Consider the following 461,373-nt stretch of genomic DNA (forward strand, 5'->3'; position numbering starts at 1 on the left):
TTGCAAAAATCGTCTACAAAGCAAAATAATTCTGTTACATTTTTATTCATGGGTAACCTCTCTATTTTTTGATAATATGTTTCCGGAGTTTACCCTATTTTCCCGGCTTTTTCACTGACTTCTAATCCCCAACTGGGGTTATACAAAAGGATTTGTATAATAAATTTATCGATAGTTTCGGGGGACTAGGAAAAGGTGGCCCCGGAGGATTTATCAATCAAATAGCATCGCAATACCGTGAGAATCCTTATCAGCAGTTTGTCAGCAATCAAATGAATACCGCACTTGGTAACAACTTGCGTGCCAGCGGACTTGATCGCTCAAGCTATGGTCTTTCTAAAGTTGCAAGTTTAAACTCTGATCTTGCTTCTAAAGGTTTAAATGACTTTATCAGTTCGTCTCTAGGGGGAATGCAGAGTCTGCATGGTCTTGGTGCGCAGAGGTCAGAACTTAGGTGGTGGCTACACTTCCTATGGAAAATCGATAAATGATCGCTGGCTAGCTATTAATCAGATGTTAGGTGAGGGTATTGGTAGGAATTTAGTTTAACTATTATATCAGTATTAATACTGATATGCTAGAATTGTATTAATTTTTTTAAGGAGAATGTTATGTCATACCTTCCAATAGTACCTAAATTTCTAGAAGATAAAAATGATCTAGTAACATCAGGTAATTTAGTACGCATTCTGAAGCGAATCGAGAAAAATTTAGAAACATTCGATAGTAGGATCAAAGACCTGGAAAGTTTTAATAATGTGGAACAAGAATTCTCTTCTTCAACAGAATATTTCGGATTGTTTTAGGCAGATATAGTTAAGAACTTGGTTTAGCAACTCGAAAGTTGCTAAACCTAATATACTGCTCATGCGGTAGCAACTATATGTAAAAACGTTGGAAAGTTCAAGACAAAAAGACCTAGATTTATGCCGCAAAGACTTTGGTTTCTTTGCGTTTCAAGGCATGCTACGAGTATTTAACATTCGGCTTAATTTAAAGAGGGAGAATGGTAGCAAGAACTATCTGTGGCTGCTGTTTAGCAGTGTTAATCGCTTGGTGTTTGAAAAAGCGCACAGTCAGTGGTGGAACATACCGCCTAGATGCGCTAAGACGACGCTTGGGTTCATCTTTCATGTAGCTTTTGCCCTTGGTAATAATTCCAGAGCAAAATTTATGTACATCACTCATCAAAGGGATTTAATGCGTGAGAAGATGAACGAACTGCACATTGTCCTTGAGTCTCCATTCTACAGACAAGTTTTTCCCAACGTGAAAATAGTTGGGCGCAGAAGTACAAGAGTGATCAGAACCAAGGAAGGCGGTTTTGTTAATGGCTTTTCAATTTTTTGATAATATGTTTCCGGAGTTTACCCTATTTTCCTGGCTTTTTCACTGACTTCTAATCCGCAACTGGGGTTAAAAGAAGGCAATCAAAAACCAATCGATGGTGATACATCTGATAAGGTTATTGAAATGAAAAAAGAAAAGCACATCGAGCAAAAAAGCTACAACTCTAAAGTTCCAACAAATCTTTCCCTGGATCAAGATGTAATAAAAGGAAAAAGTAATACCACACGATCTCTCTAATTTGCTATTGCTTAGGGTTATTTTCTGCTATTAACTTTACTGCTTTCACATAACACTTGTGTTCTTCAGCTAGAATGCGCTCTGAGAGGCTTTGAACATCATCATTTGGTAGAACTGGCACAGTAGATTGAGCGATTATGGCTCCAGCATCAACTTCAGGAATAACATAATGCACAGTACAGCCTGTGATTTTTACACCTGCTTTCAGAGCTTGCTCTTGGGCATTTAGACCTTTAAAGGATGGAAGTAAAGAGGGATGAATATTTATAACTTTATTATGCCATTTATTCAGGAAATCGGCCTTTATAATTCTCATAAATCCTGCAAGGCAAATTAAATCAACCTTATGTTGAACAAGTATTTCATGAATTTTATCAGTATCAAGTGGCTTATCTTCAACAACAAACGCTGAAACTCCTGCTTGCTTTGCTATTTTAAGGCCTCCAGCTTCACTATTATTTGTGATAACACACACAGTTTCAGCAGGGAAATTCTGATCTTGACATGCTTCTATTAAAGCCTGCATGTTTGATCCTCTACCTGAAATTAGTATTCCGAGTCTTATCTTTTTCATTTTAGTGCAGCCGTAAGAATGGACATTAATAAAATAGCTCAAAAGGAAAGTTTATTTTAGAATAAATACTATTGTGTAGCAATATTTTACACTGCTGAATAACATGGAATTAAAGAAATCATTCATTTTAGAGTAATTTTAATGTTTTACTTTGGGAATATTGTGCAATTTATGGTAAATAAATGCATATTTTTATGGCTGCGTTATTATTTATTTAACAAAGTATTAGTATAATTTACTACACTGAATTAAATGGAGAAAATTCAATGAATAAATTACCAAGCAATGCAAAAACAAGCAAGTCTCAGGTTACTCAGTGGGAGGTAATAAAAAATTGTGAATATTCTGATAATTGTTTATCAAAAGTAGTAACTTTATACGTCATTAAAATGGCGGAATTATCAGATATTTATACGAGTAATGAACCTGAAATTAATACTATACTTACAAGAATAAGCATAACCAGTGAAAATGCATTTTTAAATAAGGTTGTTGATATTGAAATTATGGAGGGCATTTTTCCGTACAAATTCAACAGCAAGAAGAAAAATAACATATCAAGGCTAGAAGATTTGTACAATTATTTATGTTCTACTGTTATTGATAGCCTTCCAAAAGAAATGCTTGAAAGCCTAATAAGAGAATACAGAGACGCTGTTAACTTATTTAAAGCAATTACTTAACTAGGTGTAGCATTTTTAAGACTTTACCTTCTATTTCAGAAATGCCACTTTCAAGATCTTTATCTATCAAACATATGGTAGATAAATATGTTTTCTGCTTCTTTTCAACATTGATAGTTAAAGTTCCAGGAGTAATCGTAACCGAGTTAGCAAATAATGCAATGGTCTTATCATTATGTCCTATGCATTCCCTTACAATAACAATTGGCTCAACTGTAGATTTGAATCGTAGCACCTTTTTTGTTACATAAATACTTGAAAAAATAATTTGGTAAATTAGCCAAGGTATATAACTTATAAGCTGATAAAGTGACAGCCTACCACTATCATTTAGAATTTGACTAAGGGCATTTTCAGCATCAATTAACCTTTTAAAGATAATCAATGTGAACACAGAAGAAAATACTCCACAGAGAATAAAAAAAGGCTCGAAATAACCAGACAATGTAATCCATAGAGAAGACAAAATCACAAATGATAGAGAAAAAAACTTAATATTTTGCCTGACTTTCATGATTTGGAGTATAACTTAAATGATTTTTTAGGAAAATAAAAAGTTCTTGATTTTTGTGTCAAAGAACATAATAACCAAGTTATTTTAATAAGTAATGGAGATTATGACGCTTGATGATTTTCTAAAAATGCTTGAAGAAATAAATGATACTTCAGGTTTAAGCAAGAACAACATAGTTGAACGAATAAAAATAAAATTAGAAAGAATTGATTTACGGAGGTGGGAAGATAGTGGATTTAATATCAATCATATATTCACTACACATAGTGATCTAGATCCTGTAGAAACTACATTGTTGCATTTTGCTGCTAAGAGTGGCTATGAAAACATAGTAATAGCTCTAATTGAATATGGAGCATATGTTGATGCATGGGACAGCGATGGATGCACTCCTTTACATTTTGCTGCTGAATGGAACCACAAAGGCATATTAGATATTTTAATTGAAAGTGGAGCAAATGTTAATGCGTGGGACAATGATGTATGTACGCCTTTACATCTTGCTGCCGAAGGTGGGAATGAAAGTGTAGTAAGAGCTCTAATTGCATGTGGAGCAGATGTTAACGCGCAGAACAGTGATGGACACACTCCTCTACATTTTGCTACTAAGAGTGGTTATGAGAACATAGTAATAGCTCTAATTGAACACGGAGCATATGTCGATGCGTGGGATAATTATAGAAGCACTCCCTTGCATTTTGCTGCTGAAAGTGATAATGAAAAGATAGTAAGAACTCTGATTGAACATGGAGCATGTGTTAATGTGTGGGATAGTTGTGGACGCACTCCTTTGCATTTTGCTAGCGATCATGAAAGTATAAGAGATATTTTAATTGAAAGTGGGGCATATGTTAGTAAACAGAACAATAATAGATATGCTCCTTTACACTCTGCTATTGAATGGGGCTGCAAAGATGTAATAAGTTCTTTGTCAGGTAATGCTAGTCCTAGGACTGAAATGGCAGTAGAAAGAGTGGAACAAATTACACTTGCAGGAAGATTGGAGCTTTTTTAACCAAACTTGCATTTACTGAGATAATTGTTTTGTTATGAATTAAACCAAAAGTTCTGTAATATATTGAAGCTTAAAGATATCTTTAGATATGGAAGTTATTGCAGAAAATAGAAAAGCAAGGTTTGAATATTTTATCTTAGAAGAATTTGAAGCAGGTATGATCCTCTTAAGTAGTGAAGTAAAATCACTAAGGGAAAGAAAAGCAAACATTTCTGATGCTTACGTTACTGAAAAAAAAGGTGAAATATGGCTAAACAATATGCATATTGCAGAGTATAAAGCTGCGAACCAAAAGAATCACAAGCCAAAAAGAGAACGTAAATTGCTTTTGCATAAAAAAGAGATAAATAAGCTAATTGGTCAAATCAAAACCTCTGGAATAACTGTTGTGCCACTTTCTATCTATTTTAATGATAAAGGATTGGCAAAAACTAAAATTGCTATTGTTAAAGGAAAAAAACTCTACGATAAGAGAGCAACCATAAAGCAGAGAGAGTGGGACCGTGAGAAAAGTAGATTGTCTAAGAATAATTTGTAGTAAAATATGTCTTTAAGTCCAATTATTTTTAGCATAGGTCCTGTTTCTATATATTGGTATTCTTTAGCATATGTTTTTGGTATAGTTTTTGCATATTGGTATTTACATAAGCTAGACAATCAAAAAATATTTACTAAGAATTTTTACGATTCGTTATTAACAGCCGTTATTATAGGCATTATCCTTGGAGGTAGGCTTGGCTACGTATTGATATATGATCCGGTTCTCTATATAAGCAATCCTATCGAGATACTAAAGACCTGGGAAGGAGGGATGTCATTTCATGGTGGTGCTATAGGAGTTTTGCTTGCAGTAATAATCTCCTGTAGAAGACATAACATTCCTATATTTTACACACTGGATCTAATTTCTTGTGGAGTTCCGATAGGTTTATTTCTAGGTCGCATAGGCAATTTTATAAATGGGGAGTTATTTGGCAGACTAACAAACGTGCCGTGGGGTATGATATTTCCAGAAAGTGGTGATAATTTGTTGCGCCACCCAAGTCAACTTTATGAAGCATTTTTAGAAGGAGCGCTACTTTTCGTAGTTGTAAATTCACTATTTTTCTTGAACAAAATGAGATTGTATTACGGTGCAACAACTGGTATTGCAGTTATGTGGTATGGAATAGCACGTTTTGTGGTTGAATTTTTCCGCGAGCCAGACTATCAAATTGGCTATTTATGGTTCAATTTAACTATGGGACAATTTCTTTCTATACCTATGATTTTGCTGGGAATGCTTATATATTTAGGTGCGTTGAACTTAAGATTTAATACGAAATCTGTTCAATAGAGAAAAGGTAAGTTTAATCGAAAAATATAGTGGAAGTTTATTTATTCCATACTATGTACAATTATGTGAATTTTTTGTCTTGCAGAGAATAAATGTAAGACCAGCAAACCTTCGTTGTATAGCTATAAGAAAAACTTAGTAGCTACTGACCAAATTCATTACTAAGTAGATATTCATTTTCCACCAGAATATTCCTGATTGAGAAGCTACTTTATTAAAACATATTTTTAAATTTTTGCAAAAACCCTGGTTGATTATCATTAACCTTTGTGAAGGCTATGTTTAAACTGTATCTCGGATCATTTGGCATATCATATCTAATATTCAGTATTGAAAATTTGTTTTTATTATGAACAGAAACATCGTCATATGATAACTTTGTCGTGTAGCACTTTATATGTTTTTGCTTATCATATACTATATCACCTGATTCCCCTTCTAGTTCTACAAATTTAGTTTTTTTCTGACATTCTTTTATTTTTATTAGATCCTCGTTTAGTGATATTGAAACCGGTAGTGTATTACCAGCATACTCTTTAGCTAAAAGCTCACTTTGAGGATACATTTTTATTTCCCTTCCAAAATGTGAGTCTATAAAATTATTGCTCCAAAATTTGTCTCCAGAATGTACATATTCGTCAGTAGCATACGGTACACCACCATAATTGCATTGAACTTTGTAATCTCCAACACCATTATTTTGAAAAAAATCATGAATGGCAGCGTAACTATCAGCAGCATCATTTATGTAATCCATTACCTACCCCTTAAAACCTTTTAATTTATTATATCACAAGAAATTAAATCTATCAATAAAAAGACTTTTTTTGATATCAAGTATCTAGGGAGCATATTGATAGGATTGTGACATTCGTATTTCCCAGTTCTTCACATACTGCTGGACTAATTCAGGATAATTTTCAATAATTAATAAATTTTCAGCGTTTCCCTTTTCAGCTGTCTTACTGAGGTTAAACGATCCTGTGATGACTTTTTGATTATCAACAATTATTACCTTATTATGAGCAATTTTTGGCTTATTATCGATCCAAATCGGTATTCCATTTGAAAACAATTCGCTTATGACACTATATTTTGAATGGAGTTGTGATTTATCTAAGACGACTTTAACATCAACACCACGCTCTTTGGCGTTAATCAAAGATTTTGCAACTGTTCCAAGAGTAAATGTATATTCTTGAACTAAGATAGATTCTTTAGATTGGTCTATCTCGCTGATTATCGGTACAGCACAGTCTTCTTCAGGTGAGAAGCAAACTGTTGCTTTTGGGCAAGGCGAGAATGTAGGACCCACATAGTAATACAGAGAAAAACATGCCGACAAAAATAAAAGATATAAAAGCCTCACAAACCACACCTAAATACACGGCGGTAGTCTACATCATAGTTTAATCATCTGTCAACCCATATTCCTTCCACTTCTCTGTAACTTTCTTTATTATTTCCTCGCTCATTTCAATTTTTCTTCCCCATTCTCGTTTGGTTTCAGGTGGAAGTTTGTTTGTTGCATCAAACCCTATTTTACCTCCGAGACCACTTTCAGGAGAAGCGAAGTCTAAATAATCAATTGGAGCATTCTCTATCATGATTGTATCACGTACAGGGTCCATTCTTGTTGAAACTGCCCACATTACTTCCTTCCAATCACGTATATTTATATCATAATCAACAACTATAATAAATTTCGTGTATAAGAACTGTTTGAGAAAAGATAGTGTGCCCATAATAATTCTTTTTGCATGCCCTGGATAAGCCTTTTTTATCGACACTACCGCTATTCTATATGAACAACCTTCTGGAGGCAGATAAAAATCTACTATCTCCGGAAACTGATTGATGAGAATCGGCACAAAAATTTCGTTGAGTGCTTCACCAAGAATTGATGGTTCATCTGGTGGCTTGCCAGTGAAAGTGCTGAGATAAATTGGATCTTTGCGCATTGTAATTGCAGTAATGTTAAACTCAGGAAACTGTTCAACAGCATTATAGTAACCAGTATGGTCTCCGTATGGCCCTTCATCTCTATACTTATCTAAACTTACATATCCTTCCAGAACGATCTCAGCATGAGCTGGAACCTGAAGAGGAATAGTTTTACAATTTACAAGCTCAAGTGGTTTTTTTCGCAGCAGCCCGGCAAATTGGTATTCTGATAAAGTCTCCGGCACCGGAGTTACTGCAGCAATAATCGTTGCAGGATCGCTACCAATCACAGCAGCCGCAGGAAACTTCATATTTTTCCCCCTCTCCTTCCACCGTTTATGGTGACCTGCACCACCACGATGTGCAAGCCAGCGCATGAGAGTCGTTTTTTTATTCACAACCTGCATACGATATATTCCAAGATTGAAATTATCTTGCTTGTCTGCTGTTGGTCCTTTTGTTACCACAAGTGGCCAAGTGATAAGCGGTGAAGGCTCGTTTGGCCAGCATGTCTGAATAGGTAGCAAACTAAGATCCACCTTATCCCCAGTTAGCACCACCTCTTGACATGGGGCTTTGCTCACAACTTTGCTCCGCATCGACAATACAACTTTTAGTAGAGGAAACATTTTCACAGCATCTTTTAAGGTTTTTGGCGGCTCAGGTGATCGCAAAAATGCTAGAAGTTTACCCAGATCCCTTAATTCATCAGAATTTATACCAAGTCCGAATGCAATTCTCTCAATAGTACCAAATAAATTCACTAAAACGGGAATTGAATTTTTGCCATTTTCTGTGACAACATTTTCAAAGATGATAGCTGGTCCCTTGTTTGACAAAACCCTACGATGAATTTCTGTCATTTCAAGAATAGTTGAAACTTCTTTTTTAATTCTAATTAGATCTTTTTTTTCTTCTAATGCTCTGATGAAGTCGCGTAAGTTATTGTACATATTTTAAAAATTTTAAGCCTTTTAAGAAGTGCTTTTCCCAGCACAACTCATTCACTAATTACTATAGAGGCCCTAGAAAAATTATTCTCCAATTCGCTTTTTAAGTTTTTATATTCAGCAGTCTTTAACTCTTCATTGGTAATAAAACTTTTCTTTATGGTTATTAAATTGCTAAATTCGGTTCCATCATTTTGATATTTACACGACCTATTTACATATAACCAAGGAGAATTTATTTCAAAATTCAAATTTTCACAATTTTTAATTTTGATATCTTTTATTATCATATGGCTTTCCTTAGTTTTAGGAACACCAATAAAAAGGTCTGACACTTGGTCAGAAGCTGTATTGACAACATCATTAAGCCAATTATCTCCTAAATTCAAAGCCGGCCCTAGATTTGTCTTGAAAATCTTATTTTTTTGCTGGAACTCATATTTAATTGTCAGATCCTCTACATTACGCAAGGTAAGGTCAGGCAATTCTAAGAACTTCTTTTCTTCTTCATCAAGATATACTCCACTAATCATACGAAAAACAGAATCTCTTAATTGCTCATCTGAATAATATAATCCAACACCTGTTAAGCCTAAGGCTGCTTCCCCTTGCACGGTAAGCTGGCCATATTCATTTACAACATTATCTTCTATAGTTAATTCACTATGGGATATCACTTTTGAATTTTCACCTTGTACAGCAGGAATCTTTATGTAATCTGCTTCCTCAGAATCCAGTACTAGAGCACTCCTATCAGCAATGTCTGGAAAAATACCCTGTGCCATACTGACGGTATTAGTTGGATCGATCCAGTATACTTTTCCATCTTCATTTATTACTCTGAGCATCACATGATTGAAATTACCCATATTAGGTAATGCTTCAGGATTAGAAGTGCTAGTAGTTCCTCTCATAACTAAAATAGGTTGAACTTTATAACCAAGTTTTTGCAGAATAGCAGCCGTGCTAGCAGAAAAGTCTTTGCAATCCCCGACTTGAGAATCAGCAATTTTCTCTAAATCTCGTGGAAAATATTTTCCTGAGACTGTGCGCCAATCTCCCATATATTGAACTTTTTCATTCAATAAAGAAGTGACTGCATTAATTTTCTCCTCATCAGTATTTTTATTGGCAGCAGATTCTGCTATAGCTATAAAAGTTGCAGGAAGTGGCTGATTAATGACGCTATGATATCCAGGAGCTAATTTTTTAGCTAAATCATCCCATTTAGATATGCTCGACAATGATACCCAAGTGTTGTGTTTTGTATTCAATATTCCATTATGTGGCTCATTTATTGTGTTTTCATAAACTGCTTTCTTTAAGGTAATGTTTATATAATGTACACCATCCTTTTTTTCCTCAGCAATCTCTAATACGCTTCTTGGATCATTAACTTTAATCTCTAGAGGCAATTCAGAATTGATTTTAGTATTTTCTGCTTGTAAATAATCCCCATAATACGAAAAGCTCAAGCCATAAAAATTATCAACGGGAACCTTTTTGTTAACTTGCTTATATCTTAAATATACTTCCGTACCAATTTCTATTTTAGGGAATGAGATGGTTACTTGCCTTAACTGATCGAAACCTTTGCTAGGGCTAGCCAGCGGTTTATCCTCCATCATGTCTTCAGTTACTATATATTCTTCTCCGTTGTAAGTTGTTTTAGCCTCTAAAACAGTAAAATTTGCACTATCATCATTGTAAACAAGACTGTATAGAGAGAACCTATCACGTCCGGATTCCTTGAGTATTTTTGCTTGTAGTTCTACTTCCGTTTCATAGGTACCATCTCTATTAACATTAATGTTAACATTAGAAAATTCAACCTCAACGGAAGCATCTTCGTACTTGCTCCACCTTGCTTCAGCTATAGTAGACATGAAAAATACTAGTAATGCTAAGTTAAAGATAGTTTTTAGAAATTTCATTACGTCACCACATTTACTGAAAAATTATTTTACTAGACTTGTACAATGCCACCTACAATACAAACAGCCAACTGATTAGGGAAGAAGCTTATTTTCTAGAATGGCTATTTCTTTCTCTCTACCAATTATTGGTTCGCTCATATAATTCACCGCCGTGTTTGTCAGCATTATATGCGGCGGTTATAAAACAATCAACTTTTTTACCGCCGCGGTTACAATTGTTATACGCGGCGGTAAGGATTGCTTAAATTTCTCAAATGCCTTATTCTACATAAGTTTTCGTTACTTAATATCACCAGATTCTCTGATATAACATATATAAAGTTTGCATTTCTTGATAAAAATGTTTTAACATTAAGCATTTCTTTAATATTTGTATTCTTTAAGTAAGTATATGTCTAAGATACCATTTTTATTGATTTTTATACTTGCAGTAGCAAGTTTACCAGTAATAAACAATTGGCTTTCACACCGCAGTCAGAACTTAAATGATGATTATATAGGTGAGAGATTGGATAATTACATCAGTAAAAATTTTGATAGAGTTCTAAAAACTCTCCAGGAAGAGTCAGCTAAAAATAGTTATGCTCATGCAACTAAAAATAAAATTTCTCAGCATAAAAATGAAATATTTGACTCCACTTATCCTTACTCAGGAAATGAAAATAGCAATATCATAGCTGTAGGTTTTTTTGACTATTCTTGTGGATATTGCAAAGCTATAAAGAACGATGTAAAACAATTGATCAATGATGGCAAAGTTAAGTATATCTTTAGGGATGCTCCAATACTTGGTAACAATTCTTTAAAGGCAGCAAAAGGTGCTTTAGCAACTTATTTTATCGATAAAGAAAAGTACTTAGATTTTCACTATGCTGCACTAGATCACAGAGGAGAATTTTCAGATAAAACTATATTAGGTATAGTGAAAAATATAGGGGTTAACGAGAACGATTTTAACAACTCTATGAAAAATAATGCAGACAAAATTGAGCAAATGATAAACAACAGCAAACTTTTAGTAAGGGATTTGGGAGTAGGCGGTACACCTTTTTTGATAATAGGAGATAGTCTTTTTGTAGGAAAAACTGATTTGAATATATTACGTAAAAAAGTGAATGAGTTAAAAGATTAATAAATTTCCTGCTTGACAGCACAAGAGAGTTTAAGTATAGTTAAGATATAGAAAGTAGGTGATGTTTGCTTGCAACACAGCACGACCTTAAGTAATTAGCCTTCCTAGGCTGGTTAATCTATTAAAATACAATTATTATTTTGGAGTTATAACATGAGAGATTCTAACTATGTAAGAGAGCCAATTGCTCTTTTTCAAAAAATCAAAGAAAATAAAAAATCAAGTGATTTATTGTATAATCTAAAGAGCGCTTATCCTGAAAAGCTAAAAATCGGGGCTGCTATAAAGACAGGGGATTGCTTTTTTGACTCCGTTGCTCAAGGATTGAATGAGTTAAATATAAAACCAGATCATTATTTTACTGCAAAATCATTAAGAAAAGATTGTGCAGATTATGTTGAACAACATGGTGAACAAGATAGTTGGGCCTATAAAGCAGTAATAAAAGACGCTGCTATTGGTGGCTACTTTGTTGCGCTAGAAGGTCCGTATGGTCCTATACAAAACCCAAAAACTAAAATAAATATGATAGATGAGAAAAAGACTTTTCATGAGTACTTAAAAAATATTAAGAATATGGCCACAGGAGCTGGTTCTGCACCTATATGGGGTCGTCTAGAGATTGAAGGAAAAATGATATGTGAAAAGTACAAAGTGAAAATTGAAGTGATAGCACTAGAAGAAGAACCTATAGATGGTAGATATATTACTACAGGTGAAGAAGGTGAAGGCGATAAGGTTGTTCGTATAGTGAATTACATGAGGCATTTTGTGCCACTTCTAAGTGAAATTTCTGAAGATATAACAGAAAGTCAACCAGTTTCTAATGAAGAAATCTTTGGTGAGGTTACAGAAGCTTCTGCTTCTGATCAATCAGAGCAAGAAGAACAATATAATATCAGAACTAGCAAAGCAGCAATTGCGCAAGATCATAAAGAACAAAAAACACAAAAAGAGAGAATTGATACCAGCGCTAGTGAGCCAATTCATACGGATACAGTAATTACTATTTCTCATCCACACGAGCAAAAAACACAACAAGAGGAAATACAAAAGAAATTAATCAATAGTTACAGAAGAGAAGCTATTTATAGCATAGCTGCTGTAATAACAGCTATAGCATTCACAGCATCTGCTATAGCTGCTGTTTTTACTCAACCAATGCCTTTAGCATGTTTTGCTGGAGTGGCTTTAGTTGTTGCATGTATTTGTGCATATCAGTTAACGCAGAGTCATCAAGACATTAACGAACTGAAAGGTAAGGTAGGAGAAAACAACACCTTTACTTTTTTAGAAGAAACGGGATTTAAAATTTATAGCCTGATTGATAAAGCAGCTTCAAAAATTTAAGATCTTTCCTACTTCATCTATATCAACTCAATTTTATTTTTACAGGAGGGCATATGTCATTTACAGAAATTAGATTTCCAGAAAATATATCTTATGGCTCTACTGGAGGACCTGAATTTTCCACTGACGTTGTAACAACTCATAATGGTTGTGAGCAGCGCAATATCAATTGGTCTCGTGCACGTGCCAGGTATAACATAGCTTATGGAGTTAGGTCAAACGAGCAGCTAACAGAACTCATAACATTTTTTCAGGCACGAAAAGGTAAAGCTATAGGGTTTCGCTTTAAGGATTGGTCAGACTTTACAGTTATCAATCAAGAAATTGGCATAGGAGACGATAAAAAAACGATCTTTCAACTGATGAAAACTTACATAAGTGGAAAAGACAAGCATACACGAACTATTAAAAAGCCAGTGCATGATACAATAAAAATTTACCTAGATGGTGAAAAGACAGAAAAATATTCAGTGAATTATTCAACTGGAGAAATAGCATTTATGAAACCACCAGCAAAAGGCACAATAATCACCGCAAGCTTCGAATTTGATGTACCAGTACGATTTGATACAGATTACCTAAACGCTTCTATTGATAACTATGGCAGCAATAGCTGGAACAATATTCCCTTGGTGGAAGTGAAATAAAGTTAAAGTATGCTACATAAAAGTTAAGCGATACTGAGGCTCATATTTAAATGAGCCTTGCACATTTTAAAGTCTATCGCCCATTACAATGTTCCACACTCGAAATTTGAGGAAATTCTAATGTAGCGTTTTCTCTTTCTTGTAAAATAGAAAGTTTTAATAATTCTTTTAGAACTAACTTTACAAGTGTTGTACCATTTTCCTTAAAGAGGTAGTCCATCCTATTGGTTTTCTGTATGTGATTGACAAAATTTCTAGCTTCCTCATTAAAAGCCTCGATTGTGTTGATACAAGATAATACTAAATCCGAGCTATTTATTGCTAAAATTCCATTTACGAAAATATCTAGTTTTGTTTTATCTTCAGTCAAATCTTCAGCTAACCTATTTCTAATATCATCATTCTCAAACAAAATGTACTCTAGATACGAGGCAGACTCAATAAGTATAAAGTCTTCTAAAGGTAATGGTTCTAAATCGTTGTCAACATAAGTAAGTATTCCAAACTCAGTAATACACCCTTCTTTTCTCATAACATAGCACTTAGGAAGACCACGATACATTGATAGCAAAGAAAAAAGACGTATTATACTTGTACCTCTATCTTTCATTTCCTCGAGAAGCTTTCTATCATTTATTAGTTTGTGCAAAATGTAATCCGTAGCAGGACCTGGTTTACGAAAACGAAACATATTATTTTCTGCAAAAATAGCCTCAGCTAATTCGATAGACTTTTTATCCTCATCTATAAAAGCCTTTTTGTCTCTATTTAACCGTATGATTTTAGCCTTGCTATCGCTGCGTAGTCTAGTTTGCCCTATTAGCCTCTCAAATGTTTTTGTCCTCATATATATCTTATATTAATTAATATTAATATTTACTATATTAACTACTTTGAGAAAAATAAATGAAAATCTTAATAAATATTATACTTTTATAAAAAAATAAAAGTCTTTTTATATTTGTATGAGTATATAAAAGGTTTGATTGTTGTAAGTTATCTAAGTGCTAGAGTCTAATTAATAAGTCTGCTTGAAGCCGCTCAGTGTTTGTACAGTTGTACCTGCGCAACTTGCTTCAAAATTTCTGCTTGTTGCTGAGCATGGATATTAGCATAACCACATGCAGGAGATGCAGCAGCAGGTCTTGCAATGCACTTAGGTCTTTTTGCTTGAGCATTGAGGCCAGACAATACCTCTTCTATCAATGGGTTGACAAAGAACCATCCTCCCATATTTTTTGGTTCCTCTTGACACCATATAATTTCAGCGTTCTTATATTTTTCAAGTTCACTGCCTAGTTTATCGGCCGGGAATGGATAAAATTGTTCTAAACGCACTACTGCTATATCGTTTATTTTTTGTGCTTCAAGCATTTCAATTATGTCGTAATAGACTTTACCACTGCATATTACAACTTTACGTATTTTATCACTTGCAACTAAACCTGTTCTACACTCTGGAATTACCGTGAGAAATTCTCCTTCAAAGTCAGAAAGGTTAGAAACTGCCATTTTATGACGCAATAGTGATTTAGGTGTAAACACCACTAAAGGCTTACGAAAATCTCGATTAATTTGTCGGCGCAAAACATGAAAGTAATTTGCTGGAGTAGAGCAATTAACTACTTGCATATTATCCTCTGCGCAGAGTTGCAAAAATCTCTCTATACGAGCAGAACTATGCTCAGGCCCCTGCCCTTCATAACCATGAGGCAAAAGTAAAACTAGACCACTTGATCGCAACCACTTTGTTTCTGCAGATGAGATAAATTGGTCGATCATGATTTGTGCACCATTTGCAAAATCACCAAATTGCCCTTCCCAGAGCACCAGTGAATATGGAGAGTCAAGGCTATATCCATATTCAAAACCCATCACAGCATACTCAGATAGTGCGCTATCTATAACTTCAAAGCGAGCTTGCTTCTCACTTATATTGTTTAGTGGAATAAACTCTTCTTCCGTTACTTGATCAACAAGCCTTGAGTGACGATGCGAGAAAGTCCCACGACCAGAATCTTGTCCTGACAAGCGCACTCCTATTCCTTCTTTAAGCAATGACGCGAATGCAAGACTTTCAGCAGTTGCCCAGTCTATGTTGCTACCGGAATTTATACTGTCTATTCTTCCATCAAGTATTTTTCTGACTTTATTATTGAGATTAAAACTACTTGGAATATTGCTATTTATGTGTACGCCCAATTTTTTTAGCTCATCTGGTGAGATACCAGAATCTGTATAATATTCGCTCAAATCATTTAACTTTGCTCTCCTGAGTTTTAACCACACTCCATCAAACCAGTCAGCTTTCTTCGGAGTATAAGTCGTTGACTCAGTAAGGCTTTTATCCAATCTTGTTCTAAATTCGCTGCGTAATTTACTTACTTCATCGCTACCTAGCACTTTCTCTGCAGTCAGCTTCTCTTCGTAAAGCGTGCCTGGAGTTTTATGCTTTGATATTGCTTTATACATAAGTGGCTGAGTAAAATTTGGTTCATCGCCTTCATTATGGCCATATTTGCGGTAGCATATTATGTCAATCACCACATCCTTTTTAAATTTCTGCACATACTCCATTGCCAAACTCGCGGCAAAACTCACGGCTTCTGGATTATCTCCATTAACATGAAATATTGGAGCTTCTATTGATTTTGCTACATCAGTACAATAAAAAGAAGAGCGTGCACAACGAGGATTCGCAGTAAAACCAACTTGGTTATTGATGACAATATGCACGATACCACCAACTTTATAACCTTCAATGTTGCTCAAAGTCAGGGTTTCAGCAACCACTCCCTGCCCGATAAAAGCTGCATCACCATGAATTGATATTCCAAGCACAGATCTCATATTTTGTTTTGCCCTTACTCTTCCAGCTAGAACCGGATTTACCGCCTCAAGGTGAGATGGGTTAGGACATAAACTTAAGTGTATTTTTTTACCACCAGCAAGTGCTCGATCAGAAGAGTAACCAAGGTGATATTTGACATCACCAGACACCTCAAGACTACTTGGATATGCAAGGTTGCCTTGAAATTCAGACAGCATTGCCGTATATTCTTTCCCCATCACTTTGGTTAGAACATTAAGCCGTCCTCGGTGGGCCATACCAAGAACTATTTCTTCAATACCAAAAGCTGCAGAATCACTAATAACTCTTTCAATTGCAACAATGGCTGACTCCCCACCTTCGATAGAAAAACGCTTATATCCAGGAAATTTCATATGGAGAAATTGCTCGAACACCTCAGATTCGATTAAGTGCCTCAGTATTTCTTTTTTATCCTGAGGGCTTAGCGTATAGACCTGATTTTCAATTTTCTCCTGCAGCCAAACTCTTTCCTCATAAGAGGAAATATGCATAAATTCAAAACCGATATTATTGCAGTAAATATCTCTGTAGGTTTTAGTGTCACTTGTAGGAGAAAGATTTAAGTATTTTTGATAATCTATTTCCTTATTTATATTCGGTGATAATGGATTTAAGTCTGCAAAAAAGTGACCATAAGATCTGAAAAAATTTGCTAAATCATCAGCATCTACCTTGGCTTCATTCTGTGCTCTGCAGGGTTCGGCTTTATTAACTTCTAAATTGCTCGAAAAAATTCTGTACCAATCTTCTCCAATTGATTTATCGCCTTGCAAGTAACGGCTATAAATTTCTTCCACAAATTCTGCATTGTCACCATAAAGGCAGCTTAAACTTGGCATAATCACTATAAAAGATATCAAATACTTATAAGTATACCTTAAGTTTTTTAAAAAAGAACTTTTTTGATCTTTGTAGATTAAGCTAATGCATTACCGCTTTCTCACAGATGTACGAACATTCATTTTTGAAGGTAAACTGCACAGCAAATGTTCAGTGCATGACACCATTTATTTTTATGGTTTTGTTTATTTTATTTTGCCACTCTGCTAAACGAATACATTTAATTTCATTTTTATCGAACAGATAATTGTCATATATTAGCTTAGTTCTCCTGTTGTACTTAAATATAAATCAGCATATCCCTAATTTTTTTATACATTTTACTTCTTTCTCTATATTTAATAATAGGCTTGAAAATAAATGGTAAACCTATAATTGTTAAGCTTAGAGCTAGGATTGAAAATACACAAAAGGCTTTGTGTTTACTATGTAGCTCTTTCAAGTAAAGCATCAAAAATCTACAGAATTTTTTGTAATTTTCTTCAATATTTTTTTTGCTATGAGCCTTGTCAATAAACATACCTATTGCGGTATAATCTTTACTACACTTAATTGCCCCTTTTTCTATTAATAGCTGAGCTATGTCAAAATAATCCCTTTGAATAGTAAGATGCAGAGGTGTAAAACCTTGTTGATCACAAATATTCATATTGGCTTTTACTGCTAACAACATTCTTACAATTTCTACATGGCCTTTTTTAGCTGCAAGTAGCAGAGGAGTTCTGTTGCATCTAGTGACGGCATTAACGTTTACCTTAAGCTCCAATAAGAACTTAACTGCTTTAGTATCACCATTGTAGCTAGCTTTATGTAACCTGGTGTTACCGATACAATCTTGGTCATCTGCTTCTATTCCCTTTGAAACAAGAAATGTTACCATCTTTCCATTATTATGCTCAATAGCGCAATCCAGCGCATCAAAGCCATGTTTGTTTTTTGTGCAAATAAACTCTTTTAACCTAGCTTTTGCTTGCTTTACAATAAGCTTTACCAGTTGCATTTTGTTGTTATATGCTGCTAGAAAAAGCGTAGTATTATTTTCTGCATCTTTTGCTTCTATGTTTGCACCTTTCTTTATCAGATATTCTATAATCTCTGCTCTACTTTCATAATGTGTAGTACATTGATAAATGGTCAAAAATAAAGGAGTACGAAAGTTGTTATCTTCACATTCAAGATTTGCTCCGCTATCAATTAAAATCTGGACGCTCTTTTTAGAACCGTATAATGAAGCTATGTGAAGAGGAGTATAGCCTTCCTCAGCATCTTTTTCATTAATTTTTGCGCCTTTTGCTATTAAAAAATCCATTAATTCTGTGTCATCTTGTAGTGTAGCAAGGTGAAGTGGAGTAAATCCATTTTTATCTCTAGAATTAATTGTCAGTTGATTAACAAGAAGTTTAGCAATTTTTTTGTGTCCATGCATAATAGCATAATGCAGTGGATTTCTATTTTCGTTGTCCACAACATTAAAGTCAGCTTCGTGTTCTAATAATGATTTTACTCCAACTAAATCGCCTTCTTTTGTAAACTTATGTAAGAGAGTGACTCCGCTTACATCTTTTGAGTTAATATCAAATCCACTTTCTACCAATTGATGTATGTCTTCCTCACACGCCATACCATTTTAATTAAACCCTTTTCGCATTAACAATACTCCCACTTAATTAAGTTTGAATGAATCTGTAAGAGAGATATAAACGTTAGGGAGATTTGTGATAAATAGTAAGAAAAAGAACAGAAAGTCAAAATCTATCTAACACAATTAAAATCACTATTTTACCTGCTTTCTCTGTACTCTATCTCTACTTTTGCATTTACATTCGCTGAATCACTTTCCTGCTTTACAATAAAGCAGCTCCATATGTTTTCTATGCACTTTTATTAAGCATTTTGCTCAAATTTGCAAAATTCACAATATTGTTCAACAACTCCATCTTACTATCCACTTGCTCATTCTCAACCTTTTTAGATTTAAGATCTTTAAGTACATTATTGAAATCATCCATGTTCACTGTCACTTTTAGCTCTTCATCTTCTGACTCTTCTTCGCAAATCTGATCTACAGCATGAAGTTTTGCTTCATTTACCAAATTTTCTAGATCAGCTCCTGAAAAACCATTAGTTTCTTCTGCAAGTTTTGCTAGATTTACATCTGGTTCCATTGGCACTTTCTCCGTATAAAGACCCAATATTTTTTCACGTAGGCTTTTATCTGGTAAAATAATTTCAATATGTTTAGAGAGGCGACCTGATCTAATTACTGCTTCATCTAAACTTTCTAGACGATTAGTTGCAGCAATGACTGTCACGCCTTCTATAGGATTAAAACCATCAAGTTCATGTAAAAACTGATTTACAATTCGGTTGCGTTCTTCGTCATTGTATGCATTATTATTACTACGTTTTGTACAAACAGCATCTATTTCATCTATAAAGACTATGCAAGGAGCATTTTCTCTCGCTTTTGCAAAAAGATCTTTTATGTAATGTGCGCTTTGTCCAGCATATTTTTGCATACATTCAGATCCAGAAACGCTAATAAATTTAGCATTAGCTTCACATGCAATTGCACGAGCAATAAGAGTTTTACCATTTCCAGGTGGACCATATAAAATATAGCCTGTTGGCATTTTGCAACTTAGCATTTCAAGAGCTTTCTTCTTCTTCTCTGATATATGACCACAAATCATTTTTAACTCTTTTCTTACTTCATCTGAAACAATAACATCATCAAGTGTTACTTTTTTCTGCTTGTCTGGATCAACTATCTCTATTCTAGAAGAGCCTTTTATTGCACAAACAAGATCATTTAATTCTTTTGAGTGCGTTGCTTTATTAACCGATTTTTTTTCATCACTCACTTCTTCAATATTTATTATGTTTGAATCTTGCCCGTTTTTAATCTCATTTTCAGCATCCAATTCAGCCGCTTTGTACGTAATATATTTAGCTATAGATGCAAATGCATACAAAATACTTACACACAATAACACCTTTAATACAGGCACATCAGGTACAATTAAATTAACCGCAACAATTGATGTTGCCATAGCAGCACCTAACAACAACATTGAGCCAAAAACAATATAACCTTGAATTTTCGCTTTTTTCAGCTGCATTAAGTATCCAGAACCATTAGGATGCTCGAATGCATAAATATTCACTGCAGTTTTACCATGAAAATTCTTTAACCAAGGATCTGCATTTTTTCTTATTAGAATTGATATTGTTTTTCTACTTCCATTATTTGCAGCACAATGCAAAGGAGTATTGCCCTCTTTATCCATTACATTAACACTTATTCCTCTATTTAAGAAAAATTCTACCACTTCAGCATGACCATTTTCAGCGGCTAAATGTAAAGGAATCTTCTCGCACTTACTATCTTTCTTATTAACATCAGCTCCTACTGCTACCAGGACTTTTGCTACGTTTTCAAAGCCACGTCTAGCAGCTACGTGCAACAATGTAAGTTCTTGACTAAATAAATGATTTACATCAAATTCAACTTTCTTCCACTCTTCATGTAGATCTTGATTCTGTTTCTTTAGTTCTTCTTGTATTTTCTCAATTATATTATTGAGATTTAAATCTTTCTCAGCCTCAATCGTCCTCAGTACTTTTTCCAGTGATTCATATTCTCCTGTCATAATTTTACCTTCAATATTAAAAGAGTTATTTAATTATTACATAATTATGATAAAAAGTCAATTAAAACAAGCTAATAACTGGGATTGTGAATAGTAAATTAGATTCAAGTGGCCTCTGTGGTGTCATTCCAGTGCGTGACACTGGAATCCAGATCAAGTACGGCTATCATCCAAATGTTGTTATTCAAGCAGCCCCTTCGTTTTCATCCCAGTACCCGGACACTGGGATCCAGGAACCAGCGTCAAGCACTGGAATGACACCCATGCTCTTTTCGCTATAAATATTAAAAAATTTACCAGGCAAAAGAAGCCCCGTGTAAATAGTTGTTCCACTCTTTATTTTTTAAATTTGACGTTGGGTAATGTCTTAAACAGACTGTTTCAGTTTGTATAGGGAAAAGCCCGAAGTTTTTATAAAGACATAGTATGTACATAGTACAAAAACAGTACGCTAAATACAAGTCTTCTTGTCGTTTTAATCTATACAGATTGGGAAGTTAAATAGTATAGCTTCACCTTCTCTGTAAGACATTTTAGCCATAATGGCTAATTTCTGGAGGATGAAGCACTTAAACTAGTTGCTATTGATAGTAATGATGCTTTCATGGCTGAAATAGAAAATAGCAAAGACATATCTGTTGTGCCTACTTCTAATCAGTGGCTTACAGCAAAAATCTTACTTCTTTCGATCATCAGATTAAGTCTACTCCAGCGGATATAGTAAGGATTTCTGATAGGTGGTTGATTTTTGACGAGCATGGAATAAAGAATATTGTTAAGGCTAATGCAGAACCAAAAGAGGGAATGTTCAAAAAAGTATGTCAAACCGAATTTTTAGTTCAACTCAATTTTCAATCTGTGGGGGTATAATTTTGACAGGATACAAAGCTTAATGGAGAAAGTTACGAATATCAGTGAAAAACATGGCAATTTTATTCTCATTTGCAGCTGCTATCACGTCTTGATCTTTCAATGAGCCACCTGGCTGAATTATAGCTGTAATTCCATGCTTTGCACTTTCTACTATACTATCTGGAAATGGAAAAAATGCATCCGAAGCAAGCGCTGCGCCTTTACATTTTTCACCTGCTTTTTTTACTGCAATATTCACACTATCTATTCTGCTTGTTTGTCCTGCACCGATGCCAATAGCACAACCGTCTTTTGCTATCACTATTGCATTGGATTTTACATGTTTACATATTTTCCAAGCAAAAATAAGATCCTCTTTTTCTGTTATAGTACATTCTGTTACTTGACTAATTTCTCCCATTACGTGGTTATTATTTTCCTGTACTAAGAACCCACCAACAACGTTTTTAACTTGGTACTTCTCATTTTGTTGAAAAGGTTTATGAATAATCACTCTCAGATTTTTCTTTTTTTGCAAAACTTTTAGCGCTTCGCTATTAACTGATGGCGCTATCACTACCTCCAAAAATATCTCATTTAGCTTTTCTGCTAGCTTTAAATCTATCTCCCGATTGAAAGCAACTATTCCACCAAAACTGCTTATTTCATCACATGATAGAGCTTTTTCATATGCTTTTAAAGCACTATCACTAACAGCAGCGCCACATGGATTATTGTGCTTTATTATCACTGCTGCAGGTTCTTGAAACTCAGAAATTATGTTAAGTGCAGACTCTATGTCGACTATATTATTATAGCTCAACTCTTTTCCATGTATTTTCTCCAGTGGATATTTGCTAAATTGATTACTATAAAATGCAGCTTTTTGATGAGGATTTTCACCATACCTGAGTCCTTGTGCTTTACATCCATATAAAGTAAAAAACTCTGGTAACTCATTGCTTTTACCCTGTGATAAAAACCAATTGTAAATATTAGAATCATACTGTGCAGTCAGAGCAAATGCTTTAGTTGCTAGATGTTTTCTATATTCTAATGTTGTCTGATTGTTATTTTTGATCATCTCAGCTTTCAGTGTTTCGTAATCTTGAATGCTAGAAATCACTGAAGTGAAATGAAAGTTTTTTGCTGTAGCTCTAATTAATGCTACTCCACCTATATCTATTTGTTCTATGATTTGCTCCTCACTTGAGTTGCTATTAACCGTTTTCCAAAATGGATATAAGTTAGTTATAAGCAGATCTATCGGCTTAATTTCTAGATTCTGCATTTCCTTTTTGTGCCTTTTTCGATCACAGAGTATTCCTCCGTGAATTTTAGGATGTAAAGTTTTCACTCTGCCATCTAGTATTTCTGGAAATTGCGTGTAATCTGAAACTTCTTGCGTTTTTATTCCCGCACCTGATAGCACTTTATAAGTATTCCCTGTTGAGAGAATTTCTATTTGTTGCTGCATCAAAAACAATGCAAGTTCAATTATATTTGTCTTATCGTATACTGATATTAAAGCTCTTTTAATTTTCATATGGAAGGTTTCTTAAGATTATATCTAAGAAAAGAAAATTTGTCTATATATAGCTACTACGTCATACCGCCGCGGTATCTCGTTGTAGACTCCGCTATAGCTGTACGAACATTCATTTTTGAAGGTAAATTGCACAGCAAATGGTCAGTGTTTGGCACCGGAGTTTAGTCTTTATTATACAGCCACTTATTTAAAGTTAAGTTTCCTGGATCCCAGTGTCAAGCACTGGGATGACAAGAAGAGAGCACTGGGATAATAAAGAAGGCACTGGCATGACATCATCCTTTTTTCTGGATCCAAGTAGTCATGGCACTGCCTTTGTGTTTGAGGCAAAACCTGCTATAACATTTAACACACTGCTTTCACAAACAAATGTTCGTACAGTTGTGTAACAAGCAGCGGAATACCAAATTGTAGAAGTTGCTTTAGCCCTACTAACCTTCCCTTCAAAGTAACCTATTCTATAAATCTTTTTGCCACACTTGACTTTAAGCCACGAACAAAATCTTCAATGTTGCAAGGATTTCTTCCTTCCATTTGCACAACTTTAGGAATTAAAGTGCCACCTTTTAAACTGATGTGCATATTATCATTAATGACCTCACCTTGTTCTGAAGAAAAAGCTTCAAAGTCAGCATCAAGTATTCTGATACGTTTATTCTCTATCTTAATAAATGATTTTGGATAAAAAGCTTTAACTTTTCTATAAGCAACTTCACAGGTATCACTTGCATAAATTTTATAATCTTCCACTTTGTCAGCGTAACACGCGTCATTATCATTCTGTTTTAAGGGAACTTGCTTTTTAATTTCGTTTAGCACTTCCAGCAGTAAATCACTGCCTAGCTTAGACAATTTATCATGCAAAGTTTTATAATTATCGCTTTTTTCAATAAGAAGTTTTCTCTGTTTTAAAATAGGACCAGAATCTAATCCTTCATCTAATTGCATGATACTGATTCCGGTTTCTTGATCTCCTGCTAAAATTGCATGCTGTATCGGAGCTGCACCACGCCACCTAGGTAGCAATGAAGGGTGAATATTAATACAACCATATTTTGGAGTATTCAAAATTTCTTTTGGAAGTATCAACCCATACGCAGCAACAACTGCAACGTCTGGCTTAAAATTTCTAAACTTTTCTTGCTCTACTGGAGATTTCAAAGAGACAGGAATACATACCTCTATGTCACTTTCTTCAGCAACGACGTGTACTGGGGATTTTGTTAACTTCTGCCCACGCCCTGAAGGTTTTGGAGCCTTGGTGTATACCGCTACTGTTTCGTTATGTGATTTCAATAGTAGACTTAACGTATTAACCGCAAACTCCGGCGACCCCATGAAAATAATTCTCATTAGGTGTTTTTGCTTTAAGAATTTTCTACTAGTTTACTATTTACAGTTTCTATTAATTTAGCAAAATCATCCTTATAATTAACAGCCATCTCAGCAAGAATTTTTCTATTCAAATCAACTCCAGCAAGTTTAAGACCATGCATAAACCTACCATAAGTAAGTCCATGTTCTCTTGCCGCTGCATTAATACGTATTATCCACAAACCACGAAAATCACGTTTGCGATTTCTTCTGTCTCTGTAAGAATATTGGAGTGCTTTTTCAACCCTTTGTAATGCAATTCTATAACAATTCTTTGCCCGTCCTCTATAACCCTTTGCTAGTTTCAATATTTTTTTATGACGAGCATGAGTAGTGACTCCACGTTTTACTCGAGCCATTTTTATTTTACCTCCATTTTGTTAAATACCATAAGGCATATAAAGCTTAACTATGCGTGAGTCAGATTTATTGAGAATCGTTGTACCGCGTTGATTACGAATATTAGATTTACTTCTCTTTACCATGCCATGTCTCTTACCTGACTGAGTAGAGATGACTTTACCCTTAGCTGTAAGGTGAAAGCGCTTTTTGACAGAAGATTTGGTTTTTAATTTTATTTTCGTCATATTCTAAACAAATTTACAAACACCACTATTTAGTTCTTTATTAGTAATTAAGTATGAGTATAGATAATTTTATTAAAGAATCAAATTAAAATTGTGTTTTAGAGGAGCTTAAATGTAATTACACCCAATATATGTGTTATACCTTCTTTATCTCCAATTGGCAACAATACTTGCCTCATTTTAACACTTTCACTTTCTTCCTCCTCATTGATTGGGCATTTACTCTCTATTACAGTCTCAAGTTTATCAATAACTGCATCTATTTTATATAGCCGCAAAAATGGTGCATCAATTGCATACTTATCATCGATGTACATCTTTTTTTCAAAACCATAGAATTCAATAGCTTTTTCTCCTGCATTTTCACAAATATAACCTCGATCTTTAACTTCAATGATAAAACAATGCTGCCATGACTCCATGATTTCTGCAGTGTCTATTTCATGTCTTTCTGGCCATTCTCTATCTGATCCTTTTATATCACTCCAATGTTGAGTAACTATATTCACTATTCTTCTTTCTTTGCCTGCATAATTTTCCATTCGAAATTCCACATATAAAACACAGATATGAGGTAAACTTATCGTGAATGTATTGATTTTTTCTTACTAAAGGATGTAGATTATTGAAAATTCTCATCCTGTTTACACAACAGGTAATGATAAATTAAGTATAATAATTAGAGCATAAAAATTATCAAATGAGGAAACTGTGAAATAAAAAAATTCTATTTTTGCAATATTTTGGCTAACTAATAGAATTAGTTCCACTTTCTAAAGTTATTGCACTTAATAAATAACTAGATGAAGTTTCTTCCTTAGCACTACTATGGCTTTTATTTTTTCTATTATAAAACCAACATTTAAATGGTACAGCTGCTGCGATAGCTGCTACCAAAGCTACTGTTACTGCTAACATACCTACTGTGAACACTATATTATTTTTCTCGTTTGAAGGTGTTTCCAATAATTTAAACTCTCTCAAGTTTGTATCATGAATCATAGGATTACCCAAAATATTCGTCGTATTTTGAACACTTTCTATATTTCGCATTGTAATTCCATTGCTAGCGTTTGATTTTTTCATTTCTTCCATTACTTGTTTTAAGTTTGGTAGTTCTGCTGTTGTATTTTCAATATCACCAGCTTCCAGCTTTTGCAAGTTCTCATTACTCAAAAACTCTTTGAGATACTTTTCATAAAACTCTTTGGCATTATATCTTTTATAACTTCGTATTTTTCCACTCTTGAGATCAGAAACAATATCATCAATCATCACTTTTGGATTTTCTGCATGCACTATTTCTCCTTCAGCAACAAGAATACGATAAGATGTATCGTCAAGCATACATACATACTTAAGTTTTAAATCACCTCCTCCCAATAGAAAATATATTGTTCTGTTTTGTTCTACATCTCGCAATTCTGATTCAATACTAATCCATCTATTCCTTTTTTCCTTATTGATTGATCTTTTTTTTCCTACAGTATTTTTAAATCTTCTTGACATATATGACCCCCAAGCTGACCAATATTTCCTTATGTATAAAAGATAAATTATTTAAGTCCACATCTTTTCACTAAGATTTTTATATTTTTATTACCCCAGTTGGGGATTAGAAGTCAGTGAAAAAGCCAGGAAAATAGGGTAAACTCCGGAAACATATTATCAAAAAATAGAGAGGTTACCCATGAATAAAAATGTAACAGAATTATTTTGCTTTGTAGACGATTTTTGCAAGGCTATAAACAAAAATTTCGCAGAAAAACTCCTGCCAAACAGTAAAAAACCTACCAGAACGCCAGGGATTACGCATTCTGAAATTCTTACTATAATTTTACTTTATCAACAATCTAGATGTGAGGACTTTAAATCTTTCTATACATATTATTTGAAAGCACTACATGGATCTGAGTTTCAAAATTTGCCAACATATAGTAGATTTATTAGGCTAAAAGGTATTTAGTGCTCTTGTTAAAGTGGCTTTGTGAGCAGTCAAAAATGACCGGAATTTCGTACATAGATGCAACTTCTATCGCTGTTTGCCATCCAAAAAGAATCTCAAGAAACAAAGTTTTCAAAGGATTGGCAAAGCTTGGAAAGACTACATATGGCTGGTTTTTGGGTTTTAAATTGCATATGGTAATTAATGAAAAAGGTGAAATTCAAGGAGTTACAATGACTAAAGGTAACGTTGACGACAGAAAACCAGTACCAAAATTAACTGAAAAACTGACTGGTCTTTTGTTTGGTGATAAGGGCTATATAAAGAAAGAGCTCTTTGCAAAACTCTTCGATAGAGGAATAAAACTCGTTACCAAAGTAAAAAAAGGTATGAAAAATACATTAATGCTTCTTGAAGAAAAGATTTTTTTAAGAAAAAGGTCGATTATTGAAACAGTTTTTGGTTACCTCAAAAACAGACTTGATCTTGAGCATTCAAGACACAGGTCTCCAATAAATTTCTTGGTGCACATCTTTTCCACATTAGTTTCATATTCTATGAAGCCTAAAAAGCCCTCTATTTCTACATTTTACTGTATTGATTAATCCGCAACTGGGGTTTTTATTATACTAAATAATACATATATTAATATCTGAATTTCTCATTGCAATTTATTATACCTTAGTAAAAACGATATAAAATTAGAGAAAGATTTATAAAAATTTTTGTAAGACAGGAAAATTTCTTCTCCTTTGGTTCCAGAGCATATAAGTGCTGTAAGAGCTAAGTTGATGGCACTGTTGTGCCATCAAACTCTGGAATCTTACTCGACACTAATCTGAGAAGATAGATGTGCTACCGATGTAGCATTGCTGAGCAAAGATTCTATTTCTGATGTAGATCCGGAATGCTCAAATTGAGCTTGTTCAGGAAGGTTTTTCATCGCTTTTTCAACATCGTAGCTACCTTCCCTATTTTTTCTATGCCATACAAAGTATCCTAATCCTGCAAAAGCTACTGCTAGCACTCCACCCAATATACCACCAGCAATCCCTGCTATTCCTATATACTGTCCTCCATTTATTTCGGGTAATTTAGGCCCTTCCACATCTGTGCTATTAAATATAGAATGATCTAACACTTCTTGTGAATTACTATCAAAACGGGAAACACTACTTATATCTTCAGGAGTAATTCCATAACTAGCATTTGATTCTTCTATTTCATTTATTACGTCATTAATCTCTTTAGTAGTTACTTTGCTTGATGCAAAATCGAATTCTTGTTTTGTTAAAGAAGCTGATTCGATAGTTACATCTTCCTGCATCTGATAATCAATTTCTTCAGTAGTAGATTCTCTCAATTGGCTATTTTCATCAGTTCTTTCTTTTAGCTTTTTTGAACTATCCTTACCCAATTCATCTACAAGGTTTTTTAGATATATTTTCTTAAATTCTCTATAATTATATTCTTTACCTTTTTCTATTTCTCCACTCTTAAGACCTAAAATAATTCCATCTATTGTCGATTCACGAATTGCTTGAGGAATGTCTATTGAATTTACTATTCCTGTAACCAAGCCTATCTCAGCTGCTCTAGAAGATATAGAGAGGTCTTTTACTGTTAAATTCTCTCCTTTAATTAAAAATTCTACTCTTCTGTTTTGTTTTATACTTTCCAAGTCAGATACAATTCTAATTGTTGGACCATCCATCTCCTGCTTATTTGTTGTTTCTCTCTTTCGCATGCTATTCTTAGTGTTTTGGAATTTTTTTGGCATTTCACACTCCTTAAATTAATTAACAAAAATATTATTTGAATTAACAAATACTTCTCTATGTTAGTGGATAAAATATTTATATCCATATCTTTTTGTTAAAAATTTTATGTCAAAAGATCATTTTATTATATTTAATAATCTATATATTAATATTTGGATTGATAAATTGATTTTACTTCTGTTACAACTTATTATGCATAGATAACCTCAGTAAAAACGATGAAGCTAAACGAAATTAGAGAAAGATTTATAAAATTTTTTGTAAATAATAATCATGAGCAAGTTCCTTCTTCTCCTTTGATTCCAGAGCATGATCCAACACTCATGTTCACAAATGCTGGTATGGTACAGTTCAAAAACATCTTTACCGGCACGCAAAAAACTGAAATGAAACGTGCCGTCTCAAGTCAAAAGTGTCTCAGAGCAGGTGGTAAACACAATGATCTTGAAAATGTTGGCTATACATCTCGGCATCACACATTTTTTGAAATGCTCGGAAATTTTAGCTTTGGTGATTACTTTAAAGAAACTGCGATAGAATTTGCGTGGAAATTTATTACTGAAGAATTGTCTCTTGATAAAAACAGACTATCCATAACTGTTTACCACACTGATGATGAAGCATATGAAATTTGGCGTAAGATAAGTGGCTTTTCAGATGATAAAATCATAAGAATTACAACAGATGATAACTTTTGGAGCATGGGCAATACTGGTCCATGTGGCCCATGTTCTGAAATCTTTTACGATCATGGAAATTCCGCTTTACATGAAGACGACAGAATTGTTGAAATTTGGAACCTGGTGTTCATGGAATTTAATAAAGATGAAGAAGGTAATTTACAAAAATTACCAAAAAAATGCATCGATACCGGAATGGGTCTTGAAAGAATAGCAGCTGTTATGCAGAACGTTCATGATAACTATGATATCGATCTATTTTCTGCCCTGATAAATAAATCACAAGAATGCTGTGGAAATACGGAAAATAAAGTAGCTCATAAGATTATCGCAGATCACCTTCGTGCAGCTGCATTTCTCATCGCAGAAGGAGTGCTTCCTGGAAATGAAGGAAGAAATTATGTACTACGCAGATTGATCAGGAGAGCAGTACGTTATATCCACCTACTTGGATATAATGATTCTCTATTGAACCTTGTTTTTCCTGCACTCATAGATGGCACAAGTTTGGCTTATATGGGAGATGTTTATCCAGAGCTAATTAGAGCTAAAAGTTTAATAGAAACAACGTTAAAGTCAGAGGAAGAAAACTTTAAAGACACTTTAATGAAAGGCATTAATCTCTTGGACAAATTTACTGCAGATTTAAAATCAGGTGACACTTTGCCTGGAGAATCAGCATTCAAACTATATGACACTTATGGATTTCCTTTTGATATCACACTTGATATTTTGAAAGAAAGGAAAATAAATTTTGACCAGAAGGGTTTTGATAATGCAATGAAAGAGCAAAAAGAAAGAGCACGTGCTAATTGGACTGGATCTGGTGAAAAATCTGTTGAACAAGTATGGTTTAATTTAATCGATCAGTTTGGCAAAACGGAATTTGTTGGTTATGAGCGTGATGAAGTAAAGGATGCAACAGTACTCGCAATAATTTCCTCTAAAAATGAAGTAATTGATTCTGCAAAAGAAGGAGAAAAGATAACTATTATACTTGATAAAACACCTTTTTATGGAGAGTCAGGTGGACAAGTGGGAGATACTGGAAATTTTATAAAGTCTGATGGAAGTACGTTAACAGTGGAAAATACCAACAAGATTAACGACCTATATTTACACAGATGTATAGTTGAATCTGGTTCAGTTCGTAAAGGTGATACAGTTACAGCTAGTATTGACAAAAAAAGAAGACAAGACTTAAGAAGAAATCATTCAGCTACACATCTTATACACTTTGCACTCAGAAAAATCTTAGGTGATCACGTTACTCAAAAAGGTTCTCTAGTCGCACCAAATAGGCTAAGATTTGACTTTAGTCACAATAAGCCAGTCACTCAGGATCAGCTGTTTTCAGTAGAAGATATAGTAAACTCTCTAATCAGAGAAAATCTTTCTACGTCCACAAAAGTTCAAGGTATGGATGAGGCAATAGACGAAGGAGCCATGGCCTTATTTGGTGAAAAATATGGTGACAAGGTTAGGGTTGTAAAAATTGGAGATTCAAAAGAATTATGCGGCGGTACACACGTGGAGCGTACTGGAGAAATTGGTTTGTTTAAGATAGCAGCAGAATGTTCCGTTGCATCTGGAGTAAGAAGAATTGAAGCTTTAACCGGTCAAGAAGCAATTAATTATGTACGCAATAACGAAATTAGCTTAAAAAAAGTTGCAGAATTCGTAAAAGCACCAGTAAATGAAATAACAAGTCGACTCAGTATTTTAAGCCAGGAGCGCAAAGAATTTGAAGTCAAAATAAAAAATCTTTATAAGAAGCTTATCAGTGTAGAAAATGTAAAAAGTACCGAAATAAATGGAATAAATTTCGTAAGCCACACTTTCAATAACGTTCCAGAAAGTATAATAAGGGAATTTGCTCTACAGCAACAAAAACCGAAAACTGTAATAGCCTTCATGGTAACAGAAAAGGATAAAACAGTTTTGATTGTCAAAGTAAGTAAAGATTTAACTAATAAGATCAATGCAAAAGAGCTAGTATCTACTGTAACCAGAAGGGATTGCGGTGGAAATGCCGAACTTGCCCAAACAAGCTGTAATAATGATAATGTTATCACTACTATTGGCAGTAGCTTACAAGAGCTAATGTAGGCTACGCTGTACAGCCGACATAAGAAACAGCGTCCTCATGGATAACACTCTATAAACATTGTTAAGTGTTCCTACGATAACGCATTAAGTATGAACGTTGTGCTCACCAAGAGATGTCAATAATAATAGGAAAGTTCTCTCTTATAGCATCTTTGCTACTAACAATTGCAATTGTTATATATAGCTTGTTCACAATAAATATTGACTATTTAGTACAATACATAATAGTTAAACATCTTTGATGGTAGAGGTAAAATCATGACGATAAAATTTGCAAAATGGAAAAGAGTATTGAGCACAGTCAATGGTAACAAAGATTTAAGTAAAGATAGCGTAATTGAAAAAATACAAGAGAAATTAAGAAGATTTCCAAAGGATTATAACAGGTGGGAGAAAGATAATTTTAATATAGATTATCTGTTTCGCATTAATAGTGATTATAATAATAGCAATGAGGAAGTTGCTTTGTTACATTTGCCGAGGAGTTTTTACCTGTTAGATATGGGCTATTACATCTCGCTACTTACATAGATTGTGAGCATCTGGCAAAAGCCCTCATAGAAAAACATGCAAAGGTTGATGTAATAGGTAGTGATGGATCGACTCCTTTACTTTTGGCTGCTAAACTTGGTAATATAAAACTAGCAAAGGTTTTCATAGAAAATGGTGCAAATGTCAATGTAAGAAATGAATGTGAAAGTGAAGACACTCCTTTACATTGTGCTGTTTGCTTTGGCCATATAGAAGTGGCAAAAACTCTTATAAAAAATGGTGCAAATGTTGATGCAGTCAATAAAAACGGAAACACTCCTTTAGGTTTAGCTACTCAAGAGAATCAGGTAAAGCTGATAAAAATTCTCAAAGAAAGTGGTACAAATGTTGATGAAGTCAATAAAAACGTGTACATTCCTTTAGGTTGCGCTATTCAAAATTACAATAAAGAAGTAGAAGCTTCATTAGATGATATAATAAAGGAATCTTTGAAAGAAAAAGAGAAAATACAGCAAGTAACTAAAAATGTGATTATTGCCGGTGGAACAACTGCATTATTAGGTACTGTTATAGCAGCGGCACTTCTTGCAACTGAAGCAATTGCAATACCTATAATTATAGCAGTGGTTGCAGTCACAGCAGCAGCACTGGTAGTTGGTGGTGCTACATATATGTTGTTGAAGCCTAGTATTAAAGTTGATGAAGCAGTCTTGACAAATGTACATGAAATAAGTGTTCTCACTGCTTCATAGTAGGGAATTTCAGCTCAGCTATTTGACCTGTCACTTCAGAGCACGACAGTGAAATCTAGCTTTTTATCAATATTTTATATAGTGGAAATTAATTTTTCTGAGTACCAGTATCACAAGTACTGGGATAACAGGAGAAGGATTACTTGAAACTGATCTCTTAAATTACTTTAGCTATAAATATTAAAAAAATTGCCAACTAAAAAAAGACAAATAAATCTCCAAGTAGCGAGCTGTATGTGATAACAAGCTCGATTTGGCTGAACAAAGAAAAAATTAAAAGAGACGCCGCCAAACTGAGTTTTTTACTCTAAAAATAAGTATAACAGTGCTACAACTAAGGGAAAGCTAGCAGAACATGATCAGTTGGGTTTAAAGTCTAGATAAAAATCGTTTACAATCGACGCTCAATGTGATAAGTTGAACAAGGTTTATTCCTCGGTAGCTCAGTGGTAGAGCAGTTGGCTGTTAACCAATTGGTCGCTGGTTCGAATCCGGCCCGGGGAGCACTATTTTATACAATCTGTACATTTCACTTTTAGCCCAAAATTCACTACCTTTTTTGTCTCTTAAACAGACAAAACGTGTGAAGTTATATAGGTTTAAAGCCTTTACTATCAAAATGCAAAGATGCCTGCACCTCACTTAGCTTGCTATCTGGCTCCTCTACTATTTTTCTTTTATTACATTTCCTTCTTAATTCAGGTAGAAAATTTTTAGGCAACGTGCTATCAATACTGCAATAATTAAAAATAAGCGAAGTAAGACGTACCAAATTTCCACTCGCCAAAGTCTGTGAACCTCTGTAATTAATGCTGTTATCATATACTTTAAGTGTAATAAGATTTTTAAGATTTCCACTTGCTAAAACCTCTGCACCTTCATTACTGATTTCATTCCATCCTAAACTCAGCAAAGTAAGATTTGTAAGATTTCCACTTGCTAAAGCTTTTGCCCCCCTATCGCCAATTTTATTATCGTATAATTTAAGCTCAGTAAGACTTGTAAGATTTCCACTTGCTAAAGCCTCTACACCTTCATCACCAATTTCGTTTCCTCCTAAATCAAGTGAAGTAAGATTTACAAGATTCCCGCTTGCTAAAATCTTTGCACCTTCTGTACCAACATAACTGCAACTTAGATCAAGTGAAGTAAGATGAGAAAGCTGAGCTAATTCTTTTATAACCTCATAATTAATTTTTGAACATCGTAAAATAAGCTTTGTAATGTGTGTATTATTTTTTAAAAAGTTTACGAATTTGTTTATATCAATTGTAATGCCTGATGTTGCTAAAGTGTTATCTTTTATATATTGGCTAAAACTCATGTGACCTCCCTACTAAAATTATGCAAGTGTTTTAGTAAACACTTCGGCAACTGTCAATCACTTTAATAAAATATTTTATGAAAAACTTCATATACCATTGCCTCCAAGCAGCTTTTTCTATCTCTTATTTTAACACAAAAGTTGTGAGAAGAGTTTGTTTTTGGTACCATTGAGGGTTTCGATGTTAACTTTTATATGAACTTTAAATCAGTCGTTTTATGTATACTAGATGGCTGGGGTAATGGAATAGAAAATAGTAAATACAATGCTATTAGCAATTCAAATCCACCTTGTTGGCAACATATTAGCTCTAATTATCCAAAGTGCAGTTTATCTGCCTGTGGAACTGATGTTGGATTACCAGAAGGCCAAATAGGCAATTCAGAAGTTGGTCACATGAATATTGGTAGCGGTAGAGTGGTAATGCAAAGCCTTCAACGTATTAATCAAGCAATCGAAACGATAGAAAATAATGCAAATCTACAGAATTTTATTAATGATCTAAAAAGTAAGAATGGCATATGCCATATAATGGGATTGATATCAGATGGCGGTGTTCATTCTCATCAAAAGCACATTTCATCTTTAGCAAACAAAATATCACAGCGCGGAATTAAAGTTGTAATACACGCATTTTTAGATGGCAGAGACACACTGCCAAATTCAGGGAAAAGATGCATTCAAGAATTTACAGAAAGCATAAAGGAAAATGATATAAGAATCTCCACTATCTCTGGGCGTTATTATGCTATGGACCGTGATAATAGGTGGGAAAGAACAATTGAAGCTTATGAAGCCATCGCATTTGCAAAGGCGCCTCGTTATGATGATGCAGTATCGCTCATTGATGAAAATTATCAAAATAATATAACCGATGAATTTATCAGGCCCGCAGTAATAGGTGATTATCAAGGTATAAAACCAGAAGATGGACTACTACTGGCTAACTTTCGTGCTGATCGAATGATACAATTGGCAAGTATTTTGCTAGGCAAAACAGATTACGCTAAGGTAGCAAAATTTTCTTCAATTCTAAGTATGATGCAATACAAAGCGGATTTAAAAATCCCTTATCTCTTTCCTCCTGAATCTTTTGCCAACACTTTGGGACAGATAATAGAAGACAATAAATTACGGCAACTGCGCATTGCTGAAACTGAGAAATATGCGCATGTGACTTTCTTTTTTAATTGCGGAAGAGAAGAACCTTTTCCTGGCGAAGAAAGAATACTCATTCCTTCACCAAAAGTTAAAACTTATGATTTGCAGCCTAAAATGTCAGCCTTTGAGCTCACAGAAGAACTTGTAAAAAAAATTCATTCTCAAGAATTTGTGCTGATAGTTGTAAACTACGCTAACCCTGATATGGTAGGACATACAGGTAACATAAAAGCAGCTGAGCAAGCTGTGCTCGCTGTAGATGATTGCCTTGCAAAAGTACTCAACGTTATCAAAGAAGTGGGTAACACTGCACTAATTATTACAGCAGACCATGGCAATGTAGAATGTATGTTCGATGAAGAAAATAATACACCTCACACAGCTCACACTTTAAATAAAGTGCCATTTATCGTATGTTCTGATTCTTATAATAATCTAAAATTAAGAGATGGAAGATTATCTGATATTGCCCCTACTATTTTACAGCTACTTGGACTCAAAAAGCCAAATGAGATGACAGGTGATTCATTAATTTTGTAGTGCGCTTTATATTACTATAAATCTACTACCAAGGGCTGATTTGCATTAGGAAACAAAACACTGTGTATAGCAGATAGCATATCTACTTGCTGCTCTAAATGGTCGTGTTCAGCTTCCACATTAGAGTACCGAATATTATTCTTCCCTACATATACAGATAAAGAACCATCATCTTCAACTGCTTTGTTATTTTGCAATACTATATTAAAAATTTCTTTCTGTTTTAAAGAATCGAACCAATCTTCAACTGTCATGTAGAAAAACTCACCCGTTCCACTTTCTGGACATACTTCTGGATAAATCTTCAGTACATCACGGGAAAGTGGTGGAGAAAAATAGCTCTTGAATGAGTAGCTGGGAGAATTGTAGTTATTGTGCAGAGCGATAACGTGATCTTGACCAGGAAGTAAAAAATCTAAAATTCTTTCTGCAAAGTTTCTAACAGCTCTCAAAGCATCTTCTGAAACACTGCCAAACTCTCTTAAGCTAGCTTCTGCACCTACATCATCAAACATGCGATTGGGATCGAATTCATACCGCTCACCATTTAAGTAAAATTCTACATTGCGCATAGTACCATCACCATGGGTAATGTACAGCATTCTTCCACCAAACTGCTGGATTATACGCTCGCCAGCTTCTTTTGAAGTTACTTCATTTTGATGCACATTAATAAAATTGATCCCACTTGTATCGCTACTTTTAATAAAAAGCTTAACCGTGGTATCACCCAACGCTAGATCATATTCTTTAGTGTCGATGTTTGACATTCAGCTGCTATCAATAATCAAAGCAAAAAATAGTACAAATTTTACTTTATGTTAGTTATAAGCTTTTATTTTTAAATTTTTTGCTGTCAACATTAATGATTCATTAAAGAAGTTATCAGCATCACTAATGCTACCTATGCTTTTTGTATTGATAGATTGGTCAATTCTTTTAACTAGATTAGATAAAACTTTGTTAGGGCCAACTTCAACAAACTTATTAGTGCCATGGCTTATCATATATAAAACCATCTCTCTCCATCTTACTCTACTTACAACTTGCTTAGCGAGCAAAGCTCTTATGATCTCTGGATCACTTTCTTCCTTAACTGTAACGTTTGATACAAAAGGAATCGAAGGGCGAGTTATGTTGATGCTTTTTAAAAATTCCAGAAGTTTTTCATCAGCAGGCTTCATAAAAGATGAGTGAAAAGGCCCACTAACTTGTAATTTTATCATTTTCTTGACACTTGAGTTTTTGAATAAATCAGGTAAGACCTCAAGAGCCTCTGCAGTACCACTCACCACTACCTGCCCACCACCATTATCGTTTGCAATTTCACAATCAATTTGAGCTGATTTTAATATACCTTCTACTTCACTTATTTCTGCTCCAAGTAGAGCAAACATTCCACCTTTGCATTTTAGTGAAGCTTCATGCATTGCTTCGCTACGAACTTTTAGCAATTTGACTGCAGACTCAAGCGTCAATGCCCCTGCAGCACACAGCGCTGTATACTCGCCAACTGAATGCCCACAAACATACTGAACGCTGTAAAGAGATTCACCAAATACGTACTTCATAACACGTAGCGTTGCAATTGACACTGCCATTATAGCTGGCTGAGCGTTTTCCGTGATGGTTAATTTCTCAATAGGACCATTGAAAATCAAATGAGACAGCTTTCTACCCAATATGTCATCTACTTCATCAAATACATTCCTTGCAACTGAAAATTCATCATATAAGCTCTTTCCCATTCCTACAAATTGGGAGCCCTGACCAGGAAAAGCAAAAATCATAAAAAATTTTTCATTCTTCATTGAGAATACTACTTTATTTATTTTTTGTCAATATTTCACAATAATGATTGACCAAATGAACCAGATTCACTAAAATCTTAGCTGGTAAGAAATTTGTAAGAACAATGGCAGAAATCGATTATCACAAAGTTACTATAGTTATGACAGATGGTCAAGAGTTTGAAACTTATTCCACTTATGGAAAAGAAGGTCAAAGAATAAAGCTTGATAGAGATCCTCTTACTCATCCTGCATGGACTGGAAGTTTGACAAGCGGTTCAGGGGAGAAGGATAGTAAAATAGCTAAGTTTAATGATAAATACGGGAGTCTTTTTTAGTTCCTCCCCTCTTTATTTAACATGTATAAATATAAAAATGTAGGCTATATTGCTTCTTCGCTACCCAAGTCTCAGGAAGTATCTAAACTACTGCAGGAGCTTAATTTTATCAATATAGCAGAAGCAAGTAAGCCTGAAGTTGATTTGCTGATAGTTGTTGGCGGTGATGGTTTTATGCTACGCACTCTGCACAACTACGTCATAGGAAATAAAGATATACATGTGTATGGAATAAATACCGGTAACGTCGGATTTTTGATGAATAAATGCTTTGAAGATCTAATTGATCATATAGAACATGCAGTTCCTACTCAGCTAACTTTACTAAAAATGGAAGCCAAAGACATAAATGGCAAAAAACACCATTACATCGCAGTAAATGAAGTGTATGTCTTTAGAAATGCAAATCAAATAGTGGAGATGAATATTACCATTAATGATAAGCTAAAAGTAGAAAAATTCAGAGGAGATGGAATTATATTGTCTACCCCAACAGGTAGCACTGCATATAACTTCTCTGCCGGTGGGCCAATCTTACCACTTAATTCAAATTTACTTGCACTGACTTCCATTAATAGCTACTACCCAAGGCGTTGGAATGGAGCGCTAATCTCAAATGATACAATAGTGCAAATTGATATCAATGATGTGAAAAATCGTCCAGCACTTGTAGTATCAGATTACAAGGAATTTCACGATATATCGCAGGTAAAAATACAGAAAGATCACGAAAATACAGTCACTCTACTTTTTGACAAAGATTGCCCTTTGAATGAAAGGATCTTTGATCAGCAGTTCTTATACTAATATTTATTCTTAAATTAGTATTCACTATATCTTAATAACTATAGCGTAATCAACATAACATTGTAATTAATTTTGGAGCGAATATGCCTGGATCAGGAAATAAAGATAACGTCACAATGGTTTCTCATACAACGGTGAGTGAAAATAGTGCAGCAACTCCACCAGCACCAACTCCCAGAACAAGTACTCCAAAACAAGATGGCAAAAACACAGATCCATTTGAAGAAGCTGCCTCAAATAAGCCATCATCTATTCTACCAGCTAATCAAGCTTCACAACTTGATGAAATAGTACCTACTCTTCCACCAAGAAATTCAGATTCACAACTTAATATACCACAAAGCCCAAATAGATTAGAAGAATCTTCTTATGCAGAGTTGAATTTACCTACTTCAAACGGATCAGCTGACAGTAGACCAGAAGAACCTGCTTATGCAGTTATAAATAAAAGTAAAAAAACTCCAGAAGATAGTTCTAAAACTGATAATGAAACAAATAGTCAACATCCAACTCTAAGCAGATCACCTTCTCAAGAAACAGTATTTGATCAACCATGGAATAGGGATGAAAGTGAAAAAAATCTTCTTGAAAAGTTCAGTCAGCATAGCGATACACCTTCAACTTCTCCGCCATCATACACGAGCAGAAGTAGTTCTCAAGAATCTTCGCCTACAAACAGCAAATCTAAACTGCAAAAAAACAGATTCTGGCCCAAAGCGCAGTACGCCATGCAGCAGAAAGGCGTTGTAATTTTTGGTGCAGCCGCTATCGTGCTTAGCACATCTACAGCTTTAGTATATTTACAAGATAAAGCAAAATTTATTACGTTCTTTACAAACAGTCCGCTCTATACCGTCGTACCGATTATTGCAGTTGCTTCACTGTTTGCAATTAGCCCAATGCTGCTTGGAATAAAACAGTTTGTAAATACCAAAGAATATCAAACTCAAGAAAAAAATGCAGATGAAGTTTTAGATAATGTTTTGATGAACCAGCCAGAAGGTAAAGTTATAAAGTCTGTAAGGCTGGAATATAGCAATGGCACTCATTCAAATTTTGTCCTTAATGCTTGGAAATCTAAAAAAGGCTTCGTCAATATTGACGAAAAAGTAATTAGTAAAACTAACAAAATGGAGTCTTTAATTAATAATAGGCCACTATTTACTACATTATTAACTGCCGTAGTTGCTGCAAATATATCGCTCCCTTTATTGCTGTATATGGAAGGTGGTGTTAATAATATACAAAAATTTTACCAGAATCCTTTGATCAATAACATAAGATTATTACCACTTACAGGCTTAGTTATAGTTGCATTATTAGCTGTGTGTGTTGGCGTGCATTACTATAGAAAAACAAATTGCACTAATCTTGTATATTCTGAAGAAACGATTGATCCTAAAAATGTTAATGGGAAATTCATTGAGGAAATAAAACGAGAAAGAACAAATGTTCTTGGAGAAAATCATAGTAAAGACGCTAAACGCAGCAGTTTAACGCTTGAGCAGGTTGTAGTTCAATCTCACAATTATAAGGATGCTATCTATAGTATAGGTGGATGAAATAAATCTCCTACAATGTCCATTGATTGGAATTTTTATACTTGCTAAGGCCTCGCTATTTGAGTACTTTAAGCTAAAGGGGTTTGTTTATGAAAAAAGTTTTAGTATTTATACCTTTAGTAGCAGCTATATTGATAGTCGTTAATTTTTTATATAAAAATAGCGGAACTGATGATTCACAAGTGGTAAACGTTTATTCATCACGTAAAGAAGAATTAGTACATAGTTTGTTTGATGATTTTACAAAAACCACTGGCATCAAGGTACGTTATATCATTGACGATTATTCCCAATTGCTTTCACGCATGGAAAATGGTGGTGAAGCTGATTTGTTTTTAACTGCAGATGCAGTGAATTTGATTTTAGCCAAAAAAAGAGGGCTCTTATCTCAAGTGGATTCAGAGACTCTAAAAAATGCCATACCTGCAAAATTTAGAGATAATGAAGATTATTGGTTTGGTCTCACAAAAAGAGCTAGAATATTGGTTTACAATAAAGAATCAGTAGATCCTAAGGAATTAAGTACCTATGAAGATTTAGCGAATGAAAAATGGAAAGGGAAAATATTAGTACGCTCTTCCACAAGTCCATATAACCGATCATTGATCGCTTTTATGATTGCAAAAAATGGTTTTGAAAAAACAAAAGAATGGGTGAGTGGAATTGTAAGCAACATGGCAAGAAAACCAAGCGGTGGTGATACAGATCAAATTTATGCTGTAGCCGCTGGTGAAGGCAATGTTGCAATAGTAAACAGCTACTACTTTGCAAGAATCCTTTCATCAGAAAATAAAAAGAATATCACAGAAAAGTTAGGAGCTTTCTTTCCGAGTGATGGTGTAATGGTGAATATTAGTGGTGCAGCAGTAACAAAAAACGCAAAACACAGAGAAAATGCCATAGCTTTATTGGAGTTTTTTGTAAGCAAACAGGCTCAAGAGCTATATGCTAAAAAAAATCAAGAATATCCTATTGTTGAAGGTATTGAAACTTCTGATGTGTTAAAATCTTGGGGAAATTACCTACAAAGTACTCTGCCTATAAGTGAGCTTGAGAAGCATCTCTTTGAGGCTGTTATGATAGCAGATGAATGTAAGTGGAAATAAAATTTTATAGCTTCCTTCTACTTTACTTTAGAGTTGTGTAATTGAAATTAAGAAAGTAGAATAAGCTCAAAAAAGGAGCTATGGACAAGAGAAGGAATTTATTAAATATCTCAGACCTCACAATCGGTGATGTAGAAAATATAACTAAATTAGCCAATCAATACCTTGAAGAAAAAGTTGAAAATAGTCATGTTCTGAAAAATAAAATAGTCATAAACCTATTCTTTGAAGATTCAACACGTACGCTCGCATCTTTTGAAATAGCAGCAAAAAGCCTTGGAGCAAATGTTATAACTTTACCAATAAAATCTTCTTCTATTAACAAAGGGGAAGATCTAAAAGATATGATAAAAACACTAAATGCAATGAATCCTGACTATATGATAATCAGGCATAAAAGTAGTGGTATTATTAATACATTGGCAAAGCATGTCAACTGCTCGCTAATCAACGCAGGCGATGGAAGCAGTGAACATCCAACTCAAGCTCTTGCAGATTATCTTGTAATTATCAATCATAAAAAGCAAATAAAAAACCTCAAAATTGTTATATGTGGAGATATCTTGCACAGTAGAGTTGCAAGATCAAATATAAGATTGCTGAAAATGTTTGGAGCAAAAATAAGCTTAGTTGCACCACCAGCTTTGATGTGTAAACATTTTTCTGAAGTAGATTCACTTCACTACTCACTAACTGAAGGTATAAAGGATGCTGACGTAATTATGCTTTTAAGATTGCAAAAAGAGCGCATGAATAATAATTATTCAGAAAAAGAATATTTTCACTTGTATGGACTTGATGCACAAAAACTATCGCACGCAAAACCCGATGCAATTGTTATGCACCCAGGACCAATAAATAGAGGTATCGAAACTAGCAATGATATAGCAGATTGTGTTATTTTACAGCAAGTAAAGTTTGGATTAGCAACGCGTAAGGCAGTACTGCACTATTTAATAAATGTTTAAATTAATGTTTAAGGAATTTTAGACATAATGATCCTCCTATAAAGAAAAGATTTAGAAAAATATAACACACCTTATGACAGAAATTAAGCACACGTATATGCACTGAAGTAGACTGTGCTATATTTTTTTATTGAGAAATTAATTGAAAAGTCTGCAGACTTGAATAAGGTGAATTTCGAGCTCTAAAATACCCTCACTTTTACTGATAAAAATCAAATTACAAAATGTGTCAAGTAATTTTTTGCATTTTTCACTTTATGCCACAACTATGAACATTTTGTTTTCTATAAAATTAACTAGCAAGTATAAATCAAACCCTAAGGCATTTTTTATTATAGATTAATCATTTGATTATAGTATCATTTTAATTAAGCCTATATTTGCAATGTTTATGAAATATAAAGCATTCTTCATATTATTAATTGTTATATCTAACCTGCTTGCTGCAGAACAGCCTGAAGAAAATAAAAATGAAAGCAGTATAAATCAAGAAGACGTATCGAAAAGCAACACTGATGCTGAAAAAACTTCTCCGCTTCTGAGCGAACTCAAAGAAAGCACAGACCCAACAAATGTAATCAATGAAGAAGTACCTTCAAGTAATCAAACAAACCTACAGTCTGAAGAGGAGACTAATATAAAAGATACCAAAGCTCTAACAAGTCCTTTATCAGAAGAAAAAAAAGAAGAACCTGAAGAGAAGAAAATCAGTCACAATAATCAAACAAACCTACAGCCTGAAGAGGAGATTAGCAAAAAAGACACCGAACTTTCAACAAGCCAATTAACAGAGAAAAAGAAAGAAGAACAGCCTGACAATATAACACCTGTGAACAAAGAAAATGAAGAAAGCGAAAAATGGACAAAGCTAAACAAAGAAATAAAAAAACATAAAAGCAAGTCTATATATAAAAGACAATATGATAGCCTAAACGAGCACCTTCCTAAAACTATATCTACTGATGATTACAGTAAGCAATTTTTTTACTGCATCAAGAAGGGCAACTTAATTTGTCTAAGAGGAGTAATAAATAAGCTAGAAAAAATTGGATTAACAATTCAAGAAATACTAAGATTTAGAAATAAATTGGGTGATACTCCTCTAATTTATGCAGTGAAACAAGGTGAAATAGACACAGTTCGCTTTCTCTTATTACAAGGTGCTGATCCTAGAGTAGTTGATAATAATTTTAAGTCCCCTATTGAAATAGCAATCGAAAGGAATCAGATCAACATAATAAACGCAATTGCCGAAATGATGCCATACCTTTTAGAGGATAAAGAAATAAACAATCAAGAAAACTCAGAGATGTATAACTTTGCTATAAAAACAAAAGAAAACACGTGTGATGCAAAAGATAATTAGACTTTTGATATTAATTTTAGTTGGTCATTTATGCTATGGAGATGATGCAATCAATGATTTTTTAAGCGCTCTGCACGATATAAAATACGTATCTTACAATACAAAAGATTTTGCTAAGTTTTTAGTACAGTGCAGCAAAGCAGGGGTTCCACAAGATTTTAAGAAAGGTTTTGGCCCTAATTTAAATGGGGCTAATTTTAGTCAATTATATTTAAATAAATCTATTTTTGACGGAGTGAGTTTGATTGGTGCCGATTTTTCTAACACCGATTTATCAGATGTGTCTTTTATCGATGTTGATTTACGTGGTGCTAATTTTTCCAATGCTAATTTACATGGCGTTAAAATAAAAGGCACAAATTTAAGTTTTTCAAAATTTGCTTCTACAAATTTAACAGATATCATATTTGATCAGTCTAATATCAGTTATGCTGATTTTATCAATTCTAATCTCAACAAAGTAAGTATGCGTAATATAATTGGTTTGCATACCAAGTTTTTGAATGTAAAAATGAATTTCTCCAATTTATCAAACTCAAGTGCCAGCTACATCAATTTTAGTGATAGTGAAATAAACGACACTGTTATGCAGAAAAATAATTTCGACAACGCAAGTTTCTTTGGAGTGGATGCACATAAGCTCAAGGTACAATTTTCTTCATTAAAAAATGCTAACATATATGGTGCAGAAATAAAAAAATCGGATTTTACAGGTAGCAATCTTTCGAACGCCTATTTTAATGCTTCTATTATAGTTGATAGTAACTTTGAAAAAGCCAATTTAAGCAATTCACAAATTTCCTATGTGAAAGGGGATAATTCAAACTTCATTAAATCTATACTAAATGGTTCCAAGATAAAACATGCATATGTTTTCGAATCAGACCTTCAGGATGCTGACTTATCTAATATTGATTTTAGTTTTAGTGAATTGTATAAAGTTAACACCTATGATGCTAACATTTGTCACGGAAAGTTTCATAATACTAAAGTTGTGAATTCTGACATGAATGGTTCGTTCTTTGACCATTCATTGTTTACCTCTGCAAAAATAGAAGATTCAGATCTTTCCACAACTTCAATTTATAAGACAAAAATTCAAGACTCTCAAATTTATAATAGTACTCTTTCCCACTATAATATGGATTCGAGTGAGATAGAAAATTCAATATTCTTCAAATTATTAGCTGATAATTCGAGCTGGTCTAAGTCAAAAGTCACTAATTCAAACTTTATTGAAAGTGATTTCAAATCCTCCGTGTTTTATGATAATGCCTTTAGAAAGACTAGTTTTTTTCTTAGCAATTTGAGTAATTCAACAGTGAGTGATGTCTCTTTCCTCTCTTCAAGCATATATAAAAGTTCAATTGCTGATATTCATTTAACAGATTGCAAATTTGATAATTCAATTTTGATTGACAATCAGGGACAGAGCAAAATTACAGATCTAGAGAGTGCTATAACTTCAATTAAAGATCTGCAAGAGAAAATATCGCAGGGCAAAAAATTTGATGTAAATTATTCTTACTTTGAGTTTAAGGATATGAATTTAGAAAATGCTAATTTTTCTAATTCAATATTAAGTAGAGCAAAGTTTGTAAACGTTAATTTGAATAAGGCAAATCTTGAAAAAGCCGATTTACGTTATACTGTCTTTGATAATTCCTCTCTTATTGATGCCAATTTATCAAATTCTAATTTAGAGGGCTCTAGTCTTTTAAACTTTGATTCAAAAAATACAAAGTCTTAAAAAAGCTCTATAATGTACTTGTTAAATAAAGAAAAATGACCGTAAAAAATGAGGGCATACTACTGATTCTATCCTCTCCTTCTGGAGCTGGAAAAACTACTATATCAGAAAAATTACTTGAGCAATCAACTGATTTAGTTATGTCTGTTTCTATGACTACACGCAAACCTCGTCCCGGTGAAGTAAACGGAAAAGACTATTTTTTCGTTACTGAAGAAAAGTTTCACGAACTATGTAAGGCTGGTCAAATGCTTGAATATGCCAAAGTTTTTGAGAATTTTTACGGTATACCAAAAGATTTTATAGAACAAAACCTGAGCAGTGGAATAAGTGTTTTACTGAATATAGATTGGCAAGGAGCATTTCATTTGTTTGAAATCTTAAGAGAAAAAGTTGTAAGTGTTTTTATACTACCTCCCTCAATGGAAGAGCTTAGACTGCGTCTACAAAGGCGTAATAGTGATGATGAAATTGAAATAGAGCGTAGATTAGCCGAAGCGCAAAAAGAGATAAGTAAAAGTAATAAATATGATTACGTAATAATTAATGATAATCTTGATAAAAGCGTAGAAGAGATAAAATCAATACTAAATAAAGAAAGGATTAAAAAATTAGAAGAAAAACAAAGCCCGAAAGATCTATAAAAATATTTGTTTATCTCTTTTAGCAGCATTCACGCTTCACAGTTTAGCCACATTTATTATTTTTTAAGATAAAATAGTTAAAATAGTAGACAAGTGCTAAAGTGGGGATTTAATTATGACAACAGATTTTCTAATAGAAACTAGCTTTCCACCTATATTTCGATAACATCTAGCTCAATTTAAAAGTCCAATTCAATAGGTTGTTAGTTGAAGCGCTAACGCCAAATAGCTTTAATATTGAGGTTTTTATATGGTTATAGATTCAAGTGTATTAGTTAGTAATGCAAATAAACTAGACAAATGTATAAACAAAAATGAAAAACCAGAGCAAGATAAAAAAGACAAGCAATTGTATAATATTATAGAGAGAAAGGTAAAAAAAGAAAAACATAAGCATGAAAAACCAAGAAGTCGAGATGGAACACTCAAGGAATGCAAAAGGTTACTTAAGGAAGGTGCTAGCCCTGAAGTATTGATTAAATTAGAAGCATCACTTAGAGAACAGGAAAAATATTACAGGTATTATATCCAGTGCTTCCTTCCAGTGCTAGGTGAAGTAATAGAACGATCGAAAAGAATATCAAATGAAACAAAAAACCAAGTAATTTCTGAAATCACTAAAAGTTGTTTGAGTAGGTACAATGAACAAGACAGTGGCTACGGTAGCGATTTTGAAGATGAAATAAACGGAATATCAGATTCTGATAGCGATTTTAAAGATGAAATAAACGGAATATCGGATTCTGATAATGACGTTCAATTACTAAATGCAATCCAAAATGGAAACAACAGGAAATTTAGAAAATATCTAAAAGATTGCACAAATGTCAGTGGCATAACAGATGAAAAAGGAAATAATATTTTACACCTTATTGCATCGCTCAAAAAGAAACAAAAATGCAAATTTCTAGGTACCCTAATAAAAACGATCACGAAAGAAGATCTAGCACAACTTGTTGATAGTGAAAATCAAGAAGGAAAGACTCCTTTTCAGGTAGCACTAATTAACAAGATAATAAAAGGGAAACATAATTCTCAGACAATCCAAGATAACGATAACACACTTAAGTTTCTTACAAAATTGCTAGAATATGGAGCCAGCTCTGACAATTTAGGATTATCTACAAAAGAATTACAATACTTAAAAGAAGAGCAAAAGACATACTATTGTGATTTCTTAGAAAAATTAGCAAAGTCAGTAAAGACACCTGAATTAAAATCAGAGATAAGAACAAAAACTAAAGAAATTATACCACATACCATAAATACTCCAGATAGTAATGACAATTATCAACTACATTTAGCAATTAAAGATAAAAATGAAAAATCTTTTAAGGAATTATTGCAAAAAGGAGCAGATATTAATCTTAAGGATGCAAATGGCAACAATGCTTTACACCATATTGCCTTGCTGAGAGGAAAGCAAAAAGTTACATACTTGAAATTAATATTAGCCTTAGTAAAAGAAAGAAAAATATCTGAAGATAAATTAGATGAAGCTATAAAAGCAGCTAACAGGCAAGGCAATACACCTCTAGAATTAGCACTAAAGAAAAAAGCAGAAAAAAAAAGTATCGAATACCTATCGCAAGAAACAATTTTTGATTTAGCAACTAATTATGATAATACAACAAAGTTTTGTTCAGCATTATTACAAAACGGTGCTAACCCTGATTCTTTATGGTTAGAAGATCCAGAATTCCATACTAAAAAGTACTATTTAACTTTACGAGATCTAAAAGATTGTTCAAGTACTCCACAGAAAGCACAGGAAAAAGCTAAAGAACTAAAAGAGAAGCTTGAGGAAAAATACCACTGTGGAACTGCTTCGAAAAAATGTCAATCAGGCATTAAAAAGCTAGGTTCTGGTGTAAAAAAAGGAGCATCTGCTGTATGGAAATGCATTGATCCGGGCAGGAGAGCTAGTGTATTGTTAGCAATCACAGTAGCAACTACTATTATTACAATGGTAACACTTTCTTGCTTCCAAGGACAAATTGCAATTGGAGCAGCCTTACCCATCATAGCTATAACAGGGGTAGTCTGTCTGATATTCACTTTGGGACTTAGCGGCATTAGAAAGTCTGTTAAGGAATTAACTACCGATAAGCAAAGCCGTAAAGATGATCACCTAGCTGCAAAACAACCTGAAAATATTACTGAACAACAAAATTTAGCTAACAACTCAGCAGAGCAAGAAGTACAAAGATCGTCAAATCAATCGGAGCATACAGAAAGCCCAGCTACTAAAATGAACGATATATCAATATCACGTCAATTTACAAATAAACTATATGAGTTGATTAATAAACCCTCTTCTCTGGCGCTATGAAGTTAATCTCATCGCTCAAAGTTTTTTCAGCAACTTTTTTATAGTCAATTTCTACACTGACTTGGCTTTTCTCTTCTTTAAGCCATGCCATAGTATGCTTCATCCAATTTTTATCATCACGCGTGGGAAAATCTTCACGAGCGTGGGCACCTCTGCTTTCCTCACGATTGGCTGCGCATTCCATAGTAATAACTGCTTGTGGAATCATGTTGGCAAGCTCAAGCGCTTCAACCAAATCACTATTCCATATCATACTACGATCTTCAACTGCAATATTAGGCATCATTTTTGCTACTTCTTTTATAGCTTTTTTACCTTCTTCTAAAACTTCAGCAACACGGAATACTGATGCATATTTCTGCATAGTGTGCTGCATTTCACTGCGTATTTTTGCTACTTTGAATTCTCCAGAAGCAAATCGCATTTTATTAAATCGATCTACTATCCAGTCTGTGCAGTCTAAATGCAATTTTTTATGTGGTGTATCAGGCTTCAACTTTTCTCTTGCTCTGAGGGCTGCAGCTCTACCAAAAACCACAAGATCAAGAAGCGAATTAGAACCAAGTCGATTTGCACCATGCACAGAAACACATGCTGCCTCTCCAATTGCAAATAATCCTTCTACCACTTCTTCTTTACCTTTTTGCAACGTGATCACTTCCCCATGATAGTTTGTTGGAATACCGCCCATGTTGTAATGAACAGTTGGAATAACAGGTATCGGATCTTTAGTAACATCAACTCCTGCAAAGGTTTTTGCTGTTTCACTAATACCTGGCAATCTGAGTTTGATCACTTCTGGATCAAGATGCGATATATTCAAGTGCATGTAATCCCTCTTCGGTCCAACTCCCCTTCCCTCTCTAATTTCAATTGTTATTGCGCGACTAACCACATCACGAGAAGCCAAATCTTTTGCCTTTGGTGCATAACGTTCCATAAACCTTTCACCCTGAGAATTAACGAGGTATCCACCTTCACCACGGCATCCTTCCGTCATCAAGCAACCTGATCCATATATTCCTGTTGGATGAAATTGCACAAATTCCATATCTTCAAGTGGTAACCCAGCTCTCACCACCATACCATTACCATCACCTGTGCAGGTGTGTGCACTTGTTGCAGAAAAATAAACACGTCCGTAACCACCTGTTGCTATTACTACCGAATGTGCACGAAATCTATGTAATGTGCCGTCACACAGCGACCAGGCAAGAACTCCGCAGCATGTGCCTGTTTCACTATCCATAATTAAATCAATTACAAAGTATTCAACAAAAAACTCAGCGTTGAATTTCAGGCACTGCTGATATAGAGTATGAAGAATTGCATGCCCAGTTTTATCTGCTGCTGCACAAGTACGCTGAGCTGATTTTCCTTTACCAAAGTGAGTTGTCATTCCACCAAAAGCACGCTGGTATATTTTACCATCTTCCGTACGAGAAAAAGGTACGCCAAAATTTTCAAGTTCGATAACAGCTTTGGCAGCATTTTTACACATATACTCTATTGCATCTTGATCGCCAAGCCAATCTGAACCTTTTATTGTGTCATACGCATGCCAGCGCCAATCATCTTCAGCAATATTGCTCAAAGCTGCACTAATTCCGCCTTGCGCTGCAACTGTATGACTTCGTGTAGGGAAAATTTTAGAAATGCAGGCAACTGCAAAATTAGTTGCAGCCATTCCAAGTGTTGCTCTAAGCCCCGCTCCTCCTGCACCTACTATTACCACATCATATTCATGTTCTATGATTTCATACGCTGACTTACCCATACTCACTTATTTTATCATCACAGGCTTATAATATCACAGAAGTAGAAAAAATCTATACTAGTTTTCCAAATGTAAGCTTCTGAAATAAATCTATAGTAAACGATGTCATAACAATCATAGGGCGTCATGAAAGTAGCTGACATTGGAATGACACTATCATAAAGGAATAAGTGTAGTTACTTGCATGACATTGATTACTTATGCCTATTCAACTAGATCTAAAATCAGACAGAAAAAGGTAATCTTGATAAAACTCATTTACAACAAGTTCTCTCGCATTTGAATTTTCCGTTTGCACTTTTTTGTATCCTAATTTATGGCTTATTGAATCTTTATATGAACTAACTGCTTTATATATCTTACTTACCTCTCCTGGAAAGATACCACCAACAATTATAACGCATAACCCTGCAACTGTTGCAAAAGCTAGAGTTAAACTTTGCCTCCAGCTAGCTTTTTTTTCTTGTGCGTTAACAGAGCACAATTCACTTGACATTTTTTGGGGATACTCATGCCACATGTGATTGCAGTTTGTACATTTCACTTTTCTTCCAGAGACACCTATTTGCTCATGAGATACTAAGTAGGCTTTAGTACAATTATGACATTGTATTTTCATAGTGCTTACGTATAGAATAGTATAAATTTGATATCAATATGTATATAATAAATGAAAAATTTGCAACTAAAAATCTACAAGGTGAGATAGAAAATATTTGGAAAGATAAAGAAAAACTTAATGACTATAATCTAAAACACGAAGCAAGATTAATAATCAAAGAGGTAATTGAGTTACTTGACAGTGGTAAAATTAGAGTAGCAGAAAAGCTATCAAGTGGAGAATGGATAGTACATAAGTGGATAAAGCAGTCAATATTATTACATTTTCTCACTGAGGAAAGCAAAATAATAGACAACACCAATTGCTGGTTTGACAAAATCGGTAGTAAGTTTAGTGAATGGAATGAGGAAAAATTTTACCAGTCAAAAATTAGAGCAGTCCCTGGGTGTTTTGTCCGCCAATCTGCTTACATAGGTGAAAATGTTGTTCTAATGCCAAGCTTTATCAACGTTGGTGCGTACATTGATTCTGGCACAATGATAGACACTTGGTCAACAGTTGGTAGTTGTGCACAGATAGGAAAAAATTGCCATATTTCAGGTGGAGTGGGAATAGGTGGAGTTCTTGAGCCCATACAAGCTTCTCCAGTTATTATAGAGGATAATTGCTTCATTGGAGCGCGCAGTGAGGTAGCCGAAGGTGTGATAATAAGAGAGGGATCAGTCCTTGGCATGGGGGTATTTATTGGAGGATCAACAAAGATCATTGATAGAGAAACAAGCAAGATATTTTATGGTGAGGTGCCACCTTATTCTGTAGTTATACCAGGATCTACTTCATCTAAAAATAATATCTCAACCTATTGTGCAGTGATAGTAAAAAAGGTGGATGAGAATACGAGATTAAAAACCTCTATAAATGAAATATTAAGAGATTAAACTTATCTCACTACTTGTTATCACTTTTTTTTATCATTATTACTAATTACAGTAATAGCATATGCACATAATTCTGAAAAAGAGACTCCATTTTCTTTAGATAACTTATATAATTTTTGCAGACTTTCTTTGACTTTATTAGGTATGTTTCCTCCACGCTCCTTTGCAAGCCAGGAATCTTGATGGTGAATTGGATGAGTATCACCCTTTGGATCTCCTATGTATATTGCAAAAGGTGAATTTTGCCCTTTGAAATCACACTGTACAGTAAATTTTTTTATAGACTCAACCATTTAAAGACCTCTGCTTTTCTTTTTAACCGATTTTATAGAAGGTACAAGAGGTGGTTTTTTGATAAAATCTTGCCTATTGAAAACACTTTCTTTCCCTTCCAAAGCTCTGCGAACATCAGCCCTGCTCAATTGTGACTCTTTTGCTAACCTCATTCCATGCTTTACCATAATATTAGCATATGCCAGCACTTTTTTTACTAACTCTAGGTCACCATTCAACATTCGAACTAGCACTTGAAATATTTCTGCTAAAGTCAATCCGTCGTCACCTACAACCTTATTTTCTACAAAATTGATAGCTTCTTCAAATTCATATTCAACACCATCACCTTGAGGTATCAGGGTAACATAATCCGTATCTTGATTATTCATAACCAAAGCACTATTACTCATATGCCTTTAAACTTATATTATATATATAAATACTCCACTATTTTATAGTATGGCACACTATAGTTAAACATTTATTAATAATATGCTCACTTATATACACGAATTAATTGATAAAAACCAAGAATCAATATCCATCAGCGATTTTATGAATGCTGCTCTATATCATAAAGAGTATGGTTATTACATGAGTAAATTACCACTTGGCAAAGACGGTGACTTTATTACTGCACCTGAAATTAGTCAATTATTTGGCGAAACAATCGCTGTGTGGATAATGCATACATGGGAAAAATTAGGAAAGCCATCAAAATTCTCTCTAGTTGAACTTGGGCCAGGTAAAGGAACGCTCATTCACGATGTAATAAGAGTCACTAAAAAATATAGCTGTTTTTTTAGCTCAATGGACATTCATCTAGTTGAGATAAGTCCTATTTTACAGAAAATACAAAAGGAAAAATTAAAGGGATTAAATATTAACTGGCACACAGATGTCGACAACTTACCCAATCGGCCAACTATTTTTTTTGCAAATGAGTTATTTGACGCCCTTCCAATTGACCAGTTCGTTTATCGTGATGGACAGTGGTATGAAAACAGAGTGACAAAGCAGGACAATGGCAGTCTTTCATTGTCACTCCAGTGCTTAACCAGACCAAAAACTGGATTCCTGACTGGAATGACAGGGGATTTCAATGGTGCAGTAGTGGAAGTATGCTTAGCCGGAATCGAAATATTAAAGAAACTTGAGAATAAGATAGTAAATAACAGAGGAGCTGCTCTGATTATAGATTATGGTTATGTATATCCTGAATACAAAAGCACTCTACAATCGGTCAAGCAACATAAATATGCCAATTTTCTTAACAATATTGGTAACAGTGATATTACTGCACTTGTAAACTTTCAATCATTAAAAGATTCATTAAGACACGTAAATTGTGAGATTTTAACTCAAAGAGAATTTTTATATCTTTTTGGTATAAAGGAAAGAGTGCAAGCTTTAATGGAAAATGCAAGTAATGAACAGAAAAATCAAACCTTCAGTGAATTTTTAAGGTTAACTGAAAATATGGGTACTCTCTTTAAGGCAATGCTGATTTACCATTCGTAGTTTTGTATGATTCTTATGTTAAACGTTTTGAGTATAAATACTAAAAAATTTACAGAATAAAAAAGGTAAAAGAAACGTATCTGTTCAGCAGAGTGGCAAAATAAAGTAGAAGAGATAAAGACAACTATAGAAAGAAATGGGTTTTATTTGAATAGCCGACATAGTTCCTTTAATAAAGGTGTCATACCAGTGCCCAGACACTGGGGTCCAGATGGAACATTAAGTTGGTAAACACTTTACAACGTTTTTGATGACGAAAAGACTGGATGCAAGTGTCAGCTACTTGCATCACATCCTCTTGTTTCTATAATTGCCTTTTCTCTTCTACTTTATTTTGCCACACAGATACAATGTTTTCACATGCACTTGGTAGGCTATCTATTTTGAAAAAGAAGGACTACCAACACCTTCACTTTTTGCATCACTAAATTTACTTGCCACTTTATCAATAGCCCAAATCAGAGGTGTAACAATGAGCGCAGCAGCCCAGATAACAGCACTAACAGCATAATTCAAAACTGCATTAACAAATTTAGATAATGCACTACTATGGTCCCATGCCTTACATGACAACATGGATGAATAATCTATCAACGATCTTGTATTGCACTTAAGATCATAATTATCTGTTACTTTCGCTAACCCTTTTGCTGGCCAGTATGACAAATACGCCAATGCTAGATATAAAGGTTGCAGAATTACACTAGCTAACGCAAAAGTAATAATCCCAATCATAGAAGGATTTTTTTTGTAACTACCAAGAGCTACATTTTTCACTGGTCCAACAACACTATCGATATAATGAACAGATTTATAGAAACTATTTTGTGGAACTAGATGATAACCAAATCTTCTAGTAGGAACAATTCCCCTTGCAGCGTATTTACTAAAATTCTCAAATAAATTCGACATATTACCCCTCTAAAAATAAAAACATAATTATCTTACCAGTATAGCTTGTTTTAGAATAAATGCAATCACTACCTAACTAAATTATCTGTTGCGCAAAAGCACATATTACCATACCATCGAAAATAAAGAGGTCAGCATGAGTTTTACTTTACCTGAGTTGCCATATGATAAAGCAGCTTTAGAGCCTTATATATCTGTAAAGACACTAGATTTTCATTATGACAAGCACCATAAGGGATACTTAAATAAACTCAACGAACTGGTTGAAAATACAGATTATCAACATATGGAAATTGAGGAATTAGTAACGAAAGTTCATGGAAATAATAATACAGTTCCTATTTTTAACAATGTAGCACAAGTTTGGAATCACACTTTTTATTGGAATTCAATGAAAAAAAATGGTGGTAGTAAACCTAAAGATGATGGTCTTCTAGCAAAAAAAATTCAAGATGATATTGGTGGCTTTGACAAATTTTGTGAAGAATTTTCAAATTATGGAGTAAGCCAATTTGGTAGTGGATGGGTGTGGTTAGTGCTCGAAAAAGGAAAGCTCAAAATCACCAAAACTCCAAATGCAGATTTGCCATTAATTTATGGCCAAGTGCCACTACTCACTATGGATGTCTGGGAGCACGCCTATTATTTAGATTGTCAAAACCGTAGAATTGACTACATAAAAGTTTTTCTTGATCATTTGATCAATTGGGATTTTGCAGAAGAGAATTTAAAAAAGAGTATATAAAATGAATGTACCACAGGTAACAAAATTAGATAATGGTCTGCGCATAATAACTGAGCGAGTGCATGACGTTGATTCCGTAGCTTTAAATATACGAGTTGGTGTTGGCAGTAGAGCTGAAAGTGCAAGTCAAAATGGAATATCTCATTTCCTAGAGCACATGGCTTTCAAAGGAACAAAGACAAGAACTGCTTTTGAAATTGCAAAAGCTTTTGACGACATAGGTGGAGCTTTCAATGCCTGCACCGGTAGAGAAAGCACCAGTTATTACGCAAAGGTTCTTAAAAAAGATATAAAAACTGGCATTGATATATTAATAGATATATTGATGAACTCTACATTTCCAGAAGATGAATTGGAACGCGAAAAGGGTGTTGTAATACAAGAGATTTTTCAAACTAATGATTCACCGAGCGATATCATTTTTGATAAGTATTTTGAAGCAGCTTATAAAGATCAACCATTTGGTAGATCAATCTTGGGCACGCAAGATACTGTCAAATCTTTTACTCGAGCTAATCTAGATAACTACATAAATGAGCATTACTTTGGCGGAAATATGATATTTGCTGCTGCAGGAAATGTTGAACATGAGGAAGTTGTTCAATTAATCAAAGACTTTCTCTCAAATATTCATTCAAAAGAGCTAAAAAAAAGCCAAAATGCAGATTATACTGGTGGTGAGTATCTAGAACATCGTAAATTAGATCAGGTGCACTTGTTAATTGGGCTACCTAGTGTTTCTCGTGATGATAATAAATATCACACATTTAAAGTGCTTGATTCTATACTGGGAAGTGGCATGTCGTCACGCCTGTTTCAGGAAGTAAGAGAAAAGCAGGGGCTTGCTTATTCCATTTACTCATTCAACTCTAGCTATGCTGATACAGGAATGCTTTCGATTTTTGCTGGTACAGATAGCAGTAATCTAGATAAGCTTTTGAAAGCTATAACGACAGAGCTGAAGAAATTATCCACGGATGATCTAAAGGAAGAAGAAGTAAATAGAGTAAAAGAGCGAGTAAAATCCCAAATTTTAATGTCACGAGAAAGTGTTAGCTCACGTGCTGAAACATTAGGACACTACTATGGTAACTATAATAAATACATCAGTAAAAATGAACTCATAGAAAAAATTAGCGCTGTTACTATTTATGATATAAAAAAAGCAGCAGAAGAATTGCTATCTCAGCATGAGAGAATTACTTTAGCTGCGATTGGAGAAATTAATTCATTACCAAGTTACGATAAAGTGGTTTCTATGCTTAGTGTACTTTAATTATGTTGCTTATGCTCACTAAAAAGTTCAACGAATGGTTGCAAAATCCTTTCTATAAAAAGTTTGCTTTCTGGTTCATCGCATATACCACTAATCATTCTATTTAGAGGTTTCTCGCTGTTTTGTAAAAATAAATAGCTTTCTACTGATTGCACAACAGACAAGGCAGTCAAAATTCCTCCTATCACTAAACAAGAAGCTATAGCAGGTATGGTACCCACTGCAATTCCAGTTGCGATTAATGATAAACCAGCTAAGAGTGTAAAGGCTGAAACGCAAAACGCTATTTGATGTTTTTCTTTATTTTTAACCATAAATGCCTCACAAAATTACATTTCTAGCATACCCGTGTATATACGGTACTGTCAAGTTTTTAAAGAAGATTAAAAAATGCAACGCACATGTGCAAAATATGAACTAGGTATATAATTCACAATGCAGCGGTATTTCACTAATCCAATTATTTTTTTCTTGATCTAGCCTATCATTCAATATTGCTTGTCTTATTGATTCCATCAACTTATTCATGAAGAAAACGTTGTGAATGGTAACGAGTGTATAAGCCAGCAACTCTTTAGCTTTCAGTAGATGGTGTATATAGGCTCTTGAATGTTTTCTGCAAGTAAAGCACAAACAGTCATTTTCAATTGGGTTATCATCTAGTTCGAATCGTTGATTTCGCAAATTAATATGCTCTTTACGCTTTGAAGAAATAGAATCTCTGTTTTTTACTTTAACAAGTGCGCCACCATGTCTTGCGAGGCGAGTTGGATGCACACAATCAAATGTGTCAACACCAAGCTCTACTCCACGAAAAATGTCCACAATTCCACCAATACCAAGCAAATGAGTAGGCCTCTCTTTTTTTAAACGTTCCATAGTAAAGGAAACTACGTTATACATCTGCTCTTTACTCTGACCAAGCGATCCACCTATTGCTTGACCAAAAAATGGCAAATTATTGATAAAGTCACAACTTTCTCCACGTAAATCTTGATACACTCCGCCTTGGCTAATTCCATACAGCGCCTGTTTGCCATCATTATTTTTTTCAAACTCATTTAAAGAACGTTCAGCCCATCTATGGCTCATGAGCATTGATTTTCTTGTGTATTCTTTACTGACATGGAATGGAGTACATTCATCTAAAACTAGGATTAAATCTGCACCTAATTTTTGTTGAATTTGTATAGACTTTTCAGGAGTGAGACAATAAGTTTTACCATTTATGTAAGAACGAAAAATTGCCCCATCTTCGTTAATTTTGATCAGAGTTTTTTGCTTCTGTCTTATTCCCTTTATTTCTTCCGAAACTGACCCGTGCCCTAAACTAAATATCTGGTATCCACCAGAATCAGTGAGCATTGGTCCACTCCATCCCATCATCTTGTGCAATCCACCAAGTTTTGCTACGGTATCTTCCCCTGGTTGGAGCATTAGATGATAGGTGTTAGAAAGTATTATCTGAGTACCTGCTTCTCTGATTCTTTCGATATCTGCAGCTTTAATGGCAGCTTTGGTTGCACAAAATATAAATGCTGGTGTTTCTATACTTCCATTTGGAGTTTTAATTGTACCAACTCTTGCAGAACCTGATTGTTTAGCTATCTGAAATGCAAATTTCTCTTTCATCTATTTTCTTGAAAGTTCTGCTATAATGTTTTCTACTTTTTCAGGAGTGAGATTTTCATAAAAGTCATTATTGATCTGCACCACAGGGGCATTAACGCATGCACCAAGACATTCAACTTCCTTTAAAGTAAATAGATTATCTTTAGTAGTTTCACCGATATTGATTCCTAGTTTCTTTTTAAAGTTATTTAACACTTCTTCACTATTGCATAACCAGCAAGGAGTTGTCCTACAAATTTGTATCAAATATTTACCCACTGGCTTTAAATTATACATGGTATAAAAATTTGCCACTTCATATACGCGAATATGTGGAATATGAAGCATGTCAGCAACGCAGCGCATGGCAGATTCAGGAACCCATCCACATTGTTCTTGTACGAGATATAGTAAAGGCATGACAGCGCTACCTTCTCTACCTTTAGGATACATCTCTATAGACTTTTTCGCTTTTCTGAGGTTGTCTGATGTAAAACTAAACTGCTCTTCTTTCTCTTTCATCTAATAAGTCTCTTGTAAATCTCAACAAATTATACTTGAAAAGCTAACAATTGCAATTAGACTTCTTGCATAATCTAAGACCTGCTGTAAATCAAGCTTAGGGTGATCTAATTTGATATACCTCATTATTTTTTCTACGTTGTAATTGATCTACATGAGAAACTTTTTCACCACTTTGTAATCTTTCTCCCTGGAAAATTCCTAAAGGCCTTTCAAAATACCCACGTTCAATAGCATTGTAGACTGAGTAACCACCAAGTAAGCAAATTTTTCCTATCTCTTCTCCACAATCTTTTAATTTTTTCAACCTCTCTTGATCTTTTACTTCCACCCTTACCAAGTTTTTATTTTGCTCATCAGTATACAACCTAACGGGTAATTCTCCCTTAGTGGTCGGAAAAATCAATACTATATCACTACCGTCTGCAAGATTGGTATAATTCCTTATACCATCCTTTGTTATAATCGATACCTCACTTTTACCAATCTTTATTATATCTTTTTCATAGTCTATGCTTCCCTGAGCTCGCCTTAACTCACTAGCTTTTTCTGTGAGCCTTGCAACATTTATTGTGCTTCTAAGAAACTTCCCATTAGTTATTCCTGTTGAACTAAGATATAACCGAACTCCTGTGCCTTTTTGATTAAATTTTTTACAACTTTCTCTTTGTAACGTGTTTCATAATAATCTATTCCTCTTTCTACATATTCTTGTCCATACTTCAACATACTATAAAAGATACATGCTAATTTCCTTGCCGTAGCAGTAATCGCTTTTGGTGCACCTAGTCGTTTTTTTAACCTTCTACAATATGCACCTATTCCGCTATTGCTTCTTGATACACAATGAGCAGCCATTCGAAATGCATTCGCGGCACGATTAATGACTTTACGTGTTCTTGTGCTAAACACTTTTTCCCCTGTAATTTTATTAGCAGGGCTTAGCCCCAACCACGAAGTAAAATGCTTTTCTGATCGCCATTTATTATAGTTAACACCAACTTCCGAAATGATAGTTTGTACAGTTAGTATATCCAATCCAGGAATTTTGGTAAAATCTATACCAGTTACTCGATATAATTCTTCATGCAAAGCAAAGTTTGGTTTACTTTTTCTATACTTATTTTTCTCTTCACCTAACTTTTTACTTTCATCAGACTTTGTCTCAAATGTTTTATAATATTCTTCAATGCTCCTGTCACATTCTGCTACTTTTTCCTGATAAATATTATATAGCTCAAATTCTTGCTTTAATGTAAATAGGTGTTCTTTCCTATAGTTTCCTGCTAATGCTTTTGCAATAACAGATTTATCACTTTTTATTCGTCCATCTCTTAGTTCAGCCAATTTTTCAGGATTACTCTCACCATCTATTATTGCTTTAATAATTTGCATTCCAGTTACACCAGTTGTATCGCTTATAACTTTATGTAGTTGAATATTCATTTGTGTTAGCGCTTTTTGCATACGCAAAGTATGTGTAGAAGCATTTTCAATTAAATTTTTACGTTGCCGAACATAACTACGCAATACACACATTTGATCATCTGGCCTAAATGAACCTTGGAGTAACCCATAACTGTGTAGTTGTTGAATCCATTGACAATCTTGCACATCTGATTTTCTTCCAGGTACATTTTTAATATGTTTTGCGTTTACCAGTTTTACTTCAAATCCGTGTGATTCAAGTACTTGAAACAAAGGAATCCAGTACACTCCTGTTGACTCCATGGCTACTGTATTAACTTTACATTTTTTCAACCATTTTGCTATGTTGTAGAGATCTTCCGTAAAGCAGCTAAATTTTTGTATACGTTGTTCATCGCTTCCTTCGGGTACACATACATAATGTACAGCCGAGCCAACATCGATTCCTGCTGCATTAGGATTCGTTATCTCTAATTTACTTTTGACCTTTGCCATTTTTAATCTCCATTATATAATAATCCATAGTTGAGAAGTGCTTAGCTTGGGACGGTTGAGTTATACATTCTTCTAATCGAGGTAGCCCAAAAGGCTCCATCAGTGGTTTGACCGTTCCTCCAAAGCCACGCTGTCCTACGGGCACTTAAGGCACCATTGCACAGTTCGGCTATAACTGCAAAAAGCTCTTCTCTACAAAATTATATATAAAATTTGCCGTACACTCAGCTAGGAAGTTTCTTTTTGGTTTGACAGGTTTTATCTGTCCGGCGCTATCCTCAGAATATTCTGAGTACAAAGTAGTGTTATCTATTTTGGCATTTCTTACCATACCATCAATAACTGCTCCTTTTATAACTTCCATAAAATCTAGAGTACTATCTAGATAATCTAGATAAGCTTTTATCACATTTTTTTTGTGATCTTCAAGTGCAGGTTCCAGAAGTTCAAATTCCAGTGTATCAATTACTTTCATATTATCCCTATTATATAACGTTGCTCCTATTGATACCAATTTGCATACTATTCTACTCACAACTTCAGGATTCTTTTCTAATTTACCAATTCTTTCCATAACACAATCTGTAAAGTTACGTTCTTCGCCTTGAGAAAATCTTCTGTTAAACCTTACTCCAGACAGTATAGCTTCATTTACAACTCTTTCTAGTTCACTCACATTTTGAGTTTTAGAGACTTTATCTAAAAATGCGTTTAGTTTTGTTTGTCGATTTGGCCCTAAATTACTCCATAAATCCCTAGACCAATACTCTTTCTCACTACAACCTAGCCATTTTAAATTGATTGCATCTGCTTCTAAAAGTAATCTTTTTACTTCAAATTTAAGTTGGTTTTTTGCTCTTTCATCAGTACCTGAACGAGCAAAAGAATCAAGATTTCTAGCATGTTGATGCACCTGCAACTCTCCTTCATTACTTCGAAAATTCAAAACCATTCTTAGATCTTGATCATTCGCAAAGTCATCTAAAAATTCTTTCAGATCTTCAACAACTAAATCACTTTCTAAGTTGTTTTCTATATCCAACAACTTTCTTCTCAAGCTCCCCTGTCTCTTAGTTAAAACGTAACCTGAACCATCTTCGAACCAGTCTTTTGTTTCCACTATAGAGCGTAACTTATCACCCAATTTCTCCCGCTTATAAGTCACAAAGTACTTTTCAATATGTTCATGATGATTATCACGTGCAACTTGCAGAGGAGTTTTTCCTTGTTTATCACCTTGATCAGAAATAGCTCCTTTCTCTAAGAGTAAAACTACGCCTTCAGAACAACCAACACCAGCAACATGATGCAAAGGCGTTTTTTTTTCATTATCTTCTTCATTAAGGTCAGCTCCCTTTTCTAAGAGAGCAGCTATACTATAAGGTCCAGTAGCATAGTGTAAGGGTGTCCTCCCTTTATCATTCTTGATATTAGGATCAGCTCCTGCTTCTAAAAGCAAACTTACAGCACAATCATATTGTTTTCTTGCCCAAGCCATACTTGATATTATGTGCAACATCGTCAAACTAGACTCTCCCCTTCTACAATTAAGAACGGTTTTTAGATCTTGATTATCTTTATTATTTAATAAAAACCTCTGAAGTTGTCGGTAACTATCTCCTGCACTCAAAGATCTCATGGCACTAAAAATAAATAGCAATCCCTCATCCAACTCTGCTTGACTGTCTGTTAACTCAGTTGTAACAAGCCACGCACACATTAAATTATCAAACGAGCCTTTTGTAGCTTCAGCAATATCTACCAAATGGCGCTTATCAGGAAACATGAATAAACTTTTAATCAATTCATATTCATAATCCTGTTGTAGCTCGTTTTCTATTCTACTTTCCTTATTAGAATCTTGCCCAGTAACTTCTGGCATATTTACTCCTCACTTCATAAAACCGCATGTAATATACATGACAAAGAAAGCTAATGCAAGCTAGCTTTCTACCACTTCTTGTATAGCTATATCACTAACACGTAGCGGGATTATAAATATTAAGAAATTAACTAAATGGAAAAAAGGCAAAAGAAACCCCGTATAACGAGTTTTGACCCTATAATAATGTAAATTGGCGTTGTAATAATGTGCTAACGCTTATTTTAAGCGCGTTTTGGCTGAATATAGAAAAAATAAAAAAGACATGCAGCCGCTATAATTTTATGTAATTTGCCAATAAATATCTGAGTTTTTTTACTGAATTTTGTTGTCAAATCTGCAGAGATTAAAAACAAGGATAAATACTCTTACTATTATGATAAGGAAGTTGGGACAATTTGTAAAGGAATTTCTGTTGTCAACAAGCTGCTAAATTTATTATATGGTTTCAAAGGAAACATATTGTCTATGGGAAATCTGGGTTTATTAGCATATTATCTCAGAGTACTTAAAAATTAATTTCTTAACTTTAGTTAAAATTTTCATTGACATTAACACGCAGAAATAATCATAATAGCATTTATTAAAATTTTAAATATAATTATGTCTATATTAAGTAGATTATTTGGAGTTAATACAACTATACTGAAAGTTAAAGAAGCGATAGGTTTTAATCCAAAAAACGTAGGGTTGATTGAAGGAAATGGAGTTACTTATGGACTCAGCTATCAAGATAACGGCAATGGAAGCAGTAGAGTAAAGTTACTTATTAGCCCACTATATCAATCAAAAACATACGAGTGTGATACAGGTGTCAACGTAGCAAATGAATTTAAGGGTCAATTATCTCCCACACTAATAGAAAATTCAGCTGAAGTAGATAAAGTTGGAGTTATCTTTCCTACAGAAGAAACTAACAAAGAAAGAAAGTGTATCAAAGGCTTAACATTCAACACTTACGAAATCAAGCATTCAACTAATGCTCCCTTAGTTGAATACGTAGGAAAAGTAAAATTATATAAGAACATTGATATAAATAATCTTGCAAATGAAGACAATAGTTACTTTCAACCAAAAGCAGTAAAAGTTGGTAATGGTAATGTCATTGTAATTGCTCATAACTTAAAGGATCAAGCTTTAGTTTCTTGGTATTTAGAATCGAAAGGAGATGGAAAGTTCAGACCTTTACCTGGAGCAAAGCACATTATAGAAAGAAAATTATTCAAGTTTGATAATCCAGGGCAATTAGTACTAGATGAAAATACGATGCTTTATTCGCAAGTGAGACCAAACGTTCCTGAAAATCAAGAAGTAAGAACAAATATTTTTAAGTTCGATATGGCTAAAGTGGTTGAGGATCTGAAAAATGGAAAGAAAGATGAATGTTTGCTTAGCAAGAAATGTCAGGTAGATAATAAAGCACTATCTCTTTCCAGAGAATATGAAATAAGCTTTTTACAGTATGTGAAACAAACTGAAGGCGATGATCAGGTTGCTTTTCTTGCGAAAAAACAATCTTCTAACACGCAAGAATTGCATTTAGCAAGCCTTGCTAAGAAAGGACTCAAATCAAATTTTACTGTTTGTGAATGCGAAGATCCTATAGAACAATTGTATGTTAAAGACAATGGCCAAGGAGGTTTTATCGTCACTGCGGTAAGTGGAGAAAGTATCATAACTTTTAATAGAGAGAGCTCTGGAAAATCTTCTGAAGCAACAATAATACCGGCAAGTAGTATTAAAGCTCTCAGTGATTTTGTTAATATCATTAACGGTCGATTGACGCCTAATATTATTTCCAGCAGTACTGTATCTCCTATAACTGTTACAGAGACGGTTGTGACTTCTAAGAAAACGACGACTGCTGCAATTACTAGCACAACAGAAACCGACACTGTAAAGACTACCAAATTAACAACAGAAGCATCAACTATCATCGTACCAACTTCCACAATGAGTAAATCTTCAACAGAGTCAACAACTCAGGCAAGTACAGTAACAGTGGAGTCAACAACAGTAGCATCAACTACCACTGCACCTACTTCTACAACGAGTAGGCCTTCAACAGAGTCAACAATTCAAACAAGTACAGTAACAGTGGGGCCAACAACAGTAGCAAAAACAACTACTACTTCACAAACGACCACAGTTGCTACAACGTCAACTAGTGCACCGATAGTAACTTCAGAAACTGAGACAAGTACTGTAAAATCTACAGCAGCGACTGTTGCATTAACTTTTACAGCAACCAGTACTACGATGAGTAAGCCTTTAACAGAATTAACAACTAAAATAAGTACGGCATCAGAATCAACAACAGTAACTGAAACTATTGCAACCTCACAAGCGACTATGATTACTACAATGCCAACTAATGTGCCAACAACAAACTCAGAGGCAACTATACAAACAGTGTCCACTATATCAAATACTGGAACAAAGGTAACAACTCCTCTGTTCACTACAACTTTACTTCCTCAAACTACTCCTTCACCACAGCCCACTCAGCTTGCTATAGGTTCTGATAGGGCAGGAATGATAGGTGGGTCTTTGGTTGGAGCGATAATAAGTATTGCTGGAATTATAGGATTCATAGCATACAAATATGTTAAGGGTCGTAATGCTGCCCCTGTGTTAGAACTAACTAACTTCAATGATAGAAGGCGATCATCTTCAAGTGGCAATAGCGATGAAGAAATTTTTATCGCTAGTAACAGAATGAGCCATATATCCATGCAAACTATGGATCAATCTGAAACAGTGCTAAACAGTATATCGGTGGAGAGTAGTAGTAGATCAAGAAGTAGCTCATCGTCTTCAAGCGGTGGACCAGGATCTTGACTGACTGAGCTAGAGTCTAAAAGTGAAAAAAGCTTATCTTGGGATAGCGATGATGTACCGGAATATCACCTTTAGCTATTTGTCTGAACGTTTTTAGTATGTAGACTGTTAGGAAATTGTCTTTTGCTTTTGTGATTTTAATGTTAAAGTATAATTCCTAGGTGGAATAAGTAGCTGCTGTTGTGTGATAAACACAGCAGAGGAAAGTCCGGGCTCCAAGGAAAAATAGTGACGGGTAATGCCCGCCGGAGGTAACTCCAGTTATAGGGCTACAGAAAATTACCGCCTAAAATATTTTTAGGTAAGGGTGAAAAGGTATGGTAAGAGCACACCATGGCAATGGTAACATTGGTAGTCGAGTAACCAACACTAGGAGCAAGATTAAATAGAAGTAGATTTTATGTTTTCCTCATATCTACTCGGGTAAATCGCATGAAGTAAATGGTAACATTTACTCTAGATAAATAGCTACATAAACAGAACTCGGCTTATATTTCACCTAGGCAATACATGAATGTCAGCCATACTATGTAAATGTATCAAACATTTCACATACCCTATACGCTCAATTTGACCACCTATATTCCTTTTACTTCTTGGCTTATCTCTTTTTTATTTCCTTTTGAACTTAACAAAGCTTGAATTTTAACCGAGCTTTTCCTTTAACTCATCATCCTCTATCTCTAAAGCCTTATTTTCTTACCTATAACTTTTTAGCTCTGCTTCCAACTTTTCTATCTTTTGTTGCAAATCTTTGTAAAGTTCTAAAAGACTGACCACGTTACCTCACTTTTAGGATTAGTTTTTATCTTACTAAATCCACCTTTTTGCTTCTTCAATCAACAAGTAAATAAAGCATTTCATGCGCTGTCCTTCACTTGTTCTGATTGATATTCACTACTGCTTTCGCTTATATTAACACTAGAGTATTCTTCATCGTCAACATACTCTTTTAGAACATATCCTCTACCCCAAACGGTTTCTATGTGGCTTATTCCATCATTTGCACTTTCAAGTTTTTTACGTAATTTACACATAAAAACATCAACTATTTTGTTGTCTGAAGGTTCGTCCAAGCCATTGTAAAGATGGTTTAAAAACATTTCTTTTGTCAACACTGCTCCTTTACGCAATGCCAGCAATTCTATCATGGAATACTCTTTGTTAGTAAGGTGAACTGTTTTGCCTTTTACCTCAACAATCCTGTGATCAAAATTGATATTCATATTACCAATCTTTATCACTGATTCGGGATGGCCTTTAGTACGTCGGACTATGGCCTTAATTCGAGCTAATAATTCGCTCTTGTGAAATGGCTTGGTTAAGTAATCGTCGGCACCATACCCAAGTCCTTTAGCTTTATGGTTGGCAGCGGAGATACACGAAAGTATTAAAACAGGAACTTTGATTTTTGCACTTCTTAATCTTAACAGTATATCATATCCATCAATATCACCAGGCAGGTGTATATCTAGAATAACTAGATCGTAACAGTCTCCACCCGAGGAAACCATATTATTGTTATAATCTTGTGCAGAAGTAACAACGTCGCAAAAATGTCCATCAGAATTTAAGGCATTAACTACAGTCTTTGCACTTACTTGATCATCTTCAATTAATAATATACGCATATTTTACACCCCATAAATAATTTATAATTTTAGTAATATATATAACCAAGGAAAGTAACAAATCAAATTTTTATTAATGAATAATAGAAATTACACTTATTAATTAATAGTTAATGTGTCGTTCCAAAATTATACAAATAGATCTAAAATATAATAGATATACTATAATAATACTATTTTTAGTAAATATTGAATAGAAGCTATTTTATTAAAAGAATACTTAGGTTAATAGATATTTAAACTATTTTATACTTTTATGTTATATTTTTAATTTACTTATTCTACAGTTTTAAATTATAAGTAATACTTTCAGGAATATTGAGTGGTAATATCAGTTTTAGGTGCTGGCGCATGGGGTACAGCAATTGCGATTTCATTAAGTGGTAAGAAAAATGTAATTTTGTGGACTCGCAATAAGGCCATATTTGAATCAATTAAAGAGAAAAGAGAAAGTGACAAGCTACCTGATTGTCCAATTTCTGATAATGTATCAGTAAAATTAGCTATTGAAGATGCAGTGAATGCTTCAGTAATAATTCTAGCTGTTCCCACTCAGTCTCTAAGGGAGATATGTCATCAATTGAATGATTGTAACCTAAAAAAAAATGTAGCAATAATTTTGGCTTGTAAGGGAATAGAAAAATCTACATTAAAATTACCTAGTGAAGTAGTCAATGAAGTTTTACCTAATAATCCTCTTGCTGTTTTTTCTGGTCCTAGCTTTGCTATAGAAGTTGCAAGAAAATTACCATATTCGATGGTTCTTGCATGTCAAAATGAAGTATTAGGTTTAAAATTAGTATCAGAGCTACAGCAAGAAAATATTAAATTGTACCTTAGTAGCGATGTTATAGGAATACAGGTTTGTGCAGCGTTAAAGAATGTTTTTGCTATAGCATGTGGGGTTGTTCTAGGTAGGTTTGGGTTTAATGCTCATGCAGCATTAATTACGAAAAGTATGAGTGAAATTAAGGCTTTATACTCAGCAAAAGTTGGTGACGGCAATGTAGATATAAATACACTACTTGGACCAGCATGCTTAGGCGATTTGGTTGTGACATGCACATCATTAAATTCAAGAAATCTATCTTTTGGATCTAAAGTAGCTAATAGTAATGGTTCTAGTGCTCAGCAGATTTTATCAGAAGGTAAGTCGGTAATTGAAGGTTTTAACACTGCTAAGTCTGCATTTGATTTAGCAGAAAAGCTAAAGATAAAAATGCCCATATGTGAAGCGATCTATAGATTGCTATATGAAAATACTTCTATAGAAGATACTATTTCTGTTCTTGTAAATTAGTTTTATATTTCGGTATATTGTGAAATTTTTATATAAATTAATATCAACATGGTGGCTATCTGGCACGGTAAAACACATGCAAGGTACTATAGGCAGCTTGGCTGCTTACCCAATTGTTCCTATATTACTCAATGACAGAATTTTAGGTACAGCAATTATTTTTTTTTTATTCTTAGTTGGATTATGGTCTACAGGCAATTATATACAACATTACAAAGCTCCGCATGATCCAAAAGAGGTAGTAATTGATGAAGTAGTTGGTCAATTGCTGACAGTACTTCTAGTTTCAATATTATTAGAACAAGAAATGAATAGCTCTGTATTGTTGGTGTGCTTTTTCTCCTTTAGGTTTTTTGATATAATAAAAGTGTGGCCTATAAATTTGATTGATAAAAATACAAAAGGTCCTTTAGGTATTATGCTAGATGATGTTGTAGCTGCAATTTTAGCCTTTGTTTTTATAGGAGCCTTTTATTGTTTATTGTTGGTTTATGCAGAATAAAAAAATTTGTTATTCAAGCTTAATTATTCAGAACCTAAAGGATTATATACTTTATGCAACGAATTTGTCCAAGTGGGAAATACATGACGAATTTGATAATGTTATATTTACAGTAAATGGTACCAGAGAATCGTTATTTAATTTTGTGTTTTGTGAAGATCAATGTACTGAGCTTTCCATATGCAGAACTCTAGATTATCTCAAAGCACGAAATATAGAAGCAACATGGATAATAAGTCCACGTATAAAAATAGGGGGTATTTTAGAAAAATGCGAAATAAAACACGTTAGCACACCAAAAAAAGTTTTACTCAATATAAAAGATTATTTTTTGCCTGATGATGCTGTTCCAAATTTGAAGTTCAATGTTGTAAATAGTAGTGAGCTTTTAGAGCAATTAGATTTACACACTTCTAAAATTTTTTATCATAGAATTAGTATTGTTAGCACATTTTTTCGCCAGTTATCGAATTATGATGATAAGAGCTCAAGGTTAAGATTTTTTCTTGTAATGCTAAATAACGAAATTGTTGGAACATGCGGTCTTTATATTCAAGACAACATAGCTGGTTTTTATAGCGATGGAGTTTTGCCAATTTACAGGGGTCGTGGAATAGGAACTCAAATGGTTCTAGAAAGAATAAAGATAGCTAGGCAATTTGAATGCAAATATATAGTAGCACATTGCATGAAACCTTCTGTAAACCTTTATAAGAGATTAGGCTTTAGGGTATTGGGCAATCTTCACTTATATACCTCTTCAGTACAATCTCTTTGCTGAGTGGTTACAAATTTTTATATTTGTTTTGGAATGCTATGTTTTTTTTGTATGAAATAGTTTTACTACTAATTCTAGTATTCTTCTTTTTCTCATATTCTAAATTAAAAATTAGTAATAAGATTAAGGACTTACAACATCAAAATGTTATCATAAATAATTTAATAGATACTGTGAATGATGGATTTTATATTTGGGACGCAAAAAAACGTATAGAAAAATTTTCTCCCAATTTACTAATTTTGCTTAATACTGTTTTTTATTCATTTAATGAGTTTGTAAATTTTTTTGAGCAATCAGAAAGCTTAATTAAAAGTTTTGCTGAGGCAAAGGAAATAAATAAATCTTTTACTCTAGATTTAAAGTCAAAAGACAGTGAGGTTTATTGCACATGTTATGGTAGAAGCATAATAGATTATTCTAATAACGTGATTGGTGTGTTGTTATGGATAAGGAATATCTCAGATTATAAGATAAAAGCTAACGAACTTGAGTTAGAAAATAGTAAGCTTATGCGAGAAATGGAGAACTATAAAAAAATTTTTGACTCTTTACCATTTCCAATACTGAAGCACAATAAGAATAAAAAAGTAAGGTTTTATAACTTATTTTATGATAAATATATAGGCAGCTCTAAAAAATTTACTGTTGCGAGTGGCCCCTATAACGTAAAACCAGGAGAGTGTGTAATAACTTACAAGAACGAACCTAAGGTTTTTAATTTTGTTGAAGTTCCAATGCAAAATTCTAATAGCATAGTAATGTATGGAAAAGATATTAGTGATGAAAAAAAATTACATACTGAGCTAAGCAATTGTTTAGCTGCACAAGAAAGTTTGCTTGAGAAGCTATCGATTGCTGTAGCGATATATAGTAAGGATCAAAAGCTAAAATTTTATAATAACGCTTTTATAAAAACTTTTCAGTTTGATCCAAAATTTTTGGAGTCTTATCCAACTTATCACGAAATTATGCTTCACCTATTTGAATCTAAAAAGCTTTTAGGAAAAAATGATTTTCAAACTATTAATAATCAAAGACATGAGTTGTTCAAAAGATTACTGGAATCATATGGTGAAACAATACATTTCATGAACGGAAGAACGTTTAGAGTATTAACAATACCCTATGCTTCAGAGGGTCTACTATTTTCTTACGAAGAGTGCCAGAAATAACACTCAAATTCCTCCTCTCTCTACCATAAGCTGTTTTACTTTCGCTATCGCTTTTGCTGGGTTAAGACCTTTCGGGCAGGTTTTTGTACAATTCATTATTGTATGACAACGATACAACTTAAATGGGTCGTTTAAAGAAGCAAGTCTTTCTTCTTTCTTATTATCACGACTGTCAGCAATCCATCTATAAGCTTGCAGTAATATCGCTGGCCCTAAAAATTTATCACCATTCCACCAATAGCTTGGGCAACCAGTCGAACAGCAAGCACATAGTATACAATCAGACAGACCATCCAATTTTTTTCTATCTTCAGGAGATTGAAAGTATTCTTTATTTTGTAAGGCAGATTTATCTGTTTGTAACCAAGGTTTAATCGATTTGTATTGCTCATAAAATTGGCTTAGATCTGGAACTAGATCCTTTACTATATACATATGAGGTAGTGGATATATTTTTACTTCACCTTTTATATCATGTATAGATTTAGTGCATGCGAGAGTGTTGGTACCATCAATATTCATTGCACAAGATCCGCATATTCCTTCTCTGCAAGAGCGTCTAAAAGTTAAGGTTGAATCTATTTCATCCTTTATTTTTATTAATGCATCAAGTACCATAGGGCCACAATTATCCATATCGATAAAAAATGTGTCTATTCTTGGATTTTTATCATCATCAGCAGACCAACGATAAATTTGAAATCTTCTAATATTTTTTGCTCCAGTCGGAGTAGGATAAACCTTGCCCTTTTTATTAACTTTAGAATTTTTTGGTAAAGAAAACTGAACCATATTGCTTACCTTTTACAGCTAAAACCCCTTTTTTGTAAATAACATATTTTGGTATTATCTACCATACTTTTCCTTTTCAAATTCAAGCAAAGCTAAAATCTTGCTCTCTAAACTTTTCATTATAATTTCTTCATCTTCTTTTTGATGATCATAGCCAAGTAAATGCAGCAATCCATGAACTAACATGTGTGCAGTGTGAGTGAGGATAGATATACAGTACTCATGAGACTCTCTTTCTATTGTATCTACTGCAATTGCTATGTCTCCTAGATCACATTCACTAGATAACTGTTCGCATGGAAATGATAGTACATTAGTTGGCTTATCTATTTCTCTAAACTTAAGATTAAGTTGATGTAGCAAGTTATCATCAGCGAGAGCTATTGATATATTTGGTTTATAATGATCTATTTTTAATTCTTTTAGAGAAGCATTAATAATATTTAATACAAAACTCTGTGGGTCTTTCGTAATACTATGCCACCTCTTATCAAGAATGCTCACTTCTAACATTCGCTCATCCTTATTATTTCATTCCACTCAGTCTCTAAAACCGGAGAAACTGATAAACGTGACTGTTTTAATATAACCATATTTTTCAAAAGTGGGTTTTGTTTTATACTGTTTAACGTCACCTGGTTACTTAAAGGTTTCAAAAGTTTTACATTCACTAATCCAAATTTGGAATTATAAACATGATAATACTCCTTTAATACTTCAACTATTCCAAGTATAACTCTCTCTTTACCTGTATGATAAAAAAATGCAAGATCGCCTAATTTCATAGCTCTCATGTAATTTTGAGCTTGATAATTGCATACACCATTCCACTGTGTCACCTGCTCCTTTCCCATTTTTTGCCACGAGTATTCACTTGGCTCTGACTTTAGTAGCCAAAATTGCATTATTTTTTTCTTCTTAGATAAGCTGGTATATCATAAACATTGCTGCCCCACTTAACTCTTTCATTTGTTTGCTCAGTTGAAGCATATTCTTTTGTTTCTGATATTGGAATTTGATTATAAGGCCATTTAAAATTTTTTTCCTCTGCTGGGATCTTGTTTTGATTAACAGATGAATTGTCGTTACAGCTATCAATGCCAGTTGCAAGAACAGAAACTCTAACTCTTCCCTCCATCGCCTGATCAAAAGTAGCACCAAATATTATATTTGCATTTTCATCCACTTCTTCACGCACTCTATTAGCTGCAGCATCAACTTCAAATAGAGTCATATCTCCACCACCAGTAATATTAATCAATATTCCTTGTGCACCTTTCATTGATACATTATCAAGTAATGGATTAGATATCGCAGCCTCTGCAGCGCTAATTGCCCTATCTTCTCCTTCTGCCTCTCCAGTACCAATCATTGCTTTACCCATCTCACTCATTACTGTTTCTATATCAGCAAAATCAAGATTAATCAGTCCTGGCATGATCATCAAATCAGTTACTCCTCTTATACCAATATGCAGAACATTATCGGCGAGTTGAAATGCGTCAGCAAATGTAGTTTTCTCGTTAGCAATTCTAAATAAATTTTGATTGGGAATGACAATAAGTGTATCTACGTATTTTTGCAACTCTTCAAGTCCAAGCTCTGCAATGCGCATACGTCGCACACCTTCAAAACCGAACGGCTTAGTTACAACTCCAACAGTCAGTATCTTTTTTTCTTTTGCTCCTTTATCTTTAACTACCGCTCTTGCTTCTCTGGCTGCTTTTGCAATTACCGGTGCAGCACCTGTTCCAGTACCACCACCCATCCCTGCTGTGATAAAGAGCATATGGCTATCTTTTATATGCTCCATAATTTCATCAATTGATTCTTCTGCTGCACCTTTACCAACATCAGGCAAAGCACCAGCACCAAGACCCTTAGTTAAGTTGATACCAAGTTGAATTTTTTTATCACATAATGACTTCTCTAACGCTTGAGCATCGGTATTTGCTACAACAAAATTTACTCCTTGTAAATTGGATTGAATCATGTTGTTCACAGCATTTCCACCAGCACCACCCACTCCCACAACGGTAATCCTTGGGTGCAATATGGGTAATTCTGGTAAACTAAGGTCGATTGACATTTAAATTACTCAAATATTAGTGAATTCACTTGATAACAAGTTACTGCTTTTTTAACAATATGCAAACATTTTTCATTTCTATAGGCATAAACAGTGAACAAGATTTACTTATTTTTAACATTATTAATCAGTAGATGTAATGATTATAGACTTTCAAATAACACTACTTAAGATGCAAAAAAAATTATAAAAAAGGGATAGAAGCCTACCCCTTCTTGACTTTTGTTAAAAATTAATTAAACACTTTGTGCAGGTTGTAACCCAAGTATTTGCTTAATATTATCTAGCTTAGTATTTGGTTCTGCAGTGCTATTTTCATTCAGTATTTTTACTACTTCCTCAATTTGACCTGCCTTACCACTGTTTTTATATGCATACGTAGATGCAGTTATTAAAGCTGCTGCTACAGCAACAATTATCAAACTAGCAACTAGCGGATGAGCAATTGCAAGCGCAGACATTGCAGTAATAGCAGGACTAACAAGTGTTGCAGCTTTTGTTCCAACTGTACCAACAAAAGTTGCATAAGCTGGACTTAAGAAATAAGCAGCTGTAAGTGAAGTTACTAGTGCAATTGCTGCAAAAGTAGCAGCTGTTTTATACGGATTTTCTTTTACAAGATCCCAACCTTGCACAGGAACTTCTTTAACTGCTGACCAAAGTCCTTCATTTTTATATTTATTTTTTATTATTTCAATTTTAGCCATAACTCTACTCCAAAAATATTAAAATTTCACTAAAGATAATATATGATAAAAAAAGCTGCCCGTCAAGTAAATGAATTTATTTATACATTCTTATTCTGTAATTTAGCGCTTCAGCGATGTGTGCTCTCTTGACTCTTTCACTTTTTGCAAGATCTGCAATCGTTCTTGCAACTCTTAATATGCGCACATAACCCCGATTGGAAATATAGTTTTCTTTTAGCACATATTTTAGTAATTCTAACCCTTCCTCATCTGGCTCAGTTAATACTTCACCACTTACTTCTGCATTACAACGAATATTCAATCTACTATAACGCTCAGCTTGAATTTTTCTCGCTGCTATTACTCTTTTTCTAATATTTTTAGTGCTTTCTCCCTCTGAAGAAATTTCAGGAGAGAGTATACTGACGTTTGGCATTTCAATGCATATATCTATTCTATCAAGCAAAGGCCCTGATATTTTATTTCTATAATCTGTGCCACACTTTGGAGCTTTGCTACATGATCTACTTGCATCACCTAAATAACCGCACCTGCAAGGATTCATTGCAGCTATAAGTTGAAAGTTAGCTGGATAGGTAATGTGCGCATTTGCACGTGCAATAGTTACTTTTCTATCTTCAAGTGGTTGACGTAGAGAATCAAGCACAAGCCTTGGAAATTCAGGTAGCTCATCAAGAAATAACACACCATTGTGAGCCATGGTGATTTCCCCAGGCTTTGCATTTTTCCCTCCTCCTATCATCGCTGACATCGAGCATGAGTGATGAGGTTCACGAAAGGGACGAGTTACTTTAAATGTTTCGTTACCGGCTTTTGTTATGCTAGAGATAATATTAACATCAATCATCTCCTGCTCAGTCAAATCAGGTAATAGCCCTATAAATCGCTTAGCAAGCATTGATTTTCCAGTACCAGGAGGTCCAACAAGAAGCATATTGTGTCCACCTGCTGCTGCAATTTCAGCTGCTCTTTTTGCAACAACTTGACCTTTAATATCCTTTATATCTGGAACTGAATTTTTTTCTTTGGGTGCAGCGCTATAGTTAAAAGTTACCGGCTGAATTAACTGCTCACCCTTAAAATGTCTGATAATATCAGTTAATTTCTCTATAGCTAGAATAGAAACATTCTTTACCCATGAAGCTTCTACTCCATTTCCCCTTGGGCAAATTACTCCTTTATGTGCCTGTTTTGCATTGATTACTGTTGGAAGTACTCCTGAGATTGGTATGACTCTGCTGTCTAGTGCAAGCTCGCCCATAATTATATAAGACTGAACTTTTTCAACTGGTATCACATTCATTACAACAAGTAATCCAACAGCAATAGCTAAGTCATAATGACTACCTTCTTTAAGCAAATCTGCAGGGGAAAGATTAACCGTAATCCTTTTTGGAGGTAACAGAAGATTGATTGAATTTAACGCTGCTCTGATACGCTCTCTGGATTCTGCAACAGTTTTATCCGGCAGTCCAACAATATTAAAAGCTGGAATACCATTTGCCATGTGAATTTGTGCATTAACATTTACTGTGCTGGTTCCCTGAAGAGCAACGGTATTTATATTTGCAATCATACTATATTATATAAAGTTATTAATATAATATATTGACAAAGTAACGAAGTAAACAGTAGCTGTTAAAAGTGGTTTAATTTAGCAAAAAAGTGTAGTACTCTATCACTTTGCTGATTATATATGTTTATAAGAATAATCGCTTTTCTTTTGCTATATTCAAGTGCAGTTTTCTGTAGTGATTGTAACTTTAACTTACCGTATCGTGGGCTCAGTTGTGATTTGGATCTATCATATAGAAATTTAAGTAATATAAAGAAATTATTGAATAACAAAGATAAGTTTGTTGCACTTACGTTTGATGATGGTCCATCTTATAATAGATCAGGAGATATTATTAATATCCTGGAGAGCAATAAAACAAAAGCGACATTTTTTGTGCTTGGTGAGCGTATAAATAAAAAAACATCTGAAATAGTAAACAAAATCCATAAAGCAGGTCATGAATTAGGTAATCATTCTTGGTCGCATAGGAAGTTGACATCACTTTCAAGTGAGGAGCAATTGCAAGAACTGGAAAAGACAAATGTGGCAATTAAAAATGCAACAGAACAGAATGTAAAATGGTTTCGCCCACCATATGGATGTCATAACGATAATTTGATCGAAAATACTAATCGATTAAATATGTATTCCATATTATGGACAGTCGATTCTCTGGATTGGCAAGGTGATAAATCAGAGATTTTGGTTGAAAGAGTTTTAAGCAATGTACATAATGGAGCGATTATATTGTTCCATGATCACGATAACAAATCAAATACAGTTGAAGCTTTACCTCAGATTATTGAAATACTAAAAAAATCGGGTTACAAACTTGTTACCTTAAGTGAGTGGGAAGAAAGGGTTTGTGATGTAGTGAAAGCTAGAAATGTGCCAATAAAAGGAGGATGAGTGCGTTCTAAAGGAATTCTATGTGGACAAAAAACAAGGTCTTCAACCGTAGGTCATTCATATTAGGTGGTATTCAGCTTACTATTTCTGCTATTTTTAGTTGTAGGTTGTATACTTTACAAGTACGAGATAGACAAAAATATGAAGTGCTATCCAATAATAATAGGATAAAAGTTGTTACTATTGTGCCTAAACGAGGCAGGATTTTGGATAGGAATAGCGTTGAACTCGCAGTAAACAAAATTTCGTATATTGTTTTATTTGATGGGCAAAAAACCTTTACTAGGGAAGTTGATTTGCAGATGTTATCAGAAATTAAACCTGATACAACAAAATCATCAGATACAAAAATAACTGCTCTTTATAAACGTTATTACCCGTTTGGTTCGATATGTTCTCATATAATCGGATATACAAAAAAACAGCAAGACATAAATGAAGCAGGGGTTAGTGGAATTGAATATACATATGATCATGTATTAAAAGGCAAGACCGGAAAATCTGAGCAGGAAATAAATTCTAAGAAGCGTATCATGAGAGAGTTATCTAGCATACCGCAGCAAGATGGACAAGATATACAGCTGACAATTGATGTTGATTTACAGAAGAAAATTGCAGAGATATTTAAAGATCACCAAGGTTCCACAGTGGTAATTGATGTAAATAACGGAGAAATTTTAGCATTATATAATTCACCTTCTTACGATAATAATCTTTTCACTAGCAGATTATCAAATGAAACTTGGAAAAATTTAAACAATCCTTCATTACCGCTTGTAAACCGTGCATTATCATATCAAATTCCACCTGGTTCAATATTTAAAATAATAGATGCGCTTGCGGGTTTAAAAGATGGAATAATAACACCAGAAGAAAAGTTCTCGTGTAGGGGCTATATGAAAATAGGTGAACGAAAATTTCGTTGCCTAAAAAGCAAAGTCCATGGATATGTATCTTTAAACGAGGCAATGGCCTTCTCATGCAACACTTACTTTTATAATATAGGAAAAAAAATAAATGTAGATTCTCTACTAGAAATGGCTAGCAAATTTGGTATAGGAAGTGGACCATTAATTGGAATGTTTAAGGAAGAAGCTCCGGGATTGTTGCCTGATGTGGATTGGCGTGCACGCAAGCTATATTCAGAGTGGTATTTAGGTGATACCATTAACTTAGTTATAGGACAAGGGTATTTACTTACAACGCCATTACAGCTTGCAGTTCTTGCAGCGAGGGTTGCAACAGGAAAGGAGGTAATTCCCCACATTGAGATGAGTAAATCAGGGCAAGACTTTCTTGATATTGATGTGAATCATGAGCATCTTAGTGTGGTTCGAAAAGCTATGTTTGACGTGGTGAATTCTAACTATAGAAAAGGACTAGGCAGTATACAAATTGCTGGCAAAACCGGAACACCAGAGATAAACTCTAAAGGTGAAAGTCATAAATTGTTTATCGCTTATGGCCCCTACCATGATCCGCGCTATGCAATCTCAGTGTTTATAGAACATGGTAAAACTCCACGCCAAGATGTTGCAATTGCTAGTGAGATATTGCAATATATGCTTGAAAAATGAACTTATGAAATTGCCATATATGTTACTTGTAATTTATATATTCAAATCAGAGCTTTGAGGTTAAAAAAAAGAAACGAAAATTGCATAAACCTTTTCAATTTAGTGCTTTAATGTTTCTGATGAAGGGAAGGTATTATCCTTATTTTCTATGGAGGTAGACACACTAATTTCGTTATTATCATCAATTGAAGTAATAGGGTGCATCAAAGCAACTTTTATAACTTCATCAATATTCTCAGCAAAAATTACATTGATTTCTTCTTTTATATTTGCAGGAATCTCTTGCATATCTTTCTCATTTTCACTTGGTATAATCACAGTTTTGATTGATCCTCTTAGCGCAGCAAGCAATTTTTCTCTCAAACCCCCAATAGCCAACACTCTACCACGCAATGTTACTTCACCTGTCATAGCAACACTTTTGTTAACTGGTATATTTGTCATAAGAGAAACAATAGATGTACATACTGCACTGCCAGCAGAGGGACCATCTTTTGGCACAGCACCCTCAGGTACATGCAAATGTATATCATTATTTTGAAATTTTTCGGGTTTTATACCGAAAAATAAACAATTTGATCGCACATAACTATACGCAGCTTTTATAGACTCTTGCATAACCTCTCCAAGCTTTCCTGTGTATTTTATTTCCCCCTTGCCCGGAATTAGGACTGACTCTATCATTAAAATATCACCACCTGTTTCAGTATAGGCAAGACCAGTTACTATCCCTACCAAACTCTCATTTTCTGCAATGCCAAAGGTATACTTACGTACCCCTAGATAATCTTGTAAATTACCAGTCTCTACGGATATTTTCTTATTTTTATCAGTTAATATTGCTTTAACTGCCTTTCTCATGAGTTTTGCAAGTTCCCTTTCCATGCTTCGCACGCCGCTTTCACGTGTATATAAACGTATCAACTCGTATAATGCTTCATTGGTTATTTCCCACTCCTTCTGATGCAAACCATGCTCTTTTTTTAATTTTGGAATAAGGTGATGTGTAGCAATACTGATCTTCTCGTCTTCGGTATACCCAGATAATTGTATAATTTCCATCCTATCACGCAAAGGATGCGGTAAATTTAAGCTATTTGCTGTGGCTACAAACATTACACTTGAAAGATCAAACTCAACTTCCAAGTAATGATCTGTAAAATGTTTATTGTGCTCAGTATCCAAAACCTCAAGTAATGCAGATGCAGGATCACCACGCGAATCAGAACCCATCTTATCTATTTCATCAAGCAGGAAAAGCGGGTTGCATGAATTAGCTTTTTTCATGTGTTGAATGATTTTACCAGGCATTGAGCCAATATAAGTTTTCCTGTGTCCTCGTATTTCAGACTCATCACGTATACCACCAAGAGATATGCGAACAAAATCTCTTCCTACTGCTTTTGCCATAGACTTAGCTAAAGAAGTTTTACCAACACCAGGTGGTCCAACTAAGCAAAGTATAGGACCCTTTATCTCTTTTACTCTCTTTAATACTGCTAAAAATTCTATTATTCTATCTTTTACTTTCTCTATGCCATAATGATTTTCATCTAAGATTTTTTTAGCCGCATTTAAGTTAATTTTTGCATCTTTGTACTTTCCCCATGGCAAATCAAGCAACCAATGCAAGTAACTAGATATAACTGTTGCTTCAGGAGAAATGGGATTCATTTTCTTATATCTCTTTAAGTCAGTTATGGCTTTCTCTTTTGCTTCCTCAGAAAGCTTTGTTTCATTTATCTTTTTTTCAAATTCATTGAGTATATTCCCTTCATCTCCATTTTCAAACTCACCTAATTCTTTCTGTATAGCTTTTAATTGCTCATTAAGGTAGTAAACTTTTTGAGTACTTTCAACCTGTGATTTAATTGTCTTATACAAGCGGTTTTGTGCACTCAAAATACTTATTTCTCTCTCAATAAGAGCAAAAACTTTTTTTAAACGCTCTTTTGGGTTATAAACTTCAAGTATGTTTTGCTTATCTGATACCTTTATATTTAAGTGCGAAGCTATCATATCTACAATTTGATTAACCTCTTTAACTTGATCAATGGGGTCAATAATAATCTCGGGTCGACTTTTCTTGCTTAGTTTACACCAATTGTCGAATGCATCTATAACAGAACGCCTTAAAGCTTCTAAATCAATATTATCTTCATTTTCTCCATACTCATAATGACCATCTAACGCTACTCTGGCCTGTAACAAAGTGTGAGAGCTAATATATTCTATAACTCTTCCCCTTCTTACCCCATGAATCATGACTTTTACTGCATTGTCAGGCAGTTTTATTAATGGTTGTATAATGTTTGCTAACACGCCTACTTCATAAAGATTCTCTGGCTCTGGATTATCAATAGAACCATCTTTTTGTGCTATGAGAAAAATCTCGTTTTGGTGACTACTGCTACTTATTGCATACTCTAGTGCATGAACAGATTTTTCTCTACCTACGAATAAAGGCAACATTATATTTGGAAAAATTACTACATCTCTTAGAGGTAATACTGGTAATACAGTAGAATTAAAGTTTACAGCACGTCCAATACTCATAATATATGCCTCAAATTAATCATTAACCGTTATAACACTACCCTTATTATTATGATTAATCGTCGCTTTGCCTAATTCTACCATTTTCTTAGTAACCGTTATAGTGCTACCTTCAAAACCTCCGTTGCCGGATATATACATAACATCAAGTAAAAGTGACTCTAAGATAGCACGTAACATCCTTGCACCTGTTTTATAGCTTATAGCTTTTTTAGCAATAGCTGATATTGCTTCATCTGAAAACTCAAGGTTTACTTTACTAAATGCAAGCAATGCTTTATATTGTTTTACTAGCGCATTTCTTGGCTCTGTCAACACATGTATTAAATCCTCGTGATCCAGCTCATCTAGAACAGCAGTTATTGGAACCCGTCCTACAAATTCGGGTATCAAACCGAATTTGATTAAGTCCTCAGGTTGAGCATCGCGTAAAGCATTTTTTTTCTTTTGTGCTTTAGACTGACTTATATCTGCTCCAAAGCCAACTGATGTTCCCTTTTTTCTTGCCTCAATAATTTTATTTAGGCCTTCAAAAGCTCCTCCACAAATAAATAGTATGTTACTAGTGTCTACTTGTATAAACTCTTGTTGCGGGTGTTTTCGCCCTCCTTGTGGAGGAACATAAGCAACCGTACCTTCCATGATTTTTAGTAGAGCTTGTTGGACCCCTTCACCTGAAACATCACGGGTTATTGAAGCGCTTTCAGACTTTCTTGTGATCTTGTCTATTTCATCGATAAACACTATACCATGCTGTGCCTTTGCAACATCATAATTTGCAGCTTGTAATAGACGTGACAACACGCTTTCTACATCATCACCTACATAACCTGCCTCAGTCAAAGTTGTCGCATCGGCCATAGCAAATGGCACATCTGAAACTTTAGCAAGTGTTTTTGCTAGCAAAGTCTTACCAGAACCAGTAGGGCCAATAAGCATTATATTTGACTTCTCAATTTCAATATCACTTATAGAATGAAGTTGCACCATGGATTGACAATGGTTATACATAGCCACAGATAAAACGTGTTGCGCATGTTCCTGACCTACAACATGCTTACTAAGAAAATTTTTTATATCTTCAGGTTTCTTTAGTAATCGCTTCATATCAGATATATGATCTGAATTAAAAGCTCTCTCTTTCTTTTGACTTATTGCTTTATGGGATAACTCTATGCATTCATTACAAATGAACACCTTTAAACCATCTGAAGAGTTAGTAATCAATTTATCTACTTCGTTTTGTGCCTTGTTACAAAAAGAACAGTAGTGTAAATCATTATTGTTATCCATTAAACTACCTTTTGTTTAACTTTAATATTTTCAATCTTCATATCTTTACGCTCAGCTATTACTCTGTCAATTAAGCCAATTTTCATTGCTTCTTCAGGATCCATGAATTTATCTCTTTCCATCATTCCCTCAATTTTCTTTAGTGAATTTCCAGTATGTTTTTCATAAATTTGATTTAGTTTTTTCTTAACTCGCAAAATTTCATTAGCATGTATCTCTATGTCAGTTGCTTGACCTTGATAACCACCAGATGGCTGATGTATCATAATTCTTGAATGAGGTAGCGAGTAACGTTTACCCTCCGCACCAGCTGTAAGCAACAAAGAACCCATAGATGCAGCTTGACCTATACACAAAGTTGAAACGTCTGGATTTATATACTGCATTGTATCGTAGATCGACAAACCAGCAGTTACAACACCACCTGGTGAGTTAATATACATACAAATGTCTTTATCGTGATTTTCCGATTCTAAAAATAAAAGCTGTGCTACTATTACGCTGGCCATGTTGTCTTCAATAGGGCCAGTTACGAAAATTATTCTTTCTTTTACTAGCCTTGAATATATGTCATAAGCCCGCTCACCGCGACTAGTTTGTTCAACTACAATTGGTATAAGAGTCATACCTTTTCCTATCAAATATTATCAAATAATTCCTTTAATTCTTTCACAGAAACAATCTGTTCTTCTTTACTAACTTTTTCTATCATATAATCTGTCACTTTATACTCAAGCGCTTGCCCTCTAACTAATTCCTGAAATTGTCCATCTGATTTAAAATGTTTAAATACTCTGTCAAACGATACATCTTTACTGACATATTGATTTACAATAACGTTCATAATATCATTTTGAGTTAATGATATTTCATGTTCTTTACTGAACTCCATAAATAGCATTGCAAGCTTTACACGTCTTTCAGCTTCTTTACAAGAATCACCTTTAGCATTCAACTCTCTTTCAACTCTCTGCTGTTCCTGTTTTACTACTTGTATAGGCAAATCAAAACTATAACTAGCATCCAAACAATCAAATAGCTCTTTCTTAATTAAGAGATCTCCCATTTCTTTACACTGATTATCAATTACTTCTTTTATATGATTTATTAGCGAAGAATGATCTTCAAAACCAATTCTCCTGGCTATTTCATCATCACTTTGCAAGTCTTCAGCAATCTGAATATCATTAATTCGAACAGAAAAAGTAGCCTCCTGCCCCGCAAGGGAAATTACCTGGTAATCTTCAGGAAATCTCAACTTAAAGCTTTTTGTTTCCCCTTTTTTCATGCCAATTAATTGATCTTCAAAACCATTTATAAATGTTCCAGATCCTAAATTAACAGTAAAATTTTTGCCACTTCCACCTTGAAAGAGCTTATTTCTAATTCGCCCTTCAAAGTCAATTATCAGTTTATCTTCGTTTTTTGCTTGATAAGAAGCATCATCAACAGAGACAAAATTAGGAAATTTTGTTTTTATAGAATCAATAAATTCTTTTATGTCTCCCTCTTTGATTTTTGCCTTAACTTTCTTCAAATTTATTTTATCAAGATCTATTACTGGTACTTTTGGCATCGATTCAAAAGATAATTTGTACAGAAAGTCACCTTTTTCATCCTTTTTATCCAGGTTTGGTAATGACATAATATCAACCTTAGGATGGATATGAGACTTAACTTCGATTTTTTTCATTAAATCACTTGAGCAATAGTCAATCGTATCGTTTATCACATATTCCAAAGCTTCGTTTTTATAATTTGTAACAACAAGATCGTAAGGCATCTTTCCTGATCTAAATCCAGGCAATTTTGCATCCTTCGCTATTTCTTGTAATCTAGAGTTTATCTTTTGTTCTATATAATCACTACTAACTGTGATTTCATACTCATACTTTAGTTTATCTACACTAAGTTCCTTATAGGTATATATATTACTTAATGTATCTGCTTCGACTGCATTTTGAGTTATATTACTAGACATTACAACCTGTTATCAATATTTTATTTATGTTTTAATAAAGCCATTTTACCAGAATTTAAGTTAAATACAATCCTTAAGAACAGGTTCTTATACAAACAAAAGTGTACTTAGTGATTATAAATTTTCTCTTAAAACCTGAGTTACATGACTTTAAGTGCGGATAGAGGGACTTGAACCCCCACGAGCAAGCTCACCAGGACCTAAACCTGGCACGTCTACCAATTTCGCCATATCCGCAATAACCCTTCATTAACTTATAGATAACCACTTCTTTCATCTTATGCAATTTAAAGATTAGATTTTAGTACCACAGACTGAACTTATAATACTGGTTAACTCCACTATGAATCTAAGCCTGAATTACTTTAACTAACATTATTGAGATAAGTACTGTCTTAGAAATATTCAAGGCTTATTCAATTTATAGTATTTACACAATAAAAAAAGCTTATTAATATTCTTTGATTAAAGCTCTAAACTCTGGAAATTAATAATGAGATTAATAGCAAGCTTCTTACTCGCAATTTTTCTGATTACACAGAGTGGCTGTACGACTCTTGTGAGTGGTATAGTAGTAACAGCAACTGCAGCGGCTACAGCAATAACAATGCAAGATAAATCCTTGGGAAACATTATTGATGATACAACTATAGTAATAAGAATCAATAAGGGACTCTTAAAACACGGACTGTTCTCATCTATAAAAGTTAAAGTGAGTGAAGGAAGAGTATTACTCATTGGAAATGTTGATAATCATGAAAAGCAACTCACAGCAGAGAAAATAGCTTGGCAGCAAAAAGAGATTAAAGAAGTGATAAATGAAATAAGAGTCACACCAATTAAAATGGCTTCTATGCTAGATGTTACTGTAGATGGTATGATAACAGCAGAGATAAGCACGAGGCTTCTGGGAAAAAGAAATATTAAATCAATTAATTATAGCGTTAATACAGTTGATAGAGTCGTTTATTTGATGGGTATAGCTCAAAATAAGGCGGAATTAAAAGCTGTAATAGCAATTGCAAGAAAAGTAAAAGGAGTAAAGCAAGTTGTAAGCTATGTGAGATATAGACATAGCAAATTGCGTCATTGATGAAAATTTACTTGAGTGTTAGTACCATGTAGCTAAGCCATAAAACTCCTTTACAAATTTCGTCAGTTCACTCTTATGATATGTATAACAATGTTACAAAAAATAATATCATAGAATTCAATAGAATAATTCCTAGAAAATCTCTACATACTAAAAAAAGTAAAATGCTATTTAACACTCCCAAGCTTAAGAATAAATAGCAAACATCTATATCTCGTGCGATATGGCGTTTTATTCCTAAGATTTTTTTACCAGCGTCATAGCCTTTTTCTTCATCAGTGTCTGCGTTCTTTACACTCTGAGTGTCAATTATGCAAAAGCTGATTTTTTCTTTCCAAACATTGTTTTGTCGGACCACACTAACTATTTTTTTAACACGCACTCCAAAATACTTTTTTTTTATTTCCTTTTACTTTTTCACTCCATTTTTGAAATAATCATAACAATTGCGCCATTTTGGAAACTCTTTTGGTAGCATCCTCCACTGATAACCACTTTTTAGGGCGTACAACACTTCGCAAAATATATCATACAAATCAAGTTTTCTTGGTTTTGTTTTTTCCACAAGACTCCAGATCTGGTGAAATAACCTCAAACTTCTCTCGACTTATGTCACTTGGGTATACACTCCTCATATATCCTAATTTATACACTCTATTTCTTACTTTATGCCTTTCTTGAGATTATGAACAGGTTCTTAGAAAGCTAGCGTTCTACTAGTCATGTTCTTTATCTTGCTTTACAACAATGCATCTTTTCATTCCAGCCAAGTCGTATACGTATTCCTGAAAAGCCAGTCCATATAAGGGTATTATTTTGTCAATATTGCTTTGATCTTCGCCTATTTCCAATATCGCAAACCCATCTTTTTTAAGGCACTTTTTCAATATTGGAAAAATACTCAGGTAACAGCTCAATCCATCGATACCGCCATCAAGAGCAATTCTTGGCTCTTTTTGCACTTCAGCTTGCAGATCTTTTAACTTACTTCTTTTAATATATGGAGGATTGCTTATTATGAGATCAAATAAATCTCTGCATTCTATCCACGAATTTGGAAATATTTTAGCTCTGTTGAGAAGATTATGTTTCTTTGTGTTCTGGTAGGTAATTTTGTATGCTTCCAGGCTTTTTTCAAAACCAACTCCAATAGCATATTCATACTCACTAAGTACGGAGATCAACAAACAGCCTGTGCCTGTGCCAAAATCTGCAATTTTTATTTTTTGCTTCTTATTTTGGTAATATTTTAACACTGTTGAAATTACTGTCTCACTATCTGGTCTTGGATCTAGAACATGTTGGTTAACTATAAAATTTTTACTCCAGAATTCACGATTACCTATTATTTGCGATATTGGATATCTTTCTGCTCTTTTTTTTGTTAATTTCCAGAATAGAAGTTCTTTGTTTCTTGGTACCTGATTGATGTGATTCATGATTGTGAATGATCTTTCTACTCCAAGTACGTACTGCATGATGATTTCACAATCCAAATGTGGTGATTCAATTCTATGTGATGATAGTAGCTTTGACCCTTCTTTAATTAAAGCGCTGATTGTTTTCATTATTCTAAAAACGCGTTCCTTGTATGCAAGAACAGCAAAATTGAGTATAGAATTTTGAACTTAGGGTAGCTGCATTAAATCTAAGTGTCAAGAGTAGGATTGTAAAAATCATCCGGCTTTACTGGTAATTCGGTTAGTTCGGTTGGTATTTTTGCATTAATGTTAGAAACTCTTGGCTCTATTATAAGGATTATTTTCTGCATATTCTTTGATAGCCATCACAGTATATTACTTGTTCCATATCTATATTAATTCGACTACAGCAAGTGATAATTTCTTAATATTAAAACCAATATGCGCTTTAGCATATAATTATCAGTAGCTTTCAAAGCAATTAGGCTGAGATTATTAGAGTAGTAATGTTTATTTTTATATTGACTATTGAGGTTTATTATTTTATAACTGAGACTTAGTTATTTTTAGAGTTTTAAGTTTACAGTATATGCCTACGATAAATCAATTAATATGTAAAGGTAGATCAGGGTTAATTCGTAAGAAGAAGGTGCCAGCTTTGGGAAAATGCAATCCTCAAAGAAGGGGTGTTTGCACTAAGGTATATACTACAACTCCTAGAAAACCTAATTCAGCACTACGTAAGGTAGCTAGAGTAAAGATTAGTGGATACGGTGAAGTGACGGCTTATATACCTGGCGAAGGTCATAATTTACAAGAGCATTCCGTTGTTTTAATACGTGGTGGGCGAGTTAAGGATTTGCCGGGTGTACGTTATCACATAATAAGAGGTGCTCTTGATCTACGTGGTGTGCAAAATCGAAAGAAAGCTCGTTCAAAATATGGTGTAAAGAAATCTGGTTAAAATTTATGGCACGTCGTAATAAAGCAAAAAAAAGAACAAGCCCTGACTCTCGCTATGGTAGTGTCTTGCTTATGCGTTTTATTAATATAATTATGAAATGTGGTAAAAAATCTATTGCAGAAAAGATTGCTTATAGTGCTTTGTCCTTAGCTGAAAAGAAAATAGGCAAAGATGCCTTGTCAATTTTTGAAACAGCAGTAGAAAATGTTACCCCTTCTATAGAAGTACGCTCTCGGCGTATTGGTGGTGCAACTTATCAAGTCCCTGTTGAAATTCGTCAAGATAGAGCAATTTCTTTGGCATTAAGGTGGATTGCTAGAGCAACTTCTGCTGCTCGAAAAAAGAGCGGCAGAACTACCGTTCATTGTTTGCAGTCTGAAATATTAGATGCTTATAATAAATGTGGTGGTGCATTTAAGATGTGTGAAGAGAAGTATAAAATGGCTGAAGCTAATAAGGCATTTTCTCATCTTCGTTTTTAATATTAGCTGGTTGATTGTGGTATGGAAGTTTTAATATCTAGGTATAGAAATATAGGAATAATGGCTCATATAGATGCTGGCAAGACCACCACAACAGAGCGTATTTTATTTTATACTGGTAAACAAAATAGGATTGGTGAAGTGCACGATGGTGCAGCTTCTATGGATTGGATGGAGCAAGAGAAGGAGCGTGGCATTACAATTACCTCTGCTGCAACAACATGTTTTTGGAATGATCATAGAATTAATATAATAGATACTCCTGGTCATGTTGATTTCACTATTGAAGTTGAGAGATCTTTGAGGGTTTTGGATGGTGCAGTTGCTGTATTTGATGGAGTTGCTGGAGTTGAGCCTCAGTCTGAGACAGTTTGGCGTCAAGCTGATAAATATACCGTTCCTCGTATCTGCTTTGTTAATAAAATGGATAGAATCGGGGCAAATTTTTATCGATGTGTCGATATGATAAAAACGAAGCTTGGCGCATCACCTTTAGTTATTCAGTTGCCAATAGGAAGTGAGAAAGATTTTAAAGGCATAATCGATCTTATTTCTATGAAAGCTATTATATGGCAAGAAGAAACATTAGGCGCTAAATTTTCTTATGAAGATATTCCTTCTGATTTGCTTGATAAGGCTCAAGAGTATCGAAATCTTTTATTAGATGCTGCAGCTGAGATGGATGATGAAGCGATGAATACTTACTTTGAGTCTAATGATCTGCCAGTAGATTTGCTGAAAAAATGCGTGAGAAATGGAGCCATCAAAGGAAAATTTGTTCCTGTATTATGTGGATCAGCTTTTAAAAATAAAGGCGTACAACCACTTTTAGATGGTGTGGTTGACTTTTTACCTTCTCCTATTGATGTTGATGTAATTGTTGGAACTGATCCTAAAGATTCAGAAAAGAAAATTGAGATCAAACCTTCAGAAAAAGAGAAATTCGTTGCTCTTGCGTTTAAAGTGATGACGGATAAATTTGTAGGTAGCTTGACGTTTATTCGTATTTATTCCGGTAAGTTAAAATCTAAATCTGCTGTGTTAAATGCTGGAAAGAATGAGACTGAAGGAATTGGTAGAATGTTGCTTATGCATGCAAATAACAGAGAAGATATAAACGAAGCTAAAGTTGGTGATATAGTTGCCTTAGTTGGATTAAAGAAAACAATTACTGGTGATACTTTATGTTCATCTGATTTTCCTATACTATTAGAGCGTATGGAATTTCCTGATCCTGTTATTGAAACTGCTATAGAACCGAAAACCACCTCAGATCAGGAAAAATTAGGTGTTGCTTTGAATAGATTGGTTGCAGAAGATCCTTCTTTAAGGATGTCAGTAAATGCGGAGAGTGGTCAGACTATATTGAAAGGTATGGGTGAGCTGCATCTTGAGATTATTATTGATAGAATGAAGCGCGAGTTTAATGTTGAAGCTAACGTTGGTGCGCCTCAAGTTGCATATCGTGAAACTATCACTAAATCTGTTGAAATTGATTATACTCATAAAAAACAATCAGGTGGTGCTGGTCAGTTTGCTAAAGTTAAAATAAAATTCGAACCTCTTGAGCCTGGTTTTGGCTTTCAGTTTGAAAGTAAAATTGTAGGCGGTGCTATTCCAAAAGAGTATATACCTGGAGTGCAAAATGGCTTAGAGTTGATAAAAGAAGGTGGTATAATTTCTGGCTTTCCATTGATTGATTTTAAGGCTACTCTTCTTGATGGTGCTTTTCATGATGTTGATTCTAGTTCTTTGGCTTTTGAACTTGCTGCTAAAGGTGCTTTTAAGGAAATGGCAAATAAAGCTGGTCCAAAAATGCTAGAGCCTATAATGAAAGTGGAAATCATTACTCCTGAAGAATATATGGGTGATGTTATGGGTGATATAAATAGTAGAAGAGGCAGTGTTGTTGATATGCTGGATTTAGGTAATAATAGCAAAATAATTACTGCTTCGGTTCCTCTTGCAAATATGTTTGGTTATATAAATGTTTTGCGTTCTATGTCTCAGGGAAGAGCTCAGTATAGTATGCATTTTTCTTGTTATGAACAAGTGCCACAATATGTGGTTGATGAGTTAAAGTTAAAGTATAATTAAAGGTTAGTAATTATGACAGCGATAGTAGAAGCATTTGGAAAGCCGCATGTAAACGTGGGAACGATAGGACATGTGGATCATGGGAAGACAACGTTAACAGCGGCGATAACAAAGCATTATGGTAATTTTGTAGCATATGATCAAATAGATAAAGCGCCAGAAGAAAGAAAGAGAGGGATAACAATAGCAACAGCGCATGTTGAATATCAAACAGAAAAGAGACACTATGCACACGTTGATTGCCCTGGGCATGCTGATTATGTAAAGAATATGATAGTAGGTGCAGCACAGATGGATGCAGCGATATTGGTAGTGTCAGGGGTTGATGGGCCGATGCCACAAACGAGAGAGCATATATTGCTGGCAAAACAGGTGGGTGTTGGATATGTCGTGGTATATATAAATAAAGCTGATGTTGCTGATGCTGATATGATAGATTTGGTGGAAATGGAAGTGAGAGAGTTGCTGAGTAAGTATGGATTTCCAGGTGATGAAGTGCCTGTGATAGTTGGATCTGCATTAAAAGCATTAGAGGATGATGGTAGTGAGTATGGAAAGAAATCAATAGATAAATTGATGGAGAAGTTAGATGAGTATGTGGCAGTACCTCCAAGGCCTATAGATTTGCCGTTTTTATTGCCAATAGAAGATGTATTTTCAATATCGGGGCGAGGAACGGTAGTAACAGGAAGAATAGAGAAGGGGGAGATAAAGACAGGGGATGAGATAGAGATAATAGGTCTGAAAGCGACGCAAAAGACGATATGTACTGGTGTTGAGATGTTTAAGAAGTTGCTAGACAAGGGAAGTGCAGGACTCAATGTAGGAGTACTACTAAGAGGAACAAAGAGAGAAGAAGTGGAGAGAGGGCAAGTATTGGCAAAACCAGGAACAATAACCCCGCATAAGAAATTTAATGCGGAGGTGTATATATTGAAGAAAGAAGAAGGAGGAAGGCATACACCATTTTTTGGAAATTATCAGCCACAGTTTTATTTAAGGACAACGGATGTAACTGGGAGCATAAAATTGCGAGATGGAAAGGAGATGGTAATGCCAGGGGACAATGTAAGTATAGAAGTGGAGTTGCAAGTACCAATAGCAATGGATAAAGGATTGCGTTTTGCGATAAGAGAAGGTGGTAGAACTGTTGGTTCTGGAGTTGTTTCGGAGATTTTAGAGTAAACTTTGAATTATAGGAGTGTAGCTCAATTGGTAGAGCGCTGGTCTCCAAAACCAGAGGTTGTAGGTTCAATTCCTATCACTCCTGCATTAATATTATGGTAGAAATGTTAAAAAACCTGTATGTTTTTTTTTGCGATATAAAGCAAGAAATAAGGAGAATTGCTTGGATAAAAAAACAGCAGGTATTGTCATCTTTGTTTATTGTAATAACTGTTATATTATGCTTTTCGATTTTCTTTTGCTTCGTAGATTTTATGTCTCTTTACGTAATTAAGACTTTATTTGGAATTATTTATGGAATATAAGTATAAATGGTATATCATTAAAGTCGATTACGGGTATGAGAAGGATATATGCGAGTTGGCAACCAATACTGTTTACTTTAAGGAGGTGTTTATTCCTTATCAGACAGCATGTGATGTAAAATCTGATATAAAGGAGTTATGTGAAGTATATATATGTATGCATCTGTGTGATGAAAGCAAAAATATTTTGAATCAAATGACTGGGTTTTGTGGTGATGAGTCTGGTCATTTTGAGATGATTTCAGATGATGAGGTAATTTTAAAACGTAAGGAATTTAATAGATATAAGTGGTACATTTTAAGAGTTGCCTCTAATTATGAAGAGAAAGTGCACCAATATATATTAGAAAATTCTATGAGATTGAATATTAATAATTATTTTAATAGAGTTTTTATTCCTTGTGAAGAATTAAGTGAGATGGATTTAAAATCTAAAAAAAATGCTAAACGAAGGAAGTCCTTTCCTGGTTATGTCTTTTTATACATGAATTTATGCGATGAGGTATTAAATTTTATTAATAATATACCAAAATCTCTTAAGGTTTATGGATTTTTGAAAAATGGTAATGTTCCAAAGGTGATTGAGGATAATGAGATTCGCTCAATGTGTAGTGCGCTTTACAATGCTCAAGAAACGAAAAAGTTGAGCTATGGTTATGAGAAAGGTGAAAAAGTAAAAATTAATGATGGTCTTTTTCAAAATTTTACTGGTAAGGTAGATATGGTAAATGATGAGAAAAAAATTATTAATATTGAAGTATCAATCTTAGGTAAGCCAACAATAATAGAGCTTGATTTGGCTCAAGTAGAGAAAATAGAGGATTAATTATGAGTAATGTAGTTGCTAAGATTAACTTGCTTATGGAAGCTGGAAAAGCAGTTCCAGGGCCGAAAATTGCTTCAGTACTTGGCCCGCGTGGTATACCTGTTCCTAAATTTTGTGAAGCTTTTAATAAAGCTACTAGCGCTGCTAACGCTAGTTATAAAGTAGGTGATTTAGTAACAGTGAGAATTTCCATAAAGGATGATCGCTCTCATGATTTTACTGTCAGCGGTCCGCCTGTGGCTTATTTGCTTAAGCAGGAAGCTAAATTAAGTAAAGGTTCTGGTAATTCTGGTAAAGAATTAGTGGCTAAATTATCTATGTCTGCTATCATTAAAGTGGCAAAGTGTAAGATGGTTGATATGAAAGTGGATAATGAAGATTCAGCAGTGAAGATGGTTATAGGCACTGCAAAATCTATGGGTATAGAAGTTGTGGAAGGTTAGGTAAATGAGTACATATAATGATGATTCTAAGCGGTGTTTGGAGAAGATTGTTGAGTCTGCTTCAGCAAAATTTAATGAATCAGTTGATATTGCAGTCAATTTAGGTGTAGATCCACGTAAATCTGAAGAGCAGGTGCGTGGTACAGTAGTTTTGCCTAAAGGTATCGGGAAGAATATTAAAGTAGCTGTTTTCGCTCAAGATAAACATTTATTAGAAGCTGAAAAAGCTGGTGCTGATATTACAGGAGGGGAGGATTTAGTTGAAGAAATAAAAAAAGGTAGAAAATTAGATGTTGATTGGTGCATTACTACTACTGATTTTATGGCAAAAATTACTCCTATTGCAAAAGTATTGGGTGCTAAAGGGCTGATGCCTAACCCTAAATTTGGTACTGTGACTTCTAACATTGCAGAAGCTATTAAAACCATTAAGTCTGGTCAGATAAAATTTAGAACAGATAAAAATGGTGTTATTCATGGTAAATTAGGAAATATTAAGTTTGATATTGATGACTTGCTAGAAAATTTAAAAGCCTTTCTTAAAGTAATTAAAGATAATAAACCTATTTCTGTGAAAGGAATTTACTTTAAGGGTGTTTTTTTAAATTCAACTATGGGTAAAGCTTATAAGATAAGCAAAGTGGAAGATATAATTAGGGAGTGATACTGTGAAGCGTAAAAATAAGGATGAATTTATACAGAGCACAATAAACGTATTTGTAAATAATGATTTCTTGATATTAGTAAATTTTAAATCTATAAATGCTAATGATTCATTAACTCTGAGGAATAGCCTGAAGTCTATAGCAGGTGGGGTATTAGTAGTTAAAAACACTCTAGCGCGCTTGGCTTTGGAAAGGACTGGTAAATTTTCTTATTTATCAGGTAAATTTTCTGGTTCTGTTGCTATTATATACTCTAGTGCTATAGTAGAAGCTGCAAAGTTAATAGTTGATTTTATTAATGCTAACAAAGAAAAAATGTCTGTGATTTGCGCGGCTCATATAAATGAATTGTTAACAGTGGAAGATGTTAATAAACTGGCTAAGTTGCCTTCTCTGGATGAATTGCGTGTTAAAATTATGCGTTTAATATCTTATGATATTCCTGCTCGGTTAGCATTATTTATTAATTCATCTTCTATGAGGCTTATGAGAATTTTGGATTACTGTAGTTCTAAAAAATAAATTTGTTGTTAAATAAGGTGGTAATTATGAATAATGTAACAAGTGATTTGGTTGATAAAATATTATCTTTAAATCTATTAGAGGCTTCTGAACTTGTAAAAGTTCTAGAAGAAAAAATAGGGTTACCTGGTGGTTCTTTTCTTGGTGGAGCTGTTGGTGCTGGGGTGCCTATTAGTGATAATGCTGCTGCTCCTGTTGCTCAAGAAAAAGCTGAATATAAAGTTGTAATCAAAGAGATTGATGCGAGCAAAAAAATAGGAGTGATTAAAGCTATTAGAGAAGTTAATTCTACATTGAATTTAAAAGAAGCGAAAGAATTAGTTGAGTCTTTACCCAAAGATTTGACTGCTAATGTTTCTAAAGACGAAGCAGAAAAAATTAAGCAAAAACTTATTGAAGCAGGAGCAACTAAAGTTGAGCTTGAATAAAATGTTAGTATATTAATTTTATGTTGATATAGCTCTTTTAATTAGTGAAGGTATTTTAATGGTTGATTCTTCTTATATGTGTGCTTCTAGTGCTTTTGTTCCTAGGGTTTCTTATTCCAGGTCGATTGATTTAAAAGATTCTTTGTTGGATTTGGTTAAAGTCCAAAAGGGGTCATATAATTCCTTTACTCCTAATAATGAGAGTAATGAAAAACTTGAAGCTATCTTTCATACAATTTTTCCAATATCTGATCCTTTGCATAGGGCTACTATCGAATTTTTGAATTGTAGGGTAGATGATCTTAAGTATAGTGAATCTGAGTGTATAAAACGTGGTATAACTTTTTCTGCTCAGGTTATTGCTTCTATACGTCTTGTTATTATGCAGGATGGTGTTTCTCTTGAAAAATATCAAGAAGTTAAAGAAGATGATGATCATTCTAAACTTGCAACTATTATAAAATCTGCTGAAGAGCAGGAGGTTCGCTTTTGTGAACTGCCTATGATGACTGATAAAGGTACTTTCATCATCAATGGCGTAGAGAAAGTTATCGTTTCACAAATGCATAGATCTCCTGGAGTGTTTTTTGATAGTGATAAGGGAAAAACTTACAATTCTGGCAAATTGATCTATTCTGCTAGAGTTATTCCTTATAGAGGTTCTTGGCTTGATATTGAGTTTGATGTTAAAGATCATTTGTATTTTCGTATTGATAGAAAGAGAAAATTGCCAATATCAGTTTTATTAAAGGCTTTGGGCTTATCAAATAATGACATACTTAATAAATTTTATGAAAAAATAGACTATATAAAACATAAAAGTGGCTGGAAAGTACCTTTTTTCCCTGATAAATTCAAGGGAGTGAGGCTTCCTTTCGATTTAAAGAATGTTGAAGGCAATGTGTTACTTAAAGCTAATATTCGTATTACTTCGAAATTAGCTAAAAATCTATATGATAACGGGTTGAAAGAGTATCTAATTCCTTATGATTCTATATGTGGTTTATTTCTTGCAGAAGATTTAATAGATAGTGCTAGTTCTACAAAAATCTTATCTGCTGGTGAATCTATAAAATTAGAGGATATAAAAAAGCTTGAATTATTATCTATAGATAAAATATCAGTGTTGAACATAGATAATGTTTCTGTTGGACCTTACATATTAAATACACTTTTCTTAGATGAAAACATGTCTTATGAGAACGCTCTATATGAAATATATAAGGTTTTGCGTCCTGGTGAAGTTCCTGTTTTAAAGATAGTAGAGGAGTTTTTTCGTAATCTTTTCTTCAGTCCGGAATATTATGATTTGTCTAACATTGGTAGATTAAAACTTAACTCTTGCCTTGGGTTAAATTATGAAGAAAGTTTAACTACTTTAACACATGAAGACATTATTGAAATTATAAGAAAAATAGTATTGTTACGTGATGGTCAAGGATCTGTAGATGATATTGATCATTTAGCAAATAGAAGAGTCCGTTCAGTTGGAGAGTTTATAGAAAATCAATTTAGAACTGGATTATTAAAATTGGGACGGGCAGTAGTTGATTCTATGTCTACTTCTAGTTTAGATAAAGTCTCTCCATCTGATTTTATAAACCCAAAAGTGTTAACCAATGTCTTAAGAGATTTTTTCAATTCTTCCCAATTATCTCAATTTATGGATCAGACTAATCCATTATCTGAAATAACACATAAAAGAAGGTTGTCGGCGTTAGGTCCTGGTGGTTTAACAAGAGAGAGAGCGGGATTTGAAGTGCGTGATGTTCATCCAACTCATTACGGAAGAATTTGCCCTATTGAAACTCCTGAGGGACAGAATATAGGCTTAATTAACAGCTTAGCTATATACGCTCGTATTAATAAATATGGGTTCATTGAAAGCCCTTATAGGAAAGTAGTTAATAAGGTTGTTACTGATCAAATTGAGTATCTGTCTGCTATAGATGAAGGTTTATATTATATAGCCGATACCAGCGCAAAGCTTGATGAAAACAACTGCTTTGTTGATGATATGTTATACTGTAGGTATGCTGGTACCTTTGTAATGGTAAATAGTAATCAAGTAAGTTACATTGATTTATCTCCTAAGCAGGTAATATCGGTTGCTGCTTCTTTAATTCCATTTTTAGAAAATGATGATGCTAATAGAGCGTTAATGGGTTCAAATATGCAGCGTCAAGCTGTACCTTTATTGAAGTCTACTGCTCCTTTGGTTGCTACTGGTATGGAGTCTTTCGTAGCTTCTGGCTCTGGTGCTGTAGTTTTAGCAAAACGTGGTGGCATAGTTGACAGCTCAGATAGTAACTCTATAGTTATACGTGCTTTTGACAAAGAAGGAATTAACTACTTAGATGTAGATATTTATCATCTAAGAAAATTTCAGCGTTCTAACCATAATACTTGTATTAACCAGAAACCACTGGTGCATGTAGGTGATTGTGTTAAGGAAGGTGATGTGATAGCTGATGGTCCTGCTATTAATAACGGTGAATTGGCACTTGGCCAAAACTTGCTAGTCGCTTTTATGTCTTGGCAAGGTTATAATTTTGAAGACTCAATCATTATTTCTAGTGAAGTTGTTAAAAAAGATCTATTTACTTCTATTCATATAGAAGAATTTGAATGTGTTGTACATGACACTCCTTTAGGGTCGGAAAAAATAACTCGTGCCATACCAGGTGTTAATGAAGAAAATCTTTATCACTTGGATGATAGTGGTATAGTAAAGGTTGGTACAAGAGTTGGTTCAGGTTATATTTTGGTGGGGAAAGTTACACCTAAGCATTCTCTTTCATTGCCTCCTGAGACAAAATTGTTAATGACAATTTTTGGTGAAAAGTCATTCGATTGTGTGGATTCCTCTTTATATACATCTCCAGATATTGAAGGGATAGTGATTGATGTGCAGGTCTTTACACGCAGAGGGGAAGAAGAAAACGAAAGGGCGTTTCTTATTAAGCAAAAAGAGGTAAATGATTTTGAGAAAGAACGAGACCATATAATCAATGTTATTAATCAATATTTCTATGATGAATTAAGAAAAATTCTTATTAATTCTGGCTCTCAAGATCGAGAAAGTATTAATTTTATTGAACGTGAGGGATGGTGGGATATAGGATTGAAAAACCAATCTATTTCTAAGCAAGTTGAGAGCTTAAAAAAAGATTTTGATGAAAAAGTATCACATGCAATAGCAAACTTTAAGCGAAAAGTAGAAAAATTGCATGAAGGTTATGATCTGCCTCAAGGTGTGTCGATGTCAGTAAAAGTTTTTATTGCTGTAAAACATAGTTTGCAGCCAGGGGATAAAATGGCTGGTAGACATGGAAATAAAGGTGTGATTTCTCGAGTTGTTCCAGTAGAAGATATGCCTTATTTAGAAGATGGTACTCCTATTGATATTATTCTTAACCCTCTTGGCGTTCCTTCACGAATGAATGTAGGGCAAATATTGGAAACGCATGTAGGTTGGGCTTGTAAAAAATTAGGAGAAAAAGTAGGCAATATTCTTGATGAGATCAATAAAATCAAACGTGCTTTTTGTGAGGCAATTAGATCTCTCAGTGATGATGATTTTGAAAAATTTGCAGCATTATATCTTGATAATAAAAAATTTGAGGATGTTAATGATGATGAAATAACGTCTTCTATTTTAGATACGACTAATAAGGATGAATTAGATAATGAATTGACTACATTAGTAGAGAATTATTTCAACTCTTGTAAAGATGCACACAGTAGTTTACGTCACTTCCTGATTGAGGTTTATAGTTGTGGCAGTAATTTATCTATTTGTAATAACATTCGCGACATTAATGATAATCACCTCATTGAATTTGCGTATAAGTTGCGTAATGGCATTCCTGTTACTGCACCTGTATTTGAAGGTCCAAAAGATGAACAAATAGTAAAGCTATTTGAACTTGCTGGATTGGATAACTCTGGGCAAGTTGTATTATATGATGGTTGCTCGGGTGAGAAGTTTGATCGCAAAGTTACAGTTGGTTACATGTACATGCTTAAGTTGCATCACTTAGTAGATGGTAAAATTCATGCGCGTTCAGTAGGTCCTTATAGTTTGGTTACTCAACAACCTCTTGGAGGAAAGTCTCATTTTGGTGGTCAGCGTTTTGGTGAAATGGAATGTTGGGCATTGCAAGCCTATGGTGCTGCTTACACTTTGCAGGAAATGTTAACTGTGAAGTCTGATGATATTAATGGAAGGGTTAAGATTTATGAATCGGTAATAAAAGGTGACAGTAACTTTGAATGTGGAATTCCTGAATCCTTTAATGTCATGATAAAAGAGTTGCGTTCCTTGTGTTTTAATGTGGATTTGAAGCAAAATGACATAGTAATTGAAGATATATCTCATACTAACATAGCGCAATCTTTTAATGAGGTTAGAATTTCCATTGCTAGCCCTGAAAGTATTAAACGTATGTCTTATGGAGAGATAACGGATGTTTCAACTGCAAACTACCGTACATTCAAAGTTGAGAAAGGTGGATTATTTTGTCCTAAAGTTTTTGGTCCTGTCAATGATGATGAATGTTTATGTGGAAAGTACAAAAAAAGAAGACATAGGGGCCGTATATGCGAAAAATGTGGAGTAGAAGTTACATCTTCTAAAGTAAGAAGAGAAAAAATGGGTCATATAGAGCTTGCATCTCCTGTTGCTCATATATGGTTTTTGAAGTCACTTCCTTCAAGAATTGGAGCATTATTAGATATGTCTCTTAGAGATATCGAAAGTATTTTATATAGTGATAATTATGTTGTAATAGATCCTCTTGTTTCCTCTTTTGAAAAAGGTGAAATTATTAGTGAGAAAGCTTATAATGAAGCTAAAGATAGCTATGGAGTCGATAGCTTTATAGCTATGCAAGGTGTTGAAGCTATAAGAGAATTGCTAACACACCTTGATTTACATGAAATTAGGAAGAATTTAAGACAGGAGTTAGAGTCTGTTGCTTCTGAAATGAGAAGAAAGAAAATTATAAAGAGATTACGTATTGTTGAAAATTTTATCAAGTCTGGAAACAGACCTGAGTGGATGATACTTACAGCTATACCTATTTTACCACCTGACTTGCGTCCCTTGGTATCGCTTGAAAGTGGTCGACCTGCAGTTTCTGATTTAAATCATCATTATAGAACTATTATTAATAGAAATAATAGATTGAGAAAATTGTTAAGTTTAAATCCTCCTGAGATTATGATTCGTAATGAGAAAAGAATGTTACAAGAGGCAGTTGATTCTCTTTTTGATAATAGTCGTCGTAATGCTCTGGTAAATAAACCTGGCGCTACTGGATATAAAAAGTCTATTAGCGATATGCTGAAAGGAAAGCAAGGTCGTTTCCGTCAGAATCTTTTAGGAAAAAGGGTAGATTACTCTGGACGTTCTGTAATAGTTGTTGGTCCAACTTTGAAACTAAATCAGTGTGGATTACCGAAAAGAATGGCTCTTGAGTTATTCAAACCTTTTGTTTACTCAAGGCTTAAAATATATGGAATGGCTCCAACTATAAAATTTGCTAGTAAGTTAATAAGAGCAGAAAAGCCAGAAGTCTGGGATATGCTTGAAGAAGTAATAAAAGAGCATCCTGTTTTGCTAAATAGAGCGCCTACGCTACACAGGCTTGGTATTCAGGCTTTTGAGCCAGTCCTTATTGAAGGTAAAGCAATACAGCTTCATCCACTTGTTTGTACAGCATTTAATGCTGACTTTGATGGTGATCAAATGGCAGTACATGTGCCAATTTCATTGGAAGCTCAACTTGAAGCTAGAGTATTGATGATGTCAATTAATAACGTTTTAAGTCCTTCTAATGGAAGACCGATTATAGTTCCTAGTAAAGATATAGTGCTTGGTATATACTACCTAACTTTACAGCAACTTAAGGAGGATGATTTACCACTTTTTTGTGCTTTTTGTGAAGTTGAGCATTCCTTAAATAACGGTAGTCTACATATTCATTCTCATATAAAGTACAAAATGGAATACATCAATAGCGATGGAAACATTCAGTATAAAACTATTTTTACAACTCCTGGACGTTTAATATTATGGCAGATTTTTCCTAAACATGAGAATCTAAGTTTCGATTTAATAAATCAGGTATTAACAGTTAAGGAAATAACTAGTATAGTTGATTTAGTATATCGTAGCTGCGGTCAAAGTGCTACAGTGGTATTTTCTGATAAATTGATGACACTTGGCTTTGAGTATGCTACATTTTCTGGTACTTCTTTTAGTCGTTGCGATATGGTCATACCTGAAACTAAAGCTACACACGTTGATTATACAAGGGGTGAAATTAAGAAATTCTCTGCACAGTATCAAGACGGGCTAATCACTAAAAGTGAGAGGTATAATAAAGTTATAGATGAGTGGTCTAAGTGCACAGATATAATAGCGAATGATATGTTAAAAGCGATATCTGTGTATGATGAAAATAGTAAGTACAACTCAGTGTATATGATGGTTAGCTCCGGTGCAAGAGGTTCTACTTCCCAGATGAAGCAGTTAGCAGGAATGCGAGGGTTAATGACCAAACCTTCTGGTGAAATTATAGAAACACCTATAATTTCTAATTTTCGCGAAGGATTGAATGTATTTGAATACTTTAATTCTACTCACGGGGCGCGTAAAGGTTTAGCTGATACTGCACTTAAAACTGCAAACTCTGGATACTTAACTCGTCGCTTGGTTGATGTATCTCAAAATTGCATAGTTACAAAACATGACTGTAAAACGAAAAATGGCCTTATTGTAAGAGCTATAGTTGAAGGGAGTACTATAGTTGCATCTCTAGAGAGTGTTGTACTAGGTAGAACAGCTGCAAATGATATATATAACCCAGTAACCAAAGAGTTATTATTAAAAGCAGGGGAATTAATTGATGAAGATAAAGTAAAGCAAATCAACATTGCAGGTCTTGATGCTATAAAAATTAGATCGCCTTTAACTTGTGAAATAAGTCCTGGTGTGTGTTCTTTGTGTTATGGAAGAGACCTTGCAACTGGTAAAATTGTTTCAATAGGTGAAGCAGTTGGTGTTATCGCTGCTCAATCTGTTGGAGAGCCAGGTACTCAGTTAACGATGCGTACTTTCCATATAGGTGGAGTAATGACTAGAAGTGTTGAATCCTCAAATATTATAGCTTCTATTAATGCTAGAATAAAATTAAACAACAGTAATATAATTATAGATAAAAACGGAAATAAAATTGTGATAAGCCGTTCCTGTGAAGTCGTCTTAATTGATAGCCTTGGTAGTGAAAAATTGAAGCACAGTGTACCTTATGGTGCTAAACTTTATGTAAATGAGGGTGAGTTAGTAAAAATTGGTGATAAAGTTGCGGAATGGGATCCGTATACACTACCTATTATTACGGAAAAGAGTGGTACAATATCTTACCAGGATTTAAAAGATGGAATCTCGATCACTGAAGTGATGGATGAATCTACAGGAATATCAAATAGAGTAGTAAAAGATTGGAAATTGCACTCTGGTGTAGCTAATTTACGTCCTCGTATTGCACTGCTTGATGATAATGAAAAAGTAATAACACTTGCAAGTGGTGTGGAAGCATGTTACTTTATACCAGTTGGCGCAGTACTCAATGTACAGGATGGCCAAAAGGTTCATGCAGGTGATGTTATCACAAGAACGCCGAGAGAGTCAGTTAGAACTCGTGATATTACTGGTGGCTTGCCTAAGGTTATAGAATTATTTGAAGCACGTCGTCCTAAAGAGCATGCTATCGTTAGTGAAATAGACGGCTATGTAACGTTCTCTGAAAAAGACCGTAGAGGAAAACGCAGTATAGCAATTAAACCTGTAGATGAGCAAGCTTCTCCAGTTGAGTATTTAGTATCAAGAAGTAAGCATGTAATAGTCAATGAAGGTGATTTTGTGCGTAAAGGTGATTTATTGATGGATGGCGATCCTGATCTTCATGATATTCTACGTGTGCTTGGGTTAGAAGCGTTAGCACACTATATGATTTCTGAAATACAGCAAGTTTATAGATTGCAAGGTGTGCGCATAGATAACAAGCATTTAGAAGTGATCTTAAAGCAAATGCTACAAAAAGTAGAAATTACCGATCCTGGTGATACTACGTACTTAATTGGAGAAAATATCGACAAGCTGGAAGTTGATAGAGAAAATGATGCTATGAATAACTCTGGAAAACGACCTGCTTATTATCTTCCTATTCTGCAGGGAATTACTAGAGCAAGCCTTGAAACTAATTCCTTCATTTCTGCTGCCTCTTTCCAAGAAACAACAAAAGTACTTACAGAAGCAGCATTCTGCGGAAAGAGTGATCCTTTGAGTGGGTTAAAAGAAAATGTTATAGTAGGAAGATTAATTCCTGCTGGTACGGGTCTGATTATGAATAAGGTGAAAGCACTTTCGCTTTGTGAAAATATAGATAAATATGAAAAATATTTTGATATTGAGACTTATGACGAAAAATTGCTGAGTGATAATAGTTATCAATTACATTCTGATGAAGAAGAGAGTGTGGTGGCATCGCACTATGATCATTCAAATTGAATATAGCTAATGAGGCAGTATGTTTAATCTGTTTTTAACTAAAAAAATCAATTATATTTTCTTTCACCTCTGTGCTGTCTATTATGTTATTTACTCTTACACGAAATTCAGATGAGTTTTGAAGCCCGCTACTGTACCATCCTATATGTTTGCGGGCCATCTTTATTCCTGTATCGCTTCCATAGTACTCAAGAATACTGTCATAATGCTTGAGTATTATGCTTAATCTCTCTGAGGCTGTTGGCTCAGAAACTTTATTTCCACTCAAAAAGTTTATTGCTTGATTAATCAGCCAAGGTTTGCCGTAAGCACCACGACCTATCATTACTCCATCTGCCCCAGATTCTTTAAGTGCACTTTGAACATCATTCAAACTCTTAATATCTCCATTTACTATAACTGGAATTTTTACCTGCTCTTTAACATTTCTAACAAATTTCCAATCTGCTTGACCATTATAAAGCTGTGCCCTTGTCCTTCCATGTACAGTAATCATCTTTGCTCCCAAATCTTCTGCAATTTTTGCCAAGCGCGGAGCATTACGATTTTCGTCATTCCATCCAGTACGCATTTTTACTGTAACTGGCACACTCACTGCCTTGACTACAGCTTCTATTATCTCAGCAGCCTTTTTTTCATCACGCATAAGTGCTGACCCTGCGTAACCGTTTACAACTTTTTTAACTGGACAACCAAAATTTATATCTATGATTTTTGCACCCATGTCCTCATTTAACTTTGCAGCTTCCGCCATAACATCAGGCTCACAACCAGCAAGTTGTACAGCGGTTAGTTCATCGACTTTTGCTTTTTGCATGCTCTGGCGAGTTTGCATGATCATAGCTCTGCTTGCAATCATTTCTGAGACTAACAAACCTGCACCAAGTTTTTTTACAATACTCCTAAACGGATAATCAGTCACTCCAGACATTGGCGCTAAAATAACTGGAGAATCAATAGTTAGATTTCCTACTTGGAGAGACACAGGCTTTTTAGTTGCTAAAAAATGCATTTTTGACACTGTTATAAGCTGTTATTATAACATCTTGCACAAATGAACTTGTGGCAGGTTGTGTTTCCTCTTTCTTACTATCTTCAAGACTAAGCTGCTGTAGAGCAGCATGTAAAATTCCACCTTCAGCAATGGATTCTTTCCACTCTTCATCCTCCATAAGTGCTTTTGCGAACTCTCTTCTCTTCTCGTACAATTGTCCTGGCCTAGGCTTGTACTTTGATAACTCTCTGTCAATTTCATCAAATGATTTATCCTCGTTGAGCATTTCCGTAATCCTATGAGCATTTTCTAAAGCAAATACTCCACAATTACAGCCATCTTTTTGCTGATCAACCGCAGAACTCTTTATGCTATCATTTCCTATCTCTAAGGTTTCCTGCAATATGCCCACTATATAACTAGTATCAATTGGCTTACTAACTAACTTATTTCTATCTTCTCTTGCATGACCTAATGTTTTTTCAACATCATCTTTTTTCTCTTTAAGGCTAGCATTATCTGGATTATTTTCTCTTTCCCGTATTAAACTTCCCACCTCATTACTTAAGGGTACTAGACACTTCTCAGCAATCTCATTAGCAAGACTTATATCGTCTTTTACCTTTCCTTCAACCTCATTTGGTAATTTATTACCAAATGAGTCACAATAATAAGCTCTAAATTGTCTGTTACCATTACATGTGACTATCAGTGTTACCCAATGATTTCCTCCTAAATTAATAATCGAGGCAAAGATTTTTTTTGTGTTCCCTTGTTCTATTTTATACTCTTTCAGTTTTGAGTTTAAAGTACTCACATCACCAGGAATACAAAAAAGTATATTGCCACTTGAATTTTCTGAATAGTTATATACAGCTCTTGCAATATGAGAAATATCATGTTCTTGTAGCCAGTAATAGTAATTTTCTCTATTTGTCTGATGCATAAGAGTTTGTAAATCTTCATGAAACTCTTTGCCACCCAAACCACTATCTCCTGAAGCATTAGAATTTCTACGACTATTGTTACTTGAGGCAGGTTCACTTCCTGGTACAATACCACTATCTGTAGATGGAGAATAGGAATTTCTACGTACCCTCTTATCCGAATCATTTGTTTGTCTTGATATAGTATCTAGTCCACTATCCAGTGATTTACTTCTTGTGAATTTTTGCTCTTTTGGACTCTTTTCTTCCTTTACAGTTCCTTTTTCATCAACATAACCTTTTACCAAGTAAAATAAAGGTTCAATAACCATCTTGTATGTCGCTGCAAGCACTATTCCCATTAAGATCCAAGCTATAGGGTTGGAGATGAGCATAGCAAGTGGTAAGGTTAAGAGGAAAGATCCCATTATTAATCCCAAACAGCCAATGGTAAATGTAGTCGCCAAATATATACAAAAAGCGTAGACAGCAAATCTTCCACTAGCCTTAAGTTTAGTGAAGTGAGTACTCTCTTTAGATTTATTGTATCTTTCTATGATGGCTAACATATTATATTTCACGTTTATCAATTCTAGCAAATTATGAAGGTAAAATCAATATTAGCATTTATATGTAAAAATATTGAGCATTCAAAGCTTTTGAAGTAGAGTAATGATGTTAGTAATAGCACAACATATGCATGATATAGAACATATACGCAAAAACCCTAAAGGATTTGAAAAAGCAATAAAAAGCAGAGGGGTGAAAGAATTTACTACAGAAGAAATATTAGAGATTGACCATAAAAAAAGATCACTGACTACTAAATCGCAAGCTTTAAATAAGCAACGAAACGAGGTCACGGAAGAAATAAAGAGGCTTAAAATGAACAAAAGCCCATGTGAAGAACAAGTAAAGTTATCAAAAAGCATCACAAGTGAGATAGAGACAATCAGCCTCAAGGAGCAAACAGAAAAAAATAAGTTAGTGGATATTTTATCTAACTTACCAAATATTTCTGCACAAAATGTACCAATAGGTGAAGATGAGAGCTCCAACGTAGAAATCAGAAAATATGGAGAAAAAAGGCAATTTAGTTTTATGCCAAAATTTCATTATGAACTCGGAGAAAGGTTAGGCTTGATGGATTTTGAACAAGCAGCAAAAATTTCTGGATCAAGGTTTACAATACTAAAAGGACAGTTAGCTAAGCTTGGACGAGCATTAATAAATTTTATGCTGGAAACACATGTTAATGAATTTGGTTATACTGAAGTGCATCATCCAGTTTTAGTAAAGGATAGGGCGATGTATAATGTTGGTCAACTACCAAAATTTTTTGATGATTCATATTTAACTACCGATAAATTAAGATTAATTCCCACAAGTGAAGTAGTTTTAACAAATTTAGTTGCTGACAAAATAATAGAAGAAAAAGAACTGCCTATTCGGTTTACTGCATATTCAGAATGTTTTCGTAAAGAAGCTGGTAGCGCAGGACGAGATACAAGAGGTATGATAAGGCAACACCAATTTGGTAAAGTGGAGTTGGTAAGCATCACAACTGAAGACCAGTCAAATGATGAGCTTGAACGCATGACAAATGCTGCTGAGGAAATATTAAAAAAATTAGAACTACCGTATAGAATAATGCTGCTTTGTAGTGGTGATATGGGCTTTGCTGCACAAAAGACTTATGATATAGAGGTATGGTTACCTGAGCAAAATAAGTACAGAGAAATATCAAGCTGCTCAAATTGCGGTACGTTCCAGGCAAGAAGAATGAACACTAAATACTTCTTAGAAACTGACAGAAAAACAAAAAAATACGTTCACACTTTAAACGGCTCAGCTTTAGCCATAGGAAGAACAATTGTTGCCATAATGGAGAACTATCAAAATTCCGATGGGTCAGTTACAATACCAAACGTGTTGCAAAGATACATGAGTAATGATACTGTTATAAGCAAACAATAATTTTGACATATAGAAAAGCGAGGAAATAAAGATGAAGGTTCTGGTTATAGGTTCTGGTGGGCGTGAGCATGCTTTAATTTGGGCTTTAAAGAAGTCTCCTACCTTGACTAAGTTATATGTTACTCCTGGTCGCCCGGCCATGGAAAATTTTGGAGTTCTTGTGAATATAAATATTCAAGATTCAGTGGATGTTATACAATTTTGCAAGAAAGAAAATATAGAGCTAGTAATTATTGGTCCAGAGCAGCCGATAATTAATGGGCTTGCTGATGATTTAACTGCGGAGGGGATAAACGTTTTTGCTCCAAGTCAAGCAGCTGCAAAACTTGAGGCATCAAAGTCTTTTACGAAGGAACTATGTAAACAATATGGTATACCGACCGCCAAGTATGAACGTTTTATTGATGAAAGGTTAGCTAAAAATTTTGTCCGTAGTAATAAAATAAAATTGCCGCTTGTAATTAAAGCAAATGGAATTGCAGCAGGGAAAGGTGTCATAATATGCCATACAGAAAATGAGGCTTTTTCAGCAATAGATTCAATGTTAGTGGAGAAAAATCTTGGTGAGTCAGGTGAAGAAATAATCATAGAAGAGTTTTTAATTGGAGAGGAAGTAAGTTTTTTTGCTCTTGTTGATGGGTTGAAAGTAGTAATTCTTGGATGTGCAAAAGATTATAAGAGAGTTGGTGAAAATAACGAGGGCCAAAATACTGGAGGCATGGGGTCATATTCATCACCTTCGATTATAAGTAAGGACATGGAACAAAAAATTATCCAAAAAATAATATATCCTACAATTCAAGCACTGACTAACATGGGAACATCCTATAAAGGAGTACTCTTTGCTGGTTTAATGATTTGCAAAGATAGTCCAAAGCTTCTTGAGTATAATGTTAGGTTTGGGGATCCGGAAATACAATCTATATTACCTAGACTTGATCCAAATTGTGATTTGTTAAAGTTGATGTTGTCAGTTGCAGAAGGCAAGTTAAATACAAAAATGGTGGAGTTTAATCACAAAACTACAGTTTGTGTAGTCGTTGCAAGTAAAGGCTATCCTGGTGATTATCAAAAAGGAGAGGTAATTAAAGGATTGGATAAAATTGAAAACATTCCTGGAGTGCTAGTATTTCATGCTGGTACTAAGCTAGATGAAAATGGTAATTGGATTTCCGATGGCGGAAGGGTACTAAATATAGTAGGAGAAGGAAACACTGTGGAAGAAGCTAAAAGTAAAGTGTACTCAGCGTTAAATTTCCTAGAATGGCCAGGGGGGTTCTTCAGGTATGATATTGGTAGTTAATATTAGCTATTAATTAGCTCATATAAAAGCAAAAAAGGTTACTTTGCAAAGAGTAATACAGATAGAAAAATATCAACTAGGTTTATAATCTATTACTACCGTGTTTGCAATTTTGTCATGAAAAGCTTGTTTATGTTCATCATCTACTGCACATACTAAAACTAGGATTAGTATATCTAAAAGTAAAATAGGATTATAAAGCGATATACAGTAAATTATGAAAAAAGCGATGGTTCTTTTTGTTGCTTGTATCAGAGTGATCTGCTCAAGTGTATCTTTGTCTCTTACACGCATGCTAAATAACAAGTGCCCTAGAGTGCCGCCAAATTTCACTAGCATGAATATATGAAATATACATGGTATTATTAAAAATAAAGAAAATACAATCGTGGTGATTACAATTATTGCACCCATGATCCCTTGTATTACGTGTGTAAGTGAGAAACCTACCGCCATTAAAGCAAATGGTATTGCGATAAATAAAATACAATCAACTATAAATGCTAGAATACGCCTTGTCATTGTTGAGTAGTTTACGTTTTTATCCATACACTGCCTATAAAAAAAATATCAACTAGGTTTATAGTCTATCACTATTGTTTTTGCAAATCTATCATAGAATGCTTGTTTACGTTGATCAAATACTGCAAACAAAAATAAAATTAGCACAATTAAAAGATATAGAAAAGTATAACCATGATAATGCAGATGAAGCAAAAAGCGAAAAATAATCCAGATGCTTCCCTTAGAAAGGCATCTTATTGTTGCTTGCATTAGGGTAGCATTTGTAAGTGTATTAGCATCTTTAATATGCATACCACACAATAGTTTTCCTGGGGTACCACCAAGTTTTGTTACCATTAATATTTTGGATATTGTTAGTGTTAATGTTGCAACCACTGTAAAAATTACAAATGGTATTTTTGTTGCTAGTTGTTCAAGTTCCTGAAAAAAGTCTTTATCTTCTAATGATGCAATGAATACACCATAGATAAAAGCAAAGATAAAATCAGGGGAAAATATGATGAGGTCAAGTACTTCTGCTGCAGCACGCCTTGTAAATCCTACATAATTTACTTTAATATTCGTTTCAGTATCCATAACCCCACCTACATTTTGCAATATTACCAACTAATATAAAAGTATGTTATTAAATAATCATAAATATTCTAATTCAGGCAATACTAGCTGCTTGTGCCACTCTATTATTTGAATTAACATTAAGTTATTTATAGTTAGGAAAGTTATGTCAACACCAATCACAGTTGCGTATGGTGACGGTATTGGACCAGAAATTATGGAAGCGGTGCTGTCGATATTGCGTGAAGCGAAAGCAGAGATCTCAATAGATATTATTGAAATAGGGGAGCGTGTTTATAGTAAGGAATGGTCTCATGGAATTTCTCCGAGTGGTTGGGAATCTATCGAAAGGACAAAGATATTACTCAAATCTCCAACAACAACTCCGCAAGGTAAAGGCCACAAAAGCTTGAACGTTGCACTCAGAAAAAATCTAGGGTTGTATGCAAATATCAGACCATGCATTTCATATCATCCTGTCATAGAAAATAAATTTGATAAGTTTGATATTGTAGTAATACGTGAAAATGAAGAGGACGTTTACACCGGAATAGAGCATAGGCTCACTGGTGACTCGTACCAATGCACTAAAATTATTACTAGATCTGGTTCAGAAAAAATATGCAGGTACGTTTTTGAATATGCGAAAAAACACAACAGAAAGAAAGTAACTTGCCTGACCAAAGACAACATAATGAAAATGACTGACGGCGCTTTTCATGCAGCGTTTGATCGTGTTGCAAAAGAATACCCAGATATAAAGGCAGATCATTATATAGTTGATATTGGAATGGCAAAAGTTGCCACAGAACCCGAGAATTTTGATGTTATAGTAACTGAAAATCTATATGGCGACATATTATCAGATATAGTGGCACAAACCTCAGGTTCTGTAGGGCTTGCAGGAAGTAGCAATATAGGTAATGAATATGCAATGTTTGAAGCGGTTCACGGCTCTGCTCCTGATATTGCAGGAAAAAACATAGCTAATCCTTCTGGTCTTTTAAATGCTGCAGTGCATATGTTGGTCTATATTGGTCAAGTGAGTACTGCAAAACTAATCTATGATGCATGGCTGAAGACTTTGGAGGATGGAATACACACTGCCGATTTATATAAGAAGAAAAGGAGTAAGCAGAAAGTTGGTACCAAAGAATTTGCAAAAGCTGTTATAGATAATCTAGGGAAAAAACCCACAACGTTATCTGAGCTTATAATTAGCAGTGATTCGGATAGTAAAATAAATAAAGTACAAGACAATTACGAACAAGATTACAAAGTTAAAAAGCTAGTGGGTAGCGATATAACGCTTGCCTGGGACAAATCCAACAATTTTGATCAAATAGTTAGGTTATTTGAATCGAGTAATCTGAAAATGATAGCAATATACTCAAAAGGACTTGCAATTTGGCCAGGAGGCTCAAAGTCTTCAAGTGACCAAATAACCTGCAGGTTCATTGCAAATAATGAAATTACAAATAGTGATATAAATAACTTGCTAATCAAACTTGAAGAACACAATTTTGATGTAGTGAGAATGGATAAGTTGTATTTATATGATGGGAAAGAGGGTTTTTTCTCTTAATGAGAGTTAATATTTTTATGATTGCATAAAACATATAAATACAATATACTAAAGATATAATTTATTCATATGAAATATAGTCATGGGTCAACATTTTAAGTTAACTAGTCAGGAGTTTGATTGTAATGCTGACCTGTTCAAAGTATTAGAAATAAAAGCTAAGCAAGTTGTAGACAAGAATTATGAAGAGCTTAGCACGATTTTGAAGGAGCAGCATAAGAAGTTAATTCTTGTAAGTCATCCTGACAGGGGTGGAAACAGAGATAGATTTGATAAAATTCATAAAGCCTATCAAGAGCTAAAAAAATATATTGAACCTTTGGAATCAGGAAATCCTTGTGTTAAAGTCAGTATTGATGCTGAAAGTGATGGACGTTTAACAGTACATGAATTCAATTATAGGAAAAAATTATTTGAAAAATTTAATATCACTAAAGAGGAAGTGATAGGAAAGAATTTTGTTGAGCTTGCTTCCATATTGAAAAAGAAAAATAGCTCACTAGAAGAAGACTCGAAACACAAAGATGAATTAATTTATAATATAAATTCTTTTGCAAGATATGGCTCACTTTTCGATAGTAAAGTCAAAAAGCTAAGAAATGAGCTTGATGAGCACTTAATGAAGCCTAACATGCAACTATTAAATTATATCTCTCCTTTAGAAAAGTGTGGAAGTCTAATAAAGGAAGACAAACAAGCACTAATGCAAAAGTTTATAAAGCGTAGAGGTGATTTGCTATATAGTACTTTAAAGGCTAAAGTATATACCTTACTTCATTTAGCTTGCGTCCAAGCAGCTTACTGCTATATTTTCTCGCCTACTTGGTTAATTGCCAGTAATACCTTGATGTATTTATGCTTGTCACTAGTAGTATTAAATTTTATTATGGCAAAGCTTTTGCCTTCGTTAACAGAACATTACGAAAAAAAAATACAAAAACTCTGAGATTTCTACTGATCAATATGTAAATAGAAAAAATTGTATTTACTTATGCTATAAGCTTTTTGTTTTCTATCCTTTGCCTATCTTTTTTACTTCTTTAATGATAAAGGATTTTGTTTCTGGCAGTTTTTATATTGATGTAACAATATTTGGTACTTTGTCATTGTTAGCACTGCTAGCTACTGAGATATTTAGTCCTACATTTTCAAAAGGTTGTGAAATATACACTGAAAAACACATGAAAGATTTACTAGAAGAGGATCCAAGAGATAGAGTGCAAAAGGAGACTGATCTGTTAGGACGGTATGATCCACGAAGGCTATTAATGCCGATAATTATGCCTCTTGTTAGAAAGTGTTTTGCAGAAGTGGCAAGCGAATTTGCTGAGAGGAATTTTGATGAGGTAAAAACTGATATGTCTGATGTTAATGCCGAAGGACTATCTAAGCCTAAAGGAATTGAATTTGCACAGCAACCAGTGTAGTATAAGCTTTTAGCTCTATGCATGGACTCAAAAAAAGTAGAACTGATATTTGAAAAATTCAAGCAATCAAATCCTACGCCAAAAATAGAGCTAAATTATACCAATCATTTTACGTTATTAGTTGTAATAGTTCTGTCAGCGCGGACGACCGATATAAGTGTTAATAAAATTACAAAGGAGCTATTTAGTATCGCTGATACACCAGAAAAGATGTTGAATCTTGGGCAAAGTGAGCTGAGAAAATGCATAAGCAGTATTGGTTTATATAATTCCAAAGCAAAAAATATAATCGGGCTCAGTAAAATATTGATTGAGCGGTACAATAGCAAAGTGCCTACTAATTTCGATGATTTGGTATCTTTACCAGGGGTTGGGAGAAAGAGCGCTAATGTGTTCTTAAATTCAGGGCTTGGTATTCCAACATTGGCAATTGATACTCATGTTTTTAGAGTAAGCAATAGAGTTGGGCTTGTGAAAGAAAAAGATATATTTAAAACAGAGCAATCTCTTTTAAATGTGGTTCCAAAAAAATACCTGCTTTATGCTCATCATTGGCTAGTTTTACACGGTAGATACATTTGCAAGGCACAAAAACCTTTGTGTGAAGCGTGCACAATTCATGATTTATGTGAGTTTGAATGCAAGAGGTATAAAGTCTAGCACACTACTCCGATATTCCTTCCTTTTATCATTCAAGTTGGTTCCTTTATGATGACAGTTCCCAGATATTGGTTCTTTTTTTTCTAGATTCCAGTGTCAGCTACTTGAGTGACATGATGGAATATCATCAGGGTACTCTCCTTCTTGTCATCCCAGTGCTTGACACTGGGATCCAGTCTTTCTTACCAACAAAAACTTACCATAAGATGGCCTCTTTTGTGCTCAAAAATTTCTGAATTCCAGTGTCACGCATTGGGATGACGCCTAAGGGGCTACTCGCATGACACCCTCTTTTTAGCCCAAATCACAATGTTCGTACAGCTGTGAGCCACGCGCTGCTCTTTTAGTTACAAATATTAAGACATTAACTAATTTAAAAAAGACAAAAGAATCCCCGTATAGCGAGTTTTAATAATGTAAATTGATAATGTGCTAACAAGCGCGATTTGGCTGAATGTAGAAAAAATAAAAAGACATGCAGCCGCTATAATTTTACGTAATTTGCCAATAAATATCTGAGTTTTTTACTGAATTTCGTCATTGAATCTGCGCAGATCAAAAACAAGAATAAATACTCTTATTGTAAGAGTAAGGGAGTTGGCAAAATCTGTCAAGGAATTTTCTGTTGGCTAAGGTTGTGACAATAAAGTTAAGCGCTGCCAAAAACTATGGAAGAAGTCATTATAATTTGTATTATATCTTTATAAAATGGTTCGCATAATTTATCTAGAAGTGCAACTAAACAAATACAAAAATCAAAGTGTTGCGGTTTTCGGCCTTGGTAAAACTGGTTTGTCCGTCATTAATGCCCTAACAAAAAGCAGTGCAAAAATATACGCATGGGATGATAATAAAGAGCAAATAGCAAATGCAAAAAAGATATATAAAGAGTGTAACTTTACTCATCCCAATGAGTATAATTGGCATGAGATAAGCACACTAATTTTGAGCCCTGGAGTGCCAACAGAGCCACATTGGATAGTAAAACTTGCAAGAAACTTTAACTGCAAAATAAAATCAGACATTGAGCTATTTCTTGAAACTAAAACTACAAGCCAGAAGGTTGTAGGCATCACTGGAACAAATGGCAAATCAACCACCACGTCATTAATAGGGCACATATTAAAATCCACAGGCAAAAAAGTAGCTATTGGCGGGAATTTAGGTGTGCCTATTTTGGATCTAGAAAGAGACGCAGAAATTTATGTAATTGAATTCTCCTCTTTTCAATTGGAGCTAATAAATAAAATTAATGTAGACATTTCTGTATTGCTCAACATCACACCAGACCACATAGATAGACATAGAAGTATGAATAACTACATAGCAACTAAATTAAAATTGATAAATGGTAGCAAGATTGCCGTGATAGGATGTGATAACAAAATTACCGCTGATGTATTCAATAAATTCACTGGGAACAAAATTCCAATTTCAGTAACATATTCCCTGGTGTCATTCCAGCGCATGACCAGAAAAGAAAAACCATTGCCAAATACTCAGATGATAGAGGGTAGTGCAAGAGATCTAATATCATTGGCAGATAACAATTTGCTTGATTATAGTGAACAGATTACTGGTATAGATCGAAATTATCTGGATCCCAGTGTCAGCTACTTGGATGACAAAAGGAGTGCTGAGATTCAGGAGATCTCGCTAAAACTAGAGAATCACAACTTATCAATGAGTGATATGAAAGTAAACCTAGTATCCAATGTAGAAAATATAGTAGCTGCGCACACCGTGTGTAAGTTACTTGGAGTAGATAGCAACACTATTGTCAATGAAATCAAATCCTTTCCAGGGCTAAGACACAGAAATGAATTTCTTGGCAAAATACATAATGTACTTTTTATCAACGATAGCAAAGCAACCAATGCAGAATCGACCGAAAAGGCAATTTTATCTTATAAAAACATATATTGGATTGTTGGCGGAAAAAGCAAAAAAGGCGGAATAGAATCATTAAGCAAGCATTTCACCAAGATTAGAAAAGCTTTTCTTATTGGAGAATCAACTGAAGTTTTTGCAAACATTATGGAGAACAAAATAGATTATATGAAGTGCTATAATCTAGAAAACGCATTTAAACTGGCTTTTGAAGAGGCCATAAATAGCAAAGAAGAAGTAGCGATATTACTTTCTCCTGCATGTTCTTCTTTTGATCAGTGGAAAAATTTTGAAGAACGCGGTGAAGCATTTTGCAGAATGTTTGAAAATCTCAGGTACAATTACATGTAGTGTTTAGTATAATGTTGTATGGAGCAAAAGTTAATAGTAGATGAGCTGATTAAGGTTATTCCATTTGAAGGAATAAGTGATGCAACCTTATTGAAAGCGTGCACGAACCTTAACTTAGCCAATAGTTTTTGTAAATTTCAAAATGGAATATATAGTGCTTTGGAGTACATAGCAGAAAACTTAAATAGCTCAATGGAAGCTGAACTAAGAAATTCCAATTTAGAAGATATGAAAGTGCGAGAGCGGGTAAAGTTAGCTATTCAAATACGCCTTTCAAACTACGCTAAGTTACCAAATTACAGAGAGTGTTTAAAAAATGTTTTATCATTCTCCATATTACCCCAAAATACATACTTTTCTAGTAAACTCTTGTACAAAACTGTGAGCACAATTTGGTACGGTATTTACGATCAATCAACAGATTTTAATTATTATACAAAAAGGGCAATATTAGCTGGAGTGTACTTAAGTACGATACTTTTTTTTATCAATGATTACTCAGAAGATTTTGTGGATACTCTCTCATTTCTTGACAGGCGTATCAACAATGTCATGACGTTTCAAAAATTCAAAACTCGCTTAAAAGGAATCATAAGAAACTTCTTATAGGCTTTCCATCACACTGGTTATTTATATTCTAAGATTATCTTGTTTTTTTTAATCTTTATGTTAAAATATTTAATGTTTATTAAAAAGGAAATGAAAGTTATTTATTACACCAATGGTAATATCAAGCCAGAAGAAAATACAAAACACGTGGTAAACTTTTTTGGAGTACTTGGGTGTATTAAGGTTAATGCTCGTGGTAAAAATCCACTTAAGGGACAAGAAAGCAAGTTAGTTAAGCATTATTTTGACTATCCTTATTTCTCTAGAATCGTTAATCCAGAATTCTTTCAAAAAGAATTGAATGATGAAGAAAGAAAATTCAATAGGATAATATTATCATTATGGTTATGTTCTGCTATATTATCCACTGCTTCTATTATATCGTTATACTTGGCATACCAGAATCAAAAATCAAAAAAGGTACTTACAGGGTTAGCTTTTGCATCAGTAGTGCTATCAATTTTGGCTGCTATATGTTTTGTCGTACTTTGCTTATGGATGTTTTTTGACTTTGTTAAGAAAAGGTTTGTTGCACATAGAATGAAAAACTTTTTGGAAAATGAAGTCAACCCTGAGTGGATAAAGAATTACAAAAAAGAACTTGTAGGTGACGATAAGGAAGTGGATGCAGAAGCTCACGATCAAGAGTTAGGAGAAAATAAAGATGTAGAAGATATTGTAGAGTTCCTCTTGGAAAGAAAGAAAATTGTAGCATTATATAAGTTTCTAACAAACGGTGAAAAGTTAGTTCAAGCTGGAATGGCAATGGTAAACACGTTACTTGTAAAAGGTGTGCATCCAAACAATATAATTTTGGATACTAACTCTCTTGGAGGAGGAATTGCAGCAGAAGTTTTAAAAAGATTTGAAAAACAAGGTATCTATTTAACATTAATTCATAGTAATTCTTATAGCTCACTTAAGGATGCAACTAATAACTTTCCTCATGGGATAGGGAATTTTTTCATGAGACGGCTTCCTGCAAAATTCTTGAATTTTTGGTTTAATCGTTGCGGATTGGAATTTAATTCACGAGAGATTATAGAGAATACAAAATGCCCTGTATTAATTGCTGGCAGGAAAGGCGATACTGTAATTCCACAGGAAGCACAACTCGTTGGTAAACTTCCAGATTCATCCACATCTGACACATCTGAATGGTTTAGATGGAATATAGTACTTGAACACGATCCTCAAGACACGGAGTGTAAGAGCAAAAATATTCATGCTGATCATAAAGAACATTTAGTTTATCGTGAGGATAATAATGATATAACAAAATACACCAGTTACGAAGAAAAAGAAAATAAATTTATTGAAGAAGCGCATAAATATTTAATAGACTCTGAATTTAATAAAAATTTTGATCTAGGGCACTACAGAATAAGTAATTTCTCCGGAAACTTGACGAAAATAGAACTGAAACTCGTCAATGAAAAACCTATACAAGTTTAAGTTGATAGAGAAAGAAAAATTATTTTTGCAATACCGTAGGTACGCTCCAAAATTACACTGAAGTTTTTATTGCACTCAAAATTTTCGTTCTTCCTAATCTCTAGAATTATTAATGCATCATCATTTAACCAGCCTGAGTGAGCTAGCCTGTCTAAAGTTGAGTTAACTAGATTACTATTATAAGGTGGGTCCATAAAAACTATATCGCACTTTGAAATAGGTCTTGGTAATCCGTTAGTATTGCAACAAATTAGCGTGATATCGTTCGTAATTCCAAAATCTTCTGCTGTTTTTTTAGGCAGTTGCAAATTGTAATAATCTGAATCTACCATGAATGCATGTTTAGCACCTCGAGAAAGTGCTTCAAATGAAAAAGAGCCACTTCCGCAGAATAAATCAAGTACATTTAGGTTATAAATAGGTTTTCTTGAAGAAAGTATACTAAATATTGCTTCTCGGACAATACTCATAGTGGGCCGTGCAGCTAAATTCTTGCCTGTAGTTATTTTTCTTCCACGATATTTACCCGCAATAACACGTAACATATAAAACAAGTTCGAAGTTAACTAATTATTTATAATACACATTTAATGTCAACATAGCTTCAGCAGTCTAATAGAAAGAAGGTTGCTTGTGGAGGAACGCAAGATCAATCGCTTTTCTTTGATTTATTTTCTATACTGATTGCACGACCAATCTCGTCTTGTAAATCATCATGGTTGTTTTTTTCATCATGACCCATCCCTTCAATTCTACTTTCTAACTCTAACTTAATTAAAGTATTGATTTTCTCTATACTATCGAGGAAATTGTGACACTCTTCATCACTATATTCCTCACCAGATGCTTTTTTTTCTATAAATAGACTTTTAAATCCTACTAAATCAGAACTCTGATCGGCATTCAACACAATATTTCTCTCTATAAAACTAAGATCTGATAGTAACAAACTAACCTCTAATAGATCTTCACTTTCAATGTTTGCAAGATTATCAAGATCGTCTAAAATAGAGAACATCTTAAGCTCCTTCTGTGCAATTTCTTTGTCTTCTTTATCAAATTCTGACGATAGCCCTTTATCATCTATAAGTCTCTCATTCAGAGCTTTATTTAGCTTTGAAAGACTAACATCACCTTGCTTAGTGCTATCTAGTAACAAATCTACCCTCGCTCTGCGCGCATTTAAAACATCATTGTAATCGTTTAACTTGATATTACCATCTTCGTCTTGCTGAAGACCATAATAACTTAGCCCTTTGAAATTACGATTCTTCATCATTCTCTATGTTCTCATTCCTTTCATTATCTTGACGCTCTCTATCTTCTCCGACACGTATAGCTTCTGTAGTGTTTTTTAGGGTTTCTGGTTCCGTACCTAATTTTCGATTTGATTGATTAGGCTTATTTTCTTTTGATGATTCATCTTCTTTTGGTTCTCTCTTGCGGCCAATAGTGTAGTCATGAAGCTTCTCAAGAAATTCCCGTCTATATGTTTTTGCTCTATAGAGTAGATTATGCTGGTAACCATCCTTTTCTCCTTTAGCAGGGTTAATTCCTATAGAGTCGAGACCATGTTCCCAAGTAAACTTCATAGCATCTTCTATCGTATAGCCCAAATGTGATCCTACATATCGTTTATAATATTCTAAATATTCACCGATTCTTCTGTGTGCAATTTTTTCTTCATCAACTCCAAACGCCCTGTAGATTTTTTCCTCAAGTTTATCAACGTCACTTTTATCAAGTTTATCAACGTCATTTTTAGGTGATATTGCAAATTTTGTTGCTTCAATAGTAGCACCTACAAGCTTACGCGGTACATCAATAGCATATTTCAGCACTCCTCCAACTCTTGGTATTTTACCTAGCTGATTAGCCGCCTCTTCAGCTAATCTATTTGGTAAATGAGTAACCCAACTGCCTACAGACTCTAGTCTTCCACCAATAGCATCTTGCACTACTGATTTACCAGAATATAAGATTTGACTTACAAAAGACGCATCTGGGTCACCATGTGCAGTAGCGCTTGGAGAATGCTTAGAATACATACTAGATATATTGTAAACACTGTATCCACCACCAGCGATACTTGAGCCCATCTGTTGTACAAACTCCTTTAAAGAAAACATCAAAAACGAAAGCAAGAACAATACAAAGATCTCTCCTGCGTTGATTAAATAACCTCTCTGTATGTCTTGCACCCTTTGGTAATCACTATTTTCTTGATAGTTTTGATTTATATCATAAAAATTCTCTGATTGGCAGCTTACACTTTGCGTAATTATACCTTGCACTAAAGACTTTATTTCACTTTTTGAATTTGGTTGAATGATACCCTTTTTGTAATCGTCTATTATTTTCTCATAATTTCTGCATTCTTCTTCATGCTGTTGAGACTGACAATAACGCCTTTTTATCTTACCATCTATATTATCTATCAATAATAAGATATCAGCCTTTTCTGATGCATGTAATAAACTATTCGTTAGACGCACTAGATCTTTTTCACTACAATCAGCATCAACTACTATATCACTTTCTGCTATATAATGGTCTGCTGGATTATCTTTAGTACCAGGAATTGGGTTAAAGAAAGGGTAATCTATATAACGAAACCCTTTTTCAATGTAATCCGGTGGAAGAGGGATATACCCAGCACCGCCAGTAAATTTTATTGTACCACCTTCTCTGCTTATCTTTTCTATACCTTCTATGCTTTTATCCACATTCAGTGGGGAAGCTTCTCCGATAGTGTAAGGTACAAAAATTTGCCCTGGAGTCCAACCAAAATACTGCTTATCAAAGCCACAAGAATCACCAAGGCATAATAACCTTATCTCAAGCCATTTATTATAGCATACAGTAAAACCTAATTGTCTATAAAAGGTGTTCATTATCATTGCAGCAAGTAATGACAGCAGGGTAAATATCATAATTGACTGCAAACAGAAACTAATACAAAACTTTATCCAACCCTCAAACAGACTTTTCAGTGGTGAAAATAAAATAGAGATTAGGAATAGCGGCATTATAGCTACAAGAAAAGCTATACCCATAAAACCAGAAAGGAATATTATGTAAGCATACATACACAGCAGGAAATATAAGACAATCCCTATAAAAATTGCCGGTATCATAAGGAGACTTGCCCACATTTGATAATGTAAAAATGCTGCAAACTTTTTCCAAACAGAGTAAGCAAAAAACTTATTAAACATATCCTCCATGAAGCTAAACAATTTAGCTTCATTTCCTTGAGCAACGTTTGAATTACCCCCGGTGTTCATGTTGGGAGCAAAATTAGTAATTATGCTTATCAATTGTTCAAGACCTTTGACAAATAAAACAAGAAAATGATCATAGAAAAATCTAAAACTTCCAGGAGATATAAGCACTATTACTAGAGTGATTTTCATCATTCTGATGAGCATATCATGCTTAGTTTCTCTTATTATTCCAAAAAGATAAAGAAGCGATGAAATCACTATAAATAGAACAAGCAAGGAAAGAACAAAATTGTGAAAGCTCGTACTTTTTTCAGCTATATTTTGAAACATCGCTTGTGCAGCTGCAGGATCATTGCTATCAAAATGCTTTTTACAATTTTCGTTAATCAATAATACACATTTTAGATAGTTATAAACATAATCAAAAAATCCAAAGTTACTTGGTTTCTGCACTCCGCTCAAAAATTCAAAAGAGTAGCCACCTGCATTATCTAGATAATATCTATCTAATATCTTTACATATATTTTCCATCCTTTTTCTAACCTCACCGTATTACAATTCCTGTCCTGTAATGTGGTGTTATCTCTGTCTAAAGTAAAAAGCCCACTTCCATCTTCCGCTACGGAATTGTAACCTAGATGTATAGTAGGAGACTCAGGGTTACGCATGGATTTTAAATTTTCGTTAGGACTAGAATCGCTAGGCCTTTTAAATAAAAGATAAGCACCATGGCCGTTAGTAAACCAACATGGAGCACCGCGTTTTTCTCTGTTATCATCTTCATTAATGCACTTGCACTTTACAGTGCAACTTGCTTTAGGCTTACTTGAAAATTTTTGTATGCTAGGTTTATAATCATTACAAACTAAGTGAAAGTCAGGCAGACTGTTGTCACCTTCCCCTCTTTCAAATTTGGTTGCATATTTTAACTGCTCCAAACTTTCCAAACTATAACTATTTTGAGATTCCTTCTTATTACTATTGCTCCAAGATGTCCATGCACCATTTACTCGTACTACTAAACTATCTCCATTGGTTTCAAGGCCGGTATCCTTCCACTTCACTACTTGATTAGGATGAAAACCATAATTGATTTCTCCGGTTTCAGGATCAATAGGTTCTCCACTTTCACCTTCTGGAAAAAACGCATCATGACCGATTGGAAAATGAGCACCAATTGCAATGGGCTCAGGACCAAAATAATCAGCAGATATACATCTTGGAAAAGGCATATCATTCTTACTACAACCTGTAAACAGCACACAGATTACCAAAATTAATAACCTAAACCAACATTTGCCTAAGCGTGATTGCATACCTAAACTTTTTCCAATACAGAATAAATTTCTAAAACCTTACTTCAAATATCTTTTTAATTAGTTACTCCATATATCTCATCAATCTTCCTTGACTTGTCCTTTTGTTTTATCAGAATCCTTTTGCTTATCTGGCTGGCTTAGTGTTTCAGATTTGCTCATTTCTCTGCCAGCACTCCCTTTCCCATCTGCTTGCTTTGGTGTATCAGGCAATTTAACTTCAATTTTGCTACGATCTTTACTCATTCCCTGCTTGATGTTATGTATCATATATTGGGTTCTATCATCAAGGCCAACAGTTGACAGCATAGCTTGTGATGCGCTCCTAGAAATATGACTAACACTTTGGGCAACTCCAAAACCAGAGCTGAACAACGCCTGCGCCATAGTTTCTGATATAGAAACAAAAGCTTCCATTGCACTAGCAATGATGAGATATATAAATGCCTGGATTAGATCTATAGGTAATGCTGAAAAGTGCCCACCAGCCCTTTCTCCAGTACTGAGCGCAACATCAACACTAGTACCAGGACTATACCCAAGAGGTAATATTGATTTCATAAGACACAGATCATACGATAAAAAATTTACACTAATTAAGCATTGATAGCATGCAGAAAAATTTGTGAGGTTGTATAGAACTGAATACATTAACTGATTTAAAAGAGACAAGGATGAAAATAAAATGACTGGTTGCAATGAAACATGAGCCAGCGTTTTTATCCAATTATCAAATAATGTTTTAGTTTGTTGAAATAGAATAAATACGATAAATAAAGGTGCCAATGACAATAAAAATGCCACTAAAACAGTAGATATTACATACTTAAACGTAGCACTAATAATGCATCTTAAAAACACAAAAGTAGCATAAAGTATTGCCAAAAATGCAATAAAGCCAAAAGGTCCTGATAGCATTAAAGATAAAAATTTCAGCCATGTTTCTCCTGTAAATAATACTCCCGCTGTTAAATCTAAGAATGCAAATTTTTTACCTCCTTCTCCTATATAGCCAGAAAAACTATCAACTAAATAAGTGCTACCATCTATAAAAAGTCTGGATAAAGTTGTGCCAAAAAGTTCCCAGCTTCTATCGCTAAAGGCAAAAGCTATAAATGCTATCTTCATCATCCTTACAATAAAGTCAAATTTACTTAGCTGTATTGTTCCTAGCATATAGCCAATAACAGTAAATATAACGTATAGAATAAGCAAAGCTCTTACTCCTTGCAGAAGACCTCTTGCATATCCTTTGTATGAATCTTTAACGCTGTCCCCAATTACTTCTTCTTTTATAAATTTAAATACCTCGTTTACATTCGATGAAATAAAATCATTAATTTTTCTTTTGACAAATAAAGTTACTGTGTACTTATTATTTTCATAATATTTGCCGTCTTTGTCCGTAATATCATCTTTCTTTACGTTTTCTACATTAATACCAAAGTATATCTTTTTAGACTCTTTACCCTTTAAATGACTTCCATCTATTGCATAGTAGACTACATTATCCTCTTTTATTTTATCCAACCTCTCTACTTCTTTAAAATCATTAGTCTTTATAGCAAATGGATCTAATGGCGGATTATCACCCAAGTGCATATACAGTTTTTTACCACTATCGAAGTTACATGATCTAGTCACTTCAACATAATACCCTCCCCTATTAGCTCCATAATTACCATAATCTGCAATAGCAAGCATCAGACTATTTTTATCAGGTACTACGTTATTATTCACTGTATAGTAATGATTTAATCTCAGAGAATAATCTTCAAATTTATAATTAATCTGTGAACATACATTATCTCCTTCCGCACCTTTCTCATTTGGAAAACATTGAATACCTTTAGCTGTATTCTGATTATCAAGATCGCCAACTTTTGCAACAAGAGCCTCAGCCCAAGAAATATCTCCTCTGTTCTCTTTGAAGTTTAATTTAGAATTTGATATTAAATTAATGTCAATCTGCTTAGAATCCCTCTTATTTTCTTCAATCTTTTTTAGTTCATCCTCAATACCTTTAAGGTGAGAATACATGTCACATGTATTTCTTTCATCATACTTCTCATACCTTATAGAAGAGACGCAATCCTCCCCTATACCTTTTGCGTTGTAACATATATTCTGATAGTAACAATTAAGTTCATAAGAACTGTACTTGTTCAGCTCATTAAAATCACACCTTTTCCCATTACATAATTCATTCAGTCCTATTTTAGTTCGTCGTAGATCTAACAACGCACCATTCATCCATGGACTTTTATCATTAAAATGTACTTTATTATCGTATGGAGTGTAGCCGTTACCAACTAACACTTTCATTTTTTCTTTGCTAAGCAACGGAAATTCTACTTTAGTCCTTTTACCAATTTCTCCACAAAAGAATGTTCCTCCACCAAACATGTCTTTTATTGTAACTTTATCTTTCTCATCCCCTCTTTCAGTTCTATAACAATTGTCATCAAAACTGATTCCTCTTCCTTGTGGATTGTCATAATCAATCGTTATCTCTCTGGGAATTAAGCTAAAGCTTAACTTATCACCAGGATTTGCTTTAATTCCAGTATCTACATAACGTCTATTGCTATAGAATTCATTATTTCCAAAGCCTATGTCCCCACATATTTCTCGTTCATCAAGACTAGTATTATCAGTTAACTTATTACTGTAATTTGGTATTAAATCATTAGCACAAAATACAGCGGGCACAAGTACTCTCTTTGGATTTTTCCCTTCTTTAAGAGGACAAAGATTTACTGACCCACCAAGAGTAAATTTGATTTTCTCATCCTTGCTAATTACTTGACCAGAATCAACCCAATGAATTTTAACTCCTTCGCCAGCTTCACGAACTGGAACATCTATACTGACACTAGTATTTCTGCTCTGCAACCCAGGTTCAACACAATCCATTGTGCAGCCAGTAATTACAAGACATAGTATCAATAATAATGATTTTCTGCTCATCATTGATTTCCTGTGTTTGTCGGTATTTTAGGTGCTGATCTTTGAGCTGATTGTGGTATTTGAGGTCTTCGACTTGGTGTACCAGATTGCTGACCTGCTCTTCTTTGGATACTTTGTTCATCTAAACCTACTGTTCCCATTAAGCTTTGCTGATATTGCCTTCCTGGTTCGCTTGCTACATAAACACCAAACAACGAATCAGATATTGTTGAAGATGCCTCAACTAAAGCTTTCATAGCATGTCCCAAAATCACAAAAGCTATCATAGCTGTGATGTTAGGTGCATGTTTGGAAGCATAACCATAAAGAATACAAGGATTAAAAATCTTTAAGTTAAGATTAAGTATACATGTAGGGCAGACCTCAAAATTAAAGACCGAATACACAATATAATCCATAACCTGGCTTATTAATGATATAAAAATTAAAAGCACTACCGGATGAATTGCAAATCTTGCTAAATTTTTGACCCAATTGTGAAACATCTGTCTAGTATATCCAAATAGAAGGCAAATAATAAAAAGAGGCGCCAAGGAAAGCAATAATGCAACTATTGCTATAGATGTGATAAAAGAAAATAAGGCGTTAAACATCGATAAGCTCACTGTTATCAAACCCCAAATCACCAAGCAAAACGATACAATACCCAAAGGACCGGAGAATATAAGAGATACTATTAGTAACACTGAGTGTGCTGATAAAAACCTATTGAGCGGTAAATCAAGAAATTCAAAAACATTTGATGTTGTACCTCTGAAATTTGCTATTTCTATTAACTGTTTTGGAGCATTAACAAAAATAGAAAATGCATTGTTATAAAAAAAACTCCAACTATTATCGTTCAGCAATTGGGTAATAACTCCTATCTTTACACATATAATTAAAAACTCATATATAGAAGCATGAGACAATCCAAAAAAGTAATAAAGGGTGTATAAAACTATATATAATACTAATAACGACACTATTGTAGATCTGATGGTATTTGTTCTATTTGATGCTACAAAACTTTGATAAAGAGACTTCACAGGGCTAGTATCAGAGTGAATCACGTTAGTGTCTTTGTAGCTAGAACCGAAAAATGCAGTTTTTACTTTTTCATCAAAAAAATTATATATCGCACTAAAAGTTCTTACAGGTGGCTCTTTAGTTGTAAGGTTAATGCTAAACTGACCCTCATTTTTCTTATAATCACAGCCATGATCTCTTATTCCGTAATATATAGTGCCACTCTTGTCCTTTAGCTTTTCTTTTAAGCCTTCCATATATTGAGTATTATAAACTTTGCTAATGTCTACAGGTATATCTCCCTGAGTTTCATCGGGCTCACGCTCAGGAAATTTGTCAGAAACGCTTATATATAAGCTTTTTTCTAAATTAGGGATTCTTGTTACTCTTATGTTGAAACCACCCTTGCCCTTACCATCACCTAAACTAAAAGTTAACTCTGGTTTTGGATGGTTACGATCTATCTTATGATCACAGTTAATACATATACCGCCTCCTGGAATGTGTTCAAATTCCTCATTATCCATGCGAACACGTAATAGTGTAATGTCAGTTTTTACCCATTTTTCCTTTAATACGTTATCAATAATTTCAGCAATAACAGATTCACCTCTAGAACTTAAAGTATTGAATATCTCACCTTCTATACTATTGTATTCAATATATACGCAACCTTTTTCTCCGCTGCCGAAAGAAAATTTACATATACGTCCACAGAGTAAATTTAAAATGCGCGTATCTATCTTACTTGCACTGCTCTCTGAAAGCTTGCTACAGTCTACATTTTCCCCTTGCTGTTTTATAGAGTCGATGACATTTCTAATTTCCTCTCTTTCACTTTGATCTAATTCTGAAGACCAGTACTCTTTTCCATTTAACCATTGTGCATTGCCTATTTCATATTTATTAGGACATATTTCACCTTGACACTTCTCTTGATTTAAAACATGTGAAAAATACTCCTTTTCCCCTTCACCGCAACTCTCGTCAATTTTTTTATAGGTGACCGTGCCATGATCGTTTTTACACATTTTACTTCCAACAACACTAAAGCTTATCGCATCGCCAGCTTTAAGCGCAAACGGTAATGTAACGTTTCTTACTCCAGGTTCAATTGCAAAATCTTTATATTGCGAACAAAAATTAACCTTATTAGGTACTATATTAATCTCTGTTACTTTTATTTTATCCGAAATATAGACTCCAGAATCAACCCATTTCTGCTCTGTTGACACTATATCCAATTTCTCACGCAAGCCTGATGAATCTTCTGGCTTAATACACCCGCACCCAGATAATAAAAAGAGTATCACAAAACTTATGCATAGCTTAACCAAATTTTGGTTGCTCAAATGTTCAAACATCTGTTACTCACCTGCGCTCACTCTCCACCTGATTTTATAGATTCACTAGAGGAAGATCCCGATCCCTTATTATCATCTCCACCTCCTCCAATAGCCCCTCTTGCCTTATTTACAGCCGCAGCAGCAACTTGACCAGCACCTCCAGCAGCAGCTTTGGCAGCAGATAAAGCTTTATTCACCATTTGTGCAGGAGTGCTACCTGAACCAAGTGCTGCTCTGTGATTACCAGCAAGCTCAGCAGCCATGCCAGGAAGAACGTTTAAAAAGTGGTAAAAGAGGAATAATACTAAACACAATTTTAATAATTCTCCGATTAGAGAGCTGCCAAACTCCATGTATGTAAAGTCGAATAGACCAAGTATGCTGCTCTTTTTAAAGCTATAATTTTGCATCATACATGCGAGAGTAGTTTCATTTTTATCACATTCCCCATCTTTCAATTTAAACCACTGTTTTTTCTTGCTATATGAGATTTCTGCTTGTTTCTTTTCATATGACTTGTCCGGTTGTTCATTTTTATATAACTCGTCCGGTTTAAAATTTAAATTTTTAAAATAGATTTTATCACATGCTATGAACATAAAAGATAGAAATGCAAAGAGGATAACTGGGTATAAACTGTAGGTAATTAACTCTTTTAGCCAACCATCAAAATATCCTTTAGTATGTTGAAACAAAACCATAGGAATGAATAAAGGCGATAAGATGATAATTACACTAAGCGCAACTAAAGATAAGATAAATACATAGCACATCCATAAAATAACCATCATCATCAAAATGGCCATAAATATACAGACAAGAGCTACTAAGATCTGTCCACCAGCGAAAATAATACCAATCACCGAACCTGCAACTAACAAGACAGGAGCAGCGCCAAGCAAAACCGCTAAAGTTGCAACACCTCCAGTACCAATTTTGCCACCAATTCCATCTAAAGGGGCACCTAAATAAAATAAAATTCTGCAATCAAGCCTATCCCAAGGTGCAAGATAACTGTAGGATACCTTCTGCCCTGCACGATCGTATTCATAATCTTTACCTTCCTCATAATTACATATATTTTTACTCTCAGATGAAGCTTTAAGCACTATTTCTGATAAGCCGTTCGAAAGTTTTGTTAATTCCCCGTAATAATGAGACATAGTGCTACCTGTCGTAAAGTAAATCACTAAAGCGAATTTAATGATCAACATGTACATTTCTTGCGGACTACGCACTCCACCAGACATAACTTTTATAGAGAACAATATCAAAGCTAAAATTAAGATAGCAGTAACAGTGTTCTTCAGTCTTTTTTGTGCTACAGACAAAAAACTACCCTTAGCATGTCCATTTTTGTCTGTAAGTAAGTTACCACTTGAATCAATACCTGCCACTAAATTATCTAACGACTCCTTAATACATTGCACTATCATAGAAGTTATAGGAATAGGAGATAATGACTTACTTCCCGCTTGATTGTAGCAAGCTTCAGAGACATACGAGCTAAAACAGCTTTTATTGTCATAACCTACAAAAATTTTTCCCTCTCCTTTCTTTTCCCTTATAATAGTTTTGTAATCTTTGTCCTTATTTTTAGAATTATTAAGATCTTCCTTATATTCACCTGTACCATCTTTATTTTTGAATATCATCACAGATTTTTCACACATAGGAGCAAGTGGGTCAGGTGGCAATCCTGTGCATCCTATATCAATTCCTTGCGGCCAAGCAGTTCCAGCTGCCCTAACTTCAGCCAATTCCACACATAATCTGCCCATTTTTTTCACTGCTTTGAACGTTGATCCATGTATAGTTTCGCTCTGTCCAGATTTAAGCACTTTACATTCTAGATCGCCATCAACCTTCGGAGACCATGACCCACTTTCATATCCAGTATCTTTCTCTCTGATATCAAAGTCTATGTATCCATCTTCCCCTCTGAAATTAAAGTCATTCGTCTTGAAAAGATTGCCAAATGTTAAAGGATTGCGATGACATACTTCTATGTATTCACTATATTGCACCCCATTTTTTGGCCAGTAGTAGTGTTCCCTATCAACATTCACAACATCCCAATCAGTAAAGTTTAAAATATCTTTCTCTGTTTGTTTTCCATCTTTTCCTGATCTTTTCTGTAATGCAGAAAAATATTCATCTTCTGTTCGATAATTTTTATCTGTATCACCACTATAACCTGTATCTTTTAGTTTAAAATTTTTATATCTCCCATCATTATCGTATGCAACTGGATGCCTAACAAAACTATGCTGACAAACAATAAGTCCCCCAACTGCCTTCCAGACTCCAACAATTGCAGCTATCATTCCAACGATAACAAGAGCAGTAAATAAACCAGCAGAAGAGACAATCAAAACAATACCAGTAAATATTGCACCAATAGCAATTGCTATCCCAGCAACTGCTGCAGATGTTTCAAACGCCTTACAGTCAGGATTAGAGGCGCGGCTAAAGCTACCAGTAGAATTAAATCTGCTAACAAATTCCGTTTTGTCAGTACCACTTACTGTATCTGCAAACACTGGATATGAGAGCAAAAAATCTATATTTAACAAAAATATCGCAACTAACAGTAATGACAGTTTAGTTTTAAACATTTTTCACCTTTTGATAAAACACAGGCAACCACATCTTTGGATCATCTCCGACTTCTTTCAGTATATCATGTAACAATAGGACACTTTCTGCACGTCCAGATAACACGTTGACCACGTCATCCAAATCTTTCAGATCTATTCTAGCTACTACAGCATTAACTCCCTGCTTTACTAAAAAGAATCTAGTACTTGGATCTGTGTGTTTGATCAGTATGTACTCACGTTCAGTTAACATAAAAACATCTCGATAGACACTAGTAGCTTTCAGATTTGGCAAAAAAATTTGTGTTGCTGTCTGCTGTACAAGTGTATCACTAATAGCACTTTTACTTGCATCTTCAACACTCTGAGTAGCAAAAATCACAAAAGCATTTAACTTTCTCAGCACTTTCAACCAGTCTTTTATCTTAGGTGCAAAAACTGGATTATCTATTAACGCCCATGCTTCATCAAGAACAATAATAGATGGAGTACCATCAAGCGATATACTAATCCTATGAAACAAATAAATCAAGACCGGCCCAAGAGCAATAGGATCTTTTAGCAAGCTAGCCATTTCAAAGCCAAACACTCTTGCTTTTGAAAAATCTAGCAAATCTTCTTTATTGTCAAATATTGCAGCATGAGAGCCATCATCATGCCACATAGATATTGCTCCAGCTAGAGTATCAGGGCCCGCAAGTCCTAAAAATGGTACAAGATTTCTCAAAAATCTGTCTTCTTTTTTTAATTTAAAATTTCCCTCAATTGCATCATTAATTCTAGCAATATCTTCTGAAGTGAATTTATCGTTGTACACTAAAATTAAAGATTTTATCCATTCCATCAAAAATGTTTTATTATCAGGAGTATCGTCAAGTTGCAGAGGATTAAAATTTGTCTTAGTTCTTGGTTCTATTATAGTATAGATACCACCAAGTGCTCTTAAAAAAATTTCTGCACCGCGGTCTTTATCAAAAAAGAATATTCTTGGAGAAAATTTCATTGCTTGAGCACATAAAAAATTCATTAAAACAGTTTTGCCAGCACCTGTTGGCCCAATTATCATAGTATGTCCAACATCCCTTATATGAAAGTTGAAGAAAAATGGAGTGCCAGATGTTGTATCAAAAACTGTAACAGCATCTCCCCAGTGGTTATTGAATTTTTTACCAGTAGGATAATTATGTTGAGATGCAAAACCGGCCAAATTAAGACTACTTATTGTACCTTTTCTTACTATATAATCAAAATTACCAGGAATTTGCGCCCAAAATGCTGGTTCTAGATTAACCCTCTCACGAACAGGATAAACACCACAATTAGAAAGCTCCGATTCAACCAATGATAAAGCATTGTCCAATGATTTAGGGCTTTTTTCTATACATAAGATAGTTAAATGGTGTTCACCAAACGCAATTTTACCACTCATTGCATCATCAAGCGCATGAGAAATTTCTGCTATTTGAGAAATAGCTTTATCTGCAGATTGTATCATACGATTTTGCTGTATCTGCATTTTCGCAATTGCCATTTGCCTATTTGTAAATTGAAAAGACTGCGTGATAATAAATTCATAAGGAAGTTGTAAAAAAGAATCAAGCATTCCTGCGGAAGTATTATTTCCATATTCTTTGATACTAACTATTCCAGCATATTTACTTTCATTATGAGTCACAACCTGTATCATCTTATGGCCAAAAAATAACCTATGAACTGGTAAGTATCTTGATATTTCAGTTTTTAGTGGAAAAAGCGTATTTGTAACAAAGCCACAATTTACAATTCTAGACAGAAACTCCATTATTTCACAAAACAGCCCGTTTGGAGTTTCTTTTACTCCAAGGACTTTAGGCGAATAATTCCTAAGGCTTGTTACTATACGATTTGTCGTTTCCTCTAAATCTTCATAGGTATCACGCATATCACTTTCCCAAGCATGTTTTGAAGTTACATGCCCAAATTTTTTCAGTAGATGTGATAAAAATTCTACTCCTTTTGTGTCTGCCCTACGAATAATCGTAATGTATAAATCATTAATAAAAGATTGCCTAGTTGCGTGTTTTTCTCTCCATTTTAGATTTACATGGTTAGCAAAAAAATTTGGTAAGCTCTGGTTTGCAAATTCATCAGAAAAGATATTCTTCTTACGCCTGATGATATGAAAGTACAAACTAAATGCTGGAGATGAAATGCTTCTTAGCATCTGATTTCTGATATTATTTTGTATCACCAAGTCTTCATCATCGGCCGTTTCAAACGCAAAGCCATTTAATTTTATAAATTTAACTAACCAATTCTGCTTTGTTATCAAGGTTGTACTATTCCAATAGCAAGAATAAGGTATAAATTCGGCAGCGTGAACCTCTCTACTTAGAATAGATTTATTCTTTGATTGAATAGCTCTAAATCTCAACATTGCATAACATCAAGTAATGTCATAAGAATTGGCTCCATGATAAAACCGATTTAAACATTTGGAACATTTTCCCAACTTTACCATAAATAACTCAATAAACAACGGTTCCTTTGCAGAAGCTATATAACCAAGTCCGTGTACCCCAAATAACATCAAGAAAGTTCTAAGATCATTTGTATTAATGAAAATTAGCATGCAAATCAGAACATTTAATATTGCAAACATATAACTCACACCAAAAAGCATCGCGGGTCTTGTAAGACCTTTAAATAATTGATCCGTTTGTATATTACCTGTGGACATACCCTTGATCTTCTAATTAATAGCTCTAACACTAATACTACATCATTAATTAAAAATCTATTGAAATGAATAGCACTTTAGGTAAGATAACCAATTTAACTCTAACGATGACAAACTGGCCATTTCAAGAAGCAGAAAAAATACTACAAGAATTCCCTAATAAAAAAGAGATAACATTTGAGACTGGATATGGGCCGTCAGGTTTGCCACATATTGGTACTTTTGGGGAAGTTTTTCGTACCACAGTTATTGCAAACGCTCTAAAAAAAATAGCTCCTAGTATAAAAACCAAAATCATTGCAGTTTCCGACGATATGGATGGTTTGCGAAAAATACCAGATAATGTACCAAATCAGGAAATGCTAAGAGAGAATCTGAACAAGCCATTAACCATGATACCTGACCCATTTGGCACTCATGAGAGTTATGGTCATCACATGAATTCGTTGTTGTGTAAATTTCTTGATTTGTTTGGATTTGAATACGAATTTAGGAGTGCAACAGAGTGTTATAAATCTGGCGTTTACGATGAAAAACTTTTACTCTTGCTGAAAAATTATGATAAAGTGATGGAAGTAATGCTTCCATCATTTCGGGAAGAAAGGCAGCAGACTTACAGTCCATTCTTGCCGATATGCCCAAAAACTTCCCAAGTTTTACAAGTTCCAGTAATTGAAACAAATACAGATAAAGGAACAATCACGTATGAAGACCCAAACGGGGAAAAAATAGAAGTTCCAGTGACTAAAGGAAAATGTAAACTGCAATGGAAACCTGATTGGGGGATGAGGTGGGCTGCATTCGGAGTTAATTACGAAGCTCATGGAAAGGATTTGACTCCATCTGCTGTGCTTTCAAGTCAAATATGTAAAATACTTGGAGAAAAGCCACCGCTTTTGTTTTGCTATGAGTTATTTCTTGATAAAGAAGGAAAGAAGATATCAAAATCAAAAGGAAATGGTATTTCAATTGAGGAGTGGCTAACTTATGCACCCACAGAGAGTTTAGCGTTATACATCTTTCAGAGTCCTAAAAAAGCTAAACGTTTACATTTTGATGTGATACCAAAATCAACTGATGAATATTTGGAGTTTGTTAAGCGCTATAATGAAAGTAAAGAAAAGGATGTAAACAGTCCTGTATGGCACATCCATCAAGGTAAAGTTCCAAACGTAGAAACTTCAGGCATAAATTTTTCGTTACTTTTAAACCTGGCAGCAGCTTGTAATGCTGAAAATAAAGAGATTCTTTGGGGTTTTATATCAACTTATGCACCAAACGTTACACCAGAAAGCAACAAAATGCTAGATAGGCTTTCGGATTTTGCAGTTAGGTATTATCACGACTTTATCAAGCCAACAAAAGCGTATAAAGCTTCAAACGAAAAAGAGAAAGAAGCGTTACTAGATTTAAAGAACAACCTACATTCCCTGCCTATTACAGCCACTGCTGAAGAGATTCAATCTCAGGTTTTCTCCATCGGAAAAAAACATAATTACAATAACTTACGCGATTGGTTTCAGTTTTTATATGAAACATTACTTGGACAAAAAACCGGTCCTAGAATGGGATCTTTTATCAAGCTTTATGGGATAGATAATACAATCTCTCTTATAGAAAGTGCTACTGAACGTACACTTTAGAGTTTACCTTCTTCCATTTGAGCTCTCTAGTTTTATTACTTGACAAACCTTCCCACTTTCCCTTGTTATATCAATAAGAGTATTTATACTTGTTTTTGGGCTCAACGACAAAATTCAGTAAAAAACTCAGATATTTATTGGCAAATTACACAAAAATTATAGCGGCTTTTTTTATTTTTTCTACATTCAGCCAAAACGCGCTTTAAAAACCCCAGTTGCGGATTAATCAATACAGTAAAATGTAGAAATAGAGGGCTTTTTAGGCTTCATAGAATATGAAACTAATGTGGAAAAGATGTGCACCAAGAAATTTATTGGAGACCTGTGTCTTGAATGCTCAAGATCAAGTCTGTTTTTGAGGTAACCAAAAACTGTTTCAATAATCGACCTTTTTCTTAAAAAAATCTTTTCTTCAAGAAGCATTAATGTATTTTTCATACCTTTTTTTACTTTGGTAACGAGTTTTATTCCTCTATCGAAGAGTTTTGCAAAGAGCTCTTTCTTTATATAGCCCTTATCACCAAACAAAAGACCAGTCAGTTTTTCAGTTAATTTTGGTACTGGTTTTCTGTCGTCAACGTTACCTTTAGTCATTGTAACTCCTTGAATTTCACCTTTTTCATTAATTACCATATGCAATTTAAAACCCAAAAACCAGCCATATGTAGTCTTTCCAAGCTTTGCCAATCCTTTGAAAACTTTGTTTCTTGAGATTCTTTTTGGATGGCAAACAGCGATAGAAGTTGCATCTATGTACGAAATTCCGGTCATTTTTGACTGCTCACAAAGCCACTTTAACAAGAGCACTAAATACCTTTTAGCCTAATAAATCTACTATATGTTGGCAAATTTTGAAACTCAGATCCATGTAGTGCTTTCAAATAATATGTATAGAAAGATTTAAAGTCCTCACATCTAGATTGTTGATAAAGTAAAATTATAGTAAGAATTTCAGAATGCGTAATCCCTGGCGTTCTGGTAGGTTTTTTACTGTTTGGCAGGAGTTTTTCTGCGAAATTTTTGTTTATAGCCTTGCAAAAATCGTCTACAAAGCAAAATAATTCTGTTACATTTTTATTCATGGGTAACCTCTCTATTTTTTGATAATATGTTTCCGGAGTTTACCCTATTTTCCCGGCTTTTTCACTGACTTCTAATCCCCAACTGGGGTTATACAAAAGGATTTGTATAATAAATTTATCGATAGTTTCGGGGGACTAGGAAAAGGTGGCCCCGGAGGATTTATCAATCAAATAGCATCGCAATACCGTGAGAATCCTTATCAGCAGTTTGTCAGCAATCAAATGAATACCGCACTTGGTAACAACTTGCGTGCCAGCGGACTTGATCGCTCAAGCTATGGTCTTTCTAAAGTTGCAAGTTTAAACTCTGATCTTGCTTCTAAAGGTTTAAATGACTTTATCAGTTCGTCTCTAGGGGGAATGCAGAGTCTGCATGGTCTTGGTGCGCAGAGGTCAGAACTTAGGTGGTGGCTACACTTCCTATGGAAAATCGATAAATGATCGCTGGCTAGCTATTAATCAGATGTTAGGTGAGGGTATTGGTAGGAATTTAGTTTAACTATTATATCAGTATTAATACTGATATGCTAGAATTGTATTAATTTTTTTAAGGAGAATGTTATGTCATACCTTCCAATAGTACCTAAATTTCTAGAAGATAAAAATGATCTAGTAACATCAGGTAATTTAGTACGCATTCTGAAGCGAATCGAGAAAAATTTAGAAACATTCGATAGTAGGATCAAAGACCTGGAAAGTTTTAATAATGTGGAACAAGAATTCTCTTCTTCAACAGAATATTTCGGATTGTTTTAGGCAGATATAGTTAAGAACTTGGTTTAGCAACTCGAAAGTTGCTAAACCTAATATACTGCTCATGCGGTAGCAACTATATGTAAAAACGTTGGAAAGTTCAAGACAAAAAGACCTAGATTTATGCCGCAAAGACTTTGGTTTCTTTGCGTTTCAAGGCATGCTACGAGTATTTAACATTCGGCTTAATTTAAAGAGGGAGAATGGTAGCAAGAACTATCTGTGGCTGCTGTTTAGCAGTGTTAATCGCTTGGTGTTTGAAAAAGCGCACAGTCAGTGGTGGAACATACCGCCTAGATGCGCTAAGACGACGCTTGGGTTCATCTTTCATGTAGCTTTTGCCCTTGGTAATAATTCCAGAGCAAAATTTATGTACATCACTCATCAAAGGGATTTAATGCGTGAGAAGATGAACGAACTGCACATTGTCCTTGAGTCTCCATTCTACAGACAAGTTTTTCCCAACGTGAAAATAGTTGGGCGCAGAAGTACAAGAGTGATCAGAACCAAGGAAGGCGGTTTTGTTAATGGCTTTTCAATTTTTTGATAATATGTTTCCGGAGTTTACCCTATTTTCCTGGCTTTTTCACTGACTTCTAATCCGCAACTGGGGTTTTAAATAAGCGTTAGCACATTATTACAACGCCAATTTACATTATTATAGGGTCAAAACTCGCTATACGGGGATTCTTTTGTCTTTTTTTTATTCAGTAAATTTCTTAATATTTATAACTAAAGTAATTTTAGAGAGCCAGCACGTGACCAATCTGGTCAGTTTTCTGAATCCCAGTACTGGGATGACAAGAAGAGAGCTGACTTGAATGACACCAAATGGACACTGGGACAGAGGCTACTTTAATAATATTTCACCATGTCATTCCAGCACTTGATGCTGGAATCCAGAAGTTTTTTTGAGCACAAAAGTTATGCTAAGTTTTTCTTGGTAAGAAACCAGTGTCAGCTACTTGAAAAGGAAGAAGAGACTTCTTCCTTCTACTTAACTACACTGTTACACTTGACTGTGAAGAAACTTCTGATTGTACAGCAACTCCATTTAGCTTCTGACCAGGACTTGACTTTGCTTTTGCAATAGCCTCCTTTAACTCATCACAAGGCTTATACACTTCATATATAATACCACCAGCAACAAGTCCTGTGAGTACAGTAGCAGCCACAGCTATCCCAGCCATAGCACCTACTGATAATGACACACCAATAAAATATGCAGAAGTAACTACTATAGCAGCTACAATAGATGTAATAATAAATATATAAACACCACAGATTATTCCTCTCATAATCGCGTCTTCAGTAGCCATTTCTGCTAGATTTTTGTTATAACGACCTTTTACTAAAGGATCAGCACCTGCTTTTAATAGAGCTCTTACTATCTTGTGATGACTCTTATCAGCAGCAACGTACAAAGGAGTCCGTCCAAGCAATTTATCTGGCAAATCAATATCGTTAGGCCCCTTAGCTAATATAGCCTCTACTATCCCAATTTTGCCTTTCTCAGCAGCAAGATATAAAGGAGTTTGTTCACTTTTATCTCGCAAATTAACATCTATACCTTGTGCTGCTAATAGAGCGTTTACTATATTTTCGTTACCTTTTTCAATAGCCAAATGTAAAGGAGTGCTTTTACTTTTATCTCGCAAATTAACATCTATACCTTGTGCTGCTAATAGAGCGTTTACTATATTTTCGTTACCTTTTTCAATAGCCAAATGTAAAGGAGTGCTTTTACTTTTATCTCGCAAATTAACATCTATACCTTGTGCTGCTAATAGAGCGTTTACTATATTTTCGTTACCTTTTTCAATAGCCAAATGTAAAGGAGTGCTTTCACTTTTATCTCGCAAATTAACATCAGCCCCCTTATTTAATAGAGCTTCTACTATTTTTTCGTTACCTTTTTCAATAGCCAAATGTAAAAGGGTTCTGTTAAATTGATATTGGAAATTAACATTTATTCCGTCTACTGCTAATAGAGCTTTTACTACATTTTCTTGATTATCTATAAATGCTGCATGTAATAATGTTAATTCTTTTTTGTTATAATCATTATTTTTACTAAATTCATAATTTATATTAAATTTTTCCCCCTTCCATTCTTCATAAGTAGATGAGCTTCTTTTTTTATTTGCTCTTTTATTTTTTCAACTATGTTATTACCATTCAAATCATTTTCACGATTTACTATACTTAATATCTGTTTCAACAATGCTAAATACATATCAAACTCTCCTATAAAAATAGGAATATACTTTAATTATTATATATTTTGGTAATAAAGTCAAGAATTTAATAATTATACCTAGGTATCATAAACAAGAAAAAGAGGCTTTTGTACGAGCGTTATTAATCTTCAGTTTTATAAGGAATAAGGAACCAAGATTCGTCAACGTTTCTGTAAGTAACTGCTATACAGAATAGTTGCCACCAATAAAGCCTAAGCTGACCAAATACATTTCTGTAGATTCAGATCTACTTGACTTTGGTTTGAAGTATCTTACTGTTTTGAACATTTTTTTTAGCTCATTGCAGAAATCTTTATCAGATTCTCCTTGAAAAATTTTTACTACGAACTTGCCATCATGATTCAAAAAATGCTTTGCAAAATTGAGCGCTGCTTCGCATAAAAGCATAATTCTGATATGATCTAACGATTTTAAACCGCAAGATTCTGGTGCCATATCAGATAAAATTACATCAAATTTGTGATCCTTGAATTTTTCTCTTAAAATTTCAAGTTCGCTGATAATATCACACTGTATACACTCTACTCCACTAATTGCGTTTATTGGTTTTATGTCAACAGCAATCACACTCGCTCCTTTCTTAGATGCAACTTGTGACCACCCACCAGGAAAAGCGCCAAGATCAATAATTTTTTGCCCTTGTTGGAGTAGTTTAAATTTATCGTCTATTTCTATTAACTTATATGCCGAGCGCGATCTATAACCGTCCTTATTGGTTTTTTGCACATACTGATCATTCAAATGGCGATGTAGCCATCTTGTTGAAGATAACTTTCTACCTCTAGCTGTTTTTACTCTGGTCTTTATACTAATAACCTACTTATTATTGATTATATCTTTGAGCTCTTTTTCAACTACTTCTTTTACCAATGCATGTAGATACTTATTCAGCCACTCTGAAAGCTGAGGTTTTAAAAGAGATACAATTAATTCTTCAACAGTAAGATCCGCTCTTTTTTGTTGTTTATGCCGTAGTTCGCTTTGCATCTTTTCAAGCAATGTTTTAATTTCCTCCATATTTTCTTTTAAAACTAAATGCTCTTTACTTTGTTCTTGATAGCTCACTTTGTTACTACTCATTTGGATATTATCATACAAATTTTTCTCTTCTGAGTTGTAACTATTAAATTGGTTATTCATTTTCTCACTTTGGCAATTATTCTCTTCTTCGCTATTTTCTTTTTCTTCGATATCTTCTGGGTACTCTTCTTCAAGGCACAGTACATCATCCTCTATTACTTCTGCTTTATCACCACTTGCATTTTTACCCGATATAGCTTTTTTTATATCTTCTAGTATATCTTTTACAGATTGATTATCGCTCATACCATTAAATTTAAAGGTTTATACTATTTATCATAAAAAGCAAGTTGTAAACACTAATTACATAATTGCTTTTTGCCTGAATTAGATCGGAACGTGCTTTAAATAATTCATCTTCAGTATCCAAAAGATCAGTTGTACTCTTTAAATGCAAGTTTACTTCTTGCTCAACTCCTTCTAATGCTAAAGCTGCCGCTTTTTCTGCTTCTTGACTTGCTTTAATAATAGCTTTTGCTGTCAGCACGTTATTCCAAGCATTTATAACTGCTTGTTCTATATTTTTTACTGCTTCGTAATAATCGTAAGTGGATTGTTTTGCATCCATTTTAGCTCTACTGACACCAAAGGTATTAACTCCTCTTTTAAAGATCGGAATATCAAGAGTAAAGACAACACTCGCATTCTCTAGTAACGTGTCTAATTTTATATTGTCCTTTCCAAAATTTTTACTTGCGCTTAGATTCAAAGAAGGAAGCCATTTGGAAGTTTCAGCAATCACTTCCATTCCAGCAGCCCTTTTTTTATAAATTGCTGCTTTTAGGGATAAGTTATTGGTTTTTGCTAACTGTAAACATTCATTTAATTCTGGTATAGAAGGTAGTTTACCATTAGTCTCATAAAGATTATCGGCATCTTCACCAATTAAATGATAGTAAGCAATATTAGCCAGCTTCAACTCACCTTCAGCATCAACTCTTTTGGATATAGAAGATGAAAATTTTGCTTTTGCGAATAAAACTTCAGCATTAGTAACTTCTCCAAGGGAAAAGCGTTTTTTCATAGCTGACAAATGCTCTAAAGAAACACGCTCTTTATGTTCTCTCAGTTTTAATATTTCTACCTTTTGTAAAACATTAACATATGCTTTCACAGCGCTGAGTGCAACTTCTTGCTTAGATTGCTGAAATCTAATTTTTGCTGCTTTAAGAAGGTGATTTGATCGGCTGAGTGTAGCAAAAGTGCCGCCACCATCTATTATTCTTTGACTTAATGTTAGACGTTTTCCAGAGTTTTGTAGATTGTTAATAATATTAAAATTACTATCGAAATTATATTGTAAATTAATGTCAGGTAAAAACCCAGCCAATCCAGAAGACTTAAGCTGCTTTTCAGCGCTCTTATATTGGTAAAATTGAGACTTTATTTTTGAGCTGTTTTTGATAGCTTTGCTTATAGCTTCTTCCAAATCGATTGCACAGCAACCTATAGTACCAAAAGCAATTACAAATATAATAATCAATCGAAACATTTTGCTTTCTAGCATGTTATTTAAGTTATTAGCATAAATTACTTTAATAATCAATAACTAATGTTGTTGACATTATCAAGCAACTTAGTATATCATAATCTACTGTTATGTATTGATATATGAAAACTTTTTTCTTAAAAGAGAAACAAATTGATAAAAAATGGCTTGTTATAGATGCAGAAGGATTAGTAGTAGGAAGGCTTGCAGCATTTGTAGCAATGCTATTGCGTGGAAAACATAAACCTGAATATACACCTCATATGGACTGTGGTGATAATGTAATCATTGTTAATGCAGAAAAGGTACATTTTACCGGAAAGAAACTTAAAGATAAAATCTACTATAGGCATACAGGTTATTCTGGTGGTTTAAAGAAAACTACTCCAGATAATATTTTAAATGGCAAATTCCCTGAGCGTGTGATAAAAATGGCAGTAAAAAGAATGCTTGATGATGGTCCTATGGCACGTAGGCGGTTTGAAAATTTGTATGTTTATTCTGGTTCAGAACATAAGCATCAAGGACAGCAACCTGAAAAAATAGATTTTGCCTCTTTAAATCGTAAAAATAAGAAATAATGGAGCAAAAAGTGAAAATAAATAATAATGATCAGCCAAAAAAGGCAATGATTGACTCACTTGGTCGTTCATATGCCACAGGTCGAAGGAAAGAATCTGTAGCAAGAGTATGGATAAAGCCAGGAAGTGGAAAATTTAGTGTTAATAAAAAAGATGATTTAATTTCTTATTTTAAAAGAGAATCAGTGTGTCAAATGATTAAAGCGCCATTCATAGTAACTTCTATGTTAGATAGGTATGATGTGTTTGCAACTGTAAAAGGTGGAGGACTATCTGGCCAAGCAGGTGCCTTAGCTCATGGAATAAGCAGAGCTCTAAGTAGTATAAGTCAAGATCTACACTCTATATTACGTAAGGGTGGATTCCTAACTAGAGATTCACGTGTTGTTGAGCGTAAGAAATATGGTCAACATAAAGCTCGGAAAAAATGTCAGTTTTCTAAGAGATAATTGTTTCATAATGGTATTTTTTTGTAAATATTATACAAGTTCTTACAAGGGTTTATGACATTTTCTCTTTTTATGACGAATTTAGTTGACTATTGGCATTAGCATAATATGCTGTTTATGTAATTTTTCAATATTAAGGTAATTTATGAGTAAAGAAGATATAGTAACCCAACTGAGTAAAGAGTGCTCTAGTCAAGGTATAGATATAACAAAAGCTAGTTTGAGTAAGATTCATGATATTTTTATGGAAACAATCAAGGACGATCTAAATCGTAAAGGTGAAATACGTTTGCATGGAATAGGGACATTCTCTACTGCTATAAGTAAGGAAAGACAATGCCGTAATCCTCAAAATGGTGAGATTATGACCGTTCCTGAAAAGAAAAGAGTAAGGTTTAAAGCAAGTCAAGCTCTTTCAAGTACTTTAAATACCAAAGAGAAAGTATAAGCTACTTAGATATTGTGATTTTCATCTTTTTAGTTACACTATGTAAGCCATGAAATATAGCCTCGGTGATTAAAGAATGGCCTATATTAAGAGCTGAGATGTGAGGTATCTCTTTTATTCTTTTAGCATGTTTATAATTTATGCCATGACCTGCGTGGCATTCTATTCCTAGCTTATTAATGTATTCTGCAGAGTTAGTAATAAGTTTTAATTTTTCTTCTGATGGATTATCACAGTAATCCCCTGTGTGAATTTCTATTATGTCAGGCTTTCTTTCTAGCTTCTCAAGATATTTTAGTTGATTAATATTTGGATCAATAAACAGTGAGACTTTTATGTCAGAGCTATGCATTTCCTCTATTATACCAGAAAGTTTACTGTGCATATTCACGATATCCAAGCCACCTTCGGTTGTTAATTCTTCTCTTTTTTCTGGTACTATACAAATCGAATAGGGTTTTACTTCTTTTGCTATTTTGAGCATTTCTTCCGTAGCTGCGATTTCAAGATTTAACTCAGTGCTAATGTCTTGTTTTAGATTGAATACATCCTCATCTCTGATATGCCTTCTGTCTTCTCGTAAGTGTACGGTGATAAAATCTGCTCCAGCATCAATAGCTATTTTTGCTGCTTTTAATGGATCTGGATAAGAAGCTCCACGTGCGTTGCGAAGGGTTGCAACGTGATCAATATTAACGCCCAATTTCACAATTTACCTCAAAAATTATTTATAAATTATACATATTATTAGATCTTATGCATGTCATTGTTTAATGCCATAGCTGAAAGACGGAGCTAGCAGTTATACCAATTCTCATTATTGGCAAGTCAAATAAGAAACATTCAAAATTGTTTGATTGTGGAAGTGGAAAGAGAAGTAATAAATTTGCATACACTTGCCCTTTTTTACAGTTAATCTAGTTTATAGAACTACTCGTGTTAATCCAAACAAGATTTTTTCTCATAATCAAGTTATAGTAAACGGGGAAAATTTTTCGCATCTAAAAAATTTTAGATTTAGGATTGAAATTAATAAGTGGAGTGATTATGTAGTTCATGTATTAGTAAAAGGAGGTACAACATGAGTAATATAGTTCATTTAAATAAAAACAATAATCGTGATAATTTTAGTGTAAGAGGGTTACAAAGAGCCGTTGATGACATATTTGATAGCTTTTTTACAGGATGGAACCCAGAGCTTTCCAAAAGAGGCAGTAGTCTACTACCAGTTTGTGATTTTTATGAAACAAAGGAAAGCTATTGCCTATCATTAGAGTTACCAGGTATTCCTAAAGAAAGCATAGACATTAGTATATCTGGCGATAACTTAATAGTGAAGGGTGAAAAAACATGTAATAATGAATCAAAAGATAAGCAGTTTTACCATAAAGAAAGGTACTATGGTTCTTTCTATAGATCTATTCAACTTCCAACAAATGTAGAGCAAGATAAGGTATCTGCCAACTTTTTAGATGGGGTATTGCATGTAACCATACCTAAATCAGAGAAACACATCAAGAAAATTGATGTAAAGTAATCAGTAAGTAATAGCAGGCTTGAGGCTTGCTATTTTAATATCTGTTCAGCAGAGTGGCAAAATAAGGTAAACGAGAAAAGACAACTAAATGAGTGTCATGAAAGTAGCTGATGCTGGCTCCCTTATGAAGGTGTCATCTTAGCACCCAGACACTGATTTTTTAATTGAAAATGTTGTCTTGTTTGTGATAAATTTTGCTCGATGCCAGTGTCGAGCACTGGCATGACATTATAGAAGCTGGAATTACAGTACTTGAATGACAATATTTGCTGTGTAATTTACCTTAAAAAATGAATATTCCTACAACTACGTGTAAGCTACTTTCATGACACTCATTTAGTTGTCTTTTTTGCCACTTTACTGAACAGATATGTAAAATATTAACTTAGCAATACAAAAAATTATCTATAGATTAGACACACCATTAGATCTTATGCATAGTCATTTTTTAATTCCATAGCTGAGACGGAGCCTGCTCCCCTTATCATGAAACTGAAGTCTATATGGTACCACAGTATAATGATATAATAAAATATGAAAAAAATACCAATAAAAAAAAGGCAAAAAAAGCCCGTATTAACTTTAACAATTTAAAATGATTTAATGTGAAAACCATAGGCGCCAATTGTTTTTTTAACTTAAAAATAAAAGTCAAGTATCAGGAATTCTAGACATAAACCCTCCTATATGAATAAAGAGCTAGCAAAAATAAACTTATATATTTTTTGCTGAAATTTGATTATTTGGTGAAAAAACCTGCAGGTGAAGATAGATTTTGGATCCTAAAAAATCTTCATTCTCCACTATAATGAAGCTACTAGAGTCTGTCAAGCAATTTTTTATTTAAATTGCTTGCAATCTTTTTATACACTCATCTTTACCAAGAATTACCATGATATCGATGATTCCAGGCGCATCCATTATTCCAGTTATTGGAGCGCGTAATGAGTGGTATATATCGCTCATTTTTATATTATGTAATTTTGAAAATTCCTTAATCTGAGAAGATAAAAAATTCTTATTCCAATCTTCACTACCTACACTCGAAAGAAATGATGCAAGTAACTTAATTACATTGAGGTTAGATTTGACAATTTGCTGAGCTTCTTCACTAAAATCAACTTGAATATAAAATTTTGCTAAGTCCAATAATTCGGTCAAATAGTTTGCTCTTTTTTTCAGCTCTGTCAGTCCCTGCAGTAAATAGCTCTTTTTTTTGTCAGTTAGAGTATTTTCTCTAAGCATTAGAGTCAGAATATCTTCATTGCTCATATTACTAATATAGTGGTTATTCAAATGCTCCAGTTTTTTGAAATCGAGCCGTGCAGGTGAGCGACCGATGCTTTCTAAATTAAACCACTCTATTGCTTGCTCATCGCTAATAATCTCATCGTTGCCATGACTCCAGCCAAGTCTTAGCAAGTAATTACGCATTGCCTGTGGCAATATTCCCATCTTTTCATAATCGCAAACACTTGTTGCACCATGCCTTTTAGATAACTTATTCCCGTCTTCTCCATGAATAAGCGGTACGTGTGCAAAGCGTGGGACATCAAAATCAAGAGCTTGGTATATTAGTAATTGCTTGAAGGTATTAGTGAGATGATCAGAGCCACGTATAATATCGGTTATTCCAGCATCATGGTCATCAACCACTACAGCAAAAATATATGTTGGAGTATTGTCAGAGCGCAAGATTACTATGTCATCAAGCTGGTCGCTACTTATTGTAACTTGGCCGTATATTTTATCGTCAACAACAATATCTTCTGAGTCTGGCACTTTGAAGCGAACAACAGGCTCTGCATTTGATGTTGAATGAGTACACTTATGCTTATATATTTTTCCTTCTTCCCTTGCTCTTATTTTCTTCTCCGCAACTTCATTCTCGGGGCAGTAACAATGATACGCCCTACCCTTTTCAACTAAAAGATTTGCAACTTCAATATGTCTAGCTATTCTTCTCGATTGGTATATTATTTCTCCATCATAGTTTATTCCAAGCCATTTTAACCCATCTATTATTGCATCAATTGCTTCCTGTGTTGAACGTTTTCTGTCGGTATCCTCAATCCTTAGCAAAAACTCCCCACCATGACGCTTTGCATAGAGCCAATTAAATAACGCAGTACGAGCTCCTCCAATATGTAAAAATCCTGTTGGTGATGGAGCGAATCTAGTGACTATACCTGGCATATTTGTCTATTGTGATAACGTAACCGATGATAACTAAAATTTGTACTTGCAACAACGTGGAACTATAGTAAATTTGAAAGATCAATTTACATTTATTTTTAACAAACTGCATTGTATAATTTAATATTAGTGAATGCAGTGAGGTGTATATATGGATAATTTATTTGAAATTGCAAGAGGAGTTGTAAAAGAAGAGGATGAAAATAAATTTATTGAAGCTTGCAGGAAAAGAGTTGCTTGTGTAGCTAAGCATAGAATTGATGAAAATGGAAACCCATTTCATATAGCAGCAAGTAAAGGGTTTCTATTATCTGCGTTACAGGGGATCATAAAGTATTTAGAAAAAGATACTGAGAGCAAAGTCAAGAAAGCAAAAGAAGCTAAAGATTGGGAAAAAGTAAAAAGATTAGAAAAGGAATTTAAGAATAACAAGAAATATATTAAGGAAGCACTCCTCGATAAAAGCTATATTAAGGATGAAGGGAAGAAGGCAGTATCACCCCTTTATTTCTTGGACCCTGCAGAGCGGAAAGAAGTTAAGCAAATTGCAGATATAAAATGTGGCTTTATATGTAATAAGAAGTTTCATATATGCTTATATATAGTAGGAGCTATAGTGTGTGCTACCGCTATGTGTGTATCTTTGTATCTTCTATTTTCGGCTTCTCAATCTCTTGCATTGGCTTCAATAGCAACAATAGCTTCTGGAGGATCTTCATATCTGTTATTTAAGGCATGTAATGAAGTATATGGCCTCTATAACGAAAGTACTATAGTGACAGATCCTGATGTTATGCAACTTTTAGATAGTGGTTTAGCCCCAGTGTGAAGTATTTGCAGGTAGTAATATAGAAATTTACTTTCTTAACTTAAGAAAGTATACTTATAAGATGATAAGAAAGAAGTATAGTAAGATTTTAGTAGCGAACAGAGGGGAGATTGCCTGCAGAATAATCAAAACTGCGCACAAGATGGGCATATCTTGTGTGTCTGTGTACTCAGATGCAGATGCAAATTCTGTGCATGTAAAGCAAGCAGATGAGTCAAGGCACATTGGCCCTTCGCCTGCTTATCTTAGTTACTTAAATATCGAAAAAATATGCGAAGTAGCAGTTGAAACAGGTGCCGAGGCGGTTCATCCTGGCTATGGGTTTTTAGCAGAAAATCCAGATTTTCCCCGTGCTCTGGAAAAACATAACATAGATTTCATTGGTCCAAGTGCAGAAACAATAGAAGTTACAGCCAATAAAATAACGGCAAAAGAAGAGGCAAGAAAAGCTGGAGTAAATGTAGTGCCAGGATATATGGGTAAGATCGAAGATGCTGCCCACGCAGCCATCGTTGCTGAAGAGATTGGTTTTCCCGTTATGCTCAAAGCTGCATCAGGTGGTGGTGGCAAAGGAATGCGAATTGTATATTCCAAAAAAGAAATTGAACTAGCATTTACATCAGCAACAAATGAAGCAGAGAAAAGTTTTAAAGATGGCAGTATTTTTATAGAGAAATATATAGAGCTGCCAAGACACATTGAAATACAAATCATAGCAGATAAATACGGCAATATAGTGTGTCTTGGGGAGAGAGAGTGCTCGGTACAGAGGAATAACCAGAAAATAATAGAAGAAACACCAAGCCCATTTATTAGTGAAGAAGTAAGACAAAAAATGTATGCTCAATGTGTTTCTTTGGCAAAGCAAGTTGATTATTTTTCAGCAGGTACTGTCGAGTTTGTTGTAGATAAGAACCAAAACTTCTATTTTCTTGAGGTAAATACGAGATTACAAGTTGAGCATCCAGTAACAGAATTTGTCACTGGAATAGATATAGTGGAAGAGATGATCAGAATTTCTTGCGGAGAAAAATTAAGATTTGGTCAGAATGATATTAAACTTATTGGCTCTGCAATAGAAAGCAGAATTTGCGCTGAAGATCCATCAAAGAAATTTTTTCCTTCCAGCGGAAGAATCAAATATTACGACAAACCGGATGATGTAAGAATAGATGATGGAGTAGCTAGCGGTTCAGAAATCAGCATGTTCTACGACTCAATGATTGCAAAAATTATAACCTATGGAAAAGATAGAATAGAAGCAATCAGCAGAATGCAAAAAGCATTGTCTAAATGTTATATAGAAGGAGTAACAAATAATATAGAATTTCTAGAATCCATCTTCCATAATCCAAATTTTATTGCAGCAAAGCTCCACACAAGATTCATTCCAAATCATTATCCTGGTGGGTTTCAAGGCGATCTTATTACAGAAGAATATATTAAAATATTTATCTTTACTGCACTGTATGTTCACTTAGAAAATGAGGGAAAGTATTACAGTAAGTCAACAGACGAAGCATTCATAGTGAAAATAGATGACAATGAGTACTCCGTAAATGCAAAGTATCAAGATAACACATTAACAACAGTATATAACCACAATAAATACTCCGTGGTGGGTAAGTGGAAATCAAGTTACAGATTACTATATATCACAATTAATGATGATACCAATATAGCACTTAAAATAGAAAGGCAAGGCAGCAAATACTTTATAAGACACGCAGGTATGAAAGCTAAATGTTGTGTATTGAAACCTCATGTAGCTGAACTAAGCAAATTAATGCTAAACAACAAAACAGAAGGGATTTCAGTAGACGCTGTAAAATCTCCAATATCCGGTTTATTGGTTAAATTACACGTCAATGCTGGAGATCAGGTAGAGGTAGGACAACCTCTATTTGTTGTAGAGGCAATGAAAATGGAAAATATAATATGTGCTGAATCAGAAATGGTGATAAAAAATATCCCTGTTAAAGAAGGAAAAAATATACATGCTGGTGATTTGGTATTAGATCTGGTTTCTTAAATAACATAAGCAGTATAAACTTGACCCGAATAAGATAAACGAAAACATTTGATGGGCTATAGCAATGGCCATTGGTATATGCAGCAACAAAGTTACTACTCCTAAAATTACCTGAATGATGACGGAGAGTAGCATAATATATACTGGTTTTACACTGGCATTTTTTATTGTGAGTATTGCTGTCAGAACTAATATCAGCAATGCCAATGCCCGGTGTATGAATTGCACTGTTACTCTATTTTCAAAGATATTTAGCCAAGCAGGCTGTAAGTAAAATAAATCTTCCGGAACAATTTGTCCATCCATCAGTGGAAAGGTATTATAAATTAAACCAGCATTTAGCCCTGCAACAAATGCACCGAAGATTATTTGTACTGTCACTAGGATTAAAATTATCCATATGTAACATGTACTAACCTTAAGTTTAGTTTGCCTTGGTTTGACTTGGTAATCAAAAAATTGATACGACAATAATGCAAAAATAACCAATGCAAGCAGTAAGTGAAGTGCGAGCTTATAGTGACTAACATGAGGATTAGATACCAAACCGCTTTTTACCATATACCAACCAGCAAAAGCTTGTAAAATTCCAAATAATAGTGCTGTAGATAACCTTATTACTGCATTTTTAGGTATTCTTTTTTTTAGTGTAAAGTATATAAATGGTAAGATAAAAACTAAACCTGTCAGCCTTGCAATTAACCTGTGCACATATTCTATTAAGTATATGGTGCGAAACTCTTCCATACTCATACCATAATTAAATGCTTTATATTCAGGTGTAGCTTCATATTTTGATTTTTCTTTTAGCCAGTCTTGTTCACTCAGCGGTGGCAATGTTCCGGTAATTGGTTTCCATTCCGTGATTGACAATCCTGCTTTTGAAAGTCTGGTAAATCCACCAATTCCCACCATGCAAATCACCATGAGAGAGCAGAGAAAAAGCCAAATAGCTACAGGTTTTGCTTCCATAATCCATGCTGAGTTTTATTCCATTGCTGAGGGTGAATAACAAATTCCCACAAAGCGAGAAAAGCTGCAACGCTATGTAGTAGACTATAGACGGGAAAAAATATTGATACTATATAAAAATAAAAAGGCATTTTTTGTTGTCTGATAGCTATTATCAAAAAAATCAAGTTAATACCGTATACTATTATAAAATAATATAAGAATAATTCATTTAAAATTTGAGTCAGCACCAATGAAAGCAACAAAAAAGGAGTCATAAAAAACATCAAAGCTGAGGAACCAACAAAAAGGTTTAATAGCAAAATTCCTTTGAGTCCAGTGTGCTTAAAAAGTAATTTTATATTTTTTAAGTGAACAATGTAAGTTTGCATATAACCTTTAATCCAGCGTGCTCTTTGTTTGATCCAAGCAAACACAGTAGTTGGTGATTCTTCCAATGTTTCTGAATCAATAATCCTGGTTTTATATCCCATTTGCGCAAGTCTCAAACCAAGGTCAGCGTCTTCAGTGACATTGTAAGCATCCCAAAAAAGCACTTTCTTTAAAATTTCCACTGAAAAATGGTTACTGCTACCACCCAAAGGTATTGGCATGTTCATTTTTTGAAATCCAGGCAAAAAATATTGAAACCAGTTCATATACTCGAGAGAAAAGAATTTTGTAAGAAAATTGCAACCAAAGTTATAGTAATTTAATTTCGCCTGTACACAAGCCAACTTTTCGTCGCCCTTATTAAATTCAATTAGTGCTTTTTTTAACTGCAACGGATCTGGCTTGTCATCTGCATCATATATTACCACATACTTTCCTCTAGCAAAGCTCATAGCATAATTGCATGACTTAGCTTTTGTTTTAGGCAGAGAATGAGGCACTTTTATTACTTCAAAATACTGTGGTAAAGTGCATTTTTCTATAGCTGCCAACATTTCTTGATCATCGCTCTCTATCACAAGCTTTACATCTAATTTTGATTTTGGATAATCCAAACTTTCAATGCTCTTAATCAATTGCTTTATAACCGCATTCTCTTTAAAAGCAGGCAATAAAATAGTATATATAGGTTCATTCATCTTATCATAATCTGCTTTTTGGTTAGAAATTTTACGCAAGCCAAAAATTTTAGTTACAAATTTGAATAAAGAACTAGAACATCCGATTATAAATATCAACACCAAAGCAAAATATGCATATTTTTTTGTCAGTGTTAAAGTCGAAATCATAACAAAGAAAGAGGAAAAAAAGATTGAACTGAGCCTAATGCTTTTAGCTGAAAAATTAGGATTCTTATAATATAAGTAGTTACTTGCGAATTCTGAAATACCAAAGTGTGAGTTAAGAAGATTTAAAATCTGTTTGCTATCTACTTTTATCAATACATATTCAATACCGTAATGAGATTCGACCCAAAGGTTGATATCTTGGCTTATGTCTTCAACCATAAAAAAAGTAGTATCATTTAATTTTTGCCAAGGAATTATATTAAACCTATAGTAGAAAAGTTTCTCTTGTTCTTTGCATAAACTAGAATCAAATTTAATTTTTTCTACATTATCAGTTTGAAGTACAGGCATTAAACTTAATGCAACTTTTTGCTCAAGTCACGTGAAAACGAAGATATAACCTCACTACTACGCTTATCATCTTTACGTTCATGCATTATTTTTTTTACAGCATCAGCAGCTATACTCGCTGTGTTAGCTTGTAAATCCCCAAGAGCTTTTTCAACTTGGTCAGTAACTTTCTTCAAATTAGAATGGGAATTTTCATCTAACGTTTGATCGAGTTGCTGTCTATTATGCTTAATAATACTATTAGCCTTATCAAGTGCTTCATTCATCATTTTGTTAACTTCTGCATCTAATTTTTTGTATTTTTCAGAAGATTTTTTGTAATACTCCAACATATCTTTTCTGAATTTTTCAGTTTCTTCACTTAAAAACTTGCTTTTGTTACGTTTATTGTTAAGCGCGTTTTTTATTATCTTCCTTAGCAATTTATATGAGAGGATAAAACCTACTAAAAAAGCAAGGCTTATAACTAGTAATGTAGACATAAAAACCCTAAAATTCTTTGGATACCAAATCAGCAACAAATTCCTCTTCAATCTCAGAATTAGCTAACTTAGTATAGTAAATCAAAGCAATACTAGTAGCCATTTGTTTTAATTCACTAATATACTTAGATTTAAATTGTACTACCTTTTCTTCAACAAGTTTAATCATCTTCTTGTCTTCCTCTTCCAATATATCCTTAACATTCGCTCTCATTTCTTCTACTTGAGCAAATGCATCATCTATGATTTTTTTTGCCCGTACTCTAGCTTGATTTAAAGCTGCATTATACTTGGCAATTTGCTCTTCTGTAAGTCTTAAAAGGTGAATAGAACTATTAAATGAATCTAACACTTCTTTACTTCTAATGCTTATTATTTCATCTAACTTCGGTAAAAACAAACAACTCACTATAAAAAAAAGTGAAGAGAAAAAAATTAAAAACCAAAAAATTTGAGAAGAGAAAGTTGAAATATCAAGCTGTGGCATCTGTTAAGCAGCAAATATTAATAACATTGCAAGTACAAACGCAAGCAACCCCATGATTTCAACCATGGCAGCACCAATATAAACGTAACTTTTCATTTTACCTTCTGACTCAGGATTTCTCGCAATCCCATTTAACATAGCAGAGAAGATATTAGCTATACCTAAACCAGCACCGAGCATTCCAAATACAGCCAAACCAATTGCTATAAATTTTAAAGCCACTAAATCCATATATTACCTTTAACTATTTCTTTATAATATAATTGTAAAATATTCTGCAAGGAAGTCAATTACTTTACTGCATCTGACAAATATACACATGTTAATATAGTAAATATATAAGCTTGCAAAACTGCAACAAATACTTCAAATCCTATTAGTGCAATTATAAACAAAAAAGGTGCAGGTGTAAAAAATATGTTCATATTTACGACGAATCCTGCTATCACTTTGATGATTGTATGACCCGCAATCATATTTGCTGCAAGCCTTATTGATAAACTAATCGGTCTTACTAAATAAGCAAATAATTTAATAATGATGATTATAGGTGCAAGCCACGAAGGAGTTCCTTTTGGTAGCAATATACGTAAAAATTCTACTCCTCTTTCTTTAAACCCAACAATCGTTATATAAGTAAAAACCACCATTGATAAAGCGAAGGTAACTATCACATGACTTGTAACTGTGAAACTATAAGGAAGAACACCAACTAAATTACACGATAAAATGAAAATAAATACTGTAAATATCAAAGGAATGTGCTCCAAACCTTTGCTTCCAGTGTTACTTTCTATTATTGAAACAATAAAATCATATACATATTCAACTGCAGCTTGCAAATATCCTGGTATTACTGCACCTTTTCTTATTCCAAGGAGCAAAAACAGTACCATTAATATCACCGAGATCATCATAAAAAGAGATGAGTTGGTAAAGTTTATGTCATACCCAAATAATTTTGGTAGTTCTATTATTGTATATACTTTAAATTGTTCTAGCGGATTTAACGCCATTTTGACCCTGTATACTTAAACTGCAGCAGTAAATAAAGTATAAATTTTATAGAATAAAGTCAAGAATTAATATAAGGAGCTCTGTATTATTATAGCATTAACATATTAACAAAATATACAATTAAAATGCAAATTATAGTCAGCTACCAATCTTATTCTAAATTCTTGACTTAACATCTTATTTTAACTATAATTTAATTTTAATATGAGGCAATTATGAACGAAATAGATTTTACTAATCCACCTTTAAATTTAGAACAGGAATGTGGTAACGGGTACATCAAGTTTACAGATTATTCTTCTAACTCAGACACTGGTCTTTTCCACATGGCAGGTGAAATGCTAAATGAAAGCCATGATGTTATAGGAAATTTCACTGGTGATGCTTACATTTATAATTTCCATATAGATGATCACAATATGAACATTCAACTCTGCATGGAAATGGACTGCAAAGGTGATATAAAGAAAATTCTTTCTTTGTAGAAAGAGTAGGCTTCTCTGTTGTTTCTTGCAATATAGAAGCCACTTATTACAACAAACTTTAAAAACATCACATTTTACATTACAATGAATTTTTGTTTCTTGTTAGATAAATGAAGTTCACATTATCTTGGTTATTAGAGTACTTAGAAACCAATGCTAATTTAGAGGAAATTACTGATAAATTAACTCACATAGGGTTGGAAGTAGAGAATGTGATCGACAATTCCAGATTGGCCGGGTTTGTTGTTGCAGAAGTATTAGAAGTTGCACCTCATCCAAATGCTGATAAATTAAAATTATGTAGAGTAAATGATGGAAGTAAAGTTCTGCAGATAGTCTGCGGAGCAAAAAATGTTAAAGAAGGCATGAAGACTGTACTTGCATCTCTTGGTAGCACATTGCCAGAAAGCAACTTTACAATTAAGCCTACAAAAATAAGAGGAGTGCTAAGTGAAGGGATGCTCTGCTCTGCCTCTGAGCTTTCGCTGACTCAAGATGAAAGTGAAGGAATAATCGAGCTTTCTGATGATTATAAAACAGGAGATAAATTTTTCAATTGCGATCCTGTAATTGACATAAACATCACTCCAAACCGTGGAGATTGCTTAGGTGTTTATGGAATAGCACGTGATCTAGCAGCAACTGGAATTGGAACGTTAAAGACTTTAACCATTCCACAACTTACCGCTTCTATGAACTCACTAATAAACGTCAAAGTCATCGATGGGGAGAGTTTTATTAGTGGAGCATATATCACTAATGTAAAAAATAAAGAGAGTCCAAAATGGCTAAAAGATAGTCTGGAATCGATAGGAATGCGCTCCATTTCTGCAATAGTTGATATTACTAATTACATTATGATATCTTTCGGGCGCCCGATGCACGCGTATGATGCAAAAAAAATAGAAGGAGAGCTCATAGTACGCAAAGCAAATGACGAAGAAAAATTTATTGGTTTAAATGATAAAGAGTACTTATTAAACAAAGACATAAGAGTTATTTCTGATAATAAAAATGTTCATGCAATTGCTGGAATTATGGGCAGTAAGTACAGTGAATGCACTCTTGAGACTACTGATATCTTTTTAGAGTCTGCTTGGTTTGACCCCATCTCTATCACTAAATCTTCAAGGCAGCTAGGCATCTCCACAGACTCAAGTTACAGATTTGCACGTTCAATTGACCCTGAATTTACCCTTGATGGACTCAATCTTGCAGCCAAAATGATTTTGGATTTATGTGGCGGAGAAGTGTCAAGTGTAGTGTCTGCTGGCAATCTGAACAAGGCTGATACCAAGATAAATTTCGATTATCAAGATGTAAACAAACTTGGAAGTGTATCTGCATCACCTGATGAAGTATTCAATATTTTAACAAAATTAGGGTTTAGTATCGATAAAAAAACCGAAGGTAATTGGAATATACAAGTACCAAGCTGGAGACCAGACATAAAAATACCTGCTGACCTAGTTGAAGAGGCAGTAAGAATATACGGCTATGATAAAATAAAGGAAGAGCAACTAGCAGAAGACGTTACAGTAGAAGAAGAGACACAAGATGATTTGCGCATTTTAATGACAAGCAGAGGATTTCATGAAGTGATAACTTGGTCTTTTATGAGTGAATCAATAGCTGAAAAGTTTGGTTACTTGAATAAGTTATTCATTATCGATAATCCATTTAATAATAACTTCAATATAATGAGGCCAAGTGTCATACCAAATTTGTTGCAAGTCACTGCAGATAATATTGCTCACGGGATATCTGATCTCGCAATTTTTGAAATTGGACCAATTTATAATGGTGAGGCTCAGTTTAAGTACGTTTTAAGTGGAATTAGATCAGGAAATAATTCGCCGAAAAACCACTATAACACTGATAGAAAAGTAGATATTTTTGATGCAAAGGCTGACCTCATAACAGCTTTGGAACTTTTTAATGTCAATTGTGATAATTTAGCAATAGAGAGAGCAGAAAAAGAATATTATCACCCAGGAAAATCAGGCTCCTTATCTTTTAGAAGTAAAATAGTTGGTTATTTTGGAGAATTGCATCCGAGTATATTGGATTTTTTTAACATCAAACAAAAAATTGTAGGCTTTGAGTTGATATTAGAAAATATCGAAAATTTACCTATAAGTAGAAAAAAATTTATCGATTATAAATATCAAAGTGTAAAACGCGACTTTGCATTTATTGTAAATAAAGATGTAGCAGCAGGCAGTATAATCAATATGGTGAAAAAAAGCTCAGAGCTCATCACAGAAGTTTTGATATTTGATGTATATCATGGAAACAATATAGAATCGAATAAGATGTCTATAGCATTTTCAGTTACTTTCTGCTCTCCAACTCACACTTTAACTGAAGAGGAAATCCAAAAAGAATCAAATATGATAGTCAACTTAGTGTGTGAAAATACTGAAGGAACTTTGAGAGCTCATTATTAAGCCGTAATCGCCGTTTCCTGATTTTGGTGTGTCGAGGATGTTCAAAAAAGTGTGTCAAACCGAATTTTTAATTCAACTCAATCTTTAATCTACTAGGGAAAAAAATATCGAGTTGAGATATAGATAATGCCCAATCATGTACAGGCATCGTCCATTTCTCTTCCACCTTTCTTATAGCACAATATACCAGCTTGTACAAGGCATTTATGCTGGTGAATGCGCCTTTGGTCTTGGTAAATTTCCTAATTTGCCTGTGTAGCCCCTCGATGAGATTAGTGGTATAAATTAGCCTTCTAACAGGACCTGAATACTTGAAGTAACCAGATAAACTTTCCCAATTGTTCTGCCAAGATTTTACAACTAATGGATACTTTTCGCCCCATTTTTCCTCCAGCTCAAGCAAATAATTTTCTGCAATTTCTTTACTTGTAGCGCGGTATATTTTTTTTAAATCATTCATGAAAACTTTTACATCTTTGCTTGATACGTATTTCAGAGAGTTCCGTATTTGATGCACTACACATAGCTGTACTTCCACATTAGGAAATACGCTATTTATAGCTGCAGGAAAGCTTTTTAGGCCATCGACACAAGCTATCAAAATGTCTTCTATTCCTCTCTCTTTCAAGTCATTTAATACGCCTAACCAGAAGCTAGCTCCCTCGCTTTCTGCTAAGTAAAAACCCAGTACTTCTTTTCTGCCATTTTGGTCTATTCCTAATATGTTATACATGCACTTACTTACACAGCGACCGTCTTCTTTTACCTTAAAAAACATCCCATCCATAAATACTATTGGATACACTGATTGCAGTGGACGGCTACGCCATTCATTGATTATAGGTAGTAATTTATCTGTAATTCCAGATATCTCTGCTGCAGATATTTTATGGTCATAAATTTCTTCCACATATGATGCTATATCTCTGTATCCCACACCACTTGCAAACATGTTCAAGACCTTTGTTTCAAGTTCTGGATGTAGGCTTGTTTGCCTTTTTTTCACTATCTGTGGTTCAAAACTTCCCTCTCTGTCTCTTGGTGTCAATAGTTCAAATGAACCTGCACTTGTTTTCAAAGTTTTTCCATTCCTTCCGTTTCTACGATTGTTTTCTTCGCTTTCAGTAGATAAATGATGTTCTATTTCACCCTCCAAGCTTGCTTCAAGTAGCCTTTTTACAAATGGCGTTAATGCACCATCTTTTCCCATTAATGGTCTACCTTCTCGTATAGACGACAAGATATTTGTTTCTAATTCTTTATAATCTACCAAACCAGTAGTTCTATCTGCTATTCTTTGACTCATGTCAAACCTCCATTTTTATCTCAATTATATTTTACTTCTCGGTTTGACACACTTTTTTGAACATCCCCGGTGTGTCACGTTTACTTCATCCAATTTATTCCCTATCTTGAATTCAATATCTTTGAAAAATCTATCCCACATTCCATGCAAATGCTCTTCTATTTGAGGCCACACATCATTTTTAAATGTTTCTCCATCATCAGAAAATAAATTACCAAAAAAAACTCCTACTTCCTCATAACTTGATTGAAAATGTTGAAGAAATGTTTCTACTTCCTTATGAGTATCATGTGCCACACTCAACGCTTTTCCTTCTGCGCTCTTATCCCCACGCATTGCAACGGCAAGACCTGTTTGAATATATCCCAAGCCTGTCCTAATAGCTTTTATAGGCTGCAGCCATGAACTCTTATCACTTTTTGGTACATTATTTACTATATTTTCCACCAACCTATTTATTAAAGGAGACAATAAATCTTGACAAAAATGTTTGATATTGTCTTTTGTCTTAATCACAGGACTTTTTATGCACTTTTCTGCCAAATAGTACTCAAGTTCTGCTCTCTCTAGTAACTTCTTAATTGCTTCTTCATCAAAAATTTCATGCTCGAATGCTTTAAGTAAATCATCTTCTATTATTGCAAACTTTATTTTTTCGCGAGATTCCAGTTCTTCTCTATAATCATTTTTTGTTTCTTCATTTATCAATAATCCTTTTTCTTCTAATTCTAACTGTTTTAATGCTTTCAGAATTTCTTGGTTATTTTTCAAGTGCTTCTGTATTAATTTCGTATTTGGATGCTTTTCTCCTTTTCTATTCCACTCATCTTCTAAGTACTTATTTAAGTCCTTATTCCCTTCTATTATTTTTCTTAATAGTATAGGTTGTTCAGGTCTTTTTAAGTATTTTTCAATTCTCACTCGATGTGAATTAATCTTTTCTACTAGATCTGGTGCCCCCCTTTCTAATAACTTACATGAATTCTCTATACCCTTTGCTTGACTTTTAAACAAATCTTGTGTTTTACGTTTCGTTATTTCTAAATACATCTTTGCTATAAAATCATTCACTTTACCTGAAGCTTCTTCTAAACTTTCCCCATTCAAAGGACCTTTTATCTCCTCTTCTAAATCTCGAAACTGGTCTATTAAGCTTAGCATGACTAATAGGCCTAACTCACCCTTTGCTTTTTTCATTACTGATTTTACTAGCCTTCGCTCAACTTCTTGATCACCATACTCGAACTTAAAAAGACCTTCTAATTTCCTTTTTAAATCATCGTTTGTTAAGTTGTTTTTTCCTTCATTATACACTGCTTTCAGCTTTTCATGTATCCCAGTATATCTTACTTGTCCTTGTTTTTTTAAATCTTTAATTATTTCTTTAGCATCATTCAGAACTTCCTCTGTTTTTCCAAGATCTGTATTCTTATAAACATCAATTATTGTTTTCCTAGTTATTTTCCCTTCTTGTATAAGTCGCTCCCATTCTGCTTTAAATACAGGAAGCTCACTATCGTCTAGGGCATTTGGCACTTTTGCTCCTGCTTCTTTTAGATCCTTTATTATCATCTCTTTCTCATTTGGTAATTCCTTACCTTGACTTTCTAACTTCTGCTTCACTAAAGTATTTTTTAGCTCATCTTCCAGCGAAAAATCTTCTCCCCGTCTATTCTGCTGAAACTTAATTGCTTGTATAAAGGCAACTTGATAAGCATTTTCTATTAAGTGAGTTGTCAACTTAGAACCTATACTACTCACCACTTTCAACCTGAATTCGTTCAATAATTCCTTCAATTTATCACGTGTAATCTCTTCTTTTTCTAGCTTCACCAGCTCTTCCATAGTTTTTGCAAATTCTTGAATTGAAGTTGCAATCACATTCTTAATTTCATTATGCAAGGGCTTAAGACCATTGTTTAAATTGATACTAGCTGATAATTTCAGTATGATATTATGCTCTAAACCCCGCTTCACACTAAACCATTTATCATTTCCATTTTCACATAAATCTCTAAGCAGTTGTTTAAATTGCGGTGGAAATTTTATTTCCATATCCCATGTAATGTTTGGTTCAGGAAACTCCGTTTCATGAAAAGATATCTCAATATTTTGGTGCTTATTAGAATATCGCCCCATACTTATTTTAAGAACAGCAACTAAAGAGTGAGATAACTCTCTATTTAAAAGATAAAAAGTAGCCAAAGCAATTGTTGCAGGAACAATTAAGGCTACAAGCACAGTCACATTAACAAAAATTGCTATTGCAGCAAGAGCACCGTATGCAAATCTTCTCGATACACTTGTTTCACTCTTTTTTGCCTTATCTTCCACTACACCTTCTTGTGTTTTGCTGCCTGCTTTAAATCTACTGTATATGACTAACCCCATTGCAACAAAAGCAATATAAGGAAGTATTAAAACTGACAGAGCTAAATTTAATACTTTTTTCTCCGGGCAAGCTCTGTTTATCTCTTTAAATATTCTACTTGATATATTATACCAGGAAGTAAAAAAGTCAGAGTTGTAATCTTTATAATGAAATATACTGAGTGGAACATTAAAAGCAGCTACCTGTTTAGTTAACCAATCTTGCTGACTTATAGCATCAAAAAATTCTTCTCCCTCTTCTGAATTAGCAAGACCTAAATCATTCTCTTCTTCTACATTAGAAACATCTTCCATAGCATCAAAAAACTCTTCTTCCTCTTCCAAAGCAACATTAAAAATAGATTCTACTTTACCTAAACCATCACTGTTGTTATTTAAATCAATAACTTCTCTATGACCATCTGCAACAACTTGATTCATATCACCACCCTACTTAAAGCAATTTAAGTATAGCATAAATATTACTAATTTTGCAACTTTATTAACTTAATACCAACTATCAAACCTTGGTATTCCTTAGAATAGAAATCGGCCTCGATCTCTTTATTAGTGTCCAAAGATAAGGCAAGGGTCTGCTCTTTTATATATTTATTCCATGTAGTTATTGCTTTCTTAATTTTTTCATCTTCTGTTTTGATTGTTACTCCTATTCTATCTGATATATGGAAATCAGCTTGTTTTCTAGTTTCTTGAATAAGCCTCACAACATCTCTTGCGAGTCCTTCTAGAATTAGTTCGTCATTGAGCTCAGTAGTCAGAACAACAATCCCTTTATTGTTATCAAATACAGAAGAATATTCACTATTTGCTTTTAATAATAGTTCATACTCACCTTTTTCTATAGTATAGCTCTCTGTTTCATCTCCCAGAAATATTTGCTCATTCTCAATTTGTCTCCACTTTTCTTCTTTGACATATTGAACTAGTTTCTTGATTTTATCTGCAACCTTCTTACCAAGTAGCGGAAAATTTAGTTTTAGCTCTAGTGACGCAACTTCTTTCAACTCACTTACTATTTCTAGTTCTTTTACATTCACCTCATCTCTTATTATCTCTTGATATTCATTTTTAAGGAAATCGCAGGAAGACCTATGATAAATGGTCATACTGCCAAGTGGCTGCCTGATGCGCATGTTAAACGTATTTCTGATGGATAATGCAGAGTTACATATCTCTCTTACCAAATCCATCTTGGCAATGAGTTCACTGTCATATCTATCTGATTGTGGAAAATCAGCCAAATGAACAGATGTTTCTTTGTACTTAAGCCCTTGCCATATAGTCTCTGTTATGAGTGGCAACAAAGGAGCTGCAGCTCGAAGCATGTAATAAAAAACTGTGTACAGAACATTATAAGCGTCGGTTTTATCTTGATCTAAGTCACTTTTCCAAAAACGCTCGCGACTGCGACGAATATACCAGTTATTTAGCACTTCAAAGAAATTCATCAGGGTTTTACAAGCCTCTTGGGAATTATAGTTGTTCATAGAAGCTTGTATACTTTCCACAGCTTCAAAACATTTGGAAATCATGTAGCGATCAATGGTACTCTGATAATCTTTACAAACCTCAGCTCTAATTCCATCTGCATTTGCATACATGGTAAAAAAGTGATAACTATTCCAAATAGGTTTTATTACGTCCTTCAGAATATCTCGTATCGATTTTCCTTCTTTGTCGAGTAGTAAATTACCACCGCAAACAATGGAACCAGATAGCATAAGAAAACGCAGCGCATCAGAACCATATTTGTCAAAAACCTCCATTGGATCTGCATAATTATTCAAACGTTTGGATAATTTCTGACCTTTCACATCAAGAACCACACCGTGGCATATGCAATTCTTAAATGGCTCACTATCAAATAAAGCAGTGGAAAGCACAAAAAGCGTATAAAACCATCCTCTTGTTTGTGCTATATATTCAGTGATAAAATCCGCAGGGAAATTTTTCTCGAACCATTCTTTATTTTCAAACGGATAGTGAACTTGCGCGAACGGCATCGAGCCAGACTCAAACCAACAATCAAACACATCAGGCACACGACGCATAACTGATTTTCCTGTTGGATCATCAGGATTTGGTCTTATCAAAGTATCGATAAATGGTCTGTGCAAGTCATCTATTTTAACATTAAAATCTCGCTCTAGTTCTGCTATCGAACCATATACATCCACTCTTGGATATTTTGCATCATCTGATTTCCACACAGGAATTGGCGTACCCCAAAATCGATTGCGTGAAATAGACCAGTCATGTGCTCCTTCAAGCCATTTTCCAAATTGACCATCTCTTATATGATTTGGCATCCAATTAACTCTCTTATTTAGCTCTACCATTCTGCTTTTGAACTTTGTCACAGCAACGTACCAAGAAGGCATAGTGCGATAGATCAAAGGAGTATCAGTTCTCCAGCAGTGAGGATAATTATGAATATGTTGCTCAGTCTTAAACCAACTCCCCTGCTCTTTTAATTTTTTTATTACTGTATCATTGGCATCAAAAACATGAACTCCTGTTAAATCTGAAACTTCTGCAGTAAATTTCCCACCGTTATCAATTGGACAAACAGCTCGAATATCATGGCTTTGGCAAAGGTAAAAATCTTCTTCACCAAATCCAGGAGCAGTGTGCACAACACCAGTGCCGTCTTCTGCTGTAACATAATCAGCACTGAAAACACGGAATGCATTTTTTGTATCTTTAAAGTAATCAAACAATGGTTTATAGGAAAGACCTGCAAGATCACTCGCTTTAAGTTTTGTATTACAGTTTTCATATTGAATATTGCTTTGTTCACAGTGGCTGACAAATTTCTCTAAATAACTTTCAGCAAAGATGCAGACTTCACCATTTACTAACATTGCACAATACTCAATATCTTTTCCTATTGCCAGTGCAAGGTTACTCGGCAATGTCCAAGGCGTTGTAGTCCAAGCAAGTAATTTACATTTTTGTTTAAATTGCTTTGGATTTTCTAAAAGTTCAAAAGCAACAGTTACAGCTTTGCTAATTTTTTCTCTATATGCATTATCAAGCCTTGTTTCAAAATTAGAGAGTGGAGTTTCGCACGCCCAGCTATAGGGAACAACGCGTATTGATTCATACACCAGACCTTTATCATAAAGCTGCTTAAATGCCCACATGACCGACTCCATGAATGACTTATCCATAGTCTTATAGTCATTGTGAAAATCTACCCATCTTGCTTGTCTATTTACATACTTCTCCCATTCTGATGAAAATTTCATCACAGAAGTACGGCAATGATTATTGAATTTTTCAATGCCAAATTTCTCTATCTCAGTTCTACCAGATATTCTAAGTTCCTTTTCCGCGCCCATCTCAGCCGGTAGCCCATGGCAATCCCAACCAAATCTGCGTTCAACCCTTTTTTGCAGCATAGTTTGATATCTTGCAAATGCATCTTTTATAAAACCAGTAAGCAAGTGTCCGTAATGCGGAAGTCCATTTGCAAACGGAGGCCCATCATAAAATACAAAACAATGATCCTTGGAACGTTTCTCGACTGACTGCTCAAAAATTTTATTTTCCTGCCAAAATTTTATGATTTCCTTTTCTAGCAATGAAAAATCAGGACTGCTGCTTGTATCAGGATAATACTTCATATTCATTTTAACTGGATAAAATCAAAGAATATAGAGCTTTCTGGAAAATTACAAATTCAAAAACTCTGTTTCTATAAACATTGATAGGTATTGACATTATTATACAGCATATTAATAAATCAGACTTATTTACTTAAGTTAAAGATGAATAAAGACAATAACAGTTGGCCTTATCAGAAATTTCACGATGCTAACAAAAATAATAGTAAAAGCAGCGTTATTTGGAGATCGCTTTCTTATGAATATAATAATTCTGGAAAGGTTGAAAAAGTACACTATCAGTGGGAAAAGAAAAAAATCCCGCAAATCTATTATATCAAGTCTCATATGATTGCGTAACAGAGAGTTGTAGTCCCTTAAGGATTAAATCTAGATAGCTTATAAACTTATAAAAACACACAAAGTGCTTCTACATGAGACGATGGGAGCACTTTTCTCTAATTAGGCAGCGCATCCCAACAAACTATTTTGCCGAGCTTCCAATATCCTTACATTTACTATTTTATCTTTGTATTTATCGTCAGGATCATCAACGCATACTGATTGCATGTATGGGCTTTTACCAATAATTTGATTTTGGTGTTTACCTTTTTTATCACTGAATAGAACAGGAATAGTTTTTCCTATCATACTCTGATTAAATTCAAGTTGTTGCTTGCTAATTAATTCCTGTAAACAAAGAAGACGCTCTGTTTTAACCTCTTCTGGTACTTGATCTTTTCTTTCCGCCCCTGGCGTTCCTGGCCTTGGGCTATATTTAAAACTATAAGCCTGAGAGTACTTTACTTTTTCTACTAACTTCATAGTTTCCTCAAAATCTTTTTCAGTCTCTCCAGGAAAACCAACAATAAAATCAGAAGAAAATTCGATTTCAGGTTTCAATTTGCGAAATCTGTCTATTATTTCCAAATACTCCTCTGCAGTGTGTTTCCTGTTCATTGCATGCAATATTTTATTCGAACCTGACTGCACAGGTAGGTGAACAAACGGCATGAGTTTTGATTCCTCCGCATGTACCAAGTAGAGAGATTCGTGCATATCTCTTGGATGAGAAGTTGTGTAGCGGATTCTTTCTAGCTTTTCAATTTTAGCAATGTGACTAATTAATTTTCCTAAATCCCACACTTCTCCTCCGCACTCCCCATGATAAGCATTAACATTTTGACCGAGCAAATTGATTTCCCTTGCCCCATTTGCAACTAACTTCAATGTTTCACGGAATATTTCATTTACTGGTCGTGAATACTCAGCCCCGCGTGTATATGGTACCACACAAAACGTACAAAATTTATCACAACCTTCTTGTATGGCAAGAAACGCAGAAGACCCCTGGCTATTGCCATAGCATTCATCTGGCAATTTATCAAACTTCGCAACTTCTGGAAAATCAGTATTTATTACATGACCTTTACTTCTGCTTGCTTTGACTATCAGCTCCGGTAAAACAGCGATACTCTGCGGACCAACAACAATATCAACAAAAGGAGCCCTTCTGAACACTTCTTCTCCCTCTGCTTGCGCTACACATCCAGCCACCACTATGGTCATTTCCTTATTTTTTTGTGATGAATGGATTCTTCCAAGCTCTGAGTAAAGCTTTTCTGCTGCCTTTTCTCTAATATGACAAGTATTTAATATCACCAAATCAGCTTGTTCTACATCACTAACAACGTTGAACCCTAAAGGCTTAACTATATTCTCCATTAAAATGGAGTCATAAACGTTCATCTGACAGCCGTAAGTTTTAATGTATAGGCCTTTCATATTTAAAATTCTTCACACAAATTCTAGCAAATTATACGAAAAACTGGATTCTAGTACAACAGCCAATAAAGATTGCTTGACAAACCTTCTCGCTTTCCTTATTATAACAGCAGAGATATTTTAAGAGCTCAAAATCTATCTTCGTCTGCAGACTTTTCAGTCAATTTTTCAACAAAAAACGTATTCTTCAGCACACGTTCAAATTCTGTTGTATGTGCGCTGCATTTCTTTCTAATCTTCAGGAGGATTTTATGTCTAGAATTCCAGATACTTAACTTTTATTTTTAAGTTAAAAAAAACAATAGGCGCCTATTGTTTTTATAAAAAAGTGTAAAAAATAGAAATACTTTAAAGAATATAAAATAAAGGTAGAAAAGGTTCGAGTAATTAAAAACCATTTCCAGGCATAAATTTGCCATGCATACCTAAAAAGTAATTACACTAATATAATATTCACACTTATATACTAATATAGATATATTACTAATTAAAGAGCATGTTATGTAAGAAGAAGTATCAGATTTTGTAGATGCTCTTTGTCAAAATAAATGTGATTCCTTTCGGGTGACACCCTCCTATATCTTTCTTTAGGTTACGCAGAAGTCTAATACAATTATAGAACAAGCTTAAAAGTTCTGGTAAAGTAGTTTTATTTACAAAGGATATGCTACTTGATATTGAAAAACGCAGTATAACAAATGCACTGTGGAAGTTACAAGAAGCAGATCAAAGGGAAATTTTAACTCTTATACAGAGATTTGAGTTGCCAGAAATATTAGCAAGAATATTAGTTGCTCGTGGTGTTAACATCGAAAATGCACATGACTTCTTACATCCACTAATCAGATCGCTATTACCAGATCCCTTTCACCTCCTTGATATGGATAAAGCTGTTTCTCGCATAATAAAAGCAATAAACAATAATGAAAATATTGCAGTATTTGGTGACTATGATGTTGATGGCGCAACGTCATCAGCATTGATTAATAGGTACCTAAGAGCGATTGGGACACACTCTATAATCTATATTCCAGATCGTGTTGATGAGGGCTATGGATTGAACACAGATGCTTTATTACAACTTAAAAAGAACGGAATTGATTTATGTATTTCTGTTGATTGTGGTACGCTTGCATATCAACCGATAGAAGATGCAAAAGTCTTTGGACTTGATATTATAGTTGTCGATCATCACCTTGGTACAGAAAAGTTACCAAACGCTGTAGCAGTTGTTAATCCCAACCGCCTTGATGAGAGCTCTCCTTATAATAACTTAGCAGCAGTTGGAGTGTCATTTCTGCTAATTGTTGCTCTTAACAGAAGCTTACGTGAGCAAGGATTTTTTACCTACAAAAAAGAACCAGATTTATTTGATCTACTGGATTTGGTTGCTCTTGGAACTGTTTGCGATGTTATGCAAATTATAGGCCTAAATAGAGCATTTGTTTTGCAAGGATTAAAAGTTATGTCAGCAAGGAAAAACGTTGGCTTGCGTGTTTTGTTTGATGCTTTGGGAACCCTTGAAAAACCAAGTGTTTCACGATTAGGGTTTAGTATTGGGCCATGTATAAATGCCGGAGGAAGAATTGGAGAAGCATCTCTTGGTGCAAGATTGCTTTCCACCGATGATGAAGAAGAGGCGCATTCAATCGCGCTAAAATTAATAGATTTAAATAATGCAAGGAAGGTGTTAGAAAATGAGGCTCTCTTAGAAGCTACAACACAGGCAGAAAAATTTACCTTATTAGATGTAAATTTTATAATGGTAAGTGGTAATTGGCACCAGGGAATAATTGGTATAATTGCATCAAGACTAAAGGAGCAGTTTCACCTACCAACGATAGTGATATCTTTAAACAACGGAATAGGAAAAGCAAGTTGTAGGTCAATTTCTGGAGTAGATATTGGTGCCGCGGTTCTTTCTGCAAAATTTACCAGCCTAATCATTGAAGGTGGTGGTCACAGTATGGCAGCAGGATTTTCGATTGAAGAAGATAAAATAAGTGATCTACATGATTTTTTTACTGAAAGATTTGCAAACTCTACAAATGACAAAATCATAAAAGCCGATGGCATAGTAACAGCTAAAGCAATAAACTTATCCCTGTGGAATCAATTGCAACGCTTAGAGCCATTTGGTGTTGGCAATCCTGAACCGAGATTTATCATCCAAGGAGCAAAGATAAGAAAGCCGGAAGTTGTAGGAGTTGACCATATAAAATGTTTTATTGCTGACGATAATGTTATGGTCAAAGCTATTGCGTTTCGCTGTGCAAATACTGAGCTTGGCTCTGCTATCATGCAGGGAAATGTTGAATCAATTTTAGGTAAAATCTCTATGAATTACTGGAATGGCAATGAATTTGTGCAGTTTTTAATAGAAGATGTGCTAACACGTAATTAACATATCTCACAAGCAAATCCTTCTACTAAGCGGCTTAACGTCCAAGGTATTCATCGTAAAAGCTAAAAATCATGGACGATGAATTCATAGGAAAAATTAGTGAAAGTTGACCTATCTTAGCTTTTTTTGATAAGCTCTTTGTACTATGAGCAGAGCTAACATAAAAAATGCTTGTCAGCTTTGCTCATTTTTTTCTATCCTTTAACCTTTTGTAAATCTATAAAGTTTAACTCAAGGTAACATCAACTTTAGAAGTCTTTCTATTAAATGAAATAAGTTTCAAGGATCTGTTCTGCCCACTCTAATGTTTCATGAGTTCCGCTATACATTTTAGAAAATTTATCCACTATATTTTTAAATTCAGGATTTTGTGTACAAGAATGCTCTTCAATATCACGAAGTATTTCTTTTTCTAGATCATAGTTTATTTTATCTTGACTACGTATTTTCTTTGCAGTAGTGCCAAGCAACCAATATCGAAATTCTGAATCAATGCAGTGTAACCTTTGCCACATATTAGTAAGTTTAGCAGTACCTCCTGTTAAGTAATTCTCATAAATTTTGCTGATAATTTCAGGATGCTGATCTTGAAGAAAATTGAACATTACTAACCCAACTGAATAATTGTCACTTTCCGTGAGATCAGATGGGGAATTATTTATAAAACGTATATCTTTAGCAAAGACTGTCTTAATACCATCCATTATTCCTTTTTGACATGGAGTATTGCATACATTTTCATCTAAGAGCTCACATGAAATTCCCATTGCAGTACCCTCTTCCAGCAATTTTAACGGAGGTAAATCTTTATGCTTTGTCATCTCTTGCATACAGTGTACAAACTCATGAGAGAGAGTAAGATAGTTAATTTCAGACGAGGGAAGAAACTTCATTAACACATCAGGAAGTGCAAATGGTTCACTTAGTTTACTAATAGTAAGTCCCATCTCGTCCGATGTATCTTCCTCCCTTCCTAAATATACTTTACGTACATTATTGTATTGACTACTATCTTCAAACAGAAACATACGGAAGTTAAAATCTGTATTGTTTGGAACAATTTTATATTTCTGACATAGTTTAAAAGTGTCATTTATAACTTTTTCAATTTCTTCTAGTTGTGCATCAGTGATATCTGAATGAAATAACTCTACTTTAATATCACTTCCTTCAACATTAATTGTATGTTTAGATGGAAGAATTGCGCTTATTTTAGTTTCAATATCATCTCTTGCTTGATAGTCTGGTTTGACTTTAAAAAGGTCTATACTTGAAAAAAGATTTATTTCATCAATAAAAAAACTCATATTAGCCTCTCATAAATTATTTAGGTGCAATATAGAGGGTGAAAGTTAATATGTAATGAATATGAAATTGCGAATACTTTATCTATCAATCTCACCAAAGACTATATCAAGTGAGCCGATAATTGCTGCAATGTCAGCAAGCATGTGTCCTTTTGCCATGAAATCTAAGGCCTGTAAATGCGCAAAGCCAGGTGCTCTTATGCGGCATCTATAAGGTCTATTGGTACCATCTGAAACTATATACACTCCAAACTCGCCTTTTGGCGCTTCAACAGCTACGTAAGCCTCTCCTTCTGGCACGTGATATCCTTCTGAATAAAGTTTAAAATGGTGAATCAGAGCCTCCATAGATTCTTTCATTTCCGCTCTTGGCGGTGGAGAGATTTTTCTATCTTCAGTTTTTATTGGCCCTTCAGGTATCTTCTCTATGCATTGCTTCACCAAGCTGATAGATTGCCTAATCTCCGCCATTCTTACTAAATAACGGTCATAACAGTCACCATTTTGACCGATTGGTATATCAAAATCTAGCTGATCATATATCTCATATGGCTGGCTTTTCCGCAAATCCCAAGCGAGACCAGCAGCACGCAGCATTGGTCCACTAAAGCCCCAATCAAGCGCCTGTTTTATTGATATTTCACTGATTCCTACAGTGCGTTGCTTCCATATTCTATTTTCCGTTAAAAGTTCATCAACATCGTCTATATACTTTGGAAATTGCTCTATAAACTTTGCAATATCCTCAATTAAACCTTCTGGAATATCTGCTGCAACTCCACCTGGTCTTATATAAGCTGCGTGAAATCTTGCACCTGAGGCCCTTTCATAGAATTCCAATATTTTCTCTCTCTCTTCAAAGAGCCATAAAAGAGGAGTCATTGCTCCAACATCAAGCGCTTGGGAAGAGATGTTTAGTAAATGATTTAGTATTCTTGTCAGCTCACAAAATAGAACACGCAAATATTTTGCCCTAATCGGAACTTCGCACTGCAATAATTTTTCTACACATAACGAATACGCATGCTCTTGTGACATTGGTGACACATAATCGAGACGATCAAAATAAGGAAGAGCCTGAAGATACGTTTTATGCTCTATTAGTTTCTCAGTACCACGATGTAAAAGCCCAATATGAGGATCTGCCCTCTCGATCACTTCACCATCCATTTCTAAAACAAGACGTAGCACCCCATGTGCAGCTGGGTGCTGAGGGCCAAAGTTTAGCATCATTGTCTTTAGATCTGGCATGTTTGGAAGTTTAAGATGTTAAAATTGTATAGGGTAAAATGTGCTTAAAGTCAATAGGCTTCTTGCACAAGTACAACTATCGTTACAATAGAAAAACTCCTTAAAATTCACCATCTCCTTATGATCTGATAGACAGTATTTATTTGAACTACAATTATTATACTTGTGTTGATTAAGGTAGCAAAATTATGTATAGATAATTTTGACTAAAAAATAGTTTTTCAAGTCCTATTTTGGAGTAATCAAAATTAATGAAAGACAATAAATATAACTTAGGTTTAAGAATCATTCATTGGTTAATGTCTGCTCTTATTATTTGCATGCTTTGTTCTGGACCTTACTATTACCCATAAATCTAAAAATGGAGAAAAAGCTGCTATTTTACTAATTCAACTTTCTATTATAAATAGATCTATGGTCTAAAAATGGAATATATGATGAAAAGAACTATAAATACCTCAACTGGCGAATGGGCAGAAAGTGAATTTGGAATTGTTAATTTTGGTGATATAAGATTAAGTAAAAGGCTTCTAAAAATAGTTAATAGTTTTGCTGAATCGCCTGAGCGTTCAATAAATCAAGCTTGTGAAGATTGGCATCAAAGTAAAGCAGCTTATAGATTTTTCCAAAACGATGCCATTTCTGAAAGAAAAATATTAGACAGTCATATAATTAAAACTGTTGAAAGAGCTAAAGAATACTCAACTATCTTAGCTATCCAGGATACGAGTTATATTTCATATAAAAATCATAAAAAGACCGAAGGATTAGGGATTATAGCAGCAAGATTAACATCTAAAACAACTAATTTTAAAACCCATGGATTAGTGATGCATACAACGTTTGCAGTTACAACAGAAGGACTACCTATAGGATTATTGGATCAAAAAATTAGTACTAGACCTTCCTTAACTGAAGACCTAAAGGAGTTGAAAAGAAGAAGCCATAATACTGCTCTTCCCATAGAAGAGAAAGAAAGCATACGGTGGATAGCATCACTTAAAGACTCTACTAAACATCCTGGATTAAAGGATGTTAAGGTAGTTACCGTTTGTGATAGAGAAGCAGATATTTATGATTTATTTGAAGTTGCTTCCACTAATCAATCTCTTTTTGTAGTAAGAGGAAATCAAAACAGAACAGTAAACAAGAAGTCGACTTATTCTGAAAAAGGTGGTGAAAGATTGTGGGATTTGATGAATCGCATGTCTTGTCAAGGAGAAATTCAAGTGAGTATTCCTGCTCGCGATAAAAAACCTCAAAGAACAACAGTTTTAGAAGTAAAGTTTAGTAACTTTGTGATGAATGCATCAAAAAACAACGCTAGACGTAAAACCCAAAAACTTCCTAATTTAAATTTAAATGCTGTCTATGTTATAGAAAGATATCCCCCATTTGGCGAAGAGCCCATAAACTGGATTTTGTTAACAAATATAAATATTAATAATTTTGAAGAAGCAGTAGAAAAAATACAATGGTATTGCTTAAGATGGAGAATAGAGGTTTTTCATAAAATTTTGAAATCCGGTCTTAAAGTTGAAGAATGTAGGCTCCAAACAGCAGATAGATTGATCCGCTTTCTTACAATTATGAGTATAATTGCATGGAGAATATTTTTTATTACATTGGTAGCTAGAACAAATCCGAATCTTTCTTGCACTGTCATACTGACTGATGACGAATGGAAGGTTTTATATACCAAAATGCTTAAGACAAAAAACTATCCTGAGACTCCACCACCTATAAGAGAAATTGTGAGGTGGGTGGCCAAGTTAGGAGGGTTTTTAGCTCGCAAAAATGACTTAGAACCAGGTCCTATAGCCTTGTGGAAGGGATGGAAACGTCTCTTTGATTTAGCAGAAGGATGGAGACTTGCTCATGAATTCTATACTTGTGGGTAATAGTAAGGTTCTGGACTGTACATGAAAAGTTTGCCGATTAGCAGTGAAATTAAATTCAGCATATACGCTATTCATAAGGCTTGCGGTATCACCGTTCTTGGATTAATTATAGTACGTATATTTTTTCGCGTCTTTACTTATGTTCCACCACTTCCAGCCAATTTTTCTCGATTCATAATCAATGCAAGCAAAATGATACACTTTGGCTTGTATTCTTTGATGGTGCTAATGCCACTATCTGGTTACGTCATGTCTTCTGCTTCTAGCAAAGAGATCAAATATTTTTTCCATATCCCTTTATTAATTAACCATAATGAAGATCTAGCTAGTGCAGCTAATCAGCTACATTCAATTCTTGCATATTTTATGATACTCTTTATAGTCTTACATATACTTGGCGCTTTAAAACACACATTCATAGATAAACAAAATATTTTTAAACGTATGATATAGGTTATATGTTAAGTAGCCTCTGGAAAAAAGGAACGAATTTTCTTGGTAGTGAATTTGCCATAATGGGTGGTGCTATGAGCTGGGTTTCAGAGAGAAATTTGGTTTCAGCAATCTCAAATGCTGGTGGGTTTGGCGTGATTGCTTGCGGTGCAATGTTTCCAGACTTACTGAAAAAAGAAATCATAGAGACACAGAAATTAACTAACAAACCATTTGGTGTAAATCTAATTACTATGCACCCAAAGTTGAGTGAGTTGATAGATGTGTGCATTGAAACGAAAGTAAGCCATATAGTGCTTGCCGGTGGACTACCAACGAAGCCTAATATAGAAAAAATCAAGAGTGCGGGCATTGAAGTTATGTGTTTTGCACCAGCATTAAGCCTCGCGAAAAGGTTAGTAAAAATGGGAGTAGATGCGTTAATAATAGAAGGTATGGAAGCAGGAGGACATATCGGTCCTGTTAGCACTTCTGTTCTCGCACAAGAGATATTACCTCATTTTAAAAATGAGAAAACACCGGTGTTTGTTGCAGGTGGAATAGGAAGAGGCGAAATGATAGTGAACTACCTAGAAATGGGAGCAATTGGCTGTCAAATAGGTACATTATTTGTCTGCACGAATGAGTCAATCGCTCACAAAAATTTTAAAGAAGTATTCATCAAATCAGCTGCGCGTAATGCTGTATCTTCTGTGCAGATTAGTGCTGATTTCCCTGTAATTCCAGTAAGGGCTATAGCTAACAAAGCAAGTGACGATTTTATGAAGCATCAAAGAGATATTATTGATAAATATCAAAATGGAGAAATCTCAAAAGAAGAGGGGCAACTTGAAATAGAAAAGTTCTGGGCTGGTGCTTTAAGAAGAGCAGTAATTGATGGAGATGTTGAAACGGGATCTTTAATGGCCGGTCAAAGTGTTGGCATGGTTGATAGAGAAAAGCCTGTAAAAGAAGTGATAGATATGCTAGTTCAACAGGCAAGCAATTATGTTGAAATGTAAAATCAGTAATCAGCAAAGAAAATAGTTAGCAAATTGCTATAATTATCCGCAATAAGGCATAACTGCCCAGTTTTAATGTAAAATTAACGCTAAAGAGGTATTCATACATTTTATTTGTATGAGAGGAATGTTATGCTAGGTACTTTAAAAAAATCTAGAAGTAATGATTTACCTTATAAAATAGAAGAGCTTATTCAATCTTTGAGTAATGAAGAAGATCGTAAACTGTTCACCAATATATACAAAAAGGTCACAAAAAAAAAACATAATAATGAAAGTCCAAAAAAGGGAGATGGGACTATCACAGAATGCATAGAATTGTTCAACAAAGGAGCTGCTCCCAACGTATTAATTGAATTAGAAAAGTCATTGAGAAAACAAGAAGAATATTATAATTATTATACCAAAAACTTTCTTCCAGTATTGGAAGAAGAAGTAATGAAATTAAAGGTCGAACCTTCAGTATCTAACAATGAAATAGAACAATCACAAGGGTCACCAACAAGAAGAGGAAAAATATTAAAAATAATTTCAGAGATTGCTAATAAAAGCAGTGACAAAAATCATTCTAGTAGCACTATTCAAAATCAAAAAAGTCATCAAACAGATAGACAAGATAATGCTATAGGATTATTTAAGAAAAAAAATTTTCCTAGTGAAGTTGTAATTGCTGAAAATTCGGTTGTTAATGCTCTAGAAAGCGATTCTTTAGCTAAGGGTGTAAGTGGAAAAGGAACCCCTGGAATATATAATCCCTTGAGAAGTTTAGATCGTTATGATGCTTCAACAATTCTTACATCAAAACAATCGCAAGCAAGAAAGGAGATCGCACAATCACAATTGAATGGTTTCTCTAGTCAATCTGACCTTTCGATTGATAGTAAAGATTTAAAAAACGAAAAGCCTAATATAACTGTAAATGCTGTAGAAATGCCAAGCGGTGCAAATACTTCTCAACTCAGTAGTAGTAGTGATTTAGATAGTGGAATAAATTCATCTGGCTTGACATTAAGTAGCAGAAGGAGAAGCTTAACTTCAGTAACAAGCATTTCATCTGAGGAAAGTGTACACTTAAAATTAAACCCTGCTGAGGAAGATAATAGTTTGCAACTAGAAGATGAAGGAAAAACAAAATTAGCACATCCGAACAAAACAAGGCCCAAAGGGCCAAGCGGAAGAAGATCCCCTTCTAAATATTATAAGAAGACTGAAGAAGGGCTAGCTCAGCTATCACCTCATTGTGTGATCTCAGTGGCAGGCAGTAAGGTAAAAGATACAATGCAATCCAATAATTATGAAAATAATAGCAAAATCAAAAACAAAAATCTTCACGTCGCACTTGTAACAAGTTCTACTCTCTTAGCAATAGGGTGCATTGTTGCAGGAGCAATGACATCAGGATTAGTAGGAGCAGGACTGTTTGTGGTGGCTGCAGTGTTTGCTACAGCAGCTGCTGCTGAATTGTGTTCAAACTTTCTGTCAAGTAAATTAACATCCATTAGTGTGAGTCCTCTTATTGATAATAAAGAGCTAACACGGTGATAAAAGTTAAATATGAGTTACTTATGGTGAGCAAGTGAATTCGGTTCTTGCCTATTGATGTAAAAATTGTTACATTTGAGGAGTATCTTAAAGGTATTTAGCTGATGCATATTCAATTGGGTAGGGTTTTTGCTATTGTAGCTCTGTTAAGTTTTATCTTCATGTCATGTTCTAGCAAAGCAAGTGATGAATTGAAAAATATACCAGGAACGTTGAAAGAACTTATTTCTTCATTTTCAGTTAAAGATACTATGGAAAATATGAATCCTTCGACAATTATAGGGTTATGTATAGCTACAGTGATACTTGCAGTAGTGTTCAGAGGCCTAATTTTTTTCATGATAATGTTTGGCGTACTGGTCATGATGTTTGGAAGCACAGAAAAGGCAACAGATTACCTGAAAGAAAAATTCAACTTTGCAAAGGACATACAGTTACAATCCAATAAGAAAAAAGAAGATAATAATTAAGTAAGATAGATGGTTCTTTATTATCTTTTTATTGAATACGCATAATATTGTATGCAACCAAAAGTACCAGCCACTAGCTCTAATTCTGAAAAAAAGAACAATTTAGCGTTACTAGAAAGTATTAATTTAGATTTTATCCCTTATGCTTGCCACTACGATGAAGAAACTATACTAACAAAACAGGGGGAATTGTTAAAAATAATCAAGTTAGAAGATTATTCTTCAGTTAATAACTATAGTGATCTTAGAACTGAAATTAGAAAAAGTATATCAAAAAATATCCAGAGTTTATATTTTACAGTTTGGATTCACACTGTCCGTAAGCGCAATAAACTGAGCTTACAGTGGAATAAAACTGCAGACTTTTCCGATCAGCTACACTCAACGTGGTTTAATAAACTAGTTGATAGTAAACTACAGTATATAAATGAGTTATACATTGTGGTGTTACTTAGTGATTTTGGCAAACATATTAATAATGCATTTTTTTTTGGCAGGATAAAGAATAGGCACAAGTTATTTTTACAAAAAAATCATCAAGAATTACAAAAAATAACTGACCTGATTCAAAAAGATTTAGAACCTTTTGGAGCTAAAAAACTGAGCCTTAGGTCTAGTGAAGGCAAAATATATTCTCAAATGATGGAATTTCTCCATTACATTATTACATTAACGCACAAAGATTATCCAATATGTGAAAGGGATCTATCGCAGCATGTTAAAAATTTAAAAGTAGCTTTTGGTTTCAATAAATTTCAAACATCGTTTGAAGGTCAACAGAAGTTTGGTTCTATTTTTTGCATAAAGGAATATCGAGAAATCCCCTTAGAAAATATAGATAGGTGTTTGCAACTTGACTCTGAGCTTATCATCACAGAGATAATAATATTTACTAGTAATAATAAAGCAGTAAAAGAATTTAAAAAACAAATTAATATACTGCAAATCAGTGAGGACAATAGCTTACTTCAAAACTCAGGAATAAATGAAATAATAGAGCTTGAAAAAATTTCTGCTATGGATTTTTGTCAACAGAAAATTATTGTTACAATCTTTGCAGATGATAAGAATAGGTTAGCTAAAAATATCAGCGATTTATCCTCTGTAATGTCGTTAATCGGGTTGATGATGTTTAGAACTGATCTGCACATGGAAAATCATTTTTGGGCACAGCTTCCTGGAAACTTTGCTTTTGTTACACAACCAAAAAATATATTAGAAAAATATGCTTGCAGCTTTGCTATGTTGCATGATTTTACATCAGGTACGTTAAAAGGAGGAAGATGGAAAGAAGCAGTAACAGTTTTTTTTTCAAAAAAAGGCAGTCCTTACTTTTTTAACTTTCATGGAAAGAAAAATAATGGTCATACCACAATACTTGGAGCTCCAAATTCAGGTAGAACCTCACTGATCAATTTCTTACTTTCGGAATCAAGAAAATTTAACCCTAGGATTGTTATATTGGATAATACTGGAAAATCAATAATATTTACTAAAGCAGTAAGCGGCCAATATTACATAATTGATCCAAAATATAAAGATAAAAGTCTAAAATTTAACCCACTGAACATTGAAGATAGTGCTTCTAATCGCAATATGCTTGTTGAATTGATCAAAAGGATGGTTGCAGATGCAAGTTTGGTAGACGTAGAAGAAAAGACAAAAAAAATTGTAGATTCTATATTTGCTATACCAAGAGAATCGCGCTCTATTTCTCAAATTTCTGAAGTGCTTTTACTTCTTGGAGGTAAAATAAGTAAATGGTGTGGTGACGGTGAATTTGCTTACTTGTTCCAAGATGGTGATGAGTCAGACATTGACTGGGAAACAAAAATCATATCTCTCAATACTGCAAACCTCACTAAGCAAAAAGAATGTATGTCCGTGATACTTTACTATTTCTTATACTCTTTCGAAGCAAAATGTGATGGCTCACCTGCAATACTTGTTTTAGATGAAGCATGGGAGATAAGTAATATTTTTCCTACAGAGGGAGAGTTTGACAACTGGATGCAAAGAATGACAAAGTTAAATGTTGTAGTAATTCTAAGTACTGAAAACTTAAACCTAGCATTTGCTAGCAAGTTTACTCAATATTTAGATAAGCATGTCGATACCAGGATTCTGATGCCGAACATCAATGCAAACAGATTATACATGAAGGCATTTTCTCTGTCGAAAGAGGAACTGAATGTCATTTTGCAAACACCAACACAGGAAGGTTTATTTTTGATCAAGCAATACAAAGGTTTAGTAACTTTAAATCTAGATTTGAAAAATATGAAAGAAATACATGTACTTTCAGCTAATAAAGAGACTATAAAGTATATGTATGAGGCGATGAAGGAAAAAGGCGAAAAAGTGAGTAAGTGGTTACCGGTGTTCTATGAAAAATGTAAAGCTTAATTTTTTATTGATATTCTCCTTGATATTTTGTCTTTCTTACCAAGGATATGCTGATTGTCCAACATTTGTAAAAAGTAATACTGAAATTGAAGCTGCAGGAAGTAAAGCAGGAAAAGGTATTGCAAATTTTTTTAAAGGCAAGTGGAGCGATTTAGACTTTGACGAAAAATTATTGCAATTTATTAAAGTTACAGCAGTAAATAATCAGGGACCAGAAGGTTACTTCGATCCAAAGATTAAGGTCTGCGATTACGAAGGAAACGACAACTGTTATATATTATCCAGTGGAACATCCTGCCGCCAGATATATGGAACGCAGAGTACAGGAGCTGGAGTTTCTGCAGCAGCTTTTATCGATTGGGAAGGGGATAAAATTCTGAATGATGGAAAGATTCATGGACAGATGACACAGGGTCTTGAGTGGGAATGGGCAGATGGTGTTACTGATGAAGAAAAAGTAAAATTTGCTAATTCTCCTAAGATATGTGCTTGTAGCCAAAAGGGTGCTTGCATGTCAGGAATTTCTTCATGGGGCTCTAGAGTATTTTCTGGGGAAAATATTTTTCGTCCTGGAGAGATGGAAAAAGCTTGTGATACATGCTATCAAACAAAAGTAAAGTGTGCCCCTGTGCAACTTGCACCTGGCCCACCTCCATTTTGTGAACAACTTGCAATGTCACCACCGCAAGTTAGAATTGTTCCTATAAGAAACCAAGATAATGATTACTTTCATCCAAGAGTTGGAGTCATTATTGGTGAGCTGAAGAAAAGAAGGGAGATATATGTTCCATCTGCTGTTTCAAATCACAAGAATATTCCAAGTTGGACATATCCTATTCCAGATAAAGATACTACCCATTATTTCAAAACCTATAGAAAGAAAGATCAGCTCTGCGCTGAATATTATGGTACTGAAAAAGAAGAATCAAAAAGAAAATTACAATTTCCTGCCCGTTGTTTTCCATCACCAACTGCTCCAAAGCCTGAGGAAATAAAGGTAGTAAATGAAAATACGCTAGAGGTAAAAATGAAGATGAGTGAGAACGTTTGTACTTATGACGCACGTGGAACTCACAGTAATGGCATCTGTACTTTTTATGTTAATAAAAATTCTCCTACATACATTGGCCATCTGCCTTTAATAGTAGTAAAGCCAGCAATAGTAGAAAAAACAACTAATAGCGGTAATAGAAAAAGTGATATCGATAACATAATAGAAGGTGTATTAAAAAATAATTCGCAATTTGAAGTTCTAGAAAAATATGGGTGTGTTCCCGATATCGAAGCAGAATGTAAAGAGCTTCAGAATGGTAAGTGCAAACTAGATGACTCAAGATATCCAAAAGTAGAAGTAAAATATAAAGAAAATCCTAAAAGTAAAATGTTATGCCTTTCTGGTTGGCAGCCAGAACCGGAGGAATTCGTTCTTGAAAAAGGAAGTGAGCTAATATCGCTAAAATCAATGGGGGCAAGATACAATAAATACAATACTGTTTATTCAAAGGAGTCTAATCAGCTTTATTATTTTCCCTGTAACGAAACAATTGAGGTTTTAGCAAAGCCACAAGATGCACTGAATGAAATAATATTCAATAAAAAAGGATATATTTCCATTCCTGCTGAAAATAAGTCTAGAGATAATTGCACGACGAAAGAGGATAAAGAGATAGACACAAAACAAAATTGTAACACATGCAAGATAGTATATAAATTGATAGATGGGGAACATAAAGAAAAATGTAAGCAAGGTGATGATGGTTGTCTCTGCTTTGATGGAGTATGTAGTCGCTCAACACAGTATGAAGATAAGAATGATAAACTATTTTACTTAAGATATGAGGAAGTGGATTGCAAGGATAAAGATGGTAAAACAGTAAAAAACGAGAAAGGTGAAATACAAAAGTGCACACAATTAAAAAATCAACCGATTAAAGCAAATAGAACAGAAGTCTTTTATGCTGATAAATTGTGTAGATTCGATTTAGAGGGTTTAAAAAAGAGATTGCGTGAAATAATAGTAACGCAATTGAGAAATAAGAAGCAGGAGTTTGAAAGGAGTAATAAAGAGTCTTATGAGCTTGGAGATGGCTACACAGATGACTTATCGATGTATGATTACGTTGAAATAGAAGCATGGGGAGGTGGTGAAGCTGGTCATATAGATGGTAAAGCTCAGTCTACAGAAAATAGACCAGGAATGCCAGGTGATTACATTAAAGCTAAACTAAAAATCAACCCCGATTATCCCTACATTAAAGTAAAAGTAACAGAAGGTGGTGGTGGGCAAGAAGATTATAAATCTAACAAAGATGGGGGACCAACTTTAATAAAAATGTGCAGAGACCTTTTAGAAACAATTTGTAAAGATTTAATTACTGTTGCAGGTGGAGGTACATACAGAACCTATGGGGGAAAGAATTACAAAGATACAATAATTCATGAGCAAAATTTAAAGCTAGAAGAAGAAGTTGTAAAAGGAGATAAGTTAGACTCTAGAGAGGATAATGAAATAGCATACATAAGGAATGGTAAGATTGGGTATGAAAATGTAAAAAAATGTAGTAGAAGCTATGTGAATAAAAAATACGGTGCTGGCGGTTGTATCAATCAAAACACAGGGACTTATAGTAAAGGTGCTCCTGGTTATGTGAAGATTAAACCTATGTTTGAGAAAATTAATAAAGGAAGAGTAAAAAAAATAGATGATGCTATTGAAAAAATGATACAAAATCCAGATGACATCACAGGTATTGATGATTCCTTAATAAATAAACTTGATCAAAAGATTATTGATACAATTAAAGAAGAAATTAGAAAAGAATTGCTAGGGTTATAGTCAAGGGACCTTGAGGGAAATGTTCAAAAAAGTGTGTCAAGCCGCATTTTTAGTTCAACTCAATTTTCAATCTATCTGGAAAGAAAATATCAAGTTGAGACATAGTTAAAGCCCAATTAGGGAGAGCCATAATCCACTTTTGCTCTACCTTTTTTATAGCACAATATACCTGTTTGTACAAGGCATTTGTACTAGTAAATGAACCCTTAGTTTTAGTAAATTTCCTGATTTGTCTATGCAACCCCTCAATTGGATTAGTGGTGTAAATCAGCTTCCTAACTGGCCCAGAATACTTAAAATAACTGGATAAGTTTTCCCAATTGTTCTGCCAGGATTTTATAACTAAAGGATACTTTTCTCCCCATTTTTCTTCCAGCTCAAGCAGATAATTCTCAGCAATTTCTTTACTTGAAGCACGATATATTTTTTTCAGATCATTCATGAAAACTTTTACATCTTTACTGGATACATATTTCAGAGAATTTCTTATTTGGTGTACTATACATAGCTGCACTTCTGCACTGGGAAATACACTGTTGATGGCTGCAGGAAAGCTTTTTAGCCCATCTACACATGCAATCAGAATATCTTCTACTCCTCTTTCTTTGAGGTTATTTAGCACTCCCAACCAAAAGTTAGCTCCTTCACTTTCAGCCAAATAAAAGCCCAGGACTTCTTTTCTGCCATTTTGGTCTATGCCCAATATATTGTACATACATTTACTTACGCAATGTCCATCCTCCTTGACCTTAAAGAACATCCCATCCATAAATACTATCGGGTATACTGATTGCAGTGGACGACTACGCCATTCATTGATTATAGGCAGTAATTTGTCGGTAATACTTGATATCTCTGCTGCCGATATTTTGTGATCATAAATTTCCTCAACGTGTGACGCTATATCTCTATAGCTCATACCACTGGCAAATGTGCTCAAAATCTTCATTTCAAGCTCTGGATGTAAGCTTGTTTGCCTTTTTTTGACTATTTGCGGTTCAAAACTTCCTTCTCTATCTCTTGGCGTTAACAGCTCAAATGAACCTGCACTTGTACGTAAAGTCTTTCCATTCCTCCCATTTCTGCGATTATTTTCTTCACTTTCAGCTAATAAATGGTTTTCTATTTCACCTTCTAGACTCGCCTCCAGCAGCTTTTTTATAAATGGTGTTAATGCTCCCTCCTTTCCTGTCAACGGTCTTCCTTCTCGTATAGACGACAGGATATTTGTTTCCAACTCTTTATAATCTACCAATCCGTTAGTTCTGTTTACTACTTTTTGACTCATTGTCAAACCTCCATTTTTTTATATCAATTTATTACTTTTTTTCGGTTTGACACACTTTTTTGAACATTCCCACCTTGAGGGTTGCAAATAGGGTAAAGTTGAATTTACATCACTGAGACAGATGCATGTGAAACGAGTGCTTCTCTTCTTGTATCTCAGTTCCCACCATGTCATCTCAGCTTCCATAATGTCATTCGAGTAGCTGACACTGGAATCCATGTAAATTTAACTGGACGCCAATGTCACAAACTAGTTTTCTCATCTATCTTATTTTGCTACTCTGCTGAACAGATACGTCAATTTCATCTACTGATGAGCTAGGTCTGCTATCCTTTATATGTTGTACCAAAAGCTCCATAATTTTTTTTTGCTCATAAAATTGCTGAAATGAATATATTCCATTCGAACCAACTAACACGAAGAATCCTCCTTGTACATTTGGAGGATTATCATGCCAGCTAATTTTTCTTATGTATTCAGCAGCTTGTAAGGAAGTATCTCCTGAAAGGTTTTTAATATTAGGATCAGCACCTTTTTCTAGCAGTAATCTTGCCATTTTTTCATTACCTTTCATAGCTGCTATATGTAGAGGTGTATTGCCAAGCTGATTGCCAATATTGACATCCACCCCTTCTACACTAAGTAATAATTGAGCTACCTCGTCATGGCCATTATCAATAGCTACACACAAAGGATTCATACTGGTATCACAGCCATTGACTTTAGCACCATTATCAAGAAGCAACTTAACTACTGCTGCATGCCCATTCTGAGCAGCTAGATACAAGGGTGTGACATTATTTTTTTTATCTACTATGTTAACATCAGCATTTTTTGTGCTAATTAATAGTTCAACTATTTCAGTATGTCCGTTCTGAGAGGCTAAGTACAGAGCTGTTATACCAAATTCATTGTCTTTAGCATCAATCTCAATTTCTTGAGTATTAAGTAACACCTTTACAACTTCTACAAGTCCATTTTGAGCAGCAATATGTAAAGGTGTCTTACCATCAGTACAGTCTTTTATATTGGGATCAGCTCCCGCTTTAATTAACTCCTCTACTATAGCTTTGCTTTTAGCTGCAACAGCAAAGTGTAAAACTGTACTGCCTTTAGTAGTTCTTGCATGAATATTAGCTTCTTTACTGATTAGTAACTTTACTACGTCTAAATGTCCTGAATAAACAGCAAAATGCAAGGCTGTAAATCCTTTTTTATCCTTGATATTGATATCAGTTTTTACATTAAGTAATAACCTAACTTCATTTATGTTACCATTATAAGCGGCTTGATGTAATAGAATATTTTCAACCGGGAGCGATTGAGTGCTGAACATATTTACCTCTATATAATAGTATGCCTAGTGGTACTACATCAAAACAAGGAACATTCAAGAAAAATTTTTTGCATCTGGCAATCTATTTTCTCTATTCTAATATATACAAACTCTTTAAACCCACCTTGTAATTAGGATAAACTAGAGAGACACCAAGATCTTTTTTAATTTTAGTATTGCTTACTTTTTTTGACCCTAAATAAAAACCCCGTGCGTAATTTGGTACGGAAGAAATCTCAACTGGCTCTGGAGGGCTAATATTGAGAAGCTCAGCTGCATACGTGACCACTTCAGATTGCGTAGCAGGTAAATCATCTGCACAATTGTATATCTCATAAGTCTTTATATTTTGCATGGAAGAAAATAAAATATTCGATATATCTTCAACATGAACACGAGAAAAAATTTTTTTCACATTTCTTGCTTTGCCAAGCTGCAGGTCAATTAGCGCATTTCTACCAGGACCATATATCCCAGCCAAACGAAAAATATGTACAGGCAATTTGCTACTTAGCCACTTCTTTTCAGACTCAAGGCGCTTTTCTCCTCTAATTTCTATAGGCTTTGTTTCAGATTCCTCATTCACCCAATTACCACAGTGGTCACCATAAACATTAGTTGCAGACAGATAACCAAGCCATTTAATATTCTCCAGACAATGACCGTATCTCTCCATAACATCATCGCCGTCTGGAGGAATAGAAACTAAAATATGTGTTACGCTTTTAAGCAGATCTTGATCAACCTTTTCATAATCAAAAAGTTGTATATCTTTATTTCTTGATGTACCGTTAACTTTCCAGCCTAAATTTAGCAATTTTTTCGATAGAAATTTAGCTACATATCCGTAACCAAAGCAAAACAAGTGCATGGAAATTAATTTCCAAAATTCTTCTTGATAAACTCAACCCCTAACCTTATTCCTTCTTCATTAATAATATGGCCTAATCCATGAATTGGGTATCCTTGAGCGTTTACTCCATTTTCTTTCAGAGCTTTAACCGCTAAATCAAGGGAAGAAAAAGGTACCACATCATCAGCGTCACCATGAATAACACATATGCTGGGTTTTGATTTGATCTCCGGTGCAATTTTTGAAGGTGAAAGAAACCTACCAGAATATGCAACAACCGATGCACAAGACTGAAGCCGGGTAAGAGCCACATGTATTGCAAGCATTGCTCCTTGAGAAAATCCAACTAAAGAAAGCTGAGTATCTTTTAAATTAAGCTCCTTTAATTTTGTATCAATAAAATGATTTACAATTGATGCAGCATTTTTCACCCCATTATATAGTGCTTCTTCACTACGATCCTCTAAACTAAACCACTGATAACCATCACCTATTTCTCTCTCAAATGGAGCATTCGGTACCACAAAACATGAATCGGGTAAAAATTTGCTCATAACTTTAGCAAGGTGAGCGAAATTATCGCCACTTGAACCCCAACCATGAAAAAAAATAATCAAATTTTTCTTATTTCCATTTGGACAAATTTCTTGGCTTTTAAGTTCAATCATCTCTCCATCCCTTTATGTTTATATTTAACTCTATGGTAATACTAAATTTGAGCCTCACTACTGCTATAGCTCTTTGATATGAATAAATACTACTTAGCTTCAACTTTCTCTATCAATTTCTTGATCAAGCCTCTCAATCTTCTGCTGGAATCATCAAGCTCTTGAATTTGTGAAACATCTTTTCTCATGAGCTCTTTGTGATTACTCTTTATGTAATCATACATTTCCTTCATCTGAGCAATCATCTTGTTGATATCCATACCACCCATATCAGGTATCATGCTAGGCATATTTCCTTCTAGCATACCGCCAGCCATAAGTTGCTGAGACATTTGCATGAATGGCTTTAAGGTCTGTTGAAGCAAATTAGGGTCGCTTGCCAATTTTTCTATTTGCTCTTTGCAAGTATCCATGTACTGCTTCATAAATTCATCATCTTGCACTTTATCTGTCATAATTACACCTATTTGAAACTAATATTATATATTGTTTTTAATTAAAAACAATACAAGAACAACTATATTAATACTTAATTAAATGACAAATTAACTATTTTAAAGGTTCACATACTCTCTTTAACCATTCCTTATCTTTTATGCCATTTTCTATATTTTTATAAACAAATTGGTGATAGCTATTTATCCATTTAACTTCATCTTCAGTAAGCATTTGTATATCTATTAGCTTTTTATCATAAGGAACAGAGGTCAATTGTTTAAAGCTTAAAAAGACGTTTTCTCGCCTTTCAATATACATCAGATTCTCAATTCTTATTCCATACTTTCCTGGAATATAATAACCAGGCTCGTTAGAAAGTATCATGCCTGGAATGAGTTCCACTTTATTTCCTCTTGATATTGCTTGCGGTCCTTCGTGTACCGAAAGGTAACTTCCTACTCCATGTCCTGTACCGTGCATGTAATCCATTCCAAATTTCCATAAATGTATACGCGCTAATATGTCCAATTCTCCACCAGTAGTGCCAGAAGGAAAGACCGCACTTGCTATCGCAATGTGAGCTTTTAATACTATTGTGTAGTGAGCTCGTTGCTCATTGGTTGGACTACCAATTGCTATAGTTCTTGTAACATCGGTTGTGCCATCAAGGTACTGACCACCAGAGTCAATTAAATACAGTCCATCTTCTTGAATGACTTTATTTGTCTTATTGCTTGCACGGTAATGAATGATTGCTCCATTCTCGTTGAATGCTGAAATTGTTGGAAAACTCGGTTGCTTAAACAAATTCTGCTCTTTTCTGTATTCTAAAACTTTTTCTTCAGCTTCAAGCTCAGTAATTTCACTGTCAATATTGTTTTCAAGCCAATATAGAAAATTTATAACTGCTACTCCATCTTTGATGTGCGCACTTATAGCTCCAGTTATTTCAGTTTGATTTTTTACTGCTTTGTGAATCAAACAAGGATCCTCCTTCTCAATTATCTGCTTATTTTCTATTAGACCTCTTTCATTACTTATTGTCATCCCAGTTCTTGACACTGGGATCCATGCTTTTTTATTTCTGGTCAAGCACTGGAATGACACCGAAGCTGATTTTTCATTTAAATAATGGTTATACAAGGGATCTATTGCATTCATAATGCTCATTGGAGTCGTGCTTGGATCTATCACCACCAAATTTAACTTATGTAGTGAATTTTCTAGCTCACTAATATCAAAAACATTTATATGGTTATCAAAATTTGCTTCTATAGTTGAATGTTCTTTATCTTGAATAAATAAATCAACATTGGCATTTTTATACAATATAGCACGACCCAATATACAAGGAGTATATTCAGAACTTTCATTTCTTAAATTTAATAACCACGAAATTGAATTTGGATCAGTCAGAAGCACTGCTTCAGCCTCTATGTTTTTAGCTACTCTTTCACATTTATCCTTACCACTCTCACCAGATACATGTGAAACTATTGTTTGTGCTTTATGACTACTATCTTTTTTAATTAAGTATGGTACTAGTTTACAAATGCCTTCATATTTTCTTATGTCCTTCATAGTAAAATATTGCGGATAGTAACCCAGTGAGGTAGTCAATGTTAAGTTTGCTTTTACCCATTTGTGTGGATCCTCTTCTTGTATATTATATACTCGAAAACTGCCCTGATCGAGCTGACTGCGAGCTTGTGTGATATAGCGTCCATCTGTAAAAAATGGGCACTTATTACTCTTTGTAACGATAAGTAGCCCATTTGTTCCCGTGAAGCCACATAACTCTGCTAACTCTTTTGAATATTCATTTAAATACTCGTCTTTAGTATTCAACATAAATGTATCAACATTTATTTCGTGCATAAAAGAGCGAAATTCTTCGATTTTTGACATGTTACGCAGAATTAGCAGCTATTTTCGTTTTCTTATTCCTAAGGTACACTAATATGCTAACTATCGCTGCTGGAGTGATACCTTGTATTTGCTTCGCAATACCAATTGTTGCTGGCTTTATTGACTGCAACTTTTCTATCACTTCAGTTGACAAGCCTTTAATCTGTGAGTAGTTGAAATTAGTTGGAATTTGAGTATTAACTTCCTCTTGTAGAAACTTCATATCTGCTTCTTGTCTTACTAAATAAGGCTTGTATTTTGCTTCAATTGCAACTGCTTCATATATTTCATTCTTGGCTATGCTATCAGTTATAGTGTTATTCCAGCACATGACGCTGGAATCTACATTTTTTTCAGTGTCAACTGCATCCATTCTATCATCATTCAAGTACTGGATCCCAGTGTCAGCTACTTGGATGACAGGAAGAGGTGCTTTGGTGTTATGCAAGTAGCTGACACTGGAACCCATGTTTAACTCTGGCCATATTTCTTGTAATTTATTCCAGTCAATATTTGGATAACCGAGCAAATCTAATGCTGTTTTTCTTATTCCATCATAAGATATTTTAATGCCATAGGACCTGAGCTGCTCAGGAGTAATTGTTAGGCTCTCTAATTTCTCCTCAAGTTGCTTAATGGATTTAAGTTTACCCTGCAAAACAGAGTATCTCTCATGCGATACAAGGGAAATGTCATAACCTTTTTGTGTCAATCTTCTATCTGCATTATCTGACCTGATTGCCAGTCTATATTCTGCACGCGAGGTAAATAATCTGTAAGGCTCGGCAATTCCCTTAGTGACCAAGTCGTCTATCATTACACCGATATATGAGTCTGTACGATGAAGAACAAAACTTTTTTGAGATAAAGAGAGTGCTGCATTGATTCCGGCAATAATTCCCTGCCCGGCTGCTTCTTCATATCCAGTGGTACCATTAATTTGACCAGCAAAATATAGTCCTTTAATTTTCTTAGTTTCGAGAGTATGAAATAGCTCTCGTGGATCGATATAATCGTATTCAACTGCATATCCAGGTCTTAATATTTCTGCATTTTCAAGCCCTTTTATACTCTTTATCATTTCATACTGCGCTTCGATGGGCAATGAATTTGAAATTCCATTTGGATATATAGTGTTATCATCAATCCCTTCTGGTTCTAGAAATATTTGGTGATTATTTTTTTCTGCAAATTTTTTAACTTTAGTTTCAATTGATGGGCAGTATCTTGGTGCAATAACGTTATCTAAATATGAAGAAGCTGATCTGTGAAGATTCTCTCGAATTACTCTGTGTGTATGTTCATTAGTATGAGTAATAAAACATGAAACCTGAGGCTGGTTAATTTTCTCTGTAAGATAAGAAAATGGTGTAGGTGGATTGTCACCCACTTGTTCTTGTAATACCGACCAGTTTATAGTGCCACGATCAAGCCTCGGTGGAGTTCCGGTACGTAATCTGCCCAGTTTAAAATCATACTTCTTTAGCGTATTTGCAAGCTCTATTGCAGGTTTATCTCCCATTCTTCCAGAAGGAGTTGTTTGCTCTCCTATATGAATCACACCACGTAAAAAAGTCCCTGTAGTCAAAACAACTCTGCTTGTCAGTATACGTTCACCTGAGTCTGTTATTACAGCTTTTATATAAGATTCTCCATTGCTATCACTTTCGATAAGAAAATCGTCAACTGACTCTTCTTTTACTGTCAAGTTGTTATAATTTAGAATAATTTCCTGTATTGCTTTTTTGTATAATTTTCGGTCTGCCTGTGCACGTGGGCCCCATACCGCTGCGCCTCTGCTGCCATTTAAAACGACCGAGTGTATGCTTGCTCGGTCGATAGCTCTCCCCATTATTCCATCAAGGGCGTCTACTTCTCTAACTACAACACCCTTTGCAACTCCTCCAATTGCTGGATTACAAGACATCTCTCCTATAGTTGAAATTTTGTGAGTTATAAGTAGTGTGTTTACACCAAGGCGAGCTGCAGCTGTAGCTGCTTCACACCCGGCATGACCGCCACCTACTACCACTACATCGTACTTATGCATCTTCTTGAGTAATTCCTACTCTATAATATTCCAACTATCAGTGATTGATGTCAAATTTTACAGATTACAACATTGCACACTAACTTAGCTCAAACTGCCGTCTCTCTCGCAGAAAAAACTTTTTCAACTTTGGGAAAGATGATACTTTTATTAACTTCTTCTTCCGGAAAGGTAATACATTCATACACTTCTTCTTCCTGAGATATTTTGACATATGTAGAATCTGTAATCGAAATTGCACTTACTGCAGATTTAATTGGTGTTTCATCTACACAATGCACTATAGCTACAGTTGCAAAAAGCCCTAAAATCGGTGCTATCAGCCCTATCATTCCACTTATTAATGTAAATCCTATTTTTGGATTAGGAAAAATAGCAGCTATGCTTCCAGCAAGTGTAACTCCAATTATAGCACTTGCAGATATAGTAATACTCAAAAGAATTGCTGCTTTTTCATGCTTTTCCCCAACAGGATCTCTTTTGCAAAACTTATATAGCAAACATGCTACGTGAAAAACCGCAATCAATGCTGGAGCTATACAACCAGCAATTCCACCTATGGCTAAAGGTGATGAAGTGTCAAAACTTAACCACCAAGCTAATACTCCTAGTGCTGACACTATACTATAAGTTAACAAACAAATATACATACAATCCCCTCGCTAATTAAGAAAATGCCATTTTACTCTGAATCATAAACTACTCTCTTCACTCTCAGCCATCTAAGCAGCACATTGGAGTGACAAAAAATGCTACCGGCAAATAATGGCTTTGCAAAAATAGAGAATGTTTATATTTATGTAAAGTGGAAATTTTTAGTGGGGCGAGCGACCAGGATTGAACTGGCGACATTCAGTACCACAAACTGACGCTCTACCAACTGAGCTACGCCCGCCAAGGTATAAAATTTCTAACACACAAGCATAAATAGTCAATTAATTATTTAAGCTACCTACTTTTGCATAGAGTTTTAAGTTTAGCGAATAAACATTTTCATTTATGCTTTTAGCATTATAGTTAATCGTATTGAAATCGTGATATGTTTAAAAGTATTTTCACATTTAGTTTTTTTACAGCTATTTCAAGAATTTTAGGGCTAATAAGAGATGTATTGATTGCTACGGTTATTGGTGCAACCTCTCTTGCAGATATATTCTTTTCCTCGTTTCGCTTTGCTAATTTATTTCGATCGTTTTTTGCAGAGGGAGCATTTACTACCTCATTCATACCATTATACTCTGCAGAGTCATATGATAATAAAAAGGCATTTAATTTCGCAAGTAGTGTAATATCCATTACGTTTATTATTCTAGTAATTTTTTGCCTTATCACACAAACCTTCTTCCCTTACATGATCAAAATCTTCACTCCTGGATTTGACCAAAATAAATTTACCTTTACTGTAACTTTGTCGAAAATTATGATGCCCTACATAATCTTCGTGTCAATCGCATCACTTATTGGTGGAATGTTGCAAGTAAAACAGCATTTTGCTTCAACAGCTATTTCACCAATCATTTTGAACCTCTGTTTAATCATCAGTTTGTTTTTACCTTACATTGAAACACCGGCTCATAACCTTTCTATAGCTGTCCTGATTGGAGGGATTTTGCAGCTACTTTTAATAATATTTAGTGCATACAAATTAAAGGCTTTCTTTTCTTTTAGTTTAGAATTAAGTAACGAAGTGAAGTTGTTTTTCAAGCGTGTGATACCTGCAATTATCAACAATTGTGTAATACAAATAAGTGTATGGATTGACACAATCATGGCAAGTTTTATACCAAATGCAGTTTCTTATATATATTATGCCGATAGACTAAATCAACTACCGCAAGGAGTAATTGGCACTGCAATTGGTACAGTACTTCTTCCTCTGATTTCAAAACGAATAAATGATACTGAGAATATAGTCAAAATACAGAACAAGGCCCTTAATATAGGGTTAATATTAATTATGCCAATAACTGCTGCTTTTATCATTATTCCTGACATAATTTTACTTACGCTTTTTTCTTACGGCCGATTTGATTATTATGCAGTGCAGCAAACTGTTCCTACATTAGTAGCATTTTCTCTTTCTTTACCCGCATTTATTATAAATAAAGTATTGCTACCCACATTCTTTGCTAGGGGAAAGCTAAAAATACCAACTATGTTCTCATTAACGTGCCTTGGAATTAATGTAATACTAAATCTCATATTAATGAACAAATACCAACATATAGGAATTGCTATTGCTACTTCCATTTCCACTTGGATAAATTCTATTTTATTGATTAATTATTTAACAATAAATAAGATGTATAAGATTAGCCAAGCATTATTACTAAATATTGTAAAAATTCTCACTGCAACATTGGTTATGTCAATAGTTCTTTATCTCTCTAATTACTTATCAGCAGGGTTGTTTTTCGATAGAGGGCTAGCTCGTATTGTTTATTTAGTAACTTTAATAGCTTTGAGTGTTATTATTTATTCTAGCACTCTTTACCTAATTTTTAGAGGAAATTTGAATAATTTGAAATATGTATAAATTACACCCTTTGTATTGCTATATGTCATTTCAGCTACTATTCCAATATCCACTCCTTTCATCCCATAACCTATTCCTGTCATTCCAGCATCCCTTCTCTTCTTGTCATCCCAGTCTGGGATCCAGAAATTTTGTTGATTATATAATCTGGAAAACCTTATTTAAGTCACACTGGATCACAGTGTCACACACACAACTGTATGAGTGTTGTGGTTTAAGAGCAATTTCCACTGGGAACCCAGTGCTCATCAGACCAGCTTCTCATGTAAAAATGCTGTGTTTTAACATAAGAATAGCTACTTTTTTGCTAATTAACTTAATGTCTAATCAAATTTCCTGGATCCCAGACTGGGATGACAAGAAGAGAAGGGATGCTGGAATGAGAGGTCTATTATGAAACTTTCTTTATACGCCATATCATCAATCTTGTTTCTATTAATTCTCATGCACGTTGCTGCAACTTTTAAGGATTGGAGTGGCTACAGAGAATATATCGTAAAAGAGTTAGAGAAGATGTATGATGCTAAAGTACATGTTGGAGGAAAAATTGAAGTTTCGCTCATTACTCCAAAACTTACTATTCACAATGTATATGTACAATATAACAAAAACAAGGAACAAAAATTATCAGATTTAATTAGTGCAAAAAAAATTGAAATAAGGCCATCGTTGTTTTCATTTTCATTGCAACCAAAGTCAATCTCATTTTTGGGCATGAAAAGCAACAAAGAAAATTTACTTAATATTATAAATACGAAAGCCAATGATAATATAGTTGATATATTAATAAAGGATAGCCAAATAAGTTTTAACGCTGATACTATTAACATCAAGGAAGTTGCTATAAAAAAAAATAAGCAGTTTTTTGGTGAAGTACAGATTGGTGACAACAATTACGATTTTTCTGGAAAGGTTAATGTCACAAAAAATAATGTACACATTAGTGTTGATTCAAATTTTGCAAATTTGCTATTTAAAGGTAATAGAAATCAAGAAGAGCTCAAGGGCAATTTAGTATTGACGATTAATAATAATTCTGATTCTATGAGCGACTTGGCAAAAATCATTAATCTTAGCTTCCTTTCTTATGTAATTCCCAGCGAAAATATTGAGATATCATCCAATATCAATCTCAATGAAAGCGAGTTTACGGCAACTGATTTAAAAATTGAGTCCAAAAGCATGCAAGGCACTGGTATAATACAAAATGATAGAAAAAGTGATCATACTAATATCAATATTAGTTTTAGTAAAGTCGACCTAAAAAACGGCTCACACAAAACAACAGATATGAAGGGTCTTTTAGAATCTTTTAGAGAGGTTGTGCCAAAGAACCTGAGCTTGGATTTTAATATGGAAGCTTCAAATATTCAATATCAAAACAGGATATTGGACAAATTTCATGCTACGCTAAAATTTGCTAATGGCGAAATAAACGTTGATACTCTTCTTCAATTTCCTGGAACCAATAATATATCTCGCTTATCAGGAAGAGTTTCAAACAATGGCAACTTGTCTGAATTTAATGGTGATATATTGATAAAGGGTGAGTCGTTCATTTCACATATTTTACCTTCTATCAAGATGCAAGAAAGAGAGAAAAGTCAATTTACAGCAAGTTCTAAACTATATTTAGCACCTAGAATATTATCTCTTTCAGATATCAGATTGCTAAATAACAAAGAATCTTGGCAAGGATCAATTAAGGTAAATCACACAAAAAAACACAATATGATCGATAGTAAATTTAGCATACATAACATTGATATAGATAAATATGATTATTCATTATTCAGCAAAGTGCAATGGCTGAAAAATCTTAAATATGATGTAAATATAAGAACTAGTGTTAAAGATTCTATATTCAATGGTACAAAAATTGAAGATTTGGATTTTTCATTAAAAATACAAGAGAACAAGCTAGTTGCAGATAAAATAAAGTTATTCGGAGAAGATTTCGACATTACCGGTAGTGTAAAAATATTAGTGGATCAAAAATACACTAAGCCTTTATTAGACGTAAACCTTACAGGTAATAAATTTAATGGAAATATCTTTAAATTACCAAAACTATTAGAGGTAAAAAGAAACTCAAGAAATGAAATAAATCAAATTCAATGGTCAACAAAGCAGCTTAATTTTTTAGATGAGAAAGGAGATTTTGATGCAAACGTGCAAATCAAAACTACAGAATTTAAAATTGGGCAAAACGTCTTAAAAGATTTTAACTTGGATACAGTGATAAGAAACAACACTATCACTATCAAACAGATAAGTTACATACTAGAACATGGACAAATGTTTTTTCAGGGTTATCTAAAAGCAGGCTCAACTCACACAAAATTTTCTATTGCAAATTTGGACACCAAGGAAGTTATAGGAGTTAATAACATAAATGGCAAGATAAGCTTAAGTGGTGAAATCAAAACTCAAGGAACAAGCTTTGATGATTGGGCTAGTAACTTATCAGGAAATGTAAACTTTCAAGCACAGAAAATAGAATTTACTAATGTGGATTTTAATTCATTCATCACTAAGTTGTTAAGCAGTAAGAATAAACCTGAAATTTCCAAGCTTGCTTATGTTGATATATACAATGGCAGTACGCTTTTTGAAAATATTAGTGGAAAAGTAAGTATTAACAGTGGTGTATGTTCAACTAGTTCACAGTTTAGTATCGATCAAGCATCAGGTTCTATCTCTTCTAATTTAATCTTATCTAAGTTCTCCTTAACTTCTATATTCAGACTCTTTTTCATACTACCAAATCATAATAGTCCTCTTTATATCGAGGCACACTTAGATGGCCCTATTTGGTGCCCTAAGATGAGTTTTGATGTAGACCAAATTTACAACACCTTAGTTAGCAAGAAAAATAGTTAACTCATTTAGCTACATTATTTAGGGTATCCGTTCAGCAGGGTGGCAAAATAAGATAGACAAAAACGTAGCAACAAATGGTCAGTGCCTGACACTGGCTTTTTCACAAAAAACGTTGTAGAGCGCTTTCGTCAAACTGGATCCCAGTGTCAGCTACTTTCATGACAAGAAAAAAAGGACTGATTTCACATGAATCTGAACAGATACGATTTAGGAGATAGTAAACTTCATCTACCCTCTAATATAAGACTTACTTGTACTAGACACAACTTAATCTGACAGGGATGAATTAACTGACAGAAGAATTGAGGTAGTTAAAACTAATATCAGTCTCTTGTTTCATGCTACTAATATTTTTCTGAAAAGCAATGTGTTTGCTATTAAGAAAAGTCTGAGTAGGCGTTTTGCCATAGCAATATTTGCCTGAATGAGGCCTTGTCTCATTATAAGAACGCAACCAATGATCAACATCTATCTGCAGATCTTCCAAAGAATTGTAGATTTTCTTGCGAAAAATAATATTGTAACACTCATCTTGCATAGTCTTATGGAATCTCTCGCATATGCCATTAGTTTGCGGAGAATTGGCTTTAGTTCTTGAGTGATCAATATTTTCGATTCCTAAGTATAACTGATAAGCGTGATTCTCTGGTTTGCCACAATATTCTGTACCTCTATCGGTCAAAATGCGCAATAATGGCACGCTTTGTACATCAAAAAATGGTATTACTCTATCATTCAGCAAGTCAGCAGCGGTAATAGCAGTTTTATCTGTATAAAGCTTAGCAAAAGCCACTCTCGAATAAGTATCAATAAAAGTTTGCTGATAGATTCTTCCTATACCCTTGATGTTGCCTACATAATAAGTATCTTGAGAACCTAAATAACCTGGATGCTCTGTTTCAATTTCACCATGTGCTTCCCTTTGTTCTTTAACTTTTTCTAAAGCCGCAAGTTGCTCCTCTGTTAGAATTATTCCATCTTGCATAACTTTTGCCTCAAGAGCCCTCAGTCTTTTTTTGAAGGTCTCAAGGTCATTTCTCAGCCATACAGATCTCACTCCACCTTCAGAGATTATTATGCCCCTTTTTCTCAGTTCATTTGCAGCTCTTTGTTGTCCATATGCAGGAAATTCTGTTGCAATATTAACTACAGCTCTTTCCATGTCTTCAGAGACTCTGTTTGCCATAAGTGGTTTTTTCTTGCTTATCTCATGCAGCGCTTCTTCTCCTCCATTTTCATATAGTTCTTTGAATCTATAAAATGTATCCCTTGAATATCCCATAACCTTGCATGCTTGAGACACATTTCCAAGCTGTTTTGCTAGCTCTAGCAATCCTAGTTTCGGCTTTAGTATTTTTGTTTGTATCGTACTCATTTCTAACACTCCTTTCTTTTATTATTTTATAACTTACTTTTTTAAAGTGTCAGATCAAGTCTTGTTTAATACAACACTAGTTACTTGTAACCCTTCAATGCTTATATCGCTGCAGCTTGTACTTGGACTCTCCATATCTCCAAGCAATAACTTTGTTATCTCTGTGTGGCCTTTGAGAACAGATAAATGTAAAACAGTCTTGCTAGAATTATCTGTTATATTAATATTTGCTCCGTTTTTAAGCAATAATTTTACCACATTCTCATGGCCTCCCTGAACAGCTAAATATAAAGGAGTAGCACCGAAATGATTTTTTACATCAATATCTGCTCTGTTTTTAAGCAATAATTCCACCTCCTCTTTACAATTTAGGGAAGCAGCATAATGTAAAGGAGTAAAACCATAATTATCCACTGCATTAACATTTGCTCCGTTTTTAAGCAATAATTTCACTTGCTCTAAGCGATTTCCGCAAGCAGCATAATGTAAAGGGACAAGACCTTCATTATCTGTTGGATTAGTATCTTGTTTGGCTCTCAACGATAATTCTATATGAGGAAGAGTAAATCGAGAATTACTTACTGAATTTTCTTGTTCTTGATACATAAAATACCTCTAATTTCTTACAGCTTAGTATAAATATCTGCACTATATAAACATCAATTCAACTTATCATCAGGGTAATGGTAAAACTTTCTCCTTTTATAATGAGCATAGGCCTGTGTACATTACTCTAATTATGAGCTTGAGCAGCTGCTTGAAGTTGTTCAGCACTTGGATTATCCAAATTCCGACTTGGAATACTAAAAGGTGCTCTAATAACATTTCTTAACTCTTCATTTGTTAAGCAATTAGTGATTTTACTTTTCACTTCTTGTGGAAAATCTTTCAAATCAACAGAATGATTCATAACTATGTCACTTCTATATAATAAATCCTTTCTTTTCATTGCCTTATGAAGTTGGCCTGTTATAATATTAGCATATATAGGAAAATCCTTTTCATATTGCTTTTCTTCTAAATATCTTTTTACATCATAGTTTTGGTCAAATAAGTACCCTGCTAATTTATTCTTATCATTCTCCCGCAAAAACTGATATAAAGATATAGTGCTGTTACTAAGCCTACCACTCACCTCATTCTTACACAAATCCCAAAATTCGGACAATTCACTATTGTTAACAATACACTCTGGTTTCATTGTGATACCACTATGTAACACAGCATATACAATTATAGTTCTTACTAGCATCGGTTTATCGCAGTACCCTTGGTAACAACCAGTAGCTACAATAGATAAAGGGGTCCTTCCTTTCTTGTCTACTGCATTAACACTTGCCCCTTTCTCAAGCAGCAACTTTACTAATTCCTCCTGAACATACTTAACTGCAAAATGTAAAGGAGTCATATCAATATTATCTACTGCATTAACATTTGCTCCTCTATCAAGCAGCAATTCTGCTACCTCCACCTTGCCACTTTTAACTGCAGTATGTAAAGGAGTCCACTTTCGCCTTTCTACTGCATTAACATTTGCCCCTTTATTAAGCAGCAACTCTGCTACTTCCTTATGAACATACCTAACTGCAATATGTAAAGGAGTCTCCTTTTGCACAGTTGTTACTGCATTAATATTTGCTCCAGCTTCTATCAACTCCGTAATCTGCTGTATATTCTCTCCTTTAGAAGAATTCATTAATAGTTCATCCAATTCTCTTTGTTCCCTTTCATTCATAATTTACCCCACAATTTCATTGTAGTTAATTTAATATGTAAAAAAATAATATCAACCCAATTTATCACCACCGGGTAACGGTGGCAAGCCAAAAGCTTCTCTTTTTTCATTAAGTGTCATGAAGCTTGCGTTTTCCACGTATTTCCACATCTTTTGTCTTTTTTCCATTAGAATTTCTATCGCGTCTTTATCATATGACAAACATAAATCTTTACCAAACTTGGGCACTAGCCAAGAATTCAGGTGACAGATAATATTTTCTAGCGTTGGTAAAATCGTCTGTTCCCAAAGGGAAAGACGTGCTTCGATCAAATTGCTATAAGTATTATCACCTGGTATGCCAAGCAACTGCGGCGGAACGCCAAAAGCTAGCGCAATATCGCGAGCTGAGCTATGCTTGGATTCAATAAAATCCATATCCCTTGGTGATAAGCTCATCTCCTTCCACTCTAAGCCTCCTTCAAGCAATATAGGTCTCCCAGCGTTGACAGGACCTGAATAATGATCATTTATCTGCGCTTTTAAGCGTTGGTACTGCTCTTGACTTAAGTTTCCACCGCTTCCATCCTTTTCTGATTTCACAACTATTGCACCACTTGGTCTTGCTCCATTTTGCAGCATTGCCTGATTCCAAGCTCCCGCTTGGTTATGCTGATCTATACTATATGCAGCTGCCTCAATTGGTGAAAGTCCATACCAATCATTCAAAGGGTTAAAGGTTCTAAGATGCAGTACTGTTGAACGCCCAGTCAATTTATCAACTTTAAAGTCATAACTGTTGTTATTTACGGTATAACGATAGACATAAGGAACGTTATTTCTTCCTGGAATAATTTCAACTCTATCGGGGCGCAGAAGATAAAGCTCTGTTGGTTTGTTCTGCGCCTCAATCATCAATACATAAGAATTGCCATTAACTAATCGATAAGTCACAATCCCTTCAATAAATTCCGATTTTGATGTCATTGGATTAGGAGAATAAAGTAACTTCAGTAATGGATGCGCTTTTAGTTGTGATTTTCCCTGGTCAGTAAGCTGGCAGAGAGTAAAAGGTACCGAAGATGCAGCACTTGCGATCATATTAATTGCTCGAAAGGCAATGACATTTTTTATGTAGCCTTCCTCAGCAAAACTTGCATAATCGCGCCTACTCCAACTTGGTTCCATCATTAGTTGCAAAGCAGAGTATTCACTGCTTTTCTTTCTTTGAAAAATGTTAAAATTCATATGTGCCTCCTGAAAATTTTGTTAAAAATTTGAAATTGTAGTTGAATTATATCAATTAGTGTTACAAGAATGATGTCATCCCAGTGCTTGACACTGGCGTCTAGAACAAAAGAAATATAGACTCCAGCGTCACGCGCTGGAATGACAAAGCTGTGAGTACTACCAGAACTGGAACCTCAGTGCCTTCTTCCCCTGTCATCCCAGTGCTTGACACTGGGATCCAAGAATTTAATTGTAGATAGCGCACTTAACTGGTGAGCATAGCTGTTTTATACCAGAACGAACACCTTTGACTAGATTGTATGAAAAGCTGGATCCCAGTGTCAGCTACTCGGATGACAAACATGCACTACTTCAACTACACCATCGTTAAAGAAACCAGAAAAGCTGTTAACAAAGCTGAAGCTCTCCTTGAAATCCCTCAATTTTTGGGTTGTTAATTTTGCTATTGCAGCTACTCATTGCATAAACATTAAGACAAATGTTTGTCACTATTCCAACAAGCATGCACATTCCTGTAATCATTGCAGCTACAGTAAAAGCTGTGCCTAAGGTTCCACTTGTAAATATAGCTGCTATTAACGTTGGAACAAATAGACAGAATGAGGGTTTGGTTATGTAGCTATAAATCTTACCAGCTCTACCTAAGTTTTTCCACGGTTCAGCAAGATCTTTCAATGCACCAGTAAGATTTCTTGCCATTTTAACTTGAGTCTCTAAGTTTTGCTTAAAGTAATCACTTAAACTAGTACTTGGAGAGTCATAAGAAGCATCTTGCATAGGAAAAACAAACCAGACACCATCTTTTCCTGGTCTTTAAACTCCCCATTCATGAACTTAAAATTCCCAACATGAAATCTAGATCCATCAATATACCTCAGGTTAAACTGCATATTAGAATTTAATACATGATTTAAACTGCTTGCCTTTTTATCTATTAAAGCTTCAAATTTTTCTTTGTTCTTATCATAGCAGTCAATGAAATCTTCCAACTCTTTTGATAGCTTTTCTAGATCTATTTTTATGCCAAAGCTTCTCAGTTGTAGCAGAAAATTAAAAAAGTTTTGTAAATAATCTTTGGTGTTACTAAAGCTAAAATAGAATGACCTACCATGATCAATTTTTGCCCAGAGTTTTTCTTTTACTTTTTTACCTTCTGCATTCTCATACTCTTTTTCTATTACACCAAAATTTTCTGGGTTCACAATATCAGATTCTCCAAGCAATATTTGAGCAGCCAGTATTTTTTCAAAACCTTTTGCATCTTGGTAATTTTCACCTTTTTTCTTAAGATCCATTAATGTTGTAAACTTACTCAAAAACTTTGATCTCAGATGAAGCTTATCCTGGTATTTCTCTTGCTCAATGTGCTCTTTAAATTGATCTTTGAAAATGTGTTTTCTTTTCACATATCCTTCACGTTCCTTTCCATCTCGTTCTAAGTCGTATTCCCCTGGCTTATAGCCTTTTCCTTTTTGTGTGTCGGACTTTATAAATCTTTCTCTTGGCAAATCGGCATTTGTTACCAATTTAACAATTGGAGCTCTGTCATATAAAAACAGCTTATATAAATCACCAGCAACGTATTCCCTGATAAAATCAGCAATATTTAAGTCGTCATAACATATACTGCTTTCTACCTGCAGCCATAATAAATCAATAAGACTGTTTATTATAAAATCCGGCAAATAAGGATTTTGCAATTTTGTAGCTTTTCTTGATCCTTTGTAAAAAGATTCTTTGAATTGTGCTAACTTAGACTGTTCTTCCTCTTTTGTAAGCGTATGATTTAGAACAGACTTAACCATGAAAGGTAGCCTATCACCTTCATTGTCGCTATACTCGTGCTCTGCTTGAAATCCTGAGCTGCAGCCTGCTTCTTTCTCTCCTACTTTCTTGAACTCACTAAGAGGTTGCAGTGTTCTATCGTGAAAATGTTTTTTCAGAATTTCTATATTCTACTTTTTACTTTTCTTAGATTCTTTTTTTGCTGCTTCTAAAGCGTCTTTTTCCTTTTTAGTCAATTTTTCTACAAATTGATCCCATTGTTCTTGACTGAACTTACCTAATTCATTTTGACTTTCTTGTGTTGTACCTAACATAAAATTCTCCTATAAAATTAACTAAAATATTTTAATTTAATACAGATATTAATTATTTATTAATATATTACTGAATTCAGTAATATATGTCAAGTCTTTCATTATCACCGGACAGTGGCAAATGCTTCCCTTTTCTCGTTATAAAGTTTACACGACTTTTACTTTTGCGTGGAAAGCTCACCAATAACCTAAACTTGCTTGAAAGCCAAGGTGCTTATTGAGTAATATAAAGCTTAATAAAAGAAATTGAACATGACGGAATGGCTAATATATAACCAACTTGTTGATTATAACCATGCTATAAAATTCATGGAAGCAAAAATTCAACAAATTCACAATAATTTATCTGATGAGTTAGTATGGCTGCTCCAGCACCCTCCACTTTATACTGCAGGAATCGGTGCAACAGATGATGACATTATTGAAAAATTATTTCCTATATATAAAACAGGTAGGGGTGGTAAATATACATATCACGGACCAGGGCAGCGCATTATATACTTAATGCTAAACCTCAAAAAAAGAAACAAATGTGACATAAAACTATATATCAGAGACCTAAGTAATTGGATCATAAATGTTTTAAAATACTTTAATATACTTGGGGAATTTAAGGAAGATAGAATAGGCATTTGGGTGAACAACAACGGAGTAGAAGAAAAAATAGCAGCTTTTGGCATTCGCTTGAGAAAATGGGTAACTTATCATGGCATAGCACTTAATGTCTCTCCAAACTTTTCCCACTATAAGGGTATTATTCCTTGTGGACTAAAAGATTACGGCGTTACATCAATGGAAAAACTAGGAGTAAAAGTTTCTCTTTGCGAATTAGATGATATATTAAAGCAAGAGTTTCATAAGATATTTTAATGTATTCCTTTATTCTTTATTTTCTATGCCTTTTACTCACTAGTCCTGCAAATCAAGTTGATATTATTGCTCCTTCTTCGAAAGGAAAAGAATCAGATCTGCCTACTATAAGGGAATACGTAAAAACTTTGGATTTTAATCCTCACATTTCGGAGAAAATATACAGTAATGACAACCCATTTTATTCTAACTCTGATGAGTTTAGAGCGAATGATTTGGTTAATGCGCTCACTGATGATAGCAAAATAATTTGGTGTATCAGAGGAGGAGAAGGGGCTTCTCGATTAATTCCTTACCTAGAAAAGCTGCCCAATGATAAAAAAGAAAGAATTGCTCAAAACAAAAAAATTCTTATAGGCTATAGTGATATCACTGCTTTACATATTTATCTGCAAGTTAAATATGACTGGCAAACTCTTCACGGTACCATGTTGGAAATGATAGTAAATAACTCTGTTGCTGAAAGCTCTGTTGAAAAATTAAAAGAATTAATTCTTAACCAACACAACTCTATCAGATTTGATAACCTAAAAATGATCGACAATGGCATTAGACTAAAAAATGGCAAATTAGAGTCTAAAATCATCGGTGGTAATATGACTTTGGTTGAAAATAGCATAGGAACTGCTTGGCAAATAAACGCAAAAAACAAAATTCTATTTTTAGAAGACATAAAAGTTTATCCATATTCAATTGAGCGCAGTCTAGATCACCTAAAACAAGCTCATATTTTTGATGGAGTAGATGCAGTAATCTTTGGAGACTTTATTAACTGTTATAATGATAATCTTGTCGAAATTGTAAAAGAAAGGTTTGCAAAAAGTGTCAACTTTCCAGTATTTACAATGAAAGGAGTAGGCCATGGACATATAAATAACCCTTTACCTTTCAACACTCACGCTACCATTAGCGTTCAAGACGAGAAGGAGTTTATGGATGTGCAACAGTTATACAAGTAGCTTTATCTAACACTCCTTTCATTCCAGCACTTTCGTTGTCATCCGAGTAGCCCTCTTTCTTGTCATTCGAGTAGCCTCTTTGGTGTCATCCGAGTAGCTTGACACTGGAATCTAACTAAGTTGGTAAACACGAAAGCGCTTTTTTTGACGGAATTGCACAAAAAAACTGGATGCCAGTGTCAGCTACTTGCATGACATCATCTTTTTTATCAGGTGCATATGAAACCAGTGCTTTCTTGTCATCCCAGTACTCCTTATTCTTGTCATTCGAGTAACCCCTTCAGTGTCATCCAAGTAGCTGACACTGGGATCCAGAACAGGTAATAAGAAGCACTGAAATGACATCTCTATAGAACTCCTAACCAATCAAAAATATTAAGAAATTTACCAAGCAAAAAAAAGGCAAAAGAATCCCCCAGTAGTGAGTTTTAACCCTATAATAATGTAAATCGGCATTGTAATAATGTGCTAACGCTTATTTAAAGCGCGTTTTGGCTGAATGTAGAAAAAATAAAAAAGACATGCAGCCGCTATAATTTTATGTAATCTGCCAATATATACCTGAGTTTTTTACTGAATTTTGTTGTTAAATCTGCAGAGATTAAAAACAAGGATAAACACTCTTATTGTCATGATAAGAAGATTGATGAGGTTTGTCAAGTTGACTCTATTGCATATCCTTATAAGTAAATTAATGTTATCCTTAACTATTGCTAATCTAAAATTTTTTATGTTCATACACTTACGTGTTCATAGCGTTTATTCTCTGCTTGAGAGTTCGGTTAAAATTGAGGAGCTGATTGGTCTTTGTTTGCAGAACAAAATGCCGGCAGTTGCAGTTACTGATTCAGGCAACTTATTTGGCTCACTTGAATTTGCAGAATATGCAGCAAATAAGGGAATACAGCTAATAGTAGGATGCAATATTATAGTTAAACATTCAGAACAAAATTTACCAATATTGCTACTTGCAAAAAATGAACAAGGCTACACTAATTTAGTCACCTTGGTGAGTGAGTCTTTTAAAAAGCGCAAAAATAGCAGCGATATTCCCTACGTTGATTTTGATGAGCTATTAAGTTTTAATACAGGTCTAATCGCCTTAACTGGTGGATGTTTGGCTCAACTGTTATTGGAGCAAGACAAAGAAACGGTTGAAAAACTGCTTTCAGCATTCGATGGTCATTTATATGTTGAATTGCAGCGTCATGGGCTGAATAAAGAGCTAGAGCTTGAAGAAGCTTTAATAGATTTTGCTTATCAGCGCAATATACCACTAGTGGCAACGAATGATGTGTTTTTTTCAAATAGATCTGATTATGAAGCTTATGATATATTAACGTGCATATCGGAGGGCAGTTATGCCCTGGAGAATAACAGAAAGAAGTTAACTACCGAGCATTACTTCAAATCTTTGGAAGAAATGGAGGAACTGTTCAGCGACATTCCCGAAGCAATTTATAACACTTTAGTGATAGCTAAGCGGTGCTCTTACATGCCAAGAAGCAGGCAGCCTATCTTGCCTAAATTTCCTTGTCGAGAAAATAAAACTGAGAATGAAGAACTGAGGGAGCAGGCAGTTGCAGGATTAGAATTCCGCATTGCAAATGAAACAGACATAAACCTTAAACAATACTACGATCGGCTGAATTACGAACTAAGCGTAATAACTTCGATGAACTACGCTGGCTACTTTTTGATAGTTTCTGATTTTATTCGTTGGAGCAAAGCAAATGGCATTCCAGTTGGACCGGGAAGAGGTTCTGGTGCTGGATCAATTGTTGCTTGGAGCTTGCAGATTACAGATCTTGATCCAATAAAATTTGGTCTGATCTTTGAAAGATTTTTAAACCCTGATCGTATATCAATGCCTGACTTTGATATCGATTTCTGCCAAGAGAAAAGGGACCTGGTTATTGATTATGTTCAGAAAAAGTACGGTTATGTTGCTCAAATAATCACTTTTGGAAAATTGCAAGCAAGGGCAGTATTGCGTGATGTTGGTAGAGTATTGCAAATGCCTTACTCTCAAGTGGATAAAATATCTAAAATGGTTCCATTTAATCCAGTAAATCCTGTAACTTTATCGCAAGCGATAGAGTTTGATCAAAATCTTCAGAAAGAAAGGGATAGTGATGAAGTAATTGCCAAACTTCTTGATATATCTCTAAAGCTCGAAGGAATATATCGTCACGTTTCAACTCATGCTGCTGGAATTGTAATATGCGATCAAAAATTAGAAAATTTTGTTCCCGTCTATTATGATCCAAATTCGGCTCTGCCAATCACTCAATACAGCATGAAATATGTAGAGAAAGCTGGGTTAATAAAATTTGATTTTCTTGGACTTGGTACGCTAACACTAATAGATCATGTATGTCGTTTAATTAATCGTGATGAAAAAAAATTTGATATTTCCTCGGTTTCTTTGATTGATCAAAGAACCTATGAAATGCTCTCAAGAGGTGATTCAATCGGAGTGTTTCAGCTTGAAAGTTCGGGAATGAGAGAAGCTTTAATCAAACTAAAGCCAGACTGCATTGAAGATATCATCGCTTTAATTTCTCTTTATCGCCCAGGGCCTATGGATAACATTCCAACTTATATTGCAAGAAAGCATGGCCTTGAAAAGCCAGATTATATTCATCCGTTACTTGAAGGAGTGTTAAAAGAAACATTTGGGGTAATAATCTACCAGGAGCAGGTGATGGAAATAGCGCGTATTCTCTCTGGATATAGCTTAGCAGAAGCAGATTTACTCAGACGTGCCATGGGTAAGAAAATTAAGGAAGAGATGGATAAACAACGTGAACTTTTTGTTCAAGGAGCAACAAAAAACGGTGTTGATTACGATAGGGCAAGTTATATTTTTGATCTTGTTGCAAAATTTGCTGGTTATGGATTTAATAAATCCCACGCTGCAGCATATGCGATTATATCTTACCAAACAGCTTGCCTTAAGGCTAACTACCCATTAGAATTTTTTACGGCCTTGATGAATCTGAATATCGATGATAGAGACAAGCTAAACTTATTTTATCATGCTGCAAAGTTTAGTGGAGTTGCTATCCTTCCACCGGATGTAAACAAATCTAAGGCTGAATTTTCAATAGAGGGTGAACATATACGCTATGGCATTGCTGCTTTGCGTAATGTTGGTTTTGCTATAGCAGAAGGGATAGTAAACGCACCTTATAAGGACATATGGGAATTTATTCAAAATTCAGGACATATAATAAATAAAAGGGCATTAGAAAGTTTAATTAAATCTGGAACATTCGATAGTGTGCACAAAAATAGAAAGCAGTTATATGAGTCAATAGACACATTGATTTACTTTGCAAATAAAAATAGGCAGTCAAATCAAGCTGTTTTATTTGGCAATCTTGATGTCCTCAAGCCAAAACTCGAGAATGTGGAAGATTTTAATGAAGAGGAAAAATTAGAGCATGAGTTGTTTTCACTAGGGTTTTATTTAACTAATCATCCGCTTAAAAAATTTAAAACTCTTTTGAAAAAATTAAATATTGGGTTTATCGGAGAGAGTAAGACGATAAAAACTGCTGGTGTAATATTAAATGTGCGTATGAGAACCTCAGAACGTGGAAGATTTGTTATCCTAACACTTTCTGATCCCCACAATGTTTCTGAAATAGCATTCTACAATAATGAAATAATAGAAGAAAAAAGGAATCTATTTTCACCTGGAGCATTTGTGATAATTGATCTTGAAATTTCAGAAAACACAACGAGACTATCAGGAAAGGACATATCTGAATTTACAGAAAAGGTTACTTCTCTAATGAAAGGATTAGTTTTAACTGCTGTATGTGCAGACTCGCAAAAAGTTGCTGAGGAATTGAATTTAGTGTTGAAAAATGGAGGCAAAACCAAAATAATGCTTGAGCTTCTTCTTGAAAAACATAAAGTCAGCATCTTGTTGCCAGGTGCATATTCAATCACTCCCCAAACTATTTATGAAATATCTCACTTAAGTTGGATTCAAGGCGTAGAAATTAATACAAATAACTTGCTTATATAAAAAAGTTTTATATAATTAAAGTGTTTAATTGATATTAAAGGAAGATATAGTGAATCTCTATGAATTTACTTTTATAGCACAACCGAACTTATTGCAGCAAGAAGTAGAAGAAATGGTCCAGGAATTGGCTATTTTGTTGAAAAATATTAAAGCAGATGTTATTTCTCAGGAGGTTAAAGGTCTTATAGAAAGAGACCATAGCACAGCTACAAAACAAGAGCTAGAGGCAAGCACTGAAAGCATTAAAAAAAGTCTGATTGTTTACTCTGATTTTTTGGAAACTCTGACAAAAATTTTATGGGTTGAATTGGAAGAAGATTTTTCAAATTTAAAAGAAATAAAGTCAAGAATCGATAAAGAATTGAAAAATGAACTAAGTGATACGGGAATAAAACAAAATTTTATGGACCTTCCAGGAGCTAACACTAAAAGTGCATTTATCTATAATGTAGCAAATGCTTTTAAGGAAAATGTTTCACAACATCTAATAAAGCCCCTTCAAGAGGTTTTAAAAAGTTTTAAAATAGTAGACTCAAATCAATTGAGTAAAACTCTGGAAGTGCTTTTGAAAAATATTGAAGCTTCAGGATTGATAAAATATGAATATTGGGGTCTATTGGATTTTGCATACCCAATAAATAAGATGAAAAGTGGTCATTACTGTATGATGTGTATAAGTTTTACTTCAAGCATTATGGATGAATTTGAGCGTAGAGTAAAACTGAATGAGAATATTATTCGCCACTTGTCTGTACGGGTTAATGAGTTTTTTAAAGGTAAATCTTACATGATGGATAAACAAATTGAGGAGAAAAGTGCATAATGATGAAAAGACGAAATAGTTTTAATAATTCTTACGTATCTGTAAATAACAGAACTGGCTTTAGGCGTCCTAAGGTCTGTCCTCTTGCTGCATCTAAAGATGAGGACATAGACTATAAGAATATAGATTTATTATCCAAATTCACCTCTGACTATGGTAGAATATTACCTAGAAGGTTAACAGGTGTGTGTGCAAGAAAACAAAGAAAGTTGCGCTTAGCAATTATAAGAGCACGCTTTTTAGCTCTTGCTCCTTACTGTACTAAAAAAGTTAGGTAATTTATGTTAATAATTTTAAAGGAAAATATAACAACTTTAGGTAAGCTTGGTGAAGTTGTCAAAGTTAAACCAGGTTATGCACGTAATTTTCTTTTTCCACAAAAAAAGGCGATGAAAGCTACTAAGGAAAATTTAATAAAGCTAGAGGAACAGCGTTTGTTATTGGAAGAAGAAAATATCAAGAAATTAAATTCAGCAAAAGTGCTTGCATCATCATTGCATGATAAGTTTATTATATTAATAAAGCAGGCTTCAGAGGATGGAAAGATTTTTGGTTCTGTAACAATACGTGAAGTTGCAAAAACTTTATTACAAGAAGGATATGAGATAAGTCATCATAGTTTATCTTTTGGTGGAATAAGTATCAAAAATTTGGGCGAGTATCAAGTGAATATAGAATTACATAGTAAAGTGATAGTGCCAATTACTATATACGTTGTCAGATCTGAGAAAGATGCACATGAATTGAGGCAAGTAAAGTTGCAAAATCAGAAATCTGAGCAACAAGAAGATACAAATAACGAATAGCAGTGAAGAAAATATTTCAACTACTCCTGTCATTCCAGTGCACTTTTTTTCTGTCGTCCCAGTGTTACACACTGGGATCTAGCATGTTCAAAGATAAGACAGGGATCATCTAATGATCCCACGCTATAGCCGCAAAGAAATCTCTTCCATTTGGGAAGAAAAAAATAAGTTCAACATATGGCTCAAAATAGAAAAATTAGCATGTGAAGCTCAAGCAAAATTAAAAGTTATTCCAAATGATGTTGCTGAAAAGCTCTCTGGTGCTATTGAATTTGATATTGAGCGTATTAACGAAATTGAATCCATTGTAAAACATGATGTTATAGCTTTTTTGACATATATTGCTGAAAAAGCGGGAGTTGATGTTCGTTATCTCCATTACGGAATGACAAGTTCTGATGTTTTAGATACATGCCTTGCAGTGCAGTTGAAAGAGTCATGTGATATTTTACTCAAGAATCTAAAAAATTTACTTATAGTATTGAAAAAAAAAGCTGAGGACTATAAAGATATTGTTTGTGTTGGGCGCAGTCATGGAATGCATGCAGAACCAATAACTCTTGGGTTAAAATTTGCTAGATTTTATGCTGAATTTAAACGCAATTATCAGAGATTAATTAGCGCGCAAAAAGAGATCTCAATTTGTAAAATATCAGGTGCAGTAGGTAATTTTGCAAATATTAATCCATTTGTTGAAGAGTATGTAGCGAAAGAAATGGGACTCATACCTGAAACCATATCGTCTCAAGTCATTCCTCGTGATAGACATGCCATGTTCTTTTCAATTTTGGGAGTAATTGCAAGCTCAATAGAAAATATTGCAATTGAGATTCGTCATTTGCAAAGAACTGAAGTCGGCGAAATCTCTGAATATTTTTCCACTGGGCAGAAGGGAAGTTCTGCTATGCCGCATAAGTGTAATCCTATTTTAAGTGAGAATTTGACTGGGCTCTCGCGCTTAATACGCAGCTATGTTTTTCCTGCATTAGAAAATGTTGCACTATGGCACGAACGAGATATATCGCACTCGTCTGTGGAAAGGTGCATTGCTCCTGATGCTTGCATAGCAATGGATTTTGCTTTAGTACGATTAACAGATTTGATAGATAAATTGGTGATCAATAAGGAAAATATTGAAAAGAACTTAAATTCTTCAAAAGGCTTGGTTTTTTCACAACGAGTATTACTCGAGTTGGTAAATAGTGGTTTGACGAGGGAAGAGGCGTATAAAATTGTTCAGAGCAATGCAATGAAAGTGAAACAAAACAATAGTGATTTTCTGGCCGAACTGAAACAAGATAAATTCTTACTTGAAGTTATTAACTCTAAAAAACTTGAATCTTTGTTTGATTTGAAGTATTATACGAAACATATAGATCATATATATAGCAAGGTTTTTAATGAGGCTGAGTAGCTCAGTGGTAGAGCAGGAGGATCATAATCTCTTGGTCGGGGGTTCAAATCCCTCCTCAGCCACTCAAGCTAAGCTATGGTTTGGCGGTAGCAGCGCATTTGACAAAATAACGTGATTCATTGTCAATTAACTGAAGTTTTTTTTCAGTTGTTCATATAGTATATGGAATAATGTATGTGAAGTGATAAAGATACAACATTTGTTGTATCTATTCAGGGGAATGGCTAATGGTATCCGTTCAAGAAAGTGGTAAGGTAGATGAGAAAAGACAACTAAATGAATTTCATCCGAGTAGCTGACACTGGCATCTATATAAAGACAATCTCATGCACTCATTTAAAGTGAAGTTTTCTGGATCCCAGTGTCTAGGCACTGGGATGACAAGAAAAGAGTTGACTTGAATGACACCGAATAGGCACTGGGACAGAGGCTACTTGAATAATATTTCACCATGTCATTCCAGCACTTGATGCTGGAATCCAGAAGTTTCTTGAGCACAAAAGTCATGCTAAATTTTTGTTGTTAAGAAAGGCTGGATAGCTACTTGAATGACACCATTTGTTACTGTGTTTTTGTCTATCTTATTTTGCTACCCTACTGAACGAATATACAAAATCTAACTTTTTTCTATACAACCAGCTAGGTCAAGAAAGGTGAATCTATCTCTTGTTGCAAATGTAAGATTGACTACCTTGCAATATTGCTCTTTGTTCCAATTAAGATGCTCCGGTAAGTATGGAATTGATAGATCTTCAAATACTTTCTGCAGGTGTTTTGCAGATAGTAAATTTTGCTTAATTAAACTAGAAATATTACTCCATTCTTTGCAAATAATCTCTTGAATTTTTTGCTGCATAATTTGCTTCTGCTTTAGAATTTTTATAAATTCGGTATTACCAAGGCACTGAGTTATATGTTTTACATCTAAAGTGATCGGTTTGGTAATCGGGTTTTGTATTGACAATATCTCCTCTTGTAAGTTAGCCATAGTAATCGTCGTAACAGCAATTTTTTCGCCATGTAACGAGGAGGAATAATCTTTCGTTACCGTCTCCATTGCATGAGCTATCATATGTTCTCCTTGGCTTGCAGAGTAGCTGCCTTTTGACATCACCATTCCAAGTCCTGAAATCAATAAGGCTTCCATAAGTAATAAAACTACTCTTTTATCTTTTTTAGCAAGTGCCAAGTGTTCTCTGAGCAAAATTTCCTCCAGATTGCGAACAAGTTTAAAGGGGAGTTCATTATATTCTGTGCCAAGTAATAGATTAGATAATAGCCAATCGGCTTGTACTGTTGAACGGCAGATGAAATCTGCAAATCCACTTAATGTGAGGCGTAGTGGTGCGTTGGCAATTATATCGGTATCAATGTATATTGCCTTTGGAAGATGTGCTCCGAACGATTTTTTATATCCATCAACTAATATTGAAGCGTTTGCAGAGCTATATCCATTCATGGAAGCAGCTGTTGGAAAGGATATGTAGTCTTTGCCTTCTAAATAGCTTGCGTACTTACAGATATCATTAACAGTGCCACTGCCAAATGCAACCATTAAGTCACTATCTTTTGCTTTATTTCTAACTAGGTTTACAGCTTGGAGAGAAGCAGCTCTGTTCAGTCTATTTGGTGTCATCCAAGTAGCGTGACACTGCGATCCATCATAGTCACGCACTGGAATGACAGGTGTGGCTGGAATAATTAAATGAGAAACTTTATTAAGTATGTTTTTGTTTAAAAGTTTTGCTGTATTTTCATCTGCAATCAGAAAAATGTCATTTCCGTATTGTCTACATATTTCATAGATATTATCAGCAAGTACTGTTACTTCCCTTATAAGAACTTGTTCTGTGTGCTGTAATATTTGTTTTAAATATCGCATAGAATGTTTACAATACGGTAATGTTAGTATTTCAAGATTGATATGAAGATTGACCCTGTAGAACTAACTAAGAAATTAATTTCTTTTAAAAGTATAACACCAAAAGACGATGGGGCAATAGAGCATATAGCAGCCATTCTCAAGAAAAGTGGTTTTGAATGTGAGATTTTAGAGTTTGGTGATAAAGTTAAAAATCTTTATGCGAAATATATAAATGGAGTACCAAACTTGTGTTTTGCTGGACATGTTGATGTTGTACCACCAGGTGAGTTAAAAGATTGGATATCTGATCCATTTAAGCCAGAAGTTAGAGATGGAATGCTATACGGAAGAGGAGCAGCTGATATGAAAGGCGGAGTAGCTGCATTTATTGCTGCTATCGTAGATTCAGTTGCAGGTAAGTTTCGATTCAGCGGTTCAATCAGTGCATTGATTACCAGCGCTGAAGAAAGCACGGAAGAACATGGAACAAAGGCCATTTTGGAATGGATGAAAAGCAAGCAAAAAAAGATAGATTTTTGTATAGTTGGAGAACCAACGAGTAGTGAGAAATTAGGTGATACCATAAAAATAGGTAGAAGAGGTTCTGCAACATTTAAATTGATTTGCCATGGTAAACAAGGGCACGTTGCCTACCCAGATCTAGCAGATAATCCAATATATAAAATGGTATCGATACTAAGTAAGATAAAAGATACCACTTTTGATACTGGTAATAAATACTTTCAGCCTTCACATTGCGAAATTACTACTATCGACGTTGGAAATAATACTAATAATCTAATACCTAGTTCAATAGCAGCAGGTTTTAATGTTCGATATAACAATACACAAACACCAGACGTTTTATATAAGATGATTGATGCAATATGCACCAATGTGACTAACGATTATAAACTGTCTATGCAGAGCAGCAGGGACGTTTTTCTCTCTATTCCTGATAGAAATACTGATATTATGCTTGATGCGATAAATAAAATTACCGGTATTGATGCTGTGCTGAGTACAAATGGTGGCACATCTGATGCTGCGTTTATTAAGGATATTTGTCCAGTAATTGAATTTGGTATGATCAACAAAACCGCACATCAGGTAAATGAATGCGTATCAATAGACGATATACATAAATTAACAGCTATATATAAGGAGTTTATAAAAAATTATTTTTACCCCACTAATAAAATATTAAACCAAATCAATGTAATTGGTAATACGCCTGATGCTCCATTATTAGCTTGAGGTGCAGTTGCATAGAGAAGAAACTTACTAGACACATTTTACCAACCCCTTATTATAATATTAAGGGTATTTTTGACTCAAAACTTGTCTTTGATCTGTGCGAGCTTAATAACAAAAATTCAGTAGAAAGCTTATTGGCGAAAATTATCTGTTCAGCAGAGTGACAAAATAAGATAGACAAAAAGGGTGTAAGAACAAATAGTGTCATGCAACACTGGCTTTTGTATACAAAACGTTGTAAAGCGCTTTTGTCAACCTGGATCCCAGCTCGGATAACAAGAAAAGAAGCACTGGTTTCACATAGATCTGAACAGATATAATTTCTTAAACATTTATAGCTCACATAAAACCCGGTCTGACTGTCATAAAGGCTACTCATTGCAGCAGACAACTTTCGCACTACTTCAAATTCTAATTTTCAACTTAAAGAGGTACGTAATGTCAAATAACTTCAATTTCAAAGAATTTTTTCACCATCACGAAGCAAATAGCACTTTAGATGATATACAAAGGTACTGCATACTGTGGCAATCAGTGATATCACAGGCAATGATTGATGCAGCAAGTAACTGTAAAAAAACAGAAAGCTTGGTAGAGAAACGTAAAGCAATTTCCTGGCTATCAGACTTCAGTCAAGATTTTGTTGAAACATGTATACTGGCTGATTGCGATCCATTATACGTAAAAAACAAAATACAGCCAATTCTAAAAAAGATAAAGCCCTTTTAATGAGGTTTACCCCTCTCACCAAGAAAAATATCATTTAATCTTTTTTCTATAGCTTCATCTATATCTTGGATTAATAGCTGCTTTATCATATTCACTTTCCGTTCTGCCTCTTGAAGATTATTGTTACCGTAACTGTTCTTATTACTATAACCATAACTACTGCCATTTGGTTTATTACTCATTTTTCTTCTTGTGCTGAGTATCTGAACTATCTTCTCCTTGAAAAAAGACTTCCAGCCTGTGCCAGAAAATAATTTGTAGAGAAAATGCGGAGTAAGAAACGCTACTAATATTCTAATAGAAACTCCATAACCCAAATCATCTCTATTTTCATAATACCATTTTAAATATTGATACAAATGGTAAAATGCATTTTTGAAAGAGCTAAACTCTACAGCATACCAAAAGCCACTGGTGAGAAACATGAGCATAATGCTCGATGTATAAAGATACAGAGTGAAAAGAAATAGCTTGACAACTATATCTTTCAAGCTGCCCAGTATATAATTAAATAACCTTAATTTATAAAAAAGTGATATCATTTCACGCACACTTTAATAAAGCTGGGGTGGAAGGATTCGAACCTTCGCGTGGCGGTATCAAAAACCGCTGCCTTACCACTTGGCTACACCCCAATATTGTTTATATCAATAACATTATTAACCGAATTAGTAAAAGATTTATTCGCTTTTCCTATGGGTATTATCACAACGGCTGGTTGATCATAAGAATGCATTGCCTCGATTTTTTCTACAATCTTATCAGTCTGATCATTCCTGCTCTTCATAATTGCCACTATTTCACAATTACTATTAATTTTACCTTCCCATAAATACAGAGAATTTACTTCGGGAAATATATTTACACATACAATTAACTTCTCGTTTAACAATTCTTCAGAAATAGTCTTAGCCTCTTTCAGGTTTGAAAAAGTTATATAGACTAAAACTAAGTTGCTCATTAATCGCTACATAAATGCATTTTTACTATACTCTACTTAGATTTATTCATCAAGAGAAAATAGGAGAGACTTCTACAGCGCTTGACACACAGCTGTACGAACATTGTAGCAATTTGCGCACAGATATTTATTTGACAATGGAATTTGGTGAGTATACAAAGTAGCTAATAAAGCAGCTCTTTGCGCTGGAAAGAGTTGCAACTAGCTTAGGAGGCATTATGAATAATGGTCAGGAAAAAAAATATAGATTCAGGAATGAGATTATATTGGCAGAATATATTTTCATACATTAAACAGGGTGATAGAGAAAGCGCAGAGAGAATAATAGATAATCTTATAAGTAGCAATAAATGGAAATCTAAAGAAGTATATAACTGCTTATTGATTATTGCTGTCACTCAAGGTGATATTCAAGTTGCTGAATTTTGTAAAAATCGCGGAGCGAACCTTGATTATGTAAGTGATGATGGAAGAACATCACTCTGGCTTGCTAGAGAAAATGGAAAAATCAAATGGTTGAAACTCTTGAAAAATGGGGTGCACGTGGAGACACTGATCAGTATTGTGGTAAATCTCTTTCTAATTTAATAACGCTAGATTATCGTGACAAAATAGAAGATTTTTATTACGGTACACTCTCTAGGTGCTTTGAGAAAGGTTTAAGCAAAGAAAATTTAGCAAAAACAGTAGAGGATTTTGTGCAAAACAAAGGGTACTATATTAAGGAAACATACGGAGAATTTCTCCTGTGCTCTGTTGCTAAACGTGATATCAAAATTGCTGAGTTTTGCAAAGAAAGTGGAGCAGATCTGAATTATAAAGGCTACTCTGGAAGAACGCCATTGGAGGTAGCTGAGAGATTTAAATATTGTGAAATGGCTAAAACTCTTAGAGAATGGGGAGCACATAAAGACAATAAGTTTTGGAGTAAGCTGCCTTTTTCTAGTTTAAAAGATCCTAAGCAAGAAAAACAGAGAGAATGTACAAAATGCACCTTGATATAAGTAGATCTTATGATCTAGGAGAGCAACAGCTAGAACATTTTCTGCTGCTTTTTTTTGGCTAAGGTCACATTTCATTACGCATTAAATTGTATGCATCTGTTCAGGGAATTTGCTAATGTGAAAGCCAGTGCTTCCTTTCTTGCGATGTAGCTGTACAGAAATTGAAGATGTCATTTAGTAGTTCTCCCCTGTCATTCCAGCACTTGATGCTGGAATGACACCACCATAAAGGAACCAGTGTCAGCTACTTTCATGACATCATTTATTCCTCTAGTCGTCTTTTCTCTTTTCCTTATTTTACTACTCTGATGAACGGATACAAAAAAACTCATGCAACTTGATGTAAGTAGGTCTTGCAAGCATTTTAAGATTGCCGTTTCGCTAGTTAACATAAAGAAAACTTGGCGAAATTTTAAAAATAGTATATGGTTGGTAATATCTTATAGGAGGGGCAATGCACAGTACTCAAGAAAAAGAAATACATCTTATATTCTTTCATGGATTAGGGGATAATTATAAAAATGCAACTACATTCTGTAAAGATATGCAATCTGAGCTCATGCACCACCATGATATACCTAATTTTCACACTCATGCACACAAATACCCGGCTGCATTTCAAAATTATATAACTTATGCCTTAACCAGCTTCGTATGCTTACTAGCATCAATATTGCCACCTACTGTCATACTGCTTACTAATCCAATAACAGCTAGAACAGTTGGATTGGCAGTCTTAGCAGCTTTAGCTTGTGTTTTTTTATCTATATTGCTACTCATGATTCCGTTTCTAAATAAGAATCAAAACTTATTCAAGTCTTCAATAGAGAAAATTAATCAACTAATAAATCAAGGTGTGAAACCCGAAAATATTATACTTTTCGGTCATTCTTTTGGAGAAGCAGTTGCATCGGAAGTGTTAAAGCATTTTGCGAATAGAGATGTTAAACTTGGAGGAATTGTCTTCACTAGCACTTTTAGTTCTTTTCATACAGCAATAGAGCATTTTCCAATGCCTCAAACGAAAATTTTGAGTATACTGCCTTCATTCCTACTAAAAAGAATACTAAAAGCCTTCGATTTAGACTTTGATATAGCAGATAATTTGCAAAAGTCACAAAATGAAAAAACGCTAATAGTAATTATTAATCACGCAAGAGACAAATTAATACCACTTCCTGCACAGTTGGCAAATGCAATAAGAGATGATCGATTATTAAATGGTAATCCGATTAAGATTCGTGATAATCTGTTTATATATGGAGATGATCCTCATAACAGTGTTTTGGATAGTGTCACACTGACTGAAGAATTAAGAGAAATGGTACTTAGTAAAGTTACGTCTAGAACGCGTTAACTTTTCTGCTGCTTTTTTGGCTAAGGTCACACTTCATTACGTATTAAATTGTATGTATCTGCTCAGGGAATTTGCTAATGTGAAAGGAGTGCTTCCTTTCTTGCGATGTAGCTGTACAGAAATTGAAGATGTCATTTAGTAGTTCTCCCCTGTCATTCCAGCACTTGATGCTGGAATGACACCACCAAAAAGGAACCAGTGTCAGCTACTTTCATGACACCAACTTTTAAATTCCAGTTATGCAAGAAATCTAATCCTTTCAATACGATAATTACTTCAATAGTTTGTATATAGTATAATCTTCTGTCTTGGTAAGAATAGTTTTATTCCATCCATCAAAAAATGCTAAATTGAGGTATGTATCACCCTTATAGGGCTTGTGAATTTCAGTTATAATAAATTCTGAGATTAGGTTATGCTCTAAAAAAAGGTGTGCTATTTGTGCCCCACCAATCACAAAGACTTGAGAACTACTTTGAATTGACAGAAATTCTTGCATGGAAGAGACAACAGTACATTTTGGACCTCTATTAAAACACTTGTTACGGGAGAAAACAATAGGTGTACGATTCTTTAGTATGCTTTGAGGCACGGTTTCAAATGTCTTTCTTCCCATCACAATAATTTGTTTGTCGGTCACTTGACAAAAATGTTTAAACTCACTTGGATAACGCCAGGGCAAATCATTATTTATTCCAATTACCCCATTAGGGTCAACAGCCATAATTCCAATAATCTTCATCCTTTTAAGACAGCTTGGGCTACAAAAAATCTCATGTGGTCGCGTACATTATGCACTCTAAGGAAATCAACCTTATTTTGCAGTATAGCAGATGTAGCAATTGTTTCTAAATCTCTATTAGAGGGAGATTCTATGGAAAAAGAGGAAATAAATGACTTTCTGGAATGGCCAACTAAAACCTTGCAGCCAAAATTTTGTAAAGTTTCTATACTGCGTAAAATCTGAATATTCTGATACATAGATTTGCCAAAACCAATACCAGGGTCAATAATTATTGAATTTTCATCAAAACCCAGTCCTAGTAGTTTGTTAATGCTCTTCTCTGCCCAATTATTTATGATATCAATTGGGTCAGTGTCATGTGGAATAATATTGTCCTTATGTGGTGGTATCGAAAGTGAATGCATAATAACGACACTACACCCACTGCTAGCAACTTCTTTTAAGGTATTACTACTCAGATCTCCCTTCTGATCATTTACCCAGGCAATATTGTAGTGCTTCAAAACGTTTAAAATAACGTCTGGCCAAAAACTATCAATGCTGACTTCAATATCACCATTTTTCATATAGTCGCTAAGATTATCAAGTACTGGTTTTAGACGTGCATACTCTTCCTCTGGCGTCTTTATTGAAGCTCCAGGCCTTGTTGATTGAGCTCCAAGATCAACTATGCTTGCACCATCTGATACCAGCTGCAATGCCTGCTTGGTTGCTCGATTCGCATCATAATAAAGACCACCATCTGAAAATGAATCAGGGGTAATATTGACGATACCCATAAGCTTTGGTGAAAGCGTAAAACTCTTTGAAAAACAGTCTTGAACATTGAAAGCAAAGGTTTTGTTAACCATTGCCATCAAGTGGAGCAAAAATGGTCTATTTACTAATTCTGGGTGAGGAATTTTAAGGTCAGGTATATCAAGCGTTAGATCATCCCATAACAAAATATCTAAATCAATAACACGAGGTGCCCATTTTTCGTAGACTTGTGGACGACCAATATCACATTCGATTTGTTTTAAGCCTTTTAGTAGCTCCTCAGGAGAAGAAGAATAACTTCCATAGACAATCATGTTGAGAAATGGCTTGTTCCAATCAGGTGGAGCATCATTTGGTAAAATAGCCTTAGTTTCTAGAATGATCGAAGACTTTAAGTCTTTTAAATAGCGCTTCTTTAGTAACTCAGTAGCTCTTTGTAAATGGGAAAGGCGATTCCCTATATTTGATCCAATAGAAATATAGATCATTCTTGCAATTCATTACAGTAAGTAAAAAAAACGCCCCCATGCACACCAGGAACTGGTGGTGCGATTTTGTGAGTAGTCACCCTGACAGAAGAAATAATATGCTTCTTTCGCAGCAAAAGGTTATTAATGGCTCTGTATATCTCATGAGTTAAATGCTCGATTAAATTAAATTGCTTGCCCTGAACAAGAGATTGAATACTTTGCACTACTTCCAAATAGCAGATAGTATCTTTAAGTTGATCAGTTGTAATCCCTGAAGGAGGAGATTTAAAAGTGAAATCAACGTCAATACTCACCAATTGGGGAGAAGACTTCTCTTCTGCACTACATCCCAAATGAACCCAAAGCCGTAAATCAGATATAAGAAGATTACATGCTACCACTGAATTTAGTATCTACTTATAATTAATGACAAACATCAACATTCATCATGCCATCAAGAAAACCCCATAAGAGTTTTGCTCCTTTTTCAGCGCCTTGCATAACTTTCTCTTGTTCTTCTTCGTTTAAATCTGCAATAAGGTTTGCACATTCTTCAGAATGCCACTCATCAGCTTCCATATGAACGGTAAAAAATTTGAGAGAACGCTCATCATTTATTGAATAGTGTTTTTTCAGACCTTCAATTTTAGACTTAGAAACCTCTGGAGTTTGACGTTCATAAGCGTACAGAGCTCCAAGACCTGCTGCAAAATCTGATTTTACAATGTTAAAATAACCATCAACTAATTCTCGTGTCTCCTTAATTTGTGCATTTTCACAAAGTTCTGAACGTGCTACTCCCAGTCCTTCAGCAAAACGCTGCCATAATTCTGGGTGATTATCGTCGCCTTGTTCTTCCTCTATTAAATTACCAAGTAAAACTTGCCGCATTTTCAAATTCGTACACAAGGAATGTATACCGCTGATATAACGAGGAAAAGCAGCAACATGGTGATAATATTCCTTAGCGTAGGTTTGCAGAGCCTGCAGGCTTAAGCTACCTTCATTCCATGACTCGTAAAACGGGTGTTTTAATAAGTGTAAACTATCTAATTGATTATTAAGTGATTGAACAAATGTCATAAATAAACAGTAAATTGTTTTAGGCTACGTTTAGGTTTATCAAATGTCAAGAGGCATTTCTCACTACTACTTTAATTCCAATAAATACAAAGATAGATGCGTTATTGGTTAATTTTTTAGTAAAAATTGATTTTTTCTAAAATTTCATGTATTATTAAATCAATATAGTGAAAAACGCAAAATGAAAGTAACAGAAGAAAATACAATAAAAATTAGGGAAGAGTTCGTAGAAGTTCAAAATGGAATGCGAATTCAAAAGATAGTGATGTCAAACTCGAAGAGCAGTGCAGATAGCAGAAAGAAAAAGCATATAGTTTACTTTCCAGGGCTTACATATACTTTTGAAAAAGAGCCAGATGAAGACAAAAGTGAATGGAATTGGGCAGCTGAAGCAGGTATGGATGTTCACCTTATTAATTTTCCTGGTTCTGGAAAAAGCAAAGGTCATTCTTTAAACGGTCGAAATCGAGTAAATGCAGGAATTGCAGTCATTTCAGATCTTCTAAAGCAAGGCATTCACCCAGACAATATAGTACTGTATGGAAGCTGTGCTGGAGGACCAATAGCTGCGGAGGTTTATAAAAAGTTTAAAAAAGATGACAATATTCATTTAAGATGCATTATCAATAAATCCTTTAGCTCATTCAAAAAACTTGTAGTGAAATTACTACACATATCAAAACCTAAATGGCTATTTCCTCCTATAATAAAATTCATACTCAAATGCTTTGGTTGGCACTTTAAGCCACATACAATAGTAAACGATATTACTCCATACACAATTTGTTTTAATCTAGAGAACGATGGCTTTATTAGTAAGCAGGCAAATATAGGTACTAAAATTTCTGATATAGAAAAAAGTCATAGGAAAAAAAACTATCAAAAAAAAGAAACTTTTGAAGGTTTTGAGCAATACAAAGAGTTTTTCATGAAGCATACTAATTTAGCTAAAATAAAAAATCTTGAACCTGAAGTTGGAGTAATGAGAAAATGCTGGAATAAGTTTCTATCGTTACTACCTATTAAGGCAGATGATATTCACTTTTCTCCAATTACAGAATTGTGCTCATCAAGTGAACACAAATACACTCTTCCTGAGCTAATTTCACTCTTTTTAGAATTCACAGATGATTATTTTGAAAAGAAGGGCTCGCTCAATCAAGAGATAAAAACAGAAGTGATATTTGAAAAGAATAGTGAAAAAGAAATAGAGGAAAAGAAACAGTATTTTACCAATTTAAAGAATTATTCAATAAGTCAGAGTATATCTAAAAAGCTAATATCCCCGCAAATATTGAAATAAGTGCTCCTTTTGTGATTAAAAAGGCACTACATCTAAAATATCTGCCATAAGTGGTAATTTTGTGCTTTTACTTTCATCATAGAAATTGTTTTCACTAGCTTCTAATTTCTCACTAATTTGTGAGTAAGGTTTAAAAACTTCAGAACTGTACTTATCAAGGCATTTGTTTAGGCAGTCAGGGTCTGTCCTTTTTTCTTTGTTGCTATAGCATTTCTGCTTACATTGATTCTGTCTAAAATTAATCCCTTTCTCTTTGTGTGATGCTTGTTGTTCCATAATATTCTTCAATTTAAATAATGTTCATATTAGCATGCAAATATGAACATTATGCTAATATCATTACTTTTTAGGTATGCATAGCAAATTTATGTCTGGAAATAGTTTTTGGTTATTTCCTACACTTTCTTTATAAAAACCATAGGCGCCCATTGATTTTTATTAGCTAAAGTAAAGGTCAAGTATCTGGAATTCTGGACATAAAATCCTCCTGTATAAAAAGATTTGGTAGCGCACATACGACAGAAATTAAGTATGTGTGTGCACCTACATACACTGAAAAAGATACGCTACGTTTTTTATTGAAAAGTTAATTGAAAGTCTGCAGACAAATTTGAGCTCTAAAAATATCTCTAACCGCAATTATAATTAGATTGAAAATATGCGGAAGTAATTTTTTTGACAATAGATTTGTTTCATAATCAGACAGCTGAGATCCAATAAGAAAATCTGATCACACGCTGGAATGACACCCATTTAGTTTTCTTACCTGTCTACCTTATCTTGCTATTTTGCTGAACAGATACATTTTATTAATAGTGGTGGGATTGGTAGGACTCGAACCTACGACCAATTCGTTATGAGCGAACTGCTCTAACCGACTGAGCTACAATCCCTTTTATTAACACTTATAATACACACAAAAGGAAATTTGTCTACTCGCTTATTTCACTATCAACCCAACTTTGCAAATCACTTATTGCGCCAATTTTGCGTGCAATTTCCTTACCATCTTGAAATATGATTAAAGTAGGTATAGATTGAACTCCATACTTACTTGGCACTTCAGTTTGTTCATCTATGTCAAATTTGCAGATCTTGATCTTGCCTTTTCTATCCTTGGCTAACTGCTCGATACGTGGCATCAGAGTTTTGCATGGTCCACACCATTCTGCCCAAAAATCTACCAGCACAAATCCTTTGTGGTTAGCAACTTCAGATTCGAAATTTTGATCATTTACCGCTTTAATATCATCACTCATAAAATACCTAAATTTTTATAAAATATAGCGTACCAATTAGTAGCTAATCAACTAAATTCTTGCAAACTCAAAGTGTTTTGCATAAAACCTGATGGTTAAAAATATCTACATTTCCCCAACCCATTAAGTCTAGCTCAATACGAGTGGAAAGAAATTCAAAGCACTTTTCGGCTAATTCTTTTCTATTTTCACGTTCCAGCATTAAATCTAGCTTTTCCTTTATTCTATGGAGATATAAAACATCAGATGCAGCATAACTTTTTTGCTTGTCTGTTAAATTTTCATTTCCCCAATCAGAAGATTGCTGTTGCTTGTTTAGTTTTATATCAAGTAGTTCTAAGCACAACTCTTTTAAGCTATGACTATCTGTATAAGTGCGAACTAAACGTGAGGCTATTTTCGTGCAATAGCAAGGCAGTGCCCAGGTTTTTAAATAATAATGTATTATACTTACATCAAACCGCGCAAAGTGAAATATTTTGGTTATATTTTTATCCTCTAATATTTTTCTCAAATTTGGAGCTGTATAATCGTTTTTGAATTGAATCAAATGAGCGTTGCCATCATCAAAAGAAAGCTGTACAAGGCATAATCTATCTCTGCTATGCAGCAGCCCCATTGCCTCTGTATCAACAGCTATAGATTTTATATCATTCGGTATTGCACTGGCTGGCAGGTCGTCTTTATATATAAATATTCTCATAAATTTAATATGTTTTATGACACATACAATAATCAAAAATGAGTTTTAAGTATACGAAAAGATCATAGAAAATTGGCTCTCATGATTTTCATGTATGTAGGGTTTACAAATTATGATATGCATCTATAATAAGAATAAGTAAATTTTCATTGCGGGAGTGGCTCAGTTGGTAGAGCGCAACCTTGCCAAGGTTGAGGTCGAGGGTTCGAACCCCTTCTCCCGCTCTTCTTTTAACGTAAAAAAATTGCTTCCCCGGTTCAACTAATCTAGCTATACTAAAAGTAGTTAAAAGCTTTTTAGAAAATTAATTATGGGGGTTATATGAAAGATGATACTAAAGATATGTTAATTTCCTTAGGTACAGTTGCAACAATAGGAGCACTTACAGGTTTGGGACTCAGTTTTACAGCTTTATCACCATTGGTGATGGGTGGGATTGTTGGTTCTATAGCTCCAGCATTGATTACAGCTCTGCTTGCGGGACATATACTATACCAATTTACAAAAAAGATTCTATTGAAAAAGATGATAAAGATAACTTTGTTTTTGGGAGTATTATTACACCTGCAAGTGCTGCAATTGGAGTTGGTCTTGCTGCAGCTGCAACTGCTGTTTTCCCTGGTGCAATGCTTGGAATGGGATCGGCAGCTTTAGCAGGTGCAATAATAGCGCCCATAGCAGTAATTGCAGGGTTATTTGTAACATTTTGTATTATTGAACCAATAGCTAAAAAAGTGAATGAGTATATTATATCACCTATAGTTGAGCGTTTTTCTTCAAAAGAGGAAGAGTGTAATCTACCTGCAAAATAATCAATTGACGTTAACATTTAGTTTTCTTTATAATTTCCTTTGTGAAAGAAGAAAAATGCTTATTTGTAACGATAGCTGGTTTGCCAAATGCTGGAAAGTCAACGCTAATTAACAGCATCGTAGGCAAGAAAATTGCAATTGTCACCCCTAAAGTGCAGACAACAAGGACGCAGGTAAGGGGTGTTGCTATATGCAACAATGCGCAAATTGTTTTTACTGACTCTCCAGGAGTGTTTTCAGCAGAAACAAATCTTGAAAAAGCTTTAGTCAAATCTGCATGGGGAGCAGTTAAGGATAGTGACATTACTTTGTTGCTTGTTGATGTAAACAATTACCTAAAAAATATAGAAAGAATAAAAACGATATTTGCACGATTGGAGCGCACAAAAGGCAGATGCATTTTGGTTATCAATAAAACTGATTTAGTAAAGAAATCAGAGCTCAAGATGGCACATGAGCACCTAAATTTGCTTTATAAGTTTGAAAAAATTTTTACGATATCGGCACTGAAGAATGATGGACTTTCTAATTTGATGAATTACTTATCTGAAATTGCACCGATAAGCCCTTGGTTCTATGAAAAAGATCAAGTAACCGATTCCTCAGCTGATTTTTTATCAGCAGAAATTACAAGAGAGAAGTTATTCTTGAACCTACGTGAAGAATTGCCATACTCTACAGCTGTTATAACTGAACAATTTGAGGAAAAAAAAGATAAGAGTTTAGTCATAAAACAGATCATATTTGTATTGAAAGATAATCATAAGAAAATAGTGCTAGGAAAAGACGGCAGTAGCATAAAAAAAATTAATATCGAGGCGCGTACAGAATTGGAAAAGTTATTTGAGTGTAAAGTTCATCTCTTTTTGTTCGTAAAAGTGCGACCTTGGACTGATCGCCCTGAGGAATATATAAGTAATGCTTAATTCTTTGTTGGTATTTGATATTGAAACTATACCAGATGTAAATTCCTGCAAGAATTTACTAAATATTAGTGATGATAGCAGTGTAGAAGAAAAGAGGAACGCATTAACAAAATATCATCTTGAAATAACAAACGGGCAAAACTCTTTTCTGCGTCAGCCCTTCCACCTTGTTGTAGTCATTAGTTTTTTACTTTGTAATATAACACGCCAGAGCGGTTATGAAATGTTCACACTACAAGAAATAAGATCTGGAGGCACATTAAACTCCAATGAAAAAGAGCTAGTAAAGGGATTTTTTAACTACATATCAGAGAAAAAGCCAAGACTAGTTTCGTTCAATGGACGCACTTTTGATATACCGGTACTGAAGTACCGTGCTATGGTTCATGGCATTCAAGCAGAATATTTTCACAAAGCTGGCGATAAGTGGAATAGTTACAATCAGAGGTACAGTAGTGATTGGCATTGTGATTTGCTTGAATCTCTCTCTGATTTTGGAGCTTCTGCAAGAATGAAGATGAACGAAGTTTGCGCAGCATTTAATCTTCCCGGTAAGATTGGAGTTGATGGATCACAAGTTATGGATTTATACGATAGTGGAAAAATACAAGAGATTCGCGATTATTGCGAAACAGATGTGATTAACACCTATTTGATTTACTTGAAGTTCATGCATCATCAAGGAAGAATTACTACAGAAAGCTATAATAAGAGCATAGAAGAACTGCTTTTGGAATGCGAAAAAAAAGAACATCTAAAAAAGTTTAAAGAAGAGTGGGAGATAACTTGCGGTGGAAATTTTTATATTGAATTTAAATGAATAGATATTATGGAGCAATCTAATAATTGCCCCATAATAATATTTATAAACTCCTTGTAGTAGAAAAGGCATTCTGATATGCCATCTGCTTAACTTCTGTTTGTTCAAGCTTAGACAAATTTTCTAAGTTTTTATCTTGGTATTCCTTTTTTACTTTCTCGAAAAAATTTTGTCCACCAAAAATATAATCACCTAAATTAGCAGCATAATATTGAGCATTACCTAAAACTGCACAGTTAATTCGACTTAATATTCTCGAAGGGTAATAAAAGAGAGAAACGTTATTGTTTGATTGGAAGTCATTCTCATCCATTATTTTAATGGCTTCATGATAACCATCCATTTGATGAACAAAATATCCTTCAGGTACTGATATTCTCAATTGTGCACCTACATGAGCATAACCACAAATACCAGGTGATACCGCTGGTACTGGGTCTTGTCTATGTTGAGTTACTCTAATGGTTTTTTCTTGAAGAACATCATTATAAAATTCACTAGCAGTAAGATCAAAAACTCGTGGATCACCAAAAGTTGCAACATGAACATCTTCAGCTCCTTCTGTTTTATTGAGGCATAAAGCAGCTATCTTAGCAATAGCTCCTCCCATACTGTGACCTGTGAGATTGATTTTAAAATCTTTGATTTCTGATTCTTGTTTTTCAGCATAAGATTTCAAAATGCCATAAAGATTAGACCATGAATCCGTAAATGAATTATAAAAACCACGATGAATTCTTCCACCTTCTGGTAAAAATTCTGAAGTAGTAAAAAGTACATTTGCATCAGTGATTCCATCATTGAAGCCACGAGTACCGTGGTAAGCTACCGTTATTTCTTTGCCTTTTATGAAAACATGACCAGCATCTTCCTCAAAACTATTACTAAATGGAATGATTTCATAACCTTCGCTGATAAGTTCAGCTCTAGTTTTATACATTTTTTCAGTAGATGGAATAATTTCAAAATCTTCTGCAGTTTCAAATTCAGTTTTGTATACTCCTTGAGCTAGGTTATTACATCTTTTTTTACTTAATTTATCATCATCCTCGCCATAGCTTATATTACAGAAATTACCCATTTCTAATAATTTCTCTCTATCAAATCCTGCAATTTTTACAATACTTTCATCTATTTTATAGTCAGAAGGTAAAGAACATGGCTCATTTGGATCAGCACGATTTATAAATTCATAATCTTCAATGATCTCAAATTCATCGTCATATTCTTTCATCTCGTATTTGCCATCATCTACTGAGATAGAGTCTGGCTGTTCAGTATTACCTGGCTCTGAGCCTGTAGCAGCACCTGTAGTGCTAAACCAATTGCGTAAAAAACTAAAATCCATAAGTATCCCAATCTGTCAAAAATAAAACAATAATCTACCAACTATAATACAAATTAATATTATTGTCAATAATTTATATTAATAATTTAATCTTTTTATGCTTTTACTTTGAGTAAATTTTACTTCCATAGAATAAGTATAGAGTTATAATACACTAACAAGCAAACCTCTGTACTAAATTTTGGTTAATATACACGTTGAGCGTATTAAGAAAGTTGCTTTTAAAGTATTGCATTTTACTTTTATTTTCGCTATAAGGTTGCTTTAAGTTGGATTTTCAACACCTTTATACTATTTATGTTATGATTTTAAAATTTTTTAGGGGCACTTCATGAAAAAATCTATTTATACTAGAACTGCTCTAGCTTCTCTATTGACTTTATGTTCTTTCAGTGGCTTTGCTGCTGACTTTTCTGACGAGAGTATGAAGGAAATAAAAAAGCAAGAGAGTAACGAGTCAATCAAAACTTCTGGAAAGATGGAAGTGATGAAGACGTCAAATAAGAAACTAAAAGAAAAAATGGACAGGATATGTAATGCTGATCCAAGAAAAAAAGCCGAGGAGCTTAAGAAAAAAGAAGAACTAAGATTAGCAGCTGAGCAGAAGAAAAAAGAGGAGTTAAAATTAGCAGCTGAGCAAAAGAAGAAGAAAGAAGAACTAAAATTAGCAGCTGAACAAAAGAAAAAAGAAGAAATTAGGCTAGCAAATGAAAAAAAGGCAAAACTTATAGAAGATTCAAAAGCGAAAGCCCTGAAAGTTAAAAATTCTAATGTAGAAAAAGCAAAAACCAAAAGCGCTAAAGCTAAGAAAATCAAGGTTAAAGAGAATATAAAAGTTGTCAGTAAGGATATAGAGAAGGCAAATCCTGTTGTTTCAGTTGGTGGGGTTGATATTATCAATACCAATCAAGGGGATGGTTTAAGAATAACTTTCGGTGGTGTTGTTGATTCTCAAGGTTATGGTAACTATGGACTAAGTGGCTATAAGCATTATAATGTTATGCCAGGTAAGTCTACAGATTATTTTAACAATACTGAAGATAGTATAAAAGGAGCAAATCCAATATTTCCTAAAGGGATAGGGAATATTGGTGATTACAGTGAAAACATGGGCATGATTTCAGATGCAATATTGCACTTAAGAGCTGAAAATAAAAATGAGGATATTGGTCTTCGTTATGGTGCCGATGTACAATTTCATGTTCCAGTTACTGAAGGTAAAGGAGCTTCACAAGGCGTGAATGCTGCAAGAGGTAGAAGTGCGCATGTATTCTTAAATTCACAATATGGTGATCTGAAACTTGGCTATCAGTTTGGTCCTGAGTCTCTGATGAGACTTGATGCAACAAGAATTGCAACTGTTGATGGAGCTGCAGATAGCGACTGGTTCAGAAAAGTAAACTTAGAAGGAAGTGCTGCAAACTTCCCATTTTACGTAACACCACGTCTTTACACTGAAAGCTTCTCGAGTGAGAGCGAAAAACTCTCCTTCCGTATGGCAGGAAAGTATAACAAAGAGGTTATGACCACATTGCCGTTTAGAGCTGCTTACTACTCACCAAATTATATGGGTGCAAGATTTGGTCTTAGCTACTCACCTCGCTATGATAATAGTTTATCTATTGTGAAAGATGAGACTGATATAAGACATGTTGGGCCAGACTATGAGCACATAGTAAGCGCTGGTGCATCATATGAATATGACTTTAGTAAACATAATATAAAAGTTAAAACTTCCGTAGTTGGTGAGTTTGGCTTGGCAAAAGAGCCAAGTAAAGATAAGCATCTTTATAAGGAATTCATAGAGTACAATAATTTGATGGGTGTTAATTTAGGTGCAAGCGCTGATTATAAGATTGATGAAGATCAAAGTGTAAAATTTGCTGCCTCTTTTGCATACTTGGGCAAGTCAGGGCAACCTAAGAGTATTAAAACGCTGATAAAAGGTACTGGTACTAACCCTGATGAATATAAATCTCTTCCTGATACTGATAAAAGAGTAATAGGGCTGAAAGCTCAGTTTGATGGGAGCGGTAAAGACACTATGTATTGGACTGCAGGTGCTGGTTATCAATATGATAATATCTACACAAGCTTGACATACTTTGGTAGCAGAATGAGCGATAAAGATATGCTTCATGACGTTGCACTTGGTGTTCAGTATGATCTATCTTCTTGCAATAAAAGCAAATTTGTTCCTTATGCAGCTCTTCACTACTTTACAACTGATGAAAAAGGTGCACTGGAAGATAAAAATAACGATAAGATACCTTCTAACAAAGGAGTTCTTCTCCTCACTGGTGTGAAGTTTTCTTTCTAGTTATTTAATAATACACACCACAGCTTGAATGTGGTGTGTGTTTTCTCTGTTTAGTATCTATAAACATTTATTTTAATTCACATAACAAGTAATGTCATCCCAGTGTCAGCTACTTGGATGACACCACTTACTACGCAAATTGCCTACAATGTTCGTACAGTTATGCATCGAGTGCTGGTATGACCATCATAAAGAATCAGTGTCAGCTACTTTAATGACACCCGCACCTTATTAGCTACTTAGATAAATAGCTTTATTCTATTGCTACTTTCAAATTCAATCAAGCAGGAGGCAACTATGCAAACCAAATTAAAAAGTCATTTAGCTGGAGAATTACTTACCATCGCTACTTGCTGGAAATTAACAACTGTAGGTGGAGAAGTAATGGGATTTACTGACTATGATGAAGATTTAAATCTCAATAATATACTCTATAAATCTTCAAGCAGTTTTATAGCCAGCAGTATAATATTAAATAGCGATTTGAGAACTGATAATCTAGAAATTGAAGGAATATTAAATAGTGCTGATATTAAAGAAAAAGATGTTTTATCAGAAAGTTATGACTTTGCAAATATTGAAATATTTCTTGTGAATTATAAAGATTTGAGTCAGGGAATTATGAATTTGCATGCAGGAACTTTTGGTAAAGTAACATTAAATAGTGGGAGGTTTATCGCTGAAATTAGAGGTCTTGCGACAAAGCTTGAGAGAAGCATAACAGAGCTATATTCTCCTGTATGCAGGGCACAATTTTGCGATGATAGATGTAAAGCTGATGCTAAAAAGTTTAGTAGAATGAGCACAATTACTAAAGTGATAGATGAAAGAAGATTTGAAGACACTAATTTAATCGAAAGCGATGGATATTATAAGCACGGAGTGTTTAGTTCAGCAACATTTGAAGTTGTAGTTAAAGAATACAAAAATAAAGTAGTTACATTATTTGCTTCTCCTCCATATCAAATTTCTACCGGAGATAAATATTCGATACTTGCAGGTTGTGATAAAGCGTTTTTAACGTGCAAAAACAAGTTTAACAATACTGTGAATTTCCGTGGCGAACCATATATACCAGTTGTTTAGCAGCATAATTTTTAATATTATGAATAAGTATGGAAAGGTGGCTGAGCGGTCTAAAGCACACGCTTGGAAAGCGTGCACATATGAAAATATGTCGGGGGTTCGAATCCCCCCTTTTCCGCACATTATTTCTAGTGTAACATAGGTTTTGTTCTTTAAGGGATATAGCATTAGCACTTCAGCTTCGCAATTTTTCAGAGTCATCTACGTCAATAAAAGAATAGAGTTATCAAGTTGCAGAGCCTTCTTGATTTTTGATGACGAAGAGTAATAGAAATACAATCCAGTAGCCAGCATACCTTCCCTATTCCTAACAATATCTTGCAATACTATACTTAGTATGTGTCATTTCTCACGAGCATCAGCAAACTGCTATATACTTAACCTACCATAATATGTCAATACAATTCTTTATTGAAAATTTCATGAAAATATTGTATAATTATACAGTGGTAAAACTTATGGCAAACGCTAATTTAGCTTTCAGTAAAGAAACTTTACAGCATCTTGCTGAATTATCTGAACTTACTTAAGCAACCTGCTCAAGCATTAGCAGAAAAACTACTAAAAGAAGCAATAGATAGTGAAATGGAAGATTTTTTATTATCTGTGGTTGCTGATCAATATGATATTGAAAATGAAAAAAAACTAAAAGTGAGGACGTGGATTGGAATACACTATTATCTTCCTAGACAGTGTTCTTGAAAAAGATCTTCCAAGTCTTCCAAAAAAAGTACGGTCAAGAGCTGTAGATGCAATAAATGAGCGGCTTACAGTCAATCCAGTGAATCTTGGTGAGCCTTTATATCATAGCTTTAAAGGGTTCAGAAGACTAAGAGTTGGCGATTATTGTATCATGTACTGTGCAGACACCACAAAACATGAAGTGTTACAATAGGACATAGGGATACCATTTACGAGAAAGCTTTGAAGGTACTTAAGAACTATGTTTTTCAATAAACTCTGTTTCGTTAAGTAAGTAAATTATAAATATTATATTATACAGCCCTCCTTGCTATCCACCTTAGGTGGCTTTGCTCAGCTCAAAAATAACTCATTTTTTTGGTACACCCCACTATGAGTTATATATATAACTCATTGGGAGAGGCGACGAAACAAGATCTTGAGTTTGAGGAGCCTCCGGTTTAAGGTGAAGAGGAAGGAGGACTCAGGGTCGATGAAACTAATATTTGATTATCTCAAAGACTACAAAAACTATATCAATAAACTACTCAGCAATACGAGTGACATCGAAGAAATGACAAAAGAGCTTGATAGAATAACAGGTGGCTTCAAAGAAGGAGAGCTCTCCGTGCTTGCAGCACGCACTTCAATTAGTAAAACCTCAATAGCACTATACATAGCTCTGCAGGCCGCAAAGCTGCTAAACGACCATAAACATATCTGTTTCTTCTCACTCAAGATGTCAGCAAATCAATTGAATAATCAGCATTGAAGTCAACAAGACAATAAATAACATTCTCAAGAGCCAAAATATGGACTTCTTATATCGAGGGAATAACATTTTTAAACATTCTCATCGATAACTCAGGCAATATGAATTATAAATGTGCTGAGGAGAAAGATTGCATCAATTTTGTAGGCTCTGTGAACAAAAATTTATGCAAGCCATATCAACAAAATTGAGAAAACCAATAAAAACTTCAGCAGTCTTATCAAACCTGGAAAAAATACGCCTAGAATTTTTGATTTTACTGAAAAAACATTCCCGTTCTTTATAAATATTCTTATCATAAAATCTCTGCACTTTTCGATTCCTTTTCAGTGAAATCACAACTTCACATCCTTTGCTCTCAAACAAAAGCATATATCCTTGTATCAGCCACTATAGTGGAGTTATAGATATTTTTCATTAATGCTTCAGCTTGTATTCCTCTGGCCAGATAAATTTAAAGGATTTCTCAATGCATCAACAAGTGCATGAATTTTAGTAGCTTTATTCCTTCCTAACAGCTTTGGAATCCTTTTTGTATCAGGCAGAGCAAGCATGAGCTCGAACTATCGTTCCATCGATTACCGCAACTTCTAAATCTGGATTTTGTTGCATATATTTTGCCAAAACTTCCTTTTCACACCACTTTTTAAACCTCCTATGTATACTCCTCTAATTGCTGTAAATTTCTGGCAAAAGACGCCACTGACAGCCACTCCGCAAACCGCTTCCATAAATATTCTCAACTTCTTCTCATTTTTGCTGTGTATTCCTTTGACTCCCTTTAAGAATTCAAAAGTTTGTTCCCATTTTCTTTTTTCTATGTAATATTCCATTGGGAGTTTCTCTATATTATTCACGGTCTCTTTTTTCTTATTTCTCCTACTTTTTCTTTACTTTATTTTCTCACAGCACCTAGATAAAATTCAGGAATTTCAATGCTTTAGCTATTTTAAGTAGAATTAAATTTACTAATACAAACAATAAATTACTATTCTTAAATTTGATCAGATTGATTGCAAAAAATAAGATTTTCAATACGTTGTTTGTATAGTTAGCCTTTCATAGGTAGTGATGCAACAAAGCCATTCCAGTGTTTGGTCACTAGGGTGAAACTGGGATCCAACTAAGTTGGTAAACACGTTACAATGTTTTGACGAAGAAAAGACTGATAGCTACTTGCATGACAACCATTTAGTTGTCTTTTATCGTCTATCTTATTTTGTTACTCTGCTGAACAGATACTAAAGTACTAGCTTTTTTGGGTTCATGAACAATTCTATCAGAAGTTTTGTGACTATAATTGCAGAAAACATCGAGCATAAAACTCCTATCGATAAAGTGATAGAAAATCCTCTAATTGCTCCGCTACCAATAATGAACATTATTCCTGAAGCAATTAGTGTAGTGAGGTTTGAATCAAGAATTGTTTTTATTGCGTTTTTAAATCCTTCTTCAATGGCACGAGCTGTTCTTTTTCCTGCTCTTATTTCTTCGCGGATGCGTTCAAATATCAAAACATTTGCATCCACCGACATGCCAACAGTTAGTGCAATTCCAGCAATTCCAGGGAGAGTAAGAGTTGCTTCAAGTAAGGTAAGAATGAGTAGTATAGAGATTACATTAAAAATGAGTGCAACAGACGCTAACAAGCCTAATTTGCCGTAAGTAATGATTATAGATAAACCAACGGCTATGATAGAGATTATTGCTGCAATTTCTCCTGCTTTTATTGACTCTTCTCCAAGACTTGGACCAATGTTTTTTTCTTCAATTATTTTAAGTGGTGCGGGTAGTGCACCTGATTTTAAAAGTATTGCAAGTTCACTCGCTTGTTTTTCAGTGAAATTACCGCTAATTTCTCCCTCTCCATTTAGAATAGGTTCACGTATTGTTGGTACAGTTAAGACTGTGTTATCTAAAACAATTGCAAAAGGCTTTCCTACATTTTCTTTAGTAATTTTTGCAAATTTTTTGCTTGCTATGCTGTCGAATTTGAAATGTACTGTTGGTTTACCTAAATTGCCAAATCTAACTGATGCGTTAACTAATGAATCACCGCCTATTTCAGTTTTGCGGAATATCGGATAGGAATTACCCAAAGAATCCTTGAGCATAACCGTAGTTTCATGGTCCATATCTTGCAACTTGGTTATGTTAGTGTTTGCCAAATGGAAAGCCAGCTTGGCTGTTTTGCCAAGCAGAGATTTTATCTGCTGAGTGTCTTCTACTCCAGGAACTTGGACTAATATCTTATTTTGCCCTTGTTTTTGTACACTTACTTCCTTTGTACCAAGCTTATCTAGGCGTCTTTGAACATTAATTATTGACTCTGAAACTACTTCATTGATTAATGAATTCTTATAATGCGGTTTATATGAAATAAAAATTGAAGTATCTTTTCTATTCAGCTCTAAGTTTGGGTTTATTTTATGAATTAACATCGAAACTTTTTTGTAATCATCCATATTACTTAAAGTTACAACTACTTGTTTATCGTTTTTTATGCTATTTTGTGTTAACAGACCTTCTTTTATTTCATCGGTTAGCATGCTTAGTTTCTCTTTGAAGTAAAAATCTAAGTCTACATTCAGGAGTATAGATGATCCACCTTTCAGGTCAAGCCCTAAATTTATTCTCTTTTTTGAGGTAAAGAACTTATTATCAATAAAATTTGGCAGTATTATATATAAGGACAGCAAAAAAATTAGTAACACTGAAAGAGATTTAACTATTATCTTGTTTGGCATAAATTTAAACTATATTAGTGCATTGTAGACCGAATAGTTGCTAATCACAAGCACCTAAAAGATTAGGACCGCCTAAAGCCCTGATCTATAATTGATGGTCTGCGTTTGTTTTTCTAAAATATCATTATAAATCCATGAATGAGGTTCAGAGGTAGCTTTAAGATTCTCTATTTGTTTATTTTTTCTAATGCTATCAATCGGAAGGTAAATGCATAAACCAAGTATTGAGAAAGTAACTATGGTAGCTGGTATGTGAATAGCAAGAAATTCACTATAACTTGGATCTTTCCAACCGAGAGGACTAGATAGAGAAGGATGAGAGGAAAATCTGGGAATTGCTACTACTGCACTTAATGCTGTTAGAATAATAGCGACAGTAGTACATACAAGAGGTAAAATATTCTTTTTATTAAATCTGCCATTAGAATCTTTTAAAATATCAAACATACATACTCCTAGATTACTAAATGTTCGTGATACTAAGGGCTAATTGTAAAATGTTCAATAACTAAATTGGAGATAATAAAAAATGGGCATAGAATATAGACATATAATATGAAGGATATATGCTAGTTAAAATAGGTACGAGAGGAAGCGACCTTGCGCTCATCCAAGCTTTGGAAGCAAAACAAAGATTATTAGAGTCTTTTCCTAATCTATCCGTTGAGATCATTAAAATCAAAACTTCTGGTGATAAATATGCTAATGTAACCCTTGCTGAAATAGGAGGTAAAGGACTGTTCCTCAGGGAGATTGAGGCTGAATTACTCAAAAATAATATAGATATGGCGGTTCATTCGCTAAAAGATGTACCTGCGTTTTTCTCGAAGGACTTAACAATTCCTTGTGTTTTAGAGAGGCTAAGTCCATGTGATGTATTTATTTCTCATAAATATAAGAGCCTAAAAACTTTGCCACAGCAGGCTACAATTGCAACTTCTTCAATAAGAAGAAAAGTTCAGCTGTTAAATCTCAGGCCAGACTTAAATGTAGTGCCACTGCGTGGAAATGTGACAACTAGACTGCAAAATCAGAATTTTGATGGAATGATTTTAGCTGAAGCAGGGCTGATAAGATTAAAAAAATATCACTTAATTACAGAGGTATTGCCACCAAAAGTCATGTTAAGCGCAGTAGGGCAGGGGACAATTTGCATTCAATGCCGAAAGAATGATATAAAAGTTATCGATCTTTTAGAGAAAATTAATAATAATATGTCTTTTATAAGGGCAAAATCAGAGCGCAGTTTCATGAAGACAGTAAATGGTTCATGCTTTACACCGCTTGCAGCTTTAGCAGAATATGTGAGTGAAAACATGCTACATCTTTATTGTATGTTAGCGGGCGAGAGAGTTATATACTTTACTGAACGCACTTCGTTTGTAGAAGATGCAGAAAAAATGGGTATGGATGCAGGATTAGAGTTAAAATCAAAATGCTTATAAGCTTACCTAAAGTATGTGGAATCTACCGTTATAATGTTTCAATGTCTAAAATGACTTGGTTAAATGTTGGTGGCCAAGCTGATGTACTATTTAAGCCACGTGACATTGAAGATCTAATGTGCTTGATAAAAGATGCGGAGTTACCAATTAGCGTTATCGGTGCAACATCCAACATAATAGTGCAAGATAGTGGCATTCGAGGAATAACGGTGAAATTAGGTAAGGAATTTGCGTATATTAAATGTAAAGATAATAGCTCCATAGTTGCAGGTGGTGCTGCACTGCTTAGTAACCTTGCCTACTTTGCAGGGGAACAGCAAATTAGTGGGCTTGAGTTTCTTGCTGGAATTCCAGGAACAGTTGGCGGTGGAATAGAAATGAATGCAGGTGCATATGGTAGTGATATTGCGAGTGTTGTAAAATTTATAAGGGCAGTGAATCTAGAAGATGGAAATTTATATGAATTCTCCAGCGAAGAAATGGGATATTTTTATCGTGGACATAGTCTAAAAGGCAGGTGGATTTTTATTGAAGCTGAATTTAAAGGAGTAAGTTCAGAGTATGAGCTTATATTGCAAAGATTGAAAGAAGTTATTGATAAAAAAAATAAAAGTCAACCAGTAAGAGGAAAAACTGCTGGTTGTATATTCAAAAATCCAATAGGCTGCAAGGCATGGAAACTGATTGATGAATCTGGCTGCCGAGGATTAGATAATGGTGTAGCTAAAATTTCTAAGAAACATTGTAATTTTCTACTCAATTACAATAATGCAACTGCACTTGACTTAGAAAACCTTGGCAACAGAGTAAAAGATGCAGTAAAAGATAAATTTAACATTGAACTTGAGTGGGAGATAAGGGTTTTGGGTAGGTAACTTCTAACCTTCTCTAATATGACCTATTTCAATTGAGTACACTTCAATTTAAGTCCAAGGTACACTATTTTGCGAGGATAATTTATGCTTCCTTTGAAGAAAAGCATTCTTTTATTTTTTCAATTACCGGCTCTATAATGTAGTGATTTATTTTCTTAATCATAGGTTCTACAATCATATTTCCAACAATAAGGCCTGTAATTGGGGCAATAATTCCTATTGTCGCACCCATCAAAACTGCTGATCCTGTATTTAACATTACACCAGGAAAAATAGCACCTATAGCTGCACCAAGACCAATCCCGATTGCAGTGCTAGTAACGCCCATACAAAATATAGGGAAAATGCATTCTCGATTTACTTTATCTTCCTTATAATCACAATATGTAAGGTATGCGATAGATAATATTGTAGAAACAGCAGCAACAATTCCACCTATAATGGAAGGTGATAAAATTGCGAAACTTGGACCAAGACCTACAAGCACTCCTATTGAAATATTCATTCCCATTAATATTCCAACAAGGATTAACTCTTCTTTAGTTTTTTTATCCATACCCCTCCTTAACACTTAATTAATAATAAAATGTTACTCATCTTTACTTAACCTGTAAAGTTATCTTAACCTAATTTCAAAAATTATTGTATAATATCATTTTGAGGTTTTATTTTCAATGCGCAAACTTGCAATACTCTTTTCTATACTGTTTGCGATAATTGCTTACTATTTAAACAATGAAGTAATATTTGAAATAGCAAAGCTATTTAGCGATATATTCATCAGTCTGTTGAAATTGATTAGCTTACCTTTAGTTTTTCTATCTATAGTGTCCACAATTTCAGGGCTTAAAGACTCAATTGAAATTAAAGTATTACTTAAGAAGACGCTGTTTTACACGCTGTTTACAACAATTGTAGCTGCATTTGTTGCGTTATCTTTCTATTTATTCATAGACCCAGTAAGAAAAAATTTCATAAGTAACACAATAGAAAGTGTGAGTGACAGCAACCACAATTACTTCTCATACTTAAAATCACTCATTCCATCAAATTTTGTGCAAGTTTTTCTTGAAAATAACGTTATTGGCAGCATATTGATTGCTTTTTTGATGGGTGGAGCTATTATTTCGCTCTCAAAAGAAAAACAGGATATATTACACCAAATATTCTCTGCACTGTTTGATACACTTCTTAAAATTGCTCAAGGGTTGTTAAAGTTTATTCCTCTTGCTGTATGGTCTTTTATCACATGTTTTTTATACGAGTTAAAAGGTGGCAGCGAATTCCATAGTCTTTTTTGGTATTTTGCTTGCATAATGTCTGCAAATTTCGTGCAAGCATTTGTGATTTTGCCACTACTCATGTGGTATAAAGGTATATCACCAATTCAAACGATGAAAGGTGTTATGCCAGCACTTACACTTGCGTTTTTTTCTAAATCATCTAGTGCAACGCTGCCTACAACCATAGACTGTGTGCAAAATCAGCTAAAAGTGCCAAAGAAATTGTCATCTTTTATTCTACCAATATGTACAACTATCAATATGAATGCGTGTGCTGCATTTATTTTGATTACAGTGATGTTTGTTGCAGAGATGAATGGGCACACATTTTCCTTAAGTGAGATGTTCATATGGATTTTTTTAGCTACAGGAGCTGCAATTGGTAACGCTGGAGTGCCGATGGGGTGCTATTTTATGGCAACTAGTTATTTGGTATCAATGAATGTTCCTTTGTACATTATGGGATTGATTTTGCCTATTTATACAATCATTGATATGTTTGAAACTGCAATAAATGTGTGGTCTGATATCTGTATAACGCAGATAATTAATAAAGAATTTCAAACTCAAGAATGATATTAGATAATACAATAATAAAAGAATTTGAAGAGGTTGGTGCGATTTTGCACGGACATTTTGTACTCTCGTCAGGGCTGCACAGCAACACTTACATACAATGCGCTAAAATTTTTGAAAATCCAAGCAGAGCAATGAACGTTTGTGAGCTATTGGCGAATAAAATAAGAAAAGAGCTTATTGAACCCATAGATTTAATACTATCTCCTGCGATTGGTGGAATAATCGTGGGTTATGAGATTGGTAGACAGCTTGGAATCCGAACAATATTTTGCGAACGTGTTAATGGTAAATTTGAATTACGCCGTGGATTTGAGATTAAACAAGGTGAGAAAATCTTACTAATTGAAGATGTGATTACCACAGGTAAATCTTCACTTGAAGCAGTAAAATGTGGAGAAGAGAAGGGAGGTAAAGTTGTTGCTGAAGCTTCTTTGATAAAGAGAAGTAGTGAGACAAAACTACCTTTTTCTGTTATATCTTTGATTGAACTAAACATTCAAAACTATAGCGAGAAAGAACTGCCAAGTGAATTAAAACAATTACCTATAATGAAACCTGGAAGTAGAGAATATTTAACAAAGTAATTCTATATAGTATATTTTCTCTTGGTTTAGCTAAGGGTTTTATGGGTTTTTGAAATTTTGCCCATAAAACCCCTTTCATGATTAAAAATACACTAAATCTTGGTTTTCACATGTTTCATCTCGTGCAGCAGAAAACAATAAGTCTGCACTCTCATTCAAACTATTTGCAGCAGTCTTTAAAACCTCAGATTTTGCTTCTATAAGTTCGCATTCAATCTTGTCTATTCTTGTATCCAAATCCCTATGTGCATTTTCGATTAACTTATTCATTTCATATTCTAGAAATTTGCTTGATTTTTCACTTTGTTCAGTGAGGAAATCACCTATTTTGCTTGTGATTTCAGGTTTGATAAGACTTTCAATTTTTTCTTCAGTGTATTTTTTTACTGCTTCTTCTACCTGAGTTTTTATTGTCCCAAATTTGGGAGAAAAACCCTGGACTTGAAGTCCATCCTTTTAAGAATATAATTTTAAGGTGAAAAATCTGAAAGAATGTGGAATATTATAGAAAAAGCAGTCACTCTGTATATATATCACATAGTGTGGATAACAAAATATCGATATCCAGTACTAGTTGGAGATATTGGACAGAAAGCTAAAGAAGTTGTACAAGAAGTATGTGCAAATAATCAAGTAGAAATTATCAGAGGTAGAGTTGCGTCAAGTCATGTACACGTATACGTTTCTGTACCCCCATACTTAAGTATTAGTAAGTTAGTGCAGTTAATAAAAGGAAAAAGTTCCAGAAAAATCCAGCAAAACTTTCCAGAGCTAAAAAAGAGATATTGGGTTGTGGGCAGTAGGCTAGTTTGTCAGGACTAGCGGAAATGTAACTGACGAAATGATAAAAAATTATATTGAAAATCACTCTAAAAAAGAAGATAAATTTGGTGACTTTCAAGTCGAAAGTTAGCATTCTATGCTCTCTCTCAATCTTTGGATTTTAATCCATAGTGGTTGAATTCTGGCTTTAGCAAATCTGCAACTTCTGGTCCTACTTTTTTCACTGCTTTTTCAGCTGCATTTTTTGCTGCTTTTTCAGCGTTTGCTTCTACTGACTTTACTGTCTTATCAATTGAAGTCGATATTTTTTTTCTATTTGATTAGCTTTTTCGCTAGCTATTTTGTTAGCTTTTTCTTCAGCTAAAGTTAGCATTTTTCCTTCTATTTTTTTTACTTCATCTTGAGCTGCTTTTCTAGCTTCTAGTTTTAAATCGTTACCCATTTTAGATATTACTTGATTCGCAGCTTCTTTTGCTGTTTTGCTTATACCAAGAATTTTATCAAACATTCCTGCACGATACACTTGAGAGCCGAAGTTTGATTCGTCAGCCAAATTTTTGTAATTGTATTCTTTCATAATGTACTCCTTAATTTAAAAACTATACTAACATTAATATACAAGTACAAAAATTATATTAATATTAGTATTGCTTTTCAGGGCAGTAGTATAAATTTATAGTACCTTTTGAAAAAATTCATGACTTGACGGCAAAGAGCATTATATTGGTATCATGACTGACTTGGAAAAGATGAGAGAAAAACTGCAAAATCAAATTAATTATCATAATATCTTATATTATCAAAAAAGTAAGCCAGAGATAAGTGATGCTGAATATGATGAACTGAAAAAAAAGTTAGCTGCAATAGAGCCAGAAGCTTATGCAACACAAGATAGTGTTGGTGCTCCGCCTGATGAGAGATTTTCTAAGGTGGAACATCAAGAACCTATGCTTTCTCTTGAGAATGCTTATGATGAACAAGGTGTAGAAAAATTTTTGTCTAAAATAAAGAGATTTTTAATTGCAGATGAAATAGAGATATTATGTGAGCCAAAAATTGATGGATTGTCATTTTCTGCAATTTATGAAGATGGGAAATTTGTTAAAGCTGCAACTCGAGGTGACGGTTTTGTAGGAGAGGATGTAACTCACAATGTTGCAACAATAAAAGGCTTTCCTAAGTTTTTACAAGATGTGCAAGGAAGACTAGAAGTAAGGGGTGAAATATATATCAGTAACAGCAACTTTTTAAAGTTAAATGAAAATAATGAATTCGCTAATCCTCGAAATGCAGCTGCTGGTTCTTTAAAGCAATTGAATGCGAACATTACAGCAAAAAGGCCTCTTAGATATTTTGCTTATTCTTTAATTGGTGGAATAGAGAAAAGTCAAAGTGAGGTACTAGATAGACTTGAGGAACTTGGCTTTTATGTAAATGAGCATCGCTTCTTAACAAGTAGTTTGAATGGAATGCTAAAGTTCTATAACGAGATCTATGATTATCGTTATAACTTGGATTATGATATCGATGGGATAGTCTATAAAGTGAATGATTTGGTGCTACAAAGTCGTCTGGGAAGTACACACAAAGCGCCACGCTCAGCGCTTGCATATAAATTTTCTGCGGTTTATGCAAAGACAAAGTTAAATAAAATATTTATACAGGTGGGTAGAACGGGGGTTTTAACTCCAGTTGCAGATTTAGTACCAGTCAATATTGGTGGAGTATTAGTTAGCAGAGCAAGTCTACATAACCAAGATGAGATAAAACGTAAAGATATAAGAGAGGGAGATGTTGTAACAATTAAAAGGGCTGGGGATGTAATTCCTCAAATTGTCAAAGTAGATGAAGGTTCTCGTCATGCAAATATGCCTGAATTTGTGTTTCCTGACATATGTCCTGAATGTGGTAGTAAAGTGCAGATTGAAGGAGTTGCAGTAAGATGTCCTAAAGAATTTAATTGCAAGGCTCAAATAGTAGAAAAACTAAAACATTTTGTGTCAAAAGATGCATTTGACATTGTTGGCCTTGGTGAAAAACAAATAAAGTTTTTTTATGACCTGGAACTAATAAGACAAATTCCAGACATTTTTATTTTAGAGGAAAGATTAAAAGAGTTTTCCTTAAAAGAGCATCATGGTTGGGGCGAGAAGTCAATAGCTAATCTATTAAGTGCTATACAAAGCAGAAGAGTAATCTCTCTAGATAGGTTCATATTTTCTTTGGGTATCAGATTTATCGGCCAAGTTGCAGCAGAATTGCTCGCAAATTATTATGTATCTTATGATAACTGGTATAATTCGATGTCATCAAATGATGTTGAGTTGGTAGGTATAGATGGTATAGGAGAAAAAGTAGCTGAATCTTTAAAATCGTTTTTTTCTCAGGAACGTAACATTAAAATGTTAAATGATCTTACTGCATATCTGCAAATTCTTCCCGTGAGCTCCAACTCTAGCGATTCTTTTTTGAATAACAAAATTATAGTGTTTACTGGTAAGCTACGTGCTATGAGCAGAGGGGAGGCAAAAGTAAGAGCTAAAGTTTTAGGGGCAAAGATCAGTTCAAGCCTTTCTACTAAAACTGACTATTTAATTGCAGGAGAAGATCCGGGTTCAAAATATAAAAAAGCAATGGAATTGGGTGTGGAAATTTTAGATGAAGAACAGTGGAACAAATTGTGCTAAACACAACTTAATCTGACGGGAATGAATTAACTGATAGAAGAATTGAAAACTAATATCAGACTCTTATTTAATACAATTGAACACTCCCTGCTCTTTATAAACAGTTATGCAACAAAGCCAGTTAAATAGCTAAGCACCCCTCTAATATATGATTTCTCTTTAACTTTTTCTAAATATGGACTAGGTAATTCTTCCTTATCTACAAATTCGAAATCATCTTTCTCAAGAAACAACTCATGTATTATTTGTGCTAGTATCATAAAGTCTTTCTTTTTAGGGGACTGAACAAAGCCTGGATATTGCTCATCATGTGCAGTTTTTTCATAAACAGATTGAATGAAAGTAGATATTCTTTTTTCTAATTTTCTCAAATTTTTTACCAATTGCTTTTCCCCTGGTAAAGGTATTTGAAGCTTTTTTTGCTTTAATACCTCCTTTTCTGATATGTGACCAGAATCGTTAATAAACTTACGTGTTATTTGCTCTAACCTTTCCAAGTCTATTTCTGTATTATAATAAGAAAGAGCTGGATAATTTTCATCTTGGCACAGCTTATTATGATAATCAGAAGCTTCAATAAACTTATTTACTATTTCTTTTAATTCTTGTAAAGCATTTAGCTTTTGATTGAAATCAAGATATTTTTTCAACTCCATCCACCACTCATATTTAGCAGATTTTTCTTGTTTTTCTATTTTATTTTCTAGCTCTTCTACTACTTTACTATCTGCAAATGCTTTTATATATGTTCCTCGAATAACAGGACAAAAAGTTTGAGAGAATCGTCTGTGACATATATACTCAATAGTCTGAAAACACTCATTTTTTATCGAGTATGTTAGTATATTAACTAAACTCTTTAAAAGAACTTGCTGCCCTTCCGGATTGTTTTTTATATTCTTTTCAACTAAGTTCAACATTTTTTTTATCAGTCGTTTATTATCAATTAATGAGACTATAGCCAAAATTGTTTCGATCTGCCCTACTTTTCTACTAATGATCTGATTAAGATTTTTTTCATTGAGCTTGGCAATATCATTGCTTACAAGTATAAAGGCATTTTTATATATTTCCCGAATAATTGAGAATTGTGAATCAGGGTACTCGCGCCTATTTCTAGTAGGTTTTTGTGTAAAATGTTCGTATAGGTTTGTAACAATTGAAACATCTGGTTTATTTATAGCTTCCCTTAAAGAAAGAACTAACATTTTCTTTAAGTTAGCTTGTTTATCTATATCAATTAAAAGTCTAGGATCACTTTCTACAGCTAATATCTTTTTCCACCATAAAGTCATAACTTTTTTATTAGAAACCCCAGTTGGGGATTAGAAGTCAGTGAAAAAGCCGGGAAAATAGGGTAAACTCCGGAAACATATTATCAAAAAATAGAGAGGTTACCCATGAATAAAAATGTAACAGAATTATTTTGCTTTGTAGACGATTTTTGCAAGGCTATAAACAAAAATTTCGCAGAAAAACTCCTGCCAAACAGTAAAAAACCTACCAGAACGCCAGGGATTACGCATTCTGAAATTCTTACTATAATTTTACTTTATCAACAATCTAGATGTGAGGACTTTAAATCTTTCTATACATATTATTTGAAAGCACTACATGGATCTGAGTTTCAAAATTTGCCAACATATAGTAGATTTATTAGGCTAAAAGGTATTTAGTGCTCTTGTTAAAGTGGCTTTGTGAGCAGTCAAAAATGACCGGAATTTCGTACATAGATGCAACTTCTATCGCTGTTTGCCATCCAAAAAGAATCTCAAGAAACAAAGTTTTCAAAGGATTGGCAAAGCTTGGAAAGACTACATATGGCTGGTTTTTGGGTTTTAAATTGCATATGGTAATTAATGAAAAAGGTGAAATTCAAGGAGTTACAATGACTAAAGGTAACGTTGACGACAGAAAACCAGTACCAAAATTAACTGAAAAACTGACTGGTCTTTTGTTTGGTGATAAGGGCTATATAAAGAAAGAGCTCTTTGCAAAACTCTTCGATAGAGGAATAAAACTCGTTACCAAAGTAAAAAAAGGTATGAAAAATACATTAATGCTTCTTGAAGAAAAGATTTTTTTAAGAAAAAGGTCGATTATTGAAACAGTTTTTGGTTACCTCAAAAACAGACTTGATCTTGAGCATTCAAGACACAGGTCTCCAATAAATTTCTTGGTGCACATCTTTTCCACATTAGTTTCATATTCTATGAAGCCTAAAAAGCCCTCTATTTCTACATTTTACTGTATTGATTAATCCGCAACTGGGGTTTTTCCCCACTTTGTAGAGTATAGAATCAGTACAAATTTCTTTCTCTATATCATCATATTCGTAAATAGATAAGCGAGTCACTTTGGAAATAATATCAACTGAAACTCCTTCTTTCACTAGATTCTTTGCTACTTCTATTTTCGCTTCTTCTTGACTAATTTTCTCGCTAATATATACAAACCTTACTAAAAGGTAAAATCGAAGTAGCCAAAAACTCACTCAAGGCCGATGTCTCTATTGATGTTATCGCTGAAATCACTGGCCTTTCGGTAGATGAAATTAAACAACTTTAGAAAGAAATAGCATAATATGACCCTTGTAGCTGTTTGTCCACTGTTGTATTATTTAAATAGCTTCTAGGTTTATTATCAACAATGTCGTGAGGTTGAGATTTACTATTCACTATCTGCTGCTCATCAAACATTTTTTCAATATTACCTTTAAAAATACTCAGAAACTTCTCATTTTTCGGATAAGCTTCTTCTACGACTGAATATAATGTACTTGGCATTTTAGAATATCTTTCGTTCCTTACATGACCTTCTATATCTGAATACACTTTAAAAAAGTCAAAACCTTTCACTGATACACCAGATTGTTTAGCTGTTTTTTTAAGTGTCTTTTTAAATTCTTCCATTATATTAAGTGTATCAGCCAGAACTTCTTCATGAGTAGCAGAACAAAACTTAGGCAGAGGATATTTTTTATCTAGGAAACTTTGTAGTAAGAAAAATCCTAAACCAATATTGTTACTGATACAAACTTTACTGCTAAATTGGCTAGTACCAGCTGTATTAGAATAATTTGCTGAGATCTCAGGCAGAGCAATTCTAAACCTACCTATAGAGTTCTTTACCCAACCAAATAAATCATTTATCCACGAAGATGGTCTTGTACTACTACTCACCATTCTACGATTTCTAATGTGCTGCCTGCTATGTTCATGCCTATGTCTATGAGGCTGGTCAGATAACATAACTTCTGTGAAAACATCATTATATACTTGATCTTCATATTCTTTTCTCACAACATCCACATCTCTTGCCGTACTTATTTCCTTATCATAATCCTTTAACACTATTTCTTTATCAGCAAATTTTATTGATAACGTTTTCATCTTAGGTGTTGTATAGAATTTATTAAGTGTAATACTGCAAAGATCATCTCTAGTAATAGTCGAGTCAAAAGCATTCGTTATCATTAGATCGTTACTATTACTGCGAACAAATGTATAATTTCCTCCTTTTCTAGGTGTAACAAGCTCAGTACCTTTTTCTACATCTTGACCCATTACCACAATAATTTCTTTATCCTTTTCAAACATTAAAGGTTGTGGTTTTAAACTCCACTGATTATTATCAAAGTTGATTATCATAGGAGCATTTTCTACTATCACATGAGTCTTATTATACCTCTCTACTCCATCTTTTAATCTCACAGTAAAATATTCATCTTTTTGCTTTTCTACTGTTGCTCTTAATAACAAATCATTTTCAAATTTAATTACTTGTAATTCAAAATTGTCTTTTGCTTTTTTTACTACACTTCTTAAATCAATCGTATCTATTGAATTCTCTTCATCAATGTCATGAATAACAACCTCTGGAACGTTATCAATCTCAGAATCAATTACATACACATTTTCACCGCCATTACCTACTAAATGACTCTTATATGCTGGATTATTATGTATTACTTCATGATTTCCACTTCCTATTACCACTGTCTCATTACTTAAAAGTGATTGTATAAAGAATGACATTTTATTTAGTCTATTTGCTATAGGTAAATAGTTCTTGATAATTTCTTCAGCAGATTCATTACTACTTTGTAGCATATACAAATTATCTTTATTACCTATTCTTATTTCACCATTATTTTCTAATCTGTAAGAAGGATTTTCTGAATAGAAGATCGTTACATTAAACTCTTTATCTGACTCAATAAAATTGAATTTTACCTCATGTTTAGTTCTATTGAAAACATTTATATATTTCACATCGATACTTTTTATATCAGCTGGCTCATATGCAAACCAAAATGTATTGGTTACATTAAACCTTTCAGGTTCATAAATAAAACTAAGCTCAGCACTTCCACTACAATTCAATGGTACTAGATAATCAAAGCTTCCTTCTAATGCTTGATTGTATACTACTGTATTAGGTCTTACTATTATTTGCGTCTTATGAGTACAGTCGTTATTGTTTATTGTTATAATATCCGAATCATTTTTAGCGCCACCTTGTCCATCTAAAAATTTTGTATAGCATGTACTAAATATACGTTCTGACTTGGCTTTTCTACCAAGCACTCTTTCCAATGAATCAATTTTGAAAGCATGATACCCATGGTGTTTATATACAATAGTACCAGTGTTTCCATTTAAATAAACATTCACATTTACAGCTTCTTGAGCAAATTCAGTCAGATCTAAGGTATCTATTCCATCTTCTCCATACAAGAATCCTTCTATAAGATCTCCCTGTAAAACAAATATATCATTCTTATTTCCTCCATAATATTCTTTAGAACCATCATTCACTACAAATATGTTCGGGCTATCCTTAAATCCTTTTGCATAATCTTCACCTTCTCCTAAATTAATTAGAGTATGTTCTTCTTTCTTATTATTAGACAAACCAACCGCATTTTCACATAAATATGATCCATAACTTGGAGCAGGTTCGTCATTTCCCTGCGAGAAACAAAACAATTTTCCACCACTTGGATTATCCGGCCTTGCTCTACTCCATTTTATATCGGTTCTTTTTCTATCAAGCAGTACTTTACTGTCTAAATCCATTCGAAGTTTAGTTGTGCATTCTTCTTTATACAATGTAACATTAATTCTTCTCATACATAATTCTCCAAATCCAGCACCACCACACTGAAGCACTTGGTATGGTACTGTACGACAAGAACCTAGAAATGATTGACTAGTAGGGAATACATAACTTTGAATATCATTATGCTTCTTTAAATACTCAAATCCTTGCTTAACCAACTGGTTATAAAGTTGTTTTTCCTCCATTAACTCTTCTATATATCCTTCAGGTTGCATACCTATAAATGAACGTAACCCTTCAATAAAATTTTCTCCTCTAGTTAGGTGAATAAGTTGATCAATCTTATCTACTCTCTTTACTGCCGTATAAATATCAGTACCAACAAATACTACAGCTCCAATTCCTGCTCCAATTGGTCCAGTAACACTTGACACTCCTTCTAATACTTCAAAACCTTCAGCAACTTCTATACCAATCTCTGCGCTATCCACTCCAAGATAAATACTATCTCCTATTATGCCAACTAGTGCTTCTTCAGTACCATTTGTAAATGCTTTTACCTGATTTACTAGATCATAAATAACAAACGCAGAAGTACCTCGAGCAAGAAAAGGTGATGCAACCCTTAAAGACCTACCAAGTAATGCCTTTCCTTCTGAGAGTAAATTTAACCCTTTACGAGATGCAACTTCAGCAACTTTAGCAAATCCTTGACCACCTTCTATCAAACCTACATTAATCGCTACACCTCGATAATCTCCGTTTAAAAAGTCAGCTAAAACATTTTTAGCCATCATTCCATGCATAGTTATGCTAGAGATTTTCTTTACTCTATTTAAATGATTCATAACCTTCTGATTACTGGTGAGTTTATTGATTAAGTCGCAAAACCTACCCGTAACTTCAACTTTATCCGCTAGCTCAATTAGCTGAAAATACTTATCTTCCGGTAAATCTTTTATGTAATGAAGAAACTTTTCACTATCTATTTTAATTTTACTAAAATCTCTTTTTGCATCCTCTTCTGTATTAAATTCATCTACATCTTTCCAAGACAGTTTACATTCCCCAATCTTTACTTCTCTTTTCCTTATTACTGGACTTATACTCAGCAAACATTCTTCAACTTTACCTCTTTGATATATTGCAGAAGCCCTTTCTAACAACTCTTTTGCTCTCTGAACATCACCTGAAGCTAGATACGCAACAGCTAAATCTTCTAAGGCTATAGCTACTTCAAAATGATCTTCTCCATAATGATTCTCTAAAATAGGTAATGCCCTTTCTAGCAACCTTTTTGCTTCTTCATAATCACCTAACTCTACACAGGCGACACTAAGATTTACTAATATTTTAGCTGCTTCAACATGATCTCTTGCATAATTTTTCTCTAAAATAGATAAAGCCCTCCCTAGCAACTCTTTTGCTTCTTCATAATCACCTAAAGCTAGACAATCAGTACCTAAACTTTCTAAAATCATTCCTATTTCAAAATGATCTTCTCCATAGTACTTCTCTAAAATGGGTAAAGCTCTCTCTAGCAACTCTTTTGCCCCTTGATAATCAACGGAATCTCTATAGACAACACTCAGCTTTACTAACGCTTTAGCTACTTCAAAATGATCTGCTCCGTAATGATCCTCTAAAATAGGCAAAGCCTTTTCTAGCAACTTTTCTGCTCTTCCATAATCACCTAAAGCCATGTAATTGATACCCTGTCTTGCTCGAGCTATAGCTACCTGAAAATGATTTTCTCCATAATAATTTTCTAAAATAGGCAGCGCCCTTTCTAGTAACTCTTTTGCTGTCTGATAATCACCTAAACCTTCATAAGAAATACTAAGATTTATTAATATTTTAGCTGACTCAAAGTGCTCTTCTCCATAACTGCCACCTAAAATAGATAATACTCTTTCTATTAACTTTTTCGCTCCTTCATAATCACCTAAAGATCCATAGGTAATACTCAGGTTTACTAGTACTTGAGCTAGTAAAGGATGATTCTCCCCATAATGCTTCTCTAAAGTAGGAAAAGCTCTCTCCAGCAGATCTTTTGCACTTTGGTAATCACCTAAAGCTCGATAATTTATACTCAGATTTACTAGTATTCTAGCTAATTGAAAATGCTCTTCTTCATAACGTTGCTTTCCAATTTTTAAAGCTCTTTCTAGCAAATCTTTTGCATTTTGGTAATCACCTAAAGCTACATAACTGGTGCTTAGATTTACTAGTCTTTTAGCTACTTCAAAATGCTCTTCTCCATAATGTTTCTCTAAAATAGGCAATGCCCTTTCTAGTAATTCTTTTTGTCTTTTAGGATTACCTAAGCTAAAATACCCATCACTCATCCATATCAACAACCTCTCAAGGTAACCCTTTTCCATTTTTTGTTTATCTTCAGGGTTCTTTTTTAACCAATTATCTATATGTGATAAAAATGCCTCTAAGTGCGGTAATAATTCTCGTTTCTTTAAAGAGTCTTCTAATTTATTACTACCATAAGGAAAACTTGCTCTGAGTAGCGCGAAAGTCTCTTCCATAACTTCTTCGCTTTTACCCTCTTCTTCTAACCCTATTCTCGTCACTTCCTGAACTAATGTATGAGTACTCAACACACTTTGCTTTTGTTCACCATTCACCATAGAATATTTTATAAGTAAACGAACAGCAGATCTTAATTCCTCTTCATTACTCCCTGTCAAACCTTTAAATACTTCTCTACTAATCTTCTCAGGTGCAAGATAAGATATAATATTAAGAATCCTTAAAGCTAATTCTCCATTCTCTATATCACTTGCTATTTTATCGATTGTAATCTTCCAAGTTGTAAAAGTTGTTTTGGCATAGTCATTATCAATTCCCCTGAATACTTTGGAATCAAGCAAGTCTTTTGTCTTCTTTTCATATTCCTTTAGATAATCATCTATATCAAATTTTCCTTTGAATCTTTGATCTTCAATATATGATATCGCTTGCTGTATAGCTAAAGGAAAGTGTTGTAACTTTTCTACTAAAGCTTTTATCTTTTCATTTTGAGATTCATCTTCTATACTCAAGCCCTTTTTTACAAATTCTATTGCTTCTTCTGACTTTAATTCGTTTAGATTAATAACTTCTATTCCTCTTTCCCACTCTCGATTACGAGAAGTAATTAAAATATATGGTCTATTACCATCCGGTAATAAATCATGCAGTGGTAAAAATTTATTCAAATAATTACTTTTTTCGGCATCATCAAAAATGAATAAGCTCTTGCTATCACTGAAAAATTTGTAAACCTCTTCTACAATAGCTTGTATATCCTTTTCTTTTCCATCTGTATCTCTTGTATCAATTTTTAGCTTATTCTTTGCTAATCGAGTAAATGATTCAACAAGAGTTACCTCACTCTCAGCATTAATCCATATAACATCGTTATAATAATCTTTGCTATAATCTTGAATATACTGTTTAGCTATCTCAGTTTTTCCTATTCCCCCTAAACCGCTAATTGAGGTTATTTGTGATATTACTGTTACCTTTTCTGAACTACGTTGTATCTTGTTATGTAGATCAATCAACTCTTCTTCTCTCCCAGTAAATAAATTTACTGGCTTTTTAACATCAAACCAAACAGGTTCCCTTACTTGTTGTCCTGCTACAATTAGACTATGTATTTCATCAAGCTTTTTACCTACTTTCTCGAAGCTTTCTTTACTTTCTTTCCTTCCCTCTTTAATAGAATCTTCTATCTTTTGACTAGCTTGTCGATGTTGACTAATTAACTCACTAAAGACTCTCTTAATCTCATTTTGATTACCTTCTACATAACTTGATAGCTCATCAAAATTCTTAGCTATATAATCCTCTAATTCATTGAAGTTTTTTTCAGCTTCTTGCTCCATTTCTTCTTTGAAATTGCTTAGCAACCTCTCTTCGACTAACTTCGAATCTTGCTTATTAATCTCATTCAATAATTCATCTTCCCATCCTTCATTTGTTTTCCCATCTGACTTTAAAACATACCTATACTCTTCTCTAGGAGGATTTTCTTCAATGTATTCTATTGTGAATTTTTTTATCTTCTTTTCTACTTCCCATTTAAAAAGAAGACGATAGCCATATTTGCTAGTATCACTCTTTCCGTCTATTCTTTCGTAGTATTTATCAGCACTACCATCACGCTTTATCGTTACTAATCCCGCTTTATCAAATAATTCTGCCGTATTCCATGAATTTTTACTTTCTAACGTGTGTCCTGGCTTAATATGAGGAAAATTAGTGAAAGTTTGTTTATATTTTTTTGACTTTCCCAAAATAATACCCTTAGTAATTGAGTTAGCCTGAAACTCTTCTTCGGTATTTTCTCTATAGTAATCAATCACTCTGCTTACAGCATCTTCTGCTAATTTTGTCATTGCTCTCTGCCAACTCCCATCTGCTGTTACTTGCACAAATTGGCTCTCAAAGCTTTGAAAGATTTCGATACCAGATTTTACTAACTCTTCCCTAACTTTGATCGGATTCGTTTTAAAGATATACAACTGATCTATCAGCTTTTTAAGCTCTGCTCTATTATGCTTAATGCCAATGCTGGATATTGTTGCTCGAAGAATGTTAATTCCAATAAGAGGAATTACTTTTGATTCCGCTTCTCCTTGTTCTGTTCCACCTTTTCCTATATACATTACTTTATTAGCAAAATCAGCCCATTTACCTGGCTTTCCTTTTTGACTTTCTAGTCTTTCATAATATTCTGATAAAGAGCGTTCATAAATAAATACAAAATCTTTAACAAACTTTCTTAGCTTTTCATGTACTTCCTCCTCCTGTGCAGAAAGTCTTTTTACTTGATCAGAAAATTTTTTTAAATGTTCTTCTAAAATCTGAATAATCTTTTCCTTGTTTGATTGCTTGGCAATATCAAGTGGAGTTTTACCATCCTTATTTTTAATGTTTTGGTCTATACCAGACACATTCAAAAGAAGTTCGATAATATCTTGATGATCTTTACTTACAGCAACATGTAGAAGTGTATTATTACTATCATTGAGATCAATATCATTAATATTTTGTACTTGAGTAAGTAATCCTTCAATTTCACTAATCTTATTTAGCTGAGGATTATCCGTTCTATGCTCACGTATCGCAAGAAACAATTTGGCAATGTTAATATCATTAGGGTTATATTGACGTCTTATTCTATTTTTAAATTGAAAAGATTTTTCTTCCCTATCTAACTTAACTGCTTGTGAATCTGTCCTGAGATAACCTATTGCTTTTACCATAAAATTCTCTATTTATTTTATATAAACTTAAGGTCATATTATATTTCATTACATCTTAGTAAATAAAATCAGCAATGCAAATAGCTTTCATAGATATTGTGTCTTCAGGTTATTTTATTTAAGCTTTTGAGCTAAGCTTGTAGGAGAGCTTTATTCTATCTTTAAATTTTATTTCCTCTACGCTACCTCAATTTTTCTTTGTTACTATCAAATGAATTGTTACTAACTTAGTAGTGTATTTTACTAATAACTTAAGTATCATAACCATTTGTAACAACCAAAACCAAGGACAGTGAGAAGTGTTTTTCTTGGGATGGGATGGTCTACCATGTGTACCATACCAACTTTTCTTTATAATAATTTTACTGTACGATAAAATCAGCTATATTGGCTTACTTTCACTAAATTTACATATGAACCAATTTGCCTAACTTTGTTGCAATGATTTTAAGCTTCCATTTTTACAACATATTTTTATAGGCTTGTTTTCACAAAGGTAGGTACTTTTTTTGCGTTTTTGGAAAAATGAACATTAAAGATTTTTATGACTCTAATTTGCAGTATGTTTCTGAAACTAAAGTGAATATTAATAATCCTATATAAAATATAAAAAAAATACATAATTCTTAATTTTCTCACAGATATAGTTAACAATTAAGCTATATTATTCTAACCCCAGTTGCGGATTAATCAATACAGTAAAATGTAGAAATAGAGGGCTTTTTAGGCTTCATAGAATATGAAACTAATGTGGAAAAGATGTGCACCAAGAAATTTATTGGAGACCTGTGTCTTGAATGCTCAAGATCAAGTCTGTTTTTGAGGTAACCAAAAACTGTTTCAATAATCGACCTTTTTCTTAAAAAAATCTTTTCTTCAAGAAGCATTAATGTATTTTTCATACCTTTTTTTACTTTGGTAACGAGTTTTATTCCTCTATCGAAGAGTTTTGCAAAGAGCTCTTTCTTTATATAGCCCTTATCACCAAACAAAAGACCAGTCAGTTTTTCAGTTAATTTTGGTACTGGTTTTCTGTCGTCAACGTTACCTTTAGTCATTGTAACTCCTTGAATTTCACCTTTTTCATTAATTACCATATGCAATTTAAAACCCAAAAACCAGCCATATGTAGTCTTTCCAAGCTTTGCCAATCCTTTGAAAACTTTGTTTCTTGAGATTCTTTTTGGATGGCAAACAGCGATAGAAGTTGCATCTATGTACGAAATTCCGGTCATTTTTGACTGCTCACAAAGCCACTTTAACAAGAGCACTAAATACCTTTTAGCCTAATAAATCTACTATATGTTGGCAAATTTTGAAACTCAGATCCATGTAGTGCTTTCAAATAATATGTATAGAAAGATTTAAAGTCCTCACATCTAGATTGTTGATAAAGTAAAATTATAGTAAGAATTTCAGAATGCGTAATCCCTGGCGTTCTGGTAGGTTTTTTACTGTTTGGCAGGAGTTTTTCTGCGAAATTTTTGTTTATAGCCTTGCAAAAATCGTCTACAAAGCAAAATAATTCTGTTACATTTTTATTCATGGGTAACCTCTCTATTTTTTGATAATATGTTTCCGGAGTTTACCCTATTTTCCCGGCTTTTTCACTGACTTCTAATCCTCAACTGGGGTGGAAAAGGATAAAAGAGCAGAGATTAATACGGAAATATACTCAGGAGAACTTGGCAAATAAAATCGGTTCAACACCTAAAGAAATACACGACTATGAACGAGGATATACAGACATTCCAATTGAAATATTATATAAGATAGCAAAGACATTATCAGTTAACATTAAAGCTCTTGGACTAACAGAATATGAAAATGAGCCAGTTTTACGGTTTGTAGGTAAATGCGAAAAAATTGAGGATCAAGAATTACTGGATACGGTAGCTAGATGTATGGTCCCAGAGTGTGATGGTATGATAGAATGTGAGAAAAAATACCATCAAAGGAGGAGTTATGGTTACACGGGTGCGCCAGAACACCAGAGGCAGTACGTAAGACAATACAAAATAGTCAAGAGAGCATAGCAAAACTTTCTCAATGCTATAATCTTAATCCAAAAACTATTGTCAAATGGAAAAAACGTTCATTCATTAAAGATGTGAATATGGGACCAAAACAGCCAAAGTTTTAACCAAAGAGGAAGAGGCTATAATTGTTGCATTTCCGCTTCTTCCTCTAGAGGATTGCCTATATGCTTTACAAGCAACAATTCCATATTTGACTCGTTCTAGTTTGCATCGTTGTTTACAAGGGATAAAAGCTTCTTGCTTTTATAGTTAATTAAAACAAAATATACATGGGTTGTTATTAAAGTACAACTGTTGTACTTTAATTGGAAGGTATAGTAAGATAAGGAGGGTGGGTTATGTCTTTAAAAAAGAAAATTTCTGGGTTTATAGAACAACAGCTTGATATTAAATATCATGACAATTACTTGACTTACACTATATACAATTGGGCTGCAAATGAAATATCTAACTCCATCGCTCTGTGTATAATTGGCTGTGGCGATTGTGAGATTAAGTATCAAGGTATTGCTAATTCGTTTAACATAACGAAAGAAGAAATTAACCAAAGTAATATAGAAAGCATAAAAAATAAGATAGAAAGTGAAGCTAGAAAAGAAGGTAGTGAATTTTCCGAGTTGATTTCTAAAATGGATCAATCGCTGAAAGAACAAAGTGAAAAATCTATTATACAGATTCTAAATTCATCTGCTGAGGAGATGTTAAGGAGTTTTTGTGGTAATTCTATACAGAGGACAGAGGATAAAGAAGTTAGTGTATCCTCTGCTTCACATGAAGAACCTGCTACAGAAGATTCGGAAACTACTGTTAATTCTGATCTTTTATCAATTTAACCAGCTCCTCATATAAATTTTTTCTGTACTCAAGCTTTATGTTTCTGAGAGGATAGTAAGCACTACATTTTTCTATTTCCATTATAACAGACTCGTCTATTTCCATGATGATCTTACTATTTGTACTCTGTCTAGGACTAAGCAATAGAAATAGTAGGATAACAGTAATCAACCAAGATTCCAGCATCACATACTAGGATGATATAAGTATCATAATTTACGATTAGATTGACATAGGGTGAAGAGTAAATTAAAAATTGAATAGATCTTTTAATGCAGAATAAATGCCTATAGAAATATTAATGCCTGCTCTTTCCCCAACAATGAGTAAAACTGGAGGAAAAATTGTAAAGTGGTGTAAAAAAGAACAAGATAAAGTTGAAATAGGTGATGTAATCGCTGAAATTGAGACTGATAAAGCCATAATGGAGTTTGAATCTGTCGATGAAGGAGTTTTGGCAAAAATTTTAGTGTCGGAAGGAACAAGTGGCGTGCCTGTAAATCAACTGATAGCTCTAATGTTAGAGGAAGGGGAAGATAAAAGCACACTTGATTTAGCTTCTGCCATCAATACCAAGGTTGAGAAGGAGGTTGAAGCCGATTTTTCAGTATCATCCAACCCTTCGATTTCATCTAGCTCTTCAATGTCATCCCAGTGTGTGACACTGGGATCTAAAAAAGAGGATAGAGCAATAGAAAATAGAATAAAAGTAAGCCCCTTAGCTAAAAAAATAGCTCAAAATGAAGGTATTGATATAAAGCGATTAAAAGGTACAGGTCCATATGGTCGTGTCATCAAAGCTGATGTATTAGAATTTTTAGATCAAACTAAAAGCTATGAGAGATTTGAGGAAAATATAACAGTTGAAGTAAGCAATATGCGCCAAGTGATAGCGCAGCGCCTAGTTGAATCTAAGCAAAATATTCCACACTTTTATTTAACTGTAGACTGCCACGTTGATAAGCTAATATCGCTCAAAAATGAGGTTAATTCAGCAAATGAAAACAATAAAGTAACAATTAATGACTTAATTATAAAAGCTGTGGCTTTCAGCATGAAAAAATTTCCTGATATAAACTCATCGTGGGTAGATACTAAAATAGTAAGATACTCAAATATAGATATCTCAATTGCTGTAGCGCTTGAGGATGGACTGATTACTCCTATAGTAAAAAATGCTGATGAAAAAAGTGTTTTATCTATATCAAAAGAAGTGAAAGATTTAGTAAGTAGGGCAAGATCTGGAAAACTAAAGCCTGAAGAATTTCAAGGAGGAGGATTTACTATCTCCAACTTAGGCATGTTTGGTATAAAAACTTTCAGCGCTATAATCAATCCACCGCAATCTTGCATTATGGCTGTTGGTGAATCTAAAAAACAGCCGGTTGTCATAGGTGAAAAAATAGAGATAGCAGAGATAATGACAGTTACTCTCTCTGTTGACCACAGAGCAGTTGATGGAGCACTCGGAGCAAAATTTTTAAATGCCTTTAAGTACTATATAGAAAACCCTACGGTGATGCTTCTTGAGCCTTTATTATTATAATAAAATTAATACCTCTTAATTTATACTTTTATTAATTGATAGGTTTAGAGGTAAAATATGACTGATAAAAAGATAGAAAAACGTAGTATATTTTTTGATGCTGCAAAATCAAAAATTTCAAACGATAGGTTTCAAATAGATTCCTCGTCTAATGAGTCAATGGATACCATTGATAAAAAATTTAAGTATGAAGTGAAACTTCCAGGTGTTATTCACACTACAACAAGAAAAAATAATGTTGGAAGCGGATTAAATGAGTTAGATCTAAAAAAGAAAAACGAAAACTCTTTCAAGACATCAATAAAGAATATTGAAGAATCAGATAGTAAGAGAAACCAAAGTCATTTGCTGTCTCAGGAAGACTCATTTCCAGAACTACCAGCATGTGCATATAAGCCAGCACTGCTGCCAAAACCATCAAAAGAAAAAATAAAGGAAGCTGTAGATAAAATGCGCAATAATAGAAAAGCTCATAATTCTGCAAGTGTTGAAAATGGTGTTAGTTCAGACAGGTTCAAAGTGCGCCCGTTCTTATGTAATGATATAGATGGATATGTAGCTCCTGACAAACGTGACCGTAATCTAGAAAGGTGTAGGGTTACACATGATAGCAGTAAGCTTGAAGCACAAATGGAAAGAAAGCATGGGTTTCAATCAGATCCAAGTGTTAAGCATGTAAAGGCTGATACTGTAGTATGTTCTATTACTAAAGGTCATGACAAAAAAGGCGTTAAATCTGATGTCTCATATACACAAGAGCCTACATCAGAAATGTCTAAGGTTAATGTGAGAGAATTAGCAAATAGGTTCCGTGGCTAATCATTATTGGATTTTTCGAATAACAATTGCTTAAGATTTTATAAACTGTGCATATAGTACTCTATAAGAGAAAGAGAAGTGTGACAACTTCTCTCTTTCTTAACCACTTGCTGAAGAACGTTTATCTTCTGTGGCATCTGGTGATGGAGCAACTAATCTACTCAAAATCTCATCTTTTGGTCCCATAGCATAAATAACCCCATCTGACATGACGATCACTGTATTGACTACAGATAGTAGCTGTAGCTTATGAGTGATGATAACAGTGGTAGTATTTTGCTCTCTTGCAACATTGATTGCATTAATCAAGCGCGCCTCTCCATTACTGTCTAAGTTAGCATTCGGTTCATCAAGAACTAAAAGCTTAGTATTACCATAGAAAGCCCTTGCAAGTCCAAGAAGCTGTTTTTGGCCACCAGAGAGTATTACTCCTCCAGGTCCTCCTATTGTTGTATCATACCCATTTGGTAAGCTCAGTATTAATTCATGTATTCCTGCAATTTTTGCTGCTTTGATTATTTCTTCAGGATTTGGATCTGGTCTCATGCGGGCAATATTAGCTTTAACGCTCGTGTTAAATAACTCAATATCTTGAGGTAAGTAACCAACATAATTACCAAAGTTCTCTCGATTCCAAGTATATACATCAGCGCCATCTAGTCTGACTACACCTGATATGGGTTTCCAAACACCAACGGTTAGTTTTGCAATGGTCGACTTACCAGAAGCACTTGCACCAATAACACCAACAACATCCCCTGGTTCTATTACAAATGAGATTCCTTTTACTGTTGGCTTATTGCTCCCATAAGGAGTAAAAAATACCCTATCAAATTCCAACTTCCCTTCAGGCTCTGGTAGAGCCATAGTTTGCTCTCTTTTTGGGGATGTTAGGATGAGTCTTTGCAGCCTGCCATATGACATCTTGGCTTGATTTAAAAATTTCCAAGTATGAACTGCTGCATCAAATGGAGCCAATACTCTACCCATCAAAATCGAGGCAGCAATAATGCTACCGGCAGTTTTGTGAGCTGTGATTGCAAGTAATGCACCTGTTCCAATTACTGAAATTTGGAGAGTTGAACGTAAAAATTTAGTAATACCAGTAATTACATTAGAACGATTCTGTGCTGTGACTTGCATTGCACGATTTTGATCATTCCGTTTACACCAATCAGAAACTATAAATTCTGACATACCCATAGCCTCAACCACCTCTGCATTTCTTGTTGCAACATCTATAGCATTAATATTACGTATAGTTTCTTCATTGGTTTCTCGCAATATACGCTTAGTGGCAAGTTCATTCCATACTGCCATTGAAACTAATATAATGATCCCGGCAATAGCTATAAACCCTGTAGAGGTATGTATCATAAAGATCACAACAAGGTAAATTAGCGACCATGGAGTATCGAACAGTGAAAATATACCATTTCCTGTAATGAAATTTTTTATTACTCCAAGATCTCGTATTGCTTCACCACTTGAAGTTGAGCTTTGTACTGATGTTAACCTGATTGACCTTACTATTAGATCTGGTGTTGCAGTTTTATCAATCCAATCACCAATTTTAGCCATAGCTAAATATCGACAAGTTTCAAGCATTGCAGAACATGCAAACGCAGATAAAGTAATAATCGTCAGCATAACTAGTGTTGACACACTCTCGCTCGATATCACTCGATCAAGTACCTGAGAAGTATAAAGTGGCAAGAATAACATTAACGCATTAATCCCTGAGCTAAACCAGAAAATGAACCAAAACGCACTCTTGCACTTCTCTAGACAAGTATATAGTATACTTTGCTTTAATTCCTTTTTTATTGACGGAGTGATTTCCACAATCTTCCTTTTATTTAATTATATGTACCATATATAGTTTTTATTTCAAAAGTATTAACAGTTATTGCCTTACCATATCATTAATGTAATAAAATATTAATGATATGCGAATATAAACTTTTTCATAGCAAGGCTATCTAATTTCTTCTCTACTATAACCTTATACGATAGCCTTGCCAATTGTTCTACGTTTTTCTTATCTACTACTCAATGACAGTTTAGTAGAATGCTTACTATCACTCCTCTGAAAGTTGATGCTATCAGAGTCAGTGACTACAATCTGCATCTATTTTCCTCTTTCTATATGATCAGGAAGTATTACATATTCCAATGATCTAGCTGTAATTGCTCTTTTTCTCACACAAGATGGACTTGAATATACCCTTGGTCTATATCTTTCGAATTTAAAACAGTCAACAGTAATCCCCTCCTCAAAGTTAGAAAGTATTAGAGATGGAGATTTACTAACTTCCTTATCACTCACAGGATTATTTGCATTACCATAACTCACATGACGCGCTGCACTATGATTGTTACCACACTCTTCTCTTGAGGTTGAACTGCTTGGATTAAAAGGAGTCGAAAATATTGAATACCCATTGGTATCACCAAATCGTTTTATCAACCCACAGTTTTCTTCATTCATTTTTGTAATATTCTCGTGATTAGCACCTTCTGATAAGCTTGATGAAGCGATAAGATCTTCTTTTTTCTTACTAAAGATATTGCCTATTTTTAGCTTAGTTGCAACATTCTTGAATTTGTTTTTCGGAGCTTTTGGTTTAATTTCTGAATTCTCATTTATAGTAATTACACATGATGGATTATCTAACTTGTCCATTGTATTTTGTACTCTACTGTTGCGTCTTGAACACAGACTAAGTTTTGCTGTTAAATCATTCAAAACAGGTGAACTTTTTCTACCTTCTAAAGACTTATTCGAACATAGTAGTGCACTACCACCCCTACTCATTTTCTGAGGAGAAATATTGAGTTTGTCTTTACTCTCTAATCTAGTTTCATGCGTAAACTTGTAAAGTTCATTTTCCAATCGTGAAATATCTTCTGCATTCTTTATTAATAGTTCCAATATTGAGTTGTATTCCTCCAAATCATGATCCCCTACTTTTGTCTTAGCTAACTTTCCTGTAGCCTCTTCAATTCTGTTCATTTTTTCAGTATAGTTTTCTATCTTACGTTTAACAGGTTCTTTTTGAAGGCCAATCACTAAGTTGTATAAGATAAGTAAAAATGATATCGAAGAAAATGCAATGGAAATCCAGGTAGGAATTTCTTCCTTTTCAGATTCTGCATTATTATACTTAATGCAAACAGAAATAATCACACTTGATATTGACATGGCCAGATTATAGTAGTCTAGAAGCTTTTTGCTTCTTTCTTGATCTTCCATGTTAAGTTTATCATATTTCCTTTTTTTGTTTTCCCTTATTTCATAAAAGAAATCTAAAAATAACCTCAAGATATTTGTGTCACCATGTTTAAAAGCATAATCTAAAGCTGTTTTTTTTGCATTATCCTTTATATCAAAATTTATCTTTTCATTTAAAGTTTTCTCTCCGGTGCTGATTGTTAGGTAGAATAAGGCTTTAATAGCTTTTTCCCTTAAGTGCTCATTTTGTTTACGCTTTTCTAAAACTAACTTTTTCAAAAATTGACCTTGCTTAAAATCCTCATTTATAGTTTTTTCAAAATCATTATCACTCATTACAAGATAGTGTAATGCTGTTCTTCCAGATTTAGATACAACATTTAACATTTTCTTATTATAGGGGTAATGATTATCTTTCATAAAATATTCTATTAACTCAGCATTAAGGCTCATGGCAGCTAAATGTAGAGGTATAAGCCCTTGACTGTTTGTGTTAAAAAGTGGTACTGTGTTCCTAATAGTTGACTTAGCAATACTTTCAATAACATACTGAGAGAATTCTATGTCGTTGGCAAGAGCAGCCATGTGTAACGGTGTATTGTCATTTTCATCATATAACACTTTGATGCTAGCAGCCACCTTTTTACCTACAAGTTCTTTTGACACAAATTCAAGACATTCCTTATTGCCGCTCAAAATAGCTGCAAATAACAACTTTTTTTGTGTATTTTGTTCTAAAAAAATACCCTTTGGGCTTTTTTTTACCAAATACTTAACGCATTCTACTCTTCCACTGAGGATAGATAAGTGTAGTAAAGTTTGTCCATCCTTATTTTTCTTACTTAATATTTCTCCCACTCTCTCTTTTTTAAAAAGGTGCTCAAGGCATGATTTATTACCAACACGTGCTGCCATATGAAAGACGGTGTCACCGTTGCTATTCTCACGCAAAACCTCTTGATAAACGTCAAATTTCTTCTCTTCCAACTTTTTTTCTATCATGCTTAAAAACGATAAATCAAGTTGGGCAGCAAAATGTAAAGGGGTGTTTCCTTCATTATTACTCTTATTTACTTGCATGCTTCTGTCTATTAATAGACTCACACATTTTTTTCTTAGTTCTGTTTCTGTATTACTCGATAGAGCTAAGTGTAGGGCCATATTTCCTTTGTGTGTTTCTGTGCTTAAATCGTAATCAGGAAATTTCTTGAGTAAAGATGTTAGACAATCATACTTCCCGTACATTGCAGCTAAATGTACAAGATCTCTTCCATAATCACCTTTGGATTGAAGTATGCTATTTCCTATATTTTCATAAAATAGGTCTATACAATATGAATTACCATGTATAATAGCAATATGTAAGGGGGTGTTACCTTGTTTATTCTGAACAATTTTTGCACCTGATTGAGTAAACAATTTCATTAGCTGGTTATTTCCATGTTTTGCAGCTATATGCAATGGGGTGTTACCATCTACATTTTCTTGATTAATTTCACTTTTTCGTCTACCTAAAAATTTTAGATGCTCTATAAGAAAATTTATGGCATTTTCTTGAGTTTCTGAGTTACCTACAATCTTATGAAAAGGATTCTCATTATATTTATTTTTTAAAAATTGTACTTGATTATCAATGAAGAATTTTATGCACTCAGCATTTCCAGATTGCACAGCATAGTGTAATGCGTTATTTCCATATTTATCTGTTTTAATTTTCTCCCTATCAAAAATTCCTTTTGCTGTCAATATTTCTTTTAAATATTCTAGGAGGTTAGGACTTCCGCTTCTGGCAGCATAGTGTAACTCGGTTTTATTATTGGTAGTGCAACTAAAATCTGCTTCATTTTCTATGAGAATTTTCAAGCATTCTTTATTGCCAGATTTAGCCGCATAGTGTAGTGGTGTTTTACCATCTCTATCTTTATTCCTTACTGCTTCTTTAATGTCAAAATTAGAATTTTCTATCACAAAACATAAAATATCTTCTTTACCCGACTCAGCTAAATAATGTAGAAGTGTTTTATCATTACTATCTGCAAAATTCTCCAATTTTATAATCAATTCTCTGCCCATACTAAGAATTAGAGATACAGCTATTTCAACATGAATATCATAATTCCTATTTTTCTTTTGTTCTTTCCTAATTCTTTCAATAGCCACTGTTAATAGCGAAGAACCATCATTACTTATTATATTCCATCCATCTTGACGAAATTTTTCAGCTAATGAATCACTTATATTTTCTGCTAAAATCCTGCTTTTTATACAATCAAGATTATTAGTACATATATTATAGTTTTCTTCTTGAGTTACTTTATTAATATAATCATATATGATTATTAGGTCTTGCTTATTGACTTTATCTTCTGAATTGCCTTGTAATGAAGAGAGGTCTATCTCACTAATTGCTCTGGCCATAACAACGTTTCCCGCAACAAATAAACCTGAACTGAGTGTCTTTGCGCTTGTACTAGATTTAGCTTTGAAAACACTAGTAACTGTATTTTTGAACATACTGTACCTCATAAATAGTAATGTTGGTAGTGAATAAGGCTTTCCACTGTAATTTTTAAGCCTACAAAATTCACCAGCGGCCGCATTATATAGTAGATAATTTTTTGTGCTAGTAATATTTTTCTAATTCCCACTTTGGCCTTGGTGCAAAGTCAAGAGAGTCTACATAGCTTCTCTGTAACCTTTCAATTCCTGTCCATCCAACCATCACTGCATTGTCTGTACATAAATTGCTTGGAGGAGAAAGCACGTTCAAGTCTATGTGCTTTTTTAATCTCTCTTTCAGGAAATTATTTGCTGCAACTCCACCAGTAATTACAAAATCATTGATTTTAATATTTAAAGATACAGCGATACCAATAGCATTTCTGACTCTATCGAGTAATATGTCGCTAATACACTCTTGAAACGAAGCACACATATCACACACATCCTGTTCACTCATTACAAATTCTCGTGCTAAGTTTTTTACCGCTGTTTTAATTCCAGAAAATGAAAGGTCACATCCAGAACGTTTTATCATTGCTCTTGGCAGCTTAAATCTCATACCATCACCTTTTTTAGCTAACTCTTCAATTAATGGACCTCCCGGATAGCTTAGACCCAGCGTTTTAGCGACTTTGTCAAATGCTTCTCCTAATGAGTCATCAAGCGTTTCTCCAAGTTTGATGTATTTACCTACATCCTGTGCAATTAAAAATTGGCAGTGACCACCTGATATCAGCAGGACTAAAAACGGAAATTCAACCTCATATAGTAGCCTAACAACTAACGCATGTGCTTCTAAGTGATTAACTGCAATAAACGGTTTTTGTGTTACGTGTGCAATTGCTTTAGCCATCATTGTACCAATTATTAATCCACCTATGAGTCCTGGTCCTGATGTTGCTGCAATTGCATCTAGATCACAAAAGTTAAGGTTAGATTTTTCCATAGCACTTTTTATTAAACCACTTAAATGCTTCATATGAGCACGTGATGCTATTTCAGGAATCACTCCACCGCACTTTTTGTGCTCTACCTGAGAAAGAATTTCGTTAGCAAGCACTTGCTTATCACTATTTACAATCGCAACTGCAGTTTCATCGCAACTTGTTTCAATCGCTAAAATGGTTTTCATATATATTTGAACTCTTTAAATTGCGAGAACTATAACTTGAAATGTTGAAGAAGTGAACTTTGTTCTGCTGAGCTAATTATCATCTTCAAATATAGAACCAATTTTTTTGCTTCCAGGAGAAAATTTATTAGTCCAACTGCTTTGTACTTTGTTTATATCTTTAAAAGCAGTTTTATCGCTATATTCCTTTACTTCTTTATCTATTCTCTCCATTATTTGTAGATCCAGGTAGCTCTTTTTCCATTGGTTAGTAGCAAGAAATACTCTGTTTAAATCTTGAGTGCGAATTAGATATTCTTTATCTTTAGGATAAACTTCCTGAGCCCAAGCAAACAGCTCAAAATAGCGTGCGAATAACTCAGACGCACGTGATTTTGGAGTTTGGTAAACTTGTATCTCCTTAAATATAATTTGACCAATAATTTTTTGTACCAGAATATTTGACTGCTTTAAGTTCTGCTCAATATCCTGATAAACTTTATAGAGAAATTCTTGCTCTAAGCTTAAGTTCAGTTCATTTTCAACCATATGTGAAAGTTCATGTACTATGATGTAAGGATTTGACCTTCTTAGCACAATAACATACTTATTTAAACCAGAAGAACGAATTGTCTTACACACTCCCTCTTCCATATCCACTAATCCTTCTTGATATATTTCAAACGAGAGTCTGTTTTGCTTTATTAGTGACAAAGTGAGGTTTAATGTATTTCTAAACTTCTCAAATTGATAGAGATATTTGACATATTGTATTACGTTTTCACTATTTCCTACTTGAGTTGCTTGTTTTATTAAGTTCCTGATTAGCATGCTTCATTATTAAAGGAATTTTCTTTATGCTCAAGAATTATAAAGTGTTTTCAGTAAGTATAGCTAAAGTAGTTTAAATTCACTGACATTCCGCTACTTATTAGTAGCCAAGAGGTATCACGTCAGTATGACTTAGGAATGTTGTAAGTTGAAAATGTGATATAAAAGTGCAATATCAAATATATTCTACTAAAAATCAATCAGATCTTCACATGTTTGTTCTTCATAAAAGAAGTTCAATGTTATCGTAGTACCAAGCTTTGCTTCACTTTTAATGCTGAAAGTCCCACCCATTAACTCTACTAATTTCTTGCTTAGCGGCAATCCGATGCCCGTACCTTCGTTTCTATACCCCGAATCTGCTTGGCCAAAAACAGACATAACTTTATATATATCCTGCTGCATTATCCCTATTCCATTATCATGAAACTCAATAGTTAATAAATTTTTTTCTATATTCTCTTTAATAACCATTCTTATTAAACCATCTTTAGGAGTAAACTTGATTGCATTTGATAACAAATTTATTATAACTTGCTTCATTCTTTTGGGATCTGCGATAACTAATAATTGTTTATTAGTTATCTCTTTCTTTAAACTAATTCCTGTTTCTTTTAGTTTAGGTGATAGCATGTTTAAACACGAATCTATTATCTTATTCAGATTAAACTTCACTTTCTCTACTGTTAAACTACTTGATTCAGCTTTAGAAAAATCGAGCACATCATTAATTAAAGCAAGTAAATGCGTACCTGCATTATATATATCGTCTATATATTCCTTGTATTGAGAGTGATCTACAGAACCTAAAGTTTCATTTTTGATCAACTTTGCAAATCCAATAATAGCGTTAAGAGGTGTACGCAACTCATGTGTAACACTTGCAAAAAACTTTATCTTATTTGCATTTTCTTGCTCTAATGCCTCTTTAACCCTTTGTAATTCAATATTAGTTTTATGTTGCTTAGCTAGCATTTGGGTATTGGAAAAGTGCAAATAAAGCATTATTAGTATTAAGATAATCAGTAATAAGCCCATGAATATTGAAAATAGACTATATACCATAATATAAGAGTCATTATAGCTTTGAATGATCTTCAAAAAAAATGAAGGCTTAATGTCATCTTCATGAAATATAGGGAAAGCAGAAGTTAATGTATTTCCTGTAGCGTAAAATATTTCCTGATTGCTTAGCAACTTATCAAATTCATCGTTTGTAAGTAACTGCTCATAATCATGACCTTGAGTATTAAAATTACTGAAAATTACTCTGGCATTTTGATCATACAGTATTAAGCTCAAGTTCTTTACTTCGCTGACTGATTGTAATAATTCAGCACGTAATTTTACTAGCTGGTTTATATAGTCAAAGGTGTTATATTTAACATGATGCTTTTCTATTAGTAAGTAATTGTACTTTTTTATTATACCATTTTCCAGTAGGCTTTTTAAGTTTGCATTCGAATCACGGTAAAAAGAAAGAAAATTATTTCTTAATGAATAATTGCGGTATATCGCGCTAAACAAAATCACAAAAATTAATAAGAATAGTGTGATAATTTTGGTATATCTGTTTTTTTTTAGTTTAGTAAATATTAATTTACTTAATTTATACATATTCTTCTCATTGTGAAATAACGGCTTTTATGGTATTAATTAAAAATTAGCATATCATACTTTTATGACAACTTCTCCTGTTTTGCCAGTTTACTCTCCTATTAATATAAAATTTTCTTATGGCAAAGGTATTTACTTGTATGATATCGATAATAAGCGCTATATAGATTTTCACTCTGGAATAGCTGTTAGCAGTTTAGGCCATGCCAACCCACGATTAACTGATGTCCTAAAATTACAAGGAGAAAAACTATGGCATATATCAAATACCTATAATATATCTACTACCAACAAATTTGCAGAAAATTTAATAAACAACAGCTTTGCTAATACTGTATTTTTTGCAAATTCTGGATCAGAAGCAGTGGAATGTGGACTTAAAATCGCTAGGGCCTATCAAAATGGAAAAGGTAATAAAAATCGCTATAGAATTCTAACATTTCATGGTGCATTTCATGGAAGGACATTTTTAACTTGTGCAACAAACGATAGACAGAAATTTTCTGAATTACTGAATCCTTATATTGACTGGTGTGATAACATAGAGCCCAATATTGAGAGTGTAAAGAAAGCAATTTCTAATGGCATAGGTGTTATATTAATAGAACCAATACAGGGACAAGGTGGTATTAAAGTAATGAGTGAAGTCTTCATGAAAGAGCTAAGAGAACTATGTAACGAAAACGACATACTGCTATTTTTTGATTGCGTTCAGTGCGGTGCTGGCAGGACAGGAAAGTTATTTGCATATGAACACATAGGAATTAAGCCTGACATATGTGCTCTTGCAAAAGGAATAGGAGGAGGTTTCCCTCTAGGGGCTTGTCTTGCAACTGAAAAGGTTGCTAAGTATATGGCGGTCGGTATGCATGGTTCTACTTTTGGTGGTAATCCACTTGCAACTTCAGTAGGTAATGCTGTATTGGATGAATTGCTCAGCCCTGGCTTCTTAGAAAATGTTGAAGTTAGAGGTAAGTCTTTAAAAAACAAACTAGAGGACTTAGCAAGCAAGTTTCCAATGATAGAAGAAGTGAGAGGAGAAGGGTTGATGCTAGGAATAAAAGTAAAAATGAATAACCAAAAATTTGCAGAAGAGCTAAGTCACCGTGGTTTACTCACTGTTGGAGTAACATCAGATAACGTTGTAAGAATCTTGCCTCCACTCATTATCACTGAAAAAGAGATTGATGAAGGCATTGAAATCCTCACTCAATATTTATCTGAAAAGTTCTAGTTAAAAACTAAACCTTCCTGCTCACTAGTTGTTGGCTGTATCAAAATTGCAGATAAAGCAGTAGCTACAACTTTATCAGCTACTTCATTTGTACACTTTGCCTTTTCCTGTTCTCTTATCAGTGTAAGCTCATTTATATCACTTAGTGAGTCAAATTTTGTTATATCCTCAAATATAAACGATTGCACGATGTCTTTCGGAATATTGAAAAAAGCCGAGTTACCAAACGATAATGCCACATCTAATAATTTCTGCATTAAACTGTTTTTAACAATGAATTTAAATAGCTCCCCTAACACAACTGGCACTCCAAAAGTAAAAAATGCTCCTCTCACTAAATAGGTTGTTATTTCATATAACAATGCACCACACAAAAATGCTAGCGGTCCAAATATTATAAAACCGCAAAGTAAAGGCAATGGCATAGCATGGCCTGATGACATTCTACCTATAAGCTCCATTGAACCTATAAACCCAATAAATAGCATCGCTCTACCTAGATATGTCCTGTTTTTAGAGCGTTTGCTAAAGTTTTTCTCACGTAACTTAGAAAAATCATTATTGACTCTTACTTCAAAAATACTGTGGCCATTTTTTAATTTTAGCTCTAAGTCCTCTATTCCATGATGCCACTTATGACACCTTACAATTTCATCAATTATCGTACTAACTTGATTATTGATTTTGTATAATTTGCTTTCTTGATATAAGTTGCCTTGATAATATTTTTCTCTCAAGCCTACACAATTTAAATTCTTTAAATCACATAAAAAATCTTTGATTTCTTGTGCCATTTTATTAGCATCATCTTCGTAGCCTACAGCTTTCAAAATTGTTACCAAGTGTTTATTTTCAATTTGAGCAATTGTTCTATCTAATGCACGTATATATTGCTTGGATTGAAAATATGAGATGATTTTTTCTTTACATCTATCCTCATTGTCTTCGTACAAACTATTTCTTTTGAAACTACTGTCATGTTCTTTGGCAATTTCTAATGCATGAACCAATACATTTTGCGCCTTCACACTACTTTCACATTGACAGTTTCTGATTATGTGTACATACGCTCTTGCACTGGTATCTCCAGATTTATCTATATTGTACGCTTTAGCCAAAAAGACTAAATAGTCAAACCCTGCCCATAGATAATACATTACCTTTGTTATAGCACTCCCCACAGAAAATAAAGCTGAGCGTGTGCAAGATAATTTACCGTTGTTTTTAATTCTGTTCTCATATGAACGAAGGTATGTCTCTGTACTTTTTAAAATCCTATGTAAATCTTGTTCTGTCTTTTTGACATCAAAATCATTTATATCATGAACTTTTTCATACGTTTCTTTTATCAAATCACTAGAAAACTTCTTCAGAGCTGAATCATCAATATTTCCTAATGCATCAATATTTTTACTAATATAGATTTCTATTTTTCTTCCAAGTTCTTCTCCCATTCTATTTTTTAGCAACTTATTGTATTTATTAGTAGCTGGAAACAAAACTTTCTGACAAAATTTCTGTGGTTCGTTTTTAAAATTTGCTAAGATCTTATTCACAAATAGCTCAACTTTTTCACCTGCAGCAGCGAAAAACCATGATTGTCTGCTCTCATTATGCTCTCTATTTCTTCCAAGATTCTGTAGGGCTTCAGATGGATTATTGAACTGACTAACCGAATCTGCAAATATTGATGCAACATGATTATATTCACTATCAAATCCACGACCTTTCGATCCATCTATAACCGTTGTTAACGCATATTTAGCTAATGCATCAAAATCTCTTTTTTCATAATCACAATAAATAGTTCGATACTTACCTATTTGATTACGTATTATCGCTGAAAAGGGTCTATTTTCTCCAATACCAAGATCATTTTTCCCAATTCCTGCAAAGATACATTTATTTTGTTTGCAGAAATCAATGAGACTATGTAGTATACCTTCCTCTCTTTCCATGAGGTCATGGAGCTCTTTGCTTAAGCGCCAATTATCAACTATTAACCTGCATTGCTCATTATCACCTCGACGCAATGCTTTAATTACTAACTTGATTTGCGGTAAGAGCTTGTTTCTAGCAAATTGCTCACTAAAGCCTTTTTTCTCTAGGTAGCTTATAATATTGTTATCATTAGTGGTGCTAACATTCTTTTTAACATCTTCTATCAATCCACTCAAACCTTCTCTTCTTTTTTTATCTAAAGTAATATTATCACACTTCATTAAATATGAGAGAGTAAGATCGATCATTGAATGCATTACTCTATATTTTAGATATTCAGCAGTACTACTGAAATCCACCTTTTCTTTTAATTCAGATATCTGCTCTTCTGTCAGACTAGGATGTTGCTTTTTAACGCAGCTTATAAAGTTCGCTTCGCGTAACTTGAGCCTATAGTCTTGATAAGATATCCCTTCAGGCTGAAATTTATTATACACTTCATAACGTGTACTACCTTCATATACTAAATTATCTCTACCCTGCAACGCAAAGTTAAGATTAACTATACTATTTACATCATCAGCTAAAAGCAGAGCACTTTCTCCAATTGGGCTTTGCACATTCCATCTTATAGAAGTTAATAAATCATCGGTATCAACAAGCTTATTGTAATTAAAAACTTCTTCGCTCTCTTCAACATATTCATGAGCTGGGCTCGATTTTTCTCTAGTAAATAAGCTACGCACGTTAGCAAGAAATCTAGAAAGCAGTTCTTTTGACTCTACACCAGTTGCTTTAGTTAGTACCCACCAAATTGGCAACATTACTATACCAAATATAAACATAGAAATTGTATAATATAAGTTTCCAATCAAAGCAGAATACAGCCAATAATCTGAAGTTAGACCAATTACAGCAGCAACATTACTATTTATAACAGGAAATAATGTAATCATAGGTATTATAGTAACAGCAATATTCACTACAAATGCTAGAGTGAAATTTGTTCTCCTATTGGTTTTTGCAATAACACTTGCTGTTTCGATGGCGTTTGCAATACAACGTCTACTCAATCTTGTCGGGCTGATAACTTTTCCGCATCTATTTAAAATCCTTCTCTTTGGTGTTGCAGTGAGGTAAGTCGTAGGATACTCCTCATCAAGCTTGCACATGTTCTCAAAATCCTGCTGCTTGTTAATACTGTCTGCTTCATCAACACTAATCCACAATTTGGTATTTTGGTCTTTAAATTTACGATCATTTTCTTGCTGTAATAACAGGTCATGTGTCACTATAATTGTTGTAGGTTTAGTTGCCTTCAGTGCATTTTTAATTTCCTCAGCAGTTTTAGGTGTCCTAATGTTTACAGTAAATGCACTACTCATCATTTTTTTAGCTTGATTCACTAGGTCACTACTTGGTACTGCAACCAGATGATGAAACCCTGCTTGGGCTAGTACATAACTCAGTATTCCAATGTCGTAAGTCTTACCAAATCCAGTTTCTGCATCTACCATAACATTACAGTTAGTAGTGCAAGGGTTGCGTAGATGTTCTAATACCCCTTCAACAACAGGTTTACGACGTGCTACTATTATAGATTCCTTTGTATCATCAAGTTTTATAGATTCACCTTTTAGCTTGCAGTTGATTTTTTCTAAGCTACTTATAATACTTTGCTTTTCTTGATTACTGATAGAACTCATACATTACCCACTATAATTATCACAATATTAATTGTATGTTAATTCAGTAAATTGTCAATTCTATGGACAAAAAGCTGATTTCAACTATCATATTAATATGAATATATGCCTCGGAATAATTACTTCTCCTCATGGAATCAAAGGAGCTGTCAAAATAAAAACCTTTACTGAAAAGCCCGAAAATATTTTCCTATATGGTGAACTAATAATCGGAAGTGAAAATTATAAAATAAGCTTGGTGTCTGTTGTCAGTAATAATTTAGTAATAGCAACAATTAGCGGTGTGAATTCCCGTAATGAAGCAGAGCTTTTAAGAAATAAAAAGTTATATATAGAAAGAGATAAGCTACCACAGTTAAATGATGAGGATGAATTTTACCAAGATGATCTTGTGAATATGGAAGTAAGACTAGAGAGTAATGAATTATATGGCTATGTGAAGTCTGTGAATAATTTCGGCTCAGGGGATATATTAGAAATTTTGGTTATCAGCACAAAAAAAAACATTATGTTATCTTTTACTAAAGAAGTATTTCCATACATCAACATGAAGGAAAGGTATATAGTAATCAACATGCCAGAATTCATTGGCCAATAAAAATTTTGATATTTGTATAAAGTTATTTATAATAACCAGACCAAATTAAAAGTGTAATTATGGCAGAAAGGGCTAATGATATCAGGCCAGGTCAGGTACTAGAACATAACGGTGGATTGTTTTTGGTTGTAAGTATTATGCATACTCAACCTGGTAAAGGTGGTGCATATATACAAGCTGAAATGAAAAATATCCAAACAGGAGCAAAGTACTATGAGAGGTTTCGCTCTGATGCAACAATCAGAAGGGCAATTTTAGATGAAGAGGAATATGTTTATCTCTTTACTGAAGGGAATATCGTAAATCTTATGCATCCAAGTAGTTACGAGCAGATTGTTATAAATTTAGACTTATTAGGGGAAAAGAAGGCTTATTTGCAAGATAATATGAAAATTAAAGTAGTAACTTATCAAGATAAAATAATTTCTGCACATGTGCCTGATCACGTTACACTAACTGTAAAAGAGACAGAGTCTGTTATCAAAGGTCAGACTGTTACTGCTTCTTATAAGCCTGCAATTTTGGAAAACGGAATACGTGTTAACGTGCCTCAATTTATAAAAGAAGGGGATAAAATTGTATTACATACTCCTGATAACAGCTATTACGAAAGAGTAAAAGAGTAAATGGCCATTTCATCACCACGAATCAATGTGATGCTTGATTCTGTACGTAGTGCCTCCAAGCAGCTTATACGTGATTTTAATGAATTGCAAATTTCAAGCGTTAAGTCAGCAGACTTTATCAATAAAACTTATTCAAAATCCAAGCAACTTATATACGATTGCTTGAAAAACTACAACCAGAACTATGACTTTATTTTTGAAGACGATGTGGGCCAAGATCTAAAAGACGGCGGTTATACTTGGTTTATTATGCCTATAGAAGGCAAGGAAAACCTTTTTAGTTGTATGGTTTATTTTGCAGTATCAGTTTGTCTCATTCATAAAAACAGAGTTGTAGCAGCTGTGATTGATGCTCCAGCCCTTAGAGAAACTTTCTGGGCAGAGGAAAAGAAAGGAGCTTTTCTTGAAGATTTCAAATCTCGCCATGTAAAAATGCGGATGAAAGCTCGTGAAGGGGGAATAATAGACATAAGTGGTAATTTGTTAAATAAATTACCACTTGACAATAATAATCTACGCTCCCTTGGCTCAACGGTACTAGGTTTTGCATATCTTGCTGCCGGAAGATACAATGGAATAATTTACTCTGGAATTAATAAATATAAAACTTCACTCGGTAGGCTTTTTCTGCAAGAAAGCGGTGGGAGATTAAGGGAAGATAACGCGCTTGTCATTGCTGGAGATATAAACTAAAGTTCATTCAAAAGAGCAAAAGTCACGTAGTGAAAATAATAAATGGTCTTACCTACCCCTCATTGCAGCAGGGTGGCAAAATAAGATAGACGAGAAAAGACAACTATAGGAACAAATAGTCAGTGTGTGACAATGGCATCTAGTCCTTTTGCACAAAAAACGTTGTAAAGTGTTTACCAACTTAGTTGGATCCCAGTGTCAGCTACTTTCATGATAAGAAATAAAGCACTGATTTTGTACATTAACCATGCTTTTAAATAGATACCTTATTCTTGGCAACTTTAAACTCAACAACAGACACAAACAGACAATTTCTCAAAAACTTTTACAAGAGATTTTGTTAAATGCTCTATCATTTCATTTGTATGGTAAGGCGTAGGAGTAATACGGAAGCGCTCAGTCCCCTTGGAAACTGTTGGGTAATTTATATGTTGTACATATATTCCATACTCATCAAATAACAATTTTGATGCTTTTTTGGACAACTCAGGATCGCCAATTATGATTGGAATTATATGAGTTTCTGTTTGCATAAAATTCACTCCTGCATTTCTCAGTGAGTCTTTTACCTTTTCAACAGACTGCTTTTGCTTTTCCCTTTCAATATTGCTCGACTTTAGGTGTTCAACGCTTGCCTTTGCTGCTGCTGCTAAAACGGGTGACATAGCAGTAGTAAAAATAAATCCTGGGGCTGAACTTCTTATTACATCCACCAAGCTCTTTGAAGACGCTATATATCCACCCATCACTCCAAAAGCCTTTGATAATGTACCTTGAATAACAGTTATTCTATCCATCAAACCTTCTCTTTCTGCAATTCCACCGCCGCGCGGTCCATACATGCCAACTGCGTGTACCTCATCCAAATAGGTAATTGCATTATACTGATCTGCTAGATCACATATCGCTTCAAGCGGTGCTACATCACCATCCATTGAGTATACAGATTCAAGCGCTATTATTTTCGGTGTTTTTATATCTATAGATCTTAGCAATTGCTCTAAGTGATCAGTGTCATTATGCCTAAATATGTGCTTCGGTCTTTTGCCTGACTTTATACCTTCTATCATTGAAGAGTGATTTTTCTCATCTGAAAAAATTACCACACCCGGAATAACAGACGATAAAGTACTAAGTGTAGTTTGGTTGGCAAGATAGCCACAAGCAAAAGTTAAAGCAGCTTCTTTTTGATGCAAGTCAGCCAAAGACTTCTCGAGCTCAACAACTTCCTTTGTTGTACCTGATATATTTCTTGTTCCTCCAGCACCAACAGATGAATTTTGAATAGCAGCAATGACACTATCGTTTTGTGACATTCCCAGATAATTATTACTGCACCAGACAATAACCTCTCTATTTCTTTCATAATCCATAATATAGGGAAGTTTGCCAGGTAATGACGCAAAATGCGTAAATTCACGATAGCGCCCTTCTTCTTTTATATCTTTGATTTTATTTAAGAATATTTCTTCGTAGTCTACCAAGTTTTTATCTATTAACAATCAATATAATTATAATAAATTATTAAATGATAGACTACTATATTTATTCATTATCAGCCACAACAAGGTGTACTTTTTTGTGTATCATCAACCTTTTTAACCTCATTATCCTCAACTAAGCTTTTAGGCCTATAGCAGTACGTAATTGTAGCTGCAATAAGACAACAAGCTGCAACTGCTACTCCTATTGCTAACATCTCTAAGTAAACTGCAACAGCTACTCCTAAGGCAATACCAGTTATTGCAAGCGCAGAAGCAGCTACGACATACTTTTTTGTGTTTTGTGAATTTTTTTTGAGGCCACTTTTGCTGCTTTGCTCATTAATTCTTGGCAATTCTGTTTTTGGCTGTCCATTTCCGTTAGCAACTTGTTCTACATGCTCAGTAGGTTGATTGACGTTAATATCATTATTAACATCTTCAAATTCAATCGAAAGAAATTCATCTTCATCATCACTTGTTAATTCTACTCTGAAAGTACAAGGAACAGAATTACTAGAAACAGTACCATTAGCTGTTGCTTCAGCTTCCACTGTGTCAATTACAGATATTCTTGTTTCATGACCTTCTTCACTAATTTTTTCAAATGGAGAATTACTATTAGAGTCTGAGGAAGTTCCGGCAGAGCAATCACTTTTATCACCTTCAAGTTTAGAAAAATCATCCTTCTCAGAACTCAGTGATAGTGAATCTGATTCACTTCCTTCAGATTCCACCACAGGAACTTCTTGTCTACTTACAGTAGTTTCTACATCATTGCTCATTGATAATATGGCAATATTATCGAGTTCTTTTTTAAGAAACTCTTTAATTTTTTTGAGCTTTTTTCTAGATGCTGTACTTTGTTGCTTAACTCTCGTCTCATTAGCTTTCTTAAAAGCTTCATTCATGATAGGTTCTACATTATTGCCCTCTTGCTTTGCCTGCTCTACTAAAGACCTTACTTTTTTACAATCAAAACTAGAGATAGCATCAAACAACATTTCCCCTACGGTTTTTATATTTTGATCACTACTATGCATTTTACCCCTCCTATAATTATTACTTATAGCTTCTTTTGAAGCCTTTTTATTATCCATAATATTTTCTCCTTCATCAACAATACCGCTTTGTAGTTGTTGATTGTCAGTACTTTTGGATTCTTTAGTACTTAATTGATTATTATCTTCTTGATTCACTGCTTGGCTTGAGGTTGGAGTCTCATTTAGTATAGCCGAAGTGTCTTGAGCATTTTTAACAGGAGATTCTTCATTGGGATCATTGCTACTTCTTTTTATTAGATCAGACTTGATCTTGCACAAAGTCTCCTCCATCTTTTTAAGCTTTTCATAACCTTCTTGAGAAATGTAACCATCATAATACTGCTGCTTGACAGAATATATATGACTTGCAATAGGTACAGTAGGATAACATCTCCATGGCTTGCTTTGCTCCTTGGTAAAACCACTTACTATTTCTAATGTTTTCTCTACTACTGGCAAACCTTCCTTAGATGATACATGAGTAACATGATCTTGAAAAAAGCCTATGTGATCAGCCAAGGCATTAACATCCTTATCATCCACTGCTTTTTTTACTAATTCTGGAATATGGCCCAGATCAAAAACTGTATCCTCAGGAATAATATCAAATGAATCTGAATTCACCTGTGTTGACAAATCTACAACAAATGAATTCTGACCTTCATCAATATTTTCAAGAAGAGACTCAATAATTGCGTTATCAACATCTTCAAAATGCATCTTTATATCATCTAACAAACTTTTGCCATCAACTTTGTAATTCTTTAATTTCTCAGGAATGGTAAGCGTTACCTTGCCGTCTTCATACTCTACTTTACCATCTTGAGATTTAAGCGTGAACTCTAAAATAGCATCAACCCTGCATATTTCTTTATCCAGTTGCTTAACAGGCATATTTGGACAATATTTAATATTTAAAGAATCCTGATCACTACAGACAATCTCTATATGTCTATCATTAGCATCAGGCAATTGCAAATCGTGTCCCAAAAATATAGGAGAGAGCTGCATTAACAAAGAGCCATCATAACCAGCCTGATTGCAACTATTAATTAATTCTTCTAATAGATTATCATTTGGAATTTCTGCTTTAGCATGTTCAAACATTTTTGTAAAAACATGTTTTGCGATTTGGCGTTGGTCATTTTGATTACATTTATCACGAAGCTGGCTAACGAAATTCTTGTCTATAACTTGACCATTAATTACAAAATCCATCCTGGGTAGGTCTTTGTAAGCTTGCTTGCCAGAATTTGCATCCCCATTATTCTCACTTGCCTTGACTTGACTTAGCAGAGATTGTGTTAGCTGAAACTTTAACGTATTTGCTCCATTAGAAGGCGTATCTTCAGTGTCAGAATTATCAACGCTAACTTCTTCTTGACTTTCATTACCTGAATCTCTGGAATGACGACGTTCCTTTTCTTTTTCTGCAGTATCTACTGCTGGTGACATAAGCCCAGCAGATAAATTCCAATCACCCATGTTTTACCCCCTAACTATTAGCTAAGTTAATTATAGCATTAAACAGAAATTTTGCCAAGCAAATTATTGAGTCTTTTAGCAAACAGACTTACGTCTTCCATCTCTTCGCCTTCCACTATACAAGCTTGATAGAACAATAAGTAAATCATATCTCCAAGTGTTGGGTTTTCACCATTTTCAGCGTGAGATTCCATTATGTTTCTTATCAAAGGATGCTTAATGTTAATTTCAAGTACTTTTGGCGTGCGGTAATTTAGCTGCTTCTGTTCACGTAAAAAACGCTCCATGCGAAGATCCATAGTTCCTTCATCAACTGCTAAACACACAGGACTGTCGGTCAATTTCTTAGAGATCTTTACACTTTTTACTAAGCTTCCAAGAACCTTAGTGAAGTATTCAAGTATAGAATCCGTGTTTTCTTCGCTTTTGTTTTCATCTGATTTATTTTCTTCATCTTTCTTACCTTCTTCTGAAGAGAATTTTTCTAAATCAACATCAGCGCGAGTTACAGATTTAAATTTTTGATCTTTATATTCATGAATCACGCTAGTCCAGAAATCATCAACTGGATCAACAAATAGAAGCACTTCCAATCCTTTGCTGACGAATCCTTCAAGTTGTGGACTGTTTTTTACTGAATCGAGACTATTTCCTGTGAGATAGTAGATATGTTCCTGTTCAGGCTTCATTCTGCTTATATAATCATCAATACTAACTAGCTTATCATCACTGGTGCTATGAAATCTGCAAATGGAAAGCAACGCTTCTCTTTCATCAGTTGGCATAGCTTCGCAAAGACCCTCTTTTAACACCGCACCAAAATTGCCCCAGAATTTTGTGTATTCCTCTAAATTATCTTTTGCTTTTTTGCCGAGCTCTGATACCACGCGTTTAGTTAGGGATTTCCTAATCTGCTCAACAACGCGATTATTCTGCAGTGTTTCTCTGCTGATGTTGAGAGGCAAATCTGGTGAATCAACCACACCTTTCAAGAAACGCAGGTATTGTGGTATAATTTGTACATTATCTTCAGTAATAAATACTTTATTGACATATAACTTTACAGAGCAGCGTCTATCTGGATGAAACAAATCATAAGGCTTAATAGAAGGAACATAAAGCAAGTTTGTATATTCTATTGCTCCTTCATTTTTATTATGTAGTATCATCCAAGGCTCACCGCCGACATGCGCAACACCGCGAAAAAAATCATTATGTTCTTCTTGAGTAACATCATTTTTTGGCTTAGTCCAAATTGCAGCTTTGCTGTTTAATTTTTCACTTTTTCCCTCTTCATTTACAAACTCAACGGGAAAATTTATGTGGTCAGAGTAAGTAGTAACAATGTTTTCAATACGGAATTTGTCTAAAAATTCGCTTTCTTCAGGACGCATGATGAGCGTAATTTTTGTGCCACGAGAGATTTGACCATCTAATTTGCTGATTGAATACTCTCCATCTCCTTTAGATTTCCACACCCAAGACTCTTCTTCTCCGGCTTTCCTTGATTCTACTATAACTTCTGAAGCAACCATGAAGCTTGAATAAAAACCAACACCAAACTTTCCAATCAGCTCTACAGCTTGGCTCGAATCTTTATTATTCTTAATTGCATTCAAGAATTTTTGCGTACCAGAACTTGCAATCGTGCCAAGATTATCTATTAAATCTTGCCTGTTCATGCCAATTCCATTGTCGGTTATATACAGCTCATTTTTATCTTTACTGGAGCTAATAGTAATCTTCAACTCATCACTTGAATCTAATAAATCAGCGTTTAATTGTGATTCATAGCGCAATTTATCACATGCATCTGATGCATTTGATATTAACTCACGCAAGAAAATATCCTTATTGGTATAAAGTGAATGAATTACTATATTTAGTACTTTGCCTACTTCAGCGTCAAATTTTAAATTTTCAATTTCTTGTACATCGTGCATTTTGAGCTCCATTATTAGCCTACTATTCTAATAATTTAAGTATTGCACCGCGATCTTTCAAGGTCATGTATGCTAAAATTTATGTGAGCCAGCTTATGGTTCCAACGCTAAAAGTACAACCAATCTGCCATATAAACTAAGAAGAAGGTGCTATTCTCTTTATTCTTAAAATATAATATCTCTTATTTGCTTCAAAGATTTGTTAGTCTTTGATTCTTTTTCTTTAAAAGTAGTCTCAAGAGAAGTTTTAAGCTTTTCCCATTCTTCCTGACCGTTTAGAATCAAAGCGCTATCAATCTTCTCCAGTGCTGTCTGAGGTGATGAATATAATTCTTCATACAAATCAGTGTTTACTAACTGTAGTATTACTAAAAATGTAAATAAATTCGGATCAACTTTCACATAACATAGCTTTATTTTCTTTACGCAGTACTGTATTGCTTTTAATGATAATGAGAAGCTTTCTGCGTAAAATATAAAGCTATCTATTATTAAACTCTTTGATTTTTTCGGTAATTCAGAACTTTCAAACAGTTTTCTTATAAACTGCTCTGTTGGCTGTTTTGGCAAATGCAAAGAGAGATCAGTAAAAGATTTTAGGCTAAAATTTGGTCCAAGTATTGTGCTGATTGCTCTTTGCACGTTACTTTTATCTTGACTAACAGAGATAATGAAAACCAGTCCTTCCACATCGAGCATATACTTTATGGATTCTAAAAAATCAACAATGAATTTAGGGCGGCATATATCAAGATCATCCACCATTATATAAATGTTTTTGTCTTTCCTGATTTTATTAACCACATCTGCTAGTTGTATTTTAAAATCTCTAATGTTCTCTTTTCTCCTTTGGAGAAGATTTAACTCACCCAAGACAAAACCAATGTCTTTCTTATCAGCCTCTTTTGCAGCATCGAGAAATACTGAAAGCATAGCAAGTGGAGATTTACTGATTAGCTTTCCTAATGTATTGAGAGAAAATAGTTCTTGGTTTATGTTTTTGAACTGCTGTATAACACTCCTTTTTACTTTGTATGATGCGAATAGATCCTCAAACAGGAAATGCAAAAAAGAAGGCAATGGTTGATCTAGCGCACTAATATCCCATGCGCTGTAATAAGCTGCAATTTCATTTTGCTGCTCTAGATCCTTTACCCATTCTTTCAAAAAAAATGTCTTACCCCACTCATTATATCCTTCTAAGGATACGATCGAAAAAGACTGATCAATTGTCTTAATTATATTACTAAATCTACTTGCAACTTGTTTGTAACCCAAGCAATCATTCTCCCAAGTTATTACCTTAGGCAATTGCTCCTCTTCTTTTTTTTTTAATGTTATTAGCGATATAAGTTTTTTTAAGCACATGCCCTACTTTATATTTAACTCATACTCTTGTCTTGAAGTAAGTGCTATTCTCAGCGTTCCCTCATCTAGGTAGTCAATTTCTCCACCGATCGGTATACCACAAGCAAGGCGCGATATTTTTACATTCGAATTCTTTAGCAATTCAATTATATATTGCGCAGTAACTTGGCCTTCTAATGTCGGATTGATTGCAATAATGACCTCTTCAATTTTAAATTCTGTAACTCTTTTGGGAATGTTATCAAGATTCAGTTCTTTTGGACCTATGCCATTTATTGCTGATAGCCTTCCACCCAAAACATGATACATACCTGAATATATATTCCCTTTTTCAAATGCCCATAGATCACCCAATTCTTCTACTACACACATTAACTTGGTGTCACGCTTTGGGTTAGTACAAATAGAACACGGCGATTTAGTATCTAGGTTTCCACAAATTTTGCACTCTATTATAAGATCCGCTAGCTCTCTAATCAAAGATGCAAGCGGTAGCATGACTTTCTCTTTATTTTGGAGCAAATGTATAACTAATCTTCGTGATGATGATGGACCTAAACTTGGCAATTTAGAAAAAGCATGAACTAAATTCCTTATATTAATGTTCATTCAGTAAATTCAAGATAGCTCAAAAATGATAACATCAAACCTTTCGTAAAGAAAGTAGTAAGTCTTTATCTTGCTTAGCTATAGAAAAATTTTTCCACTTTTCTCAGAAGTTGTCTTAAAAAAAGTAATGTAATCACAATCTACTGTAACTTAAGTCTGACTCAGGTGTAACTGAAATTATCTCAGACATTTGAGTATTTGTTCTAGTATTTCTTTTTTGAAAATGACGCAATTTATTTTTCAACATATTTCTTTCTTCTACATAACTGTCTGACTCTTTATTCAAACTAGAATTTTTTTCTTCATACTTGGAAAGTATTGTATCGATCAAATAATTAAAAAATAATATTAGACCTGTAGTGTTGGCAAGCAATGCAAGAGAATAATATAACATATCTTCACTCACTTCTTCATTTATTATGTCATGGGAATTTCTATACATTCTAAAACAAGAGCCGAAGGCTGCTAAGCATACACAAGTAAGTTTTGTTTTGTTTAGGACGCACTTAATTCGTGCTAGTTTTTTATTATTATCTTCTAATTTTATACGTAACTTACTAATTTTATTACTATAGTGCTCAATAAACAATTCTATAGCCTCTTTGTTATTAGTATAATTATATGCTTTGTAAGATTCCTTATCTATGAGTTCAGTATCTATATCCTTTGATTTGAGAAGCTCTTTGATTGCTTCATTTTTGTTAAGAAGCACAGCTTCGTGTAGAGGTGTGTACTCACTTTCAACATCTTTTCTTCTGTTAATATTTTTATCAGTTAAGTAGTTAAAAAGAGCTGAAATGCATTCTGAATTATTACCTTCAATAGTCAGAGTAATTGCATCTTTTCCGTCTTTGTTCTTAGTATTAATAACTTTGAAAAGCGGCTTTTCATTCTCTTCCTTATGTTGAAAATATTTGTGCTTGTAAAACTCATTCGCACGGTATGGCTCCTTAAGAATACACAAAAGCTTTTTTACAAAATCAGCATGGTTTTTTTTAATAGCCAAATGTAAAGGTGTGTCCTGATTTTTCTCCTCTTGCAACAATAAGGCATCATACAAACAACCCTCTTTATATAAAAAATTAATCTCTTGATCAAAAGAGATATCTTCTTCTCCTTTACAGATATTTAGTAGCCGTGACCCTATACTTTCTGTAGTACTGTAATCAATTGCAGAGCTACGTTGCACTTTAGATTGATAAAGGGTTACGTTCATACTATTCCTACCTTTAAACAACCCAGCTATACCTCTAAATATTCCAGCTATACCTGATTCACTCCGAGCGGCACAAGGCATTTTATCTTGAATGTGAATCTCAACATTTTCATTAGAAAAAAGTTCTAAAACATGCGAGCTGCCTCTTCTACTGAAAAAAGGCGCCTCATTCTTTTTATCTTTAGCTTTAACACTATTCTCTAGCTTTGCATTCGAAGCACTTATAGGGTTAGCTAAACAATCAAAATCCGTATTTTTAGATACAAAGTCTTCTGATTGAAAATTTGCTGCAGCGTTTATTTCACCTTTCATATTTCTTTTTTTACAGAAGTTGCATTCCAGGCAGGGTATCTCATCTTTAAAATTTTTCAACTCTATTTAAATTTTTTTTAAATAGTTTTTGATAAAAATATTTATGACACTAACTTTTGTGTTAAATTTTTAGAAGATTTTATAGCTAAAAAATTACTTCCGCGTGTTTTGAATCCAATTATAATCACAATTAGAGATATTTATTGAGCTCAAAAATCTATCTTCGTCTGCAGACTTTTTAATCAAATTCATTAAAAATGTAGCGTATCCTCTTCAGCGTATGTGGGTACACATACTTAATCTCTGTCGTATGTGCACTGCATTTTTTTCTAATCTTTTTTTCACAGAGGGATCTTATGTCCAGAATTCCAGATACTTGACCTTTAATTTAGCTAATAAAAACCAACTGGTACCTGCGGTTTTTATAGCTACGTTTTCTCAAACAGATTTCAAATGGATAGTTAAAAGAAACTCACAGTTATCCTAGTACTGCTTTATTATCTGCAGTCTTTTCATGCTCGACAGAAGAGAGTTGAGGATTAACAGCTTCTTCTATTGATTTAGCCTGTTTATAGTCTTGACTTAGGAAATATATAGCCACTCCAACTGCTATTCCAGCAACAAGAGCAGATACTGCGAGTGCGCATAATATAATAGTCATTGAAGGGACTAAAGCACCACCAACACCGAGTCCAATGCCAAGAAAAACGCCAGGTATAATGCCAATCAAACTATTACATCTAGCACTTTCTTTTTTCGATTGAGCTTGGTCTTTCATAGATTTAATGAGTGCTTCTCTTGTTTTTTCTTCTTGATCTAAATCTAATGGGATTTTCTCTTCTTTATTCTTTATCAAAGGGCTTGCACCATATTTCAAAAGGGCTTCTATTGCATCAGTATTATTGTTTATAACAGCTTGGTGTAATAATGTATTTCCACTTTGATCTCGAAAATTGATCAATCTGTAGAAATACTGAGGAGTAACAAATTTATTCACTGCTTCATCTAAAATCTTCATCACGTTTTTAAATGACAATATCTCTTCTTTCTTAGACCTTGTACTATCGTATACAATGCAGTGTTGCAAAATAAGATACACCATCTCTTTTCTTATATCTACAATATCCTTTGTAAATAAAGCTGATTTAAATAACTCCTTGTCAATAGGTATTTCGATATTTTTATTAAGGAATTCCTGCAATTCTCTAATTTTTTCGTTATGCTTTATCCCTTTCCTACAGATGATTTTAAGTAAAGTTATATTATCTACCTATTATAATTATAATAATAATATAATAAATTCTAATAAAAGTCAGATTTTTAATTAAAAAGTTAATACATTAATTCTGTGAATGTCAAATAAATTCCGTAATTTTGTTAAAAAAAACTCACGGGATCAACATCTATTGTTACTGCAATGTTTGAACTTAAGTTATAGTTATTTTTAATCCAATGTTTCAGCTTTTTCTTTATGAATAGATTATGGTTATTGTGTATTTTCAGTAACACTCTATAACGATATTTATTATTTAAGAAATTTATTGCTGCTGGTGATGGGCCAAAAATTTCAAATTCTTTCAGCGTCAAGTGCTGAAAGGTAGTTGAATATTGATTATGTAAAAAGCTTGTTATCTCACTTGCTGCTTTCTGCGTGGCAAATTGATCCTTACCGCAAACTATAAGCGCTATTAATCTACTAAATGGTGGCATTTTAGCTTTGCGTCTTGACTCAAGTTCAATTTCATAAAACAAATCCCTTTTTTGCTGCTGCAATGCTTTTATTATCAAACTTTCAGGATTATTGGTTTGCACTATTACCGTTCCTTTTTCGTTGAACCTTCCAGATCTACCCGCAACTTGATGCAATAATTGATACGTCTTTTCTGCTGCCCTAAGGTCAGAATTTTCAAGGCCTAAATCTGCATTTATCACTCCAACCAAAGTTAACTTAGGGAAATTATGCCCTTTGGCAATCACTTGTGTACCGATTATAATATTCACCTCTTCCTTGAGCACTGAGTCAATGACGCTACCAAGCGACTTCTGATCGCTGCTGGTAATCGCAGTTTTTGCATTTGGTATTAATTTCACTATTTCTTCAACTAACCTTTCAATTCCCACACCATAAAGGAACAATGACTTTTCGCTTTGACAATTAGAGCATTTTTCTGGAAGTTTTGATTGATAAGAACAATGGTGACACAAAAGGACGTTCTTTTTCTTGTGGTAAGTAAGCCATACAGTGCAATTTGAGCAGGAAATTTTATATCCACATTTTTTACAAACTGCAAGTTGCGCATACCCCCGGCGGTTTAGAAAGAGCATAACTTGCTGTTTTTTCTCTATGGTTTGTTTTATTCCTTCGAAAAGTTCATTGGAAATCCATTGCTTATTATTTACTACTTTTATTTGTGGCAACTCTGCACCACCGAATCGTTTAGTCAATTTTACATGATTGTAATTCCCTTTTTTAACATGATAAATTGTTTCAAGTAGCGGAGTGGCGGATGACAAAATAATCGGAATATTTTCGAGTTTGGCTAAGATAATGGCCATATCTCGAGCATTATATATAATCCCCTGTTCTTGTTTAAAGGATGAGTCATGCTCTTCATCGACGATAATTAATTTTAGGTTTTTATAAGGCAAAAAAAGCGCTGACCGTGCCCCAATAATTATCTGCGCACTTCCATTTGCGATACTGAGCCAATTATTTCGGCGAGCTTTTGGAGTAAGTCCTGAATGCCACTCAGCTATATTTCCAGATGTCTGACTGCGAACGCGATTTACCAATTGTGAAGTTAGGACAATTTCTGGCAGAAGGATAAGGACTTGTGCATTACCTCCTTCTGTTGTCATTCCAGTGTGTAACCTTTTGGTGTTTGAACATTTGCAGGTAGTTTTAGTAGTAGATGATGTCATTCCAGTGCTTGACACTGGAATCCAGTCTTTATCGTACAAATGCTTAGTGTACTGATTTGAAATTAAGTTCCAGTGTCGGGGCACTGGCTTTTTGGTAAAAATTACTCTTATATTGTAACATTCGTCTAGTTGTGTATTGAACGCTGGAATGACATAACGTTTATTTTTGAAAGTAAATTGCATAGCAAATGGTGTCATGCAAGTAGTTGACACTGGAATCCAGTTTTTTGATTGAAAATGTTGTATAGTGTGCTGTTTACAATCAATTTTACTGGATCCCAGTGTCGGGGCACTGGGATGACAAAAGAAGGGGGCACCGGAATGACACCATAGGATGGAGTGACACCTTTTTGGTAGACAATGTTCGTAAATACTATAATTCTTAATTAACTGTGCAATCACAGAGAGATAAACTTCCGTTTTTCCAGACCCGGTTTCACCGTCAAGCAAAGTCACTGAATACTCATTCAAATTACTTATTATCTTATTGCGAGCTGCTTGCTGCTCAGGGCTTAATTGGCAATCTATTTCACTTATTTCCTGCTTTTGCTTAGTGAAAACTAACTTATCTATCTGATTTACCTTTAATACTCCTCCCATTATTACTTTGGCAAGCATACCGATAGGTATTACATTATACTGCGCAACCCACTCTGCAAATTCGATCAGTTTTGGTCTGATACTCGGTAACTCGATCTTTTGTTCAATGCATTTTAATTCTCGATCACTCTTGCCGCTATATTTCCAAACTATTCCAATCAAACGCTTTCTGCCAAATGGTACCACTACGTAATCTCCAATTGAAGTTTCAGTATCTTTCTCAATTGCATATGAAAATAACTGATCAATTGGAAGCGGTAGTAATACGTCAACTGTTTTTGTCATAAGTTAGCGCTGTTTTTAGATACATAGAGAAGCCTTAATGCTTTTTTCATAGTACACAATTTATAATCATAAATATTAGAAATGTGAGGAAATTCTGTATGTTTAGCGATAAAATAGTCCTAGACTTTGAAATAGAAAAAGGTGACCGAATAGATCGGTGTTACTTCTCTACACGCATCAAACTTACAGATAAGAGCAAGAGTCTTCTATGTGAAAAGCTCGATAAACTTAACAATTTAGATGATTACTTTAATCTTAATCCTGAAAATTTTTACATTTATTACAATAAATATTTTGGGCACTATGGTAGAGATGAGCTATATGTCAGAGATAATAATGGTAGATATTTAGCTACTAAACTTCCACTTGATCAGAGCGGATTTTCGATAGAGTTATCATTCGACGAGGTGAATTATGGTTTTTATCCTATGTATGCAATCTATAACCCCACTCAATATGACAAAAAGCAGGAAAAGAGCTTTGAAGATAATGGTGAATTGCAGCCGTTTGTGTCAATTGTATTGGATTACTTTCTAAATGGCTTAACCGTTCAAGATATGTTTTTGCAAATACAAAATGAGCTTGTTGAAAAAGAAACAAAATTAGAAGAAGACAGAAGAAAGGCAGAGGAAGAATTAAATCAAAAGAATGAAAAGTTAAGAGAACTCATAGAAAATGATGAGATTAAAGTACTTAAAGTAATAAAAGGCCATAGTATTGGGAATGGACGTTCAGCAGCAATTTTACAGCTTAATGGTGATCTTGATGCAAGTAAATACTACATAGCAGAGTATGAAAGCAATGAATACTTACATTGTACGAGCTCTGGTTATGACATACTGCTTGACCAGAGCGATTTATTTTTTGTTCTGAATAGCAGCTCTTATCTTGAACTTGAAAGCGGTTTCTACTCAATCCCTGAATTTAATTCTAGAAGCTATGCTAAATATCTCAATACTAAGAATCGGCTTTTCAGCGATGATCAACTATCTCAGCAGTTGTGCAAAAACAAGGTAAAGGCTGAATCTACAGTTAACGCATTTTTCTCAAGACTTATTTATAGTGAAAATTTTTAAGAGGTGGATATGAAATTTAAAACAAATTCTGAATATTATAAATCACAAACTTTGATTAAAAAATTATTTCCAAATAAAGAAAGTATAGTAATAAACGATCAGCTTACAATAGAAGTAAAATATGGGGGATTAGCTAGTTATACCCCTGAGTATATAAAACAAACTGTAAAAGATGCTTACGGAGCCTGGTCTGATAATTTCTATTCACAAAAAAGCGTTCATTCTGGTCCAGTAAAATTGCAGCTTTATGTGCTGAAAAATTACGATGATTACAAAGCTCACATCAAGGAACTTTCAGGTGGTAAAGACCATAGAGAATTATGGGGTGGTGGAACAGTAAGAGCACACGAAGCTGACGGCACGATAGCAAAGACTTTTATTGTTGGAGATGTAAATGGCTTACTTTGTGCAAAATCTAAAATTTTAATGGAAAAAATGAGCGATGCATTTCTTGAGTACTCTACCGGTAATATGGAGACAGTACCTGAAGTTTTACGTACCGGTATGAAGCTTTTCATGTGGAGCTATGATGCAGCTAAAAAAGAAAGCACTCGCGATATGCATTATACAAAAGAAGCATACAATAAAATGCATGAATCTGGGCATGATACACCATATAAAATAGCAAGTATGTCTAACGACTATAGAATATCAGATTGCTTAGTGACATTCCTACAAGAAAAACATCCTCAATTCATAAAGCAATTGCTTACTGAGATGTCCTTCAATAGAGTAGAAGCGATATCAAAATTCAAGCATCTTTTGAATAACTCAGAAGTTGAAAAAGAATTTAAGCAGTGGATGGATGTAAAAAGTGGCGATAAAATTGTGGCAGATCTTGTGCCAGATAGTGAAGTTATGACTTTTGGCGAACACAAGCTTCAAATAAATATAAAATATGATGATGAGGAATTAACTCAGAGCAAATTGAGTAGTGTAAAAAATGCCATCGAGAGTACTATAAAAGATTTTGATTCAGCATTTGGCATTAATAATTCTCAGCCTTGGCACAACATACCAAATAAAGTTAATGTTTTCGTATTTAATACAAAGAGTGACTACGAAAATTATCTTAAGGAGTTGAACGTTAACTATAAAGGCGCTTCTGGCTTAACAGTTCAAGGGCGTGGCTCAGAAGTTCATGTTTATTTTTATCTACAAGACCAATTTGATGACTCGTGTAAAACTTTAAAACACGAATTGGGGCACGCCTTAACTATCATTAATTCCTATTATGGTACAGGTGATGTCTTATCTAAGGCCATGCATGAAGGGGTTGCTAACTATATGGCAAGTTTAGAAGATGGTCGGCATGTCAATGACCACGGAGATAAAGAGGCCTTGATTGCAATAAGAAATAAAGATCTCAAACCAGATGAAATATTGCGCAATAATATTTGGAGTAATAAAGGGGAACATTATCATTCGGATGCTGAACAAGTGATCAAATTTCTTGAAGATAAACACCCAGATATGATTGATAATTTGCTCAAGGGCCTTTCTACACATCGTGCAGATAGATCTCAAGGTAATAAATTATTTGAGGATTTTTTGACTGAGCTAAAAGGTTATACTCAGGAATTTAAACAGTGGGTCAAAGCTGAGCTGAGTGGTGAACAACATATGGAATATAATGTTGTTGAATCTAACAGTGTTGAAAGTTCAACAAGCCAACAAAGTGAAGGCAGGGGTATATATGGTTACAGTTCAGCACATCATGTTAGTGGTGATAAAAACAAGATAGAAAGTATTAGTAGAGAAGACAATATAAAAAAAGCGAGTGCAGACGAACAAGGAAAAGCTGTTACAACAAAGGTGATGCAGTATAATAAACAGCCTTTCTTAAAGGTGAATATTGACGACAATAATGTAGGAAACACTATAGGAAAAGTAAACGAGATAAATAAGGTAACAGGTGCGACGAGTTTACATTCTGCTGCTTCATTGGAAGATTTAAGCAAAGTAGCAACGCTACTAAAACACAATTCATATATTGATACAAGAGACCATAATGGACAAACGCCACTACATTATGCCATTCAGTCAGGAAATACGGAAGTAGCAAAATATCTTATTGATCATGGAGCAAATCTTAATGTTCATGACAATTATTATCAGAAAACTAATACTAAATATGTGTATTATAAGACACCTTTACACTATGCTATTGAGTCTGGAAATATAGAGATAGCTAAATACTTAATAGATCGTGGTGCAAATACTAATATTCAAGATGCTTATTCCAAAACGCCATTATACAGTGCTATTTATTCAGGTAATACAGAAATAGTGAAGTATCTATTAGATCATAACGCAGATCCTAATAGTAAAAGTTATTATACTTTTCCGTTACTTGCTGCTATTAAGCTAGGGAATGCGGAAATAGTTAAGAGTTTAATTGAGTATGGCGCAGATCTTGGTATCAAGAACACGTCAGCTCAAACACTGTTGCACTATGCAATTGAGCTAAAACATACGGAAATTGCTAAATACTTAATAGATCATGGTATAGATGTTGATACCCGTGATATTGGCTCTGGTAAATCTCCACTACATTTTGCCATGCACATGAAAAATATGGAAGTAGTTAAATATCTCATAGAGCACAATGCGGATATTGATATTCAGGATAGCTACGGCTTAACACCTTTGCATCTTGCTGTTGATCTTGGGAATAAGAAGATGATAGAGCAGTTAGTTGAAAAAGGTGCGAATATTAATGCTCAGGATAATGATGGTTGGACACCTTTAGTTCATGCAGTGAGGCATGGAAAGTTAGATACAATAGAATATCTAATAAAAAACAAAGCTGACGTTGACGTTGTAGGCAAAGATGGCAGGACACTTATTGAACATGCTGAGTTATGGGCAGAAGGGAAAGGGCTAGAAAGAGATGTAATAGATAGCAAAGGCGATAATGATTCTTATTATCGTGAGCTTTCAAAAGAGGCTGCAACGTGGGAAAAAGCTGGAAAGGATATGCTTAGCTATCTCAAAAAAATTACTATGCAAGAAGAAGAATCTAACGATATAGACCAAATGCCAACTGCAAGTGAAGAAAGGAGTAAAAGATCGATAAGAGGAGACGAAGAGAAGCAAGAGGAAACAATTGTTATAGATAATGTGAAACAACATCCTTTAAAAATAAAAGTGGGTGAGGCTGTTGAAATAGGGAAATATAAGGTAGAACTGCAAGTTACGTATGATGATGTAAGAAATTTTTATGACACTATACGTGGTAAATATCATGATGGTAGTGGATACAATTATGAGCAAGTAATGGTTTTGTACAATGAAATTGTTAGGCCAGCATCACAGCATCATGATGAACCATTTACTCTTGCTGAGTCCTATATTGCAGATGGGCATCTATTTATTAAAAATCAAGATTTTGGAATTTTGAATGATTTTAATGAGATGTTCTATAAAAGTGATGAGTTTATGTAACATAAAAGGTGGATGAGAATTAATTGATATAAGGAATGAAATCTTCTCCTGTCATCCCAGTGCTCCGACACTGGGATCCAGTGTTCATATAATCTCATCACAAACGTTTATTTTAATTTAAGACCAATACCCAATTTAGAATCAAAATTCCTAGATTCCAGTGTCAAGCACTGGAATCTACTATGCAATTTACTTTTTTATATAACAAATAATATTAATTTATTAATTGACAGGTGGCGTGGGTTATACTATTATTAAGATATATAGTTAACATCTTAATAATTAATATGCCAAAATATGTTAATCGCATTGCTGAATCTATTGTATTAAAAGTCTATACTGACAAGAAAAACGCTAAAATTAGAGTATTTTCTAAAACTAAAGATGGAGAAATTGAAAAAACACTTTCAAAGCAGCAAATTGTAGAATTTTTAAACCTATTTACTAATATAAGGAATCACGAAATTGCTATCAGTAAAAATATAGAACGCGGTATCGTTGAAGATATAGAAGGTATACGTAGAGAAAATGCTAGATATGTATATAAAGCACCAGATTTATCCGCTGAAGAACAATATAATAAATTATTTGAAAGTGAAAAAGCTATTCAATTTAATTTGAATACTTTTATGTCAGATAGTATATCTAAAATTGTACAATTAAAAGATAGATTTGAAGAAATTTTAGGTTTTTCTCTCGAAAGAGGGTTATGTCACTCACTAAATTACTTTATTACTTTTCTAAAATTAGAGAACAGGCAAGATTTTGTTCAATTCCTCGAGTCTGATAATATTATATCTGAACAAGATTTTATGAATTATATTGATGGAAAAAAAGAACAAACGATTAAGTTATTGATGATGCAGTTTTTATCGCAATTCTTACCTATTCTTGATGTTCAGAGCATTAAAAAGCGAGAAGGAGATCCATTTTATTCTGATGAGACAATATATGAGCAGTCATATGATGATTTATTTTCAACAAAAGTATGGATAGATACTAACCAAGAACAAATCAAACATGTCTTAAATAATGTGGAAATAGGATGCTACTTAGAATTTAGTTCTTTTTGTTTTACTTATAATAGAGCAGATGTCAAGGGTGCTGGACATTCTATGTTGGTGTATAAAGCAGAGAATGATAAATACATATTTTTTGACTCTAATAAAGGAGTGGTTGGCTTTTGTCCTGATACAGGAGCTGCCAATTTTACATTAGAGGAAGTTTGTAGGGTAATGGAACTTGCTGTAAACCGTTATTCATATGATATGTATATTGAAAATTTTGCAGATTATTGCCAAGTTTATATTATGCTTAGAAATGCAACACTAATGTTAAAGAAAGCCGAAAAGCTTTATGAAACAACAGAAAGAACAAATTCAAAAATAATTGATATATTAGTTGATAAAGGTATGAATAAATTGTTGCTCACACCTGCAAGTCTGTGAACGGACATAACTTGATCTTTTTGGTTATTTACAAAGTATAGACATCAGCTCATCCCATTCTCTTTTACCAATGCCACTTTCTTCTCTAGTAATATTTTCTCCTTTAATTAGCTTGCGAATTATTTCAAGACCATTTTTTGAAATGCAGGCTGATTTTAGGGAATATTCAACAAAAGCATTATAGGCCAGCGGAACCCATTTCTTCACTATGTCCAACATAATTTCTGCATAGACTCTAATTTCATATTGGGCGTGCTTATCAGCTCTAAGCCTTAAAAAGTGAAAAAGGTTGTGTAAATCTATTTTCCAATAAAATTGGGTATAGTAATTAAGTGTTAGATTAGTTCGGGCAATTTCTCTTGCAAGGCCCTGCTCAATAAATTTCTCATAATGAGAATATACTAAATTAGAGTCCTTTGTTAGAGAATCTATTATTTCTTTTGAAGTACTTGAGTCAAAAGCTTCACCGCTGCCTTGTTTATTATTATCAGATTGTTTTGCAACCTGTTCTGGTATATAAAATTCATTATCAAGTATCGAATACCTTCCGGAATATTCATTCACATTTGCAGTTCTATGTCTTATCCACTGTCTTGCAATAAAAATTGGAAGTTTCACGTGAAACTTAATTTCACACATTTCAAATGGAGTTGTATGATGATTTCTCATCAAATATTTTATAAGCGCTTCATCTTGATTTATCTGTTTCGTTCCTTTTCCATAAGAAACGCGAGCAGCTTGAACTATGGCGCTATCAGAGCCCATATAATCAATCACTCGAACAAATCCATGATCTAACACCTTATGTTCTTCGTATAGAATTTCATCTATCTCTTTTACTGTAGTTCGCTTAGTTGTCTCATTCATAATATATTCTCAAGATGAAACAGAGATATCAGCCCCACATGAATTGAGTTTTTCATCCATGGCCTCATATCCTCTCCATAAATGATGTGAGTTATTTATTGTAGTTTCTCCTTTAGCCAACAAAGAAGCAAGCACCAAAGCTGCCGTTGATCTTAAGTCATTAGCATATAGATTAGCTCCAGATAAGCTCTTTATTCCACTTATAGTAGCTTTATTTTTTTCGATGCTGATATTAGCACCTAATTTTCTTAGCTCATTTGCATGTGCAAATCTACTTTCAAAAACGTTCTCTTTAATGATTGATATTCCATCTGCAATGCATATAGCAGACATTAGTTGTGGTTGCATATCGCTGGGAAAGTCGGGATATGGATTTGTTGTAACGTGAGTAGATTTAATAGAGCCATTTTTTCTAGAAATAATAATACCATCGTCACATAACTCAACTCCGGCTCCTATAGTCTTCAATTCATTTGCAATACATTCCATATCAGACAAGTTTACTCCTTCTAACTTTAGCTCGCCGCCGGTAATGACAGCAGCCAAAGCATAAGTACCGGCCTCTATGCGATCTGGTATTATTTTATGCTCACACCCATTTAATGCTTCAACACCTTCTATTGTGATTTTTGTGTTATTAACTTCAATATTGGCACCCATACTCTTCAGAAACTCTATTAAATCAAGAACTTCCGGCTCCGTTGCGGCATTGTTTATTATTGTTACTCCCTCTGCAAGTGTTGCTGCCATTATTATATTTTCTGTTGCACCAACACTCACTTTTTCAAATGTTATTTCTTTGCCTTGCAATTTCCCCTTTGTTGTTGCAGTTATATTACAGCTATCAATTTCAATTTTAGCTCCCATTGCTTCAAGTGCCTTAATATGAATGTCAACAGGACGTTTTCCAATATTACATCCACCAGGAAATACTGTTGAAACTTTACCAAATCTGCTGAGCATTGGACCTAGCATTAAAAAAGATGCTCGCAGTCTGCTTGCAATTTCATGTGATATTAAATAGTTATTGATATTGCTACAGTCAATTTCCAAAGTGTGATTTGCTTTATAGTCTTTATTGCATATAAAATTTACTTCTGCACCAAGACTCTTAAGCAGCTTAGACATCAAATGAACGTCAATTAAATCAGGTACGTTATGCAAAGTTATTGAAGAATTACTAAACAAGCTTGCCGCCATTATTGGTAAGACGGCATTCTTTGAACCATTAATCTTGATTTTTCCAATCAAAGACTTATGGTTACTTCTTACTAATATTTTATGCATTTAATCAAGCGATAGAACTTATCAAGTAAGTATAATAGGTTAGCGGTAAAAGGCAAAGTTTTGCTTTTTCTTCTTCTGTCATTCGAGTAGCTGACACTGGGATCCATTTCTTCATCATCATCAAAATGTTATATTTCAACATTACTTTTATGCTGACCAATTTAACTGGATTCCAGTTTCAGCTACTTGAATAACATTTTCGTAGTCGATTCAAAATAGCATAATTAACTACACCTTTCCAAAGATGAGAGACGCGTTGGTACCACCAAAACCAAATGAATTAGAAAGCGCATATTGAATTTTATGCTCTTGAGCTTTAAGTGGTACAAAATTTAAATCACACCCTTCTGAAGGTTTGTGTAGGTTTAAAGTTGGTGGAACAATTCCATTGTTTAATGCAAGGATACTAAATATTGCTTCAACACTTCCTGCGGCACCAAGTAAATGTCCTATAGAAGATTTAGTCGAGGAAACAGGTATTTTATAGGCATAGTCACCGAATAACTGCTTCATTGCTATTACTTCAACTTTATCCCCAAGTGTTGTTGAAGTTCCATGTGCATTGATATACCCAATTTGACTTGGGCTTACTTGTGCACTCCTTAAAGCAAGTTCCATTGCCTTAAGTGCGCCTCTTCCTTCTGGATGTGGTGCTGTGATGTGGTGCGCATCTCCTGTGAGTCCATATCCAGTGAGTTCTGCATATATTTTTGCTTCCCTTTTTTTTGCATGTTCATATTCTTCCAGAACTAATATACCTGCCCCTTCGCCCATGACAAATCCATCGCGTTCTTCGTCCCATGGCCTTGAGGCCTCTTCAGGATTATCATTGAATTTAGTTGATAGCGCCTTCATCGATGCAAAACCTGCAATTCCAACTCTGCATAACGCACTTTCTGCTCCGCCTGCAATCATAATGTCAGCTTCACCGAGTTTTATAGCTCTTGCTGAGTTTATAATCGCATGCGCACCTGTTGCACATGCAGTTACCGCTGAGTCATTTGGACCTATAAATTCGTATTTAATAGAAATATGACCAGATATCAAATTTATTAGACTTGCAGGAACAAAAAATGGGCTAACACGTCTAGGCCCCTTCTCCTGCATGGTAATTACATTTTCCTGAATTGACGGAAGACCACCTATACCAGAACCAATAGCTACACCTATTCGCTCTTTATTAATATTTTTATTTTCCAAAATTAGTGAATCTTCTACTGCCTGAACAGCAGCTGCAAAGCCGTAGTGAATAAAGCGATCTGTTCTTTTTAGATCTTTCTCAGAAATATAATCTAGCGGATTGAAGTAATTCTCAATATCGTCAGATTGCGTTGGAACTTGCCCTGCAACCCTGCAAGTAAGGTCAGAAGAATCAAATCTGTCTGTACTGATTGCCTTTATGCCAGATTTTCCTTCTATCAGCTTTGACCAGGTGTTATCAACATCTGCTGCTAATGGAGTAATTAAGCCAATACCGGTAACTACTACTCTTCTGCTCATTCAACATCAATTGTTTGCTTTGTTTACTACATATTCAACTATCTGTTCCATAGTTTCCATTTTTTGCGCATCTTCATCAGGAATCTCTATACCAAATTCTTCTTCAGCTGCCATGATTATTTCAACTGCATCTAAACTATCTGTGCCATGATCTGAAAGCTTTGAAGAGTTACCAAATTTCTCTACATCCTTACTGATGTGCTCTAGTATAATCTTCTTTACTTTTTCTTCTATATCTTCCCTAGTGCTTTTTGCTAATTCGCTCATTTCTTACTAAAAAATAACTTATTCTCTGATGTTATAAGAAATTTTGATGTTTGCAATAGCTTTTATGATTATATAAACTATTAAAAACTTCCTATCTCTTAGCACTCGATAGTTAATAAATTTAAAAATGCTAGACGAAACAACAAAAAATTTGCTTGTTGTAGAAGTGAATAAGCTCTTACCTGAAAATAGCGAGAATAAACTTATATCAGCTATGCGTTATGTGCTTCTTGCTCCTGCAAAACATATACGTTCTTTTTTAGTTATAGCATCTTCGTCGATATTCAACATAAAGGTTGAAAAAGCAATAACAGCAGCAGCAGCAATTGAATTTATTCATGCTTACTCCCTCATTCACGATGATCTGCCATGTATGGATAACAGTGACACCCGCAGAGGCCAGCCAAGCTGCCACAAAAAATTTGGTGAAGCAACAGCAGTACTGGCCGGAGATGCATTACTTACTTTGGCTTTTGAGGTATTATCTTTGTTAAATTGTGAGATCATAAAAGTGCTCTCTCAAGCAATAGGAATGAAGGGAATGGTGGGAGGGCAGATTTTAGATATAGGTGCAGATTTTGACAAAATAAAAGAAATTCATTTGATGAAAACTGCAAAACTATTTGCAGCTTCATGTGAAATAGGGGCTATAATAGGAGGCGCTACAGACAAGGAGCGGGAAGCATTATATAACTATGGAATAAATCTAGGGCTTATTTTTCAAGCCAAGGATGATATCGAAGATTATGGGCAAGATAAAACAAACAATTTAATGTCCGTGCTTGGCAAAAATGAAATGGAAAACTATATAGATAGTCTCTTTAAACAGGCCTCAGATAATTTAAGTACGCTTTCAGGTAATACTAATGACTTATGTGATTTATTGAATCAAGTAAAAAAAGATGGTTAGAAAAATTATATTACAAATGTTTATCTCTGTAGTAATGATTCTCACTTTAGCTTCTGCTTTTATAATTACGATTGTTTATATAAACAAAGATAAACCAGAGAAAAGGGAAAAGCTTTACGAAATAAATGCTACACATGGTGGTTTGACACAGATGATAGCAAGTTATTTGGTCAGGCCGATACTTGAATCAGCTCTTGATCGTTATATTGAAAAGCATGGGTTAGCAGAATATTTAGAAGAAATAACACAGCAAAAAGAAGAAGAGATGATAAACTTTTATGAAATTACTGAAGGCAGTGGCAGTAAAGTTTTCTGTGGCCAAGAAGTTCTGCTACAAATGTACAAAGTCTCCAACAACCTAGCAACGCTACTTCCGACTGATGTCAATTTGAAAATAGGTCAGGATTACTTAAAAGAAGTGAGTTTAGGGGTAATAGGTATGAAAGAAGGTGGAGAGCGTGTAGTTACTATTGCCGCTGATGACAACAAAATGAGTTTTAACTCTTATTACATCAAACTGATTGAAGTAAAAGATAAATATCCTGATTCAGTAAGTAACCTAATGATTTTTAATGACTTAATTAACAAAACTGGAAAGCGAGTAAAATGTGGCGATGAGATATCAGTTCAATATAGCATAAAGAGACATAATGGTGAGTATATAATCAAAGATCAAATAGTGCAGTTTAAGGTTGGTGACAAGAAAACACCACTTGCTATAGAACTTGGAGTTGTGGGAATGAGAGCTGGTAATAAAAGAACAGTTCTTTCTCCACCTGACCTTTTAACTGATGTATTAACAAAAGACATAGATTTTGATATTGTAATAATTGATTTAAGCTTGAATTCTACTATTGAAAAATAGCTTAAAGAATTACGAAGTAAGAAAAAATAAAACCTCTTGAATGCTCTATATTACTTAAAGTAGGCTTCCTCTAAAGTATAAATTTAGATAAATCAAGCTGCTTTGAAATTGACTCTAGTTTATCTTTTACATATTTGCTATCTATAACAAATTTTTCACTATTTTTTTCAGAAGCGATAAAACTTATTTCATCCAAAAGCTTCTCCATGACAGTATGAAGTCTTCTTGCACCTATATTTTCCACTTCTCTATTAACTGTAAATGCTATTTCAGCTATAGTCTCTATACCATCATCAGTAAACTCAAGTGTTACATTTTCCGTTTTCATTAAAGCTATATACTGTTTTAACAAACTAGATTCTGGTTCCTTTAATATTTTTATTAGATCCTCTTGAGTAAGCGCCTTAAGTTCCACTCTAATTGGCAATCTACCCTGTAATTCTGGTAAAAGATCAGATGGCTTAGATAAATGAAAAGCACCAGATGCAATAAATAATATATAGTCTGTTTTTACGGGGCCATACTTAGTTGAAACAGTTGTTCCCTCAAGTAATGGTAACAGATCGCGCTGCACTCCTTCTCTGTTGACTTCACCTTTTATTTCTGTACGTGCTGCAATTTTATCTATTTCATCTAAAAACACTATGCCTTCATTGCTAACAAGATCAATCGCTTCTTTGATTATCTTGTCTTCATCCATTAACCTTTCGCTTTCTTCGTTAATCAATATTTCACGTGCTTCTTTCACTTTAACTGTAATAGTTTTTGTTTTTTTGCTCCCATTAAACATCTTACCCACTATTTCTGTTACGTTCATCACGCCAATTTGCCCACCTGGCATACCAGGTATATCAAAAGTGGGTAGCATACCCTTGCTCTCCCTGACGTTAATAGAAACTTCTCCATCTTCAAATTCCTTATTTCTCACTCTTTCTCTGAAAACTTTTTTGCTTTCCTCGGTTGCATCTTCACCAACCATGGAGTTGACTATTATCTTTTCAGCCAAACCTAAAGCTTTTTTAGTTAAGGCTTTACGTGCTTTTTCCTTAACTAAAACTATTGCTGCGTCAACTAGATCACGTATTATCGAGTCAACATCACGTCCAACATATCCTATTTCGGTAAATTTCGTTGCTTCAACTTTTATAAAAGGTGCACCAGCAAGCTTTGCTAAACGTCGAGCTATTTCAGTTTTGCCAACTCCTGTATGGCCTATCATGAGTATATTCTTAGGTATAATCTCTTCACGTAGTGGAAGTGGGACTTTATTTCGACGCCAACGATTTCTGAGTGCAATAGCAACAGCGCGCTTTGCATCATTCTGCCCAATTATAAATCTGTCTAATTCTTTAACTATCTTCTGTGGTGGTAGATCATCTAATAAAGCTTGTGAGCTTTGAATGCTGGTACTTCCTGTACCTTCATTTTCATAGAGGCTATTTTTCTCATTACAGTCATCATTATTATCAAATTGACCTACTACAGATTGACCAGAAGAATTGGTACACAAAGTTCTTGACATATTACTCCTTTATTTTTTCAATAATTAGATTATGGTTTGTATAAACACATATATCGGCAGCTATCTTCATAGCCTTTTTTGCAATCTCCTCTATTGATATTCCTTCAACGTCAATCAAAGCTTTTGCTGCAGATAAAGCAAAATTTCCTCCAGAGCCAATGGCTGCAATGCCATCTTCAGGTTCAAGAACATCACCCGTTCCTGTAATGACCAATGAAATGGACTTGTCTGCCACGATCATCATAGCTTCTAATTTTCTTAGATATTTATCCATTCTCCAGTCTTTTGCAAGTTCAACACATGCCCTCATTAACTGTCCTGGGTGCTTATCAAGTTTAGATTCTAGCCTTTCGAAGAGAGTAAATGCATCAGCTGTTGCTCCAGCAAAACCGGCAATTACGGAATCACCAGAAAGACGCCTAACTTTTTTTGCTCCAGATTTTATAACGGTATGGCCTAGCGAGACTTGCCCATCACCTATTACTACTACATTTTTGTCTCTTCTAATTGACAGTATAGTAGTACCATACATTTTACTGCTGTCATGATGAATCATTTTTTTGTTATTTTAATTCGTTATATTATATTAAGATTATAACTTATAATATAGTACTTTTCTTATAACATTTAAAGTGTAGATGCAAAACATAATTCATCCAAATCTGGAAAAAGATATAAATAATTGGTTCAAAACAAAATTTAATGGTTTTACATTACCATTTTATAGCTCCATAGATCTTAGGAATTCAGGCTGCAAAATTGCTCCAGTAGACGCTAATTTATTTCCTGCAGGTTTCAACAATCTAAGTGAGACATCAAGAGCAACAGCAGCAAAACTAATAAAAAGTTATTTTGAAACAAAACAATATAAAAAGACTCTTATAATACCGGAGAATTACACACGAAATAAAATGTATATAGAAAACGTATTTGTTATAGAGAAAGTACTGCAACTCGCAGGTTTTGAAACTAGAATTGGCCTCTTTCATAATGAAACGTACAATTTAATAGAACAGTATGAAACTGTTGTGAAAGAAAACTCTTTGCTGAAGACAACTTCAGGATTTGTGCCTGATGTTATTATACTGAACCGTGATATGACTAGCCACATTCCAGACACACTAGAAAACGTAAAACAAGAGATAGTGCCAAGTCCATTATATGGCTGGCACAGTAGGCAGAAATTTCAATATTTTGAAATCTATCAAAAATTAGTGTCCGAATTTTGTGGCGAATTTAAAATGGATCCATGGCTTATTTCTGTGCTTACAGAAAGCTGTAATGGAGTTGACTTTAATGATGATTCATCACTAGGAGCAGTAGCGACTAAAGTTGACCAAATATTATCTCTAGTGCAAAAAAAATATGAGGAATATGAAATAAAAACACAACCTTACGTTTTTATCAAAGCAAGCAATGGCACATATGGAATGGGCATTATAACAGCAACAAGTGGAAAGGAAATATTAAATCTCAATAAAAAAAAGCGTCATAAAATGAAAAAGATAAAAGAAGGAATAGCAATCAATAGTGTTATTATACAAGAAGGTGTACCAACTATTGACATATTTAAAAGTAGTTCTGCAGAACCGCTAATATACTATATAGGAGATACTCCAACATGTTACTTATACCGATGTAATAGCAGGAAAGATGTATATTCTAGCTTGAATTCCACTGACTGTGAATTTTATGATATCAGCCAAGAAAATAAAACTTTGCCACTTTGGAATATTGTTAGCAAATTAGCAGTGCTAGCATTGGCAGTAGAAATTAAGTCTTTTCATCTCGAATAATTAATTTCTACAATGCTGCCATTATGCTGAATATGGTGAGCGTCATCAAGTCCAGTAGAAGGATCAGTACCATTATTAGGTTGATTGACAAACTTATCGATGTTTGATACTAGATATGCTATACTTAGTATCAAACTAACCGTAACAGTTAAGTTGAAATTATAGATTATGCCACCACCCAAGTCTATCGGTATAGTTGCAATTTCCATTCTTTTTAATATGAAGCTTAACAAGCCCAATGACAAAGTGAATGTGCTAAACATAACATTCTTCTTGCATTTAGCAAGCTCAGCTTCACATTTCGTAAGTTCGTCATCACCCTTTTTGTATTTTTTACATGCTTCTTGATATTTTTTATGCACTTCCTTATATTCTTCGCACTTATAATAACAGCTTACGAATTCTGAAAATAGAAATAGAACTGCTGATGTTAAGCTAATATAACTTATTACATCCTTGTTGTTTCTAGCTAAGAAATGAATGATTTTTGCCTGCATCAATATTCCTATGATACAGCTTGCCAAGTACGCTGAGTTACCTACAACCTGTATTGGTTTTTCAGGTTTATTTTCCTCTTCACCATTCGCAGGTTTCTTAGATTTATATCCAGCTAAATTGAGACCAAAATGAAGAGCAAATATTATTGATGTTGGTAGTTTTATGAACTTAGAAATATCTAATATAGTACAAATATTGGATCTGTTGTTATCAATAAACTCGCAACAGAATTGCAATGAAATTTTACACAATATGCCTGTTAAACCTACTGCAATACAATACATCTTTCTAATATCATGATTGTGAACATCATGTATACTTTCTATAAATGTATTTGGCTTACCTTTTGGCATAAGTAGATAATAAAATAATAACTTTTTAATATTATACTATAAAAATCTAAAAAGAAAAGTGCTATAAATCAGTACTTTGAGAGTGATCTAAACATAAATCGGCCAAGCACTTGATAAATAAGAGATCAGTACTGAGAGTTGGTACGCGAAAGTAATATCCGTCTTTGATAATTGCTTTATACTCTATATCAAGTTCAACCAGTGTTTCAGAATGCTCAGAAACAAAAGATATAGGTGATAAAACTACAGGTATATTATCGTCTTTCGCGCGTGATAGCTCACTTTCAGTGCTAGGCTCCAACCATTTTACAGGGCCAACCTTACTCTGATAACATATTCCCCAATCAAGATCTTCAATATTCAATTTTTTTACTATTAATTTTACTGTTTTTTCTATCTGTGAAGCGTAAGGGTCGCCTTTTTTAATGATACTAAGAGGTAAGCTATGAGCCGAGAATAGGACTCTTGGCTTACCGATTTTGCTAGCTAATTTATAATATTTAGACGTCAGATTAACATGAGCTTCAATAAAGTCTTCATTGTCATAATAATGGTGAATTGTTTTTGTGTTACATTCCAGTTTGGCATTTTTTTGCCAATTCTCGATGGATGATAGAGTTGTGGTGGTTGAATATTGCGGATATAGTGGTAACAGAATGATTTCGTCAGGGTCGAATTGCTTTACGCTTTTAACAACTTCATCAGCAAATGGATGCCAATAACGCATGCAGATGAATATCTTATATACATGGTTTCCATTTTCATTTAATTTTAGTTCTAAAGCATCAGCTTGTGCTTTCGTATTCTCCAAGATTGGCGATTTACCTCCAATGTGCTCGTATATTTCTTGTGCAGTACTTTCTCGCCTTTTGGAGATAAACTTTGCTAAAAGGAAGCGAAAAGGATTTGGTAGATTTATTATTCTTTTATCGTAAAAAAGATTAAATAAGAAAGGACGGACCGCACTTAGTGAATCAGGTCCGCCTAGGTTAAATAAGATTACTGCCTTCTTCACTGACAGCACCTTTCTTCAGGTTTGCCTATAAAATCAGCTACACACTCATCAAGTTTAGTTACAGGCACTAAATTTCTTACACTGGCATACAATAGATGAGCAGATCTCTTCATGTTACTCTGTGTAGATGCAAAGCCTCTATCGAAAACCACATCAACACAAAAACTTGGCACTGCTTCAAGAAGTTCAACAGCAGCCAAAGATATCATTATGCAGCTTTGTAGAGCCTTCAGAAAAATCGTAAGGGGGAAAAGTAAAACCTTAACAAAAAGAGAGGGAGGACTTTCATTCATTAGTTGTCCTGGATTAGGAGAATTATATTCAATATGCTGTCTGTTTTTATCAAAGATAGGAAATTTTATAGTGTCTTTCTTAAATTCCTGCTCTATTTGTTCCTCGGTATAATTTTCATTATTAGTCATTTTTTTCAATAACTTTTCACGCAAGTAAAAGGTTCTCACAACAAAACATGTTGCAACCATCAGTGCAGCACATATAAGTGCGCACTCGATAAGGCTTATGTTGCCTACCATAGCTGGTAATACAAAGCAAAAAAACAGCGGTATGGCAATCATTTCACCAAATGGAACAACGTTCCTTTTCATCCCAAAAGCGGCACCTTCTTTTAATTTTGTATTATTGTGTAAGCTATACTCTAAATAACTCAAAAATGCCAAATTAAAAGTTAAAAATCCTTTTGTCCCACAAAAAATTGATGACTTGAATTGATTAACCCATTCTTTAGCAGTAAGTGTAGTTTCAATTGATTGTTTAACATTAGGATCGACTGGTTTGTTGTTTTTTTTATTACAACACCCCATAAAACACCTCCTTGATGGTTTATTCTTAACTATAAGTGAAAAATTGCTTTTATCAAATTAAAGTTTATAATAAAATAAATCTATAAATATACGATCTTAATATAAGGGAATGATATGGCAATTGAGAGAACACTTTCGATATTAAAACCTGATGCAGTAAAAAATAATATTACAGGCAGTATAAATTCTTACATTGAAAAATCTGGACTAAAAATTATAGCACAAAGAATGATGCTGCTGACAAAAAAACAAGCAGAGCTGTTTTATGAAATTCATAAGGATAGGCCTTTTTTTGAAGAGTTGGTGGAATTTATGACTTCTGGGTCTGTGATAGTTCAAGTTTTCATTGGTGAAAATGCAGTCAGTAAATACAGACAAATCATGGGTGCTACAGATCCAAAACAGGCAGATAAAGGTACAATTAGGGGTGATTTTGCTAATGATATTAGTGAAAATAGAGTGCATGGTTCTGATAGTCTAGAGAATGCTCGTAGGGAAATAGCTTTCTTTTTTGCTGAGTGTGAATTGGTGTAGTTTTACTTTTCTATACATAATTAAACTTTCTGAATTTTATGTTGAGCTGTGAAATATTAGCTCGATTTTTAGTTATGAAGGAAAAGCTTTCTAATACATAGTATAGATAATATTTAAATGGGTCATGTTGTTAATGCTTATAATAGATCTGAAGCTTCTATAGTTAGAGGAGAAGGAGTATATCTCTTCGATAAGGATGGTAAAAAATATTTAGATTTTGCTGCAGGAATTTCTACAACCTCTCTAGGGCATTGTCATCCATACATTACAGATAAACTGAAGGAACAACTGGATTCATTGTGGCACTGCTCTAATATTTTTACTATTCCTCAGCAGGAAAGGCTTGCTCAGCGTTTAACAGAACTTACCTTTGCCGATAAAGTTTTTTTCTGCTCAAGTGGACTTGAAGCAACAGAAGCTGCAATTAAATTTATTCGCCGTTATTTTTACTTAAATGGACAAGAAAAGCGCAATCGAATTATTACAATTGAAGGAGGTTTTCATGGCCGCAGTATTGCTGCAATTTCTGCTGGAGGAAATGAAAAATCACGCGAAGGCTTTGCTCCGCTCCTTTCTGGTTTTGATAAAGTTCCAAGAAATAACATTGAAGCATTAGAAAAGAAAATCAATAGCGAAACAGCTGCCATATTTTTAGAGCCCATACAAAGTGAAAGCGGAGTACATCCATTGGACGTAGAGTATCTTAAAAAAGTAAGAGAGATAACAAAAGCTCAAGGAATAATTTTATGCTTTGATGAAGTGCAATGCGGATATGGAAGGATTGGCTCTCTATTTTACTATCAAAATATAGGAGTTGAACCTGATATGCTCACTTGTGCGAAGGCTATGGGTAATGGATTTCCTCTGGCTGCATGTTTAGTAAAAGATTATATAGCAGAAGCAATCACTCCAGGAACTCATGGGTCAACTTATGGAGGTAATCCACTTGCCATGACTGTTGGTAATGCAGTACTCGATGTAATGCTAAAGGAAGGCTTTTTTGACCATGTTAAGAAGGTCAGTAAATATCTAAAAGAAAAGTTGTTGCCTTTGACTGAAGAATTTCCGAAGATCGTTTCAGAAGTTCGTGGGGAGGGTTTATTGATAGGGATAGAGCTTAGATTACCTTTGGCTGATAAAATTGTTAAACAATCTCTTGACAAAGGCTTAATAATGACTAAAATTTTAAATAATAGAGTAATAAGAATAACTCCTCCACTTGTTGTTGAGAATATGCATGTGAATGCAGTGTGTGATATATTTCATGATTTATTTTTTTATATTAAAGATATATAGACTTGCAAATGCTTCTTACAACATATAAAATCAACTCTGTTTCTATATCGCAATAACATCATACTTTAATGGATTGGTTATTGATTTCAGTATTATCAGCAATTTTTTTCTTATTGATTTTATCGTTTTTGTTTTCAGGAGCAGAAATAGGATTAACTTCAATTAGCCGCTCCCGAGTTAATAAACTAAAGCTAGATGGAAATAAAAGAGCTAAGATAATAGACCGCTTATTGAATACAAAAGAATTAACAATAGGAACAATACTACTGTGCAATACAATTATTAACATTACTTGTTCCGCTTTATTTACAGCAATATTTATAAATTTCTTTGAAAGTGAGGGCATCTTTTTCTCAACAGCTATGATGACGTTTTGTATTTTGCTGTTTTGCGAGGTGTTACCAAAAACTTACGCCATGCAAAATCCTGAAAAATTTACATTACTTTCTACTTATTTTATGCTGTTTTTTGTCAAGATTCTTTCTCCATTGACATTAGGCATTCAGTTTATTGTCAATCTCATTCTGAAGTTATGTGGGCTTCATAAGAATAGGGAGGTAATATCTGCAGCAGATGCAATGCGTAATATGATTACTCTTCATCGCAGTGAAGGAACTATGTTACAACAGGATTTAGATATGCTAAGTAGTATACTTGATTTGGCTGAGACGGAGATATCGCAAATTATTACCCACAGGAGAAACTTATTTTCTCTTGATATAGATCGAAACAAAGAAGAGTTAATAAAAGAGATTTTGACTAGTAGTCATAGTAGGGTACCTTTATGGCAAAAAGAACCAGATAACGTTGTCGGAGTGGTTCACGTAAAAAATCTAATAAATGCCTTACGTGAAAAGGGTGATAAAATAGATATTACCCAAGTTATGTCAAAGCCTTGGTTTATACCAGAAAGTACACCGCTTAGTGTGCAACTTCACAACTTTCGTAAAAATAGGAAACACCTTGCATTTGTTATTGATGAGTACGGAGCCCTTCAGGGAATTGTTACTCTTGAGGACATACTGGAAGAAATAGTTGGAGAAATTTCAGATGAACATGATTTGATCACAGAGAATTTTATAAAAAAGATATCCGATAATATGTATCACATAGAAGGAAAATCTACTATTAGGGATATTAATAGACAGTTACATTGGGATCTTCCTGATGAAGAAGCTACAACTCTAGCAGGTATGATTGTAAACGAAATAGAGCGCATTCCTGAAGAAAATGAAGAGTTTTCCATGTACGGTTTTTACTTTAAGATTTTAAAAAAAGATAAAAATATTATTACTATGATTGAAGTACAAGTAAAAACTGATAATACTGTAGTAGCAATTAATTAGTTGGGTTCTATGGAAGATACAGTAAAAATAACGGCTGAAGATTTGAAGAGCTATATAGAGAGAATCGAAAAACTTGAACAAGAAAAGAGGGATGTGCAAGATCACATTCGTGATGTATATGCAAAAGCTGCAGATGAAGGTTGGGATATAAAAGTGATGAAACAGATTATTAGGCTAAGAAAGATGGATGATGATGACAGGGAGGAACAGGAAATATTACTTGATACCTACAAACGTGCATTGGGAATGAATTACGAAGGTGAATAGTAGGATTGTAATTGGAATAAGTGGAGCATCTGGTTCTATTTACGGTGTACGGATTCTAGAGGCACTAAAAAATACCAATCATGAAACTCATTTAGTGATCAGCAGTGCTGGAAAAATAACTATAGCTCATGAGATTAAAGAAAAACTTGAAGATATTACATCACTTGCAGACTTTTACTATTCTGAAGAAAAAATAGGAGAAAAAATAGCAAGCGGCTCATTTAAAACCTCAGGGATGGTTATTGCTCCATGTTCTATGAAAACAATGTCTGAAATAGCATCGGGAGTAACCTCCAATCTATTAACAAGGGCTGCAGATGTAACTCTAAAAGAAAGAAGAAAATTAGTTCTTATGGTGCGAGAATCTCCACTACATCTTGGACATCTCCGAAATATGTTAAAACTAACGGAGATGGGAGCAATTATTGCTCCGTCGATGCCTGCTTTTTACATTAAACCAAAATCTTTGGATGATATTGTAAATCATTCTGTTGGTAAAGCATTGAATTTATTTGATATTGCATTACCTGATTTCAAGGAGTGGCAAGGAAATGTCAATTATTATTAACGGTAAAAAAATAGCAAATGATCTCTGTGAGGAGCTATCAAAAAAAATTGATATTTTAAAGAAAGAGTATAATGTTTTTCCTTGCTTAAAAGTAATCCTCGTAGGTAGCAATCCAGCAAGTCAGGTCTATGTTCGTAATAAACAAAAAAAAGCAGAATCAATAGGCATAAGTTCTGAAACTATTGTTTTGCCTGATAGTATCTCAGAAGACGAATTGATTGAAAAAGTTAATACATTAAATGAAGATTCATCTGTGCATGGAATTTTAGTGCAGTTACCTTTACCAAAGCACATCAGTGCAAGCAGAATAATTAATACAGTAAGTGTTGAAAAAGATGTAGATGGCTTTCATGATGAAAATGTTGGCAGGTTAGTTAAAGGTGAAAAAAATTGTCTGATACCTTGTACTCCCAAAGGTTCTTTGTATTTAATTAAGTCAGTTGAAAATAATCTGTCCGGTAAAAATGCGGTAATCATTGGCAGATCAAATATTGTGGGTAAGCCAATGTTTCACCTATTGTTGCAAGAAAATTGCACTGTTACCATCTTGCATTCACAAAGTAGGGATTTAGCTGATTATTGCTCTAAGGCGGATATAGTAGTTGCAGCAGTTGGAAAGCCAAATTTTGTTCAACCAGATTGGATAAAAAAAGGTGCAATAGTGATTGATGTTGGCATAAATAGCATTAACATAGGAAGTCAAAGTAAGCTTGTGGGTGATGTTGACTTTGAGGGAGTAAAAGAAAAAGTCAAAGCTATTACTCCAGTGCCTGGTGGAGTTGGCCCGATGACAATAGCATTTCTTATGATAAACACTGTAGTTGCTGCTTGCTTACAGCGGGAAGTTGATCCTTCTGATTTTATTGCTTAAGGTTTAGCTTAATGTTAGCATAAACAGAATACCTTTGCAAATAGCACATATATAGCACCGAGCATACAACTGTGTATAAGGATTCAAAGTGTTCATAGCTTAAAAATTATAACGTATACCTATTTCTATGATTGCATCTGGTTTTTTCATCGGTGGTTTAAAGCCACTTAATTGACCACTTGCAGCAATAGCAACTGTGCCAACTATCTGCGGAATAATTTCACAATCAACACCTAACTTTACTTTATAGGAAATAGCACTCAGTATTTTATCTAGTGTTTCATTTTGAGATGTATCTGCATTACCAAGACCAAAAGATGGTAATATTCGAATATATCCACCTATTCCTATACTAGCATATAATTTAATAGGATCAATTTCAAGATCAGGATAGTAAAGGTAATTTGCCAATAAACTAGCTCCTACTTTTCTTTTTGCTTTATCAGTTATATCACTTATGTCAGCAAGAACCTCAAGTTCAAACTTAGAATTTTTGTTATGATGATAACCAAAGACAACGTTAGGGTTCAATTTAAAGCTTTCACCCCATCGAGTCCCAAAGTTTAAACCTACATAGTAATGATCTTCGTACTGGTCTTCATATCGATCTTCGTATTGATCTTCATAATGATCTTTGTACTGGTCTTCATACCGATCTTTGTACTGATCCTCTAACTCACTTGTACCATTACTAGCTGTACTTGCTAAAGCAATCAACACAGCGAACACTTTCATCGTTCTCATATAATTCATACACATTACTTCCTTAAAACAGACTGGAATAAGTGTTCAAACATGCTAGCAGCAAGTTTTGAGCATTGCTTGTGGTTACACCTAAACATTAAAAATGTACTCAATGTTATCCAGCATTAAAAATTATAGCGTACTCCTACTTCCAGCATCATATCCGGTACTGCCACTGTTTTTACACCACTCAGTTGCCCGCCTACGGTTAAAGCAGCTGTACCAACTATCTGTGGAGCAATTTCATAATCAACACCAACCTTCAGTTTGTACGAAATAGCACCCAGTATTTTATCTAGTGTTTCAGTGCCAACAATCTCAAAAGGATATACTTGTAGATGTCCTCCTAAACCTCCACTGACATATAGTTTCACAGGATCAATGTCAACGTCAGGATAATAACGGTAATTTGCTAATAAACTAGCTCCCATTTTCTTTACTTTATCTTCTTGTGTTGGTTTTCCATCTGCATCTACAACTTTACCTCCAAACATATCACTTACGTCGGTGAGAATCTCAAGTTCAAACTTAGAGCTTTTATCATAATTATAACCAAAAACTAAGCCAGGTTTTATTTTTAATCCAGCACCCCATCCACCACCAAAGTTTAAACCTGCGTAATACTGCTCTTTTGCACTATTACTAGCTACTTTATTACTAGCTGCACCTGCTAGAGATGAAGTGAGCAAAACAGCTAAAACACACAATCCTTTTATTTTCATATAACTACCCATACAAAAAAATATATAATGCACAAGTATATATCCTTTATATTAAAAAAGATATAACCTCATATCAAAAAAAGTATACCTACGAAATTAGCGACATGCTACTCAAAATTTTTATATAACTATGTTTACTATCTTATTTGGTACAGCATATATAGTGCGAATTTTGCTTTGATCGATTTTGTTAGATACAGAATCTGTTGCTATTTTCTTCAATTTTTCTTGAGGTAAATCAGTTGCCACTTCAATGGTCGCACGTAACTTTCCATTGATCTGCACTGCTACAGTCACCATATTATCAATTAGTAGTGATTCATCAGCTTTTGGCCAAGGCTTTAGATATAGCATACCTTCGCCTCCTATTTCTTGCCATAAATTTTCAGCCAGGTGTGGCATGAATGGCTCAATTACTCTGATTAGTATGCATATACCTTCATCAATAAGAGATTTTCCAGTTTTTACGTCTATTTCAGCTATTAAATTTGTCATTTCACGAAACTTTGCTACCACACAGTTTAATCTGCAGTTTTCCAAGTCATCTGTAAGTCCTTGCAATAGTTTATGGATTTTTTTTCTGTACTCTAGGAGTTTACCTACAATGTTTTCATTATCATAGTGTATGTTTACGGGCCTAAGTTGCACTACCATACGCCACAATTTATTTATGTAGCGAAAACAACCTTCCACTCCATCATCAGACCATTCCATATCTTTTTCCGGAGGAGTGTCAGATAATACAAACAAACGAGCAGTATCAGCACCGTATTTTTCTATGATAAAGTTTGGGTCAACTGTGTTCTTTTTCGACTTGCTCATCTTTTCGACTTTTCCAACTTGGATCTTAGTACCCTTCGCAATCAACTCTTTTGCTTCTTCGGGAAAGAGCCATTTGCCATTCTCATCTTTATAAGTTATATGGCAGACCATTCCTTGAGTGATTAAAGTAGAGAAAGGCTCTTTAACGTCAAAATAGCCACATTTAGTTAAAGCACGGCAGAAAAACCTTGAGTAAAGCAAATGTAGAATTGCATGTTCTATTCCACCTATGTAATAATCAACAGGCATAAAACGATTACAAGTATCTTTATTAATCGATTTATTTTCACTGCAAAATGCAGCAAAATACCAAGAAGATTCAAAAAAAGTGTCAAATGTATCAGTTTCACGTTCTGCTTGCTTTCCGCACTTTGGACAATCAACAAATTTCCAGGTTGGGTGCTTATCCAGGGGATTACCACCACTTGTAAATTCTACATCCGTTGGTAGAACAACAGGGAGGTCTTTTTCTGGAACTGGAACAATTCCACAATCTTTACAATATATAACAGGTATAGGACATCCCCAATAACGTTGCCTTGAAATTCCCCAATCATGCAAACGGTAGTTTACTGTTTTTTTGCTTATTCCTTTTTCTTCAAGCTTTTTAATGATTACTTCCTTTGCCTCATTAATCATTAGTCCGTTTAAGAATTCAGAATTGAACATCACTCCATCACCGCAGTACGGTTCTTTTAAGATCTCTGTGGTCTTTGTGCTCTCTTCACAAACTAGAGGAATAATCGGTAAACCATACTTCTGTGCAAATTCAAAATCACGCTGATCATGTGCAGGGCAACCAAAAATCGCACCTTCTCCATACTCCATCAACACAAAATTCGCTATGTACAGTGGCAATTCTTTATCAAGAAATGGATGTTTGACATTTAATCTTGTGTAAATCCCGATTTTTTCATCATTCTCCCCCTTTGCCTTCACACTGTCGATAAAGCCTTGTATGTCTTCGTCCTTAAGATCTCGCACAATAGGATGCTCTGATGCTATTGCAAGAAAAGAAGCTCCAAATAAAGCATGAGGACAAACTGTAAAAACCTTTAATTTCTTATTCGAGCCGACTATTTCAAACTCTATAGTTACCCCTTCAGATTTTCCTATCCAACGCTCTTGCATTGTTTTCACTTTCTCTGGCCAATTTTTTAAATTTTGCGAGCAATGAAGTAAATCTTCAGCAAAATCAGTAATCTTTAAAAACCACTGAGATAACTTACGTTTTTCAACAACTGCACCTGATCGCCATCCTTTTCCATCAACCACTTGCTCATTTGCAAGCACTGTTTGGTCCACTGGATCCCAATTAACCCACGACTCTTTTCGATAGGCAAGACCATGCTTTAAAAAATCCAGAAAAAATTTCTGTTCGTGTTTGTAATAATCAGCCTCACATGTGGAGAGCTCACGATCCCAATTGTATGAAAGACCTATAGATTTTAGCTGCGCGCGCATATTATCTATATTATCTTTTGTCCATGCTGCAGGGTTAATGTTATTGTCCCTTGCTGCATTTTCAGCTGGTAATCCAAACGCATCCCAGCCAATTGGGTGCAAAACCTCAAATCCACGAGCTCTCTTGTAACGTGCTATAACATCTCCTATTGCATAGTTACGCAGGTGCCCCATATGAATCTTACCAGATGGATATGGAAACATTTCCAACACGTAACATTTCTTCTTTTTACTATCTTTGCTTACAGAAAAATCCCACTTATTTTGGTAGAATTTTTCAACGTTTTTAAAATCATATTTCATAAATTCAATCACAGTTTATATGTACTAAAGGATCGACTGCTTGACCATTATGCCTTATTGTGAAACACATCTGCGGATCTTTATCTTGTGTGCTTGATTTACCTGCAGATCCAATTACTTGACCTTGTTTTACTTTATCACCAATTTCAACTTGTATGTTTTTTAAGTAGGAGTACATAGTCATGTAATTATCTTTATGTTCCACTATAATTAAATTTCCGTACCACCTCAGGCCTTTGCCTACGTATATCACTTTGCCAGGTGCAGAAGCAATAACCTTTGTTCCACCTTGAGCAGTAATTTTTATGCCATCTTGACATATTTTATCAGAAGAGGTAACTGCACCTTTAACCGGTATTACAAATTTACACATGCTTTGTGCATTATTGTTATATACCTTATCTACGAAGGCTTTTCTACTTTCTTTTTGCAGCGAGGAATCAACATTTTCTTTAATCAAATGATACTCCCTTGTGTACTCTAGGTCTCTTTTTCCATAAAATTCTTCGCCTTTAAGTAGTACAGGTGCAGGTTTTTGCAGGCCACAGCTTATCAGTATTGCTGATAATATAAAGAACAAGGCTATACGACACATAAACTTATCTCTAGATAGATCAACTTTCACAAAACTTTATAGTATTTTTCGTCTATTTATTACTTTCTTCATTTATTTTATCAGTCAAATATTCTCTTAAATCAGTAAGCTCTTGCAATAAATTCCTTGAATCATGATCAATTTTTACATCGTTGCCACATTCCTTTTGTACTCCTTTTATTGTATATCCTCTATCATATAGCATATATTTTATTTTCTTTATTGCCTCTATACACTTGTGATCATATAGTCTTCTTCCCTTACGTTTTATGGGTTTAATTTGATGAAATTGACTTTCCCAGAATCTTAAAACATGCTGCTCCAAATGTAGTTCTTCAGCTACTTCTCCAATTGTGTAAAATAATTTTTCCTTATTCATCGGTTGTTTATTAATTTCTTCATCATTTTTGAAGGTCTAAAAGAAATTGATTTTCTCGCTTTAATTACTACCCTTTCCGATGTCTTTGGTATATTTCCTGGTCTTTCTTTCTTGTTTTTAACCAAAAATGTTCCAAATGAAGATATTTTTACTATCCCATCCTTTGCTAAGCTCGTTTTTATCTCATCCAATATATCATCTATTATTGCAATAGAGTCTTCTTTCGATAATCCAATTTTCTGGTTTATACATTCAGCTATTGTTGCCTTAGTTACTGTTGTGTCTTTTGTTGTCATAATTTATTATAGTATGTTAATATAATATAACAGTCGACTCAAGATTCAGCTACTTTATTTTTATAGTATGTTTCTTTTGTAGCATAATTAAAAATACTAGCAAATGTTAACATTGCAAATATTGTGAAAAGCGCCATTTGATGATCTGAAAAAAGTGCTAAAATTGACACTAAAATTCCACTCATAACAAACATAAATCCATTGATAATGGATGATGATGTGCTAATATACTTCTGCTCAACAATCTCACTGCCAACAGTAAAATTAAGCATATGTCCGCCTGCAAAAAAACCAAACATTAACATACAAAAGTATATAATATGAACTGTTAAATTGCCGTATAGTAAAATAATAACTGAAATACCTTGCAATATGGCAAAAGCAGAGATTACGTGCCTTCTATTTTTAAATAGATTTGAGATTAAATCTGCAATTGGAGCACCAACTGCAAGACCAAGCCACAATATTGCAGTTGCCACACCTAACTCCATTGTATTTAGTTCTAAGTTGCTTAGTAACCTTGGTGCCCACAGCATATTAAGCGCTAAAAATGTTCCAAAAGTGATAGCACCCACTATTGAAGTTATCCAGATATCTCTTAATTTTAGCACCGTTAGTATAGAACATATTACTGTTTTTATAGAGCTTTTTATTGTGTATTCCCCCAAATTTTTTTTTGAAAGTCCTTTCGGATAAAAAAACATAAGTACAAATATCGATACGCCAAATAATATTACGCATACAATAAGATTTTTCCAATCTGCACCTTCGGCAAGCAAGCTAGAGAAGCACATTTGAATCATCAAAGCAGAAAGACTTGAAATTGTCTGCACTAGTGAGAACATCAGTCCAAATTGAGTAAGGGGAAAATATGTGCTACTTACATGAGCAGCGCCAATAAAACCAAACGATGCTCCAATTGCGATCAAAAATTGAGATAAAATTAAATGGGCAAAATTGTCACTCTTGATAAGGACAAAAAAACCAAAGAGCATGATTGACAATGAGAAAAAATAAATTTTTTTGCTGGAAAGAACATTAAACATTGCCCCACTAAAAAATTGTGAGATAGCAAAAGTCCAAGTATATGCTGAATTAGCTAGTGCAACTTGCGCGATTGTGAGCCCAAGTTCTTTTTCAAGATTCACGCTTATAAAGGTGTAGATTATCTGCATATTGCTGAATACAACAATCAAGTTACTAATTAGCCAAATGAACCAAGCTTTATTTTCCATAAGATTTTTTATAAATAGTCCATTGATAATAAACCTCTTTTAGGCTCTGATTATTGTTAAAACAGTTGCAATTATAGTATGATATAAAAGCTATGAAACAACAAATTTGTTGTGAGATTTAATTTGTTAGAGTCTGTACATAATCTCAAGAAAGAAATAAGTTCAACAATCATTACCTATAAGATAAAAGGTGAAAATTTGAAATTATCATGAACTGGCTCATTTTTCTGCCACTTAGATGATGTTTTTTCAAATTGTTGATAAATCAAAGTCAGTTTAGCTATTAATTATTCATCTTTTTTCTAATTATGCAGTGGATCTATTATTAAACCTTTCAATAATACCTTTTATTTTTGCCGCCTCTTCAAACTCTAAATTTTCAGCATGCTTCAACATTTGCTTTTTCAAACTGTTTAGATCATTCTTACTAAAATTCTCAACTACCACTTTTTCCTGTAAAGTATTTGATATAGGCTTTATTATAGTTTTTGGTACAATATTATTCAGTGTATTATGCTCTGTCTGTTTCTTTCTTCTCCTTTTAGTTTCTTTCAGTGCACGATCCATAGAATTAGTAATTTTGTCTGCATATAAAATTACTCTGCCTTCAACATTGCGTGCAGCACGACCTATCGTTTGAATGAGCGAAGTCTCTGATCGTAAAAACCCTTCTTTGTCAGCATCTAAAATTGCAACCAGCCCACACTCGGGAATATCAAGACCTTCCCGCAACAAGTTCACGCCAACAAGAACATCTATTTCTTTAGATCTTAATTTGCATATAATTTCAATTCTTTCCAGTGCACCAATATCTGAATGTAGGTAAGTTACTTTCATACTGAGCTCACTCATATGCTCAGCTAGCTTTTCAGCCATTTTTTTTGTCAATGTGGTAATTAGAATACAAAACCCTTTTTTTATCGTCACTTGTGCCTCATGAATCACATCATCAACCTGACTCTCTGTTGGTTTTATGGTGCAGATGGGATCTGTCAGTCCTGTTGGGCGGATAACTTGCTCTATAAATGCGTGGTTAGTCTTTTCTAACTCATATTTTCCTGGAGTAGCCGAAATGTAAATGGTCTGGGGCCGTATTGCCTCCCATTCTTCAAACTTTAATGGACGGTTATCGAAAGCAGAAGGGAGCCTAAAACCATAATCTATCAACTTCTTTTTACGTGCTTCATTACCACTATACATTGCACCTATCTGGGGAACGGTTACATGGCTTTCATCAACAAATAAAATTACATCTTTAGGTAAATACTCAAACAATGTAGGCGGTGGATCCCCAGCTTTCATTCCGTAAAGATAGCGCGAATAATTTTCAATACCTTTACACACTCCCGTTGCCATCATCATTTCAATATCAAAATTAGTACGCTGCTCAAGTCGCTTTGCTTCGACGATTTTGTTCTGTGAATAGTAATAATCCAAGCGTTCATGCAGTTCTTTTTTGATCATCTGGATCGCCTGCAATAGAGTTTCACGTGATGTAGTGTAATAGCTATTTGGAAAAATGGTGACTTTATCTATGCGTCTGATAATATTGCCGTTCATGGCATCAATCTCAGAAATTTCCTCTATTTCATCACCAAACAATGATAAACGCCAAGCTTTATTTTCATAATAGGCAGGAAATATATCAATAATATCGCCGCGCACTCTGAAATATCCTCGCTCAAATCTGACATCAGAACGCTTATATTGAAGATTAGCCAAATTATTCAGGAAATCATTAACATTAATCTTATCTCCAGCACTTAAAGTTAAGGCCATGCTGAGATAGCTCTCAGGCGAACCAAGACCATATATACAAGAAACACTGGCAACTACAATTGTGTCCCTACGCTCCAAAAGAGAGCATACAGCAGAATAACGTAGCATATCAATTCTTTCATTTATTAAAGAGTCTTTTTCAATATAAGTGTCTGTTTGTGGCGAATAAGCCTCAGGCTGATAATAATCATAATAAGAAATGAAGTATCCAACAGCATTGTGGGGGAAAAATCCTCTCATCTCCTCATAAAGCTGCGCCGCTAAAGTTTTATTATGCGCCATAATTAGTGCAGGCCTATTTGTTCTTGCGATAACATTTGCCATAGTAAAAGTTTTTCCAGAGCCAGTAACTCCAAGCAAAACCTGATCTCTTTTGTTGTTATTTAGCCCTTCAACTAAACTATCTATTGCCTGTGGTTGATCTCCAGCTGGCTGGAAATGTGTAACTATTTGAAATTCCATGCCTTTATATTTTCATAATGTATTTGTTATTATATAATACATTTGCTAGTGTAAATAAGGTATAAAAGAATGAACATAAAAAACTCTATTTTTTCTTTTTATAGAGCCTGCTCCAAATCCTGTTGTTGGTTAATACAAAAAACACCGTCAAAATTATAAAATATGTCACTATTTTTAGCCCAAGTTTATGTCGGCGCTCCAGTTCTGGCTCCGCTGCCCATTGTAAAAAATTTACCACGTCATATGACATATTTTCAACTGTGGCTTGTCTTGCACCATCATATTCTACCATTCCTTCAGAAAGAGGTGGGGCCATAGCTAACCTACCTGTTGAAAAATATGGATTAAAATATAAACCGTTCTCATCATGTTCACCGTTTTGATAGCCTGTCAAAAGTGAATAGACATAGTTTGCACCATCGTGCCTTGCTTTAACAATTAGTGATAAATCTGGTGGAACTGCACCATTGTTGCTTGCTGCAGCTGCTTCCTTTGTATCAAAAGGTGCAATAAAGTAATCTGAAGGTGTTCCAGGCCTATCAAACATTTCACCTAGATCATTCGGACCATCTTTAACTTGGTAAGAGGCTGCAATTTGTTTTACATCCTCTTCGGAAAAACCAACATCTTGCAAGTTACGAAACGCTATTCTATTCATTGAATGGCAAGCAGCACAGACTTCCTTGTATACTTTATAGCCACGCTGAATTGACTCTCTATCGAAAGATCCGGTGATTCCATTAAAACTCCAGTCAATTTTCTTATTTGGTAAAGGTTTAAACTCCTCTGCAGATAGAGAATTAGCGAAAAATAATACACAAAACACAGCAACTTTAACCAATAGCATCACTTCATCTCCGGCACGGAATCGCTTATTGTTTTTGGTAATTTTTTTGGTTTCTCATACTTACTAAGTAAAGGTAAAATTATCACAAAATATGAAAAATAATAAAGAGTTGAGAGCCTACTTAAGGTAATGTAAGGCTCTTTAACTTCCTGCCCTCCAAGCCAAGCAAGAAATGCAAAATTTATTGCAAAAATCCAAAAAAATTTCTTAAATAATGGGCGATAAGCACCACTTTTAACCTTTGATTTATCAAGCCAAGGCAAAAGAAACCAAACTAAAATAGATCCAAACATGGTAAGTACACCAATAAGCTTATTTGGAATTGAGCGCAACATCGCATAAAAAGGTAGGAAATACCACTCTGGTACTATGTGTACTGGAGTTACCATAGGATCAGCTTCTATATAATTATCAGGATGCCCAAGATAATTAGGGGCATAAAAAACAAATCCAAACAAAATTATAAAAAATAAACCAAAAGTTATGCAGTCCTTTGCTATATAATAAGGGTAAAAAGGAATAGTGTCCTTACCTGATCTTACTTCTATTCCACTTGGGTTATTAGAGCCAAATCTATGCAGAGCAACAACATGCAACATAGCTAAAGCAATAATAATGAAGGGCAGAAGATAATGAAGGGCAAAAAAACGATTAAGTGTTGGGTTATCAACGGAAAAACTACCCCACAACCATATAACTACTTTATCGCCAATTAAAGGTATGGCTGAAAATAATTGAGTTATAACTGTTGCACCCCAAAAGCTCATTTGTCCCCATGGAAGAACATATCCCATAAAGGCAGTTGCCATCATTGCAAAAAATATAAATATGCCAATAAACCACACCATTTCTCGCGGCCTCTTATAAGATCCGTAATATAATCCACGCATGATATGAACATAGACCACCATAAAGAAGAGTGACGCCCCAACAGCATGAGTGTAACGTATCAGCCACCCATAACTTACGTCACGCATTATACGCTCCACACTATTAAATGCATGATCAACATGCGGAGTGTAGTGCATGGCAAGAAATATACCTGTTATTATCTGCAAAATTAGTGCTATACCAGCCAAAGAACCAAAATTCCAAGCATAATTTAAATTTTTTGGTACTTGATAAGAAGCAGTATGTTTTAGAAAAGAAAATATAGGCAGTCTATACTCTATCCAACCTAATATACCTTTTTCTTCTGTTATTTCTTTCTTGCTATCATCTTCCATAACTTAAAGTTTTTTCATCTTAACTCATTTTATTGTAACAACTTACCTACAACGCACAATAAAAAGTTTAATTTAAATAATAGATTTCACGAAAACAAGCACTCAGACTTGAGTGCTTGTTTTAACTGATTTAGAGGGATTTTTGATGACATACACCTTTAGATATTGTTGAATTGCTTAATAAACTTCGAGGACATTGATCAAGTTTTTCAAACTCACTAATTACCATCTTGATATCCCTTTCTATAGCACTAACCTTTCTTTCTCTAATTTGCTCCAATGTCAAAAGTGAATCATCCAATGGTCTTGAATATTTCCTCCCGATAAACTTTCTGATTACCACGTCAGCTAGCAGAGCTGTTCCATTAAAATCAACTTGCGAAAAATCAATTGGGCTTCCAGTCAAATGTGCAACAGATTGCTGTGCAGAAGGTAAAGCAGGGGAACTCTGAAATAAGCTACTGAGTGCAGCAGTTGTTGAAGTTCCCATCCAACTAAATACACTATTAATAAAAGAAGAAGGTCTTACTGCACTACTTGGTGCAGGAGTAATATCTTCTGAGTTTACATTGGCACTCTCTGCTTCTGCAGCAATTTCTTTTATCGTTTTGCCGGAATAAAATAACTTAACATAATCTGATGGTGTCTCGTTCCTTATATTCTTAACATTATCAATGTCGGCACCATTATCATATAACAGCTTAATTATTTTTGGACGTTTTGAACTAATAGCCAAATATATAGGTGTTTCCCCCCCGTTCGTTTTGAACATTGACATCAGCTTTATATTTAACGAGAAGTTCAACTATTTTTTTGTAATCTCTTCGGATAGCAGCATGTAGACACGAATCTTGTGAATCGTCGTAAAAGTCAAATTTGCTATTTGGACTAGCACCATGCTTAAGCAGGACCTCAACTTTTTTCGGACTATTTTCATCTATAGCCCAGCCTACAAGAGTGCGTTTTTCACCAGCATATGAAAAATAACCACTAATGCTAGCCTTTTTATCGATTAGAAGCTCTATCATTTCTGTGGTGCCCTTTGTAACAGCATAGTATATAGGAGGCACACGAAAAAAGTCCTCAATATTAACATCTGCGCCATTCTCAATTAAAAAACCCATCATTTCTAAATCTTGTTTACTAACAGCAATCGATAAGGGTGAGTTACCATTTCTATCTTTAGAGTTAATAACGTTAGTAGTATGTTTCTTTCCTTCTCTAATATACTCCTCAGCTTTTTGAAAATCACGTTCCTTTACTGCAGAACGTAGCCCATCTCTCCATTTTTCAACTTCTGTTTTTGTAACCATAACTCCCCCCTAAAGTATAAAATTTTTACCTTTATACCACATAATTTGGGCATATGCTAGTAAAATTTATATGTAAAATTAAAAAAAATTTACAACGTAAGAGATTGTTATTTCATCACGTGCTACATTTAGTTTTTGTACAAAATACCATAAGCCTCCTTAATTTACTTAAATTTCGTAGCAGCTTATTCCCAACATATAAGAGCTTTAACTTAAAGAGGATTATACGAAAATAAGCACTCGAACTCGAGTGCTTATTTTAAAGGGACTTTTGATGCATACCTTTAGATATCGTTAAATTGCTTAATGAACTTTCAGGACATTGATAAAGTTTTTCACACTTACTAAGTGCCGTCTCGAAGTTTTTTTCTATAGTGTTAAGCTTTCTTTCTCTAATTTCTTCTATTGTGAGAAGTGAATTGTCCAGTGGCCTTGAATATTTTTTTCCTGTGAACTTACTTATTGCTGCAGCAGTTAGTAGAATTATTCCATTACAATCAACTTGTGAAGAACTAATTGTGCTACCAGCCAAGTGATCAACAGATTGCTGTGCAGAAGGTAAAGCAGGAGCACTGCTGAATAAGCTGCTGAGTGTGGCAGTGGTTACCCAACTAAATATATTATTAATAAAAGAAGAAGGTTTTACTGCGCCGCTTAACGCATTTGTACTATTATCATGATAGCTAAAGTAATTCCTAGCTTCTATTACCTTAGGATTTGCTCTAGAAGCTAATGTCTGACAATTAACTTCTTTATCAGCACATTTTAATGTAGATATTATTTTTTGCCTTGTATTGCTAGTACATATAGATTTTGGATCATCTCCAACAACATCTAGTGGTATTCTACCACCCGCATCTCTTATATAAATATTAGCATCATGTTTGATAAGAAATTCCACCATTGCCACTTGGCAATGGAAAGACGCTAAGTGCAAAGGCACCTTACCCGTTATATCTTGCAAATTGATCTGAGCATAACGACTAAGTAGAAGCTGTCCTGCATCTTCTCTGCCATATTCAGCAGCGATGTGCAATGCAACTCTCAAATTTTCACTACTAGCAGCATTAACATTGGCGCCGTTATTAACCAAAAACCTCAATATCTTGAAGCTATTTTCTTTCACAGCAAAACTTATAGGTTTCATACCGTATTTTTCACCAATAAAAACCCTACTTTTTAAATTCATGTTCACTGCACTTCTGATACATATGTTAGCTTTTAGAAGACTATGCTCTTTTATGGCAATAAATAACTCATTTATAAAGTTCTCAGTTTTTATCCGTTCTTGCATCTCTTTCATCACATACCTCCTAAAAGCTTACTATTACCCATAAATCTAAAAATGGAGAAAAAGCTGCTATTTTACTAATTCAACTTTCTATTATAAATAGATCTATGGTCTAAAAATGGAATATATGATGAAAAGAACTATAAATACCTCAACTGGCGAATGGGCAGAAAGTGAATTTGGAATTGTTAATTTTGGTGATATAAGATTAAGTAAAAGGCTTCTAAAAATAGTTAATAGTTTTGCTGAATCGCCTGAGCGTTCAATAAATCAAGCTTGTGAAGATTGGCATCAAAGTAAAGCAGCTTATAGATTTTTCCAAAACGATGCCATTTCTGAAAGAAAAATATTAGACAGTCATATAATTAAAACTGTTGAAAGAGCTAAAGAATACTCAACTATCTTAGCTATCCAGGATACGAGTTATATTTCATATAAAAATCATAAAAAGACCGAAGGATTAGGGATTATAGCAGCAAGATTAACATCTAAAACAACTAATTTTAAAACCCATGGATTAGTGATGCATACAACGTTTGCAGTTACAACAGAAGGACTACCTATAGGATTATTGGATCAAAAAATTAGTACTAGACCTTCCTTAACTGAAGACCTAAAGGAGTTGAAAAGAAGAAGCCATAATACTGCTCTTCCCATAGAAGAGAAAGAAAGCATACGGTGGATAGCATCACTTAAAGACTCTACTAAACATCCTGGATTAAAGGATGTTAAGGTAGTTACCGTTTGTGATAGAGAAGCAGATATTTATGATTTATTTGAAGTTGCTTCCACTAATCAATCTCTTTTTGTAGTAAGAGGAAATCAAAACAGAACAGTAAACAAGAAGTCGACTTATTCTGAAAAAGGTGGTGAAAGATTGTGGGATTTGATGAATCGCATGTCTTGTCAAGGAGAAATTCAAGTGAGTATTCCTGCTCGCGATAAAAAACCTCAAAGAACAACAGTTTTAGAAGTAAAGTTTAGTAACTTTGTGATGAATGCATCAAAAAACAACGCTAGACGTAAAACCCAAAAACTTCCTAATTTAAATTTAAATGCTGTCTATGTTATAGAAAGATATCCCCCATTTGGCGAAGAGCCCATAAACTGGATTTTGTTAACAAATATAAATATTAATAATTTTGAAGAAGCAGTAGAAAAAATACAATGGTATTGCTTAAGATGGAGAATAGAGGTTTTTCATAAAATTTTGAAATCCGGTCTTAAAGTTGAAGAATGTAGGCTCCAAACAGCAGATAGATTGATCCGCTTTCTTACAATTATGAGTATAATTGCATGGAGAATATTTTTTATTACATTGGTAGCTAGAACAAATCCGAATCTTTCTTGCACTGTCATACTGACTGATGACGAATGGAAGGTTTTATATACCAAAATGCTTAAGACAAAAAACTATCCTGAGACTCCACCACCTATAAGAGAAATTGTGAGGTGGGTGGCCAAGTTAGGAGGGTTTTTAGCTCGCAAAAATGACTTAGAACCAGGTCCTATAGCCTTGTGGAAGGGATGGAAACGTCTCTTTGATTTAGCAGAAGGATGGAGACTTGCTCATGAATTCTATACTTGTGGGTAATAGTAAGTCCTAAAAGACAACGTTCCCGATTTTGTATCACACAATTTGATATATACAAGTGAAATTTACAGAAAAAATTTCAATAGTTAAAAATTAGGTCTTCAGCAATCTATCACTTTAACTTTCGTACAAGACATGCTGAGCTTCCTTATTTAAATTTTTTTGCTCTTAATAAGAAGCAATCTGCTTTAGAAAAGGAAATAAGGGATAAGTTTTTAAATATAAGCACTCGAACTCGAGTGCTTATTTTAAAGGGACTTTTGATGCATACCTTTAGATATCGTTAAATTGCTTAATGAACTTTCAGGACATTGATAAAGTTTTTCACACTTACTAAGTGCCGTCTCGAAGTTTTTTTCTATAGTGTTAAGCTTTCTTTCTCTAATTTCTTGTATTGTGAGAAGGGAATCTTCTAGTGGCTTTGAATACTTTTTTCCTGTTAACTTTCTAACAATTACATCAGTTAGTAGAGCTGTTCCATTAAAATCAACTTGTGAAGAACCAATAGGGCTACCATCTAAGTGGTCAACAGATTGCTGTGCAGAAGGTAAAGCAGGGGCACTCTGAAATAAGCTACTGAGTGCAGCAGTTGTTGAAGTTCCCATCCAACTAAATATACTATTAATAAAAGAAGAAGGTTTTACTGCATTGCTTGCAGTGCTGCTAACTTCTTCAAAATTTTCTCTGATAAGAGTGAAGGAAGAATTCACTGTTCTACTTGCCAAGTCTGTGGTGTTACTAACTTCCAATTCCATCTTAATTGCTTTGGTAGGGGATAATGAAAGACTCGCCGTGCTACTTGCTGCATCTGTGGTATCACCAGCTTCTAATTTTAACTTAGTATTTATTCTAGCAGAAAGTAATAGTTCTGTACAATTATTTTTATGAAATCTTAACACAGCTAAGAATATTTTTTTTATGTCACAGCCATCACTGCAAAGACTTTCATAACCTGGAATAACCTCAAATGCTATTTTGCCATTTGCACTGCTAATATTAAGATCAATAGCTTTATTATTGAGCAGAAAATTAGCTATATCTAATCGACAATAAAAAAAGGCTAAGTGTAAAGCTGTAAAACCTTGCATTACTTGGGAATTGGTACTACTAGTACAATGATATATCATTTCTTTTATTTCTGTTTTGCTATTCATGGCAGTAACGTACGAGTAAGGAACAAGACATCCATCACTAACAGCATTAATATTAGCATTATTTTTAAGCAAAAACCGCACTATCTCTAAGCTACCTTTATAAACAGCAAGATGTATAGGTGCCATACCATCTTTTTTACCATTAATAATCTCTTTTTCTTTATTTATATATCTTGCCTTTTTAACATATCTTTTAACTTTCTTAATATTAAGCTCATCTATAGCCGCAAATAAATTCTTTCTCAATCTCTCAAGTTTTTTCATCAAATACCTCCTAAAGAATAATGTTTCCGGCTTTATATCATGCAACTTAATATGTACAAATAAAATTTACAGAGAAAACAATGGTTAAAAATTAGGTCTTCAGCAACTTATCACGTGCTGCGTTTAATTTTTGTGCAAAATATTCCGATCCTCCCTTGTCTGGATGGACCAGTTTCATTAAATTTTGGTATGCCTTATTGATTTCATTTTGGCTTGCCTCGGAATTCAGCCCCAGTATTTTTAATGCTTCATCTTTGGACATATTATCACCAGTGTAATTTTTGGTGTAACTTTTACTACTGTTAAATTCGTTCAAAAACTTACTTAATATAGAGTTCATCATAAAACTTATGTTATTTCTCTTTGCCAAAAAGAGAAAAAATACAACAACGCTAGGTAAAACAAACGTGATTATTGTAAATATCAAAAAAAGGAAGAAGATGAATGACATGTATATTTTTTTATCATTTTATGATTAAATAGTAACAATTATAATTGTCATGGTAAATAACATGTTTATCCAGATTGAAGAAACACCAAACCCAAACACGCTGAAATTTCTTCCTGGTTTTGAAATTCTGAGCGAAGGAGAAACAGCTGATTTTTCAAATGCAGATGAAATAAAGAACTCTAAACTAGCAGTAAATCTTTTTCAAATAGAACATGTTGTAAGAGTATTTTTTGGTCATGATTTTATTTCAGTAACAAAATCAGATAGAATGAATTGGGATATAGTAAAGGTGGAAATTTTAACTACAATTATGGATCACTTTACTTCTGGTGGAAAAGCATTTGATAAAGAAGGAGTAAGTGATAATAAAATGCTAGAGGAAGAATTCTTTAATGAAAATGATATAGAAATTGTAAATAGAATAAAAGAATTGATGGAAAGTTATATTAAACCTGCAGTTGCTCAAGATGGTGGTGATATAAAGTTCCGTGGCTATAAAGACGGAATAGTTTACGTTGAACTGCAAGGAGCTTGCTCTGGGTGCCCAAGTGCTGCAATTACCTTAAAACAAGGAGTGCAGAATATGCTAAGCTATCACATACCAGAAGTTTCAGGTATAGAGACTATGCTATGACTAGTCAAACAGTTAGAGGAACGAAAGATCTTTTGTTTGATGAATGGTATAAATTTAAATATATAGAGCAAATAGCAAACAGAATCTCAAGTTTATACGGCTTTTTGCCTGCTCAAACTCCGATATTTGAGTATACGGAGGTTTTTACAAAAACCTTAGGTGATAGCTCAGATATCATCACTAAAGAGATGTATAGCTTCAATGATAAAGGGGGAAAGAGCATAACTTTACGTCCTGAATTCACTGCAGCAATTGTCAGGCTACTCATTGAAAAAAAACTGCAAACACCGATAAAATTATTCTCAACAGGACCTGCATTTCGTTATGAGAGACCACAAAAGGGACGACAAAGGCAATTTCATCAGATAAATTTTGAAGTTTTTGGCATAGAAAATCCAAAAGCTGATATTGAATTGATATCACTTGCTCAGCATTTACTCACTGAATTTGGCATCAATGAGAATGTAAGACTGGAAATCAACTCTTTGGGTGATAGTGAAACAACAAGTAAGTATAGAGAAGCTTTGATATCGTATTTAAAAAAGTTTCAAAATGACCTATCAGAAGATAGTCAAAATAGATTGATTAAAAACCCACTCAGAATATTAGACTCTAAGGATAAGACAGATAAAGAAATAATCTCTGACGCACCAAAAATCAGTGATTATTATACAAAAGAATCTTCATATTTCTTTGACCAGGTGTTAAATGGACTGCAAGCTCTTGGCATACCTTACACTGTAAATAGCAAATTAGTTCGAGGTCTAGACTATTATTGTCACACAGTATTTGAATTTGTCACAGAAGATTTAGGTGCACAAGGAGCAGTTTTTGCCGGTGGAAGATACGATAATCTAGTATCTTCAGTAGGTGGAAAACACACTCCAGCAATAGGATTTGCAGGGGGGATTGAGCGTATAATGGAATTAATCAACTATGCTGAAAAAAAAGAGAGGCCTATTTATATAATTCCAATCGGTGGAGAAGCTGAAGAACATGCTCTAACACTTGCAAGTGAATTACGCAGAAATGGTTTATATGTGATTTACGAATATAGTGGAACTCTAAAAACCCGAATGAAAAAAGCAAATCAAGCAAATGCAAAAGTTGTATTAATCTTTGGTGATGAAGAGCTAAGCAGTAAAACTTTAAAAATTAAAAATATGGACACGGGTGAAGAAAAAATGATTGCTCGCGATAAAACCGTAGAAAATATCTAATCAGAAGCAATAGGAGTGTTAGCTATAGAAGAAAATTCCTCTGCACAAGAATTTTTCATAGCATTTAATATATCATAATCTGTAAAATCTAATTTTATCGGTGTAATAGTAATAAAACCTCCTTTTATTTTATCTACACTACCACTGCCTGAGTGTTCCCGAGACCAATTTAAGCTCAAAGAACCATTTAAGTTTTCAGTAAAAGTTAAATCACCATCAATGTTATATTCACCTTGTTCAGCAAATTCGACCCCTTTCACTTTTTTTGTAGCAGGAAAATTTATACTCATCACTATATCTTTAGGCCAACCAACTTTCATTAGCTTGGCAATAACCTTTGGTGCAAAAATCTTTGTATTGTTCCAGTCTATTTTATCATGATAAACTTGGCTCAGCGCAATAGAAGGTATAGATCTTGCAGCACCTTCCATTGCAGCACCGATTGTGCCTGAATAACAAATATCATCGCCGACATTTGATCCAATATTTACTCCAGATAATATTAAGTCTGGTTTTTTATTCATAATTTTATTTAACGCGATAATGACACAATCTGCGGGAGTACCAGACACACTAAACTCCCTTTCACTATGTTGACTTATTTTAATAAATTGCTTTACTGGATAGTCAAGAGACCTTGCAGCTCCACTCCTATCAGTATCTGGTGCTACTATCCATACTTCCGATGCAAAATTGTGTGCAATTTCTTTAAGTAATCTTATTCCTTCACTCTCAAAACCATCATCATTTGTTATCAATATTATCATATATAATACTCACCTATCAAAGTATACTGATGAGGTTTCTTTTCATAACCATAGCAAAGAACCTGCTACGAATCAATAAGGAAAAATTAGAGGGTGACCAGGTTGCCATCGTTTAGTTTGCTGTGAGTTAATCGTAAATACCAATTTTTAGCTTCACACCTAACTCACAATCAAAGTTTAGTAAACTCTAGAGGCGTGCTAAGCAGCAGAAAACCTTGCTATATTTCCCAAAAATGCTTTCACTCTTTCAAGGCAAGTGGATGGTTCTGCAGGTATTGCTACTTCATCTATCTTACCATATATTGCTGCATCTACGACTTCACCTGTTATTAATTCCCTTAGCTTTTGTTTTATCTGTCCTCTACGAATATGTTCTCCATAGTCATTATAAAACTTCACATATAACTCTTTAAATACAAATTCTTTTATAGCACTTCTCATATGAGAAATTCCATCCTTTACTTCATCATTTGCATTGCTCAAATCCACTTCAGAACCTAGCGAATATAAGTCATCAAAATTTTCTTTTAAAATTTTTATTTTAAAGTAGTGCTTATCTACAGATCTCTCAAGAAATCTTTTAGTAGCATTACCGGCCAATTCTCCTATTATCTGAGGCTCTAGTTGAGCTGCAAAATTATTTTCTGCTTCAAGGCCACTTAATGCATAAATGATACGATTAAGCATTCCAGGACCACATTGGCGATTACTTTCCTCAAAACGAACCAGCAATATGGATTTCAACAGCTCTACATCTGCATTTTGCTTTGTTGCTGCAATTAAAACTAGATTTATGGCCTGTGTTAATGTCAGTCCGGTTTTGGAATCTACCCACCTTACCCATTCTCCTTCTCTATAATTATCTACCTTCAAATAAGGCGCTATCAGTTCTTTCTGCTGATTTGTCAAACCGCCTATATAGTTTTTAAACTCTTCATCCAGCTCATTTGACGGAGTCCCATATTCTTCCTTTAATTTTTTGGCACACTCAATAACACTTTGCTCAAAACTTCTAGTATGAACATTCTGATTACCAGTACCTACATCACTTACATTAAACAAAAAGCTCATTTGCTTTACACTTAAACCCAGAGGCGAGAAGAGCTTTATTAATGGATACTTTATTAACTCAAGAAGCGCTACAGGGATCAATAATATAGTATTGATAAGCACTAAACATATTCTAAGACCGAGCGCTCTACTCTCTGATAACATTCTACTAAGTTCTGATATCTTTGATGCACAATACAAAAATGGTAATTGAATGTAGTATATTGAGTATATAGAAAAAAATAAAATCTTATCTTTTAACCCTACTGTTGGATCATTATATACTTCAGAAAAAATGTTATCATCACTATTTTCATTTTTGAAAGACTGATAGCTGCTTGTAATTTTTTCTGTAAAAATAGAACAGAGCTTATGCAGTCCGTAGCATGAAACGCCAACAGCTAAAAAAATTGCAAGTGTTCCAAAAAATGCTAATACTTCACTTGAAGTTTTGGCAAGAAGGAATGCATAAAGCGCATTAATAAAGATATCAAATAAATATTCAAATAAAAAAATTGCTCCAATAGCGGAAACAAACAATAAAATACCCCCACAAATAATCAAAAAATCTTTTAACCTTGGATTCATACCCCGCCTCTTAATAATCTATTAATATACTTTTTATTATATGCTTAAATTAAAAAAATGCAAATTTTGTAAAGACCAATTGAAATTTCTGAGCTTCAACTATATTGTTAATTATTCAGATAAAAATTAAACATTGTCGTGTCAAATAAAATAGGCTTTTTTGCTATTTTTGCCTTGGTGATTAGTAGCCAAATTGGCTCTGGAATTTTTATGCTCCCAATCAGCCTTGCACCATACGGCGCTTATAGCCTCATAAGCTGGGTTATATCAGGATTTGGTGCTATATCTCTTGCTTTAGTTTTTGCTTCACTCTGCGCAAAATTTCCAGAAACGGGTGGTCCTCATATTTATGTGAAACATGCCTTTGGCTCTACAGCAGCTTTTTTTGTTGGCTGGACATATTGGGTAAGCTCGTGGGTAAGCTCAACAGCTGTGACAATTGCAAGTATCGGTTATTTAGCCCCGCTTTTTCATAATGATATACAAGATATACGTTTGCTTTTAGAAATAACATTAATTTTAGCTATCATGCTAATAAACTTAAGAGGGGTAACTACTGCTGGGCATGTTGAGCTTCTTCTGACCATTGTTAAAATTATCGCACTTCTTGCAATACCCATAGCAGGATTATTTTTCTTTGATAGAAATAATTTTGTTGTAAGTGAGGAAGTATCAAACTTTACGATGTCTCAAGTCCTTGCGCGCTCTACACTCCTTACTCTATGGTGTTTTATTGGACTTGAATCAGCAACGGCACCTGCAGGATCTGTCAATAATCCCTCTAAAACAATACCAAGGGCTATAGTGCTTGGAACAGTCTGTGTTGCTGTGATATATTTCATCAATAGTCTTTCAATTATGGGATTGATAAGTGGTAATGAACTAGCTAGTTCAAAAGCACCATATGTTGATGCGATAAAAATTATGCTTCCAGGTAATTGGCATTTAATTGTTTCTGTTGTTGCCTTTATCGTTTCTGTAAGTAATTTAAATGCTTGGTTTTTAGCTGATGGACAGGTCACCTTAGGCCTTGCAAAAGACAAGTTAATGCCGCAATTTTTTGGCAAAAAAAATAAGCATGATGCTCCATTATGGGGAATAATACTCAGTACTTTGGGGGTGTTAGTTTTACTTATCCTAACGTCAAACAAAAGTTTTGCTGAGCAAGTAACTTCAATAATTGATATCTCTGTGGTGTCATTTTTGTTTATCTACTTAGCATGTAGCCTTGCTTTTCTCAAAGTTAATATACAAGACAAAAGCTACTGCAAATTTTTAATTGGAGGTGTGGCTGTATCTTTTTGCTGTTGGGTAATATACGAGACTTCTATAAAAACATTGTTAATATCAAGTCTATTCCCTTTAAGCGGAACACTTATTTATCTACTTTGGTATCATAAACTAAAAACTTAACTTAAATTTTTTATTTGCTAAAATTCTTAAGCTATACTACTGGCTTACATTAATAGAATTAAGAGGTATTGTGTCAAATAAAATAGGTTTTTGGGCTGTTTTTGCTTTAGTCATTAGTAGTCAGATCGGCTCTGGGGTTTTTATGCTTCCAATTAGCCTTGCTCCATATGGCGCTTATAGCCTTATAAGTTGGATGATATCAGGAGCTGGTGCTGTGTCTCTTGCGCTAGTTTTTGCTACGCTATGTGCAAAGTTTCCAGAAACAGGAGGTCCTCACGTTTATGTGAAACATACTTTTGGTTCTACCGCAGCGTTCTTTGTTGGTTGGACATATTGGGTAATCTCATGGGTTAGTACAACAGCTTTAATAGTTGTGGGTGTTGGCTATCTTACACCATTTTTCCATGAAGATATCAAAAGTATGCGTTTATTTTTAGAGCTGTTGTTATTTACAATCATTACATTAATAAATTTAAGGGGAATAGCTACTGCAGGGCACGTTGAGTTTCTGCTCACGGTTGTGAAGGTTGCTGTATTGCTTGCAATACCTGTAGCAGCGTTGTTTTTTTTCGATAGAAATAATTTTATCATAAGTGAAGAAATATTAAGTCTTACAACATCGCAAATTCTTGCCCGCTCTACACTCCTTACTTTATGGTGTTTTATTGGACTTGAATTGGCAACAGCACCTGCAGGGTCAGTTGATAATCCAGCTAAAACTATACCAAAAGCTGTGGTGCTTGGCACAGTTTGTGTTGCTGTTATATATTTTATCAACAATTTTGCAATTATGGGATTGATCAATGGCAACAATTTAGCAAGTTCAAGAGCACCATATGTTGATGCGATAAAAATTATGTTTTCTGGTAATTGGCATTTAATTGTTTCTATAGTTGCATTCATTTTTTGTGTTGGCAGTCTAAACGCTTGGGTTTTATCTAGTGGACAAGTTGCTTTTGGTCTTGCAGAAGATAGACTAATGCCAAAATTCTTTGCTAAAAGGAACAAGCATGGCTCTCCTTTTTGGGGAATAACAGTTAGTTCAATTGGAACTGCAATTTTACTAATTCTCACTTCAAACAACAATTTTGCCCAGCAGATTACGTCGATTATTGACTTTTCTGTAATTTCATTTTTGTTCGTTTATCTTGCGTGCTGTTTTGCCTTTCTAAAGGTTATTATACAGGAGAGGAGTTGTTATAAGCTTTTAATTGGTAGCATAGCAACAACCTTTTGTTGTTGGGTGATATTAGAAACCCCTGTAGGTACTCTGCTGATTTCGAGCCTGTTCACTGCAAGTGGCATACCCATTTATTTATTTTGGTACTGCAAAACTTCTGTGCAACAAATTCAGTAGTGAGAGATACACTTTAAATGGTTAATATTTATGGGCCAAGATTTTTTTTCTCTTTATCTACTTGTTCAATATTACCATTCTCAAGTTTGCTACCTACTTCTTCTGTGCGTTTATTATCTATGTAGATCTCATTTTTTGCTTTATTAGAAAGACCTATTTGCGATTGCAGTTTTTTATACTCTTCTTTTTCAGGCGTGAAAATTTTCACTAAAAATCTTCCTATTATTGGTATTGAACTTAAAAAATCCTTTAGTCTGAAAGGTTCTTGCTTTTTATTTGATAGATACTGATCTGTCTTAGGAATTTTTACACCATACTTTTTATCATCAAAATTTATCGCTGGCTTGCTTTTTTTCGAAAGAACATCTTGAATCTCTAATCTATTGACTTTTTCAGGCTTTTGAAATGCAGATACTACAGATTTGACCTTAGTGTCATCATGTTTTTTACTCATTTCATTCTACCATGCAATATTACTAGTATCTTATAATTATAACTAAATTATGGTTAATTGCAAGGTAAAAATATTAAAGTAATTGTAAATTTTATCAGTAAAAATATAATATAGCTTTAAAATCAAAGGTTTATTTATATGGGATGTAAGATTGCAGTTATTGGAGCAACAGGAAGAGTAGGGCGTGAGGTATTAAGCGCGCTTGCCGAGTTTCAAGACGAAGGAAAAATTTCAATAGATTCTGTTGTTGCTTTTGCATCAAAAAAATCAGAGGGAAAAAAGGTAAGTTTCGGCGATGAAGAATTAACTGTCTTAGACCTTGAGAACTACGATTTTGTTGGAATTAATATAGCAATTTTCTGTGCTGGGTCTCATGTTTCCGAGAGATACGTACCGATTGCAACTGAAGCTGGATGTATTGTCGTAGATAATACCTCTCATTTTAGGATGAAAGAAGGCGTGCCACTAGTTATTCCAGAGATCAACAAAGATAAAATTACGGAGTATAAAAACCATAACATAATATCTAATCCAAATTGTACTACAATACAAATGTTGCTGGCATTACATTTATTACACCAAAAAGCAAAAATAAAGAGAATCGTTGCTTCAACTTATCAATCAACTTCTGGTGTAGGTAAAGCAGCAATGGATGAGCTTTACAATCAGACAAAAAAAATCTTTATGAATGAAGCTAAAAAACCTGAAATATTTCCTAAGCAAATAGCATTTAATTGCATTCCTCATATAGGAGAGTTCATGGAAGATGGTTCTACAAAAGAGGAGTGGAAAATGCAAGAGGAGGCAAAAAAAATTTTAGAAGAGGATATAAAAGTAACTGCAACTTGTGTCCGAGTACCTGTTCTTGTTGGTCATGCTATAGCAGTAAATGTAGAATTTGATCAGCATATAACTGAAGAAGAAGCTCGTGAAATGCTCAGTGAAGACGATGGAGTTTTAGTACAAGATAAGCGCGAAGATGGTGGATATATGACTCAGATTGATGTTGTGCAAGAGGATGCCGTATACATATCGCGTATTAGACAAGACGATACCGTTAAACACGGATTAAATATGTGGATAGTAGCTGACAATCTACGCAAAGGTGCAGCACTAAATATAGTGCAGATCTTGGAGATCTTGATCAAAGAGCATTTATAGCTCAATAACTTAAATCTATATTGACATGTCCCATTTTACGCTTGTCCCTAACCTCTTTTTTCCCATATATGGTTAAACTAGCTTTTTCGTTGCTCAAATATTTGTGAGAATTATATATATCATTACCTATTATATTTTTTGTCATGCAAGGAAAGCGTAATACTACTTCCTGCATAGATAACCCGCATATTATCCTAACTAGCTGCTCGAATTGACTAACGTTGCATGCATCCAAGCTCCAGTGGCAAGAATTGTGGGGTCTTGGGGCCAGTTCATTAACTAGTAATTCATGATTTTGAGTGATGAAAAATTCAATAGCTAGAATTCCTACTACATCAAGCGCAGTTGCTATTTTCTCTGCAGTTTTTTGTACCTCTTGGGCTAATTTATTATCTATTTTAGCTGGTGCTATTGAAGTATTAAGTATTCCGTCAACGTGGTGATTCTCTGCTATAGGAAAAAAAGCTACTTTACCGTTTTTATCTCTTGCAACGACTATTGAAACCTCTTTCAGTAAATCAACACTTGCTTCAAGAATGTACTCTTTATTCCAATCGAAAGAAGCAAATTGCTTCAGTTCAGAATCATTTTCAATCACATATTGTCCTTTTCCATCATAACCCATTTCTGTTGTTTTTAGCCTCACTGGATAGCTAAAAGTTTCACTACTTTCTAGTAGCTGATTATAATTTTGTATACTTTTGTAATCAGCAGTTTTTATGCTTAAATCTCTAATAAAATCTTTCTCTCTCAGCCTATTTTGCGAAATGTGTAACGCCTTTTTACCTGGATAAAAATCTGTATGCTGCGACACAATATCAATTGCACTACATGGAATATTTTCAGACTCAATAGTGACTAAATCCACACTCTGTGCAAAAGATTCAAGTGCCCTCTTATCACAGAAGTCTGCTATTGTTAAATCATCAGCAACAGAACAAGCTGGATCGTTTTTAGTACTGGCAAAAATATGCGTTTTGTGCCCAAGTTTTATTGCAGCGATAGCAGTCATTTTACCTAATTGCCCACTTCCTATTATTCCTATCACTTTTTTATCCAGTGGATCTGTTTTGTTCATCATGTAGATTAATATTTCCTAGTTAGAGTACGATAATATGCTTGAAAAATCTATGAAAAAAGTGTATAATTGAAGTGTGTTAAACTTTTATCATGAACACTTTACGATGACCATGAAATACACACTTATTACTAATTCTGTTGAAGTTACAGTTTTGCCAATTTACATTGAAGAGCAATCCATTCCTTATGAAAATTGTTACGTATGGATGTATAATGTTAAGATAAAAAACAAAAGCTCATCAACCATTCAATTATTAAGTCGCTATTGGCAAATAATAGATCATAAGGGGAAAATAAATGAAATTGCCGGAGTTGGTGTTATTGGAGAACAACCTGTAATAAAATCTGGAGAGGTATTCAAATATACAAGTGGAACATACTTAAATACACCATCAGGAATAATGCAGGGTAAATATGAATTTCTGAACGAAGAGAGCATAAAAACCTTTGATGTTATGGTACCACCCTTTTCCTTAGATAGTCCATACGTTAACACTAGACCTCATTGATCATCAAGATAGTGTATTTGTTTAAGTGCATCTGAAACCAGTGCTTCTTGTTTTGTCATTTGAGCTTCCATAATGTCATCCGAGTAGCTGATACTGAGATCCAACTAAGTTGATAAACACGAAAGCACTGACCATTTGCTTCTATAGTTGTCTTTTTTCGTCTATCTTATTTTGTTACTCTGCTGAACAGATGCAAAATAGTTTATTTTTGATTCTTATCATCAAGTGTGAATAAGATTATTGTAGAGGTTAAACCTATAATAACTATCATTAACGAAAATGGGGCAGCTTCTCTATAACGCTCGTCGCTTACAAGTTCATATATTCTAGTTGATATAGTTTCAAAATTAAATGGTCTGATAATTAGTGTTGCCGTGAGTTCTTTTACCGTATCCATAAACACGAGCAGAAATCCCGATAGTATGCTTTTCTTGATAAGGGGAATATGAATATTCAGGCACGTGGAAATAGGCCCATGACCCATAGTATATGCAGTCCATTCAATTTCATTTGGTGTTTTTTTGAGTCCCGACTCTATCGCCTTGAAAGATATAGCAAAAAAACGAAATAAATATGAGTAAACTAATGCACCAATAGTTCCTACCAAGCTAATTTCCACAATATATTGAGTAATTAAAGAGGATATTCTGCTTAAAAACATTATTATGCTAATTGCAATAATTGCATTTGGAATTGCATATCCAAGAGAAATGAGACGTGCTATATTGCTTATTACCTTATTTTTACGTGCTGTATATCCAATAATTATTGCAATGCTGATCGAGATTAGCGCGGTAATAAATGATAAACTAATACTGTTTGTTATTATATTGTAAAATCTTGCTTCGTATATGAAAAAGCCTTTCTCTATGCTCCAATATATAAGTGGAATCATTGGTAAAATAAAGCCTATTAATATCGGCAATAAACACATAAGATAAGAAAAGATCAACGATATAGAACCGTTTATACTACGTTTATTGTGATAATCTGCATTAGTATTGATTGAAGAGTAAGATATTTCTCTTTTTTGTAGTTTTTTCTCGATAACTATTAGTGTTGCAACGAAAATCAGTTCTGCAACTGCCAAAACAGTAGTTGAATATTTGTCATGCAATAAAAACCAAGTACGGTATATTCCTGTCGTGAAAGTATCGATAGCAAGAAACTGTGGTGTGCCGAAATCTGTAATTACTTCCATTAGTACCAAGGATAACCCAGCTATAATTGATGGACGTATGGAGGGTATGATGACAGAAAACAGACTCTGTAATGAGGAGAACCCAAGTGTTGATGCAATAGTGACTGAGTTACTAACGCTCTTTAGACTTGAGCGGACCAACATATAAACGTATGGATATAGACTAAATCCCATTACTAATATTCCACCACCTAGGGATTTGATCTCGGGAAACCAATAGTCACCTTTGCCCAATTGAAAAGTATCTCTTAACAAGCTCTGAATCGGACCTGAAAACTCTAGCGTATTTACATAAACAAACGATACTATATATCCAGGAATTGATATCGGAAAGAATAAGGCAATCTCAAAAATTCTACTTCCGGGAAACGAAAAAAATGTAGTAAGCCAAGCTGGAATTACTCCAAATATAAAGGATATTAACCCTACTCCTACCATCAAAATCAACGTATTGAGTATATATTCAGGAAAAAGTCTACTAATTACCCATCCAGAGTTTGCTGATTCTGTAAATAGAATCGATATTAACGATAGTATAGGGCAGACAAATAATACACTTACTAAAAACAAGAATATATTTTTAAATACTCTCAGAAACATTAACTTGAATCTATATTTGATATTAAAATGTTATATGCAAAAACTAAAGATATCCAGTAATTAACAGCCGTCCTATTGAATATCTTCATAATTTTATATATTATGTTTTAAATCGATAAACTAATTAATTATGAGTTTTGTCATTGCAACTTTCTATCATTTTGTAAAACTCTCTAATTATTATGACATGAAAGATGAAATAAAAGTTGCATGCGACAATGTCGAATTAAAGGGTACTATACTCCTTGCAGAAGAGGGTATTAATGCAACCGTATCTGGTGAAAGAAACGCGATTGATAAAATATTCGATTTTCTACGTTCTGATTATAGACTAAGGGACCTTACATGGAAAGAGAGTGCAGCAGAATATCAACCATTTAGTAAGATGAAAGTGAGATTAAAAAGAGAAATTGTGAATCTTGGTGTAAGTAATCTCGATACTTCCGTTAGAGGTCAGTACATTGATCCAGATTATTGGGATGATTTTATCTCTCAACCTGATGTTTTAGTGATAGACACACGAAATGATTACGAAGTAAAACTAGGCAAGTTTAAAAATGCAATCAATCCACATACTCAGCGTTTTCGAGATTTTCCTCAGTGGGCAGAGTCTTTCTCTGAGAGTAAAGATCTGAAAGTGGCTATGTACTGCACTGGTGGAATCAGATGCGAGAAATCTACAGCATATATGAAAAGCCTTGGATTTAACGATGTTTACCACCTTAAAGGCGGTATTCTTTCCTACCTTGAAAAAACTCACAACAAAAGTGGTAGTTGGGAGGGCGAGTGTTTTGTTTTTGATGATAGAATTGCTGTTGATCACTCACTCGCCCCAAGTGATAAAATAAAATGCATATTCTGCTCAAGTAAAGTTTCAACTGATGAGCTGAAATCAGTTCCACGTGGCCAGGTAGTTTGCTCTGATTGTAAATCTTTAAGTATTGAAAGAAATTCAGAATATAACACGAACCTTTAACAACTTCTTTCTCCTTGCATATTTGTAACCTTAATTTTGTCAAGGCATTTACCTACGACATAGCCCGCTCCAGCTCCAAGCAATGCACCAACTATAGCAAATGCAATCAACACTACACCAGAACCGCCAATAAGAGCTAAAGTTTCTTGCCCTAAACAACATCCTGCAACTAGACCAGCAACTAAACCAATTCCTACACCTATACACCTAAGTTTCATATTATTACTAATATTTCTACCTTTTCTATATTGTATAGATTGTATAGATTGTATACTATGATCAGTATCATCATCTTCAAAAGCAAATTCTTTGATATCGTCTCTTGTTTTTAAACAATCGATAAGCTCACCTATTGTGTTGTTACGAAAATTATGTAAATTTATAACGCCATTTTTTATAGATTGTTCAGGTATCATTTTATTTTTCCATACTATTAGAATATGTTTTTACTACACTGATTATCTTAATAATTGGTAAATTCCCATACAATAATAAGTAGATAATCTTACTACTATAGGTGGGACTAAAGCGCTATAAGAACCTGTTTAAAATCTTCGTAATTAGGAGAGAAACGAAGGAGAGAACAATCATCTGTAGGCTAGTATTAAGTTTACGCTCACAATTTTTCCACAATCGTCTACATTTTTCTAACCAAGCGAAAGAGCGTTCGACAACCCATCTCTTTGGAAGCACAACAAAAGAATATAACTCACTGCGCTTTATAACCTCAACAGTTGCACCGATAATATCTTTTATTTGAGTTGCAAATTTTTCTCCGGTGTAACCTGCATCAACAAGTACATTTTTGACCTCAGAGAGATTTTCTTGCGCACTTTCAACCATTTTCATAGCACTGCTGCGATCAGTTGTGTCTGCTGTTGTTACATAAATTGCATGTGGTAAACCCTGCGTATCAACTGCAATATGGCGTTTTATGCCTGAAATCTTTTTACCAGCATCATAGCCTTTACTTTCAGCGGTATCTGTATTTTTAACACTTTGGGCATCAATTATACAGAAACTGGTTTTCTCTTTTCGACCATTGTTGCTCTCCAACTAATTTTTTTTAACTAGTAAACTTGATTCCTCTCCATTCTTTTTATTCCAAGCTTGAAAATAGTAATATATACCTTGGAAAGTTCTTTGGTCTACTGGCAGCCACTTTTTAGGACGTATAGCACTCCATAAAACACATGATATAAGTCAAGTTTTCTTGGTTTTGTTCTTTTTCTACTATTTTCTAAAATTGCTCTGATTTTTTCAAATTGCTTTCGACTTATATCACTTGTTTTGCATAGATATACCTCTTTCTTAAATCTATGCCTATTTTACCTCATCTCTCCAAGATTCTTAACAGGTTCTTAGGCAAAGCTACTATCCAATGCTTTTAAATTGCTGCAAGATTCTACAATCAATTTGCAGGTATTTTAAAATAAAGCCATTGTACATTCTTTTCATAAATTCTACTGCTTCTTTAGTAAACCTGAAATCTAAACCCTGTTTCGTTATTATCACAGATTCTTCATTTAATAATCGACACATTGTATCTATGCTGCAGTTTGTAACCCCTATATTACCCAAAATTATAGCTTTTATGAATCATCAATTACTCAATTTTCTCTTCCTTTTCTGTTTCAATTATTTGCCATTTCATTAAAAAATTTGTTGAGGTAATTTGATAAGCAAGTTATTTTATTCATCATTAGTTCTCTCACTAAAATATATCCGAGAGAATTTTATATCTTCTTATCCTATCTTCTTCATACCTTTATTTCCTTAACTTGATGCCTATCCTTTTTTAAACGTTCCCGAATAGATCCCTACTTTTCCATTTTCAATCTAACACACATCTCAGTAATTATAATATCCAATTTTTGATCGTGTTTTTCCACAGGTAAATTTTTACAATATTGCTTCTCATAGGCTACACCTATAAATATTTTTCTAAGCGGCCGTAATTTTTTTATCATTGTATCATACCAACCACTTCCAAAACCTAATCTATTAAAATGATCATCAAAAGCAACAATAGGGGTAATGATTGTGTCGGGAATTATATCTTCATCTGCTTTATTCCATTCCTCAAATTTTAATAACTTATTTTTATTAGGAATTGCTACTTTATAATCTAAATCGAGTAAATGATGCATCAAAGGCACAACATTAATTTCTCCGTCTGTTGGAATGTACGCTGCTATTGTTTTACCTTTAACGCAACTTAAGTTTTGACTAAAAAGATTAATAAGAGAATTTGCTGCATAATTAGAATAACTTTCATCAATATCTTTTCTTATGGTTCTATATTGCTTCCTTAGTTCCTCTTTGTGCTGTTTAGTGTCTTTGAACATGTTCTATCCATTTTGCAGTGAGCTTTTCTTGTAAACTATTTTGCTTCAAGCGCTCACTTAAAAAATCAAAGTCAACAAGCTCCATATCCTGGTCTTGATTACTGCAACTATAAACAAAACTTATTTCTCCTGTTTCCTTATTTATGTGTTGCTGAATACATTGAGCGCAGATTTCTTTCATCATGCACTGCATAGGAGAGTTAACAGATGATATTGCTACGTGATTTGGTTTTAGGTATGGTTTTAAAATTGTTTTTCTAGCTTCATTTATAGCTTTCATCATTTTATCAGAACCAATAGTGATGATTTTATCTATAGTGTTTAAACTAATAGTAATTTTACCTAACTTTCCTTGCTGATATGAGATTATTGCATCAACTATATTACCATGAAAGGATTTATCCTGTTCTCTGCTTGTTTCTATCAATCTTTCTTCACATGCCCAAACTGTCACGTTTGATGCACGTTCTATCAGTGCTCGTTTAAATACATCACTTAATTTCTTATAGCCAGCGAAATATAAAACCTTATGATTGTTTTCAAGACAAGCTTTGCCTATCGAAAATAACACTGCATTTCCAACCCCGCCGCCAATCAGCATTATATTCTTCATAAACTTTTTACAGAGTAAAAAACGAAAAATATTCTCTAGCTTCAATTAAATCGATAACTAACAGCTGCATTTTTACGCATATTATCCAATAACAGGTTGCTTTGTATCATAATCTTTTGTTGATACATTTCCTGTTTGATTGCTTCTATATCCATTGCATTATTTTTGATATCACATAACATCATCAATTTTGCAGTACTATTTTCTCTTAATTCTACTATTTCATTCGTACTTGTTTTGCTAAATAAAATCTGTAAATCAGGATTTAAATCTCGCATTTTTACTTTAAATTCTTTTACGCTTGGCAACTTGAAATCGTCTGCTAATTTGTCAACATTTAGACAACTGACCTTTTGCTCCTTAAAATTAGAGAGTAAATTTTCTGAAGCTTTAACCATAACTTGTTTTACTTTTAAAATACTTTCCAGCAGTGTATGGTCGAGCTGTACCTTATCTATGACTTTTATAACAGAGTAACCTTCGCTTAAACTAATCGGACCTGCTACATCACTGATTTCTAATCTTTCCAAAACGTCCTTGAGAGTACCTTTTAGCTGACTTAAATTAACTGTTGCTTTGCGCATCTTTATTGAAGATTCTGGATTATTACTGGTACGTAATTTTTTTACTAAGTCTTCAGCTATCTTCTGATCGGGAATTATGAACTCCTGAAACGTAATAAGGTAATCAGACTTCTCTTTTTGCTTTCTTGCATCATCCACTTCTTGATCGCTGATATTAATAAGCGGTACAACTCCTACTTCAATAATCTTGTTCCACAGTAGCTGACACTTTACTTGTTTTTTTAGGGTATTGAGATCTATATTATGCTTTTTTACGTATTGATCAACTTCATCAGCCTTAAGTTTTAAACTTTGAGTTAAGAATAACGTGACAGCATTATTTAACTCCTCGTTACTCAATTCTATATTCATCTTCTGTGCTTCGCTGACAATGATAATTTCGTCTATTAACTGTCTTAGAATTTGAGATTTTACCTCTTTTTGATTAATCTTCTGAGTGCCAAGCAATGAATTTATGAAGTTTATACGTCTTTCGATATCTAAATTTGAAATTGGCTCACCATTTACATCTGCAACAATTTCAATCTCAGTTGCAAGTAACCTAAGCGGCAGCATTATTAATATCAAAATTAGTATTTTATGCATATAAAATTATTTAGCTAATAACTAATTCTATAATAAATACTGAATAAACGCTAGCTAACTTTTTAATAATTTAAAAAGAGGGTAAAATTACTGTAATGAATACCTAAACAATAATATACGGAAGGAGAGGGATTCGAACCCTCGATACGACTTTTCAATCGTATAACGGTTTAGCAAACCGCCGCCTTCAGCCGCTCGGCCACCCTTCCAAATTATTACTATAATATCAAGACCTTTACTGCCTGTCTAATGCTTTTAATTGCAATATTTGTATCTGTTCAGATGCATGCAAATATTGAAACCTGTACTCCCTTTCTTGTCATCAGAGTAGCTGACACTGGGATCCAACTAAGTTACTTTACAACGTTTTTTGTGCGAAAGGACTGGATCCCAGTGTCAAGCACTGGGATGACACCATTTGTTGTAAACTCACTTTTACTCTATGGTTATACTACCTTACCGCTATCCTGAACGGATACCAATATTTACCCATTAAAAACAACAATATTTTTCCGAATAACTGTAATTTAAGGCTAAATCAACGCAAACTAATTTCTACTTTTTTCAATGATTTTTTTTGCTTCTTCTACATCAGCCCATTCTCCAACTGTCACCGTTTTTCCCTTTTCTAAATCTTTATAATGAGAAAAGAAATGAGCTATTTTATCTAGTAAGCTTTTAGGTAGGTCAGAATAGTTGTTTATATTGTCATAATAGCTATCAACACTAGAGATAGGTACGGCTAATATTTTTTCATCCTCTCCTTTCTCGTCTTTGGTAAGTAATGCACCTACTGGACGCACTGATATCAAAACTCCAGACGCTAAAGGAAATTGAGTTAGCACCAAAACATCCGCAGGGTCACCATCACCTGCGCAGGTATTTGGTATAAACCCATAATTGCAAGGATAAGTCATTGAGGTGGACAAAAATCTATCAACTTTTAATAAACCAAGCTCTTTATTAAACTCATACTTTATGGGATGAGCATTTGCACTTATTTCAATTACTACATTTATTTCATCTGAACTTATCGTTATTTTACTTAAATCCATGGATTACCTCGTTATTCAAGAGAAGATATTATATAGCATACACTTTAAGAGTGCTACATTTATCATTTATAAGTAGAGATTCATGAACGCCTGGACTGTGTAGGACCATTTGTAAGATCATTAATAATTGCACCATTGACTGCTGAATGTGGCGGTTCTTGAGGTGATTTTAGTAGTTGAAATAAAGCATATACTATTACGATAGTAAGTACTGCAGCAACTATGAAATTGATGAGATTACTTTGTGGCAAAATATTTGTTATTGAGTTGAATAATTTTTGCTCCATAAAGAAATAATCAGCAGTATATAATCCAATAGACAATATAAACATACCTAAAGCTAATTTATAGGACGTGTTTTTACGATCTTTTTCTTTTTGTGGCACTAAGTAGTGTATATTCTCAGAGCTTGTTACTAATTGTTCAAATTCATCACTATTTTGGTTGTTTAACAATCGCTCTAGGGTGTTTTTTTTATTTATAGGATATATTAATCCATTCAGTTTCGATTGTTTCTTCTCTTGCCAATCCACATTCTCATAGTCGACTGTATATTTATCTCTACTTGATAGCTCGATCTTGTGTAGTGAGCTAGCTAAGAGCACTATATAGCCCTCTATTAATGGATCTTCACATATCTCTAATACTTCTCTTTTTACTGTTTTGTTAGATGACGAAAGTTTTTTATAATGACTACCTAAAGAAAAGAACAATGCTATATCTTTATCTACTTTTATGTTGTGAATAGAATAATAGAAGTTAATAATGCATTTATTTAAGGTAAATTCTCTATCATATTCGTTTAATGCATTTTCTTCACTTAACAACCTTCTAACATCAATAAGCACCTTATTTTCAAAATCTTCTGCTGTTTTAAATATTGATTCTCTCTTTGGATTTGCCAAAACGTTAAGTAAATCTAATTTTCTTCCATCTACTATTTCGTGTATGTCTTTACCTAACTCAGACTCCTTAATAACTTTATATATTTCATCTATGATATCTTGAGTGCTCAGATTATTACTTCCGCTTAAAATTTTATAAGCTTGAGTATAAATTAAGAACAACCCTTGTAGACTAAATTGTAAGTTAAAATATTTATCTAATGATTCCTCTTTTTTTCTAACGAATGAAGACAAACCAATATGGTTTCTATGGTCTATTTTACCAGTTAAGTTAGCATGTTGAAAATTGCCTAAAAAAATAAACAAGGCCTCTAATAAATTGCCTTTACCAACAATTTTTATTAGTTCTTCAACTTCCTTAACCATTGCTAAAACCTATAATGTTCTACTTTATAGTATAAGGGATACATGGCAAAATAGCTATAAATATTATTGTACGTTTACACTCTGTATCAAAGAATTAAGCCCTTTAGTTAAGAGCATATCCATCCACCGCCAATTACTTGCTCATCTTTATACGCTACACAGGCTTGACCTGGACTGATGCCAAAGTAATCGTCGTTTAAAATTACACAGGCTTTGTTTTTTTCGTCAGTTGAATGTATTGTTGCTAAGCTTCCTGCATGTGATGACCTGAGCTTCACAGTGACTTCCATCCCTTCTTTTGGTTGCTCTAGCCAATTTAACTCTTTGACCAATATCTTTTTTTGCATTAGCGCATTGATCGGACCTACTATAACCTCATTATTTTCTGTATTAATTCTTACTACATAAAGAGGCTCACTGTGTGCAATGCAGAGGCCTTTTCTTTGCCCTACTGTAAAATTTACTATGCCACTGTGTTCACCTAACACTTTTCCATGAATATCTACTATTTTACCTTTCTGTACAGATTGTGGAGCTAATTTAGCTATTGTCTTAGTATAGCTTTGAGAAACAAAGCATATATCTTGGCTGTCTGGCTTTTCAGAAATTTGTAAGCCAAAATACTTTGCTAATTTTCTTATATCACTTTTATAAAACCCACCTAGTGGAAATCGCAAAAGCTTTAACTGCTCCTCAGTTGTAGCAAACAAAAAATAACTTTGATCTTTACTTTTATCAATACTTCTGCACAACTTTACCTCACCATTTTCTTCTAATCTTCTTACGTAATGTCCTGTTACAAGCACATCCGCACCAAGATTTTTTGTGACTTGCAATAGATCACGGAATTTTACTGTTTGGTTACATCTTACACATGGTATGGGGGTTTCCCCACGCATGTAAGTATTCGCAAAATCTTCTATTACTTCCTTTTTAAATGTTTCTTCGTAATTTAAAATATAATGAGGAAAGCCAACACTTTCAGCTACGCGTTTGGCGTCATAAATATCTTGTCCAGCGCAGCATGCACCTTTTCTTGCATTAGCATTGCCATCAGTGCCATATAGCTGAAGAGTCACACCTATCACTTCGTACCCAAGATTATACAGCAGTGCTGCAGCAACGGAGCTATCAACTCCCCCGGACATTGCAACAATAGCCTTAGTTTGATGCGGAGCTTTATCTTTTAATAAAGGTTCAATTTCAAATTCTTTTAGCATATAATTTATAAACACAAACTTGGTGTCAAGCACTGGAATCCAGTTTCTATTACACAATTTCATCGAAACAGCATACTTATTTGTAGTCAAGTTCCAGTGTCAAGCGCTGGGATGACACCCCTTCCTGCTGGAAGTTGCCTTTAAATTACTTGGTGCGTGACACTGGGATCTCATTTATATTACATAATTCCATCAAAACAATTCGATAAACTGCCTTCAAAAACAATTTAATCTTGCTTGAATAAAACATGGCCAAAATAGTCCATGTTTTCAAGTACTTTTCCGCTACCCAGGGCAACACAACAAAGTGGATCATCTGCAACACGAACTGGTAATTTTGTTGTTTCACTAATAACTTTACTCAAGTTGCGCAATAACCCACCTCCACCAGATAAAATTATTCCTCTATCAACTATATCAGAAGAAAGTTCGGGTGGAGTACTCTCCAGTGCAGTTCTAATAGCAGAAATTATCTGATGTACAGGCTCTATTAAGCTCTCTGCAACTTGATATTCTGATAAAAGCATTTCTTTTGGCATACCACTCACTAAATCCCTGCCTTTAATTATCATTCCCTCTTTGTTGTTTTCAACTGGCAGACTGGCTGAACCGACGTTTTTCTTAATTTTTTCAGCAGTTGTTTCGCCAATCAATAACTTATGATTTTCACGAATGTATGACTTTATTGCCTCATCCATAATATCACCACCTACTCTGGCAGAACGTGAATAAACAATTCCACCTAAAGAAATAATTGCAACTTCAGTTGTACCACCTCCTATGTCAACAATCATAGAACCTTCAGGTTCGGTAACTGGAAGTCCAGCCCCAATTGCTGCAGCCATTGGTTCTTCAATTAAGAATACTTCATTTGCACCAGCACTTTCTGCTGCATCTTGTATAGCACGCCTTTCAACTGGGGTAGATCCAGATGGAACACATATGATAATACTAGGCTTATTAATAGTGAATCTTGTGTTTGCGCTGCGTATGAAATATTTTAACATTTCTTCCGCGCTTTTAAAATCAGCAATAACTCCGTCTTTCAAGGGCCTTATCGCTTCTATTTCTCCAGGTGTTTTTCCGAGCATCATCTTAGCTTTTTTGCCAAAAGCATAAGGAACGTAACTTCCTTTTTCTTTTACTCTTGCTACAACTGAGGGTTCATCAAGCACTATCCCCTGACTTTTCTGATAAACTAAAGTATTTGCAGTACCAAGATCTATAGCAATATCGCTAGCAAATAAACCTTTGAAAGTAAAAAAATTTCTGATTAAATTCTGAACAAAACTCATACACAACTCAAGAAAACCATTTATTGAGACAAATTATACTTTTCAGATAAGTAACTAGTGTAGCACTCAATATCTAAATCCCCACCTGTTACCTTTTTTAGCTGTTCCAAAAAACCATAATTTGCACTATATACATTTTTAGAGAACCAATCGATAAGTAAACTGAAATCTCCTTTTACTATAGAATCTAAAAATTCGTAATGATTTTTCTTAATAAAAGAAAAAAACTGCACAGCAGCGATTAACGCTATGACTTTAATAGGAAAGTAGCCTATAACACCACTTATCCAATACTCATCTTGAAAATAAGTGTCTAGCTCATTTTTAGCTTTTACTGAAATCTTGTAATGCTTCATACCTTCCAACCATTTATCGTGTAGATCTTTAACTTCTAACGTACCATTTATTAAATCTTGTTCTAATTTAGTTCTTAGCATAATGTGAGCCAATAAACTAAATTCATCCGCATTCTTCAAAAAAGATGAAAGATTTACTTTATTGAAAATCAAATACAAATTTTCAACACTACTATTAATTTTGCCTTTTGTAGAAAGTTTCTCCTTTATGTGTGGTTGAATGAACTCAATAAATTCTCTGGATGTTCCAATGATCCTTTCCATGAATAACCCTTGAGTTTCATACATAATATGTTTCGTAATTGAGCTCTTTATAGAATTTTGCGCTAAACATTTTTGATGAATTGCATAACCAGTATGCCGTAAAAGTAAAAATAAACCATAACAAAGGTCAGATTCATCATAATCAATAGGATCGTAATAAGAAATGGAAATCTCATTTGGTGTAACACTCATTTGCTGTAAGAATAAGGAACCAAGTTCAATCTGTCTCTGAACCGTAACTTTTTGTATATTAGTAACCTTATCCTTCTTCTGCTTTTGAGTTACTTTCTCTACATTTTCACTAAAAAATTTACCTAGCTTAGGAAATATTTCCTTTATGTTCTTTTCTGTGATATTAGAGTCATAGTCAGCAAGCAATGACTCATAGTTTGAGCGCTTTAATTGCTGCGATTTTATAGAAGCTGCTTCACGAGTAAGCTTAATTAGGTTAGTAAAGCATTCTTTCAGCTTTTCTAAGTTACTAATTTCAGAATTAGTTAGCCTCCATAAGTTTTGGCATTCAATCTTAGCTTTGGACAAAGATTTTACTAAATCAACAGGAATAGCGCTGCTGCTTTTGTGTATCCCCTCTATTAACTTTAGCTGCTGAATATTAGCACTCTTTTTATTCCTAAGAGCATTCGCTAATGATTCCTTTATTGCATCATGAGAGATAATTTCATGTCTGATTTCCTCTAGAAGACACATTTGTTCAACTTTGTCCTCTACATTCAATTGGCTTTTGCTTAGTAGTTTTAGTGTGTTTTCGATATTCCTTACCTTATGTAATACTTCCTCTAAAAACTTATAAGATCTCATTTTTATTCATTGCTTTGAAACATCTGCTTAATATCGTAATAGATTAATAATAAAGTTAAAAGTATATTTGCTTAAAGTACAATAAAAAATTGTATTTTTATTCTTTTATTGTATTTTATTGCTAAGAATTGAACATCTTATCAGAAAATTAATTATAAGATTGTAAAGAAAACATTTAGTATTTTATTTCCCTTGACTCTATTCTAGTATAGAGGGATTATTAGTACTAAAATTAAAATTACGCACTATATTTTAAATTTATGGAGGTTTAGTGATGTGGAGTAGACTGATTATAATGTGTTGTTTTTGTTTACTGCTTACTGGTGTAAGTTCTTGCCCTAAAAAAGGAGTAAATACGACAAATAAAATGAATGCTGTTGTTAAGCAGATAGGTGATAAAAGAGTTTTCTTTGGTTATGATGAATCTAGTATCGGTGAAGTGAGTGCAGATGCATTACTTGACGTGATGGAAGTGTTACAAAATAATCCTGACGCAAAGGTCACTTTAACTGGTCATACTGACAATCGTGGTTCTCACGAGTATAATCTTGCACTAGGAGCTAGACGAGCAGATGCAGCTAAAAAATTTATGGTCAGCTGTACACCTTATCTAGAAAATAGAATAAAAACTGCTTCTAAAGGTGAAACTGAGCCTTTGGTTAATGTAAAAGATGATTCTAGAAATTCCAAATATGAAAAAGAGCATGCTAAAAATCGTAGAGTGGAATTTTCATTTTCTGGAATAAAGAAGTAGTTTCTTGCATTAAAACCTGGATCCCAGTGTCAAGCACTGGGATGACAAAAGAGAGCAATTCCGCTGCTTGTTAGCAGGATCTATATATACCACAAATAAGTCGCTGTATGACGTAGAGACTATCTGGCCATCAAGAAACATAATGAAATTAGAGTTATTATTTCAAAATATAGCTAATAGTTTTGCTTTCCATAACCAAATCGCAGTTGCAGTATCAGGTGGTGTAGATAGTATAGTCTTACTGCATTTAATGACTAACTGGGCAAAAAAAAACAAGCTTTCACTTCCTATAGCATTAACAGTAAATCATGGGTTACGTTCAGAGTCTCAAAAAGAAGCTGATTTTGTTATAAGTTATGCAAAAGAACTTGGAGCAAAGGAATCGTTCATATTAAATTGGGAGAAGCAAAATATTAAAGGCAATATTCAGTTGCAGGCACGAAAAGCACGGTATAACTTATTAACAAAATGGTGTAAAAATAATAATGTTAAATATTTATTTGTTGCTCACCACAAAAATGATCAAGCAGAAACGTTCTTGTTGAGATTAGAGCGGGGTAGTGGAGTAGATGGATTATCATCAATGGATTACAAATCTTTCTTAAATGGTGTTTATATATTTAGGCCGTTGTTAAATTTTAGTCGTAGTGAAATAGAAAGGTATGCTAAGCTTCATCAGTTAAGATGGATCGAAGATAGAAGCAATTATGACTTAAAATACAGGCGAACTCTATACCGTAACTTGCTTAAAGCAAGTGATAATCAAGATGTTCTAACAGAGCGAATATGCCTCACAGCCCTTCATATGAAAAGAGCTGCAAAAGCGTTGATGCACTACACACGCCTTGCATTTGATGATTGTGTTAATGTTCATGATTTTGGTTATATTGAAATTAAACTAAGTGAATTTTATCAATTGCCAGAGGAAATAGCCTTGAGGCTTCTTCTTTACTCTATAATGGCAATTGCCAGCAAACATTATAAACCAAGGTACAACAGCCTTGTCGTAATATTTAATAAAATATTGCAAAAGGGTAGTAATGTTAACTGTACACTTTCTGGGTGCAAAATAAGAAAATATGGAGAAAATATCTTAATAATTAGAGAATCGTCAAAGATACAAGAAATTACTGTAAATTTGCCTATGTGCGAACCCATTACATGGGACAATAGATTTGGCTGTACAATACTTAGCAATCAGAAGTGTTCAGTAACTATTGCTCCGCTAAAGAAAACACAAAAAATTCCTGAATTTCTAAAAGATTACAACTGCTGCCCTGAAGTTTTTTACTCTTTACCTGTAGTCCTAAAAGATGGAAAGATGTTTGCTTATCCATGTATGAAACATAATAGTAAGAGCACTAGTGATGGCGAGATTAAATATTTTATCGCTAGTATAATAAAGGAAAATTTGCTAAAGTTAACTAATATTTAATTAAGGGTTAGAATGAGTGGGACAAGATTTTTTAAATTTGTAATTATTTTTCTAAAGTTTACTACTCTTTTCCAACAGTGAAAAAAATGGAAAGGTGATTGCTTATCCTGATGTAAATTATAACGGAAAAATACTGTGATGATAAGGTTCGATGATTATTAATAGCACGATAAAACAAAATTTGGTAAGCTTGATTAGTGTTTAGTTAGAAATGTAAATGAAAAAATTTTTAGAAGGCTTATTGATCTGGTTAGTGATTATTATTCTTATTTCAGTTGCTTATATTCAATTTAGCGGAAGTATAGGTAAGAGTAAAACAACCATACCTTTTTCAGAATTTTTAACTAGACTAGAAGATAATGATATAGAAAATGTTACAATAAGAAACCAAAGCATCGAAGGAAAGTTTAGGGATGGGTCAGCCTTTAACTCAAGTGGTGTTATATATAGTGACTTAATAAAAAGTTTGCATGATAGGAAAGTGAAGTTCTCCTTTTCAATTGGAGATTCTGCAATAGGTATAATTGGTGGATTACTTATTCAATGGGTTCCGACGCTTATCTTTATCGGTTTATTGCTTTTCCTTTTTAAACAAACGCAAGCAGGAGGTAATAGAACTATAAGCTTTGGCAAATCAAAAGCTAGGCTTATGACTACTGGAAAAAAAGTGACATTTGATGATGTTGCTGGGATTGATGAAGCAAAAGAAGAGTTGGTTGAAATTGTTGATTTTCTTAAACAAAGGCAAAAATTTCAAGTGTTAGGTGGGAAGATACCAAAAGGATGTCTTTTAATTGGTTCCCCTGGAACTGGTAAAACTCTACTTGCTCGTGCAATTGCAGGTGAAGCTAATGTACCGTTTTTTAGTATTTCTGGATCTGATTTCGTTGAAATGTTTGTCGGTGTTGGTGCAAGCCGTGTCCGGGATATGTTTGATCAAGGCAAGAAAAATGCTCCTTGTATAATTTTCATAGACGAAATAGATGCGGTGGGTAGGCATCGCGGCATCGGTCTTGGTGGCGGTAACGACGAAAGGGAACAAACATTAAACCAGTTACTGGTTGAGATGGATGGTTTCGAGTCTAATGAAGGTGTGATAATAGTTGCTGCAACTAACCGTCCAGACGTCCTAGATCCAGCACTACTTAGACCTGGTCGTTTTGACCGACAGATTACTATTTCTTTACCTGATATAAATGGGCGTGAGAGAATATTAAATACGCATATAAAGAAAATATCGATAGCACCAGATGTAAACGTAAAAACAGTTGCGAGGGGAACGCCAGGTTTTTCAGGGGCTGATCTAGCAAATTTAGTGAATGAGTCTGCGCTTATTGCTGCAAGAAGAAATAAGAAAATTGTTACCATGGATGATTTTGAGTATGCACGTGATAAAGTGATGATGGGCATGGAAAGAAGGTCCTTAGTCATTACAGAAGAAGAAAAAAAGCTTACTGCTTACCATGAAGCTGGTCATGCAGTAGTTGCAGTTAATATGCCTGCTTCTGATCCTATACACAAAGCAACAATTATTCCACGTGGTAGAGCACTTGGTTTAGTTATGAGACTACCAGAAACAGATAGAGTGTCCCTCACAAGAGAAAAGATGCTAGCAGATATAACTGTTGCAATGGGTGGACGTGTGGCAGAAGAGCTAATTTTTGGCTATGATAAAGTCACAAGCGGCGCATCTTCAGATATAAAACTAGCATCAGATTTATCACGTGCTATGGTGACAAAATGGGGAATGAGCGACAAAATAGGTCCGATCTATCATAATCGCGAACAAATCACACATGATTCTGAGACAATTTCTGAAGATACGTTAAGACTTATAGATGAGGAAGTAAAGAAAGTCGTATTTTCTTGCTATGAAAAAGCAAAAGACATTTTAACCAAGCGTAGGAAAGACTTGGAGCTCATTGCTGAAAATCTACTGGAGTTTGAAACTTTAACAGGAGATGAAATAAAAGACATATTAAGTGGAAAAAAAATTGTTAGAAATGAAAATGAAGGTAAAGAAGAGATAAGAAGATCCTCTCTCTAATTAGATCTGACTTTGATTTAACTGCTAAAATAAAAATCTTTAACCAGAATCTAAACTACAAAGCTATAATTAAACCTCTGCATTTTACCAATGAACTTCCTTGAACATTTCTCCAATTTTTTTCTAAATAACTCTTTGCCTATTTAAATAAGTATGTTCAGTATTAGAGCTTTCCAGACCGCTACTAGGAGAAAGCTTGACCTTTAAACATCTCTATTAGCTTTAATAAAGGAGCAGTTCTTGCTACAATGGCTCCTATAACAGCAGTAGCACCCATGATGAGAAGAAGCGGTTCTGAAGTGGTGATTATACACATCTCAATACATAAACCAGCAATGACCATACCAACCATTATACAAATGAAAGCACCTACAATTATGGATGAAACTACACCAATTAATTGTCCTATTTTTGAACTAAGTGGTACTTCTCTTTTACCTCCAACACAACCTTTGAATTTCGCTTTGATCTTCCTCCAACATCCTTAATTGTCTTTTCAAATTTTAATAGCGACTTGTTGTTTAGTCTATAGCTAACCGAAGTAAGATTTTCTCAAAGGGTGGGGTAAAAAGGTATAATACTGCTTTAATGAAGGTAGAATGATGCCAAAGCCATATAGTGAGGACCTGAGGGAACGAGTTTTAAAAGTGGTAGACGAGAAAAAATGACAATAGAAGAATTCGAAAAGGTTGTAGAAAAAATGCGCCCAGAGTGGGAAAAAGTTCAAGAACAGAAGAAATGCCATGGAAGAACGTCAAGACTGCCTGTATTGGAAGACAAAATACTCTGTATAATTCTATATTATCGAACTTACATAACGCACCGATTCTTGAGCTAACTATTCAACTTTCATAACTCAAGCACCTACCGATTACTCAAGAAAATGGAACCACTTTTGGCTAAGAAAGTCTCAATAAAAAAGGATAGAACTATGACGCCAGAAAGAATTTTGAAAATATTAGCAGATGTTACAGAACAACCAATACAACGATCAAAAGATAGGAAGAAAAGAAAATTGTCTTATTCCGGAAAGAAAAGAGTAAATACAATAAAAACAGAAATTGTTATAAAAGAAGATGGGCAAATTCTATCAGTGTCAAAGTCACACAGAGGTCGAATTCATGATTTTAAGATACGAAAACAGGAAAAAATGTTGTCAAAAGAGAATATCAAGTATGTTGATTCTGGGTGTCAGGGGTGGCAAAAATTGCAGAGTAACGTTGTAATTCCATATAAAAGGTATCGAAAAAAATCGCTGCCGATGATCAAAAAGAGCACAATCGAAAGCTGACATCATTTAGAATGAGAGTGGAGCATAAAATTCATGAAATTAAGGTTTTTAAAATCATGTCACATACCTATCGCAATTTTCAGAAGAAATACAACATGAGATTTAACATAATTGCTGATCTGGTAAATCTCAAACACAAGTTTTAATTGATCCTGCTATTGACCTAACTCACGCTGAATTTAGTTCCATACTGTTTCCCAGTAGGTCTTGTGGAAGAAGTAAGCAAGATGTTAAAAATTGATAGAAAACTATATACTAGTGGAGGAAAAGAAGAGAAGAAAGAGGAAGTATAAAACCGTCTTCAGACTATCAAAAGGGACATAGTCATAAAATTAAAGACTGAGATAGCTTTGTCAAATTTCTGAATGAAAACCGAGATATTACGGTTGAAAAAATAATTGAAAAATTTGGCAACATGTGCAAAGATACAGTCTACAATTATCTTAAAAAAGTAAGCTATACATATAAAAAAAACTTTTCTTTATCAGGAAAGGAATGAAGAGAAACCCAAGGAGTTCATAAAAAAATAGAAGGAATAGAAAAAGAAAACTTGATATTCATAGATGAGTCTGGAGTAGAAGATAACAGATTTTATGAATATGGGTGATCTCAAAAAGGTAAGAGGTTATTTGTCCAGGGTTTAAAAGAAAGAGGGTAAGAATAATTGGAGCACTAAATGAAGGAAAAGTTAAAGCTTCCTGAAGGCTACTGCAACAGCGAGATTTTTGATGCTTATGTAGAAAATATACTTGTTCCTATATTAAAACCTGAACAGACTATTGTTCTCGATAAAGCAAGCTTTCATAAATCTGCAAGGACGAAAAATTTGATAGCAAATATTGGGTGTAAAATTTTGTTCTTGCCTCCATACTCGCCAGATTTAAATCCGATTGAGAAGTTCTGGTTTGCCATTAAGCATGTCATAAGAAAAGTGCTGCCAAGCCAATATTAATTCGGCTATTGATTTTGTCTTTCAGTGCTCGGGCAAATCTTACTTCAGTTAGCTATAGATGCTTGTATTGGGCAGTATTCGTTTGCTATACTAAAGTTTCACTCTCAACCGAGTTGATAAAAGCTGCGATATCTCCTTGTAGCATTAGGTGTATATTTTTTGCTATTTTTTCCACTAAGAGGATAACATTATCAAAATTTTCAAATTTTGATAATACATAATCTGCTAAGCTTTTCTGACCTTCGGGCCTGCCTACTCCAAATCTTAAACGCCAATAATCGTTACCAATAAAGCTATCTATAGACTTAAGTCCATTGTGTCCAGCAGAGCTACCACCTTTTTTTACTTTTATTCTTCCAAATTTTAAGTCAGCATCATCATGTATGACAACAATATTGTCTAGCGATAATTTGTAAAAATTTTTTATTTTTGCAATAGGAATACCTGAATTATTCATAAATGAAGAAGGCTTTATTAGCATAACTTTATTATTGTTAATTATGCCTGAGGTTATCAAGTAATCAGCTTTCTTAGAAAATGACTGAAAATTCCAATACTTGCAAATTGCGTCAATAACTATGAAGCCAATATTATGGTGAGTTAATTCATATTTACTACCAGGATTACCAAGCCCAGCTATTAAATGCACTACTCCTCTGTTTTTGTTTGAGACTCTTCAACATCACTATCAGCAGCAGAAATTGTCACAATGGTAAAATTTTCTTCCTCATGAGCTACAAATTTAACACCTTCTGGCAATTTTACATCATTGATATGTACAGACTGACCAATCATTTTGCCAGACAAATCAATTTCTATGACTTGAGGTATTTTCTCAGGAGAGCATTTGACAGTAATAGAACGACACAAAACATTAAGCACTCCACCTAATTTGATTCCTGGTGATTTACTTTCATTGATGAATGATAAAGGTATATCTATTTTAATTTCACTACCTTTATCAACAAACTGAAAATCAACATGTTGCACAGTATCCTTTACTACATGCCATTGAATATCACGAACAAGAGCATATTCTTTTTTCCCTGAAATATCTAGTTCTATTAAATGTGCAGAAAGAGCACCTGATTTATATTGTTTAGTAAATTCCTTTGCAGACAATGTCAAATTTACGTTATCATGCCCTTTACCATATATAACTGCAGGTATACTTCCTTTTTCCCTCAGAGCTTGAATTGCTTTCTTTTTTTTTACGTCACGTAATTCTGCATTAATTGTTACCATTTCTTGCTGTGCCATCGATTACTCCTATTCAGCTAATCCTTTTTATATAATTTAATAATATAACATAAAAATATTTATTTCAAACTTCATTCTTTCACAGTAATTTTTTGTGAAAAAATTTATTTAGATATATACTTAAGATCACTTAGTAAGAGCTATGAGTACTGACGATAAATTAGTTTTTAAGATTTATAAGCCAACAAAAACTGCAACACAATCTGGTCTAGGTAATACAAAATTCTGGTACCTAAAAATTGAGACTTGTTCTTACTACATTGAACCTTTGATGGGATGGATTGGTTCAAAAGACCCCAAAAAACAGATTGTACTAAAGTTTGATTCTCTTGAAAAAGCAGTATCTTACGCAAAGAAACACAACACAAAGTACACAATTGAAATGCCAAAAGATGTTAAAAGACTGCCAAAATCTTATGCGAATAATTTCGTATCAAAGTAAGTTTTATCGTAGTGTGTTTATCTAAAAGCCTAAATTTAAGAACATATCTTGAAAGGACTTAAGTGGTTAAGCATATATTAAAGAGTTCTTGAAGTAAGGAGAGCACGCTCATACGTCAAGCAAACAATGTTTACCTAAAATTCTTTGACATTAGCAGCTTTCTTGCCCCGTTTTCAGTAACAGTGATTTTGTAATTCTTCTATATATTAGAAAAATTTTTATTTTAATTAGCCATAGGCGCCTATTGGTTTTTAGCTAAAGTAAAGGTCAAGTATCTGGAATTCTGGACATAAAATCCTCCTGTGTAAAAAAGATTAGAAAAAAGTGCAGCGCACATATGACAGAAATTAAGCACACTTACATGCTCTGAAGAAGATACGCTACGCTTTTTGATTAAAAATTTGACTGAAAAGTCTGCAGACAAAGATAGATTTTGAGCTCTTAAAATATCTCTAACTGTAATTATAATCAGATTTAAAATATATGGAAGCAATTTTTTACGTTAATATTTCAAGTTTCCCTTTCAAGATAGGTTCTAATTGTTACTCTAGGTTTTAAATTGTGCTAACGCACTGCGGCTATTTAGAGAGTTGAACCTGGCTAGCTAGTATCAAAGAGTTATTTTTTATATATTTCTCCATAAGCTTTACAAGCCCCTTTTGGATTACTCAAATAACTTCATTCTGCTTGAAGAACTTTTATGTTGCTTTGCACTAAATTAATTTCACGTTTTATTTGTGTTAGCTATTTATTTAGTGAGTGGACATGTAATTTTACCTTAAATAACCCTATAATAAAAACATAGTTATTGAAATAATACAGAAGGTTCTCATGACAACCTCTGTATAGCTCTTAATTTTGCTGAACGCGCACGCGGATTTGCATTTATCTCTTCCGCACTTGCTTTCATCACTTTTTTGTTTAAAAGGGAGAATGTCTTGGTAGGCCCTGGTTCACACAAATCTTTAAAAAGGGTTTTAACTATACGATCTTCTAGAGAATGAAAGGTAACTACAATTAATTTGCCGTTTTCACTTAAAATCTCAGATGCAGCTTTAATACCCTTTTCAAGCTCTCCTAGCTCATCGTTTACCCATATTCTGATCGCCTGAAATGTTCTAGTTGCAGGGTCAATCTTGCTTTTCCCACGAAACACTACAGAACGTACAATATCTGCAAGTTCAAATGTAGTTTTGATAATTTTCTTCTTCCGCGCATTTACTATCGCTCTTGCGATTTTACGAGAATGACGCTCACCCCCGTAATTATATATAGTGTTTGCAATCTCTTCTTCACGTAAAGCGTTAACAAACGTCGAAGCATTAACATGAGAATAGTTATCCATGCTCATGTTAAGTAGACCATCACGTAGAAATGAGAATCCTCTATCTCCATTATCAAGCTGCATAGATGAAACTCCAACGTCGAAAACTATTCCATTGATGCCTTTAATATTATTACTATCTAATAAATTTTTAATATTACTAAATTTCTCAATAAATAGATTTATTCTATCAGGGTATTTAACGTTCAGATCATCATAAAATTTGGTAACTGTTTCATCCCTATCAATTGCATACACTTTGCAATCAGCGGATTCCAATATTGCTTTGCTATATCCTCCAGCTCCAAACGTGGCATCCACATATATACCACCACTGTGTGGTGCTAATTGAAATAGCATCTCTTTTAACAAAACTGGAGTATGTGTCATATCAAGAGACTTTGTGCACTTAAATTAAACTCGCCAAAAAATATATGGAAATATATAGATATAGTATAAGGATATTTAAATATAATCAACGATATAAAAATTTAATAAGATAATATTATTAATATAACATTTACATAATTCACGTTTGAAAAAGTAAGTAATATTACTATAATATCAAACAAATTACGGAAGATTTTGTGCAACAAATAACAAAAGTAATACTATCAAGTTTAATTTGTAACACTTTGTTGTGGTATGATCACATGCTTTTCAGCCATCTAATAAGCATAATCGGAGATGTGTTTTTTCCATCAGACGACAAATTAGTCAGCATACTTAAAGCTTTTGGAGTGTTTGCAGTGGGTTTCTTAATAAGACCAATTGGTGCTGCTATATTTGGCCACATTGGAGATAAATATGGAAGAAGGATTGCTCTATTTCTCTCTATCATATTGATGACTCTATCAACCGTACTTATTGCATTTGTTCCAGGCTATCAGAACATTGGGGTACTCGCATCAATACTGGTGGTATGTTTAAGATTATTGCAGGGTATATCTCTTGGAGGAGAGGCAGGAAATGCCCCATTTTTAATAGAGCATGCTCCTAAAAATAAAAGAGGATTCTTTGGCAGTATTGAAGTATTGAGCGCAATTCTTGGCTCAATATTAAGTCTTATAGTGGTGCTTATATGCAAAAAAGTATCCGATTTTGAATCTTGGGGATGGAGATTGCCTTTTATTTTCAGTTTTGTAATAGGATTAATTAGTATATATATGAGATATATACTCGATGAAAGCCCAGAATATAAAAAGCAGGAAAAGCCACATGAATTACCGTTAAAAGAACTGTTAAATGGCTATAAAAAACCTTTTCTAATATCAATTGGAATTGACATAGTTGAGAATGCATCTCTTTACATATATTTAGTGTTTTTTAATCTACTTGCATCAACAATAAACACTCACACTCACTTTAATCACGCAGTAGAAATATTGAATCAGGTTGCACTTGGAGGATTGACTATACTATTTGCAATACTTTCTGATAAGGTAGGGAGAGAAAGAGTCATGAAATTTGCATTTGTGACTTTTATAGTAGTAAGTTATCCAGTTTTTTCAATGATACTAAGTGGTAATAATTTGCTCACCATAATGGCGCACGTTCTTTTTATAATCCCAATAGCTGCTTCTCTTGGTCCTGTTAGCGCGTTTATATGTGAATTATTCCCAATAAAGGTACGATACAGTGGATTTGGTTTATCAAGAAATATAGCTTCGGGATTTTTTGGTGGTCTTGCACCATTTATATGCACAACTATTATCAAAGTTACAGGACAAGGAACTTTAGCAAGTTTTTACATGATTTTCTGTGCACTAATTGGGTTAGTTGCTATATCACAAGTTAAGAGTTAGATTTTTTCAAAAACCAAGTGTTTAAAAAATCTAATCATAAGGTGGAAAATGCCAGTTTTTAGGTGATAGTGTAAATATTTCAACTCCATCTTTTGTGACTCCAAGCGTATGCTCAAACTGTGCAGAAAGTGAAAGATCACGTGTTGTCACTGTCCAGCCATCTAGCTTGCTGAGCAGAGTTTCATGTTTTCCAGCATTGATCATTGGTTCTACCGTAAAAAACATGCCTTCTTTTAAGATAAGATCCTCACCTTCATCATAAAAATGTACAACATTTGGTGGAGCATGAAAAACCTTTCCTATGCCATGTCCACAATAATTGCGTACGATAGAATATCCAAAATCTCTAATATATTTTTCTATGGCAAAACCTATTGCATTTAATTTATTACCGGGCTTAACTTGCTTTATTGCTTCCATCAGTGCACCATAAGTTGCATCACACAAACGCTTTGCTTTTATTGAGGGTCTACCAGCCCAAAACATGCGACTTGTGTCACCATACCAGCCATTTAAAATCACTGTAACGTCAATATTTAAAATATCTCCATCTTTAAGAGGTTTATCATCAGGAATACCATGACATACAACAGCATTTTTTGAAGTGCAAATTGATTTTGGATATCCCTTATAGTTCAGTGGTGCTGGACTTGCACCTGCATCGGTTATAAATTTATGACATAGATCATTTAACTCATTAGTTGTTACACCTACCTTGACGTATGGTGCAATGAAATCAAGGGTTTCAGCTGCAAACCTGCCAGCTTTACGCATAAAGTCAAAATCTTCTTGTGAATGTATAGTTATGTTCATGTTTCTTATGTTTTTATTGTAATTTTCTGCTTCTCTTACGGATACATCAGTGTAATAATACTATAAAAATAAGCTCCTAGATCAAGCCATTTGTATATCAAGAGATAAAGACAAAAATCTAGACTGTGACTTTTGATTTAACCCAATGGTATAACTTACTTATTTTACCATCGTGACCAAGCATTCCAGAATTATTTCTATAAAAGGTATCAACTATTAGCTTTATAGAGCCTAAAGCAGCAGAAAATACAGGATTTTTGTCGTATTCGCCATCAAGACCGCTACAAGATTCAGGGCATCCGATACGGACTTGTTTATTGAATATATAGCTTGCAATTTCTTTCATGCTTGTGAGTTGACTGGTTCCACCTGTGATCACTACTTTATTAATTGGATCTTTCTGTTCTTGAAATTGTTCTCTTATCAGCTCAAGTATTTCCTCAATCCTTGGTCTTATGATGTTAACAAGTTCAGACTTAAACACTTGAGTTGGTTCATCGCTTTCATTACTTTGCACTGCAATACATTCATTCTCATCTATTGAAGTTACAATAGTGCTACCGTATAGTATTTTTATGCGTTCAGCATGCTCTATACTTGTGCATAGTCCATAAGCTATATCTCGGGTAATGTGAATGCCACCAATTGGAATGCTGCTTGTGTACACAAGTTTTCCTCTCTTAAAAATTCCAATTGCAGTGCATCCACCTCCTATGTCAACAACAGCAGTTCCTAGCTCTTTTTCATCTTTACTTAGACAGGCAAGGCCTGCAGAATATGCAGAAGCAACACAACCAGCCATACTTATCCCACTATTATTAGTTATACAATTTTCGATATTGGTAAGCGCTGGACGCGAAGCAGTGACAACATTAACATCAGCAGATAATCTTTTTCCATATAATCCACTGACTTCCTTTATGTCAGTCATATCATCTAAGTGATATTTCAGTGGTATATTGTGAATGATGACATTTTCTTCGATATATTTCTCAAATGTCTGAAAGACTACACGTTTTATGTCTCGTTCTGAAATTTCGTGATTAGCTGCAATTATTTCGTTATGTACGTAAAAAGATGAGATTCCACATCCGGCTACATTCACATATATCTGGTCTATAGTCTCTTCTGATACTTGTTCAGCTAAACCTACAGTTGATGAAATAGAGTAACTTGCATGCTTTGCGTCAGTTATTGATCCGCCACTTATACCTTCTGCACTTTTATAACCCGTTCCTATTATTTTATAGCTAAAATTGCTATTGATCTTAACGATTAGGCAGATAATTTTTGTTGTACCTACGTCTAAAACAGCAAAAACATTCTGCTTTGGTTTTGTTATTACTACAGAGTACATTAGTTGACCTTATGATGCGATTCCATTTAAATTGTAGCTTCCCTGAATGAATTTATATTTCTATCATAAATGTAGCAACATTTTAATATACCTAGACAAAAAGAAAAATAAAACACAGAATTACAATTTTTATGTCTAAGTTACCAATTGTAATTGCCCCTGACGAAAGATTAACTACACGCGCCAGTGAAGTAACAGATATAACCGATAAAATTAAAGAATTAGTAAACGACATGTTCGAAACTATGTACGATGCAGAAGGTCTTGGTCTTGCTGCAGTACAAGTTGGAGTGCTGAAGAGAATTTTTGTCATGGACGTTCGGCCAGAAAAGGCTGGAGATGAGCTAGCAGGGTATGACTCAGTTGGCAAGTTTTGTATGATTAACCCTGAAATTAAGGAATTATCTGATGAACAAGTCATTATGAGTGAAGGATGTCTTTCAATTCCAGAGCAAAGCCATGAAATCAAGCGTCCAAAATATTTAACTGTAAAATATAAAAACTTAAATAACGAAGAACAGACGCTAAAAGCTAGTGGTTGGCTTGCAAGGTGTATTCAGCATGAATTGGATCACTTAAATGGTATATTATACATTAGACATTTATCTAGGTTGAAGTATGATTTGGCTATGAAAAAAGCACAAAAGGTTAAGAGGCACTATGAGCAATGAAGATCTAGAATTGTTGAAGTTCTATCATGAAGTGGGAGTTGATTGCACGCTAACTGAAAGTGAAGAGAAAAAAAAAATGAAAAATGAGAGAGCTGCACAGTCTTCTGTCATCGAGCAGAAAAAAGAACAACAAACTATGTTCCCAAGTGACTGGATCATTGAAGCAAGGAAGCTTGCAAGTCAATGTAGTAGTGTAGATGAACTAAGAAGTGCAGTTAAGTCATTTGAGGGTTGTGAAATAAAAAAAACTGCAACTAATACTGTTTTTTCTGATGGTAATCCGAATGCAAAAATCATGCTTATTGGTGAAGCACCAGGAGCAAATGAAGACCTGAAAGGCATACCATTTTGTGGTGCAAGCGGAATACTGCTCGATAAGATGCTCGGTGCAATTAGTCTGGACCGCACTAAGGTGTATATAAGCAACGCGGTGTTTTGGCGTCCACCAGGTAATAGAAAACCAACTGATCTAGAACTTGATATGTGCAGACCATTTGTTGAGAAGCACATTGCTCTTGTTTTACCGCAAATTCTGATTTTTGTCGGAGGAATTGCATGTTATAGCCTTCTTGATAACACAAAGACTATATCGAACTTGCGTGGCAGATTTCATACTTATACTAACCAATATTTATCTCATTCAATTACTACAGCCGCTATATTTCATCCAGCCTATCTACTTCGTCAACCAGCGCAAAAACGCTTAGCTTGGGAAGATTTGAAGAAGATTAGGGAATATCTTGATAATACCAATAACCACACAGATGTTTAGCTTACTACTCGTTATCATCTTAGTACCGGCTAATTGCATTAAATATTGAAAAATTTACTAAACAGAGAAAAAGGCAAAAGAAAATCTATCAGCTACTACCTATTTTTTAATTGGCGTTTTTCATTGTGTTAAATGCTTTGATAAACGCATTTTAGCTTATGTGGGTAAAAGTTTTATAAAGACATAGAGTGCACATAGTGCAAAAAATTAAACATCAAGTATATTGAGCTTTTTGTCGTTTTATCTGCACAGACTGAAGATAAATAATATATTTTCACCCTTATTTTAAGGAGAATGGCGGAGTTCGTCAAGTAACTCTTGCCGTTGCTATAGCTACTTGAGTTCCTGTAATCACAATGTTGGTGCAATGTACGCATGGAATTTTATTTACTCTACAATATGTTGGTTTATAGTAGTACTGATGCAGAAATAAATGGAGTAAGCATTGGAAAACAATATAAAAAAATTGAAAGGGAATTTTTTGGAACAAGCAATTAGAGTAAATCATGCTGGCGAATATGGAGCCATTTGCATTTATTCTGGTCAAAAATTTATTCTTAAAAAATCTTCCATAATTGACAAAATAATTGAAATGGAGGAGCAGGAAAAAAAACATTTCCACTATTTTAATGAGAAAATCAAGGAGCAAAGAGTTCGTCCTACTGTTTTGTTGCCAGTTTGGCGTGCTTTAGGGGTGTCACTTGGTGTTGTAACTGCCATGATGGATAAAAAAGCCGCTATGGCTTGCACTGCTGCAGTTGAAGAAGTGATCGGAGAGCACTACAAAGAGCAAGTCTTACATTTAGAAGATGGGGAATTAAGAGAAACTATAAGTAAATTTCGCGATGAAGAGCTAGAACACAGAGATATTGCAATTCAGCACTGTGCTGAAAGTGCACTTGGCTACAACGTTTTATCTTCATTCATAAAAACAAGCTGTAAAGCTGCTATTTACTTATCCAAGTTGATTTAATCAATTACCATTTTGACAATCACATTTACCTTTAGTTCTTGTGCTAATTGTTGTCTCATATCCTTTGCTCTAATTTAATGCATATAAATATTTATAATTAATTTCTTGTTCTAAAAAATACATTAATTTAACTCCTTGCCTGAGGTTTCTTGTTGCTGCGAACATGTTTGCATAAGACTAGTAGATGGAACATTCTTAATAGTCTGAGTTGACTCCGCAGGAACATTCTCAAAACTCTTGTCCATAACTTCCAAAACACTTTTCCCCTGTATAAGACAATTCCCTCCAAAGCTTGATTTGTTTTCTAATTTGCTAAACCTTATTTTGCTTTCCTCATCAATTTCTACTACCATTTTGTTGCCATCCTTCCGTAGATAAATACTAATTTCTCCCAGTTTAGTAGTAAAAAATATTTCAATACCACCTTTTAAGATATCTGTGTAATTTCTTTTTCCATCTTCTGTAATTTCAACTTTTACTATACTTTCCTCAATCTGAAATATGCCAACTTCTAAATCCTTAGCTTTTTCATTATTTAAAATTTTTGCAATTTCAATAATACTACCTTGTGGATATTGAATGTAAAAATATTTATTATCTACTTCTACTTCGAGGTCATATTCATCAATTTGCTTATTATCTTTTTTCACAATACCTTCATATGCTATACTCTCTAGCATTTTTTTCTTACTCTTACATTGTTCGTTAAGATCATTTAAATAATTAGAGTCATAGTACCCGCCTTCAATATCGCTATAAAAAGATAATCCTTTTTCTACCCCACCTTTTAACACTAAATTACGAGTGATCTTTTGTATGATATTTTTTGTAGTTGAATTGTGTGGATTTGCATGAAAGCGATTAATTAATTCTTCCATTTTTTCAAATATAAAATTTGTTACAGTCTTATTATCCTTACCGTAATATGAGTTTAATCTTATTCCTTGATTTAAATAACCCTCTATTATGCGTTCCATGTACTTTAAAACGCTTTCTTGCTCATCGTGTTCTGTTATACTCTTTATCATCTCATCACAAAATTTTTTAACTAGAATTTGTTCATCTGTAGTCAATGGTATTTGCAATTTCGTAGAAGATGGGTCTCGCTCAAAAAGATAAATTATTGACAATTCCTCTGCTCTTTTAATAAATTCATAACTCCTTAGATATTCTGTAACATTTTTGTTTTTTGCGTACCTTTTCTTGGTTAAATCGATATGCCTATCTTTACGACTTATAGTCGGTAATTTTGGATTTGATGAACTACTCTGTTGACTATTGAAGAACCTGTTAGAGAACTGTTCAGCCTCTAAAATAAGATTACTTTCACCTTGTTTACCTACTTGCTCAGGCATATTATATACCATAATCACTAAAGCTTTTTAGTGATTACTTCAATACATAGATAAGTCAATAAAAATATTTTTTTTCTTCAGTGCTAAAAAATTGTCGAAAATCTCAAAATTGGTTAATTGCGTATAACCTACTTTCTGGTATACATCAAAACTACCGTAGCAAGCTTCAAATTTGAAAGGGATTAACAAATAAAATTCTTGTACTTTGCCTCTACTAAAGTACAATCAGGCTTTATTTAATATTTTTCATGCTTGATGAAGTACATGAGGAGTGTGGGGTATTTGGCATAAGTTACAACCAAAGTGCTGCTTTTAACTCTATACTTGCTCTCCACGCTTTGCAGCATAGAGGTCAAGAGTCTTTTGGCGTAGTAACCAGTAACAACGATAAGCTGCACTCTTATCACTTTCAAGGCCAAGTGAGCAGTGTATTTGATGATATAGATGAAATAAAGAAATCCTTACCTGGGGATTGTGCAATAGGTCATGTTCGATACTCAACAAGTGGTAGTAAATTTGGAGTGCAACCCATGTTTGGCAAAAGTGGCAAATTTGGGGATTTTGCCATAGCACATAATGGTAATTTAATTAATATTTCTCCGATACGCGAACAATTAATTAAACAAGAGTGCGTTTTTCAGTCAGATATTGATACAGAAGTAGTAGTGCATCTGACAGCAAGCAGTGAAAAAGATAGCTTTTTAGAGAGTTTTATATATGCATTAAAGCAAATACAAGGTGCTTATTCTTTTGTGGCAATCAATCAAGAAGTAGTTATTGGAGTACGTGATCCATCTGGAATCAGGCCTCTTGTTTTAGGAAAGTTAAACGGTTCTTACGTTCTTGCATCTGAAACTTGTGCTCTTGATATAATAAATGCAGAGTTTATTAGAGAAATAGAACCAGGCGAATTAGTTACCATCAGTTCGGATAGTAAGCTAGCCTCAATGTTTCCTTTCCCACAGCAAAAATCAAGTTTTTGTATTTTTGAATACGTTTACTTCTCGAGACCAGACAGCATAATGGAGAAGAGGTCCATATATGATATAAGAAAAGAAATAGGAAGAATACTTGCAGAAGAGAGCCCACCAAAAAACAATGTAGATATGGTTGTACCAATACCTGATTCTGGAATACCTACAGCTATTGGATATGCAAAGCATTCAGGATTACCTATGGAACTGGGGATAATTCGTAATCATTACATAGGAAGAACTTTTATACAACCCACCGCTGAAGTACGTAAAGTTAGAATAAAATTAAAATTCAATGCTAATAAGCACACTTTGAAAGGCAAAAACATAATTTTAATAGATGATAGTATAGTGCGTGGTAGTACATTAACAAATATAATAGTTATGTTAAAGGATGCAGGAGTAAAAGAAATTCACCTCAAAATTTCAAGCCCACCAATTAAGCATTCTTGTTTTTATGGAATAGATACGCCAGAGTGCAAAGATTTAATTGCTGCAAATAAATCTGTAGAGGAAATTAAGGAAGTTATAGGAGTGGATAGCCTAGCCTTCTTGAGTATTGATGGACTATACAGGGCTGTTAAAGAAGAAAAACGTAACAACGCTACACCGCAATATTGTGATGCTTGCTTCACTGGTGACTACCCAATTGGTAAATAATCTATTATTAATGAAGGTGAGGTTTTTTCTATGTTATATTAACAATTTTAAAAATAGATTTTTTGCATAACCATATAGTTTTTGCCTGGGCGTCATTTGAGTAAAAACTACTTTACAAATTTCGTCATTCCCTTTACTATGGCACCAAGAGTATTTATCCTTATTTTTGACCTGCAGGCTCAATCACAAAATTCAGTAAAAAAACTCAGATATTTATTGGCAAATTACACAAAAATTATAGTGGCTGCATGTCTTTTTTATTTTTTCTACATTCAGCCAAAACGCGCTTATTTTAAGCGTTATCACATTATTACAACGCCAATTTACATTATTATAGGGTCAAAACTCGCTATACGGGGATTCTTTTGCCTTTTTTTCGCCTGGTAAATTTTTTAATATTTTGGATTAGTGAGGAGTCCTATAGAGATGTCATTCCAGCACTTGATGCTGGAATCCAGCCTTTCTGCAATCTCATCGAAAACGTTGTACCACTTTCTATGCTAGTTTGCTTGTGAGCAAATTGGATCTCAGTGTCAGCTACTCGGATGACAACATCATAAAGGAATCAGTGTCAGCTACTTGAATGAAAAGTAAAGGTACTGGGATGACAGGAGTGTGGGTAAGGTTACATCCATACTCCAACAGGTATGACGGTATCATTCCAGCACTTGATGTTGGAATCCAGGGATTTTTTGAGCATGAAAGTTATGCTAAGTTTTTGTTGGTAAGTAAAGGCTGGATCCCAGTGTCAGTTACTGGAATGACAGGAAAGGGGCTACTCGAATAACACCCCTCATGGCGAAAATTGCCCTTAATCACAAGTTCGTGCAGTTATGCAAACACAAAGGCAGCGCGTAATACTGGATCCAAACTTTAACTGATATGGTTACAGAAAGAGAATTTATTAGGTAATTATAGATACTGAAAGTGGCCATTTTAGCCACTTTCAAGTGAAGAGAATCTCAACAAAGATTTATGTTATAATGTAAAAATAGTGCTTAAAAGAAAGCACTATTTTTACTCTACTGTCTCAAATCACTAAACACAACTCCCGTTTCCATCACGTCGTTTACCTTGAGGACATTTTGCAACACATGTACTACCGTACATTTCCTGACCACTAGGACAACTCATGCAAGCTCCTGCTACACCTGGTGCTATCACGTTTACAATTTTGGGTGCACCAAAAAACACAGCAGTGAATGCGCCGAGTGCAAAGAGTGCTGGCCATGGCATTCTGCCAAATATTGCAAGCAATGCTGCACCTATTATCACTACCGTGATCATTGGCCCACCTATACCTTGAGTATAGTCCACTATTTTACATATCACTGCTGATGTTTCATCAGCATGTACATCAAACGCAAAGGAAAGAATTAAAGCTACAAGTAGAAGAAAGTTTTTCATTATGCCTCCGTATTTAACGCTGGATTATCTATCATTTTGATTAAATTTAAGTAAATGGTGAGGATTTTTTGCTTAAAAGTATGCTTTATTTCATTTAGAATACTTTTCTTAGTTTATTTATATTACAAGTGCTACAGCAATTTTATAGTATCGTTTATTGCCTTTATCGTGCTTTAATTGACACAATTTATAATGATGGAGTGGAGCACGCAGGGTATCTATCATTTTTAATCCTGTTATCAATATTTCCTTTTCTTATTGTTTTAATAGCCATGGCATCAACGTTCGCAAATTTCTTAGATCAATACAATGTCGGCTGGGCATTTATTATTGATAACATGCCACAGGATATTTTATCATCTTTGATGCCACGTATTAGGGAGATAATATCAGGCCCTCCGCAAAGCTTATTAACCTTAGCAATTGTAGGCGCTGTTTGGACTGCCTCATCGACAATTGAAGGATTTAGAACGATACTCAATAAGGCCTATAAAGTTCCAGTTTCATCGCCTTATATATGGAGAAGGGTGCTCAGTATATTACAATTTTTAGTAATTACGCTTGTTACAACTCTGACTATAGTATTTTTTACATTAGTGCCAATGTTAATTGATTTTTCTTACCAAGGGCTAAGTTATACTAGATATTTACTTATCGAGTTTGTACTTTTTACTATAGTATCTTGGATGTATTTTACATTGCCAAACATAAAACAAAGCTTATCAGACGTATTCCCCGGATCTTGTTTGGCTGTTATTCTTTGGACGATCTCTGCTTCAGCTTTCAAGCAGTACTTAAAAGCTTCCTTTGACCAACTGAATTTGATATATGGAAGTTTAGGTGGTGTGGTAGTATCGTTACTATTTTTTTATGTGTTAAGTTTGATTTTTATATATGGAGCAAAATTTAATTTTCAGCTAAAATATTTCAATAAATCTTGCTAAAGAGAAAGAAATGGGTAAGTTAGAAGGTAAAATAGCTTTAATTACCGGAGCTTCAGGTGGAATAGGCTCTTCTGTTGCAAAAAGATTTGTAAAAGAAGGTGCATGTGTAATTCTGATTTCCAGATCTCTTGATAATCTCAAGCCACTATATAATGAAATTGAAGAGCTTAAAGAAGGCTCTGTGAAACTAATTCAGCTTGATCTTTTAGACTTTGAAAACGTAGAAAAACTGGCAAATATGATAGAAAGCCCAAAATTATCAGAATCTGGAACACTTGATATACTGATTACATGCACTGAAATTTTAGGTAAGTTGAGCTCTGTTCATGATTGTGAGCTTGAAGATCTACAGAACGTAATGAATACAAATTTTACTGCCAGTTGGTACTTGCTAAAAAATTTGGGTCCAATACTAAAAAAGTCTAATGCTGGAAGAGCGATATTCATGACCTCAGAGATAACACTTTCTCCTTCCTCTTATCCATATTGGATGCCGTATGCTGCAAGTAAAACTGCACTAGAAGCAATGGTGAAGATATATGCATCTGAGACAAAGCATACGAACTTATGCATAAATGCCGTGTATTCGGAAGGGCCTATCGATAGTGAAATGTATAAGCAAGCATTTTCGGGGAAAGATATATCTGAATTAGTATCGCCTGAGAAGTTAACAAATAAATTCGTAGAGTTGGCTTCTGATGACTGCAGTATATCAGGACAAATCTTGCCATTAAGTAAATCTCTTGAATAAGTTTGTACACTTTTTAATTACCTATAGTTCTTAGTCTGAACTCAATAAAAATTCACATATACAGGAAAGACTGGTAACATTACTTTGAATAGAAACTGTTATTGTAATTATGCCAAAACGCACAGATATAGAATCTATATTAGTAATAGGAGCAGGCCCAATAGTTATAGGTCAGGCATGCGAGTTTGATTATTCCGGAACGCAAAGCTGTAAAGTATTAAAAAGTGAAGGTTATAAAGTCATTTTGGTTAACTCCAACCCTGCAACTATAATGACAGATCCTGAATTCTCTGATGCAACTTATATTGAGCCGGTGCTACCTGAAATCATAGAGAAAATTATAATTAAGGAGAGGCCAGACGCAATATTACCAACAATGGGAGGGCAAACAGCACTTAATTGTGCAATAAAACTTGCAGATGATGGAGTGTTAGACAAATACAACGTCGAATTAATAGGAGTAAATAGAGAAGCAATAAAAAAAGCGGAAGATAGAGAATTATTTCGCCAATCTATGGATAAAATAGGGCTAAAATACCCCAAAAGTATCATTATAAAAAATCAAGAACAAATAAAAAAGGCTTTGGATTACATTGGATTACCAGCTATCATCCGTTCATCATTCACTCTTGGTGGCGCAGGTAGTGGCATAGCATACAATAAAGAGGAGTTTTTCAATATCGCAGAAAGTGCTCTCAAAATTTCACCAATAAATGAAGTTCAGATAGATGAATCAATTATCGGCTGGAAGGAATATGAAATGGAAGTTATCCGTGACTGCAAGGATAACTGTATAATAGTGTGTTCAATAGAAAATGTTGATCCAATGGGAGTGCACACCGGAGATAGTATCACAGTTGCTCCTGCTTTGACTCTGCGTGATGCTGAATATCAACAAATGAGAAATGCATCTATAGCAGTGCTGAGGGAAATTGATGTTAGCGCCGGTGGTGCAAATGTGCAGTTTGCAGTGAATCCTAAAGAAGATGGAAGCCTCGTTGTAATTGAAATGAATCCAAGGGTTTCTCGCTCTTCTGCACTTGCTTCGAAAGCAACAGGCTATCCTATTGCAAAAGTTGTAACTAAACTGGCTATTGGCTATTCGCTCGATGAAATACGTAACGACTGCGCTCCAATAATACCAGCGGCATTCGAATCAGTGATTGATTATATCGTCACTAAAATTCCTCGATTTGAGTTTGAGAAATTTAAGGGGACGAATTGTGAACTATCAACTTCCATGAAATCAGTGGGGGAAGTAATGTCGATCGGCCGCACTTTTAATGAGTCACTGCAGAAAGCTTTTCGTTCACTTGAAACTGATCTTACAGGACTTGATGAAGTATTTCCTGAAAATACTGATATTGATCACATCAGATCTCAATTAGCAAAATTGCTGCCAAACAGATTGCTGATTGCTGCTGACGCAATGCGCCACGGAATTAGCATAGAAGAAATAAATTCGATTACAGGATATGACTTATGGTTTTTGCAGAATATACAGCAAATTATATTAGCTGAACAAAAAATCAAGGAAAATGGCCTTCCTGGAACTGCATATGAAATGTTAGAGCTGAAAAAAATGGGATTTTCAGATGCAAGATTGGCAAAATTAAGCAATAAGAAAGTAGAACAAATTGAAGCAATAAGGAAAAAATTTGATGTTAATCCAGTTTATAAGCGTGTAGATACCTGTGCAGCTGAATTTGAATCGAGCACTGCTTATATGTATGGCTGTTATGAGGGAGAAATTATAAATAGGACAGAATGCGAAGCAGATGTTTCTGACCGGGAAAAGGTTGTCATTTTAGGAAGTGGTCCAAACCGCATTGGTCAGGGTATTGAGTTTGATTATGCATGCGTACATGCAGCTTCTGCCGCCAAAGAAATGGGATATGAAACAATAATGATTAACTGTAATCCAGAAACCGTCTCAACTGACTACGATACCGCTGATCGTTTATATTTCGCCCCACTGATTGCAGAGGATGTGCTTGAAATACTAAGCAAAGAGCAAGAAAATGGCACACTGGTTGGTGTAATAGTTCAAATCGGCGGGCAAACGCCTTTAAAGTTAGCCAAAGTGCTTAACGAGAGAGGTTTCAAAATTCTGGGAACTTCGTTTGATTCTATTGACCTTGCAGAAGATCGCATGAGATTTAAAAATCTTGCTTTGCAACTTAATTTAAAACAACCTGAAAATTCTATCTGCCATTCAGTAGAAGAAGCGTTAACCAACGCAGAAAAGGTGGGGTTTCCACTAGTAGTCAGGCCATCATATGTCCTCGGCGGTCAGTCTATGTCGATTAGACACGATACTCAGAGCTTTAAGGAGTATGTCTTGAATCAAACCAAAATTTTTGAACACGGATCGCTGCTTCTTGATAAATTTTTAGTCAATGCAGTTGAGGTTGACGTTGATGCTGTATGTGATGGGAAAAAAGTTTTCATTGCAGCGGTCATGGAGCACATTGAAGAAGCTGGTATCCACTCTGGCGATTCAACATGCTCAATACCGACAAATACATTGAGTGACGAAGTAATAAAAGAGATCGAGCTCCAAACTGAAAGAATAGCATTAGCATTAAAAGTGAAAGGTCTGATAAACATTCAGTTTGCTGTTCAAGAGAGTGATGTATACATACTTGAAGTGAATTTAAGGGCTAGCCGTACAGTTCCTTTCATTTCCAAGGTAATCAACATTCCTGTTGCAAAGCTTGCCACTCAGGTTATTTTGGGTAAAAATTTGAATCAGGAAAACAAGCCTTTCAATCATTTTGCAGTTAAAGCTGCTGTTTTTCCATTCACGCGTTTTTCGGGAATTGATACTCTACTTGGTCCTGAAATGAAATCAACAGGAGAAGTGATGGGAATTGACTCATCATTTGAAGCTGCACTTGCAAAAACGCACATGGCTGCAGGATACAAGTTACCAACAGAAGGAACAGCTCTGGTTTCAGTAAAAGATGATGATAAAGAGTATATATTGCCTGTTGCACGAATGTTGAAAGAACTGAGTTTTGAAATATATGCCACCAAAGGCACAGCTTCGTATCTGAACAATAACGGCATTGCTGCAAAAGCTGTAAATAAAGTGAGAGAAGGCAGACCCCACATAGTTGATATGCTCAAAGATGGAAAAATAAATCTAGTGATCAATACCTCAAAAGGTGTAAAGTCAGTCTCAGACAGCAAAGATATCAGGAGAACTGCTATTTTGCAAAATATAGCTTATAGCACCACAGCTTCTGGGAGTAAAGCGTTAGCGCTTGCAATTCAATATGTAAAGAATAGCAAATTGGAAGTGAAATCATTACAGCAGATACAAAACGTTTAAATATCAAGACTATAATAAATTATTACTTATTTCAAAATGAGGATCGTGTAAGCTAAGAGGGAATGTGTAAATATATAAAACCAGTCCTTCTTCTTGTCGTTGCAGCTTCCATAATATCATTCGAGTAGCTGACACTGGGATCTAGGAATTCTGATCATGTATCAAAACGCTGTCATTCAAGTAATTGACACTGGAAACCATTATGCTCTGTAAATTTAACTGGATGCCAGTGTCTAGGCACTGGCATGACACCTATTTCTTTCTAGTTTGTCATTCAAATAGCCTCTTTAGTATCATCTACTTTCACGACACCATTTGTTCCTATGTTTTTGCCTATTTTATTTTGCTACTCTGCTGAACAGATACTCTAGATTAGAACACTGATTCTTCTAGAAGTTGTTCGCGTTCCTCTTCTATTGCAATAGAATCATCGTGATTTTTAAATAAATCTCTGATTTTTGTTTCTATTTCATTTGCAATTTCTTTGTTTGCCTTGAGGTAGCTTTTTACATTTTCTCTTCCTTGTCCAAGACGTGTATTGTTATATGAATAATAAGCACCTGCCTTTTCAAGTACACCAAGTTTTGCTCCTATATCTATTATTTCTCCAAGTTTTGATATGCCTTCATTGTACATTATATCAAATTTTGCCTCTCTAAACGGAGGAGCAACTTTATTTTTTACAACTTTAACTCTCGTTTCATTACCCGTAATATTCTCCTTATCCTTTATCGCACCAATTTTTCTTATATCAAGTCTTATAGAAGTATAGAATTTTAACGCATTCCCACCGGTGGTAGTTTCAGGATTTCCATATACTACTCCTATTTTCATACGAATTTGGTTAATAAATATCAATATACAGTTTGCTTTTGAAACTGCAGAGGTGAGCTTTCGTAGCCCATGACTTAGAAGTCTTGCTTGTAGTCCCATGTGCTGGTCGCCCATATCTCCTTCAATTTCAGCTCTTGGAGTTAATGCTGCAACAGAGTCAATGACTATCACATCAACTGCACCAGAACATACTAAATACTCAACGATATGTAACGCTTGTTCCCCAGTGTCTGGTTGTGAAATCACCAAATCATCGGTGTTTACTCCAAGTTTACGAGCATATATAACATCCAGTGCGTGCTCCGCATCGATAAATGCACATAATCCTCCTTTTTTCTGTGCTTCAGCAATTACATGCAAAGCAAGAGTAGTTTTACCAGAACTCTCAGGGCCAAATATCTCAATTATACGTCCTTTTGGCAATCCCCCAACACCCAGAGCTGAATCAAGTGCAATCGACCCTGTAGATATTGTGTCTATTTTTTCTACAGGATTTTGCTTCAGCTTCATTATTGCACCTTTACCGAATGCTTTTTCAATTTGACTTATTGCATTATCTAGTGCTTTTTGCTTATCATTATTTCTTTCTTCTGGATTATGTGCCATGGATCATTTATTAACTTGTATAGTCTTCATGGTAATTGAACGCAACCAATCTGCCAAGGGTTTTTTAATAACGAAGAACGTTAGTTACCTAAAATTAGATAGATAGACTTTGTAGTGCGATACAAAATAACGATAGAATACAATGGTAGTGGTTTCTCTGGCTGGCAAAAGCAACAACACTCTGCTAACTCAATTCAGGAAACCATAGAAAACGCTATATTTAATTTCAGTGGCGAGAGAGTCTCTTTGCATTGTGGTGGCAGAACTGATGCAGGGGTTCATGCTTTAGGACAAGTTGCTCACTTTGATATGGAAAGAAAATTTGAGCTCTATAGGGTGAGAGACGCAACAAATTATCATTTAAAATCGATTCCTATAGTCGTACTCGATGCAGAAATTGTAGATGATGCGTTTCATGCACGATTCTCAGCAAAAAAAAGACACTATGAATACAGAATAATTAATCGCTATGCCCCTGCAGCTCTCGAAACTGGTTATGTGTGGCGGGTACTTAACCCACTTGACGTAAATGTCATGCGTGGAGCTGCTAAATATCTGCTTGGAAAACATAATCTTTCAAGTTTCCGCTCAAAAGACTGTCAAGCTACAAATCCGGTCAGAACAATCGATGATATTGATATAGTACAAGACGGAAGTCACATATACATCAAAATATCTGCGATTTCCTTTTTACATAACCAGGTGAGGATTATTGTTGGTACTTTAGTTGAATTTGGAAAAAATAGAACTAATCCACAAGAAATGCTAAACATATTAAGTCAATGTAAAAGAAACGCCGCTGGGGTCACTGCGCCGTCTCACGGCTTATACTTAGTAAAGATAGATTACTAGCTTAAGTCCTCATTGGCATTACTATATATAGTGCACTTGGATCATCTTCATCAGTGATAATTGTAGCGCTATTACCATCTGATAAGCTGACTTTACATTTGTTTTTTATACAAGATAAAGCATCAAGCAAATAACGAGAATTAAATCCTACTTCCATAAGAGCTCCATCGTAATCCACCTCTATAGACTCAGTCGCATCACTGCACTCTTGGGAATTTGAATGTAGAGTTAATAAATTCTCTTGCAATGAAAATTTAATTGATTTTATTTTATCGGACACAACAACAGAAACTCGGTCTATAACACTAGCAAGTTTGCTACTCTCAACAATCATTTGTTTATCTTGAGACATTGGAATAACGGCTTTGTAATCTGGAAAAGTCCCATCTATCAATTTTGATATTAGAATATACTCACCACATGTAAATTTGATTTTTCTATCTGAAAGTTTTATATTTATCTCATTACAATCACCCAATACTTTCAACAGTTCCATGATAGTTTTACGTGGAATGATCACCCCAAATTCTCCGTTGATATCTTCAGATTTAGGCCTCTTTATACATGATAAACGATGACCGTCGGTTGCAACACAATACAAAAACTGCTCATCTGTATGCAGATATATCCCATTTAAATTATACCTTGTATCATCTAGCGACACAGCAAACTTTGTTTTAGTCAATAAGTCTACCAAATCTGCACTTAGTAGAGTGAAATCATATTGATGATCACCTTCTTCAAGGACAGGAAAGTTATTTGACACTACATTTGGTAAAGAAAAATTTGCATTTCCACAGGATATCAATAATTTTCCTTGATTATTCATTTCGAAATGGACATCCAAATCAGTTGGCAACTTCTTCACTATGTCATGTAAAGTATGTGCTGAGATTTTCACTTCTCCTTCTGTTGATACATCTGCAACAAGTGAGGCAAATACTGAAATATCAAGATCAGTAGCCTTCAATTTTATGCTACCATATTGTGCTTTGATATTTATACACGCTAAAACATCTATCGCGTTGCGCCTTTCAACCACTCCACTTACCCTGGATAGCGTATTTAAAAGGCTTGCACGACTTACACTAAAACGCATTTGTTCACACACAGAACTTTGTTCTTTGATTCCTATATCTACAATTTTTGACATATTAATTCTCAAAAATATATTTTAAATGATATTCATATTCTATGTAAAGTGATATCCATATTTTTGTCTGAGAGACAAAACAGCCTATCTTATACTTTAGTGATCAATGATTTACTTTGTATGGCATAAGTAATGCATTTTTTGATATGCTTTTTGAAAGCCAAGCAAGGAATAAGTATCATCAACATTTGCTGTTTTTACTTTTCCATTAACTACCATTGATAATCCCTGCTTCATTTTTAGAATCAAATCTTGGTCCATTTTTGTATCATCTGTCCACGCAAAACTTCCTTGTATTATTGGCAATTGATATTTAATTTTTTTATCAATATTGAGAACTACAGGCTCATTATTATACTGAAAGCCAGAAGTGACGCTCACCTCATCTGCTTTTTTATCAACGTAACTGACCATTACATACGGCTTGCGGTCGGCTGTATAATGTTCACTTTTTTTCTTAGGATGAGATACAATGTAACACACTTTTTCACCATCTTCCAATGCAGTATACACAAGCCAATCTTTATATTTTTCGTTCAGTTGTACGTTACTAACCGATGCAAGAGTACCTATTGAAAAAAATATTAGAAATATAAAAAGACTACGCATGTAAACCAAGTTTCAAACTCTCTGATTTTATATATTGTTTTACCTTACTCATCGCCTGCTCAGCCAACTGTCTTATTCTTTCTCTTGAAACACAATATTTTTTGCTAAGCTCATCCAAAGTCTGAGTGCTTTCAGATAAATATCTGCTAATGAAAATGTCTCTTGATCTTTCATTAAGACTTGCCAGCGCATTGCTTAAAATTGTTTCTTTTAATGCCTTTTCTTCACGATTCTGGTAAGCTACTTCTTGACCAACTAAATTACACGGAATCATATCTTGTAACTCCTTTTTAGAGTCATCACCTATTTTTATACAATTATTTAACGACTGATCCTTACAAGCCAGACGATAGCTCATCTGTACAACATCTTCTTCAGATACAGAAAGCTCATTTGATATTGCTTTTATTTCTTCTTTACTCAAAGTTTCTCTGTTTGTGTATTGTAAAATTCTTTTTTTTATTTTACGTAAACTAAAAAACAATCTCCTTTGTGCTTGCGTTGTACCTATTTTTACAAGTGACCAAGATTTTAATATAAAGTCTTTCATTGAAGCTTCAATCCACCATACTGCATAAGTTGAAAAACGAAATCCCAAGTCAGGATTGAACTTTTTCACTGCATGCATTAACCCCATATTTCCTTCCATGACCAGGTCCATCAACAATAGACCGTAATTCTTAAATTTCATTGCAATTTTTACTACCAAATTCAAATGGCTAGTAATCAACCTGTGAGCAGAAGAAATATCTTGGTACTCTTGCCAATTTTTTGCTAATCGCACTTCCTCTTCATGGGAAAGCATAGGAAATTTTCGCACTTCAGCAATATATTGCATGAGATTAGTGCTACTATTAACACATAAATTTGCTACTGGGGTCAACATAATAACTTAAATTAAAACTCTGTACATATAATATATTGATTTTCAGTGAAAAATTCAAGCTTTAATTAAAAAAGCATAACTTTATATCTAGTTGAGATCTTAACAACAGCTACCTAAATGTAGAATTAAAATTGCCAGCGTGTAACGATAAAAACTACATTAGATAAATAATGTGTTATTCCAGTGCTCAAACACTGGAATTCACATTTCTTTTTTCTAGATCCCAGTGTCATGCTACTTGAATGACAAGAAAAACCCACTGGGAGAATAAGACAAAGATAGACTAGAAATTAAACGCTACTCCAGCCTCTGCACCAACAGTGCTGTAAACAACATTTTTGATACCAGTATCATCCTTAGCTGCCTTATCAAAACTAGCACCATAAGAACCGAAGTAACGAGCTCCAGCAAAGAGTTTGATTTCTGGAGTTACATCATAGCTAACACCAGCTTTTGCTTGATAAGCAAAACCAAATCCTTTTTGATCTTTAACTACATCAGCTTTTGAAGGATTGCTGATATATGCTGCACCAATACCAACACCAACGTATGGAGTGATAGGCATATCTTCAATCGCTATATCGTAATAAACGTTAACCAATCCTGAAAATGCTGTTAAACTGTCTGCAACATTTGTTTCAGAAGTATTTACTACATCTGTATCTTTAGCCAATTTTGAGTAAAGCCCTTCAACATCAACTCTAATGTCATCCATTTTATAACCAAATGCACCACCACCAGCTATAAAAGATCTTGTTAAGGGACTATCCTTTTCTTTACCTGTTGCATTTGTAATACCATCAACTTTTGTATAAAAAGGTAAAATTTCACCGTTGTATTGTAAACGAACGTAGTAGCTAGTTTCTTCATCACTTATTGGACCAATAGGATCTGATGAAAAAGCAGAGTTTGATAGGCTTAGCAACGTCACTAAAGCAGCTGCCGAAAAAAACTTTTTATAATGCATAATTGCCCTCGTTAAAAAAATTAAAATTCCACTCTAGCAGTCTAAATAATAACTAAAGTTAAGTCAAGTGCTAACTTAATAACACAAAACCTTCTTTATCTTAACTAACTTTTAGGAAAATACAAAGATTTTATTAATTAATAAATAGAGTTACTCTACTTTTTTTACTCTTGATCTTCTGACACCTATTTCACTAATGTCTTTTTATCTTCTGATCTGCATTCATCATTGTGAATTGCTGCATATTCATGCAGTAATATGAATGTACTTCATGGGAGTACTAGTATAAAAGGAAAACACTTAGTTACTGCATTAAGGCAAACTTCAGTAGTAAATTTAAAAAGGAAGTTTAAATCCAGGTGGTAACCCCATCATACCTGCAAGATCAGAGGTTGCATTTGCCATATCTTCTTCTGCTTTTTTAATGGCATCATTAAACGCTGCTGTCACTAAATCTTCTACTATGTCTTTTTCTTCATTTCTCATAAGCTCTAAGTCTATGTTTACCTTTTTAGCTTTATAGCCACCTATTTTTATAACTTCCACTAATACAGAAACTTTGCCACCACCAGAAATACCTTGAAACTCTTTTCCAATATATTTTTCTTGGGCTTCCGCAAGCTTTTTTTGCATTTCTTGCGCTTGCTTCATTATTTGACTGAAATCCACAACCTACTCCTTATTTTCTATATTAACTACCTTTGCACCTTTAAACGTATTTAATATATCCTTAACTACAGGTGCATAATTTAAATTACTCACTTCCCTATTCATATAACTCGTATCAACTATAATAACCCACTCCTGATTAGTAGCTTGATTTAAGTAATTTTTCAAATCATTACAAAAATTGCTATTCAAATTAGATACAGCTTTTAATTTTAAATACCCAAGTTTACAATCTATTAACTGTAGATTACTACACAGTTGTTTGTAAAGATAAATTTGGTTACCCTGCCTTAATAATTGCAAAACTTTGTCAAAATCATAATTTTGTTGCTGTTTATTTCCTATATTATGCGTATTTCCCTTCTGTATACTCTGCGAAAGAACTTTCTTAATCACCTGTTCCGGAGAAGGGAGATCAGAAAGATAACAAAGGCTAATTAACATCATTTCAGCAGCAACCTCATTGCATGTTGAAACCTTTATATCTTGAATACCCTTAAGCAACACCTTCCACAATCTCGAAAAAAATATTAAAGACTTCTTTGCACTCAAATCTTTTACTCTGCTCTTCTCATATTCTGTATCAATCTCTTTTGTAATTAAAAAACGGCATATTAACTGAATTGTTTGCAGCAGATCTTCAAAAATATTGAGCGGATTTGCTGTTTTTACCACATTGTCGAATACTGACAAAGCCTTCTGTAAATCACTATCTAATACTGCTTCCAGTAGGTCAAATATAACGTTTCTATCTACTAGACCAAGTATGTCTGTAACACTTTGAGTGGATATTGTACCATCTTTGCTATATAGCACTGCTTGATTCATCAAAAATAAAGCGTTACGCATTGAATGATTGCAGTGGTGAGCAATTAATTCCGATGCTTCTTTTTCAAGAAAATAATTTTCTTTTTGTGCAATATCATTTAAACGTTCCACTATCTTAGCTGCAGGAATGTTATGTAAGTCAAACCTTTGACAACGTGCAATAATAGTTATTGGTATCTTTTTTATTTCTGTAGTTGCCAGAATAAACTTTACGCTAGATGGTGGTTCTTCTAGAGTTTTAAGTAATGCATTAAATGCACTGCTAGATAACATGTGTACTTCATCTATAATGTAAACTTTGAATTTAGAACTTATGGGTAAATAACAAATATCTCCTAAGATCACTCTAACGTCCTCAACGCTAGTGTGACTTGCCGCATCGATTTCAACTACATCTGGATGACTTGAATTTTTTATCGCCAGACAATTTGCACATAATCCACAAGGTTCAAAAGTTGGCCCCAATGAACAGTTCAAACACAAAGCTATTATTCTTGCAGTGGTAGTTTTACCAATCCCACTACTGCCAGAAAGCAGTATAGATTGTGGAATTTTGTTAAGAGTAAAAGCGTTTTTTAATATACGCACCAATATATCTTGACCTACTAAATCTTTAAAGCTACTAGGACGATATTTTAATGCTATGTTCATAGCCTAGAATAAAACAAATAGTACAAATAGGTATGCAACCCAAAAAGATTCTGATATGGTTGCTTCATTTCTGACCTGACCAAGTTACAGAATTTTTGCCTGCATACCTTATAAAAGGTTATACTTTTTTTTTTATTTAGCAAGGTATATTCTATATCAACTCGATAGCTTGATATGTTAAATTTCGTACACTGTTACTTTCAAATAAACAAAAAGTTAGTTGTTATGCAAGTTATTATAAGATTGTCACTCCAATGTTTATTTATGCCATTTCATCGTTTATTTATGTCATCCCAGTGCATGACAACCTACAGGTACTGGGACAACAAAAGAGGAATATTATGATTTTATATCATTTTCCTCTTTGTCCGTTTTCACGAAAAGTTAGAGCTCTTCTCAAGGAAAAAAAGCTGAGTTGTGATTTGGTATATGAAAATCCATGGGAAAAGCGGAATGAATTCATGGAGATCAATCCAATCGGACAAGTACCAGTATTAATAGATAATAACTTTGTAATAGCGGATAGTAATGCCATTTGTGAATATATAGAAGAGACTTACAATAGTGACGTCAAATTACTTGGTTCATCAACTATTATTAAGTCTAAAATACGCGCTTTAATCAATTGGTTCGATAGCAAATTTTACAATGAAGTTACTAAGTATATTATGAATGAAAAAGTAATTACTAACCGCAGCCCTGACTCTAGATTTCTTCATGCAGCTCAGCATAACCTGCCTTGCCATATGGAATACATCGAACACTTAATTAACAAGAACGTTTGGCTTGCAACCGATAAGTTCACTTTAGCCGATATTACTTTAGCATCACATATTTCTATAATAGACTACGTAAATAGTTTCCCATGGGAAAAAAGTAAGATTTTAAAAGAATGGTACTCCATTGTTAAATCAAGGCCTTGTTTTCGCGAAATATTATTAGAGAGAGTTTTTGGCTTAACTCCCCCTAGACATTACGCTGACCTTGATTTTTAACTTGCGTTAGTTTTAAAGCTACAGTCATTCCTTCGTCAGTAGGAATCAATATGGAGAAATATTTTTTTTCATCTGACAATCTATCGTTAAACTCTCTCATAGCATGCCATGACTTTTCTGATACTTCTTTTGGAGGAGATTCTAAAAATACTGTATCAAATAATAGAGTGTTATCTGCAACGATTAGCCCGTCTTGTTTAATGTATGACTCCGCCCAATCTAAATACTTAGGATAACTACTTTTGTCAGCATCGATGAATATCATGTCAAATGGTGCCTTTGCTGATAATTCATTAATTTTTTCCAGTGCATCACCTTCTATTAGAGTAATTTTATCACTTAGATTAAAAGCACTAAAATTTTTTTTTGCTATTCTTGAGTGTTGAGGATTATTTTCTATTGTATATATATGACCATCTTTCGGTAAAGCTTTTACCATACAAATTGACGAATAACCATATAACGTGCCAATTTCAACTATGCTTTTAACTTTATGGATTTTGATAAATAAATTTAATAATTTTCCTTCTTCAGGAGTGATTTGAATACGTTGTTTCTTATCAAGAGTACAATGTTCTTCTATTTTTTTATACTCTTTTGCAAATAAGCTTCTTATGTACAACGATTTTCTGCTAAAGTTATGACGCATTGAGTTTTATAATATAAACTAAGGAGGTTTAATCTATATAAGATTTATAAATATAACAATAGAGTTAAGAATAATAAAATTTTTTATTTTAAGTTGTTATTTTATAAAGTAAAATTTTAAGTGACAAAGATTATTATATATTTTACTATGATTAACTAGTATAATAACCAATTGTTATACTAGAATTAAGGGATCGTTTATTTACATCTCTCTTAAAATGTAATTTTTATAATCAATTAGAGGGGGTTATATGTCTTATAACATTGCTAACGAAGTTGAAACGTTAAGCAAGAAGTCTAATAATAATGAAGGAGTGAAATTACTGAACAATCCAGCTTATCGCGAGAAGTACAAAGAACGCTTTAACGAAGCTCAGAAAAAAGTTATGGATATGGTCCAATTTTATGATGGAACGATAGTATTAATAGAGAATAAAATTGCTATGTATTATTATGCTTGGCACAGTAAAAAAAGAGAGTTTGAGCGTAAAAAGCAACAAACAGTATCAAAAAGTAATGATTCAGCATAGGGTTTTTATATGGTAAGCTACAGTGTTATTACTTCACTATAGCTTTTCCATATAACTCATCTATTACATTAGTGAAGTACTCCAGCTCTCTATATCCTTCATGTTTGACTTTACCATTCTCTACGTATGATTTGTCATCGTTAAGCTTGATAATGAATACAGGAGTAGCTGTGATATCAAGCTTATTAATTGCAAGTGATTTATCATTTATAATTTTGTCCATCATCTTTTTATCATTAATGCATTGGTTAAATACATCTTGCTTCAAATTGCTTAGTGCAGCAATTTTTTGTAGTATAGTTAAATCACTAAAATTAGAGTAGTTCCACGATTCTATTGCATTAAACACAGCTTTGTTAAAATTAAAATAGTCTTCTTCTTTTTCATAACAATAACTTAGCATTGCAGCTTTTAATCCTCTGTAATCTAGAGGAAAATGACGGAATATGTATAACATCTTACCTGTATCTATGTACTTCTCTTTGATTTTAGGAAAAACTTTCTTATGAAAAAGAGAACAGTGATAACAAGTGAGCGAGGCGTATTCTATCATTAAAATTGGTGCTTTTCGGTCTCCTAATAATTTATCATCAGGCAATAGCGACAGTAGTTCTTTTGGTGTTATTTCATCAGTTTTTTGAGTGTTGGGTAAGTTTTGTTCAATAGCTGCATAAGAACTAACACTTATAAAAATAAGTAAGAATAATAATCTAAAAATCATTACAATGGAAATACTGAACTTATTAAAAAATTTATGCATTTATATAAATGATGTCAAGATAACTTTTACTCAGCAAGGCTTTCTAGTCTGTCTTTGAATGCAGTAATTATTTTATTTTGTGCATATTTATACACCGAGTTTAATAAAGTAGAAAACAAATTGGATTTAAACTCAAACTCTATATAGAACTCTACCATAGTTTTATTTTTGCTCATAGGAGTGAATTTCCATTCGTTGTATAAATGTTTAAATATTCCATTTGAGGAAACAGCTTTTATCCAACTTTCACTTATTCCATTTGGAGCAAGGGAGGTCACTTCTGATGTGTAACTTCCTTTAATGCCATGAAAAGCTGCAAGGAGATCCACAGTCATTTGGCTATCAGTTTTTTCTTTTATATGAACAGCTTTGCACCAAGGAACAAAATTAGGATACTTCTCAACGTCAATTACAACTTGAAATATCTCACGAGATGAACAGAAAAAAACACCTTGTTCTTTATATTGGTGTAACATAAACCTGAATAATAAAAATGGGATCCATATCTACCGTCAGTCTTAGTAGATTCCTGAGACCTAAAGTTAAGGTGGGTATCACATACTAATTTCAATGAAATTAACAGAGGCAATCCCCTTGATCAGAAATTATCGCTCGGGAAATTTAACTTAACTCATAACGTATAGCACAGACCCCTATTAATTATAGATTATTTATATAGAGTATGTCTATAGGTATGTTAGAGCTAGCGACTATTATTTTGCCTTTGTTAAATTTTGCATTTTAAGTATCATAGCTAATAAATATATCTTATGAATGTTATTAAGCTCTTAACCATTTTTATTTTAATATCCTCAAGTGCTTACGCGAGTTGTATAGGTCACAGAACTTTTGTGCTTGCCATGAAGCAGCAAGTAGATAATACGTCTATGAAAGGGAATAGAAAAAATTCAGAACATATACACGAAAAGCTTCGGAAGATCATTCAGAATAATGTTAACCTCAAAGAAATATCTCGATTTGTAATAGGGAAATATTGGAATTTATCTACTCAGAAAGAAAAAGAAGAGTTTCTAAAAGAATATGAAGTATATCTCGCGCGTTTGTGCGCTAAAATTTTGTATAAATACATAAATAATAGTGAAATGATCATAATGAGTACAAAAGCAGTTGACGATGAAACTTGTCTGATAGGAACAAGATTTTCTTATGGTGATGAGGAATTTACAAATATTGACTTTAAGGTTACTAAAAGTGACAGTTCTTTCTTAATAAACGATGTTGTAATGAGTGGAATAAGTATTGCTATTAATCAACGTTCTCAATTTAGTGAAAAAATCGACACGCACGGCATGGCAAGTGTAATAGATGAATTAAAACGTAACAATAATTTATGATATACATGCCTCATTGGCCTAAGCCGATTGGCAGTAGGCCAAAGGATTTTTCTCTTGATCGCATAAAAAGCTTTCTAAATAAATTGGGTAATCCCGAGAAAAAAATACCGCCAATAATTCACATAGCTGGCACTAATGGCAAAGGATCAACGCTATCGTTTATAAGATATATAATGCAAGCAGCAGGGTATAAAGTTCATACGTACACCTCTCCACATTTAGTGAATTTTAATGAGAGAATAGTTGTTGCAGGCACTGATGTCGATGATAGTGAATTACACAACTCACTGGAAGAATGCCGTATAGTAGTTGCGGAACAACCTATCACTCTATTTGAGGCCACAACAATTGCAGCTTTCTTAGCTTTTGCTCGTCATAAAGCGGATATTACTTTAGTTGAGGTGGGTATGGGTGGAAGGCTTGATGCAACAAATGTTATAGATAATCCGATCCTAACGATCATCACTTCCATTGCACTTGACCATACAGAATATCTTGGTCCTACCGTAGAAACCATAGCAGGTGAAAAGGCTGGAATAATGAAACCTAATGTTTCTTGCGTAATAGCACCACAAGAAAAATCTATAACGAACACATTAGAACATCATGCAATAAATAAGAAATCTCCTCTGTATAGAGGAGGACTTGAATGGAATTGCGAAAAACAGAATAACAGAATGGTCTTTCAATCGACTATTCAATCAATAGAATTTCCTTTGCCATCTCTGAAGGGTGATCACCAAATAATCAATGCAGGAAACGCAATTGCAGCATGTAGCATTTTGAGTGGGAAGTATGGATTTAATATTGGAGAAGAGGACATTGCTTCAGGTTTACAGAGCACTTATTGGCCTGCGCGGCTAGAGTCTATAAAAGAAGGTAATTTGATTTCTTTATTACCAAAAGATTGGCAATTATTTCTAGATGGTGCACACAACAATGATGGTGCCAGAGTGTTAGCTAGGTGGATAAAAGACAACTTTGTTGAAGGTGTTTATATGATCTTTGGTGTCACTCGCAATAGAAATGTGGCAGAGTTCTTAGAGCACTTAAAGCCATATATCAAACTACTATGCGCCATTTGTGTTAAATCTGAACCTAAAGCAACAAGTACAGATTTAATTAGAGAAGGAGCTAATAATATAGGAGTAAATGCTATCGAATGTGAATCAATCGGCGATGCAATATCAAATCACATACTGAAAGCCTCTATTCAAAACGTCAAAACCATACTAATCTGTGGCTCGTTATTTTTAGCCAGAGATTTGAGTATGGAGAATAATCAACCTACTTGATGAGCCGAGACGTTAAAAGCACCATCAGGATTTACAATGCTGCTTGGCTTTTCGGTTAATGCTCCTATAGGTACATTTTGTTCATCACCTATTCCTTCAGTTTTTACAAGATTTACAACTTTTCTCTCGTAGATTTCATTTGCTAAGTGTAGTAATAAACTACAACCTAGTACTGTAGCAAATCCAATGAGTATTTTACTGTCTACGCAACTAGATTGATACTGTAACACCAAACCTGCTATTAATAAAATAGGAGAGAGATAACTCGAACATTGGGAAGTAAAAATGAAATATTTAAATGCTTTACTTTTGAACATTTCATCTTTTAGCTCTTCTTGATCTAAATTTTCACTTTGTTCCCGTTGAGGATTTTGCAAATCCATAGCTTTTTTAAATAAAGAAGATATCAAATAAACAGATAAGAAAAAAGTTGTAACAAATGTTATTAGGCTCGCACTAAACAAAATGCCAGGTGTATCAGTAAAATTAGCAGCCTTATATAGCTTACACCCCAAGTAAATATACGACACTAATGACGAGATGTACAGTAGGAATCCTACTAAACTAAAAACAACATAATACTTTGTATGCTTATCATTCTGACGTTGCTGAATCAATTGTACACACCTTCGCATTTCTCCAGGAATTATTAATCCCTTATTCGTCTCACTTAGTGGTTTAATATATTGCAAAAGTGCTGCTTTATTTCTGTTAAGGGCCTGTATTTTTTCATCGCTACCTCCTGGTTTATCTGGGTGACACTTTATTGATAACCTTCTATAATTTTTTGCTATTATATTAGATATTTCTAAGAAGTTACGACCTTCTACTTCTTGTACTTGAATACCTATCTCTTTAAATAAACTTTCATTATAATCATATTCTCTTTTTCTTAGCTTATAGCCCATGTCTCCACCTCATAAATTAACTAACTATTAATACTTTATAATATATAAAATTCTAAATTATGTCAATTCTTTCATTCATGCTTATTGTATGAATTATTTCTTTCACGACTGCCATGACAAGTGTATGAAAATTATCATTTAGTGCATAATAATGTTTAGGGTTACAGTTTTCATTGGTCATTTGAAGTAACTCAAATCCGATTCATGCCAGTTCTATCTATCTTGTCACTTAAGTAGCCTCTATTTCAGCACAGGAATCTACTTTATAGTGATGTTATTCAAGTATCTGACATTGATTCCTTTATGATGCTGTCATCCCAGTGCTAGACAATGGGATCTAGTTAAATTTACGAGTATAAAAGTAATCAATGTTTTGATGATTATGAAAAAGCTGGATTCCAGTGACCATCTACTATATAAATAGTACCTTCAAAAATAAATGTTAGTGCGGTTGTGTGTCCCACGCTGGCTCTTTTAAATTACTTTAGCTACAAATATTAAGAAATTTACCAAGCAAAAAAAAGGCAAAAGAATCCCCCAGTAGTGAGTTTTGACCCTATAATAATGCAAATTGGCATTGTAATAATGTGCTAACGCTTATTTAAAGCGCATTTTGGCTGAATGTAGAAAAAATAAAAAAGACATGCAGCCGCTATAATTTTTATGTAATTTGCCAATAAATATCTGAGTTTTTTACTGAATTTTGCTGTTAAATCCGCGGAGATTAAAAACAAGGATAAATACTCTTGCTATCATAGTAAGGGGGATGGCGTAATTTGTCAAGTTAAATAAGCTAACTTATTAACATGTAATAATTAGGCAGCTATTGCAGATTGAATGTTCACTAACTTTGAGGTTTTAGTTTCATCTATTTGCGGCTGACTAATCATAGTTCGAATGAAATTAGTTGCCATAAAGGTACAACCTAGAATAAAAAAAGCAACGGAAATAAAGGGGATAATAGGAAATTCAAGAGGTAATATAGATGTAATTCCTCCTATTAAAAATGAAACGTTAGATGCAATGTCGAGGCAGATCTTCATTAATTTCTCTTGCCAAGAGGTATCGAGTTGCTTATTAAGGCCACACTGCCTAAAATGATCAGTTAATGACCATATATTTAAAGCAAGCGAAAATGCACTTAGCATAGTGCTGACAATAGTAAAATACAAGCTTAAGGAAGAAATATTTAGGGCTAATGCTGCTATGTACCCACTCAAAGAAGCAATAGATAGTGCAGTAACTAAGCGTTTTGAATAAGTTCTTATTTTCTTTCTGTAAACAAGCCTCTCTTTGTCGCAACTCATAAACTTAAGTATAGTAAATATGTTATATTATAGCATTAATTAACTCAAAAATTAATATAGAGTGCCCGAGAGAAGACTTGAACTTCCACAACTTAAAAAGTTACTAGCACCTGAAGCTAGCGCGTCTACCAATTCCACCACCCGGGCTTTTTGTGATTTACTATGTTAAAATAAAATAATATACTCAAATAGTTTTTAGCTCAAAAGTAATGCCAAATCTAGATCGAATATTTTTTGCTCAGAACAATGTTAATATTAATAATGTATATAAAATAGTCAACAACGCTTTGAGCAATAGTGATGGTGGTGAGCTATTTTTAGAGTTTTGCCAATCAGAATCCCTAATTTTTGATGATAATATATTAAAACATATGGATTTGAATACCAGAAGAGGATTTGGTCTAAGGTCTTTTTGTGAAGATAGTACGTCTTTTGTTTGCTCTTCTGAGATTAGCGAAAAAGAAATTAGTAAAGCTGCTTCCATGGTAAAAAGTTCAGCATCTTTAAGCAAAACAAATTCAGTAAACTTAAATGAGGAGGCAAAAAGCCTGTATTCAACGATTAATCCCATAAATGAAATGGACCTGAGCTCAAAGATTAAACTACTTAATGAGGTTAATGAGTATGTAAGGTCGAAGAATAATTGCGTGAAGCAGGTAAAAATAACTCTAAATGGAGAGTGGCAAGTTGTACAAATAATAAAAGATGATCACAGGTTAAGCGATATTAGGCCTTTGGTACGTTTTAATGTACTAGTCATCGTAGAAAAAAATGGCCGAGCGGAGAAAGGTTCTGCAGGGCATGGTGGAAGAGAATCTTATAATAAATTTGTTTCTGAGAAGAAGTGGAAAGAAGTTGCAAACCAAGCGTTAGAGCAAGCGCTAGTAAATCTTGAGGCAATTCCAGCTCCGGCTGGAGAGATGACAGTTGTTTTAGGTTCAGGTTGGCCAGGGATATTATTGCATGAAGCTGTAGGTCATGGACTTGAGGGTGATTTTAACCGTAAAGGAATCTCGGCATTTTCAAATTCTATGGGTAAACAGGTGGCAGCCAGTAACATTACTGTAGTTGATAATGGAACTCTACCTAATTTGCGTGGTTCTATTAGCATAGACGATGAGGGTACTTTACCTGGCTATAATGTGCTTATAGAAGATGGAATTCTAAAAGGATATATGCAAGATCATATGAACGCTAAACTTATGGGTGTAAATCCAACTGGTAATGGTAGAAGAGAAAGTTACAAAGAAGTTACTATGCCACGCATGACAAACACCTATATGTTGGCAGGAAAATATGCACCAGAAGAAATAATATCCAGTGTAAAAAGAGGCCTATATGCAGTAAATTTTGGTGGTGGACAAGTTGATATAACATCAGGAAAATTTGTTTTCTCATCTTCAGAAGCTTACCTAATAGAAAATGGTAAAATTACACAGCCAGTTAAAGGAGCAACACTCATTGGTGACGGTCCGACAGTGTTGAAAAAAGTATCAATGATTGGTAATGATCTAAAGTTAGATCCTGGTGTTGGTACGTGCTCAAAAGACGGACAAAATGTGCCTGTTGGAGTTGGTCAGCCAACACTCAAGGTCGATGCAATAACTGTTGGTGGAACTGAATATGTAGATAAGGGCTAAGCTCATGGTGTACAACTGTACAAACATTGTAACCATTATTCAAGTAGCTCATATAGATGCAAAAACTACTTAACAAATCTCTCTGCCTTTCTTGCCATAACGTGTATAATAATCTCACAAAAAATAATATCATAGAATTCAATAGGTGATCTTTATTGCTAAATACCATAAAACTCGAGGTTTTAGCGCAATAAATCTATCATAAGAAGGTAGTCTGGAAAAGTCTGACTTATGCAGCAACTGTAAGTAACGTATGTAAAATGATTTAAAGTTTAGATTGCTGATATAACAAAATTATTGTTATAATTTCGGAATGCGTTATTTCTGGCACTATTGTAGGTTTTTTACCATTGGATAATAATCTACCTGCAAAATTTTTGTCTATCATTTTACAATAATCATCTACAAAACAGAATAATTCTGTTACATTCTTATTCAATGGGTAACCTCCTATTATGTCTAAAATACTGGAGTTTACCCTCTTTTAGATAAATTAAAAATTGAACGTTTGGTAATGACGACATATGTGGAGAAGGATGGCAACCACCACAATTCGGGAACATTCAAAAAAGCATAAGGGTCAAGTTAAGGAAATAAAGGTATGAAGAAGATAGGATAAGAAGATATAAAATTCTCTCGGATATATTTTAGTGAGAGAACTAATGATGAATAAAATAACTTGCTTATCAAATTACCTCAACAAATTTTTCAATGAAATGGCAAATAATTGAAACAGAAAAGGAAAAGAAAATTGAGTAATTGATGATTCATAAAAGCTATAATTTTGGGTAATATAGGGGTTACAAACTGAATCATAGATACAATGTGCCAATTATTAAATGAAGAATCTGTGATAATAACGAAACAGGGTTTAGATTTCAGGTTTACTAAAGAAGCAGTAGAATTTATGAAAAGAATGTACAATGGCTTTATTTAAAATACCCTGCAAATTGATTGTAGAATCTTGCAGCAATTTAAAACATTGGATAGTAGCTTTGCCTAACAGCATGGAAAATCTATATAAAGGTTATGAGAGTAACACTAAGTGTGGAATAAAGTTAAAATTAGTTTTTGATTACCTAAATCAGACATTGGATCAACTTAACATAACGGAGGGAGTAAGAAGGTTATAGGGAGAAGTTGCTAATATCTGACCTTGGTTCAAGTTCTTTTAAACAGATCAATGGAACGGGAGCTTATTTTATAAGTCGTTGATACCAATGTATATGCTATAGAAACAAATCAAAAAATGGAATTATTGGAATGTTTAGGAGACAAGCTATTTTTAGAAATGAAGGTGTTGTTGGGAAAAGAAGCAAAGATTAGAGTAAGAATGATATGTCATAAATTAACTGAAGAGCAGTCTCTAGCCAGAAGAAGAAAAGCTAATAAATTGGCAAAATCACATGATCTTCCAAAAGGAATCAGAAATTGTTGAACTGGTCAAAACTAATATTCCAGAGGATAAAATTAGTGCTGAGCAAGTATTACAGAGTAAGGTGGCAAATTGAGTTGTTTTTAAACTATACAAGAGCTACATAAGACTTAAAAGGGAAGCCACACAGAGTATTGTGTGAATTATATGCTAAATTATGTGCAATTCTCATATTTCATGAGTTGTACAAAATTAAAAAAGAATACAGAACTCAGTTTAACAAAGGCATTTATTGAGCTAAAAAGGCGGATTAGAGAGTTATTTTTAGCACTAAAGAATAGAGTTAATAGTTTGAAAATTTTTCTTAAAAAGATTACAATAACTTGGTCATGATTTTCATTAAAAGACAAGTACAGAAAAACTAGAGTATCTACTTTAACTTCCCTAAATTTGCTCGCAATCTCTTAACTTGATGCTTATGCTTTTTTGAATATTCCCAGCTAAGGTAAGAGAAATTTAATTAAAGGATTTTTGTGTCAGTATCAATATATAACTGCCTTGAGCGTTTGTTGAAAGGCTTTGTACTAATTTTCTTGATTCAAACAATATGCTAGACTTTAACTTAAAAATCTTTGTAAGTGATCACGACTGAAAGGTGTTTTCATGCATTTTTTACTTGAGTGCAATAAGTGTAATTCATTGAGTTTCCAAAATTGATAATGAAGAAAAGCATTACTCGTCTAATAAAAGCAATTCAATACTCCTGTGAAGGAATAAAATCAGCTTTTGTATCAGAAGTTGCGTTCAGACAGGAGTTACTGCTTTTTATAATATGTGTTTCAACTTTGTTTGTTTTAGATGTAAGTAATTTAGAACGTGCAGTAATGGTAAGTAGCCTATTTTTGGTGTTAATTGTAGAAATTATTAACACTGCTTTTGAAACGACAATTGAGCGTATTTCTAGTGAACAACACATACTTTCAAAAAAGGTGAAAGATCTAGGTAGTGCAGCAGTTTTTCTTTCATTAATTAACTTCCTGAGGATGTTCAAAAAAGTGTGTCAAACCGAATTTTTAATTCAACTCAATCTTTAATCTACTAGGGAAAAAAATATCGAGTTGAGATATAGATAATGCCCAATCATGTACAGGCATCGTCCATTTCTCTTCCACCTTTCTTATAGCACAATATACCAGCTTGTACAAGGCATTTATGCTGGTGAATGCGCCTTTGGTCTTGGTAAATTTCCTAATTTGCCTGTGTAGCCCCTCGATGAGATTAGTGGTATAAATTAGCCTTCTAACAGGACCTGAATACTTGAAGTAACCAGATAAACTTTCCCAATTGTTCTGCCAAGATTTTACAACTAATGGATACTTTTCGCCCCATTTTTCCTCCAGCTCAAGCAAATAATTTTCTGCAATTTCTTTACTTGTAGCGCGGTATATTTTTTTTAAATCATTCATGAAAACTTTTACATCTTTGCTTGATACGTATTTCAGAGAGTTCCGTATTTGATGCACTACACATAGCTGTACTTCCACATTAGGAAATACGCTATTTATAGCTGCAGGAAAGCTTTTTAGGCCATCGACACAAGCTATCAAAATGTCTTCTATTCCTCTCTCTTTCAAGTCATTTAATACGCCTAACCAGAAGCTAGCTCCCTCGCTTTCTGCTAAGTAAAAACCCAGTACTTCTTTTCTGCCATTTTGGTCTATTCCTAATATGTTATACATGCACTTACTTACACAGCGACCGTCTTCTTTTACCTTAAAAAACATCCCATCCATAAATACTATTGGATACACTGATTGCAGTGGACGGCTACGCCATTCATTGATTATAGGTAGTAATTTATCTGTAATTCCAGATATCTCTGCTGCAGATATTTTATGGTCATAAATTTCTTCCACATATGATGCTATATCTCTGTATCCCACACCACTTGCAAACATGTTCAAGACCTTTGTTTCAAGTTCTGGATGTAGGCTTGTTTGCCTTTTTTTCACTATCTGTGGTTCAAAACTTCCCTCTCTGTCTCTTGGTGTCAATAGTTCAAATGAACCTGCACTTGTTTTCAAAGTTTTTCCATTCCTTCCGTTTCTACGATTGTTTTCTTCGCTTTCAGTAGATAAATGATGTTCTATTTCACCCTCCAAGCTTGCTTCAAGTAGCCTTTTTACAAATGGCGTTAATGCACCATCTTTTCCCATTAATGGTCTACCTTCTCGTATAGACGACAAGATATTTGTTTCTAATTCTTTATAATCTACCAAACCAGTAGTTCTATCTGCTATTCTTTGACTCATGTCAAACCTCCATTTTTATCTCAATTATATTTTACTTCTCGGTTTGACACACTTTTTTGAACATCCCCAACTTCCTGATAACATGGATGATAATATTGATATGAATGTTGTTAAGATATATTTTCAAATTCACCGATTAAGACTTGCATGTCTTGTGGTAAATCAGAAACAAATTCCATATATTCTTTACTTTTTGGATGATATAAGCCTAGCGTGTGAGCATGTAGTGCCTGTCTATTGAAATTACGGATAAAGTCAGAGTTTTTAGCATGTTTTTCACTTTTACTACTATTTTTTCCGTAAACTTGATCACCAACTACAGAATGTCCTATGTGGCTCATGTGTACTCGAATTTGGTGTGTTCTGCCTGTCTCTAAAGTACATTTAACCAGGCTTGCTTGCCCTATAATTTTCTTCACTGAATAATGAGTGATTGCTAATTTACCTGCTGTTTTTGTGACACACATCATTTCTTTATTACTGCGTTTTGGAGCAATATGGGTTTTTACTGTTCCTTGCAGATTAGGTAATGCTCCCCAAATTACTGCTAAGTATTCCCGTTTTATTTTACGATTTGATAGCAGTTCAGACAAGAAGCTGTGGGATTGTTCATTTTTTGCAATTACCATAAGTCCACTAGTATCTTTATCAAGCCTGTGAACAATTCCTGGTCTTGTATTTATATATGGAATTTTGCCAAGGTGAGCGATCACTGCATTCAGGAGTGTATCATTGTTTGTTCCAGCACCTGGGTGTACTGTTAATCTACTTTGTTTACTCAGAATTATAATGTCCCCATCTTCGTAGATGATATCAAGCTTTATATTATAGTTAGGTTCAATTGATGTGGATATGTCAGGTTGAACGAGATGTACTATATACTCTTCACCTGGTTTTACTATGTGGTCATTATTAATTATCGGCGTGCCAAATAATGTTACCCGCTCATCTTGTATCAATCTTTGTGCTTTACTGCGTGATATGTTGCATTTTTTAGCTACATAAGTATCTAATCTTAATTTTTTCTCTTCACTATTAATATTCAAAGTCCTGAACATGCTACTTCAAATGCTGCATAAACATCTGGATCCACAAAATCAACTTTTGTGTTAGGTTGAGCTTGAAGCCCATCTTGTTTCTGGATATTAAAAGTCATTTGAGAGCCATCTTTCCAGTGGATTATTACCTTATTATCAAAGTTTCTTAATGTTGCTTCACTTAGATCTTCTCCCGCATCATTGCTGATCTTCAACTTAATAAATTCCAACAGGTAATAGAGAAATTCACTTGCTTTACCGTTAATTTTTTCTTTCCACTTATCTGTTTTTTCTTGTTCAGATAATTCTTTTTCCAATTTTATATTTTCTTTCTCCAGCTCTTTCATCCTTTTTTTTGATTTTAATAATCTATGTTTTTCTATTGCTTTTCTCTCTTCATCTCGCTGTTTTTCAAGAGGAGTAACAGTAATACTGCCTTCACTACTATTAGGTTCGTTTGTTTGTTTATTTTTTATTTCTTCTAGAGATTTCTTTAACTCTTCAAATGCTTTTTTCAACTCACCTACTTCTTCTTTAAATTTTTTTAACATGCCAAAGAGTTGATTGCTATCACCTCCCGTCTGATTATTGCCACTTTCATGTCCATTTCGACCAGATTGCGTTGTATCCAAATAGGGTACACCAAATCTTCCTAACTTTAAGCTTTCTACCTTATCTTCCACTATCTTGATAGCATTTTGTAGATTGAAAAAAGCACCTTCGATATCTAGTGAATTTGCTCTTTCTACCAGTCCTTTAGCTTCACTTAAAATGGGCGAGATTTCCTTGTGCAACTCATCCAAATCTTCTTTGATGTCTTCTCTGACTCTTCGTAGATGAGCAAGCGTTTTTTGAATTTCATCATTTGCGGGTTTTAGAAGACTATTATCAAGTAGATCTGTAACTTCACCTAAGTGCTTATCGAGTAATTTTATCAATCGAGATATAGAATCATTTTCTTCCTCATCTTTTGTCTTTTTTTCCATTACCGATACAACACCACCTTTTCTGCATGGAAAGAGAATATCCAAATTGTTAAACTTTTTAACAATATTATAATTATTGTTTATCTCATTGTTTTTTAGCTTGCCGAATATTACACATATTCCAGCGATAGCAATGGTACTAGACAGTGCAACTATGGCCCATTCTAAACCTTGAACATTGGCAAAACTAAATCTATTTTGTATTAACGCACCAACTATAATTACAGCACTAATTACATATGGTATGGTAAGAAAAATTGCCTTATTTTTATTCTCTTGTCTTTGATCATCTAATATTTTTTTTTGATTTTCAGAAATTGGCAAAATTATTGAAAAGTTTGCTTTTTTGCGACCTATAAGACTTAAATTTGGTTTTATCTCTATTTTTAAAGCATTTTCAGCAATTTCACTTATCTCGTTGTCTTTGCCACCTCTAATTTTATTATTTATTAATTCCTCTATCAACTTTTCTCCTTCTTTTATCTCCTGCTTATGCATATATCTCATAGCAGAAGAGGCTACAAAAGTTGTTAAAAGAATAATAGAAACCAAAGTGTAAATTGGCATGAATGTTGGGTTAAAAATATCTGTAATAAACCTTAGATCATTATGGGTTATTATTATTGCAGCTACATAAGCCAAAGAAAATTGAAGCCAAATATTTACAATCGCTATGGGTAGAGTGTTACTTACAGAATATTTCTTTGTTGCACGCCATAACCTAGGAAAAAAACCAATAGCATCATCTATTTTGGCAAAATTATGATCTACTTTAACATTGAAAGGATTTGTTGTATCTAAAGGCATAAATTTCCTTGCATCCTAATTAAGTAATTATATATAAATGATACTTTAAAAACAAGTTTTTGGCTTATGCCAAGGACGATTAGAACGGACTTTGCTAACCTTTATGCCACTATTTGCTAGCCAAACAGAGTGTGTGCCATATGCCTCTAAGTCAGAGTATTTGATGATTTTAGTATTGCAAGCTGGATAGTTAAACTTGCTTAATTGAATTACTAGATCGACATTGTTACAATTTTCTAAAATATCTTCTCTTTTATGAGCTAGCAACACTGACTTATTATTTCCTTTATTATATGTACAGTCATAATCATTACATTTTAGCCTTTTGTTTGAATTACTGAATTTAGTATGATTCACAATTTGATTCTGCCCGTTTTGCTTTGCCCACGTTTTGACAACAAAATTTCTGTTTTTTCTAGTAAGGGAATATAGTAGATTGTCATCTTCTTTTACAGCAAGATTATCAGCACTGACTAGAATGTCAGGAGTTGTATACATAGCGCTAGAGAAAATACCTAGCACAATAAAGAAAATTCCAAAGAAACGCCAATTCCTTTCCCACAAGCATAACCATAATAGCCCAAGCGTTATTATAATAATTAATGAGGCAGGAAAAGTGCGAATAGGAATAACCAAATACTGAAGACTGGCAATTGCGTTTGTTATATATAAAACGCTGTCAATTGGGCGTTCCATGACTTACTATTACCCACAAGTATAGAATTCATGAGCAAGTCTCCATCCTTCTGCTAAATCAAAGAGACGTTTCCATCCCTTCCACAAGGCTATAGGACCTGGTTCTAAGTCATTTTTGCGAGCTAAAAACCCTCCTAACTTGGCCACCCACCTCACAATTTCTCTTATAGGTGGTGGAGTCTCAGGATAGTTTTTTGTCTTAAGCATTTTGGTATATAAAACCTTCCATTCGTCATCAGTCAGTATGACAGTGCAAGAAAGATTCGGATTTGTTCTAGCTACCAATGTAATAAAAAATATTCTCCATGCAATTATACTCATAATTGTAAGAAAGCGGATCAATCTATCTGCTGTTTGGAGCCTACATTCTTCAACTTTAAGACCGGATTTCAAAATTTTATGAAAAACCTCTATTCTCCATCTTAAGCAATACCATTGTATTTTTTCTACTGCTTCTTCAAAATTATTAATATTTATATTTGTTAACAAAATCCAGTTTATGGGCTCTTCGCCAAATGGGGGATATCTTTCTATAACATAGACAGCATTTAAATTTAAATTAGGAAGTTTTTGGGTTTTACGTCTAGCGTTGTTTTTTGATGCATTCATCACAAAGTTACTAAACTTTACTTCTAAAACTGTTGTTCTTTGAGGTTTTTTATCGCGAGCAGGAATACTCACTTGAATTTCTCCTTGACAAGACATGCGATTCATCAAATCCCACAATCTTTCACCACCTTTTTCAGAATAAGTCGACTTCTTGTTTACTGTTCTGTTTTGATTTCCTCTTACTACAAAAAGAGATTGATTAGTGGAAGCAACTTCAAATAAATCATAAATATCTGCTTCTCTATCACAAACGGTAACTACCTTAACATCCTTTAATCCAGGATGTTTAGTAGAGTCTTTAAGTGATGCTATCCACCGTATGCTTTCTTTCTCTTCTATGGGAAGAGCAGTATTATGGCTTCTTCTTTTCAACTCCTTTAGGTCTTCAGTTAAGGAAGGTCTAGTACTAATTTTTTGATCCAATAATCCTATAGGTAGTCCTTCTGTTGTAACTGCAAACGTTGTATGCATCACTAATCCATGGGTTTTAAAATTAGTTGTTTTAGATGTTAATCTTGCTGCTATAATCCCTAATCCTTCGGTCTTTTTATGATTTTTATATGAAATATAACTCGTATCCTGGATAGCTAAGATAGTTGAGTATTCTTTAGCTCTTTCAACAGTTTTAATTATATGACTGTCTAATATTTTTCTTTCAGAAATGGCATCGTTTTGGAAAAATCTATAAGCTGCTTTACTTTGATGCCAATCTTCACAAGCTTGATTTATTGAACGCTCAGGCGATTCAGCAAAACTATTAACTATTTTTAGAAGCCTTTTACTTAATCTTATATCACCAAAATTAACAATTCCAAATTCACTTTCTGCCCATTCGCCAGTTGAGGTATTTATAGTTCTTTTCATCATATATTCCATTTTTAGACCATAGATCTATTTATAATAGAAAGTTGAATTAGTAAAATAGCAGCTTTTTCTCCATTTTTAGATTTATGGGTAATAGTAAGGTTCCATGAGAGGCGTTATAATCCACTGAGTACCTAAAGGAATCAATAAAACATAGATTATTCCAAGTGGAATAATAATGAGTGTAACTATTGGTATAGCAATCAAATTTGTGATAATGCCACTGATTGAAAAATAGTTAAAATTGTATATTGTGTACGGAACAGTTGCTAAACTTGCTATGACTGAGCTGATCATTATCGACACAAAATATTTTATTATTTTTATTTTGAATAACTTATTAGCATTGATCTGATAGCTGGCAACTAGTGCCAAAACAGCAGAAAATGACATTTGAAAACCTGGCTTTAAGATTGCTTCTGGCTCCACTATGAGTATCACCGAAGCAGCAAACGCAATTGCTATTAATCCTCGATATTTCCTTTCTATGATTATTGCAATAAGTACCAAGATCACCATGATGTAGGCACGCTGAGCAGAAATTTGCATACCGGTAATCAACAAATAAAAGGTAGTTGGCAAGATAGTAAAGAATGCAGATATTTTTTTAGTGTTATATTTAAGAGTCAAAGTTTCAGATATTGCAAATAAATTACGGAATACTATAAAAAATAGACCAGCAACAAACGATAAATGTAAACCAGATATAGCGAATAAATGTGCTATACCTGAATCTCGTATCGCATTCATAGTTTTTTGATCTATCCCGTCTTTTTTGCCAATTAATAATGCAGAGATTATGTCCGCGTGTGGCTTTTTGGTATTTTGCTGTAGGTTTTCATAGATATATTGACGGAAAGATTCTATATACTCTTGAAATTTTCTTGCTTCAGCCTTTTTGTACAGGACTATTTTGCTTGTTGCAAAGCCTGTTGCACTTATTTTCTGATAATATGCTATTCTTGCAAAATCATATGCATATTCCGAAGGCGCAATTTTTGGAGGAAAGAGTTTTGCTGATAATTTTACTTGATCCCCTATTTTAATGCCTTCTTCCGCTTTGGTTCTAACTGATATTCTGATGTTATCCAGCTTGAACTTCGTGTTTTTTATTTCATAAAGCAAAAATTGCTCATAGGAGCCCTTGTTATTAATATCCTTCACTGTAGCAACAATATCTTTCACATACCTTTCCTTATCAAGAATGTGAGTATTAACTGAATCTGTTCTGAATTTGCTGGCTGTAAATCCTATGAGCACTGCAATTAAAGAAATGCATAATATTGCGTATTTCCTGTATAATATTGCAATCAGAATTAGTATAGGTGAAAGCAAGAGAAAAATAGATATATAGCTTGGTTCAAAACTTAGGGAAAAATAGGTTAAGATCCCTATACACTGAAAAATAGGAACCCAAAGTATCAAGTTATATTTTTCATTGCACAGATTGTTATGTATATAATTTACTATCATGTTAAGAAAAGTTAATAGATATATAAATATATGTAATAGTGTGATTTTATTCTTTTATTTATTATTATTACGCATATAATAATAAATAAGCAACGACGCGGGATGGAGCAGCTCGGTAGCTCGTCAGGCTCATAACCTGAAGGTCGTAGGTTCAAATCCTACTCCCGCAACCATCTTTCAATTGTACAAACATCGCGATTTCTCTTATTATAATAGCAAGGGTATTTCTGACTCAAAGCTTGTTTTTGACCTGTAGGCTCAATCGCAACATTCAATAAAAAACTCAGGGTATTTATTGACGAAATTATAGCGGCTGCATGTCTTTTAATTTTTTCTATATTTAGCCAAATCGCACTTGTTAGCACATTATCAATTTAAATTATTAAAACTCGCTACTCGGGACTTCTTTTGCCTTTTTTCTATTTGGTTAGATAATTTTATAAATTAATGAAGATATTCATAATATTGATTTTTTATCACAACAATGCTATAATTAAGCTAATATTACTTTTAGTGAGGTGTGAGCAATGGTTGATGTAGCTTTTATTGGCGTAAATACAGTTATTGATAACGGATACAGAAGAAAAATAAAACTCGTTATGTCAGGATTATTTTTAGCTGTGTCAGAAGCAACTGCTATCTGGTTTATCTTTCCTGGATCGCAAAATGTACTTGCTCCATTCTTGCTTCCAGCTATATTCCTTCTCTTGACTCTGTCTATGGGATATTATACGTTTCTTTTTGGTTGTGAGAAAAAATCTGTAGTAGAAAATGTTCTAGGTATGGTTGAACCTGCTGAGTCAGTTAAGAGAGTGCGTTGCCAAGACGAGATCGAATCTTTGCTAGCAAAAACAAGAGATATCACAAAAAATAAGTTTTGTAATACTGATTAATCTTTGTTTTGAGGATCGTATCAAAGCGCACAAACTTGCTTTATACGTAAAAGACATTGATGATATTGCATCTTTAATAAAGAATGAGGATCTTTTAAGTCACTTTGATCAATTTTTTACCATAACTGAAGTAAGCAATAAGAATAGTAGAAATGAGCTAATTAATCGCGCAAGAATATATAGAACAATAAGTGAAAAACCTAAAAATGAAATACAAAGTTTTTTAGCTAATCAAAAAGAGAGTCTTTCGTATGAAATAACGTCACCTAAAATTGACAACTTTTTGCTACAGGCTGGTATGGTAACTGTTTAAACTAGCAAAAGTTCAATGCGTGTAGCTAAGTTTTTGCAATATCAATAATTTCATTTTGTACGTGATTATCACTTTTTGTTTCAATTTTAGTAATAACACTGCACCTTTTGGGTTCTTTTTTAGCTATTTCTTGAAATCCTTCTCGAACTTTATTATAAAAATTAACGTTCATCTCTTCATATTTATTTTTGTCTTTTGCTCTGCTGAGTCCAACTTGAACATCAATATCTAAAATAAATGTGATATCTGGATATTTAATTTCCACTAATTTGTGTAAGTCTCTTATTAGACTTAAGTCAACACCTAGTCCATACCCTTGATACGCAACAGTTGAGTCAATAAACCGATCACAAATCACTATTTTCCCTTCTAAAAGAGCTGGCAATATTAATTTTTTCATATGTTCGTGCCTCATCGAGATAAGCAGCAAGAGTTCAGAAATAGGATCAATATTATCCTTAAGTAGTAATCCTCTTATTTTTTCTGCAAAATCAGTACCACCTGGTTCTCTAGTCAATACGACATTATTTTCACCGTGAATTTGCTTGAAATAATTTGCAAGTAACTCAGACTGTGTTGTTTTACCAGAACCATCTATTCCTTCAAAGGTTATGAACATAAATTTTATAATTACAATGCTAAATGCAAACAGTTTACATAGAAACCATTTGACATTTAAGCAATAAGATCATAAATTATGGTATACAATTCTCTATGAGCTATGGTTACGCTAGACACTCCTAAGATAAATTTAGACTTTACTGCAAAGAATTTCAATCTCCTGGGAGTGGATAACAAATATTATACATTAAGTGACTGCTATGGGGAAAATGGTTTCATTGTAATGTTTATATGCAATCACTGTCCTTACGTTCAATCAATTATTAGCAATCTAGTAAGCGATGTTAATTTGTTAAAAAAAGATTATCAGGTAAACACCGTTGCAATCATGCCAAATGATGTAAATGAGTACCCAGAAGACTCCTTTGAAAACATGATTAATTTTGCCAAGGAAAATAAGTTTACATTTCCATATTTGATTGACAATAACCAAGAAGTAGCTAAAGAGTATGGTGCTGTTTGTACCCCTGATTTTTTTGGCTTTAATTCCAAACTAGCCCTCTGCTATCGCGGGCGTTTTAACAACACAAAAAAAGAGAAAGTTCAAAATTACGAAGCAGGAAGTAGTGATTTATTTCAAGCCATGAAATTTATTGCAGAAACTAGCAATCCTCCAGTTGACCAAAAATCAAGCATTGGTTGTTCAATAAAATGGTCTAATTCTACAGGTTGAATATTATGCACAGCGGCTCTCAGCATTTGTTTGATATTATAATTTTACTCTCTGCTGCTGTGTTTATAGTCATAGCGTTTTGGAAAATGAATATTAGTCCAGTGCTTGGTTACTTTGTTGCAGGTGCGTTGATTGGTTCTCATGGGTTTAATCTGATAAATTCAGCTGAAGTAATGGATAACTTCGCAGAATTTGGAGTAGTTTTCCTGTTGTTTATTATAGGTCTCGAATTGACATTTGAACGCCTCATTGCCATGCGTAGGCATGTGTTTGGGTTTGGTTCTCTCCAAGTTATAGTTACTATGATAGCAATATGGTGCATTGCTCTCGCCTTTGGAGTGAGCATAAACATGGCAGCAGTTATTGGTGGTGGGCTTGCACTATCTTCAACAGCAATAGTGTTGCAGGTTCTGCAAGAAAAGGGCTCTCAAGCAAGCCAAGTTGGCAGATTGTCAATAGCAGTGCTACTAATGCAGGACTTTGCAGTGGTACCTCTAATAGTACTAGTGCCCCTGCTTACTGGCAATTCTGAACACAGCTTAATAAGCTCGTTGGCAGGCTCATTAGTGCAAGCAGCTATTGCATTGGTGTTGATATTTGTAACTGGTAGGTTATTACTGAGGCCATTGTTTTCGGTTATTGCCAAAATGGAGAGTAATGAAATCTTTATATCAACAACACTTCTGATAATATTAGGATCAGCATTTATTACTGAACAATTTCATTTATCAATGGCATTAGGCGCATTTGTTGCTGGGTTACTAGTTGCAGAAACAGAACACAGGAATTCGGTAGAACATGCAGTATTGCCATTTAAAGACTTATTTCTTGGTTTATTCTTTATGACTGTTGGCATGTCTATTGATATTGACCTTTTACTCAATAAGTTACCACTCGTTACTTTATTATCAATTATCCTTATCGTTTTAAAGACATCCATTATATATACATTGTGTAGATTTTTTGGATTTAGAAGTGCACCTGCAATACAAGCTGGATTACTGCTTGCACAAGGCGGTGAATTTGCATTTATTTTATTCCGTTTAGCAGATGAATTAGATGTACTATCAAGTGAAATCGCTCAAGTGCTTATGATGGTAACTACAGTAACTATGGCTTTTACTCCTCTTTTATCGGGAATTGGAGACTGGATAGCAAATTCATTTAGCACTGAAAAAATAATACTAGACGATGAAGCAATCGAAACAGACACACAAGACCTTTATAATCACGTAATAGTTGCTGGGTTTGGTAGAGTGGGATATATGGTAACAAAAATGCTTACTGCAGAGCATTTAAGTTATGTTATTGTAGATATTCAATCAAAAATAGTAAAAGAAGGAAAAAATGACAGTTTTCCTATATATCTTGGAGATGCTACAAGATATGAAATTTTAAAATCAGTAGGAATAGAAAGAGCTCAAGCTCTTGTGGTTTCGATAAAGAACGAAGTTACTATAAAGAAAATAGTTTCTCTAGTTGCAGCAAATTTTCCGCATGTAAATATTATAATACGTTTGCCAGATTTGAATAATGTGGAGGTTTATAAAGATCTAGGGGCTAGTAAAATTATTCCCGAAACATCTGAAATTGGATTGCAGCTAGGTGGAGCAGCATTAAGTTTAAGTGGAATTAGCGAAAGTGGAGTTACATCTTTAAAAGGTAAATTTAGAAAAGGCAACTACAGTATGTTAAAAGAACTTGGTAATGATAAAGATGAATAGCCCTATATCACTTTAATTAGTGACCAGAAAAAACACATTTAATTAAACAACTGTACTCTCTAGAAAGGTGAAAAATTGACCTTATTGTAACTATGAACAAAATAATCATAAAAAAATTTGGTGGGACTTCACTAACTGACTTAAATCGAGTTGCAAACCTGATAAAAAATGATATTGAGAAAGGTTGTAATGTAATCGCTGTTGTATCTGCTGCTGCAGGATTCACTGACCAAATGGCTTTTCAAGCTAGGCAAATTTCAAATTTAAATTGTAGACAAGAGTTATCAGAGTATGATGTTCTCCTTTCAGCAGGAGAACAGATCTCTTGCGCATTATTAGCTATCACTCTTCAATCTATCGGAGTTAATGCTAAATCATGGCTCGCCTGGCAGTTACCAATTGTAACGGATAATTTTTATTCTGAGTCTAAAATAAAAAAGATAAAAATTGACCATGTAAAAAGATCTTTTGCTGAGGGTTATACTGCTGCAATCATTGCTGGTTTTCAGGGTATACACGATGATAGAATCACTACTTTTGGTAGAGGAGGATCTGATATCTCAGCAATTGCCTTTGCTGTAGTCTTTGGTATTAGGACTTGTGAAATTTTTACTGATATTGACGGAATATATACAGCAGACCCAAAAATTGTTCCAAGGGCACGCAAGCTTAAATCTATCTCTTACAATGAAATATTGGAGATGTCGTCATCTGGTGCTAAAATATTGCATAATCGTTCAGTACAACTTGCAATGAAGCATAATATTAAGGTGCAGGTGTTATCCACTTTTGAGGAAGTAGAAGGCACTACAGTACTACACGAAAAAGATGTACTGGAAAGATACTTAATTACTGGAATAACTTATAGCACTCACGAAGCTCTTGCAACTTTTACTAACTTTGCAAATACTCTGGATACTTTAAGAGATATAGCAGGAGCAAACGTTAAAGTTGACATGATACATGGGTCAAGCTTTTTGATTTCTAAATTTGATGTTGATTTAATGAAAAAGTTATTGAACAAAAATGAAAATTATGTCGTAAACAATAATATAGCTAAAATTTCAATAATTGGTATTGGTGTTATGTCTAACACTGAAGTGATGTACCGCACACTCAAGGTTTTAAGCGAAAAAAAGATAGAAATACTTGCTGTCACAATGTCCGAAATCAAGATCAGTATAGTTGTTCAAAAAAAACACGCTGAGGCTTTAATTAGAGATTTACATACCGAATATGAGCTTGATGTATGACAGCACGCTTGAAATTTATTTACTTGATAATTCAAAAAACTTGAAAGAGCAAAGATAGTTATTGAAATTATCTTGATTTACATCGGTTATCCAAGTTTGACATTGAATGCTTAACACCTCCTCCATTAACACCTTTCTGTAATCTTTATCCAGATGCGACATTATATCGTCAAGCAGAAGAAGAGGTGCTTTATTGTAATGAATACACCTTGCTTTTACACTAGATAAGATGATAGAAAGCAGTAATAGCTTTTGCTCTCCAGTAGAACAAAGATTTATTGGCATGTCCCCTTTTTGGCAAAAAACCCAAAAATTATCATTATGTACAGAAAAGGTTACTCTACCAGTTAATGAGTCTTTTTCTCTGTTTTCCTTTAGACGATTCTGAAAATATTCTGCAGTATCGTTCAAAGTTAGCTGACTGCTAAATTTCAAACTTGCCTTTGGAAAAAACTCACAAGAATGGTTATCAATTGTGTCTTGTAATATCTTTAAAACAGATGATCGCATACGTAAAATATTAATTGCATTGGTAGCCATTACGGTTTCAAGACTAGAGAGCCAACTTTCGTCCAAAATATTCTCTCTAAGCAATTTACTTCGCTCATGTTTAGCTTTTCTATATTGCATGTAGCAATAGGTGTAATTTTCTTCAAATAGTGAAACTATACGGTCTAAAAACTTTAACCTGTCGCTTGGAGAATTAAGAAGAATATAGTCCATTTGTGGAATTAGCCATATTACATTAGATATTCTATACAAAGATGAGTAGTTTGACTGCGTTTTCCCATCAATTTGTATTAATTTCTTATTAAAATTCTTTCCTATACCAATTGATCTAAGCTCTGCGCCATTAAAAAAATCATAGTACACTACCCAATCTTCATTGCTGAGTCTATTTTGCATCTCACTGATTTTTGCTTTTTTCATTCCGTTGCTTTTAGCAAGCAATGAGATTGCTTCAAGTATATTAGTTTTACCAATACCATTTTGACCAGTTATTACAACCGATCTATCGTCTAAATCCAGTTCGAAATTTGAATGACTACGGAAATTATGTAATTTCAATTTTTTTATATAGCAATGGGTAGCCATTCTTTAATTTATATTCTGCTTACTTCCTCTAAAACCTCATCAACATGTCCACTCACTTTTACATTTTTCCAAATCTTTACTACTTTACCTTTTTTATCTATTAAAAAAGTAGTACGCTCTACTCCCATATACTTTTTGCCAAACATACTTTTCTCTACCCAAACACCATACTTTTCCAACATTTCAGCATTTTCATCAGAAACTAAAGAAAATGGCAGAGAATATTTTGCTTTGAAGTTAGCGTGGCACTTAACGCTATCTTTTGATACACCAATTATCACTGTGTCAAGAGAAGAAAAATTTTCTATATTGTCTCTAAAGCCTTTTGCCTCCATTGTGCAGCCCGGAGTATCGTCTTTAGGATAAAAATAAAGGACTACATTTTTTTTATCAAAAAATTCACTCAGCGATAAAATTTCGCCAGAATCTGTTGGCAAACTAAAATCAGGTGCATTATTTCCTACTGTTAATTCCATACTTTGCTCCATTATTAACACTTTTATGGTACTATAGTATATTGTAATAGGAAGGGAGGATAAATGAAAGTAGCTTTTCAAATGGATGAAAATATAAATTTTGAAACTGATACTACATTTGCATTAATAAAAGAAGCGCAGAGGAGAAAGCACGAAATTTTTGTCTATGTTCCTAATAATCTAGCACTCAAGTTAAATCAGTCAATTGCTCTTGCTCAGAAAGTCAGCGTTGATGATTTTGGTTTTACTTCTAAAGAAGATGTAACTATAGATTTGAATGAAATGGATATCATACTTATCAGGCAGGACCCACCTTTTGATATGCGGTACATTACAACAACCTATATCTTAGAAAAGACTACTACGTTAGTAATAAATAATCCAACAGAAATAAGAAACTGTCCTGAAAAATTAATTACTTCACTATTTCCAGAGCTAATTCCTCCAACTTTGATCACTGAAAATATATCGATGATTAGAAATTTTTGTCACGACTATCAGGATATCATCTTGAAACCACTATATAGCTATGGAGGAAATGACGTAATAAGAATACAAGACCAAAATAGCATTCAAGTGGTAGTCGATCTCATGATTGCAAAATATGAATGTCCTGTAATTGCACAAGCATTTTGTAAAAAGATAAATACAGATAAAAGAATACTGCTACTGGATGGAAAGCCAATAGGAGTAATGAAGCGAGTTCCAAAGTCTAGCGGAGAAATCAGAACAAATATGAGGCTTGGAGCAAGTTTTGAATCTATTGAAATGAATGATAGAGACACTGAAATATGTAATAAAATCGGTCCTGAGCTAAAGAAAAGAGGGCTAATATTTGTTGGTATTGATATTATAGATGACTTCCTTCTTGAAATTAACACAACTTCGCCTACAGGAGTAGTTTATATCAATAAGTTGTATAGTAAATCACTAGAAAAAGAACTATGGGATGCATTTGAAGAAAAAGCAATTCGTCAACTAAGTTCTTGAGCTATTGCCTTAATAAATTCAGTAACTCCATTCCTTATTCTTGTTTTCTTAGTATTATTAGCCATATCACGCAATTTTTGACAATTTTGCAATAAATCAACTAGCAACTCTCCTAGATTCTTTTTCGCGTTACTATTTTGCTCAACCATTACAGCTGCTCCCGAATCTTCAATATGTTTTGCATTATAAAATTGATGGTTATCTTTTGAGTGAGGATAAGGAATATATACAGCAGGACGCTCAGCAAGAGTAATCTCTGCTATTGAAGTTGCCCCCGCTCTGCTAATTACCAAATGAGCATTGGCCAGTTTATTTTCCATATCATCGAAAAACTCACTTAACTCACAATCAATTCCTTCACTTTTGTATAGACTCTTGACCTTGTTTATATTTTTCTTCGTACATTGCTGCGTTACTCTAATCCTCTCTTTTACTTCAACAGGTAGATCACAAATTACGCTGCTCACTACATCATCAAAAAAATTTGCACCCTGACTGCCTGCTATTATTAACACGTTTAAAACTGTTTCAGCTCTAGAATAGCCTTGTGCTTCTATATCGACAAAATTTCCTGTAAAAACGCATTTACTACCTTCTGCATACTTAGTCTCTGGAAAGCTAGTTGCAATTAATTTTGCACTCTTGAAAAAGAATCTATTTACCCTCCCTAAAACTGTGTTTTGTTCATGTAAAACTATAGGTATAGAAAGAATCTTTGCTGCAAGAAGAGTTGGAAAAGAAGCGTAGCTACCAAAACCAATGATTAGCTTTGGTTTTAATTTTCTCGTTTGATACAGTGCTAATACACAACTATACATTAACAAAAAGAGAAACTTCAATTTGTTGCCACTTGGCTTGCACAATGGTAAAATATAATTTTCTACATTGATGGTTTTTTGATCAGTGAATAATATACAATTGTGTTCTTGTGCCTTTAGTGCTTTTGCTAAGGTTATAGCTGGAAAAATGTGTCCACCTGTACCGCCTGTTGCTAGAATAATAGTCATCTGTGAGTAGTAATTTGATAATAGATTGTTAATTATTTTTTAATAATCTGCATGTAAAATTTTATCAAGCTTTATGATAGTTGAGTTAAAAATGCCTAAAAGTAGTGACAGTAAAAAAGAATCTAACGTAAAAAATAAGCCTCAAGAGCAAAGCAGAAGCGGAGGTTTATTAAAAAACATAATAAAAGCTCTTTTTAACTCAGTTGTTGATCTACCTCAGCAAGAACAACTCAATAAAAATATTGATAGACAACAAGGTTTAAACAGTAAAAGAAAAAGCCCAGAGGATCTTAATCAGGAAAAAAAGCTTGAAGTGAAAGAAGCAGCTGAAGGGTTAAAAGAAAAGTTAGAAAAATCTGATATTGGTAATCAATCTATTAGAATTGAATCGCCTAATCAGGATAATTGTAGCTCTAAAACAATGGATCGTTAGCTTAACTATTTAACGACTCATCATCTGCAGCAAGTACTGATTCGTGTATAATTTCCGAAATAGTTGGATGAGGAAAAATCGTAGATTTTATGTCGCAGTCTGTTCCCTCTAGTTGCTTTGCAAGAGCGAAATTGCTAATTAACTCTGTTACTTCCGCTCCTATCATGTGAGCTCCAAGAAGTTCGCCTGTTTTTTTGTCTATAATTGTTTTCACTAAACCTTCAGTTTCACTTAGTGCAATAGATTTACCATTAAAGTTGGAGTGAAATTTTCCTACTTTTATATCGTATCCACTTTTTATTGCCTGTTCCTCAGTAAGGCCAACGCTTGCTACTTGCGGATGAGAGTAAGTGCAATTTGGTATGCACTCTTTTTTTAACTTATGAGCATTTTTACCGGCAATTTTCTCAACACAGATTACAGCTTCATGACTTGCTTTATGCGCTAAACATGGGGGACCAGCTACATCACCTATTGCATACACACTTGATTCACTTGTTTCATACCACTCATTCGTTTCAATGAAACCAGAAGGACTCAACTTAATTTTTGTATTTTCTAAACCTATATTTTCAGTGTTTGCTTGCACGCCAACTGCAACAATTACTCTATCAAATTCTCTATTCTCACCACCGCTTAGCTGCACTTGAACAGAGTCTTTATTTTTAGTGAAAGTTTTTACACTATTGCTCGTATATATTTTTATTCCTTGTTTTGTAAATATCTCTTGTACTAAATTTGAAATGTCTTTATCTTCCAGCGGCAAAATAGTGTCTTTTACTTCTATAATTGTTACATCAACTCCCAAAGTACTATAAAAACTTGCAAACTCTATTCCTATCGCACCAGAACCTATGATTAGTAGAGATTTTGGTAACTTCTTTGGAGTCATAGCGTGCTGCGCATTCCATATTAAATCTCCATCTACTTCGATTCCAGGAAGATTTCTTGCCCTTACACCTGTTGCTAAAATGATATGCTTGGAAGAAATTTCCTCCTCCTTTTTGTCATTAAGAATTTTTATAGTACGATTACCTGCAAGTTTACCGAAGCCTTGATGGACTTTGATGTTATTTTTTTTCATCAAATACTCAACACCACTTGATAGCTTGCCAACAACGTTCCTTGAATATTTCACCATTGATTGTATATCAAAACTTGCATCCTTTACTTTTATGCCAAATTCTTCTGATCTTCTTATTAATCTATAAATTTCAGATGCTCTAAGTAGCGATTTTGTTGGTATACATCCCCAATTTAAGCATATACCACCCAAATTTTCCTCCTTTTCAACAATTGCAGTTTTAAGTCCAAGCTGCGCCGCTCTAATTGCTGCTATATAACCACCAGGACCGCTACCTATAACTGTAATATCATACTCATTCATCAGTTTTCTTCGTATACAAAAAACTATATATAACAGATGGAACCCGTATGATCAATGCTCAGGTGCATAGAAGCGGCTTGACAAACCTTCCCACTTTTCTTCTTATATCAATAAGAGTATTTATCCTTGTTTTTGATCCGCGCAGTCTCAACGACAAAATTCAGTAAAAAACTCAGATATCTATTGGCAAATTACATAAAATTATAGCAGCTGCATGTCTTTTTTATTTTTTCTACATTCAGCCAAATCGCACTTAAAATAAGCGCTAGCACATTATTACAACGCCAATTTAAATTATTATAGGGTCAAAACTCGCTATACGGGGTTTCTTTTGTCTTTTTTTATTTAGTAAATTTCTTAATATTTATAGCTAAAATTTCAGGCCAGCACTTGATGCTGGAATCTTTACTACAAATAAGCATATTGAGCACAAAATTATGCTAAAACACAACGTTTTTGGTGAGACTATGGACAAACTGAATCCCAGTATCAGCTACTCGGATAACAAGAAAGAGGGCACTGGCATGCTGAACCATAATGTTCGTACAGCTGTTCAAGAATCAGTGGGTATGATTTGCCAAATTTTTAAATTACGGAGAATAGGCGGCACCAAGTAACGCACAAGTACAGAGTCAGTTACTGTTGTACCTTATTTCTTTCTCTACAATACATTTTACCTGATAAGAATAGAGCTACTATAAGGTAAATTAAGTTCCATGTTGCTAACGAAACACCAAAAATATAATGAGGTCTGCCACAAGATGGAGAGTAGTTAGGGTTTAATAGATTATTCCTTAGCTCTTCTATGCTAACGTTACCACTTGCTTGCTCTGTACAGCCTAAAACATCATGAAACAGGTGAAGCTCAAGACCTACATGATAAAAAGATATTATTGCACCAATGAGATAGCTGCAAAACATCGCATAGATTAGGATTTTGTTGTCTTTGAACATGTACGCAACTGCAAGTAGCCCTGCAGCATAGTAAACTACTCGCTCGTATATACATAACTTGCACGGTAGCATATTGAAAAAATACTCTAGCACATATGCAAAAATTAAAGCGACAGCGCTTGATAAGAGAAAAATTATGGAACTGTTATTTACATCTGACATAGTTAATGAATTACTACAATATCTGTGAAGAGTCAACTCTTGTTTGACAACGTTTCATGTAACCCACTTACTATGTGTTACTCTACTACTTTTAACCTCTATACATATTCTCACAACTGGATACTGATTTGATTTGCATGCTAGTTACAACTCTAGTGTCACTATCTATTTTTGCAATTTCTTCTTTAGTATACAATTCATCCTTGTTTTTCATCCAGCTATTGTCATATTGAATATCAACCTCTCCTCCATTAGTTTTAAACCCAAATGTTTCTTTTATAAGCAATCTTTTCTCTTCTTGTAATCTATTAAGATGTTCGCTAAGACTTGTGTAATCAAAAGTAGGAAGAACCTCATTAATAGGACTGTTATATACAATATTTTCTATTAGTGTATAAATGTGATGCGGTGATGATCGGAGCGTAGGATAATACTTTTGAAATCTATGCTTTATCTCATTATAAAATTCCGTAACCTTTACTCTACCAGCATCACTTACAGCAATTATAGCATTCTCAATATTTGGTATACCGTCATAGTCGTGGCCTGTCTTGTCATTTTCAGCAACCAAAAAGCCCTGGCTAGCCTGAATCTCACCAAGTTTTTTGTCCCCCTTAGGTAAAATATCAAAATCAAAATAGATCATAGGAGACTTCAGTGCTAACAACATAAATATACGCATACTGTCTATCTCAACACCAAAAGATAATCTTTTACTTTCTGGAATAGAGTATAGATCTCTAAAATATTGAGATACAGTATATAGAGGACATTTAGATAGTTCTGTTTTCTTCTCTGGTTGTAAGTGAAAGCTAAATTCATACTCTCCTAAATCCAGCTCATTAAAGTCTATAAGCTCTATGTTTTTGTTTGGGTTAAACTCTCTGTTTGATATTTTATTCTCCAACTCTTTACGTTGCGTAGGAGTAAAACCAGATCCATTTATTACTAACTTCACTACACGCGTATCTTCTCTTTTTGCCCATTCGCTCAATCTCTCCAAATATTTTTCTGGGATCGGATATCCATATCGCCTTGGAAGCCACTGAAATACTAAAGGTGTTTCAACTGTGAAAGTATGTGGAAATCCAGGCCTTAAATCTTGTCCTTTATAATTCATAGCAAAAGTACTAAATAAGTTAATATTTTGCTATATAATATTAATTTATCAACTACTTATTTAAGTAATGTTATTTATTAAAAATATTACTTAAATAAGATTACCTACTTTACATAGGGATTTTTGTTCTTTTTCAAAAGTAATCTGACTGGTACGCCGTGAGCAAAGAAGTTTTTTCTAAGACCATTAGTCAAATAACGTTTATAACTCTCATCAACACTTTCCGGGACGTTGCATACCAAAGAAAAAGCTGGAGGTTTGGTGCCAATTTGAGCAATATACTTCATTTTAATTGCTCTACCTTTTATAAGTGGGTGAGAATGTTTTTCCACAGCATCTATTAGCCAATTATTCAGTTTTGCAGTGCTGATCTTCTTGTTTAAGGATTCACTCACTTCAAGACACTTATCTATCACATCACCACAGCGCATACCTTTCAATGCAGAAATTGTTACAGTTGGCACTTCCAAAAATAACCGAGTCACTTCCTGTTGTTTGACAAATTTTATTAACTTACTTCTGTCATCCTTACCTATTAAATCCCACTTATTTAAAACAATGATAATTCCCTTCCCCCCTTTAATTGCAGCTTCAGCAATTGATAAATCCTGCTGCTCAACGCCAAGCAAGGAATCTAGCATTAAAATCACTACATGAGAGCGCTTTATTGACTCTATACTTTTTTCAACAAATCTTGATTCTAAGTTATCAACAACATTTGCCTTTCTGCGGATTCCCGCAGTATCGATGAGAGTGATTAATTTCCCATTATGGTCGTATGAAATATCCACAGAGTCACGCGTGGTACCAGGTTTTGAGCTTACTATTAGTCTATTTTCTGCAAGTAAACTGTTTAAAAAAGTTGATTTTCCAACGTTTGGGCGACCGATGATTGCAATCCTCAGTCTAATGGACTCACTTTCAGGCAGCTCAGTTTTTTTGTTAAAATCTTCAATAACACCAGCTAATACATCATAAAGATCAATCATACCAAGATTATGTTCGGCTGAGATATACACCGGACCTATGAAGTTGAAGAACTGCAAATAATCAACATTTTCCGATTTATGACTTTCGCATTTGTTTGCTATTAGTATTACAGGTTTGTTCGTTTTTCTCTTCAGCCACTTTGCAAACTCTTTGTTCTGCTCATTTTGCACTTTTGCATCAACAAGGAAAAAAATTACATCTGCGCTTAATAAAGAAAACTCTATTTGTTCAATAACTTGTAGTGAAAAACTGGTTTGGTCATTCCATCCTCCTGTATCTATAACTTTAAACTCTAAATCACTAATTCTTCCAATTCCTTCACGCCTATCTCTCGTTACTCCTGGAATGTCACTAACCACCGCTGCTTTTCTTCTTACTAGCCTATTAAATAGAGTTGACTTGCCTGCATTTGGAAGGCCTATTATGACTATTTTCAGCATAGTTTAAGAGCGTGTTTTATACATAGTAAATTATAATCAAAATTTTTTAATTTAACTATTGACTTGATAGATTATATACTTATCCTAAAACTAGGATATTTTACCTTAAGTTTATTATGTAAAATTGGAGGCGCTATGCATAATGCAAATGAAACTTTAATAATGAATTTCGATCAAGTTGCTCAATTAACTTCTCAAAATTATAAATTAGGGACACCTTATAACAACAGGACACGTATATATAACTATATAACTTTAGCTAAAGCATTGGAGAATCTCAATGATCCATCCCGGTCACATGCAAATAAGGAGCTTTTTTTGAGTGACAATGATGAAGAAACTAAGAAACTTCTGAGTGTAATTCGAAAAGGAATTGCTGAATATACAGGTAATGATTCTGTAGATGTGAGGTTGAGAGGAAAAGAAGATAAATCATTTACTGCATGGGTATCGTTAAAAGAAGGCAGAGGTGAGTTAAAATTTGATAACTCATTTCCTGGTAAAGCCTTAAAGGATAGTAATCTAAAAATTGGAGCTTTTACATTGGTATCTCCAGAAGATAAAAGGTTGGTGCGTGTTTCACAAAGTGATGATGGTGTAAGGCTTTATCAAATACTAAATGAGTCTTGTATAATTAAATTTAACTGGAAAGTGGGTGATAGAGATTGCAGTATTGCTTTAAATATTAGTGGAAATGGTAACGTATTTTGTACTGATTTAAGTGATAATATAAGTCCTGAGGACTTCGAGGAAAACAAAGCTGTAAAAATAAAAATTGGCTATTATGAGAATAAGAAGATGGATAAATATAATGACATGACTCTAGCAAAATTGGTCTCATTGGCTTCAAACTTACAAGGAATTGAAAAAGAAGTTATAACAATCAATCCATCAACAGGTGTAACAAATGCAAGTGCACAGAATGTTAGTGAGTCTCAGCATTCTCAAAATATTAAATAGAAATTGCTAGCGCATTAATTATCGTACACATACACCGTTGCATGCAGTAACGGTGTATGTGTATAATCAATAGGATTTGTAAGCTCAATAAAGTTTGCAACCAATTTGAAAGTTATTTTACTACATGCAAGACTCTGAAATACTAGAAACTCTAAAGATCAAAACATTAGAAGCTGAAAAAGGAGGAGGTCCTGATAGAGTTAACAAGCAACATGAAAAAGGGAAATTAACTGCTAGAGAAAGGCTGAGTATATTGCTCGATGAAAATTCATTTCAAGAATATGATAAGTTTGTAAAACATCACGCAACTGATTTTGGCATGCAAAATGCTGATTTTTTAGGTGATGGAGTTGTAATTGGCCATGGTACTATTTATGGCAGAAAAGTTTTTGTTTATTCTCAGGATTTCACTGTCTTTGGCGGATCGCTTGGCGCATCACATGCAAAAAAAATATGCAAAATTATGGATATGGCAATTAATGCCAGGGTTCCAATTATCGGACTAAACGATTCTGGTGGAGCCAGAATTCAAGAAGGAGTAAATTCCCTTGCTGGTTATGGAGAAATTTTTCAAAGGAATGTAAATGCATCAGGCGTTATACCACAAATCTCTCTAATCATGGGCCCGTGTGCTGGCGGTGCAGTTTACTCTCCAGCGCTAACTGACTTTACTTTCATGGTAAAAAATAGCTCATACATGTTTATAACCGGACCAGATGTAGTGAAAAAAGTTACATACGAGAACGTAAGCCACGAAGATCTCGGTGGAGCAAAAATTCATACAAGCAAAACAGGAGTAGCAGATTTTGCGTTCAATAATGATGTTGAAATGCTACTGAAAATGCGTGAATTCCTTACCTTTTTGCCAGCCAATAATCAAGAATTGTCAAAGCCTGTACCAACCTGTGACTTAATCGATGATGTTGATGAATCTTTGAACACTCTAGTTCCTACCAATCCTAACACTCCTTATGATATATATGAACTCATTGAAAAGGTGTGTGATGAAAGGAAATTTTTTGAACTAAAACCCGATTTTGCTCGTAACATCATAATTGGCTTTGGCAGAATTGGAGGAAATACTATTGGTGTTGTTGCAAATCAACCTATGCACCTTGCAGGATGCTTAGATATTGACTCTTCAAGAAAAGCTGCGAGATTTGTAAGATTTTGTGACGCATTTAACATTCCCATCATCACACTTATTGATGTTCCGGGGTTTTTACCTGGCACGAATCAAGAATACAATAATATAATACAACACGGAGCGAAACTGCTTTACGCTTACGCTGAAGCGACCGTGCCGAAAATTAGCCTTATCACTAGAAAAGCGTATGGTGGTGCATATATTGTTATGAACTCAAAACATTTAAAAGGTGATATAAATTATGCTTGGCCAACCGCTGAGATAGCTGTAATGGGCCCTGAAAGTGCAGTTGAAATTATATTTAGGCATGAAAAAGACCAGCAAACGTTAATCAAAGAATATAAAGAGAAATTTGCTAATCCATTTTTTGCTGCATCGCATGGATATATTGATGATATAATAGTGCCAAGTAAAACAAGGTATCACCTTCACAAAGCACTAGAACTACTTAAAAACAAGAAAGTAGAAAGAATATGGAAGAAGCATGATAATCTTCCTTTGTAACTTTCCTCTCAGTCTTTATTGTAAGGTCTACAGTGCCGTTACACCAAGTTGGATTACCAATAACGCTAACTTTTGGGTTCTTTTTTCTACAATGTATTCTTATTTTAGCTAAAAATTACTTCCGCATATTTTAAGTCTGATTATAATGACAATTAGAGATACTTTTAGAGCTCAAAAATTTATCTTTGTCTGCAGACTTTTTTATTAAACTCATAAAAAAATGTAGCGTATCCTCTTCAGTGTATACACACATACTTAATTTCTGTCGTATGTGCACTGCATTTTTTTCTAATCTTTTTTTTCACAGGGGGATTTTATGTTCAGAATTCCAGATACTTGACCTTTACTTTAGCTAATAAAAACCAACTGGTACCTACGGTTTTTATAGCCTCAAAATTTTTATCAAAATTCAACTATCATTCAAAGAAACTTATAGTTATTCTTAGTGTTATTACTGTAGTAACAGCGCTATTGATAAGAATATAGAAAACCTCTATAACCTTGTTCTTTTAACTTTGTAGTTGATTTTAAGTAAAGATACTCATCAGTAATTGTGAAAAAGACTTCAAGTGAGAGTATATAAGTAAGATACTAACTACTAACAAAGATATACAAAAGTTGTCTTTGTATTATGGGAAGGGCTATACTTATCCAATAAGTCGTTTTTCCTGTCTTTTAGGGCTAATATTCCATCTTCTTTCGCTAACTTAAAATCTATATCCTGCTTCCAGTGCGATAAATCTACAATTACATTTTCTACCATTTGTTTTCCTATTTTAGACCTCACTAATTACTTTATAATAGATACAGGCAGCTTCAATGTCTCACAATCATAAACGTTGAATACATACAACAACATGAGTACAATTCAGTGTGCCGTTACCAAGACTCGAACTTGGGACCTCGTCATTACCAATGACGTACTCTACCACCTGAGCTACAACGGCAAGTTCACGTATTATGATAATGAATAACATGAAAAAAAATAAGGAAAAAGAAGAAGAGAGAAAAAGATTGGCAAAAGCTTTAAAGCAAAATATTCTAAAAAGAAAAAAACAGCAACAGAGTAGACAAGATGCCGGAACTCCCAGAAGTGGAAGTAATCTCTAACTTCTTATTTGATAAAATCAAAAATAAGAAAATAAGTAATGTTACAGTCAATAATTGGAATTTGCGTGTACCAATAACGAAGAATATTGATGATTTGCTAAAGGGCAAAGTTATAAATGATATCAAGCGTAGAGGTAAATATATAATCTCGAATATAGATGCTAGTATGGCTGTAATCATACACCTTGGCATGAGCGGAAAGCTTATATATGCTGAAGACAATCAAGCACAGAACAAACATGATCATGTGATATTCTTATTTTCTGACAACACTTCGGTAATCTTTAATGACCCAAGAAGGTTTGGATTAGTGATTGTTTTAAACAGAGAGCAAGAACTAAATTTTTTTAATAACCTAGGAATAGAACCCCTCACAGATGAATTTGACGGACATTATTTACAGAAGTTGCTAAAGAACAGAAAAGCAAATATCAAATCAGTATTAATGAATAATAAGCTAATAGTTGGCGTAGGTAACATATATGCTTCTGAGAGCTTATTTAGAGCTCGCATATCACCACTTAGGCTAGCACAAGATTTAACATATATAGAGTGCGAAAAACTTGCTATCGAAATAAAAAATACTCTGAGTGATGCAATTGCTGCTGGTGGTTCAACACTGAAAGATTATGCACAGCCATCTGGATCTGCTGGATACTTTCAAAATAACTTTTACGTATATGGTAAAGTGCAAAAACCTTGCAGAATCTGCAACAATATCATAACACTTATACGACAAAATGGTCGTAGCACTTATTTTTGCAATGCATGTCAGAATTAAATTTTATTTTTGCATATGACACTCTTACCTGAAAAAGATCCTTTTGATTTGTTTTCAAAGTGGTATCAAGAAGTACTTAATTTTCCGTGTAAAGAGTCAACTGCAATGACGCTAGCAACGTGTAGCAAAGACTGCGTTCCATCTGCAAGAGTGGTATTACTAAAGGAATATAGTAAGGAAGGTTTTGTGTTCTTTACTAACGTAAACAGTAGAAAAGGAAAAGAATTGACTGAGAACCCCAAAGCTGCACTCGTATTTCATTGGACAGAATTTTCTAGACAAGTACGAATTGAAGGAGAAGTTAGGCTTCTAAGCGGCAAAAAGGCTGACGAATATTTCTCTTCTCGAGCACGCGATAGTCAAATTAGCGCGTGGTGCTCAAAACAATCGAGTGTTCTGAAAAATTGGCAAGATTTTGAGCAAGCTATAAAATTGAAGGAGAAAGAATTCCACAATACACAAGTTTCTCGTCCTGACTTTTGGGTGGGATTTTGCGTAATCCCAAAGGTAATTGAATTTTGGCAAGAAGGTGAATATAGGAAACACACTAGATTTAGATATACTCTTGTTGAGAAAAGCAATTGGAAAATAGAGCAGTTATATCCTTAATTGTAAAAAATAGCATCTGTTCAGATGCATATGAAACCAGTGCTTCCTTTTTTGTCATCTCAGTTTCCATAATGTCATCCCAGTGCTTGACACTGGGATCTAGGAATTCTGATCATGTATCAAGACGTTGCATTCAAGTAGTTGACCTGGAACCCATTATACTCCGTAAATTTAACTGGATGCCAGTGTCTGGGCACTGGCATTACACCCATTCCTTTCTAGTTTGTTATTCAAGTAGCCTTTTTAGTATCATCTACTTTCATGACACTATTCATTCCTATAATTGTCTTTTCTCGTCTATCTTATTTTTCCACTCTGCTTGAACAGATACGTATGGAAAGCTCTACTGTGTAAGTGCCTCTCTCTTAACTAATATACATCACTTGCTAGGTCCGGATATATTAATTTTTGATAAGTCAACTTCATCTACTGATGAGCTAGGTCTGGTGTCTTTCATATGTTTTACCAAAAGCTCCATAACTTTTCTTTGCCCAAGAAATTGCTGAAATGAACGTAATGCATCCGGATCAGTTAACCCAAGGAATGTCTGGAATGCTTGTAGATTTGGGCTATCATTATACTAGCCACTATTTTTATTGCTCTTAGCAGTTGCTTGTAAAGGAGTATCTCCTGAATGGTTTTTAATATTAGCATCAGCACCTTTTTTTAGCAATAATCTTGCTATTTCTTCATGGCCTTTTATAGCTCTTACTATTACCCACAAGTATAGAATTCATGAGCAAGTCTCCATCCTTCTGCTAAATCAAAGAGACGTTTCCATCCCTTCCACAAGGCTATAGGACCTGGTTCTAAGTCATTTTTGCGAGCTAAAAACCCTCCTAACTTGGCCACCCACCTCACAATTTCTCTTATAGGTGGTGGAGTCTCAGGATAGTTTTTTGTCTTAAGCATTTTGGTATATAAAACCTTCCATTCGTCATCAGTCAGTATGACAGTGCAAGAAAGATTCGGATTTGTTCTAGCTACCAATGTAATAAAAAATATTCTCCATGCAATTATACTCATAATTGTAAGAAAGCGGATCAATCTATCTGCTGTTTGGAGCCTACATTCTTCAACTTTAAGACCGGATTTCAAAATTTTATGAAAAACCTCTATTCTCCATCTTAAGCAATACCATTGTATTTTTTCTACTGCTTCTTCAAAATTATTAATATTTATATTTGTTAACAAAATCCAGTTTATGGGCTCTTCGCCAAATGGGGGATATCTTTCTATAACATAGACAGCATTTAAATTTAAATTAGGAAGTTTTTGGGTTTTACGTCTAGCGTTGTTTTTTGATGCATTCATCACAAAGTTACTAAACTTTACTTCTAAAACTGTTGTTCTTTGAGGTTTTTTATCGCGAGCAGGAATACTCACTTGAATTTCTCCTTGACAAGACATGCGATTCATCAAATCCCACAATCTTTCACCACCTTTTTCAGAATAAGTCGACTTCTTGTTTACTGTTCTGTTTTGATTTCCTCTTACTACAAAAAGAGATTGATTAGTGGAAGCAACTTCAAATAAATCATAAATATCTGCTTCTCTATCACAAACGGTAACTACCTTAACATCCTTTAATCCAGGATGTTTAGTAGAGTCTTTAAGTGATGCTATCCACCGTATGCTTTCTTTCTCTTCTATGGGAAGAGCAGTATTATGGCTTCTTCTTTTCAACTCCTTTAGGTCTTCAGTTAAGGAAGGTCTAGTACTAATTTTTTGATCCAATAATCCTATAGGTAGTCCTTCTGTTGTAACTGCAAACGTTGTATGCATCACTAATCCATGGGTTTTAAAATTAGTTGTTTTAGATGTTAATCTTGCTGCTATAATCCCTAATCCTTCGGTCTTTTTATGATTTTTATATGAAATATAACTCGTATCCTGGATAGCTAAGATAGTTGAGTATTCTTTAGCTCTTTCAACAGTTTTAATTATATGACTGTCTAATATTTTTCTTTCAGAAATGGCATCGTTTTGGAAAAATCTATAAGCTGCTTTACTTTGATGCCAATCTTCACAAGCTTGATTTATTGAACGCTCAGGCGATTCAGCAAAACTATTAACTATTTTTAGAAGCCTTTTACTTAATCTTATATCACCAAAATTAACAATTCCAAATTCACTTTCTGCCCATTCGCCAGTTGAGGTATTTATAGTTCTTTTCATCATATATTCCATTTTTAGACCATAGATCTATTTATAATAGAAAGTTGAATTAGTAAAATAGCAGCTTTTTCTCCATTTTTAGATTTATGGGTAATAGTAAGTTTATAGCTGCTACATGTAAAGGTGTATTACCAAACCTATTGCCAATGTTGACATTCACTCCTTCTGCACTAAGTAATAACTCAACTATCTCTTTATGGCCATTGTTAACAGCTACACTCAAGGGATCCCTATCAGTGCTACAGTCATTGACTTTAGCGCCGTTACTAAGAAGCAACTTAACTACTGCTTTATGTCCATAAAGAGCAGCTAAATACAAGGGTGTGAAATTATCTTTGTTTGCTGTGTTAACATCAACCTTTCTTGTATTAATTAATAATTCAACTACTTCAGTATGTCCATTCTGTGCGGCTATTTGTAGAGCTGTTGTACCAAATGTATTGTCTTTAGCATCAACCTCAATTTTTTAAGTATCAAGTAACACCTTTACAACTTCTACAAGTCCATTTTGAGCAGCAATATGTAAAGGTATTTTACCATCAGTATAGTCTTTTATGTCAGGATCAGCTCCTGCTTTAATCAACTCCTCTACTATAGCGTTACTGTAGTTTTGTTTTCACTCATAATAGCAGAGTGTAAAGGTGTACTGCCTTCAATAGTTCTTGCATGAACATCAGCCCCTTTACTTATTAGTAACTTTACTACGTCTAACTGCCCTGAATAAGCAGCTTTATGTAAGGCTGTAAATTCAGCTCTATCCTTGATATTGATATCAATTTTTGCATTAAGTAATGACCTAACTTTGCTTATTTCACCGCGAAAAGCAGCTGTATGTAATGGAATACTCTCATCTAAAAGCCATTGATCTATACTGAACATGTTTACCCTCTCTATATATACAAGAGCATACTATATCAGAATAATGAATACTCAAGCAAGTGTATTTATCCATTGAATTTTTTTTACGCTTGCTGTATTCACTAGCTTATTAAAATTTCTGAATCAGGTATTTTTTAGCTATAAATATCAAGAAATTTACCAAATGGAAAAAAGGCAAAAGAACCCCTTGGTAGTGAGTTTTAATAATTTAATGTGCTCACAAACACGTTTTGGCTGAATGTAGAAAAATTTAAAAAACCGCTACAATTTCGCCGATAAATACTCTGAATGAATTTTGTCATTGAACCCACGCAGGTCAAAAATAAGGATTTATTGTCATAACAAGGAAAGTAACTTTTTATGGCTTAAAAACTTGTTGTATGTAACGTATTGTAATACTTACGCAAAATATTTTAGTGCATTCTCAAATATGAGCATTCCATCACCATATTTTGGCATAGCCACTCCTGAACGTTTACATTTTTCTTTTTCAAGAGGCCAGTTGTCCTGCTGAGTAAAAAATATTCCTCTCTCTGGGTGAGGCATTAAAGCTAAAACTCTACCACTTTTGTCTGACAAAGCTGCCAGGTCGTATATAGATCCGTTTGGATTGTAAGGAAATTGTAAATTTGCATAGTCACCATTTTCATCAACGTAACGCAGTGCAACAGAATTATTTTCAATCAATTGATTTAAAATATCTTGATCCATAAAAAACCTGCCTTCTCCATGAGCAACAGGAAGATATAGCTCACTCAGGCCCCGTAGCCAAACAGAACTACTCTGCGGATTAACTCTCACTCTAATCCAACGACATTGGTAATTACCTATATCATTAGAGGTTAAAGCTAGATTAGAGAATTCTGGAACTAATTTTACTAATATCTGGCAACCATTGCACATCCCTATAATAAGCTTATCCTGAGATAAGAAATTTTGAAATTCGTCTAACAAGTTGTTTTTTATACGCAAAGCAAATGCATTACCAGCACCAGTATCATCACCATAGGAAAAACCTCCTGGAATTGCAAGTATATTGCTTAATTTCAGTTCACTTGGATTATCTATAATATCATTAATGTGAACGATTTTTACTTCAATATTATTAATACCAAGCTTTCTGCTGCATTCCATAAATGCAAATGCAGTTTCTTTTTCGCAATTTAAGCCATAACCAGATAGGATTGTAATTTTCATGAATCAAAAAACTCGAACTTTCTTTTTACAAAATTTGCTATTAAATTCAAAGCAAATAGCATTAACAATAAAGCTATAATTGCAATGGCAGCAAGCTCAATAAATGCAATTTCAGGACTACTTGACCATATGTATATTTGTACAGGTAAAACAGTTGCCGGATCGAAGAAGGATGTAGGTGTATCAGCAATAAATGCTACCATGCCTATCATAAGTAAAGGGGAAGATTCGCCTAAAATCCTTGCAATTGCAAGCACTGCACCATGTATTATCCGTGGCAACGCAATTGGTAAAGAGTGATCCAATATCACCTTGATGTGAGGCGCTCCAAGAGCAAAAGCTGCATCTTTTATTGCAATAGGAACATTTGTAAAGGCATTTTTTGTCGCAATAATAATATTAGGCAGCATCATAAATGAAAGAGTCATCCCGCCAACAAGCGGTGAAGAACGGGGTAAACCAAATATGCCCAAGTAGAGAGTCAGTCCTACCACACCAAATATTATCGAAGGCACTGCAGCAAGGTTATTCATGCTAATTTCTACAATACTGGTTATTAGCCTATTTCTAGGCATAAATTCATAAAGACAGATACCTGACATAATTCCTATTGGCAATGCCAATGCTAAGCATACTATAATTGTCATTAATGAACCGATAAATGCCCCTAAAATACCTGCATTCTCAGGCTCACGAGAATCAGACTTAAGAAACAGAGACTTATTAAAAAATTTTCTTACTCTTCCCTTCTCTTTTAACCAATCAAGTAATTTAGCATAATGATCATTCAAACATTTATTTTTATATAGTGAATTGATCACACTCGATGCGGTAAACCAAATCTCATATTCACCACTATCTTTTACTTTCTTACGAAAAAATTTCTCTAGTTCTTTGTAAGAATTACGACTTAAAATTTCGTCACTGTCTTTAAAGTCAATTCCTTCAAACACTTTATGTAAAGAGTTATTGAGTAGTCTAATGGACTTATATCGTAAATCACCAGGATTATTAGTTAAAATAAGATCAGCATTTATTTCAACTGGCAATAAAATTTTCGTTACCGTTAAAGCACTGTAAGAGTTAACTAATATACTTAGTAATATACATATAGGACACCCAATTGAGACAATCAGTGCTGTAAAAGAGCAAAAGCATAAAATGTTGTTCTTTTTATTTTTTCTTTTTACACGAGCATGTACGCGCTTAGATTGAAGTAACTTAAGAAAGTTTTTCTTTATACTCATTTACTTTTCTTTATATGAGGATTTGAAAAAACTTTCCCCTTTTTCCAGTGCTTGACACTGAGATCTTGCAGGCTTTGCCTGCAAGTAATTTTTATATTTCTCATGAAAGCACAAACCAAAAGGAGAATCTGGATCCCAGTGTCAAACATTGGGATGACACCACAGCGGGAGGAAAACGTACAGTTGTGCGTCACACACTGGGATAATAAGAGAGAGTTTTGAGATGATACAATTGACATCACTCCCTATTTTATCTACTTAGATTTTTTTTTAACATAAGTAGTACGTTCTTTGATTCTTGCAGCTTTCCCAAATAGCTTGCACAGATAATATAATTTTGCTCTACGGACCTTTCCCTTTCTCATCACTTGTACTGAAATTAATGCAGGAGAGTAAACAAAAAATTGTGATACTATACTTTCTCCATGACTTACCTTTCTAACTGAAAAAGAAGAGTGTAGTCCACGATTTCTTTTTGATATACATACGCCCTCAAATATCTGTATACGCTCACCCGTACTATCAACTACCTTAAAAGTGACCTTCAAATCATCGCCAGGACAAAAAGCTGGCATCTCTTTGGCTAATCTTTGTATTTGTTGTTCGTTAAATTTTTCAAGCAAGTTTGTCATTTATCATCTCCATTCAACAATTCAGGTCGACGTTCCTTTGTTCTAACATATGACTGTTCCCTTTTCCAATCACTTATTTTTCTGTGATTGCCAGACAACAGAACCTCAGGAACTTTATACCTACTCCACTGCTCAGGCCTAGTATATTGAGGATATTCAAGCATACCGCCACTATAACTAAAACTTTCTTCAGCAACGCTATCGAAATTATTTACTACACCTGGAAGAAGCCTAATACATGCATCAAGAACCACCATCGCAGCTGGCTCACCTCCCGAAAGTATATAATCTCCAATACTTAACTCATAAGGAGTATACACATCAATTACTCTTTGGTCAACACCTTCAAATCGACCACACAATATTGTTACATGAGGAATTTCTGTTAACTCCTTTGCAATTCTCTGATTAAATTTTGTACCAGATGGAGTCATATAAATAAATCTAGTATTTTTATGAGCAGAAAGCACATTATCAACTGCATTACCAATCACATCTGGGCGCATAACCATCCCTGCTCCACCTCCATATGGAACATCATCTATAGTTGAATGTTTATCTTTAGCAAAAGAACGAATATTTACTATTTCAAGATTCCATATTTTTTTTTCCAACGCTCTTCCAGCAAGAGAATAGTTCAAAAATCCGGGGAACATTTCTGGAAATATGGTTAATATTGTAACATTGAACGCCATTAAGGTTTATTTTAAGTTATTTGAGGCTATACTCTAAGAACAGTAAATTGATATGATACATAGTTAAATTAAATATGTCACTGAATAAAACGATATACGAAGGTAAAGCCAAAGTCATTATTGAAACTGAAGACTCATCAACTGTTATACAGTACTTTAAAGATGATGTTACAGCGTTCAACAAGGAAAAATATGAAATTATTGAGGGCAAAGGAATAATTAATAATCATGTTAGTGCTTTTATCATGGAAAAGCTTGAAGAAGCAGGAATTAGCACGCACTTTATAAACACTCTAAACGAAAGAGAACAGCTAGTCAAAAAACTCAAGATAATACCTCTTGAGATAGTGGTTAGAAACATTGCAGCTGGCAGCTTTTGCAAACGTTTTAATATCAAAGAAGGTGAGACACTTACATCTCCTATAATCGAGTTTTTTTACAAAAATGATGACCTAGCCGACCCAATGGTGAATGAAAATCACATACTATATTTTGGTTGGTTATCCCATAAAGAAATGGAAGAAGTTAAAACTACAACTTTAAAGGTCAACAAAATCTTAGTCGACCTATTTTCAAATGCAAATATATATTTAGTTGATCTCAAGTTAGAATTTGGCAAATTGATAAACAACAGCACTAAAATCATTTTAGCCGATGAAATCAGCCCTGATAATTGTAGGCTATGGGATAAAAATACGCATAAAAAGCTAGACAAAGATGTTTTCCGTTTAAATCTAGGAAACTTAAAGGAAGCATACTCAGAAGTTGCAAAAAGACTGTCAGTAAAGTTAGACTAACTAAATACTACTCTATCAAGTGGAGAGTCACATGCCTCATCAAGTTTTCCAATAATCTCAATTTTTTCTCCACGTTTTTGGAAATGGCTTTCCACATCCTTCATATTATCGGGATCTACAATCAGTACTATACCTATGCCACAATTAAATGTTTTTAACATTTCTCTCTTTTCTATTTTGCCTTCTTCTTTCAGCCATAAAAATATATCTGGCCATTTCCAAGAATTAATATTTATGTCTACAAATAAATTTCCTGAGAGAATTCTTGGAATATTGTCTATTAACCCGCCACCTGTTATATGCGCAATGCCTTTTACCTTTGGCATAATAGGCAACAAAGAATCAACATATATCTTTGTTGGCTTAAGTAATATTTCACCCCAAGATTTATTATTCCATGGAGATATATCATTATAATTTATACCTAAGCTTTTAAAAATATGGCGCACCAAAGAAAATCCATTTGAGTGAATTCCATTTGATTCTAAACCAACTACACAGTCACCTGCTTTCATTATACTACAATTTGGAAGAATTTGCTTTCGATCAACAACACCAACCACAAACCCTGCAAGGTCATAGTGATTGTTACCATACATTCCAGGCATTTCTGCAGTTTCTCCACCAACTAATGCTATTTTAGATTCCTTGCACCCTTCTGCAATGCCCTGGATTACAGACAATAAAACGTTTTTGTTTAAAACGCCTGTTGCAAAGTAATCAAGGAAAAATAAAGGTGTTGCTCCTTGTGCAAGTAAATCATTTACACACATTGCAACTAAGTCTATACCTATAGTATCATGCTTATTCACCTCTTGAGCTATTAATAGTTTTGTGCCCACTCCATCAGTTGAGGAAACAAGTACTGGATGGTCGTATTTCTTACTCAGCGAAGAAAAGTCAAACAATGCAGAAAATGATCCTACTTCACTAATTACTTCTTCTCCTTTAGTCTTTTCAATAATAGGTTTAACTTTTTTTATTAGTTCATTATATAGTTTAAGGTCTATTCCAGATTTAGCATAAGTATTCATAACGCCTTCATAAATCTTATAATTATTAATACTACATTAATGCTTTGACACAAAAAGCGCAACGAAACTTTCTCTTAAATTGACTACTACATGCCTACCAATATAGGGTTAACTTAAATCATTTATACTTTTATCCAATGAATAAAAACATAATGTTAATAACAGAGTGCCTATCAGGACGAATTCTTCATGATTTTGCTAGTTCTATGCAAGGAATAGTGGGTGGATTGGAAGAGCTTGAAGAAAACAACCCTAATATGCAAAACGAAGCATTGTCATTGCTTAAAGAAAGCTCCGATGATTTAATATATAAATATAAAGTTATGAAGCAAGCGTATTCTCATTCATCAGATAATTGCAGCTTTGTTAAGACTAAATCCAATATAGAAAATTATTTATTAAAAAAAAAGTAAAGCTTCAGTGGAGAGTAAGTGAATGTCCTACAGAAAACTTAATTGAAAAAATAAATAAGATAATTTCCAATATGGTGATAACTATAATCAGTGCAGTGGCACAAATTGAATTAGTGTCTATTTTACTGACTAAAACAGAAGATAAAACACTACTCACTATAAAAGTAGTAAATGAACATAAATCAATAAGTACATTATTAGTGAGCAAATTAACAAAAAAAAATGATATTCGTTTGGATACAAAAGACATTATTATCTATATGACTTCTTTACTGTTAGAACAGTATAACACTAAAATCAATTGCACTTGTGAAAGTAATTCACTGAATATAGGCTTAACTATAACTTGAGGTGGCTTCATATTTCATAAAAAGGAATCGATACTATAAATTTGAATCTTGGATAAGGAAAGGAAAAATTTTGTGGAGTAACTTAGACATAAAATCTGTAGTTAATTTCTCTTTGAAAGTTACAGATTGCTAAAAATACTTAAATAACTAAGTTTTATAACTTTGTACCAATAAAACTATTCCTACCTTTAATTATCAAACAGTAATGTATAGAACTACAAATTTTTGCATATTAAGGAACCTTTTAAGCGCCTATTTAAGTTGCACATCTGGCTACTGCAATCTCTCACTTTCAAGGTAAAGTACCTTATTACCAAAAAATTAAATTTAATTTTTGTAATCACTTAAGTCTAGTATTATTTTGTTAATATATCGTTCATTTGCATCCTTGATGATAAACTTTATACCATTTTTATAACTTATGACTTCATCCACAGAAGGTATTTTACCAGCAATTGAAAGAATCAAACCACTAAGTGTGGCGTAATCTTCTTCAGAGTCACGCAACTCTATTTTTAGACTTTCTTCTATATCCTTTATAAGGGTCCTTGCTGACATTTCAAACTTACTTTGAGATAATTCAGTAATGGTGTATTCTGAATTTACCTCATTCCCGTTATCAATGTTTGGTATTAATTCTTCTATAAGATCAGTCATTGAAATTAAACCATCAGTTCCACCATGTTCATCCAACACAATAGCTAAATATAATTTAGAAGATTTCATCATAACAAAAAGATCTGTTGTTTTCATCGAAGCTGGAACAAACAGTATATTTTGTTTAATATCTTCCAGGTTAAAATTTTCATTCCTATTGAAAATAACATCTTTTACGTAAAAAAAGCCTGTTACGTTGTCAAAGTCATTTATATAAATTGGTATTTTAGTGTAGCAAGTTTTTTTCACCTTCTTTATTAACTCATCCTTACTTGATTTAATGTCTACTGAGCATATTTCCTTACGTGGAGTCATTATATCCATGATACTACAATCACGGAATTTTAATAGACTATTAAGTATGTCAAGATCTGACAGATCACCCATTAATGCCTCAGTCGCACACTTTTTTAACACAGAAGTTTTATTGAAGAGGAAGAGAAAAGTTCTGTATACTATTTTTTCTACTAAGGTTCTTTTCTTATTCAATTTATTCCCTTTAATGGTGAAAATGTCTTTAGATCAGATCTATCAAGAAAACTGTTATTAAATGTTTAATAAGCATGTGAATAATGTCAAATTAATTTGTGAATTATTTGTTAATATAAAATACTAACAATTGATCAACAACTTTCTCAACGACATATACATAATTGTGTAACAATACATGATAGTAAAGTATTTTACGTAAAAGAAAATTACTAACATTACAAATATCTTACTTATACACATAAATTATAAGGCAAAATCAATAGTATATAGAAGTTATTAACATATTTATCCACAAGTTAAGTAACACTAATTTTTACTGAATTTTAAGTTAATAACAATTTATTGATAGAACTATTATTACTACTATACTTTAGTATAGAAAAAAGTAGATAAAATAGATTGGAAAGCAACAAACCAACGATAGTAAGAATTATTAAGCAGAATAAGCCAAATGAAAAAGTACCTATTTGGTTAATGCGCCAGGCTGGTAGATCTCTTCCTGAGTATCGCAAAGCCGTAGAAAAAACGAGTAATTTCATGGAGATATGCTATAGCATAGATTTAGTGGTAGAGCTGACGCTACAGCCAATAAAAAGATTTGATATGGACGCAGCCATAATTTTTTCAGACATTTTAATAATAGCTGACGTTTTAGGTTGTGATGTGAATTTTGTTCGCGGTGTGGGTCCAATAATAAAACCTGTGAAAAGCTCTGAGGAGTTAAAAAATTCACAAGAATTTGAAACTAAAACCTTTCCAATCTTAAATGCCATCAGGAAAGTAAGAAGCCAATTATCAGAGGAAAAGTCCCTTATAGGCTTTGCTGGAGGGCCGTGGACGGTAGCTTCCTACATCATAGAGGGTGGTAGTAGTAAAACTTTTTCTAAAGTATTACATTTCTGTTCCCTAGAACTAGAAGAAGTAATTAAAAAAATAACAGAAGCGACAATTATTTATCTAATCAAACAGATAGAGTTTGGAGCAGATATTATTCAGTTATTTGACAGCAATGCTGGTATATTGCAGGGAGAACTGTTTGAAAGGTATGTAATCAAGCCAACAAAGAAAATTGTTTCAGCAATAAAGAATAAGTTTCCTGATTTTCCTATAATAGGTTTTCCGCGCTCTGCTGAAAATCTTTATACAGATTACTGCGAGCAAACAGGTATATCTGCAGTAAGTATAGATTATAATGTTCCAATAGAATGGGCGAAAGAAAATCTAAAAATTCCTCTGCAAGGGAACCTTAATCCTAGTCTTTTGGCCTACAATAAGTCAGAAGCAATTGAAGAAGCAAAGCGTATAATAGATTGTTTTAGAGGGTTACCTTTTATATTTAATCTCGGACATGGAGTGCTTCCTGATACTCCGGTTGAAAATATTGCTGCATTAGTGGACCTGGTAAGAAACTACTAAAACTCTTGTATGAAAAGCCTTTATGAGGGTGGAATGAAAACCTTACTTGACAAACCTTCCCACTTTTCCTACCATATCAGTAAGAGTATTTATCCTTATTTTTGGGCTCAATAACAAAATTCAGTAAAAAAACTCAAATATTTATTGGCAAATTACATAAAATTATAGCGGCTGCATGTCTTTTTTATTTTTTCTACATTCAGCCAAATCGCGCTTATTTTAAGCGTTAGCACATTATTACAATGCCAATTTACATTATTATAGGGTCAAAACTCGCTATACGGGGATTTATTTGCCTTTTTAAATTTATTAAGCTTTTTAATATCTATAGTTAATATATTTAAGAGTACAAAAATACCAACCTTTATGTAAAATAATAAAACTTCTAGCTTTTTTGTTGTGTAGAGTTTATCATTTTTATTTAACTTTAGTGAGATTATGTCAGACCTTGCAAAGAGGATGTCTCTGATAAAACCATCGCCTACAATCGCTGTGACCGATAAGGCAAACAGATTAAAAAGCGAAGGAAAGAAAATTTGCGTTTTAGCTGCGGGAGAGCCGGATTTTGACACTCCAGATCATATAAAAAAGGCAGCTATTCAATCGATAAATGAAGGCAAAACTAAATATACTGCTGTTGATGGAACGCGTGAGCTTAAAGAGGCGATAATCAATAAGTTAAAAAGGGATAACATTCTAGAATACACACTTAGCCAAATCTGTGTTGGTGCTGGTGCTAAGCAGGTGTTATTCAATTTGTTCATGGCAACAATTAACCCTGGGGATGAAGCTATAATACCAGCTCCTTATTGGGTTTCATATGTTGATATGGTAAGTCTTTTTGGCGGACTGCCAGTTGTTGTAGAGTGCAAACAAAACTTTAAGCTGATACCGGAGTTACTGGAAAGCAATATAACTGAGAAAACTAAGTGGTTAATTCTCAACTCACCAAATAATCCAGCAGGAATTGTCTATACATATGATGAATTGAAAAGCATAGCGCAAGTATTGCTTAAACATCCACATGTGAATGTTGTTACAGATGATATTTATGAGCACATAGTATACGACGAAAAGTTTTTTACCATTGCTCAGGTTGAGCCAAAACTTTATGATAGAGTTTTTGTGGTCAATGGAGTATCAAAAGCCTATGCAATGACGGGCTGGAGAATAGGCTATATTGCAGGCAGGAGTGATGTGATAAAAGCTATTTCTACACTGCAGTCTCAAAGTACTTCTAACCCAAACTCGATAGCACAAGCAGCAGCAGTTGAAGCGTTAAACGGTGATCATAGTTTTTTGAAAGAAAGAACAAAAATCTTTAAGGATCGTAGAGATTTTGTAGTAAAAAAGCTAAATTCTGCTTCAGGATTGTCAGCATCTATTCCACAAGGTGCATTCTATTTGTTTGTCGCATGTGAAGGTTTATTGGGTAAGAGCACGAAAAGTGGTAAAGTAATAAATAGTGATCTTGATTTTGCTGAATATTTGTTGGAAGACCATTTAGTTGCTGTTGTTCCAGGAATTGCGTTTGGTCTGAAAAATTTTATCAGAATTTCTTATGCAACCTCTCAGGAACAATTAGAAATTGGATGTAATAGTATTATTAAAGCATGTGAAATGCTAAGTTAACTTTTTAATATTCTTATGTATAATATTTCAGTAAGATAGAGTTGATTTATGGCGTGGGTATATTTGCTATTAGCTGGTTTGGTTGAAATAATATGGACCACAGCACTGAAATATAGCAATGGCTTTACTCGTGTTATACCTGTAGTAATTATTTTAGTTAGCGGTTCTGTAAGTCTTTACTGGCTATCGTTAGCAATGAAGTCTATCCCCCTTGGAACATCTTATGCAGTTTGGACTGGTATAGGCTCTATAGGTGCAGCGATAATAGGAATAATGTTTTTTAATGACCCAGTAAATTTTGGGCGTTTATTTTCCCTTGCTTTGGTAGTGCTGGGTATTATAGGATTAAAAGTATTTTCCAATTAGGAAAAGTTAAGTACGTCTATTTTACCATCTCAGGACTTTCTACTAAAGTTGCCTTGGATTTTTCGGTTCTTGAAGAGGGCATTCCTATTGATTTAGCAAGTACCTTTCTGATGTTCAATGTTTCATTTTTCTCATTTTGTTGAATTAAGTTAATATCGTTTATTTTATTCATTAAATCTTTTCCTTCCTTTAAAATTTTTAAATCGCTTTCGTTGATATGATGTTCATTTTTAAATTCTGCAACGATTTCTTTCTTCTTTGGATGAGTATTCAGAAATTCTAATATCTGGTGTTTAGCAACAGCTTGAATAAATTTCTTATCGTGAAATATTGAATTGTTATGTAGTTCTTCTAGGCTTTTATCATATTGTTTTGCTTCGTTTACAGTAAGTTTTATTATTTCTTCTGTGCTACTTAAAAGTTCCCTGTATAACTTGTCGTATCTATTGCCTGTGTGTGCGGCAAATGTTTGTTCAATGTATTTTGTTATGTAGTTTTGTAGCGTATTGTCTATTGTACCTATGTTCATTCACTCACCTTGCTTTTATATTATATTTTACACACAAAAAGGTTAATATTTAGTTAACTACAGCGTTTCTGATACTGAATTTCATTAAAAATTATATTATTTAAAGTATAATCGGTATCACGAAATAAAAGCGTAAGTAAAATGAATTTTGTAACAAAACTAAAACTTATAGTAAAAAAAATAAAGCTTAAGATGAACAAGGGTAAAATTATAAAAATCCTTATCATCTGTGGTATAATTTTTTTCATATACCTTATCCATGAACCAGTTATAGATATGCTAAAAGGTCTCTTTTAAGAAAGATACTCGGATTAGAGTAGCTATTTACAAAAGTGTTGCTCCTTGCTGATAAAATACCTATAATTCTGTTTTTTAGGTAATATTAGGATTGCAGAGAAACTTTTTCATATGGTTGCTAGCATCACTATTTTATGCATACCAGTATATATTGCGTGTAATTCCAAATATAATCGCGCCTGAATTAATAACAAAATTTAACATAAGTATTACAGATGTTGGTCAATTTGGTGGGCTATATTATATAGGCTATACGCTTGCTCACATACCTGTTGGTCTTGCCCTTGATAGATTTGGGCCAAAGTTTGTTTTACCTGCGTGTATTGTCTTAACATTTGCTGGAACATTGCCGCTAATATGCTTTGATCAGTGGTATTACTCAATACTTGGTAGAATGATTGTTGGAGTTGGGTCATCTGCTTCAGCAATTGGGCTTTTCAAAGTTGCAAGCATGTATTTTTCACAAGAAAAATCAGCAAGGATGGCTAGCTTATCTATAATAATAGGGTTACTGGGAGCTATTTATGGTGGATTACCTCTAGACTTCTTGCTCAATAAATTTGGTTGGAATTATGTTATATACACTTTCTCAGCGTTTGGTTGCTTGCTCGCCCTACTTTTATTCTTAATAACGCCAAATTCTAACATAGAGGAGAGTAGAAATGACAACATACTTCAAGATTTAAAAACTGTACTTTTCAATAAACATATCATTCTAATCAGCTTTTTTGGGGGCTTGATGGTTGGGCCACTAGAAGGTTTTGCTGATGGTTGGGCAAAAGCGTTCTTATGTGAAGCATATCAAATGACCGGAGATTTGGCATCTTCACTTTCCTCTCTCATGTTTATAGGTATGGGAGCTGGATCATTCTTTCTCGCTTATTTACTGGAGAAGTATCCAGACAAACATTACGAGGTGATTATTGCGTGTTCTTTTGCAATGATCGCTAGCTTCCTCTTGCTTTTTACACAATTTGGCGGTTTATATATTGCATTACCTACACTTCTTGTTATCGGCTTTGCATCTGGGTATCAGGTAATTACTATTTACAAGGCAATAAGTTATGTAAACAATAACTTGGTAGGCTTAGCCACAGCTGTATCAAACATGATAGTTATGGTTTTTGGCTATTTTTTTCATACTGGAATTGCAAAAATAATAGACTTATGTTGGAATGGAACGGTAATACAAGGAAATCCTGTGTATGGTACTGAGTTACTAGTAAAAGCAATATCAATTATTCCTGTATGTTTGCTTTTGGCTGTTTTTGGATTTATGTGGTTAAGGAAAAGGTCTTATGACAATTGCTTCAGAAAGGATTTGTAACTCTGAAAATAATTTAAAGTCTTGTGATAATGAAGTTTATCTCTCTATAGAGAAGGAACTGCAGCGTCAAAGATCGCAGTTGCAATTGATTGCATCGGAGAATTTTGCAAGTAAAGCAGTGATGGAAGCACAGGGTTCTTTTCTGACTAATAAATATGCAGAAGGTTATCCTGGTAAAAGATATTACTGTGGCTGTGAGTATGTAGATGAAGTTGAAAATCTGGCTATAGAAAGGCTTTGTAAGCTGTTTAATGTTAAATTTGCAAATGTTCAACCTCACTCTGGTTCTCAGGCAAATCAAGCAGTGTTTGCTTCACTACTTACTCCGGGTGATACAATACTTGGATTGTCACTGAATTGTGGTGGACATTTAACTCATGGTGCAGCACCAAACCTTTCTGGTAAGTGGTTTAAGTCGATCCAGTATACAGTTAATAGAGACACTTACCTGCTTGATATGGATGAGGTGGAAAGGCTAGCGCTAGAGCATAAACCGAAGCTAATCATTGCTGGTGCTTCTGCTTATCCAAGAAAAATAGATTTCGAGCGCTTTCGTGAAATTGCGAATAAAGTTGGTGCATATCTGCTTGCAGATATTGCTCACTATTCAGGGCTTATTGCTGCAGGTTGTTACTCATCACCTGCTGAATATGCGCATATTATAACTTCTACAACTCACAAGACTCTACGTGGTCCTCGTGGTGGAGTGGTAATGACAAATGATGAAGCGTTACATAAAAAAATTCAGTCTGCAGTTTTTCCAGGATTGCAAGGTGGGCCACTTATGCATGTGATAGCTGCAAAAGCTGTTGCATTTAAGGAAGCATTAGCGCCAGAGTTTAAAACTTATAGTAAAAAAGTTGTGGAAAATGCGAAAGTGTTAGCTCAAGCGCTGCAAGGGCATGGGCTGAACATTATAACCGGTGGCACTGACTCTCATATAGTGCTAGTTGATTTAAGATCACGGAAATTGACTGGAAAAGACGTTGTGAATAGCCTTGAAAGAGCTGGCATTACCTGCAATAAAAACTCCGTGCCATTTGACACGGAAAAACCAACCATTACTTCAGGGCTCCGTTTTGGTACCGCTGCTGAGACAACACGCGGACTTGAGAAAAAAGATTTTAAAGAGATAGCTGATCTGATAAATGAAATAATTCAGGGATTAATTGATGGAAATAGCCCTGATGTTGAAAAAGCAGTGAAAAATAAAGTTGAAAGTATTTGTAGTAATTTTCCTATTTATTAATTTATTTAGCATTGGAATTTCCTTCCTTTACTTTGGATTAAACTATTGTATAGTGATTTTATAGCTCTTTAATTTTATGATAAATGTACCTAGCATAGAGAGTTGTGATTTTCACAATAAAAATGTTCTGCTCAGGGTTGACTTCAATGTTCCTATAAAAAATGGAAGAATTTGTGATGCCACTCGTATTTTGAGAGCGCTACCTACCATTCAGTATTTGGCAAATGTGGGTGCAAAAGTTATTGTTATCTCACATTTTGGGCGTCCAAAAGCCAAAGACAGTAACTTATCGCTAAAAAACGTAGTTGAAACTTTATCGCGGCTGCTAAGCAAAGAAGTGAAATTTATTGATGATTGTATTGGTGAGAGAGTACAAAGAGCAATAAATGCGATGGATGGAGGAGATATAATATTACTAGAGAATCTGAGGTTTTATAAAGAAGAAGAGCAGAATGATTCAAATTTTGCTAAACAATTAGCATCTCTAGCAGATATATATATAAATGATGCGTTTTCTTGCTCTCACAGAGCTCACGCTTCTATTTCACGCATTACGGAATTTTTACCTTCTTATGCAGGATTTTGCTTGCAAGATGAGCTAAAGTATCTTGAGCAAGCTATATCGTTTGACGCTAAACCTATTACTGCGATAGTTGGTGGAGCTAAAATATCAACTAAAATAAAAATGCTTATAAAGCTAGCAGAAAAGGTTGATTACCTTATTCTGGGCGGCGCAATTGCTAATAATTTTTTGTTATTTAATAAAGTTAATATAGGCAAGTCTTTTTTTCAAAATGGCGTTGATGATCTTCTGCACGATATTGTTGAGACGGCAAATAAAAACAATTGCAAAATAGTTGTGCCAGAAGACGTTTTGGTTGCAGTAAATTCTGATTATAGCACTGGCGTTTTAAGAAAAATTGAATCCATTTTGGACGGTGATATAATTTTAGATATCGGACCTCAAACTTTAAGCACAATAAGCGGTATAATAGCAAGCAGTAAAACTCTGCTGTGGAACGGACCTATTGGTGTTTTTGAACATTCAGCTTTTGCAAATGGTACAGTAGAGGTGATGAGAGTAGTAAGTGATTTGACACACGAAGGAAAATTAACCAGTGTAATAGGAGGAGGAGATAGTCTATCTGCAATAAATACTGCAGGTCTTGCCGATAAAGATTTTACATATATTTCAACTGGTGGGGGAGCGTTTTTAAGTTGGCTAAGTGGTGATGAGATGCCAGGACTGCGATCAACATTAGATTAAAACTTTTTTAAGTTGTTGCTTATACCCTAGCTTCTTTATGAATATGATTATGTCGAAAATAGCTAAGTTAATCTTGTGCTTAATAATACCAGTAATAGGATTTGTTTTTTACATTAAGGAGCATTATCTCAATGATGCAAATTCACAAATTGGCTTTGAGCCGTTTTTCAAAACAGATTCTTCAGATCCAGACTATATTCCACCACTTCCAGAGTTGACTGATTTTGATAGAGGAGTGTTAAGGGTTTGTGGAGATTGGGGAACACAGCCTGATGAAGAAGATTTCAGAATTTTGCTTGATTGTCCGCAGCATCAAGAAGTGGTGAAAAGGATATACGATAAGCTTGATCATCAGGTGATTACACCTAGTGCAGACTTGGGGTTGTTTAAAGATGAATTGACTAAGATTTGGTTTACAAATAGCGGAACTGAAAAAGAAACTATAGGGTTTGGGCATATTTTTTGTGGTGAACCAGATAGATTGGGGCTAGGTGGTATGCATTTTGTAGGTAGATATGTTGAGGCTCAAGAAAATAAGTGGGCGGGTGCAATTTGGGGTAATAAATCTCTGTGCAATAAATTAGATATTAAGCCACCTGTTTACACGTTTGGAATGAAATACTTAGGTAAGGGTGGAGAAGTAAAAGTTAAGTGCCCAAATGGGTATGCACATAACCTTCATGCTGATGATATTTTAGTTTCTGCAACTAAGGCGTTTAAGGAATTGGGAAAAGATGGAATGTGTCTGTATAAAATGGAAGATGCCAATTATCAATCAGTGTTTGTGAGAAAGAATGACGCTATACTTACGTTCTATCCTGACTTAACACCAAAATGTAATGATAAAAGTACTAATTGTAGCTGTAGCAAGCCTTGATTAGCTGAAAAAAAGTAAACATTTTATGCGTATTATGTTAATTTAGTTATATTGTGGGCAATTTGTAAAGCTGCATGAGACTTATAGTAAAAAAATGTTTGTCTGTTTTATTTCTGTTACTGCTTGTAGCGCCTCTTGTATATGGACAGCAACCTTGCTTAATTGATATCGAGAACGATTTTCAAGATTTGAAAACATCATTAAAGAATCCAATATTTTTAGATCCTGCACCAAGTTCAAATTATGATGATAGAGAAAGCAAAAAAGTGTTGATGGTGGTAGTGCATCATACCGAATCTCCAACATTAAAAAGCACAAAATGCGCATTAAATTCTTCAGGGATATCAGTACAGCTTATTGTTGATAGAGATGGTAGCATTACTCTGATGGTTCCACTTGAAAAACGAGCATGGCATGCTGGTATAAGTTATGCGAAAGTTCAAGTAGATAATGTGGTTGAAGAGCTACGAAAACTGAATGATTATTCTATAGGTATAGAGATTGTAAACACAGGGCTTGAGCCTTTTCCAGAAGAGCAAATGAAATCTGTCAAAGATCTGCTTTTGTACCTAATGAAGCGCTTTAAGATTAGAAAAGATATGATATTTAGTCACGCTGAGATAGGTACTATAGTGTACAACTCAGCAATTGAAGGTTACGCAATGCGTAAGCCTGATCCACATAAGTTATTTGATTGGGAATTATTAGAGAAAAGTAGTATCGGATTGCATATAGGTGATAGAATCAGTCCTCAAGACGCAGAACAAAAAGTAAATGAGGTTTTGTATAAGGTAGGCGATAAGAGTGAAAATATTTTGAAATTAAAAAAAAGGTTAAACGGTTTTTTTTATAAAATACTGCCTTGGAATGATAGGGAAGGTAATATGGTTTTTCCTGACAATAATGCTAATTACTCAAATGAGTTTGATGAAAATTTTGCGTGGGTTATCAATCAGTTTTCCATGCATCACTTGCCGAAAGAGATTAGAAAAGACTTGCCTCTAAAATTAGAACAAGAAGATATTTTGCCTGAATTTTTAGTTAAGTATAGTAATCTTATTTTTAGTGAATTCTTATCTTTAAGTGATAAAACTAAATTAAGCTTAAAGCTACCATTTTTGAATGAAGAGGATTACAAGCGTTTATTATCTTCTCTTGCAGAATATGAAAATAATATTTCTTCTAGTGCATTTGCTACGCTCATGTACAAGATTAAGCTATATTACGACTCTTATCTAAGGTATAATATAAGATCCTCGCTTTATATTCCATTTAAGCTTAATTCATTTGAGAAGCTAGATGTTTTAAAGAATGAAATATTGTCTTTTAAGTCTATAAGCCCTGAAAAGGCTATAGAAGTCTCGAATTTAATTAATGGGTTTAGGTCAGAAGTTTTATCTGATTTCCAAAACTTTGAGAAGCAGTGGTTTCAAGAATTTAAGGACACTTGGAAACAAAAATTTATACCGAATATGGAAAAGAAAATGTCTTGGACTGCGCTACATGAAACTGTGTTGGAATATTTAGAAAAGGCGAAGAAAGAAGTCTAATGAGTATTACAATGACCAGATGCATGGGCAGAGAAAAATAAAGGCACATGCATCTGGACGGATACAAAAATTTCTAAATGAGATTAATATAGTATTGGGATGACAGAGTTTAAAAAATAAGTTACTTTTTTTATTTTTGGTAAAAAGTAGTCTATGGGTATTAAAATTGCACCTTCTATACTTTCAGCAGACTTTGCAAAATTAGGAGAGGAAGTAAAAAGAATTAGCGACTTGAATGTAGATTATATACACATAGACGTTATGGATGGAAATTTTGTTCCAAATATTACAATAGGTCCGAATGTTATCTCTGCGATACGTAAATATAGCAACCTTCCTTTTGATGTGCACTTAATGATTAAATCTCCTGGTGACCATATTGAAAGTTTTATAAATGCTGGTGCTGATATTATCACCATACATGCAGAAGCAGAGATACATCTTGAGAGGCTAGTAAGAAAGATAAAATCATATAAAAACAATACAAAAAAAATAATACAAGTTGGAGTTTCAATTGTTCCTTCAACTTCTCCAAGCGTGCTTGAGTATATAATAGATGAGCTAGATATTGTGCTAATTATGACAGTCAATCCTGGATTTGGAGGACAGGAGTTTATTCATTCGCAGTTGAGTAAGATATCTACCGTGAGGAAAATGATACAGGACCGTAATCTTAAAACACAAGTTTCAGTAGATGGTGGAGTTAACTTTTCTAACGCAGCTGATATAATAAAAGCAGGTGCAAATATATTAGTTGCTGGATCAGCAATATTTAAAGCTGAAGACATGAAAAAGACTATAAACGATCTTAAAAATCTTTCGTTATAACCCTACAGATAACACAAACCATTTTTGTTATCTTGTCAGTTTTAAAAATTCCTATTATCCCAGTGCTTCGACACTGAGATAATAGAAAGTAAGTTCAACCTCAATAGAAACCTGATGATGAGTCATTATTACCAAATTTTGGTCTGCTTCTATTACTAAAACCAGAACGAGGACGAGTAGGTCTATTACTATGATAATTATCTCCAGGTTTTTTATTAAACGAGTTGTTATAATAATTATCCCTATTATTTAAACCATCTCTCCTTTCTTCATTGTAAAGTTTACCTTCAAAAAATTCACCTGTTTCTTGATCAACACGACGTCTTGACAATTTTGGGCACCCACCTTTTTCAAAATCAATTACCAAAGCTTTGAAGGTATCACCCTGTTTAAGTATGTCCTCAATAGACTCTACATGTTGATTAGCTACTTCGCTTATATGCATTTTTCCTTTCCTTCCATTAGGAAGCTCAAGCTCTACAATAGACTTCTCTATATTTACAACCTTAGCATCAATTATAGAACCTTGTTCTAGTTCTGTTATTGAATCAATCATCATATTCTTTGCAGCTTCAGCTTCAGTACTACTAATGGCAAAAACAGAAACTTTACCGTCATCCCCTATTTCAATTTTTGCATTACTTCTTTCACATACACTGCGTATATTTTTTCCTTTAGCACCAATAGCTGCAGAAATTTTATCTTTATCTATATAAAACGATAACACTCTTGGTACATGATCTTTTATATCCTTACGATGTTCTGAAATTACTGCATTCATTTTTTCTAAGATATGTAATCTTCCGGCTTTTGCTTGTTCTAAAGATTTTTCAACAATTTCAAAGCTTATACCAGGAATTTTCATATCCATCTGCAGTGCTGTAATCCCTCCGCTAGTTCCTGCTACTTTGAAATCCATATCACCAAGATAGTCTTCATCGCCCAGTATATCAGAAAGTATTATATGTTCATTTTTGTCTTTGATGAGACCCATAGCAATTCCCGCAACGGGAGCCTTTATTGGCACACCTGTATCCATTAATGCAATGGAAGTTCCACAAACTGTTGCCATAGAAGAAGAACCATCAGATTCCATAATCTCAGATACTACCCTTATTGTATAAGGAAATTCAGATTTATCAGGTAAAACAGGATGAATTGCTTTCCAAGCAAGTTTACCATGACCAATTTCTCTCCTTCCTGGTGCGCGTATAGCAGAAGCCTCTCCAACAGCAAATGGAGGAAAATTATAATGCAACATAAAATGTTCACGTCTATCCCCTTCAATGTCATCCACAATTTGCTCATCTTGTGTAGTACCAAGAGCAGTAACAACTAGTGCCTGAGTGGTACCCCTTGTAAATAGCGCAGAACCGTGAGTCTTGGGTAGAATGTCAGCCTCAATTTCTATCTGGCGTATTTCATCATACTTACGGCTGTCTATCCTCACACTTTTCTTTCTAATCATTTCACGCACTAAAGATCTTTCAAAGCTTTTTACTGCATAAGTAATTAACTTTTCGTCTTTTCCAGACTCTTTGAGAGTATTCAATATATTATTCCTGACTACTTCTAGAGCTTGAACTCGCTCTTGTTTTACTGTTTTTGAATATGCTTCTTCAAAGTCTTTGCGATATTTTTCAAGTTCTTGAGTTATATCTGATATATCAATAGGGGCAAAGCTTTCAGGTTTATTGCCTACTGTATCAGCAAATTCTTTTATAAGCTTAATAACAGGTTGAAGATGTTCATGACCAAATTTTATTGCGTCAAGAACATTCTCTTCAGAGAGCTCTTTGACTTCTGATTCGACCATTAAGATCGAATTTTCATCACCAGACAAAAACAGATCCAAGTTGCTTGCTTTCATCTCTTGAACGGAAGGATTGAGTATATAATTGTTATTTTCATCACAACCGACCATAACTCCAGCTATAGTAAAGTGGAAAGGAACACCAGAAATTGCAAGAGCTGCGACGGTGCCTATCAATGCTGGTACTTCAGGAGAATTGACTGTATCGTAAGTTAATAGATTACATACTACACTAATTTCATCATGAAAACCTTCAGGAAATAACGGCCTTATACTTCTGTCTATTACTCTTGAAATTAAAGTTTCTCTATCAGATGGTTTTCCTTCTCTTTTAAAAAAACCACCAGGAATCTTACCCATGGCATAACTTTTTGCAATAAACTGCACATTTAAAGGGAGAAAATCAACACTTTCTTCCTTCTTTTTTCGTACAACAGTGACTAAGATAGAAGTATCTCCATAATTTACAACTACTGAACCATCAGCTTGACGTGCTATTTTCCCAGTTTCTAAAGATAAGGTACGTCCCTCCCAATCTATAGACTTTTTTATAATTTCAAACATACAAAATTCCTCGATTATTTTCTAATGCCTAACTTCTCTATTAACTCTTGATAGGCTTCATTACCAAATTTACGTTTTATATAATTTAAGTGCTTGCGCCTTCTACCTATCAATATAAGTAAACCGCGCTTAGAATTATGGTCATGCTTATGCGTTTTAAAATGCTCAGTTAAATTACTGATTCTCTCGGTTAAAATTGCACACTGTACAAAAGATGAACCTGTATCATCTTCTTTAATTGCATATGTACTAATCAAACTTTTTTTCTTTTGGGATGTTATTGACATCTAAACCTCATTTCAAAATATTAAAAACACGAATAGGCTTCACATAACCATGAGTAAAACTGCAAATTGCAATAGGTACATTACCCACTATCGTACAAAAAATATCATAATTCTTTAAACCACGCAAGTTATTTAATATAATTCCTTGACCTTTTCTGATTTTCTTCGCTTCCTCTAGGGAAATTTCAACTTTGAACATCGATTTTAAAGCCGATTCAATGGGGATGATGAAACTTTTTGTATTACTTCCTATCACTACATCATCTTCTGTCATCCCAATGCTTGACACTGGGATCCACTCTTCTTCTTTTTTTCTAGATTCCAGCGTCACGCGCTGGAATGACACCAAAGGATGGACTGTTGTATTTTTTTCAATAAGCCGTTCAATTGTCGCTGATTCAGTTTCTCTAAAATCACCTACCATACTTCTTCTTAGTTTTGTAATGTGTCCAAAGCAATTTAATGTTACTCCAAGATCCCGAGCAATTGATCTCACATATACACCGCTAGCACACGTCATAGAAAAATCAGCACTATTGTTTGTGGTATCAACAGAGATCAATTTCAGTTCATGTATTTTGACTTGTCGAGGCTTTATATTCACCCTTTGCCCACTTCTTGCCAACTTATATGCTCTTGCTCCCTTAATTTTTACTGCTGAAAATTGAGGAGGAGTCTGTATTATCTCCCCAATAAAATCCTTAATTGCACAATTTATTTGATTATACTGAGGTTTTATAGTGCTAGTTCTAATAATATCACCATCTAAATCGTCCGTAGTTGTTTGCTTTCCCCATTTGATTGTGAAATTGTATGCCTTTAAGTTACAAGATAAATACGGTATAGTTTTTGTTGCTTCACCAAGAGCGATCGGTAATATACCTGAAGCCAAAGGATCAAGTGTTCCCAGATGACCAGCTTTTTTTATTCCAAAAATCCTTTTAATTTGAGTTACAGCTTGTGCAGAACTCATTCCTGTTGGTTTATCAAGATTCAGCCAGCCATTTACCATGTATCAATCTTACATAATTAGTAACAATTTAGAAAGTAGATAAAATATTAAGTTGTTAATATAAATGCTTGACTAGTGTGCATTGTTAATATACAATTAACTTTTTATAAACCTTAATTAAGGAGGAAGTTATTATGCCTACTATATGGAAATTGAAAAATATAGCACCCATAACAAAAATGAGTATTGAAAGTACAGTTGCAACTGCATCTTTAGCAGCAGCAATAACAACATTATTGATTGCTACTAAAGTAATTGCTGGACCTACGTCTTTAGCGCTTATTGCTAGCCCTGCTGGAATTGCAGTTCTATTTATTGCCGCTGTATATTTTGCCGCAGCAGCTTATGCTTCATATCAGCAAATGCATAAGAATGAAGAAATAAGTGAAGCTAAAGTAAGTGCTGAAGCAGCAGCTAATAAAGCTGAAGCAGCTAAAACAGAATTTGAAGAAAAAATTAAAGATTTAGCTACTAAAACTGAATTGGTTGAAAAAGTGGATTCAAGTAAATTTAATGAACTACTTAAGAGTTCATTGGAAGATTCTGAAGTTGTTCAAGCATTTAAAGGTAAAAAATTTCAAGTAAACTAAATGGTAAAGAGGTAGAGACTTCTACCTCTTTCTTTCAAGAATATAAAACTACTATACTCTATCCCACAACTCAACCACATCCTCACTGAACTCTATTATCTCTACTTTTTTAAATTGGTAACAGTTGTTGATGGATTGAATTCCTAAATTCCCTACAAAAGGAGTTGCATCGTTACCTAAAATTTTACCACTACGGCAGATTATCAGCCTGTCGATTAAATTATACTTCAGTAGCTCTGTAATTAATATTCCTCCACCTTCAACTAATAACCTTGTTATACCAATTTCTGAAACAAGTTTTGATGCCATGTCCTTTAAGCAGACTTTGCCAATAACATCAGGTTCCGATGTCATTCCAGCGCGTGACCAGTTTTCATTATGCAATTGCTTGAAGTTTTCTGGTCTGGACACTGGGATGACAGGAGGTGTATTAACTATCAAATAATTAATGTCTTTTATTTTTCTCTCTACTTCCTTATTTGTGATTACCCAAGTTATTACTTTGTCTGCAGTTTTTGCAATATTATGCTCTTCCTTCAATCTCCCTTGGCTATCGATAATTAGCCTTATTGGCGACCTGTCTTTGAGTCTTGGTAATCTGCAAGTTAAGAGTGGATCGTCACTAACAAGGGTATTGCTGCCAATCATAATTGCATCATATTTTGCTCTGAGCTCATATACCCAATTTCTCGTATTTTCACTTGTTATCCATTTGCTATCGCCTGTAAATGTTGCGATTTTTCCATCAAGAGTTGTTGCGATTTTGCAAGCTATAAATGGTCTATGAAATTCTTTAGTGGTGAAAAAACCGACATTCAATACTTCTGCCTCTTTTTGCATAATCCCTTGCTCAACTTCAATTCCTCCATCTACTAAGGCTTTTATGCCTCTGCCTAAAACTCTATTATCTGGGTCAATTGCTGCAATCACTACCTTTCTTATTCCTGATTTTATGATTTCTGTAGTGCAAGGTTCTGTAACTCCAAAGTGGCAGCATGGTTCAAGAGTGACGTACATAGTTGCACCATGAGTTAAATCTTTAGCATTTTGCAAAGCAACTACTTCTGCATGTGGACGTCCACCGATTCCTGTGTAGCCTTCACCGATCACCATACCGTTTTTTACAATGATACATCCAACAGCGGGATTTGGTGCAACACTTCCAAGACTTTTTTCTGCAAGTTTTAATGCGATCGACATGAAATAATCATCGGTCATTAGAAAGAAGTCATTTCGTATGAGGTATCAAAAATTCTTCTGTGCTCATGTATGGCAAATCTATCTGTCATACCTGAGATATAATCACATATTATTACTGAACGCTGAGATTCACAAGCAAGCTTGTTCCACTCTATAGGTAATAACCCTGGGTTTTCATAAAAGCATTGAAAAAGCTCCTGTACTATACGTTTTGCTTTGTTCATTGTTCTATTCAATTTATAGCTTCTGTATATTTTTTCCATGTTAAATTTTTTCATCTCTTTTGTGGCATTTGCAACTTCTGGTGAAAATGTGACTAGCATTGTATTTAGACCTCTTACATCTTCTACGCTTTTTATTTTGTAGTCTTTAATATTTTTTTCAGTCTGAAAAACGACATCATTTATCATAATCCCTATAGTTTTACTCAGTGATTCATGTATGAGTTTACTTTGGGCCAATTCTGAATATTCGCTTTTTACTTCTTTGAACATTTTGCCAATTAAAGGAACATCGAGCAAATCTTCGATGGTTACTAAATTTGCCCTGAGTGCATCATCAAGATCGTGAACACTGTAAGCAATATCATCGGCAATTGAAGCAACTTGTGCTTCAATGCTTGAAAATTCCTCAAGTTTTAGATCATATTTTTCATTATATTTTAATAACAGCTGATTATTTGTAGAAGACTCCGCGTTTTGACCAAGCAAGGGACCGTTATGTTTTGCAACACCTTCAATCACTTCCCAACTTAGATTCATGCCATTAAAGTCAGCATGTTTTTGTTCAAGATAAGTTAAAATCCTTATAGCTTGAACGTTATGATCAAACTTATACTTCTCGTTATCAATTTGAACTAGAGCATTCTCACCTGTGTGACCAAATGGAGGATGACCAAGGTCATGTGCAAGCGCTATGCATTCAGTGATGTCCTCATCTAATCTGAGCCTGCGTGCGATGGATCTTGCAATTTGTGCAACTTCAAGGCTATGAGTTAGCCGAGTACGATAGTAATCATGCTCATAATTGATAAAAACTTGTGTTTTGTATCCTAGTTTCCTAAACGCATTAGAGTGAATAATTCGGTCCCTATCACGCTGAAAGCAGCTGCGATTTTCATCTTCTGGCTCTTTAAATTTTCTTCCTTTTGTTTTATTTGGAAAGCACGCGTAACTTAATAGAAAATTATTGTTTGACATGTAAAATTTCTACTATAATAAGTTATCAATAATGAACGGTGGTTGTTATGTCAACAGATTACAATATTAGCTTAACTGACAATGCATTAAGGAAAATCCACTCCCTTGTAGAACAGGAAGGAGATGAGAGTTCTATTTTGCGGGTTGCAGTTTCAGGTGGTGGATGCTCTGGCTTCAAGTATAATTTTCTTATGGATCAAATAAATAAGAAGATGTCTTTGGATGACGATTTTGACGATGATGAAGACGATGATTTTGACGATGACGAAGATAGCGAGGATTATAGAAGCCACTCCAGTTTTAGTGAAAAAGGTAAAGATATAGTAATTAATGATGAGAATGGAAACCCTGTATTAATGGTTGATAATTGTTCAGCGAAATTTTTAAATAACTCAACTATAGATTATACTGAAGATCTAAGTGGTTCTGGTTTTCAAATCAAGAATGCTCTCGCTAAGTCTCGATGTGGTTGTGGTAACAGTTTCTCGGTCTAATTCTCCCTCCTGGATCTTTTTATAATATGGACAGTGATGTAGCACTAGAGCTAGCTTCTGTGAGTAAGAGCTTCAAAAAAAGTCCTGCCATTGTAAAAGATATCAACCTGAAGATTACAAGAGGGCAAGTAGTTGCATTGATCGGCAGTTCAGGATCAGGAAAAACAACTATATTGCAAATTGCAGGTCTATTGGATGAGCCAAATTTAGGTATAGTGACGATAGATGGAATAAATTGCACACAAGCCAGTAATAAGCATAAAACTCATGTAAGAAGAAATTTTCTTAGCTTTGTTTATCAATTTCACTATTTATTACAAGAGTTATCAGTGTTGGAAAACGTTATGCTTCCTCAGCTCATTGCAGGAAAAAGCAAAGCTGAAGCAAAAAAAAAATCGCAAGCAATATTGGAAAAATTTGGTCTGGAAAATAAAGCAAGTAGTATGGTATCTGAAATTTCTGGTGGAGAAAGGCAGAGGGTTGCAATTGCAAGAAGCATTGTAAACTCTCCAAAGCTTTTACTTGCAGATGAGCCAACGGGAAATTTAGACCCAACAAATTCTTTGAATGTATTTTTGCTGTTACATTCATATGTAAAGGAAAATAACAGCTCTATGCTTATAGTAACACACAACTATATCCTTGCAGAAAAAGCAGATCACATTTTTCAGTTAAAAAACCGATCATTAGTAAAGTTGTAAATGGAAGAAGCAATACAATACAAAGCTACCTATAACTTGTACTTATTTAACCAATGATCATTAACGGAGTATAATTCGCACGAAATACTTTCATTGCTTTTTATACACGGACTCTTTAACTTACGCTGTTTACTTAGGAAGCATCCTGAAAGCATAAACATCGCTAAAACGAGAAATAATAATTGCCTAAACATAACAAGACTTTTTTTATTTATATTAATACGTTCATTTCTCTCATTTGTAAAGTTAGGCATATTCTTTTACTCTTATCTCTTTTTTAACTTTTTTGGAGGAAGTGACTGCACTGTTTAAGCGTAGTTTTATATAATTATCTATAATTTGAGCTACTTCCTTTTCTTTATCCCTTAAAAAGTGGTTAGTATCGTCTACTATATGGTATTCCATATGGTTATTTTTTACCGAATTTATTAACCTTTGTGCTAATTCTGTTACATCGCTTTCTTCTGAAATTGTATCATTATTACTTTGTATTATAAGTCCAGGAACTGGGCAAGGAGAGAGAAAAGAGAAATCGTACTTAGTTGCTGGAAGAGAAAGGGCAACAAAACTTACTATCTCTGGACGGCGCATTGTCAATTGCATAGCTACCCATGCTCCAAAAGAAAAACCAACTATCCAAATTGGAACATTGTTAGAGTTATGCTCCTGAAGCCAATCAATAGCTACTGCAGCATCAGTTAATTCTCCTATACCCTTATCAAAAGTTCCGGTAGATTTTCCGACACCACGAAAATTAATTGTCAATGCAGAAAAGTTATTATCGATAAAAGATTCATATATAGTATGTATAATCTTACTATCCATACTACCACCATATTGAGGGTGATGATGTAAAATTAGCACAACTGGTGCATTGGTATCTTTGCTTTGATGGTATCTACCTTCTATCTTTTTTGTTGAATTATTTAAAAAGACTTCTACCATGATAACTCCTAATAAAAACCTGTTTTGACAGGTGTTGATAATGTAAATTGTTTATTAATTATGTATTAATTTCCCTGTTTTTGCAATAAATTTTTATCGTGTTAAAGTTAACATACATAATTGGTTGATGGTAAGTGACAAATAAGCCTGTGAGTTTATTCTCTCTGGAAGAAAGTAGTTGCGTGTATGCTGATTATAATGCAACTGCTCCAGTGAGTAAAAATGTAAAAAAAAGTATACTTGAGATTTTGTCGAAACAAACACTAAATCCATCATCGCTGCATAAAAGAGGACAAGAAGCGAGGAAGATTCTTAAAGAGGTAAGAGATAACGTACGTGATGCTCTTAGCATTCCAGATGATAAAGAAATAGTTTTTACGTCTGGTGCAACTGAAGCAAATAACCTCGTCATGAGAGGAATGAAAGGCTATCTGCATGTAATTTCAGCTACAGAGCATCCTTCAATTCTTAATTCTGCATATAATCCACATATAATACCCGTTAATCAAGAGGGTATTGTTGACTTTTTAGAGCTAGAAAAAATTCTAAGCGAACTTGAAGGGAATAAAGTAATAATTTCAGTGATGATGGCTAATAACGAAACTGGAGTTATCCAGCCTGTTAAGGAAATAGCTAAAATGGCACATAAATTCGGGGCAATCTGTCACACTGACGCTGCTCAAAGTGTTGGGAAAATCGAATTAAATATGGAAGATTTAGGAGTGGATTTACTTACTTTATCTGCTCACAAATTTGGTGGTATAGCAGGTAGTGGAGTTTTAATTTTTGACAAAAAGCTTGTAATAGAACCTACTATAATAGGTGGTGGGCAAGAAAAAGGATTGCGTGGTGGTACAGAAAACATTATTGCAATAGTAGGTCTTTCTGCTGCATTGCAAAACATTCCAGATCTTCTATCAAAGATGGATGAAGTAGAGAAGCTGCGTGATCAATTGGAGTATGGGTTATTAAGTCTTGTCAGTGATATCAAGATCTTTGGCAGAAATTCTAAAAGATTGCCAAATACAAGTTTCATTTATATGCCGAGAGTGAAGAATGATCTGCAGCTCATGTGCTTTGACTTAAATAATATTGCAGTCAGCAATGGTTCTGCATGTTCTTCTGGAAAAGTTGGGCCTTCTCATGTTTTGCTTGCAATGGGAGCAACAAAAGAGCAAGCAGAATGTTCAATTAGAATCAGTATAGGTCCGGAGGTTAAACCGCGAGACATAGAAAAAATAGTGGATTGTTGGTATAGTATCTATAAGAAGAATGCTTTAGTAAATGCAAAAACTACTTTCACCATTCCCCTTAAATCATGATAGAGGGAATGGTGAAAGTAATTTCTATTGCCAGAGGTTGTTATAATAGTTAAATGCTGCTGAAAACCGATTTGCTTATAGTTATGGAAGAAATTCTCTAATTGCATACCACACCATTCAATTGTAGTATGTCATTTTATACTTGATAAAAACGCTGTATTGTATTATAATATATCATTAAGAGATAATAAGGAGTTACATATGTCTTATATGAAAAACGAACAGGATATTCGCTCTCAGGGCGTTTATTATAGTGCTGGACTCAGGAGTTACCTAACTAAAGTATACAATTATATGGCTTTAGCTTTAGGTGTTACAGGGCTTGTTGCGTTTTTAACAGTGTTTTCTGGTCTTTTCCAGGTGATTTATTCCAATCCTGTTCTATCGCTTGTGGTAATGCTATCCCCAGTTGCATTGGTGTTTTATATGTCTTTTAGGCTTCAACACCTAAGTGCTCAGTCAACACTTACTGTATTTTTTCTATTCTCAGTTTTAATGGGAATTTCTTTATCTCATATTTTTATAATTTATACTGCAGAAAATATAGCGAGAGCATTTTTCATTACATCGATCATGTTTGGTTCTATGGCTTTATATGGTAATACTACAAAAAAAGATCTTACCAGCATGGGTTCTTTTTTGATTATGGGAATCTGGGGGTTAATCATTGCATCTATAGTTAATCTGTTTCTTGGAAGCAGTCCTCTCTATTTTGCAATATCATTTGTATCAGTGATAGTATTTACTTTAATGACCGCATACGATGCTCAGAGAATTAAAGATGTTTATTATAGGTATAATGATGGCTCAGAGGTTGCAACTACTAAGCTGGCAGTACTTGGTGCAACTAACCTTTATTTTGACTTTATTAACATATTCCTCAATTTACTTAGGTTACTTAACTTATTTAATAATAGGGATTAGGTGTTCCCCTTTGTAAGGAGGGATAGTAAGGGTTCTATAGCTTTCTTTCTAATATCTTTAGTGGTATTGATGCTGTGTCTTGCGTATGCTTCGGTGCCATTGTATAGCATCTTTTGCAAAGCTACTGGATATGGTGGCACAACGAGAAAAGCAACTAATACAACAATAAATGCAACTGACCAAAAAATCAGGATTTACTTCAATGCTGATGTAATGTCCGGTCTGCCTTGGAATTTTAAATCAGAAACTAACTACATTGATACGAATATAGGGCAACAAAGTTTAGTGTTTTATTATGCAGAAAATTTATCTGATCAGCCTTCGCTTGGAATGGCAGTGTATAATGTCACACCTTTTAAAGCAGGTAAGTATTTCAATAAAGTTGCATGCTTCTGCTTTGAAGAACAAATTTTGCAGCCAAAACAAAAAGCAGCTATGCCAGTGTCCTTTTACATAGATCCTGAGATAATGCGTGACAATAGTACAAAAGATTTAAGTGAAATAACACTATCGTATACGTTTTTTAAGCTTAAATAACAAACCTTTTCCTATTGTGATTAAAATAATAGTTATGCAACAGGTCTATTGAATTGAGCAGGAGCTCTTATTTGCTTTTTGCACACTGACTACTTGTGTTTCAGTGTTCGTTGTTGCTAATTCCCATCCTTCATTATTTGCTTCACAAGCATTCCAACATTGAGCCAACTCCTTATTATTTTTTATAGAATCTGGTATTTCTATGTTGGGATTTTTTTCTAATGTATGCTTAATTAGAATCTCACAGCAATTTTTGCGTTCAATTGACTTATCCTTACAATATAATTCAGCAACACACTCTAAAGCAGTGTTTCCATTGTAGTTTTCATCTGGGCTATCATTCACTCCCGCTTTTATGAGAGCCTTTAACACTTCTGGAGAACGAGCCAAAGCGCAGGCATGTAAATATCCTTTCTCATTTTGTACGTTAGCCCCTGCTTTTATTAAAACTTGCGCTAGATTTGTTAAAGTGTACGGTTTATAGTTAATGGCGATGGAAAAAAGACTATCTATTGGAAAGCCATCATAATCTTTCAAGTCAAATCTGTGATTAATATCAAATCCTTTTTTTCCCAAGAAGTATATAAATATTTACAATAGTCTCCTTTTTTATCTGATTTTTGCATTTTACATTTTAACCTTTCTTTTATTTTTATTATTGGTATCTAAATCGTCATCTTCATCCACTTCACACAACACATTGAATAAAACACCATAAAGCCAAGTTTCTCTGTTTGTCATAATTTGTGCCTCAAAACTATTAACAATACGCTTATGTAGTGTATAAACTCTAAATAACATTTTGCAAAATATTAATTGCTAGATAACATAATTAAAGTTTTTGTCTTACATTTATCATGGTTAGAGCTATACAAATTAAAAAAACTGGGGGGCCAGAAGTATTAGAATTTGTAGATAAGAGCATAGGTGAGCCAAAAGATGAGGAAGTCTTAATACGTCATACAACTATCGGCTTAAATCGTTATGATTTAGAATACAGAAAAGGTACACGCAAAATTAAAGATCTGCCATCAGTACTTGGAGTAGAGGCAGTAGGAGTTGTTGAAAAGCTTGGTAAAAAAATTAGTGATGGACTTAAGGTTGGAGATAGAGTTGGATATTGCACAGCTCCTCCAGGGGCATATTGTGAAAAGCGCATTGTACACCAGAAATATTTGATAAAAATTCCGAATGATATACCTGATGAAGTTGCTGCTGCAGTATTGTTTAAAGGTATGACAGCTCACTATTTAGTTAATCAATCTTATAGAATCAGGCCTGGTGCTTTTGTACTAGTTCATGGAGCTAATGGTGGTTTGGGGCAAATAATATGCCAATGGGCAAAGGATAAAAAAGGTGTAGTGATAGGTTCTATAAGCTCTGACGAAAAAATGAAGATAGCTTTACAAAGTGGCTGCACATACGCAATAAACTACAATGATAAAGACTTCGTTTCTAAAATCATGGAGATTACGAAAAATAGAGGAGTAGGTGCGGTGTATGACCCTATAGGTTACGCTACAAGCAAGCTCTCTTTTGAATCTTTAGGTAAGTTTGGCATATATGTTTCCTATGGGCAGATATCAGGTAATGCTCCTATTAATTTCTCTTTACTTAGTTCGCGTTCGTTATTTGCAGCTGGAACTTCGATATATCACTACAAGCACAATAGACTTACGTTAGTGCTTACTGCAATGGAAATTTTTGAAATGATAAGAAAAAAACTTTTAATTGTACGAATTAATAAAAAATATAAATTTGATGAAATAATAGAGGCTCATCGTGACATGGAAAATAGAAAAGTAAGTGGGCTAAATATTATCAAAGTTTCTTAAATAACTTAGTAACCTAAAATAATTATTCATTAAGTCATATCAACAAGAATTTCATATGGTTAATTCTCTTTTTGGGAAAGTTAAAAGCATATAGCTGAACTGACTGAGATTTTACCGGACTAGTTTGAAAAACTTGTCATTCTGCTACTCGTTAGTGGCGTGGTAATGCGATGTTTTATCTATAGATATTATGTTCACAGTAGTTTCAAAAGAAGCTGAGTAAATAAGTTATATTTCAAATTAGATTTGATGTCACATCTAACATTTAAGTATTATAACTTCAATAGTATATGGAGCTGTTATTTTTCTTTTAAATGAATGCTTTTTTCTGTTTTACAATAGTTTTAGAGTTGAGGTTATAGTACTTAGAAAGTTTACATTGCTTTATGAATTGTCTCTGTTGTTCTGATATATCCAGTAATCATAAGTTCTCCTTTAATGGCATTTTGTTCTCATATTTTATATACCATTACACTCTGGGACCATACATATAAGGCTAAAGTGTGCTGAAAGTCAATTAAAATTACTTAATACATTGACTATATAAACTAAAAATGCTAGTATTATATTATTAATTTTAAGTAAGAGTACATACTATGAGCTATACAAGAGAACAGTTAAAAGAGGCAATGCAAGCAAAAAGTAACCTAGAAAAGAAAATTGAATCAAAACTGGAACTAGGATTAGTAATATTAATAAGAGTAGTAGCAGTACCACTAATACTAGGAATGGCAGCTGTTACCGGGTCTCTTGCAGGTTTAGCTCTAAGTTATGTTAACTTGCCACCTCTCATTGCAGGTGGAATCATTGGTTCTGCAATGTCATTAGTAGGCTTAATCAAGGCTTGTTTTTTCTCAAAAACTACAAATCTCAACGATATACAAGAAGGCATGTCCAAAGAACATGAACAAATTTTGAGAGAATATAGCAACAGCGCTGAATATAAAATTAAAAATTATGCACATACTATCAGTAGTATTGGTGTTTCTTTTGGAGTTGGAGCAGGACTAGTTGCTCTTGGTTTTACATCACCAGCAGCTATAGGTGCTTTAACTTTTGTAGTGAGTATGATTCCTTATATTTCTTTAAGTTTCTTAATTGATAAAGCAATTGAGTGCTTTTTTCCAGAAGGAAATAAACAGCCAGGTAGCTCAGTTGATAGTGATGTGAAAATTGTTGATGGGGATGTGTGCAGGAGAGTATTTTAAGAGACGATAGATAGAAGTTTTTGAAGAGGATTTAGCCCATTTTTTTGTGTTAAGTATAATTGAATTATCAGCTTAATTCCTAATCCTGCATAGCTAGTTGATTTTCCCATCCAAGAATCATTTTATTAGCTTGCCTCAATGTTTCAATAGAAGGCAAATCTTCTGTGCTGAGTGGTAGGCGGACAGTTTTGTGTTCTATGAGCCCAATGTCATGCAAAAGTGCTTTAGTAGGTATTGGATTGCTGGCAGTAAATAGAGCTTTGCAAGCTTGTTGCCAACTGTCTGCTTGAGGGTTCTTGCCGCTCATGCATTGCTTAACATATTCATGTACTACACTTGGCCAAACATTGGCAGCAACAGAAACCAGACCAGCCGCACCC

The 461,373-nt window shown here is 34.1% G+C and carries 398 protein-coding genes, 13 tRNA genes, 3 other RNA genes and 21 pseudogenes (2 of these 435 only partly in view); 199 read left to right on the forward strand and 236 right to left on the reverse strand.

All coding sequences use genetic code 11. The features are described from left to right. Window positions 1-50: pseudogene (locus tag HGO49_RS01755) on the reverse strand (IS982 family transposase) (it extends 810 nt beyond the left edge of the window). Between the two features lie 102 nt (window positions 51-152). Here HGO49_RS01755 and HGO49_RS01760 point away from each other — a divergent pair. The 3 genes from HGO49_RS01760 to HGO49_RS01770 all read left to right on the forward strand — a co-directional run bounded on the left by HGO49_RS01760 (window position 153) and on the right by HGO49_RS01770 (window position 1,350). Further along, window positions 153-491, forward strand: coding sequence for a hypothetical protein (locus HGO49_RS01760; protein ID WP_172758392.1), 339 nt, complete (start codon window positions 153-155; stop codon window positions 489-491). Between the two features lie 120 nt (window positions 492-611). Next, window positions 612-806: a hypothetical protein gene (locus HGO49_RS01765; RefSeq protein ID WP_172758391.1), complete on the forward strand. Its 195-nt coding sequence runs from the start codon at window positions 612-614 to the stop codon at window positions 804-806. Between the two features lie 157 nt (window positions 807-963). Beyond that, entirely contained in the window at window positions 964-1,350 is a 387-nt protein-coding gene (locus tag HGO49_RS01770; protein WP_172758390.1) for a hypothetical protein, read from the forward strand. Window positions 1,351-1,591: 241 nt separating this feature from the next. Here HGO49_RS01770 and purN read toward each other — a convergent pair whose 3' ends face one another. Then, complete coding sequence (gene purN, locus HGO49_RS01775) at window positions 1,592-2,161, reverse strand: phosphoribosylglycinamide formyltransferase (RefSeq protein WP_026092599.1); 570 nt, start codon at window positions 2,159-2,161, stop codon at window positions 1,592-1,594. Between the two features lie 266 nt (window positions 2,162-2,427). On the opposite strand from purN, the gene HGO49_RS01780 reads away from it, so the two are divergent. Beyond that, window positions 2,428-2,844: a hypothetical protein gene (locus HGO49_RS01780; RefSeq protein ID WP_017531777.1), complete on the forward strand. Its 417-nt coding sequence runs from the start codon at window positions 2,428-2,430 to the stop codon at window positions 2,842-2,844. Here the strand turns inward: HGO49_RS01780 and HGO49_RS01785 are convergent. Further along, complete coding sequence (locus HGO49_RS01785) at window positions 2,837-3,358, reverse strand: Na+/H+ antiporter subunit E (protein ID WP_017531778.1); 522 nt, start codon at window positions 3,356-3,358, stop codon at window positions 2,837-2,839. The two genes, HGO49_RS01780 and HGO49_RS01785, sit on opposite strands and share 8 nt — an antisense overlap. A 94-nt stretch (window positions 3,359-3,452) precedes the next feature. On the opposite strand from HGO49_RS01785, the gene HGO49_RS01790 reads away from it, so the two are divergent. The 3 genes from HGO49_RS01790 (at window position 3,453) to lgt (ending at window position 5,709) form a co-directional block, all read left to right on the forward strand. Beyond that, window positions 3,453-4,373, forward strand: a complete 921-nt coding sequence (locus tag HGO49_RS01790; RefSeq protein ID WP_237398575.1) for an ankyrin repeat domain-containing protein — start codon at window positions 3,453-3,455, stop codon at window positions 4,371-4,373. An 88-nt stretch (window positions 4,374-4,461) separates the two neighbouring features. After that, window positions 4,462-4,911 carry an SsrA-binding protein SmpB gene (smpB, locus tag HGO49_RS01795; RefSeq protein ID WP_015587785.1) on the forward strand — a complete coding sequence of 150 codons (450 nt, stop codon included), beginning with the start codon at window positions 4,462-4,464 and terminating at the stop codon, window positions 4,909-4,911. A gap of 6 nt (window positions 4,912-4,917) precedes the next feature. Beyond that, window positions 4,918-5,709 (forward strand): prolipoprotein diacylglyceryl transferase, encoded by a 792-nt coding sequence (gene lgt / locus HGO49_RS01800; RefSeq protein WP_017531780.1) that lies wholly within the window; start codon window positions 4,918-4,920, stop codon window positions 5,707-5,709. Window positions 5,710-5,923: 214 nt separating this feature from the next. Here lgt and HGO49_RS01805 read toward each other — a convergent pair whose 3' ends face one another. From HGO49_RS01805 to HGO49_RS01820, 4 genes are all read right to left on the reverse strand, one after another. After that, complete coding sequence (locus HGO49_RS01805; protein WP_017531781.1) at window positions 5,924-6,466, reverse strand: hypothetical protein; 543 nt, start codon at window positions 6,464-6,466, stop codon at window positions 5,924-5,926. 84 nt (window positions 6,467-6,550) lie between these two features. After that, a complete protein-coding gene (locus HGO49_RS01810) occupies window positions 6,551-7,078 on the reverse strand; it encodes a phospholipase D family nuclease (protein WP_007301949.1) in 528 nt (175 codons plus the stop codon). A gap of 40 nt (window positions 7,079-7,118) precedes the next feature. Then, window positions 7,119-8,606 carry a UbiD family decarboxylase gene (locus HGO49_RS01815; protein ID WP_017531782.1) on the reverse strand — a complete coding sequence of 496 codons (1,488 nt, stop codon included), beginning with the start codon at window positions 8,604-8,606 and terminating at the stop codon, window positions 7,119-7,121. A 47-nt stretch (window positions 8,607-8,653) separates the two neighbouring features. Then, entirely contained in the window at window positions 8,654-10,537 is a 1,884-nt protein-coding gene (locus HGO49_RS01820; protein ID WP_017531783.1) for a DUF3857 domain-containing protein, read from the reverse strand. Window positions 10,538-10,931: 394 nt separating this feature from the next. On the opposite strand from HGO49_RS01820, the gene HGO49_RS01825 reads away from it, so the two are divergent. The 3 genes from HGO49_RS01825 to HGO49_RS01835 all read left to right on the forward strand — a co-directional run bounded on the left by HGO49_RS01825 (window position 10,932) and on the right by HGO49_RS01835 (window position 13,669). After that, window positions 10,932-11,672, forward strand: coding sequence for a DsbA family protein (locus HGO49_RS01825; RefSeq protein ID WP_017531784.1), 741 nt, complete (start codon window positions 10,932-10,934; stop codon window positions 11,670-11,672). A 153-nt stretch (window positions 11,673-11,825) separates the two neighbouring features. After that, window positions 11,826-13,022: an OTU domain-containing protein gene (locus HGO49_RS01830; protein ID WP_017531785.1), complete on the forward strand. Its 1,197-nt coding sequence runs from the start codon at window positions 11,826-11,828 to the stop codon at window positions 13,020-13,022. A 53-nt stretch (window positions 13,023-13,075) separates the two neighbouring features. Further along, window positions 13,076-13,669 carry a TIGR02217 family protein gene (locus HGO49_RS01835; RefSeq protein WP_010405410.1) on the forward strand — a complete coding sequence of 198 codons (594 nt, stop codon included), beginning with the start codon at window positions 13,076-13,078 and terminating at the stop codon, window positions 13,667-13,669. A gap of 73 nt (window positions 13,670-13,742) precedes the next feature. Here the strand turns inward: HGO49_RS01835 and HGO49_RS01840 are convergent, their stop codons facing one another. The 4 genes from HGO49_RS01840 to HGO49_RS01855 all read right to left on the reverse strand — a co-directional run bounded on the left by HGO49_RS01840 (window position 13,743) and on the right by HGO49_RS01855 (window position 21,034). Beyond that, complete coding sequence (locus HGO49_RS01840; RefSeq protein ID WP_017531786.1) at window positions 13,743-14,516, reverse strand: hypothetical protein; 774 nt, start codon at window positions 14,514-14,516, stop codon at window positions 13,743-13,745. A gap of 194 nt (window positions 14,517-14,710) precedes the next feature. Beyond that, on the reverse strand, window positions 14,711-17,380 hold the full coding sequence (locus tag HGO49_RS01845; protein ID WP_017531787.1) for a 2-oxoglutarate dehydrogenase E1 component: 2,670 nt from the start codon (window positions 17,378-17,380) through the stop codon (window positions 14,711-14,713). A gap of 281 nt (window positions 17,381-17,661) precedes the next feature. Next, window positions 17,662-19,002, reverse strand: coding sequence for an ankyrin repeat domain-containing protein (locus HGO49_RS01850; protein WP_017531788.1), 1,341 nt, complete (start codon window positions 19,000-19,002; stop codon window positions 17,662-17,664). A gap of 250 nt (window positions 19,003-19,252) precedes the next feature. Then, the gene (locus HGO49_RS01855) at window positions 19,253-21,034 is read right to left on the reverse strand and encodes an AAA family ATPase (protein ID WP_017531789.1); all 1,782 of its coding nucleotides are present in this window, start codon (window positions 21,032-21,034) and stop codon (window positions 19,253-19,255) included. Window positions 21,035-21,691: 657 nt separating this feature from the next. Here HGO49_RS01855 and HGO49_RS01860 point away from each other — a divergent pair. After that, entirely contained in the window at window positions 21,692-21,904 is a 213-nt protein-coding gene (locus HGO49_RS01860) for a hypothetical protein (RefSeq protein ID WP_017531790.1), read from the forward strand. A gap of 19 nt (window positions 21,905-21,923) precedes the next feature. On the opposite strand, the gene purH is transcribed toward HGO49_RS01860, so the two are convergent. Next, on the reverse strand, window positions 21,924-23,432 hold the full coding sequence (gene purH / locus HGO49_RS01865; RefSeq protein ID WP_017531791.1) for a bifunctional phosphoribosylaminoimidazolecarboxamide formyltransferase/IMP cyclohydrolase: 1,509 nt from the start codon (window positions 23,430-23,432) through the stop codon (window positions 21,924-21,926). A 215-nt stretch (window positions 23,433-23,647) separates the two neighbouring features. Between purH and HGO49_RS01870 the strand changes: the two genes are divergently transcribed. Next, window positions 23,648-23,824 (forward strand): hypothetical protein, encoded by a 177-nt coding sequence (locus tag HGO49_RS01870; protein ID WP_160142693.1) that lies wholly within the window; start codon window positions 23,648-23,650, stop codon window positions 23,822-23,824. 64 nt (window positions 23,825-23,888) lie between these two features. Here HGO49_RS01870 and fmt read toward each other — a convergent pair whose 3' ends face one another. The 5 genes from fmt to HGO49_RS01895 form a co-directional block, all read right to left on the reverse strand. Further along, a complete protein-coding gene (gene fmt, locus HGO49_RS01875) occupies window positions 23,889-24,788 on the reverse strand; it encodes a methionyl-tRNA formyltransferase (protein WP_026092601.1) in 900 nt (299 codons plus the stop codon). 14 nt (window positions 24,789-24,802) lie between these two features. Then, complete coding sequence (gene rplT, locus HGO49_RS01880) at window positions 24,803-25,168, reverse strand: 50S ribosomal protein L20 (RefSeq protein WP_017531794.1); 366 nt, start codon at window positions 25,166-25,168, stop codon at window positions 24,803-24,805. 21 nt (window positions 25,169-25,189) lie between these two features. Further along, complete coding sequence (gene rpmI, locus HGO49_RS01885; protein WP_006013548.1) at window positions 25,190-25,396, reverse strand: 50S ribosomal protein L35; 207 nt, start codon at window positions 25,394-25,396, stop codon at window positions 25,190-25,192. Window positions 25,397-25,494: 98 nt separating this feature from the next. Then, complete coding sequence (locus HGO49_RS01890; protein WP_017531795.1) at window positions 25,495-25,938, reverse strand: PAS domain-containing protein; 444 nt, start codon at window positions 25,936-25,938, stop codon at window positions 25,495-25,497. Window positions 25,939-26,143: 205 nt separating this feature from the next. Further along, window positions 26,144-26,905, reverse strand: coding sequence for a hypothetical protein (locus HGO49_RS01895; protein ID WP_017531796.1), 762 nt, complete (start codon window positions 26,903-26,905; stop codon window positions 26,144-26,146). Window positions 26,906-27,086: 181 nt separating this feature from the next. On the opposite strand from HGO49_RS01895, the pseudogene HGO49_RS01900 reads away from it, so the two are divergent. Then, a pseudogene (locus HGO49_RS01900) lies at window positions 27,087-27,946 on the forward strand (IS982 family transposase). A gap of 218 nt (window positions 27,947-28,164) precedes the next feature. On the opposite strand, the gene HGO49_RS01905 reads toward HGO49_RS01900, so the two are convergent. Beyond that, window positions 28,165-29,121, reverse strand: coding sequence for a hypothetical protein (locus tag HGO49_RS01905; protein ID WP_017531827.1), 957 nt, complete (start codon window positions 29,119-29,121; stop codon window positions 28,165-28,167). Between the two features lie 219 nt (window positions 29,122-29,340). Between HGO49_RS01905 and alaS the strand changes: the two genes are divergently transcribed. From alaS to HGO49_RS01925, 4 genes are all read left to right on the forward strand, one after another. Continuing rightward, a complete protein-coding gene (gene alaS, locus HGO49_RS01910; protein ID WP_017531828.1) occupies window positions 29,341-31,911 on the forward strand; it encodes an alanine--tRNA ligase in 2,571 nt (856 codons plus the stop codon). 258 nt (window positions 31,912-32,169) lie between these two features. Then, complete coding sequence (locus HGO49_RS01915; RefSeq protein ID WP_017531829.1) at window positions 32,170-32,442, forward strand: hypothetical protein; 273 nt, start codon at window positions 32,170-32,172, stop codon at window positions 32,440-32,442. A gap of 26 nt (window positions 32,443-32,468) precedes the next feature. After that, a complete protein-coding gene (locus tag HGO49_RS07210; protein WP_237398595.1) occupies window positions 32,469-33,155 on the forward strand; it encodes an ankyrin repeat domain-containing protein in 687 nt (228 codons plus the stop codon). Between the two features lie 432 nt (window positions 33,156-33,587). Further along, window positions 33,588-33,659, forward strand: a tRNA-Asn gene (locus tag HGO49_RS01925). 85 nt (window positions 33,660-33,744) lie between these two features. On the opposite strand, the gene HGO49_RS01930 is transcribed toward HGO49_RS01925, so the two are convergent. Next, window positions 33,745-34,479, reverse strand: a complete 735-nt coding sequence (locus tag HGO49_RS01930; RefSeq protein WP_017531831.1) for a leucine-rich repeat domain-containing protein — start codon at window positions 34,477-34,479, stop codon at window positions 33,745-33,747. Window positions 34,480-34,674: 195 nt separating this feature from the next. On the opposite strand from HGO49_RS01930, the gene gpmI reads away from it, so the two are divergent. Next, window positions 34,675-36,180, forward strand: a complete 1,506-nt coding sequence (gene gpmI, locus HGO49_RS01935; protein ID WP_017531832.1) for a 2,3-bisphosphoglycerate-independent phosphoglycerate mutase — start codon at window positions 34,675-34,677, stop codon at window positions 36,178-36,180. 14 nt (window positions 36,181-36,194) lie between these two features. Here gpmI and HGO49_RS01940 read toward each other — a convergent pair whose 3' ends face one another. Further along, entirely contained in the window at window positions 36,195-36,950 is a 756-nt protein-coding gene (locus tag HGO49_RS01940) for a hypothetical protein (RefSeq protein WP_017531833.1), read from the reverse strand. Between the two features lie 51 nt (window positions 36,951-37,001). Beyond that, a complete protein-coding gene (gene fabD, locus HGO49_RS01945) occupies window positions 37,002-37,970 on the reverse strand; it encodes an ACP S-malonyltransferase (protein WP_026092609.1) in 969 nt (322 codons plus the stop codon). A 125-nt stretch (window positions 37,971-38,095) separates the two neighbouring features. Here fabD and rpmE point away from each other — a divergent pair, with 125 nt between their 5' ends. The 9 genes from rpmE (at window position 38,096) to HGO49_RS01990 (ending at window position 48,843) form a co-directional block, all read left to right on the forward strand. Continuing rightward, entirely contained in the window at window positions 38,096-38,308 is a 213-nt protein-coding gene (gene rpmE / locus HGO49_RS01950) for a 50S ribosomal protein L31 (protein ID WP_006013575.1), read from the forward strand. A 21-nt stretch (window positions 38,309-38,329) separates the two neighbouring features. Further along, window positions 38,330-39,115 carry an NAD kinase gene (locus HGO49_RS01955; RefSeq protein WP_017531835.1) on the forward strand — a complete coding sequence of 262 codons (786 nt, stop codon included), beginning with the start codon at window positions 38,330-38,332 and terminating at the stop codon, window positions 39,113-39,115. A gap of 83 nt (window positions 39,116-39,198) precedes the next feature. After that, the gene (locus HGO49_RS01960) at window positions 39,199-40,677 is read left to right on the forward strand and encodes a hypothetical protein (protein WP_017531836.1); all 1,479 of its coding nucleotides are present in this window, start codon (window positions 39,199-39,201) and stop codon (window positions 40,675-40,677) included. An 89-nt stretch (window positions 40,678-40,766) separates the two neighbouring features. Then, window positions 40,767-41,783: a Fe(3+) ABC transporter substrate-binding protein gene (locus tag HGO49_RS01965; RefSeq protein ID WP_017531837.1), complete on the forward strand. Its 1,017-nt coding sequence runs from the start codon at window positions 40,767-40,769 to the stop codon at window positions 41,781-41,783. A gap of 80 nt (window positions 41,784-41,863) precedes the next feature. Next, window positions 41,864-42,751: an aspartate carbamoyltransferase catalytic subunit gene (locus HGO49_RS01970; RefSeq protein ID WP_017531838.1), complete on the forward strand. Its 888-nt coding sequence runs from the start codon at window positions 41,864-41,866 to the stop codon at window positions 42,749-42,751. Between the two features lie 391 nt (window positions 42,752-43,142). Then, window positions 43,143-44,117, forward strand: a complete 975-nt coding sequence (locus HGO49_RS01975) for an ankyrin repeat domain-containing protein (protein ID WP_017531839.1) — start codon at window positions 43,143-43,145, stop codon at window positions 44,115-44,117. Then, complete coding sequence (locus tag HGO49_RS01980) at window positions 44,101-45,867, forward strand: pentapeptide repeat-containing protein (protein ID WP_017531840.1); 1,767 nt, start codon at window positions 44,101-44,103, stop codon at window positions 45,865-45,867. The genes HGO49_RS01975 and HGO49_RS01980 overlap by 17 nt, the downstream gene beginning before the upstream one ends. Before the next feature lie 35 nt (window positions 45,868-45,902). Then, a complete protein-coding gene (gmk, locus tag HGO49_RS01985; RefSeq protein WP_017531841.1) occupies window positions 45,903-46,511 on the forward strand; it encodes a guanylate kinase in 609 nt (202 codons plus the stop codon). A gap of 250 nt (window positions 46,512-46,761) precedes the next feature. Continuing rightward, window positions 46,762-48,843: an ankyrin repeat domain-containing protein gene (locus HGO49_RS01990; RefSeq protein WP_017531842.1), complete on the forward strand. Its 2,082-nt coding sequence runs from the start codon at window positions 46,762-46,764 to the stop codon at window positions 48,841-48,843. Here HGO49_RS01990 and sdhA read toward each other — a convergent pair. The 3 genes and pseudogenes from sdhA to HGO49_RS07455 form a co-directional block, all read right to left on the reverse strand. Further along, window positions 48,815-50,620: a succinate dehydrogenase flavoprotein subunit gene (gene sdhA / locus HGO49_RS01995; protein WP_017531843.1), complete on the reverse strand. Its 1,806-nt coding sequence runs from the start codon at window positions 50,618-50,620 to the stop codon at window positions 48,815-48,817. The two genes, HGO49_RS01990 and sdhA, sit on opposite strands and share 29 nt — an antisense overlap. 208 nt (window positions 50,621-50,828) lie before the next feature. After that, on the reverse strand, window positions 50,829-51,116 hold the full coding sequence (locus HGO49_RS02000; protein ID WP_237398597.1) for a hypothetical protein: 288 nt from the start codon (window positions 51,114-51,116) through the stop codon (window positions 50,829-50,831). A gap of 27 nt (window positions 51,117-51,143) precedes the next feature. Continuing rightward, window positions 51,144-51,239: pseudogene (locus tag HGO49_RS07455) on the reverse strand (MJ0042-type zinc finger domain-containing protein); the annotation flags it as partial. Between the two features lie 38 nt (window positions 51,240-51,277). On the opposite strand from HGO49_RS07455, the gene dapD reads away from it, so the two are divergent. Beyond that, window positions 51,278-52,120 (forward strand): 2,3,4,5-tetrahydropyridine-2,6-dicarboxylate N-succinyltransferase, encoded by an 843-nt coding sequence (gene dapD, locus HGO49_RS02005; protein ID WP_017531845.1) that lies wholly within the window; start codon window positions 51,278-51,280, stop codon window positions 52,118-52,120. A 20-nt stretch (window positions 52,121-52,140) separates the two neighbouring features. Here dapD and HGO49_RS02010 read toward each other — a convergent pair whose 3' ends face one another. Together HGO49_RS02010 and HGO49_RS02015 are read right to left on the reverse strand one after the other, a co-directional pair. Continuing rightward, window positions 52,141-52,413 carry a DUF2610 domain-containing protein gene (locus HGO49_RS02010; protein ID WP_017531846.1) on the reverse strand — a complete coding sequence of 91 codons (273 nt, stop codon included), beginning with the start codon at window positions 52,411-52,413 and terminating at the stop codon, window positions 52,141-52,143. Then, entirely contained in the window at window positions 52,414-52,806 is a 393-nt protein-coding gene (locus tag HGO49_RS02015; RefSeq protein ID WP_017531847.1) for a hypothetical protein, read from the reverse strand. It abuts the gene before it with no gap. Window positions 52,807-52,888: 82 nt separating this feature from the next. Between HGO49_RS02015 and HGO49_RS02020 the strand changes: the two genes are divergently transcribed. Next, window positions 52,889-53,917, forward strand: a complete 1,029-nt coding sequence (locus HGO49_RS02020) for a class I SAM-dependent methyltransferase (RefSeq protein ID WP_017531848.1) — start codon at window positions 52,889-52,891, stop codon at window positions 53,915-53,917. Window positions 53,918-54,295: 378 nt separating this feature from the next. Here the strand turns inward: HGO49_RS02020 and HGO49_RS02025 are convergent, their stop codons facing one another. Continuing rightward, window positions 54,296-54,829 carry a hypothetical protein gene (locus HGO49_RS02025; protein ID WP_017531849.1) on the reverse strand — a complete coding sequence of 178 codons (534 nt, stop codon included), beginning with the start codon at window positions 54,827-54,829 and terminating at the stop codon, window positions 54,296-54,298. A gap of 136 nt (window positions 54,830-54,965) precedes the next feature. On the opposite strand from HGO49_RS02025, the gene HGO49_RS02030 reads away from it, so the two are divergent. Then, window positions 54,966-55,574 carry a superoxide dismutase gene (locus HGO49_RS02030; protein WP_017531850.1) on the forward strand — a complete coding sequence of 203 codons (609 nt, stop codon included), beginning with the start codon at window positions 54,966-54,968 and terminating at the stop codon, window positions 55,572-55,574. 1 nt (window position 55,575) lies between these two features. Continuing rightward, entirely contained in the window at window positions 55,576-56,850 is a 1,275-nt protein-coding gene (locus HGO49_RS02035) for a M16 family metallopeptidase (RefSeq protein WP_017531851.1), read from the forward strand. Here the strand turns inward: HGO49_RS02035 and HGO49_RS02040 are convergent. The 6 genes from HGO49_RS02040 to HGO49_RS02065 form a co-directional block, all read right to left on the reverse strand. Further along, on the reverse strand, window positions 56,847-57,164 hold the full coding sequence (locus HGO49_RS02040; RefSeq protein ID WP_017531852.1) for a WD_0736 family protein: 318 nt from the start codon (window positions 57,162-57,164) through the stop codon (window positions 56,847-56,849). The genes HGO49_RS02035 and HGO49_RS02040 overlap by 4 nt on opposite strands. Before the next feature lie 103 nt (window positions 57,165-57,267). Further along, on the reverse strand, window positions 57,268-58,482 hold the full coding sequence (gene tgt / locus HGO49_RS02045) for a tRNA guanosine(34) transglycosylase Tgt (RefSeq protein ID WP_017531853.1): 1,215 nt from the start codon (window positions 58,480-58,482) through the stop codon (window positions 57,268-57,270). Next, window positions 58,483-58,983 (reverse strand): NADH-quinone oxidoreductase subunit NuoE, encoded by a 501-nt coding sequence (gene nuoE, locus HGO49_RS02050; protein WP_017531854.1) that lies wholly within the window; start codon window positions 58,981-58,983, stop codon window positions 58,483-58,485. A gap of 97 nt (window positions 58,984-59,080) precedes the next feature. Further along, window positions 59,081-59,389: a hypothetical protein gene (locus HGO49_RS02055; RefSeq protein WP_172758395.1), complete on the reverse strand. Its 309-nt coding sequence runs from the start codon at window positions 59,387-59,389 to the stop codon at window positions 59,081-59,083. A gap of 191 nt (window positions 59,390-59,580) precedes the next feature. After that, window positions 59,581-60,906, reverse strand: a complete 1,326-nt coding sequence (locus tag HGO49_RS02060) for an IS110 family RNA-guided transposase (RefSeq protein WP_172758394.1) — start codon at window positions 60,904-60,906, stop codon at window positions 59,581-59,583. A gap of 169 nt (window positions 60,907-61,075) precedes the next feature. Then, complete coding sequence (locus HGO49_RS02065; RefSeq protein ID WP_172758393.1) at window positions 61,076-62,788, reverse strand: ankyrin repeat domain-containing protein; 1,713 nt, start codon at window positions 62,786-62,788, stop codon at window positions 61,076-61,078. Between the two features lie 603 nt (window positions 62,789-63,391). On the opposite strand from HGO49_RS02065, the gene HGO49_RS02070 reads away from it, so the two are divergent. Together HGO49_RS02070 and rnpB are read left to right on the forward strand one after the other, a co-directional pair. Beyond that, window positions 63,392-65,629, forward strand: a complete 2,238-nt coding sequence (locus tag HGO49_RS02070; RefSeq protein ID WP_017532133.1) for a hypothetical protein — start codon at window positions 63,392-63,394, stop codon at window positions 65,627-65,629. 157 nt (window positions 65,630-65,786) lie between these two features. Then, window positions 65,787-66,136: RNase P RNA component class A (rnpB, locus tag HGO49_RS02075), an RNA gene on the forward strand. A gap of 353 nt (window positions 66,137-66,489) precedes the next feature. Here rnpB and HGO49_RS02080 read toward each other — a convergent pair. Then, complete coding sequence (locus HGO49_RS02080) at window positions 66,490-67,260, reverse strand: response regulator transcription factor (RefSeq protein ID WP_017532132.1); 771 nt, start codon at window positions 67,258-67,260, stop codon at window positions 66,490-66,492. 322 nt (window positions 67,261-67,582) lie between these two features. Between HGO49_RS02080 and HGO49_RS02085 the strand changes: the two genes are divergently transcribed. From HGO49_RS02085 to HGO49_RS02100, 4 genes are read left to right on the forward strand one after another with little or no spacing between them, the layout of a single operon-like run. After that, window positions 67,583-68,560 (forward strand): NAD(P)H-dependent glycerol-3-phosphate dehydrogenase, encoded by a 978-nt coding sequence (locus HGO49_RS02085; RefSeq protein WP_007302013.1) that lies wholly within the window; start codon window positions 67,583-67,585, stop codon window positions 68,558-68,560. A 19-nt stretch (window positions 68,561-68,579) separates the two neighbouring features. Beyond that, window positions 68,580-69,062 (forward strand): phosphatidylglycerophosphatase A family protein, encoded by a 483-nt coding sequence (locus HGO49_RS02090; RefSeq protein ID WP_026092644.1) that lies wholly within the window; start codon window positions 68,580-68,582, stop codon window positions 69,060-69,062. Continuing rightward, a complete protein-coding gene (locus tag HGO49_RS02095; RefSeq protein ID WP_017532130.1) occupies window positions 69,052-69,843 on the forward strand; it encodes a GNAT family N-acetyltransferase in 792 nt (263 codons plus the stop codon). The genes HGO49_RS02090 and HGO49_RS02095 overlap by 11 nt, the downstream gene beginning before the upstream one ends. Window positions 69,844-69,878: 35 nt before the next feature. Beyond that, complete coding sequence (locus HGO49_RS02100) at window positions 69,879-71,015, forward strand: hypothetical protein (RefSeq protein ID WP_017532129.1); 1,137 nt, start codon at window positions 69,879-69,881, stop codon at window positions 71,013-71,015. A gap of 3 nt (window positions 71,016-71,018) precedes the next feature. Here HGO49_RS02100 and HGO49_RS02105 read toward each other — a convergent pair whose 3' ends face one another. The 6 genes from HGO49_RS02105 to HGO49_RS02130 form a co-directional block, all read right to left on the reverse strand. After that, window positions 71,019-71,807 (reverse strand): succinate dehydrogenase iron-sulfur subunit, encoded by a 789-nt coding sequence (locus tag HGO49_RS02105; RefSeq protein WP_006014752.1) that lies wholly within the window; start codon window positions 71,805-71,807, stop codon window positions 71,019-71,021. 54 nt (window positions 71,808-71,861) lie between these two features. Further along, window positions 71,862-72,320 carry an rRNA maturation RNase YbeY gene (gene ybeY / locus HGO49_RS02110; protein WP_007302008.1) on the reverse strand — a complete coding sequence of 153 codons (459 nt, stop codon included), beginning with the start codon at window positions 72,318-72,320 and terminating at the stop codon, window positions 71,862-71,864. After that, the gene (locus tag HGO49_RS02115; RefSeq protein ID WP_006014745.1) at window positions 72,314-72,712 is read right to left on the reverse strand and encodes an EVE domain-containing protein; all 399 of its coding nucleotides are present in this window, start codon (window positions 72,710-72,712) and stop codon (window positions 72,314-72,316) included. The genes ybeY and HGO49_RS02115 overlap by 7 nt, the downstream gene beginning before the upstream one ends. After that, complete coding sequence (gene ftsZ / locus HGO49_RS02120) at window positions 72,712-73,896, reverse strand: cell division protein FtsZ (RefSeq protein ID WP_017532128.1); 1,185 nt, start codon at window positions 73,894-73,896, stop codon at window positions 72,712-72,714. Before ftsZ ends, HGO49_RS02115 begins: the two co-directional genes overlap by 1 nt. Window positions 73,897-74,132: 236 nt before the next feature. Beyond that, entirely contained in the window at window positions 74,133-74,603 is a 471-nt protein-coding gene (locus tag HGO49_RS02125; RefSeq protein ID WP_017532127.1) for a hypothetical protein, read from the reverse strand. A 76-nt stretch (window positions 74,604-74,679) separates the two neighbouring features. Further along, window positions 74,680-76,182 carry a YifB family Mg chelatase-like AAA ATPase gene (locus tag HGO49_RS02130; RefSeq protein ID WP_017532126.1) on the reverse strand — a complete coding sequence of 501 codons (1,503 nt, stop codon included), beginning with the start codon at window positions 76,180-76,182 and terminating at the stop codon, window positions 74,680-74,682. A gap of 120 nt (window positions 76,183-76,302) precedes the next feature. On the opposite strand from HGO49_RS02130, the gene HGO49_RS02135 reads away from it, so the two are divergent. Together HGO49_RS02135 and HGO49_RS02140 are read left to right on the forward strand one after the other, a co-directional pair. After that, the gene (locus tag HGO49_RS02135) at window positions 76,303-77,073 is read left to right on the forward strand and encodes a polysaccharide deacetylase family protein (protein ID WP_007302003.1); all 771 of its coding nucleotides are present in this window, start codon (window positions 76,303-76,305) and stop codon (window positions 77,071-77,073) included. A 20-nt stretch (window positions 77,074-77,093) separates the two neighbouring features. Then, a complete protein-coding gene (locus HGO49_RS02140; RefSeq protein WP_007302002.1) occupies window positions 77,094-78,650 on the forward strand; it encodes a penicillin-binding transpeptidase domain-containing protein in 1,557 nt (518 codons plus the stop codon). Window positions 78,651-78,749: 99 nt separating this feature from the next. On the opposite strand, the gene lon is transcribed toward HGO49_RS02140, so the two are convergent. The 5 genes from lon to HGO49_RS02165 all read right to left on the reverse strand — a co-directional run bounded on the left by lon (window position 78,750) and on the right by HGO49_RS02165 (window position 84,717). Next, the gene (gene lon / locus HGO49_RS02145; RefSeq protein ID WP_007302001.1) at window positions 78,750-81,206 is read right to left on the reverse strand and encodes an endopeptidase La; all 2,457 of its coding nucleotides are present in this window, start codon (window positions 81,204-81,206) and stop codon (window positions 78,750-78,752) included. Window positions 81,207-81,221: 15 nt separating this feature from the next. Next, complete coding sequence (gene clpX / locus HGO49_RS02150; protein ID WP_017532125.1) at window positions 81,222-82,499, reverse strand: ATP-dependent Clp protease ATP-binding subunit ClpX; 1,278 nt, start codon at window positions 82,497-82,499, stop codon at window positions 81,222-81,224. Then, a complete protein-coding gene (gene clpP, locus HGO49_RS02155) occupies window positions 82,499-83,125 on the reverse strand; it encodes an ATP-dependent Clp endopeptidase proteolytic subunit ClpP (protein WP_026092643.1) in 627 nt (208 codons plus the stop codon). The genes clpX and clpP overlap by 1 nt, the downstream gene beginning before the upstream one ends. Before the next feature lie 11 nt (window positions 83,126-83,136). Beyond that, complete coding sequence (gene tig, locus HGO49_RS02160; protein ID WP_017532123.1) at window positions 83,137-84,480, reverse strand: trigger factor; 1,344 nt, start codon at window positions 84,478-84,480, stop codon at window positions 83,137-83,139. Window positions 84,481-84,635: 155 nt separating this feature from the next. After that, window positions 84,636-84,717, reverse strand: a tRNA-Leu gene (locus tag HGO49_RS02165). A 256-nt stretch (window positions 84,718-84,973) separates the two neighbouring features. On the opposite strand from HGO49_RS02165, the gene HGO49_RS02170 reads away from it, so the two are divergent. Next, window positions 84,974-85,573 carry a BON domain-containing protein gene (locus HGO49_RS02170; protein ID WP_010406846.1) on the forward strand — a complete coding sequence of 200 codons (600 nt, stop codon included), beginning with the start codon at window positions 84,974-84,976 and terminating at the stop codon, window positions 85,571-85,573. Between the two features lie 211 nt (window positions 85,574-85,784). Here the strand turns inward: HGO49_RS02170 and HGO49_RS07540 are convergent. The 4 genes and pseudogenes from HGO49_RS07540 to HGO49_RS07460 all read right to left on the reverse strand — a co-directional run. Further along, a pseudogene (locus HGO49_RS07540) lies at window positions 85,785-85,886 on the reverse strand (IS5/IS1182 family transposase); the annotation flags it as partial. Window positions 85,887-85,982: 96 nt separating this feature from the next. After that, window positions 85,983-86,208: pseudogene (locus HGO49_RS02180) on the reverse strand (transposase); the annotation flags it as partial. An 81-nt stretch (window positions 86,209-86,289) separates the two neighbouring features. Further along, a complete protein-coding gene (prmC, locus tag HGO49_RS02185) occupies window positions 86,290-87,141 on the reverse strand; it encodes a peptide chain release factor N(5)-glutamine methyltransferase (RefSeq protein WP_017532120.1) in 852 nt (283 codons plus the stop codon). An 80-nt stretch (window positions 87,142-87,221) separates the two neighbouring features. Beyond that, window positions 87,222-87,344, reverse strand: a complete 123-nt coding sequence (locus HGO49_RS07460; RefSeq protein ID WP_255419715.1) for a hypothetical protein — start codon at window positions 87,342-87,344, stop codon at window positions 87,222-87,224. 239 nt (window positions 87,345-87,583) lie between these two features. Here HGO49_RS07460 and rpsL point away from each other — a divergent pair, with 239 nt between their 5' ends. The 12 genes from rpsL to HGO49_RS02245 all read left to right on the forward strand — a co-directional run bounded on the left by rpsL (window position 87,584) and on the right by HGO49_RS02245 (window position 103,489). After that, window positions 87,584-87,958, forward strand: a complete 375-nt coding sequence (gene rpsL / locus HGO49_RS02190) for a 30S ribosomal protein S12 (RefSeq protein WP_017532119.1) — start codon at window positions 87,584-87,586, stop codon at window positions 87,956-87,958. Between the two features lie 5 nt (window positions 87,959-87,963). Continuing rightward, window positions 87,964-88,440 (forward strand): 30S ribosomal protein S7, encoded by a 477-nt coding sequence (rpsG, locus tag HGO49_RS02195; protein ID WP_017532118.1) that lies wholly within the window; start codon window positions 87,964-87,966, stop codon window positions 88,438-88,440. 21 nt (window positions 88,441-88,461) lie between these two features. Further along, window positions 88,462-90,537 carry an elongation factor G gene (gene fusA / locus HGO49_RS02200; RefSeq protein ID WP_026092642.1) on the forward strand — a complete coding sequence of 692 codons (2,076 nt, stop codon included), beginning with the start codon at window positions 88,462-88,464 and terminating at the stop codon, window positions 90,535-90,537. A 12-nt stretch (window positions 90,538-90,549) separates the two neighbouring features. Then, window positions 90,550-91,722, forward strand: coding sequence for an elongation factor Tu (gene tuf, locus HGO49_RS02205; protein ID WP_017532483.1), 1,173 nt, complete (start codon window positions 90,550-90,552; stop codon window positions 91,720-91,722). A gap of 12 nt (window positions 91,723-91,734) precedes the next feature. Further along, a tRNA-Trp gene (locus HGO49_RS02210) sits at window positions 91,735-91,807 on the forward strand. A gap of 19 nt (window positions 91,808-91,826) precedes the next feature. After that, window positions 91,827-92,027 carry a preprotein translocase subunit SecE gene (gene secE / locus HGO49_RS02215; protein ID WP_007301991.1) on the forward strand — a complete coding sequence of 67 codons (201 nt, stop codon included), beginning with the start codon at window positions 91,827-91,829 and terminating at the stop codon, window positions 92,025-92,027. Continuing rightward, window positions 92,017-92,853, forward strand: a complete 837-nt coding sequence (gene nusG / locus HGO49_RS02220; RefSeq protein ID WP_017532116.1) for a transcription termination/antitermination protein NusG — start codon at window positions 92,017-92,019, stop codon at window positions 92,851-92,853. Before secE ends, nusG begins: the two co-directional genes overlap by 11 nt. Before the next feature lie 2 nt (window positions 92,854-92,855). Next, window positions 92,856-93,296 carry a 50S ribosomal protein L11 gene (locus HGO49_RS02225; RefSeq protein ID WP_010406829.1) on the forward strand — a complete coding sequence of 147 codons (441 nt, stop codon included), beginning with the start codon at window positions 92,856-92,858 and terminating at the stop codon, window positions 93,294-93,296. 4 nt (window positions 93,297-93,300) lie between these two features. After that, on the forward strand, window positions 93,301-93,960 hold the full coding sequence (gene rplA, locus HGO49_RS02230) for a 50S ribosomal protein L1 (protein WP_017532115.1): 660 nt from the start codon (window positions 93,301-93,303) through the stop codon (window positions 93,958-93,960). A 4-nt stretch (window positions 93,961-93,964) separates the two neighbouring features. After that, window positions 93,965-94,483: a 50S ribosomal protein L10 gene (gene rplJ, locus HGO49_RS02235; protein ID WP_017532114.1), complete on the forward strand. Its 519-nt coding sequence runs from the start codon at window positions 93,965-93,967 to the stop codon at window positions 94,481-94,483. A 26-nt stretch (window positions 94,484-94,509) separates the two neighbouring features. Then, window positions 94,510-94,911 carry a 50S ribosomal protein L7/L12 gene (gene rplL / locus HGO49_RS02240; protein WP_017532113.1) on the forward strand — a complete coding sequence of 134 codons (402 nt, stop codon included), beginning with the start codon at window positions 94,510-94,512 and terminating at the stop codon, window positions 94,909-94,911. Between the two features lie 58 nt (window positions 94,912-94,969). Then, window positions 94,970-103,489: a DNA-directed RNA polymerase subunit beta/beta' gene (locus HGO49_RS02245; protein WP_017532112.1), complete on the forward strand. Its 8,520-nt coding sequence runs from the start codon at window positions 94,970-94,972 to the stop codon at window positions 103,487-103,489. Window positions 103,490-103,523: 34 nt separating this feature from the next. On the opposite strand, the gene dusB is transcribed toward HGO49_RS02245, so the two are convergent. Together dusB and HGO49_RS02255 are read right to left on the reverse strand one after the other, a co-directional pair. Beyond that, window positions 103,524-104,501 (reverse strand): tRNA dihydrouridine synthase DusB, encoded by a 978-nt coding sequence (gene dusB, locus HGO49_RS02250; protein WP_017532111.1) that lies wholly within the window; start codon window positions 104,499-104,501, stop codon window positions 103,524-103,526. Next, window positions 104,482-105,978: a hypothetical protein gene (locus HGO49_RS02255; RefSeq protein WP_167316285.1), complete on the reverse strand. Its 1,497-nt coding sequence runs from the start codon at window positions 105,976-105,978 to the stop codon at window positions 104,482-104,484. The genes dusB and HGO49_RS02255 overlap by 20 nt, the downstream gene beginning before the upstream one ends. A gap of 127 nt (window positions 105,979-106,105) precedes the next feature. On the opposite strand from HGO49_RS02255, the gene serS reads away from it, so the two are divergent. Together serS and purD are read left to right on the forward strand one after the other, a co-directional pair. Continuing rightward, the gene (serS, locus tag HGO49_RS02260) at window positions 106,106-107,386 is read left to right on the forward strand and encodes a serine--tRNA ligase (protein WP_026092640.1); all 1,281 of its coding nucleotides are present in this window, start codon (window positions 106,106-106,108) and stop codon (window positions 107,384-107,386) included. A 31-nt stretch (window positions 107,387-107,417) separates the two neighbouring features. Beyond that, on the forward strand, window positions 107,418-108,689 hold the full coding sequence (gene purD / locus HGO49_RS02265; RefSeq protein ID WP_017532107.1) for a phosphoribosylamine--glycine ligase: 1,272 nt from the start codon (window positions 107,418-107,420) through the stop codon (window positions 108,687-108,689). A gap of 72 nt (window positions 108,690-108,761) precedes the next feature. Here purD and HGO49_RS02270 read toward each other — a convergent pair whose 3' ends face one another. Beyond that, entirely contained in the window at window positions 108,762-109,238 is a 477-nt protein-coding gene (locus tag HGO49_RS02270) for an RDD family protein (protein WP_017532106.1), read from the reverse strand. Window positions 109,239-109,259: 21 nt separating this feature from the next. Then, window positions 109,260-109,790, reverse strand: coding sequence for an RDD family protein (locus HGO49_RS02275; RefSeq protein WP_017532105.1), 531 nt, complete (start codon window positions 109,788-109,790; stop codon window positions 109,260-109,262). Between the two features lie 145 nt (window positions 109,791-109,935). Here HGO49_RS02275 and icd point away from each other — a divergent pair, with 145 nt between their 5' ends. The 7 genes from icd to HGO49_RS07230 all read left to right on the forward strand — a co-directional run bounded on the left by icd (window position 109,936) and on the right by HGO49_RS07230 (window position 117,746). Beyond that, window positions 109,936-111,354, forward strand: coding sequence for an isocitrate dehydrogenase (gene icd / locus HGO49_RS02280; RefSeq protein WP_017532104.1), 1,419 nt, complete (start codon window positions 109,936-109,938; stop codon window positions 111,352-111,354). Between the two features lie 82 nt (window positions 111,355-111,436). Beyond that, window positions 111,437-112,300 (forward strand): Hsp70 family protein, encoded by an 864-nt coding sequence (locus HGO49_RS07220; RefSeq protein WP_237398578.1) that lies wholly within the window; start codon window positions 111,437-111,439, stop codon window positions 112,298-112,300. Between the two features lie 97 nt (window positions 112,301-112,397). Further along, window positions 112,398-112,781 carry a hypothetical protein gene (locus tag HGO49_RS07225; RefSeq protein ID WP_237398579.1) on the forward strand — a complete coding sequence of 128 codons (384 nt, stop codon included), beginning with the start codon at window positions 112,398-112,400 and terminating at the stop codon, window positions 112,779-112,781. A 21-nt stretch (window positions 112,782-112,802) separates the two neighbouring features. Beyond that, a complete protein-coding gene (gene nth / locus HGO49_RS02290; RefSeq protein WP_017532103.1) occupies window positions 112,803-113,441 on the forward strand; it encodes an endonuclease III in 639 nt (212 codons plus the stop codon). Window positions 113,442-114,149: 708 nt separating this feature from the next. Beyond that, a complete protein-coding gene (gene murD / locus HGO49_RS02295; RefSeq protein WP_017532102.1) occupies window positions 114,150-115,682 on the forward strand; it encodes a UDP-N-acetylmuramoyl-L-alanine--D-glutamate ligase in 1,533 nt (510 codons plus the stop codon). Between the two features lie 18 nt (window positions 115,683-115,700). Next, window positions 115,701-116,291: a COQ9 family protein gene (locus tag HGO49_RS02300; RefSeq protein ID WP_017532101.1), complete on the forward strand. Its 591-nt coding sequence runs from the start codon at window positions 115,701-115,703 to the stop codon at window positions 116,289-116,291. A gap of 90 nt (window positions 116,292-116,381) precedes the next feature. Continuing rightward, window positions 116,382-117,746, forward strand: a complete 1,365-nt coding sequence (locus HGO49_RS07230) for a hypothetical protein (protein WP_017532100.1) — start codon at window positions 116,382-116,384, stop codon at window positions 117,744-117,746. On the opposite strand, the gene rsmD is transcribed toward HGO49_RS07230, so the two are convergent. The 8 genes from rsmD to HGO49_RS02345 form a co-directional block, all read right to left on the reverse strand. Further along, the gene (gene rsmD, locus HGO49_RS02310) at window positions 117,743-118,291 is read right to left on the reverse strand and encodes a 16S rRNA (guanine(966)-N(2))-methyltransferase RsmD (protein ID WP_017532099.1); all 549 of its coding nucleotides are present in this window, start codon (window positions 118,289-118,291) and stop codon (window positions 117,743-117,745) included. The genes HGO49_RS07230 and rsmD overlap by 4 nt on opposite strands. A 104-nt stretch (window positions 118,292-118,395) precedes the next feature. Beyond that, entirely contained in the window at window positions 118,396-119,025 is a 630-nt protein-coding gene (locus HGO49_RS02315; RefSeq protein ID WP_017532098.1) for a WD_0853 family protein, read from the reverse strand. After that, window positions 119,009-122,290 (reverse strand): TrbL/VirB6 family protein, encoded by a 3,282-nt coding sequence (locus HGO49_RS02320; protein ID WP_017532097.1) that lies wholly within the window; start codon window positions 122,288-122,290, stop codon window positions 119,009-119,011. Before HGO49_RS02320 ends, HGO49_RS02315 begins: the two co-directional genes overlap by 17 nt. Window positions 122,291-122,371: 81 nt before the next feature. Continuing rightward, window positions 122,372-125,263 carry a TrbL/VirB6 family protein gene (locus HGO49_RS02325; protein WP_017532096.1) on the reverse strand — a complete coding sequence of 964 codons (2,892 nt, stop codon included), beginning with the start codon at window positions 125,261-125,263 and terminating at the stop codon, window positions 122,372-122,374. Next, window positions 125,260-127,632 (reverse strand): TrbL/VirB6 family protein, encoded by a 2,373-nt coding sequence (locus HGO49_RS02330; RefSeq protein WP_017532095.1) that lies wholly within the window; start codon window positions 127,630-127,632, stop codon window positions 125,260-125,262. The genes HGO49_RS02325 and HGO49_RS02330 overlap by 4 nt, the downstream gene beginning before the upstream one ends. Before the next feature lie 17 nt (window positions 127,633-127,649). After that, window positions 127,650-130,232 (reverse strand): TrbL/VirB6 family protein, encoded by a 2,583-nt coding sequence (locus HGO49_RS02335; RefSeq protein WP_017532094.1) that lies wholly within the window; start codon window positions 130,230-130,232, stop codon window positions 127,650-127,652. After that, the gene (locus HGO49_RS02340) at window positions 130,225-132,630 is read right to left on the reverse strand and encodes a VirB4 family type IV secretion/conjugal transfer ATPase (protein WP_017532093.1); all 2,406 of its coding nucleotides are present in this window, start codon (window positions 132,628-132,630) and stop codon (window positions 130,225-130,227) included. The genes HGO49_RS02335 and HGO49_RS02340 overlap by 8 nt, the downstream gene beginning before the upstream one ends. 9 nt (window positions 132,631-132,639) lie before the next feature. Then, entirely contained in the window at window positions 132,640-132,933 is a 294-nt protein-coding gene (locus tag HGO49_RS02345; protein ID WP_017532092.1) for a type IV secretion system protein VirB3, read from the reverse strand. Window positions 132,934-132,998: 65 nt separating this feature from the next. Between HGO49_RS02345 and HGO49_RS02350 the strand changes: the two genes are divergently transcribed. Continuing rightward, on the forward strand, window positions 132,999-134,576 hold the full coding sequence (locus HGO49_RS02350) for a lysine--tRNA ligase (protein ID WP_040754692.1): 1,578 nt from the start codon (window positions 132,999-133,001) through the stop codon (window positions 134,574-134,576). A 222-nt stretch (window positions 134,577-134,798) separates the two neighbouring features. Here the strand turns inward: HGO49_RS02350 and HGO49_RS02355 are convergent. Continuing rightward, a pseudogene (locus HGO49_RS02355) lies at window positions 134,799-135,658 on the reverse strand (IS982 family transposase). A gap of 102 nt (window positions 135,659-135,760) precedes the next feature. On the opposite strand from HGO49_RS02355, the gene HGO49_RS02360 reads away from it, so the two are divergent. The 3 genes from HGO49_RS02360 (at window position 135,761) to HGO49_RS02370 (ending at window position 136,958) form a co-directional block, all read left to right on the forward strand. Continuing rightward, window positions 135,761-136,099 carry a hypothetical protein gene (locus HGO49_RS02360; protein WP_172758392.1) on the forward strand — a complete coding sequence of 113 codons (339 nt, stop codon included), beginning with the start codon at window positions 135,761-135,763 and terminating at the stop codon, window positions 136,097-136,099. 120 nt (window positions 136,100-136,219) lie between these two features. Continuing rightward, window positions 136,220-136,414 (forward strand): hypothetical protein, encoded by a 195-nt coding sequence (locus HGO49_RS02365; protein WP_172758391.1) that lies wholly within the window; start codon window positions 136,220-136,222, stop codon window positions 136,412-136,414. A 157-nt stretch (window positions 136,415-136,571) separates the two neighbouring features. Continuing rightward, window positions 136,572-136,958, forward strand: coding sequence for a hypothetical protein (locus HGO49_RS02370; protein WP_172758390.1), 387 nt, complete (start codon window positions 136,572-136,574; stop codon window positions 136,956-136,958). Between the two features lie 454 nt (window positions 136,959-137,412). Here HGO49_RS02370 and HGO49_RS02375 read toward each other — a convergent pair whose 3' ends face one another. The 5 genes from HGO49_RS02375 to HGO49_RS02395 all read right to left on the reverse strand — a co-directional run bounded on the left by HGO49_RS02375 (window position 137,413) and on the right by HGO49_RS02395 (window position 141,259). Continuing rightward, window positions 137,413-138,501 (reverse strand): ankyrin repeat domain-containing protein, encoded by a 1,089-nt coding sequence (locus HGO49_RS02375; RefSeq protein ID WP_219620928.1) that lies wholly within the window; start codon window positions 138,499-138,501, stop codon window positions 137,413-137,415. Then, entirely contained in the window at window positions 138,498-138,647 is a 150-nt protein-coding gene (locus HGO49_RS02380; RefSeq protein WP_017532135.1) for a hypothetical protein, read from the reverse strand. The genes HGO49_RS02375 and HGO49_RS02380 overlap by 4 nt, the downstream gene beginning before the upstream one ends. Window positions 138,648-138,834: 187 nt before the next feature. Continuing rightward, a complete protein-coding gene (locus HGO49_RS02385; RefSeq protein ID WP_007302033.1) occupies window positions 138,835-139,413 on the reverse strand; it encodes an RlmE family RNA methyltransferase in 579 nt (192 codons plus the stop codon). Window positions 139,414-139,488: 75 nt separating this feature from the next. Then, window positions 139,489-139,998 carry a PopZ family protein gene (locus HGO49_RS02390; protein ID WP_017532136.1) on the reverse strand — a complete coding sequence of 170 codons (510 nt, stop codon included), beginning with the start codon at window positions 139,996-139,998 and terminating at the stop codon, window positions 139,489-139,491. A 10-nt stretch (window positions 139,999-140,008) separates the two neighbouring features. Then, a complete protein-coding gene (locus HGO49_RS02395; RefSeq protein ID WP_017532137.1) occupies window positions 140,009-141,259 on the reverse strand; it encodes a TolC family protein in 1,251 nt (416 codons plus the stop codon). Between the two features lie 104 nt (window positions 141,260-141,363). On the opposite strand from HGO49_RS02395, the gene rplM reads away from it, so the two are divergent. From rplM to HGO49_RS02410, 3 genes are all read left to right on the forward strand, one after another. Beyond that, window positions 141,364-141,822 carry a 50S ribosomal protein L13 gene (rplM, locus tag HGO49_RS02400; RefSeq protein ID WP_017532138.1) on the forward strand — a complete coding sequence of 153 codons (459 nt, stop codon included), beginning with the start codon at window positions 141,364-141,366 and terminating at the stop codon, window positions 141,820-141,822. Next, window positions 141,822-142,271, forward strand: coding sequence for a 30S ribosomal protein S9 (rpsI, locus tag HGO49_RS02405; RefSeq protein ID WP_010402504.1), 450 nt, complete (start codon window positions 141,822-141,824; stop codon window positions 142,269-142,271). Before rplM ends, rpsI begins: the two co-directional genes overlap by 1 nt. Window positions 142,272-142,416: 145 nt before the next feature. Beyond that, the gene (locus HGO49_RS02410) at window positions 142,417-142,719 is read left to right on the forward strand and encodes an HU family DNA-binding protein (protein ID WP_017532139.1); all 303 of its coding nucleotides are present in this window, start codon (window positions 142,417-142,419) and stop codon (window positions 142,717-142,719) included. A 1-nt stretch (window position 142,720) separates the two neighbouring features. Here HGO49_RS02410 and HGO49_RS02415 read toward each other — a convergent pair whose 3' ends face one another. Next, entirely contained in the window at window positions 142,721-143,428 is a 708-nt protein-coding gene (locus HGO49_RS02415) for a pyridoxine 5'-phosphate synthase (RefSeq protein ID WP_017532140.1), read from the reverse strand. A 372-nt stretch (window positions 143,429-143,800) separates the two neighbouring features. On the opposite strand from HGO49_RS02415, the gene HGO49_RS02420 reads away from it, so the two are divergent. Beyond that, window positions 143,801-144,256, forward strand: coding sequence for an Hsp20/alpha crystallin family protein (locus tag HGO49_RS02420; RefSeq protein WP_017532141.1), 456 nt, complete (start codon window positions 143,801-143,803; stop codon window positions 144,254-144,256). Window positions 144,257-145,099: 843 nt separating this feature from the next. Here HGO49_RS02420 and gltX read toward each other — a convergent pair. Further along, window positions 145,100-146,452 carry a glutamate--tRNA ligase gene (gene gltX, locus HGO49_RS02425; RefSeq protein WP_017532143.1) on the reverse strand — a complete coding sequence of 451 codons (1,353 nt, stop codon included), beginning with the start codon at window positions 146,450-146,452 and terminating at the stop codon, window positions 145,100-145,102. 151 nt (window positions 146,453-146,603) lie between these two features. Between gltX and HGO49_RS02430 the strand changes: the two genes are divergently transcribed. After that, window positions 146,604-147,281 carry a hypothetical protein gene (locus HGO49_RS02430; RefSeq protein WP_017532144.1) on the forward strand — a complete coding sequence of 226 codons (678 nt, stop codon included), beginning with the start codon at window positions 146,604-146,606 and terminating at the stop codon, window positions 147,279-147,281. A gap of 61 nt (window positions 147,282-147,342) precedes the next feature. Continuing rightward, window positions 147,343-149,313: an acetyl-CoA carboxylase biotin carboxylase subunit gene (locus HGO49_RS02435; RefSeq protein WP_017532145.1), complete on the forward strand. Its 1,971-nt coding sequence runs from the start codon at window positions 147,343-147,345 to the stop codon at window positions 149,311-149,313. Here the strand turns inward: HGO49_RS02435 and HGO49_RS02440 are convergent. From HGO49_RS02440 to HGO49_RS02465, 6 genes are read right to left on the reverse strand one after another with little or no spacing between them, the layout of a single operon-like run. After that, a complete protein-coding gene (locus HGO49_RS02440; protein WP_017532146.1) occupies window positions 149,296-150,285 on the reverse strand; it encodes a COX15/CtaA family protein in 990 nt (329 codons plus the stop codon). The genes HGO49_RS02435 and HGO49_RS02440 overlap by 18 nt on opposite strands. Next, window positions 150,267-151,856, reverse strand: a complete 1,590-nt coding sequence (locus HGO49_RS02445; protein ID WP_017532147.1) for a glycosyltransferase family 2 protein — start codon at window positions 151,854-151,856, stop codon at window positions 150,267-150,269. The genes HGO49_RS02440 and HGO49_RS02445 overlap by 19 nt, the downstream gene beginning before the upstream one ends. A gap of 5 nt (window positions 151,857-151,861) precedes the next feature. Beyond that, complete coding sequence (locus HGO49_RS02450) at window positions 151,862-152,338, reverse strand: F0F1 ATP synthase subunit B family protein (RefSeq protein ID WP_017532148.1); 477 nt, start codon at window positions 152,336-152,338, stop codon at window positions 151,862-151,864. A 7-nt stretch (window positions 152,339-152,345) separates the two neighbouring features. Beyond that, entirely contained in the window at window positions 152,346-152,825 is a 480-nt protein-coding gene (locus HGO49_RS02455; RefSeq protein WP_017532149.1) for a F0F1 ATP synthase subunit B family protein, read from the reverse strand. 3 nt (window positions 152,826-152,828) lie between these two features. After that, window positions 152,829-153,056, reverse strand: coding sequence for a F0F1 ATP synthase subunit C (locus HGO49_RS02460; RefSeq protein WP_006014985.1), 228 nt, complete (start codon window positions 153,054-153,056; stop codon window positions 152,829-152,831). A 59-nt stretch (window positions 153,057-153,115) separates the two neighbouring features. Next, window positions 153,116-153,841 carry a F0F1 ATP synthase subunit A gene (locus tag HGO49_RS02465; protein WP_015587920.1) on the reverse strand — a complete coding sequence of 242 codons (726 nt, stop codon included), beginning with the start codon at window positions 153,839-153,841 and terminating at the stop codon, window positions 153,116-153,118. Window positions 153,842-154,057: 216 nt separating this feature from the next. Here HGO49_RS02465 and HGO49_RS02470 point away from each other — a divergent pair, with 216 nt between their 5' ends. Both HGO49_RS02470 and pheT read left to right on the forward strand, forming a co-directional pair. After that, entirely contained in the window at window positions 154,058-154,327 is a 270-nt protein-coding gene (locus tag HGO49_RS02470; RefSeq protein WP_010402566.1) for a hypothetical protein, read from the forward strand. 110 nt (window positions 154,328-154,437) lie between these two features. Then, window positions 154,438-156,777, forward strand: a complete 2,340-nt coding sequence (pheT, locus tag HGO49_RS02475; RefSeq protein WP_017532150.1) for a phenylalanine--tRNA ligase subunit beta — start codon at window positions 154,438-154,440, stop codon at window positions 156,775-156,777. A 67-nt stretch (window positions 156,778-156,844) separates the two neighbouring features. Here the strand turns inward: pheT and HGO49_RS02480 are convergent, their stop codons facing one another. Genes HGO49_RS02480 through ileS form a run of 3 tightly spaced genes read right to left on the reverse strand, consistent with a single transcriptional unit; the run spans window position 156,845 to window position 164,109 of the window. Further along, window positions 156,845-158,083, reverse strand: a complete 1,239-nt coding sequence (locus tag HGO49_RS02480; RefSeq protein ID WP_172758362.1) for an IS256 family transposase — start codon at window positions 158,081-158,083, stop codon at window positions 156,845-156,847. A 24-nt stretch (window positions 158,084-158,107) separates the two neighbouring features. Beyond that, window positions 158,108-160,894 carry a hypothetical protein gene (locus HGO49_RS02485; RefSeq protein WP_017532151.1) on the reverse strand — a complete coding sequence of 929 codons (2,787 nt, stop codon included), beginning with the start codon at window positions 160,892-160,894 and terminating at the stop codon, window positions 158,108-158,110. A 44-nt stretch (window positions 160,895-160,938) separates the two neighbouring features. Continuing rightward, complete coding sequence (gene ileS / locus HGO49_RS02490) at window positions 160,939-164,109, reverse strand: isoleucine--tRNA ligase (RefSeq protein ID WP_017532152.1); 3,171 nt, start codon at window positions 164,107-164,109, stop codon at window positions 160,939-160,941. Window positions 164,110-164,247: 138 nt separating this feature from the next. On the opposite strand from ileS, the gene HGO49_RS02495 reads away from it, so the two are divergent. Then, a complete protein-coding gene (locus HGO49_RS02495) occupies window positions 164,248-164,442 on the forward strand; it encodes a hypothetical protein (protein ID WP_017532153.1) in 195 nt (64 codons plus the stop codon). A 102-nt stretch (window positions 164,443-164,544) separates the two neighbouring features. Here the strand turns inward: HGO49_RS02495 and miaB are convergent, their stop codons facing one another. Further along, on the reverse strand, window positions 164,545-165,867 hold the full coding sequence (gene miaB, locus HGO49_RS02500; RefSeq protein WP_026092647.1) for a tRNA (N6-isopentenyl adenosine(37)-C2)-methylthiotransferase MiaB: 1,323 nt from the start codon (window positions 165,865-165,867) through the stop codon (window positions 164,545-164,547). A gap of 664 nt (window positions 165,868-166,531) precedes the next feature. On the opposite strand from miaB, the gene recJ reads away from it, so the two are divergent. Beyond that, a complete protein-coding gene (gene recJ, locus HGO49_RS02505) occupies window positions 166,532-168,271 on the forward strand; it encodes a single-stranded-DNA-specific exonuclease RecJ (RefSeq protein WP_017532155.1) in 1,740 nt (579 codons plus the stop codon). 263 nt (window positions 168,272-168,534) lie between these two features. Here the strand turns inward: recJ and HGO49_RS02510 are convergent, their stop codons facing one another. Together HGO49_RS02510 and HGO49_RS02515 are read right to left on the reverse strand one after the other, a co-directional pair. Further along, complete coding sequence (locus tag HGO49_RS02510; RefSeq protein ID WP_017532156.1) at window positions 168,535-169,578, reverse strand: hypothetical protein; 1,044 nt, start codon at window positions 169,576-169,578, stop codon at window positions 168,535-168,537. A gap of 78 nt (window positions 169,579-169,656) precedes the next feature. Further along, window positions 169,657-170,829, reverse strand: coding sequence for an NADH-quinone oxidoreductase subunit D (locus tag HGO49_RS02515; RefSeq protein WP_017532157.1), 1,173 nt, complete (start codon window positions 170,827-170,829; stop codon window positions 169,657-169,659). A gap of 434 nt (window positions 170,830-171,263) precedes the next feature. Between HGO49_RS02515 and HGO49_RS02520 the strand changes: the two genes are divergently transcribed. The 7 genes from HGO49_RS02520 to HGO49_RS02550 all read left to right on the forward strand — a co-directional run bounded on the left by HGO49_RS02520 (window position 171,264) and on the right by HGO49_RS02550 (window position 181,438). Next, window positions 171,264-172,730 (forward strand): IS4 family transposase, encoded by a 1,467-nt coding sequence (locus HGO49_RS02520; protein WP_172758531.1) that lies wholly within the window; start codon window positions 171,264-171,266, stop codon window positions 172,728-172,730. Window positions 172,731-172,751: 21 nt separating this feature from the next. Then, window positions 172,752-173,183, forward strand: a complete 432-nt coding sequence (locus tag HGO49_RS02525) for a cytochrome b (protein WP_017532158.1) — start codon at window positions 172,752-172,754, stop codon at window positions 173,181-173,183. A gap of 5 nt (window positions 173,184-173,188) precedes the next feature. Further along, window positions 173,189-174,184, forward strand: coding sequence for an NAD(P)H-dependent flavin oxidoreductase (locus HGO49_RS02530; protein WP_017532159.1), 996 nt, complete (start codon window positions 173,189-173,191; stop codon window positions 174,182-174,184). A gap of 132 nt (window positions 174,185-174,316) precedes the next feature. Further along, window positions 174,317-175,726, forward strand: coding sequence for a hypothetical protein (locus HGO49_RS02535; protein WP_017532160.1), 1,410 nt, complete (start codon window positions 174,317-174,319; stop codon window positions 175,724-175,726). A 104-nt stretch (window positions 175,727-175,830) separates the two neighbouring features. Beyond that, window positions 175,831-176,196 carry a hypothetical protein gene (locus HGO49_RS02540; protein WP_017532161.1) on the forward strand — a complete coding sequence of 122 codons (366 nt, stop codon included), beginning with the start codon at window positions 175,831-175,833 and terminating at the stop codon, window positions 176,194-176,196. A 51-nt stretch (window positions 176,197-176,247) separates the two neighbouring features. Beyond that, the gene (locus HGO49_RS02545) at window positions 176,248-178,602 is read left to right on the forward strand and encodes a VirB4 family type IV secretion/conjugal transfer ATPase (protein ID WP_017532162.1); all 2,355 of its coding nucleotides are present in this window, start codon (window positions 176,248-176,250) and stop codon (window positions 178,600-178,602) included. Beyond that, a complete protein-coding gene (locus HGO49_RS02550; RefSeq protein ID WP_017532163.1) occupies window positions 178,583-181,438 on the forward strand; it encodes a hypothetical protein in 2,856 nt (951 codons plus the stop codon). The genes HGO49_RS02545 and HGO49_RS02550 overlap by 20 nt, the downstream gene beginning before the upstream one ends. 49 nt (window positions 181,439-181,487) lie before the next feature. Here the strand turns inward: HGO49_RS02550 and HGO49_RS02555 are convergent, their stop codons facing one another. From HGO49_RS02555 to HGO49_RS02595, 9 genes are all read right to left on the reverse strand, one after another. Continuing rightward, window positions 181,488-182,726: an IS256 family transposase gene (locus HGO49_RS02555; protein ID WP_017532164.1), complete on the reverse strand. Its 1,239-nt coding sequence runs from the start codon at window positions 182,724-182,726 to the stop codon at window positions 181,488-181,490. A 262-nt stretch (window positions 182,727-182,988) separates the two neighbouring features. Beyond that, window positions 182,989-184,062 (reverse strand): ankyrin repeat domain-containing protein, encoded by a 1,074-nt coding sequence (locus HGO49_RS02560; RefSeq protein WP_017532165.1) that lies wholly within the window; start codon window positions 184,060-184,062, stop codon window positions 182,989-182,991. A 91-nt stretch (window positions 184,063-184,153) separates the two neighbouring features. After that, entirely contained in the window at window positions 184,154-184,933 is a 780-nt protein-coding gene (locus tag HGO49_RS02565; protein WP_017532166.1) for an SDR family oxidoreductase, read from the reverse strand. A gap of 5 nt (window positions 184,934-184,938) precedes the next feature. Next, entirely contained in the window at window positions 184,939-185,583 is a 645-nt protein-coding gene (locus HGO49_RS02570) for an alpha/beta hydrolase (RefSeq protein ID WP_017532167.1), read from the reverse strand. A gap of 89 nt (window positions 185,584-185,672) precedes the next feature. Next, window positions 185,673-186,038, reverse strand: coding sequence for a hypothetical protein (locus HGO49_RS02575; protein ID WP_017532168.1), 366 nt, complete (start codon window positions 186,036-186,038; stop codon window positions 185,673-185,675). A 94-nt stretch (window positions 186,039-186,132) separates the two neighbouring features. Next, complete coding sequence (locus HGO49_RS02580) at window positions 186,133-187,929, reverse strand: aminopeptidase P family protein (protein WP_012481871.1); 1,797 nt, start codon at window positions 187,927-187,929, stop codon at window positions 186,133-186,135. A gap of 1 nt (window position 187,930) precedes the next feature. After that, a complete protein-coding gene (mnmG, locus tag HGO49_RS02585) occupies window positions 187,931-189,979 on the reverse strand; it encodes a tRNA uridine-5-carboxymethylaminomethyl(34) synthesis enzyme MnmG (protein WP_017532169.1) in 2,049 nt (682 codons plus the stop codon). An 89-nt stretch (window positions 189,980-190,068) separates the two neighbouring features. Further along, window positions 190,069-190,629 carry a hypothetical protein gene (locus tag HGO49_RS02590; RefSeq protein ID WP_017532170.1) on the reverse strand — a complete coding sequence of 187 codons (561 nt, stop codon included), beginning with the start codon at window positions 190,627-190,629 and terminating at the stop codon, window positions 190,069-190,071. 169 nt (window positions 190,630-190,798) lie between these two features. Continuing rightward, window positions 190,799-190,874, reverse strand: a tRNA-His gene (locus HGO49_RS02595). Window positions 190,875-191,018: 144 nt separating this feature from the next. Between HGO49_RS02595 and murJ the strand changes: the two genes are divergently transcribed. Next, on the forward strand, window positions 191,019-192,515 hold the full coding sequence (murJ, locus tag HGO49_RS02600) for a murein biosynthesis integral membrane protein MurJ (RefSeq protein WP_026092648.1): 1,497 nt from the start codon (window positions 191,019-191,021) through the stop codon (window positions 192,513-192,515). A 393-nt stretch (window positions 192,516-192,908) separates the two neighbouring features. Next, complete coding sequence (locus HGO49_RS02605; protein ID WP_017532172.1) at window positions 192,909-195,398, forward strand: AsmA family protein; 2,490 nt, start codon at window positions 192,909-192,911, stop codon at window positions 195,396-195,398. 286 nt (window positions 195,399-195,684) lie between these two features. Here the strand turns inward: HGO49_RS02605 and HGO49_RS02610 are convergent, their stop codons facing one another. The 7 genes from HGO49_RS02610 to HGO49_RS02640 all read right to left on the reverse strand — a co-directional run bounded on the left by HGO49_RS02610 (window position 195,685) and on the right by HGO49_RS02640 (window position 201,837). Further along, on the reverse strand, window positions 195,685-196,773 hold the full coding sequence (locus HGO49_RS02610; RefSeq protein WP_096616077.1) for an IS481 family transposase: 1,089 nt from the start codon (window positions 196,771-196,773) through the stop codon (window positions 195,685-195,687). 54 nt (window positions 196,774-196,827) lie between these two features. Next, window positions 196,828-197,379, reverse strand: coding sequence for an ankyrin repeat domain-containing protein (locus HGO49_RS02615; RefSeq protein ID WP_017532173.1), 552 nt, complete (start codon window positions 197,377-197,379; stop codon window positions 196,828-196,830). A 127-nt stretch (window positions 197,380-197,506) separates the two neighbouring features. Beyond that, on the reverse strand, window positions 197,507-198,508 hold the full coding sequence (locus HGO49_RS02620; RefSeq protein WP_017532174.1) for an ankyrin repeat domain-containing protein: 1,002 nt from the start codon (window positions 198,506-198,508) through the stop codon (window positions 197,507-197,509). A 51-nt stretch (window positions 198,509-198,559) separates the two neighbouring features. After that, window positions 198,560-199,735 carry a phage portal protein gene (locus HGO49_RS02625; protein WP_017532175.1) on the reverse strand — a complete coding sequence of 392 codons (1,176 nt, stop codon included), beginning with the start codon at window positions 199,733-199,735 and terminating at the stop codon, window positions 198,560-198,562. A 390-nt stretch (window positions 199,736-200,125) separates the two neighbouring features. After that, the gene (locus HGO49_RS02630) at window positions 200,126-200,437 is read right to left on the reverse strand and encodes a hypothetical protein (RefSeq protein ID WP_237398581.1); all 312 of its coding nucleotides are present in this window, start codon (window positions 200,435-200,437) and stop codon (window positions 200,126-200,128) included. 38 nt (window positions 200,438-200,475) lie between these two features. Then, the gene (locus HGO49_RS02635) at window positions 200,476-201,543 is read right to left on the reverse strand and encodes a hypothetical protein (protein WP_017532177.1); all 1,068 of its coding nucleotides are present in this window, start codon (window positions 201,541-201,543) and stop codon (window positions 200,476-200,478) included. A gap of 150 nt (window positions 201,544-201,693) precedes the next feature. After that, complete coding sequence (locus tag HGO49_RS02640; protein WP_017532178.1) at window positions 201,694-201,837, reverse strand: hypothetical protein; 144 nt, start codon at window positions 201,835-201,837, stop codon at window positions 201,694-201,696. Window positions 201,838-202,089: 252 nt separating this feature from the next. Between HGO49_RS02640 and lipB the strand changes: the two genes are divergently transcribed. The 8 genes from lipB (at window position 202,090) to HGO49_RS02680 (ending at window position 210,813) form a co-directional block, all read left to right on the forward strand. Next, a complete protein-coding gene (gene lipB / locus HGO49_RS02645; protein ID WP_017532179.1) occupies window positions 202,090-202,707 on the forward strand; it encodes a lipoyl(octanoyl) transferase LipB in 618 nt (205 codons plus the stop codon). Then, window positions 202,707-203,666: an LD-carboxypeptidase gene (locus tag HGO49_RS02650; RefSeq protein WP_017532180.1), complete on the forward strand. Its 960-nt coding sequence runs from the start codon at window positions 202,707-202,709 to the stop codon at window positions 203,664-203,666. The genes lipB and HGO49_RS02650 overlap by 1 nt, the downstream gene beginning before the upstream one ends. 730 nt (window positions 203,667-204,396) lie before the next feature. Next, window positions 204,397-207,708 carry a DNA polymerase III subunit alpha gene (gene dnaE, locus HGO49_RS02655; RefSeq protein WP_026092608.1) on the forward strand — a complete coding sequence of 1,104 codons (3,312 nt, stop codon included), beginning with the start codon at window positions 204,397-204,399 and terminating at the stop codon, window positions 207,706-207,708. 49 nt (window positions 207,709-207,757) lie between these two features. Continuing rightward, the gene (gene rpsF, locus HGO49_RS02660; protein ID WP_026092607.1) at window positions 207,758-208,531 is read left to right on the forward strand and encodes a 30S ribosomal protein S6; all 774 of its coding nucleotides are present in this window, start codon (window positions 207,758-207,760) and stop codon (window positions 208,529-208,531) included. After that, window positions 208,531-208,809 carry a 30S ribosomal protein S18 gene (gene rpsR / locus HGO49_RS02665; RefSeq protein ID WP_015587948.1) on the forward strand — a complete coding sequence of 93 codons (279 nt, stop codon included), beginning with the start codon at window positions 208,531-208,533 and terminating at the stop codon, window positions 208,807-208,809. The genes rpsF and rpsR overlap by 1 nt, the downstream gene beginning before the upstream one ends. A gap of 3 nt (window positions 208,810-208,812) precedes the next feature. Beyond that, entirely contained in the window at window positions 208,813-209,337 is a 525-nt protein-coding gene (rplI, locus tag HGO49_RS02670) for a 50S ribosomal protein L9 (protein ID WP_017531824.1), read from the forward strand. A 112-nt stretch (window positions 209,338-209,449) separates the two neighbouring features. Next, window positions 209,450-210,751 carry an adenylosuccinate lyase gene (gene purB, locus HGO49_RS02675; RefSeq protein WP_026092606.1) on the forward strand — a complete coding sequence of 434 codons (1,302 nt, stop codon included), beginning with the start codon at window positions 209,450-209,452 and terminating at the stop codon, window positions 210,749-210,751. Next, window positions 210,742-210,813: transfer RNA gene (locus HGO49_RS02680), tRNA-Met, on the forward strand. The genes purB and HGO49_RS02680 overlap by 10 nt, the downstream gene beginning before the upstream one ends. 554 nt (window positions 210,814-211,367) lie before the next feature. Here the strand turns inward: HGO49_RS02680 and HGO49_RS02690 are convergent. After that, a complete protein-coding gene (locus HGO49_RS02690; RefSeq protein WP_017531823.1) occupies window positions 211,368-212,633 on the reverse strand; it encodes an iron-containing alcohol dehydrogenase in 1,266 nt (421 codons plus the stop codon). A 42-nt stretch (window positions 212,634-212,675) separates the two neighbouring features. Between HGO49_RS02690 and dapE the strand changes: the two genes are divergently transcribed. Together dapE and HGO49_RS02700 are read left to right on the forward strand one after the other, a co-directional pair. Then, on the forward strand, window positions 212,676-213,872 hold the full coding sequence (dapE, locus tag HGO49_RS02695; RefSeq protein ID WP_017531822.1) for a succinyl-diaminopimelate desuccinylase: 1,197 nt from the start codon (window positions 212,676-212,678) through the stop codon (window positions 213,870-213,872). A 438-nt stretch (window positions 213,873-214,310) separates the two neighbouring features. Then, on the forward strand, window positions 214,311-214,601 hold the full coding sequence (locus HGO49_RS02700; protein ID WP_007301973.1) for a hypothetical protein: 291 nt from the start codon (window positions 214,311-214,313) through the stop codon (window positions 214,599-214,601). On the opposite strand, the gene HGO49_RS02705 is transcribed toward HGO49_RS02700, so the two are convergent. The 3 genes from HGO49_RS02705 to cutA all read right to left on the reverse strand — a co-directional run bounded on the left by HGO49_RS02705 (window position 214,598) and on the right by cutA (window position 215,562). Next, window positions 214,598-215,026 carry a hypothetical protein gene (locus tag HGO49_RS02705; protein ID WP_227738357.1) on the reverse strand — a complete coding sequence of 143 codons (429 nt, stop codon included), beginning with the start codon at window positions 215,024-215,026 and terminating at the stop codon, window positions 214,598-214,600. The two genes, HGO49_RS02700 and HGO49_RS02705, sit on opposite strands and share 4 nt — an antisense overlap. 138 nt (window positions 215,027-215,164) lie before the next feature. Then, a tRNA-Gln gene (locus HGO49_RS02710) sits at window positions 215,165-215,236 on the reverse strand. After that, window positions 215,227-215,562, reverse strand: coding sequence for a divalent-cation tolerance protein CutA (gene cutA, locus HGO49_RS02715; RefSeq protein WP_026092605.1), 336 nt, complete (start codon window positions 215,560-215,562; stop codon window positions 215,227-215,229). The genes HGO49_RS02710 and cutA overlap by 10 nt, the downstream gene beginning before the upstream one ends. A 225-nt stretch (window positions 215,563-215,787) precedes the next feature. Here cutA and HGO49_RS02720 point away from each other — a divergent pair, with 225 nt between their 5' ends. Both HGO49_RS02720 and HGO49_RS02725 read left to right on the forward strand, forming a co-directional pair. Next, complete coding sequence (locus tag HGO49_RS02720; protein ID WP_017531821.1) at window positions 215,788-216,150, forward strand: ankyrin repeat domain-containing protein; 363 nt, start codon at window positions 215,788-215,790, stop codon at window positions 216,148-216,150. Next, window positions 216,075-216,566 carry an ankyrin repeat domain-containing protein gene (locus HGO49_RS02725; RefSeq protein WP_017531820.1) on the forward strand — a complete coding sequence of 164 codons (492 nt, stop codon included), beginning with the start codon at window positions 216,075-216,077 and terminating at the stop codon, window positions 216,564-216,566. Before HGO49_RS02720 ends, HGO49_RS02725 begins: the two co-directional genes overlap by 76 nt. 191 nt (window positions 216,567-216,757) lie before the next feature. On the opposite strand, the gene HGO49_RS02730 is transcribed toward HGO49_RS02725, so the two are convergent. Beyond that, complete coding sequence (locus HGO49_RS02730) at window positions 216,758-216,898, reverse strand: hypothetical protein (protein ID WP_158621802.1); 141 nt, start codon at window positions 216,896-216,898, stop codon at window positions 216,758-216,760. Between the two features lie 122 nt (window positions 216,899-217,020). Between HGO49_RS02730 and HGO49_RS07235 the strand changes: the two genes are divergently transcribed. Beyond that, entirely contained in the window at window positions 217,021-217,923 is a 903-nt protein-coding gene (locus HGO49_RS07235; protein WP_017532181.1) for an alpha/beta hydrolase, read from the forward strand. Window positions 217,924-218,194: 271 nt separating this feature from the next. Here HGO49_RS07235 and HGO49_RS02740 read toward each other — a convergent pair whose 3' ends face one another. The 4 genes from HGO49_RS02740 to HGO49_RS02755 are packed head-to-tail and all read right to left on the reverse strand — an operon-like array spanning window position 218,195 to window position 220,980. Then, the gene (locus tag HGO49_RS02740) at window positions 218,195-218,665 is read right to left on the reverse strand and encodes a dihydrofolate reductase (protein ID WP_017532182.1); all 471 of its coding nucleotides are present in this window, start codon (window positions 218,663-218,665) and stop codon (window positions 218,195-218,197) included. Beyond that, window positions 218,662-219,915 carry a dihydropteroate synthase gene (gene folP, locus HGO49_RS02745; protein WP_017532183.1) on the reverse strand — a complete coding sequence of 418 codons (1,254 nt, stop codon included), beginning with the start codon at window positions 219,913-219,915 and terminating at the stop codon, window positions 218,662-218,664. Before folP ends, HGO49_RS02740 begins: the two co-directional genes overlap by 4 nt. Beyond that, window positions 219,912-220,298, reverse strand: a complete 387-nt coding sequence (locus HGO49_RS02750) for a dihydroneopterin aldolase (protein ID WP_017532184.1) — start codon at window positions 220,296-220,298, stop codon at window positions 219,912-219,914. The genes folP and HGO49_RS02750 overlap by 4 nt, the downstream gene beginning before the upstream one ends. Window positions 220,299-220,320: 22 nt before the next feature. Further along, the gene (locus tag HGO49_RS02755) at window positions 220,321-220,980 is read right to left on the reverse strand and encodes a CADD family putative folate metabolism protein (RefSeq protein WP_017532185.1); all 660 of its coding nucleotides are present in this window, start codon (window positions 220,978-220,980) and stop codon (window positions 220,321-220,323) included. A 181-nt stretch (window positions 220,981-221,161) separates the two neighbouring features. Between HGO49_RS02755 and HGO49_RS02760 the strand changes: the two genes are divergently transcribed. Beyond that, a complete protein-coding gene (locus tag HGO49_RS02760) occupies window positions 221,162-222,283 on the forward strand; it encodes an alpha/beta hydrolase family protein (RefSeq protein WP_017532186.1) in 1,122 nt (373 codons plus the stop codon). Window positions 222,284-222,298: 15 nt separating this feature from the next. Here HGO49_RS02760 and HGO49_RS02765 read toward each other — a convergent pair whose 3' ends face one another. The 4 genes from HGO49_RS02765 to HGO49_RS02780 form a co-directional block, all read right to left on the reverse strand. After that, on the reverse strand, window positions 222,299-222,559 hold the full coding sequence (locus HGO49_RS02765; protein WP_017532187.1) for a hypothetical protein: 261 nt from the start codon (window positions 222,557-222,559) through the stop codon (window positions 222,299-222,301). A gap of 540 nt (window positions 222,560-223,099) precedes the next feature. Then, window positions 223,100-223,176: transfer RNA gene (locus HGO49_RS02770), tRNA-Ile, on the reverse strand. A 39-nt stretch (window positions 223,177-223,215) separates the two neighbouring features. Beyond that, window positions 223,216-223,542: a thioredoxin gene (trxA, locus tag HGO49_RS02775; RefSeq protein WP_017532188.1), complete on the reverse strand. Its 327-nt coding sequence runs from the start codon at window positions 223,540-223,542 to the stop codon at window positions 223,216-223,218. Between the two features lie 67 nt (window positions 223,543-223,609). Next, entirely contained in the window at window positions 223,610-224,245 is a 636-nt protein-coding gene (locus HGO49_RS02780; RefSeq protein ID WP_017532189.1) for a ribonuclease D, read from the reverse strand. A 151-nt stretch (window positions 224,246-224,396) separates the two neighbouring features. Here HGO49_RS02780 and HGO49_RS02785 point away from each other — a divergent pair. Continuing rightward, window positions 224,397-224,469 (forward strand) — tRNA-Gly (locus HGO49_RS02785). Between the two features lie 275 nt (window positions 224,470-224,744). On the opposite strand, the gene HGO49_RS02790 is transcribed toward HGO49_RS02785, so the two are convergent. After that, window positions 224,745-225,074: a hypothetical protein gene (locus HGO49_RS02790; protein WP_017532190.1), complete on the reverse strand. Its 330-nt coding sequence runs from the start codon at window positions 225,072-225,074 to the stop codon at window positions 224,745-224,747. Window positions 225,075-225,098: 24 nt separating this feature from the next. Between HGO49_RS02790 and era the strand changes: the two genes are divergently transcribed. Continuing rightward, complete coding sequence (era, locus tag HGO49_RS02795) at window positions 225,099-225,983, forward strand: GTPase Era (protein WP_017532191.1); 885 nt, start codon at window positions 225,099-225,101, stop codon at window positions 225,981-225,983. Further along, window positions 225,976-226,803, forward strand: a complete 828-nt coding sequence (locus HGO49_RS02800; RefSeq protein WP_017532192.1) for a 3'-5' exonuclease — start codon at window positions 225,976-225,978, stop codon at window positions 226,801-226,803. Before era ends, HGO49_RS02800 begins: the two co-directional genes overlap by 8 nt. 43 nt (window positions 226,804-226,846) lie before the next feature. On the opposite strand, the gene HGO49_RS02805 is transcribed toward HGO49_RS02800, so the two are convergent. After that, entirely contained in the window at window positions 226,847-228,151 is a 1,305-nt protein-coding gene (locus tag HGO49_RS02805; protein WP_017532193.1) for a lipase family protein, read from the reverse strand. A 331-nt stretch (window positions 228,152-228,482) separates the two neighbouring features. On the opposite strand from HGO49_RS02805, the gene HGO49_RS02810 reads away from it, so the two are divergent. The 5 genes from HGO49_RS02810 to HGO49_RS02830 all read left to right on the forward strand — a co-directional run bounded on the left by HGO49_RS02810 (window position 228,483) and on the right by HGO49_RS02830 (window position 233,010). Continuing rightward, the gene (locus HGO49_RS02810) at window positions 228,483-230,471 is read left to right on the forward strand and encodes a WD0745 family porin (protein ID WP_017532194.1); all 1,989 of its coding nucleotides are present in this window, start codon (window positions 228,483-228,485) and stop codon (window positions 230,469-230,471) included. A 297-nt stretch (window positions 230,472-230,768) separates the two neighbouring features. Continuing rightward, window positions 230,769-231,557 carry a DUF2163 domain-containing protein gene (locus HGO49_RS02815; protein ID WP_017532195.1) on the forward strand — a complete coding sequence of 263 codons (789 nt, stop codon included), beginning with the start codon at window positions 230,769-230,771 and terminating at the stop codon, window positions 231,555-231,557. 31 nt (window positions 231,558-231,588) lie between these two features. Then, window positions 231,589-231,675: transfer RNA gene (locus HGO49_RS02820), tRNA-Ser, on the forward strand. 386 nt (window positions 231,676-232,061) lie between these two features. Beyond that, window positions 232,062-232,259 (forward strand): hypothetical protein, encoded by a 198-nt coding sequence (locus HGO49_RS02825; protein ID WP_017532196.1) that lies wholly within the window; start codon window positions 232,062-232,064, stop codon window positions 232,257-232,259. A 472-nt stretch (window positions 232,260-232,731) separates the two neighbouring features. Beyond that, on the forward strand, window positions 232,732-233,010 hold the full coding sequence (locus HGO49_RS02830) for a DnaB-like helicase C-terminal domain-containing protein (protein WP_017532197.1): 279 nt from the start codon (window positions 232,732-232,734) through the stop codon (window positions 233,008-233,010). A gap of 590 nt (window positions 233,011-233,600) precedes the next feature. Here HGO49_RS02830 and HGO49_RS02835 read toward each other — a convergent pair. The 3 genes from HGO49_RS02835 to HGO49_RS02845 all read right to left on the reverse strand — a co-directional run bounded on the left by HGO49_RS02835 (window position 233,601) and on the right by HGO49_RS02845 (window position 236,204). Further along, window positions 233,601-233,843 carry a hypothetical protein gene (locus HGO49_RS02835; RefSeq protein WP_157072266.1) on the reverse strand — a complete coding sequence of 81 codons (243 nt, stop codon included), beginning with the start codon at window positions 233,841-233,843 and terminating at the stop codon, window positions 233,601-233,603. A gap of 408 nt (window positions 233,844-234,251) precedes the next feature. Continuing rightward, window positions 234,252-235,757 carry a protein translocase subunit SecD gene (gene secD / locus HGO49_RS02840; RefSeq protein ID WP_017531755.1) on the reverse strand — a complete coding sequence of 502 codons (1,506 nt, stop codon included), beginning with the start codon at window positions 235,755-235,757 and terminating at the stop codon, window positions 234,252-234,254. Between the two features lie 72 nt (window positions 235,758-235,829). Further along, complete coding sequence (locus HGO49_RS02845; protein ID WP_007301917.1) at window positions 235,830-236,204, reverse strand: hypothetical protein; 375 nt, start codon at window positions 236,202-236,204, stop codon at window positions 235,830-235,832. A gap of 119 nt (window positions 236,205-236,323) precedes the next feature. Here HGO49_RS02845 and hemC point away from each other — a divergent pair, with 119 nt between their 5' ends. Both hemC and murB read left to right on the forward strand, forming a co-directional pair. Next, complete coding sequence (gene hemC / locus HGO49_RS02850; RefSeq protein WP_007301916.1) at window positions 236,324-237,202, forward strand: hydroxymethylbilane synthase; 879 nt, start codon at window positions 236,324-236,326, stop codon at window positions 237,200-237,202. After that, window positions 237,193-238,077, forward strand: coding sequence for a UDP-N-acetylmuramate dehydrogenase (murB, locus tag HGO49_RS02855; protein WP_017531754.1), 885 nt, complete (start codon window positions 237,193-237,195; stop codon window positions 238,075-238,077). Before hemC ends, murB begins: the two co-directional genes overlap by 10 nt. Window positions 238,078-238,159: 82 nt before the next feature. Here the strand turns inward: murB and HGO49_RS02860 are convergent, their stop codons facing one another. Then, on the reverse strand, window positions 238,160-238,633 hold the full coding sequence (locus tag HGO49_RS02860) for a glycine zipper family protein (protein ID WP_017531753.1): 474 nt from the start codon (window positions 238,631-238,633) through the stop codon (window positions 238,160-238,162). Between the two features lie 118 nt (window positions 238,634-238,751). On the opposite strand from HGO49_RS02860, the gene HGO49_RS02865 reads away from it, so the two are divergent. Together HGO49_RS02865 and pyrE are read left to right on the forward strand one after the other, a co-directional pair. Beyond that, entirely contained in the window at window positions 238,752-239,936 is a 1,185-nt protein-coding gene (locus HGO49_RS02865; protein ID WP_017531752.1) for a dicarboxylate/amino acid:cation symporter, read from the forward strand. Beyond that, window positions 239,933-240,523, forward strand: coding sequence for an orotate phosphoribosyltransferase (pyrE, locus tag HGO49_RS02870; RefSeq protein WP_007301912.1), 591 nt, complete (start codon window positions 239,933-239,935; stop codon window positions 240,521-240,523). Before HGO49_RS02865 ends, pyrE begins: the two co-directional genes overlap by 4 nt. An 81-nt stretch (window positions 240,524-240,604) precedes the next feature. On the opposite strand, the gene HGO49_RS02875 is transcribed toward pyrE, so the two are convergent. Then, window positions 240,605-240,793: a hypothetical protein gene (locus HGO49_RS02875; protein ID WP_017531751.1), complete on the reverse strand. Its 189-nt coding sequence runs from the start codon at window positions 240,791-240,793 to the stop codon at window positions 240,605-240,607. A 224-nt stretch (window positions 240,794-241,017) separates the two neighbouring features. Between HGO49_RS02875 and tnpA the strand changes: the two are divergent. Further along, window positions 241,018-241,436: pseudogene (gene tnpA, locus HGO49_RS02880) on the forward strand (IS200/IS605 family transposase). 147 nt (window positions 241,437-241,583) lie between these two features. Here the strand turns inward: tnpA and HGO49_RS02885 are convergent. Next, window positions 241,584-241,883 (reverse strand): hypothetical protein, encoded by a 300-nt coding sequence (locus tag HGO49_RS02885; protein WP_017531750.1) that lies wholly within the window; start codon window positions 241,881-241,883, stop codon window positions 241,584-241,586. A gap of 154 nt (window positions 241,884-242,037) precedes the next feature. Between HGO49_RS02885 and ligA the strand changes: the two genes are divergently transcribed. Next, a complete protein-coding gene (gene ligA, locus HGO49_RS02890; protein WP_017531749.1) occupies window positions 242,038-243,993 on the forward strand; it encodes an NAD-dependent DNA ligase LigA in 1,956 nt (651 codons plus the stop codon). Between the two features lie 104 nt (window positions 243,994-244,097). Here the strand turns inward: ligA and HGO49_RS02895 are convergent, their stop codons facing one another. Then, window positions 244,098-245,288 (reverse strand): hypothetical protein, encoded by a 1,191-nt coding sequence (locus HGO49_RS02895; RefSeq protein WP_017531748.1) that lies wholly within the window; start codon window positions 245,286-245,288, stop codon window positions 244,098-244,100. 105 nt (window positions 245,289-245,393) lie between these two features. Here HGO49_RS02895 and HGO49_RS02900 point away from each other — a divergent pair. Beyond that, a pseudogene (locus tag HGO49_RS02900) lies at window positions 245,394-246,253 on the forward strand (IS982 family transposase). A 15-nt stretch (window positions 246,254-246,268) separates the two neighbouring features. Here the strand turns inward: HGO49_RS02900 and HGO49_RS07240 are convergent. Then, window positions 246,269-246,466, reverse strand: a pseudogene (locus tag HGO49_RS07240) (WO male-killing family protein Wmk); the annotation flags it as partial. Here HGO49_RS07240 and HGO49_RS07245 point away from each other — a divergent pair. Further along, window positions 246,457-246,561 (forward strand): annotated as a pseudogene (locus tag HGO49_RS07245) (Rpn family recombination-promoting nuclease/putative transposase); the annotation flags it as partial. The pseudogenes HGO49_RS07240 and HGO49_RS07245 overlap by 10 nt on opposite strands. On the opposite strand, the gene HGO49_RS02905 reads toward HGO49_RS07245, so the two are convergent. Both HGO49_RS02905 and HGO49_RS02910 read right to left on the reverse strand, forming a co-directional pair. Beyond that, window positions 246,558-254,324, reverse strand: coding sequence for a tetratricopeptide repeat protein (locus tag HGO49_RS02905; RefSeq protein WP_172758388.1), 7,767 nt, complete (start codon window positions 254,322-254,324; stop codon window positions 246,558-246,560). The pseudogene HGO49_RS07245 and the gene HGO49_RS02905 sit on opposite strands and share 4 nt — an antisense overlap. 686 nt (window positions 254,325-255,010) lie before the next feature. After that, window positions 255,011-255,870: pseudogene (locus HGO49_RS02910) on the reverse strand (IS982 family transposase). Window positions 255,871-255,961: 91 nt separating this feature from the next. On the opposite strand from HGO49_RS02910, the pseudogene HGO49_RS07545 reads away from it, so the two are divergent. The 5 genes and pseudogenes from HGO49_RS07545 to HGO49_RS02935 form a co-directional block, all read left to right on the forward strand. Next, window positions 255,962-256,360 (forward strand): annotated as a pseudogene (locus tag HGO49_RS07545) (helix-turn-helix domain-containing protein); the annotation flags it as partial. Continuing rightward, window positions 256,270-256,586 (forward strand): annotated as a pseudogene (locus HGO49_RS02920) (IS481 family transposase); the annotation flags it as partial. The pseudogenes HGO49_RS07545 and HGO49_RS02920, both read left to right, overlap by 91 nt. Before the next feature lie 115 nt (window positions 256,587-256,701). Continuing rightward, complete coding sequence (locus HGO49_RS02925; protein ID WP_017532263.1) at window positions 256,702-257,196, forward strand: WBM0748 family T4SS-associated protein; 495 nt, start codon at window positions 256,702-256,704, stop codon at window positions 257,194-257,196. A gap of 284 nt (window positions 257,197-257,480) precedes the next feature. Continuing rightward, window positions 257,481-258,743 (forward strand): pyruvate dehydrogenase complex dihydrolipoamide acetyltransferase, encoded by a 1,263-nt coding sequence (locus HGO49_RS02930; RefSeq protein WP_017532261.1) that lies wholly within the window; start codon window positions 257,481-257,483, stop codon window positions 258,741-258,743. Between the two features lie 57 nt (window positions 258,744-258,800). Next, window positions 258,801-259,562 (forward strand): hypothetical protein, encoded by a 762-nt coding sequence (locus tag HGO49_RS02935; protein ID WP_017532260.1) that lies wholly within the window; start codon window positions 258,801-258,803, stop codon window positions 259,560-259,562. Window positions 259,563-259,661: 99 nt separating this feature from the next. Here HGO49_RS02935 and HGO49_RS02940 read toward each other — a convergent pair whose 3' ends face one another. From HGO49_RS02940 to HGO49_RS02960, 5 genes are all read right to left on the reverse strand, one after another. Further along, a complete protein-coding gene (locus HGO49_RS02940; protein WP_017532259.1) occupies window positions 259,662-261,407 on the reverse strand; it encodes a type I secretion system permease/ATPase in 1,746 nt (581 codons plus the stop codon). A gap of 286 nt (window positions 261,408-261,693) precedes the next feature. Next, window positions 261,694-265,311: an ankyrin repeat domain-containing protein gene (locus HGO49_RS02945; RefSeq protein ID WP_017532258.1), complete on the reverse strand. Its 3,618-nt coding sequence runs from the start codon at window positions 265,309-265,311 to the stop codon at window positions 261,694-261,696. 109 nt (window positions 265,312-265,420) lie between these two features. Continuing rightward, on the reverse strand, window positions 265,421-266,431 hold the full coding sequence (gene tsaD / locus HGO49_RS02950) for a tRNA (adenosine(37)-N6)-threonylcarbamoyltransferase complex transferase subunit TsaD (protein WP_007302199.1): 1,011 nt from the start codon (window positions 266,429-266,431) through the stop codon (window positions 265,421-265,423). Window positions 266,432-266,503: 72 nt separating this feature from the next. Beyond that, window positions 266,504-267,241 carry a WD_0702 family putative metalloprotease gene (locus HGO49_RS02955; protein ID WP_017532257.1) on the reverse strand — a complete coding sequence of 246 codons (738 nt, stop codon included), beginning with the start codon at window positions 267,239-267,241 and terminating at the stop codon, window positions 266,504-266,506. Between the two features lie 189 nt (window positions 267,242-267,430). Next, window positions 267,431-268,858 carry a sensor histidine kinase gene (locus HGO49_RS02960; protein ID WP_017532256.1) on the reverse strand — a complete coding sequence of 476 codons (1,428 nt, stop codon included), beginning with the start codon at window positions 268,856-268,858 and terminating at the stop codon, window positions 267,431-267,433. Window positions 268,859-268,922: 64 nt separating this feature from the next. On the opposite strand from HGO49_RS02960, the gene HGO49_RS02965 reads away from it, so the two are divergent. Next, a complete protein-coding gene (locus tag HGO49_RS02965; protein ID WP_017532255.1) occupies window positions 268,923-270,092 on the forward strand; it encodes an aspartate aminotransferase family protein in 1,170 nt (389 codons plus the stop codon). Here the strand turns inward: HGO49_RS02965 and HGO49_RS02970 are convergent. Next, window positions 270,089-273,739 (reverse strand): DEAD/DEAH box helicase, encoded by a 3,651-nt coding sequence (locus HGO49_RS02970; RefSeq protein WP_017532254.1) that lies wholly within the window; start codon window positions 273,737-273,739, stop codon window positions 270,089-270,091. The genes HGO49_RS02965 and HGO49_RS02970 overlap by 4 nt on opposite strands. A 97-nt stretch (window positions 273,740-273,836) precedes the next feature. Here HGO49_RS02970 and rimM point away from each other — a divergent pair, with 97 nt between their 5' ends. From rimM to HGO49_RS02985, 3 genes are read left to right on the forward strand one after another with little or no spacing between them, the layout of a single operon-like run. Then, window positions 273,837-274,337 (forward strand): ribosome maturation factor RimM, encoded by a 501-nt coding sequence (gene rimM / locus HGO49_RS02975; protein WP_006014540.1) that lies wholly within the window; start codon window positions 273,837-273,839, stop codon window positions 274,335-274,337. 59 nt (window positions 274,338-274,396) lie between these two features. Next, window positions 274,397-274,963: an elongation factor P gene (efp, locus tag HGO49_RS02980; protein ID WP_017532253.1), complete on the forward strand. Its 567-nt coding sequence runs from the start codon at window positions 274,397-274,399 to the stop codon at window positions 274,961-274,963. Beyond that, window positions 274,964-275,656, forward strand: a complete 693-nt coding sequence (locus HGO49_RS02985; RefSeq protein WP_007302192.1) for an inositol monophosphatase family protein — start codon at window positions 274,964-274,966, stop codon at window positions 275,654-275,656. It begins immediately after the preceding gene. 287 nt (window positions 275,657-275,943) lie between these two features. On the opposite strand, the gene hemA is transcribed toward HGO49_RS02985, so the two are convergent. The 8 genes from hemA to priA form a co-directional block, all read right to left on the reverse strand. Further along, window positions 275,944-277,140: a 5-aminolevulinate synthase gene (gene hemA / locus HGO49_RS02990; RefSeq protein WP_026092659.1), complete on the reverse strand. Its 1,197-nt coding sequence runs from the start codon at window positions 277,138-277,140 to the stop codon at window positions 275,944-275,946. A 71-nt stretch (window positions 277,141-277,211) separates the two neighbouring features. Beyond that, a complete protein-coding gene (locus tag HGO49_RS07250; protein ID WP_017532251.1) occupies window positions 277,212-279,665 on the reverse strand; it encodes a TomO hydrophobic C-terminal domain-containing protein in 2,454 nt (817 codons plus the stop codon). A gap of 38 nt (window positions 279,666-279,703) precedes the next feature. After that, window positions 279,704-281,608 carry a molecular chaperone HtpG gene (gene htpG, locus HGO49_RS03000; protein ID WP_040754731.1) on the reverse strand — a complete coding sequence of 635 codons (1,905 nt, stop codon included), beginning with the start codon at window positions 281,606-281,608 and terminating at the stop codon, window positions 279,704-279,706. Between the two features lie 165 nt (window positions 281,609-281,773). Next, complete coding sequence (locus tag HGO49_RS03005) at window positions 281,774-282,976, reverse strand: KAP family P-loop NTPase fold protein (protein WP_017532249.1); 1,203 nt, start codon at window positions 282,974-282,976, stop codon at window positions 281,774-281,776. Between the two features lie 3 nt (window positions 282,977-282,979). After that, window positions 282,980-283,579 carry a recombination mediator RecR gene (gene recR / locus HGO49_RS03010; RefSeq protein WP_409350575.1) on the reverse strand — a complete coding sequence of 200 codons (600 nt, stop codon included), beginning with the start codon at window positions 283,577-283,579 and terminating at the stop codon, window positions 282,980-282,982. A 139-nt stretch (window positions 283,580-283,718) separates the two neighbouring features. Beyond that, entirely contained in the window at window positions 283,719-285,113 is a 1,395-nt protein-coding gene (locus HGO49_RS03015; RefSeq protein ID WP_017532247.1) for an ankyrin repeat domain-containing protein, read from the reverse strand. A gap of 478 nt (window positions 285,114-285,591) precedes the next feature. Then, on the reverse strand, window positions 285,592-286,314 hold the full coding sequence (locus HGO49_RS03020; RefSeq protein ID WP_017532246.1) for an ankyrin repeat domain-containing protein: 723 nt from the start codon (window positions 286,312-286,314) through the stop codon (window positions 285,592-285,594). A 176-nt stretch (window positions 286,315-286,490) separates the two neighbouring features. Beyond that, window positions 286,491-288,920, reverse strand: coding sequence for a replication restart helicase PriA (gene priA / locus HGO49_RS03025; protein WP_017532245.1), 2,430 nt, complete (start codon window positions 288,918-288,920; stop codon window positions 286,491-286,493). Window positions 288,921-289,018: 98 nt separating this feature from the next. On the opposite strand from priA, the gene HGO49_RS03030 reads away from it, so the two are divergent. From HGO49_RS03030 to HGO49_RS03040, 3 genes are all read left to right on the forward strand, one after another. Continuing rightward, window positions 289,019-289,996, forward strand: a complete 978-nt coding sequence (locus HGO49_RS03030; RefSeq protein WP_017532244.1) for a hypothetical protein — start codon at window positions 289,019-289,021, stop codon at window positions 289,994-289,996. A 9-nt stretch (window positions 289,997-290,005) separates the two neighbouring features. Then, complete coding sequence (locus tag HGO49_RS03035; RefSeq protein WP_017532243.1) at window positions 290,006-293,443, forward strand: ankyrin repeat domain-containing protein; 3,438 nt, start codon at window positions 290,006-290,008, stop codon at window positions 293,441-293,443. Window positions 293,444-293,730: 287 nt separating this feature from the next. After that, the gene (locus tag HGO49_RS03040; RefSeq protein WP_017532242.1) at window positions 293,731-294,891 is read left to right on the forward strand and encodes a hypothetical protein; all 1,161 of its coding nucleotides are present in this window, start codon (window positions 293,731-293,733) and stop codon (window positions 294,889-294,891) included. Between the two features lie 24 nt (window positions 294,892-294,915). Here HGO49_RS03040 and thyX read toward each other — a convergent pair whose 3' ends face one another. From thyX to acpP, 5 genes are all read right to left on the reverse strand, one after another. After that, window positions 294,916-295,758: an FAD-dependent thymidylate synthase gene (thyX, locus tag HGO49_RS03045; protein ID WP_017532241.1), complete on the reverse strand. Its 843-nt coding sequence runs from the start codon at window positions 295,756-295,758 to the stop codon at window positions 294,916-294,918. 9 nt (window positions 295,759-295,767) lie between these two features. Next, on the reverse strand, window positions 295,768-297,045 hold the full coding sequence (gene murA / locus HGO49_RS03050; RefSeq protein WP_017532240.1) for a UDP-N-acetylglucosamine 1-carboxyvinyltransferase: 1,278 nt from the start codon (window positions 297,043-297,045) through the stop codon (window positions 295,768-295,770). A gap of 4 nt (window positions 297,046-297,049) precedes the next feature. After that, entirely contained in the window at window positions 297,050-297,187 is a 138-nt protein-coding gene (locus tag HGO49_RS03055) for a hypothetical protein (protein ID WP_160142699.1), read from the reverse strand. 86 nt (window positions 297,188-297,273) lie between these two features. Next, window positions 297,274-298,545: a beta-ketoacyl-ACP synthase II gene (gene fabF, locus HGO49_RS03060; protein ID WP_017532239.1), complete on the reverse strand. Its 1,272-nt coding sequence runs from the start codon at window positions 298,543-298,545 to the stop codon at window positions 297,274-297,276. Window positions 298,546-298,551: 6 nt separating this feature from the next. Continuing rightward, on the reverse strand, window positions 298,552-298,812 hold the full coding sequence (gene acpP, locus HGO49_RS03065; protein WP_017532238.1) for an acyl carrier protein: 261 nt from the start codon (window positions 298,810-298,812) through the stop codon (window positions 298,552-298,554). Between the two features lie 127 nt (window positions 298,813-298,939). On the opposite strand from acpP, the gene HGO49_RS03070 reads away from it, so the two are divergent. Both HGO49_RS03070 and HGO49_RS03075 read left to right on the forward strand, forming a co-directional pair. Then, a complete protein-coding gene (locus tag HGO49_RS03070) occupies window positions 298,940-299,722 on the forward strand; it encodes a polyprenyl synthetase family protein (protein ID WP_017532237.1) in 783 nt (260 codons plus the stop codon). After that, the gene (locus HGO49_RS03075) at window positions 299,715-300,587 is read left to right on the forward strand and encodes an FKBP-type peptidyl-prolyl cis-trans isomerase (RefSeq protein WP_017532236.1); all 873 of its coding nucleotides are present in this window, start codon (window positions 299,715-299,717) and stop codon (window positions 300,585-300,587) included. The genes HGO49_RS03070 and HGO49_RS03075 overlap by 8 nt, the downstream gene beginning before the upstream one ends. 70 nt (window positions 300,588-300,657) lie before the next feature. Here the strand turns inward: HGO49_RS03075 and hslU are convergent, their stop codons facing one another. Together hslU and hslV are read right to left on the reverse strand one after the other, a co-directional pair. Then, on the reverse strand, window positions 300,658-302,109 hold the full coding sequence (gene hslU, locus HGO49_RS03080; protein WP_017532235.1) for an ATP-dependent protease ATPase subunit HslU: 1,452 nt from the start codon (window positions 302,107-302,109) through the stop codon (window positions 300,658-300,660). A gap of 1 nt (window position 302,110) precedes the next feature. Then, entirely contained in the window at window positions 302,111-302,665 is a 555-nt protein-coding gene (gene hslV, locus HGO49_RS03085; RefSeq protein ID WP_026092657.1) for an ATP-dependent protease subunit HslV, read from the reverse strand. A gap of 82 nt (window positions 302,666-302,747) precedes the next feature. Here hslV and gshA point away from each other — a divergent pair, with 82 nt between their 5' ends. After that, window positions 302,748-303,905 (forward strand): glutamate--cysteine ligase, encoded by a 1,158-nt coding sequence (gene gshA / locus HGO49_RS03090; protein ID WP_017532233.1) that lies wholly within the window; start codon window positions 302,748-302,750, stop codon window positions 303,903-303,905. Here gshA and HGO49_RS03095 read toward each other — a convergent pair. The 3 genes from HGO49_RS03095 to HGO49_RS03105 all read right to left on the reverse strand — a co-directional run bounded on the left by HGO49_RS03095 (window position 303,893) and on the right by HGO49_RS03105 (window position 306,592). After that, entirely contained in the window at window positions 303,893-304,756 is an 864-nt protein-coding gene (locus HGO49_RS03095; protein WP_007302168.1) for a hypothetical protein, read from the reverse strand. The genes gshA and HGO49_RS03095 overlap by 13 nt on opposite strands. A 61-nt stretch (window positions 304,757-304,817) precedes the next feature. Continuing rightward, window positions 304,818-305,771, reverse strand: coding sequence for a ferrochelatase (gene hemH / locus HGO49_RS03100; protein WP_007302167.1), 954 nt, complete (start codon window positions 305,769-305,771; stop codon window positions 304,818-304,820). Then, the gene (locus HGO49_RS03105; RefSeq protein ID WP_017532232.1) at window positions 305,768-306,592 is read right to left on the reverse strand and encodes a hypothetical protein; all 825 of its coding nucleotides are present in this window, start codon (window positions 306,590-306,592) and stop codon (window positions 305,768-305,770) included. Before HGO49_RS03105 ends, hemH begins: the two co-directional genes overlap by 4 nt. A 114-nt stretch (window positions 306,593-306,706) precedes the next feature. Here HGO49_RS03105 and ndk point away from each other — a divergent pair, with 114 nt between their 5' ends. The 6 genes from ndk to folD all read left to right on the forward strand — a co-directional run bounded on the left by ndk (window position 306,707) and on the right by folD (window position 311,474). Continuing rightward, window positions 306,707-307,126 (forward strand): nucleoside-diphosphate kinase, encoded by a 420-nt coding sequence (gene ndk, locus HGO49_RS03110; RefSeq protein WP_017532231.1) that lies wholly within the window; start codon window positions 306,707-306,709, stop codon window positions 307,124-307,126. Window positions 307,127-307,243: 117 nt separating this feature from the next. Next, on the forward strand, window positions 307,244-308,422 hold the full coding sequence (locus HGO49_RS03115) for an aspartate aminotransferase family protein (RefSeq protein ID WP_017532230.1): 1,179 nt from the start codon (window positions 307,244-307,246) through the stop codon (window positions 308,420-308,422). Between the two features lie 68 nt (window positions 308,423-308,490). Next, window positions 308,491-309,768: an HlyC/CorC family transporter gene (locus tag HGO49_RS03120; protein WP_026092656.1), complete on the forward strand. Its 1,278-nt coding sequence runs from the start codon at window positions 308,491-308,493 to the stop codon at window positions 309,766-309,768. A gap of 9 nt (window positions 309,769-309,777) precedes the next feature. Then, a complete protein-coding gene (locus HGO49_RS03125; protein WP_006014634.1) occupies window positions 309,778-310,035 on the forward strand; it encodes a DUF2312 domain-containing protein in 258 nt (85 codons plus the stop codon). Further along, entirely contained in the window at window positions 310,028-310,603 is a 576-nt protein-coding gene (locus HGO49_RS03130) for a UbiX family flavin prenyltransferase (RefSeq protein WP_017532227.1), read from the forward strand. The genes HGO49_RS03125 and HGO49_RS03130 overlap by 8 nt, the downstream gene beginning before the upstream one ends. Then, entirely contained in the window at window positions 310,587-311,474 is an 888-nt protein-coding gene (gene folD, locus HGO49_RS03135) for a bifunctional methylenetetrahydrofolate dehydrogenase/methenyltetrahydrofolate cyclohydrolase FolD (RefSeq protein WP_017532226.1), read from the forward strand. Before HGO49_RS03130 ends, folD begins: the two co-directional genes overlap by 17 nt. A gap of 99 nt (window positions 311,475-311,573) precedes the next feature. On the opposite strand, the gene HGO49_RS03140 is transcribed toward folD, so the two are convergent. The 12 genes and pseudogenes from HGO49_RS03140 to HGO49_RS03195 all read right to left on the reverse strand — a co-directional run bounded on the left by HGO49_RS03140 (window position 311,574) and on the right by HGO49_RS03195 (window position 324,964). Beyond that, window positions 311,574-312,233, reverse strand: a complete 660-nt coding sequence (locus HGO49_RS03140; RefSeq protein ID WP_040754723.1) for a hypothetical protein — start codon at window positions 312,231-312,233, stop codon at window positions 311,574-311,576. 110 nt (window positions 312,234-312,343) lie between these two features. Then, window positions 312,344-312,940, reverse strand: coding sequence for a membrane protein (locus tag HGO49_RS03145; RefSeq protein WP_026092655.1), 597 nt, complete (start codon window positions 312,938-312,940; stop codon window positions 312,344-312,346). 120 nt (window positions 312,941-313,060) lie between these two features. Continuing rightward, complete coding sequence (gene leuS, locus HGO49_RS03150; RefSeq protein WP_026092654.1) at window positions 313,061-315,529, reverse strand: leucine--tRNA ligase; 2,469 nt, start codon at window positions 315,527-315,529, stop codon at window positions 313,061-313,063. 4 nt (window positions 315,530-315,533) lie between these two features. After that, window positions 315,534-316,124 (reverse strand): murein hydrolase activator EnvC family protein, encoded by a 591-nt coding sequence (locus HGO49_RS03155; protein WP_026092653.1) that lies wholly within the window; start codon window positions 316,122-316,124, stop codon window positions 315,534-315,536. Window positions 316,125-316,176: 52 nt separating this feature from the next. Continuing rightward, on the reverse strand, window positions 316,177-316,503 hold the full coding sequence (locus HGO49_RS03160) for a MerR family transcriptional regulator (RefSeq protein ID WP_017532221.1): 327 nt from the start codon (window positions 316,501-316,503) through the stop codon (window positions 316,177-316,179). Then, window positions 316,500-316,799 (reverse strand): integration host factor subunit alpha, encoded by a 300-nt coding sequence (locus HGO49_RS03165; RefSeq protein WP_017532220.1) that lies wholly within the window; start codon window positions 316,797-316,799, stop codon window positions 316,500-316,502. Before HGO49_RS03165 ends, HGO49_RS03160 begins: the two co-directional genes overlap by 4 nt. A gap of 38 nt (window positions 316,800-316,837) precedes the next feature. Next, on the reverse strand, window positions 316,838-318,034 hold the full coding sequence (locus HGO49_RS03170; RefSeq protein ID WP_017532219.1) for an MFS transporter: 1,197 nt from the start codon (window positions 318,032-318,034) through the stop codon (window positions 316,838-316,840). Window positions 318,035-318,340: 306 nt separating this feature from the next. After that, on the reverse strand, window positions 318,341-320,275 hold the full coding sequence (uvrB, locus tag HGO49_RS03175) for an excinuclease ABC subunit UvrB (protein ID WP_017532218.1): 1,935 nt from the start codon (window positions 320,273-320,275) through the stop codon (window positions 318,341-318,343). A gap of 85 nt (window positions 320,276-320,360) precedes the next feature. Continuing rightward, on the reverse strand, window positions 320,361-321,122 hold the full coding sequence (locus tag HGO49_RS03180; protein WP_017532217.1) for a cytochrome c1: 762 nt from the start codon (window positions 321,120-321,122) through the stop codon (window positions 320,361-320,363). Beyond that, window positions 321,122-322,348: a cytochrome b gene (locus tag HGO49_RS03185; protein ID WP_017532216.1), complete on the reverse strand. Its 1,227-nt coding sequence runs from the start codon at window positions 322,346-322,348 to the stop codon at window positions 321,122-321,124. The genes HGO49_RS03180 and HGO49_RS03185 overlap by 1 nt, the downstream gene beginning before the upstream one ends. Window positions 322,349-322,478: 130 nt before the next feature. Further along, window positions 322,479-323,661, reverse strand: a pseudogene (locus HGO49_RS07510) (ankyrin repeat domain-containing protein). 259 nt (window positions 323,662-323,920) lie between these two features. Next, window positions 323,921-324,964 carry an ankyrin repeat domain-containing protein gene (locus HGO49_RS03195; protein ID WP_172758387.1) on the reverse strand — a complete coding sequence of 348 codons (1,044 nt, stop codon included), beginning with the start codon at window positions 324,962-324,964 and terminating at the stop codon, window positions 323,921-323,923. Between the two features lie 115 nt (window positions 324,965-325,079). Here HGO49_RS03195 and HGO49_RS03200 point away from each other — a divergent pair, with 115 nt between their 5' ends. Continuing rightward, on the forward strand, window positions 325,080-326,546 hold the full coding sequence (locus HGO49_RS03200) for an IS4 family transposase (RefSeq protein ID WP_172758531.1): 1,467 nt from the start codon (window positions 325,080-325,082) through the stop codon (window positions 326,544-326,546). Window positions 326,547-326,794: 248 nt separating this feature from the next. On the opposite strand, the gene HGO49_RS03205 is transcribed toward HGO49_RS03200, so the two are convergent. Together HGO49_RS03205 and HGO49_RS03210 are read right to left on the reverse strand one after the other, a co-directional pair. Further along, entirely contained in the window at window positions 326,795-327,964 is a 1,170-nt protein-coding gene (locus HGO49_RS03205; protein WP_017532213.1) for an ankyrin repeat domain-containing protein, read from the reverse strand. 91 nt (window positions 327,965-328,055) lie between these two features. Then, window positions 328,056-328,307: a DnaJ domain-containing protein gene (locus tag HGO49_RS03210; protein ID WP_237398585.1), complete on the reverse strand. Its 252-nt coding sequence runs from the start codon at window positions 328,305-328,307 to the stop codon at window positions 328,056-328,058. A 169-nt stretch (window positions 328,308-328,476) separates the two neighbouring features. Between HGO49_RS03210 and HGO49_RS03215 the strand changes: the two genes are divergently transcribed. Together HGO49_RS03215 and hisS are read left to right on the forward strand one after the other, a co-directional pair. Then, on the forward strand, window positions 328,477-329,049 hold the full coding sequence (locus tag HGO49_RS03215; protein ID WP_006015115.1) for a NifU family protein: 573 nt from the start codon (window positions 328,477-328,479) through the stop codon (window positions 329,047-329,049). Further along, window positions 329,046-330,269, forward strand: a complete 1,224-nt coding sequence (gene hisS / locus HGO49_RS03220) for a histidine--tRNA ligase (protein WP_017532210.1) — start codon at window positions 329,046-329,048, stop codon at window positions 330,267-330,269. The genes HGO49_RS03215 and hisS overlap by 4 nt, the downstream gene beginning before the upstream one ends. On the opposite strand, the gene surE is transcribed toward hisS, so the two are convergent. Together surE and HGO49_RS03230 are read right to left on the reverse strand one after the other, a co-directional pair. Then, a complete protein-coding gene (gene surE, locus HGO49_RS03225) occupies window positions 330,266-331,036 on the reverse strand; it encodes a 5'/3'-nucleotidase SurE (RefSeq protein WP_017532209.1) in 771 nt (256 codons plus the stop codon). The two genes, hisS and surE, sit on opposite strands and share 4 nt — an antisense overlap. A 198-nt stretch (window positions 331,037-331,234) precedes the next feature. Beyond that, complete coding sequence (locus HGO49_RS03230; RefSeq protein ID WP_017532208.1) at window positions 331,235-332,674, reverse strand: hypothetical protein; 1,440 nt, start codon at window positions 332,672-332,674, stop codon at window positions 331,235-331,237. A gap of 138 nt (window positions 332,675-332,812) precedes the next feature. Between HGO49_RS03230 and HGO49_RS03235 the strand changes: the two genes are divergently transcribed. Beyond that, window positions 332,813-334,087, forward strand: coding sequence for an APC family permease (locus HGO49_RS03235; RefSeq protein ID WP_012481896.1), 1,275 nt, complete (start codon window positions 332,813-332,815; stop codon window positions 334,085-334,087). Between the two features lie 70 nt (window positions 334,088-334,157). Continuing rightward, window positions 334,158-335,444: an APC family permease gene (locus HGO49_RS03240; RefSeq protein WP_007302140.1), complete on the forward strand. Its 1,287-nt coding sequence runs from the start codon at window positions 334,158-334,160 to the stop codon at window positions 335,442-335,444. Between the two features lie 28 nt (window positions 335,445-335,472). Here HGO49_RS03240 and HGO49_RS03245 read toward each other — a convergent pair whose 3' ends face one another. Beyond that, a complete protein-coding gene (locus HGO49_RS03245) occupies window positions 335,473-335,898 on the reverse strand; it encodes a hypothetical protein (protein ID WP_017532207.1) in 426 nt (141 codons plus the stop codon). Window positions 335,899-336,036: 138 nt separating this feature from the next. Here HGO49_RS03245 and HGO49_RS03250 point away from each other — a divergent pair, with 138 nt between their 5' ends. After that, window positions 336,037-337,059: an aspartate-semialdehyde dehydrogenase gene (locus HGO49_RS03250; RefSeq protein ID WP_017532206.1), complete on the forward strand. Its 1,023-nt coding sequence runs from the start codon at window positions 336,037-336,039 to the stop codon at window positions 337,057-337,059. Window position 337,060: 1 nt separating this feature from the next. Here HGO49_RS03250 and HGO49_RS03255 read toward each other — a convergent pair whose 3' ends face one another. Then, window positions 337,061-338,137 (reverse strand): 5-(carboxyamino)imidazole ribonucleotide synthase, encoded by a 1,077-nt coding sequence (locus HGO49_RS03255; protein WP_017532205.1) that lies wholly within the window; start codon window positions 338,135-338,137, stop codon window positions 337,061-337,063. Window positions 338,138-338,243: 106 nt separating this feature from the next. On the opposite strand from HGO49_RS03255, the gene apaG reads away from it, so the two are divergent. Beyond that, window positions 338,244-338,648: a Co2+/Mg2+ efflux protein ApaG gene (gene apaG / locus HGO49_RS03260; protein ID WP_012481895.1), complete on the forward strand. Its 405-nt coding sequence runs from the start codon at window positions 338,244-338,246 to the stop codon at window positions 338,646-338,648. A gap of 202 nt (window positions 338,649-338,850) precedes the next feature. On the opposite strand, the gene HGO49_RS03265 is transcribed toward apaG, so the two are convergent. Then, on the reverse strand, window positions 338,851-340,449 hold the full coding sequence (locus HGO49_RS03265) for an ABC transporter permease (protein WP_017532203.1): 1,599 nt from the start codon (window positions 340,447-340,449) through the stop codon (window positions 338,851-338,853). Window positions 340,450-340,579: 130 nt separating this feature from the next. Here HGO49_RS03265 and trhO point away from each other — a divergent pair, with 130 nt between their 5' ends. After that, the gene (gene trhO / locus HGO49_RS03270; protein WP_026092652.1) at window positions 340,580-341,425 is read left to right on the forward strand and encodes an oxygen-dependent tRNA uridine(34) hydroxylase TrhO; all 846 of its coding nucleotides are present in this window, start codon (window positions 340,580-340,582) and stop codon (window positions 341,423-341,425) included. On the opposite strand, the gene HGO49_RS03275 is transcribed toward trhO, so the two are convergent. From HGO49_RS03275 to HGO49_RS03325, 12 genes and pseudogenes are all read right to left on the reverse strand, one after another. After that, window positions 341,422-341,841, reverse strand: a complete 420-nt coding sequence (locus HGO49_RS03275; RefSeq protein ID WP_017532201.1) for a hypothetical protein — start codon at window positions 341,839-341,841, stop codon at window positions 341,422-341,424. The genes trhO and HGO49_RS03275 overlap by 4 nt on opposite strands. A gap of 115 nt (window positions 341,842-341,956) precedes the next feature. After that, window positions 341,957-342,705 (reverse strand): annotated as a pseudogene (locus HGO49_RS03280) (IS5 family transposase). Window positions 342,706-342,805: 100 nt separating this feature from the next. Continuing rightward, window positions 342,806-343,125: pseudogene (locus tag HGO49_RS07265) on the reverse strand (IS4 family transposase); the annotation flags it as partial. Window positions 343,126-343,245: 120 nt separating this feature from the next. Further along, window positions 343,246-343,773, reverse strand: coding sequence for a 5-formyltetrahydrofolate cyclo-ligase (locus HGO49_RS03285; RefSeq protein ID WP_017532355.1), 528 nt, complete (start codon window positions 343,771-343,773; stop codon window positions 343,246-343,248). After that, window positions 343,757-344,386 carry a ferredoxin reductase domain-containing protein gene (locus HGO49_RS03290; RefSeq protein ID WP_017532354.1) on the reverse strand — a complete coding sequence of 210 codons (630 nt, stop codon included), beginning with the start codon at window positions 344,384-344,386 and terminating at the stop codon, window positions 343,757-343,759. The genes HGO49_RS03285 and HGO49_RS03290 overlap by 17 nt, the downstream gene beginning before the upstream one ends. 41 nt (window positions 344,387-344,427) lie before the next feature. Continuing rightward, a complete protein-coding gene (locus tag HGO49_RS03295) occupies window positions 344,428-345,555 on the reverse strand; it encodes a SurA N-terminal domain-containing protein (RefSeq protein ID WP_017532353.1) in 1,128 nt (375 codons plus the stop codon). A 118-nt stretch (window positions 345,556-345,673) separates the two neighbouring features. Then, window positions 345,674-345,764, reverse strand: a tRNA-Ser gene (locus tag HGO49_RS03300). A gap of 339 nt (window positions 345,765-346,103) precedes the next feature. After that, window positions 346,104-346,610 carry an inorganic diphosphatase gene (ppa, locus tag HGO49_RS03305; protein WP_017532352.1) on the reverse strand — a complete coding sequence of 169 codons (507 nt, stop codon included), beginning with the start codon at window positions 346,608-346,610 and terminating at the stop codon, window positions 346,104-346,106. A gap of 80 nt (window positions 346,611-346,690) precedes the next feature. Continuing rightward, complete coding sequence (locus HGO49_RS03310) at window positions 346,691-347,881, reverse strand: WD1261 family protein (RefSeq protein ID WP_017532351.1); 1,191 nt, start codon at window positions 347,879-347,881, stop codon at window positions 346,691-346,693. Window positions 347,882-347,988: 107 nt separating this feature from the next. Further along, window positions 347,989-349,101 carry a tRNA 2-thiouridine(34) synthase MnmA gene (gene mnmA, locus HGO49_RS03315; RefSeq protein ID WP_026092678.1) on the reverse strand — a complete coding sequence of 371 codons (1,113 nt, stop codon included), beginning with the start codon at window positions 349,099-349,101 and terminating at the stop codon, window positions 347,989-347,991. A gap of 227 nt (window positions 349,102-349,328) precedes the next feature. Then, entirely contained in the window at window positions 349,329-350,396 is a 1,068-nt protein-coding gene (locus tag HGO49_RS03320) for a rod shape-determining protein (RefSeq protein WP_017532349.1), read from the reverse strand. Window positions 350,397-350,416: 20 nt separating this feature from the next. Then, window positions 350,417-351,835 (reverse strand): gluzincin family metallopeptidase, encoded by a 1,419-nt coding sequence (locus tag HGO49_RS03325; protein ID WP_017532348.1) that lies wholly within the window; start codon window positions 351,833-351,835, stop codon window positions 350,417-350,419. A 274-nt stretch (window positions 351,836-352,109) separates the two neighbouring features. Between HGO49_RS03325 and HGO49_RS03330 the strand changes: the two genes are divergently transcribed. The 6 genes and pseudogenes from HGO49_RS03330 to HGO49_RS03355 all read left to right on the forward strand — a co-directional run bounded on the left by HGO49_RS03330 (window position 352,110) and on the right by HGO49_RS03355 (window position 358,314). Further along, a complete protein-coding gene (locus tag HGO49_RS03330; RefSeq protein WP_017532347.1) occupies window positions 352,110-352,589 on the forward strand; it encodes an OmpA family protein in 480 nt (159 codons plus the stop codon). A 142-nt stretch (window positions 352,590-352,731) separates the two neighbouring features. Further along, entirely contained in the window at window positions 352,732-354,024 is a 1,293-nt protein-coding gene (tilS, locus tag HGO49_RS03335; protein WP_017532346.1) for a tRNA lysidine(34) synthetase TilS, read from the forward strand. A 217-nt stretch (window positions 354,025-354,241) separates the two neighbouring features. After that, a complete protein-coding gene (ftsH, locus tag HGO49_RS03340; protein WP_017532345.1) occupies window positions 354,242-356,071 on the forward strand; it encodes an ATP-dependent zinc metalloprotease FtsH in 1,830 nt (609 codons plus the stop codon). Between the two features lie 248 nt (window positions 356,072-356,319). Beyond that, a complete protein-coding gene (locus HGO49_RS03345; protein WP_172758386.1) occupies window positions 356,320-356,559 on the forward strand; it encodes a hypothetical protein in 240 nt (79 codons plus the stop codon). 176 nt (window positions 356,560-356,735) lie between these two features. Then, window positions 356,736-357,508: pseudogene (locus HGO49_RS03350) on the forward strand (transposase). Between the two features lie 530 nt (window positions 357,509-358,038). After that, window positions 358,039-358,314: a transposase gene (locus HGO49_RS03355; RefSeq protein ID WP_017532343.1), complete on the forward strand. Its 276-nt coding sequence runs from the start codon at window positions 358,039-358,041 to the stop codon at window positions 358,312-358,314. An 85-nt stretch (window positions 358,315-358,399) separates the two neighbouring features. Here HGO49_RS03355 and pth read toward each other — a convergent pair whose 3' ends face one another. Continuing rightward, the gene (gene pth / locus HGO49_RS03360) at window positions 358,400-358,963 is read right to left on the reverse strand and encodes an aminoacyl-tRNA hydrolase (RefSeq protein WP_017532342.1); all 564 of its coding nucleotides are present in this window, start codon (window positions 358,961-358,963) and stop codon (window positions 358,400-358,402) included. Then, window positions 358,963-359,574 carry a 50S ribosomal protein L25/general stress protein Ctc gene (locus HGO49_RS03365; RefSeq protein ID WP_017532341.1) on the reverse strand — a complete coding sequence of 204 codons (612 nt, stop codon included), beginning with the start codon at window positions 359,572-359,574 and terminating at the stop codon, window positions 358,963-358,965. The genes pth and HGO49_RS03365 overlap by 1 nt, the downstream gene beginning before the upstream one ends. 142 nt (window positions 359,575-359,716) lie before the next feature. Here HGO49_RS03365 and HGO49_RS03370 point away from each other — a divergent pair, with 142 nt between their 5' ends. Then, window positions 359,717-360,016, forward strand: a complete 300-nt coding sequence (locus HGO49_RS03370) for an ETC complex I subunit (RefSeq protein ID WP_017532340.1) — start codon at window positions 359,717-359,719, stop codon at window positions 360,014-360,016. An 829-nt stretch (window positions 360,017-360,845) separates the two neighbouring features. Here HGO49_RS03370 and rsmH read toward each other — a convergent pair. Then, complete coding sequence (gene rsmH, locus HGO49_RS03375) at window positions 360,846-361,730, reverse strand: 16S rRNA (cytosine(1402)-N(4))-methyltransferase RsmH (protein ID WP_017532339.1); 885 nt, start codon at window positions 361,728-361,730, stop codon at window positions 360,846-360,848. A 197-nt stretch (window positions 361,731-361,927) separates the two neighbouring features. Between rsmH and HGO49_RS03380 the strand changes: the two genes are divergently transcribed. After that, window positions 361,928-363,145: an MFS transporter gene (locus tag HGO49_RS03380; protein ID WP_026092676.1), complete on the forward strand. Its 1,218-nt coding sequence runs from the start codon at window positions 361,928-361,930 to the stop codon at window positions 363,143-363,145. Between the two features lie 30 nt (window positions 363,146-363,175). Here the strand turns inward: HGO49_RS03380 and map are convergent, their stop codons facing one another. Both map and ftsA read right to left on the reverse strand, forming a co-directional pair. Further along, window positions 363,176-363,958 (reverse strand): type I methionyl aminopeptidase, encoded by a 783-nt coding sequence (map, locus tag HGO49_RS03385; protein WP_017532337.1) that lies wholly within the window; start codon window positions 363,956-363,958, stop codon window positions 363,176-363,178. A 118-nt stretch (window positions 363,959-364,076) separates the two neighbouring features. Beyond that, complete coding sequence (gene ftsA, locus HGO49_RS03390) at window positions 364,077-365,315, reverse strand: cell division protein FtsA (protein ID WP_017532336.1); 1,239 nt, start codon at window positions 365,313-365,315, stop codon at window positions 364,077-364,079. Between the two features lie 131 nt (window positions 365,316-365,446). On the opposite strand from ftsA, the gene def reads away from it, so the two are divergent. The 3 genes from def (at window position 365,447) to HGO49_RS03405 (ending at window position 367,731) form a co-directional block, all read left to right on the forward strand. Next, window positions 365,447-365,986 (forward strand): peptide deformylase, encoded by a 540-nt coding sequence (def, locus tag HGO49_RS03395; protein WP_017532335.1) that lies wholly within the window; start codon window positions 365,447-365,449, stop codon window positions 365,984-365,986. Continuing rightward, complete coding sequence (locus HGO49_RS03400; protein ID WP_017532334.1) at window positions 365,976-366,758, forward strand: uracil-DNA glycosylase; 783 nt, start codon at window positions 365,976-365,978, stop codon at window positions 366,756-366,758. Before def ends, HGO49_RS03400 begins: the two co-directional genes overlap by 11 nt. 445 nt (window positions 366,759-367,203) lie before the next feature. Then, a complete protein-coding gene (locus HGO49_RS03405) occupies window positions 367,204-367,731 on the forward strand; it encodes a demethoxyubiquinone hydroxylase family protein (protein ID WP_026092674.1) in 528 nt (175 codons plus the stop codon). 122 nt (window positions 367,732-367,853) lie between these two features. On the opposite strand, the gene HGO49_RS03410 is transcribed toward HGO49_RS03405, so the two are convergent. Further along, window positions 367,854-369,086: a hypothetical protein gene (locus HGO49_RS03410; protein WP_026092673.1), complete on the reverse strand. Its 1,233-nt coding sequence runs from the start codon at window positions 369,084-369,086 to the stop codon at window positions 367,854-367,856. Between the two features lie 248 nt (window positions 369,087-369,334). Between HGO49_RS03410 and purF the strand changes: the two genes are divergently transcribed. Together purF and HGO49_RS03420 are read left to right on the forward strand one after the other, a co-directional pair. Then, window positions 369,335-370,720, forward strand: a complete 1,386-nt coding sequence (gene purF, locus HGO49_RS03415) for an amidophosphoribosyltransferase (RefSeq protein WP_017532330.1) — start codon at window positions 369,335-369,337, stop codon at window positions 370,718-370,720. Between the two features lie 583 nt (window positions 370,721-371,303). Further along, window positions 371,304-371,507, forward strand: coding sequence for a hypothetical protein (locus HGO49_RS03420; RefSeq protein WP_017532329.1), 204 nt, complete (start codon window positions 371,304-371,306; stop codon window positions 371,505-371,507). 251 nt (window positions 371,508-371,758) lie between these two features. On the opposite strand, the gene HGO49_RS03425 is transcribed toward HGO49_RS03420, so the two are convergent. Then, entirely contained in the window at window positions 371,759-372,127 is a 369-nt protein-coding gene (locus tag HGO49_RS03425) for a TrbC/VirB2 family protein (RefSeq protein ID WP_017532328.1), read from the reverse strand. Window positions 372,128-372,255: 128 nt separating this feature from the next. Here HGO49_RS03425 and HGO49_RS03430 point away from each other — a divergent pair, with 128 nt between their 5' ends. The 3 genes from HGO49_RS03430 (at window position 372,256) to carB (ending at window position 377,159) form a co-directional block, all read left to right on the forward strand. Continuing rightward, window positions 372,256-373,071, forward strand: a complete 816-nt coding sequence (locus HGO49_RS03430; RefSeq protein WP_026092672.1) for a YihY/virulence factor BrkB family protein — start codon at window positions 372,256-372,258, stop codon at window positions 373,069-373,071. Window positions 373,072-373,081: 10 nt separating this feature from the next. Then, on the forward strand, window positions 373,082-373,822 hold the full coding sequence (locus HGO49_RS03435; RefSeq protein WP_017532326.1) for an SDR family NAD(P)-dependent oxidoreductase: 741 nt from the start codon (window positions 373,082-373,084) through the stop codon (window positions 373,820-373,822). Between the two features lie 109 nt (window positions 373,823-373,931). Continuing rightward, complete coding sequence (gene carB, locus HGO49_RS03440) at window positions 373,932-377,159, forward strand: carbamoyl-phosphate synthase large subunit (RefSeq protein ID WP_017532325.1); 3,228 nt, start codon at window positions 373,932-373,934, stop codon at window positions 377,157-377,159. 372 nt (window positions 377,160-377,531) lie between these two features. Here the strand turns inward: carB and recA are convergent, their stop codons facing one another. After that, complete coding sequence (gene recA, locus HGO49_RS03445; RefSeq protein ID WP_017532324.1) at window positions 377,532-378,599, reverse strand: recombinase RecA; 1,068 nt, start codon at window positions 378,597-378,599, stop codon at window positions 377,532-377,534. Between the two features lie 114 nt (window positions 378,600-378,713). Here recA and truA point away from each other — a divergent pair, with 114 nt between their 5' ends. After that, window positions 378,714-379,451 (forward strand): tRNA pseudouridine(38-40) synthase TruA, encoded by a 738-nt coding sequence (truA, locus tag HGO49_RS03450; RefSeq protein WP_017532323.1) that lies wholly within the window; start codon window positions 378,714-378,716, stop codon window positions 379,449-379,451. 1 nt (window position 379,452) lies between these two features. Here truA and dnaN read toward each other — a convergent pair whose 3' ends face one another. The 7 genes from dnaN to ffs all read right to left on the reverse strand — a co-directional run bounded on the left by dnaN (window position 379,453) and on the right by ffs (window position 385,329). Next, window positions 379,453-380,604, reverse strand: a complete 1,152-nt coding sequence (dnaN, locus tag HGO49_RS03455) for a DNA polymerase III subunit beta (protein WP_017532322.1) — start codon at window positions 380,602-380,604, stop codon at window positions 379,453-379,455. A 111-nt stretch (window positions 380,605-380,715) separates the two neighbouring features. Continuing rightward, window positions 380,716-381,213: an invasion associated locus B family protein gene (locus tag HGO49_RS03460; RefSeq protein WP_017532321.1), complete on the reverse strand. Its 498-nt coding sequence runs from the start codon at window positions 381,211-381,213 to the stop codon at window positions 380,716-380,718. Beyond that, window positions 381,206-382,099 (reverse strand): RNA polymerase factor sigma-32, encoded by an 894-nt coding sequence (locus HGO49_RS03465; RefSeq protein ID WP_017532320.1) that lies wholly within the window; start codon window positions 382,097-382,099, stop codon window positions 381,206-381,208. Before HGO49_RS03465 ends, HGO49_RS03460 begins: the two co-directional genes overlap by 8 nt. A gap of 283 nt (window positions 382,100-382,382) precedes the next feature. Then, a complete protein-coding gene (locus tag HGO49_RS03470) occupies window positions 382,383-383,066 on the reverse strand; it encodes a P44/Msp2 family outer membrane protein (RefSeq protein ID WP_017532319.1) in 684 nt (227 codons plus the stop codon). Window positions 383,067-383,402: 336 nt separating this feature from the next. Continuing rightward, a complete protein-coding gene (locus HGO49_RS03475) occupies window positions 383,403-383,717 on the reverse strand; it encodes a YbaB/EbfC family nucleoid-associated protein (protein ID WP_006013488.1) in 315 nt (104 codons plus the stop codon). A gap of 21 nt (window positions 383,718-383,738) precedes the next feature. Further along, window positions 383,739-385,214, reverse strand: coding sequence for a DNA polymerase III subunit gamma/tau (dnaX, locus tag HGO49_RS03480; RefSeq protein WP_017532318.1), 1,476 nt, complete (start codon window positions 385,212-385,214; stop codon window positions 383,739-383,741). Window positions 385,215-385,230: 16 nt separating this feature from the next. After that, an RNA gene (gene ffs / locus HGO49_RS03485) (signal recognition particle sRNA small type) lies at window positions 385,231-385,329 on the reverse strand. Between the two features lie 226 nt (window positions 385,330-385,555). Here ffs and HGO49_RS03490 point away from each other — a divergent pair. After that, window positions 385,556-386,209, forward strand: a complete 654-nt coding sequence (locus HGO49_RS03490) for a glutathione S-transferase family protein (RefSeq protein ID WP_006013494.1) — start codon at window positions 385,556-385,558, stop codon at window positions 386,207-386,209. Here the strand turns inward: HGO49_RS03490 and HGO49_RS03495 are convergent. Beyond that, entirely contained in the window at window positions 386,181-386,858 is a 678-nt protein-coding gene (locus HGO49_RS03495; RefSeq protein ID WP_006013497.1) for an O-methyltransferase, read from the reverse strand. The genes HGO49_RS03490 and HGO49_RS03495 overlap by 29 nt on opposite strands. A 250-nt stretch (window positions 386,859-387,108) precedes the next feature. Between HGO49_RS03495 and HGO49_RS03500 the strand changes: the two genes are divergently transcribed. Further along, the gene (locus tag HGO49_RS03500; RefSeq protein WP_017532317.1) at window positions 387,109-387,387 is read left to right on the forward strand and encodes a DUF2671 domain-containing protein; all 279 of its coding nucleotides are present in this window, start codon (window positions 387,109-387,111) and stop codon (window positions 387,385-387,387) included. A gap of 28 nt (window positions 387,388-387,415) precedes the next feature. Here HGO49_RS03500 and HGO49_RS03505 read toward each other — a convergent pair whose 3' ends face one another. The 3 genes from HGO49_RS03505 to ssrS form a co-directional block, all read right to left on the reverse strand. Continuing rightward, on the reverse strand, window positions 387,416-388,108 hold the full coding sequence (locus HGO49_RS03505) for a thioredoxin domain-containing protein (RefSeq protein WP_026092670.1): 693 nt from the start codon (window positions 388,106-388,108) through the stop codon (window positions 387,416-387,418). 65 nt (window positions 388,109-388,173) lie between these two features. After that, entirely contained in the window at window positions 388,174-388,623 is a 450-nt protein-coding gene (locus HGO49_RS03510; RefSeq protein ID WP_017532315.1) for a type II toxin-antitoxin system RatA family toxin, read from the reverse strand. Between the two features lie 17 nt (window positions 388,624-388,640). Next, a non-coding RNA gene (gene ssrS, locus HGO49_RS03515) (6S RNA) lies at window positions 388,641-388,802 on the reverse strand. 115 nt (window positions 388,803-388,917) lie between these two features. Between ssrS and HGO49_RS03520 the strand changes: the two genes are divergently transcribed. Together HGO49_RS03520 and HGO49_RS03525 are read left to right on the forward strand one after the other, a co-directional pair. Beyond that, on the forward strand, window positions 388,918-389,502 hold the full coding sequence (locus tag HGO49_RS03520) for an MlaC/ttg2D family ABC transporter substrate-binding protein (protein ID WP_026092669.1): 585 nt from the start codon (window positions 388,918-388,920) through the stop codon (window positions 389,500-389,502). Beyond that, window positions 389,499-390,797 carry a bifunctional folylpolyglutamate synthase/dihydrofolate synthase gene (locus tag HGO49_RS03525; RefSeq protein WP_017532313.1) on the forward strand — a complete coding sequence of 433 codons (1,299 nt, stop codon included), beginning with the start codon at window positions 389,499-389,501 and terminating at the stop codon, window positions 390,795-390,797. Before HGO49_RS03520 ends, HGO49_RS03525 begins: the two co-directional genes overlap by 4 nt. Here the strand turns inward: HGO49_RS03525 and HGO49_RS03530 are convergent. The 3 genes from HGO49_RS03530 to HGO49_RS03540 form a co-directional block, all read right to left on the reverse strand. Continuing rightward, window positions 390,785-391,705, reverse strand: coding sequence for a hypothetical protein (locus HGO49_RS03530; RefSeq protein WP_017532312.1), 921 nt, complete (start codon window positions 391,703-391,705; stop codon window positions 390,785-390,787). The genes HGO49_RS03525 and HGO49_RS03530 overlap by 13 nt on opposite strands. A gap of 815 nt (window positions 391,706-392,520) precedes the next feature. After that, window positions 392,521-393,012, reverse strand: coding sequence for a hypothetical protein (locus HGO49_RS03535; protein WP_017532311.1), 492 nt, complete (start codon window positions 393,010-393,012; stop codon window positions 392,521-392,523). A 62-nt stretch (window positions 393,013-393,074) separates the two neighbouring features. Next, window positions 393,075-393,159, reverse strand: a tRNA-Leu gene (locus HGO49_RS03540). 62 nt (window positions 393,160-393,221) lie between these two features. On the opposite strand from HGO49_RS03540, the gene tldD reads away from it, so the two are divergent. Next, entirely contained in the window at window positions 393,222-394,652 is a 1,431-nt protein-coding gene (gene tldD / locus HGO49_RS03545) for a metalloprotease TldD (protein ID WP_017532310.1), read from the forward strand. Between the two features lie 141 nt (window positions 394,653-394,793). Here the strand turns inward: tldD and HGO49_RS07270 are convergent. Beyond that, window positions 394,794-395,091 (reverse strand): annotated as a pseudogene (locus HGO49_RS07270) (IS982 family transposase); the annotation flags it as partial. 226 nt (window positions 395,092-395,317) lie between these two features. Between HGO49_RS07270 and HGO49_RS03555 the strand changes: the two are divergent. Both HGO49_RS03555 and HGO49_RS03560 read left to right on the forward strand, forming a co-directional pair. Further along, window positions 395,318-396,495, forward strand: a pseudogene (locus HGO49_RS03555) (IS4 family transposase). A gap of 251 nt (window positions 396,496-396,746) precedes the next feature. Further along, window positions 396,747-397,121, forward strand: coding sequence for a diacylglycerol kinase (locus tag HGO49_RS03560; protein WP_017531886.1), 375 nt, complete (start codon window positions 396,747-396,749; stop codon window positions 397,119-397,121). Here the strand turns inward: HGO49_RS03560 and HGO49_RS03565 are convergent. From HGO49_RS03565 to HGO49_RS03590, 6 genes and pseudogenes are all read right to left on the reverse strand, one after another. Further along, window positions 397,101-398,339 carry an IS256 family transposase gene (locus tag HGO49_RS03565; RefSeq protein ID WP_172758362.1) on the reverse strand — a complete coding sequence of 413 codons (1,239 nt, stop codon included), beginning with the start codon at window positions 398,337-398,339 and terminating at the stop codon, window positions 397,101-397,103. The two genes, HGO49_RS03560 and HGO49_RS03565, sit on opposite strands and share 21 nt — an antisense overlap. 110 nt (window positions 398,340-398,449) lie before the next feature. Then, entirely contained in the window at window positions 398,450-399,397 is a 948-nt protein-coding gene (locus tag HGO49_RS03570) for an RluA family pseudouridine synthase (protein WP_017531885.1), read from the reverse strand. Then, a complete protein-coding gene (locus HGO49_RS03575) occupies window positions 399,382-401,169 on the reverse strand; it encodes a membrane protein (protein WP_017531884.1) in 1,788 nt (595 codons plus the stop codon). The genes HGO49_RS03570 and HGO49_RS03575 overlap by 16 nt, the downstream gene beginning before the upstream one ends. A gap of 45 nt (window positions 401,170-401,214) precedes the next feature. Further along, window positions 401,215-401,865 (reverse strand): annotated as a pseudogene (locus HGO49_RS03580) (ComEC/Rec2 family competence protein); the annotation flags it as partial. A 9-nt stretch (window positions 401,866-401,874) separates the two neighbouring features. Beyond that, window positions 401,875-403,341, reverse strand: a complete 1,467-nt coding sequence (locus HGO49_RS03585; RefSeq protein WP_172758531.1) for an IS4 family transposase — start codon at window positions 403,339-403,341, stop codon at window positions 401,875-401,877. Window positions 403,342-403,440: 99 nt separating this feature from the next. Then, window positions 403,441-404,811, reverse strand: a pseudogene (locus HGO49_RS03590) (ComEC/Rec2 family competence protein); the annotation flags it as partial. Between the two features lie 96 nt (window positions 404,812-404,907). Between HGO49_RS03590 and HGO49_RS03595 the strand changes: the two are divergent. Both HGO49_RS03595 and HGO49_RS07275 read left to right on the forward strand, forming a co-directional pair. Then, window positions 404,908-404,984, forward strand: a tRNA-Met gene (locus HGO49_RS03595). Between the two features lie 354 nt (window positions 404,985-405,338). Next, a complete protein-coding gene (locus HGO49_RS07275; RefSeq protein WP_017531881.1) occupies window positions 405,339-405,704 on the forward strand; it encodes a hypothetical protein in 366 nt (121 codons plus the stop codon). Window positions 405,705-406,042: 338 nt separating this feature from the next. On the opposite strand, the gene tmk is transcribed toward HGO49_RS07275, so the two are convergent. Then, the gene (tmk, locus tag HGO49_RS03605; RefSeq protein ID WP_017531880.1) at window positions 406,043-406,636 is read right to left on the reverse strand and encodes a dTMP kinase; all 594 of its coding nucleotides are present in this window, start codon (window positions 406,634-406,636) and stop codon (window positions 406,043-406,045) included. Window positions 406,637-406,738: 102 nt separating this feature from the next. Here tmk and HGO49_RS03610 point away from each other — a divergent pair, with 102 nt between their 5' ends. The 3 genes from HGO49_RS03610 (at window position 406,739) to HGO49_RS03620 (ending at window position 410,288) form a co-directional block, all read left to right on the forward strand. Next, entirely contained in the window at window positions 406,739-407,311 is a 573-nt protein-coding gene (locus tag HGO49_RS03610; protein ID WP_017531879.1) for a thioredoxin family protein, read from the forward strand. A gap of 5 nt (window positions 407,312-407,316) precedes the next feature. Then, window positions 407,317-409,035, forward strand: coding sequence for a monovalent cation:proton antiporter-2 (CPA2) family protein (locus tag HGO49_RS03615; RefSeq protein WP_017531878.1), 1,719 nt, complete (start codon window positions 407,317-407,319; stop codon window positions 409,033-409,035). Between the two features lie 92 nt (window positions 409,036-409,127). Next, window positions 409,128-410,288, forward strand: a complete 1,161-nt coding sequence (locus tag HGO49_RS03620; protein WP_017531877.1) for an aspartate kinase — start codon at window positions 409,128-409,130, stop codon at window positions 410,286-410,288. 15 nt (window positions 410,289-410,303) lie between these two features. On the opposite strand, the gene recF is transcribed toward HGO49_RS03620, so the two are convergent. Beyond that, a complete protein-coding gene (gene recF, locus HGO49_RS03625) occupies window positions 410,304-411,383 on the reverse strand; it encodes a DNA replication/repair protein RecF (protein ID WP_017531876.1) in 1,080 nt (359 codons plus the stop codon). Window positions 411,384-411,391: 8 nt separating this feature from the next. Next, the gene (gene bcp, locus HGO49_RS03630; RefSeq protein ID WP_026092612.1) at window positions 411,392-411,859 is read right to left on the reverse strand and encodes a thioredoxin-dependent thiol peroxidase; all 468 of its coding nucleotides are present in this window, start codon (window positions 411,857-411,859) and stop codon (window positions 411,392-411,394) included. A gap of 63 nt (window positions 411,860-411,922) precedes the next feature. On the opposite strand from bcp, the gene gshB reads away from it, so the two are divergent. Then, a complete protein-coding gene (gshB, locus tag HGO49_RS03635) occupies window positions 411,923-412,849 on the forward strand; it encodes a glutathione synthase (RefSeq protein WP_017531874.1) in 927 nt (308 codons plus the stop codon). Here the strand turns inward: gshB and murG are convergent. Further along, the gene (murG, locus tag HGO49_RS03640; protein WP_017531873.1) at window positions 412,834-413,856 is read right to left on the reverse strand and encodes an undecaprenyldiphospho-muramoylpentapeptide beta-N-acetylglucosaminyltransferase; all 1,023 of its coding nucleotides are present in this window, start codon (window positions 413,854-413,856) and stop codon (window positions 412,834-412,836) included. The two genes, gshB and murG, sit on opposite strands and share 16 nt — an antisense overlap. Before the next feature lie 73 nt (window positions 413,857-413,929). Between murG and HGO49_RS03645 the strand changes: the two genes are divergently transcribed. Continuing rightward, the gene (locus HGO49_RS03645) at window positions 413,930-414,289 is read left to right on the forward strand and encodes a hypothetical protein (RefSeq protein ID WP_017531872.1); all 360 of its coding nucleotides are present in this window, start codon (window positions 413,930-413,932) and stop codon (window positions 414,287-414,289) included. A 1-nt stretch (window position 414,290) separates the two neighbouring features. On the opposite strand, the gene lpdA is transcribed toward HGO49_RS03645, so the two are convergent. From lpdA to der, 4 genes are all read right to left on the reverse strand, one after another. Further along, window positions 414,291-415,676 carry a dihydrolipoyl dehydrogenase gene (gene lpdA / locus HGO49_RS03650; RefSeq protein ID WP_017531871.1) on the reverse strand — a complete coding sequence of 462 codons (1,386 nt, stop codon included), beginning with the start codon at window positions 415,674-415,676 and terminating at the stop codon, window positions 414,291-414,293. A gap of 636 nt (window positions 415,677-416,312) precedes the next feature. Continuing rightward, complete coding sequence (locus tag HGO49_RS03655) at window positions 416,313-416,792, reverse strand: disulfide bond formation protein B (protein WP_017531869.1); 480 nt, start codon at window positions 416,790-416,792, stop codon at window positions 416,313-416,315. Window positions 416,793-416,883: 91 nt separating this feature from the next. After that, window positions 416,884-417,912 carry a hypothetical protein gene (locus tag HGO49_RS07280; RefSeq protein WP_017531868.1) on the reverse strand — a complete coding sequence of 343 codons (1,029 nt, stop codon included), beginning with the start codon at window positions 417,910-417,912 and terminating at the stop codon, window positions 416,884-416,886. Window positions 417,913-418,016: 104 nt separating this feature from the next. After that, entirely contained in the window at window positions 418,017-419,342 is a 1,326-nt protein-coding gene (gene der, locus HGO49_RS03670) for a ribosome biogenesis GTPase Der (protein WP_017531867.1), read from the reverse strand. Between the two features lie 135 nt (window positions 419,343-419,477). Between der and HGO49_RS03675 the strand changes: the two genes are divergently transcribed. Together HGO49_RS03675 and HGO49_RS03680 are read left to right on the forward strand one after the other, a co-directional pair. After that, window positions 419,478-420,302 carry a hypothetical protein gene (locus HGO49_RS03675; protein WP_017531866.1) on the forward strand — a complete coding sequence of 275 codons (825 nt, stop codon included), beginning with the start codon at window positions 419,478-419,480 and terminating at the stop codon, window positions 420,300-420,302. A gap of 124 nt (window positions 420,303-420,426) precedes the next feature. Beyond that, on the forward strand, window positions 420,427-421,953 hold the full coding sequence (locus HGO49_RS03680) for an acyl-CoA carboxylase subunit beta (protein ID WP_017531865.1): 1,527 nt from the start codon (window positions 420,427-420,429) through the stop codon (window positions 421,951-421,953). Between the two features lie 598 nt (window positions 421,954-422,551). On the opposite strand, the gene HGO49_RS07285 is transcribed toward HGO49_RS03680, so the two are convergent. Both HGO49_RS07285 and HGO49_RS03690 read right to left on the reverse strand, forming a co-directional pair. Beyond that, window positions 422,552-422,716 carry a hypothetical protein gene (locus HGO49_RS07285; RefSeq protein ID WP_237398531.1) on the reverse strand — a complete coding sequence of 55 codons (165 nt, stop codon included), beginning with the start codon at window positions 422,714-422,716 and terminating at the stop codon, window positions 422,552-422,554. Between the two features lie 111 nt (window positions 422,717-422,827). Continuing rightward, window positions 422,828-422,900 (reverse strand) — tRNA-Thr (locus tag HGO49_RS03690). A gap of 19 nt (window positions 422,901-422,919) precedes the next feature. Between HGO49_RS03690 and HGO49_RS03695 the strand changes: the two genes are divergently transcribed. From HGO49_RS03695 to pdxH, 3 genes are read left to right on the forward strand one after another with little or no spacing between them, the layout of a single operon-like run. After that, window positions 422,920-423,063: a hypothetical protein gene (locus HGO49_RS03695; RefSeq protein ID WP_172758348.1), complete on the forward strand. Its 144-nt coding sequence runs from the start codon at window positions 422,920-422,922 to the stop codon at window positions 423,061-423,063. Further along, on the forward strand, window positions 423,029-423,844 hold the full coding sequence (mutM, locus tag HGO49_RS03700; protein WP_026092611.1) for a bifunctional DNA-formamidopyrimidine glycosylase/DNA-(apurinic or apyrimidinic site) lyase: 816 nt from the start codon (window positions 423,029-423,031) through the stop codon (window positions 423,842-423,844). Before HGO49_RS03695 ends, mutM begins: the two co-directional genes overlap by 35 nt. A 15-nt stretch (window positions 423,845-423,859) precedes the next feature. Further along, a complete protein-coding gene (pdxH, locus tag HGO49_RS03705) occupies window positions 423,860-424,453 on the forward strand; it encodes a pyridoxamine 5'-phosphate oxidase (RefSeq protein ID WP_017531861.1) in 594 nt (197 codons plus the stop codon). A 580-nt stretch (window positions 424,454-425,033) separates the two neighbouring features. Here pdxH and HGO49_RS03710 read toward each other — a convergent pair. From HGO49_RS03710 to trmD, 9 genes are all read right to left on the reverse strand, one after another. Then, window positions 425,034-425,177: an ankyrin repeat domain-containing protein gene (locus tag HGO49_RS03710; RefSeq protein ID WP_017531860.1), complete on the reverse strand. Its 144-nt coding sequence runs from the start codon at window positions 425,175-425,177 to the stop codon at window positions 425,034-425,036. Further along, window positions 425,168-426,634 carry an IS4 family transposase gene (locus HGO49_RS03715; RefSeq protein ID WP_172758531.1) on the reverse strand — a complete coding sequence of 489 codons (1,467 nt, stop codon included), beginning with the start codon at window positions 426,632-426,634 and terminating at the stop codon, window positions 425,168-425,170. Before HGO49_RS03715 ends, HGO49_RS03710 begins: the two co-directional genes overlap by 10 nt. Before the next feature lie 46 nt (window positions 426,635-426,680). Then, complete coding sequence (locus HGO49_RS07290) at window positions 426,681-427,094, reverse strand: ankyrin repeat domain-containing protein (protein ID WP_237398615.1); 414 nt, start codon at window positions 427,092-427,094, stop codon at window positions 426,681-426,683. Between the two features lie 3 nt (window positions 427,095-427,097). After that, window positions 427,098-427,214 carry a hypothetical protein gene (locus HGO49_RS07295; RefSeq protein ID WP_017531957.1) on the reverse strand — a complete coding sequence of 39 codons (117 nt, stop codon included), beginning with the start codon at window positions 427,212-427,214 and terminating at the stop codon, window positions 427,098-427,100. A gap of 8 nt (window positions 427,215-427,222) precedes the next feature. Continuing rightward, window positions 427,223-427,510 (reverse strand): ankyrin repeat domain-containing protein, encoded by a 288-nt coding sequence (locus tag HGO49_RS07300; protein WP_017531956.1) that lies wholly within the window; start codon window positions 427,508-427,510, stop codon window positions 427,223-427,225. 399 nt (window positions 427,511-427,909) lie between these two features. Further along, window positions 427,910-428,707 carry a phosphoribosylformylglycinamidine synthase subunit PurQ gene (locus HGO49_RS03725; protein ID WP_017531955.1) on the reverse strand — a complete coding sequence of 266 codons (798 nt, stop codon included), beginning with the start codon at window positions 428,705-428,707 and terminating at the stop codon, window positions 427,910-427,912. Continuing rightward, the gene (locus HGO49_RS03730) at window positions 428,704-429,954 is read right to left on the reverse strand and encodes a PstA family ABC transporter permease (RefSeq protein ID WP_017531954.1); all 1,251 of its coding nucleotides are present in this window, start codon (window positions 429,952-429,954) and stop codon (window positions 428,704-428,706) included. The genes HGO49_RS03725 and HGO49_RS03730 overlap by 4 nt, the downstream gene beginning before the upstream one ends. A 254-nt stretch (window positions 429,955-430,208) precedes the next feature. After that, window positions 430,209-430,586, reverse strand: a complete 378-nt coding sequence (rplS, locus tag HGO49_RS03735; protein WP_007302278.1) for a 50S ribosomal protein L19 — start codon at window positions 430,584-430,586, stop codon at window positions 430,209-430,211. Beyond that, the gene (gene trmD / locus HGO49_RS03740) at window positions 430,583-431,281 is read right to left on the reverse strand and encodes a tRNA (guanosine(37)-N1)-methyltransferase TrmD (protein ID WP_017531952.1); all 699 of its coding nucleotides are present in this window, start codon (window positions 431,279-431,281) and stop codon (window positions 430,583-430,585) included. The genes rplS and trmD overlap by 4 nt, the downstream gene beginning before the upstream one ends. A gap of 74 nt (window positions 431,282-431,355) precedes the next feature. On the opposite strand from trmD, the gene purC reads away from it, so the two are divergent. Beyond that, window positions 431,356-432,078, forward strand: a complete 723-nt coding sequence (gene purC / locus HGO49_RS03745) for a phosphoribosylaminoimidazolesuccinocarboxamide synthase (protein ID WP_017531951.1) — start codon at window positions 431,356-431,358, stop codon at window positions 432,076-432,078. Here purC and purM read toward each other — a convergent pair. Beyond that, window positions 432,075-433,112: a phosphoribosylformylglycinamidine cyclo-ligase gene (purM, locus tag HGO49_RS03750; protein ID WP_017531950.1), complete on the reverse strand. Its 1,038-nt coding sequence runs from the start codon at window positions 433,110-433,112 to the stop codon at window positions 432,075-432,077. The two genes, purC and purM, sit on opposite strands and share 4 nt — an antisense overlap. Before the next feature lie 137 nt (window positions 433,113-433,249). On the opposite strand from purM, the gene HGO49_RS03755 reads away from it, so the two are divergent. Together HGO49_RS03755 and HGO49_RS03760 are read left to right on the forward strand one after the other, a co-directional pair. Further along, complete coding sequence (locus HGO49_RS03755) at window positions 433,250-433,525, forward strand: hypothetical protein (protein WP_012481935.1); 276 nt, start codon at window positions 433,250-433,252, stop codon at window positions 433,523-433,525. After that, entirely contained in the window at window positions 433,510-433,875 is a 366-nt protein-coding gene (locus HGO49_RS03760; protein WP_125855783.1) for a histidine phosphotransferase family protein, read from the forward strand. Before HGO49_RS03755 ends, HGO49_RS03760 begins: the two co-directional genes overlap by 16 nt. A gap of 327 nt (window positions 433,876-434,202) precedes the next feature. Here HGO49_RS03760 and HGO49_RS03765 read toward each other — a convergent pair whose 3' ends face one another. Further along, window positions 434,203-435,021, reverse strand: coding sequence for a transporter associated domain-containing protein (locus HGO49_RS03765; RefSeq protein ID WP_017531949.1), 819 nt, complete (start codon window positions 435,019-435,021; stop codon window positions 434,203-434,205). A 402-nt stretch (window positions 435,022-435,423) separates the two neighbouring features. On the opposite strand from HGO49_RS03765, the gene hemE reads away from it, so the two are divergent. The 3 genes from hemE to HGO49_RS03780 all read left to right on the forward strand — a co-directional run bounded on the left by hemE (window position 435,424) and on the right by HGO49_RS03780 (window position 438,438). Next, entirely contained in the window at window positions 435,424-436,440 is a 1,017-nt protein-coding gene (gene hemE / locus HGO49_RS03770; protein WP_017531948.1) for a uroporphyrinogen decarboxylase, read from the forward strand. A gap of 438 nt (window positions 436,441-436,878) precedes the next feature. Next, window positions 436,879-438,072 carry a pyridoxal phosphate-dependent aminotransferase gene (locus HGO49_RS03775; protein ID WP_017531947.1) on the forward strand — a complete coding sequence of 398 codons (1,194 nt, stop codon included), beginning with the start codon at window positions 436,879-436,881 and terminating at the stop codon, window positions 438,070-438,072. Between the two features lie 48 nt (window positions 438,073-438,120). Continuing rightward, window positions 438,121-438,438: a DMT family transporter gene (locus tag HGO49_RS03780; RefSeq protein WP_010403511.1), complete on the forward strand. Its 318-nt coding sequence runs from the start codon at window positions 438,121-438,123 to the stop codon at window positions 438,436-438,438. 16 nt (window positions 438,439-438,454) lie between these two features. Here HGO49_RS03780 and HGO49_RS03785 read toward each other — a convergent pair whose 3' ends face one another. Then, entirely contained in the window at window positions 438,455-438,967 is a 513-nt protein-coding gene (locus tag HGO49_RS03785; RefSeq protein WP_017531946.1) for a hypothetical protein, read from the reverse strand. 388 nt (window positions 438,968-439,355) lie between these two features. On the opposite strand from HGO49_RS03785, the gene HGO49_RS03790 reads away from it, so the two are divergent. The 6 genes from HGO49_RS03790 (at window position 439,356) to rpe (ending at window position 446,362) form a co-directional block, all read left to right on the forward strand. Further along, window positions 439,356-440,591, forward strand: a complete 1,236-nt coding sequence (locus tag HGO49_RS03790) for an MFS transporter (protein ID WP_007302244.1) — start codon at window positions 439,356-439,358, stop codon at window positions 440,589-440,591. Then, a complete protein-coding gene (glyA, locus tag HGO49_RS03795; RefSeq protein WP_017531945.1) occupies window positions 440,563-441,840 on the forward strand; it encodes a serine hydroxymethyltransferase in 1,278 nt (425 codons plus the stop codon). The genes HGO49_RS03790 and glyA overlap by 29 nt, the downstream gene beginning before the upstream one ends. A gap of 79 nt (window positions 441,841-441,919) precedes the next feature. Next, window positions 441,920-443,107, forward strand: coding sequence for a phosphoglycerate kinase (locus tag HGO49_RS03800; RefSeq protein ID WP_172758534.1), 1,188 nt, complete (start codon window positions 441,920-441,922; stop codon window positions 443,105-443,107). 49 nt (window positions 443,108-443,156) lie between these two features. Next, complete coding sequence (locus tag HGO49_RS03805; RefSeq protein WP_237398532.1) at window positions 443,157-443,984, forward strand: EndoU domain-containing protein; 828 nt, start codon at window positions 443,157-443,159, stop codon at window positions 443,982-443,984. Window positions 443,985-444,082: 98 nt separating this feature from the next. Next, window positions 444,083-445,534: an N-acetylmuramoyl-L-alanine amidase gene (locus HGO49_RS03810; RefSeq protein ID WP_237398533.1), complete on the forward strand. Its 1,452-nt coding sequence runs from the start codon at window positions 444,083-444,085 to the stop codon at window positions 445,532-445,534. Window positions 445,535-445,687: 153 nt separating this feature from the next. Further along, window positions 445,688-446,362, forward strand: a complete 675-nt coding sequence (gene rpe, locus HGO49_RS03815; RefSeq protein WP_017531941.1) for a ribulose-phosphate 3-epimerase — start codon at window positions 445,688-445,690, stop codon at window positions 446,360-446,362. A gap of 100 nt (window positions 446,363-446,462) precedes the next feature. On the opposite strand, the gene pnp is transcribed toward rpe, so the two are convergent. Genes pnp through truB form a run of 3 tightly spaced genes read right to left on the reverse strand, consistent with a single transcriptional unit; the run spans window position 446,463 to window position 450,038 of the window. After that, window positions 446,463-448,739 carry a polyribonucleotide nucleotidyltransferase gene (gene pnp, locus HGO49_RS03820; protein WP_017531940.1) on the reverse strand — a complete coding sequence of 759 codons (2,277 nt, stop codon included), beginning with the start codon at window positions 448,737-448,739 and terminating at the stop codon, window positions 446,463-446,465. A gap of 14 nt (window positions 448,740-448,753) precedes the next feature. Further along, window positions 448,754-449,026, reverse strand: coding sequence for a 30S ribosomal protein S15 (rpsO, locus tag HGO49_RS03825; protein ID WP_015588069.1), 273 nt, complete (start codon window positions 449,024-449,026; stop codon window positions 448,754-448,756). Window positions 449,027-449,033: 7 nt separating this feature from the next. After that, window positions 449,034-450,038, reverse strand: coding sequence for a tRNA pseudouridine(55) synthase TruB (gene truB, locus HGO49_RS03830; RefSeq protein ID WP_017531939.1), 1,005 nt, complete (start codon window positions 450,036-450,038; stop codon window positions 449,034-449,036). A 179-nt stretch (window positions 450,039-450,217) separates the two neighbouring features. Between truB and HGO49_RS07305 the strand changes: the two genes are divergently transcribed. Next, a complete protein-coding gene (locus HGO49_RS07305) occupies window positions 450,218-450,628 on the forward strand; it encodes a hypothetical protein (protein WP_237398618.1) in 411 nt (136 codons plus the stop codon). Between the two features lie 51 nt (window positions 450,629-450,679). On the opposite strand, the gene ribD is transcribed toward HGO49_RS07305, so the two are convergent. After that, window positions 450,680-451,846, reverse strand: coding sequence for a bifunctional diaminohydroxyphosphoribosylaminopyrimidine deaminase/5-amino-6-(5-phosphoribosylamino)uracil reductase RibD (gene ribD, locus HGO49_RS03840; RefSeq protein WP_017531937.1), 1,167 nt, complete (start codon window positions 451,844-451,846; stop codon window positions 450,680-450,682). Continuing rightward, window positions 451,846-453,027 (reverse strand): deoxyguanosinetriphosphate triphosphohydrolase, encoded by a 1,182-nt coding sequence (locus tag HGO49_RS03845; RefSeq protein ID WP_017531936.1) that lies wholly within the window; start codon window positions 453,025-453,027, stop codon window positions 451,846-451,848. The genes ribD and HGO49_RS03845 overlap by 1 nt, the downstream gene beginning before the upstream one ends. Before the next feature lie 47 nt (window positions 453,028-453,074). On the opposite strand from HGO49_RS03845, the gene HGO49_RS03850 reads away from it, so the two are divergent. Together HGO49_RS03850 and HGO49_RS03855 are read left to right on the forward strand one after the other, a co-directional pair. Further along, window positions 453,075-453,521: a HesB/IscA family protein gene (locus HGO49_RS03850; RefSeq protein ID WP_007302232.1), complete on the forward strand. Its 447-nt coding sequence runs from the start codon at window positions 453,075-453,077 to the stop codon at window positions 453,519-453,521. 26 nt (window positions 453,522-453,547) lie between these two features. Beyond that, complete coding sequence (locus HGO49_RS03855; RefSeq protein ID WP_017531935.1) at window positions 453,548-454,222, forward strand: ABC transporter ATP-binding protein; 675 nt, start codon at window positions 453,548-453,550, stop codon at window positions 454,220-454,222. A 246-nt stretch (window positions 454,223-454,468) separates the two neighbouring features. Here the strand turns inward: HGO49_RS03855 and HGO49_RS03860 are convergent, their stop codons facing one another. Next, complete coding sequence (locus HGO49_RS03860) at window positions 454,469-455,167, reverse strand: alpha/beta hydrolase (RefSeq protein ID WP_017531933.1); 699 nt, start codon at window positions 455,165-455,167, stop codon at window positions 454,469-454,471. 134 nt (window positions 455,168-455,301) lie between these two features. On the opposite strand from HGO49_RS03860, the gene HGO49_RS03865 reads away from it, so the two are divergent. The 3 genes from HGO49_RS03865 to HGO49_RS03875 all read left to right on the forward strand — a co-directional run bounded on the left by HGO49_RS03865 (window position 455,302) and on the right by HGO49_RS03875 (window position 457,950). After that, window positions 455,302-456,489 carry a cysteine desulfurase family protein gene (locus tag HGO49_RS03865; RefSeq protein ID WP_017531932.1) on the forward strand — a complete coding sequence of 396 codons (1,188 nt, stop codon included), beginning with the start codon at window positions 455,302-455,304 and terminating at the stop codon, window positions 456,487-456,489. Window positions 456,490-456,690: 201 nt separating this feature from the next. Continuing rightward, window positions 456,691-457,413, forward strand: a complete 723-nt coding sequence (locus HGO49_RS03870; protein WP_017531931.1) for a Bax inhibitor-1/YccA family protein — start codon at window positions 456,691-456,693, stop codon at window positions 457,411-457,413. Next, window positions 457,414-457,950, forward strand: coding sequence for a cytochrome c oxidase assembly protein (locus HGO49_RS03875; RefSeq protein ID WP_017531930.1), 537 nt, complete (start codon window positions 457,414-457,416; stop codon window positions 457,948-457,950). A gap of 45 nt (window positions 457,951-457,995) precedes the next feature. On the opposite strand, the gene HGO49_RS03880 is transcribed toward HGO49_RS03875, so the two are convergent. Then, complete coding sequence (locus HGO49_RS03880; protein WP_017531929.1) at window positions 457,996-458,526, reverse strand: ankyrin repeat domain-containing protein; 531 nt, start codon at window positions 458,524-458,526, stop codon at window positions 457,996-457,998. Between the two features lie 281 nt (window positions 458,527-458,807). On the opposite strand from HGO49_RS03880, the gene HGO49_RS03885 reads away from it, so the two are divergent. Together HGO49_RS03885 and HGO49_RS03890 are read left to right on the forward strand one after the other, a co-directional pair. Then, window positions 458,808-459,785 carry a quinone oxidoreductase family protein gene (locus HGO49_RS03885; protein WP_017531927.1) on the forward strand — a complete coding sequence of 326 codons (978 nt, stop codon included), beginning with the start codon at window positions 458,808-458,810 and terminating at the stop codon, window positions 459,783-459,785. 596 nt (window positions 459,786-460,381) lie between these two features. After that, the gene (locus HGO49_RS03890; RefSeq protein WP_017531926.1) at window positions 460,382-460,993 is read left to right on the forward strand and encodes an AI-2E family transporter; all 612 of its coding nucleotides are present in this window, start codon (window positions 460,382-460,384) and stop codon (window positions 460,991-460,993) included. 79 nt (window positions 460,994-461,072) lie between these two features. Here HGO49_RS03890 and dapA read toward each other — a convergent pair whose 3' ends face one another. After that, window positions 461,073-461,373, reverse strand: partial view of a 4-hydroxy-tetrahydrodipicolinate synthase gene (gene dapA, locus HGO49_RS03895; protein ID WP_026092622.1) — the 3' end only. 587 nt of this gene lie beyond the right edge of the window; only the last 301 of its 888 coding nucleotides appear in the window; its start codon lies off the right edge, out of view; it ends in the stop codon at window positions 461,073-461,075.

Source organism: Wolbachia endosymbiont of Diaphorina citri (assembly GCF_013096535.2).
In the GTDB taxonomy this organism is placed as follows: domain Bacteria; phylum Pseudomonadota; class Alphaproteobacteria; order Rickettsiales; family Anaplasmataceae; genus Wolbachia.

What these genes read in the sequence shown, in the direction of transcription:
- HGO49_RS01765 (WP_172758391.1), top strand. Translation starts at nt 612, where the DNA reads ATGTCATACCTTCCAATAGTACCTAAATTTCTAGAAGATAAAAATGAT.
- HGO49_RS01770 (WP_172758390.1), top strand. Translation starts at nt 964, where the DNA reads ATGCTACGAGTATTTAACATTCGGCTTAATTTAAAGAGGGAGAATGGT.
- purN (WP_026092599.1), bottom strand. Translation starts at nt 2,161, where the DNA reads ATGAAAAAGATAAGACTCGGAATACTAATTTCAGGTAGAGGATCAAAC.
- HGO49_RS01780 (WP_017531777.1), top strand. Translation starts at nt 2,428, where the DNA reads ATGAATAAATTACCAAGCAATGCAAAAACAAGCAAGTCTCAGGTTACT.
- HGO49_RS01785 (WP_017531778.1), bottom strand. Translation starts at nt 3,358, where the DNA reads ATGAAAGTCAGGCAAAATATTAAGTTTTTTTCTCTATCATTTGTGATT.
- HGO49_RS01790 (WP_237398575.1), top strand. Translation starts at nt 3,453, where the DNA reads ATGGAGATTATGACGCTTGATGATTTTCTAAAAATGCTTGAAGAAATA.
- smpB (WP_015587785.1), top strand. Translation starts at nt 4,462, where the DNA reads ATGGAAGTTATTGCAGAAAATAGAAAAGCAAGGTTTGAATATTTTATC.
- lgt (WP_017531780.1), top strand. Translation starts at nt 4,918, where the DNA reads ATGTCTTTAAGTCCAATTATTTTTAGCATAGGTCCTGTTTCTATATAT.
- HGO49_RS01805 (WP_017531781.1), bottom strand. Translation starts at nt 6,466, where the DNA reads ATGGATTACATAAATGATGCTGCTGATAGTTACGCTGCCATTCATGAT.
- HGO49_RS01815 (WP_017531782.1), bottom strand. Translation starts at nt 8,606, where the DNA reads ATGTACAATAACTTACGCGACTTCATCAGAGCATTAGAAGAAAAAAAA.
- HGO49_RS01820 (WP_017531783.1), bottom strand. Translation starts at nt 10,537, where the DNA reads ATGAAATTTCTAAAAACTATCTTTAACTTAGCATTACTAGTATTTTTC.
- HGO49_RS01825 (WP_017531784.1), top strand. Translation starts at nt 10,932, where the DNA reads ATGTCTAAGATACCATTTTTATTGATTTTTATACTTGCAGTAGCAAGT.
- HGO49_RS01830 (WP_017531785.1), top strand. Translation starts at nt 11,826, where the DNA reads ATGAGAGATTCTAACTATGTAAGAGAGCCAATTGCTCTTTTTCAAAAA.
- HGO49_RS01835 (WP_010405410.1), top strand. Translation starts at nt 13,076, where the DNA reads ATGTCATTTACAGAAATTAGATTTCCAGAAAATATATCTTATGGCTCT.
- HGO49_RS01840 (WP_017531786.1), bottom strand. Translation starts at nt 14,516, where the DNA reads ATGAGGACAAAAACATTTGAGAGGCTAATAGGGCAAACTAGACTACGC.
- HGO49_RS01845 (WP_017531787.1), bottom strand. Translation starts at nt 17,380, where the DNA reads ATGCCAAGTTTAAGCTGCCTTTATGGTGACAATGCAGAATTTGTGGAA.
- HGO49_RS01850 (WP_017531788.1), bottom strand. Translation starts at nt 19,002, where the DNA reads ATGGCGTGTGAGGAAGACATACATCAATTGGTAGAAAGTGGATTTGAT.
- HGO49_RS01855 (WP_017531789.1), bottom strand. Translation starts at nt 21,034, where the DNA reads ATGACAGGAGAATATGAATCACTGGAAAAAGTACTGAGGACGATTGAG.
- purH (WP_017531791.1), bottom strand. Translation starts at nt 23,432, where the DNA reads ATGAAAATTAAAAGAGCTTTAATATCAGTATACGATAAGACAAATATA.
- fmt (WP_026092601.1), bottom strand. Translation starts at nt 24,788, where the DNA reads ATGAGAATTATTTTCATGGGGTCGCCGGAGTTTGCGGTTAATACGTTA.
- rplT (WP_017531794.1), bottom strand. Translation starts at nt 25,168, where the DNA reads ATGGCTCGAGTAAAACGTGGAGTCACTACTCATGCTCGTCATAAAAAA.
- rpmI (WP_006013548.1), bottom strand. Translation starts at nt 25,396, where the DNA reads ATGACGAAAATAAAATTAAAAACCAAATCTTCTGTCAAAAAGCGCTTT.
- HGO49_RS01890 (WP_017531795.1), bottom strand. Translation starts at nt 25,938, where the DNA reads ATGGAAAATTATGCAGGCAAAGAAAGAAGAATAGTGAATATAGTTACT.
- HGO49_RS01895 (WP_017531796.1), bottom strand. Translation starts at nt 26,905, where the DNA reads ATGTCAAGAAGATTTAAAAATACTGTAGGAAAAAAAAGATCAATCAAT.
- HGO49_RS01905 (WP_017531827.1), bottom strand. Translation starts at nt 29,121, where the DNA reads ATGCCAAAAAAATTCCAAAACACTAAGAATAGCATGCGAAAGAGAGAA.
- alaS (WP_017531828.1), top strand. Translation starts at nt 29,341, where the DNA reads ATGAAGCTAAACGAAATTAGAGAAAGATTTATAAAATTTTTTGTAAAT.
- HGO49_RS01915 (WP_017531829.1), top strand. Translation starts at nt 32,170, where the DNA reads ATGACGATAAAATTTGCAAAATGGAAAAGAGTATTGAGCACAGTCAAT.
- HGO49_RS01930 (WP_017531831.1), bottom strand. Translation starts at nt 34,479, where the DNA reads ATGAGTTTTAGCCAATATATAAAAGATAACACTTTAGCAACATCAGGC.
- gpmI (WP_017531832.1), top strand. Translation starts at nt 34,675, where the DNA reads ATGAACTTTAAATCAGTCGTTTTATGTATACTAGATGGCTGGGGTAAT.
- HGO49_RS01940 (WP_017531833.1), bottom strand. Translation starts at nt 36,950, where the DNA reads ATGTCAAACATCGACACTAAAGAATATGATCTAGCGTTGGGTGATACC.
- fabD (WP_026092609.1), bottom strand. Translation starts at nt 37,970, where the DNA reads ATGATTTTTGCTTTTCCTGGTCAGGGCTCCCAATTTGTAGGAATGGGA.
- rpmE (WP_006013575.1), top strand. Translation starts at nt 38,096, where the DNA reads ATGGCAGAAATCGATTATCACAAAGTTACTATAGTTATGACAGATGGT.
- HGO49_RS01955 (WP_017531835.1), top strand. Translation starts at nt 38,330, where the DNA reads ATGTATAAATATAAAAATGTAGGCTATATTGCTTCTTCGCTACCCAAG.
- HGO49_RS01960 (WP_017531836.1), top strand. Translation starts at nt 39,199, where the DNA reads ATGCCTGGATCAGGAAATAAAGATAACGTCACAATGGTTTCTCATACA.
- HGO49_RS01965 (WP_017531837.1), top strand. Translation starts at nt 40,767, where the DNA reads ATGAAAAAAGTTTTAGTATTTATACCTTTAGTAGCAGCTATATTGATA.
- HGO49_RS01970 (WP_017531838.1), top strand. Translation starts at nt 41,864, where the DNA reads ATGGACAAGAGAAGGAATTTATTAAATATCTCAGACCTCACAATCGGT.
- HGO49_RS01975 (WP_017531839.1), top strand. Translation starts at nt 43,143, where the DNA reads ATGAAATATAAAGCATTCTTCATATTATTAATTGTTATATCTAACCTG.
- HGO49_RS01980 (WP_017531840.1), top strand. Translation starts at nt 44,101, where the DNA reads ATGCAAAAGATAATTAGACTTTTGATATTAATTTTAGTTGGTCATTTA.
- gmk (WP_017531841.1), top strand. Translation starts at nt 45,903, where the DNA reads ATGACCGTAAAAAATGAGGGCATACTACTGATTCTATCCTCTCCTTCT.
- HGO49_RS01990 (WP_017531842.1), top strand. Translation starts at nt 46,762, where the DNA reads ATGGTTATAGATTCAAGTGTATTAGTTAGTAATGCAAATAAACTAGAC.
- sdhA (WP_017531843.1), bottom strand. Translation starts at nt 50,620, where the DNA reads ATGGGTAAGTCAGCGTATGAAATCATAGAACATGAATATGATGTGGTA.
- HGO49_RS02000 (WP_237398597.1), bottom strand. Translation starts at nt 51,116, where the DNA reads ATGTCAAGTGAATTGTGCTCTGTTAACGCACAAGAAAAAAAAGCTAGC.
- dapD (WP_017531845.1), top strand. Translation starts at nt 51,278, where the DNA reads ATGTATATAATAAATGAAAAATTTGCAACTAAAAATCTACAAGGTGAG.
- HGO49_RS02010 (WP_017531846.1), bottom strand. Translation starts at nt 52,413, where the DNA reads ATGGTTGAGTCTATAAAAAAATTTACTGTACAGTGTGATTTCAAAGGG.
- HGO49_RS02015 (WP_017531847.1), bottom strand. Translation starts at nt 52,806, where the DNA reads ATGAGTAATAGTGCTTTGGTTATGAATAATCAAGATACGGATTATGTT.
- HGO49_RS02020 (WP_017531848.1), top strand. Translation starts at nt 52,889, where the DNA reads ATGCTCACTTATATACACGAATTAATTGATAAAAACCAAGAATCAATA.
- HGO49_RS02025 (WP_017531849.1), bottom strand. Translation starts at nt 54,829, where the DNA reads ATGTCGAATTTATTTGAGAATTTTAGTAAATACGCTGCAAGGGGAATT.
- HGO49_RS02030 (WP_017531850.1), top strand. Translation starts at nt 54,966, where the DNA reads ATGAGTTTTACTTTACCTGAGTTGCCATATGATAAAGCAGCTTTAGAG.
- HGO49_RS02035 (WP_017531851.1), top strand. Translation starts at nt 55,576, where the DNA reads ATGAATGTACCACAGGTAACAAAATTAGATAATGGTCTGCGCATAATA.
- HGO49_RS02040 (WP_017531852.1), bottom strand. Translation starts at nt 57,164, where the DNA reads ATGGTTAAAAATAAAGAAAAACATCAAATAGCGTTTTGCGTTTCAGCC.
- tgt (WP_017531853.1), bottom strand. Translation starts at nt 58,482, where the DNA reads ATGAAAGAGAAATTTGCATTTCAGATAGCTAAACAATCAGGTTCTGCA.
- nuoE (WP_017531854.1), bottom strand. Translation starts at nt 58,983, where the DNA reads ATGAAAGAGAAAGAAGAGCAGTTTAGTTTTACATCAGACAACCTCAGA.
- HGO49_RS02060 (WP_172758394.1), bottom strand. Translation starts at nt 60,906, where the DNA reads ATGGCAAAGGTCAAAAGTAAATTAGAGATAACGAATCCTAATGCAGCA.
- HGO49_RS02065 (WP_172758393.1), bottom strand. Translation starts at nt 62,788, where the DNA reads ATGCCAGAAGTTACTGGGCAAGATTCTAATAAGGAAAGTAGAATAGAA.
- HGO49_RS02070 (WP_017532133.1), top strand. Translation starts at nt 63,392, where the DNA reads ATGTCTATATTAAGTAGATTATTTGGAGTTAATACAACTATACTGAAA.
- HGO49_RS02080 (WP_017532132.1), bottom strand. Translation starts at nt 67,260, where the DNA reads ATGCGTATATTATTAATTGAAGATGATCAAGTAAGTGCAAAGACTGTA.
- HGO49_RS02095 (WP_017532130.1), top strand. Translation starts at nt 69,052, where the DNA reads ATGCAGAATAAAAAAATTTGTTATTCAAGCTTAATTATTCAGAACCTA.
- HGO49_RS02100 (WP_017532129.1), top strand. Translation starts at nt 69,879, where the DNA reads ATGTTTTTTTTGTATGAAATAGTTTTACTACTAATTCTAGTATTCTTC.
- HGO49_RS02105 (WP_006014752.1), bottom strand. Translation starts at nt 71,807, where the DNA reads ATGGTTCAGTTTTCTTTACCAAAAAATTCTAAAGTTAATAAAAAGGGC.
- ybeY (WP_007302008.1), bottom strand. Translation starts at nt 72,320, where the DNA reads ATGTTAGAAGTGAGCATTCTTGATAAGAGGTGGCATAGTATTACGAAA.
- HGO49_RS02115 (WP_006014745.1), bottom strand. Translation starts at nt 72,712, where the DNA reads ATGCAATTTTGGCTACTAAAGTCAGAGCCAAGTGAATACTCGTGGCAA.
- ftsZ (WP_017532128.1), bottom strand. Translation starts at nt 73,896, where the DNA reads ATGTCAATCGACCTTAGTTTACCAGAATTACCCATATTGCACCCAAGG.
- HGO49_RS02125 (WP_017532127.1), bottom strand. Translation starts at nt 74,603, where the DNA reads ATGGCTAAAATTGAAATAATAAAAAATAAATATAAAAATGAAGGACTT.
- HGO49_RS02130 (WP_017532126.1), bottom strand. Translation starts at nt 76,182, where the DNA reads ATGATTGCAAATATAAATACCGTTGCTCTTCAGGGAACCAGCACAGTA.
- HGO49_RS02135 (WP_007302003.1), top strand. Translation starts at nt 76,303, where the DNA reads ATGTTTATAAGAATAATCGCTTTTCTTTTGCTATATTCAAGTGCAGTT.
- HGO49_RS02140 (WP_007302002.1), top strand. Translation starts at nt 77,094, where the DNA reads ATGTGGACAAAAAACAAGGTCTTCAACCGTAGGTCATTCATATTAGGT.
- lon (WP_007302001.1), bottom strand. Translation starts at nt 81,206, where the DNA reads ATGAGTATTGGACGTGCTGTAAACTTTAATTCTACTGTATTACCAGTA.
- clpX (WP_017532125.1), bottom strand. Translation starts at nt 82,499, where the DNA reads ATGGATAACAATAATGATTTACACTACTGTTCTTTTTGTAACAAGGCA.
- clpP (WP_026092643.1), bottom strand. Translation starts at nt 83,125, where the DNA reads ATGACTCTTATACCAATTGTAGTTGAACAAACTAGTCGCGGTGAGCGG.
- tig (WP_017532123.1), bottom strand. Translation starts at nt 84,480, where the DNA reads ATGTCTAGTAATATAACTCAAAATGCAGTCGAAGCAGATACATTAAGT.
- HGO49_RS02170 (WP_010406846.1), top strand. Translation starts at nt 84,974, where the DNA reads ATGAGATTAATAGCAAGCTTCTTACTCGCAATTTTTCTGATTACACAG.
- prmC (WP_017532120.1), bottom strand. Translation starts at nt 87,141, where the DNA reads ATGAAAACAATCAGCGCTTTAATTAAAGAAGGGTCAAAGCTACTATCA.
- HGO49_RS07460 (WP_255419715.1), bottom strand. Translation starts at nt 87,344, where the DNA reads ATGCAGAAAATAATCCTTATAATAGAGCCAAGAGTTTCTAACATTAAT.
- rpsL (WP_017532119.1), top strand. Translation starts at nt 87,584, where the DNA reads ATGCCTACGATAAATCAATTAATATGTAAAGGTAGATCAGGGTTAATT.
- rpsG (WP_017532118.1), top strand. Translation starts at nt 87,964, where the DNA reads ATGGCACGTCGTAATAAAGCAAAAAAAAGAACAAGCCCTGACTCTCGC.
- fusA (WP_026092642.1), top strand. Translation starts at nt 88,462, where the DNA reads ATGGAAGTTTTAATATCTAGGTATAGAAATATAGGAATAATGGCTCAT.
- tuf (WP_017532483.1), top strand. Translation starts at nt 90,550, where the DNA reads ATGACAGCGATAGTAGAAGCATTTGGAAAGCCGCATGTAAACGTGGGA.
- secE (WP_007301991.1), top strand. Translation starts at nt 91,827, where the DNA reads ATGTTAAAAAACCTGTATGTTTTTTTTTGCGATATAAAGCAAGAAATA.
- nusG (WP_017532116.1), top strand. Translation starts at nt 92,017, where the DNA reads ATGGAATATAAGTATAAATGGTATATCATTAAAGTCGATTACGGGTAT.
- HGO49_RS02225 (WP_010406829.1), top strand. Translation starts at nt 92,856, where the DNA reads ATGAGTAATGTAGTTGCTAAGATTAACTTGCTTATGGAAGCTGGAAAA.
- rplA (WP_017532115.1), top strand. Translation starts at nt 93,301, where the DNA reads ATGAGTACATATAATGATGATTCTAAGCGGTGTTTGGAGAAGATTGTT.
- rplL (WP_017532113.1), top strand. Translation starts at nt 94,510, where the DNA reads ATGAATAATGTAACAAGTGATTTGGTTGATAAAATATTATCTTTAAAT.
- HGO49_RS02245 (WP_017532112.1), top strand. Translation starts at nt 94,970, where the DNA reads ATGGTTGATTCTTCTTATATGTGTGCTTCTAGTGCTTTTGTTCCTAGG.
- dusB (WP_017532111.1), bottom strand. Translation starts at nt 104,501, where the DNA reads ATGCATTTTTTAGCAACTAAAAAGCCTGTGTCTCTCCAAGTAGGAAAT.
- HGO49_RS02255 (WP_167316285.1), bottom strand. Translation starts at nt 105,978, where the DNA reads ATGTTAGCCATCATAGAAAGATACAATAAATCTAAAGAGAGTACTCAC.
- serS (WP_026092640.1), top strand. Translation starts at nt 106,106, where the DNA reads ATGCATGATATAGAACATATACGCAAAAACCCTAAAGGATTTGAAAAA.
- purD (WP_017532107.1), top strand. Translation starts at nt 107,418, where the DNA reads ATGAAGGTTCTGGTTATAGGTTCTGGTGGGCGTGAGCATGCTTTAATT.
- HGO49_RS02270 (WP_017532106.1), bottom strand. Translation starts at nt 109,238, where the DNA reads ATGGATAAAAACGTAAACTACTCAACAATGACAAGGCGTATTCTAGCA.
- HGO49_RS02275 (WP_017532105.1), bottom strand. Translation starts at nt 109,790, where the DNA reads ATGGATACTGAAACGAATATTAAAGTAAATTATGTAGGATTTACAAGG.
- icd (WP_017532104.1), top strand. Translation starts at nt 109,936, where the DNA reads ATGTCAACACCAATCACAGTTGCGTATGGTGACGGTATTGGACCAGAA.
- HGO49_RS07220 (WP_237398578.1), top strand. Translation starts at nt 111,437, where the DNA reads ATGGGTCAACATTTTAAGTTAACTAGTCAGGAGTTTGATTGTAATGCT.
- HGO49_RS07225 (WP_237398579.1), top strand. Translation starts at nt 112,398, where the DNA reads ATGATAAAGGATTTTGTTTCTGGCAGTTTTTATATTGATGTAACAATA.
- nth (WP_017532103.1), top strand. Translation starts at nt 112,803, where the DNA reads ATGGACTCAAAAAAAGTAGAACTGATATTTGAAAAATTCAAGCAATCA.
- murD (WP_017532102.1), top strand. Translation starts at nt 114,150, where the DNA reads ATGGTTCGCATAATTTATCTAGAAGTGCAACTAAACAAATACAAAAAT.
- HGO49_RS02300 (WP_017532101.1), top strand. Translation starts at nt 115,701, where the DNA reads ATGGAGCAAAAGTTAATAGTAGATGAGCTGATTAAGGTTATTCCATTT.
- HGO49_RS07230 (WP_017532100.1), top strand. Translation starts at nt 116,382, where the DNA reads ATGAAAGTTATTTATTACACCAATGGTAATATCAAGCCAGAAGAAAAT.
- rsmD (WP_017532099.1), bottom strand. Translation starts at nt 118,291, where the DNA reads ATGTTACGTGTTATTGCGGGTAAATATCGTGGAAGAAAAATAACTACA.
- HGO49_RS02315 (WP_017532098.1), bottom strand. Translation starts at nt 119,025, where the DNA reads ATGATGAAGAATCGTAATTTCAAAGGGCTAAGTTATTATGGTCTTCAG.
- HGO49_RS02320 (WP_017532097.1), bottom strand. Translation starts at nt 122,290, where the DNA reads ATGCAATCACGCTTAGGCAAATGTTGGTTTAGGTTATTAATTTTGGTA.
- HGO49_RS02325 (WP_017532096.1), bottom strand. Translation starts at nt 125,263, where the DNA reads ATGATGAGCAGAAAATCATTATTATTGATACTATGTCTTGTAATTACT.
- HGO49_RS02330 (WP_017532095.1), bottom strand. Translation starts at nt 127,632, where the DNA reads ATGTTTGAACATTTGAGCAACCAAAATTTGGTTAAGCTATGCATAAGT.
- HGO49_RS02335 (WP_017532094.1), bottom strand. Translation starts at nt 130,232, where the DNA reads ATGTTTAAAACTAAACTGTCATTACTGTTAGTTGCGATATTTTTGTTA.
- HGO49_RS02340 (WP_017532093.1), bottom strand. Translation starts at nt 132,630, where the DNA reads ATGTTGAGATTTAGAGCTATTCAATCAAAGAATAAATCTATTCTAAGT.
- HGO49_RS02345 (WP_017532092.1), bottom strand. Translation starts at nt 132,933, where the DNA reads ATGTCCACAGGTAATATACAAACGGATCAATTATTTAAAGGTCTTACA.
- HGO49_RS02350 (WP_040754692.1), top strand. Translation starts at nt 132,999, where the DNA reads ATGAATAGCACTTTAGGTAAGATAACCAATTTAACTCTAACGATGACA.
- HGO49_RS02365 (WP_172758391.1), top strand. Translation starts at nt 136,220, where the DNA reads ATGTCATACCTTCCAATAGTACCTAAATTTCTAGAAGATAAAAATGAT.
- HGO49_RS02370 (WP_172758390.1), top strand. Translation starts at nt 136,572, where the DNA reads ATGCTACGAGTATTTAACATTCGGCTTAATTTAAAGAGGGAGAATGGT.
- HGO49_RS02380 (WP_017532135.1), bottom strand. Translation starts at nt 138,647, where the DNA reads ATGTATTTAGCATTGTTGAAACAGATATTAAGTATAGTAAATCGTGAA.
- HGO49_RS02390 (WP_017532136.1), bottom strand. Translation starts at nt 139,998, where the DNA reads ATGAGCGATAATCAATCTGTAAAAGATATACTAGAAGATATAAAAAAA.
- HGO49_RS02395 (WP_017532137.1), bottom strand. Translation starts at nt 141,259, where the DNA reads ATGCTAGAAAGCAAAATGTTTCGATTGATTATTATATTTGTAATTGCT.
- rplM (WP_017532138.1), top strand. Translation starts at nt 141,364, where the DNA reads ATGAAAACTTTTTTCTTAAAAGAGAAACAAATTGATAAAAAATGGCTT.
- rpsI (WP_010402504.1), top strand. Translation starts at nt 141,822, where the DNA reads ATGGAGCAAAAAGTGAAAATAAATAATAATGATCAGCCAAAAAAGGCA.
- HGO49_RS02410 (WP_017532139.1), top strand. Translation starts at nt 142,417, where the DNA reads ATGAGTAAAGAAGATATAGTAACCCAACTGAGTAAAGAGTGCTCTAGT.
- HGO49_RS02420 (WP_017532141.1), top strand. Translation starts at nt 143,801, where the DNA reads ATGAGTAATATAGTTCATTTAAATAAAAACAATAATCGTGATAATTTT.
- gltX (WP_017532143.1), bottom strand. Translation starts at nt 146,452, where the DNA reads ATGCCAGGTATAGTCACTAGATTCGCTCCATCACCAACAGGATTTTTA.
- HGO49_RS02430 (WP_017532144.1), top strand. Translation starts at nt 146,604, where the DNA reads ATGGATAATTTATTTGAAATTGCAAGAGGAGTTGTAAAAGAAGAGGAT.
- HGO49_RS02435 (WP_017532145.1), top strand. Translation starts at nt 147,343, where the DNA reads ATGATAAGAAAGAAGTATAGTAAGATTTTAGTAGCGAACAGAGGGGAG.
- HGO49_RS02440 (WP_017532146.1), bottom strand. Translation starts at nt 150,285, where the DNA reads ATGGAAGCAAAACCTGTAGCTATTTGGCTTTTTCTCTGCTCTCTCATG.
- HGO49_RS02445 (WP_017532147.1), bottom strand. Translation starts at nt 151,856, where the DNA reads ATGCCTGTACTTCAAACTGATAATGTAGAAAAAATTAAATTTGATTCT.
- HGO49_RS02450 (WP_017532148.1), bottom strand. Translation starts at nt 152,338, where the DNA reads ATGTCTACATTACTAGTTATAAGCCTTGCTTTTTTAGTAGGTTTTATC.
- HGO49_RS02455 (WP_017532149.1), bottom strand. Translation starts at nt 152,825, where the DNA reads ATGCCACAGCTTGATATTTCAACTTTCTCTTCTCAAATTTTTTGGTTT.
- HGO49_RS02460 (WP_006014985.1), bottom strand. Translation starts at nt 153,056, where the DNA reads ATGGATTTAGTGGCTTTAAAATTTATAGCAATTGGTTTGGCTGTATTT.
- HGO49_RS02465 (WP_015587920.1), bottom strand. Translation starts at nt 153,841, where the DNA reads ATGGCGTTAAATCCGCTAGAACAATTTAAAGTATATACAATAATAGAA.
- HGO49_RS02470 (WP_010402566.1), top strand. Translation starts at nt 154,058, where the DNA reads ATGAACGAAATAGATTTTACTAATCCACCTTTAAATTTAGAACAGGAA.
- pheT (WP_017532150.1), top strand. Translation starts at nt 154,438, where the DNA reads ATGAAGTTCACATTATCTTGGTTATTAGAGTACTTAGAAACCAATGCT.
- HGO49_RS02480 (WP_172758362.1), bottom strand. Translation starts at nt 158,083, where the DNA reads ATGAGTCAAAGAATAGCAGATAGAACTACTGGTTTGGTAGATTATAAA.
- HGO49_RS02485 (WP_017532151.1), bottom strand. Translation starts at nt 160,894, where the DNA reads ATGAATCAAGTTGTTGCAGATGGTCATAGAGAAGTTATTGATTTAAAT.
- ileS (WP_017532152.1), bottom strand. Translation starts at nt 164,109, where the DNA reads ATGAATATGAAGTATTATCCTGATACAAGCAGCAGTCCTGATTTTTCA.
- HGO49_RS02495 (WP_017532153.1), top strand. Translation starts at nt 164,248, where the DNA reads ATGAATAAAGACAATAACAGTTGGCCTTATCAGAAATTTCACGATGCT.
- miaB (WP_026092647.1), bottom strand. Translation starts at nt 165,867, where the DNA reads ATGAAAGGCCTATACATTAAAACTTACGGCTGTCAGATGAACGTTTAT.
- recJ (WP_017532155.1), top strand. Translation starts at nt 166,532, where the DNA reads ATGCTACTTGATATTGAAAAACGCAGTATAACAAATGCACTGTGGAAG.
- HGO49_RS02510 (WP_017532156.1), bottom strand. Translation starts at nt 169,578, where the DNA reads ATGAGTTTTTTTATTGATGAAATAAATCTTTTTTCAAGTATAGACCTT.
- HGO49_RS02515 (WP_017532157.1), bottom strand. Translation starts at nt 170,829, where the DNA reads ATGCCAGATCTAAAGACAATGATGCTAAACTTTGGCCCTCAGCACCCA.
- HGO49_RS02520 (WP_172758531.1), top strand. Translation starts at nt 171,264, where the DNA reads ATGATGAAAAGAACTATAAATACCTCAACTGGCGAATGGGCAGAAAGT.
- HGO49_RS02525 (WP_017532158.1), top strand. Translation starts at nt 172,752, where the DNA reads ATGAAAAGTTTGCCGATTAGCAGTGAAATTAAATTCAGCATATACGCT.
- HGO49_RS02530 (WP_017532159.1), top strand. Translation starts at nt 173,189, where the DNA reads ATGTTAAGTAGCCTCTGGAAAAAAGGAACGAATTTTCTTGGTAGTGAA.
- HGO49_RS02535 (WP_017532160.1), top strand. Translation starts at nt 174,317, where the DNA reads ATGCTAGGTACTTTAAAAAAATCTAGAAGTAATGATTTACCTTATAAA.
- HGO49_RS02540 (WP_017532161.1), top strand. Translation starts at nt 175,831, where the DNA reads ATGCATATTCAATTGGGTAGGGTTTTTGCTATTGTAGCTCTGTTAAGT.
- HGO49_RS02545 (WP_017532162.1), top strand. Translation starts at nt 176,248, where the DNA reads ATGCAACCAAAAGTACCAGCCACTAGCTCTAATTCTGAAAAAAAGAAC.
- HGO49_RS02550 (WP_017532163.1), top strand. Translation starts at nt 178,583, where the DNA reads ATGAAAAATGTAAAGCTTAATTTTTTATTGATATTCTCCTTGATATTT.
- HGO49_RS02555 (WP_017532164.1), bottom strand. Translation starts at nt 182,726, where the DNA reads ATGAGTCAAAAAGTAGTAAACAGAACTAACGGATTGGTAGATTATAAA.
- HGO49_RS02560 (WP_017532165.1), bottom strand. Translation starts at nt 184,062, where the DNA reads ATGTTCAGCACTCAATCGCTCCCGGTTGAAAATATTCTATTACATCAA.
- HGO49_RS02565 (WP_017532166.1), bottom strand. Translation starts at nt 184,933, where the DNA reads ATGCACTTGTTTTGCTTTGGTTACGGATATGTAGCTAAATTTCTATCG.
- HGO49_RS02570 (WP_017532167.1), bottom strand. Translation starts at nt 185,583, where the DNA reads ATGATTGAACTTAAAAGCCAAGAAATTTGTCCAAATGGAAATAAGAAA.
- HGO49_RS02575 (WP_017532168.1), bottom strand. Translation starts at nt 186,038, where the DNA reads ATGACAGATAAAGTGCAAGATGATGAATTTATGAAGCAGTACATGGAT.
- HGO49_RS02580 (WP_012481871.1), bottom strand. Translation starts at nt 187,929, where the DNA reads ATGTCAAAAATCGAAGAATTTCGCTCTTTTATGCACGAAATAAATGTT.
- mnmG (WP_017532169.1), bottom strand. Translation starts at nt 189,979, where the DNA reads ATGCATAAGTACGATGTAGTGGTAGTAGGTGGCGGTCATGCCGGGTGT.
- HGO49_RS02590 (WP_017532170.1), bottom strand. Translation starts at nt 190,629, where the DNA reads ATGTATATTTGTTTGTTAACTTATAGTATAGTGTCAGCACTAGGAGTA.
- murJ (WP_026092648.1), top strand. Translation starts at nt 191,019, where the DNA reads ATGTTTAAAAGTATTTTCACATTTAGTTTTTTTACAGCTATTTCAAGA.
- HGO49_RS02605 (WP_017532172.1), top strand. Translation starts at nt 192,909, where the DNA reads ATGAAACTTTCTTTATACGCCATATCATCAATCTTGTTTCTATTAATT.
- HGO49_RS02610 (WP_096616077.1), bottom strand. Translation starts at nt 196,773, where the DNA reads ATGAGTACGATACAAACAAAAATACTAAAGCCGAAACTAGGATTGCTA.
- HGO49_RS02615 (WP_017532173.1), bottom strand. Translation starts at nt 197,379, where the DNA reads ATGTATCAAGAACAAGAAAATTCAGTAAGTAATTCTCGATTTACTCTT.
- HGO49_RS02620 (WP_017532174.1), bottom strand. Translation starts at nt 198,508, where the DNA reads ATGAATGAAAGGGAACAAAGAGAATTGGATGAACTATTAATGAATTCT.
- HGO49_RS02625 (WP_017532175.1), bottom strand. Translation starts at nt 199,735, where the DNA reads ATGAATTTTAACATTTTTCAAAGAAAGAAAAGCAGTGAATACTCTGCT.
- HGO49_RS02630 (WP_237398581.1), bottom strand. Translation starts at nt 200,437, where the DNA reads ATGGCAAGAAATCTTACTGGTGCATTGAAAGATCTTGCTGAACCGTGG.
- HGO49_RS02635 (WP_017532177.1), bottom strand. Translation starts at nt 201,543, where the DNA reads ATGGTTAAGTCTGTTCTAAATCATACGCTTACAAAAGAGGAAGAACAG.
- HGO49_RS02640 (WP_017532178.1), bottom strand. Translation starts at nt 201,837, where the DNA reads ATGTTAGGTACAACACAAGAAAGTCAAAATGAATTAGGTAAGTTCAGT.
- lipB (WP_017532179.1), top strand. Translation starts at nt 202,090, where the DNA reads ATGACGGAATGGCTAATATATAACCAACTTGTTGATTATAACCATGCT.
- HGO49_RS02650 (WP_017532180.1), top strand. Translation starts at nt 202,707, where the DNA reads ATGTATTCCTTTATTCTTTATTTTCTATGCCTTTTACTCACTAGTCCT.
- dnaE (WP_026092608.1), top strand. Translation starts at nt 204,397, where the DNA reads ATGTTCATACACTTACGTGTTCATAGCGTTTATTCTCTGCTTGAGAGT.
- rpsR (WP_015587948.1), top strand. Translation starts at nt 208,531, where the DNA reads ATGATGAAAAGACGAAATAGTTTTAATAATTCTTACGTATCTGTAAAT.
- rplI (WP_017531824.1), top strand. Translation starts at nt 208,813, where the DNA reads ATGTTAATAATTTTAAAGGAAAATATAACAACTTTAGGTAAGCTTGGT.
- purB (WP_026092606.1), top strand. Translation starts at nt 209,450, where the DNA reads ATGATCCCACGCTATAGCCGCAAAGAAATCTCTTCCATTTGGGAAGAA.
- HGO49_RS02690 (WP_017531823.1), bottom strand. Translation starts at nt 212,633, where the DNA reads ATGCGATATTTAAAACAAATATTACAGCACACAGAACAAGTTCTTATA.
- dapE (WP_017531822.1), top strand. Translation starts at nt 212,676, where the DNA reads ATGAAGATTGACCCTGTAGAACTAACTAAGAAATTAATTTCTTTTAAA.
- HGO49_RS02700 (WP_007301973.1), top strand. Translation starts at nt 214,311, where the DNA reads ATGTCAAATAACTTCAATTTCAAAGAATTTTTTCACCATCACGAAGCA.
- HGO49_RS02705 (WP_227738357.1), bottom strand. Translation starts at nt 215,026, where the DNA reads ATGTTTCTCACCAGTGGCTTTTGGTATGCTGTAGAGTTTAGCTCTTTC.
- cutA (WP_026092605.1), bottom strand. Translation starts at nt 215,562, where the DNA reads ATGAGCAACTTAGTTTTAGTCTATATAACTTTTTCAAACCTGAAAGAG.
- HGO49_RS02720 (WP_017531821.1), top strand. Translation starts at nt 215,788, where the DNA reads ATGGTCAGGAAAAAAAATATAGATTCAGGAATGAGATTATATTGGCAG.
- HGO49_RS02725 (WP_017531820.1), top strand. Translation starts at nt 216,075, where the DNA reads ATGGTTGAAACTCTTGAAAAATGGGGTGCACGTGGAGACACTGATCAG.
- HGO49_RS02730 (WP_158621802.1), bottom strand. Translation starts at nt 216,898, where the DNA reads ATGAGTTTTTTTGTATCCGTTCATCAGAGTAGTAAAATAAGGAAAAGA.
- HGO49_RS07235 (WP_017532181.1), top strand. Translation starts at nt 217,021, where the DNA reads ATGCACAGTACTCAAGAAAAAGAAATACATCTTATATTCTTTCATGGA.
- HGO49_RS02740 (WP_017532182.1), bottom strand. Translation starts at nt 218,665, where the DNA reads ATGAAGATTATTGGAATTATGGCTGTTGACCCTAATGGGGTAATTGGA.
- folP (WP_017532183.1), bottom strand. Translation starts at nt 219,915, where the DNA reads ATGATCTATATTTCTATTGGATCAAATATAGGGAATCGCCTTTCCCAT.
- HGO49_RS02755 (WP_017532185.1), bottom strand. Translation starts at nt 220,980, where the DNA reads ATGACATTTGTTCAATCACTTAATAATCAATTAGATAGTTTACACTTA.
- HGO49_RS02760 (WP_017532186.1), top strand. Translation starts at nt 221,162, where the DNA reads ATGAAAGTAACAGAAGAAAATACAATAAAAATTAGGGAAGAGTTCGTA.
- HGO49_RS02765 (WP_017532187.1), bottom strand. Translation starts at nt 222,559, where the DNA reads ATGGAACAACAAGCATCACACAAAGAGAAAGGGATTAATTTTAGACAG.
- trxA (WP_017532188.1), bottom strand. Translation starts at nt 223,542, where the DNA reads ATGAGTGATGATATTAAAGCGGTAAATGATCAAAATTTCGAATCTGAA.
- HGO49_RS02780 (WP_017532189.1), bottom strand. Translation starts at nt 224,245, where the DNA reads ATGAGAATATTTATATATAAAGACGACCTGCCAGCCAGTGCAATACCG.
- HGO49_RS02790 (WP_017532190.1), bottom strand. Translation starts at nt 225,074, where the DNA reads ATGTTAACGTCAATTGATTATTTTGCAGGTAGATTACACTCTTCCTCT.
- HGO49_RS02800 (WP_017532192.1), top strand. Translation starts at nt 225,976, where the DNA reads ATGCTTAATTCTTTGTTGGTATTTGATATTGAAACTATACCAGATGTA.
- HGO49_RS02805 (WP_017532193.1), bottom strand. Translation starts at nt 228,151, where the DNA reads ATGGATTTTAGTTTTTTACGCAATTGGTTTAGCACTACAGGTGCTGCT.
- HGO49_RS02810 (WP_017532194.1), top strand. Translation starts at nt 228,483, where the DNA reads ATGAAAAAATCTATTTATACTAGAACTGCTCTAGCTTCTCTATTGACT.
- HGO49_RS02815 (WP_017532195.1), top strand. Translation starts at nt 230,769, where the DNA reads ATGCAAACCAAATTAAAAAGTCATTTAGCTGGAGAATTACTTACCATC.
- HGO49_RS02830 (WP_017532197.1), top strand. Translation starts at nt 232,732, where the DNA reads ATGAAACTAATATTTGATTATCTCAAAGACTACAAAAACTATATCAAT.
- HGO49_RS02835 (WP_157072266.1), bottom strand. Translation starts at nt 233,843, where the DNA reads ATGGAATATTACATAGAAAAAAGAAAATGGGAACAAACTTTTGAATTC.
- secD (WP_017531755.1), bottom strand. Translation starts at nt 235,757, where the DNA reads ATGCCAAACAAGATAATAGTTAAATCTCTTTCAGTGTTACTAATTTTT.
- HGO49_RS02845 (WP_007301917.1), bottom strand. Translation starts at nt 236,204, where the DNA reads ATGTTTGATATTTTAAAAGATTCTAATGGCAGATTTAATAAAAAGAAT.
- hemC (WP_007301916.1), top strand. Translation starts at nt 236,324, where the DNA reads ATGCTAGTTAAAATAGGTACGAGAGGAAGCGACCTTGCGCTCATCCAA.
- murB (WP_017531754.1), top strand. Translation starts at nt 237,193, where the DNA reads ATGCTTATAAGCTTACCTAAAGTATGTGGAATCTACCGTTATAATGTT.
- HGO49_RS02860 (WP_017531753.1), bottom strand. Translation starts at nt 238,633, where the DNA reads ATGGATAAAAAAACTAAAGAAGAGTTAATCCTTGTTGGAATATTAATG.
- HGO49_RS02865 (WP_017531752.1), top strand. Translation starts at nt 238,752, where the DNA reads ATGCGCAAACTTGCAATACTCTTTTCTATACTGTTTGCGATAATTGCT.
- pyrE (WP_007301912.1), top strand. Translation starts at nt 239,933, where the DNA reads ATGATATTAGATAATACAATAATAAAAGAATTTGAAGAGGTTGGTGCG.
- HGO49_RS02875 (WP_017531751.1), bottom strand. Translation starts at nt 240,793, where the DNA reads ATGAATAAGTTAATCGAAAATGCACATAGGGATTTGGATACAAGAATA.
- HGO49_RS02885 (WP_017531750.1), bottom strand. Translation starts at nt 241,883, where the DNA reads ATGAAAGAATACAATTACAAAAATTTGGCTGACGAATCAAACTTCGGC.
- ligA (WP_017531749.1), top strand. Translation starts at nt 242,038, where the DNA reads ATGACTGACTTGGAAAAGATGAGAGAAAAACTGCAAAATCAAATTAAT.
- HGO49_RS02895 (WP_017531748.1), bottom strand. Translation starts at nt 245,288, where the DNA reads ATGACTTTATGGTGGAAAAAGATATTAGCTGTAGAAAGTGATCCTAGA.
- HGO49_RS02905 (WP_172758388.1), bottom strand. Translation starts at nt 254,324, where the DNA reads ATGGTAAAAGCAATAGGTTATCTCAGGACAGATTCACAAGCAGTTAAG.
- HGO49_RS02925 (WP_017532263.1), top strand. Translation starts at nt 256,702, where the DNA reads ATGTCTTTAAAAAAGAAAATTTCTGGGTTTATAGAACAACAGCTTGAT.
- HGO49_RS02930 (WP_017532261.1), top strand. Translation starts at nt 257,481, where the DNA reads ATGCCTATAGAAATATTAATGCCTGCTCTTTCCCCAACAATGAGTAAA.
- HGO49_RS02935 (WP_017532260.1), top strand. Translation starts at nt 258,801, where the DNA reads ATGACTGATAAAAAGATAGAAAAACGTAGTATATTTTTTGATGCTGCA.
- HGO49_RS02945 (WP_017532258.1), bottom strand. Translation starts at nt 265,311, where the DNA reads ATGTTCAAAAATACAGTTACTAGTGTTTTCAAAGCTAAATCTAGTACA.
- tsaD (WP_007302199.1), bottom strand. Translation starts at nt 266,431, where the DNA reads ATGAAAACCATTTTAGCGATTGAAACAAGTTGCGATGAAACTGCAGTT.
- HGO49_RS02955 (WP_017532257.1), bottom strand. Translation starts at nt 267,241, where the DNA reads ATGCTAATCAGGAACTTAATAAAACAAGCAACTCAAGTAGGAAATAGT.
- HGO49_RS02960 (WP_017532256.1), bottom strand. Translation starts at nt 268,858, where the DNA reads ATGTATAAATTAAGTAAATTAATATTTACTAAACTAAAAAAAAACAGA.
- HGO49_RS02965 (WP_017532255.1), top strand. Translation starts at nt 268,923, where the DNA reads ATGACAACTTCTCCTGTTTTGCCAGTTTACTCTCCTATTAATATAAAA.
- HGO49_RS02970 (WP_017532254.1), bottom strand. Translation starts at nt 273,739, where the DNA reads ATGAGTTCTATCAGTAATCAAGAAAAGCAAAGTATTATAAGTAGCTTA.
- rimM (WP_006014540.1), top strand. Translation starts at nt 273,837, where the DNA reads ATGAATATATGCCTCGGAATAATTACTTCTCCTCATGGAATCAAAGGA.
- efp (WP_017532253.1), top strand. Translation starts at nt 274,397, where the DNA reads ATGGCAGAAAGGGCTAATGATATCAGGCCAGGTCAGGTACTAGAACAT.
- HGO49_RS02985 (WP_007302192.1), top strand. Translation starts at nt 274,964, where the DNA reads ATGGCCATTTCATCACCACGAATCAATGTGATGCTTGATTCTGTACGT.
- HGO49_RS07250 (WP_017532251.1), bottom strand. Translation starts at nt 279,665, where the DNA reads ATGGGTGATTGGAATTTATCTGCTGGGCTTATGTCACCAGCAGTAGAT.
- htpG (WP_040754731.1), bottom strand. Translation starts at nt 281,608, where the DNA reads ATGCACGATGTACAAGAAATTGAAAATTTAAAATTTGACGCTGAAGTA.
- HGO49_RS03005 (WP_017532249.1), bottom strand. Translation starts at nt 282,976, where the DNA reads ATGTGCTTAAAAAAACTTATATCGCTAATAACATTAAAAAAAAAAGAA.
- HGO49_RS03015 (WP_017532247.1), bottom strand. Translation starts at nt 285,113, where the DNA reads ATGAAAGGTGAAATAAACGCTGCAGCAAATTTTCAATCAGAAGACTTT.
- priA (WP_017532245.1), bottom strand. Translation starts at nt 288,920, where the DNA reads ATGACAAAAACAGTTGACGTATTACTACCGCTTCCAATTGATCAGTTA.
- HGO49_RS03030 (WP_017532244.1), top strand. Translation starts at nt 289,019, where the DNA reads ATGTTTAGCGATAAAATAGTCCTAGACTTTGAAATAGAAAAAGGTGAC.
- HGO49_RS03035 (WP_017532243.1), top strand. Translation starts at nt 290,006, where the DNA reads ATGAAATTTAAAACAAATTCTGAATATTATAAATCACAAACTTTGATT.
- HGO49_RS03040 (WP_017532242.1), top strand. Translation starts at nt 293,731, where the DNA reads ATGCCAAAATATGTTAATCGCATTGCTGAATCTATTGTATTAAAAGTC.
- thyX (WP_017532241.1), bottom strand. Translation starts at nt 295,758, where the DNA reads ATGAATGAGACAACTAAGCGAACTACAGTAAAAGAGATAGATGAAATT.
- murA (WP_017532240.1), bottom strand. Translation starts at nt 297,045, where the DNA reads ATGCATAAAATATTAGTAAGAAGTAACCATAAGTCTTTGATTGGAAAA.
- HGO49_RS03055 (WP_160142699.1), bottom strand. Translation starts at nt 297,187, where the DNA reads ATGTTGAAATATAACATTTTGATGATGATGAAGAAATGGATCCCAGTG.
- fabF (WP_017532239.1), bottom strand. Translation starts at nt 298,545, where the DNA reads ATGAGCAGAAGAGTAGTAGTTACCGGTATTGGCTTAATTACTCCATTA.
- acpP (WP_017532238.1), bottom strand. Translation starts at nt 298,812, where the DNA reads ATGAGCGAATTAGCAAAAAGCACTAGGGAAGATATAGAAGAAAAAGTA.
- HGO49_RS03070 (WP_017532237.1), top strand. Translation starts at nt 298,940, where the DNA reads ATGCTAGACGAAACAACAAAAAATTTGCTTGTTGTAGAAGTGAATAAG.
- HGO49_RS03075 (WP_017532236.1), top strand. Translation starts at nt 299,715, where the DNA reads ATGGTTAGAAAAATTATATTACAAATGTTTATCTCTGTAGTAATGATT.
- hslU (WP_017532235.1), bottom strand. Translation starts at nt 302,109, where the DNA reads ATGTCAAGAACTTTGTGTACCAATTCTTCTGGTCAATCTGTAGTAGGT.
- hslV (WP_026092657.1), bottom strand. Translation starts at nt 302,665, where the DNA reads ATGATTCATCATGACAGCAGTAAAATGTATGGTACTACTATACTGTCA.
- gshA (WP_017532233.1), top strand. Translation starts at nt 302,748, where the DNA reads ATGCAAAACATAATTCATCCAAATCTGGAAAAAGATATAAATAATTGG.
- HGO49_RS03095 (WP_007302168.1), bottom strand. Translation starts at nt 304,756, where the DNA reads ATGCCAAAAGGTAAGCCAAATACATTTATAGAAAGTATACATGATGTT.
- HGO49_RS03105 (WP_017532232.1), bottom strand. Translation starts at nt 306,592, where the DNA reads ATGGGGTGTTGTAATAAAAAAAACAACAAACCAGTCGATCCTAATGTT.
- ndk (WP_017532231.1), top strand. Translation starts at nt 306,707, where the DNA reads ATGGCAATTGAGAGAACACTTTCGATATTAAAACCTGATGCAGTAAAA.
- HGO49_RS03115 (WP_017532230.1), top strand. Translation starts at nt 307,244, where the DNA reads ATGGGTCATGTTGTTAATGCTTATAATAGATCTGAAGCTTCTATAGTT.
- HGO49_RS03120 (WP_026092656.1), top strand. Translation starts at nt 308,491, where the DNA reads ATGGATTGGTTATTGATTTCAGTATTATCAGCAATTTTTTTCTTATTG.
- HGO49_RS03125 (WP_006014634.1), top strand. Translation starts at nt 309,778, where the DNA reads ATGGAAGATACAGTAAAAATAACGGCTGAAGATTTGAAGAGCTATATA.
- folD (WP_017532226.1), top strand. Translation starts at nt 310,587, where the DNA reads ATGTCAATTATTATTAACGGTAAAAAAATAGCAAATGATCTCTGTGAG.
- HGO49_RS03140 (WP_040754723.1), bottom strand. Translation starts at nt 312,233, where the DNA reads ATGTGTATGAATTATATGAGAACGATGAAAGTGTTCGCTGTGTTGATT.
- HGO49_RS03145 (WP_026092655.1), bottom strand. Translation starts at nt 312,940, where the DNA reads ATGAAAATAAAAGGATTGTGTGTTTTAGCTGTTTTGCTCACTTCATCT.
- leuS (WP_026092654.1), bottom strand. Translation starts at nt 315,529, where the DNA reads ATGAAATATGATTTTAAAAACGTTGAAAAATTCTACCAAAATAAGTGG.
- HGO49_RS03155 (WP_026092653.1), bottom strand. Translation starts at nt 316,124, where the DNA reads ATGTGTCGTATAGCCTTGTTCTTTATATTATCAGCAATACTGATAAGC.
- HGO49_RS03160 (WP_017532221.1), bottom strand. Translation starts at nt 316,503, where the DNA reads ATGAATAAGGAAAAATTATTTTACACAATTGGAGAAGTAGCTGAAGAA.
- HGO49_RS03165 (WP_017532220.1), bottom strand. Translation starts at nt 316,799, where the DNA reads ATGACAACAAAAGACACAACAGTAACTAAGGCAACAATAGCTGAATGT.
- HGO49_RS03170 (WP_017532219.1), bottom strand. Translation starts at nt 318,034, where the DNA reads ATGGAAAATAAAGCTTGGTTCATTTGGCTAATTAGTAACTTGATTGTT.
- uvrB (WP_017532218.1), bottom strand. Translation starts at nt 320,275, where the DNA reads ATGGAATTTCAAATAGTTACACATTTCCAGCCAGCTGGAGATCAACCA.
- HGO49_RS03180 (WP_017532217.1), bottom strand. Translation starts at nt 321,122, where the DNA reads ATGCTATTGGTTAAAGTTGCTGTGTTTTGTGTATTATTTTTCGCTAAT.
- HGO49_RS03185 (WP_017532216.1), bottom strand. Translation starts at nt 322,348, where the DNA reads ATGGAAGATGATAGCAAGAAAGAAATAACAGAAGAAAAAGGTATATTA.
- HGO49_RS03195 (WP_172758387.1), bottom strand. Translation starts at nt 324,964, where the DNA reads ATGAAAGAGATGCAAGAACGGATAAAAACTGAGAACTTTATAAATGAG.
- HGO49_RS03200 (WP_172758531.1), top strand. Translation starts at nt 325,080, where the DNA reads ATGATGAAAAGAACTATAAATACCTCAACTGGCGAATGGGCAGAAAGT.
- HGO49_RS03205 (WP_017532213.1), bottom strand. Translation starts at nt 327,964, where the DNA reads ATGAAAAAACTTGAGAGATTGAGAAAGAATTTATTTGCGGCTATAGAT.
- HGO49_RS03210 (WP_237398585.1), bottom strand. Translation starts at nt 328,307, where the DNA reads ATGATGAACTCTATATTAAGTAAGTTTTTGAACGAATTTAACAGTAGT.
- HGO49_RS03215 (WP_006015115.1), top strand. Translation starts at nt 328,477, where the DNA reads ATGTTTATCCAGATTGAAGAAACACCAAACCCAAACACGCTGAAATTT.
- hisS (WP_017532210.1), top strand. Translation starts at nt 329,046, where the DNA reads ATGACTAGTCAAACAGTTAGAGGAACGAAAGATCTTTTGTTTGATGAA.
- surE (WP_017532209.1), bottom strand. Translation starts at nt 331,036, where the DNA reads ATGATAATATTGATAACAAATGATGATGGTTTTGAGAGTGAAGGAATA.
- HGO49_RS03230 (WP_017532208.1), bottom strand. Translation starts at nt 332,674, where the DNA reads ATGAATCCAAGGTTAAAAGATTTTTTGATTATTTGTGGGGGTATTTTA.
- HGO49_RS03245 (WP_017532207.1), bottom strand. Translation starts at nt 335,898, where the DNA reads ATGAGTAAAAAACATGATGACACTAAGGTCAAATCTGTAGTATCTGCA.
- HGO49_RS03250 (WP_017532206.1), top strand. Translation starts at nt 336,037, where the DNA reads ATGGGATGTAAGATTGCAGTTATTGGAGCAACAGGAAGAGTAGGGCGT.
- HGO49_RS03255 (WP_017532205.1), bottom strand. Translation starts at nt 338,137, where the DNA reads ATGAACAAAACAGATCCACTGGATAAAAAAGTGATAGGAATAATAGGA.
- apaG (WP_012481895.1), top strand. Translation starts at nt 338,244, where the DNA reads ATGACCATGAAATACACACTTATTACTAATTCTGTTGAAGTTACAGTT.
- HGO49_RS03265 (WP_017532203.1), bottom strand. Translation starts at nt 340,449, where the DNA reads ATGTTTCTGAGAGTATTTAAAAATATATTCTTGTTTTTAGTAAGTGTA.
- trhO (WP_026092652.1), top strand. Translation starts at nt 340,580, where the DNA reads ATGAGTTTTGTCATTGCAACTTTCTATCATTTTGTAAAACTCTCTAAT.
- HGO49_RS03275 (WP_017532201.1), bottom strand. Translation starts at nt 341,841, where the DNA reads ATGATACCTGAACAATCTATAAAAAATGGCGTTATAAATTTACATAAT.
- HGO49_RS03285 (WP_017532355.1), bottom strand. Translation starts at nt 343,773, where the DNA reads ATGTTCAAAGACACTAAACAGCACAAAGAGGAACTAAGGAAGCAATAT.
- HGO49_RS03290 (WP_017532354.1), bottom strand. Translation starts at nt 344,386, where the DNA reads ATGAAGAATATAATGCTGATTGGCGGCGGGGTTGGAAATGCAGTGTTA.
- HGO49_RS03295 (WP_017532353.1), bottom strand. Translation starts at nt 345,555, where the DNA reads ATGCATAAAATACTAATTTTGATATTAATAATGCTGCCGCTTAGGTTA.
- ppa (WP_017532352.1), bottom strand. Translation starts at nt 346,610, where the DNA reads ATGGATTTAAGTAAAATAACGATAAGTTCAGATGAAATAAATGTAGTA.
- HGO49_RS03310 (WP_017532351.1), bottom strand. Translation starts at nt 347,881, where the DNA reads ATGGTTAAGGAAGTTGAAGAACTAATAAAAATTGTTGGTAAAGGCAAT.
- mnmA (WP_026092678.1), bottom strand. Translation starts at nt 349,101, where the DNA reads ATGCTAAAAGAATTTGAAATTGAACCTTTATTAAAAGATAAAGCTCCG.
- HGO49_RS03320 (WP_017532349.1), bottom strand. Translation starts at nt 350,396, where the DNA reads ATGAGTTTTGTTCAGAATTTAATCAGAAATTTTTTTACTTTCAAAGGT.
- HGO49_RS03325 (WP_017532348.1), bottom strand. Translation starts at nt 351,835, where the DNA reads ATGAGATCTTATAAGTTTTTAGAGGAAGTATTACATAAGGTAAGGAAT.
- HGO49_RS03330 (WP_017532347.1), top strand. Translation starts at nt 352,110, where the DNA reads ATGTGGAGTAGACTGATTATAATGTGTTGTTTTTGTTTACTGCTTACT.
- tilS (WP_017532346.1), top strand. Translation starts at nt 352,732, where the DNA reads ATGAAATTAGAGTTATTATTTCAAAATATAGCTAATAGTTTTGCTTTC.
- ftsH (WP_017532345.1), top strand. Translation starts at nt 354,242, where the DNA reads ATGAAAAAATTTTTAGAAGGCTTATTGATCTGGTTAGTGATTATTATT.
- HGO49_RS03345 (WP_172758386.1), top strand. Translation starts at nt 356,320, where the DNA reads ATGGCTCCTATAACAGCAGTAGCACCCATGATGAGAAGAAGCGGTTCT.
- HGO49_RS03355 (WP_017532343.1), top strand. Translation starts at nt 358,039, where the DNA reads ATGAAGGAAAAGTTAAAGCTTCCTGAAGGCTACTGCAACAGCGAGATT.
- HGO49_RS03365 (WP_017532341.1), bottom strand. Translation starts at nt 359,574, where the DNA reads ATGGCACAGCAAGAAATGGTAACAATTAATGCAGAATTACGTGACGTA.
- HGO49_RS03370 (WP_017532340.1), top strand. Translation starts at nt 359,717, where the DNA reads ATGAGTACTGACGATAAATTAGTTTTTAAGATTTATAAGCCAACAAAA.
- rsmH (WP_017532339.1), bottom strand. Translation starts at nt 361,730, where the DNA reads ATGACACATACTCCAGTTTTGTTAAAAGAGATGCTATTTCAATTAGCA.
- map (WP_017532337.1), bottom strand. Translation starts at nt 363,958, where the DNA reads ATGAACATAACTATACATTCACAAGAAGATTTTGACTTTATGCGTAAA.
- ftsA (WP_017532336.1), bottom strand. Translation starts at nt 365,315, where the DNA reads ATGTACTCTGTAGTAATAACAAAACCAAAGCAGAATGTTTTTGCTGTT.
- def (WP_017532335.1), top strand. Translation starts at nt 365,447, where the DNA reads ATGTCTAAGTTACCAATTGTAATTGCCCCTGACGAAAGATTAACTACA.
- HGO49_RS03400 (WP_017532334.1), top strand. Translation starts at nt 365,976, where the DNA reads ATGAGCAATGAAGATCTAGAATTGTTGAAGTTCTATCATGAAGTGGGA.
- HGO49_RS03410 (WP_026092673.1), bottom strand. Translation starts at nt 369,086, where the DNA reads ATGCCTGAGCAAGTAGGTAAACAAGGTGAAAGTAATCTTATTTTAGAG.
- purF (WP_017532330.1), top strand. Translation starts at nt 369,335, where the DNA reads ATGCTTGATGAAGTACATGAGGAGTGTGGGGTATTTGGCATAAGTTAC.
- HGO49_RS03420 (WP_017532329.1), top strand. Translation starts at nt 371,304, where the DNA reads ATGAAAAGTAAAGGTACTGGGATGACAGGAGTGTGGGTAAGGTTACAT.
- HGO49_RS03425 (WP_017532328.1), bottom strand. Translation starts at nt 372,127, where the DNA reads ATGAAAAACTTTCTTCTACTTGTAGCTTTAATTCTTTCCTTTGCGTTT.
- HGO49_RS03435 (WP_017532326.1), top strand. Translation starts at nt 373,082, where the DNA reads ATGGGTAAGTTAGAAGGTAAAATAGCTTTAATTACCGGAGCTTCAGGT.
- carB (WP_017532325.1), top strand. Translation starts at nt 373,932, where the DNA reads ATGCCAAAACGCACAGATATAGAATCTATATTAGTAATAGGAGCAGGC.
- recA (WP_017532324.1), bottom strand. Translation starts at nt 378,599, where the DNA reads ATGGCACATAATCCAGAAGAAAGAAATAATGATAAGCAAAAAGCACTA.
- dnaN (WP_017532322.1), bottom strand. Translation starts at nt 380,604, where the DNA reads ATGTCAAAAATTGTAGATATAGGAATCAAAGAACAAAGTTCTGTGTGT.
- HGO49_RS03460 (WP_017532321.1), bottom strand. Translation starts at nt 381,213, where the DNA reads ATGCGTAGTCTTTTTATATTTCTAATATTTTTTTCAATAGGTACTCTT.
- HGO49_RS03465 (WP_017532320.1), bottom strand. Translation starts at nt 382,099, where the DNA reads ATGTTGACCCCAGTAGCAAATTTATGTGTTAATAGTAGCACTAATCTC.
- HGO49_RS03470 (WP_017532319.1), bottom strand. Translation starts at nt 383,066, where the DNA reads ATGCATTATAAAAAGTTTTTTTCGGCAGCTGCTTTAGTGACGTTGCTA.
- HGO49_RS03475 (WP_006013488.1), bottom strand. Translation starts at nt 383,717, where the DNA reads ATGAAGCAAGCGCAAGAAATGCAAAAAAAGCTTGCGGAAGCCCAAGAA.
- dnaX (WP_017532318.1), bottom strand. Translation starts at nt 385,214, where the DNA reads ATGAACATAGCATTAAAATATCGTCCTAGTAGCTTTAAAGATTTAGTA.
- HGO49_RS03490 (WP_006013494.1), top strand. Translation starts at nt 385,556, where the DNA reads ATGATTTTATATCATTTTCCTCTTTGTCCGTTTTCACGAAAAGTTAGA.
- HGO49_RS03495 (WP_006013497.1), bottom strand. Translation starts at nt 386,858, where the DNA reads ATGCGTCATAACTTTAGCAGAAAATCGTTGTACATAAGAAGCTTATTT.
- HGO49_RS03500 (WP_017532317.1), top strand. Translation starts at nt 387,109, where the DNA reads ATGTCTTATAACATTGCTAACGAAGTTGAAACGTTAAGCAAGAAGTCT.
- HGO49_RS03505 (WP_026092670.1), bottom strand. Translation starts at nt 388,108, where the DNA reads ATGATTTTTAGATTATTATTCTTACTTATTTTTATAAGTGTTAGTTCT.
- HGO49_RS03510 (WP_017532315.1), bottom strand. Translation starts at nt 388,623, where the DNA reads ATGTTACACCAATATAAAGAACAAGGTGTTTTTTTCTGTTCATCTCGT.
- HGO49_RS03520 (WP_026092669.1), top strand. Translation starts at nt 388,918, where the DNA reads ATGAATGTTATTAAGCTCTTAACCATTTTTATTTTAATATCCTCAAGT.
- HGO49_RS03525 (WP_017532313.1), top strand. Translation starts at nt 389,499, where the DNA reads ATGATATACATGCCTCATTGGCCTAAGCCGATTGGCAGTAGGCCAAAG.
- HGO49_RS03530 (WP_017532312.1), bottom strand. Translation starts at nt 391,705, where the DNA reads ATGGGCTATAAGCTAAGAAAAAGAGAATATGATTATAATGAAAGTTTA.
- HGO49_RS03535 (WP_017532311.1), bottom strand. Translation starts at nt 393,012, where the DNA reads ATGAGTTGCGACAAAGAGAGGCTTGTTTACAGAAAGAAAATAAGAACT.
- tldD (WP_017532310.1), top strand. Translation starts at nt 393,222, where the DNA reads ATGCCAAATCTAGATCGAATATTTTTTGCTCAGAACAATGTTAATATT.
- HGO49_RS03560 (WP_017531886.1), top strand. Translation starts at nt 396,747, where the DNA reads ATGAAGAAAAGCATTACTCGTCTAATAAAAGCAATTCAATACTCCTGT.
- HGO49_RS03565 (WP_172758362.1), bottom strand. Translation starts at nt 398,339, where the DNA reads ATGAGTCAAAGAATAGCAGATAGAACTACTGGTTTGGTAGATTATAAA.
- HGO49_RS03570 (WP_017531885.1), bottom strand. Translation starts at nt 399,397, where the DNA reads ATGTTCAGGACTTTGAATATTAATAGTGAAGAGAAAAAATTAAGATTA.
- HGO49_RS03575 (WP_017531884.1), bottom strand. Translation starts at nt 401,169, where the DNA reads ATGCCTTTAGATACAACAAATCCTTTCAATGTTAAAGTAGATCATAAT.
- HGO49_RS03585 (WP_172758531.1), bottom strand. Translation starts at nt 403,341, where the DNA reads ATGATGAAAAGAACTATAAATACCTCAACTGGCGAATGGGCAGAAAGT.
- HGO49_RS07275 (WP_017531881.1), top strand. Translation starts at nt 405,339, where the DNA reads ATGGTTGATGTAGCTTTTATTGGCGTAAATACAGTTATTGATAACGGA.
- tmk (WP_017531880.1), bottom strand. Translation starts at nt 406,636, where the DNA reads ATGTTCATAACCTTTGAAGGAATAGATGGTTCTGGTAAAACAACACAG.
- HGO49_RS03610 (WP_017531879.1), top strand. Translation starts at nt 406,739, where the DNA reads ATGGTTACGCTAGACACTCCTAAGATAAATTTAGACTTTACTGCAAAG.
- HGO49_RS03615 (WP_017531878.1), top strand. Translation starts at nt 407,317, where the DNA reads ATGCACAGCGGCTCTCAGCATTTGTTTGATATTATAATTTTACTCTCT.
- HGO49_RS03620 (WP_017531877.1), top strand. Translation starts at nt 409,128, where the DNA reads ATGAACAAAATAATCATAAAAAAATTTGGTGGGACTTCACTAACTGAC.
- recF (WP_017531876.1), bottom strand. Translation starts at nt 411,383, where the DNA reads ATGGCTACCCATTGCTATATAAAAAAATTGAAATTACATAATTTCCGT.
- bcp (WP_026092612.1), bottom strand. Translation starts at nt 411,859, where the DNA reads ATGGAATTAACAGTAGGAAATAATGCACCTGATTTTAGTTTGCCAACA.
- gshB (WP_017531874.1), top strand. Translation starts at nt 411,923, where the DNA reads ATGAAAGTAGCTTTTCAAATGGATGAAAATATAAATTTTGAAACTGAT.
- murG (WP_017531873.1), bottom strand. Translation starts at nt 413,856, where the DNA reads ATGACTATTATTCTAGCAACAGGCGGTACAGGTGGACACATTTTTCCA.
- HGO49_RS03645 (WP_017531872.1), top strand. Translation starts at nt 413,930, where the DNA reads ATGATAGTTGAGTTAAAAATGCCTAAAAGTAGTGACAGTAAAAAAGAA.
- lpdA (WP_017531871.1), bottom strand. Translation starts at nt 415,676, where the DNA reads ATGAATGAGTATGATATTACAGTTATAGGTAGCGGTCCTGGTGGTTAT.
- HGO49_RS03655 (WP_017531869.1), bottom strand. Translation starts at nt 416,792, where the DNA reads ATGTCAGATGTAAATAACAGTTCCATAATTTTTCTCTTATCAAGCGCT.
- HGO49_RS07280 (WP_017531868.1), bottom strand. Translation starts at nt 417,912, where the DNA reads ATGAATTATAAAGGACAAGATTTAAGGCCTGGATTTCCACATACTTTC.
- der (WP_017531867.1), bottom strand. Translation starts at nt 419,342, where the DNA reads ATGCTGAAAATAGTCATAATAGGCCTTCCAAATGCAGGCAAGTCAACT.
- HGO49_RS03675 (WP_017531866.1), top strand. Translation starts at nt 419,478, where the DNA reads ATGCATAATGCAAATGAAACTTTAATAATGAATTTCGATCAAGTTGCT.
- HGO49_RS03680 (WP_017531865.1), top strand. Translation starts at nt 420,427, where the DNA reads ATGCAAGACTCTGAAATACTAGAAACTCTAAAGATCAAAACATTAGAA.
- HGO49_RS07285 (WP_237398531.1), bottom strand. Translation starts at nt 422,716, where the DNA reads ATGGTAGAAAATGTAATTGTAGATTTATCGCACTGGAAGCAGGATATA.
- HGO49_RS03695 (WP_172758348.1), top strand. Translation starts at nt 422,920, where the DNA reads ATGAATAACATGAAAAAAAATAAGGAAAAAGAAGAAGAGAGAAAAAGA.
- mutM (WP_026092611.1), top strand. Translation starts at nt 423,029, where the DNA reads ATGCCGGAACTCCCAGAAGTGGAAGTAATCTCTAACTTCTTATTTGAT.
- pdxH (WP_017531861.1), top strand. Translation starts at nt 423,860, where the DNA reads ATGACACTCTTACCTGAAAAAGATCCTTTTGATTTGTTTTCAAAGTGG.
- HGO49_RS03715 (WP_172758531.1), bottom strand. Translation starts at nt 426,634, where the DNA reads ATGATGAAAAGAACTATAAATACCTCAACTGGCGAATGGGCAGAAAGT.
- HGO49_RS07300 (WP_017531956.1), bottom strand. Translation starts at nt 427,510, where the DNA reads ATGTTCAGTATAGATCAATGGCTTTTAGATGAGAGTATTCCATTACAT.
- HGO49_RS03725 (WP_017531955.1), bottom strand. Translation starts at nt 428,707, where the DNA reads ATGAAAATTACAATCCTATCTGGTTATGGCTTAAATTGCGAAAAAGAA.
- HGO49_RS03730 (WP_017531954.1), bottom strand. Translation starts at nt 429,954, where the DNA reads ATGAGTATAAAGAAAAACTTTCTTAAGTTACTTCAATCTAAGCGCGTA.
- rplS (WP_007302278.1), bottom strand. Translation starts at nt 430,586, where the DNA reads ATGACAAACTTGCTTGAAAAATTTAACGAACAACAAATACAAAGATTA.
- trmD (WP_017531952.1), bottom strand. Translation starts at nt 431,281, where the DNA reads ATGGCGTTCAATGTTACAATATTAACCATATTTCCAGAAATGTTCCCC.
- purC (WP_017531951.1), top strand. Translation starts at nt 431,356, where the DNA reads ATGTCACTGAATAAAACGATATACGAAGGTAAAGCCAAAGTCATTATT.
- purM (WP_017531950.1), bottom strand. Translation starts at nt 433,112, where the DNA reads ATGAATACTTATGCTAAATCTGGAATAGACCTTAAACTATATAATGAA.
- HGO49_RS03755 (WP_012481935.1), top strand. Translation starts at nt 433,250, where the DNA reads ATGAATAAAAACATAATGTTAATAACAGAGTGCCTATCAGGACGAATT.
- HGO49_RS03775 (WP_017531947.1), top strand. Translation starts at nt 436,879, where the DNA reads ATGTCAGACCTTGCAAAGAGGATGTCTCTGATAAAACCATCGCCTACA.
- HGO49_RS03780 (WP_010403511.1), top strand. Translation starts at nt 438,121, where the DNA reads ATGGCGTGGGTATATTTGCTATTAGCTGGTTTGGTTGAAATAATATGG.
- HGO49_RS03785 (WP_017531946.1), bottom strand. Translation starts at nt 438,967, where the DNA reads ATGAACATAGGTACAATAGACAATACGCTACAAAACTACATAACAAAA.
- glyA (WP_017531945.1), top strand. Translation starts at nt 440,563, where the DNA reads ATGACAATTGCTTCAGAAAGGATTTGTAACTCTGAAAATAATTTAAAG.
- HGO49_RS03805 (WP_237398532.1), top strand. Translation starts at nt 443,157, where the DNA reads ATGTCGAAAATAGCTAAGTTAATCTTGTGCTTAATAATACCAGTAATA.
- rpe (WP_017531941.1), top strand. Translation starts at nt 445,688, where the DNA reads ATGGGTATTAAAATTGCACCTTCTATACTTTCAGCAGACTTTGCAAAA.
- pnp (WP_017531940.1), bottom strand. Translation starts at nt 448,739, where the DNA reads ATGTTTGAAATTATAAAAAAGTCTATAGATTGGGAGGGACGTACCTTA.
- rpsO (WP_015588069.1), bottom strand. Translation starts at nt 449,026, where the DNA reads ATGTCAATAACATCCCAAAAGAAAAAAAGTTTGATTAGTACATATGCA.
- truB (WP_017531939.1), bottom strand. Translation starts at nt 450,038, where the DNA reads ATGGTAAATGGCTGGCTGAATCTTGATAAACCAACAGGAATGAGTTCT.
- HGO49_RS07305 (WP_237398618.1), top strand. Translation starts at nt 450,218, where the DNA reads ATGAGTATTGAAAGTACAGTTGCAACTGCATCTTTAGCAGCAGCAATA.
- ribD (WP_017531937.1), bottom strand. Translation starts at nt 451,846, where the DNA reads ATGACCGATGATTATTTCATGTCGATCGCATTAAAACTTGCAGAAAAA.
- HGO49_RS03845 (WP_017531936.1), bottom strand. Translation starts at nt 453,027, where the DNA reads ATGTCAAACAATAATTTTCTATTAAGTTACGCGTGCTTTCCAAATAAA.
- HGO49_RS03850 (WP_007302232.1), top strand. Translation starts at nt 453,075, where the DNA reads ATGTCAACAGATTACAATATTAGCTTAACTGACAATGCATTAAGGAAA.
- HGO49_RS03855 (WP_017531935.1), top strand. Translation starts at nt 453,548, where the DNA reads ATGGACAGTGATGTAGCACTAGAGCTAGCTTCTGTGAGTAAGAGCTTC.
- HGO49_RS03860 (WP_017531933.1), bottom strand. Translation starts at nt 455,167, where the DNA reads ATGGTAGAAGTCTTTTTAAATAATTCAACAAAAAAGATAGAAGGTAGA.
- HGO49_RS03870 (WP_017531931.1), top strand. Translation starts at nt 456,691, where the DNA reads ATGTCTTATATGAAAAACGAACAGGATATTCGCTCTCAGGGCGTTTAT.
- HGO49_RS03885 (WP_017531927.1), top strand. Translation starts at nt 458,808, where the DNA reads ATGGTTAGAGCTATACAAATTAAAAAAACTGGGGGGCCAGAAGTATTA.
- HGO49_RS03890 (WP_017531926.1), top strand. Translation starts at nt 460,382, where the DNA reads ATGAGCTATACAAGAGAACAGTTAAAAGAGGCAATGCAAGCAAAAAGT.